Origin of the sequence: Sphingomonas sp. GlSt437 (assembly GCF_048015635.2) — a bacterium.
Classification (GTDB): domain Bacteria; phylum Pseudomonadota; class Alphaproteobacteria; order Sphingomonadales; family Sphingomonadaceae; genus Sphingomonas.
Genome location: NZ_JBPGYA010000001.1, coordinates 441,526 through 893,757, shown reverse-complemented (window position 1 = coordinate 893,757; position 452,232 = coordinate 441,526). Strand labels below are relative to the sequence as shown.

Annotated in this window: 430 protein-coding genes, 2 tRNA genes and 11 pseudogenes (2 of these 443 cut by a window edge); 202 read left to right on the top strand and 241 right to left on the bottom strand. The window is 64.4% G+C overall.

Going from position 1 to position 452,232, the window contains the following annotated elements; all coding sequences use genetic code 11:
- The 5 genes from ACLB0R_RS04570 to ACLB0R_RS04550 form a co-directional block, all read left to right on the top strand.
- Positions 1-626, top strand: partial view of a TonB-dependent receptor gene (locus tag ACLB0R_RS04570; protein WP_416642163.1) — the end only. It extends 1,708 nt beyond the left edge of the window; only the last 626 of its 2,334 coding nucleotides appear in the window; the start codon falls outside the window, past its left edge; its stop codon occupies positions 624-626.
- A 212-nt stretch (positions 627-838) separates the two neighbouring features.
- Entirely contained in the window at positions 839-1,513 is a 675-nt protein-coding gene (locus ACLB0R_RS04565) for a response regulator (protein ID WP_416642162.1), read from the top strand.
- A complete protein-coding gene (locus ACLB0R_RS04560; protein ID WP_416642161.1) occupies positions 1,510-2,886 on the top strand; it encodes a sensor histidine kinase in 1,377 nt (458 codons plus the stop codon). Before ACLB0R_RS04565 ends, ACLB0R_RS04560 begins: the two co-directional genes overlap by 4 nt.
- 48 nt (positions 2,887-2,934) lie before the next feature.
- Positions 2,935-3,774, top strand: coding sequence for a MipA/OmpV family protein (locus ACLB0R_RS04555; RefSeq protein WP_416642160.1), 840 nt, complete (start codon positions 2,935-2,937; stop codon positions 3,772-3,774).
- Between the two features lie 3 nt (positions 3,775-3,777).
- Positions 3,778-4,323, top strand: a complete 546-nt coding sequence (locus ACLB0R_RS04550) for a tryptophan-rich sensory protein (protein ID WP_416642159.1) — start codon at positions 3,778-3,780, stop codon at positions 4,321-4,323.
- A gap of 221 nt (positions 4,324-4,544) precedes the next feature.
- Here ACLB0R_RS04550 and ACLB0R_RS04545 read toward each other — a convergent pair whose 3' ends face one another.
- From ACLB0R_RS04545 to ACLB0R_RS04535, 3 genes are all read right to left on the bottom strand, one after another.
- The gene (locus ACLB0R_RS04545; RefSeq protein WP_416643096.1) at positions 4,545-4,679 is read right to left on the bottom strand and encodes a hypothetical protein; all 135 of its coding nucleotides are present in this window, start codon (positions 4,677-4,679) and stop codon (positions 4,545-4,547) included.
- Positions 4,630-4,776 carry a hypothetical protein gene (locus tag ACLB0R_RS04540; protein ID WP_416642158.1) on the bottom strand — a complete coding sequence of 49 codons (147 nt, stop codon included), beginning with the start codon at positions 4,774-4,776 and terminating at the stop codon, positions 4,630-4,632. Before ACLB0R_RS04540 ends, ACLB0R_RS04545 begins: the two co-directional genes overlap by 50 nt.
- A 395-nt stretch (positions 4,777-5,171) precedes the next feature.
- A complete protein-coding gene (locus ACLB0R_RS04535; RefSeq protein ID WP_434953727.1) occupies positions 5,172-5,792 on the bottom strand; it encodes a hypothetical protein in 621 nt (206 codons plus the stop codon).
- Positions 5,793-5,801: 9 nt separating this feature from the next.
- On the opposite strand from ACLB0R_RS04535, the gene ACLB0R_RS04530 reads away from it, so the two are divergent.
- Positions 5,802-6,458 carry a TetR/AcrR family transcriptional regulator gene (locus ACLB0R_RS04530; protein ID WP_416642156.1) on the top strand — a complete coding sequence of 219 codons (657 nt, stop codon included), beginning with the start codon at positions 5,802-5,804 and terminating at the stop codon, positions 6,456-6,458.
- Positions 6,459-6,678: 220 nt separating this feature from the next.
- Here the strand turns inward: ACLB0R_RS04530 and ACLB0R_RS04525 are convergent, their stop codons facing one another.
- From ACLB0R_RS04525 to ACLB0R_RS04500, 6 genes are read right to left on the bottom strand one after another with little or no spacing between them, the layout of a single operon-like run.
- Positions 6,679-7,782: a CaiB/BaiF CoA transferase family protein gene (locus tag ACLB0R_RS04525; RefSeq protein WP_416642155.1), complete on the bottom strand. Its 1,104-nt coding sequence runs from the start codon at positions 7,780-7,782 to the stop codon at positions 6,679-6,681.
- Positions 7,779-8,693, bottom strand: coding sequence for a hydroxymethylglutaryl-CoA lyase (locus ACLB0R_RS04520; protein WP_416642154.1), 915 nt, complete (start codon positions 8,691-8,693; stop codon positions 7,779-7,781). Before ACLB0R_RS04520 ends, ACLB0R_RS04525 begins: the two co-directional genes overlap by 4 nt.
- Entirely contained in the window at positions 8,690-9,295 is a 606-nt protein-coding gene (leuD, locus tag ACLB0R_RS04515; RefSeq protein ID WP_416642153.1) for a 3-isopropylmalate dehydratase small subunit, read from the bottom strand. Before leuD ends, ACLB0R_RS04520 begins: the two co-directional genes overlap by 4 nt.
- Complete coding sequence (locus tag ACLB0R_RS04510; RefSeq protein ID WP_416642152.1) at positions 9,292-10,716, bottom strand: 3-isopropylmalate dehydratase large subunit; 1,425 nt, start codon at positions 10,714-10,716, stop codon at positions 9,292-9,294. Before ACLB0R_RS04510 ends, leuD begins: the two co-directional genes overlap by 4 nt.
- On the bottom strand, positions 10,679-11,182 hold the full coding sequence (locus ACLB0R_RS04505) for a DUF3598 domain-containing protein (RefSeq protein WP_416642151.1): 504 nt from the start codon (positions 11,180-11,182) through the stop codon (positions 10,679-10,681). Before ACLB0R_RS04505 ends, ACLB0R_RS04510 begins: the two co-directional genes overlap by 38 nt.
- The gene (locus ACLB0R_RS04500; RefSeq protein ID WP_416642150.1) at positions 11,182-12,558 is read right to left on the bottom strand and encodes an alpha/beta fold hydrolase; all 1,377 of its coding nucleotides are present in this window, start codon (positions 12,556-12,558) and stop codon (positions 11,182-11,184) included. Before ACLB0R_RS04500 ends, ACLB0R_RS04505 begins: the two co-directional genes overlap by 1 nt.
- 81 nt (positions 12,559-12,639) lie before the next feature.
- Between ACLB0R_RS04500 and ACLB0R_RS04495 the strand changes: the two genes are divergently transcribed.
- The 6 genes from ACLB0R_RS04495 to ACLB0R_RS04470 all read left to right on the top strand — a co-directional run bounded on the left by ACLB0R_RS04495 (position 12,640) and on the right by ACLB0R_RS04470 (position 18,473).
- Positions 12,640-13,323, top strand: a complete 684-nt coding sequence (locus ACLB0R_RS04495; RefSeq protein ID WP_416642149.1) for an isochorismatase family protein — start codon at positions 12,640-12,642, stop codon at positions 13,321-13,323.
- Between the two features lie 96 nt (positions 13,324-13,419).
- Positions 13,420-14,298, top strand: a complete 879-nt coding sequence (locus ACLB0R_RS04490; protein WP_416642148.1) for a polysaccharide deacetylase family protein — start codon at positions 13,420-13,422, stop codon at positions 14,296-14,298.
- 145 nt (positions 14,299-14,443) lie between these two features.
- Positions 14,444-15,361, top strand: coding sequence for a polysaccharide deacetylase family protein (locus ACLB0R_RS04485; protein WP_416642147.1), 918 nt, complete (start codon positions 14,444-14,446; stop codon positions 15,359-15,361).
- Positions 15,358-16,776 (top strand): aldehyde dehydrogenase family protein, encoded by a 1,419-nt coding sequence (locus tag ACLB0R_RS04480; RefSeq protein WP_416642146.1) that lies wholly within the window; start codon positions 15,358-15,360, stop codon positions 16,774-16,776. The genes ACLB0R_RS04485 and ACLB0R_RS04480 overlap by 4 nt, the downstream gene beginning before the upstream one ends.
- Entirely contained in the window at positions 16,773-17,219 is a 447-nt protein-coding gene (locus ACLB0R_RS04475; protein WP_416642145.1) for a DUF3598 family protein, read from the top strand. Before ACLB0R_RS04480 ends, ACLB0R_RS04475 begins: the two co-directional genes overlap by 4 nt.
- A gap of 105 nt (positions 17,220-17,324) precedes the next feature.
- On the top strand, positions 17,325-18,473 hold the full coding sequence (locus tag ACLB0R_RS04470; RefSeq protein WP_416642144.1) for a serine hydrolase domain-containing protein: 1,149 nt from the start codon (positions 17,325-17,327) through the stop codon (positions 18,471-18,473).
- Between the two features lie 25 nt (positions 18,474-18,498).
- Here the strand turns inward: ACLB0R_RS04470 and ACLB0R_RS04465 are convergent, their stop codons facing one another.
- The 7 genes from ACLB0R_RS04465 to ACLB0R_RS04435 form a co-directional block, all read right to left on the bottom strand.
- Positions 18,499-19,233: a hypothetical protein gene (locus ACLB0R_RS04465; RefSeq protein WP_416642143.1), complete on the bottom strand. Its 735-nt coding sequence runs from the start codon at positions 19,231-19,233 to the stop codon at positions 18,499-18,501.
- Complete coding sequence (locus ACLB0R_RS04460) at positions 19,230-19,586, bottom strand: hypothetical protein (protein ID WP_416642142.1); 357 nt, start codon at positions 19,584-19,586, stop codon at positions 19,230-19,232. The genes ACLB0R_RS04465 and ACLB0R_RS04460 overlap by 4 nt, the downstream gene beginning before the upstream one ends.
- Positions 19,583-20,776, bottom strand: a complete 1,194-nt coding sequence (locus ACLB0R_RS04455; protein WP_416642141.1) for a class I SAM-dependent methyltransferase — start codon at positions 20,774-20,776, stop codon at positions 19,583-19,585. Before ACLB0R_RS04455 ends, ACLB0R_RS04460 begins: the two co-directional genes overlap by 4 nt.
- Complete coding sequence (locus tag ACLB0R_RS04450) at positions 20,773-21,819, bottom strand: nitrilase-related carbon-nitrogen hydrolase (protein ID WP_434953724.1); 1,047 nt, start codon at positions 21,817-21,819, stop codon at positions 20,773-20,775. The genes ACLB0R_RS04455 and ACLB0R_RS04450 overlap by 4 nt, the downstream gene beginning before the upstream one ends.
- 115 nt (positions 21,820-21,934) lie before the next feature.
- Entirely contained in the window at positions 21,935-23,488 is a 1,554-nt protein-coding gene (locus tag ACLB0R_RS04445) for an FAD-binding oxidoreductase (protein ID WP_416642139.1), read from the bottom strand.
- The gene (locus ACLB0R_RS04440) at positions 23,472-24,701 is read right to left on the bottom strand and encodes an MFS transporter (protein WP_416642138.1); all 1,230 of its coding nucleotides are present in this window, start codon (positions 24,699-24,701) and stop codon (positions 23,472-23,474) included. Before ACLB0R_RS04440 ends, ACLB0R_RS04445 begins: the two co-directional genes overlap by 17 nt.
- Positions 24,702-24,805: 104 nt before the next feature.
- Positions 24,806-27,343, bottom strand: a complete 2,538-nt coding sequence (locus ACLB0R_RS04435) for a TonB-dependent receptor (protein ID WP_416642137.1) — start codon at positions 27,341-27,343, stop codon at positions 24,806-24,808.
- A 124-nt stretch (positions 27,344-27,467) separates the two neighbouring features.
- Here ACLB0R_RS04435 and ACLB0R_RS04430 point away from each other — a divergent pair, with 124 nt between their 5' ends.
- The 6 genes from ACLB0R_RS04430 (at position 27,468) to ACLB0R_RS04405 (ending at position 33,145) form a co-directional block, all read left to right on the top strand.
- The gene (locus ACLB0R_RS04430) at positions 27,468-28,142 is read left to right on the top strand and encodes a hypothetical protein (RefSeq protein ID WP_416642136.1); all 675 of its coding nucleotides are present in this window, start codon (positions 27,468-27,470) and stop codon (positions 28,140-28,142) included.
- Positions 28,143-28,200: 58 nt separating this feature from the next.
- Entirely contained in the window at positions 28,201-29,043 is an 843-nt protein-coding gene (locus ACLB0R_RS04425; protein WP_416643095.1) for an HpcH/HpaI aldolase/citrate lyase family protein, read from the top strand.
- Positions 29,036-29,545, top strand: a complete 510-nt coding sequence (locus ACLB0R_RS04420) for a MaoC family dehydratase (RefSeq protein ID WP_416642135.1) — start codon at positions 29,036-29,038, stop codon at positions 29,543-29,545. Before ACLB0R_RS04425 ends, ACLB0R_RS04420 begins: the two co-directional genes overlap by 8 nt.
- Before the next feature lie 6 nt (positions 29,546-29,551).
- Positions 29,552-30,742 carry an acyl-CoA dehydrogenase family protein gene (locus ACLB0R_RS04415; protein ID WP_434953723.1) on the top strand — a complete coding sequence of 397 codons (1,191 nt, stop codon included), beginning with the start codon at positions 29,552-29,554 and terminating at the stop codon, positions 30,740-30,742.
- A 133-nt stretch (positions 30,743-30,875) separates the two neighbouring features.
- The gene (locus ACLB0R_RS04410) at positions 30,876-32,066 is read left to right on the top strand and encodes a CaiB/BaiF CoA transferase family protein (RefSeq protein WP_416642133.1); all 1,191 of its coding nucleotides are present in this window, start codon (positions 30,876-30,878) and stop codon (positions 32,064-32,066) included.
- Positions 32,066-33,145: a CaiB/BaiF CoA transferase family protein gene (locus ACLB0R_RS04405; RefSeq protein WP_416642132.1), complete on the top strand. Its 1,080-nt coding sequence runs from the start codon at positions 32,066-32,068 to the stop codon at positions 33,143-33,145. The genes ACLB0R_RS04410 and ACLB0R_RS04405 overlap by 1 nt, the downstream gene beginning before the upstream one ends.
- Before the next feature lie 4 nt (positions 33,146-33,149).
- Here the strand turns inward: ACLB0R_RS04405 and ACLB0R_RS04400 are convergent, their stop codons facing one another.
- On the bottom strand, positions 33,150-33,926 hold the full coding sequence (locus ACLB0R_RS04400) for a GntR family transcriptional regulator (protein ID WP_416642131.1): 777 nt from the start codon (positions 33,924-33,926) through the stop codon (positions 33,150-33,152).
- 41 nt (positions 33,927-33,967) lie between these two features.
- Here ACLB0R_RS04400 and ACLB0R_RS04395 point away from each other — a divergent pair, with 41 nt between their 5' ends.
- The 9 genes from ACLB0R_RS04395 to ACLB0R_RS04355 all read left to right on the top strand — a co-directional run bounded on the left by ACLB0R_RS04395 (position 33,968) and on the right by ACLB0R_RS04355 (position 42,959).
- On the top strand, positions 33,968-35,209 hold the full coding sequence (locus ACLB0R_RS04395; protein ID WP_416642130.1) for an MmgE/PrpD family protein: 1,242 nt from the start codon (positions 33,968-33,970) through the stop codon (positions 35,207-35,209).
- Entirely contained in the window at positions 35,206-36,501 is a 1,296-nt protein-coding gene (locus ACLB0R_RS04390) for an MmgE/PrpD family protein (protein ID WP_416642129.1), read from the top strand. The genes ACLB0R_RS04395 and ACLB0R_RS04390 overlap by 4 nt, the downstream gene beginning before the upstream one ends.
- Positions 36,498-37,868 carry a phenylacetate--CoA ligase family protein gene (locus ACLB0R_RS04385; protein WP_416642128.1) on the top strand — a complete coding sequence of 457 codons (1,371 nt, stop codon included), beginning with the start codon at positions 36,498-36,500 and terminating at the stop codon, positions 37,866-37,868. The genes ACLB0R_RS04390 and ACLB0R_RS04385 overlap by 4 nt, the downstream gene beginning before the upstream one ends.
- Positions 37,868-39,049, top strand: coding sequence for an amidase (locus tag ACLB0R_RS04380; protein WP_416642127.1), 1,182 nt, complete (start codon positions 37,868-37,870; stop codon positions 39,047-39,049). Before ACLB0R_RS04385 ends, ACLB0R_RS04380 begins: the two co-directional genes overlap by 1 nt.
- Positions 39,050-39,062: 13 nt before the next feature.
- The gene (locus ACLB0R_RS04375; RefSeq protein ID WP_416642126.1) at positions 39,063-39,368 is read left to right on the top strand and encodes an REDY-like protein HapK; all 306 of its coding nucleotides are present in this window, start codon (positions 39,063-39,065) and stop codon (positions 39,366-39,368) included.
- Positions 39,368-40,165, top strand: coding sequence for an SDR family NAD(P)-dependent oxidoreductase (locus ACLB0R_RS04370; protein WP_416642125.1), 798 nt, complete (start codon positions 39,368-39,370; stop codon positions 40,163-40,165). The genes ACLB0R_RS04375 and ACLB0R_RS04370 overlap by 1 nt, the downstream gene beginning before the upstream one ends.
- A 79-nt stretch (positions 40,166-40,244) precedes the next feature.
- Positions 40,245-41,111: a polysaccharide deacetylase family protein gene (locus tag ACLB0R_RS04365; RefSeq protein WP_416642124.1), complete on the top strand. Its 867-nt coding sequence runs from the start codon at positions 40,245-40,247 to the stop codon at positions 41,109-41,111.
- 202 nt (positions 41,112-41,313) lie between these two features.
- A complete protein-coding gene (locus ACLB0R_RS04360) occupies positions 41,314-42,063 on the top strand; it encodes an enoyl-CoA hydratase/isomerase family protein (RefSeq protein ID WP_416642123.1) in 750 nt (249 codons plus the stop codon).
- Positions 42,060-42,959, top strand: coding sequence for a VOC family protein (locus tag ACLB0R_RS04355; RefSeq protein WP_416642122.1), 900 nt, complete (start codon positions 42,060-42,062; stop codon positions 42,957-42,959). Before ACLB0R_RS04360 ends, ACLB0R_RS04355 begins: the two co-directional genes overlap by 4 nt.
- A 13-nt stretch (positions 42,960-42,972) precedes the next feature.
- On the opposite strand, the gene ACLB0R_RS04350 is transcribed toward ACLB0R_RS04355, so the two are convergent.
- From ACLB0R_RS04350 to ACLB0R_RS04340, 3 genes and pseudogenes are all read right to left on the bottom strand, one after another.
- Positions 42,973-43,266, bottom strand: a complete 294-nt coding sequence (locus tag ACLB0R_RS04350; RefSeq protein WP_416642121.1) for a DUF1330 domain-containing protein — start codon at positions 43,264-43,266, stop codon at positions 42,973-42,975.
- A gap of 179 nt (positions 43,267-43,445) precedes the next feature.
- A pseudogene (locus ACLB0R_RS04345) lies at positions 43,446-43,880 on the bottom strand (IS6 family transposase); the annotation flags it as partial.
- Positions 43,881-44,095: 215 nt separating this feature from the next.
- Entirely contained in the window at positions 44,096-44,560 is a 465-nt protein-coding gene (locus ACLB0R_RS04340) for a YbjN domain-containing protein (protein WP_416642119.1), read from the bottom strand.
- Positions 44,561-44,823: 263 nt separating this feature from the next.
- Here ACLB0R_RS04340 and ACLB0R_RS04335 point away from each other — a divergent pair, with 263 nt between their 5' ends.
- Complete coding sequence (locus ACLB0R_RS04335) at positions 44,824-45,258, top strand: hypothetical protein (RefSeq protein ID WP_416642118.1); 435 nt, start codon at positions 44,824-44,826, stop codon at positions 45,256-45,258.
- 298 nt (positions 45,259-45,556) lie between these two features.
- Here ACLB0R_RS04335 and ACLB0R_RS04330 read toward each other — a convergent pair whose 3' ends face one another.
- Positions 45,557-46,096 carry a hypothetical protein gene (locus tag ACLB0R_RS04330; RefSeq protein WP_416642117.1) on the bottom strand — a complete coding sequence of 180 codons (540 nt, stop codon included), beginning with the start codon at positions 46,094-46,096 and terminating at the stop codon, positions 45,557-45,559.
- A gap of 309 nt (positions 46,097-46,405) precedes the next feature.
- Between ACLB0R_RS04330 and ACLB0R_RS04325 the strand changes: the two genes are divergently transcribed.
- The 4 genes from ACLB0R_RS04325 (at position 46,406) to ACLB0R_RS04310 (ending at position 52,941) form a co-directional block, all read left to right on the top strand.
- Positions 46,406-49,210 (top strand): CHAT domain-containing protein, encoded by a 2,805-nt coding sequence (locus tag ACLB0R_RS04325; protein WP_416642116.1) that lies wholly within the window; start codon positions 46,406-46,408, stop codon positions 49,208-49,210.
- Entirely contained in the window at positions 49,207-49,899 is a 693-nt protein-coding gene (locus tag ACLB0R_RS04320) for a response regulator transcription factor (protein ID WP_416642115.1), read from the top strand. Before ACLB0R_RS04325 ends, ACLB0R_RS04320 begins: the two co-directional genes overlap by 4 nt.
- Complete coding sequence (locus ACLB0R_RS04315; protein WP_416642114.1) at positions 49,896-51,248, top strand: sensor histidine kinase; 1,353 nt, start codon at positions 49,896-49,898, stop codon at positions 51,246-51,248. The genes ACLB0R_RS04320 and ACLB0R_RS04315 overlap by 4 nt, the downstream gene beginning before the upstream one ends.
- Positions 51,249-51,903: 655 nt before the next feature.
- Positions 51,904-52,941, top strand: coding sequence for a hypothetical protein (locus ACLB0R_RS04310; protein ID WP_416642113.1), 1,038 nt, complete (start codon positions 51,904-51,906; stop codon positions 52,939-52,941).
- Positions 52,942-53,103: 162 nt separating this feature from the next.
- Here the strand turns inward: ACLB0R_RS04310 and ACLB0R_RS04305 are convergent, their stop codons facing one another.
- The 16 genes and pseudogenes from ACLB0R_RS04305 to ACLB0R_RS04230 all read right to left on the bottom strand — a co-directional run bounded on the left by ACLB0R_RS04305 (position 53,104) and on the right by ACLB0R_RS04230 (position 68,153).
- Positions 53,104-53,562, bottom strand: a complete 459-nt coding sequence (locus ACLB0R_RS04305) for a GFA family protein (protein WP_416642112.1) — start codon at positions 53,560-53,562, stop codon at positions 53,104-53,106.
- A gap of 94 nt (positions 53,563-53,656) precedes the next feature.
- Positions 53,657-54,396, bottom strand: a pseudogene (locus tag ACLB0R_RS04300) (IS6 family transposase).
- Positions 54,397-54,490: 94 nt separating this feature from the next.
- Positions 54,491-55,048 carry a GNAT family N-acetyltransferase gene (locus ACLB0R_RS04295; protein WP_416642088.1) on the bottom strand — a complete coding sequence of 186 codons (558 nt, stop codon included), beginning with the start codon at positions 55,046-55,048 and terminating at the stop codon, positions 54,491-54,493.
- Positions 55,049-55,133: 85 nt separating this feature from the next.
- Complete coding sequence (locus ACLB0R_RS04290; RefSeq protein ID WP_416642110.1) at positions 55,134-56,102, bottom strand: hypothetical protein; 969 nt, start codon at positions 56,100-56,102, stop codon at positions 55,134-55,136.
- Between the two features lie 34 nt (positions 56,103-56,136).
- Positions 56,137-56,595: a DUF6644 family protein gene (locus ACLB0R_RS04285; RefSeq protein ID WP_416642109.1), complete on the bottom strand. Its 459-nt coding sequence runs from the start codon at positions 56,593-56,595 to the stop codon at positions 56,137-56,139.
- Positions 56,596-56,604: 9 nt separating this feature from the next.
- On the bottom strand, positions 56,605-57,093 hold the full coding sequence (locus ACLB0R_RS04280; protein WP_416642108.1) for a DUF6644 family protein: 489 nt from the start codon (positions 57,091-57,093) through the stop codon (positions 56,605-56,607).
- Between the two features lie 9 nt (positions 57,094-57,102).
- Complete coding sequence (locus ACLB0R_RS04275) at positions 57,103-57,516, bottom strand: DUF6152 family protein (RefSeq protein WP_416642107.1); 414 nt, start codon at positions 57,514-57,516, stop codon at positions 57,103-57,105.
- 24 nt (positions 57,517-57,540) lie between these two features.
- Entirely contained in the window at positions 57,541-58,140 is a 600-nt protein-coding gene (locus ACLB0R_RS04270; RefSeq protein WP_416642106.1) for a hypothetical protein, read from the bottom strand.
- 65 nt (positions 58,141-58,205) lie between these two features.
- Entirely contained in the window at positions 58,206-58,355 is a 150-nt protein-coding gene (locus ACLB0R_RS04265; RefSeq protein WP_416642105.1) for a hypothetical protein, read from the bottom strand.
- Positions 58,356-58,380: 25 nt separating this feature from the next.
- Positions 58,381-60,915 (bottom strand): TonB-dependent receptor plug domain-containing protein, encoded by a 2,535-nt coding sequence (locus tag ACLB0R_RS04260; protein WP_416642104.1) that lies wholly within the window; start codon positions 60,913-60,915, stop codon positions 58,381-58,383.
- A 476-nt stretch (positions 60,916-61,391) separates the two neighbouring features.
- On the bottom strand, positions 61,392-62,300 hold the full coding sequence (locus ACLB0R_RS04255; protein ID WP_416642103.1) for an ABC transporter substrate-binding protein: 909 nt from the start codon (positions 62,298-62,300) through the stop codon (positions 61,392-61,394).
- On the bottom strand, positions 62,300-64,012 hold the full coding sequence (locus ACLB0R_RS04250; RefSeq protein ID WP_434953719.1) for an amino acid ABC transporter permease/ATP-binding protein: 1,713 nt from the start codon (positions 64,010-64,012) through the stop codon (positions 62,300-62,302). The genes ACLB0R_RS04255 and ACLB0R_RS04250 overlap by 1 nt, the downstream gene beginning before the upstream one ends.
- Complete coding sequence (locus ACLB0R_RS04245; RefSeq protein WP_416642102.1) at positions 64,009-64,551, bottom strand: GNAT family N-acetyltransferase; 543 nt, start codon at positions 64,549-64,551, stop codon at positions 64,009-64,011. Before ACLB0R_RS04245 ends, ACLB0R_RS04250 begins: the two co-directional genes overlap by 4 nt.
- Before the next feature lie 10 nt (positions 64,552-64,561).
- A complete protein-coding gene (locus tag ACLB0R_RS04240) occupies positions 64,562-65,749 on the bottom strand; it encodes a M20 aminoacylase family protein (protein ID WP_416642101.1) in 1,188 nt (395 codons plus the stop codon).
- Positions 65,746-67,089 (bottom strand): LLM class flavin-dependent oxidoreductase, encoded by a 1,344-nt coding sequence (locus ACLB0R_RS04235; protein ID WP_416642100.1) that lies wholly within the window; start codon positions 67,087-67,089, stop codon positions 65,746-65,748. The genes ACLB0R_RS04240 and ACLB0R_RS04235 overlap by 4 nt, the downstream gene beginning before the upstream one ends.
- 41 nt (positions 67,090-67,130) lie before the next feature.
- Complete coding sequence (locus ACLB0R_RS04230; protein ID WP_416642099.1) at positions 67,131-68,153, bottom strand: LLM class flavin-dependent oxidoreductase; 1,023 nt, start codon at positions 68,151-68,153, stop codon at positions 67,131-67,133.
- Between the two features lie 241 nt (positions 68,154-68,394).
- Here ACLB0R_RS04230 and ACLB0R_RS04225 point away from each other — a divergent pair.
- From ACLB0R_RS04225 to ACLB0R_RS04200, 6 genes and pseudogenes are all read left to right on the top strand, one after another.
- Positions 68,395-69,134 (top strand): annotated as a pseudogene (locus ACLB0R_RS04225) (IS6 family transposase).
- Positions 69,135-69,297: 163 nt separating this feature from the next.
- Positions 69,298-70,377 (top strand): GIN domain-containing protein, encoded by a 1,080-nt coding sequence (locus ACLB0R_RS04220; protein WP_416642097.1) that lies wholly within the window; start codon positions 69,298-69,300, stop codon positions 70,375-70,377.
- A gap of 148 nt (positions 70,378-70,525) precedes the next feature.
- Entirely contained in the window at positions 70,526-71,650 is a 1,125-nt protein-coding gene (locus tag ACLB0R_RS04215) for a helix-turn-helix domain-containing protein (protein ID WP_416642096.1), read from the top strand.
- A gap of 37 nt (positions 71,651-71,687) precedes the next feature.
- A complete protein-coding gene (locus tag ACLB0R_RS04210) occupies positions 71,688-73,148 on the top strand; it encodes a S41 family peptidase (protein WP_416642095.1) in 1,461 nt (486 codons plus the stop codon).
- A gap of 172 nt (positions 73,149-73,320) precedes the next feature.
- Positions 73,321-73,689, top strand: a complete 369-nt coding sequence (locus ACLB0R_RS04205; protein WP_416642094.1) for a hypothetical protein — start codon at positions 73,321-73,323, stop codon at positions 73,687-73,689.
- A gap of 20 nt (positions 73,690-73,709) precedes the next feature.
- Positions 73,710-74,852, top strand: a complete 1,143-nt coding sequence (locus tag ACLB0R_RS04200; protein WP_416642093.1) for a glutathionylspermidine synthase family protein — start codon at positions 73,710-73,712, stop codon at positions 74,850-74,852.
- 88 nt (positions 74,853-74,940) lie between these two features.
- Here ACLB0R_RS04200 and ACLB0R_RS04195 read toward each other — a convergent pair whose 3' ends face one another.
- Positions 74,941-75,378, bottom strand: coding sequence for an SOS response-associated peptidase family protein (locus tag ACLB0R_RS04195; protein WP_416642092.1), 438 nt, complete (start codon positions 75,376-75,378; stop codon positions 74,941-74,943).
- A 336-nt stretch (positions 75,379-75,714) separates the two neighbouring features.
- Complete coding sequence (locus ACLB0R_RS04190; RefSeq protein WP_416642091.1) at positions 75,715-76,839, bottom strand: zinc-binding dehydrogenase; 1,125 nt, start codon at positions 76,837-76,839, stop codon at positions 75,715-75,717.
- A gap of 608 nt (positions 76,840-77,447) precedes the next feature.
- On the opposite strand from ACLB0R_RS04190, the gene ACLB0R_RS04185 reads away from it, so the two are divergent.
- The 6 genes and pseudogenes from ACLB0R_RS04185 to ACLB0R_RS04160 form a co-directional block, all read left to right on the top strand.
- Positions 77,448-80,132: a TonB-dependent receptor plug domain-containing protein gene (locus tag ACLB0R_RS04185; protein WP_416642090.1), complete on the top strand. Its 2,685-nt coding sequence runs from the start codon at positions 77,448-77,450 to the stop codon at positions 80,130-80,132.
- A gap of 192 nt (positions 80,133-80,324) precedes the next feature.
- On the top strand, positions 80,325-82,022 hold the full coding sequence (gene ggt / locus ACLB0R_RS04180; protein ID WP_434953718.1) for a gamma-glutamyltransferase: 1,698 nt from the start codon (positions 80,325-80,327) through the stop codon (positions 82,020-82,022).
- Between the two features lie 15 nt (positions 82,023-82,037).
- On the top strand, positions 82,038-82,595 hold the full coding sequence (locus ACLB0R_RS04175; RefSeq protein WP_416642088.1) for a GNAT family N-acetyltransferase: 558 nt from the start codon (positions 82,038-82,040) through the stop codon (positions 82,593-82,595).
- A 302-nt stretch (positions 82,596-82,897) separates the two neighbouring features.
- On the top strand, positions 82,898-83,167 hold the full coding sequence (locus ACLB0R_RS04170; protein WP_416642087.1) for a hypothetical protein: 270 nt from the start codon (positions 82,898-82,900) through the stop codon (positions 83,165-83,167).
- Positions 83,168-83,300: 133 nt separating this feature from the next.
- Positions 83,301-83,633, top strand: a pseudogene (locus ACLB0R_RS04165) (DDE-type integrase/transposase/recombinase); the annotation flags it as partial.
- A 92-nt stretch (positions 83,634-83,725) separates the two neighbouring features.
- Positions 83,726-84,130, top strand: a pseudogene (locus ACLB0R_RS04160) (nuclear transport factor 2 family protein); the annotation flags it as partial.
- Positions 84,131-84,293: 163 nt separating this feature from the next.
- Here the strand turns inward: ACLB0R_RS04160 and ACLB0R_RS04155 are convergent.
- From ACLB0R_RS04155 to ACLB0R_RS04145, 3 genes are read right to left on the bottom strand one after another with little or no spacing between them, the layout of a single operon-like run.
- Positions 84,294-85,043, bottom strand: a complete 750-nt coding sequence (locus ACLB0R_RS04155; protein ID WP_416642085.1) for an SDR family oxidoreductase — start codon at positions 85,041-85,043, stop codon at positions 84,294-84,296.
- A 12-nt stretch (positions 85,044-85,055) separates the two neighbouring features.
- Positions 85,056-85,460: a DUF6130 family protein gene (locus ACLB0R_RS04150; protein ID WP_416642084.1), complete on the bottom strand. Its 405-nt coding sequence runs from the start codon at positions 85,458-85,460 to the stop codon at positions 85,056-85,058.
- Positions 85,457-86,182, bottom strand: coding sequence for an alpha/beta fold hydrolase (locus tag ACLB0R_RS04145; RefSeq protein ID WP_416642083.1), 726 nt, complete (start codon positions 86,180-86,182; stop codon positions 85,457-85,459). Before ACLB0R_RS04145 ends, ACLB0R_RS04150 begins: the two co-directional genes overlap by 4 nt.
- Between ACLB0R_RS04145 and ACLB0R_RS04140 the strand changes: the two genes are divergently transcribed.
- A complete protein-coding gene (locus tag ACLB0R_RS04140) occupies positions 86,111-86,908 on the top strand; it encodes a DUF3363 domain-containing protein (RefSeq protein ID WP_416642082.1) in 798 nt (265 codons plus the stop codon). The two genes, ACLB0R_RS04145 and ACLB0R_RS04140, sit on opposite strands and share 72 nt — an antisense overlap.
- Before the next feature lie 26 nt (positions 86,909-86,934).
- On the opposite strand, the gene ACLB0R_RS04135 is transcribed toward ACLB0R_RS04140, so the two are convergent.
- The gene (locus ACLB0R_RS04135; protein WP_416642081.1) at positions 86,935-87,078 is read right to left on the bottom strand and encodes a hypothetical protein; all 144 of its coding nucleotides are present in this window, start codon (positions 87,076-87,078) and stop codon (positions 86,935-86,937) included.
- Between the two features lie 616 nt (positions 87,079-87,694).
- On the opposite strand from ACLB0R_RS04135, the gene ACLB0R_RS04130 reads away from it, so the two are divergent.
- From ACLB0R_RS04130 to dmeF, 3 genes are all read left to right on the top strand, one after another.
- Positions 87,695-90,367 carry a M16 family metallopeptidase gene (locus ACLB0R_RS04130; protein ID WP_416642080.1) on the top strand — a complete coding sequence of 891 codons (2,673 nt, stop codon included), beginning with the start codon at positions 87,695-87,697 and terminating at the stop codon, positions 90,365-90,367.
- A 424-nt stretch (positions 90,368-90,791) separates the two neighbouring features.
- The gene (locus tag ACLB0R_RS04125) at positions 90,792-91,067 is read left to right on the top strand and encodes a metal/formaldehyde-sensitive transcriptional repressor (protein WP_416642079.1); all 276 of its coding nucleotides are present in this window, start codon (positions 90,792-90,794) and stop codon (positions 91,065-91,067) included.
- Positions 91,068-91,078: 11 nt separating this feature from the next.
- Entirely contained in the window at positions 91,079-91,993 is a 915-nt protein-coding gene (dmeF, locus tag ACLB0R_RS04120) for a CDF family Co(II)/Ni(II) efflux transporter DmeF (RefSeq protein WP_416642078.1), read from the top strand.
- Between the two features lie 132 nt (positions 91,994-92,125).
- Here dmeF and ACLB0R_RS04115 read toward each other — a convergent pair whose 3' ends face one another.
- Positions 92,126-94,330 (bottom strand): TonB-dependent receptor, encoded by a 2,205-nt coding sequence (locus ACLB0R_RS04115; RefSeq protein WP_416642077.1) that lies wholly within the window; start codon positions 94,328-94,330, stop codon positions 92,126-92,128.
- Positions 94,331-94,474: 144 nt separating this feature from the next.
- Here ACLB0R_RS04115 and ACLB0R_RS04110 point away from each other — a divergent pair, with 144 nt between their 5' ends.
- Positions 94,475-95,800, top strand: coding sequence for a HAMP domain-containing sensor histidine kinase (locus tag ACLB0R_RS04110; protein WP_416642076.1), 1,326 nt, complete (start codon positions 94,475-94,477; stop codon positions 95,798-95,800).
- Positions 95,797-96,414, top strand: a complete 618-nt coding sequence (locus ACLB0R_RS04105) for a response regulator (RefSeq protein ID WP_416642075.1) — start codon at positions 95,797-95,799, stop codon at positions 96,412-96,414. Before ACLB0R_RS04110 ends, ACLB0R_RS04105 begins: the two co-directional genes overlap by 4 nt.
- 241 nt (positions 96,415-96,655) lie before the next feature.
- Here the strand turns inward: ACLB0R_RS04105 and ACLB0R_RS04100 are convergent, their stop codons facing one another.
- Entirely contained in the window at positions 96,656-97,114 is a 459-nt protein-coding gene (locus tag ACLB0R_RS04100) for a nuclear transport factor 2 family protein (protein ID WP_416642074.1), read from the bottom strand.
- A gap of 99 nt (positions 97,115-97,213) precedes the next feature.
- On the opposite strand from ACLB0R_RS04100, the gene ACLB0R_RS04095 reads away from it, so the two are divergent.
- The 8 genes from ACLB0R_RS04095 to ACLB0R_RS04060 all read left to right on the top strand — a co-directional run bounded on the left by ACLB0R_RS04095 (position 97,214) and on the right by ACLB0R_RS04060 (position 105,521).
- Positions 97,214-98,095 (top strand): LysR family transcriptional regulator, encoded by an 882-nt coding sequence (locus tag ACLB0R_RS04095; RefSeq protein ID WP_416642073.1) that lies wholly within the window; start codon positions 97,214-97,216, stop codon positions 98,093-98,095.
- A 408-nt stretch (positions 98,096-98,503) separates the two neighbouring features.
- Complete coding sequence (locus ACLB0R_RS04090) at positions 98,504-100,546, top strand: conjugal transfer protein TraG (RefSeq protein ID WP_416642072.1); 2,043 nt, start codon at positions 98,504-98,506, stop codon at positions 100,544-100,546.
- Between the two features lie 2 nt (positions 100,547-100,548).
- Positions 100,549-100,947: a CopG family transcriptional regulator gene (locus ACLB0R_RS04085; protein WP_416642071.1), complete on the top strand. Its 399-nt coding sequence runs from the start codon at positions 100,549-100,551 to the stop codon at positions 100,945-100,947.
- On the top strand, positions 100,944-101,936 hold the full coding sequence (gene trbB, locus ACLB0R_RS04080) for a P-type conjugative transfer ATPase TrbB (RefSeq protein ID WP_416642070.1): 993 nt from the start codon (positions 100,944-100,946) through the stop codon (positions 101,934-101,936). The genes ACLB0R_RS04085 and trbB (ACLB0R_RS04080) overlap by 4 nt, the downstream gene beginning before the upstream one ends.
- Positions 101,933-102,268 carry a TrbC/VirB2 family protein gene (locus ACLB0R_RS04075; protein WP_416642069.1) on the top strand — a complete coding sequence of 112 codons (336 nt, stop codon included), beginning with the start codon at positions 101,933-101,935 and terminating at the stop codon, positions 102,266-102,268. Before trbB (ACLB0R_RS04080) ends, ACLB0R_RS04075 begins: the two co-directional genes overlap by 4 nt.
- The gene (locus tag ACLB0R_RS04070) at positions 102,265-102,543 is read left to right on the top strand and encodes a conjugal transfer protein (protein WP_416642068.1); all 279 of its coding nucleotides are present in this window, start codon (positions 102,265-102,267) and stop codon (positions 102,541-102,543) included. The genes ACLB0R_RS04075 and ACLB0R_RS04070 overlap by 4 nt, the downstream gene beginning before the upstream one ends.
- Entirely contained in the window at positions 102,537-104,966 is a 2,430-nt protein-coding gene (trbE, locus tag ACLB0R_RS04065; protein ID WP_416642067.1) for a conjugal transfer protein TrbE, read from the top strand. The genes ACLB0R_RS04070 and trbE (ACLB0R_RS04065) overlap by 7 nt, the downstream gene beginning before the upstream one ends.
- Positions 104,967-105,128: 162 nt before the next feature.
- Positions 105,129-105,521, top strand: coding sequence for a hypothetical protein (locus tag ACLB0R_RS04060; protein WP_434953717.1), 393 nt, complete (start codon positions 105,129-105,131; stop codon positions 105,519-105,521).
- Between the two features lie 153 nt (positions 105,522-105,674).
- On the opposite strand, the gene ACLB0R_RS04055 is transcribed toward ACLB0R_RS04060, so the two are convergent.
- Together ACLB0R_RS04055 and ACLB0R_RS04050 are read right to left on the bottom strand one after the other, a co-directional pair.
- Positions 105,675-106,058, bottom strand: coding sequence for a glycine zipper 2TM domain-containing protein (locus ACLB0R_RS04055; RefSeq protein WP_416642065.1), 384 nt, complete (start codon positions 106,056-106,058; stop codon positions 105,675-105,677).
- A gap of 394 nt (positions 106,059-106,452) precedes the next feature.
- Complete coding sequence (locus ACLB0R_RS04050; RefSeq protein WP_434953716.1) at positions 106,453-106,836, bottom strand: thiol-disulfide oxidoreductase DCC family protein; 384 nt, start codon at positions 106,834-106,836, stop codon at positions 106,453-106,455.
- An 814-nt stretch (positions 106,837-107,650) separates the two neighbouring features.
- Between ACLB0R_RS04050 and ACLB0R_RS04045 the strand changes: the two genes are divergently transcribed.
- From ACLB0R_RS04045 to ACLB0R_RS04025, 5 genes are all read left to right on the top strand, one after another.
- Entirely contained in the window at positions 107,651-108,679 is a 1,029-nt protein-coding gene (locus ACLB0R_RS04045; RefSeq protein WP_416642063.1) for a helix-turn-helix domain-containing protein, read from the top strand.
- A 439-nt stretch (positions 108,680-109,118) separates the two neighbouring features.
- Positions 109,119-117,221: an autotransporter-associated beta strand repeat-containing protein gene (locus ACLB0R_RS04040; protein ID WP_434953715.1), complete on the top strand. Its 8,103-nt coding sequence runs from the start codon at positions 109,119-109,121 to the stop codon at positions 117,219-117,221.
- Positions 117,222-117,612: 391 nt separating this feature from the next.
- Positions 117,613-117,954, top strand: coding sequence for an ArsR/SmtB family transcription factor (locus ACLB0R_RS04035; RefSeq protein WP_416642061.1), 342 nt, complete (start codon positions 117,613-117,615; stop codon positions 117,952-117,954).
- A gap of 14 nt (positions 117,955-117,968) precedes the next feature.
- The gene (locus ACLB0R_RS04030; protein WP_416642060.1) at positions 117,969-118,208 is read left to right on the top strand and encodes a hypothetical protein; all 240 of its coding nucleotides are present in this window, start codon (positions 117,969-117,971) and stop codon (positions 118,206-118,208) included.
- On the top strand, positions 118,208-118,645 hold the full coding sequence (locus ACLB0R_RS04025; protein ID WP_416642059.1) for a hypothetical protein: 438 nt from the start codon (positions 118,208-118,210) through the stop codon (positions 118,643-118,645). Before ACLB0R_RS04030 ends, ACLB0R_RS04025 begins: the two co-directional genes overlap by 1 nt.
- 501 nt (positions 118,646-119,146) lie before the next feature.
- On the opposite strand, the pseudogene ACLB0R_RS04020 reads toward ACLB0R_RS04025, so the two are convergent.
- The 4 genes and pseudogenes from ACLB0R_RS04020 to epsC form a co-directional block, all read right to left on the bottom strand.
- Positions 119,147-119,440 (bottom strand): annotated as a pseudogene (locus tag ACLB0R_RS04020) (winged helix-turn-helix domain-containing protein); the annotation flags it as partial.
- A gap of 212 nt (positions 119,441-119,652) precedes the next feature.
- Positions 119,653-120,630, bottom strand: coding sequence for an isopenicillin N synthase family dioxygenase (locus ACLB0R_RS04015; RefSeq protein WP_416642058.1), 978 nt, complete (start codon positions 120,628-120,630; stop codon positions 119,653-119,655).
- Positions 120,631-120,664: 34 nt separating this feature from the next.
- Positions 120,665-121,384 (bottom strand): SDR family NAD(P)-dependent oxidoreductase, encoded by a 720-nt coding sequence (locus ACLB0R_RS04010; RefSeq protein WP_416642057.1) that lies wholly within the window; start codon positions 121,382-121,384, stop codon positions 120,665-120,667.
- Between the two features lie 282 nt (positions 121,385-121,666).
- Positions 121,667-122,608: a serine O-acetyltransferase EpsC gene (gene epsC / locus ACLB0R_RS04005; protein WP_416642056.1), complete on the bottom strand. Its 942-nt coding sequence runs from the start codon at positions 122,606-122,608 to the stop codon at positions 121,667-121,669.
- On the opposite strand from epsC, the gene ACLB0R_RS04000 reads away from it, so the two are divergent.
- From ACLB0R_RS04000 to ACLB0R_RS03985, 4 genes are read left to right on the top strand one after another with little or no spacing between them, the layout of a single operon-like run.
- Positions 122,597-123,697 (top strand): CmcJ/NvfI family oxidoreductase, encoded by a 1,101-nt coding sequence (locus tag ACLB0R_RS04000; RefSeq protein ID WP_434953714.1) that lies wholly within the window; start codon positions 122,597-122,599, stop codon positions 123,695-123,697. The two genes, epsC and ACLB0R_RS04000, sit on opposite strands and share 12 nt — an antisense overlap.
- A gap of 36 nt (positions 123,698-123,733) precedes the next feature.
- A complete protein-coding gene (def, locus tag ACLB0R_RS03995; protein ID WP_416642054.1) occupies positions 123,734-124,354 on the top strand; it encodes a peptide deformylase in 621 nt (206 codons plus the stop codon).
- A 31-nt stretch (positions 124,355-124,385) separates the two neighbouring features.
- Positions 124,386-124,577, top strand: a complete 192-nt coding sequence (locus ACLB0R_RS03990) for a hypothetical protein (RefSeq protein WP_416642053.1) — start codon at positions 124,386-124,388, stop codon at positions 124,575-124,577.
- A 48-nt stretch (positions 124,578-124,625) separates the two neighbouring features.
- Entirely contained in the window at positions 124,626-125,669 is a 1,044-nt protein-coding gene (locus ACLB0R_RS03985; protein WP_434953713.1) for a pyridoxal phosphate-dependent aminotransferase, read from the top strand.
- Between the two features lie 19 nt (positions 125,670-125,688).
- On the opposite strand, the gene ACLB0R_RS03980 is transcribed toward ACLB0R_RS03985, so the two are convergent.
- Positions 125,689-125,982: a hypothetical protein gene (locus ACLB0R_RS03980; RefSeq protein ID WP_416642051.1), complete on the bottom strand. Its 294-nt coding sequence runs from the start codon at positions 125,980-125,982 to the stop codon at positions 125,689-125,691.
- 46 nt (positions 125,983-126,028) lie between these two features.
- Here ACLB0R_RS03980 and ACLB0R_RS03975 point away from each other — a divergent pair, with 46 nt between their 5' ends.
- From ACLB0R_RS03975 to ACLB0R_RS03940, 8 genes are all read left to right on the top strand, one after another.
- A complete protein-coding gene (locus tag ACLB0R_RS03975; protein ID WP_416642050.1) occupies positions 126,029-126,151 on the top strand; it encodes a hypothetical protein in 123 nt (40 codons plus the stop codon).
- 231 nt (positions 126,152-126,382) lie between these two features.
- Positions 126,383-127,096 carry a P-type conjugative transfer protein TrbJ gene (trbJ, locus tag ACLB0R_RS03970; protein ID WP_434953711.1) on the top strand — a complete coding sequence of 238 codons (714 nt, stop codon included), beginning with the start codon at positions 126,383-126,385 and terminating at the stop codon, positions 127,094-127,096.
- 113 nt (positions 127,097-127,209) lie between these two features.
- Positions 127,210-128,511, top strand: a complete 1,302-nt coding sequence (gene trbL / locus ACLB0R_RS03965) for a P-type conjugative transfer protein TrbL (RefSeq protein WP_416642048.1) — start codon at positions 127,210-127,212, stop codon at positions 128,509-128,511.
- On the top strand, positions 128,511-129,314 hold the full coding sequence (trbF, locus tag ACLB0R_RS03960) for a conjugal transfer protein TrbF (RefSeq protein WP_416642047.1): 804 nt from the start codon (positions 128,511-128,513) through the stop codon (positions 129,312-129,314). Before trbL (ACLB0R_RS03965) ends, trbF (ACLB0R_RS03960) begins: the two co-directional genes overlap by 1 nt.
- Entirely contained in the window at positions 129,311-130,291 is a 981-nt protein-coding gene (gene trbG / locus ACLB0R_RS03955) for a P-type conjugative transfer protein TrbG (RefSeq protein ID WP_416642046.1), read from the top strand. Before trbF (ACLB0R_RS03960) ends, trbG (ACLB0R_RS03955) begins: the two co-directional genes overlap by 4 nt.
- Positions 130,288-131,487, top strand: a complete 1,200-nt coding sequence (locus ACLB0R_RS03950; RefSeq protein ID WP_416642045.1) for a TrbI/VirB10 family protein — start codon at positions 130,288-130,290, stop codon at positions 131,485-131,487. Before trbG (ACLB0R_RS03955) ends, ACLB0R_RS03950 begins: the two co-directional genes overlap by 4 nt.
- 1 nt (position 131,488) lies before the next feature.
- Positions 131,489-131,719, top strand: a complete 231-nt coding sequence (locus ACLB0R_RS03945) for a DUF2274 domain-containing protein (RefSeq protein ID WP_416642044.1) — start codon at positions 131,489-131,491, stop codon at positions 131,717-131,719.
- The gene (locus tag ACLB0R_RS03940; protein WP_416642043.1) at positions 131,716-131,916 is read left to right on the top strand and encodes a DNA-binding protein; all 201 of its coding nucleotides are present in this window, start codon (positions 131,716-131,718) and stop codon (positions 131,914-131,916) included. The genes ACLB0R_RS03945 and ACLB0R_RS03940 overlap by 4 nt, the downstream gene beginning before the upstream one ends.
- Here ACLB0R_RS03940 and ACLB0R_RS03935 read toward each other — a convergent pair.
- The 4 genes from ACLB0R_RS03935 to ACLB0R_RS03920 all read right to left on the bottom strand — a co-directional run bounded on the left by ACLB0R_RS03935 (position 131,890) and on the right by ACLB0R_RS03920 (position 135,139).
- Positions 131,890-133,221, bottom strand: a complete 1,332-nt coding sequence (locus tag ACLB0R_RS03935; protein ID WP_434953710.1) for a type II toxin-antitoxin system HipA family toxin — start codon at positions 133,219-133,221, stop codon at positions 131,890-131,892. The genes ACLB0R_RS03940 and ACLB0R_RS03935 overlap by 27 nt on opposite strands.
- Positions 133,218-133,508, bottom strand: coding sequence for a helix-turn-helix transcriptional regulator (locus ACLB0R_RS03930; protein WP_416642041.1), 291 nt, complete (start codon positions 133,506-133,508; stop codon positions 133,218-133,220). The genes ACLB0R_RS03935 and ACLB0R_RS03930 overlap by 4 nt, the downstream gene beginning before the upstream one ends.
- A 135-nt stretch (positions 133,509-133,643) precedes the next feature.
- Positions 133,644-134,879, bottom strand: coding sequence for a tyrosine-type recombinase/integrase (locus tag ACLB0R_RS03925; protein ID WP_416643091.1), 1,236 nt, complete (start codon positions 134,877-134,879; stop codon positions 133,644-133,646).
- A gap of 173 nt (positions 134,880-135,052) precedes the next feature.
- Positions 135,053-135,139 (bottom strand) — tRNA-Leu (locus ACLB0R_RS03920).
- A gap of 175 nt (positions 135,140-135,314) precedes the next feature.
- Here ACLB0R_RS03920 and ACLB0R_RS03915 point away from each other — a divergent pair.
- From ACLB0R_RS03915 to gltB, 5 genes are all read left to right on the top strand, one after another.
- On the top strand, positions 135,315-136,250 hold the full coding sequence (locus ACLB0R_RS03915) for a complex I NDUFA9 subunit family protein (RefSeq protein ID WP_416642040.1): 936 nt from the start codon (positions 135,315-135,317) through the stop codon (positions 136,248-136,250).
- A 60-nt stretch (positions 136,251-136,310) separates the two neighbouring features.
- Positions 136,311-137,126 carry an undecaprenyl-diphosphate phosphatase gene (locus ACLB0R_RS03910; RefSeq protein ID WP_416642039.1) on the top strand — a complete coding sequence of 272 codons (816 nt, stop codon included), beginning with the start codon at positions 136,311-136,313 and terminating at the stop codon, positions 137,124-137,126.
- A gap of 176 nt (positions 137,127-137,302) precedes the next feature.
- Entirely contained in the window at positions 137,303-138,748 is a 1,446-nt protein-coding gene (locus ACLB0R_RS03905; protein WP_416642038.1) for an NAD(P)-dependent oxidoreductase, read from the top strand.
- Between the two features lie 29 nt (positions 138,749-138,777).
- Positions 138,778-139,329 carry a DUF2059 domain-containing protein gene (locus ACLB0R_RS03900; RefSeq protein WP_434953708.1) on the top strand — a complete coding sequence of 184 codons (552 nt, stop codon included), beginning with the start codon at positions 138,778-138,780 and terminating at the stop codon, positions 139,327-139,329.
- The gene (gene gltB / locus ACLB0R_RS03895; RefSeq protein WP_416642037.1) at positions 139,316-143,833 is read left to right on the top strand and encodes a glutamate synthase large subunit; all 4,518 of its coding nucleotides are present in this window, start codon (positions 139,316-139,318) and stop codon (positions 143,831-143,833) included. The genes ACLB0R_RS03900 and gltB overlap by 14 nt, the downstream gene beginning before the upstream one ends.
- Before the next feature lies 1 nt (position 143,834).
- Here gltB and ACLB0R_RS03890 read toward each other — a convergent pair whose 3' ends face one another.
- Both ACLB0R_RS03890 and ACLB0R_RS03885 read right to left on the bottom strand, forming a co-directional pair.
- Positions 143,835-144,221, bottom strand: a complete 387-nt coding sequence (locus tag ACLB0R_RS03890; protein WP_416642036.1) for a type II toxin-antitoxin system VapC family toxin — start codon at positions 144,219-144,221, stop codon at positions 143,835-143,837.
- Positions 144,218-144,484 (bottom strand): type II toxin-antitoxin system VapB family antitoxin, encoded by a 267-nt coding sequence (locus tag ACLB0R_RS03885; protein WP_416642035.1) that lies wholly within the window; start codon positions 144,482-144,484, stop codon positions 144,218-144,220. Before ACLB0R_RS03885 ends, ACLB0R_RS03890 begins: the two co-directional genes overlap by 4 nt.
- A 97-nt stretch (positions 144,485-144,581) precedes the next feature.
- On the opposite strand from ACLB0R_RS03885, the gene ACLB0R_RS03880 reads away from it, so the two are divergent.
- The 3 genes from ACLB0R_RS03880 to ACLB0R_RS03870 all read left to right on the top strand — a co-directional run bounded on the left by ACLB0R_RS03880 (position 144,582) and on the right by ACLB0R_RS03870 (position 146,074).
- Positions 144,582-145,259: a glutathione S-transferase family protein gene (locus ACLB0R_RS03880; RefSeq protein ID WP_416642034.1), complete on the top strand. Its 678-nt coding sequence runs from the start codon at positions 144,582-144,584 to the stop codon at positions 145,257-145,259.
- Positions 145,260-145,274: 15 nt separating this feature from the next.
- Entirely contained in the window at positions 145,275-145,646 is a 372-nt protein-coding gene (locus ACLB0R_RS03875) for a tRNA-binding protein (RefSeq protein ID WP_416642033.1), read from the top strand.
- A 116-nt stretch (positions 145,647-145,762) separates the two neighbouring features.
- Positions 145,763-146,074: a GIY-YIG nuclease family protein gene (locus ACLB0R_RS03870; RefSeq protein WP_416642032.1), complete on the top strand. Its 312-nt coding sequence runs from the start codon at positions 145,763-145,765 to the stop codon at positions 146,072-146,074.
- A 480-nt stretch (positions 146,075-146,554) separates the two neighbouring features.
- Here ACLB0R_RS03870 and nhaA read toward each other — a convergent pair whose 3' ends face one another.
- Complete coding sequence (nhaA, locus tag ACLB0R_RS03865) at positions 146,555-147,772, bottom strand: Na+/H+ antiporter NhaA (RefSeq protein ID WP_416642031.1); 1,218 nt, start codon at positions 147,770-147,772, stop codon at positions 146,555-146,557.
- Between the two features lie 207 nt (positions 147,773-147,979).
- Between nhaA and ACLB0R_RS03860 the strand changes: the two genes are divergently transcribed.
- Positions 147,980-148,201 (top strand): hypothetical protein, encoded by a 222-nt coding sequence (locus ACLB0R_RS03860; protein WP_434953705.1) that lies wholly within the window; start codon positions 147,980-147,982, stop codon positions 148,199-148,201.
- The gene (locus ACLB0R_RS03855) at positions 148,188-149,078 is read left to right on the top strand and encodes an SPFH domain-containing protein (protein WP_416642029.1); all 891 of its coding nucleotides are present in this window, start codon (positions 148,188-148,190) and stop codon (positions 149,076-149,078) included. The genes ACLB0R_RS03860 and ACLB0R_RS03855 overlap by 14 nt, the downstream gene beginning before the upstream one ends.
- 136 nt (positions 149,079-149,214) lie before the next feature.
- Here the strand turns inward: ACLB0R_RS03855 and ACLB0R_RS03850 are convergent, their stop codons facing one another.
- Positions 149,215-150,813, bottom strand: coding sequence for a lysine--tRNA ligase (locus ACLB0R_RS03850; RefSeq protein WP_434953703.1), 1,599 nt, complete (start codon positions 150,811-150,813; stop codon positions 149,215-149,217).
- 13 nt (positions 150,814-150,826) lie between these two features.
- On the opposite strand from ACLB0R_RS03850, the gene ACLB0R_RS03845 reads away from it, so the two are divergent.
- Entirely contained in the window at positions 150,827-153,547 is a 2,721-nt protein-coding gene (locus ACLB0R_RS03845; RefSeq protein WP_416642027.1) for an ATP-dependent DNA helicase, read from the top strand.
- Complete coding sequence (locus ACLB0R_RS03840) at positions 153,544-154,086, top strand: SixA phosphatase family protein (protein ID WP_416642026.1); 543 nt, start codon at positions 153,544-153,546, stop codon at positions 154,084-154,086. The genes ACLB0R_RS03845 and ACLB0R_RS03840 overlap by 4 nt, the downstream gene beginning before the upstream one ends.
- A gap of 123 nt (positions 154,087-154,209) precedes the next feature.
- Here the strand turns inward: ACLB0R_RS03840 and ACLB0R_RS03835 are convergent, their stop codons facing one another.
- Both ACLB0R_RS03835 and ACLB0R_RS03830 read right to left on the bottom strand, forming a co-directional pair.
- Positions 154,210-154,737, bottom strand: coding sequence for a YceD family protein (locus tag ACLB0R_RS03835; RefSeq protein WP_416642025.1), 528 nt, complete (start codon positions 154,735-154,737; stop codon positions 154,210-154,212).
- A complete protein-coding gene (locus tag ACLB0R_RS03830) occupies positions 154,734-155,243 on the bottom strand; it encodes a ubiquinol-cytochrome C chaperone family protein (RefSeq protein WP_416642024.1) in 510 nt (169 codons plus the stop codon). The genes ACLB0R_RS03835 and ACLB0R_RS03830 overlap by 4 nt, the downstream gene beginning before the upstream one ends.
- A 135-nt stretch (positions 155,244-155,378) precedes the next feature.
- Between ACLB0R_RS03830 and ACLB0R_RS03825 the strand changes: the two genes are divergently transcribed.
- The gene (locus ACLB0R_RS03825; protein WP_416642023.1) at positions 155,379-155,864 is read left to right on the top strand and encodes an outer membrane protein assembly factor BamE; all 486 of its coding nucleotides are present in this window, start codon (positions 155,379-155,381) and stop codon (positions 155,862-155,864) included.
- An 86-nt stretch (positions 155,865-155,950) separates the two neighbouring features.
- On the opposite strand, the gene pbpC is transcribed toward ACLB0R_RS03825, so the two are convergent.
- The gene (gene pbpC, locus ACLB0R_RS03820) at positions 155,951-158,158 is read right to left on the bottom strand and encodes a penicillin-binding protein 1C (protein ID WP_416642022.1); all 2,208 of its coding nucleotides are present in this window, start codon (positions 158,156-158,158) and stop codon (positions 155,951-155,953) included.
- A gap of 25 nt (positions 158,159-158,183) precedes the next feature.
- Positions 158,184-163,988 carry an alpha-2-macroglobulin family protein gene (locus ACLB0R_RS03815; RefSeq protein WP_416642021.1) on the bottom strand — a complete coding sequence of 1,935 codons (5,805 nt, stop codon included), beginning with the start codon at positions 163,986-163,988 and terminating at the stop codon, positions 158,184-158,186.
- A 158-nt stretch (positions 163,989-164,146) separates the two neighbouring features.
- Here ACLB0R_RS03815 and ACLB0R_RS03810 point away from each other — a divergent pair, with 158 nt between their 5' ends.
- From ACLB0R_RS03810 to ACLB0R_RS03790, 5 genes are all read left to right on the top strand, one after another.
- Positions 164,147-165,529, top strand: a complete 1,383-nt coding sequence (locus ACLB0R_RS03810) for a glycosyl transferase family protein (protein ID WP_434953827.1) — start codon at positions 164,147-164,149, stop codon at positions 165,527-165,529.
- On the top strand, positions 165,526-166,605 hold the full coding sequence (locus tag ACLB0R_RS03805; protein WP_416642019.1) for a hypothetical protein: 1,080 nt from the start codon (positions 165,526-165,528) through the stop codon (positions 166,603-166,605). Before ACLB0R_RS03810 ends, ACLB0R_RS03805 begins: the two co-directional genes overlap by 4 nt.
- A 63-nt stretch (positions 166,606-166,668) precedes the next feature.
- Positions 166,669-167,583, top strand: coding sequence for a sulfite exporter TauE/SafE family protein (locus ACLB0R_RS03800; protein WP_416642018.1), 915 nt, complete (start codon positions 166,669-166,671; stop codon positions 167,581-167,583).
- Complete coding sequence (locus ACLB0R_RS03795) at positions 167,580-168,338, top strand: TIGR02186 family protein (protein WP_416642017.1); 759 nt, start codon at positions 167,580-167,582, stop codon at positions 168,336-168,338. The genes ACLB0R_RS03800 and ACLB0R_RS03795 overlap by 4 nt, the downstream gene beginning before the upstream one ends.
- 82 nt (positions 168,339-168,420) lie before the next feature.
- Positions 168,421-170,082 carry an ATP-binding protein gene (locus ACLB0R_RS03790; protein ID WP_416642016.1) on the top strand — a complete coding sequence of 554 codons (1,662 nt, stop codon included), beginning with the start codon at positions 168,421-168,423 and terminating at the stop codon, positions 170,080-170,082.
- A gap of 115 nt (positions 170,083-170,197) precedes the next feature.
- On the opposite strand, the gene ACLB0R_RS03785 is transcribed toward ACLB0R_RS03790, so the two are convergent.
- Positions 170,198-171,670: a M23 family metallopeptidase gene (locus ACLB0R_RS03785; RefSeq protein WP_416642015.1), complete on the bottom strand. Its 1,473-nt coding sequence runs from the start codon at positions 171,668-171,670 to the stop codon at positions 170,198-170,200.
- A gap of 274 nt (positions 171,671-171,944) precedes the next feature.
- On the opposite strand from ACLB0R_RS03785, the gene ACLB0R_RS03780 reads away from it, so the two are divergent.
- The 5 genes from ACLB0R_RS03780 to ACLB0R_RS03760 all read left to right on the top strand — a co-directional run bounded on the left by ACLB0R_RS03780 (position 171,945) and on the right by ACLB0R_RS03760 (position 179,064).
- A complete protein-coding gene (locus ACLB0R_RS03780; protein ID WP_416642014.1) occupies positions 171,945-174,443 on the top strand; it encodes a helicase-related protein in 2,499 nt (832 codons plus the stop codon).
- Positions 174,436-174,729, top strand: a complete 294-nt coding sequence (locus ACLB0R_RS03775; protein WP_416642013.1) for an RNA-binding S4 domain-containing protein — start codon at positions 174,436-174,438, stop codon at positions 174,727-174,729. The genes ACLB0R_RS03780 and ACLB0R_RS03775 overlap by 8 nt, the downstream gene beginning before the upstream one ends.
- Positions 174,730-174,793: 64 nt before the next feature.
- Complete coding sequence (gene fdxA / locus ACLB0R_RS03770) at positions 174,794-175,132, top strand: ferredoxin FdxA (protein WP_416642012.1); 339 nt, start codon at positions 174,794-174,796, stop codon at positions 175,130-175,132.
- A 284-nt stretch (positions 175,133-175,416) separates the two neighbouring features.
- Positions 175,417-177,717, top strand: a complete 2,301-nt coding sequence (locus tag ACLB0R_RS03765) for a glycosyltransferase family 4 protein (protein WP_416642011.1) — start codon at positions 175,417-175,419, stop codon at positions 177,715-177,717.
- Between the two features lie 45 nt (positions 177,718-177,762).
- Positions 177,763-179,064 carry a glycoside hydrolase family 130 protein gene (locus tag ACLB0R_RS03760; RefSeq protein WP_416643089.1) on the top strand — a complete coding sequence of 434 codons (1,302 nt, stop codon included), beginning with the start codon at positions 177,763-177,765 and terminating at the stop codon, positions 179,062-179,064.
- A 15-nt stretch (positions 179,065-179,079) separates the two neighbouring features.
- Here the strand turns inward: ACLB0R_RS03760 and ACLB0R_RS03755 are convergent, their stop codons facing one another.
- From ACLB0R_RS03755 to rpmF, 6 genes are all read right to left on the bottom strand, one after another.
- Positions 179,080-179,967, bottom strand: coding sequence for an ROK family protein (locus ACLB0R_RS03755; RefSeq protein WP_416642010.1), 888 nt, complete (start codon positions 179,965-179,967; stop codon positions 179,080-179,082).
- A gap of 38 nt (positions 179,968-180,005) precedes the next feature.
- Positions 180,006-180,428: a MerR family transcriptional regulator gene (locus ACLB0R_RS03750; RefSeq protein ID WP_416642009.1), complete on the bottom strand. Its 423-nt coding sequence runs from the start codon at positions 180,426-180,428 to the stop codon at positions 180,006-180,008.
- Positions 180,429-180,436: 8 nt separating this feature from the next.
- On the bottom strand, positions 180,437-180,718 hold the full coding sequence (locus tag ACLB0R_RS03745; protein WP_416643088.1) for an integration host factor subunit alpha: 282 nt from the start codon (positions 180,716-180,718) through the stop codon (positions 180,437-180,439).
- Positions 180,719-180,835: 117 nt separating this feature from the next.
- The gene (locus ACLB0R_RS03740; RefSeq protein WP_416642008.1) at positions 180,836-181,804 is read right to left on the bottom strand and encodes a beta-ketoacyl-ACP synthase III; all 969 of its coding nucleotides are present in this window, start codon (positions 181,802-181,804) and stop codon (positions 180,836-180,838) included.
- Positions 181,801-182,832: a phosphate acyltransferase PlsX gene (gene plsX, locus ACLB0R_RS03735; RefSeq protein ID WP_416642007.1), complete on the bottom strand. Its 1,032-nt coding sequence runs from the start codon at positions 182,830-182,832 to the stop codon at positions 181,801-181,803. Before plsX ends, ACLB0R_RS03740 begins: the two co-directional genes overlap by 4 nt.
- A gap of 31 nt (positions 182,833-182,863) precedes the next feature.
- A complete protein-coding gene (gene rpmF, locus ACLB0R_RS03730; protein WP_416642006.1) occupies positions 182,864-183,043 on the bottom strand; it encodes a 50S ribosomal protein L32 in 180 nt (59 codons plus the stop codon).
- A gap of 229 nt (positions 183,044-183,272) precedes the next feature.
- Here rpmF and ACLB0R_RS03725 point away from each other — a divergent pair, with 229 nt between their 5' ends.
- The gene (locus tag ACLB0R_RS03725) at positions 183,273-183,707 is read left to right on the top strand and encodes an MAPEG family protein (RefSeq protein ID WP_416642005.1); all 435 of its coding nucleotides are present in this window, start codon (positions 183,273-183,275) and stop codon (positions 183,705-183,707) included.
- Here ACLB0R_RS03725 and ACLB0R_RS03720 read toward each other — a convergent pair.
- Positions 183,696-184,364: an MBL fold metallo-hydrolase gene (locus ACLB0R_RS03720; protein ID WP_416642004.1), complete on the bottom strand. Its 669-nt coding sequence runs from the start codon at positions 184,362-184,364 to the stop codon at positions 183,696-183,698. The two genes, ACLB0R_RS03725 and ACLB0R_RS03720, sit on opposite strands and share 12 nt — an antisense overlap.
- Positions 184,365-184,450: 86 nt before the next feature.
- Between ACLB0R_RS03720 and pabB the strand changes: the two genes are divergently transcribed.
- The 4 genes from pabB (at position 184,451) to msrA (ending at position 188,474) form a co-directional block, all read left to right on the top strand.
- Positions 184,451-186,202, top strand: a complete 1,752-nt coding sequence (gene pabB / locus ACLB0R_RS03715; protein WP_416642003.1) for an aminodeoxychorismate synthase component I — start codon at positions 184,451-184,453, stop codon at positions 186,200-186,202.
- A 53-nt stretch (positions 186,203-186,255) separates the two neighbouring features.
- Positions 186,256-187,455: a pyridoxal phosphate-dependent aminotransferase gene (locus ACLB0R_RS03710; RefSeq protein ID WP_416642002.1), complete on the top strand. Its 1,200-nt coding sequence runs from the start codon at positions 186,256-186,258 to the stop codon at positions 187,453-187,455.
- Positions 187,456-187,594: 139 nt separating this feature from the next.
- Positions 187,595-187,738, top strand: coding sequence for a hypothetical protein (locus ACLB0R_RS03705; protein ID WP_416642001.1), 144 nt, complete (start codon positions 187,595-187,597; stop codon positions 187,736-187,738).
- Between the two features lie 76 nt (positions 187,739-187,814).
- Positions 187,815-188,474, top strand: a complete 660-nt coding sequence (msrA, locus tag ACLB0R_RS03700) for a peptide-methionine (S)-S-oxide reductase MsrA (RefSeq protein ID WP_416642000.1) — start codon at positions 187,815-187,817, stop codon at positions 188,472-188,474.
- A 99-nt stretch (positions 188,475-188,573) separates the two neighbouring features.
- Here the strand turns inward: msrA and ACLB0R_RS03695 are convergent, their stop codons facing one another.
- From ACLB0R_RS03695 to lepB, 5 genes are all read right to left on the bottom strand, one after another.
- Positions 188,574-189,548, bottom strand: coding sequence for a carbon-nitrogen hydrolase family protein (locus ACLB0R_RS03695; RefSeq protein ID WP_416641999.1), 975 nt, complete (start codon positions 189,546-189,548; stop codon positions 188,574-188,576).
- Positions 189,545-190,450 (bottom strand): GTPase Era, encoded by a 906-nt coding sequence (gene era, locus ACLB0R_RS03690; RefSeq protein WP_416641998.1) that lies wholly within the window; start codon positions 190,448-190,450, stop codon positions 189,545-189,547. Before era ends, ACLB0R_RS03695 begins: the two co-directional genes overlap by 4 nt.
- Positions 190,447-190,764, bottom strand: a complete 318-nt coding sequence (locus ACLB0R_RS03685) for a GIY-YIG nuclease family protein (protein WP_416641997.1) — start codon at positions 190,762-190,764, stop codon at positions 190,447-190,449. The genes era and ACLB0R_RS03685 overlap by 4 nt, the downstream gene beginning before the upstream one ends.
- A gap of 145 nt (positions 190,765-190,909) precedes the next feature.
- Positions 190,910-191,581, bottom strand: a complete 672-nt coding sequence (rnc, locus tag ACLB0R_RS03680) for a ribonuclease III (RefSeq protein WP_416641996.1) — start codon at positions 191,579-191,581, stop codon at positions 190,910-190,912.
- Positions 191,578-192,438, bottom strand: coding sequence for a signal peptidase I (gene lepB / locus ACLB0R_RS03675; protein ID WP_416641995.1), 861 nt, complete (start codon positions 192,436-192,438; stop codon positions 191,578-191,580). Before lepB ends, rnc begins: the two co-directional genes overlap by 4 nt.
- Positions 192,439-192,576: 138 nt before the next feature.
- On the opposite strand from lepB, the gene pgi reads away from it, so the two are divergent.
- The 3 genes from pgi (at position 192,577) to ACLB0R_RS03660 (ending at position 196,860) form a co-directional block, all read left to right on the top strand.
- Complete coding sequence (gene pgi / locus ACLB0R_RS03670) at positions 192,577-194,073, top strand: glucose-6-phosphate isomerase (protein ID WP_416641994.1); 1,497 nt, start codon at positions 192,577-192,579, stop codon at positions 194,071-194,073.
- A 68-nt stretch (positions 194,074-194,141) separates the two neighbouring features.
- Positions 194,142-195,482: a glutathione-disulfide reductase gene (gene gorA / locus ACLB0R_RS03665; protein WP_416641993.1), complete on the top strand. Its 1,341-nt coding sequence runs from the start codon at positions 194,142-194,144 to the stop codon at positions 195,480-195,482.
- A gap of 82 nt (positions 195,483-195,564) precedes the next feature.
- Positions 195,565-196,860, top strand: coding sequence for an APC family permease (locus tag ACLB0R_RS03660; RefSeq protein ID WP_416641992.1), 1,296 nt, complete (start codon positions 195,565-195,567; stop codon positions 196,858-196,860).
- Positions 196,861-196,882: 22 nt separating this feature from the next.
- On the opposite strand, the gene ACLB0R_RS03655 is transcribed toward ACLB0R_RS03660, so the two are convergent.
- From ACLB0R_RS03655 to ACLB0R_RS03645, 3 genes are all read right to left on the bottom strand, one after another.
- Entirely contained in the window at positions 196,883-198,946 is a 2,064-nt protein-coding gene (locus ACLB0R_RS03655; RefSeq protein ID WP_416641991.1) for a M13 family metallopeptidase, read from the bottom strand.
- A gap of 125 nt (positions 198,947-199,071) precedes the next feature.
- Positions 199,072-201,009, bottom strand: coding sequence for an acetate--CoA ligase (gene acs / locus ACLB0R_RS03650; RefSeq protein WP_416641990.1), 1,938 nt, complete (start codon positions 201,007-201,009; stop codon positions 199,072-199,074).
- A 10-nt stretch (positions 201,010-201,019) separates the two neighbouring features.
- Complete coding sequence (locus ACLB0R_RS03645; protein WP_416641989.1) at positions 201,020-201,787, bottom strand: hypothetical protein; 768 nt, start codon at positions 201,785-201,787, stop codon at positions 201,020-201,022.
- Between the two features lie 130 nt (positions 201,788-201,917).
- Between ACLB0R_RS03645 and ACLB0R_RS03640 the strand changes: the two genes are divergently transcribed.
- From ACLB0R_RS03640 to ACLB0R_RS03610, 7 genes are all read left to right on the top strand, one after another.
- Positions 201,918-202,934 (top strand): SDR family oxidoreductase, encoded by a 1,017-nt coding sequence (locus ACLB0R_RS03640; RefSeq protein ID WP_416641988.1) that lies wholly within the window; start codon positions 201,918-201,920, stop codon positions 202,932-202,934.
- 85 nt (positions 202,935-203,019) lie between these two features.
- Positions 203,020-205,671 carry a TonB-dependent receptor gene (locus tag ACLB0R_RS03635; protein ID WP_416641987.1) on the top strand — a complete coding sequence of 884 codons (2,652 nt, stop codon included), beginning with the start codon at positions 203,020-203,022 and terminating at the stop codon, positions 205,669-205,671.
- A gap of 43 nt (positions 205,672-205,714) precedes the next feature.
- On the top strand, positions 205,715-206,629 hold the full coding sequence (gene ubiA, locus ACLB0R_RS03630; protein WP_416641986.1) for a 4-hydroxybenzoate octaprenyltransferase: 915 nt from the start codon (positions 205,715-205,717) through the stop codon (positions 206,627-206,629).
- A gap of 46 nt (positions 206,630-206,675) precedes the next feature.
- Positions 206,676-208,022: a TldD/PmbA family protein gene (locus tag ACLB0R_RS03625; protein ID WP_416641985.1), complete on the top strand. Its 1,347-nt coding sequence runs from the start codon at positions 206,676-206,678 to the stop codon at positions 208,020-208,022.
- A gap of 28 nt (positions 208,023-208,050) precedes the next feature.
- Positions 208,051-208,806: an inositol monophosphatase family protein gene (locus ACLB0R_RS03620; protein ID WP_416643087.1), complete on the top strand. Its 756-nt coding sequence runs from the start codon at positions 208,051-208,053 to the stop codon at positions 208,804-208,806.
- A gap of 47 nt (positions 208,807-208,853) precedes the next feature.
- On the top strand, positions 208,854-210,137 hold the full coding sequence (locus ACLB0R_RS03615; protein ID WP_416641984.1) for a dipeptidase: 1,284 nt from the start codon (positions 208,854-208,856) through the stop codon (positions 210,135-210,137).
- Positions 210,138-210,257: 120 nt separating this feature from the next.
- Positions 210,258-210,641: a hypothetical protein gene (locus ACLB0R_RS03610; RefSeq protein ID WP_434953697.1), complete on the top strand. Its 384-nt coding sequence runs from the start codon at positions 210,258-210,260 to the stop codon at positions 210,639-210,641.
- 20 nt (positions 210,642-210,661) lie between these two features.
- On the opposite strand, the gene ACLB0R_RS03605 is transcribed toward ACLB0R_RS03610, so the two are convergent.
- The 3 genes from ACLB0R_RS03605 to ACLB0R_RS03595 are packed head-to-tail and all read right to left on the bottom strand — an operon-like array spanning position 210,662 to position 213,218.
- Positions 210,662-211,288: a DsbA family oxidoreductase gene (locus ACLB0R_RS03605; RefSeq protein ID WP_416643086.1), complete on the bottom strand. Its 627-nt coding sequence runs from the start codon at positions 211,286-211,288 to the stop codon at positions 210,662-210,664.
- A gap of 23 nt (positions 211,289-211,311) precedes the next feature.
- Positions 211,312-212,013, bottom strand: coding sequence for a hypothetical protein (locus ACLB0R_RS03600; protein WP_416641982.1), 702 nt, complete (start codon positions 212,011-212,013; stop codon positions 211,312-211,314).
- Entirely contained in the window at positions 212,010-213,218 is a 1,209-nt protein-coding gene (locus ACLB0R_RS03595) for a toxic anion resistance protein (protein ID WP_416641981.1), read from the bottom strand. Before ACLB0R_RS03595 ends, ACLB0R_RS03600 begins: the two co-directional genes overlap by 4 nt.
- A gap of 174 nt (positions 213,219-213,392) precedes the next feature.
- On the opposite strand from ACLB0R_RS03595, the gene typA reads away from it, so the two are divergent.
- Positions 213,393-215,213 (top strand): translational GTPase TypA, encoded by a 1,821-nt coding sequence (gene typA / locus ACLB0R_RS03590; protein ID WP_416641980.1) that lies wholly within the window; start codon positions 213,393-213,395, stop codon positions 215,211-215,213.
- Positions 215,214-215,220: 7 nt separating this feature from the next.
- On the opposite strand, the gene ACLB0R_RS03585 is transcribed toward typA, so the two are convergent.
- Positions 215,221-215,550 carry a hypothetical protein gene (locus tag ACLB0R_RS03585; RefSeq protein ID WP_416641979.1) on the bottom strand — a complete coding sequence of 110 codons (330 nt, stop codon included), beginning with the start codon at positions 215,548-215,550 and terminating at the stop codon, positions 215,221-215,223.
- Positions 215,551-215,660: 110 nt separating this feature from the next.
- Between ACLB0R_RS03585 and ACLB0R_RS03580 the strand changes: the two genes are divergently transcribed.
- The gene (locus ACLB0R_RS03580; protein ID WP_416641978.1) at positions 215,661-216,017 is read left to right on the top strand and encodes a lysozyme inhibitor LprI family protein; all 357 of its coding nucleotides are present in this window, start codon (positions 215,661-215,663) and stop codon (positions 216,015-216,017) included.
- 10 nt (positions 216,018-216,027) lie between these two features.
- Here the strand turns inward: ACLB0R_RS03580 and ACLB0R_RS03575 are convergent, their stop codons facing one another.
- On the bottom strand, positions 216,028-216,708 hold the full coding sequence (locus ACLB0R_RS03575) for a peptidylprolyl isomerase (protein WP_416641977.1): 681 nt from the start codon (positions 216,706-216,708) through the stop codon (positions 216,028-216,030).
- The gene (locus ACLB0R_RS03570) at positions 216,675-217,076 is read right to left on the bottom strand and encodes an EVE domain-containing protein (RefSeq protein ID WP_416641976.1); all 402 of its coding nucleotides are present in this window, start codon (positions 217,074-217,076) and stop codon (positions 216,675-216,677) included. The genes ACLB0R_RS03575 and ACLB0R_RS03570 overlap by 34 nt, the downstream gene beginning before the upstream one ends.
- 169 nt (positions 217,077-217,245) lie before the next feature.
- On the opposite strand from ACLB0R_RS03570, the gene ACLB0R_RS03565 reads away from it, so the two are divergent.
- Together ACLB0R_RS03565 and ACLB0R_RS03560 are read left to right on the top strand one after the other, a co-directional pair.
- On the top strand, positions 217,246-217,629 hold the full coding sequence (locus ACLB0R_RS03565; protein ID WP_434953696.1) for a hypothetical protein: 384 nt from the start codon (positions 217,246-217,248) through the stop codon (positions 217,627-217,629).
- Between the two features lie 115 nt (positions 217,630-217,744).
- A complete protein-coding gene (locus tag ACLB0R_RS03560) occupies positions 217,745-218,005 on the top strand; it encodes a DUF3297 family protein (RefSeq protein WP_416641974.1) in 261 nt (86 codons plus the stop codon).
- Between the two features lie 193 nt (positions 218,006-218,198).
- On the opposite strand, the gene ACLB0R_RS03555 is transcribed toward ACLB0R_RS03560, so the two are convergent.
- Genes ACLB0R_RS03555 through ACLB0R_RS03545 form a run of 3 tightly spaced genes read right to left on the bottom strand, consistent with a single transcriptional unit; the run spans position 218,199 to position 220,881 of the window.
- A complete protein-coding gene (locus ACLB0R_RS03555; protein WP_416641973.1) occupies positions 218,199-218,960 on the bottom strand; it encodes an isocitrate lyase/PEP mutase family protein in 762 nt (253 codons plus the stop codon).
- Positions 218,961-218,980: 20 nt separating this feature from the next.
- Positions 218,981-219,784, bottom strand: coding sequence for a LytR/AlgR family response regulator transcription factor (locus ACLB0R_RS03550; RefSeq protein ID WP_416641972.1), 804 nt, complete (start codon positions 219,782-219,784; stop codon positions 218,981-218,983).
- Positions 219,781-220,881, bottom strand: coding sequence for a sensor histidine kinase (locus ACLB0R_RS03545; RefSeq protein WP_416641971.1), 1,101 nt, complete (start codon positions 220,879-220,881; stop codon positions 219,781-219,783). The genes ACLB0R_RS03550 and ACLB0R_RS03545 overlap by 4 nt, the downstream gene beginning before the upstream one ends.
- 135 nt (positions 220,882-221,016) lie before the next feature.
- On the opposite strand from ACLB0R_RS03545, the gene ACLB0R_RS03540 reads away from it, so the two are divergent.
- Positions 221,017-221,613: an HD domain-containing protein gene (locus ACLB0R_RS03540; RefSeq protein WP_416641970.1), complete on the top strand. Its 597-nt coding sequence runs from the start codon at positions 221,017-221,019 to the stop codon at positions 221,611-221,613.
- A gap of 106 nt (positions 221,614-221,719) precedes the next feature.
- Here the strand turns inward: ACLB0R_RS03540 and ACLB0R_RS03535 are convergent, their stop codons facing one another.
- From ACLB0R_RS03535 to ACLB0R_RS03520, 4 genes are all read right to left on the bottom strand, one after another.
- Positions 221,720-225,001, bottom strand: a complete 3,282-nt coding sequence (locus ACLB0R_RS03535) for a TonB-dependent receptor (protein WP_416641969.1) — start codon at positions 224,999-225,001, stop codon at positions 221,720-221,722.
- Positions 225,002-225,161: 160 nt separating this feature from the next.
- Positions 225,162-227,234: an NAD-dependent DNA ligase LigA gene (gene ligA, locus ACLB0R_RS03530; protein WP_416641968.1), complete on the bottom strand. Its 2,073-nt coding sequence runs from the start codon at positions 227,232-227,234 to the stop codon at positions 225,162-225,164.
- Between the two features lie 727 nt (positions 227,235-227,961).
- Entirely contained in the window at positions 227,962-229,623 is a 1,662-nt protein-coding gene (recN, locus tag ACLB0R_RS03525) for a DNA repair protein RecN (RefSeq protein WP_416641967.1), read from the bottom strand.
- A gap of 36 nt (positions 229,624-229,659) precedes the next feature.
- Positions 229,660-230,454, bottom strand: coding sequence for an outer membrane protein assembly factor BamD (locus tag ACLB0R_RS03520; protein ID WP_416641966.1), 795 nt, complete (start codon positions 230,452-230,454; stop codon positions 229,660-229,662).
- 149 nt (positions 230,455-230,603) lie between these two features.
- Here ACLB0R_RS03520 and ACLB0R_RS03515 point away from each other — a divergent pair, with 149 nt between their 5' ends.
- The gene (locus ACLB0R_RS03515; protein ID WP_416641965.1) at positions 230,604-231,428 is read left to right on the top strand and encodes a class I mannose-6-phosphate isomerase; all 825 of its coding nucleotides are present in this window, start codon (positions 230,604-230,606) and stop codon (positions 231,426-231,428) included.
- Between the two features lie 204 nt (positions 231,429-231,632).
- Entirely contained in the window at positions 231,633-232,796 is a 1,164-nt protein-coding gene (locus ACLB0R_RS03510) for a glycosyltransferase (protein WP_416641964.1), read from the top strand.
- Between the two features lie 213 nt (positions 232,797-233,009).
- Here the strand turns inward: ACLB0R_RS03510 and ACLB0R_RS03505 are convergent, their stop codons facing one another.
- From ACLB0R_RS03505 to yajC, 5 genes are all read right to left on the bottom strand, one after another.
- A complete protein-coding gene (locus tag ACLB0R_RS03505; RefSeq protein WP_416641963.1) occupies positions 233,010-234,170 on the bottom strand; it encodes a DUF3089 domain-containing protein in 1,161 nt (386 codons plus the stop codon).
- A 46-nt stretch (positions 234,171-234,216) separates the two neighbouring features.
- Complete coding sequence (locus tag ACLB0R_RS03500) at positions 234,217-234,588, bottom strand: MTH938/NDUFAF3 family protein (protein ID WP_416641962.1); 372 nt, start codon at positions 234,586-234,588, stop codon at positions 234,217-234,219.
- A gap of 12 nt (positions 234,589-234,600) precedes the next feature.
- Complete coding sequence (gene secF / locus ACLB0R_RS03495; RefSeq protein ID WP_416641961.1) at positions 234,601-235,563, bottom strand: protein translocase subunit SecF; 963 nt, start codon at positions 235,561-235,563, stop codon at positions 234,601-234,603.
- A gap of 134 nt (positions 235,564-235,697) precedes the next feature.
- On the bottom strand, positions 235,698-237,293 hold the full coding sequence (gene secD, locus ACLB0R_RS03490) for a protein translocase subunit SecD (protein WP_416641960.1): 1,596 nt from the start codon (positions 237,291-237,293) through the stop codon (positions 235,698-235,700).
- Positions 237,294-237,298: 5 nt separating this feature from the next.
- Positions 237,299-237,640: a preprotein translocase subunit YajC gene (gene yajC, locus ACLB0R_RS03485; RefSeq protein WP_416641959.1), complete on the bottom strand. Its 342-nt coding sequence runs from the start codon at positions 237,638-237,640 to the stop codon at positions 237,299-237,301.
- A 168-nt stretch (positions 237,641-237,808) separates the two neighbouring features.
- On the opposite strand from yajC, the gene ACLB0R_RS03480 reads away from it, so the two are divergent.
- The 4 genes and pseudogenes from ACLB0R_RS03480 (at position 237,809) to ACLB0R_RS03465 (ending at position 240,036) form a co-directional block, all read left to right on the top strand.
- A tRNA-Pro gene (locus ACLB0R_RS03480) sits at positions 237,809-237,885 on the top strand.
- Between the two features lie 257 nt (positions 237,886-238,142).
- Entirely contained in the window at positions 238,143-238,403 is a 261-nt protein-coding gene (locus ACLB0R_RS03475; RefSeq protein ID WP_434953695.1) for a hypothetical protein, read from the top strand.
- Positions 238,404-238,915: 512 nt separating this feature from the next.
- A pseudogene (locus ACLB0R_RS03470) lies at positions 238,916-239,453 on the top strand (glycoside hydrolase family 108 protein).
- A gap of 169 nt (positions 239,454-239,622) precedes the next feature.
- The gene (locus ACLB0R_RS03465) at positions 239,623-240,036 is read left to right on the top strand and encodes a holin family protein (protein ID WP_416641957.1); all 414 of its coding nucleotides are present in this window, start codon (positions 239,623-239,625) and stop codon (positions 240,034-240,036) included.
- A 136-nt stretch (positions 240,037-240,172) separates the two neighbouring features.
- On the opposite strand, the gene ACLB0R_RS03460 is transcribed toward ACLB0R_RS03465, so the two are convergent.
- Positions 240,173-240,796 (bottom strand): Yip1 family protein, encoded by a 624-nt coding sequence (locus tag ACLB0R_RS03460; protein WP_416641956.1) that lies wholly within the window; start codon positions 240,794-240,796, stop codon positions 240,173-240,175.
- Between the two features lie 131 nt (positions 240,797-240,927).
- On the opposite strand from ACLB0R_RS03460, the gene hslV reads away from it, so the two are divergent.
- Entirely contained in the window at positions 240,928-241,482 is a 555-nt protein-coding gene (gene hslV / locus ACLB0R_RS03455) for an ATP-dependent protease subunit HslV (RefSeq protein WP_416641955.1), read from the top strand.
- Positions 241,483-241,592: 110 nt separating this feature from the next.
- Complete coding sequence (hslU, locus tag ACLB0R_RS03450; protein WP_416641954.1) at positions 241,593-242,891, top strand: ATP-dependent protease ATPase subunit HslU; 1,299 nt, start codon at positions 241,593-241,595, stop codon at positions 242,889-242,891.
- Here the strand turns inward: hslU and ACLB0R_RS03445 are convergent.
- The 9 genes from ACLB0R_RS03445 to ACLB0R_RS03405 form a co-directional block, all read right to left on the bottom strand.
- Positions 242,888-243,265 carry a hypothetical protein gene (locus tag ACLB0R_RS03445; protein WP_416641953.1) on the bottom strand — a complete coding sequence of 126 codons (378 nt, stop codon included), beginning with the start codon at positions 243,263-243,265 and terminating at the stop codon, positions 242,888-242,890. The two genes, hslU and ACLB0R_RS03445, sit on opposite strands and share 4 nt — an antisense overlap.
- A gap of 2 nt (positions 243,266-243,267) precedes the next feature.
- Positions 243,268-243,684: a DUF6491 family protein gene (locus ACLB0R_RS03440; RefSeq protein WP_416641952.1), complete on the bottom strand. Its 417-nt coding sequence runs from the start codon at positions 243,682-243,684 to the stop codon at positions 243,268-243,270.
- A 45-nt stretch (positions 243,685-243,729) separates the two neighbouring features.
- A complete protein-coding gene (gene gloB, locus ACLB0R_RS03435) occupies positions 243,730-244,464 on the bottom strand; it encodes a hydroxyacylglutathione hydrolase (protein WP_416641951.1) in 735 nt (244 codons plus the stop codon).
- Between the two features lie 2 nt (positions 244,465-244,466).
- The gene (locus tag ACLB0R_RS03430) at positions 244,467-245,513 is read right to left on the bottom strand and encodes an NAD(P)H-dependent flavin oxidoreductase (protein ID WP_416641950.1); all 1,047 of its coding nucleotides are present in this window, start codon (positions 245,511-245,513) and stop codon (positions 244,467-244,469) included.
- Positions 245,510-245,938, bottom strand: a complete 429-nt coding sequence (locus ACLB0R_RS03425; RefSeq protein ID WP_416641949.1) for a VOC family protein — start codon at positions 245,936-245,938, stop codon at positions 245,510-245,512. The genes ACLB0R_RS03430 and ACLB0R_RS03425 overlap by 4 nt, the downstream gene beginning before the upstream one ends.
- 63 nt (positions 245,939-246,001) lie before the next feature.
- On the bottom strand, positions 246,002-246,775 hold the full coding sequence (locus tag ACLB0R_RS03420) for a tetratricopeptide repeat protein (RefSeq protein ID WP_416641948.1): 774 nt from the start codon (positions 246,773-246,775) through the stop codon (positions 246,002-246,004).
- Positions 246,769-247,470, bottom strand: a complete 702-nt coding sequence (locus tag ACLB0R_RS03415; protein ID WP_416641947.1) for an alpha/beta hydrolase family protein — start codon at positions 247,468-247,470, stop codon at positions 246,769-246,771. The genes ACLB0R_RS03420 and ACLB0R_RS03415 overlap by 7 nt, the downstream gene beginning before the upstream one ends.
- A 21-nt stretch (positions 247,471-247,491) precedes the next feature.
- Positions 247,492-247,746: a DUF6356 family protein gene (locus ACLB0R_RS03410; RefSeq protein WP_416641946.1), complete on the bottom strand. Its 255-nt coding sequence runs from the start codon at positions 247,744-247,746 to the stop codon at positions 247,492-247,494.
- A gap of 33 nt (positions 247,747-247,779) precedes the next feature.
- Positions 247,780-249,177 (bottom strand): UDP-N-acetylmuramate--L-alanine ligase, encoded by a 1,398-nt coding sequence (locus ACLB0R_RS03405; protein WP_416641945.1) that lies wholly within the window; start codon positions 249,175-249,177, stop codon positions 247,780-247,782.
- 57 nt (positions 249,178-249,234) lie between these two features.
- Here ACLB0R_RS03405 and ACLB0R_RS03400 point away from each other — a divergent pair, with 57 nt between their 5' ends.
- Both ACLB0R_RS03400 and ACLB0R_RS03395 read left to right on the top strand, forming a co-directional pair.
- Entirely contained in the window at positions 249,235-250,050 is an 816-nt protein-coding gene (locus ACLB0R_RS03400) for an LD-carboxypeptidase (protein WP_416641944.1), read from the top strand.
- 53 nt (positions 250,051-250,103) lie between these two features.
- Positions 250,104-250,517 (top strand): hypothetical protein, encoded by a 414-nt coding sequence (locus tag ACLB0R_RS03395; RefSeq protein WP_416641943.1) that lies wholly within the window; start codon positions 250,104-250,106, stop codon positions 250,515-250,517.
- On the opposite strand, the gene ACLB0R_RS03390 is transcribed toward ACLB0R_RS03395, so the two are convergent.
- Entirely contained in the window at positions 250,514-251,362 is an 849-nt protein-coding gene (locus tag ACLB0R_RS03390) for a dienelactone hydrolase family protein (protein WP_416641942.1), read from the bottom strand. The two genes, ACLB0R_RS03395 and ACLB0R_RS03390, sit on opposite strands and share 4 nt — an antisense overlap.
- Before the next feature lie 173 nt (positions 251,363-251,535).
- Between ACLB0R_RS03390 and thrS the strand changes: the two genes are divergently transcribed.
- Both thrS and infC read left to right on the top strand, forming a co-directional pair.
- A complete protein-coding gene (gene thrS / locus ACLB0R_RS03385; protein WP_416641941.1) occupies positions 251,536-253,569 on the top strand; it encodes a threonine--tRNA ligase in 2,034 nt (677 codons plus the stop codon).
- 117 nt (positions 253,570-253,686) lie between these two features.
- Positions 253,687-254,220, top strand: coding sequence for a translation initiation factor IF-3 (gene infC / locus ACLB0R_RS03380; protein ID WP_416641940.1), 534 nt, complete (start codon positions 253,687-253,689; stop codon positions 254,218-254,220).
- Between the two features lie 38 nt (positions 254,221-254,258).
- On the opposite strand, the gene ACLB0R_RS03375 is transcribed toward infC, so the two are convergent.
- The 4 genes from ACLB0R_RS03375 to ACLB0R_RS03360 form a co-directional block, all read right to left on the bottom strand.
- Complete coding sequence (locus ACLB0R_RS03375; protein ID WP_416641939.1) at positions 254,259-254,789, bottom strand: hemerythrin domain-containing protein; 531 nt, start codon at positions 254,787-254,789, stop codon at positions 254,259-254,261.
- Positions 254,790-254,958: 169 nt separating this feature from the next.
- Positions 254,959-255,501: a GNAT family N-acetyltransferase gene (locus ACLB0R_RS03370; RefSeq protein ID WP_416641938.1), complete on the bottom strand. Its 543-nt coding sequence runs from the start codon at positions 255,499-255,501 to the stop codon at positions 254,959-254,961.
- On the bottom strand, positions 255,498-255,881 hold the full coding sequence (locus tag ACLB0R_RS03365) for a VOC family protein (RefSeq protein WP_416641937.1): 384 nt from the start codon (positions 255,879-255,881) through the stop codon (positions 255,498-255,500). The genes ACLB0R_RS03370 and ACLB0R_RS03365 overlap by 4 nt, the downstream gene beginning before the upstream one ends.
- Before the next feature lie 11 nt (positions 255,882-255,892).
- Positions 255,893-258,643, bottom strand: coding sequence for a [protein-PII] uridylyltransferase (locus ACLB0R_RS03360; protein WP_416641936.1), 2,751 nt, complete (start codon positions 258,641-258,643; stop codon positions 255,893-255,895).
- Positions 258,644-258,744: 101 nt separating this feature from the next.
- On the opposite strand from ACLB0R_RS03360, the gene ACLB0R_RS03355 reads away from it, so the two are divergent.
- Complete coding sequence (locus ACLB0R_RS03355; RefSeq protein ID WP_416641935.1) at positions 258,745-259,443, top strand: GNAT family N-acetyltransferase; 699 nt, start codon at positions 258,745-258,747, stop codon at positions 259,441-259,443.
- Positions 259,444-259,530: 87 nt separating this feature from the next.
- On the opposite strand, the gene mutS is transcribed toward ACLB0R_RS03355, so the two are convergent.
- The 3 genes from mutS to ACLB0R_RS03340 are packed head-to-tail and all read right to left on the bottom strand — an operon-like array spanning position 259,531 to position 262,614.
- On the bottom strand, positions 259,531-262,110 hold the full coding sequence (gene mutS / locus ACLB0R_RS03350) for a DNA mismatch repair protein MutS (protein WP_416643085.1): 2,580 nt from the start codon (positions 262,108-262,110) through the stop codon (positions 259,531-259,533).
- A gap of 20 nt (positions 262,111-262,130) precedes the next feature.
- Positions 262,131-262,421 carry a type II toxin-antitoxin system RelE/ParE family toxin gene (locus ACLB0R_RS03345; RefSeq protein ID WP_416641934.1) on the bottom strand — a complete coding sequence of 97 codons (291 nt, stop codon included), beginning with the start codon at positions 262,419-262,421 and terminating at the stop codon, positions 262,131-262,133.
- A complete protein-coding gene (locus ACLB0R_RS03340) occupies positions 262,414-262,614 on the bottom strand; it encodes an antitoxin (protein WP_416641933.1) in 201 nt (66 codons plus the stop codon). Before ACLB0R_RS03340 ends, ACLB0R_RS03345 begins: the two co-directional genes overlap by 8 nt.
- 52 nt (positions 262,615-262,666) lie before the next feature.
- Here ACLB0R_RS03340 and ACLB0R_RS03335 point away from each other — a divergent pair, with 52 nt between their 5' ends.
- The 3 genes from ACLB0R_RS03335 to ACLB0R_RS03325 are packed head-to-tail and all read left to right on the top strand — an operon-like array spanning position 262,667 to position 265,640.
- Positions 262,667-264,925, top strand: a complete 2,259-nt coding sequence (locus ACLB0R_RS03335; protein ID WP_416641932.1) for an NADP-dependent malic enzyme — start codon at positions 262,667-262,669, stop codon at positions 264,923-264,925.
- Positions 264,926-264,969: 44 nt separating this feature from the next.
- Positions 264,970-265,215, top strand: coding sequence for a type II toxin-antitoxin system Phd/YefM family antitoxin (locus tag ACLB0R_RS03330; RefSeq protein WP_416641931.1), 246 nt, complete (start codon positions 264,970-264,972; stop codon positions 265,213-265,215).
- The gene (locus ACLB0R_RS03325) at positions 265,212-265,640 is read left to right on the top strand and encodes a type II toxin-antitoxin system VapC family toxin (RefSeq protein WP_416641930.1); all 429 of its coding nucleotides are present in this window, start codon (positions 265,212-265,214) and stop codon (positions 265,638-265,640) included. The genes ACLB0R_RS03330 and ACLB0R_RS03325 overlap by 4 nt, the downstream gene beginning before the upstream one ends.
- On the opposite strand, the gene ACLB0R_RS03320 is transcribed toward ACLB0R_RS03325, so the two are convergent.
- Positions 265,641-266,429 (bottom strand): SDR family oxidoreductase, encoded by a 789-nt coding sequence (locus ACLB0R_RS03320; protein WP_416641929.1) that lies wholly within the window; start codon positions 266,427-266,429, stop codon positions 265,641-265,643. It lies immediately after the preceding gene.
- A gap of 117 nt (positions 266,430-266,546) precedes the next feature.
- Positions 266,547-267,692 carry an acyl-CoA dehydrogenase family protein gene (locus ACLB0R_RS03315; RefSeq protein WP_416641928.1) on the bottom strand — a complete coding sequence of 382 codons (1,146 nt, stop codon included), beginning with the start codon at positions 267,690-267,692 and terminating at the stop codon, positions 266,547-266,549.
- Between the two features lie 149 nt (positions 267,693-267,841).
- On the opposite strand from ACLB0R_RS03315, the gene ACLB0R_RS03310 reads away from it, so the two are divergent.
- The 3 genes from ACLB0R_RS03310 (at position 267,842) to ACLB0R_RS03300 (ending at position 270,835) form a co-directional block, all read left to right on the top strand.
- Positions 267,842-268,669 carry an SDR family NAD(P)-dependent oxidoreductase gene (locus tag ACLB0R_RS03310; RefSeq protein ID WP_416641927.1) on the top strand — a complete coding sequence of 276 codons (828 nt, stop codon included), beginning with the start codon at positions 267,842-267,844 and terminating at the stop codon, positions 268,667-268,669.
- Positions 268,669-270,120 (top strand): MFS transporter, encoded by a 1,452-nt coding sequence (locus ACLB0R_RS03305; protein WP_416641926.1) that lies wholly within the window; start codon positions 268,669-268,671, stop codon positions 270,118-270,120. Before ACLB0R_RS03310 ends, ACLB0R_RS03305 begins: the two co-directional genes overlap by 1 nt.
- A 139-nt stretch (positions 270,121-270,259) precedes the next feature.
- Positions 270,260-270,835 carry a CHAP domain-containing protein gene (locus ACLB0R_RS03300; RefSeq protein WP_416641925.1) on the top strand — a complete coding sequence of 192 codons (576 nt, stop codon included), beginning with the start codon at positions 270,260-270,262 and terminating at the stop codon, positions 270,833-270,835.
- A 28-nt stretch (positions 270,836-270,863) separates the two neighbouring features.
- On the opposite strand, the gene msrB is transcribed toward ACLB0R_RS03300, so the two are convergent.
- The 4 genes from msrB to ACLB0R_RS03280 form a co-directional block, all read right to left on the bottom strand.
- A complete protein-coding gene (msrB, locus tag ACLB0R_RS03295; RefSeq protein WP_416641924.1) occupies positions 270,864-271,361 on the bottom strand; it encodes a peptide-methionine (R)-S-oxide reductase MsrB in 498 nt (165 codons plus the stop codon).
- A gap of 219 nt (positions 271,362-271,580) precedes the next feature.
- A complete protein-coding gene (locus ACLB0R_RS03290) occupies positions 271,581-272,831 on the bottom strand; it encodes a cytochrome P450 (protein WP_416641923.1) in 1,251 nt (416 codons plus the stop codon).
- 56 nt (positions 272,832-272,887) lie between these two features.
- Positions 272,888-274,117 carry an ABC transporter permease gene (locus ACLB0R_RS03285; RefSeq protein ID WP_416641922.1) on the bottom strand — a complete coding sequence of 410 codons (1,230 nt, stop codon included), beginning with the start codon at positions 274,115-274,117 and terminating at the stop codon, positions 272,888-272,890.
- Positions 274,114-275,034, bottom strand: a complete 921-nt coding sequence (locus tag ACLB0R_RS03280; RefSeq protein ID WP_416641921.1) for an ABC transporter ATP-binding protein — start codon at positions 275,032-275,034, stop codon at positions 274,114-274,116. The genes ACLB0R_RS03285 and ACLB0R_RS03280 overlap by 4 nt, the downstream gene beginning before the upstream one ends.
- 66 nt (positions 275,035-275,100) lie before the next feature.
- Here ACLB0R_RS03280 and queG point away from each other — a divergent pair, with 66 nt between their 5' ends.
- Positions 275,101-276,144 carry a tRNA epoxyqueuosine(34) reductase QueG gene (gene queG, locus ACLB0R_RS03275; protein WP_416641920.1) on the top strand — a complete coding sequence of 348 codons (1,044 nt, stop codon included), beginning with the start codon at positions 275,101-275,103 and terminating at the stop codon, positions 276,142-276,144.
- Positions 276,145-276,150: 6 nt separating this feature from the next.
- Here the strand turns inward: queG and ACLB0R_RS03270 are convergent, their stop codons facing one another.
- Positions 276,151-276,513: a hypothetical protein gene (locus ACLB0R_RS03270; protein ID WP_434953694.1), complete on the bottom strand. Its 363-nt coding sequence runs from the start codon at positions 276,511-276,513 to the stop codon at positions 276,151-276,153.
- A gap of 164 nt (positions 276,514-276,677) precedes the next feature.
- Between ACLB0R_RS03270 and ACLB0R_RS03265 the strand changes: the two genes are divergently transcribed.
- The gene (locus ACLB0R_RS03265; protein ID WP_416641918.1) at positions 276,678-277,676 is read left to right on the top strand and encodes an adenosine kinase; all 999 of its coding nucleotides are present in this window, start codon (positions 276,678-276,680) and stop codon (positions 277,674-277,676) included.
- Positions 277,677-277,831: 155 nt separating this feature from the next.
- Here the strand turns inward: ACLB0R_RS03265 and ACLB0R_RS03260 are convergent, their stop codons facing one another.
- The 9 genes from ACLB0R_RS03260 to hisB all read right to left on the bottom strand — a co-directional run bounded on the left by ACLB0R_RS03260 (position 277,832) and on the right by hisB (position 283,400).
- Positions 277,832-279,400, bottom strand: a complete 1,569-nt coding sequence (locus ACLB0R_RS03260; protein ID WP_416641917.1) for an amino acid permease — start codon at positions 279,398-279,400, stop codon at positions 277,832-277,834.
- 89 nt (positions 279,401-279,489) lie between these two features.
- Positions 279,490-279,876, bottom strand: a complete 387-nt coding sequence (locus ACLB0R_RS03255; protein ID WP_416641916.1) for a histidine triad nucleotide-binding protein — start codon at positions 279,874-279,876, stop codon at positions 279,490-279,492.
- 6 nt (positions 279,877-279,882) lie between these two features.
- Positions 279,883-280,203 (bottom strand): phosphoribosyl-ATP diphosphatase, encoded by a 321-nt coding sequence (locus tag ACLB0R_RS03250; protein WP_416641915.1) that lies wholly within the window; start codon positions 280,201-280,203, stop codon positions 279,883-279,885.
- A 5-nt stretch (positions 280,204-280,208) separates the two neighbouring features.
- Complete coding sequence (locus ACLB0R_RS03245; RefSeq protein WP_416641914.1) at positions 280,209-280,376, bottom strand: hypothetical protein; 168 nt, start codon at positions 280,374-280,376, stop codon at positions 280,209-280,211.
- On the bottom strand, positions 280,373-281,143 hold the full coding sequence (gene hisF / locus ACLB0R_RS03240; protein ID WP_416641913.1) for an imidazole glycerol phosphate synthase subunit HisF: 771 nt from the start codon (positions 281,141-281,143) through the stop codon (positions 280,373-280,375). Before hisF ends, ACLB0R_RS03245 begins: the two co-directional genes overlap by 4 nt.
- Positions 281,140-281,376, bottom strand: coding sequence for a hypothetical protein (locus ACLB0R_RS03235; protein ID WP_416641912.1), 237 nt, complete (start codon positions 281,374-281,376; stop codon positions 281,140-281,142). Before ACLB0R_RS03235 ends, hisF begins: the two co-directional genes overlap by 4 nt.
- The gene (hisA, locus tag ACLB0R_RS03230; RefSeq protein WP_416641911.1) at positions 281,373-282,110 is read right to left on the bottom strand and encodes a 1-(5-phosphoribosyl)-5-[(5-phosphoribosylamino)methylideneamino]imidazole-4-carboxamide isomerase; all 738 of its coding nucleotides are present in this window, start codon (positions 282,108-282,110) and stop codon (positions 281,373-281,375) included. The genes ACLB0R_RS03235 and hisA overlap by 4 nt, the downstream gene beginning before the upstream one ends.
- Positions 282,107-282,712 (bottom strand): imidazole glycerol phosphate synthase subunit HisH, encoded by a 606-nt coding sequence (gene hisH / locus ACLB0R_RS03225; RefSeq protein ID WP_416641910.1) that lies wholly within the window; start codon positions 282,710-282,712, stop codon positions 282,107-282,109. Before hisH ends, hisA begins: the two co-directional genes overlap by 4 nt.
- Before the next feature lie 100 nt (positions 282,713-282,812).
- Positions 282,813-283,400 carry an imidazoleglycerol-phosphate dehydratase HisB gene (gene hisB / locus ACLB0R_RS03220; protein ID WP_416641909.1) on the bottom strand — a complete coding sequence of 196 codons (588 nt, stop codon included), beginning with the start codon at positions 283,398-283,400 and terminating at the stop codon, positions 282,813-282,815.
- Positions 283,401-283,473: 73 nt separating this feature from the next.
- On the opposite strand from hisB, the gene ACLB0R_RS03215 reads away from it, so the two are divergent.
- The 3 genes from ACLB0R_RS03215 (at position 283,474) to gmk (ending at position 286,312) form a co-directional block, all read left to right on the top strand.
- Positions 283,474-283,950: an SspB family protein gene (locus ACLB0R_RS03215; RefSeq protein WP_416641908.1), complete on the top strand. Its 477-nt coding sequence runs from the start codon at positions 283,474-283,476 to the stop codon at positions 283,948-283,950.
- Positions 283,951-284,046: 96 nt separating this feature from the next.
- On the top strand, positions 284,047-285,426 hold the full coding sequence (gene fumC / locus ACLB0R_RS03210) for a class II fumarate hydratase (RefSeq protein ID WP_416641907.1): 1,380 nt from the start codon (positions 284,047-284,049) through the stop codon (positions 285,424-285,426).
- Positions 285,427-285,664: 238 nt separating this feature from the next.
- The gene (gene gmk / locus ACLB0R_RS03205) at positions 285,665-286,312 is read left to right on the top strand and encodes a guanylate kinase (protein ID WP_416641906.1); all 648 of its coding nucleotides are present in this window, start codon (positions 285,665-285,667) and stop codon (positions 286,310-286,312) included.
- 244 nt (positions 286,313-286,556) lie between these two features.
- Here the strand turns inward: gmk and ACLB0R_RS03200 are convergent, their stop codons facing one another.
- From ACLB0R_RS03200 to ACLB0R_RS03175, 6 genes are read right to left on the bottom strand one after another with little or no spacing between them, the layout of a single operon-like run.
- On the bottom strand, positions 286,557-287,246 hold the full coding sequence (locus ACLB0R_RS03200) for an ATP12 family chaperone protein (RefSeq protein ID WP_416641905.1): 690 nt from the start codon (positions 287,244-287,246) through the stop codon (positions 286,557-286,559).
- Positions 287,243-287,464, bottom strand: a complete 222-nt coding sequence (locus tag ACLB0R_RS03195; RefSeq protein ID WP_416641904.1) for a hypothetical protein — start codon at positions 287,462-287,464, stop codon at positions 287,243-287,245. The genes ACLB0R_RS03200 and ACLB0R_RS03195 overlap by 4 nt, the downstream gene beginning before the upstream one ends.
- Positions 287,461-288,120 (bottom strand): HAD-IA family hydrolase, encoded by a 660-nt coding sequence (locus tag ACLB0R_RS03190; RefSeq protein ID WP_416641903.1) that lies wholly within the window; start codon positions 288,118-288,120, stop codon positions 287,461-287,463. The genes ACLB0R_RS03195 and ACLB0R_RS03190 overlap by 4 nt, the downstream gene beginning before the upstream one ends.
- The gene (locus ACLB0R_RS03185; RefSeq protein WP_416641902.1) at positions 288,117-289,220 is read right to left on the bottom strand and encodes an RluA family pseudouridine synthase; all 1,104 of its coding nucleotides are present in this window, start codon (positions 289,218-289,220) and stop codon (positions 288,117-288,119) included. The genes ACLB0R_RS03190 and ACLB0R_RS03185 overlap by 4 nt, the downstream gene beginning before the upstream one ends.
- Positions 289,217-289,594, bottom strand: a complete 378-nt coding sequence (crcB, locus tag ACLB0R_RS03180) for a fluoride efflux transporter CrcB (protein ID WP_416641901.1) — start codon at positions 289,592-289,594, stop codon at positions 289,217-289,219. Before crcB ends, ACLB0R_RS03185 begins: the two co-directional genes overlap by 4 nt.
- A gap of 45 nt (positions 289,595-289,639) precedes the next feature.
- Positions 289,640-290,422: a hypothetical protein gene (locus ACLB0R_RS03175; RefSeq protein WP_416641900.1), complete on the bottom strand. Its 783-nt coding sequence runs from the start codon at positions 290,420-290,422 to the stop codon at positions 289,640-289,642.
- 134 nt (positions 290,423-290,556) lie between these two features.
- On the opposite strand from ACLB0R_RS03175, the gene ACLB0R_RS03170 reads away from it, so the two are divergent.
- On the top strand, positions 290,557-290,778 hold the full coding sequence (locus ACLB0R_RS03170) for a hypothetical protein (RefSeq protein ID WP_416641899.1): 222 nt from the start codon (positions 290,557-290,559) through the stop codon (positions 290,776-290,778).
- A 9-nt stretch (positions 290,779-290,787) separates the two neighbouring features.
- Here ACLB0R_RS03170 and ACLB0R_RS03165 read toward each other — a convergent pair whose 3' ends face one another.
- Entirely contained in the window at positions 290,788-291,216 is a 429-nt protein-coding gene (locus tag ACLB0R_RS03165) for an OsmC family protein (protein WP_416641898.1), read from the bottom strand.
- A 774-nt stretch (positions 291,217-291,990) separates the two neighbouring features.
- On the opposite strand from ACLB0R_RS03165, the gene ACLB0R_RS03160 reads away from it, so the two are divergent.
- Entirely contained in the window at positions 291,991-292,623 is a 633-nt protein-coding gene (locus tag ACLB0R_RS03160) for a trimeric intracellular cation channel family protein (protein WP_416641897.1), read from the top strand.
- Positions 292,624-292,627: 4 nt separating this feature from the next.
- On the opposite strand, the gene ACLB0R_RS03155 is transcribed toward ACLB0R_RS03160, so the two are convergent.
- Genes ACLB0R_RS03155 through sppA form a run of 5 tightly spaced genes read right to left on the bottom strand, consistent with a single transcriptional unit; the run spans position 292,628 to position 296,048 of the window.
- Positions 292,628-293,026 carry a hypothetical protein gene (locus ACLB0R_RS03155; protein ID WP_416641896.1) on the bottom strand — a complete coding sequence of 133 codons (399 nt, stop codon included), beginning with the start codon at positions 293,024-293,026 and terminating at the stop codon, positions 292,628-292,630.
- On the bottom strand, positions 293,013-293,189 hold the full coding sequence (locus tag ACLB0R_RS03150; RefSeq protein ID WP_416641895.1) for a ribbon-helix-helix protein, CopG family: 177 nt from the start codon (positions 293,187-293,189) through the stop codon (positions 293,013-293,015). The genes ACLB0R_RS03155 and ACLB0R_RS03150 overlap by 14 nt, the downstream gene beginning before the upstream one ends.
- A gap of 41 nt (positions 293,190-293,230) precedes the next feature.
- Positions 293,231-293,611 (bottom strand): cupin domain-containing protein, encoded by a 381-nt coding sequence (locus tag ACLB0R_RS03145; protein WP_416641894.1) that lies wholly within the window; start codon positions 293,609-293,611, stop codon positions 293,231-293,233.
- Complete coding sequence (locus ACLB0R_RS03140) at positions 293,608-294,171, bottom strand: GNAT family N-acetyltransferase (RefSeq protein WP_416641893.1); 564 nt, start codon at positions 294,169-294,171, stop codon at positions 293,608-293,610. The genes ACLB0R_RS03145 and ACLB0R_RS03140 overlap by 4 nt, the downstream gene beginning before the upstream one ends.
- Entirely contained in the window at positions 294,168-296,048 is a 1,881-nt protein-coding gene (sppA, locus tag ACLB0R_RS03135) for a signal peptide peptidase SppA (protein ID WP_416641892.1), read from the bottom strand. Before sppA ends, ACLB0R_RS03140 begins: the two co-directional genes overlap by 4 nt.
- A 165-nt stretch (positions 296,049-296,213) precedes the next feature.
- Between sppA and ACLB0R_RS03130 the strand changes: the two genes are divergently transcribed.
- The 3 genes from ACLB0R_RS03130 (at position 296,214) to groL (ending at position 299,608) form a co-directional block, all read left to right on the top strand.
- Positions 296,214-297,449: an MATE family efflux transporter gene (locus tag ACLB0R_RS03130; RefSeq protein ID WP_416641891.1), complete on the top strand. Its 1,236-nt coding sequence runs from the start codon at positions 296,214-296,216 to the stop codon at positions 297,447-297,449.
- Positions 297,450-297,540: 91 nt separating this feature from the next.
- Positions 297,541-297,828 (top strand): co-chaperone GroES, encoded by a 288-nt coding sequence (gene groES / locus ACLB0R_RS03125; RefSeq protein ID WP_416641890.1) that lies wholly within the window; start codon positions 297,541-297,543, stop codon positions 297,826-297,828.
- A 139-nt stretch (positions 297,829-297,967) separates the two neighbouring features.
- Positions 297,968-299,608 carry a chaperonin GroEL gene (groL, locus tag ACLB0R_RS03120; RefSeq protein WP_416641889.1) on the top strand — a complete coding sequence of 547 codons (1,641 nt, stop codon included), beginning with the start codon at positions 297,968-297,970 and terminating at the stop codon, positions 299,606-299,608.
- 200 nt (positions 299,609-299,808) lie between these two features.
- On the opposite strand, the gene ACLB0R_RS03115 is transcribed toward groL, so the two are convergent.
- Entirely contained in the window at positions 299,809-300,147 is a 339-nt protein-coding gene (locus tag ACLB0R_RS03115) for a hypothetical protein (RefSeq protein WP_416641888.1), read from the bottom strand.
- Positions 300,148-300,337: 190 nt separating this feature from the next.
- Positions 300,338-300,955 carry an aspartyl/asparaginyl beta-hydroxylase domain-containing protein gene (locus ACLB0R_RS03110; RefSeq protein WP_416641887.1) on the bottom strand — a complete coding sequence of 206 codons (618 nt, stop codon included), beginning with the start codon at positions 300,953-300,955 and terminating at the stop codon, positions 300,338-300,340.
- A 23-nt stretch (positions 300,956-300,978) separates the two neighbouring features.
- On the opposite strand from ACLB0R_RS03110, the gene ACLB0R_RS03105 reads away from it, so the two are divergent.
- Positions 300,979-302,082: a hypothetical protein gene (locus tag ACLB0R_RS03105; protein WP_416641886.1), complete on the top strand. Its 1,104-nt coding sequence runs from the start codon at positions 300,979-300,981 to the stop codon at positions 302,080-302,082.
- Here ACLB0R_RS03105 and ACLB0R_RS03100 read toward each other — a convergent pair.
- The gene (locus ACLB0R_RS03100; protein ID WP_434953693.1) at positions 302,079-302,603 is read right to left on the bottom strand and encodes a hypothetical protein; all 525 of its coding nucleotides are present in this window, start codon (positions 302,601-302,603) and stop codon (positions 302,079-302,081) included. The two genes, ACLB0R_RS03105 and ACLB0R_RS03100, sit on opposite strands and share 4 nt — an antisense overlap.
- A gap of 204 nt (positions 302,604-302,807) precedes the next feature.
- On the opposite strand from ACLB0R_RS03100, the gene ACLB0R_RS03095 reads away from it, so the two are divergent.
- The 6 genes from ACLB0R_RS03095 to ACLB0R_RS03070 are packed head-to-tail and all read left to right on the top strand — an operon-like array spanning position 302,808 to position 311,821.
- A complete protein-coding gene (locus ACLB0R_RS03095; protein WP_416641884.1) occupies positions 302,808-304,196 on the top strand; it encodes a TIGR03013 family XrtA/PEP-CTERM system glycosyltransferase in 1,389 nt (462 codons plus the stop codon).
- Positions 304,197-304,203: 7 nt separating this feature from the next.
- Positions 304,204-306,273 (top strand): XrtA/PEP-CTERM system histidine kinase PrsK, encoded by a 2,070-nt coding sequence (gene prsK / locus ACLB0R_RS03090; RefSeq protein WP_416641883.1) that lies wholly within the window; start codon positions 304,204-304,206, stop codon positions 306,271-306,273.
- The gene (prsR, locus tag ACLB0R_RS03085) at positions 306,270-307,622 is read left to right on the top strand and encodes a PEP-CTERM-box response regulator transcription factor (RefSeq protein WP_416641882.1); all 1,353 of its coding nucleotides are present in this window, start codon (positions 306,270-306,272) and stop codon (positions 307,620-307,622) included. The genes prsK and prsR overlap by 4 nt, the downstream gene beginning before the upstream one ends.
- A gap of 31 nt (positions 307,623-307,653) precedes the next feature.
- Complete coding sequence (locus tag ACLB0R_RS03080) at positions 307,654-309,867, top strand: tetratricopeptide repeat protein (protein ID WP_416641881.1); 2,214 nt, start codon at positions 307,654-307,656, stop codon at positions 309,865-309,867.
- A 43-nt stretch (positions 309,868-309,910) separates the two neighbouring features.
- The gene (locus ACLB0R_RS03075; RefSeq protein WP_416641880.1) at positions 309,911-310,750 is read left to right on the top strand and encodes an ATP-binding protein; all 840 of its coding nucleotides are present in this window, start codon (positions 309,911-309,913) and stop codon (positions 310,748-310,750) included.
- A 6-nt stretch (positions 310,751-310,756) separates the two neighbouring features.
- A complete protein-coding gene (locus tag ACLB0R_RS03070; RefSeq protein WP_416641879.1) occupies positions 310,757-311,821 on the top strand; it encodes a sensor histidine kinase in 1,065 nt (354 codons plus the stop codon).
- A gap of 9 nt (positions 311,822-311,830) precedes the next feature.
- Here ACLB0R_RS03070 and ACLB0R_RS03065 read toward each other — a convergent pair whose 3' ends face one another.
- Positions 311,831-313,615, bottom strand: coding sequence for an ABC-F family ATP-binding cassette domain-containing protein (locus ACLB0R_RS03065; protein ID WP_416641878.1), 1,785 nt, complete (start codon positions 313,613-313,615; stop codon positions 311,831-311,833).
- A gap of 424 nt (positions 313,616-314,039) precedes the next feature.
- Between ACLB0R_RS03065 and ACLB0R_RS03060 the strand changes: the two genes are divergently transcribed.
- The 4 genes from ACLB0R_RS03060 (at position 314,040) to ACLB0R_RS03045 (ending at position 316,826) form a co-directional block, all read left to right on the top strand.
- Positions 314,040-314,342, top strand: a complete 303-nt coding sequence (locus tag ACLB0R_RS03060; RefSeq protein ID WP_416641877.1) for a hypothetical protein — start codon at positions 314,040-314,042, stop codon at positions 314,340-314,342.
- A gap of 33 nt (positions 314,343-314,375) precedes the next feature.
- On the top strand, positions 314,376-315,041 hold the full coding sequence (locus ACLB0R_RS03055) for a response regulator transcription factor (RefSeq protein ID WP_416641876.1): 666 nt from the start codon (positions 314,376-314,378) through the stop codon (positions 315,039-315,041).
- Positions 315,042-315,052: 11 nt separating this feature from the next.
- Positions 315,053-316,456 carry a sensor histidine kinase gene (locus ACLB0R_RS03050; RefSeq protein WP_416641875.1) on the top strand — a complete coding sequence of 468 codons (1,404 nt, stop codon included), beginning with the start codon at positions 315,053-315,055 and terminating at the stop codon, positions 316,454-316,456.
- Between the two features lie 103 nt (positions 316,457-316,559).
- Positions 316,560-316,826: a hypothetical protein gene (locus ACLB0R_RS03045; protein WP_416641874.1), complete on the top strand. Its 267-nt coding sequence runs from the start codon at positions 316,560-316,562 to the stop codon at positions 316,824-316,826.
- A 41-nt stretch (positions 316,827-316,867) separates the two neighbouring features.
- Here ACLB0R_RS03045 and ACLB0R_RS03040 read toward each other — a convergent pair whose 3' ends face one another.
- Positions 316,868-319,126, bottom strand: a complete 2,259-nt coding sequence (locus ACLB0R_RS03040) for a S8 family peptidase (protein WP_434953692.1) — start codon at positions 319,124-319,126, stop codon at positions 316,868-316,870.
- 181 nt (positions 319,127-319,307) lie between these two features.
- On the opposite strand from ACLB0R_RS03040, the gene ACLB0R_RS03035 reads away from it, so the two are divergent.
- From ACLB0R_RS03035 to ACLB0R_RS03020, 4 genes are all read left to right on the top strand, one after another.
- Positions 319,308-319,976 (top strand): pyrimidine 5'-nucleotidase, encoded by a 669-nt coding sequence (locus ACLB0R_RS03035; protein ID WP_416641872.1) that lies wholly within the window; start codon positions 319,308-319,310, stop codon positions 319,974-319,976.
- Complete coding sequence (gene dapD / locus ACLB0R_RS03030; protein WP_416641871.1) at positions 319,973-320,800, top strand: 2,3,4,5-tetrahydropyridine-2,6-dicarboxylate N-succinyltransferase; 828 nt, start codon at positions 319,973-319,975, stop codon at positions 320,798-320,800. The genes ACLB0R_RS03035 and dapD overlap by 4 nt, the downstream gene beginning before the upstream one ends.
- A 35-nt stretch (positions 320,801-320,835) precedes the next feature.
- Positions 320,836-321,804: a class II fructose-bisphosphatase gene (gene glpX / locus ACLB0R_RS03025; protein ID WP_416641870.1), complete on the top strand. Its 969-nt coding sequence runs from the start codon at positions 320,836-320,838 to the stop codon at positions 321,802-321,804.
- A gap of 417 nt (positions 321,805-322,221) precedes the next feature.
- Entirely contained in the window at positions 322,222-324,021 is a 1,800-nt protein-coding gene (locus tag ACLB0R_RS03020; RefSeq protein WP_416641869.1) for a CocE/NonD family hydrolase, read from the top strand.
- A gap of 3 nt (positions 324,022-324,024) precedes the next feature.
- On the opposite strand, the gene ACLB0R_RS03015 is transcribed toward ACLB0R_RS03020, so the two are convergent.
- The 3 genes from ACLB0R_RS03015 to ACLB0R_RS03005 form a co-directional block, all read right to left on the bottom strand.
- Positions 324,025-324,774, bottom strand: coding sequence for a DsbA family protein (locus ACLB0R_RS03015; protein ID WP_416641868.1), 750 nt, complete (start codon positions 324,772-324,774; stop codon positions 324,025-324,027).
- On the bottom strand, positions 324,771-326,120 hold the full coding sequence (locus ACLB0R_RS03010) for a M48 family metalloprotease (protein WP_416641867.1): 1,350 nt from the start codon (positions 326,118-326,120) through the stop codon (positions 324,771-324,773). The genes ACLB0R_RS03015 and ACLB0R_RS03010 overlap by 4 nt, the downstream gene beginning before the upstream one ends.
- A gap of 145 nt (positions 326,121-326,265) precedes the next feature.
- Positions 326,266-328,845 carry a ribonuclease E/G gene (locus ACLB0R_RS03005; RefSeq protein WP_416643084.1) on the bottom strand — a complete coding sequence of 860 codons (2,580 nt, stop codon included), beginning with the start codon at positions 328,843-328,845 and terminating at the stop codon, positions 326,266-326,268.
- Between the two features lie 508 nt (positions 328,846-329,353).
- Between ACLB0R_RS03005 and ACLB0R_RS03000 the strand changes: the two genes are divergently transcribed.
- From ACLB0R_RS03000 to ACLB0R_RS02985, 4 genes are all read left to right on the top strand, one after another.
- The gene (locus ACLB0R_RS03000) at positions 329,354-330,634 is read left to right on the top strand and encodes an N-acetylmuramoyl-L-alanine amidase (protein ID WP_416641866.1); all 1,281 of its coding nucleotides are present in this window, start codon (positions 329,354-329,356) and stop codon (positions 330,632-330,634) included.
- Positions 330,635-330,818: 184 nt separating this feature from the next.
- Entirely contained in the window at positions 330,819-333,395 is a 2,577-nt protein-coding gene (locus tag ACLB0R_RS02995) for a penicillin-binding protein 1A (RefSeq protein ID WP_416641865.1), read from the top strand.
- Positions 333,396-333,512: 117 nt separating this feature from the next.
- Positions 333,513-334,640, top strand: coding sequence for a peptide chain release factor 2 (prfB, locus tag ACLB0R_RS02990; protein ID WP_416641864.1), 1,128 nt, complete (start codon positions 333,513-333,515; stop codon positions 334,638-334,640).
- A gap of 212 nt (positions 334,641-334,852) precedes the next feature.
- Positions 334,853-335,503 (top strand): class I SAM-dependent methyltransferase, encoded by a 651-nt coding sequence (locus tag ACLB0R_RS02985; protein WP_416641863.1) that lies wholly within the window; start codon positions 334,853-334,855, stop codon positions 335,501-335,503.
- Here the strand turns inward: ACLB0R_RS02985 and ACLB0R_RS02980 are convergent.
- Entirely contained in the window at positions 335,500-335,922 is a 423-nt protein-coding gene (locus ACLB0R_RS02980; RefSeq protein WP_416641862.1) for a JAB domain-containing protein, read from the bottom strand. The two genes, ACLB0R_RS02985 and ACLB0R_RS02980, sit on opposite strands and share 4 nt — an antisense overlap.
- 111 nt (positions 335,923-336,033) lie before the next feature.
- Between ACLB0R_RS02980 and ACLB0R_RS02975 the strand changes: the two genes are divergently transcribed.
- The 6 genes from ACLB0R_RS02975 to ACLB0R_RS02950 all read left to right on the top strand — a co-directional run bounded on the left by ACLB0R_RS02975 (position 336,034) and on the right by ACLB0R_RS02950 (position 342,651).
- Positions 336,034-336,828 carry a thymidylate synthase gene (locus ACLB0R_RS02975; RefSeq protein ID WP_416641861.1) on the top strand — a complete coding sequence of 265 codons (795 nt, stop codon included), beginning with the start codon at positions 336,034-336,036 and terminating at the stop codon, positions 336,826-336,828.
- Between the two features lie 6 nt (positions 336,829-336,834).
- Complete coding sequence (locus ACLB0R_RS02970) at positions 336,835-337,302, top strand: dihydrofolate reductase (RefSeq protein ID WP_416641860.1); 468 nt, start codon at positions 336,835-336,837, stop codon at positions 337,300-337,302.
- A gap of 268 nt (positions 337,303-337,570) precedes the next feature.
- Positions 337,571-338,503 carry a bifunctional riboflavin kinase/FAD synthetase gene (locus tag ACLB0R_RS02965; RefSeq protein ID WP_416641859.1) on the top strand — a complete coding sequence of 311 codons (933 nt, stop codon included), beginning with the start codon at positions 337,571-337,573 and terminating at the stop codon, positions 338,501-338,503.
- The gene (locus ACLB0R_RS02960; protein ID WP_416641858.1) at positions 338,503-341,712 is read left to right on the top strand and encodes an isoleucine--tRNA ligase; all 3,210 of its coding nucleotides are present in this window, start codon (positions 338,503-338,505) and stop codon (positions 341,710-341,712) included. The genes ACLB0R_RS02965 and ACLB0R_RS02960 overlap by 1 nt, the downstream gene beginning before the upstream one ends.
- Entirely contained in the window at positions 341,712-342,242 is a 531-nt protein-coding gene (gene lspA / locus ACLB0R_RS02955) for a signal peptidase II (RefSeq protein ID WP_416643083.1), read from the top strand. Before ACLB0R_RS02960 ends, lspA begins: the two co-directional genes overlap by 1 nt.
- Positions 342,235-342,651 carry a DUF3035 domain-containing protein gene (locus ACLB0R_RS02950; protein WP_416641857.1) on the top strand — a complete coding sequence of 139 codons (417 nt, stop codon included), beginning with the start codon at positions 342,235-342,237 and terminating at the stop codon, positions 342,649-342,651. Before lspA ends, ACLB0R_RS02950 begins: the two co-directional genes overlap by 8 nt.
- Before the next feature lie 188 nt (positions 342,652-342,839).
- Here the strand turns inward: ACLB0R_RS02950 and ACLB0R_RS02945 are convergent, their stop codons facing one another.
- The 4 genes from ACLB0R_RS02945 to ACLB0R_RS02930 all read right to left on the bottom strand — a co-directional run bounded on the left by ACLB0R_RS02945 (position 342,840) and on the right by ACLB0R_RS02930 (position 347,518).
- Positions 342,840-343,670 (bottom strand): TorF family putative porin, encoded by an 831-nt coding sequence (locus tag ACLB0R_RS02945; RefSeq protein WP_416643082.1) that lies wholly within the window; start codon positions 343,668-343,670, stop codon positions 342,840-342,842.
- A gap of 204 nt (positions 343,671-343,874) precedes the next feature.
- The gene (gene metC, locus ACLB0R_RS02940) at positions 343,875-345,083 is read right to left on the bottom strand and encodes a cystathionine beta-lyase (protein ID WP_416641856.1); all 1,209 of its coding nucleotides are present in this window, start codon (positions 345,081-345,083) and stop codon (positions 343,875-343,877) included.
- Between the two features lie 13 nt (positions 345,084-345,096).
- Positions 345,097-345,936, bottom strand: a complete 840-nt coding sequence (gene sseA / locus ACLB0R_RS02935) for a 3-mercaptopyruvate sulfurtransferase (RefSeq protein ID WP_416641855.1) — start codon at positions 345,934-345,936, stop codon at positions 345,097-345,099.
- Positions 345,937-345,973: 37 nt separating this feature from the next.
- A complete protein-coding gene (locus ACLB0R_RS02930; RefSeq protein WP_434953691.1) occupies positions 345,974-347,518 on the bottom strand; it encodes a cryptochrome/photolyase family protein in 1,545 nt (514 codons plus the stop codon).
- Between the two features lie 135 nt (positions 347,519-347,653).
- Here ACLB0R_RS02930 and queF point away from each other — a divergent pair, with 135 nt between their 5' ends.
- Complete coding sequence (gene queF / locus ACLB0R_RS02925; protein ID WP_416641854.1) at positions 347,654-348,100, top strand: preQ(1) synthase; 447 nt, start codon at positions 347,654-347,656, stop codon at positions 348,098-348,100.
- 1 nt (position 348,101) lies between these two features.
- Here the strand turns inward: queF and ACLB0R_RS02920 are convergent, their stop codons facing one another.
- Positions 348,102-350,060: an OPT family oligopeptide transporter gene (locus ACLB0R_RS02920; protein ID WP_416641853.1), complete on the bottom strand. Its 1,959-nt coding sequence runs from the start codon at positions 350,058-350,060 to the stop codon at positions 348,102-348,104.
- A 93-nt stretch (positions 350,061-350,153) separates the two neighbouring features.
- Between ACLB0R_RS02920 and ACLB0R_RS02915 the strand changes: the two genes are divergently transcribed.
- A complete protein-coding gene (locus ACLB0R_RS02915) occupies positions 350,154-350,630 on the top strand; it encodes a nuclear transport factor 2 family protein (protein WP_416641852.1) in 477 nt (158 codons plus the stop codon).
- Between the two features lie 118 nt (positions 350,631-350,748).
- Positions 350,749-351,288: a glycine zipper 2TM domain-containing protein gene (locus ACLB0R_RS02910; protein ID WP_416641851.1), complete on the top strand. Its 540-nt coding sequence runs from the start codon at positions 350,749-350,751 to the stop codon at positions 351,286-351,288.
- A 67-nt stretch (positions 351,289-351,355) separates the two neighbouring features.
- Here the strand turns inward: ACLB0R_RS02910 and ACLB0R_RS02905 are convergent, their stop codons facing one another.
- From ACLB0R_RS02905 to hflK, 3 genes are all read right to left on the bottom strand, one after another.
- Positions 351,356-352,888, bottom strand: a complete 1,533-nt coding sequence (locus ACLB0R_RS02905; protein WP_416641850.1) for a Do family serine endopeptidase — start codon at positions 352,886-352,888, stop codon at positions 351,356-351,358.
- 108 nt (positions 352,889-352,996) lie between these two features.
- Positions 352,997-353,872 carry a protease modulator HflC gene (gene hflC, locus ACLB0R_RS02900; RefSeq protein ID WP_416641849.1) on the bottom strand — a complete coding sequence of 292 codons (876 nt, stop codon included), beginning with the start codon at positions 353,870-353,872 and terminating at the stop codon, positions 352,997-352,999.
- Positions 353,869-354,990, bottom strand: a complete 1,122-nt coding sequence (gene hflK / locus ACLB0R_RS02895; protein WP_416641848.1) for a protease modulator HflK — start codon at positions 354,988-354,990, stop codon at positions 353,869-353,871. Before hflK ends, hflC begins: the two co-directional genes overlap by 4 nt.
- 71 nt (positions 354,991-355,061) lie before the next feature.
- Here hflK and ACLB0R_RS02890 point away from each other — a divergent pair, with 71 nt between their 5' ends.
- Positions 355,062-356,018 (top strand): Mrp/NBP35 family ATP-binding protein, encoded by a 957-nt coding sequence (locus tag ACLB0R_RS02890; protein ID WP_416641847.1) that lies wholly within the window; start codon positions 355,062-355,064, stop codon positions 356,016-356,018.
- A gap of 131 nt (positions 356,019-356,149) precedes the next feature.
- Here the strand turns inward: ACLB0R_RS02890 and ACLB0R_RS02885 are convergent, their stop codons facing one another.
- The 3 genes from ACLB0R_RS02885 to ACLB0R_RS02875 form a co-directional block, all read right to left on the bottom strand.
- A complete protein-coding gene (locus ACLB0R_RS02885; RefSeq protein WP_416641846.1) occupies positions 356,150-357,442 on the bottom strand; it encodes a homoserine dehydrogenase in 1,293 nt (430 codons plus the stop codon).
- A complete protein-coding gene (locus ACLB0R_RS02880) occupies positions 357,439-358,392 on the bottom strand; it encodes an isopenicillin N synthase family dioxygenase (RefSeq protein ID WP_416641845.1) in 954 nt (317 codons plus the stop codon). Before ACLB0R_RS02880 ends, ACLB0R_RS02885 begins: the two co-directional genes overlap by 4 nt.
- 73 nt (positions 358,393-358,465) lie before the next feature.
- Positions 358,466-358,978 (bottom strand): hypothetical protein, encoded by a 513-nt coding sequence (locus ACLB0R_RS02875; RefSeq protein ID WP_416641844.1) that lies wholly within the window; start codon positions 358,976-358,978, stop codon positions 358,466-358,468.
- A gap of 82 nt (positions 358,979-359,060) precedes the next feature.
- On the opposite strand from ACLB0R_RS02875, the gene ACLB0R_RS02870 reads away from it, so the two are divergent.
- The 5 genes from ACLB0R_RS02870 to ACLB0R_RS02850 all read left to right on the top strand — a co-directional run bounded on the left by ACLB0R_RS02870 (position 359,061) and on the right by ACLB0R_RS02850 (position 362,311).
- The gene (locus ACLB0R_RS02870) at positions 359,061-360,350 is read left to right on the top strand and encodes a multidrug effflux MFS transporter (RefSeq protein ID WP_434953690.1); all 1,290 of its coding nucleotides are present in this window, start codon (positions 359,061-359,063) and stop codon (positions 360,348-360,350) included.
- Positions 360,351-360,427: 77 nt separating this feature from the next.
- Positions 360,428-360,679 carry a hypothetical protein gene (locus tag ACLB0R_RS02865; protein WP_416641842.1) on the top strand — a complete coding sequence of 84 codons (252 nt, stop codon included), beginning with the start codon at positions 360,428-360,430 and terminating at the stop codon, positions 360,677-360,679.
- A complete protein-coding gene (locus ACLB0R_RS02860) occupies positions 360,680-361,291 on the top strand; it encodes a hypothetical protein (RefSeq protein ID WP_416641841.1) in 612 nt (203 codons plus the stop codon).
- A gap of 34 nt (positions 361,292-361,325) precedes the next feature.
- Positions 361,326-361,949 carry a YdeI/OmpD-associated family protein gene (locus ACLB0R_RS02855; protein ID WP_416641840.1) on the top strand — a complete coding sequence of 208 codons (624 nt, stop codon included), beginning with the start codon at positions 361,326-361,328 and terminating at the stop codon, positions 361,947-361,949.
- Positions 361,950-361,975: 26 nt separating this feature from the next.
- Entirely contained in the window at positions 361,976-362,311 is a 336-nt protein-coding gene (locus tag ACLB0R_RS02850; RefSeq protein WP_416641839.1) for a DMT family protein, read from the top strand.
- A 19-nt stretch (positions 362,312-362,330) separates the two neighbouring features.
- On the opposite strand, the gene ACLB0R_RS02845 is transcribed toward ACLB0R_RS02850, so the two are convergent.
- Positions 362,331-362,540, bottom strand: coding sequence for a hypothetical protein (locus ACLB0R_RS02845; RefSeq protein ID WP_416641838.1), 210 nt, complete (start codon positions 362,538-362,540; stop codon positions 362,331-362,333).
- A gap of 139 nt (positions 362,541-362,679) precedes the next feature.
- On the opposite strand from ACLB0R_RS02845, the gene ACLB0R_RS02840 reads away from it, so the two are divergent.
- Together ACLB0R_RS02840 and ACLB0R_RS02835 are read left to right on the top strand one after the other, a co-directional pair.
- Positions 362,680-363,240: a c-type cytochrome gene (locus ACLB0R_RS02840; protein WP_416641837.1), complete on the top strand. Its 561-nt coding sequence runs from the start codon at positions 362,680-362,682 to the stop codon at positions 363,238-363,240.
- 41 nt (positions 363,241-363,281) lie between these two features.
- On the top strand, positions 363,282-363,716 hold the full coding sequence (locus ACLB0R_RS02835; RefSeq protein WP_416641836.1) for an ExbD/TolR family protein: 435 nt from the start codon (positions 363,282-363,284) through the stop codon (positions 363,714-363,716).
- Between the two features lie 334 nt (positions 363,717-364,050).
- Here the strand turns inward: ACLB0R_RS02835 and trmB are convergent, their stop codons facing one another.
- The 4 genes from trmB to lnt form a co-directional block, all read right to left on the bottom strand.
- Positions 364,051-364,731 carry a tRNA (guanosine(46)-N7)-methyltransferase TrmB gene (trmB, locus tag ACLB0R_RS02830; RefSeq protein ID WP_416641835.1) on the bottom strand — a complete coding sequence of 227 codons (681 nt, stop codon included), beginning with the start codon at positions 364,729-364,731 and terminating at the stop codon, positions 364,051-364,053.
- Positions 364,732-364,825: 94 nt separating this feature from the next.
- A complete protein-coding gene (locus ACLB0R_RS02825) occupies positions 364,826-365,875 on the bottom strand; it encodes a hypothetical protein (protein ID WP_416641834.1) in 1,050 nt (349 codons plus the stop codon).
- Between the two features lie 121 nt (positions 365,876-365,996).
- Positions 365,997-367,181, bottom strand: a complete 1,185-nt coding sequence (metK, locus tag ACLB0R_RS02820) for a methionine adenosyltransferase (RefSeq protein WP_416641833.1) — start codon at positions 367,179-367,181, stop codon at positions 365,997-365,999.
- A gap of 66 nt (positions 367,182-367,247) precedes the next feature.
- Positions 367,248-368,756, bottom strand: coding sequence for an apolipoprotein N-acyltransferase (lnt, locus tag ACLB0R_RS02815; protein ID WP_416641832.1), 1,509 nt, complete (start codon positions 368,754-368,756; stop codon positions 367,248-367,250).
- 193 nt (positions 368,757-368,949) lie between these two features.
- On the opposite strand from lnt, the gene ACLB0R_RS02810 reads away from it, so the two are divergent.
- Complete coding sequence (locus ACLB0R_RS02810; protein WP_416641831.1) at positions 368,950-369,369, top strand: VOC family protein; 420 nt, start codon at positions 368,950-368,952, stop codon at positions 369,367-369,369.
- Here the strand turns inward: ACLB0R_RS02810 and ACLB0R_RS02805 are convergent.
- From ACLB0R_RS02805 to ACLB0R_RS02735, 15 genes are all read right to left on the bottom strand, one after another.
- Positions 369,366-369,668: a putative quinol monooxygenase gene (locus tag ACLB0R_RS02805; protein WP_416641830.1), complete on the bottom strand. Its 303-nt coding sequence runs from the start codon at positions 369,666-369,668 to the stop codon at positions 369,366-369,368. The two genes, ACLB0R_RS02810 and ACLB0R_RS02805, sit on opposite strands and share 4 nt — an antisense overlap.
- Positions 369,665-370,999, bottom strand: coding sequence for a PQQ-dependent sugar dehydrogenase (locus ACLB0R_RS02800; RefSeq protein ID WP_416641829.1), 1,335 nt, complete (start codon positions 370,997-370,999; stop codon positions 369,665-369,667). Before ACLB0R_RS02800 ends, ACLB0R_RS02805 begins: the two co-directional genes overlap by 4 nt.
- A gap of 195 nt (positions 371,000-371,194) precedes the next feature.
- Entirely contained in the window at positions 371,195-372,121 is a 927-nt protein-coding gene (locus tag ACLB0R_RS02795; RefSeq protein WP_416641828.1) for a hemolysin family protein, read from the bottom strand.
- A gap of 9 nt (positions 372,122-372,130) precedes the next feature.
- On the bottom strand, positions 372,131-372,664 hold the full coding sequence (gene ybeY / locus ACLB0R_RS02790; RefSeq protein ID WP_416641827.1) for an rRNA maturation RNase YbeY: 534 nt from the start codon (positions 372,662-372,664) through the stop codon (positions 372,131-372,133).
- On the bottom strand, positions 372,657-373,655 hold the full coding sequence (locus ACLB0R_RS02785) for a PhoH family protein (RefSeq protein ID WP_416641826.1): 999 nt from the start codon (positions 373,653-373,655) through the stop codon (positions 372,657-372,659). Before ACLB0R_RS02785 ends, ybeY begins: the two co-directional genes overlap by 8 nt.
- A gap of 422 nt (positions 373,656-374,077) precedes the next feature.
- Complete coding sequence (gene miaB, locus ACLB0R_RS02780; protein ID WP_416641825.1) at positions 374,078-375,388, bottom strand: tRNA (N6-isopentenyl adenosine(37)-C2)-methylthiotransferase MiaB; 1,311 nt, start codon at positions 375,386-375,388, stop codon at positions 374,078-374,080.
- 66 nt (positions 375,389-375,454) lie between these two features.
- A complete protein-coding gene (locus ACLB0R_RS02775) occupies positions 375,455-375,772 on the bottom strand; it encodes a hypothetical protein (RefSeq protein ID WP_434953689.1) in 318 nt (105 codons plus the stop codon).
- A 32-nt stretch (positions 375,773-375,804) separates the two neighbouring features.
- Positions 375,805-376,632: a lysophospholipid acyltransferase family protein gene (locus ACLB0R_RS02770; protein ID WP_416641823.1), complete on the bottom strand. Its 828-nt coding sequence runs from the start codon at positions 376,630-376,632 to the stop codon at positions 375,805-375,807.
- Positions 376,616-377,038 carry a Fur family transcriptional regulator gene (locus ACLB0R_RS02765; RefSeq protein WP_416641822.1) on the bottom strand — a complete coding sequence of 141 codons (423 nt, stop codon included), beginning with the start codon at positions 377,036-377,038 and terminating at the stop codon, positions 376,616-376,618. The genes ACLB0R_RS02770 and ACLB0R_RS02765 overlap by 17 nt, the downstream gene beginning before the upstream one ends.
- Before the next feature lie 87 nt (positions 377,039-377,125).
- Complete coding sequence (locus ACLB0R_RS02760; protein ID WP_416641821.1) at positions 377,126-377,542, bottom strand: MucR family transcriptional regulator; 417 nt, start codon at positions 377,540-377,542, stop codon at positions 377,126-377,128.
- A gap of 101 nt (positions 377,543-377,643) precedes the next feature.
- Positions 377,644-378,120, bottom strand: coding sequence for a GNAT family N-acetyltransferase (locus ACLB0R_RS02755; protein WP_416641820.1), 477 nt, complete (start codon positions 378,118-378,120; stop codon positions 377,644-377,646).
- Entirely contained in the window at positions 378,117-378,755 is a 639-nt protein-coding gene (tsaB, locus tag ACLB0R_RS02750; protein ID WP_416641819.1) for a tRNA (adenosine(37)-N6)-threonylcarbamoyltransferase complex dimerization subunit type 1 TsaB, read from the bottom strand. Before tsaB ends, ACLB0R_RS02755 begins: the two co-directional genes overlap by 4 nt.
- A gap of 111 nt (positions 378,756-378,866) precedes the next feature.
- Positions 378,867-379,460, bottom strand: a complete 594-nt coding sequence (locus ACLB0R_RS02745; protein WP_416641818.1) for a malonic semialdehyde reductase — start codon at positions 379,458-379,460, stop codon at positions 378,867-378,869.
- A gap of 21 nt (positions 379,461-379,481) precedes the next feature.
- Positions 379,482-380,048 (bottom strand): NifU family protein, encoded by a 567-nt coding sequence (locus ACLB0R_RS02740; protein WP_416643080.1) that lies wholly within the window; start codon positions 380,046-380,048, stop codon positions 379,482-379,484.
- A gap of 179 nt (positions 380,049-380,227) precedes the next feature.
- Positions 380,228-381,097 (bottom strand): aspartyl/asparaginyl beta-hydroxylase domain-containing protein, encoded by an 870-nt coding sequence (locus tag ACLB0R_RS02735; protein WP_416641817.1) that lies wholly within the window; start codon positions 381,095-381,097, stop codon positions 380,228-380,230.
- Positions 381,098-381,294: 197 nt separating this feature from the next.
- Between ACLB0R_RS02735 and ACLB0R_RS02730 the strand changes: the two genes are divergently transcribed.
- Entirely contained in the window at positions 381,295-383,097 is a 1,803-nt protein-coding gene (locus ACLB0R_RS02730; RefSeq protein ID WP_416641816.1) for a M16 family metallopeptidase, read from the top strand.
- Positions 383,098-383,136: 39 nt separating this feature from the next.
- Positions 383,137-384,497, top strand: a protein-coding gene (locus ACLB0R_RS02725) for an IS3 family transposase (protein WP_145206737.1) whose coding sequence is annotated in 2 segments (ribosomal slippage) — positions 383,137-383,481 and positions 383,484-384,497 — 1,359 coding nt in all. Because the reading frame shifts where the segments join, the coding sequence is not laid out codon by codon here.
- A gap of 73 nt (positions 384,498-384,570) precedes the next feature.
- Here the strand turns inward: ACLB0R_RS02725 and ACLB0R_RS02720 are convergent.
- From ACLB0R_RS02720 to ACLB0R_RS02710, 3 genes and pseudogenes are all read right to left on the bottom strand, one after another.
- Positions 384,571-384,906 (bottom strand): annotated as a pseudogene (locus tag ACLB0R_RS02720) (AMP-binding protein); the annotation flags it as partial.
- Between the two features lie 49 nt (positions 384,907-384,955).
- Entirely contained in the window at positions 384,956-386,692 is a 1,737-nt protein-coding gene (ggt, locus tag ACLB0R_RS02715) for a gamma-glutamyltransferase (RefSeq protein WP_416641815.1), read from the bottom strand.
- Between the two features lie 45 nt (positions 386,693-386,737).
- Positions 386,738-387,769 (bottom strand): quinone-dependent dihydroorotate dehydrogenase, encoded by a 1,032-nt coding sequence (locus ACLB0R_RS02710; RefSeq protein WP_416641814.1) that lies wholly within the window; start codon positions 387,767-387,769, stop codon positions 386,738-386,740.
- A 223-nt stretch (positions 387,770-387,992) separates the two neighbouring features.
- Between ACLB0R_RS02710 and ACLB0R_RS02705 the strand changes: the two genes are divergently transcribed.
- Positions 387,993-388,847, top strand: a complete 855-nt coding sequence (locus ACLB0R_RS02705; RefSeq protein WP_416641813.1) for a helix-turn-helix transcriptional regulator — start codon at positions 387,993-387,995, stop codon at positions 388,845-388,847.
- Positions 388,848-389,101: 254 nt separating this feature from the next.
- Here the strand turns inward: ACLB0R_RS02705 and rdgB are convergent, their stop codons facing one another.
- On the bottom strand, positions 389,102-389,737 hold the full coding sequence (gene rdgB, locus ACLB0R_RS02700) for an RdgB/HAM1 family non-canonical purine NTP pyrophosphatase (protein WP_416641812.1): 636 nt from the start codon (positions 389,735-389,737) through the stop codon (positions 389,102-389,104).
- On the bottom strand, positions 389,734-390,450 hold the full coding sequence (gene rph, locus ACLB0R_RS02695; RefSeq protein ID WP_416641811.1) for a ribonuclease PH: 717 nt from the start codon (positions 390,448-390,450) through the stop codon (positions 389,734-389,736). Before rph ends, rdgB begins: the two co-directional genes overlap by 4 nt.
- A 77-nt stretch (positions 390,451-390,527) precedes the next feature.
- Between rph and hrcA the strand changes: the two genes are divergently transcribed.
- From hrcA to ACLB0R_RS02670, 5 genes are all read left to right on the top strand, one after another.
- Complete coding sequence (hrcA, locus tag ACLB0R_RS02690) at positions 390,528-391,571, top strand: heat-inducible transcriptional repressor HrcA (protein ID WP_416641810.1); 1,044 nt, start codon at positions 390,528-390,530, stop codon at positions 391,569-391,571.
- Positions 391,572-391,591: 20 nt separating this feature from the next.
- Positions 391,592-392,137 (top strand): nucleotide exchange factor GrpE, encoded by a 546-nt coding sequence (grpE, locus tag ACLB0R_RS02685; RefSeq protein WP_416641809.1) that lies wholly within the window; start codon positions 391,592-391,594, stop codon positions 392,135-392,137.
- A complete protein-coding gene (locus ACLB0R_RS02680) occupies positions 392,134-392,355 on the top strand; it encodes a hypothetical protein (protein WP_416641808.1) in 222 nt (73 codons plus the stop codon). The genes grpE and ACLB0R_RS02680 overlap by 4 nt, the downstream gene beginning before the upstream one ends.
- Before the next feature lie 8 nt (positions 392,356-392,363).
- On the top strand, positions 392,364-393,593 hold the full coding sequence (locus ACLB0R_RS02675) for a threonine synthase (protein WP_416641807.1): 1,230 nt from the start codon (positions 392,364-392,366) through the stop codon (positions 393,591-393,593).
- A 65-nt stretch (positions 393,594-393,658) separates the two neighbouring features.
- Positions 393,659-394,294, top strand: a complete 636-nt coding sequence (locus tag ACLB0R_RS02670; RefSeq protein ID WP_416641806.1) for a hypothetical protein — start codon at positions 393,659-393,661, stop codon at positions 394,292-394,294.
- Positions 394,295-394,300: 6 nt separating this feature from the next.
- Here the strand turns inward: ACLB0R_RS02670 and ACLB0R_RS02665 are convergent, their stop codons facing one another.
- Both ACLB0R_RS02665 and ACLB0R_RS02660 read right to left on the bottom strand, forming a co-directional pair.
- Entirely contained in the window at positions 394,301-394,771 is a 471-nt protein-coding gene (locus ACLB0R_RS02665; RefSeq protein WP_416641805.1) for a vgr related protein, read from the bottom strand.
- 2 nt (positions 394,772-394,773) lie between these two features.
- Positions 394,774-395,211, bottom strand: a complete 438-nt coding sequence (locus ACLB0R_RS02660; protein WP_416641804.1) for a copper chaperone PCu(A)C — start codon at positions 395,209-395,211, stop codon at positions 394,774-394,776.
- Between the two features lie 159 nt (positions 395,212-395,370).
- Here ACLB0R_RS02660 and dnaK point away from each other — a divergent pair, with 159 nt between their 5' ends.
- Both dnaK and dnaJ read left to right on the top strand, forming a co-directional pair.
- Positions 395,371-397,275 carry a molecular chaperone DnaK gene (gene dnaK, locus ACLB0R_RS02655; protein ID WP_416641803.1) on the top strand — a complete coding sequence of 635 codons (1,905 nt, stop codon included), beginning with the start codon at positions 395,371-395,373 and terminating at the stop codon, positions 397,273-397,275.
- A 124-nt stretch (positions 397,276-397,399) separates the two neighbouring features.
- Positions 397,400-398,527, top strand: coding sequence for a molecular chaperone DnaJ (dnaJ, locus tag ACLB0R_RS02650; RefSeq protein WP_416641802.1), 1,128 nt, complete (start codon positions 397,400-397,402; stop codon positions 398,525-398,527).
- A gap of 366 nt (positions 398,528-398,893) precedes the next feature.
- On the opposite strand, the gene ACLB0R_RS02645 is transcribed toward dnaJ, so the two are convergent.
- The 13 genes and pseudogenes from ACLB0R_RS02645 to ACLB0R_RS02585 form a co-directional block, all read right to left on the bottom strand.
- Entirely contained in the window at positions 398,894-400,417 is a 1,524-nt protein-coding gene (locus tag ACLB0R_RS02645; RefSeq protein WP_416641801.1) for a methyl-accepting chemotaxis protein, read from the bottom strand.
- 161 nt (positions 400,418-400,578) lie between these two features.
- A complete protein-coding gene (gene purB / locus ACLB0R_RS02640) occupies positions 400,579-401,895 on the bottom strand; it encodes an adenylosuccinate lyase (protein WP_416641800.1) in 1,317 nt (438 codons plus the stop codon).
- A gap of 545 nt (positions 401,896-402,440) precedes the next feature.
- Entirely contained in the window at positions 402,441-402,572 is a 132-nt protein-coding gene (locus tag ACLB0R_RS02635) for a hypothetical protein (protein ID WP_416641799.1), read from the bottom strand.
- Between the two features lie 87 nt (positions 402,573-402,659).
- Positions 402,660-402,824: pseudogene (locus ACLB0R_RS02630) on the bottom strand (JAB domain-containing protein); the annotation flags it as partial.
- A 105-nt stretch (positions 402,825-402,929) separates the two neighbouring features.
- The gene (locus tag ACLB0R_RS02625) at positions 402,930-403,160 is read right to left on the bottom strand and encodes a helix-turn-helix domain-containing protein (RefSeq protein WP_004620414.1); all 231 of its coding nucleotides are present in this window, start codon (positions 403,158-403,160) and stop codon (positions 402,930-402,932) included.
- A gap of 709 nt (positions 403,161-403,869) precedes the next feature.
- The gene (locus ACLB0R_RS02620; RefSeq protein WP_168073778.1) at positions 403,870-404,160 is read right to left on the bottom strand and encodes a PilZ domain-containing protein; all 291 of its coding nucleotides are present in this window, start codon (positions 404,158-404,160) and stop codon (positions 403,870-403,872) included.
- A gap of 258 nt (positions 404,161-404,418) precedes the next feature.
- Complete coding sequence (locus ACLB0R_RS02615) at positions 404,419-404,850, bottom strand: hypothetical protein (RefSeq protein ID WP_434953688.1); 432 nt, start codon at positions 404,848-404,850, stop codon at positions 404,419-404,421.
- 81 nt (positions 404,851-404,931) lie between these two features.
- Complete coding sequence (locus tag ACLB0R_RS02610; protein ID WP_416641798.1) at positions 404,932-406,236, bottom strand: ABC transporter ATP-binding protein; 1,305 nt, start codon at positions 406,234-406,236, stop codon at positions 404,932-404,934.
- 15 nt (positions 406,237-406,251) lie between these two features.
- The gene (locus tag ACLB0R_RS02605) at positions 406,252-408,009 is read right to left on the bottom strand and encodes an ABC transporter permease (RefSeq protein ID WP_416641797.1); all 1,758 of its coding nucleotides are present in this window, start codon (positions 408,007-408,009) and stop codon (positions 406,252-406,254) included.
- 297 nt (positions 408,010-408,306) lie between these two features.
- Entirely contained in the window at positions 408,307-408,891 is a 585-nt protein-coding gene (locus ACLB0R_RS02600) for a hypothetical protein (RefSeq protein WP_168073772.1), read from the bottom strand.
- A gap of 116 nt (positions 408,892-409,007) precedes the next feature.
- Positions 409,008-409,667, bottom strand: a complete 660-nt coding sequence (locus tag ACLB0R_RS02595) for a response regulator transcription factor (protein WP_416641796.1) — start codon at positions 409,665-409,667, stop codon at positions 409,008-409,010.
- Positions 409,664-410,854: a sensor histidine kinase gene (locus ACLB0R_RS02590; RefSeq protein WP_241693556.1), complete on the bottom strand. Its 1,191-nt coding sequence runs from the start codon at positions 410,852-410,854 to the stop codon at positions 409,664-409,666. Before ACLB0R_RS02590 ends, ACLB0R_RS02595 begins: the two co-directional genes overlap by 4 nt.
- 4 nt (positions 410,855-410,858) lie before the next feature.
- Positions 410,859-411,143: a metal/formaldehyde-sensitive transcriptional repressor gene (locus ACLB0R_RS02585; RefSeq protein WP_416641795.1), complete on the bottom strand. Its 285-nt coding sequence runs from the start codon at positions 411,141-411,143 to the stop codon at positions 410,859-410,861.
- Positions 411,144-411,204: 61 nt separating this feature from the next.
- Between ACLB0R_RS02585 and ACLB0R_RS02580 the strand changes: the two genes are divergently transcribed.
- The 6 genes from ACLB0R_RS02580 to ACLB0R_RS02555 all read left to right on the top strand — a co-directional run bounded on the left by ACLB0R_RS02580 (position 411,205) and on the right by ACLB0R_RS02555 (position 419,352).
- Complete coding sequence (locus tag ACLB0R_RS02580; RefSeq protein WP_206677309.1) at positions 411,205-411,426, top strand: hypothetical protein; 222 nt, start codon at positions 411,205-411,207, stop codon at positions 411,424-411,426.
- Between the two features lie 291 nt (positions 411,427-411,717).
- A complete protein-coding gene (locus ACLB0R_RS02575; RefSeq protein ID WP_168073766.1) occupies positions 411,718-413,346 on the top strand; it encodes an NRAMP family divalent metal transporter in 1,629 nt (542 codons plus the stop codon).
- 703 nt (positions 413,347-414,049) lie between these two features.
- Positions 414,050-414,361, top strand: coding sequence for a hypothetical protein (locus tag ACLB0R_RS02570; RefSeq protein WP_416641794.1), 312 nt, complete (start codon positions 414,050-414,052; stop codon positions 414,359-414,361).
- 159 nt (positions 414,362-414,520) lie between these two features.
- Complete coding sequence (locus ACLB0R_RS02565; RefSeq protein ID WP_206677308.1) at positions 414,521-416,641, top strand: carbohydrate porin; 2,121 nt, start codon at positions 414,521-414,523, stop codon at positions 416,639-416,641.
- A 44-nt stretch (positions 416,642-416,685) separates the two neighbouring features.
- On the top strand, positions 416,686-418,413 hold the full coding sequence (locus ACLB0R_RS02560) for a Na/Pi cotransporter family protein (protein ID WP_206677307.1): 1,728 nt from the start codon (positions 416,686-416,688) through the stop codon (positions 418,411-418,413).
- A 51-nt stretch (positions 418,414-418,464) separates the two neighbouring features.
- The gene (locus tag ACLB0R_RS02555) at positions 418,465-419,352 is read left to right on the top strand and encodes a LysR family transcriptional regulator (RefSeq protein ID WP_012047204.1); all 888 of its coding nucleotides are present in this window, start codon (positions 418,465-418,467) and stop codon (positions 419,350-419,352) included.
- A gap of 22 nt (positions 419,353-419,374) precedes the next feature.
- Here the strand turns inward: ACLB0R_RS02555 and ACLB0R_RS02550 are convergent, their stop codons facing one another.
- The 27 genes and pseudogenes from ACLB0R_RS02550 to ACLB0R_RS02420 form a co-directional block, all read right to left on the bottom strand.
- Positions 419,375-419,611, bottom strand: a complete 237-nt coding sequence (locus ACLB0R_RS02550; protein WP_041751096.1) for a DUF2274 domain-containing protein — start codon at positions 419,609-419,611, stop codon at positions 419,375-419,377.
- 7 nt (positions 419,612-419,618) lie between these two features.
- Positions 419,619-420,734, bottom strand: a complete 1,116-nt coding sequence (locus ACLB0R_RS02545; protein WP_168073786.1) for a TrbI/VirB10 family protein — start codon at positions 420,732-420,734, stop codon at positions 419,619-419,621.
- A gap of 56 nt (positions 420,735-420,790) precedes the next feature.
- The gene (gene trbG, locus ACLB0R_RS02540) at positions 420,791-421,777 is read right to left on the bottom strand and encodes a P-type conjugative transfer protein TrbG (protein WP_012047201.1); all 987 of its coding nucleotides are present in this window, start codon (positions 421,775-421,777) and stop codon (positions 420,791-420,793) included.
- Positions 421,777-422,457 (bottom strand): conjugal transfer protein TrbF, encoded by a 681-nt coding sequence (gene trbF, locus ACLB0R_RS02535; protein WP_012047200.1) that lies wholly within the window; start codon positions 422,455-422,457, stop codon positions 421,777-421,779. The genes trbG (ACLB0R_RS02540) and trbF (ACLB0R_RS02535) overlap by 1 nt, the downstream gene beginning before the upstream one ends.
- Positions 422,458-422,460: 3 nt before the next feature.
- Positions 422,461-423,723: a P-type conjugative transfer protein TrbL gene (gene trbL, locus ACLB0R_RS02530; protein ID WP_012047199.1), complete on the bottom strand. Its 1,263-nt coding sequence runs from the start codon at positions 423,721-423,723 to the stop codon at positions 422,461-422,463.
- A 5-nt stretch (positions 423,724-423,728) separates the two neighbouring features.
- Positions 423,729-424,043, bottom strand: a complete 315-nt coding sequence (trbK-alt, locus tag ACLB0R_RS02525; protein ID WP_168073758.1) for a putative entry exclusion protein TrbK-alt — start codon at positions 424,041-424,043, stop codon at positions 423,729-423,731.
- Positions 424,043-424,789, bottom strand: a complete 747-nt coding sequence (gene trbJ / locus ACLB0R_RS02520; protein WP_416641793.1) for a P-type conjugative transfer protein TrbJ — start codon at positions 424,787-424,789, stop codon at positions 424,043-424,045. The genes trbK-alt and trbJ (ACLB0R_RS02520) overlap by 1 nt, the downstream gene beginning before the upstream one ends.
- Positions 424,786-427,218 (bottom strand): conjugal transfer protein TrbE, encoded by a 2,433-nt coding sequence (gene trbE, locus ACLB0R_RS02515; protein WP_168073754.1) that lies wholly within the window; start codon positions 427,216-427,218, stop codon positions 424,786-424,788. The genes trbJ (ACLB0R_RS02520) and trbE (ACLB0R_RS02515) overlap by 4 nt, the downstream gene beginning before the upstream one ends.
- 10 nt (positions 427,219-427,228) lie before the next feature.
- Positions 427,229-427,498, bottom strand: coding sequence for a VirB3 family type IV secretion system protein (locus ACLB0R_RS02510; RefSeq protein ID WP_168073753.1), 270 nt, complete (start codon positions 427,496-427,498; stop codon positions 427,229-427,231).
- Positions 427,498-427,821, bottom strand: a complete 324-nt coding sequence (locus ACLB0R_RS02505; RefSeq protein WP_012047194.1) for a TrbC/VirB2 family protein — start codon at positions 427,819-427,821, stop codon at positions 427,498-427,500. Before ACLB0R_RS02505 ends, ACLB0R_RS02510 begins: the two co-directional genes overlap by 1 nt.
- Positions 427,821-428,738 (bottom strand): P-type conjugative transfer ATPase TrbB, encoded by a 918-nt coding sequence (trbB, locus tag ACLB0R_RS02500; protein WP_074551690.1) that lies wholly within the window; start codon positions 428,736-428,738, stop codon positions 427,821-427,823. Before trbB (ACLB0R_RS02500) ends, ACLB0R_RS02505 begins: the two co-directional genes overlap by 1 nt.
- 187 nt (positions 428,739-428,925) lie before the next feature.
- Positions 428,926-429,363, bottom strand: a complete 438-nt coding sequence (locus tag ACLB0R_RS02495; RefSeq protein ID WP_168073752.1) for a ribbon-helix-helix domain-containing protein — start codon at positions 429,361-429,363, stop codon at positions 428,926-428,928.
- A 2-nt stretch (positions 429,364-429,365) separates the two neighbouring features.
- The gene (locus ACLB0R_RS02490) at positions 429,366-431,348 is read right to left on the bottom strand and encodes a conjugal transfer protein TraG (RefSeq protein WP_168073751.1); all 1,983 of its coding nucleotides are present in this window, start codon (positions 431,346-431,348) and stop codon (positions 429,366-429,368) included.
- A gap of 106 nt (positions 431,349-431,454) precedes the next feature.
- Positions 431,455-433,206 (bottom strand): relaxase/mobilization nuclease domain-containing protein, encoded by a 1,752-nt coding sequence (locus ACLB0R_RS02485; RefSeq protein WP_332116666.1) that lies wholly within the window; start codon positions 433,204-433,206, stop codon positions 431,455-431,457.
- 247 nt (positions 433,207-433,453) lie between these two features.
- Complete coding sequence (locus tag ACLB0R_RS02480; protein ID WP_416641792.1) at positions 433,454-434,137, bottom strand: lytic transglycosylase domain-containing protein; 684 nt, start codon at positions 434,135-434,137, stop codon at positions 433,454-433,456.
- A gap of 145 nt (positions 434,138-434,282) precedes the next feature.
- A complete protein-coding gene (locus tag ACLB0R_RS02475; protein ID WP_416641791.1) occupies positions 434,283-434,795 on the bottom strand; it encodes a S26 family signal peptidase in 513 nt (170 codons plus the stop codon).
- Positions 434,792-435,301 (bottom strand): DUF2840 domain-containing protein, encoded by a 510-nt coding sequence (locus ACLB0R_RS02470; protein WP_416641790.1) that lies wholly within the window; start codon positions 435,299-435,301, stop codon positions 434,792-434,794. The genes ACLB0R_RS02475 and ACLB0R_RS02470 overlap by 4 nt, the downstream gene beginning before the upstream one ends.
- On the bottom strand, positions 435,298-435,552 hold the full coding sequence (locus ACLB0R_RS02465) for a hypothetical protein (protein ID WP_416641789.1): 255 nt from the start codon (positions 435,550-435,552) through the stop codon (positions 435,298-435,300). Before ACLB0R_RS02465 ends, ACLB0R_RS02470 begins: the two co-directional genes overlap by 4 nt.
- On the bottom strand, positions 435,549-436,187 hold the full coding sequence (gene parA / locus ACLB0R_RS02460; RefSeq protein ID WP_416641788.1) for a ParA family partition ATPase: 639 nt from the start codon (positions 436,185-436,187) through the stop codon (positions 435,549-435,551). The genes ACLB0R_RS02465 and parA overlap by 4 nt, the downstream gene beginning before the upstream one ends.
- 236 nt (positions 436,188-436,423) lie before the next feature.
- Positions 436,424-437,239: pseudogene (locus ACLB0R_RS02455) on the bottom strand (replication initiator protein A); the annotation flags it as partial.
- Between the two features lie 7 nt (positions 437,240-437,246).
- Positions 437,247-437,531 (bottom strand): helix-turn-helix transcriptional regulator, encoded by a 285-nt coding sequence (locus ACLB0R_RS02450; RefSeq protein ID WP_416641787.1) that lies wholly within the window; start codon positions 437,529-437,531, stop codon positions 437,247-437,249.
- Between the two features lie 132 nt (positions 437,532-437,663).
- Entirely contained in the window at positions 437,664-438,263 is a 600-nt protein-coding gene (locus tag ACLB0R_RS02445) for a DUF2285 domain-containing protein (RefSeq protein WP_434953687.1), read from the bottom strand.
- Between the two features lie 25 nt (positions 438,264-438,288).
- A pseudogene (locus ACLB0R_RS02440) lies at positions 438,289-438,429 on the bottom strand (transcriptional regulator domain-containing protein); the annotation flags it as partial.
- Between the two features lie 113 nt (positions 438,430-438,542).
- Entirely contained in the window at positions 438,543-438,821 is a 279-nt protein-coding gene (locus tag ACLB0R_RS02435; RefSeq protein WP_416641784.1) for a DNA -binding domain-containing protein, read from the bottom strand.
- Between the two features lie 51 nt (positions 438,822-438,872).
- Positions 438,873-439,148, bottom strand: a complete 276-nt coding sequence (locus ACLB0R_RS02430; RefSeq protein WP_416641783.1) for an XRE family transcriptional regulator — start codon at positions 439,146-439,148, stop codon at positions 438,873-438,875.
- A 247-nt stretch (positions 439,149-439,395) separates the two neighbouring features.
- Positions 439,396-439,719, bottom strand: coding sequence for a DUF736 domain-containing protein (locus ACLB0R_RS02425; RefSeq protein WP_416641782.1), 324 nt, complete (start codon positions 439,717-439,719; stop codon positions 439,396-439,398).
- A 539-nt stretch (positions 439,720-440,258) separates the two neighbouring features.
- Positions 440,259-440,744, bottom strand: a complete 486-nt coding sequence (locus tag ACLB0R_RS02420; RefSeq protein ID WP_416641781.1) for a hypothetical protein — start codon at positions 440,742-440,744, stop codon at positions 440,259-440,261.
- 173 nt (positions 440,745-440,917) lie between these two features.
- Between ACLB0R_RS02420 and ACLB0R_RS02415 the strand changes: the two genes are divergently transcribed.
- Positions 440,918-441,484, top strand: coding sequence for a flavin reductase family protein (locus ACLB0R_RS02415; RefSeq protein WP_434953686.1), 567 nt, complete (start codon positions 440,918-440,920; stop codon positions 441,482-441,484).
- 18 nt (positions 441,485-441,502) lie between these two features.
- Here ACLB0R_RS02415 and ACLB0R_RS02410 read toward each other — a convergent pair whose 3' ends face one another.
- The 4 genes from ACLB0R_RS02410 to ACLB0R_RS02395 all read right to left on the bottom strand — a co-directional run bounded on the left by ACLB0R_RS02410 (position 441,503) and on the right by ACLB0R_RS02395 (position 449,094).
- Positions 441,503-442,441 (bottom strand): DUF2493 domain-containing protein, encoded by a 939-nt coding sequence (locus ACLB0R_RS02410; RefSeq protein WP_416643078.1) that lies wholly within the window; start codon positions 442,439-442,441, stop codon positions 441,503-441,505.
- Between the two features lie 312 nt (positions 442,442-442,753).
- Entirely contained in the window at positions 442,754-443,818 is a 1,065-nt protein-coding gene (locus ACLB0R_RS02405; protein ID WP_434953826.1) for a DUF7146 domain-containing protein, read from the bottom strand.
- Positions 443,818-448,155, bottom strand: coding sequence for a strawberry notch-like NTP hydrolase domain-containing protein (locus ACLB0R_RS02400; RefSeq protein WP_416641778.1), 4,338 nt, complete (start codon positions 448,153-448,155; stop codon positions 443,818-443,820). Before ACLB0R_RS02400 ends, ACLB0R_RS02405 begins: the two co-directional genes overlap by 1 nt.
- Positions 448,156-448,404: 249 nt before the next feature.
- Positions 448,405-449,094 carry a hypothetical protein gene (locus ACLB0R_RS02395; RefSeq protein ID WP_416641777.1) on the bottom strand — a complete coding sequence of 230 codons (690 nt, stop codon included), beginning with the start codon at positions 449,092-449,094 and terminating at the stop codon, positions 448,405-448,407.
- A gap of 241 nt (positions 449,095-449,335) precedes the next feature.
- Between ACLB0R_RS02395 and ACLB0R_RS02390 the strand changes: the two genes are divergently transcribed.
- Entirely contained in the window at positions 449,336-449,842 is a 507-nt protein-coding gene (locus tag ACLB0R_RS02390) for a TetR/AcrR family transcriptional regulator (RefSeq protein ID WP_416641776.1), read from the top strand.
- Positions 449,843-449,994: 152 nt separating this feature from the next.
- Here the strand turns inward: ACLB0R_RS02390 and ACLB0R_RS02385 are convergent, their stop codons facing one another.
- The 6 genes from ACLB0R_RS02385 to ACLB0R_RS02360 form a co-directional block, all read right to left on the bottom strand.
- Positions 449,995-450,237: a DUF6117 family protein gene (locus tag ACLB0R_RS02385; protein WP_416641775.1), complete on the bottom strand. Its 243-nt coding sequence runs from the start codon at positions 450,235-450,237 to the stop codon at positions 449,995-449,997.
- On the bottom strand, positions 450,234-450,659 hold the full coding sequence (locus ACLB0R_RS02380; RefSeq protein ID WP_416641774.1) for a hypothetical protein: 426 nt from the start codon (positions 450,657-450,659) through the stop codon (positions 450,234-450,236). The genes ACLB0R_RS02385 and ACLB0R_RS02380 overlap by 4 nt, the downstream gene beginning before the upstream one ends.
- A 68-nt stretch (positions 450,660-450,727) precedes the next feature.
- Positions 450,728-451,000: a hypothetical protein gene (locus ACLB0R_RS02375; RefSeq protein WP_416641773.1), complete on the bottom strand. Its 273-nt coding sequence runs from the start codon at positions 450,998-451,000 to the stop codon at positions 450,728-450,730.
- The gene (locus ACLB0R_RS02370) at positions 450,997-451,470 is read right to left on the bottom strand and encodes a hypothetical protein (RefSeq protein ID WP_416641772.1); all 474 of its coding nucleotides are present in this window, start codon (positions 451,468-451,470) and stop codon (positions 450,997-450,999) included. Before ACLB0R_RS02370 ends, ACLB0R_RS02375 begins: the two co-directional genes overlap by 4 nt.
- On the bottom strand, positions 451,463-451,831 hold the full coding sequence (locus ACLB0R_RS02365) for a hypothetical protein (RefSeq protein WP_416641771.1): 369 nt from the start codon (positions 451,829-451,831) through the stop codon (positions 451,463-451,465). The genes ACLB0R_RS02370 and ACLB0R_RS02365 overlap by 8 nt, the downstream gene beginning before the upstream one ends.
- A gap of 88 nt (positions 451,832-451,919) precedes the next feature.
- Positions 451,920-452,232 carry the 3' portion of a hypothetical protein gene (locus ACLB0R_RS02360; protein ID WP_416641770.1) on the bottom strand. 242 nt of this gene lie beyond the right edge of the window, so 313 of the gene's 555 nt are visible here — the last part of the coding sequence; its start codon lies beyond the right edge, outside the window; the stop codon is at positions 451,920-451,922.

Sequence of the window (452,232 nt, the reverse complement as noted above, 5' to 3'; positions counted from 1 at the left end):
CAATCGTTGTCGGCGAGGTCGGGGTGCGAAAGCAGCGTATCGGCGAGACCGGGATTGCCTTTTCGGGAGCTTTCTCCATTGCGCATTGGCAGGCAATCCAGGCCGACCTCATTGACCGTGCTGGCGAGCCTTACACAGCCAATATCGGCGACGCAGAGATCGACACGGTTGAAGGCAATGTCGATTTCATTCCGGTCAAGGGCCTTAGGATCGCAGGATCGTTGGTCTACACGAGCAATCGCGTCTATGGGCCAATCGCCGACCAGTCTCGTCGCCAAAATCGTCGCTTGCCCGAAATTCCGCCCTTGGCCACCCATTTTGGCCTGTCTTACCAATGGGCGTTGGGTAAAGCAGTGCCACGCCTTGGCTTCACGATTGATACGAGCGGGCGTTCAGTATTGGGCACCGGGGATTTGCTGGACGTCAGCCAAGGGAATTATGCCACACTCGGCTTGGCTTCCGGTGTGCGGATCGGCTCGGTCGATGTCTCGCTGGTCGTGGACAATTTGACCAATCAGTCGGTCAATCGGTTTGCCTATGGCAATCCGTTTTTGCTCTCGTCACGGAACCAGCTCACGCCGTCGCGGCCTCTCAATGCTCGGCTCGGCGTTGCTGTTGCGTGGTGAAGGGAATGTTGAAGTGCTCAGCGAGATTGAGGTCGCGATTTGCAATCGGCGATCGCCGTCGATGCTTGGCTCCTTTGCGGTGTCGAGGGCAGGCCCATGGGGCGCGACATGGCATGGTGGGCACGGCTTTCGATGACCTCAGCGATGTGGAGGGATAGGCAATCGGCTGTCAGTGCGCCGCAACGTTATGTTGCTAATGCGCCGGATGCATCATGAAAATATTGATTATCGAGGATGAAGCTGAGATGGCCGGCCTCGTCGCTCGGGCCGTCGGCGATGCCGGCTTTGCCGTCGATTGTGTAGGCAGTCTGGAAGAAGCAGCCGCCGCCATGGCGCTTGCCCGTTATTCAGCGATCCTTCTGGATCGCCGTTTGCCCGATGGAGAGGGGCTGACACTGATCGACGCGCTGCGTCGTGCGCAGCCAAGGGCGTCGATCTTGATTATTTCTGCTTATGACGCAGTGCCGGAAAAAGTACTGGGGCTTGACCGCGGGGCCGATGACTATCTTGCAAAGCCGTTCGAGATGGCGGAGCTGCTAGCAAGATTACGGGCCGCGCTCCGCCGACCGGGTGGCGAGACGCCGCCGCCTATTCGGTGCGGCAGGCTCAGCTTTGATCTCAACTCGCGCGAGGTTTGGGCAGATGGCGTCCAGCTCATTTTGAAGCGCCGCGAACTTGCGCTGATCGAGAGCTTGATCAGGCGCGCCGGCCGAGTCATTCAGCGCGCGTCTCTGATCGATGAAGTTTATGGCTTTGACGACGAGATAAGCTCAAACACGCTCGATTCCCACATTTCGCGGCTGCGCGCCAAGCTCGCAGAGGCCAATGCCGGCGTCGCTATCCACCCGGTTAGGGGGGTGGGGTATATTTTGGATCACGATATGTGAAATTGAATTGGCGCCTTTACAACCTCTCGGTCCGGCTGCCTTTGGTGATGCTTGGCGGCCAAGCGGTCTTGATTATCGCCGCAATGATTGCGTTCCCACTCTTGGCACCATTCACAACCTATGAACAGATTGCCGACGCTTCTTTGCGGCACCTGGTTGTTCAAGCCCTTCAACCATCGGACCGCCACGGCGTAAGGATCGAGCCGACACCGGCATTGACGCAATATATCGCACGCCGCCCTGGAATTGCTTTCGCAGTGTCGCGTCCAGGGCTTCCGCCGCTCGCCGGCTCCGATCGGGAGCTTGCGCAGCTGCTCGACGAATTGGGGAGCCACCTGCCGACGATTGGCGGCAACCTCGTGCTCGCTGATCGACGGCCGGGCGACCACTTCATCTTCGTCACCGTCGATGAAACACCATTGGGGCCGATTGCAATTGCAACGAGGGGTAATCACTTCACGGCGGAAGATGTGCAATCGTTTATCGATGCGTTTCTGCCGGCGTTGTTGCCCGCCTATGGACCTTTGCTGGTTGGCGGTCTCGTTCTGTTGCCTATCCTTGTCCGCCGGATGCTGAAGCCGCTGGATGATTTGGCCAAGGAAGCCCAATGCATTTCGCCGACCGCCATTGATCACCGCCTGGGTGCCGACAAGCTGCCCGGCGAACTTCGCCCGGTCGTGGATGAAATAAATCGTGCGCTCGACCGGTTGGCCGAGGGCGTTCAGCGGCAGCGTTTGTTCACCGCGAACGCCGCCCATGAGTTGCGCACACCAGTCGCAATCTTGCAAAGCCGCATCGATACCTTACCGCACGAAGCGCCCTCGCGCACCGCGCTGGCGCGCGATGCCCGCCGACTGAGGCTACTCGTGGATCAACTGCTTGTCGTTGCTCGCTTGGAGCGCAAGCAGGGTCGACCCAACGGGGCTATCGATATCGTACCGGTTGTGCGCGGTGTTGTCGCGGATTGCGCGCCACTCGCATTGCGGGCCGGGTTAGCCGTCGATTTCATTGCCTTGGCCGATCACCTCCTCGTCGTGGCGGATCAGCGAGCAATCGAAAACGCCGTCGCTAATCTCGTCGATAACGCCATCCGTGCGGAGCCTGTGGGCGGCAGGGTCGAAGTCGTCGTCGCGCGTTCTGATCAAGCGCAGATCGAGGTACGTGATCATGGCACCGGGGTGGCCATGGGCGATCGTGATTTGGTGTTTCAACCGTTTTGGAGGAAGGATGATCGGACGCCAGGCACCGGGCTCGGCCTGGCAGCGGTCGACGAGATCGCCAAACTTCATCACGGTTCGGTCGAAATCGACGACACACCCGGGGGCGGTGCGATTTTTCGTTTGTGCTTGCCGCTTGCCAGCCAGTCGCAATGAAGGGTGCTTAAACGCTGCATGGTTCGTACGCAGCATCGGGTGTCTTCAATGGGGTTGCCGTTATTCGTTCTTATCGCTGCATCCGGCATCAGCGTAGCAGCGATCCCGCCAGAAGGCCCCGCGTCCGCTCCATCGCCCGATGCAACGATCATCGACGGACCGCCATCGGACGCGCCGATCAGTCTTTCTGTGGGCGCCGGTGTTATCGTCTATCCCGCCTTTCCCGGATCGGCGAAGTATAAGGCGTTGCCCATTCCGGCGGTTCAAGCGTCGTACCACGATATCGTTTCGATTTCCTTCCCGGATATCTTGCGCGTCAATGCGGTCAAATTGGCTGACCCGAAAGTAAAGGCCGTCGAGTTCGGGCCACTTCTTCGCTATCGCTTTGGGCGTAACATCAAAGATGATCGTGCCTATCTTCAAGGCTTGGCCAACCGCGGGGATGCGTTGGAAATTGGCGGGTACCTTGCTATTGCGCCGACCCGTACGCTTCGGTTGCAAGTCGATGCCGCACAAGCAACCTCGACCCAACTAGGCTTCTCTGCAACGGGCTCGTTGGCGTATTCGCGTCCGCTGGCGAGAGCGATTGTCAGCCTGGGACCCACGGTAACGATAGTCGATAATAGGTACGCCGCTGCTTATTACGGCGTCTCCTTGGCTGAAGCGAGCCGATCGCGGTTCAAGGCGTTCGCCGCCAAGGGAGGCTTTGAAAGAGCCGGGTTTAACGCGACGGTCGTCGTTCCAGTCTCGCGGCGCTGGTCGATCGTGACCAACGCGGATTACGGGCATCTACTCGGCGATGCCGCCAATAGTCCCATTGTCCGTGGGCCGCGAGGCTCCGTCGATCAACTGACGTCGCTGTTGACGATCAGCTATCGCCTGTTCTGAGCCATGTTTACCGTTGGCTTCCTAAATCGTCGCGATCGCCTCGGATTGCTGGCTAATATCGTGGCGCCAATCGCATTAGCGGCGGCCTTGAATGCCCTGATTTTCGGGCTCGGCTGGAACCAACCAACCCATGGAGATCATGACGCGATCGCGCCGCCGCCTTGGGTAATCGGGTTGATCTGGATCGTCTTGTTTGCACTGCTGGGGGTCGCGCGCTGGCTCTTGGTGCTGTCGAGCCGGGTCGACGTGGAGAACGCGATTCGCGGCAGATCGATTTCGCAGGCGTTTGCGTCACTGCACATCCTGATCGTGATGTCCGCGGCTTATGTTTTCTATGCTATTCTTCCCGGCAGCGCTGTCGCTGGCCTTATCGGAAACGCGATCACCCTGGGATTGGCGGTTGTGGCCGTGGATCGCGCAATCGCCGTTTCGCGGGTTGCTGCGGTGCTGATCGCGCCAACCGTCATCTGGCTCGCTTTCGCGACCTTGCTCTTCTTTCTCGATCCCGCAGCTCAGCAGATCGTCTCGGTGAGCGTTTCGATTTCTTAGGACGCGGCGATCCTGGCCTGACCACGTTTCTGTTGGGCCTCGGGTTTCGACCGGGCGGCCGCTTCGCCATCATCATACAAGAACTAGCGATATCGCAAGATCATGCGATCCGCGCCGGCGATCCAACGTGACCGCCCCCGCCCATACCCAGCGCCGCTTGGATATGCGCGACCGTTTCTCGCTTCGCGGCTGGGGCCACCGTTTCTTTGACAGGAGATCCTTCACCTCGGCATTGTCTCTGCTAGCGGCCGCATGAGCTGCGCGTTCTCCGCATCCGGCGCCCGAGGCCGTATGGCACCCGACACCTCAGGCCCGCCGAACCTGACCTCCCATGCATAGTAGCTCGCGCTCGATATTCCGTGCCTCCCGGCGCAGCTGCATTACCACCGCGCCAGCCTCGGCCCCCTTCAGGATGTCGATGAGCTCATCTTCCGAAAACCGATTCAGCTTCATCTGTCCAGCCCTCCTTCTGGGTCGGACTCTAGCGCCAGCTGAACGAAAAAAACCGAGCTCACGTCATCGCACTCGGCGCCACCTGTAACCGACAGGTCCGCTCCTTACAGTGCGCCGTTAGGAGCTGTCCCGATCCGCGGCGCGTTGGCCGGATCGAATGCGCCGAAAGATCGTTCGTCTCGCTTGAAAAACCGACACACCCAAGATGCCGGCGCCTAACCAAATAGCCCCCTCCGTCGTCGCGACCGCGACCGCAACCGCAATGACGCGCGCTTTAGCGGTCGATACGAGGAATTGAGCGACTATCGCGCCAATCCAAGAAAGCAAAACCATTGCGAAAAGCAGCATGACAAAGCGACGTATCCAAAGACGTCGGTCATGAGGTATCTGCCTGCTCACGAGGCTCGCTCCGGCGAGGGTGTCACGAGTTGAAGGTGGTAGGAGTAGAGCAATTGCAGAATCCGCCAGCCCTCGGGTGCTCGGATCAGCTGCCACGTCTCGGTTCCCCAATTTTGAACAACACCATTCACGCGAAAATCGTAATCGAAGGTCAGCGTCGCGACTTGTCCGTCAGTTTTCACCTGAGGCCCGTACGTGCGCTCTTCAAAAGACAAATCCTTGAAGCGAGTATCCTGGATGGCTTGGTAGGCTCCAATCGGTTCGACCGCCTCGACTTGCTTACCAGATAGGCTTTCTGAGAGATGACGGCTTGCATTGTGCCCTGAACCGAACCAGCGGATATCGCCTTTATAAAATAGTGCACGAAGTTCTGTGATATTCTTTCCTTTGATCGCGGCCTTAAACGCATCGAGTACGCTCAAGACGGCCTTTTCTTCTGTCGCAATCATAGCGGCAGTCGGTGCCGGCATCCGTTCTATTTTCAGTCTAGCATTTTGTTGAGCGGAAACGGGCGAGGCGCCGATAAACATGCCGACGCCGAACACCACCAGGACTGCCGCCCGACCTTTCCAATGCATGGGTAATGACATAAACACCTCCATCGTTAGCCGTTCCATAGCAAACATGTGGATTTTGTGAAAGTGGATTCGCATTCCGTTTTGCGCAGCCCGCGCCAAGCGCGAAGCCGGCAGTCGGAATTACGCTTGCTCGAGGCTACGCTGGCTTTGGTTGAAGAAGGCGGCCTTGCGGCATGCTCGATACCCGACGTTGCGAAACGCGCGGGCGTGGCTGTGGGAACCATCTATCGGCGGTTCCGTGACAAGAACGACTTGCTCGAGCGAAGCTTTCTGCACCGACTAGAGAGCGTATCGACCAGCGCCTCAGTCCCACAATATAAAGATCTGCAAACGGCGGCCCGCTCGATCGTGCGGGCGTTTTTGACGAACTTCGAGTCGTACGAAATCTTCTACAGCGCTTTAATCGATTACACGCGGGATACGCCGAATCAAAGATTTCGCGAAGCTGCCGCGGCAGCGCGTTTGAAGACAATAAGTCATCTTTCAAAATCGTTGATCGACGCGGCAGCTAAAGACAGCGAAGAAATAACCCCAAAACGCGCCACCTTCGCTCTCGTTGCGCTCACCACTGCCCTGTCCGCTCTGTTACGCGATCCCATCGGACGAATGCTGCAATGGAGTGATGGAGAGGAGCGTGAGAAGGCTCTTACCGACCTATTTCTTGGAGCATTGGTTGGTAAGCCTGAGCACGATATCCATGTCTGAGCAATGCCTAGATAACTCTCTCAAACGACGCTGAAACTTAATCCCGTTTATCCCCCTGACGCATGTGATGGGCTGGGCAGGTAAGTGATCAAGAGCTTCGGGCGGGGGGCTTCGCGATCGAACGTACGCTTTCTAACGATCTGTCTCGTGAAGTGACGCAATCCAACCAATCGGGGTCGGTCAGCGGGTGCGGGCTTTGGTTGGAGCCGGCTGTTACGACCTAATCGTTCAGCGGCACTGGCGCGAGGCGTGCCGGACGTCCCGTGCGCTTGCCGTCGAGTACAATTGGCAAAGCTGGTAAAAATGTTTCACTTCCGTCCATCAGCGTCACGGGCTCAAGCCCGCGCGAAGCCAGCAGGTGCGGGTCTTCAAACATATCTTCCGGCCGGGCAATGGGGGCAAAAGGAATGCCAGTGCCCTCAAGCCGATCAACCACTTCCGCGCGGGTGAACCCGCCGATCAGCTTGCGGATTTCGGGCAGTAGCCGCTCGCGCTGGCGGACGCGGTCATTATTCTTGCGCAGCCCTTCATCGGCCCAAAGCGCATCGAGCCCGAACAGCGCGCAGAATTTCTTCCACAGCGGATCAGAAACGACACCGATAAACACCGGATCGTCCTTCGTTTCAAACACATCGTAAATCGCCCAGGCCGAGATGCGTGCAGGCATCGGCGCTGCCGCCTGTCCCGTTACTGCCTTTTGCGCCATATGCTGGCCGACAAGGTAGACGGTGGTTTCGAACAGGCTCGCTTGAACTTTCTGACCCTTGCCGGTGCGGTGGCGTTCCTCGATCGCGGCCAGGATGGCAATAACGCCGAACATGCCGCCAGTCACATCGATAACGCTGGATCCCGCGCGCAAGGGACGGCCCGGCGGGCCGGTCATGTACGCCAGCCCGCCCATCATCTGCGCGACTTCATCGAGCGCCGTGCGGCTCTCATAGGGGCCGGGGAGGAAGCCCTTGAGCGAGCAGTAGACAAGCTGCCGGTTAATCGCGCTCAACGCCTCATAGCCCAGGCCCAGCCGGTCGAGCGCGCCGGGGCGGAAATTCTCGATCAGGATATCGGCGCTGGCGGCAAGCGCCGTAGCTCTGGCCAGGCCGGCAGGCGATTTCAAGTCGGCGCTGATCGTGCCCTTGTGCCGATTATACATCGGGAAATAGCCCGAACCCGAACCAATCAGGTTACGAGTGGGATCGCCGCCTTCGGGTTCAATACGTGTCACCTCAGCACCCAGCGATGCCAGGATCGCGCCGGCAGCGGGACCCATCACCATATGGGTGAATTCAACGACCTTCAGCCCGGCGAGTGGCGTCGCATGCGTCATGGCCGGCGCGCCTCCAGCCCCAGCGGTAGCCCGGCATCGGGGGTGAAGCCGTACAGCGGCTCGCCTGGCAGCGCCCCGGCCACTATCGCCCGGACCTGCATCAGCTTGTCGAGGTCGATCCCCGTGTCATAGCCCATCGCGTCGAGCATGAACGCCAGATCCTCCGTCACGATATTGCCCGAAGCACCCGGTGCATAAGGACAGCCGCCGAGCCCGCCGAGCGAGGCATCGAGCGTGGTGATTCCTTCCTCCAATCCGGCAAGCGCATTGGCGAGCCCCAGCCCGCGAGTATTGTGGAGGTGAAGCGTGGTCAGCTTGTTACCGACCACGGCGCGCACCCTGCGGACCAGCCGCTTGACCTGCGCGGGGTCGGCATAGCCGGTGGTGTCGCTCAAACTCAGCTCCTTCGCCCCCGCCGCGACCGATGCTTTGGCGAGGGCGACGACGCGATCCTCGGGCACCGCGCCTTCGATGGTGCAGCCGAACGCGGTCGACAGCCCCACGGCGAAATGGACCCCCGCGGCGTAGGCGATCGCGGCGACCGCGCCGATTTCCTCGATCATTTCGGCGTGCGTCTTGCGGACATTGCGGATCGAATGCGTTTCCGACATCGAAAACGGGATCGACATGCCGTGGACGCCGGCTTCGACCGCGCGCGCAGCCCCCTTGGCATTGGGTACCAACGCGACGACGTTAAGGCCGGGCAGCATGCGCGCAAAGGCGACCAGCTCGGCGGTGTCGGCCATTTGCGGCAGCAGACTGGACGGCACGAAACTGCCCACCTCTATTTCGCGCACGCCGGCTTCGGCCTCGGCCTTGATCCAGGCCTTCTTGGCCTCGATCGGCATGACTCGATCGATCGACTGCAAGCCATCGCGCGGACCGACTTCGGAGATGAGGATAGCGGTCAACGCATCGTCTCCAGATAGACCCAGGGCCGCGCTGCTCGGTCTGCTGCCAGGAAGGCATCGATCGCGGGCTTGTGCTTCAGCGTCAGGTCGATCGCACCGAGCCCTTCGGCCAGCATCGCCTTGGCCTCCGGATCGATCTCGAATTGCGCCGTTACCGGGCCAGAGGTCACGGTCTGCGCGATGAGGTCGATCGCTACCTCCTCGCCCAGCGACGCGACCGTCGCTTCTTCCAGCACTACAGGGATGATGCCGTTGCGCACACAATTGCTGGCGAAGATCGGCGCGAGGCTCGGTGCGATCACCGCGCGCACGCCATAATCATGGAGCGCCCATACCGCATGCTCGCGGCTCGATCCGCAGCCGAAATTGCTGCCGCCGAGCAAGATCGGCGCATGGGCAAAGCGCGGCTGGTTGAGCACGAAATCGGGGTTCGGCGTGCGCCCTTCGACGTAGCGCCAGCCCGCGAACAGGCCATCGGCAAGGCCGGTCTTGCCGACCCCTTTGATCTCGCGGCTGGGGATGATCGCATCGGTATCGATATTGGCGCGGATCAGCGGCGCGGCAATGCCGGAAACGCGAGGGACGGGGGGAAAGGCGGTCATCGCGCGGCCGCCGCTATGTGGCCGGCGATCGCGCTTGCTGCCACCGTCTCGGGGCTGGCGATGTGGGTGCGTAAATTTGGGCCTTGGCGCCCTTCAAAATTGCGGTTGGTCGAGGAAATCACACGGGTTCCAGGCGGGAAGCCGGGGCCGCCGGCGTAGAAGCACAGCGCGCAGCCCGACAGGCGCCACTCAAAACCCGCCTGGGTGAACATGCGGTCGATACCCTCGGCCTCGGCGGCGCGGCGCACCGCCATCGATCCTGGCACGACAATCGCCTGCACCCCGGCGGCGACGCGTTTACCCTTAACGATGTCGGCGGCACGGCGGAGGTCGGACAGGCGGCTGTTGGTGCAGCTGCCGATAAAGGCGGCATCGATCGGCGTGCCGGCAATTGGGTGACTTGGAGCGAGGCCGATGTAATCGATTGCTCTGGCATAGCTGTCGGGCGGCAATCCGCTTGCTGCCTGTTCAGGCACGCGCCCGGTGACCGGCACCGAGCTTTGCGGCGACGTGCCCCAGCTTACCATCGGACGCAGGGCAGCGGCGTCGATGGTGATCTCCTGGTCGAACACCGCGCCGTCGTCGCTATGCAAGTCCCGCCATGCCGCAACGGCCCGATCCCACAAGGCGCCACGGGGCGCGTAGCGGCGACCTTTGAGATAGTCGAACACCTTGGCGTCGGGGGCGACGAACCCGGTCATCGCCGCAAATTCCGTCGCCATGTTGCACAAGGTCAGCCGCCCCTCGACATCCAGTGCTTCGACCGCCGAGCCGGCAAACTCGATCGCGTGCCCCCTGCCACCCCCGGCGCCATAGGCCGCGATCAGCGCCAGCATCATGTCCTTGGGCGTAACGTCCGGGGATGTCGTACCGATAAAGCTGACACGCATCGTCTTGGGGCGCGTCAACCGCAGCGTGCTCGTCGCCAGCGCATGTTCAGCTTCGGTCGAGCCGATCCCCCAGGCTAGCGCGCCCAGCGCGCCTTGGGTGCAAGTGTGACTATCCGGGCAGACCAGAGTCAGCCCCGGCAGCACGATCCCTAATTCAGGCGAGATGACATGGACGATGCCTTGGTCGGGATCATCAACGTCGAACAGCCTGATGCCTGCTGCGCGGGTTTCCTCGCGCGTGGCGGTCAGGAACGCATCGCCGCCGGGGACTAATGTACCGGTGCGGCCGGGCCGGGTATCGACGATATGATCGGTCACCGCGAACACCCGCGCCGGATCGCGCACAATACGCCCCGCTGCGGTAAGGCTCTTCAACGCAACCGAACCGGTCCGTTCGTGCAGAAACACCCGGTCGATCGCGATCAGATCCTCGCGCTCGCCCAGCCGCGCGACGACATGCGCTTGCCACAGCTTGGCGAAGAGGGTGCGGGGTTCAACCAGCGGCGGCCTCCATTTTCTTCTCCAGCGCACGCCAGTCGCGCGTCACGAGCCGTTCCTGAATGGCGGTTCGTGTCTCCAACTGGCCGTTTCGGATCCAGTGCCAGGTACGGCAGCGCGTCTGGCCATCGTCGGCGATCTGGATCATCTCATAGAGATAAAGCGACGGATCACCCGTGCGTTGCCAATAGAGCATGATCGAGCGGCGCTTATCGTCCGGTCCGACTTCCCACGCCGAGCCCTGGATCAACTCATTATCCCACCACACCCGCTTGTCCCTGTAGGTTGCGGGGAAGTCGCGGATTTCCGTGCGGCCATCGGGCCAGCTATAGTGATTGGTCTGGTGATAGGGCGTGGCGGCATTATCATCGATGAAACGGCAGAACAGGCGGCTTTCATGCTCGTCCACTTTGTCACCGGCGGCGTTGTAATAGCTGTAGGTGCCATCCCAAACACCTTCGTGGCGGGCGAGCAGCGGCATATCCTCGCGAATTCCCATCAATCCTCTCCTTGGCTCGATCGCAATGCAGTCAGATAGGCGCGAGCAGCGGTGGCGCGGAGCAGCGCGCGATGTTCAAGCGCAAGCGCGGCGGGGTCAACCTCATCGGGCGTAAAAGCGCGCGCCGTCGCCGGGCCAACCTCATACCACGGGTCGAACAAATGCCGAGCCCGCACGATTGCCCAAGCGCTGGCGAGATTGCTGCCGAAGCGATCGGGGGTAAGGTCGGGGAAAAGGCGATCGGGATCACCGGCAGGCAGCGTGGGAAGGACGACCTGCGTTGCGTCCAGCGCTGTCGCGGCCGCCTCGATAACCGCCTGCCATGCCGCCCACTCGGTGGGTGGGTCGCCCGGCCATGGATCAGCCAGGCCCTGGCCGGGAAGGTCGAGCCATTTCCCGGCCACTCCCAACGTCGAGGTCAAGTCCGCCTCGCTGCCCGGCGCGACAAGATGCAGCGGTCCGCCGCGCTGGCCCCGCCAATGCAGCAGTCCGGTAAAGCTCGGCGTCTCGATCCGGACGAAACCGCCGTCAGCCGCCTCGACCAGCGGCGGCGCATCGCCGGCGGCATGCGGGAGCAGGAAGGCCAGGCTCGCTGCCTGATGCTCCGCCGGTGTAGCCACCTTGCGTGCTTCCCAGCCCTTCGGCATTCCGCCCAGCCGATCGATATGCGCTTGCAACGGATCGCCGTCATACGCCGTGATCAACACCGGCGGCGTCACCGCATCGACCAGCGGAATGTCGCGCGGCGCGCGTAGCACCGCGCCATAGCCGGCTCGATAGGCGTTGCCCGCATCGAGCATTTCCATCACTGCTGCGTTGACACGCGCGACATCGGCATGAGCCACCGACAGCCGCGCCTCGGACCGGACGTCGAACCAGGGGAAGAACCAGCTCTGCTCAAGCATCCGGTTCCACAGCCAGGTCAAATGCTCGCCATAAGCGCTGGGCAGGAAAGGCGGCAGATAATGTTCGCCGAACAGTGCCATCTCTTCTGCCGTCCAGATCGCATAGCCGCCGACCGCGAGCGCACGGAACTTGTCCGGATGGCGTTTGAGCGCGGTCACCAGGATGATGCCGCCTGAGTGAAAGCCATAAGCCGCGACCGGGCCGATGCCGAGCGCATCGATCAGCTCTGCCAACGCATCAGCAAAGTCGTCGATCGAGGCGTCAGGGTCTGGCAGCGGATCAGACTGGCCGAAGCCTGGCGTATCGGGCGCGATGCAGGTGAAATGGGTGCCCCATGTCCGCATCAGCGGCTCATATTCAGCCGATGAGCGCGGGCTCTGGTGCACCATCAGCAGCGCCGGGCCATTGCCGCAGCGGCGATAATGCACGCGCCGCTGCCCCAAACGGATGAAATGCCGGCTGACTTCCATGGCGCGTAATTTGTCCGGACAAATTTGACTCGACAAGCCCTTTTATCGATTACACTATCATTTCATCGGAAAGGAGCGGCAATGGCGGCGTTGATCGGCACGAAAATGGTCTCGGATAGTCGCACGGCGCGCGAGATTTTCGAGGCCGTGATGGCCAATCCCGCGCGCAAGAAATTCGGCTTTGGCAGCAAGCTTGCGATCGTCAATGTCGATTTCCAGCAGGCTTATACTCGCATCGACAAGTTCGTGACCGCCTATGAAACCGATCCGCATCAGATCGACTATGTGAACCGTATTTCGGCGCTCGCAAGGTCAAGGGGCATGCCCGTTATCTGGACCCGCGTGGCGTACAAGGCTGATGCCGGCGATGCAGGCGTGTGGGGCACGCGCACCGATACGCCCGATTCGCTCCAGAACATCAAATATGGCAGCGAGCGCCACGCGTTCGACGATCGCTGCGACATCACGCCGGACGACCTGCAATATACCAAGCGCATGCCGAGCGCGTTCTTCGAGACGCCGCTGGCGAGCTATCTCATCTGGCACAAGGTCGACACGGTGGTGGTGACGGGCGGCTCCACCAGCGGCTGCGTGCGCGCAACGGCGGTTGACGCTTTGTCGCATGGATATCGCACCATCGTCCCCATCGAGACCTGCGCCGACAAGCATGAGAGCTATCACTTCGCCAATCTGACCGACCTCCAGCTGAAATATGCCGATGTCGAGCCGGTGCAGGCGGTGATCGACTGGCTGGAAGCGCGGTGATGGTCCCCATGCCGTCATGCCAGCGAAAGCTGGCATCGCTGCGATTGAGAGCGATTCCAGCTTCTGCTGGGGTGACGGCGATTGCGGCGGTTAGCCATGCGTGAAAACGCTCCCGATCCCGACCTGTACAACTTCGCCCCCTACAACGCCCGGCCAAAAATCACCTGGCCCGAGGGCAAGACCGTTGCCGTCTGGGTCGCGCCCAATCTCGAATATTACGAAATCGATCCACCCGCTCACCCGCAGCGCAAGGCGTGGACGCGGCCGCATCCCGATGTCGTCGGCTACAGTCACCGCGACCATTCGAACCGCGTCAGCCATTGGCGCATGGCCGATGTGATGACCAAGCACGGCTTCCCGGGGTCGGTCAGCTTGTCGGTCGCGCTCTGCCAGCATCACCCGGAAGTGGTCGCCGATGCCAATGCGCGTGGCTGGGAGTTTTTCAGCCACGGCATTTACAACACCCGCTACGCCTATGGCATGGACGAACGCCAAGAGCGCGCGATCATTGAGGATTCGATCCGCACCGTGCGCGAGGCGACAGGGCAGACGATCCGCGGCTGGCTCGCGCCCGCATTGACGCACACCCCGCGCACGCTCGACCTGATCGCCGAGTATGGGCTCGATTATACCTGCGACCTCTATCACGACGACCAGGTGCAGGAGGTGAAGGTCGCGCGCGGCCGCCTCGCCTCGATTCCCTATAGCCTTGAGGTCAACGACCATTATGGCTTCTTCGTCTATAATATGTCGCCGCGCGACTATGCCGACACGCTGATCCGCCAGTATGAGCGGCTGGCGGCGGAGGGGGAGCGATCGGGCACGGTGATGTGCATTCCGTTGCATGCGTATCTCATCGGCCAGCCGCACCGCATCGGTCCATTTGAACGCGCGCTGCAGCATATCGCCGCCGATGGACGGGCCTGGATCGCGCGCGCCGGCGAGATTGTCGATGCTTGGCGGGGGCAGCAGTGATGATCGGAGCGGATCAAATCCGCCCCTGCAAGGGAAGGGGGACCAGCCGAAGGCTGGTGGAGGGGTATGGCGCTATCGATGGGGCGAATACCCCTCCGTTAGGCGCTGACGCGCCTGCCACCTCCCCTTGCAGGGGAGGATTTGAATGACCCTCGACCCCGCCTATCTCGATTATCCGAAACGCCGTCACGGCTACGACCATGAGCTTTACCCCTGGTCCGCGCTACGGGACCGTCCCCCCATCCGCTGGCCCGGCGACAAATCGGTCGCGCTGTGGCTCTGCGTCAGCCTCGAATGGTTCCCCATCATCCCCAGCGACACGCCGTTCCGCGCGCCGGGGCATATGCAGACCGCTTATCCCGACTACCGCCATTACACCGCGCGCGATTATGGCAACCGGGTGGGGGTGTATCGATTGCTCGAGGCGTTTGCGAAGGCCGGTGCGCGCGCGAGCTTTACGACCAATGCTGCGATTGCCGAGCGCTATGCGGAACTGGTCGCCGAGATCACGCGCGCGGGGCACGAGATCATCGCGCATTCGACCGACATGAACGGCACGATCGCCACAGGCTTGCCGGAGGATGAGGAACGCGCGCTGATCGCGGCTTCGCTCCACGCGCTGGAACGCGCGACCGGCACGCGCCCCAGGGGCTGGCTGTCAATCGCGCACTCGCAAAGTTGGAATACGCCGCGCCTGCTCAAGGAAGCGGGTATCACCTATTGCTGCGACTGGGTGAATGACGAACTGCCCTATCGTTTTACCAATGGCTTGATAAACCTGCCGCTCAGCCACGAGCTTTCCGACCGCCAGATCATCACTGTCCAGCAGCAATCTGCGGACAGCTATGCGCAGCAAATCCACGATGCGTTCGACTGGCTGGTCGCGGAAGCCGAGCGCGAAGCGGGCGGGCGGATGCTCCCCCTCCACCTGACCCCGTACATCATGGGGCTGCCCTATCGGATCGGCGCGTTGGAAGATTTGTTGGGCGATATGGTCGGACGCGCCGAGGTCTGGACCGCAACCGGCGGCGAGATCGTCGATTGCTGGGAAGCCCAACAATGAAGGTCCGCAACCCCCGCACCGGCGTGCTCGATTACAAGATAATGCCGCTCGACGCCGATGCCATCGGGCAGATTGCCAGCGAATTACGTGCGCGCCAGGCCGTGTGGGCAGCGCGCACGCCCGAAGCACGGGCTCAATCGCTCCGCGCGCTGGCCGACGTGATCGCCCGCCGCAATGCGCCGATCGGCGAAGCCCTCACCACCGACACCGGCCGCCGTGCGATTTCGTGGATCGAAGTCGATGGCACGATCCGCACCCTCAATCGCTGGGCAGACATCGCACCGGGACTGATCGCCGGTGCCACCGGCGAGCCCCGGCCAGGCGCAACACCCGGCATTGAGATCAGCACCCGCCTTGTGCCCTATCCGCTGGTCGGCGTGATCAGCCCGTGGAACTTCCCGCTTACCCTTGCGCTGATCGACGCGATCCCTGCGCTCTCGGCAGGATGCGCAGTGATCGTCAAGCCGAGCGAGGTCACGCCGCGCTTCATCCGCCCGCTCGCCGCCGCGCTCGCCGAGGTGCCGGAAGTGCCACTCGCCATCATCGAAGGCGATGGCGCGACGGGGGCGGCGCTGATCGAGGCGGTGGATTACATCGCCTTCACCGGCTCCGTCGGGACCGGGCGCAAGGTCGCTATCGCTGCGGCTGCTGCCTTCATTCCGGCCAGTCTGGAACTGGGCGGCAAGGACCCGATGATCGTGCTTGCGAGCGCCGATCCTGCCTGGGCGGCGCAAGTCGCGCTACGAGCGTCGATCGTCAATACGGGGCAGGCCTGCCAATCGATCGAGCGCGTTTATGTTGCGCAGCAAATCGCCGAGCCATTGCTCGCTGCGCTGGTCGAAGGAGCCAAGGCAGTGCGGCTCAATGCGAATGACATCGCCACCGGCGACATCGGGCCGTTCATTTTCGAGAAGCAGGCAGCGATCGTCCAGGCGCAGATCGACGATGCAGTCGCGCGCGGCGCGCGGGTGCTGGCGGGCGGCACGGTCGAAACAATCGGCGGCGGGCTTTACTTGCGGCCCACGGTGCTGAGCGACGTCACCCCCGATATGGCCGTGATGCGCGAGGAAACCTTCGGCCCGGTGATTCCCGTCACTGCGTTCGTTACGGTCGACCAGGCCGTCGCGCTCGCCAATGATGGGGAGTTTGGCCTTTCTGCCGCGGTCCTTGCCGGCTCGGCCGAAGAAGCGGAAGCCGTGGCCGTCCGCCTCGCCGCTGGCGCGGTCTCGATCAACGACGGCGCGCTAACCTCAATGGTCTGGGATGCCGAGAAATCGAGCTTCGGGATGAGCGGCATGGGACCCTCGCGGATGGGCGAGCAGGGCTTGCTGCGCTTTTTCCGCAAACAGGCGCTGCTCCGCCAGACCGGCACGGCGCTCCCTATCCAGGCCTATGCGGAGGATGCTCAGCAATGACGCGTTTTGCCGAAGCCATGCCCAACATGCTGCGCCACGCGGGCGAGTGGGACGGCATCTACACCCACCTCGCCCGCGACGGATCGCTGATCGACCGCCACCGCACCTGGACGCGCTGCGAATTTCCGGCGGATGGCGAGTTTGCCTATGTCCAATCCAACCGCCTGACCTGGGGCGATGGCCGCGTCGTCGAGCGCAGCTTTGGCGGTGTGTTCCGCGACGGCATGCTGCATTGGGATACGGATCGATTCGTCGGCTACGGCTGGGAAACGCATAGCGGATCGGTGATGCTGCGCCTCGACCGCAAAGACGAACCGGGCGTGCATTTCGTCGAGATCATCCACTTGTCCGACGACGGCAACACCCGCGCGCGGACGTGGCAATGGTTCGAGCACGGCGTGCCGACGCGGCGGACGCTGTGCGATGAGTGGCGGGTCGGCTGATCTCGCCCAGCCGCGATACACGCTGTAACCGATTTTGATCTCTGGCTGCTTCTCTGTTGCATCGCGCCGCTTTTCGACAGAGCTTTGGTGGCAAGAGAGGGACCGATGAAACACCTGGTTGGTCGGCTTAAAAGCATCTTGCTGCTTGCCGTTATGCCATTGCTGCTCGCGTCGAGCGGTGCCGACCCGATCGACGCCGGCGCGCGGTCGGCAATGAGTGCGACGGGGGCTCGCGGGCTTGCCATCGCGGTTATCGAGGGCGGCCGCGTTACGTCAGTCAGGACCTTTGGCGAACGAGATGCGGCGGGTCGGCCGCTCACCGCCGACACCGTGATGTACGGTGCCTCGCTGACAAAGGCGATCGTCGGTTATCTGGCGGCGCAGCTTGCCGGAGAGAAGCGGCTCGATATCGATCGGCCGATCGCAGCGCTTCTGCCGCAGCCGCTGCCCTCTTACGGCAATATCGACGCTTACGGACATTGGGGTGATCTCGAGGACGACCCACGCTGGCGCCTCATCACGCCGCGCATGACGCTGACGCATCCAACTGGCTTTGCCAACTTCGCCTTCCTGGAGCCAGATCGACGGCTACACATCCATTTCGCGCCAGGGACGCGCTATGCCTATTCGGGGGAGGGCATGATGCTGCTGCAGTTCGGTCTCGAACGCGGCTTGGGGATCGACCTCGAGGACACACTCAAGCGCCGCTTCTTCAAACCGCTCGGCATGCGCCGCACCAGCCTGCACTGGCAGGAACGCTTCGCGTCGAATCTGGCCGACGGGTGGGACGACGCTGGTACCTCGCATACGCACGATCAGCGCAGCCGCGTCCGTGCCGCTGGGTCGATGGACACGACCATAAGCGACCTTGCCAAGATGAGCGCCGCCATGGTCCGCGGCTACGGCTTGTCGGCCAAAGCGCGACGGGTGTTCACGACAGGCACGCTGGCGATCACGATACGACAGCAATTTCCGACGCTGCTCCCCGACGCCCCGCCGAGCGAGCGCCCGGCCGCCAAGGCCGCGCTGGGCGTCATCGCCTTTACCGGCCCGCAGGGACCTGGCTGGTACAAGGGCGGGCACGACGACATCACCGCAAATACGCTGGTTTGCCTTCAGCGGCGTGAGCGCTGCGTGCTCATCCTGTCGAACGACGTACGTGCCGAACGCGCCTTTCCGTTGCTGGTCCGGGCGGTTCTGGGCGAGACTGGCGTTCCCTATCGCTGGGAATATCCTGGCCTTCCGGCTTATTGACCGCGGGCGATGCAACGGCGGAACGCTACCGCACCAACTCCACCAGCTCATACCAGGTCTGCATATACCCGCCGACGCCGCCCTGGACGAACACCGCGTCGTCGTCAGCCGTCACCCACATTTCATAGGGCGGGTGCTGTTTGCCGCCCATTGCGCCTTCATCGATGAACGCGAACTTGCGGCAGGCGAAGGTTCCTGCCGCGACGGTGACGGTTTCGTCGCCGAGATATTCCAGGTCGATCCTGACCTCGGCTGCCATCGGTGGCGTGGCGCCGCGATGATCGGGGCTAGGCACATAGACGCAGATGGTGCGGCGGTGCGGGCCTTTCGTCACGTCCATGCAGCGGGTGAGATAGCCGTCGCCGACAATCGGGTGGGTGCCGAAGCCGTCTAGCTTGCCGGTGAAATCTACTCGCTGTGAGAGGCGGCCGATCGAGGGGCCATAGCTTTCGCACTCGATTAGCCCGCCGCCGCCCTCGTGGTGCGTCAGGTTGAACCAGCCTGAGCCCATGAACGCATCGCCGACAGTCAGATGGACGTGCAGGTTGCGCGCGCGGCCCTGGGGATCGAGGCTCAACACCACCTCGCGCAGGACGGTCGGATCGGGCTCCTCGATCTCGCATTGGGCGCGCATCACCACCGATCCGTCGCCATGGTGCGTAAAGGCGAACCATTCGCGGCCGCGCTCCTGGTCGAGCAGCTCGGGCTTTTTCGAGGTATAGCGGATGCGGCCGCGGACGGTCCGGTGCGGCATGGTCATAGCTCGCGCAGCTCCTTGCTCACATCCTCGACCGGTTTTTCGTTAACGGCCATCGCTTCCATCGCCTGCTGAACGCCGCGCATAATGCGAGCAATGTATGCCTTGGTCTCGACCCCGCGCTCATATGCGGCGTCCTTGTCGGGCACGAAGCCTTCGATATCGGCGCGGCTGATCGTGCCCTTCGCCTCCAGCAGCCGCTCGACCGTGTCCTGGCGCTGCTTCAGCACCGACACTTCGGCGACCAGCGCCATCACGATCGACAGGATGCGGTCGATCGCCGGATCGTCGAAATAGTCCGGCCGCTTGCCCTTGGCGCGCTTGGCGGCAAGGGCGATCCAGTCAAGATCGCTCACGCCTTCCAGGCCCCATAGGCATGCCAATAGGCGGCACGACCATGATCCTCGCCATCACCTTCCTTGGCGGCGGGGAAGATGGTCTCGTCCACGACCGCGCGGACCCCGGTCTCGAAAATCGCGTCAGGAGAGAATCCTGCCTCGACCATGATTTGCTTCAAGTCCAGCGCATGCATCGCCGACCAGAAGGGCTCATTGTTGTTGAACGCATCCCAGTCGCGGATGAACTGCTCGTAGAGCGGCATCGCGTCGGAATATTGCGGCTGTTCGAGGTGGAACATCAGCCCACCCTCGCCAAGCACGCGGTAGCCCTCCCGGATGATGCGCGGCAGTGCGGTGCCGGAAAGCTCGTGCAGATACATCGTCGTCTGCACCCAGTCGAAATGGCCGTCGGGGAAGGCCGCCATGTCCTCGGCATTCATCTGCCGGAACGTGATGTTGCGCGCACCCAGCGCCTGTGCGCGGGCATGGCCGTAGCGCAGGCTGGGCGCGGCGGTGTCGATTGCGATGACTTCGGTCTCGGGGAAGGCAAGCGCCAGCGGCACGATATTGTGGCCAATCGTGCTGCCCAGATCGAGGATGCGCCGGGGTGTCCAGCCCGGCCGCTCGCGCTTGATCCAGTCGACCAGCGCCTGTCCGCCGCCGTCGCTCAGCGCGCCCAGGCCACCCGCCGTGGTCGCGAAAATCCCGCAGTCGTAATTGGCACCCGCCGACACATCGCCCGGCCGCTCCTCGCCATGATAGCTGCCGGGCATGCAGTGGATGTCGACCGCCTGCTGGTAGCGTGGCACCGCAATGCTGGGATCGAGCTTCAGCGTGTCGCGACCCTCGTTGAACTGGCGCGCCTTGGCATCGAGCTCGTCCAATTGGCGCAGCACCATCTGGCGGCCATTATGCTGGCGCATTTCCATCGAGTTACGCTTCAACGCCGACCAGAAACGGTGCCAGGGGTTCTTGTTCATTGCCCGGCGGATCTCGAACCGGTCGGCGGGCTCGCGGCCATACTCTTTCACAAAGGCGGGCAGCACTTGCGTGTCGTAGGCGCGCTTGTTGCCGGGGCCGAGCGTGGTGGCCATGTATTTGTTGAAATTGGCGAGGAAATCGAATCGCGCCGCCTCGTCATGGCTCGGCTCGGGAAACACCGCGTGGCGGGCGCCGGCGGTGTAGGGTGGGGCGACATCGTGTTTCATATCAGGCCATCCTTGGAGAGGCGTTCGATCACCGCTTCGTGGGTGCGGATAAAATGGTCGCGATCGGGGATTTGTCCATCGCTCAGGCTGTTCGCGGGCTGGACCGATCCGGCATAGGTCGCGGCGAACAACTCAAGCCGCTGGCGGGCGAGCTGGTTGGTCATGCCGGGCTTGCGGCGCTGGGCGCGCAGGGCAGCAAGGTCGATATCGGCAAAAGCGGTGAAGGTCTCGCCCGACGTGCTTTCGGCAAGCACCTGCCCCTTGTAATCGACGACCATCGAATTGCCATCGGCCGACGCAAGCGGCAGCGCGGTGCCGCTGATCCCAGCGGTGTTGGCGCTGACGACATAGGCAATGTTCTCGAACGCGCGCGCGCGCTTGGCGATCACCTTGGGGGTCGCGAGTGGCGAGCCGATTTCAGACGAGCTGTGGATGAACACCTCAGCCCCGCGCAGTGCATGGGCGCGGGCGATTTCGGGATAGAGGATTTCCTCGGACGCGATCGCGGCGAGATTGCCGATCTCGGTGCGGGCGACCGGGAACACGCCATCGAGGCCATAGATACCCAGATATTTCGACCACACATCATGCGGCGTCGGCGCGAACATGGAGTTAAGGCGGCGATAGCGCAGCACCGCGTCACCCGATGGGGTGAGGATGACGCTGGCTTGGAAATATAGCCCGGGAAAGTGGACGTCGCGCTCATAGGCGTTGACCGCGAGGAACAGGTTCTGCTGCGCGGCAATCTGGCCGAGCGCTGCATATTCCGGCCCATCGACATCCAGCGCGGCCTTGGCGGCGAAATCGGTAATGCTGATGCGGCCGGGATAGCTGGTGAGCAGATATTCGGGCAGCACCGCGAGGCGCACGGGGGTTCCGGCATATTGCTGAATGAAGATCGTGGCGGCGCGCAGCTTTGGGCCGAGCGCCTCGATCATTGAGAGCATCTGCGCGGAAGCCTCCGCGCGGTCGGCGCAGCGCTCCACCGACTGCGCGGTGAGTTGCATCGCGACGGCGGCGTAGGGGGCTTGGGTGGTCGTCACCATGCGTCAATCTGCCGCACTTCCCCGGCGAAGGCCGGGGTCCAGCTGCCAACCGCCCGCAACTGGGCCCCGGCCTTCGCCGGGGAAGCGGTTGAGAGATAACATACTTCCGCACTCACAACCCCAGCACTCCCGGATTCATTCGCCGCTCGGGGTCGACCGCCGCTTTCACCGCCTCCAGGATCGACCATGCGCCCGGATCGCTCCGCTCCTTGACCGGATAGGTGCGGCCGATCTGGAAATGGATCGCCTCCATGCGCCCGAAAATGGCGACGACCTCCGCCCGCAACGTCTCCACCAGCGCGCGCGCCTCCGCATTGGGTGGGAAATCATTGAGCTTGGCGAGATGCGCTGCCTCGACGCTCGCCTTGTGCAGCGCGCCCTGAGCATCGGGCCAATAGAAGACCGGCTCGATCAAGAAGCCCGTCGTCCCCACGGTCAGGAACATATAGCCTGCGCCGACGCCCAGCCGCTCCATCTCGGCGGCATGGGCGTCGTAGAGCGCGATGATCGCCTCGATCGTCGCGAGCGCCTGGCTATGGCGGACGATGCCGTGCACCGGCACCCAGCGTTCTCCGCTCGGCCCCAGCATCGAATTGACTGGCGGGAAGGGATTGGCGCGCAGCACCTTGGGGATGGTGTTCTCTACCTCGCGCCCGCCATGCTGCACCGCGATCTGGCGAATCGCGGCCATGTCGGCATCGGCGGCCGCCTGGTTGCGCCCTTCGGCGATGGTATGGATCGAGAAGGTCGCGTCGTCGAGGAACGACCGACCGGCGGCGACGACCTTGGCACCCTCCTTCAGTCCCTTCCAGAAGCCGCCTTGTGCTTTCATCATGCCCATCAACGCCTTGGCGTCGGACGCCAGACTGTCGCGCTTCATGCGTTGCGCCTGCAGGAACGGATCAAAGCCGAAGCTATCGCTCGCAAGCCCCGCCCTGGCGATTTCGCTCATCGCCGAACTGAACTGGGCCGGCGCGTCAAAGGCGAAGCTGCCATAAGCGAATGCCGCTGCCTCGCGCACCAGCGGTAGTGTGACGTGCGCCTTGATGCCGAACGCACCGCAATCGGCGGCGAACAGCCCGGTTATATCGGGGCCAAACGGGCGCAGCACATCGCTGCCGGTGCGGACGATACTGCCGTCCGCCAGCACCACGTCAAAGCTCATCGCCGTCGGCGCGATCGACCCATTGCGCGCACCCCAGAATACGCCGTTCTGGCTCATTCCGCCGCCTATCGTCGCGTTGGCGCCCGACAGCGTCCCCCATAACGGCGCGCGCAGGCCCCTGGGATGGAGCGCTGCGTACAGCGCTGCCCAGCTGCATCCGGCCTCGACCGTGACCGCCATGTCGGTTTCGTCGATGTCGAGAATGCGGTCCATTGCCGCCATGTCGACAACAAGCGCGCCGGGAGCATCAGCGAGATAGCCGCTGGTATAGCTCATGCCGCCGCCGCGCGGCACGATGGCCAGTCCGGCACAGGCAGCGGCCTTGATCCCGGCCGAAAGCGTGTCGATGTCGCCGGGGCGAAGCACCGCCACCGGCGCGGCACCGATCGAAAACACGTCCTGCCCATAAAGCGCGAGCGACGCCGGATCACTCAGCACGGCGTCCGGCCCGACGGCGGCAACCAGTCGATCAAGGATCGGAGCGTCAGCCAGCGTCGCCATATCGTGCCTCCAGAACCGGATAACGGCCGAGCAGCAGCAACAGCGCACCGCCTGCCGCGAACATGATCATCGCTGCCATCAGCATTGCGTCATAATTGCCCGTCCGGTCGCGGACGATGCCGTACAGGATGGGCGAAATCGCGCTGCCAATGCCGAACGGCATGTAGAGCGCGCCGTAGATCGCGCCGTAGCTCGCCATGCCGAAATAGCGCGCGGCCAAGAAAGCGATGACATCGCTTTCCGCACCCGCCGCAAAGCCGAGCAGGAAACCACCCGCCATCACCGTGCCGAGCGCAGCGCTGTGTCCCATCAGCAGATAGGCGGCGATCGCCGGCAACAGCATCGCCGGAAACGCCACTGCCGGTGCCCAGATGCGATCGAACAGCAACCCTACCAGCACTCGCCCCGCCAAAATGCCGAGGGCGACCACGCCAAGCACACTCGCTGCGTCATCGGGGGTGAAGCCGTGCAGGGCGACGATCTGCGCCATGTGGATATGCGCGCCGCCATAAGCGAGCGCGATGAGCAGGATCGAGACGAGCAGCACCCAGAAACGATAGCTGCGCATTGCCTCGCCGATGGTCAGGCCGATCAGGCGCCCGCTGGCATCGGCGACGCTGGCGGGCCGCTCCTCGGGCCGTGGCTCGCGGAACCAGGCGAGCGTGATGGGCAAGGCAATCAGCAGCGGAAACAGCGACACCACCGGAAAGGCGAGCCGCCACCCGCCCGCCGCGATCGCTGCCACCGCCACCTTGGGCACCACGATCGCTGCGATCGACGTGCCGATCAGCATGATCCCCAGCGCCAGGCCGCGATTGGCCGAAAACCACATCGCGACGGCACGGCTCCACGTTACCGGCGTCGAGCCAATGCCGATCAAGCCCAAGGCTGCCCAGAAGAGGAACCAGCCGCCTTCGGTGCCTGGCACGAACCAGAAGCTCGCAAAGACGATGATGAACGCCACCAGCGACAAAATCGCTACGCGCCGCACGCCATAGCGATCCGTCAGCGCACCGAATAGCGGCGCCAGCAGCGAGGCCATGATGCCGAAGATCGTCACCCCGCCGGCAATCGCCGCGAAATCCCAACCATATTGCTGGTGAATGGGGCCCATCACCAGCGGCAGCACATTGAACGGCAAGGGCGACGCGCCACAGGCAGTGCCGATCAACGCCGCGGTCAGGGCACGCCAGCCTTTACGGAATTCACTCACCTAGGCGACGCTCCTCATGGCCAAGGGCAGGCAGCAATGCGCGTGCGATGCTTGCAAATCGGGGCGGCAGGGTAAAGCGGCCGCCCCGATTTCTTCTGTCCGGCTTAAAAGGCGTAGCGCGCGCGGATCATCCACATCCGCGGCTGGTTGTAGTAGGTCGTGTTGCTCAGCGCCGACTGGACATAGGCCTGGTCTAAGCAGTTGGTGCACTGAACCGACAGCTGCCACTTCTTGTTGGCCCCGTTCAGCGCCAGCCCGGCATTGACGATCCACGCTGCCTTGCTGAACGAGCCGAGCACGTAATTGCCCGAATTGGGGTTGTAGGCAAAGGTCCCATTCGGCCCGGTGATGCTGCCGGTGTAGATCGTGTAGTTCGCCGTGCCGACTTGCTGGTCACTATGGTAATTGGCGTTCACCGATGGGGTCAGCGACAGGCCGTGGCCGATCGGTGCGTCGTAACTACCGCCGAGCGTCAGCGTCCAATCGGGCGTGCGCACGGGGCTGGCGATGGTGCCCTGTGCTGTCACGATGCCTGCGCCGCACGCCGGTGCATTGTTGGCGGGCGTGCCGGCAGGCGCGGTGTTGGGCGACCCCGGGACCTGGCCCGCCGCCAATTGCGCCTTGCACGACGCCAGCTGCGCGGCAACCGACTGCACGCCATATTGGTCATAGGCGGGCGCATTGTAGTTCACGACATAATGGTCGCTCTGGTACCCGACATTGACGTAGAGGTTGAGCCCCCGGGTCGGCACGAAGTCCAACTCGGCTTCCACACCGGTATTCGCATAATCGGCGAAGTTGCGCGTAACGAAACTGGTCGCGCCGGTTGTCGGATTGACGATTGCCGACGGCGTCTGCAGATCCTTCACGTCTTCGTGGAACACCGTGATGTTGGCGCGGACATGGTGGTTGAGCCATTCCGACTTGATACCGCCTTCATAGCTCCAAACTTTTTCCGGGTTGAACGGCAGCACCGATTGCGGGTTGTAGCCGCGTGCATTCCACCCGCCCGATTTGAAGCCACGTGTGGCGCTTGCATAGAGCAGCACGTCGTCATTGACCTTGTAATCAACGGCGAAACGCGGCGTCCATTGCTTGGTCTTGAGCTTGAGCGGAATCGGCGCATTCGTCGGCACCGTCGTGCCGTTGGCGGGCACGAAGAAATTCTGGTCAAGCAGACACGTGATCGCCGGGGTCGCGACGTTGCACGACGTGCGATGATCCTCATAATGCAGCGTCTTGGTTTCGTCGGTATAGCGGATGCCCGCCGTCAACTTCAGTTTGTGCGTGACGTTGAGGTCGGCCTGGGCATAGCCGGCAAAGGCGTCGGTGTTGTTTTTCAGCGTGCGGTCGCCGAGGAGCAAGAAGTTGGCGAACACATCGGCAAAATCGGTCGTGTTGTTCTCGTTGAAATAATAGAAGCCCGCGACGTAATCGATCAAATTGCCGCCGAGCTTGCCGTTCAGCTTCACTTCCTGGCTGAACTGCTCGCTATGACCGTCGTTCAGGATGGTGAAGCCGCCCCGCGCCAGCCCGCGTACTGCCGGGAATGGATTGGCCAGGGTCGGGCCCGAGCGGCCGTCATAAAAGTCCAGCGCATATTGCTGGGTTTGATTGACATAGCCGGTGATCAAAGAGAGCGTCGTGGCCGGCGCCACGTCGATTGCCAGGTTCGACGTTACGATGTTGCTCACGGTGTGATTGCCCAGGCCGAAATTGGCCTTGCGCCCGGTCACGCCCAACGCGCCGAAATTGGCGGCACCGGGCACCTTGCTCAACCCGGTCGAGGAGAAGCGGCCGTTGCAGTTGGTCGGATTGGCGGGATCACACAGGAAATTCAGGATATTCTCGCCATCCGCCACGATATAGGCATAACCTGCATTCCATCGCGCATTTGGCGACAGATCGCCGTGGAGCCCCAGGCGGACGCCCCAGCCGTCGTCATCGTTCAACCGCTGATTGGTGACATTGTCGATGGTGTACCCGTCATCCTTCTGCCAATAGCCCGAGACCTTGGCTTGGAAGGTATCCGCCAGCGGCACATCGATCGATCCGCGCACCAGCTTTTTGTTGTAGCTGCCGTAGCCCGCCTCGGCATAGCCGCCCAATTCCTTGCCTGGCGCGCGTAGGATGACATTGACCGCGCCGCCCGTCGTGTTGCGACCGAACAGCGTGCCCTGCGGACCGCGGAGAACTTCCACCCGCTCGACGTCGAACAGGTTGAGGTTGTTGGCGTTCTGGCGGGCGATGTAGACGTCGTCGACATAAGTGCCGACCGGCGGATCGAATGTCGCGATCGTCTCGGTATTACCCAAACCGCGCAGATAATAAGCATTGGCCGATCCTAGGCCGGTGTTGTTCTGGGCGATAAGGTTGGGGACCAGTGCGCCGAGGTCGAGTGCGCTCGAAACACCGCTGCTGCGCAGTTGATCGGCAGAGAAGGCAGAAATCGCGATCGGCACCGACTGCGCGCTTTCACTGCGGCGCTGCGCCGTCACCACGATGTCCTGAATGCCAGTCTGATCATCAGCGGCGGGCGCATTGGCCTGAGCGGCGGCGCCATCCGCGGGCTTATCCGCCGCCATCGCGGGGACTGCAAGCGTTGCGCCAAGGGCCGTCGCGGCCAGCAAAACCATCTTCATCTCATGTCTCCCCTTCGCAGTTCGGCGGTGGTCGTTTCCTGCGGCGATTTTATTATTTGTCCGGACAAATTTTCATGTAACATCGTTGCTGTCAAGCACGGCGTGATGGAAAGGTTGTGCCACCATGAGCGACATGGCCTATCGCAGCTTGGTCTATGCGCATTTGCTGCTGTTTGTTCTGTGGCTTGGCGGTGATGTCGGGGTGTTCGTCCTCGGCCAGCATTTTCGCCGCCGCACTGCCTATTCGCTCGAGCAGCGACTCGCGTTGCTGAAGCTGCTGGTGGCGGTCGACATGGGTCCACGATCCGCCTGGGCGCTGATGGTGCCTTTGTCGCTCAGCGTGGCGACGGCAGGGGGCTGGGTATCGCTACCGTTCTGGTTGGTCGGGCTTGCCTGGGTAGCGGGGTTGGCGTGGCTGGCGCTGGTGTGGGACGCCCATCTGCACGACATGACCCCACGCGCCGCGCGCGATCGCCGTATCGAGGCGTGGGTCAAATATGCGATCGCCGCTTTCTATCTGTGGCTAGGGGCAACCTCACTGCTCACCGGCGCGCCGATCGCGGTGCCGTGGCTCGCTTGGAAAGCGCTGCTGTTCGGCCTAATCTTCATCGCCGCGATCCTGATCGATGTCGCCTTCAAACCAGTGGGGCCGCAGCTCGGCAGGTTGATCGCGGAAGGCTCGTCCGACGCGACCGAGCTACCGCTGCGCCGGACCATGGACAGGACGCGCATCTTCGTGCTCATCGTCTATGCGCTGCTGTTCGTCATTGCTTGGCTCGGGGTGGTGAAGCCGGGATGAGGTGAGGCAGCGCAGATTATCGCTTGACGCCGCAAAGTTGTCCGGACAAATTTAAGTGATGCATGGGCCCATACCATCCTCGCCCGCCACCGGGCTGACCAGCTTGCTGTTCGTGCCCGGCTCGGCACCGGCGCGCTTTGCCAAGGCGCTGGCGAGCGACGCTGATATGGTGTGCATCGACTTGGAAGACGCGGTGGCGGCCGACGCGAAGGATGCGGCGCGAGCGGCGGCGATCGCGGCAATCGGCCCGCGCGTCGCCATTCGGGTCAACGCGGTGGAGACGGCAGCGGGCAAGGCCGATCTTGCCGCGTTGGCCGCCGCGTCCGCGCGACCCGACATGGTGCTGTTGCCCAAAGTCGAGACCGCTGCGGAGGTTGCGGTTGCGCGTGGCGCGCTGCTCGGCACCGACCTCGTCCCGCTAATCGAGTCGGCGCGCGGGCTTCGGCTCGCGCACGAAATCGGCGCGGCACCCGGCGTCGTCGCGATGATGTTCGGCGGCGGCGATCTCGCCGGTGAGCTTGGCGTAGCGCTGGCCTGGGAGCCGCTCGCGGTGGCGCGGGGGCTGTTCATCCTCGCTTGCGCCGAAGCGGGCGTGCCGGCGATCGACGTGCCGTGGATCGCGCTCGATGATGCCGACGGCCTGGCTGAGGAATCGCGCCGCTCTCACGCGATCGGCTTCCAGGCCAAAGCGGCAATTCACCCGGCGCAACTCGATGCGATCCACGCCGCGATGCGCCCCTCGCTCGACGATGTCGCAGAGGCTCGCGCGGCTATCGCCGCTTACGAAGCCGCCGGTGGCCGCGCCATCCGCCACAATGGCCGCATGCTGGAGGCGCCGATTATCCGGCGGTATCAGCGGATCGTCGCGATGGCGAAGCCCAGGGAGCTGGTCGATGCGTGATGGGGTCAAAGAGGTCGCACCCGGCCGCTTTCGGGAAGTGCAGGGCCGCTATTTCGAGGAATTCGTGGTCGGCCATGTTTATGAGCACCGGCCGGGACGCACGATTACCGACGCCGACAATGTGTGGTTCACGCTGCTGACGATGAACACCCATCCGGCGCATTTCGACTATGAATTTTCCAAGAAGACCGAGTTCGGCAAGCCGCTGGTCGTCAGCCCGTTCACCATCGCGCTGATGACCGGGATGAGCGTGTCGGACACAAGCGGCAAGGCGATCGCCAATTTGGGCTGGGACGAAGTGCGGATGACGCATCCCCTTTTCGTCGGTGACACGCTTTACGCCGAGAGCGAAGTGCTCGACAAACGCGAGAGTAAAAGTCGCCCGGACCAGGGCATCGTGACCTTTCGTACCGTCGGCAAGAATCAGGACGGCACGGTGGTCAGCACCTACAAGCGCACCGTGCTGGTGTGGAAACGCGGCCATGGACCCGCCGATGACTAAGAGGATATGACGATGGCGACCGCGCTGACGTTGGATCATAAGACCCCGGCGATCGACGCCGATGAGGAGGACGCGCTGCTCGACGCGGTGGCGCGCTGGGTGGACAAGGAAGTCCGCCCGGTCGTAATGAAATACGACCATGACGACATCTGGCCGGCCGAGCTTGTTGCGCAAATGGCCGAGATGGGCCTGTTCGGCGCGACAATCGGCAAGAAATATGGCGGCCTGGGCCTGCCCGCCGTCACTTACGCCAAGATCGTCGCGCATATTTCATCCTATTGGATGGCGATCACCGGCATCTTCAATTCGCACTTGATCATGGCGGCGGCAGTCGAACGCTTCGGCACTGAGGCGCAGAAGCAGAACTGGCTGCCCAAATTCGCGAGGGCGGAAATCCGCGGCGGCATCGCGCTGACCGAACCCAATGCCGGCACCGACTTGCAGGCGATCCGCACGACGGCGGTGCGCGATGGCGATGACTATGTGATCAACGGCACCAAGACGTGGATTTCCAACGGCATCCAGGGCAGCTGCTTTGCGACGCTGGCCAAGACCGACCCGCAGGCCAATCCGCGTTATAAGGGGATGAGCCTGTTCCTCACCCCCAAGCAGGACGGCTTCACCACGGGCAAGAAGTTCGAGAAGCTGGGCTACAAGTCGATCGACTCGGCTGAGCTGATCCTCGACGATTACCGCATCCCCGCCAATTACCTGATTGGCGAGGTGGAAGGGCAGGGGTTCTTCCAGGCGACCGGCGGGCTCGAGCTTGGCCGCATCAACGTTGCCGCGCGCGGGGTAGGGCTATCCGAGGGTGCGCTGCGATTGGCCACCGAATATGCGCAGCTGCGCCAAACGATGGGCAAGCCGATCGCCGAGCATCAGGCGATCCAGCTCAAAATCGGCGACATGGTGACGCGCGCGCGCGCTGCCCGCCTGCTCACCTTCGATGCGGCCGCCGCTTACGATCGCGGCGAGCGCTGCGACATGGAAGCCGGCATGGCGAAGTATTTCGCGTCGGAAGCGGCGGTGAAGAATGCCGAGGAAGGCATGCGCATCTTCGGCGGCTATGCCTATTCCAAGGAATATGAGATCGAACGCTATTACCGCGACGCGATGCTGATGTGCATCGGTGAAGGCACCAACGAGATGCAGCGGATGATCGTCGCCAAGCAATGGGTCAAGCGGAATCCGGTGTGATGCGCAGCGCGGCCACGACCAAGCGCCGCTTGGGCGCGGACTCGCGCCAGCACGGACGGGCGGTCAGGCAGTCTTGCTGCCTGAGCCGCTTCGACGACAGGCGCGGCTTTGCCGCGACTGAAATGCGCCGCGGATGAATCGCCCGCTCCCCCTCTCCGGCTATCGTATTCTGTCCGCCGAGCAATATGGCGCGGGCCCCTATGGCACGATGTTTCTTGCCCAACTCGGCGCCGAGGTGATCAAGATCGAACCGCCCAAAGGCGGCGACAGCGCGCGCCAGTCCGGCCCCTATTATCTTGGGCCCGATGACAGCCTGTTCTACCAGACTTTCAACCTCAACAAGCGATCGCTGACGCTCGACACCCGGACCGAGGCAGGGCGCGCGGTGCTGCATCGCCTGGTCAAGACTGCCGACGCCATTACCAACAATGCTCGGGGCGATCTGCCGGCCAAGCTTGGCCTCGACTATGCGACCCTGGGGGCCATCAACCCCGCCATCGTCTGCGTTCACGCCTCCGCTTATGGCCGCAGCGGAAAGCGCGCGTCATGGCCAGGCTATGATTATCTGATGCAGGCCGAAGCGGGCTTCATGGCGATGACCGGCGCGCCCGATGACCCGCCGACGCGCTTTGGCTTGTCGATGGTCGATTTCATTACCGGGACGATGCTGGCGACCGCGACGCTCGCCGGGCTGATCGAGGCAAGAGCCACCGGCAGGGGTCGCGATTTCGACCTGGCGCTGCTCGATGCCGCGCTCCACCAGACCAGCTATCCGGCCTTCTGGTACCTGAACGAGGGCTATGAGACGGGTCGCGCGCCGCGTTCGGCACACCCGTCGGTAACGCCGAGCCAGGCATTCCGCACCGCCGACGGCTGGGTGTTCGTGATGGCGCAGTTGCCTAAATTCTGGGCACTGCTCGCCGACGCGATCGGCGCAGCGCACCTGAAAGACGACCCGCGCTTTGCAACCGTGCCTGACCGGCTGAAGCATCGCGACGACCTGACCACCATTCTCGACGGCATCTTTCTCCAGCAACCGACCGATTATTGGGTGGCGAAATTGGGCGGCGTGGTTCCCGTTGCACCGATCCACGGCCTGGCACAGGCGCTCGACAATCCGCGTGCCGCCGACATGCTCGACACCGTGGAACATCCCAACAAGCCGGGGAGCATGCGCGTGCTTGCCAACCCGATCAAGCTCGATGGCGCGCGGCTGCCCAATCGCGCCGCGCCAAAGCTGGGCGCCGATACCGATGCCGTGCTCGCCGAGGCGGGTTTTGCGCCCGAGGAGATCGCAGAGCTGCGCGCTGATGGCGTGATCTGATGGGCAAGCTTGCCGGCATCAAGGTCGTCGATCTCAGCCTGTTTCTGCCAGGCCCGATGATGACGCTGATGATGGCCGATCAGGGCGCGGACGTGAACAAGGTTGAGCCTCTGGCAGGTGACCCCGCGCGGGCTATGGAGCCGTTCGAGGCAGGACAGTCGGTGTGGTTCCGTAACCTAAATCGCGGCAAGCGCAGCGTCGCGCTCGACCTCAAGACTGATATCGGACGGGAAGCGCTGTGGGCGCTGATCGATCAGGCCGATGTGCTGGTCGAGGGCTTTCGTCCGGGGGTAATGGCGCGGCTGGGGTTCGATTATGCGGTGGTCGCTGAACGCAATCCGCGGATCGTCTATTGTTCGATCAGTGCGTTCGGCCAGCAAGGTGCGCTCGCCCATCATCCCGCGCATGACATGGCGGTGCAGGCGCTGGCGGGGTCGCTGTCGGTCAATGACGGCCCGGACGGAACGCCAGTGGTGCCGGGCGTACCGAGCGCCGACATGGCGGCGGGGCTGACCGCGCTTTCGGCCGTGCTGATGGCGTTGATCGGCCGCGAGCGGACGGGGCGCGGCGACCATATCGATATCGCCATGTTCGATGCGCTGCTGCCGTGGAGTGCGCATGTCGCGGGCAGCGCGATTATGGGCGGTGATGCGCCCCGGTCAGCAACGCAACGATCCCTGGGCGGCGCGGCGTTCTACAACGTCTATCGCACCGCCGACGGCCGCTACATCGTGTTGGGCGGGCGCGAGGCGAAATTCGTCGCCAACCTGTTGACGGCGCTGGGCCGCCCCGACCTGATCCCGCTGGGTAATGCTCCTGCTGGCGAGCAAGGCGCGCTGATCGATTTCCTGCGCGCGACCTTTGCAGCCCGGACGGGCGACGAGTGGGTGGACTGGTTCGCCGATCGCGATGTCGCCTTTGCGCCCGTGCTCGATTATGGCGAAGCCTTCGCTTCGCCGCATATCGCCGAACGGCGATTGCTGATCGAGGCGGAGGGCGCACACCATATCGCTCCTGCCATCCGTTTCGCCGAGAACGATTGGCAGCCCAGACCGGCACCGGAGCTGGGCCATGGCTGAGCCGCTAGCGCTCCACCTCGATGTGCATGCTGTAGGCGAAGCGGTCGCCGGGGTGGTGACTGGCCGAAATTTCGATCACCCGACCCGTATCGTCGAGATAGCAGCGCAAAATCCTGAGGCAAGCGCTGCGCCGCGCGACGCCGAGCGCGGCTGCCACATCGGCGCTCGCCGGCACCGCCTGAATGTCCTGCGTAACCTGCGCGATGCGGATTTTGCCGAGCGTTTCGATCTGGCGGAAGATCGTCTGCGCAGCGGGGTCGATGCGGTCGGCTATGTCGCGCAGGTCGGGGTGGACATAAGCATCGGTCACCGCGATCGGGCGGCTGCCATTGCTACCCGACCTCAACCCACGAAAATGCGGCCATTTCCCCGGGGCGAGCGCTTCGCCAATCTCCACGACCAGTTTCTTGGGCAGGCGCACATCGCCGGCGCGGCCAAAGGCGAAGTGTGTGTCGCGAGCATACTGCAGGATTTCGCCGACGTTGGACAGCGGCTGATGCAGCGCGCCGCCCCGCGCCGCCGCCGGCTGGATGACGGTACCCGATCCGCGCCGCCGCTGGATCAGGCCCTCCTGCTGCAAGGTGCGCAGCGCCTCGCGCACGGTGAAGCGGCTGACGCCATAGGTCCGGCACAGCACCGCCTCGGTCGGGAACTGCTCGGCCTGCGGAAAGGCGCCGGCCGCAATCTGCGCGCGCAGATCTTCAGCGACTTCCAGATAGCGCGGCTTGCGGGCGACGGGTGCCTCCTCGATCAAGCGGGCAGCCGCAGTGGCGGTGTTCAAACAACGTCTCCTTCGCAGCCGCCCCTAGCCGGGACCGGCCGGTGAACGATACTTCCCTTAGCCTAAGTGAGCGGCTGGCGCAGCATTTGTTGCGACCTGTGCCCGAAAATGTCCGGACAAAGGCGCGGTTGCACTTGGTCGACTGGCTGGGGTGCGTCGCGGGTGCGCGGCACAGCGCGGTGGGCGAGGTGCAGCATCACATGGTACAGACCGCGCCTTTGCGGGCCGCGCTGCTCGGCAATGTGCTGGAGATGGATGACGTCCACCGTGCCGCAATCCTGCATCCTGGTCCCGTCGTCTGGCCGACGGTGCTGGGCGATGCCGATCAGGGCATGGCGGCAGTGCTCGATGCAGCGGTGCGCGGCTATGAGGCGACGATCATCGTCGGCGCGACGTTCGATGCGGCGCATTATGCGTTCTGGCACAACACGACGACAGCGGGGGTCTTCGGGGCGGCAGCGGCGGTTGGCAGCCTGTTCGGGCTCGACGAGGCACAGCTCGCTTCGGCGCTGGGGCTGGGGGGATCGGTGGCAGGCGGGCTGTGGCAGACCCGGCACGAACCGCAAATGGCCAAGCAATGGCATATCGCGCATGCGCTGCAGACGGGCGGCGCGGCGGCGTGGCATGCGGCGAATGGCGTGACCGGCCCTCGGTACATTCTGGAAGGGCCCCAGGGCCTTTATGCCGCGACGTGTGAAGCGCCCAAACCGATGGTTCTAGGCGAAGGCTGGCGGATCGACGAAGTCAGCTTTAAGCCCTGGGGGGCATGCCGCCATGCCCATCCCGCGATCGACGCGGCGTTGGCGTTGCGAGCGCGGGGGACGCTCGATTTCCCGATTGCCGTGGAAACCTTCGCCGACGCGCTGGCCTTTTGCGATCGGCCCGAGCCGACCACGGTGCATGAGGCGAAATTCTCGCTGCAGCACGCTGTCGCGGTGGTGGCGGTGCGGGGAGAACCGCGTCTCGAGGATTTCGAGCCCGACGCCATCGCCGCGCTCGCCGAGGCGCGGTCGCGGGTGACAGTGCGCGCGGACCCAATGATCACCTCGCGCTACCCCGACCATTTTGGGGCGACCGTCATCGCGGGCGGCGACCGCGAGGCACTGATCGACACGCTTGGCGATCCTGAACGACCGCTGTCGCGCGACGGCATTATCGCCAAGGCAGGCGCGCTGATGGAGTGGGGTGGACTCGACCCGGCACAGATCGAACGCGGGGTGACGCTGGCGTTGGACAGCGACGATGCCGAGGGCGTTGTCGGCTGGCTCGAGGAAATCCTGTGACCGTCCCGTCGCCGGCCACCCAGCGATTGCTCGATTTCGTGCGGGCGGCGCACCGGCTGCCGTCCCAAGTCCGCGCTGATGCCGAACGACTGCTTGCCGACACGCTGGCGGTCGGCGCTGCCGGATCGACCGCGCCGGGAGCCGATGGCGTGCTGCGCGCGGCGATGGGTTGGGGCAGAGGGGAAGAGGCCAGGGTATTGGGCAGCGATCAGCGTCTCCCTGCCGCGTCCGCCGCTTTCGTCAATGCCTTCCGGATTCATTGTCTCGAATGGGACGCGGTGCATGAGCCTGCTGTCGTCCACGCGCTGTCGGTCGTAACAGCCGCGCTCGGGGCGAGCATCGACCGGATGGGCGGATGCAACCCCGATGCCGCGCTGACCGCGCAGGCCGTGGGCGTCGACATTGCCAGCGGGCTTGGCATCGCGGCCACCAGCCCGCTCAAATTCTTCCGGCCTGCCACCGCCGGGTGCATCGGCGCGGCACTGGCGGTCGCGCGGCTGGAAGGCGTCGAGCCGCTCGAGGATGTGCTGGGCCTCGCTTATTCCTTTTGCGCAGGGACCATGCAGGCGCATGTCGAAGGATCGATCGCCCTGCCGCTGCAGGTCGCGAATGCGGCGCGGTCGGCGATCATGGCGGTCGATCTTGTCAAGGTCGGGCTGACCGGACCGCATGATGCGCTGGAAGGGCGGTTCGGCTATTTCCAGCTGATCGATGACGGGGCGCTGGCCACCTACACGGACGCCATCGGTGAACACTGGCTGATCAGCGAGGTCTCGACCAAACCTTATCCATCTGGGCGGGCGAGCCATGGCCTGCTCGGGTCGATCGCAAACCTCACCGTCGCCGCTACGGATATCGTCGCTATCACAGGATATGTGCCGCCCCTCATCCACCGGCTGGTCGGTCGGCCGATGCGGAGCGACATGGCACCAGCATACGCTCGGCTGTGCGCGCCATTTCTGGCAGCGCTCATGCTGACCGATGGAAAAATTGATCCTCGCCGCTTCGAATCGGCGGCGTTTCAAGATCGGGAGCTTCAGGCGCTCGCAGCCAAGGTTTCGATTGAGATCGACGCCAATGCCGACCCGAATGCGCTGTCCCCACAAGGATTCTCAATCGAGCTGCGCGACGGCTTTATCGATGTCGAGGTTCCCCGGACCCTCGGCAGTCCGGAGGCGCCGCTTTCGCCAATGCAAGCCGCCGCCAAGCAAGGGCTGGCACGCGAATTGGCACCGGACGCCGACCCTCGCATTTTCGACGATCCCCTCGGCTGGTTCACGGAGCCGCAATGACTTTCCCGACCTATTTCGAAGCCTTTGACGCCCGACAGATGCTCGCTGATTATCCCATCGGCGAGGCGTTCGTGCAGCGCTATACCGGCATGAGCCGCGATGAACTCCGCGCACTTCAAAATGCACGCTTCCTGAAGCTGATGGCGCGCGGCTGGCAAATCCCGTTCTACCAGCGGCTATGGGGCAATCAGGGCATTGAGTCGGGCGACATCCGCAGCCTCGACGACATCACCAAGCTACCAGTCTATGATAAGGCCGACCTGATGGCCTCGATCGCCGATCATCCGCCTTATGGCGACTTCGCGGGGCTCGGTGCGGGAGGCGAACGATCACCGGTCATCTTCCACACCACCAGCGGCACCACCGGGCGTCCGCAGGCCCTGCTGTTCGGCCCTAAGGGCCGCGAGGTGACCAATCTGCTTGTCGGCCGAATGTATCGCTGGCAGGGGCTGCGCCCCGATGATGTCGTCCAGTCGGTCTATGGCCATGGCATGATCAATGGCGGGCACTATATCCGTGAGGCTGTAACCCACTTCACGAATTCGCTTTTCCTGTCGGCGGGCACCGGCATCGAGACGCGTAGCGCCAACCAAGTGCAGCTGATGGCGGATTTCGGTGTGACGGTGTTGGTGGGCTTTGTCGACTATATCCGCAAGCTGGCCGAGGTCGCGCGCGACGCCGGACTGATCGAGCAAATCGGCATCCGCATGATTTGCGGGCATCTCGGCACCGAGGACCGCGCCTCGACCGAAGCCGCGTGGGGCGGCGCCAAGGCATTCGACTGGTACGGCGTCGGCGATACCGGATCGATCGCTGGCGAGGGCCCTGAGCGCGACGGGCTCTATGTCTGGGAAGACGCCCAGTATCTGGAGCTGCTCGATGTCGATACCGGCACGCCGGTGGGCACCGGCGAAACGGGCGACATGGTCGTCACTTGCCTGTTCAAGGACGATGTCGCGCCGTGTATCCGCTTCAACACGCACGACATCACGCATGAGCTGGGCGGGCGGGGCGAAATCGCCTTCAAGCGCATCGCGGGCTTCAAGGGGCGCAGCGACAATATGGTCAAGCTGCGCGGCATCAACGTCTTCCCACATGCGATCGGCGCGATCATCGAGAATCGCAGCGACCTGACCGGCGAATATGTCTGCCGCCTGACCCGCGACCCCGCGACGCAGCGCGACGACATGCTGGTGGTGCTCGAAAGCCGCGGCGGCAGCGATCAGGCGCAGCTGGCGGCGCTGCTGCGCCAGGGGTTGAATGTCGAGGTGCAGGTCGCGCTGGTCGCGCCTGGTGAAACCGCGACGCTGACGCAAATCGACGTTCGCCAAAAGCCGATCCGGCTGATCGACGAGCGGGGCTTGTGATGCTCGACTTGCCGGCCCTGATGCTCGCCAACGCCCCGCTTCACGCGTTCGTCGATTGGGACCGGACGGCGGCGTTCGGGCAGGGGCCGCTCGGCGATCTAACGGTCGGCGTCAAGGCCAATATCGCGGTCAGGGGTCTGCCCTGGACCGGCGGCATGGGCCTGCGCCGCGAGATTATCGCGGAGCGCGATGCGGCGGTGGTCGCCGGGCTGCGCGCGGCGGGTGCGGCGATCCTCGGCACGCTCAACATGCACGAGGCGGCGCTGGGGGCGACGACCGACAATCATTTCTATGGCCGCACCCACAACCCGCACTGCATCGGCCATACGCCGGGCGGATCCTCGGGCGGCAGCGGCGCGGCGGTCGCGGCGGGGCTGTGCGACTTGGCACTCGGCACCGATACGCTCGGCTCGATCCGCATTCCGGCGGCCTATTGCGGGATCTATGGCCTGAAGCCGACGCACGGCGCGGTCAGCACCGATGGTCTCGTCTTCCTCGGCCGGCGCTTCGACAGCATCGGGCCGCTGGCGCGCTCGCTCGACGTCATCACGCGCGCCTGGGCGGTGATCGCACCGGGGCATGACGCGGGCGAGGCGCCCTTTGCTGGTGTCGTGACGCTCGCGGGGCTGGCAGGGGTCGAGGTTCAGCCCGCGGTCACTGCAGCTTACGATCGCGCGCTCGCCGCGATCGGCCTGCCGACGACTCCGCTCGCCTTGCCCGCCGCGCCCACCAAAATCCGGCTGGTGGCGCTGGCCGAGATAGGGCGTGAACTCGCCGCTGATATTGGCGAGGCGCGCGTGTCCCGCCGCGGCGATTTGTCGCCCGAGCTGCACTTTGTGATTGGCGCGCTTGAAGCTGCGCCGCTTGACCGACAGCTGCTCGATGCGACCAGGGCAGCGCTGGTCGAGGGGCTCGGCGAGAACCGGGTTCTCGTGATGCCGACCGCGCCGCAGGCCGCCTTCGCACACACGCCGCGCCCGCCCGCGACCCAGGCCGATTTCACGACGCTCGCTAACGTCGCCGGCCTGCCTGCGCTGGCGGTGCCGGCGGGGACCGACGCGGAGGGATTGCCGGTCGGCATCCAGCTGGTCGGCCCGGCGGGCAGCGAGACGCGGCTGATCGCGCTCGCCCGCGCGCTGGAACCCGCGCTCGGCGGCGCGGTACCGCTGCCACGGATCTGACGAGGAGAGACGCATGCGCATCATCTGCCTGTTCGACCTGAAGCCCGGCGTCGCCGCTGCCGATTACGAAGCCTGGGCGCGCGGCACCGACATTCCCGGCGTCAATGCGTTGTCGTCGGTGGTGTCGTTCACCGTCCACCGTTCGACCGGCCTGTTCGGATCGGATGCCAAGCCGCCCTATGACTATATCGAGGTCATCGACATCACCGCGATCGACCCGTTCGTGGCAGAGGTAACGACCGAGGCGTTTCAGAGAGTCGCCGCTAAGTTTCAAGACTTCGCTGACAACCCGACCTTCATCCTGACCGAGGATTTGTAATGGGCCGCTTCACCGGCAAAACCATCGTCGTCACCGGATCGGGCAAGGCAAAAGGGCTGGGCCAGGCAATCCTCCAGCGCTTCGCTGACGAAGGCGCGAATTGCGTGTTGTCCGATCTCGCCATTGATGGCGAGGCGCAGGCGGTGGCGAAGGAACTCAATAATCGCGGCGCGGCGGTCACGGCGATTGCCTGCGACGTATCCTCCGCTGCGCAATGCCAGGCGCTGGTCGATGGCGCGGTCGAGGCATTTGGCGGCATCGACATCTTCGTCAATAACGCAGGCATCGGCTTCATGATGAAGCCGCTGCTCGACGTCGTTCCAGCCGATTGGGATAAGGTGATCGCGGTCAATCTTTCGGGTGCCTTCTATTGCACCCAAGCCGCGGCGAAGAAGATGGTCGCGGCCGGCAAAGGCGGGCGGATCATCAACATCGCGAGCCAGGCGGCCAAGACCGGCTTTCCCCATCTGCCTGCCTATGTCAGCTCCAAGCACGGCATGGTCGGGCTGACACGTGCCTCTGCGGTCGAACTCGGCCCGCACGGCATCACCGTCAACGCCGTCTGCCCCAATCATGTGACCACGGGGCTGGGTGCGCAGCAGAACGCCTATTTCTCGAAGCTCTTGGGGTTCGACAGCGTCGAGGCGTATCTCGCCAACATGGCCGCCAAAAACCCGATGGGCCGCCCGGGCCTCGCCAGCGACACTGCTGCCGCCTGCGCCTGGTTGGCGAGCGACGACGCGGTCTATGTCACCGGCGAGGCGATCAACGTGAGCGGTGGCGAGGAGATGCACTGAGCCAAATGCGTCACTCCAGCGAAAGCTGGGGTCGCGTGAGGCTTGAGACCCCAGCTTTCGCTGGGGTGACGGAGGTGGGATGAAAGAAGAACGCATCGACTGGCCGGGCGGCGCGAAAATCGCGCTCAGCATCGTCGTCAATGTCGAGGAAGGCAGCGAGACGACGGTTGCCCGGGGCGACAAAGGGATGGAGCCAGTCGACGAACTCGGCATTCATATCAAAGCGCCGATCCGCAATTACGGCAACGAGTCCAACTATCTCTATGGTATCAAGGCCGGCGCACCGCGCGTCGTGAAGCTGCTGCGGCAGTATGACGTGATGGCGAGCTGGACCGTCGCGGCGCTCTCTCTCGAAAACCACCCCGAGATTGCCGCCGCCATCCGTGAGCTGGGGCATGAGCCGGTTAGCCATGGCTGGCGCTGGGTGCATCAGTTCAAGATGGACGAGGCGCAGGAGCGCGAGTTCATCCGCAAGGCGGTCGCATCGATCGAAACCACTTGCGGCTGCCGCCCCTATGGCTGGCTGTCGCGCTATCTCCACACCGACAACACCCGGCGCCTCCTCATCGAGGAGGGCTTCGAGTACCACATGGACGATTATTCGGGCGACGTGCCTTTCTGGGATCGCGCGACGGTGCCAGGTCGGCCGATCGTCATCGTGCCCTATCAGCTCGATGACAACGACATGAAGATGTGGACCGACCCTGCCTACACTCCCGCCAATTGGCTCGATTACGCCCGGCGGACTTTCGACCAGCTTTATCGCGAGGGTGAGGAAGGCAACCCCAAGATGATGAGCCTCGGTCTGCATTTGCGCATCATCGGGCGGCCCGGACGTATCTGGGCACTCGAGGAGTTCCTTCGCCATGTCCGCGCCCATGAGGACGTTTGGGTAGCGACGCGGCGGCAGATCGCGGCGCATTTTCGGGAGGTGGAGCCGGGATGAGGGATAGCTGGAAAATCCTCCCCAGTAAGGAGTTTGGGGTCGGATCGTCCCCCGGACGATCCTTGGCCATGCAGGGCATGGCCAACCCCAAACTGGGGACCGCGCGTGTAGCGCGTGGTGGAGGGGTATGCCGCTATCGAGAGGGTGATACCCCTCCGTCGGCGCTTCGCGCTGCCACCTCCCCTTACAGGGGAGGATTTAGATGACGATCCGACTCGAACGAGAAGGCCGCATCGCGCACCTGCTGATCGATCGCGCGACCAAGCGCAACGCCATCACCCAGGCAATGTGGGATCAATTCCCGCCGCTGATCGCCGAGGCAATGGCTGACGATGCGGTGCGCGTCTTGATCCTTCGCGCTGCCGAGCCGGGGGCGTTCTCAGCGGGTGCCGACATTGCCGAATTCGCAGTCTGTGCGCGCGACCCCGAATGGCGAGCGGCCAACCAGGCAGCGATCGCGCGCACCCAGATCGACCTAACGCGCGCGCCCAAGCCGGTGATCGCGATGATCGAGGGCGATTGCGTCGGCGGCGGCTGCGGGCTGGCGCTGGCGTGCGATGTCCGCGTCGCCACGTCTGCCGCGCGGTTCGGGATTACGCCTGCCAAGCTGGGGCTGGTCTATTCGCTCCACGACACCAAGCTGCTGGTCGATCTGGTCGGGCCGGCGCAGGCCAAGCGCATCCTGTTTACAGCGGGGCTGATCGATGCGGGCGAAGCGCTGCGCATCGGGCTGATCGATATTCTTGACGGCGATGCGGTGGCCCTGGCCGAGTCAATCGCGGCTAATTCACCGCATTCTGTGCGCCAGTCAAAAGCGATCGTCCGGCGCATCCTCGACGGCCAGTCGCACGATGATGCGGCGACCGAAGCCCTGTTCGCCGAAGCCTTTACGCTGCCCGATTTCGACGAGGGGGTGAGCGCGTTTCTCGACAAACGAAAGGCCGAGTTTTGACCGATTTCCTAACCCATGGCCGCATAATCGGCGGCACCGCTACGGTGCCTGATCTCGACCTCGCGCTCGCAGATTATCGTGACCGGTTGGGGCTACGTGTCGTCGAGCAGGGCACCATCCCCGCCGACCTCGCCGCATCCTGGGGATGCCCCGCCACCGCCGGCGCGCGCTATGCGGCACTCCAACCCCTTAGCGCCACGCCGTGCACCGTTCGGCTTGTCGAGCAGCCGCTCCCCGCCGACTTCGTCCCGACCACGACCTTTGGCTGGGCGGCATTCGAGATTAATGTGCAGGATGTGTTCGGTTGGCCCGATCGACTGGCGGGATCGGGCTTCGATATCATCGGGGAGCCCAAGGAAATTCCGGGTCTGCCCTATTTCGTTGCCATGCAAATGCTCGGGCGCGGCAAGGAAATGATCTACCTCAACGAAGTGCGGTCGGACACGCCGACCAGCGACTTGCCCCGGGCGCAATCGCCCGTCGATCGCATTTTCATCACCATCCTGGCGACACCCGATCGCGCCGCGACGCTGGGTTGGTATCAACGCCATCTCGGACTGGAAGAGGGGGGCAGCTACACCATCCCGTACACGATGATCTCGCGGGCCTTCGGACTGCCGGCAGATACGCTGCATAGTCTGAGCATGGCGCAAATCGGTCGGATGCCGATCGTCGAGATCGATGACTATCCGGCACAGGCGACTGCGCGCCCGCGGCTGCCAGGCAGGCTACCGCCTGGCAATGCGATGGTGACGCTGGCCGTCGACACTCTCGACGACCGAGGATTGGAATTCCTCGCACCACCGAGCAGCCGCGATGGCCCGGTCTATGGCGGGAGAAGGGTTGCAACCGTGATCGGCAGTGCGGGCGAGCTGATCGAGCTCGTCGAGATATGACTCCATTGCGCCGTCAGCCGCTGATCTTCGGCGCTTCAACCAATAATATCTGGCAATCGGCCAGGCCGTCGCGCAGCTTCTTGATGTCCTGATATTCCGGCGAATGCCAAAAGGCTTCTGCCGCAGCCAAGTCCGGCCACTCCGAAATCACCATCGACGTGCCTTCGCCAAAGCTGCCCTCCAGTAGCCGTACGCCCGGGCCGCGCAGGAGATATTGCCCACCGAACTGCTCGACCAACGCGGCAGCAGCCTTGCCATAGCCGTTGATAAACGCCTCGCGGTCGTAAATCTTGGCGGTGACGATCATATAGGCTGGCATTCTTGCTCCATCAGTCGCTGTAGCAGTGGCAAGTTGAAATTGGCATCAGGCGCGGCGCTAGGATAACGCCATCCGGCGGTCTGGATCGTAACATGCCGCATGATGGTGCTGTCAATCTAACGCGAACCGCTCTCTCCACGATGCAAATCGACCTTTGAGCTAAAGGCTTAGCTGGCGAGCGACCGCCACTCGGCTAGCGCGGCCGAGCGGTGTTCCTTGTAGGTCCGACGATTGACGAGATGGCGTTCGAAATTGAAGTGATTGTGGACGTTGGCGTGCACGCTGGCGAACTTTTGCAGGCTCTTCATCCGTCGGAACCTAAGCATCGTATGCTCCCGTCTTCGGAACGACAGGTGATTGTTCTCGACCCTGTTGTTGGCCCAGCGGCGAACCTCCCGCTTCTCGCGATTGCCGAGCTCATTCATCGCAGCACCGTAGCAGCGCAGCCCGTCCGTCGTGATCGCTTCCGGTGGGCCGTGACGCTTCAGTGCCTTCTTCATGAAGCGCAGCGCTTCGTCCTTGTCGCGGGTCTCGGTGACGTAGCTCTCAAGGATCTCGCCTTCGCGATCGACGGCTCGCCAGAGGTAGACCATCTCGCCGCTGGGTGTTGTCAAAGCAACGGGGCAGGGGCGCTTGGAGCCGAGTTTCGCCCCCTTCCGACCTCCTTCCGGAGGTCAGACCAGAGCACATCCAGGAACGAGCCGGACGAGTTCGTAAGCACTGACAGCCCGCTGACCATAGCCTGCGTCGTTGGTCTGACAATGCCCCCTTTCAATTTCTGCAGCGTCGGCTCCTGACGTCTTCATCCGGTAGATCGCTAACCAGCGTAATCTACGGCATCTTTGATAAGCTGATGGAAGCGGGCCGTTGCGTTTTGAATTGCAGCAGAATTGGCGCCAATTTCGACATCTACATCGTACTCGACACGAACCTTACCATTTTTGTAGTAGAGCCGCGCAAAGCGATGGTCACTGTTCCATGCAACAGCCTTGTCAGGGCTGCCCGTGAACGAAACAAAATATTGCAAGGAGCTGCAACGACCTTCCTTGCAGCCATAAAAAAAGATCTGGAAAGGGATCTCGGCGCCTTTGATCTTAAAGCTCGCGCTCACCATTGGGTCGCCGCTGCTATCCTTAGTGAGAACAGCGCCATCCTCCATTGCTTTAAGGTCTGTAACTACATCTTCGCCAGTAACGCCGCCATTGGGATAGTCTTTGGCGAATGCCGGTGCAGACGCGGTCGAAATCATTAGCGCGAGCAGACTTAATGAATATAGATACATGATTATATTCCCTTCATTAAGGTAATGTTTTCATGGATTGCCTAGACTTCTATATAAGGGTTTTAGCAATCTCTGATCATTATTTATGCAGGAATGTCATATTATAAGATCGATCACTAATTACAAATGCTGTAATTATTATGATATGGCTTGCCATTACATGCGCACATGGCCCAAATTTGAAAGTGAAGAGCGCGCGCAATCCTGCCAACTGGGTCATAGCAGGTTGGTGAATGTTGCTCGGTCAATTGGGGAGACCAGCCGTGAAAGTATTGAAACAAATCAGATATGGTTGCGGACGGCAGCTGCGATCCACTTGGTTTTGGCCATGCGCACTCGCGACGACATTGGTCGCTCCCGCACCCGCCCAAGCGGCTGCGCAGGCGTATGAGGATCTGCAAAGATATATGCAGGAGGCGCAAGCCGACTCTGAGCAGGCCGATGCTTATCGCGCTCAGGCACTACAAGCATTCCAAAGCAATGACCGGGACAGTGGATGCTCAGCGCTTTCAAGCGCGGTTCGCTACTATGGGCGCGGCATCAGTGCGCTTGGCCCAGCACATATGGCAGCTACACGCCAATATGTTAACGATCCACAAACCAGCATACAAAATGACCGCGTTGTCAGCCGCGCCGAGGCGGAGCTTGAACAGGAACAACGCAAAATGAATCAAGCTTATTCTAAAATGTGCCGATGACACCGCTGGTCTCAGCGTTAGTATGGCCTGCCCTGACGTGCGGAGTCTTGGCGATAATTGTCACTAAGCAAGCTTGGCTTTTAAATTTTGCTTTTTGGCAGCGAGAAAGACGACCTAGGATAACTTTCATAGTCATCGGCGATCTTCATAAAGAAGGGTCCTTCCCTGATACGAACTGTTCATTTTGCATTTAGAACGCTTTTGCTGAGTCAGGGCGCATTCACTCTAAAGAATTTTAGCCAAACCACGAAGCCGTCATTTTTCTGTCTGATGCCTCGAAGTGCTCCCATTACGAACTTCAAATCCGCACAACAAAAGAGCTTTTATAGTTGTAGCGAAAGCGTATCGGGCGAGGTAACTCGATGAGGCGCGGATGGCCAGGTCGCCACACAAAGGTGGTTGGGCAGCGCTGTGCGCCGAAGCCGCCGCAGTTGCTGCCGTGCAGGTCAGTGACCAAAGCCGGATGACCACCGAGTAATCGCCAATGATGCGAACGCACCTGGCGGTCGAACACGAGCACGGCACGTCCGTTGGGTAAACCTCGCCAAACCATCAACCGACATCCCCCAGTGCCGCAAAACCCCGATCCAAGTTGCGCAAAATTCAGCTCCCAATCGAGGACTCGATCGCCATCAACATCGATGCGGCGGGCCGCCGAGACTATTTGTGCGCGGGTGGGTTCGGTCGGATAGCGATGCCGCCCGAGCTGAGTGGCATGCAGAACCTCGATGACGACGATTCGCGGAACGGCTTGATGTAGCGTGGCTTGGGACACAACTGTCACCGGCAAAATGACCGCCAAAGTAGCTTGAAGACTCCCACCAAAGATGTAGCGCATTTAGAAACCTTCGATGAGCGCACCCCCTGCAACTGGATTGCGCAACTTATTGATGACCGCAATTTGCTCAGACGAAAGCCATTGCTCGCATCCTAACGGCATTTGTAATTATCGGCGTTGCGCGATCGGGACGATGGGAACCTGCGCCGCTTGTCGCATTCGAGCATATCGGCATATCTCAACGGCGAGGGTTGTAGCGAGGCGGGAGCTGTGGTCGGCATTCGGCAATTGGTGTGTCAGGGGTTGTCCGCGCTTTCGCTTAGCGCTCTTGCCGCACCGTCGTGTGCGGAAGGTCCTCGGGCGACCGGGTTGGCCGAGCAGATCCAGCAGGCCGACGAAGCGATCTACGATGTCGATCCGCCGGCTGAACGCTTTCGTATCGAGTCGTTGCAACGCGACGCGGCAAGCTATCCCTACGTCGATCCAACGAGCCTGGCGACGCTTGATCGGCTTAGCGGCATGCTGAAGTCAAGTGCAGGCAACTTTGACGAAGCTAGCGCCGACTACGATCGTGGAATCGCCCGACTTACAATTGCAGGGTTGACTGAGGGCGACGCCATGGCGCGGTTGCTTGTCGCTAAAGCAGCGATCGAGCAACAAAATGATCATCTTTCGAGCGCCCGCGCCCTGGCTCAAAAAGCTGAGGCAATGTTGATCCGCTTGCACGGGACAGAATCTCCCGAATTAATCGAGGTTCAATGCGCACTGGGATTGATTGATTACCTGGAGGGCAGGCTCAGTGAAGCAATCGAACATTACCAGATGGGCCTAAGCCATTCACCCGTCCGTGCGCGCGATCATGTTGCGCATGCATCGCTCAGCTTAGATTTGGCGGTCTTTTCCGACCGTTACGGCGACAGTCTGGCGATGATGCGCTATGCTCGTCAGGCTCTTGTTGAGGCTCAGGCATTTATGCCAGCGCATCATTCATCGTGGGGAGCAATTTACTCTAATTCCGCAAGCTTCTACACGGGGATGGGGAGGTTCGATGAAGCTGCCGAATTCGCTCAGCGAGCGATCGACTTCTGCAAAGAGCGGTTTGGCGAGGTTAGTTTCGAACTTGGCAACAGTCAGCGCTTTCTTGCGATCGTTCGTCTGCGGCAGGGTCGCCTCGATGAGGCGTTGCATCTCATCGACCTGGCGCTAGCGAATCTTCGCGTTGCTAAGATTGATGCCGGCAATCGTTTTGTCGAAGGCGACACCTACAGAGCACTAGCCCGTACGGAGCTTGCACGGCACCATCCTCAATTAGCCGAAGCAGCAGTTCGAAAGGCATTTGCCTCACTCGCGCGCAATCATGTCAAGACGGGCTTCGAGGCGCTCCTCAACTATGAGCTCGCGCTCGCCCAGACAATGGCCGGGCGTTATACGGATGCCCTTGCCTCGGTAGACAAGGCTCTGGACTCGCTGCGCAAGAGGCGCGCGCCCTATGAGACTGACCGGACCAATGCAGAAACCTTGCGGGCCCGAATTCTCGCGCGATTGGGGCGTACGACCGAAGCCTGGACAGGGGCGCTTGTGGTAGGCCAAGCGATGACAGCGCGACTTGCCGATCTCCGGGTTGGCCAGCGTGTTCTGGCATCCTCGGCAGTCGATTACCGAGTGAATTTTGGGCGATTGGCCGAGATCGCGGTCGCTGCCCATCAAAATGAAGCAGCATTCCGCTATGCGCAACTTGCAGCCTATTCCGAACTTGCAAGTTCGAGCGTGGCGCTTGCCGCACGGGCAGCAGCGGCTAACCCTGAGGCGGCCGCACATGTTCGCGCATTGCAGGATATGCAAGTGCAGCTCGATCACCTGGAACGCAGGCGCAATTTTGCGCTCGCGAGCGGCGGCAGCGATGCTGCGAAACTCTCTGCCCAAATCACGACTAGCGAGACTGCGGTGGCGCGCGAAGCAGATGCGGTACGTCAAACTTTCCCCGGTTATGACGCTTTGACCCAAGCGCAACCCGAAGCGCCCGATACCGCCTCACGAGCCCTCAAGCCGGGCGAGGCGCTGCTACTGCTCGCGCCAAGCGATGACCGGCTCGCAGTACTCGTTCTTTCACAGCGCGGGCTGACTGCCACAAGTTCGGCGCTCGATTCCGTAACGCTCAAAGCGTCAGTTCAAAGAATTCGCAGCGCGATCGATCAGCACAAGTCAATCGCTCTGTCCGATAGCTGGGCCCTCGGTCGGCATGTATTCGGTCCCACTGTGCTCAAAGCGCTTAGCGGCATCCGCGAGCTTAGCGTAGTCGGGTCTGGGCCGTTGATGACCCTACCGCTAGGGATGTTACTAACCGCGCCGCCTGTCCAAGGCGGGCTGCGTGCACAACCCTATGCGATCCGCAAATTTGCGTTGGCGGTGCGCCCGCAACTCACGCAAGCGCTCGTAAGCAACAAACCAACCAGCTCGGCATTCCTTGGGGTTGGCGCGCCGGCGCTGGGCCCGGCGCGGGAATGGCTACGGAGCGGAGCGCGTCTCGCCGCCGCTAAGCCTGCCCTTGAGGATGGTATTGCTGATGTAGGCGTCCTTCTTGAGCTTGCCAGCCTCCCCGGATCAGCTGGTGAACTTCAAAAGATCGCCAGGTCAATCCCCGCCCCCGGCAACCGAGTTCTAACTGGCCAGGCGGCAACTGAAGCGGCGTTCCGCGCTGAGCCCCTGGACGCCTACGGAGTCATTGCATTCGCGACCCACGGCCTTGTGAGTGGGGAACTCGAAGGGCTGAACGAGCCCGCGCTAGTCCTCACTCCACCCGCTGGTAAGGCCGTATCTTCGGACAACGACGGGCTGCTCACTGCTTCGGAAATCGCGGGGCTCCATCTCAACGCGCGATGGGTGATTCTCTCGGCTTGCAATACGGGCGCGGGTATCGACGCTGGCGCAGCAGGCTATTCCGGCTTGGCACGCAGTTTCATCCAAGCAGGTGCGCAGAGCTTGCTGGTCTCGCTATGGCCTGTGCGCGATGATGCTGCCGCCAGGCTCAGCGCAGATACTGTCCGTTACGCCACGCACGGCATGACCCAGGCACGCGCGCTGCGTCGCGCCACCCTCGACTTGATCGCCGATCGCTCGATCGCCGATGGCGGCAACCCTGCAGTTTGGGCACCGTTTTCGCTGGTGCGGCAATGACCGGTCAACGACTGTTGCTCATCGAGGACGAGGTGGAGACCGCTACCCTGATTAGCGAAGTGCTGACGGGGGAAGGATACGAGATCCTCTGGCACAATCGCGGAGACGCCGGGTTGAGAGCCGCTGCCGCCGAACCATTCGCGGGAATCGTTTTAGACCGCATGCTCCCTGATTTCGAGGGCACGACGATCGTCGGGCGATTACGCGCGGCAGGGGTTAGTTCGCCTGTATTGATGTTGTCGGCGCTCGCGCGAAGCGAGAACAGGGTGGAAGGGCTTGACGCGGGTGCCGACGATTATCTCGGCAAGCCTTTCGAGCCCCAGGAGCTAATCGCTCGGGTCCGTGCGATGCTGCGCCGTGCGACTAATCCGGTCCCTGGTGCAGTCATGATTTATGGCTCGCTTGAACTCCATGTGAAAAGCCGCCACGCACATCGCGCCGGAAAACATATTGCGCTATCGCCACGCGAGTTCGACATCCTCAAATTCATGATGGAACACGCTGGCGATGTCGTAACCCGGCAAATGCTCCTGCGCGCGGTCTGGAACCTTGGTTTCGATCCGCAAACCAACGTAATCGATGTTAGTATGAGCCGCCTTCGTCAGAGGCTCGACGAAGGTTTTGTCACGCCGATGATCGAAACTGTGCGTGGCGCTGGATTCAGGCTGCTCACCGGCGAAAAGCCATGATCGCACTGCCGCAGCGTTCCCTGGTCTTTGGGGTCGCGCTGAAGGTAACGGTAGCAGTGGCGGTGACTGCAGCAGCGCTATTTGCGGCCATCTACCGCGAGGTCGAGCTCAGCACCCGCGCCCTAGCACAAGCCGCGATTGACGCCGATCTTGCAGGGCTTGTCGACGCTCAAACAGCGCAAGGTATTGAGGGGCTCTCGGCAAGGATCGCTGACCGCCTCGCATTTAGCCCGGGTGACAGCAACAAGCCCTTTTACCGTCTCGAGGATACCAATCGTCGGCCGCTTGCTGGAAATCTCGCGTATTGGCCTGTTGCCGATCCGGTAACCTCCCCGTCGGGAGTCTTTCGAACTCCCGATGCCACCCCGGTGCAATACCGGGCCACCGTCCTGCGTGGTGGCTATCGGATGCTCGCTGGTCGTGCTGTAACCGAGTCGGATCGGTGGCTCACCCGGTTGGAATGGTGGTTCGGCAGCGCATTTCTCGTCATTGCCTCGCTTGCCTACGCGATCGGTCATCTTGCTGCAGCCGGCTTGAATCGCAGGATCGCAGCTATCAATATGGTGTTCGCGCGTTTTGGAGCCGACGGCCAGGGCCCGCGCGCTATAGTTGCGAAACCAGGAGACGAGATTGACTCCTTAGCGGAGCAGCTCAATACGCTGCTCGACCGTACCGAGCGATTGCTCGGTGCGCGCCGCGATCTTTCGAATACGATCGCACACGAGATACGCACGCCTCTCGTACAGATTAGCGCCCTGATCGCGAAGGCTCGAGGGGCTGGCGAACTCGCTCAAAGCGAGGCTTTGCTTTGTGCTGCCGAGAAACGTGTCCATGGGCTCCAGCGAATGCTGGACGCATTGCTCGACATCGCTGCAAGCGAAGCGCAGCGCGGCGAAATGAACAGTCTTGCCGAGGTCGACCTTGCCGAGCTGGCGCGCTCGCTGGTCGAGCTATACGCGCCGAGCGCAGAAAGCCTGGGGCTTACTTTCGAGGCGGACATTGCTCATTCTGTCCCGATGCGGGGTGTTCCCGTCCAACTCGCCAGCCTTCTCGGCAACCTTCTCGACAACGCGCTCAAATACGCAGCAAGCGGCAGGCTTATTCGCTTGACGGTCAGCCCTGGTCCGGTGATCGTGATCGAGGATGATGGCCCAGGAATTCCATCAGATCTTGCGCCACACATTTTCGAACGGTTCCGCCGCGGCGCGAGCGGGACGCGAACGAGCCAACCTGGCGGGCACGGATTGGGCTTGGCTCTGGTACGTGCGATCGCCGAACGGCACGGACTGACGGTCGCGCTGGAAGCGAGCGAGGGAGGACTGAGTGGTGCGCGCTTTGTCGTTCGTTAGTGGGTTCGCACTGCTGGCGGCAGTGCCCATCGGTCCAGGCAACCAGTCCAGAATTTCAGAGGTTGCGAAGGCTCTCGCTGCTGGGGACGCGGCAGCGATTGCTCATAATCCAAGACGCCTGATGCTCGCCGCCGCAGCGCTGGCAGAGCACGGTGCCCATCCTGTGGCGGCAACTTCTGGCAATGATCCCTCTGGGGCTGCTCGCGATGGCGACAAGGCGGTTGAATGGGGACATTTAGCGGTACAGTGGGGCGCTCAACCGTATAGAGTCTTACCGTGGCGCGGGCGGATGACTGGCCCAGGTTATCGGTTCCTTCAACTGGCACCACATGCGCGCTTCCAGACGAGACAGGTGTTCATGGGAGGTCAATCGGCACGAGTGGAATTGGTCACGCTTGCGCAAGGCCTGGCTCGGCTGAGCGTCGTCGTTGCTGGTCCTTCGCCGCGCTGCTTCCGTGAGGCGAGACGCGGCATATTAGTCTGCGCCTGGCGCCCGGTCTATTCGGAACCACACGAGATTACAGTCGAGAATGATGGCGCCACAGCCGCGCGATACTATCTCGTGACTTCTTGAGCATCCTAACGACTTTTGTAACGTGTGACGATGGTGGTTGCTGCTTAGTTGCTCTCGCACTTGTTAATCGCGGGGGACACCATGGCATCGAGGATCCACAAGCTGCTTGCGCTAGCCGCGGTTGCCGGCTCCCTACTGGGCACGCCACGCGCATATTCAGGCCCGCTGGGCAATTTGATTAATAAACAGATAAACAGCCACGGCGATGGACCGATCTGGAGCGAGCACTTAGAAAGCTTCAAGGGCGTGAATCAAGTTGTCTTGGGGCAGTTTACAGTAGTATTTCTTACTAAAACGGTGTCCTATTCCGGGGGCGGATTTTTTTCGAACAACAATGAGTCGAAAGCTATCGGCCAGCTAGCAGGAGTCGACAGTTCGACTTTTCAGCGAGTAACCGATGCGATTTTTGAAGATTTCAAAGCGAAACTTGCACATCAAGGGGTTACCGTTGCCGACCCCGCCGGTTACTATGCAAACCCTTATTATCAAAGGGTTCATTCAGAAGAACAGGGCCATCCGGTCACGGTCCCGCTTGAGGACAAGCAGAGTGTCGAAGGACAAGCGTGGTGGCCTACGACGCTGGCACACCATGATAACATGGCGCTGGCGTTACGGTTTATGGATGCGGGGGTGCGCGATGTTTACACCGCTCAATATGACTATGCCCGCAATGCCAAAATCCCTGTGCTCAACGTGGTATATGTCGTGGATTTTGCCGAACCGGCGAAAAGCAGCGGGGCGGGGATCTTCCAATCGCTGAACGTTAAGGCCGAGATCGCTATTTCGCCGCGTGGGTCCCAGCTACAGTTGATGGATACATCGGGTAAGGTGGGGAAACTGGTAATAAATAAGCCCCTGGTCGAGGGTGGCTCATTTGCAGAAATAAAAAACATCACGTCTGGCGTACAGAAAACAGCTGAAACGGCTCAAATGCTCGGTAATATCGGTGGCGCATTGTTTGGAGGGAGCCACTCTAACCATATGTTCGGTAAACAGATGCGAATGGATCGGCGGATTGAATACAGCGTTACTGATCCAAAGGTATACGGCGACCTTGTTGTCCATGCCGGTAGCCAAACCAATGACCTGATACTTGGGCAGTTTGGTTTAGCTCGTTAGAGCAATCAGCTCATTACAAAAGCAACAGCGATTTGTAAGCGGTGTCCTCAGGCTACGGCGATCTACGGCATGACTTGCCTGACGTTGCTTCGAGTATTCTGTATATAGACAGGGTCTAGCTTGCAGCTCCGGCTGACAATCACGGGGTTGCGAGACGCGCGACTAGGAATTTGGAGACTGGAGAGAACTGGCGACCCAAGGGTCCGTTGGCGGTGGCGCAGGTGGTTGCTCGGCAAATTGTACTAGTGTCGGGTCAATCTCCGCCCAGGCCGGCGCTTCGCATGTCCAGATGGCAGTTCGGGGGGAGAGGCCATGTGGCTGGTTGAGAGTGCCAAGGCGTATCGCAGTCAGGTGCGGCGCGGCCGAACTTAGTCCACAAATTTGCGTGCCACAGGAGACGCAGAAGCAGTTAGTAGGCTCATTCCCGCTGGCGGCGATATAGCCGTTGCGGGCTAGCGGACCAGTTATGCTCACGTCACAGGACTTGAAGATCGCGTTTTGTGTCGGACCACCCGACGCACGTCTCTGGCATTGGCGGCACCAGCACTGGACGACATCCAGCGGATCGCCGGATATGGCGATCTTGACTGCGCCGCACAGGCATCCGCCGGAAATGGACATCTCTCACTCCTTGAAGACCAATGTCTATACTTGAGCTGTCAGTCTAACGTGGGCCGCTTTTTGCACGATACATTTAGCAGAAGTGCCATGAGACTCAGCTACTCACAGACCGCCACTCGGCGAGCGCGGCCAAGCGTCGTTCCTTGTAGATTTTACGGCTGACGTGGTGGCGTTCCAGGTTGAAGTGGTTGTGGACATTGGCATGGACCGAGGCGAACTTCTGTAGGCTCATCATCCGCCTGAAACGGAGCATCGCCCTCTCTCGTCGTCGGAAGGACAGATGGCTGTTCTCCACCCGATTATTGGCCCAACGACGAACCTGCTTCTTGTCCTGGTTACCGAGCTCGGTCATCGCTGCCCGATAAGACCGGAGGCCGTCAGTGGTGGTGGCCTCGGGTGAACCGTGGCGCTTCAGCGCCTTCTTCATGAACCTTAGTGCGGCGTCCTTGTCGCGGATCTTGGTGACGTAGCTCTCGAGGATCTCGCCTTCGTGATCGACGGCTCGCCAGAGGTAGACCATCTCGCCATTGAGGTTGGCTTCGCCGCCCTTCGGGTCACGTACATCTCGTCGAGGTGCCAGCGTCGGTGGCGAAATCCGCGCATGCGGCTCACCCTGTGTCGCCGCACATCGCCCTCGAACATGGGATCAAACCGGTTCCACCAGAAGCGCACAGTCTCGTAGGAAATATCGGCGCCTCGCTCGAACAGCAGGTCCTCTATGTTCCGCAGTGACAGCGGGAACCAGATGTCCATCACCAACAAGCGGATCACCTCGGGCGACGAGTTGAACCGACGAAACGGGCTGGTTGGCAACGCTCGAGATTTGCGAGGCATCGGCCGCCGCTAGCAGCTGCCTCGTTCGTCTGACAGAACCATCCGAGGTGCCCCGATATCTGAAGGAGGATCAAACCGCTCGAACGCCTCACCCTTAGAAAGGGTTATAAGGCACAAGTATCTTTTCCATCAGCAACAGCGGAACGGTCACGCCTTCAATCGGTGCTGAGGTAACCTCCTGGACCGGCTGATAGCCTGCTGCTCGGTACAAGGGCACTCCCGACATCGTCGCCATCAGTTCAACCCGCCGGAAGCCGGCAGCGTGAGCAGCAGCTTCGCAGAGACCCAGCAGGAGCTTTCCGACACCACGCCTTGAATAGGCAGGGTCGGTGTACATCGCGCGCACTTTTGCGGCGTCGGTGGCCGGGTCGAGCACTTGGGGGGCACGCTCCACAACGCTGTTATCTCCGCCATATAGGGTTTTGCGAAAGCTCCAGCCGCCGCAGCCAGCCGTTGCGTGCTCGTCTGTGTCTTCAATGACGAAATAGGTCCCGTCGGTAATGAGCTGGCTGTCCAGCCCCATGACCTTATGGCTCGCGGCGACCTGCTCAGGCGTTAAGAATTCATCCTGCAATTGCTCGATTGCGCGATGCATCAGGGCGCGAAGTGCCGCCAGATCTTCCAGGGTAGCGATACGGTGCGTGAAGCCCATGGTCGATCGCCGACCTCAATATCCGGCGGCACTGCCGGTCGGCAAGCGGGGATCAATTATCTCTTTAGCGCTTGCTGCGGCAGCGTCATCCTCTCGGCTTGTCATGCGGTGCCTCGCCATGACCCTGGCCAACGGGGAGAGCCGGCTTCGGCGCCTTTTCCTGCTGCTCGTAGAATTCGGGTGGGGGCGGGTTGTCGGGCAGCGTCTTGGGAATGTCCGCGCCGCGATTGCCGTCCGGGCCAATCGCGCCGGGCCCGGGACCGAGATGCTTCAGGTCGACATTGTTTTCGTTGCAGGCATATTCGGTCAGCCCTTCGCCAGGGCCACCGAGCACCCAGGTCCGGGTAAAGGTAAAGGGATGGGTGTAATAGCGCTTGTCGTCGACCGTCAGGACGAGATGGATATGGCCGGCATCAGGCCGGGTCCATTCCTCGATCGTGTGCATCTCGCCGCTGGCCGGGTTCGCATTCTCGTCAATCCAGATGTTGGTGTCCTTGAATCCCGTCGAGTCGATTACGAGCGTGTCGCCGCGCCACGTTCCAATCGGGTTGCCGAAGAAGCGGGGCTCAGGGTCTGCATCGCGCTCCCGGCCGTCGGTGGGGATGAAGCGATGGGTAGAATAGAGGTAAAGGAACGCCAGGCGCTTGGGCGTTTGCAGGATCTCGAACGGCAGGCCGCTTGCGTCATGGCGCGGGATGCCGCCCAGGATGCAGCGCGCCTCGGGATCGACCGTTTCCGTCAGGTTGTGCTTGAGAGCCGCTTCGCCCTCGGGCGTCAGCGGCAAGCGGAAGCCGGGCAGATCGCGACCGATATTGCCTATGGGCTTGCCGTCCTTGATCGGCTTCCAGAAGCCGGTGAGATCGGGATGCCCCGCCGCATCGCGTGGCGTTGGTCGGGCGGGCCCGGTCGGCTCGCGCCCGATGAGCGAGGCGCCGTCGCCTTCCACCTCAATGGACTTGTGCGCGGGCGCTTTCGGCGGAACCGTCTGCTGGGCCGGGGCAAGCGCCGGCGCGATCAGGGCGGTGAGGGGTAGCAGGACCAGGAAGTGCTTCATGCGGCAAGCCTTTCGCAAGGAGGAGAGAGGGCCATCAAAGGAATCCGATCATGCGCCCGCACACGCCAACCCCTAGCCAGAGGGCCAGGGAGAGCAGCGCGACGGCACGCGCGGCGTTGGACGCCGGTTCGTCGGTAAGGCGCTGAACGATGAGCGAGGACAGCGCCGCCAGCAGGAGCAGCACCATCTTGGCGCGGAAGGTGGGATCCAGATAATAGCGGACCGGCTTCGAGGAGACGAGCAGGACTCCCGATACGATCGTGACACCGAGGGCGATCCTGAGCACGGGCGCGGCGCCTGTAGCGACCGCCGCTGCGTCCCCGCGCCTGAACAGGACCCGCGCCGCACCGAGGTTGATCGCCAGCACGGCCCCGCCCAGCGCGGCCAGGGCGAGGAGATGTATCGTCTCAACGATCGCGAAGCCCCAGGTGGATTCGCGCATGAAGCCGCCGATCGGGGTGGCGCCGAGCCAGCGGAAGATGGCTTCGATCACCAGTGGCCTCTAATGAAAGTAAGCGATCATGCGACCGCAGATGATGATGGCGCTCCACAGCGTCAACGAGCCGGCAGCCGCCAACCGCGCGCGTGCCGGGATCGCGACGGCGTGATCCCACGCCGCCACGCCCCGGTAGGTCGTGACATGGAAGATCAGCGGGTTGAGCCCGGCGAGCAGCAGCAGTACGACCTTCAAGCGAAAGGCGGGGTTGTCGTAGAGCTTTGATGCCTCCGATGCGAACAGCGCGACGCCGCTCGCCGCCATCAGCGCAAAACCGGCCCAGGCGAGCGGGAGCAACTGCCCGGCAAGCGACGATACCCGCACCCGCCGGAACGCCAGGTTCAGCAGGCGCAAGTCGACAAGGGCGACCGTTCCGACCATCAGGGTGAGCGCCAGCACATGGATGCTCTCGACAATGGGGAACGCCCAGTCGCTCTCGGCCAAGGCCTGGGACGGCGGCAGATCGTTGAGCCATTGGCTGAAGGCGCGCAGCACCAGCCGCGCTCAGCGGTTGCGCGGATCGCCATCGCCCGGGCCACCGTCACCCGGCGTCCCGCCATAGACGAACCGCCCGTCAGGCAGCTTGACGCGGCGGGCATCGACAGTGTGCGAGCCATCCTTGGCGAGATAGCCATCGACGATCAGCGTGTCGCCGATCTTGATGTCGCCCTTCTTCCAGCCGCGCCGCGACAGCGCGCCAGGGCCGCCGCCCTCGCACGCCCAGTTGGTGACGCGACCATTGGCGCCGGTCACATCGAGGTAGAAATAGGAATGGGGATTGGTCCACTCCACCTTGGTGATGCGCCCGACAAGGCGGACCGGCTTATTGCCGTCAAATTCCGCAGCAAAGCTATGGTGGGCGAGCGCCGGCGCGGCAACCATCAGCGCTAGCGGGAAGAGGCGAAACGACAGCTTCATGATCATGCTCCGAGGTTCGAGGGGTCAGGGATGGATGCCGCCGCGACCGAACGCGTCGGGTGAAGGCAACGGCAGCGGTGGAGTGCGCGGGTACCAGTAAGCCGAGTGGCAAGCCTCACAGGCCGCATCGATCGCAGCGCCGGCGGCGAGCAGACGTTGCGGACTGCGCGCCCGGGCAGCCGCAAGCGCGTCGACACCGGCGAGGCGTAGCCGCTCAGCGGCCTGCCGAAAGTGAGCGGGGTTGGCGTCGATATCGCGACGGATCTGGGCGGCTGTGCGAATGCCTGGCGTGTCCGCATCGGCGAGCAGGCCGTGCCCATTCATCCCCACCGGCAATCGCGGCTGCTGAAGGAGGGTGGCGCCCGCGATCAAGTTGCGCGCATGCTGTTCAATCTGCCGCCACTGCGCCCGTGTCGACGGAGCCCGTCGCTCTTCCCCGCGCGCGCTTTCAATCGTGCCGACCGAACCCCAAAGCGCATCCGCCGCCGGATCGATAAGGTGGTCCATGGTTTGCTGGATCGTCGCGGGTGCCGACGGACCCGCGATCACGCGTGCGGCCAGCGCCGAAACAAACAAGGCCCCAGCCACGGCGCCGAAGGTAAACCAACTGAAGCGAAGCCGCATCCACTCCCCCTGATCGCTTGACCTTTTCTACGTCGTCAAAAGACGCCGGCTAACGAAGTTAATATTTACCCATCCCCGGCAAATCTTATTCGATCGCGGAAGTGGCGTTCGAGGGTGAAGCGATTGTTGACGTTGGCATTTGCTGCGGCCTCGAACGCCATCAACTTCCAATTGCGCTCGACCATGCCGCTGCGCACGACCTCGGCACGATCCACGGTGACCCTATGGCCAGGCGGTCCATCAGAATTTGAAGCTCACACGGCCGTAATAATAGCCGCCATTGATGCCATAGGGGCTGAACGGTAGCGGAGCATCAAGAACGTTGTTGCCGGTGACAATGGTGAAGTTGGTCGTGCCTGGAACCAGCTGCACCGTGGGCGGGCGCTTGTCGAACAGGTTGTTCGCGCCGACCGTCAGCTGAATACCCTTGGTCAACTGGTAGCCGACCTCAAGATCGGCGATGAACGCTGCCGGGATCCGCTGGAGATAGAAAGTGCCGCCATTCGGGCTCGTCAAGTTGGACGTGACCCCGAAAACGGTCCCACGCGCGGTCGCGGAAAACTTGCCGAGATCGAACGCGGCTGATCCGATAACCTTTACTTTGGGCGATGCCGTCGTGAGATTGCTCTGTGAGGCGGGATCAAAAAGCGCGATCCCACCCAGCGTTGCCGGCGCGACGCCCAGGCGCGTGATCGACGTGTCGTTATAATTGCCGGAGAGGGTCAAATTGACGGTGCCGACATCGCCCAGTGATGCCCGATAGCTTGCCGTCAGTTCGACACCGCGGGTCCGGGTGTCGGCGCCGTTGGTGAAGATATTGATGCCGGTTTGAACCACGGTCGGGTCAAGAACATTGCCATTGGCAAGGATGGCGGCGGTGACGATCGGGAAGTTGGTTGCGCCGCCACTGCCGAAGATCGATCCGGTACCGACGATACGATCCCTGATTTCAACCTGATAGGCATCGAGAGTAATTGTCAACCTGGGCAGCGGCCGCGCGACGATCCCCACGCTGAAATTGGTCGATTTTTCCGGCTTCAGATTCTGGAAACCGATGAGCTTGGCCGCCGCCGAGTTGGCCGGCAGCTGGACGAAGGCGGCAGTCGGCGAGACGTTCGTCGCCGAGTAGAAAGACTCTGCGAGCGTCGGTGCACGGAAGCCGGTCGAGACGGTGCCGCGCAGCGCAAAAGCGTCCGAAAAGTCGTAGCGGCCATTTACCTTGAAGATGACATTATCGCCGAAATCCGAATAGCTTTCGTACCTTACGGCGCCATCGAGTTTCAGCCCGGCGACGGGTGTCGCCGCAATATCCAGGTAGAGCGACTTGTTGTTGCGCGAATTGGTCGTCGCATCGGACGGGCGGAAGCCTGGATAGGATTGGCCGCCTTCCTTGTAGATTGACCCAGGATCGCCTGAGCCGATGGCATAGGTGTTGCGGCGATACTCGCCGCCGAAGGCGATGTTGACCGGCTTGGCAAAACCGATGTCGAACTCGGTCGAGAAGTCGGCATTTGCCGTGAACTCGGTCGCGGTGAACGAGCCGTCATAGAAATTGCGGGGGGTAAAGCCGGTGTCGAGGAACAGCGACCGATTGGCCGAATCGAGTGTGGAAATCAGGTTTTTATCCTGGCCATAAGTCGTACTCAGATCAAAATGCAGGCCAACGACTGTTCCCTCAAGCCCGCCTGTGATGGAGTAATCATCTTCGCTGATCGCCTCGCGCGGGTTAAATCCGTTGGGGAAGGGAATTGTCGTGCCGGGCGCGCCCAGCACACCGCTGCTGCCGTTCGGCGGGGTATTGCCGAGGATGCGGTCGGGGACACGCAAATTCTCATAGGCGCTGGCGCTCCGCTTGCTGTAGCTCCCAAACGCGTAAGCGTGCACGCCGCCGAAATCGTAGCCCGAATTGAACTGAAAGTTGGTCAGATTCGATTTCGCGTCGCCGTTGATCTTGTTGACATCGGGAAAACCCGGGATCGCGCTATACAGCGCCTGCTGCGCCGCGCTCAGCGTTGTGCGCAGGTTGCCCGATGTATCGGTGACGCGCCGGTCGAGCCCGCCGATCTGCGTGAAATTGTGGAAACGGTGGAACAGCGTGAGGTTGACGAAGCCATTATCGCCGACTTTGGTCGCGAGGTGCACCGTTTCAGCATAGGTATCGCCGCCCGTTTTGTAATTTTGCCCGGCGGTCGCATAGCCGTCGCCACCCTCGTTATCGTCCTTCAGGATGATGTTGATAACACCGGCAATGGCATCCGACCCATATTGCGCGGCGGCGCCGTCCTCCAGCACTTCGATGCGCTTGATCGAGCTGGGTGAAATCAGGTCGAGATCAGCCGTGGCTGCGCCCTGGTAAGGGCCACTGAGGACCGCAAGATTGGCCGTGCCGTGGCGGCGCTTGCCGTTCACGAGCACCAGGGTGTGGTTAGGGCTGAGGCCACGCAGTCGTGCCGACAGGGTGAGATTGGCCGTGTCGCCACCGAACGCCTGCGCCGTGAAGGACGGGACGAGCTGGGTCAGCACCTGGTTGAGGTTGGGCTGACCGACATGGCTCAGCGTTTCTTCGCCGAGAACCTTGATCGGCGTCGCACTCTCGGCAACCGTAATCCCGGTCACGCGCGTACCGGTGACGATGATGTCGTTACCCGCCGGCGCAGTTGCAGTGGTATCGGGCACATCGGCAGCCGGGTTGCGCGTTTGGGCGCTGGCGCTGCCCGCGGCAAAAACGGCCGCCAGCGCTGTTCCGGTCAACGCGATCGATTTCGTAAATTTCATAATGCCCCCATTTTTTGAAGCGACAGGCGCTTTATCGCCCCGCTTGCGAAACTTCATAATTCCTACTAGATTAGTAGGATATTAAGGGTAAAACAGTTTTTCTTTGAGCGAGTGAAGATGCTCTAAGCAGTAAGAATACTTATCCACAATATTCATGGCACGAGGCCAGGCGTCGCTGACCCTATGCACCGCGGACCTCGATAGTCGAGCTGGAAGAGATCCACTGACCAATCACCTTCGATGACGTCCTGTACACCTCAAATTACAACCTGTCGGGCCAGGTTAAGCTAATCGATCGACGGCGGTTGTTGGCTATTTGAGAGCTAATAGCCAATCCTCAAATAGCTCCTACTCGGATCAAGTTACCCAAGCAGGGATTGAGTGTATCGACCGCCGAGCGGAGGGTTATGGGAATAGGGACGCTGCCGGGTCGGCAGCAGTCGACGCGATGCGGGCACCAGGAACCCGTCGTTTGTTCACTTGCGGGGTAGCCCTGGTGGGTTGGTCTGCGACTTGGCAATGCCCTCCGACACGAGATTCCAGCGTTCGAGCAACTTTCGGTAAGTCCCATTGGCGATTTGCGCGTTCAGGGCGGTCGTTATCGCCACCGCCAAGCCAGAACCCTTTCGTGTCGTGACGGCAATATAGGCGGTATCAGGCCAGCCCCCCGCGACTTCGCCGATCTTGCGGGTGCGCCCATCTCGCGCCTGATAGCCTGCGGTGGCGTTGGGACCGAACGATACATCGGCGCGACCTGAAAGCACTGCCAGTCGACCGATACCGTCGTCGTCATAATATTGTGGTTCGGCGGGTTTGCGGCCCGCCGCCACATTGGTAGCGTTCCAACGGTCGAGGATTTGCGATTGATTGGTACTGGCGCCGACAGCCACCTTCAGCCCAGCGATGTCCGCCGGCTTCGACACGGATTTCAATGGCCCATCGGCGCGCGTGTAGATGCCGAGCTTGTCGTCGCGATAGGTCGAGAAATCGAACTTGTCTTTGCGTTCCTCGGTCACCGTGACGTTCGACATGACAGCATCATATTTGCCCGACGTCAGCCCCAGCGGCCAATCGGCCCAGGCGACGGGCACGATCCTGAGCTTCAGCCCCAGCGAGTCCGCCACCAGCTGAGCAAAGCCCGGTTCGACGCCGACGACCGACTTGCCGTCCTGCGAATAATCGGCGAGCGGCAACTGGCCGACCGTCATCGCAACCGTAAAGGTGCCGGGTTCGGCAAAGCGAAAGTCCTTCGGGATCAGCGCAGTCGCCTCAGGGACTTTGGCGGACCGGATCGGTGCGAGCGTTTCAGGCCCGCCATTTTCCTTCGGCGGGGCGCATCCCGATAGTGCCAGCCCAATGATCGACAGTCCGAGCAACGCGCGCATCAAAGCACCTTCGACAGGAAAGCGGCGGTGCGCGGTTCGCGTGGCCGGTTGAAAATGCTTTCGGGCGTACCGGTCTCGATGATGCGGCCTTGATCCATGAAGACAACGGTGTCGGCAACTTCGCGGGCAAAGCCCATTTCGTGGGTGACGATCAGCAGCGTCGTCCCCGAATGCGCGAGTTCCTTGATGACCTCCAGCACTTCGCTGACCAGCTCCGGATCGAGTGCCGATGTCGGCTCGTCGAACAGCAGCACTTTCGGGCGTAGCGCCAGTGCCCGGACGATTGCGACGCGCTGCTGCTGCCCGCCGGACAGATGGCGCGGATAGGCATCGACCTTATCGCCCAGCCCAACGCGTGCCAGCAGATCGCGCGCTTCGGCTTCCGCCTCGGCGCGGGGGACGCGGCGCGCGTGGATCGGCGCCTCGACGATGTTGTCGAGCACCGTCATATGCGGGAACAGGTTGAACTGCTGGAAAACCATGCCGACCGCTGTCCGCCGCTGCAGAATTTCGGCTTCGCGCAACTCGAATAGCGTGTTTTCCTGCCGTCGATAGCCGATCAAGGCACTGTCGATGGTGATCAGCCCTTCATCGACGCGATCGAGATGGTTGATCATTCGCAGCAGCGTCGATTTCCCCGAGCCCGACTGACCGATGATCGCCGTCACGCTGCCGGACGCGAGGCGCAGCGACACATTGTCGAGCACGCGGTTCTGACCATAGCTTTTCGAAACGCCGTCGATGACCACTTCGGCGCCTTGCATCAGCGGGAAAGGCTTGCGCGAGGCGGCACCAGCAGGGGCCTCTGCCTGTTTCGATACCGCGCGTTGTGCCGTCGTGGCGGCGCCGCGTGCGAAGCGCTGCTCGATCAGGCGTTGCGCCAGGGACAGCACGGTCAGGATGATGAGATACCAGACCGTCGCAACCATCAGCAGCGGCACGACGTCCAGATTGCGGCGATAAATCACCTGAACGGTGTAGAAAAGTTCGGGCAGCGCCAGAATGTAGACGACCGACGTCCCCTTCGCGAGGCCGATGATCTCGTTGAACCCCGCCGGCAGGATGCTGCGCATTGCCTGTGGCAGGATAATCCCCAGGGCCTGGCGCCGCCGCGGCAAGCCAAGCGCGGCGGCCGCCTCGCGCTGGCCGTGATCCACCGACAGGATGCCGCCACGAATGATCTCCGACGAGAAGGCTGCCTGATTGAGCGTCAGGCCGATGACGGCCGCAGCAAAAGGGCTGATCAGCGCGGTCGTCGACCAGGACGCGAAGGTGATCGTCGTCAACGGGATGCCGAGCGAGATCGTGGCGTAGAGATACCCCAGATTGTTGAGCAGTAGCAGCAGCACGATCAGCGGGATCGACCTGAACAGCCAGATATAGCCCCATGAAAGGCCGCCAAGCAGGGCAGAGCCCGACAATCTTGCGAAAGCGAGCGCCGTCCCCAGCAGCGACCCGAACAAGGTGCCCAGCACCGTCAGCAACAACGTTCGTCCGAGACCCACAACCACGGGTTCGGACAGGAACCATTGCGCAAACACGGGCCAGCCCCAGCGTGGGTTGCCGACCAGCGACGAAACTATCGCTAGGATGACGACCGCGGCAATCCCGGTTCCGAACCACCGAGCCGGATGGCGCGCGGGCACGATGCGAAGATGTGCGTGCTCGGTCGGCGGGAGCCTGGTCTCCAACCCCGTGACGGCGATATTCATGCGTGGCGCGCCGATTGCGCCGCAATCAGCGTCTTTTCGAACGGCAGCGTGAAACGCGCAGCAAGATCTTCATGGGGATCGAACAGCGCGGTGTAGTCGAGCCGACGGTAGAGCGCTTCGGCTTCGGGCTGACGAAATCCGGTCGTCAGGTAAACGCGCGTATAGCCCAGATCGACAGCAAGCTCCTCGAGAGCGAGGACGACGCGCCGCGCCAGCCCTTGGCGCCGATACGCGTCGGCAGTCCAGATTCGCTTGAATTCGGCCGTCCCGGCATCGGCATGCGGCATGAAGCCGCCGCCCGCGATCGGCCTGCCGTCGCGCAGCAGTAGCAGAAAACCGCCACGGGGCGCTTCGAACAGCTCGGGCGGATACCGCTCATAGACTTCGACAAATGCCGCACCGTCACCGCGCCCGGCCAAGTCTCGATAGCGGGTGCCATATTCGACCACCAGCGCGTCGAGCAACGGCTTGGCCAGGGGATCGCGCGGGGAAGACACGATCAGTTCGTCAGTATCTGCTATTGGGTCGCGAAGGCTCATAGTCCGGTCCTCATACGAGCCAGGTTTCGGCAAGCCGCGCCCAGAACGACGCCGCGGGCACGATGACATCGTCGTTGAACCGGTAGCGCGGGCTGTGCAGCGGCTCGCCGTCGCCCGTGCCGACGAACAGGAAGCTGCCAGGCCGTGCTTCGAGCATGAAGGCAAAGTCTTCGCTGGCCGTGCGCGGCGCGATGTCGGCGATCAGCGCGTCGTCGCCGAACAGGTCGATCGCGACTTGCCGAGCAAAGGCGGTTTCGGCGGGATGATTGACGACGCTCGGAAAGCCGCGCTTTACCTCGACCTCGACGGTCGCGCCGAACCCGGCGGCAATGCCGCGCGCGAGCGCCGGAATACGCTGCAACAGCGTTTCTCGCACCGCCGGACGGAACGACCGCGTCGTGAGCGTCAGGTCGACCGAATCGGGAATCACATTCGCGGCCTCGCCGCCATGGATCGAACCGACCGTGATGACGGCGGTGTCGAGCGGCGCGACATTGCGCGCGACGATCGATTGCAAAGCAGTGACGACATGGGCCGCGACCACGACCGGATCGATCGTTTCGTGCGGCGCGGCGCCGTGCCCGCCCTTGCCGATGATCCGGATGCCGAGCCAATCGACCGACGCCATGGCGGGTCCGTCGACGAAGCCGAGCTTTCCCGCCGGCAGGCCCGGCCAGTTGTGCAGCCCGAACACCGCATCGCACGGAAAGCGATCGAACAATCCTTCCGCGATCATTGCGCGCGCGCCTTGCCCCAGCTCCTCAGCAGGCTGGAAGATCAGGTGGATCGTCCCGGAAAAGTCGCCGTGCTGCGCCAGATAGCGCGCGGCCGCGAGCAGGATCGCGCTATGGCCGTCATGACCGCAGGCATGCATCTGCCCCGGCGTGTCGCTCGCGAAAGGCAGGCCGGAGGCTTCGTGGATCGGCAGGGCGTCCATGTCGGCGCGAATGCCGATCGCCCTGGTTCCGCTGCCGCGCCGCAAGGATCCAACGACGCCGGTACCGCCGATCCCGGTCGTTACCTGATAGCCCCATTCTTCGAGCAATTGGGCGATGCGGGCGGCGGTGTGATGTTCGTTCCACGACAGTTCGGCGTGGCGGTGGAATTCGTGGCGGACGGCGATGACGTCATCGACAAATGCCTCGATCCGTTCTTGGACCGGACCTACATCGTGCAGCAGTTCGGCCTGCACCGTCATGCCGATTGCCGATCGACAGCTGCTGAAGGTGCCAATTTATGGCGGCTTACTTTGAACGGTAGCCCCAGATTCTCGCGCAACGTGGTGCCATGCAGCGTGCGATTATAGCGGCCGCGGGCTTCGAGCGCCGGCAGGACATAGGCGATGAAATCATCGAGGCCCTGCGCCGCGACCGGGAAGCCCAGGATAAAACCGTCGGCAGCCCCCCCGTCGATCCAGCGGATTAGCGCATCGGCGACCTTTTCCCCGCTGCCGATGAAATTGGGCCGTGGGGTCGCCGATCTGAGCGCCACCTCGCGCAACGTCCGACCGTTTTCGCGGGCGTCGGCCTTGATGCGTTCGGTCGTCGAGCGGAAGCTGTTGCTGCCGATATCGCCCAGTTCGGGGAAGGGCGCATCGACGTCATATTGGCGGAAATCATGATGATCGAAGAAGCGGCCAAGATAGTCGAGCGCGTCTTCGACCGTCAGCAGATCGCGGATCGCGCTGAGCTTGGCTTCGGCTTCGTCATCAGTCGCGCCGGTGATGATTGCGGCGCCGGGAAAGATTTTGACGTGATCGGCCGAGCGTCCATGGACGACGGCGCTGGCGCGGACCTGCGCGCGGAACGCGACTGCTTCGTCAAATGTCGCCGGCCCGGTGAAGACGGCGTCGGCATATTTGCCGGCGAGACCAATCCCGGCATCCGAACTGCCCGCTTGGAAGATGACGGGCTGGCCTTGCGGTGACCGCTGGATGTTGAGCGGTCCTTCGACCTGGAAGAAGCGTCCTTTGTGATCGAGCCGGCGAAAGCGATGCGGATCGAAGAACGTGCCCGTGTCGCGATCACGCGGAAACGCTTCTTCGTCCCAGGAATCCCAGAGACCTTGCGTAACGGTCAGATACTCATCGGCAATTTCGTAGCGCAGGTCATGATCGGGGTGAGCGCGACCATAGTTGCGGCCTGACCCTTCGAGCGGTGAGGTGACGACATTCCACCCGGCCCGCCCGCCACTGATCAGATCGAGCGAGGCGAACTGACGCGCGACGGTGAAGGGGTCGCTATACGACGTCGACAGCGTGCCAGCGAGGCCGATGCGGCTGGTCGCGGTCGCGAGCGCCGACAGGATGGTGATCGGCTCGAACCGGTTGAGGAAATGCGGGATCGACTTTTCGTTGATGTACAAGCCGTCAGCCACGAACGCGAAGGCGATGCCGTTCGCCTCGGCCTTCAGCGTCTGGTTGGTCAGGAAGGCGAGGTTGACGCTGGCGTCGGCCGGATTGCTCGGGTGTTTCCACGCATGCATGTGGCCGCCAGCGCCGTGAAGCATGATGCCGAAGGGGATCGATTTGTCACTCATCGCAGGTCTCGCTTCATCTCAAAGGGCGGCGTCGGAGACGATCAGGCGGCTTCGGCCTGCCGGACAGCCGGGTCGCGCAACACCGCCGCGGCCAGATATTCGAGCGATGAACGGCGCTCGGCATGGCCGACAACGGGCGTGTCGATCACGAATTCATCGATTCCGAGCGTCGCATGGATCTCATCGAGCGCGGCGCGGATCTGCGCGCCGGTGCCTGACAAAACGTTGGGAATGATTTCCTCGGTCGTGTAATCGTCCACGCCCGACTGTCGTGCGAATTCGGCGGCCGCTTCGATCGTCGGCAGATTGACTTTTTCGCCGGTCGAAAGCCGCACGCGGTAGAGGCGCAGCGGCCCGACATGCTGGCGCGCTTCGTCTTCGCTGGCGGCGGCGAAGGCGACGAGCGACAAAAGCGGCGACCGTCCGGTCGCGCGCCGATAGACGTCGACCGCATGCGCCGTGCGCGCCGGATCACCGTCGAAATGGCCCGCATAGCAGAAATCCCAATCGAGCTCGCCCGCCAGCGCGGCACTGTCCGGGCTGGCACCGAGCAGAATGCGCCGCGGCGCCTCAGCCGGAACCGGGCTCGCCAAGGCCCCCGCCAGCGCATGATCTTCCGGCAAGGTCCGGGTGACGAATGCGTTGAGGTCGCGCAGCTTGTCGGCGAAATCCTGCGGGGCGGCACCGACCTGATTGGCGCGCAGCGCCCGCGTCGCGCGGGGCAGGCCGCCGGGCGCCTTGCCGATGCCAAGGTCGACGCGCCCCGGCGCCAGCGCCGACAGCAGATTGAACGTCTCGGCCACCTTGAACGGAGCATAATGCTGCAACATCACGCCACCCGACCCGATCCTGATCCGGTCGGTCCTGGCCAGTGCATACGCCGCCAGCACTTCGGGCGCCGAGCTGCCGAGTGCGCCCATGCCATGATGTTCGGCGAACCAGTAACGGTGATAGCCGAGCTCTTCGGCGCGGACGACGAGGTCGATCGTGCGCTTGAGCGACAATTCGGGGGCAAGGCTCGCCGGAATGATCGCCTTGTCGAGAATGCTGAGGCGATATGGCATGACTGCAAACCACCCTTTCCCATCGACAGTCGCAGGCCTTAAACGACAAACTGCGATTTCCAGCTCAAGCTATTCCTACTAAAATGATAGGCAATGAACTTTGGGCTCGATGCGGCATAGTTTATCTTCAGGCGGCGCTGCTTTGCCGGCGCTCGTCCAGCCTCTGCTCCAGCACTTGTAGGGCGATCTATGGCAGGCGAGGGACCTGTCAGACGAACGAGGCAGCTGCTAGCGGCGGCCGATGCCTCGCAAATCTCGAGCGTTGCCAACCAGCCCGTTTCGTCGGTTCAACTCGTCGCCCGAGGTGATCCGCTTGTTGGTGATGGACATCTGGTTCCCGCTGTCACTGCGGAACATAGAGGACCTGCTGTTCGAGCGAGGCGCCGATATTTCCTACGAGACTGTGCGCTTCTGGTGGAACCGGTTTGATCCCATGTTCGAGGGCGATGTGCGGCGACACAGGGTGAGCCGCATGCGCGGATTTCGCCACCGACGCTGGCACCTCGACGAGATGTACGTGACCCGAAGGGCGGCGAAGCCAACCTCAATGGCGAGATGGTCTACCTCTGGCGAGCCGTCGATCACGAAGGCGAGATCCTCGAGAGCTACGTCACCAAGATCCGCGACAAGGACGCCGCACTAAGGTTCATGAAGAAGGCGCTGAAGCGCCACGGTTCACCCGAGGCCACCACCACTGACGGCCTCCGGTCTTATCGGGCAGCGATGACCGAGCTCGGTAACCAGGACAAGAAGCAGGTTCGTCGTTGGGCCAATAATCGGGTGGAGAACAGCCATCTGTCCTTCCGACGACGAGAGAGGGCGATGCTCCGTTTCAGGCGGATGATGAGCCTACAGAAGTTCGCCTCGGTCCATGCCAATGTCCACAACCACTTCAACCTGGAACGCCACCACGTCAGCCGTAAAATCTACAAGGAACGACGCTTGGCCGCGCTCGCCGAGTGGCAGTCGCTCGGCGGCTAGGTCGCCAACCTCAAAGACCGATTTGCATCGTCTAGAGAGCGGTTCGCGTTAGACTGACAGCACCAGTTCAACTCTTTGAAGGTCGGCGCCGCCATTAGCTCGCTGCTAGCTCGCTGCAATTCTTCCCATTGCGAACGTCCGTTCGCTGTTGGATAAACGCTTAATGGATGCCAGCGACGTTGAAAGTCTCACCCCACGTCAGAAAGAAATACTGCGACTCCTTCTTAGAGGTTTCGATGCTAAATCAGCAGGGCGTGAACTGGGTATTTCCGTTCATACGGTGAATGAACATCTACGAGACGCTCGGCGGCAGCTGGGAGTTTCGAGCAGTCGTGAAGCGGCTCGCATTCTGCAGCAGTCGGAACAGCCACCCCCAAATCCTTTGGGACCCAACGAAATCGGGATGATTGAGCAGGGCGACTTTCGACTTTTGTCGGGTCGCCCCGGCGCGAATTTCCGGGTGCCCTATTTTGGAGCCTGGATTGTGATCCTAGTTGCGGCAGCTGCAATCGCGTTTTCGTTCGAGCATCGGCGCGCGTTATCTAGACCCGTCGACAGTTTGCTGAATTCAAGAGGTTCAAAAGCCAATGACCCGGTTCAGCCGAGTTCATACCGCAATCGCAAAGTAGCGGTTCAGGGCTTCGATAGCCTGAAGGTGTCCGGACCATTCAAGGTCGCCATTCTAGCCAGCGCCGAGGCATCGCGCGTTCAACTTGTCGGGCCATCGGCTTTGCTGGCCGATACAATCGTCGAGGTCGAAGATAACACACTGGTGATCCGTTTTCGCGAAGGTTCACACTGGAGCTGGAATCCCGGATCCGGTGTAAATGCCGTTGTGTTTGCCCCCAGGCTCACCGCCGTGCGGGTTGAAGGGGCGGCAGATGTCGAGTTGAATGGATCAACCGGCGAAACCTTATCCGCGGCGATCGACGGTGCGGGCAAACTAGTTATCCGGGAGCTTAATGCTCGCAATGCAGAGTTTGTTACGGGCGGCGCGGGCGGCATCACAGTATCGGGAAACGCTCGCACGGCGACGTATGTTGTCGGCGGATCGGGATCGATCGATGCCAAGAGGCTGCTGGTTGAAAGGGCGACCATTGCTGTCCAGGGCGCGGGATCGGCCTATGCGGACGTTTCCAAAACAGCAAATGTCTCTGTGAATGGAGCAGGCCGCGTCGATCTTGTTGGTGGCGCTGCATGCATGGTGCAATCAGCCGATCCACAGCAAGTTCACTGCCGCTGAAATCGCGATTGAGGACGGCTGCTCAGATAGGACAAGCATCCGTTTTTAGGCATGATAGTGACTAGATCGAATGTCAGAATTTAGGGCGCTAAGCAGTCCAAGCCGGACCCCGTTTTGTCGATATGCGTCCTGAGGATAGAGTCGAACAATGACGGGAAATCTTGTGTTCGGCTGGAGAACCGCAATTCTGCTTGTGGCGGTGGTCGAACTGCTACTCTTGTCTGCGGCACTGCTCCGACCGCTGCAGAACCGAGTTGCTAATCGTACGCTTGCCTCTCTACTCGTCGTGCTGGCCGGGATTGTCACTCCGTGGATGATCGGTTTCGCAGGCTTCTACGACCGCTGGCACTGGCTGAGCTTCGCGCCTTTCGCCATTTCCCTCGGCGTAGCGCCGCTGGCGTTTCTCTATGTGGCAGCACTGATCGACGGCAAGTGGCCGAGCCGTGGCTGGCGCCATTTGATGCCCGCCGCCATCCAGTTTCTTTATCTAGCGAGCGCGTTCATCGTCTTGCGAGAGCCGGCCAAGGACGATTGGCTCGATCGGTCGGCGCTCGCCTATGACGTTATCACGGGCTTAGCCGTCGCGGTGGGCCTTGCTGTTTACGGTGTTCGCAGCCGCCGAATGCTCGTGCGGTACCGCGCGCGCCTCGAGCGGTCGCAAAGCGACGATCATCGCTATGGTCTAAACGGCATCGATCGCATTGCTGCCGCCTTGTTCGTGCTTCTCGCAATCTGGGCAACGTATGACCTCTGGGACATCATTGCGCCGCTTGGTTATCGGCGGCTGATGGGGCTCTATGTTGCGATTGCGATCTTCGCAGTGTTTTTAGGGATCGAGGGCTGGCGATTGTCGGCGGTGACTTTCCCCCGGCTGAGCGAGCCCGGCTTGGTGGCCCCGACGACTGGCTGGGCGACACGCGGCCGCCTCTGGCTCGAGCAAATCGAGCGCGACCGGTTGTTCACCGATCCCAGCCTAAGCGTTCCTCGGCTGGCTCGCCTTCTGGCGACCAATAGCTCTTATGTTTCAAGAGCGCTCAACGATGGGCTGGGCGAGAGCTTCTCGTCGATGATCAATCGACTACGGAGCGAAGATGTCGCGCGTCGGCTCAGTGCCGGCGAACAGGGCGATCTGCTCGATATCGCACTCGATTGCGGCTTCAGCTCGAAAGCGACCTTCAACCGCGCGTTCCGCGCCCGATACGGCTGCAGCCCGTCCGCTTATCGGCTTCGCAACGGCTCAACATCGCAAAATCTGCGGCTCGACGCGATCTGAGGCGACCGGATCGGCGGCGGCGGGCCACGCGAAGCTGATGAACGATCCGATCACCCGCCGATCCGTGCTTGTCGCCAGCGCTGCGACTGCGTTTATGACGATGTCGTTCGCGCGCGCGGCGCCCGGCCTTGGACAGCGACGCCAGGATATAGAGATTGTCCGTCGCACGCTTGATCTCCACCCCGGGCTGCTCCGCTACCAATCAGCGCAACAACTGAGTGATCGATTCGCTCGCTTTGGCCGGATATTCGCGGGAGCGAGCAGCCTTGAGGAACAGTTCCTAGCACTCTCCGCGTTTACCGCGACGATTCGGTGCGGCCACACCCAATGTAACCCGTATAATCAGAGCAAAAGCGTCGTTGCCACACTGCTCGAACGGCCAACGCGCTTGCCGTTCGAGTTCGAATGGATCGATCGCCGCATGATTGTGCGCGCCGATCGCGGTGCCAGCGGGTTATTCGAACCCGGCACGGAGATCGTGTCGATCAACGGCTTGGCGGCAGGTGACCTATTGGACCGTCTGCTCGCTTTTGCTCGTGCCGACGGCGGCAACGACGGCAAGCGGATCGATCAGATGGCGATGCGCAACATCGATCGGTTCGAAACATTCGATATCTTTCAGGGGCTACTGCTGCCGCCGGCGAAGGGCCACTTCAGGTGCCGCTATCGCACGCCAGCGGGGCGCAGCGACGAGATCGATCTGGTTGCGTTCACCCCAACCCAACGTCGCGCTACGCGCCATGTGCTCGAGACCGACGGCACATCAGCGCCAATCTGGACGTGGCGCGTAGAGAAGGGCGTAGCCATTCTTGGAATGCCGAGCTGGGTAGTGTACAACAACAAGTGGGACTGGCAATCATGGCTGGACGAGCGGCTCGGCCAACTGAACGGTGCCAAGGGCCTAATTATCGACCTACGCGACAATGAAGGAGGCAATGATTGCGGCGATGCGATCCTCGCGCGTCTCGCGCCCGCCGATCTCTACTTTCCGACCTATCGGCGGCTGGTGCGCTATCGTCGAACGCCAGCCGATCTCGATCCGTATCTCGATACCTGGGATGACAGTTTCCGGTCGATTGGCACAGCCGCGACCGCGGCCAGCGATGGCTTTTTCGAACTCGAATCGACTGAGATCGATAAGATCACCGCGAAGGCGCCGCGACTTACCGTGCCGGTCGCCGCGCTGATCGGGCCGACATGCAGCTCGGCGACCTTTCAATTTGCGCATAAGGCGAAGCAGACAGGGCTCGTCCGCCTGTTCGGTCAGCAGAGCGGCGGCAATCTGCGCGGGATCAACGGATCAGGCTTCTTTTTCGTGCGGTTGCCCGAATCCGGATTGGAGTTCGATCTGCCGATCGTCGGCAATTTCCCGCGCACCCCGCAGCCTGATCGCGGAGTATTGCCCGATGTGTTGATCGGCAAGAGCCAAAGCGACGTCGCCAGCGGGCGCGACCGCTGTTTCGAGGCGGCGCTGACCTGGATCTTGCGCGACGCCTAGGGCCGCGAGCGCCGCTGTCACCGTTATAACGAACTGACTGCCGCTTTCGGGCAACAGGAGCATTGTCTCCAACGACTGAGCATGAAGCGCTTAGATTTCGGCTTTGCAGGCGGCGACATAAGCCTTGCGTTCCGCCAGCTTCTAGCATTAGTCCACACGAGCGGGGGTCAGCATGAAGAAGCCTATTGATCGCAGTCGGTTGGTAACGCTCATCGGCGTCTCGGCGGGATTGGCGGCGGGGTGCTCTCCTTCGACCGATGGCCAATGGCGCGTATGCACCGACCCAACCGGCCGCCGAATTGCTGATGCCAATTGCTCGACGAGTAGCGGCGGTGGCGCGCATGGCGGTGGTGGCTGGCGCTATATCGATCGCTCTGCATCGGCGCCGGCAGTCGGCGAAGAAGTTGCTGGCGGATCGCGAGCACCACTTGCTGGCACGGCTTACAGCGCACCGGCAGAGGGCATCGCACGGGGCGGTTTTGGCGGTACTGGCGACGGCGGGGGTGAAGGCGGCGGTCATGGCGGTGGCGCCGGCGAATAGCCGGGGCAGGTCGGATTGGCATGCAGCGCCATCAGGTAGAGCCACGCTGGGATTGGGAGCGTCGGCTCGAAGACCTCGGCTTTCTGTGGCATACCGCTGATGGCGTGACCTATTGGTCGGAAAGTGCCTATTACCAATTTACGGGCGACGAGGTTGCCCAGATTGAGCAGGCCAGCGAGGAACTCGGTCGGCTTTTCCTCGCGGCGGGCGACTACGTTGTCCGGGAACATCGCTTCGCTGAATTCGGCATTCCAGACTGGTGTGTGCCGCTTATCATTGAAGCATGGGAACATGAGCCTCCCGCGCTTAACTACGGTCGCTTTGACCTCGGCATGGACGGCAACGGCACGATCAAGTTGTTCGAATTCAATTGTGATACGCCGACGTCGCTGATCGAAGCATCGGTCGTGCAATGGTTCTGGAAACAAGACGTCTTCCCCGAGCACGACCAGTTCAATGCCATCCATGAAGCGCTGGTAAGCCAGTGGGCCGCCATCGCGCCGCGCTTGTCCGGTCGTCATGTCCATTTCGCGCACATCGCTGACCGCTTAGGTGAGGATACGTTGACGACGGCCTATATGATGGACGTCGCCAAAGAAGCCGGGCTCGAGGCGACCCGCCTCACCATGCGCGACATCGGATGGAAGGATGGCGCCGACGGCGGGTTCTTCGATCTCGAAGGTCGACACATCGACACGCTTTACAAGCTCTATCCCTGGGAGTGGCTTGTCAGCGAGCCGTTCGGGCGGAACATCGCCGCCGACCCTGGCAGCACGCTGTGGATCGAGCCTATCTGGAAAATGATCTGGAGCAACAAGGCAATCCTCGCGGTCCTGTGGCGGCTATTCCCTAGCCACCCAAACCTGCTGTGGGCTGGGCATCATCCCCCGCCCACTGATAGCTTTGTCCGCAAGCCCCTGTTAGGGCGCGAAGGCAGCAACGTTGCGATCGTTCGCAACGGCCAAACGCTTGCCGAAAACAATGGCCGATGGGCGGGCCCGTCAATCTATCAGGGGTTTTTCGACATCCCCGTCCATGACGGGCATTATCCGATCATCGGCAGCTGGATGGTTGATGGCGTTGCCGTCGGCATGGGCGTGCGGGAAGGCGGCCGGATTACTGCAAACCTTGATCGGTTTGTGCCGCATGTGATCGCGATCTAACCACTCTCAATTTTCAACCGCTCAATGACGGCTTTCGGGCCTGGTTGGTTCGCGGCGGAACGACCCCAACAAGGGCGCAACGCTAGCCCTAAACTTGGTCGGATTGCTTTTGCTCGGGTTGGCCAGCACCAGCCCGCTTAACCCAAAGTTCGTCGGTTCGCGTGATCTCGACGAGCTCGTCTGGAAAACGCCGCTCCTGAAACGCCAGCGCGTCGTCAAACGACCCATTGAGCCAGCGATCATAGTCTTCCGGGTGGAGGAGGACGGGCATCCGATCATGAACAGGCCGGATCGTCTCGTTGCAGTCGGTCATGACGCCGGAATAGACCGGACCCCATTCATCGCTGACCCGCCAAAGCCCCGCCCAAGCGAAGATGGGTTGGTCCTTGATCGTGAACCAAGTGCGAGTTTTCGCGCCTTTTCGACCTTCGGCCTCGGCGAAGCCTGTAAGTGGGACCAGACTGCGCCATTGCGGCTTGCGCGCTAGGCCAAGCAAGATCGCTTGCGTATCGTTGAGCTTCGCCATGGTGGGTCCTCGTGTTCGAGGAGAGCGGCACTTTGCCGCTCCCACCGCCCACAGTCCCGGCGATCATCGATCCTCGAGGGGTGTTGCGGCGTCCTACCCGCCGCGACTCAACGCTTGGTGCTGTCGCTCTGGTTTGAGCGGAAGTCGAATGGTTCTTGCGATATTCGGTATCAACGGGGGACCCCGACTACATTGAGGGCGACACGCCGACCGTCCCATGCATCGTCTTGAGGCTTGCAATGATCCGCGACGCGGCAACCGCCGTCAGAGGTCCAACTTCATCGGTTAGAGTGTGGTGCGTGTTAGACTGGCGGCACTGGGTTGAGACCTGGGGCATCATCCCTGCGTGGGATCGATCAGGAACTTCTCGCCCGTCGCCTTGCGCTCATAGGCGCGCAGCACGTCGGGCTCCAGCGCTTCGGTCAGCCCGATGACCCGGGTGTAGCTACTCGCGAAGGTGGTCTTGAGTTCATCGACCACGCGCTGGCGCATCCGCTGCGCTGTTTCCGGGCCAGCCTTTTGCAGGAAAGGGAAGAGCAGCCAGCCCGACACACTCCAGCCAAAACCGAAGGTGATCCGGTTGAGCACGATCGGCGAAAGATCGAGCCCGCCGTAAATATAGAGGTGCTTGAACGTGTTCGAGCCGTATCGGCTATATTCGGACATGCGCTGAACTGCCGCGCGTTCCATCGCCTGCAGGATGTCGCTGCCCAGCGTTCCCCCGCCGATCGCGTCGAACGCGATGGTCGCGCCGGTCTGCTCGACTGCGCTCCTCAGTTGCGCCGGGAAGTCCACGTCCTTGCTGTTGATCACATGCTCAGCGCCGATCCCGCGCAGGATGTTCACCTGCTCTTGCGATCGCACGATGTTGACCAAGGGGATACCGTCGGCGAGGCAGATCTTCTGCAGCATTTGCCCGAGGTTCGACGCGGCGGCGGTGTGAACGATCGCGCTGTGGCCTTCGCTGCGCGCCGTTTCGACAAAGCCCAGCGCGGTGAGCGGGTTGACGAACATCGACGCGCCATCGGCGGCGGTGGCGCCGTCAGGCAGCGGTATCACGTCGCGCGCCTTGATGCGGCGATAATCGGCATACATGCCGCCGCCGATCATCCCCACGAGCTTACCCTTGAGAGCAGCTGCGTCACGGCCCGCCGCAACCACCGTGCCCGCACCTTCGTTACCGACCGGCAGCGACTGGCCAAGCCGAGCCGCGACGCCGGCCAACCGCGGTTGGGGCACGTCGAGCAACAGCCCCGGTTGGCCATCCGACCGCGTTTTCAGGCTCGACAGATCCGCGGGACCGAGCAGCACACCCAGATCGCTAGGGTTGATCGGCGCGGCTTCGACGCGAACGATAACCTCATCGTCCGCCGGATCGCCGATCTCGACCTCTTCGAGCGACAAGGTGAGGATGCCGTCCGGATCGACCTTCGATCGCAGCTCGCGCCCGGTAAAGCTCATTGCCGTCTCCTGTCGGTAGTCTGGATCGGGGAAGGGTGCTGATGGCTGACGGCATTGCAAGCAGAATCTGGCTGCGCGCGCCGGTGACTTAATCGTCGAGCACGGCGTTGAAGCCGAGGTCCGTTGGGATTCGCACATCGGCGCAAGGCGAACTTCCCGTTGTGGCCTGGATGAGGTTGACGCCGAACCATTCACTTAAGGAAGCGGACGCGGCTCTACGGTCGCAGAACCCGCCTTATACGTCGCTCCCGGCGACTTTGTTGCGACGCACAATAATTCAGCAATTTGGCGACGAGGGCGAGGGCAGGCATTGGTCACAATTCGAGGGAGGTCACCGGGATGATTGTTTCATTTCGGACTTAAAATTCGATAATTATGCCGATCGCTATCGAACAATGCCTTTCTTCCGGTGATGAGTCCCCACACGATTTAAAATTGCGATCAATGAGGATGTCATAAAAGCAACACTTGTCATAAATTCGCCTTATAAAGGCTTCGCAAGTGCGAAATCAGATTGGCAGGCCCGAAGCGGCCGCATATCAAAATGGTTCGCGGGGCTCGAGCCGGGGGGCTGGGTCAACGCCAACTGGCCCTTCAGGGAGAATGATATGACCCTTCTCAATCGGACCCATGTGAAAATTTTGTGCGCCGCTTCAGCGACCGTCATTGCGCTGGCAAACGCTTCTGGTGCGTCCGCTCAGGAGACTACGTCGCAAACTGTTCAACCGCAGGCGGCGGGTTCGACAATTGTCCCGAGCGACATTGTTGTCATTGGCACGCGGCGTCTGGACCGCAGCGCGCTCAATTCTGCGTCGCCGGTTGACATTATCGGGTCCGAGGAGATTAAATCGCAACCGAGCGCCAACATGCTCGACACGGTCAAAAACATCGTGCCGAGTTTTTTCGTGGCTCAGAACACCATTTCGGACGCCTCGAGCTTCGTGCGCAGCCCATCGCTACGCGGTTTGCCCGGCGACGAAGTTCTCGTGATGCTGGATGGCAAGCGGTACAACCGTTCCGCGTTGGTCCAGGTTTATTCGGGTGGTGACACCGGCCTTTCCTATGGCGCACAAGGGTCTGACATTTCGGCGCTACCCGCGCTCGCTATCAAGAGCCTGCAAGTGTTGCGCGACGGTGCGACCGCGCAATACGGGTCAGATGCGATCGCAGGCGTGCTGAATTATGGGCTGCGGGACGCCAATCACGGGATCGAATTGGTCGGACGCTACGGCCAATATTATCGTAATGGCGATGGCAACAGCTACCAGATCGCGGGCAATGTCGGCTTGGCGCTCGGGGATCGCGGTTTTGTCAACATCACCGGTGAATATGACGATGACGGCCAGACGAGCCGTGGCGTGACCCGTCCAACCGCGTTGCTCTTCGCGCAGCAGAACCCCAGCCTTGCCAGCCAGATCCCAAATTATCCATTGCCTGCGCAGATTTGGGGTTCATCACCGAGCCACGGTTATAAAGCCGTGCTTAACGCAGGCTACGACGTAACCGACAGCAGCAAGCTCTACCTGTTCGTGAACATTGCGCGGACCAAGACAAATGAGAGCTTCAATTATCGCCCGTCGGTAACCCAAACGGGCGTGATCGACAGCGCCGGTGTCAGCCACACCCTGTCACGCAACGGCTCGTTCAAGCCCATATATCTCACCCCCTGCCCAACAGGGAACCCGACCTGCCCGAGCGGCGGCTTCGTCCAGGACAACAACACGTTCAGCTTCGCCAGCATATACCCGGCCGGTTTCACACCGCGCTTTGTCGGCGTGACCCAGGAAGTTTATGGAACGGCTGGTTACAAGGGCAAGACTGCGGGCGGGTTTACATATGATCTGTCTGGGTCGCTAAGTCAGAACACGCTCGATCTATCGATGTATAACTCGCTATCACCTTCCTACGGCCCCCAGTCGCAGACCAGCTTTAAGTTCGGTAAGACTTACCAGAGGGAAGTCGATGTCAATGGCGATTTCTCCTATCCTATCGAACTTGGGTTCGCGAGCCCGCTTACCGTCTCGTTCGGTGGCGAGTATCGGCGCGAGACCTATAAGCTGACCGCCGGTGATACCCAGTCCTATGGCGCCGGACCTTTTGCTTCGCAGACCCTCTATACCCAGGTATCGCCTGGCGTTTACTCCCAGTCCGGCACGGCGTCGCAGTCACCTGCGGCATCGGGCTATGGCGGCACTAGCCCACAGGCTGCAGGCTCGTGGAGCCAGGACAGCTACGGCTTTTACGGCGATCTCGAGACCGATGTGATCAAGGCGCTGTCGGTCGGCCTCGCCGGTCGTTACGAGCACTATAGCAACTTCGGTAGCGCCACGGTCGGCAAGTTTAGCGCAATCTATCATATTCTCAAAGGATTGGCGATCCGTGGCGGCGTCGGTACGGGTTTCCATGCGCCGTCACCAGGCCAGTCGCATGACTCGATTCTGACGACCAACTTCATCGCGGGCAACCAGGTGCAAACCGGCACCTTCCCGGTCGATAGTCCGATCGCCCAATATTACGGGGCCAAGCCGCTCAAGCCGGAAAAGGCTACCAACTGGACATTGGGTTTTGTCGCCAACCCCGGCCATGCCTTCACGCTGACGGTCGACTATTACAATATCAAGGTGACCAACCGCATCTTCGTCTCTCAACCTTTTTCGGTAAAGCCGGCCGACATCCTTGCACAGCCTGGGCTCGCTTCGGTGGGCGCCGGAGGCAATGTCAGCTACTTCACCAATGGTCTCGATACGTTGACCCGCGGCATCGACGTCGTCGGCACGTATCGGACCGATCTCGGTGGTGGAAAACTCAACCTGACGCTGGCTTATAATTACAATAAGAGCACTGTCAGCCGTGCCGACAACAATGTGATCAGCACCGCGCAGATCATCGACATCAAGCACCTCGCGCCGAACCATCGGGCAACCTTTACCGCTAACTGGCAGTCGGGTCCGTGGACGATCAACGGGCGTGAGAATTTCTACGGTAAATGGCAGGATGCCGTCGACTATCCGACCGCTCAGGATGCCGCCGGCAACGTAACCGCGGCGCAAGTGTTCGGGTCGAAATTCACGACGGACCTCGACGTGAGCTACACGTTCCGCACGCACTACACGTTGACGGTTGGCGCCACTAACCTGTTCAATACATTCCCTGACAAGATCGCGGCGAGCAGCTTCAACGCGATCTACCCCATCACCGGGGGGCTGGGCGATGGCCAGGTCTATCCGCGTTCGGGGGGGCCGTTCGGCATCAACGGTGGGTTCTGGTACGCCCGCGTGCGCGTCGCGTTCTGATCGCGCCGCCGAACCAACAATCACTAAGGGGCGGCGCTCGCGTCGCCCCTTTTCTTTTTGTTCGCGCCAAAGATTTAGGTGACCGATGCGGTCTGCTTCTGCACAAAGTGACGAAGACAACGCTGACGAGATCCTGATATGCGCACCCTAGCTGTTTCACTTTTTGGCGCTGCACTCACGCTCGCAGCCCCGATGAAGGCCGCCGCGCCGGCTGCCGTCGGGGCCCAGAACGGCATGGTCGTCTCCGCGCATCGCTTGGCTAGCGAGGCGGGCGTCGCTGTGTTGAAGGATGGCGGCAACGCGGTCGACGCTGCTGTCGCGGTTGCTTATGCTTTGGCGGTCACCTTTCCAGAAGCGGGCAATATCGGCGGCGGCGGGTTCATGACGATCCGGCTTGCGGACGGGCGTGAAACATTCATCGACTTTCGCGAAACCGCACCGGGCGCCGCGTCGCCAAATCTCTATCAGGACCTCGCAGGCAATGTCCTTCCTAGCCTGTCCACGAGGGGGTACAAGGCTGTCGGTATTCCGGGCACCGTCGCCGGGCTGGACCTCGCCCTGACCTTGTACGGCACCAAGTCTCGAGCTGAGTTGATGGCCCCGGCGATCGCGTTGGCCAAGACCGGCTATGTTCTCGACGATGGCGATGCCCGCTTTCTGTCGACCGGCGCCACTGATTTCGCCGCTGATGGTCCAAGCGCGGCGATCTTCCTTCACGGCCGCCAACCATGGCACGCGGGGGAACGGCTGGTTCAGGCCGACCTGGGCGACAGCTTGGCAATGATCGCCAAGAATGGGCCTGATGCGTTCTACAGAGGGCCGATCGGGCAAAAGATTGTTGCCGCCAGCCGCGCCCATGGCGGCATCCTGGCGCTTGCCGACTTTGCCAAATATCGCGCACTGGAGCGCAAGCCGATTACGTGCGACTATCGTGGCTGGCATATCATCAGCGCGCCGCCACCATCGTCTGGCGGCGTGGTGCTGTGCGAATCGTTGAATGTGCTCGAAGGCTACCCAATGGCCGATCTCGGATGGCATTCAGCGCAAAGCGTGCACTATGAAGTGGAGGCGCTGCGCCGCGCCTATCATGACCGTAATACCCAATTTGGCGATCCTAGCTTCGTTACCGTCGATACAAGCCGCTTTACGAGCAAGGCCTATGCTATATCGCTCCGTAGCGGCATTAGCGCGACGCTCGCCACGCCTTCAGCTAGCCTCGGAATTCCCGGAACGGAAAAGGAAGGGGTTAGCACCACCCATTTTTCCGTGGTCGATAAGGCAGGCAACGCGGTTTCGTTGACCTACACGTTGAACGATTGGTTCGGCGCGCGGGTTGTCGCCGCCGGCACCGGTATTCTGCTCAATGACGAGATGGACGATTTCTCGTCAAAGCCCGGGGTACCCAACATGTTCGGCCTGGTCGAAGGCGTAAATAACGCGATTAAGCCGGGCAAACGGCCATTATCGTCGATGACGCCGACGATTCTGACGCGGAACGGCAAATTAGCGATGGTGATCGGCACCCCTGGTGGCAGCCGGATTCCAACCGGCGTTCTCGAAGTTATTCGCAACATTATCGATTATGGCATGGCGCCGGGCGATGCGGTGGATGCGCCGCGTATCCACCATCAGTGGCTGCCGGATCGGATCGATTACGAGCCGTTTGCCTTGAGCGCTGACACGATCGCGGCCTTGTCAGCCATGGGACATAAGGTCGCCAAGACCGGGTACGGCAACCAGATCGCGGTCATCGTCGTCAATGATGTCGCACCCGACGGTAAAACGTCGGACGGTACGTTCGTTGATCCGCCGGTTCGTTTCGACAAGCCTCCAAGGCTCCAGGGGGTAATTGATCCCCGATTGCCGACCGGCAGTGCCGCCGGATATTGAGGTCGGCGATCGACCATGGGCTTCACGCACCGTATCGCTACCCTGGAAGATCTGGCGGCACTTCGCGCCCTGATGCATCGCGCAATCGAGCAATTGCAGGATGAATTCTTAACGCCTGAGCAGGTCGCCGCGAGCCATAAGGTCATGGGGCTGGACAGCCAGCTCATTACCGACGGGACCTATTTCGTCATTGAAGACACAGACGAGCACGCAACGGCTGGCTGCGGCGGCTGGAGCTTTCGCAAAACCCTATATGGCGGAGATAACAGCGTTGTGGAGCGTGCCCCCCAAGTGCTCGACCCGGCCACCGACGCCGCAAAAGTGCGCGCGATGTACACCGACCCTGCCTATTCAAGGCGTGGTGTCGGAAAGCTCCTGCTGGGTCTCTGCGAAGCTGCTGCTCACGCTGCCGGCTTCCGGCGGGTTGAACTGATGGCGACGATGTCGGGAGTGCCCTTGTACCGAGCAGCAGGCTATCAGCCGGTCCAGGAGGTTACCTCAGCACCGATTGAAGGCGTGACCGTTCCGCTGTTGCTGATGGAAAAGATACTTGTGCCTTATAACCCTTTCTAAGGGTGAGGCGTTCGAGCGGTTTGATCCTCCTTCAGATATCGGGGCACCTGGGATGGTGGACAGTGCCTCCGGTCAAATCCTGATGGATGGCTTCAGCTAGTTGGGACTGGCCGCGGAACCTGAGGGATGAAGGCTTTGGGAATAAGCTGCGCGCCCGTCTACCAGCTTGCTTCTGAGCGCATCGCTGACCCAGCTGCGGCTCTGGCCTATGGTGACCGCTGGCGCCCCGCTTGCCGACAAAGGCCCGTCTGATAGGCTCGCACCGGCCGCCGCGGGTAGGCAGTTCGTGCGAGGAGGTGACAATGCTGCAGCTGGTAAAGGATCATCATAGCCGTTTGAAAGCCGCGGCTGCGTCGGCGGGTCGCCTCCGCCTGATCATGATGGCGATCAGAATGCTTCTTAGTCTGTCGCTGATTGCCCCCAGCTTGTTGCTATCGTCAGTTTTGCATCTTGACCAGCCGGCAAGAGCCGCCCTCACCATCCCGGTTGGCGGGCTCACCCTAATGATGATCCTGCATATCGGCTACGTTTTCACCGAAGGATTTCAGGATACGCCGAAGACAAAGGCGTGACGGGTGGATCTGACCCGCTTCCCGCCCGCGCTTTTCACAGCTGACTACGCGATATCGGCCGTCCGCGCGCTATTTGAACGAAAGGCGGCTTTCGGGATTTGCTAACGCCACGTCGGACGGCCGTGATTAGGGCGCAGCGCTGAGGTTCATGAAGAAGGCGCTGAAGCGCCATCGCTCACCCGAAGCCATCACCACCGATGGCCCGCGCTCGTACCGGGCAGCAATGACCGAGCTGCGTAATGAGGAGAAACAGGAGGTTGGCCGCTGAGCCAACAACCGGATGGAGAACAGCCAACTTTCCTTCCGGCGACAGGAGCAAGCGATGCTCCGGTTCCGACGGATGAAGAGCTTACAGAAGTTCGCTAGCGTCCATGCCAACGTCCAAAACCACTTCAATCTTGAGCGCCCTCTGATTGACCGACAAACTTACAACGAACGCCGCTCCGCTGCGCTCGCCGAGTGGTAGGCACTCGCCCGCTGAAGCTCAGCTCACCCACGCATTATGCATCCTGTAAAGAGCGTTTCGCGTTAGACTGACAGCACCCCGACGCGCTTTACCGTCTAGGTGCCGGCATCGACGAGAACAGCGCCGAACTGCTCGAGAGTGCCGTCACCGCCGACGCCGCCATCGATTTCGGCCCCGCCGCGCGGACGATGGGGATCGACTTCCCGGTGCTGACCGGTCGCGACGCGATCGTATCGACGCTGACCGCCACCGTCGGCCTGCTCGACACGACCCATGTCGTCACCAATCCACGCTTTCTGGTCGAGGGCAACCGGGTGGTGCTAAAGGCGATCGTCGAAGCGGCCCACTTCCCCCCGAACGACCATAGCCGCCGCTGCGTGATGAAGAACCGCTACACCGCGGAGATGCGGCAGGAAGGCGGCCTGTGGCGGACCGCGACGCTCGACGTGCAGTGCGCCTGGTTCGATGGTGACCCGGCGGTTATCCTGGGCAAGTGAGCCGAGATGCGGATTGGCTGGCGCCTGCGTTGCCCGCCGATCCAGCTTCACTGATTGGAGGCAAAGGGGTTCGGGCCGCAGCACTGGATGTCCGCTTCTGGGGTCGCTGATCATTTGCCCGAACGGCTGCTATTGAGGCGCAAAGCAGACCCGGCTTTGTGCACTAGGCGTGACCCTCACCCCCGTCGACGAACAGTTCAGAGCCGGTCATGAAGCTCGAATCGTTAGACGCCAAGAACAAGGCGGCATGCGCGATCTCTTCGGCGTCGCCCACCCGGCCGAGTGGCACGCCCAGCGCGGCCTGCTCGAGCAGCGCCTGTTGCTGCGCGGCATTAGGTCCGGCAAGCCCGCGCAGGCCGGGCGTCGCGGTGGGGCCGGGCACCAGGGTGTTGATTCGAATGCCACGCTCCTTCAATTCGACCATCCAGTTTCGCGTCAGGGCATGCACGGCCGCCTTTGACGACGCATAGATGCTGAAGCCGGGTGTTGCCTTGGCCGCTGACGTCGAGCCGTTGAGGATCACTGAGGCACCGGTGGCAAGCAGCGGCAGCGCTTTGTTAACGGTGAACACCACACCCTTGACGTTGCGCGCATAGGTATCGTCGAAATGCGCTTCGGTCATCTCGGCCAAGGACAGTAGCGCACCGCCGCCGGCGTTGACGAACAGGATATGGATCTGGCCATGGTCGGCGCCAATTGCGCTGAACAAATCGTCGAGCTGGTCAAGGCTGGCGGAATCTACCTGATAGCCTTTGGCACCCGGGATCGCTGCGACAGCGGCATCGAGTTCCGGCTTGCGGCGCCCAGTGATAATGACGCGTGCGCCCTCGGCTCCAAAGAGCTTGGCGGTCGCCAGGCCGATGCCCGACGTACCGCCGGTGACCAGCGCGACCTTTCCTTCAAGCTTTGCCATGGTCAATGCCTTTCAAATCGCGTTTCGAGGAGCGGGATGGCTTGCTATTGCATCGGGGATCACAAACGCGGTCACCACGCTGGTGAACGGCACGTGGTTGGCGTCGACCAACTCGATCAGGACTTTATGGGAACCGGGCGGAAAGCCGTTGAGGATCAACGGCTCTCCACTGGCGTCGGCCCAATGCCAAGGCAAATCATTAATGGTCACATGGATGTGGCCGATGCGGGGGCTGACTTCGGTCGCCTTGGGGCCGAACACGGGCACGATCCGCAAGTTTTCGGCGCGATACTGGATCACAACGCGCCCGAAGGACAACGGTCCCGGCAATGGCGGGTCGACAATCAGCCGGGGTGCCGGTTGCTGACCGTCCAGCGGCACGACCCCGGCCTCGCCAAGAACATCGCGCGCGGTCATTGCTTGACGCTCCGATCAAGAAAATCGTGGATCATCGGCGCCATAACGTGGAGCTGATCCTCGAGCGCAAAATGGCCGGTATTCAGCAGATGGAATTCCGCGTTGGGGAGATCGCGGCGATAGGGGTCGGCGCCGGTCGCGGGAAAGATCTTGTCGTTCTTACCCCAGACGATCAGCGTCGGTGGCTGATACTTGCGGAAGAATGCCTGGAACTGCGGGTATAGAGCGACGTTGCTGCCATAATCGCGGAACAGGTCGAGCTGGATATCCTTGTTGCCCGGGCGGTCGAGCAAGGCCTGATCGTGCTGCCAGTTGGCGGGATCGATCCGTGACACATCCTCCATGCCATCGGTGTATTGGAACTTGGTCGTTTCCGGCGCAACGAGGACCGAGAGGGCCGCGCGCGTCTCCGGCGATCGCTTCGCCCAATCTGCTTTGATCGGATCCCAGAAGGCGCCAAGGCCTTCTTCATAAGCGTTGCCGTTCTGGACGATCAGCGCGCTGACCCGTTCGGGGTGCTTGAGCGCAAGACGATAGCCGACCGGCGCGCCATAATCGAACAGGTACATGGCATAGCGGTCAACGCCGATCTGCCCGAGCAGGGCGTCGATCAGCGTCGCGTAGTGCGCAAAGCTATAGTCGAACTTTGCGTGATCGTGCGCATCGCGCCGCGCCGCGCCGCCGTGCGCGACGTTGACCGAACGGTCGCCACGGTCGCGCAAGGCAATCGAGGGCGCTCTTCAATCGATGCGCATCTGCGGCATGACCCCAGTGCGACGCAAGCGTTCGCCGAAGCCCATGTCCGGCGGCTTGAGATGATGCGGCGCGCGGGTATCGGCATCGAGCGCGATGCTGACGGGTCCTGGTCCATTCAAGCGGATCATCTCGACCGGGCGATCGCCTACGAAATGCGAGCTCTGCGTGATCGCCCGGTCGAGATCGAGACCTTGTCGGCGCTGCCGATCGCGCAGCTTGAGACCGCCGATGCCGCAACCTGGCTGGACCGGGAAATCGGTGCCGCTGCGCGGCTGCCCGTGCGTGACGCCGGGTTTGGCCGCGAGGTGCGTTCGGCGCTCGATGCACGGCGACAATGGCTGGTCGAGCGGGAACTAGCCGACGTGGACGGGGGAAAGGTGCGGCTGCGCGCCAACGCGATGATGCTGCTGCAACGCCGGGAATTGCTCGTAGCCGGAGAGCGGCTCGCCGATGAGCTGAGCAAGTCCTTCGTCGAGGCAAAGATGGGCGGCGCGGTGGAGGGGCGGCTGACCCGGCGCGTCGATCTAGCGAGCGGCCGGTTTGCGCTCGTCGAGCACTCGCGGGAATTTACGCTCGTGCCATGGCGACCGGTACTCGAACGACAGATCGGAAAATCAGTCGGCGGGATAATGCGGGCGGAAGGAGTCAACTGGCGGTTCGGGCGAGACCGTAGCGGCCCAACGATTTCGTGACTGCTTTGCGCCCCAAACGCGGACATTCAAAACAATTGTCTAGGTATCTGAAAGCTGACGTTGAACGGGTAGTCGCCGAAGGCCGGCATTGAGGTGGTCTGGTGCTCGGCGGCTTTCGAGTCAGCGTTAGCTGAAGCGGCAATCCGCCGGCTGGCGTTGTCCCGCAGCATCTTTATGTCTCTAATATTCCCATTAGGCTCTTGCTTTACGATGTGAGCAGGCTGTCTGTACCGCAAACGCGCGCAGCGACACCGGTTCGCTGAGCGTGTTAAGATCTCCTTTAAAAGAAAATTTGGCGCAGATGCGACCTTACAGTGTTGTTTACTCCATCCGCCGACTTGGGCAAACTCTAAGGCGCCCTGCGCTAATCCTTTTAACCCGTTATTGACCTAATTCTGTCCTCTGATCCGATTGACCGTCTCTCGCCCCTTAGCAACCTTATTCGTAGGACCTAACGATTCGCATTGGCGGGTTTGATGCCCCCATAAGCGTGTTCCGGAACGGTGCCTGAGTGAGTTTGAGGGGTGTCCGGATTGAACGTCCAATCGCAACGCAGCTTGGACCTTAGGTAATGGGTGCAAAATGTTTTTTTACCGAAAGATGGTATCGTTTTGCATTGCAGCGACTTTAGTAAAGGTCGCTTTAATCCAGCCCGATATCGCTGATGCTGGAGCTAAACACTCTAGAGCTCAACCATCTGGTGTCGCGCCGCATCAGACCTGGGCAATCCCAAGCACCGCTCTCCCCGCCGACCCCGACGTCACCTTCGGCACGCTGCCCAATGGCATGCGCTACGCGATCCAGCGGCATGAGGCGCCAAAGGGTGAGGTGTCGATCAGGTTCAGCGTTCGTGGTGGCGCCAAGGACGAGAGCGATGCGGAGCGGGGCGCTGCCCACTTCGTCGAACATATGGCGTTCAACGGCTCCAAGAACATTCCCAACGGCCAGCTCCTGCCGATGCTCGAGCGACTGGGGCTGTCGTTCGGGCGGGACACCAATGCGGAAACGGCATTCGACCACACCACGTACAAGCTCGATCTCCCCAAAGCCAAGCCCGACACTCTCGATGCGGGCTTCCTGATCATGCGCGAGATTGCCGGCAACCTGACGATCGCACCCGATGCGGTGGAGCGCGAGCGCGGCGTGATCGTCTCGGAAGCGAGCTTTCGCAACGACGCCAACCGCCGCCGCTTAGAGAATGTGTTGACCGCTGAGCTGCCCGGCAACCGGCTGGCGCTTGCGGTACGCGCCGACCCGGACCAGATCCGCAGGATTTCGGCGCAAAGCCTCCGCGCTTTCTACGAGGCCTATTATCGCCCCGATCAGGCGACGCTCGTTATTGTCGGCGATGTCGATCCGGCCAGCATCGAGAAGAAGATCATCTCGGTCTTCAGTGATTGGAAGCCTGCTGGCGCCGCGGGCAGCGACTATCGCGGTCCGGTTGCGCAAGCGGCAGCGCCCACGATCGCCAGCTTTGTTGACCCCGCCATCCCCGACATCGTCCAGTTCGAGCGCGCGCGCGCCTACACGCCGCCCGCCAACACAGTCGAGGAGGAGCGGCAGAAACTCCTCGAGACGATCGCGGGAACCGCGGTCGCCAACCGGCTCCAGCCCGTCGCGCTCGCAAAGGACAGCCCTATTCAGGGCGCGCAGTTTTCGCGGCAGGATCTGGCGCGCAATGCTCAACTCTTCGGCCTCTATCTTATCGCCAGGGATGGCCGGTGGCAGGATGCAGTCGCGATCGGCGAGCAGGAATTGCGGCGCGCTTATCTCTACGGCTTTGCCAAAGGCGAGATCGACGAGATTAAGGCGAACATCCTCAGCGCGCTGAGCAATGCGGCCGCTCAGAAGGATGGCCAAAGGAATGGCGCGATTGCGGAAGGGCTCATTTCCAATTCGCTGGAAAACGCCGTGCCGACGTCCCCGGATTTCGACCTTGCCTTCTACAAATCGATCGAGTCTTCGATCACCGCCGAAGCGGTCACCGCCGCCTTCAAGAGCGCTTGGCAGGGCAAACCGACGCTGGTCCATGTATCAGCTAAGACGCCGATCGAAAATCCGGCGGCGACGATCGCGGCGTTGATTGCCAAGAGCGAGCAAGTCGCGGTGGCGCCAACCGCCCAGGCGGCGACCAAGGCGTTCGCCTACGACAATTTCGGCCAAGCCGGCCAGGTGGTTTACGACAAGACGATTGCCGACCTTGGCATCCGCACAGTGCGGTTTGCCAATGGGCTTGAGCTGAACCTCAAGAAGACCAATTGGGAACCTGCCAAGGTTGCTTTCGAGATGGATGTGGGGCAGGGGGCGTCGACATTCCCCGCAGATCAGCCGGGGCTGTTCGTGATGGCGGGCATCCTGCTGCCCCAGGACGGGCTCCAGGCTCACGATGCGACCGAGCTGCGCCGCATTCTGGCGGGCCACCAGGTATCGCTGGGGATCAACGCCGCGCCCGACGCGCTGACCGCCGCGGGCAGCGTCGCGACCAGCGATCTCGATCTCCAGTTGAAACTCCTCGCCGCGCGGCTCAGCGCAACCGGGTTCCGCGCCGAGACGGCCGCGCAATGGGGTCCGTTCTCGCAGACGGTCAGCAAGGCGCTATCCGCCCAGCCGACCCAAATCTGGCAACTCGCGCTCAATTACGTCCTGACCGGCGGTGACGGCCGGACAGGATTGCCGTCGCCCGATGCTCTCACGAAGCTCGGTTTCGACCAGATGAAGGCGGCGGTGGCGCCACAGCTCGCCAATGGGCCGGTATCGCTGTCCCTCGTCGGTGACTTTGACGAGGATGCAGCGATTGCGGCTGTGGCGAAGACGCTGGGCGCGCTGCCCAAGCGCGAAGACCGCAAGCACGGGGCCACGCCTGTCGCGCCCATCGCGTTCAAGGCACATGGCACGGTAACGCTCAGTCATAGCGGGCAGCCGGATCAGGGCGTTGTCTCGATCAGCTGGCCAACGACCGACGATCACGACCTGAAAGCCGCCCTCACGCGCGACCTGCTGGCGCAAGTGATGAACATAGAGGCGATCGAGATTGTCCGTCAGAAGCTGGGAGCGACCTACACGCCACAGGGCCTGTCCTATGACCAGCCGGTTTTTGAAGGCTATGGACACCTCACGCTGGTCGCCACGGCGAAGCCGCAGGACATGGACCCCGTTGAAGCTGCATTCCGCCAAATCGCCGCCGATGTCCGCGACAAGCTGATCGCCGCGGACCTGCTGACCCGCGCACGCGAACCGATATTGACGAATTATGCGCGGACGGATGGCCAGAACGAAGCCTGGGTAGGCTCAGTCAATTACGCGCAGAGCTGGCCGGAACGGCTGGACCGTCGCCGTCAACGCGCCGACATTCTGAAGTCGATCACGACCGAGGACCTGCAAGCAGCGGCGCGACGCTATCTGGTCGACAACAAGTCCGTTGCCATTCGCGTTGTATCTGCTTCGCAGGACGCAAAATAACTTCGGCGGTCGGATCAACTCGATAAAATTAGCTGCTGTCCGGGGTCAAGCGGACAGACCATGGGAGACACTCTCTGAGAGAGAGGCCCATGTTTGGGAAGCGATGGCAGGCCCTGAGTTCCACTTGGTGGTCTGGTAGTTAACCTCCAAACGAGCGTCGGCTGCGTAATCAGCTCAAACATTAGTTTGATCAGTGCGACGCCATCTGCGTCCATGGCACCCAATTGCTGGCGCGGCCTTTATGCGCCTCAATGTCGGTCGTTGAAAAGCCAATTCCCTCGTCCTGAAAGCAGCCGCAAAGGAAGTGGCACAGGAAGTGGCGCAACCGGCATCGTTCGATCGGCATACCGCGGAACCAGGCATAAGAAACGTCTATGCCATATCGACTTGTTAGATGGGCGTCATAGGGGTAGGGGGTATCCCTATGGGACATCTTTCGAGCAGCAATGCCGACCTCGTGGCACGTGTGCGCAGAATTACCGGCCAGGTGGCGGCGGCTGAGCGGGAGCTTATGGCCGAGGCTTCGTGCACAAAGGTACTTCACTTGGTCGCTGGGATTCGCGGCGCGGTGAACGGCTTGATGGACGAGATCATCGCCGAACATCTCGAACAGCATGTGTCACGCGCGGGACTTACCGACGAGGAGCGTGCCGAAGGTGCCGACGAATTGTTGGCCGTGATCCGACGCTACGCCAAATAGGGAAACGCCCCATGGAAACCGTTTTGGATACCGCTTCGCTCACCCACGACCACAATTTTCTTGGGGTTGCGCATGATGCCAATGCGCGCCGCACGCTCTGGGTTGTTGTCCTCACCACGGTGATGATGATCGTTGAAATTTCGGCAGGGTATTTCACAGGTTCAATGGCGCTGCTCGCCGACGGCTTCCACATGGCGACCCACGCCGGCGCGCTGTCGGTGGCCGCCGGTGCTTATGCGTTTGCGAGACGCAACGTTGCCAGCCAGCGGTTCAGCTTTGGGACGGGCAAGGTCGGCGACCTCGCCGGGTTCGCCTCTGCGCTGGTCCTTGGTTTGGTCGCGCTTGGCATCGGGGTCGAGTCGGTATTACGACTGCTTCAACCCGCCGTTGTCGATTTTGGCACCGCGACCTGGATCGCGTTGGTGAGCTTGCTAGTCAACATCGTCAGCGCCTTGCTACTTGGCCATGGCCACTCGCATAGCCATGACCATCATGAACACCATCACGGCAACGCCGCACACAGCCGCGACAACAACCTGCGATCAGTCTATGTTCACGTCCTATCCGATGCGCTGACCTCGGTCCTTGCCATCGCCGCCTTGCTCGCCGGGCGCTATCTCGGCTGGGTGTGGATGGATGCCGTCATGGGCATCGTCGGCGCGATCGTGATCGCTCGCTGGTCATTGGGTCTCATGCGCGACACCGCTGCCGTCCTCCTCGACACGACCGACGATCATGTGGCTGGCGAGATACGCGCGTTGGTCGAGGGTCCCGGCGATGCTTCGATTACCGATCTTCACGTCTGGCGGGTCGGTCCTGAAGCGCATGCCGCGATCGTAAGCGTCACTGGAGCCGATCGAGCGGCCGTTCGTCGCCGCCTTGCGCAAGTTCATGAGATCGCGCACCTGACCATAGAGGCGCATTGATACCAAGCGCTGGCGGCAAGGGGAGGCTGACAGCTTGGCGTAAGCGCATTCGTCAGACTATTTGCAGGCCTTAACGATCGCCCGGCTATCCTGAATGAACCAGGCGTGGAGACGAGCTCCACCCCTGTCCCCCTACAAGCTTTTAGAAATGCCGACGAAGAAGCCGCGGCGCGGGCCATATTGGGGCGCGCCCACACCAACGCCCGACCCGTCGCGGATTTCATAGACATGATCGCCGACGTTGATGACGTCGAAGCGCAATTCGATCCCGGGCTTGGCCAGCCGATAGCTCGCTGTGAGGTTCACTTGCGCATAGGGCCGGATATGCGCGCCGTTCGGCACCTTGGTGCCGTCAGGAAGCGTCAGGCCGCGCCGCAGCCCCGAGCCATAGACGAAGCTGCTGCCCAGCTTCAGTCCCTGAAGCCCGCCGGTGAATGCGTAAAAGATACCTCCCGATCCGGTGACACGCTGGTCGTGATCCAGAAAGATATAGTTGTTGCGGATATAGGCGAGATCGTCGGGGCTGAAGTTGAATTCGCTCGAGACGATGTTCAGGCCCTTGGCGCGGGCATAGGCGATGTTGCCATAGATCAGCCAGCCGGCATGGTTGTAGCTGATATTGCCTTCGACACCGTCAATGCGGCCACGCGCGTAATTGAAGGGCGTCAGAATGATCGGCGCACCGAACTGGCCTTCGTCGATCAGGTTGCGCGAGCGGCGATGGAAGGCGTCGATGCCGAAGGTGATCCCGCCGCCAAGCACTTGCTGGAAACCAATATCGAAATAATTCTGGCGCTCGGCGAATGGCGTCGTGTTGGGCACGGTCCCGTCGGGGTTGACGTTGGTCGGCGCCGCGCTCGTCCCCAGAAACTTGGCGATTGTCGGTGAGGCGACAAGCTCGAACGGCGCAGGCGAAAAATAGCGCGCATAACCGGCATGAATGGTGGTGCCCGTCGCCGGCTGGAACACGATGTTCACGCGTGGGCTGAACTGGCTTTCTGATCGGTAGCCGTCATAATGATCAAAGCGGCCGCCGAAGTTGACGGTCACGCCTTTCAATGGCCGCCACTCGTCCTGGAGATAGGCGCTGTAAGTCCATTCGGTCGCGCCGCCGTTATCGACGATGCCGATCGGCTCACCGCTTTGCGCGCCAGTGTTATCGACCGGAAAAACCTGGGTGGTTGTGCGGCTGGTTCCGTGGTCACGAGTGATGAGCGCGCCGCCTCGGATCGTGTGCGCGGTGCTGACCCGATAAGAGAAGTCGAGTTGGGTGCCGACGGTGAAATCCCGCTTCGCGGCGCGTTGCGCCTGACCGTTGAAGAGAAGCTCGCCGAGCACATCGGGTCGATAGTCAAGCGAGGAATAGCGAGCAAAGGCGGAGGCTTGCAGCGTCAGCGGACCAGCGTCGTGGAGGTATGCAAACTGGCCGAAGCCGGTCTTTTCCAACTGCGTTTCGTTGAGCTGTTCGCTCGCGAAGGCGGTACGGCCGCCGACACTATAGCCGGGGCCGTCGACCGCCGCGTTAAGCCCGCGCGGGTTGGGAATCTGGAACCATTGGTTCGAATAACCCCCGACGAACGAAATGCGGTTTTCGTTGTCGATGATGTGATCGACATAAGCAAAGGCTTGATATTGGTTGGTTTTGTCGTGGAGGGGGATGACGGAGGAGTCGACCCCCTCAATCCCGCGCGCGCTGTGACGATAGTCGCCGGACACGAAGAAATTGGTCGAGCCGCTGTGCCCGCCATAGTTGAAACTTGGCTGGACGGTGTCGAAGCTGCCGCCATAGATGCCGACTTGTCCGCCATTGTCGAACAAACCGCTCTTGGTGGTGATGTCGATAATACCGGCGGTGCGCAGGCCATATTGCGCCGGTAGCGCTCCGGTCAGCAGGCTGAGCCGATCTACCAGTCTCGGCGACAGCGTCTGGCCGAATACGGCGAGCCCCTCGGGCAGGATCGTGCCGTTGATACGGTATTGAAGGTTATTGTGGTCGTCTCGAACGTGGAACTGGCCAAAACCATCCTGCACCACGCCGGGTAATTGGAGCAGGACCTGGTTCAGCTGTTGGTTCTCTCCGCCCGGCAGCGCCTGGATAGTACCGCCTGTAATGGAGTAGCTGGTGGCGCCAAGGCTGGGCTGGACCGACGCTCGCGCCTCGTCGAGGCGACGTGCGGTGATGACGATCTCGGAAGGCGCTTTGGGCTGGGCGGCTTTCTCGGTTCCCGCCGCTGTTTGATCGGACTGTGCGGTCGCGGTCGCCTGCGCATGGGCGGATGTCGCAGCCTGCCCGAGCAACATAGCAGCTGAAGCAATGAGGTGATGACGATAGCGCATGGAAGCCCCTTGGATGTTCCTCGCAGGCTCGTAGACTTGATACCTTGTCTCCCCGCCATGGCGCGCATTCCCGATTTTCTCGGGAAAAATTCCCGATTGCACCGCACGGGGCGCAATCCCGAAACCCTGTGCTAATCTCGCCACATGTTGTCGCTCCGGGCTCGGGTCATCGCGTTGGTCGCCTTGGTGTTGCTGGTCAGTGGCACGACCTATCTGGGCATCGCTTGGGAGAGCGCGCGCGCGAATCTCCACGCCGAACTGGACGGTGCCTTGAAAGGAGCAGAGAAGACGGTTCGCTCGTCATTCGAGGATGTTCCCCGCTCCGACCATCCCGATCGCGACCTTCGCCAACTGATCGCGACATTCGATGGCAACCGCCACGTCCAGGCACTGATGACGGATCAATCCGGTCGAGTTCAGGCACGCTCGGCCCTGGAAACGCCTATTCGACAGACACCAGAGTGGTTCCAAGCCTCGCTCGCGCCATGGCCGGGAACCAAATCCATGCTGGTCCCCAACCGAGCCGAGTGGCGCATCCTATTGCGGCCAAATCCCTCCAGCGATTTGGCGGTGTTGTGGGCTGCCGCCCGCAGCGGAGCGATGATCGCCACGGTGGCGGTAGCGGCGGGGCTCGCACTCATCTATTGGGTGATTGGTCGCGCGCTGTCGCCGCTCGCCGAGCTTGCCTATGGCTTGAATGCGATCGGTGACGCTGACTTCGGCAGCCGCGTCGACGAGCGGGGCCCGCCAGAGCTTCTCCCCCTGCAGCGTGGCTTCAATGCGATGGCGGCGCGCCTTGCCCATGCCGACGAGCGCAATCGAGCGCTCGAAGCACAGCTTCTGACGATCCAGGACGAAGAACGCGCCGAGATCGCTCGCGACCTTCACGACGAAATCGGGCCGCATCTGTTCGCGGTCGCACTCGATGCCGAGCTGATCGGCCGGAGAGCTGCTGAGGTTCAGGACGACGGCATCGTCGGCCAGGTGCATTCGATCCAAAGCGCGGTGAGCTACATGCAGCGACAGGTTCGCGAGCTCATTGCACGGTTGCGCCCGACCAAGGCGTCGGAGCTTGGGCTGAAGTCCGCCCTTGATGACGTGGTTACGTTTTGGCGTAGACGGCGTCCCGAAGTGGCTTTTTCTGCCCAGTTCGATTTCCTCGACGGCGATCTGCCCGAACCACTTGGCGATGTGATTTATCGCGTAGTTCAGGAAGCGACCGCAAATGCGCTTAGGCATGCGCAGACGCTCGCGCTGACAATCGCGGTCAAGGGACAAGCCGATGCCGTGATCGTCCGGGTAAGGAACCGCGGAAAGATCAACCCCAAGACCGCGCCAACGACCGGGCTTGGCATCGCCAGCATGCGCGAGCGGGTTCAGAATATTGGTGGAACGCTCGACATCGACCGTGCGCAGGAAGGCTGGACGGTGCTCGCGCGCATTCCTCTCTCCTCGGCAGCCGACAAATGAACATCCTCGTTGTCGATGATCATGCCATCGTACGCGATGGTCTCCGCCGCTTACTTAGCGGTCTGTTCGACGGACAGATCATCGAGGCAAGCAGTGGACGCGAGGCGCTTGGCATAGTCCGCGCCCAACCCGTCGACCTGGTTCTCCTCGATATGAACCTGCCCGACCTAGGCGGCCTGGAGTTGCTCAAACGCCTCCTGACGTTTGTGCCGGGCCTTTCGATCCTGGTGCTGAGCATGCACGCCGAGACCATCTATGTCAGCCGCGCGCTGGAAGCCGGTGCGCGCGGGTACGTCAGCAAGAACATTGCCCCCGACGAGCTCGTGGCGGCGGTGCGGCAGGTGGCGGCTGGCAAGCGCTACGTCGAAAGCGAACTGGCGCGAGCGCTCGTTTTCGCGCCGGTGCCGAGTGCGGAGCCGCTGGAGCAGCTGACCAGTCGAGATATCGAGATTATGCGCCAGCTCGCGAAGGGCCGCAGTCTCAGCGAGATCGCCGACGCACTGGGGCTGGGCTACAAGACCATCGCGAACACGTGCACCCAGATCAAGGCGAAGCTTGGTGTCGCAAGGACCGCCGATTTGGTCAGGATCGCGCTCGAGGCGGGGATTTCGTGAACTGAAGGACGGGCGATAATCATCGGAACCAGATGTAAAGCTGCGGAGAATTTCTGTGTTCGTATTGTTGCGACTCCGCGTTCGAAGAAAATTGTGTGGTGCTGGTTAACCGTCGTGGGCAACTGAGCAAAGGATCGGCGATCCCAGAAGCCGACATTCAGCGCTGCGGCCGAACCCTTTGCCTCTAATGAGGAAGCATGATCGGCGGATGGCGCAGTCGCCCGCCGATCCGCTTCTCAGCTCACTTGCCCAGGAGCACCGCCGGGTCACCGTCAAACCAGGCGCATTGCACGTCGAGCGTGGCGATCCGCCTCAGGCCGCCTTCCTGCCGCATCTCCGCGGTGTAGCGGTTCTTCATCACGCAGCGGCGGCTATGGTCGTTCGGGGGGAAGTGGGCCGCTTCGACGATCGCCTTTAGCACCACCCGGTTGCCCTCGACCAGAAAGCGTGGATTGGTGACGACATGGGTCGTGTCGAGCAGGCCGACGGTGGCCGTCAGCGTCGATACGATCGCGTCGCGACCGGTCAGCACCGGGAAGTCGATCCCCATCGTCCGCGCGGCGGGGCCGAAATCGATGACAGAGTCGGCGGTGACGGCGCTCTCGAGCAGTTCGGCGCTGTTCTCGTCGATGCCGGCACCGAGACGGTAAAGCGCGTCGGCGATGGCAAGGCGGTCGGCAGTGGTCAGGTCGTTGGTCATTGATACCTCCGTTGTCGGTGCCGCCGGTGTGCGCGCGCTGGCGCCTGACGATAATCCGTCATATTGTCGAAGCTCTGTTAACTGCAGAGACACAATAGGATGGACTCGGGCGAACTCGAGGTCTTCGCGGCGGTGGCCAATCTGCGAAGCTTCAGCGCAGCGGCCCGGCGCCTGACGCTGACGACGGCAGCGGTCTCCAAGGCGGTCGCGCGGCTGGAGGCGCGGCTCGATACGCGGCTGTTCACCCGCACCACGCGGCGCGTCGTGCCGACGTCCGAGGGCGAGGAGCTGTACGCCCACGCGCAGGACATTCTCGCCCGCATCGCCGAGGCGGAGAATCTGGTCGCGGGCGGGGCGGCCGGGCTGCGCGGCGAGGTGCGGATCAGCGCACCAGTGCTGCTCGGCCAGCAGGTGCTGGCGCCGCTGCTCGCCGAACTACGACTGAGCCACCCGCAGATCATCATCGACCTGCGGCTGACAGACGAAACCGTCGATCTGGTGCGCGACGGTATCGATCTCGCGCTGAGGCTCGGCGAACTTGCTGACAGCGGGCTGATCGCACGACGACTGGCGACGACGCGTTTCGTCACCTGCGGATCGCCCGCCTACCTGGCGCGTCACGGAGCGCCGCAAACGATCGACGATCTCGCAGACCACAGCTGCGTGACCTATGTCGTACAGCGGACCGGACTGCCGTTTGCATGGCAATTCGCGTCCCGATCGTTCGAGCCGACGCGCTCGGTAATTGTCGGCGATGGCGGTGCGAACCGCGCCTGCGCGGTGGCCGGACTCGGCATCATCCAGGAGGTCGATCTGGCGGTCGCGCCCGATCTTGCGGCGGGCGCACTCGTGCCCGTCCTGAACCACGAGGCCGTCGAGGGGCCGCCGCTGTCGCTGGTGCAGCCCGCCGGTCGCTTCGCGACACGGCGCGTCCGCGCGGTCGCGGAGTATCTCGCGGCAGCGATGCGACGCCGGAAGTAGATCAGCACCAGCCCGTGGGTGCTAAGCGCGACTGAGCCAGCTCATCATCACCGGGCACACGACGGCGCGGCTTAATCCGGCCGCCGCAAGGTATTCCGAGTCATCGACCAAGTCGGCCAGCCACTGTGGCGTTTCCACAGTGCGCCGCCCGCCAGCAATGCGCCTCAGTTTCGGACATCCCACTCGCGCCAATATCGGACCGTAAGCTGAACGTCCGCTCTGCCGGCCCTAGCGCCAGAAGCTGCCAGTCCGCCTCCGGCCCAATTGCTGTCGTTGGACCCGCCTAGCGGGAAGCTGTCCGCTGTGACCTCGGACGGGTATCCAGCGACACCAAACAGGGCCTAACGCGAATCCCCTATCGAAGAGAAATTGGCCAGCGCTCGCGCCCTAGTGCGGGCAGAGGCTCGCATGACTCCTACCAAGCTCCTGATCGGCCAGATCATCGTCGTGTTCGCGATCGTGCTCGCGGGCATCTGGGCAGCGACGCAATGGGCAGCCGCCGCGCTCGCCTACCAGCCCGAGCTCGGATCGCCATGGGCGATTATCGGCGGCGTCCCGATCTATCGTCCCTGGGCAATCTTCCCGTGGTGGTATCACTTCGATGCCTACGCCCCGCACGTCTTCGACCGGGCCGGCACGATCGCTGGCGCGAGCGGCTTCATCGGCTGTGGGGCGGCAGTGGCGGGGTCGTTGTGGCGCGCGCGCCAGCGGCGCAATGTCACGACCTACGGCTCGGCACACTGGGCCTCTGACCGCGAGACGGCAGCCGCTGGACTCTTCAGCGACCATGGCATCTTCCTCGGTCGCGTTCGTGAGCGCTATCTCCGCCACGACGGCCCGGAGCATGTCATGGCCTTCGCGCCGACGCGGTCCGGCAAAGGCGTCGGCCTTGTAGTGCCGACCCTTCTCGGCTGGTCGGGCTCGACCGTCATCCACGACATCAAGGGCGAGAACTGGCAGCTGACGGCTGGCTGGCGTGCGCGCTTCTCGCACTGCCTGCTGTTCAACCCGACCGATGCCCGATCCGCGCGGTACAATCCTCTGTTCGAAGTCCGTCGCGGCGCGGACGAAGTGCGCGACGTCCAGAACATCGCGGACATCCTCGTCGATCCGGAAGGTGCGCTGGACCGACGCAATCACTGGGAAAAGACAAGCCATTCGCTGCTCGTCGGCGCAATCCTCCACATCCTCTATGCCGACGCCGACAAGACGCTCGCGCGTGTAGCGACCTTCCTGTCCGACCCGCAGCGATCGTTCGTCGAGACGCTCCGCGTCATGATGACGACCAATCATCTCGGAACGACCGACGCGCCGATTGTCCATCCGGTCGTCGCATCGGCAGCGCGCGAGCTGCTCAACAAGAGCGAGAACGAGCGTTCCGGCGTCCTGTCCACGGCGATGTCGTTCTTGGGCCTCTACCGCGACCCGACCGTGGCGGCGGTGACCGCTGCATCCGACTGGCGCATCGCCGACCTGGTCGAGGGTGCTCACCCGGTGTCGCTCTACCTCGTCGTGCCGCCCTCCGACATTAGCCGCACGAAGCCCCTTATCCGCCTGGTCCTCAACCAGATCGGGCGCCGCCTCACCGAGCATCTTCACGCCCCCAACCCAGGCGAAGGCGCCAAGCCCGGCCGGCATCGCTTGCTGATGATGCTCGACGAGTTCCCCGCGCTGGGGCGTCTCGATTTCTTCGAGACGAGCCTTGCCTTTCTCGCGGGCTATGGGGTGCGCGCATTCCTGATCGCGCAAAGCCTCAACCAGATCGAGAAGGCTTACGGCGAGCACAACGCCATCCTCGACAATTGCCATGTCCGCGTCGCGTTTGCGACCAATGACGAGCGCACCGCGAAGCGCATCTCGGACGCACTCGGCACCGCGACCGAGCAGCGCGCAATGCGCAACTATGCCGGTCACCGGCTGGCGCCATGGCTCGCACATGTCATGGTCAGTCGACAGGAGACCGCGCGGGCACTGCTGACGCCGGGCGAGGTTATGCAGCTGCCGCCGACCGACGAGCTGGTGCTCGTCGCCGGGCATGCACCCGTGCGCGCCAAGAAGCTGCGCTACTATGAAGATCGCACGTTCAAGGCACGCATCCTGCCGCCGCCAGCTCTCACCGGCGAGTGTTATCCCGACCTGCCCCAGGCGCGGCCGGTCGACTGGCGCGATCATGTCCGTGGAACCGACGCGCGCTTGGGCGGGGGCGCGGAAGGGAGCGGCGAAGACACAGATGGCGGCCCAGAGCAGGTCCGGTACCCCGCCCACGAGATCGAGCCGGCGAAACCGGTCGACCTGGCACCCGCCGACGTGCTCGGCCTCCGCGACGATGACAGTGATACCGCCGTCGACAAGCGTGCCATGGACCAGGCCCGGTCACTGACTGTGTCGCGCACCGTCTACGCAGCCGACTCCGGATCGTTGCGTCCCGACGACCTGCAGCTGGGCTTCTGATCATGGTCGAGAAGATCCGCCACCAGCTGTTCCTTCCCAAGCCGCTCAGCGACCGGCTGGAGGTGTTGGCCGCCAAGCCCGGCACATCGAAGTCCGCGATCCTCGTCGACGCGGTGACGGCTTGGCTCAATCGCCGCGGCACCGCCGAGCTCGATGACCGGTTCGGGTTGCGGCTCGACCGGATGTCGAGTGCGCTCTCCCGCATCGAGCGCGATGGCCATGTCACGCTCGAGACGCTGGCGCTGTTCGTCCGGTTCGAGCTTTCGATCCAGGCGCCGCTTGCCGAGGGCGACCAGGCAGGCCGCGCGATGGCGGCCAAGCGGTTCGAGGCCTTCGTCGCCCAAGTCGGCCGCCAGGTCGCGGCGGGCACACGCACGCTTCAGCCGGAGCAATACCGATGAGCGGCTCGATCGCCAGCGACCGGCGGCGCACGATGCTGCGGACCGCCATGGGACCGGATATCGCCCTGGCGCTTGCCGACGCGCTGGTGGTCGAGATCATGGTCAACCCCGACGGCGCGCTACGGCTGGATCGTCTCGGTCAGGGTCGGGTCGATACCGGCGTCCGGATCGAGCCGGATCAGGTCGAGCGCATCATCCGGCTTGTCGCGGCACATGCCCGCGCCGAGATCCATGGCGACCGCCCGATCATCTCGGCCGAGCTGCCGCCCCATGCCGAGGGCCGTGCCGGCGAGCGCTTCGAGGGCGTGCTCCCGCCCGTCTCGACGGCCCCTTGCTTTTCGATCCGCAAGCCAGCCGAGCGACTCCACACCCTCGACGATTATGTCGCCGACGGGCTCATGTCCGAGGCCGCCGTCGATGTCCTGCGTGCGGCCATCACGCAGCGCCGCAACATCCTTGTCGCGGGGGGGACCAGTTCGGGCAAGACGACGCTTGCCAACGCGCTGCTCGCCGAGATGGGGTGGGTCGATGCGCGGGTGATCCTGATCGAGGACACGCGCGAGCTGCAATGCCCGCTGCCGGATACCGTCGCGCTGCGCACGCGCCCGGGAATCGTGTCGATGACCGACCTCGTTCGCTCCACCATGCGGCTCAGGCCGGATCGGATCATCGTCGGCGAGGTCCGCGGCCCCGAGGCACTGGACATGCTGAAGGCGTGGAACACCGGCCATCCCGGTGGGATCGCCACCGTCCACGCGAACAGCGCGACCGCTGCCCTCTACCGCATCGAACAGCTGGTGCAGGAAGCAGTCGTCACCGTGCCGCGCCAGCTCATCGCAGAGGCCATCGACATCGTCGTGTTCATCGCCGGCCGCGGCACGCAGCGCCGGATCGCCAGCATCGCCCGGGTCGGCCCGCTCGACCCGGACACCGGCGCCTACGCGCTCACCGAGTTTCTCAAGACCCCCAACCAAGGAGATCGATCATGACCGCCATCAGTATTCCCGACCGTCGCGCTTGGCTCCTCGGGGCCGCCATCATCGGCCTCGGGCTGGTGATCGCCAGCAACGCGCATGCCGCCGGTACCGGCATGCCTTGGGAGCAGCCGCTCCAGCAGGTGCTCGATTCCGTGCAAGGGCCCGTCGCCAAGATCGTCGCGGTGATCATCATCATCACGACCGGCCTGACGCTTGCCTTCGGCGAGACGGCCGGCGGGTTCCGGCGGCTGATCCAGATCATTTTCGGCCTCTCGATCGCGTTCGCGGCATCGAGCTTCTTCCTGTCGTTCTTCAGCTTCGGCGGCGGAGCGCTGATCGCGTGAGCGAGGGAAGCGACAACGGCCACATCGCCGGCTTCGAGGTGCCCATTCACGCAAGCCTCGGCATTGCCATCCTGCTGGGCGGCGCGCCACGCGGCCTCGCGATCGTCAACGGCACGCTTGCCGCCGCGATCGGCCTGGGCTTGCAGCAATGGATCGCGGGGATCGTCATCTGGGCGGTCGGGCACAGCATCGCGGTCTTCGCGACCCGGCGCGACCCGTCGTTCGCGCCTGTTCTCGTCCGCCATCTCAGACAGAAGGGCTATCTCGCATGCTGAGCTTGGCCGAATATCGCCATCGCGCCGATCGTCTCGCCGACCATCTGCCCTGGGCGGCGTTGGTGGCGGAAGGCGTCATCCTCAACAAGGACGGCAGCTTCCAGCGGACGCTGTCGTTCCGCGGCCCCGATCTCGAGAGCGCGACCGAAGCCGAGCTGGTGTCGGCATGCGCTCGCGCCAACAATGTCCTCAAGCGCTTCGGCACCGGATGGGCGCTGTTCTTCGACGCCGAGCGCCGCGAAGCGCTCGGCTATCCGACGAGCAGCTTTCCTGACCCGGCTTCGTGGCTCGTCGACGAGGAACGGCGGGCGCGGTTCGAAGCGGATGGGGCGCATTTCGAGAGCCGCTACCATCTGACGCTTGTCTGGCTGCCCGCCTCCGACGGCGCCGATGCCGCCGGGCGTTCGTTGATCGAACGGCCAGAGGCTGGGAGCGCTGGTCGTGACTGGCGTGGTGCGCTGGGGACATTCATCGCCGAGACCGATCGCGCGCTCGACCTGTTCGCAGCCTTCATGCCCGAGGTGCGGGCGCTCTCATCCGAGGAGACGCTGACCTATCTGCACGACACGATCTCGACACGCCACCACCGGGTCGCGGTACCCGAGACACCGATGTACCTTGACGCGCTGCTGGCGGACACGCCGCTGGTCGGCGGACTCGAGCCGATGCTCGGTGATCGCCACCTTCGCACGTTGACAGTCATCGGCTTTCCCAATGTCAGCCGGCCCGACATTCTCGACGCGCTCAACGAGGCCGACTTCGCCTATCGCTGGGTCACGCGGTTCGTCGCTCTCGATAAGACCGATGCGACCAAGCTCCTCACCAAGCTGCGACGCCAGTGGTTCAACAAGCGCAAGTCGGTCACCGCGCTGCTGCGCGAGGTCATGTATAACCAGCCGACGCAACTGCTCGACAGCGACGCCGACAACAAGGTGGCGGATGCCGACCTGGCGCTTCAGGCGCTTGGCGGCGATCATGTCGCGTTCGGCTTTCTGACCACGACCATCACCGTCAGTGACGAGGACCGCGCGGCCGTCGAAACCAGAATGCGGCAGGTCGAGCGGATCGTCGGCGGCCTCGGCTTCACTTGCCTTCGCGAGGGCGTGAACGCGGTCGAGGCGTGGCTGTCATCGATCCCGGGCCATGTCTATGCGAACGTCCGCCAGCCGATCGTCCACACGCTCAACCTCGCCCATCTGATGCCGCTGTCATCGGTCTGGGCGGGTCCGATCGCCAACGGTCATCTCGAAGGGCCGCCGCTGCTGGTTGCTCAGACCAGCGGATCGACGCCATTCCGGCTGTCCACGCATGTGGGTGATGTCGGCCACATGATGGTCGTCGGCCCTACCGGTGCCGGCAAGTCGGTGCTGCTGACTCTGATCGCGTTGCAGTTCCGGCGCTACCCCGACGCTCAGGTCTATATCTTCGACAAGGGTTTCTCGGCGCGGGCCGCCGTTCTGGCGATGGGCGGCGCCCATCACGCGCTCGGCGCCGACGCCGGATCAGACGGAGCGCTCGCATTTCAGCCCCTAGTGCGGATCGACGACCCGACTGAGCGCAGCTGGGCGGCCGAATGGATCGCCGCATTGCTCGATGCCGAGCGAGTGATCGTCACGCCCGAGGTGAAGGACGCGGTATGGTCGGCGCTCGGCAGCTTGGCGTCGGCACCGCCCGCCGAGCGGACGATGACGGGGCTGGCCCTGCTGCTCCAGTCCAATGCGCTGCGCACCGCGATCCAGCCCTACACACTCGACGGCCCGCACGGCCGGCTTCTCGACGCAAGCGAGAGCGGTCTGGAGTTCGCCGACGTCCAGTGTTTCGAGACCGAGGCGCTGCTCGGACAGGCGAGCGTCGTGGCGCCGGTCCTGACCTACTTGTTCCACCGCCTCGAAGAACGGTTCGATGGCCGGCCGACGTTGCTGATCCTCGACGAAGCCTGGATCTTCCTCGACCATCCGCTCTTCGCCGCGCGCATCCGCGAGTGGCTGAAGACTCTGCGCAAGAAGAACGTCGCGGTCCTGTTCGCAACGCAGAGCCTAGCCGACATCGCCGGCAGCAGCATCGCACCAGCCATCATCGAGAGCTGCCCGCACCGAATTCTCTTGCCCAACGATCGTGCGATCGAGCCGCAGGGCCGGGAAGCCTATGCGAGGTTCGGCCTCAACGACCGCCAGATCGAACTGATCAGCCGGGCGACGCCCAAGCGCCACTATTACCTCCAATCTGCGCGCGGGAACCGCGTGTTCGAACTCGGTCTCGGACCAATTGCGCTGGCTCTGTGCGGTGCATCCGACCCCACCAGCCAGCGACGCATCAACACCATCCTTGCCGAAGTTGGTCCTCACGAATTCACCGAGCGGTTTCTGAGAGACGCAGGCCTCGGCTGGGCCGCTGACCTGACTGCTTCCTATCCTGTGCAATGATCAGACCAGGCATGCTGCAACGGCGGAAAATGGGCCGGCGTCAGACTGGCAGCTCGTCCGATCAAAGTCGACTAAACCGGACTTCCCCAGTTTTGACCGCCCATCAGGTTTGAGCCGACCTCGATCCAAATCCGTCGACTGCTACCAGCGACGCTCATCACCATGGGCCTCGCGATCGATCCATTGGCCAATGCCATCATAGCGCTGCGCGATCTCGTAAATCGAGCGGCGGTCGCCTTCCGAGCATTCATGCCGCTGTCTATCTTCCAAGCGATCGATCGCATTGTGAATGCGCGCCGCATCGTCGTCGTCGATTTCATCCTCATCGACTTCATGGCGCAGCCGCGCCTCCAGGGCATGGGCTCGGGCGCCGGAACATACGGATTGAACCAGGCCATCATCGCGATAGTGCCATCCATAGTCGCCATCATTACCGATGTAGAGACTGAAGGTCTGGGCATTTGCCGCGCTTGCGACCAACGCACATGCCCCGACTACAGCCAGACCAATCATTTTAGGCATAAGACCTCCTCGACCACGGAGCGATTACCTTGAATATTGGCATAGCTCACCTTCCCGAAAGCCAAGCTGAATGAAGCGTTGTGGCCTGTTCAGCTTGGCGGCGTGGCCTCAGCTCGAAACGGTGGTCTTCGGGCCGTCGACGGCGGACCTGACGGCAACGCCGTCAGGTCCGCGCACGCCATGGGACTAATAGCAATTGTCGCGGGCGACTTCGCGACCGAGCAGTGCCCCGGCGCCAGCACCAAGGATCGTACCGGTTGCATGATCGCCTCTTGGATCGAGCGCGCGGCCAATAAGCGCACCGCCAGCGCCGCCCAGGATCAAGCCCGTTGTGTCGTTGCGGTGGCACCGATTATAGGGGCGATAGTCGCGATAATAGCCTTGATCCTGATAATAGCCGTGATCGCGATAATGACCATAAGCATGACCCCAATGATGACCATGGTCATGATCCCAGCCATCATCGTCATCGCCGTCGTACCAGCCGTGGTCATGGGCAATGGCAGGGCTCGGCAATGCGGTAATGGGGACAACGGCCATCGCCGCGGCAAGCATGATCTTACGCAACATGATACTCTCCTGTTTGCCTCTAGACGGACCGAGAAATAGCTACATGAGACTGGCACCAAACTGAACATATTGGTTAGCTATTGTTCAGCTTGTTCAACGACATCGCGTATATGAAACGGCTCGTCGCAGTCCGACTGGCCCAACCTCCAACGGCACGGATTTGACCAAGTGATTTAATGAGGTTTGGGGCTTCGTCGTAGTGACAAGGGAACGAAGATGAAGCCCCAACGCTCTTTGAAAAAATCGCCGACCAGGGCTCGTGCGGGAGCGGTGGTGAAAAACATCCGCCGACAGACCCGGCGGCATTTTTCGCCCGAGAGAAAATGGAGTCGAGCCGCGTTGTCTATTTCGTAGGTTCAATGCCTCAGCGACTCCCTCACCATATTGCTTGGGGTCACACCGCCTTGCTGTCATCCCCCAGTAAATAGGCGAGCCGCTGTAGGCTCGGCCGTATCTTTAGGAACAATCGGTAGCTCCATTCCAAAGTCATCAATACAAAGGGAACGCGTGCTGCTAATCCGAGCGGCCGGAGGATCGGAATTGCACGCCACATTGCCGCGAACGCGGCGGCCCCAGATAGTAATTGTCCTTCTTCGCTCGCGTGAAACCGGGACAATAATTCCTGGCGGTCAACCGGACATTCTTGGTTCGTTGACGACACTACATTGATGAATGTGATCCGTTGCCGTCGATCGAGGCGCCGCATCAAGGCAACCTCGCGTCGACACAAGGGGCATCCGCCATCATACCATACCAAAATTTTGTTGTTTGGATACATACCAGCTGCCCTAGGTTTTCGTCGCGTTGTCGGCTAATGATGCTACGGAAGGCACTGCCAAGCAAATGCCTCCTGTTAGTTGCGCTTGGATTTTCTTCACGTAGCAATCTCGCATTGAAGAGGCAGAATTAGCAGAAATGTTCTCGCGATGGATCCGGCCAATGTTGTCAGAGCAAATTGGCGGGGCCGAATTCGAGCAACCTCCGGCCTCTCAATTCTCACGTTCGGAGGCCTTACGAGAGCATATGTCGGAACCAGACGGACGGGTTCGGTAGCAACAACAGTGCTGGCCAGACTGTCACGTTCACCTAACAATGCTCAGCTAGTCACTTTCGATTTTCAACCAAAACAGTGACGGCTTTTCGGTCCGGTCGGTTCGCCGCAAAACAACCGCGTATAGGTTGCAAAGCCGCCGTTCGCGTACTGCTTGATCAGAGGTTGGGTATCCCCATAGCCATTCAAGATGGGCCGATACGCATTCCAACCCTTGTTTTGTTGGCCAGACTTGAGCAGTAGTCGAGAAGATATGTAGAATGGATGACGGTTGGTAGTGAGCGATTGGTTCCCGCGGCGCTGGCAGCGCCAGTTTGGGCTTGCGTTCCCAAAAAACAGAACATACGTGCCGATTAGGATGGACCCGCGCCGCAGCTATTTGTTTTCGTTATCCTTTTTTGGCTAAGTATGGCGTTGGCCGCATGGTGCGGTTTTGCATGTTCATTTTTTTGCCCGCTTAACTGACGGGGAGCGTGGTCCGTCGTCGATTTGACTTGGGCGACGGCACGACCGAAACTGCGGCTGCTTGGAAGAGGTATGTGTGGAAAAGCGTGAAATGAGTACCGACCCCATCAAGATTACCCATTTCTCGACTGCCGAAATAAGCCCCGCCGAACGCTACGAGACGTGGCTGAACTGGGGTTGGCCACGCACCTCACAGATATTCCGCACCACTCCGACCGAACCGTTCAACACTGAGTGGCAAATGGCTATGCTCGGGGATGTCACTTTTCTCCGTACCGTGATCACCGGCATGCAGTATGAGCGGCGCATTCAGGACATCCGCCATTCGGACTTCGATCCGATCATTGTTAACATGATGGTGGATGGCTCTGCGCACGGCGTGCTCGGCGAACGCCAGTTTCATCAAGTTTCCGGCGACGTCCATTTTCATGATATAACGCAGCCGTCGCGCCACACATCGACACGCAGTCTCACCTATTCGCTCATCCTGCCACGATCGATCGCACTAGTCGCGTTCAATACGGTAACAGATCTCCATGGCATGGTCATCTCAGGGCCGTGTGCCGACCTGCTGCTCGCTCATGCGCGCCACTGCTGGGAAGCGCTACCGGCGCTTGATCAGGCCTGCGCAGTTCCGCTCGGTCTTTCATTCTTGAACCTGCTTCAGGTCGGGGTGCAGAGCCGACGTCCCAGGTCACCGTCCCTTACTGACCGAATATCACGGCTGCGCAACCGGGCCATTACTCTAATTGAAACCCGCTTGAACATGCCCTTGTCGTCCAACGACATTTGCGAGGAGCTGAAGGTTTCGCGCAAGGATCTGTTCGTTGCTTTCCGCAGCGATGGCGGCGTTCAATCCTACATTCGCACGAAACGGCTTGATCTGGCGCGCGATGCACTCACTGATGTCGAGCGACTGGAGCCGATCGGCACGATTGCATTGCGCTTCGGCTTCAGCGACGCATCGCATTTCAGCCGTCTGTTTCGAGCGCGTTTTGGGGTGCCGCCGCGCGATTATCGTGCGTGGATGGCCAGGGGTGATCAGCGGATAGAGACGTTGGCCGATCGCGACCAGATGTCGGCCTTCCCTCATTCTAAACGCTAGCCGTTGTTGAACCGCCGATAGGGCGGGTTTACGCGGCCGATTGGTCATCGCGATGGCCGAAAACTGGCCGGCCTGGCTGTGTGGCTGAGCTTTCTCGAATGCTGCGCATTTCAGCGGATCGCGTCGGGTCCTTTGAGCAAGCGCCCCGAGAATTTCAGGACACCACGGCGTCCCGCGTACCGAATTGTGACAGATTGACCCAGATGACGTCCCGAAAGGAACATACGTACCAAAATCGAGCTCCATACGTTCAAATGGCTTGGCAACTGTTCTGTTAACAAGCCGCGATTTCCGCACAAACCTGGCGGGTCAAGGGGGACATTACATGACGCGGTTGGGTTCGGTCGTTGGCGCGTACGCGGGTGATGTTGCGTATCTGCGCAAAGCGGGCGGTGAGCGCCTTGGTTCGCTTGGATCGCATCGGATTGCTTTTTCGCCTATGGCGGCTGCGCGCGACGCGATACTGCGCAATGCCCTGCTGGCATCGACCGCGCTGGTTGGGGTTTCGATCGCCACTCCCGTAGCCGCGCAGACCGTAACACCTGCGGGCGGCTCCGGGACCATCGTCGGCGGCGGTGGGTCGACCACCGATCAGACCGGCTCAGGTGGCGGTCTACGTCGTTACAACCTTCCCTCCGGCGCAAGCGTGACCGTCAACGGGGTTAGCATCCAGCAGACGACAACTGGACCGACCGTTAACGCGCTTTCGATCGAAGTCCCGTCAGGCAGCAATGGATTGGGCGTCACTATAAACGGCACCAACAATATATCCACTACTGTTACCGGTGGCGCGGCGGTTGCGATCAGCAACCCCGGAAATATGGGCGTGAGCTTCACTACCGGTGGATCAACGTTTACGGGTAGCTATGGGTTCAATATCAACAACCCAAACGGATACGTAGCTTTTCACTCTGACAACCTGACCCAGCATTTTGTCGCCAGCGGCAGCGCAGTAACGGGCATCAACATTTCGGCGCAGCTGAATCCTGAAGCCTATCTTGGAAACTCAACCATTTCGGGCTTCGCTACCGGCGTCCATTTGTCGACGACCGATACGCGACAACTTTATGCCTATGTGAAGTCGACTGGCGGATCGATCAGCGCCACGCAGGTTGGTATCGACCTTGCTCCTGCCTCAAATAGCGTCGGCGCTGTCGACTCACAGTCGGCCATAACGGCACCCATCGGCATCCGCGTGACGGGCGGCGCGGGTGCAACCATTACAACCGGCGGTACGGGCACGATCGATGCGATCAGCTCGGGATCCGGCACCGGTATTTTGACGGCGGGTACCGATCAACCAACGACGATCACTGTCGGTGCCGCGATCGGCGGCACAACCGCTTTCCGGACGGGCGTTGACGCTGAGAGCACAGGAACCGGGACAGTCACCGTCACCAACAATGCCGCGATCAACGCATCGGGTGCCGGGATATACGCTGTCAGCGGTGCGGCCAGCGGCAACGCGGTTAACGTCAATGCGAATGTCACCGGCGGCGGCATAGGGTTAGCAGCAATCAACACCGTTGGCCAAGGCTTTACTGTAACCGTTGGCACGGGAGCAACAGTGACCGCGAGCGGCACGAACAGCCGTGCTCTACGAATTCAGGCGGGCGACGGCATCGTTGTCAACCACGGCACCATCACCAATTCGACTGCAAACGCCGGCTCGGCGATCGAGTTCTTGCAGGCGGGCAATGTCACCAACACCGGCACGATCAGCTCAGTAGGGAGCGCGATTGGCATTTACAGCAGCGCCTCGCTAACGCTCGATAATTCAGGCACAATCGCGGCAGGTGCTACAGGAATCTACGTCGGTGGTGGTGCCGCGTCGATCACTAACCGGAGCGGTGGATCCATCACCGGTAACGGAGGAAATAACGGCGCGGTTGCCATTGCCTTGGTCAACTCCGGTAGCACCGCCATCAACACGCTCGATCTTCAGGCAGGATCAACGACCGGAAGCATCTACTCGGTAGCTGGGGGAACGACGAACGTAACGCTCGCCGGTACCTTGACGGGTGCCTATAGCGGCGCCTTTGCAACTGGTGCGGTCAACTGGACGCTCGCCAGCACTGGGTCGATGGGAGCGGCGACCTTTGGGAGTGCAAACGACAGCTTCACCTGGCAGGGTGGTACGATCGGCGGCCTGATCGACGCCGGCGGGGGTACAAATAATTTCTATAGCTCGCTGGGAGCAGGTAACAGCGCAACGCTCGACCTTTCAAACCTGTCGAACTTCCAGCTCTTTACCCATCAGTCCGGCACGGCGACGCTCGCCGGCAATGCGGCCAGCGCGGGGATCGCGCAGATCAACGCCGGCACCGGCAGCCCGGCGGGCATGCTGATCTTCAGCGGAACCACTGGCCTAACCGGTGGCATCAGCGTCAACGGCGCCATCATCCGCGCGACGAGCGCGGGCGCGTTTGGCACCGGCACGATCACTGCGATCGACCCGACCATCCAATATGGCGCGACTGGCACCTACAGCAACAACATCGTTCTGGCTTCGAACGATACGGTCAATGACCCGACGCGCATCCAGGTCGATTCCGGTATCGCCGCGACTCTCACCGGCCAGATCACGCAGAGCGGCGCCACCGCGCAGCCGCTGATCTTTGACGGTCTTGGCACCGCAATTCTCACCAACGGAGCCAATAACTATGCGGGGCTGACGACGATCAGCAACGGTACCGTCGTCGAAAGCAACACAGCGTCGGCGCTCGGCTCAGGAGGCGTTACAATCAATTCCGGCGCGGTACTGCAGTTCGACAACCAGACCGGCGGCGACCTTTACATTAAGGCTGGCACCTATTCGGGCAATGGCACCATTCGCTTTACGGGTACGAGTAACGGCTACGTATCGCTGGGCAATGCCGGTGTGGTAACCTTTACGCTCGGCTCGGGTGGGCTCATCGATATTCAAAGCGGCAACGTCGCCGGCAGCGCATCGGTTCAGGGCTTCTGGACCGGCAACCTCGCCAATCTCAATGTAGCTTCAGGAGCCGTGTTCGATGGCGTTGAGGGCAATATCTACGTCAACGTTCTGACGGGCACGGGCACAATACGCAACGGCTATCACGGCCTCGGCAGCTTGACGATCGGCGTCGACAACGGGTCGGGAACATTTGACGGTACGTTGCAGAACAACAACATTCCGAACAGCACGCTCGTGCTGATCAAGACCGGCACCGGCACCCAGACCCTGACCGGCAACAACACCTATACAGGTAGCACAACCATATCTGGCGGCATGCTGGCCCTTGGCGGCAACGGCACGCTTGGTTCAACCGAGATCACCAACAATGCGGCGTTCGACATTTCGGGCCACACCGGCGGCGTTTCGATCCTCAATCTGCTAGGGACAGGGACGACGACCCTCGGCGGCAATACGCTCACCATCTCTAGCGCGAGCGGCACGTATAGTGGCAGTTTCACCGGGACGGGCGGCCTGGTCAAACAGGGTAGCGGCACGTACGCACTAACTGGCACCAGCAGCTTCTCAGGCGGCACAACGATTCAGGCCGGGACACTGCAAGCCTATGCTGCGTCACTCGGCGCTGGTGACGCGCATATCCTGAGCGGTGCGACGCTTGAGCTCAACCAACCGAGCGCGGGTACTTATGCCGGCAATATCGATGGCGCAGGCTCGATCAACGTCACCTCTATCGGCCGCACCACGCTCAACGGCACCATCTCCACGACGGGCCAGTTGTCGGTCAATGGCAGCAATGCCCTGCTGACAATTGGCGGCACACGCAGCGGCGCGACCAACAGCGCCGTGGCCCTGACCGGCACGAGCGCCGACCTTACCGTCGCCTTGGGTGGCTTGGTCCAAGGCGGCCAATATCTTGGCGTGCGCGCAACGGGCACGAACGCAACAATCAACAATCTCGGCTCGATCTCCAATACCGGGACGGGCGGTGACGGCACGATCGGTGCGGCAATCGGCGTTTATACGTCATCGGGTACAACCGTTATCAACAACGGCAGCCCCTCTAACGCGGCAGCGACTATCAGCGGCCAGAATGCGGGCATCAACCACGTCTTGCGTGCGGCAAGCTTGCTGACCATCAACAATTACGGCTTGATCAAGGGCAATGTATATACTGGGATCGAGAACCAGAACGGCTCAGGCGCGCTGACGGTCAACAACTTTGCGACCGGATCGATTGTCGCGCGGTATAACGGCATATCGGGCTATGGCAGCTTCACCATCACCAATAGCGGCCAAATCCATTCAACTGACGGCTTGGGCTACGGCATCGGCAATACCGGTACGCTTACGCTGACCAACAATGGCGGCGGAATCGTTGCTGGCTACGCACGCGGCATTTCGGCCACAACCGGCACGATCACCAACAGCGGCACGATAGGCGCAGGCAGTATTTCGAACGGCGCTTTTGTTCAGGGGTCGACCAGCGCGGCCTACCAGGGCGTTGGAGTTTACCTTAGCAACGGCGGCACCGTCATTAACAATAGCGGCGGTCAGATTTTCGGTAGCAGCAACGGAACATATGGGCCGACATCCCTCCAAGAGGCCATCGAAGCCGATTACGGCCTGCTCACTGTTACAAACAGCGGTTTGATTTCCGGCGGCGTATGGGGGATTTCAACCTATCAAGCTGCCGTGAACATCACGAACAATGTTGGCGGCACGATCAGCGGCACCGGCACCGTCAGCGATGCGGTCGAGTTTGCGGGCGCCAACAGCGTCGTCAATAACTACGGCACGTTGACCGGTGGTGAATCCGGCATCTACGGCTTCGGCGCCGGTGCCAGCGCGACGATCACCAACACGGGGCTAATCCGCGAAGTTTTTGTGCCAGGTTCCAGCGTCGGCTCGGCCACCAGCGCAATTTATTCAGAAGGCGCCGGCACTAGCATCACCAACAGCGGCACGATCGACACCATGGTAAGCGGCGGTCGCGGCATCACTCTCTCCGGTGGTAGCGGCTTGATCACCAACCAGTCGGGTGGCACTATCTCGGGCTTTGGTGGCGGCGCGGGCATTCTGCTAAGCGGCGCGACATACACCGTTGCGCTGAACGCAGGTTCGACCGTCAATGGCGGCATCGATGCATCGGGCACGACCGGCACCAACGGTTATACCCTGGCCGGCACGCTCAACGGAAATTTCGTCGGCGGCAGTGGCAATGATACGGTGACATTGCTTACCGGATCGACGCTGAACGGCACGCTGAACGGCGGCGGCGGCACCAACGCGCTGGTGCTTGACGGTAGCGGCGACGGCACGCTTGCCAACGGCGCCGCCGGCACCTTCACGATGACGGGGTCGGCCAACCTGGGCACGGTGACCAAGACCGGCACGGGCATCTGGACGCTGACGGGTGACGCGACCGGCAACGGCATCTCGCAGATCAATGCAGGCACGGGGTCGCCAGCGGGCACCTTGGTATTCAACGCGACGAGCAACCTCGCGGCGGCGATTAACGTCAACGGTGCCACCATTCGAGCGACCAGCGCCGGCGCCTTCGGGACGGGGACGATCACCGCGATCGATCCTACAATCCAATATGGCGCGACCGGTAGCTACGCTAACAACATTGTCCTTGCGTCTACGGATACCGTCAACGACTCGACGCATATCAAGGTCGATGCCGGGGTTGTTGCTACCTTGACTGGCCAGATTTCGGAAAGCGGCAGTGCGCAGCCTTTGGTGTTTGACGGGGCGGGCACGGCCGTCCTGGCCGGTGTTAATAGCTATACGGGCACAACGACTGTCAACGCCGGCACGCTCGCTTTGTCGGGTGGTCAGGCGATTGCCGACTCCAATGCAGTGGTCGTCAACAGTGGCGGCACGCTGGCGCTGCTCAACAGCGAGACGATCGGCAACCTGTCAGGCAGTGGCGCGGTTTCACTCGGGGCGAACACCCTTACGCTGGGCGGCGACAACAGCAGCGCAACCTTCGCCGGATCCGCGACGGGCAGCGGCGGTATCACCAAACTCGGCTCGGGCGTATTCACGCTGGCTGGCAGCAACAGCTATACCGGGGCGACGACGGTCAGCGGCGGCACGCTGCGGCTCGGTGCCAGCGATCGACTGGCGGACAACTCATCGGTGATTGTCGGCACTGGCGCGATGTTCGATCTGCTGAGCTACAGCGACACCGTGGGAATCCTAGCGCTCGCGGGCACGCTGTCGGGCACGGGTACGCTGACGGCGGGCGAATACGACCTGAATGGCGCGACCGTTAATGCCAATCTGGGCACCGGCAATCTGTTCCAGCTGGGCGGCACATCGACGCTGAACGGCACGGCGGCTGCGGCCAATGTGATGGTCAACGGCGGCTCGCTTGCTCTGGGCGCGAGCGATCGCCTCGCCAATACCGCCACGGTCGTGGTCGGTGCCAATGCGACACTCAACCTCGGCGCGAACAGCAACACGGTTGGGCTGTTCGCCCTCAACAACGGTACGCTGGCAGGCACGGGCACGCTGACCGCCGCGCAATATCAGCTGACCGGTGCGACGGTGAACGCCAATCTCGGTGCAGGGACGCTGTTTCAACTGGGCGGCACGTCGGTCGTGAATGGCACCTCGGCGGCGGCGTTGGTCAGCGTCAATGCCGGTACGCTCACGCTCGGCGCGTCGAACCGCTTGAGTTCGACGGCGACGGTTCAGGTCGCCAATGGGGCGACCTTCAACCTTGCCAGCCAAAGCCAGGCAATCGGTGCGCTGTGGGGTAACGGCACCGTCGCGCTCGGCAGCGGTAGGTTGACCGTTGGTGGCAGCACCGACTTTGGCTTTGCCGGCAACGTGACTGGCAGCGGAGCGATCGACAAGGTCGGCACGGGCACCTTCACGCTCGCGAGTAACCTGGCGATGACCGGGCTGCTCAATCTCAACGCCGGAACGACGCTGTTTGCGGGATCGACCGCCGGGTCGGTCTATGTTCAGGGCGGCACGCTGATCGGCGCAGCCAGCATCGCGGGCAGCCTCAACATCAGTTCGGGCACCGTTTCGCCCGGCATTTCGACCCAGCCAATCGCCGGGTTCAGCGCCGGCAGCCTGAATGTATCGGGCGGTACGTTGGCGTTCGATCTCGCCGGCTCGGCGGGCAATTTCGCCGCCGATCGTATCGCAGTTAGTGGCGCTACCATGCTCACCGGTGGCACCGTGGTGGCTCGCGGCATCGAGCCCAGCGCCAATTACAAGGTGATGCAGAACTATCTGCTCATCAGCAGCGGATCGCTGACCGGCACCTTCGCCAACGGCAGCAGCTTCACGCAGATATTAAACAATCCGGACCTGCAATGGCGCTTGCGCTATGATCTTATGCCCAACAGCGTTGTCCTGGAACTGCGTCGCCAGATCGACATGCTGAGCGGCCTGGGCAGCGGCGCCACCGGCAACCAATATATGGTAGGCGGGGCGTTCAACGGCGGCGCGTTCACAGCTTCGGATAATTGGGCGTCGATCCTGAACGGGCTTGCCAGCCAGGCTCCCGACCAGCGCGCCGCGACGTTCGACAGCGTATCGGGCGAATCGATCAGCGACATCACCTCGTCTATCTCGATCGCGGCGCAGGATTTCAGTGACCTGCTCCGCAGCCGCCTCGCCTTTGGCGTTGGCGCAAGCCAAGATGCCCAGATTGCCGGAAGTGCCAGGGCGAATAGCCTGCCCGCAATCGGCGCGGGCACCGGTTTCGGTGCCGCGGGGTTGACGCGTCCGCGCAGCAACGGCGCCACCGCGTGGCTCCAGGGCCTTGGCGAGAACGGCTTCATCTCGGGGCTGCCGGGCCAGGCCAAGGTCGCAACCTATGCGGCGGGCATCGCCGGAGGCATCGAGCTCAATCGCGGCGATTGGAGCATCGGCGGCGCTTTTGCGGTGAGTGACGTTGAATCCAAGGTTCAGGATCGCTCGTCGCGCAATCATGGCACGCTCTACCAAGGCGGCGGTTATCTCGCGTTCGACAATGGCCGCTTCTATGCGAGCGGAATCGGCAGCTATTTCAGCGGCGATATCTTCAGCAGCCGTCGCGTGAGCTTTGGCGGAATGGCCATCGGCGCGGCAACCGCGACGCCGAAGACAAGCGGCTATTCGGCGGCCGGCCAGTTCGGCTATCGCGTTTCGCTCGGCAACGCCGTGGTGTTCACGCCGCAAGCCAGCTTCACCGCGACGCATGTCACCCGCAATGCGTTTACGGAAACCGGCATCGGCGGCTTGTCGCTCCAGGCAGCGCGGGAGACGCGGACCATCTACGCCGCGACCGGCGAGGGCCGGCTCTCCAAGGCGTTCAATGCGCTCGGCGGGCAAGTCGTCCCCTATATCGGCGGCGGCGTGACCTATAAGTTCGGCGATCTCGATACCAAGAGCGCGCTGGCGTTCACTGGGGCGCCAACCGGCACCGGCACCTACACGATCAACGGCGCGCGGCTCGCTCCCGTCGCCGGGCTAGTGAATGTCGGGCTCGACGCGCGACCCAACGACCATGTGTCGCTTGGGCTGGGCTTTGAAACGACGCTCGCCAAGCGCCAACAGGAGGAGCGCATTACGGCTGCGATCCGCTTGCGGTTCTGATTACGGACCGCAGACAGCCTGTGCTGTCTGCGGCTCCGACCATCCCAGTTGCAGTATAAGGGGGTCGAGCGGCTGCTGTTAGGGCGCCTTGCTGCCAACAAGTTATTTGCCTTCGCCAGCGGCGCTAGTGCCCCAATTCCGCATGCTTAGGCTCGCAATGCGGGCTCCGGATTACGGGCATTCGTCAGGCGCGATCTTTCCCGATTTTCCGTCTCCCGCAGGCCATTTCAGGAGAGAACAATCGGGAACAGATTTGGAAACGCAGGTGACCGGCCCGATCATCGGCGCGATCGGCCAAGCGACTTTCCCGCTGTAGCTTCCTTCTCGGAAATGATGCCAGCCGTTCGCCGCGCCATGGATATATCTTGCATGTGTTATAATATTCTGACATATGACAGCCATGAAAGGCGAGTTAGCCACCGGTGATGATCTGTTGCGGGCGCTGATTGCGCTGGCAAACCCGCATCGACTACGCATCGTTGCTACGTTGATTGACGGTAAACGCCCTCACGTCAGTGAGTTGGCGAGGCTTGTCGGCATAAGTCGGCCACTCCTGTACCTGCACCTGGAAAAGCTTGAAGCTGCCGGACTTGTCTGCAGCGAACTCAGTCTATCCCAAGACGGAAAGGCCATGAGGCAGTACGAAATTGTGCCGTTCCAATTACCTTTGTCGCCCGAGTTGATCGCGCGACTTGTCGCAACTCTCACAGACGCGAAGGAGATGAAGAGATGAGTCCCGGCATATATATGCTGACGATACTGGTTCTTCCGGTAACAGCAGTGATCGTATTCGCGATGAAGTACGCCTCGTCCTACGCAGCGGCGCGGGCGAAGATCACGGAACAATCCAATTTGAGGGCACTGATAGCGGGTAACGCCAATCAGCTTTCCCAGATCAGCATCGCTCTGAAGACCATCGAGGACACACAAGAGCGTCAGTCCCAGACGCTGGCGAGCATCTATGCCATGCTGCGAGAAGTCGGATAATGGAGCACGAAGGTCCCTTGGTGTCGCCGCTGCGGCTTAACATGCTCCGTGCTTATTACGCGCTAATGGCCTCGGGTTCTTTTACGGTATTCTGGCCCGACCTGGTATCGCACTCGCCGGCGTGGGGTGTTGAAAACGGCGCGCAATACGCCCTGCTGGGTGCGTTGGCACCGATGGCCCTCTTTGGCGTCCCTCATCCGCTGAGGCTTCTGCCGCTCGTAATCTACGAATTCCTGTGGAAGGCGTTGTGGTTCATTTTTGTCGCAGGACCGCTCTATTCGGCCGGCCAGATGACCGAAGGCGTATGGAGTAACGTGGTCGCCTGTTCGATGGCGATTGTACTGACGCCGATCGTCATGCCTTGGGGCTATTTCTGGCGCGCCTATATAGCAGCGCCTGCGGAGCCGTGGCGGAGGGCAACGGCCAAGCCTCAATGAATGTGGGGCATGCCTTGCTATCCACGCGCTCGATGAATTTTTTTCGATTTCCGGGATTGTGAGGAGCCGGGGGCGATCCCAAAATCCGACCGTTTTCGGGAAAGGCGGCGCCTCCACAATGTCTTCTGCGGCGTCCCGCCTTACTAAAAGCCGCCGTTCCGCTCTCCACCTCATTCCAGCCGTCGCCCGGCTACCGGCGGAAGGGCTGCTTTCAGGATTGTCCGCGCGTCCGCGGTATGACCGATTGTGGGGCGCATTGCCGACGCAACATTCGCGCAAGCATTGCGTGACAAATCTCGCCCAAACCCAGAGACTGAGTGGCGAAGCAGCTGATACCGAGAGCGGGTCGTGGGAGGGTTAAAAGAAGTAAGGCAAGCGAATTCCACCTTCCCGCTGCCACCATATTGTCCGCGTGACTCAAACCAACAGGCTTCCGGCAACCAGGTGCAGTCCAACCTGTCAACGTAACTTGCGCAGGCGCAACCGTATTCGCGAGCTCGTTCATGAAGACGGGTGATCCGAATGCCACCAAATGCCTGTTTCCTCCGGGTCCACGGCCCCCAACTGCCCGGTAAAGCGATATCCATCCTGCCGAACACCTTGGAAAAGCCCTCCGCCACGAGGGTCATTTTCGACCAGTTTCCCGCGCAATCGGCTGATTGCAACGTCAACCGCGCGACTGCTTCGAGGCGATCCACCCGTCGCAAGAAATTGCTCGAGAAATTCGCGCGTTAGGACACGTCCCTGACCTTCCAAGAAGCGCCACAGCAAGCGACGCTCCGTCGGTGATAATTCGGGGCTCTGGCCGGAAGGGGCTGAAACGCGCTTGTCAACGAAATGCGCTTAGACGGTGATCTTCGCGGCGCGGGACTTGGCTGCGATCCGGTCGATCAATACCGCCTCCATGCCGTTGAAACAGCCTGATCCCGTTGACCGCGGAAATGAACCGGTGGCGATCGGCGCGAACCTCGGTTTGCGCTGGCGACGGACCGGCGGCTTGTGCGCGGTTAGTCCAATTCGGTCCGCGCAAGCTGCGGGAACACCGCGCCGACCTTGCGGAACAGATAGTCGCCATAGCTGCCATCGAACTGACCGGGGTCGATCCCGTCCCAGCGGCGCACTGAGCGCACGTCTGCGGGGTCGGGCGCGATCAGCGGCTCGATGCGGGCGTCATAGGCGGGATCGAAGAATAACGGCCACGAGATGCGCTCGACATCGCCTGCATTGACCACGCGATGCGGGGTGGAACGCCACCGCCCGCCGGTCAGCCGGTCGAGCATGTCGCCGATATTGACGACCAGCAGCCCCTCGCGCGGCGGGACCGCCAGCCAGTCATCGCCGATCCGCACTTCCAGCCCGCCATGCCGATCCTGCGCGAGCAGCGTCAGCAGGCCGTAATCGGTGTGCTCGCCCACTCCGTCGCCGCCCGTCCAGCCGGGCGGATAGCGGAACAGGCGGAACAGCAGTGTCGGCCTGGCGGTGTAGCGGCGCGCAATTTCATCGCCCGGCAAGCCCAGTGCTAGCGAGGCGCCACGGGTCAGCGCATGCGCCGCGCGCGTTACCGCTGCCAGCCAGCGCTCGACCACCGGGCGCAGCTCGGGCAGGGCGGCCGGCCAAAGATTGGCGCCGTGCAGCGGCCAGCGCGCCGCGACGCGCGGATCGTCTGGCCCCAGTTCCTCGCCGAGATACAGCCCTTCCTTGCCGTCCGGCCGGCCCGAGGTCAGCTCGCCGCCGAGTGGGAACCAGCCGCGCCACGCGCGTCCGCCCCGCGCCATTGCGATCGCCGCTTTGTCGGCCTCGGGCAGCGCGAAGAAGCGCCGCGCGACCTGCTCGACATCGTCGAACAGCGCGAGCGGGATGCCGTGACCGGCGAGATAGAAAAAGCCGGTGTCGCGCGCCGCGCGGTCGATCGCGGCGGCGGTTGCCGCATCATCTTCGCCGGCGAGCAGCCGCGACAGGTCGATTACCGGCAGCGTGTCGGTCATGCTGGCCGCCGGGACGCGCCGGGACGCCGCCGCATCAGAAATTTTCCACCCATGGTCGAAGCTCGATCTCCCAGCTCCACGCGCTACGCGGCTGGCGCAGCACGTCGAGATAGCTTTGCGCGATCGCGTCGGGGTCGAGCGTCGCGTCGGGGCGGCCGGCGAGGTCGGGCCGCGTCGCGCTGCGCACCCCGCCATCGATCACGAAATGCGCGACATGGATGCCCTTTGGTGCCAGCTCGCGCGCCGCGCTCTGCGCCAGACCGCGCAACCCGAACTTGCCGATTGCAAACGCCGAGGATTGGGCAAAGCCTTTCACGCTCGCCGTGGCGCCGGTCAGCAGGATCGCGCCGCGGCCGAGCGGCAGCAGCCGCTTCGCCGCCTGCTGAACCACCAGGAACCCGCCCCAGGCGGATATCTCGATCGCGCGGCGCACCTCTTCCGGGTCAAGCTCGACAATGGGCCCGCGGACCCGGCCGCTGGCATTGTAGAGCACCATATCGGGCACACCGATCGCGGCCTCGACTTGCTCAAACAACCGAGCGACCGCTGCGGGATCGGTAGCATCGGCGGTGAACGCCAGCGCGCGGGTCTCGTCAGCGAGCGCTGCCAGTTTGCCGGTGTTTCGCGCGGCGACCGCCACTTTCACGCCGTCCGCCGCCAGCGCGCGGGCGACCGAGGCGCTGATGCCCGGCCCGGTCCCAACGATCAGCGCAGTGCGATACGGAACGGACGTGGAGCGCGCTTCCTCGACCATATCTACCTTACTCCATCTGTTGAAAATCGGCGCACTGGACTCGGCTTCCCGGCCATCCCCGACACAAAAACCGCAAAGGGTCGGCCCGGCTAGGTGCTGGCTCACGCATCCGTGGTTCCTCGCCCGAATGGTCTACTGGCGGCAACTCAGTGTCGGTCTCGATCGCGACCAGCTCCTGCATGGTCGTCAGGCGCCCCTTGCCGTTACAAACCAGCACTTGCAGCGTACGATAGCTCAGGTGCCCCGAAGCGCCACGGGCGCGGCCATTGGCGAGGCCCTGCGTCACGCGACGGCGGTCTCGATACGGCGGATCGACGGCGGCGACAGCTCCACCAGACTGTCCGGCGGGACGTCGCCGCGCAGCCATATATTGCCACCGATCCGCGAGCGCGCACCGATCGTCACCGGCCCGAGGATGACCGCACCCGCAAAGATCACCACATCATCCTCGATCGTCGGGTGTCGCCGCCCGCGCAGGGCATCGTCGGAATGCGCCGTGCCCGGTGCATTCGGCTCGCCGCCCAGCGTAACGCCCTGGAACAGCCGCACGCGGTCGCCGATCCGGGCCGTCTCGCCGATGACGATGCCGGTGCCATGATCGATGAAAAAACTGCGCCCGATCTCGGCCCCGGGGTGAATGTCGATCCCTGTCTCGGAATGGGCAATCTCGGTGATGATCCGCGCGACCAGCGGCGCGCCGAGCAGATAGAGGAGGTGCGCGACGCGGTAGTGAATGATCGCGGTCAGCGATGGGTAGGAGATCAGGACTTCATCCACGCTTCGCGCGGCGGGATCGTTTTCGTAGCTGGCGTCGACATCCGCATCGAGCAATCGCCGGAGATTGGGCAGGGCGGCCGCGAAGGCACCAATGATCCGCTCTGCCTCGAAGCCCTCGGCCGCCGGTTCGATGCCGGGGTGGGAAATCCGCAGTTCGAGGCCGATCTGCGCCGCCAGTTGCGACAGGACAGACTCGAGCGTCCGTTCGACCCAGACATTTTCGTTGCCGGCCGTCACTTCGGGCAGGTTCGATCGCAACGGGAACAGCGTCGCCGCCAGTTCGCGGACAATCCGCCTGAGCGCGATGCGTGACGGAAACTTGCTGCCGTGTTCGGTATGCCGGGCATGGCTTTCCCGCCAGTCGGCGCGTGCCGCCTCCAGCGCATCCACCACGAGGCCGAGCTCATGCGGAAAGGCGATCGCCTTCGCCTCCAGTTGATCGGCCATTCGATCGCTCCGTCAGCACCGCGCCTTCGTCGGCGTCGTCACTCTATCGCTGGCGACGATGGATACGCTGCACAATTGCCACGCGGCGACAAAGTTTTCCTATTAGATGGATGGGAATTGGAAATTGTATATATCTGGCAGAACGCGAGCTTCGGGTCATGGCGCCCGCAGCGCCTTGACGATTTGCCGCACCGAAAAATTGGTCGTCAGCGCGAAGATACGGACAATCGGAAAGGCCGACCTATGTCTGTTGCGACCAATCTCAAAAGCGATCCTTGGGCGACAAGCGCCGTTGAGGGGACATTGCAGTTCGCCGAGCGTAGTACCGAAAAACCCTATGCCCATGTCGGGCCGCCGCCAGAGGGCGTCGAACCGATCCGTAGCGACATTCGATCGCTAACGGTGCGAGTCGAGAACGCGCGCCCTTTCGCGGACCAGCTGAACCTGGATGTCGAGGGCGTCGCGCTGGTACGGCGCCCGACGGCCGTCCGGGACTATTGGGACGAAGCGCAGACGCTTGCCCTGGGTCACCCTGAGGCGGCGGCTTTGGTGAGAGAGGTCACCGGCGCATCGCGCGTGGTGGTGTTCGATCACACCCTTCGCCGCCGAAGCGAGGGCGCGGCCGATCGAACCACCGGCATACCCCGACAGCCCGCCACGCGCGTCCATGTCGACCAGACGGTCTGGTCAGGCCCTAAACGGGTCCGCGAGATAATGGGTGAGGACTTCCAGCGTTTCGGCAAGCGAGCGGCGATCATCAACGTGTGGCGGCCGATCGCGCATCCGGCACGCGACTGGCCACTGGTGGTCGGCGACGCACGCAGCATCGACGCCGACGACCTGATCGCCAGCGACCTGATCTTCCCCAATCGGCGTGGTGAGATATATCTACTTGCTCATAATCCGCGGCAGCGCTGGCTTTATGTGCCCGATCTGACGCCCGACGAGGCCTTGCTGATCAAATGCTGGGATTCCGACCCCGACGTTGCACGCTTCGCGCCTCACAGCGCTTTTGAGGACGCAACCACGCCGCCCGGAACGCCGCCGCGGCAAAGTATCGAGTTTAGAACGATTGCCTTTTTCGACTGACATCGTCTTTGCATCTTCCACGATGATCCTGGCGCAATGCAGGGCGGATCGAACGATGCCGAGCAAGGATTGTCCCCTGGCTTACCGCTTCACAGGCCTGATTACCAGGAAACCACGGTGATTAGGGAGATACTGCGCATGGGCGATCCCCGCTTGCTGAGAGTGGCAAAGCCGGTCGAGGACGTTCATGATCCCGCGTTGAAGCCGATCATCGCCGACATGTACGAGACAATGCACGCGGCGAATGGCGTCGGGCTGGCGGCGCCGCAGATCGGGGTCGACCTTCGGCTGATGATTTTCGGCTTCCATCACAACCCCCGCTATCCCGACGAACAACCCGTGCCGGTCACCACGTTGATCAATCCGTGGCTCGACGAGCTGACCGACGAGACCGAGGAAGGCTGGGAGGGTTGCCTTTCAGTGCCCGGCATGCGCGGGATGGTACCGCGCGCGACGCACATCCGCTACGGTGGCACGCTCGAAAATGGCGAGATGCTGGCGCGGGAGGCCCGTGGATTTCATGCCCGCGTGTTCCAGCACGAGTTCGATCATCTGAACGGCATTCTCTATCCGCATCGAATCAGGGACATGACCAGGTTCGGTTTTATCGAGGCGCTTTTTCCCGACGGCGACCTGGCGGCGTTGGAAGCGGAATGAACGGCGGACGTTGCAACGCAGGAGGATGGCAGTGGGTGAAACACACGCGCCCAACGGACCTAACGCCGACGATCCACGCGTTGACCATCTCTATGACACATTGTGGGTGAACCGGTCGCGACCGGTGAATGCCTTCAACTGGCCAAAGGCTGGTCAACCGGGCGCCGAACCCATCGAGCCGATCTTCTCCAACGTCGTGCCGACGCGCGAACTGGAAGTCTGACCGGCAATGCCTTCGCGCGCTGGAATTACCCTGTCACGACGCGACGGGTTGCTTGCAGGGATCGCGGTCCTGGCTTCCTCGGCGGCCAACGCAGGCACCACGACGGGCAAGATCCGGCTGTCGCTCAATGAAAACAGCTTCGGCCCCTCGCCCAGGGTGCGTCATGCCATCGAGGCTGAATTGGCGCACCTCAACCGCTATGTCAATGAGGACGAGGCGAATGCCCTGGCGACGCAGATTGCCGCCCTCGAAAGAGTTGCGCCGGCGCAAGTAGTGATCGGCGATGTGCTGGGTCCGTTGGGCGTGCATCTAGGGCTGGGTCGATCGGGCGGGGGCAATGTTGTCTATTCGACGCCCGGCTATACCGAACTGACGGATGCCGGCGCGGCGGTGGGCGTGGTGGGCCGCGGCATTGCCCTCAACGCGGCACTCGAAAACGACCTGCCGGCGCTCGCAGGCGCGATCGACGCGCAGACCTTGGCAGTGTCGCTGGTCAATCCGCACAACCCGTCGGGCACGGTCAATGCGGTCGATGCCTTTGATGCCTTTATCCGCACTGCGTCGTCCCGCGCGCTGGTGATCGTCGACGAAGCCTATCTTGAATATGATGATGCCTTTGAGCGTCGCACCGCCGTCCGTCTGGTGCGGGAGGGCCTGAATGTGCTGGTGTTCCGGACCCTGGCCAAGGCTTACGGACTGGCCGGCCTACCGATCGGGTATGCGATTGCTCCGGCCCCGTTGGCCGCCGAATTACGCGCCGCCGGGATCAGTTCGCCGCATACGCTTGACCGGTTGGCGGTCGCGGCGGCGCGCGCGGCGCTCGGCGATCAAGGTCATGTCCAGTTGGTGCGTCAGGCCATAGCGGTCCAGCGCGGTCGGATTCATCGGACACTCGACCGACTTGGCTGGCGCCATAGCGACAGCCAAGCGGATTTCGTGTTCTTCGCGCCGCCCGATCCCGACCGGCTTCGCCAGCGCTTTGCCGCCGCCGGTATCGCCATCGGCAGGCCATTCCCGCCCCTCGACCGTTGGGTAAGGATCACGGTTGGGACGCCGCGCGAGACCGATCGCGTTCTCGCGATCTTGGCGTAAATCTGCGCCACCGATGCGATCAGGTCGCAACGCCCCTGTTTGCGGGCGAACCGATCAGCTTCGCCAGGCCAAAACCAGCGAGTAGGCCGAGCGCCAGGACGCCCAGGCTGAGCAGCGAGCCGGTCCAGCCGACATAGCGCAGGCTGGCGATGACGACATAGCCGGACCCGAGGGGGAAGGCCAAGGGAACCAGGGGATAGAAGGGCACGCGATAGGGTCGATTGACCTCTCGCCGCCGTCGCCGCAGCCGGATAAGTGCCACGCCACTCAGCGTCAGAAACAGCCAATAGACTGGGGCCAGGTTTTCGGGCAAGGTGTGGGCTCTGCTCGCTTTGTGCGAGACCCGTAAGGACTTCAGGATGTTCCGGCTTGATCGCACCCATGCCCTTGCCAGCACAGGAGAACGCTTCGTGCCCGCCGCAGAGCGCTCACTCACCGAATGCCTGCGGCGCTATGAGCGAGAGTTTGGGCCGCAGAGCTGAGCGTCTGCTTCTAGGGTCATTTTGAATTAGCTCTGGCGGCTGGAATTAGGGCGCGAAGCAGACGTGGTTTCGCGCCGTAGCTGTCTCGGCTGGCCCTAGACCGGTACTGGATGGCACCCGATAGGCTCTGCCGCCAGCATCAAATCTGACTGAACTTGCAGGCTCCTACACGTCAAGGAGTCGCACATGATTAAACGGTCCCCATTCGGCCGACGCGGCCGATCAAGCGCCATGTTAATCGCAGCGAGCGCCGTCGGATCGCTCGGGATGGCGGTGAGCCTTGTGCCTACGCCGGCACACGCACAAATCACCGTTTTCGACCCGGGCAACTATAGCCAGAACATCCTGACGGCGGCGCGCACGCTGCAGCAGATCAACAACCAGATTCAGATGCTGCAGAACCAGGCGCAGAGCCTGATCAACCAGGCGCGGAACCTGACCACGATCAGCTTCCCGGAATTGCAGGCGCTCCAGCAAACGATCCGGCAGGTCGATGTGCTGATGGCGCAGGCACGGGGCATCCAGTTCCGCGTCGCCAATCTCGACCAGCAGTTCCAACGCATGTTCCCGACCAGCTTCAACCAGGCGCTCACCAACAACCAGCATGTGATCGACGCGCGAAGCCGGCTCGACACGTCGATGGCGGCGTACAAGCAGACCATGACCGTGCAGGCGCAAGTGGTCGAGAATATCGCGGCCGATCAGGCGACGCTCAACGGCATCGTCCAGCGCAGCCAGGGAGCTCAAGGCGCCCTGCAGGCCAGCCAGGCGACCAACCAGCTTCTCGCGCTCGTCGCCAAGCAGCAGTTCCAGATCCAGACGCTGATGGCGGCGCAATATCGCGCCGACGCAATCGAGCGCGCTAACCGGACGCAGAGCCAAACCGACGCCCGGAGCGCGACCACCAAGTTCCTCGGCTCCGGCAACGCCTACACCCCCCGGTAGGCGTCGCCGGCATGGGTGCCGGCTCCCGCCGGTGCCGCCGCGGGGCTCGGTCGCCCCTTGCTCCCCCGGTCGAGCCCCGCGGCATCTCTCGCATCACCACAGGAAGAAACGCTGTGAACGACCTCAACGTCATCGATCAGTTCATGCAGGCCTTCATCCGCTATATCGACAGCGGGTTCGGGCTGTTGGGCGGTGATGTCGGTTTCCTCAGCCGCACCCTGATCGCGCTCGACATCACGCTCGCCGGTCTGTTCTGGGCGCTGGGCGGCGAGGACAATGTGCTCGGCCGGCTGATCCGCAAGATCCTCTATATCGGCGCGTTCGCGTTCATCCTGAACAGCTTCTCGACGCTGTCGACTATCATCTTCGATTCCTTCGCCAAGGCTGGCCTGACGGCGGGCGGCGGAACGCTGTCGGCCGACGATCTTTTGAAGCCCGGTCGGCTCGCCGGCACCGGCTTCTCGGCGGCCTGGCCGCTACTCCAACAGGTCAATCAGTATCTCGGCTTCACTACCTTCTTCGACAACTTCCTGACCATCGTCGTGCTGTTGGTTGCGTGGGTGATCGTGATCCTCGCCTTCTTCATCCTCTCGGTGCAAATGTTCGTGACGATCCTCGAGTTCAAGCTGACGACGCTGGCCGGCTTCATCCTCGTGCCGTTTGCGCTCTGGAACCGCACCAGCTTTCTCGCTGAACGCGTGCTCGGCAATGTGGTCGGCTCGGGCATCAAGGTGATGGTGCTTGCCGTCATCGTCGGCATCGGCTCCAACTATTTCCAGCCGTTTACCGCCTCGCTGCAGGGCACCGAACCCGACATCGGCAAGGCGATGAGCCTCGTGCTGGCGAGCCTCGCATTGTTCGGGCTCGGCATCTTCGGACCTTCGATCGCCTCCGGGCTTGTCTCCGGCGGACCACAGCTTGGCGCCGGTGCCGCCCTCGGTTCGGTGCTCGGTGCCGGCGGAATAATGTATCTCGGCGGCGCCGGCGCGGTCGGCGCGGCGCGCGGACTTGCCGCTTCCGGCCTTGGCGCCGTGCGCGCCGGAACGGCAATGGGATCGGCGGCATCGACCGCCTATACGCTCGGACAGGAAGCCGCCGGATCGTCGAGCGTCGGCGCGGGACTCTCCGGGATGGCGAGCGCTGCCGGTGGTGCTGCCCGGTCACGCATGTCCGCCGCATTCGGGATCGGCGAAGCGGCCGAGGCCGGCCGCCAGGCCGCCTTCAATGCGCTCAGCAACCGGACGGCGGCGGCAACGGCTTCCGAAGGCGGCGCCGATGCCATGCCCGGATGGGCGCGTGCGATAAAGGCACAGCAATCCACCCGCCATTACGGCCAGACCGCCATTCACGCCGTCCAGCAGGGCGATCGTGGCGGCCACGGCGCCACCCCCGATATCAAGGAAAGGGACGACTGATGCTCTTCAAACGAGCGGTGCAGCGCTATGGGCGCACGCCGGCACCGGAAACACCCTATCAACGCGCCGGCCAGCTTTGGGACGAGCGGATCGGCTCCGCCCGGGTCCAGGCGCGCAACTGGCGACTAATGGCATTTGGCTGCCTGGGTCTCGCGACTGGCTTGTCGGGCGGCCTGCTCTGGCAATCGCTGCAAAGCCGGGTCGTGCCCTATGTGGTCGAGGTCGATCGGCTCGGCGAAGCACGGGCAATCCAGCCCGCCGATAGGACCTATCAACCGACCGACCCGCAGGTCGCGTGGTTCCTGTCGCGTTTCATCGCCGATGTGCGCACGGTTTCGCTTGATCCGGTGCTGATGCGGCAGGACTGGCTCTCGGCCTATGATTTCACGACGAAGCGCGGCGCGGTCTTTCTCGGCGACTATGCCCGTTCGGCCGATCCATTCGGACATGTCGGCGAGCGCACAGTCTCGGTGCAGATCACCAGCGTCGTCCGCGCGTCCGACAAGTCGTTTCAGGTGAAATGGCTCGAGACGTCTTATGAGCGCGGCGCAGCGACTGGGGTCGCGCATTGGACCGCGATCCTGACCGTGGCGATGGCGCCGCCGACCAGTGCCGACACGCTCCGCAAGAATCCGCTCGGCATCTATGTCGACGCGATCGACTGGAGCCGCGAACTGGAACCAGCCGCGACCAAGGCTGTGGCGACGCCGGCACCATCGGCGCCGCTGGCAAGCATCCCCGCCGGATCGCCGGTCGATCCGAACCTCGTTGCCCCGAACACCAATATAGAGGTCCAGCCATGAAATTCGCTTGTCTTGTAGCGACGGCACTTGCCGTGGCCGCGCCCGCGCTTGCCCAGACGACACCAACCACGACCGTGCCGGTATCGGCCGCGCCAGCTTCAGCGTCGGTCACTCCGGAAACGGCCGCAACGTCACCGGTCATCGTACAGCCTGTCGCCAGCACGCCGAAGACCACACAGCCGCCGCTACGCCATGTCTACCGGCCTCCGTCACCAGCCGAATTGCGCGTGCGCGCCGCTAATCGCGCGGCAACGCTCGAACCGGCGACCGGCGGGTATGTGAACGCGGTGCAGGTTTATCCCTATGGCGACGGCACGATCTATCATGTGTTCACCGCACCTGGGCAGGTCACCGACATCGCGCTGCAGCCGGGCGAGAACTTGGGCGCGGTCGCGGCCGGCGACACGGTCCGCTGGGTGATCGGCGACACCACGAGCGGCAGTGGCGATACAAAGCGCACCCATATTCTGGTGAAACCCTTTGCCAGCGGCCTTGCCACTAACGCCGTTGTGGTCACCGACCGGCGGACCTATCATTTGTCCCTGACCAGCACCGAGCACACCGCCATGGCAGCGCTGTCCTGGACCTATTCGGCGGACCAGCTAATTGCGCTCAAGGCCGCCGCCGATCAGGCACGCGCGGCCCAGCCGGTCGCATCGGGCCTGTCGGTCGATCAACTCCACTTCGACTATGCCATCACCGGCGACCAGCCGCCGTGGCGGCCGCTGCGCGCCTTCGATGATGGCCGGCAGACCTTTATCGAGTTTCCAGCGTCGATCGGCGTGGGCGAGGCACCGCCGCTGTTTCTCGTCGATGGCAAGGGTACCACAGCCCTCGTCAACTATCGGCTACAGGGCCGCTATTATGTCGTCGACCGCCTGTTCGACACCGCCGAATTGCGGCTGGGGCTGAAGCGCCAGGACGTCGTGCGGATCAGCCGGACCGGCCAACAGGCCAGCGGGCGGAGGGGGTCATGACCGAGGCTGCATCGGCCCGGCCCGCCAAGCTCGACCCCGAGACGCTCGCGATCCGCAGCCGGCCGCCACGTGCGATCCGGTTCAAGCGCGGTTTCATCATCGCGATAGCGGCAATCGGCGCGGTCAGTTTGACCGCGGTGACATGGTTGGCTCTCAAACCGCGCTTGTTCCAGGGTGCGGCGCCGCAGGAGGAGTTGTCACAACCCGCCGCGCGGCCGAACAGCGATGCCCTCAATGGCGCGCCTGCCACCTATGGTGACGTGCCGCGGCTCGGTCCGCCGCTTCCCGGCGACCTCGGCAAGCCGATCCTCGAGCGGCAGCAGCAACTCGCAGCGGGCACAAATCCGGGCGACCAACAGCTCCAGCAGACCGAGGCGGCAGAGCGTGAGCGGCGCCTCGCCGAGCTGAAGTCGGCGCGAGAGTCCGGCGTGCTCGTGCAGAATCGTCAAGCGCAGCCGACTGGCGAGACGGCAGTCACTCCGCCGGTGGCAACTCCGGCGAGCGAGCCGGGAAAGACATCGCTCGATCCGACAAGCGATCCCAACGCCCAGGGTCGCAAGGCCGCCTTCGTGGCGGCGCTGGACCCAAAGGGAGACGTTAATCCGCACGCGCTGACTCCGCTGCCGTCCCCCTATACGCTGTCGGCGGGAAGCGTGATCTCGGCCAGCCTGATCACTGGTCTCCGCTCCGACCTGCCTGGCCTGGTCACGGCGCAAGTGACCGAAAACACCTACGACAGCGCCACCGGCCGCTTGCTTCTGGTGCCGCAGGGCGCTCGGCTCATCGGGTCATATGACAGCGTCGTGGCCTTCGGCCAGAAGCGCGCGCTCATCGTCTGGCAGCGCATCGTCATGCCGGATGGGAGTTCGCTACGCATCGACAACGTGCCGGCAACCGATCCTTCCGGCTATGGCGGTCTTGCCGGCAAGGTCGACTTCCACACTTGGCAGCTGCTCAAGGGCGTGGTCCTGTCCACGCTGCTCGGCGTCAGCTCGGAGCTGGCGCTGTCCGGGCAGGGCGACCTCGTGCAGGCGATCCGCATGTCGACGCAGGACAATGTCGCGCGCGCGGGCGACCAGATCACCCAGCGCAGTCTCGACATCCAGCCGACGATCGCCATTCGCCCCGGCGCGCCCGTGCGGCTGGTGGTCCACAAGGACCTCGTATTTGCACCCTCGGATCGGAAGGAGGACTGACATGGCGGACATCAAGCTTCCGCAGCTGCCCGATCGCACGCCGATCAAGCTCAGCATCTCGGTGTTGCCCGATCTGCACCAGGCGCTGGCCGACTATGCCGGGCTCTACGCCCAGACCTACGGGCGCGACGAGCCGGTCGCCGAGCTGATCCCTGCCATGCTCGCCACTTTCCTCGAAAGCGACCGCGCCTTCGTTCGCGAGCGCGACGCCCGGCTGCGGGGGCAGAAATGATCGAGCGGGCGTGGGAACGGCAGGTCGAGCCGCTCACCGTGCGTATTTCGACCGCGGTGCGCATCACAGGGTTGAGCCGGTCTCGAATCTACGAGTTGATCCAGGCGGGTGATCTCGAGATCGCGAAAGTCGGCCGAACGACCCTTGTCCAGTATGCCAGCCTGAAGGCGCTAGTCGTCGGTGATGCGAGCGGCTGAATTGCCCATCGCCGCGACGCTTTCCGCCAGGGCAAAAAGCTTCGAGCTCTTCGCGGCGCGGTCCTTCAACCGATCGGCCAGCCGGTCGACGATCTCGTGTGCCATGCCGGCGTCGCGCATGTCGCGTTGGACGCCTTCGGCCGCAGCCGGCAGCGCATCGGCCATTGCGCGGACGCGCTCGGATAGTGCCTGCGGGTCTACTCCCAGCTCGTCGGCGACCTTCTCCCAGCTCCGCGGGGAAATGTCGCGAAGGCGGTATTTCCCGCCGATCTTCATGGCGAGCCTGACGCGCATCGGATCGAAGTCATCGTACGGCAAGATGCTCGCCACGTCGTAGAGCGGTGCCAGGCGGACCCGACCGGCGGCGCCGATCAGGATGGAATAGTTTTTCGCATGGGCATCGGTGCCGCCTATGAGCCAGTTGAGCGCGACGGCATCGAGGAACGTCTGGACGTCTTCGGCCGGTGCCCGGGAATTCTCTCGCAGCAGGCCGGCGATCGCCGATACGCCCGGGCCGCCTTCATTCTCATATTTGTGTGTCGGCGGCACGCCCAACGCCTGGCACATATCCTCCTGGTGGATGCGAATGACGCCGCGACCGGTCGCTTGTCGATCGTAGCGCTCCGCGACGAACACCACCTCGTCCTCGAAGCGCATGACGGTCGAGGTCGCCACGGGGAGGCCGAGGACGCGTGCGAGCGCGAGGCAGAAATGCTCGTTCTCGGCATGACCATCGAAGTCCGCGCTCGGGGGCTTGAGGATGTGCGTCGTCGGAATGCGGCCGGACGGCACTCCCCATCTGCCATCCTGAAGGAGAAGAGCAGTCTTCGGTTGCGCGCCGGCCAGGCTGAACTGTCCGGTATCGCCGGGTCGGCGCCATGCGGATTGATCCTCGCGCAGCTGCCGGATGCGCGCGGCGATCTCCGGCTCCTCGAGCCAGGCAACGTCGCCGGCTTCGCTGTCGAGAACGGCATCGAGGCGCTCGGGGCGGACGAACTGCACGGCGCCCGCGCAATCTTCGCCAACATTGGCGATCAGCGCGAAGGGGTTGCGGGCCGAGACCTGGAACCGCTTCGCCCACCGATCGAGCACGAGCTCGTTGTCGGGCAGCAGGCCCCAGATATAGGCGCTGATGGGGTCGTGCCGATGCTCGATCGCTGCAAGCGGCATCGAAAGCGACAGCGGGTACGCGCCCCGGACATCGCGCCAGGCTTCGTCGTAGAGGAACGACAATCTGGCGCGCTCGTCCTGGGTCACGCGGCCGATCACGCGATCGGAGAGCAGGACGAAGAGCTCCTTGGTCACGTGGCAGGCCCCTTTGCGTTGCGCACGATCGCGTCGATATCGACGATGTCGAGCGCGTCCCTGGTGGAGCCGGGCATTTCGCGTCGATCGATGGAGAGATCGAGGCCCAAGGCTTCCAGCGCCTTCAGCACTAGTCCGATTTCGGCGCGTGGCTTGCCGCGTTCGACTTCCATGACCCAACGACGATTGACGCCGATCAGCGACGCCAGCGTTGCCTGGTCGAGCTTCTGTCGCTTGCGCTGGTCACGAATGAACGTGCCGATGTCCTTGGCCGTGCGGACGTGCACGATATCCTCCTGCTACCGAACGCTCACTTCATACGCATGTTACCGTTCGATCTCAATCACAAAATGAGAGCGTTCGATCGCATTACTATCATGTGATCGTTCGATCGCATAGAGTGCTGCCCAAACGAGACGGAATCATGCTTCCTTGTCCCGGTTTTTGCCGAACTGCGGGCGAAGGATTTTCGCGCCGTCTCGAAGCTGGTCGAGATGATCCGACCAGTGCTGCATCATGCGCACGCGCTCATCCCAATATTCGCCGCGCGTATAGGCCCGGCGTACCATCGATGTGTCGAGGTGGGCGAGTTGCTTTCCGATCGCATCGGGGTTCCAGATGCCCATCTCGTTGAGCAGGGTCGCTGCCATCGCGCGGAACCCGTGGGCCGTCATCTCTTCCTGGCCATATCCGAGCCGCCTCAGCGCCGCGTTGATGGTGTTCTCCGACATGCACTGGCGGGGCGATCGGAACGAAGGGAACAGGAATCGCCCGTCGCCGGTCAGCGGCCGCAACTGCTCCAGCATCGCGAGCACCTGGCGCGAAAGCGGCACGCGATGGGGGCGGCGCATCTTCATCTTCTCGGCCGGCAGCGACCAGACCGCCTTGGCGACATCGAATTCGTCCCACTCGGCCTGGCGCAGCTCACCCGGACGCACGAAGAGGTGAGGCGACAAGCGAAGCGCGATCGCGGTGATCCCGTGCCCGGTATAGCCTTCGATGGCGCGCATCAGCGCCCCAACTTCCTTGGGCGTGGTGATGGCGGCGAGATGCTTGACCTTCGGGGTAATGAGCGCACCGCGCAGGTCGGCGGCGACGTCGCGGTCGGTCCGCGCGGTGGCGATCCCATAGCGGAACACCCGGCTAAGCACGCTGCGCATCCGTCGCGCGCTTTCGTAGCGGCCGGTCGCCTCCACTTTGCGCAGCACCGCCAGGACCTCTTGCGGCGTAATCTTTGAGATCGGCAGGCTGCCGATCATCGGATAGGCCATGCCGAGCAGCCAGCGGATCTTGTCGAGCGTGATCGCCGCACGCTCCTCGCGCTCGCACTTGGCGACCCATTCCTCGGCGATGGTCTCGAAGGTATTGTCGGCCGCCACCTTGCGCGCCAGGGTTTCGATCCGCTTCTCGGCAGCGGGATCGAGACCGGCGGCGATCTGCTCCCGTGCCTTGTCGCGGTGCTGGCGCGCTGCGGCGATCCCAACTTCTGGCCAAGCGCCGAAATAAAGTGTCTTCTGCCGCCCGAGGTGCCGATAGTTCATGCGCCACAGCTTCGCGCCGTTCGGCTGGATGAGTAGATACAAGCCGTCGGAATCGGCCAGTTTGAAGGCTTTGCTCCGGGGCTTGGCGTTGGTGATCTGGATGTGATTCAGTGCCATGATGGTGCGATCTCCAATGGGCTCGCCGACACCATCAAAAACACCATCATTTTGATGGTGCTGCCGATGGATTCGGGTGGATGAGCCCGGATTCCATTCGGCGATTCTCACCAAGAAAATGCTGTAAAACCAGTCTCTTGCTGGATGTCCCCAGACGTTGCCAGGAGAACAAATGGTGCCCAGAAGAGGACTCGAACCTCCACGCCCTTGCGAGCGCCAGCACCTGAAGCTGGTGCGTCTACCAATTCCGCCATCTGGGCACGGGACGCTTGCGCGTCGGGTAGGCGGCGGCCCTTAGGGGAGCGGGCGGCGGCTTGTCAACCGCGCGGTATCGGCGGCACCGGCGATCGGATCGCCGGGCCGCATCGGGTGCTTGCCCGGCGCGTGTTTCAGCGGCATGGAGGCGGCGCCATTGCAGCACGCGCGAGGACGGGCATGAAGGACAAATTGGTCACGCTGGTGGGCGGCGGCGGCTTTCTTGGCCGTTATATCGCGCAGGCGCTGCTGCAGGCGGGCGCACGGGTGCGGATTGCCCAGCGTGATCCGCGCGCGGCGCAGTTCATCAAGCCGCTCGGCGGGCTCGGTCAGACGCAATTCGTTGCGGCCGACCTCCGCAAGCCTGACAGCATCGCGCGCGCGGTTGCGGGGTCGGACGCAGTGGTCAATCTCGTCGGCATCCTGAAGGGCGATTTCCAGCGCGTCCATGTCGATGGTGCGCGCACCGTCGCCGAGGCAGCGGCGCAAGCGGGAGCGGGGGCCTTCATTCAGATGTCGGCGATCGGCGCCGATCCGGCATCGCCATCGGCTTATGGTCGCTCGAAGGGCGAGGGCGAGGCAGCGGTGCGCGCGGCGTTCCCCGGTGCGACGATCCTGCGCCCGTCGATCGTGTTCGGGCGTGAAGATCAGTTCGTCAATCGCTTCGCCGGGATGATCGCGGCCGCGCCGGTCGTGCCCGTGGTGCGCGCCGGCGTGAAGTTCCAGCCGGTGTTCGTCGGTGGCGTGGCGGCAGCGGCAGCGGCGGTGCTCGTCGATGCCGGCCACCATGCCGGGCAGTTATATGAACTGGGCGGGCCCGATATCGTGACGATGGGCGAACTGATCCGCTGGATCGCGCGCGAGACCGATCGATCGCCGCGGATTATCGATCTGCCCGATGCCATCGCAGCGACGATCGCGCGCTTCGGCTTCCTGCCCGGCGCGCCGATCAGCTGGGATCAATGGCTGATGCTCCAGCGCGACAATGTCGTGGCGGCGGATGCTCTGGGGCTGGCCGCGCTCGGCGTGGCGCCGACGCCGATGGCAGCGGTCGCGCCGGGCTGGCTGGTCCGCTTTCGCCCGCACGGTCGCTTCGACACATCGGCCGCGGCGTGAGCGCGCCAGTCATTTTTCGTTGATCCAATTGGGGAGGCGCGCGGCGCCGGGGGAGACCAAATGAGCCTGCTGATCATCATCATCCTCGGCATTGTCGAGGGCGTCACCGAGTTTCTGCCGGTGTCGTCGACCGGGCACCTGATCCTGGCCGGCCATTTCCTTGGCCTGCCCGAAGCCGATGCGACCTTCGACATCGTCATCCAGCTGGGCGCGATCCTGGCGATCGTGGTGCTCTACTGGCATCGCTTCCTGGGCGTCGGCGTTGGCCTGCTCCGGCGCGACCCGGGCGCGATCGCCTTCACGCGCAACGTGCTGCTGGGCTTTCTGCCGGCGGGGATCGTCGGCGCGCTGGCTTATGGCGCGATCCGCCGCGTGCTCGAGGCGCCGGGGATTGCGGTGGTCGTCGTCGCGGTTGCGCTGCTCGTCGGCGGCGTGCTGATCCTGCTGATCGAGCGCACCGCACCGCCCGCGCGCGTCCACAATGTCGAAGGGCTGCGCTGGCCGACGGCGCTGGCGATCGGCTTGGTCCAGTGCCTGTCGATGATCCCCGGGGTCAGCCGCTCGGGCGCGACGATCATGGGCGCGCGCGCGCTCGGCGTCGACCAGAAGACGGCGGCGGAATACAGCTTCTTCCTCGCGGTGCCGACGATGATGGGCGCGACGACGCTGGCGCTGTGGAAAGCGCGGCACGATCTCGACACCTCGCATCTCTCGGCAATTGCGATCGGCTTTGCGGTGTCGTTCGTCGTCGCCTTGCTGGTGGTGCGCTGGTTCATCGGCGTGGTGACGCGGCGCGGCTTTGCGCCCTTTGCCTGGTATCGGATCGTCGCGGGCGCGCTGGCGTTGGTGCTCTATTATGCGGGCGTTCACGCCTGAAAGAGCCGAAACGGCCCTTGTTAAATGCGTTTCAGCCTGCGAAAAGCGCTAATCGACGGGATAATACGTCAATCACGGCTTAATAGGTAACTTATCCTGTCCTAATAGTCGAAATGACTATGGACTCACGCTTGTGCGCAAGTTATGGTCGCGCCATCATTGGCAATGGGGTGATCATGGCGCAGGAGCGCATGCTGAAATTCGTCGAGCAGCGCCAGGCCTACCCCGCCAAGCGGGCGGCTAAGGTGCGCGCCGAGGATTTCCGCGAAATCGCCGATCGCTACGCGCCGACGGACAGCGAGGCGCAGGCGGCGCGCTGCTCGCAATGCGGCGTGCCGTACTGCTCGGTGCATTGCCCGCTCGGCAACCACATCCCCGACTGGCTGCGGCTGACCGCGGAGGGCCGGCTGCGCGAGGCGTATGAGCTGTCCAACGCCACCTCGACCATGCCCGAAATCTGCGGTCGCATCTGCCCGCAGGACCGGCTGTGCGAAGGCAATTGCGTCATCGAATTTTCCGGCCATGGCGCGGTGACGATCGGCTCGGTCGAGAAGTTCATCACCGATACCGCATGGGACAATGGCTGGGTCGAACCGCTCGTGCCGGGGCGTCCGACCGGGCAATCGGTGGGTGTTATCGGCGCGGGGCCGGCGGGGCTGACCGCAGCGGAATATCTGCGCGCGGCCGGGCATGAAGTGCATGTCTATGACCGGCATGACCGGCCCGGCGGGTTGCTGACCTATGGCATCCCCGGTTTCAAGCTCGAAAAGCCGGTGGTGATGCGGCGCATCGAGCGATTGGCGGCGGGCGGCATCCAGTTCCACAACGATACCGATGTTGGCAGCGATGCCCTGCCGTTCGAGGAGCTGCGTGCCCGCCACGACGCGATCCTGATCGCAACCGGCGTCTATAAGGCGCGCGCGATCAAGGCCCCCGGCGTCGGCAGCGACGGCGTCGTCGCCGCGCTCGATTACCTGATCGCTTCCAACCGCAAGGGCTTTGGCGATGCGGTGCCCGATTTCGACTCAGGCGCGCTCAATGCCGAGGGCAAGCATGTCGTCGTCATCGGCGGCGGCGATACCGCGATGGATTGCGTCCGCACCGCCGTCCGCCAGGGCGCTGCGTCGGTCAAATGCCTGTATCGGCGGGATCGCGCCAACATACCCGGCAGCCAGCGCGAAGTCGCCAATGCCGAGGAAGAAGGCGTCGAGTTCCTCTGGCTGTCCGCGCCACAAGCCTTTGAGGCAAGCAACCGCGTCACCGCCGTGCGCGCGCAACGGATGCGGCTCGGCCCGCCCGACGCGAGCGGTCGCCGCGCGCCCGAGCCCGAGCCCGGCGGCGAGATGACGATCCCCGCTGATCTCGTCATCAAGGCGCTGGGTTTCGATCCCGAGGATCTGCCCCGCTTGTTCGGCGAGCCCGCGCTCGGCGTGTCGCGCTGGGGCACGGTGATGATCAACGCCGAAACGATGATGACCAGCCTCGACGGCGTCTTCGCCGCCGGCGACATCGTCCGCGGCGCCAGCCTGGTGGTGTGGGCGATCCGCGACGGGCGCGATGTCGCGGAGCGGATGCAGCGTTATTTGAGGGCAAAGGCAGCCGAAGGGAGGAAAGCGGCGTGATACCGTTCTTGATGATGCTCGCAGTCCCGATGCCGACGAACAGCGTCGCACCCGATCAGCCGGCGGAAGTCGCCATCGATCCATCCCGCTTTGCCGTTGCCCGCGACGTGGTCGAATTGATTCTGCCGCCGGATCAGCGCGACGCGATGTTTCGCAAAGTCATCGATGCGATGATGGCGAACATGATTGCGGGCCAGTCGAAAGCGCTTGGGCTCGATGAGATTTTTGCCGAAAATCCCGAGATAAGGGACATTTTCGGTAAGTTCGCCGTGCAAACCCGCAACGAGGCACTGCTGGATATCAAGCAAAGCGAGCCCGAACTCTTGAAGGCCTATGCCAATGCATATGCCCGCAACTTCACCTTTGACGAGCTCGTTCAGATCCGATCGTTCCTGGCGACCGAAGCGGGAAAGAAATTCGCCACGCGTTCAACCGCGCTGCTGGCCGATCCGGATGTCGCGAAGTGGCAGCGGGCCTTGTTCGAGCGTGCCGAGCGCCGCTCGGAGCCGGAAGTTGAAAAGCTCAAGGCCGACATTCAATCGGCGGTTGCCAAAGCCCAGCATAAAAATGACCATAGCTGACCCCCGCACCCACCTCGCCACCCATGGCATGTATCGCCCCGACTTCGAGTCCGATGCATGCGGCGTCGGCCTTGTCGCGGCGACCGATGGGCGGGCCTCACGCCGCGTCGTGCAATCGGCGATCGATGCGCTCAAAGCCGTGTGGCATCGCGGCGCGGTCGATGCCGATGGCAAGACCGGGGATGGCGCGGGCCTCCACATCGACTTGCCGGTCAAGTTTTTCGAAGAAGCGATCCAGCTGTCCGGCCACCGGCCGATGCCCAATCGGCTCGGCGTCGGCATGGTCTTCCTGCCCCGCACCGATCTCAGCGCGCAGGAGACGTGCCGGACGATCGTCGAGAGCGTCATCATCGAGGCGGGCTACACCATTTACGGCTGGCGGCAGGTGCCGGTCGATGTCTCGGTGATCGGCCAGAAGGCGCAGGCGACACGGCCCGAAATCGAGCAGATCATGATCGCGGGGCCACTACCGGACAAGATGACGGCGGATGAGTTCGAAAAAGACCTTTATCTCGTCCGCCGCCGCATCGAAAAGGCCGTGATCGCGGCACAAATCCAGGGCTTTTACATCTGCTCGCTGTCGTGCCGCTCGATCGTCTACAAGGGGCTGTTCCTCGCCGAGAGCTTGTCGGTCTTCTACCCCGACCTGACCGATCTGCGCTTCGAAAGCCGCGTCGCGATTTTCCACCAGCGCTATTCAACGAATACCTTCCCGCAATGGTGGCTTGCCCAGCCGTTCCGCTGCCTCGCGCATAATGGCGAGATCAACACGGTGCGCGGCAACAAGAACTGGATGCTGAGCCACGAGATCAAGATGGCGGCGCATGCCTTTCGCGAGCATTCGGAAGACATCAAGCCGGTCATCCCGGCGGGCGCCAGCGACACCGCCGCGCTCGATGCGGTGTTCGAGGCGATCTGCCGCTCAGGCCGCGACGCGCCCACCGCCAAGCTGATGCTGGTGCCCGAAGCCTGGGGCGACGACAGCGATCTGCCGCCCGATCACCTCGCCATGTACAAATATCTCGCCAGCGTGATGGAGCCGTGGGACGGCCCCGCCGCGCTCGCCATGACCGATGGCCGCTGGGCCGTCGCCGGCATGGACCGCAACGCGCTGCGCCCGCTGCGCTACACCCGCACCAATGACGGCCTGCTGATCGTCGGCTCGGAAAGCGGCATGGTCGTCGTGCCGGAAGCAACCGTGGTCGAGAAGGGCCGGCTCGGGCCGGGGCAGATGATCGCGGTCGATCTCGACGCGGGCCAGCTGTTCAAGGACCGCGCCGCCAAGGATCGCATTGCCGGCGAGGTCGATTATGCTGCGCTGATCGGCGAGTTCCTGACGATCGATGATCTGCCCGCGCCCGAAGGCGACCCCGTGTGCCGCTTCGACCGCACCGAGCTTGCCCGTCGCCAGGTCGCGGCCAGCCAGACGATCGAGGATATGGAGCTGATCCTCGCGCCGATGGTCGAGACGGGCAAGGAAGCGATCGGATCGATGGGCGACGACACGCCGCTCGCGGTCATCTCCGACAAACCGCGCCTGATCAGCCAGTTTTTCCGCCAGAATTTCAGCCAGGTCACCAACCCGCCGATCGACCCCCTGCGCGAACGGCATGTGATGAGCCTGAAGACGCGCTTCTCGAACCTCGCCAACATCCTCGAGCCCGAGCGCGAGCCGACGCCGGTGCTGGTGCTCGACACGCCCGTGCTGACCAGTGCAGACTGGTTCCGCCTGCAGGCGCATTTCGGCGCCAAGGTGGCGGTGATCGACTGCACCTTCCCGACCGGCGGCGGACCCGAAGCGTTGCGCGGCGCCATCGACCGCATCCGCGCCGAAGCCGAGGAAGCGGTGCGCGAGGGCCGCTCCGAATTGTTCCTGACCGACGAAGCGATCGGCCCGGATCGGGTCGGCATTGCCGGCGTGCTCGCGGCGGCGGCGGTGCACACGCATCTGGTGCGCAAGGGCCTGCGCTCTTACGCCAGCGTCAACATCCGCACTGCCGAATGCCTCGACACGCATTATTATGCGGTGCTGATCGGCGTCGGCGCGACCACGGTGAACGCCTATCTCGCCGAAGCCGCGATCGCTGATCGCCACGCGCGCGGCTTGTTCGGCGCGCTGACCCTCGATCAATGCCTGGAACGGCACCGCACCGCGATCAACGAAGGGCTGCTCAAGATCCTCTCGAAAATGGGGATCGCGGTCATTTCCAGCTATCGCGGCGGCTATAATTTCGAGGCAGTCGGCCTCAGCCGCGCGCTGGTCAACGAGCTGTTCCCCGGCATGCCCGCCAAGATTTCCGGCGAGGGCTATGCCTCGCTGCACTTGAACGCGACGCTGCGCCACGATGCCGCGTTCAATCCGGCGGTGACGACGCTGCCGATCGGCGGCTTCTACCGCCAACGCCATGGCGGCGAGACTCATGCCTATTCGGCCGAGCTGATGCACTTGCTGCAAACGGCAGTCGGCACCAACAGCTATTCGACTTATCTGCAATTCTCGCGCGGCGTCTCCAAGCTGCCGCCGGTCTATCTGCGCGATCTGCTCGAGTTCAACTATCCGCGCCAGGGTGTCGCGGTCGAGCAGGTCGAGGCGATCACCACCATTCGTAAGCGCTTCGTCACGCCGGGGATGAGCCTGGGTGCGCTGAGCCCCGAGGCGCATGAGACGCTGGCGATAGCGATGAATCGCATCGGCGCCAAGGCTGTCTCAGGCGAAGGCGGCGAGGATGCCATCCGCTACCAGCCCTATGACAATGGTGACAACGCCAATTCGGTGATCAAGCAGGTCGCCAGCGGCCGGTTCGGGGTGACGGCGGCCTATCTCAACGCCTGCGAGGAAATCGAGATCAAGGTCGCTCAGGGCGCCAAGCCCGGTGAGGGTGGGCAGCTGCCCGGCTTCAAGGTGACCGACCTGATCGCGCGGCTGCGCCATTCGACGCCGGGCGTCACCCTCATCTCGCCGCCGCCGCATCATGACATATACTCGATCGAGGATCTGGCGCAGCTCATCTACGACCTCAAACAGATCAACCCGGTCGCGCGAGTGTGCGTGAAGCTGGTGAGCTCGGCCGGCATCGGCACCGTCGCGGCGGGCGTGGCTAAGGCGCATGCCGATGTCATCCTGGTCTCGGGTCACGTCGGCGGCACCGGCGCCTCGCCCCAGAGCAGCATCAAATATGCCGGCACGCCGTGGGAAATGGGCCTGAGCGAAGTCAATCAGGTGCTGACGCTCAATGGTCTGCGTCATCGCGTCAAATTGCGCACCGATGGCGGGCTGAAGACCGGGCGCGACATCGTCATCGCCGCCATCCTCGGCGCGGAGGAATTCGGCATCGGCACGCTCAGCCTGGTCGCGATGGGCTGCATCATGGTGCGGCAATGCCATTCGAACACCTGCCCGGTTGGCGTCTGCACCCAGGATGACCGGCTGCGCGCCAAATTCGGCGGCTCGCCCGAAAAGGTCATCAACCTGATGACCTTCATCGCCGAGGAAGTGCGCGACATCCTCGCCCGCCTCGGCTGCAAGAGCCTCGACGAAGTGATCGGCCGTACCGAATTGCTCCGCCAGGTCAGCCGCGGCGCCGAGCATCTCGACGATCTCGACCTTAATCCCATCCTTGCCAAGGTCGATGCGGACGACAGCCAGCGGCGCTTCGGCCTCGCCACCCATCGCAACGAAGTGCCCGACAGCCTCGATGCCGACATGCTCCGCGATGTCGGGCCGTTATTCGCGCGGCGCGAGAAGATGCACCTCCATTACACCGTGCGGAACACGCATCGTGCCGTCGGCACGCGCTTGTCTGGCGAGATCACCCGGCGCTTCGGTATGAGCGCGCTCGCCGACGGCCATGTCCATGTCCGCCTGCGCGGTTCGGCGGGGCAGAGCCTGGGTGCGTTCCTGTGCAAGGGTGTGACGCTGGAGGTGTTCGGCGACGCCAATGATTATGTCGGCAAGGGGCTGTCGGGCGGCATCATCGTCGTGCGGCCGGTGGTGAGCTCACCGCTCGTTTCCAACGAGAACACGATCCTCGGCAACACCGTGCTCTATGGCGCGACCTCGGGCGCGCTTTATGCAGCGGGGCAGGCAGGCGAGCGCTTCGCGGTGCGCAATTCAGGCGTGAACGTGGTGGTCGAGGGCTGCGGCGCCAATGGCTGCGAATATATGACCGGCGGCACCGCCGTCATCCTCGGCGCGGTCGGCAAGAATTTCGGTGCCGGCATGTCGGGCGGCATGGCGTTCGTCTATGATCCGCACGGGGATTTCCCGCGCCAGGCCAATGGCGAGACGATCACCTGGCAGCGCCTTGCCTCACGCCATTGGGAATCGGTGCTGCTCGGCCTCGTCCGCGCGCATCACGACGCGACCGACAGCAAATGGTCGGGCGAATTGCTGGCGGAATGGGACCGCGCGGCGGGCGATTTCTGGCAGATAGTGCCGAAAGAAATGCTCGGCCGGCTCGCTTATCCGCTCGACGACACCAGCGAGGCAGTCGCGGCGGAATAGGTCAGATCGCTGACCGAATGTCGGTCAGCGCAAAGTCACCACCCTTGTAGAGCAACGGCGCATCGAGCAACTTGGCAAGCGCATAGCTCATACAGTCGCCATAATTGAGCTGGGCGGGCTTGCCGCCGAAGCGAGCCAATGCCGTATGCGCGATGGTCAGCAACTCGTCGTGCCATGGAACGACTTCGAGGACCGAGTCGTCCAACCAGTCGCGTGCCGCCATCATACCTTCGAGACCATTTCGGCGGTAGAGGACAGACAGGAACTCAAACGCAGTAGGGGCGCCGATCAAATAACGGCCGGGTTGTGACAGAACACCGCCGAAAAGGTCACCGTCCGGTTCTGCAAAAACAATGGCGCACAGTGCAGAGGTATCGACGACGATCAATGCGGCAAACCGTCGGCGTCATAGAGGATTTCATCGGGATGCCGATCATCGAGTATCGGCGCGGCTGCAATTCGTGCTTGAACGTCGCGGATCGCTGCCCAAACTTTGGCTGCACGCTCAGCATCTGGCTCGGGTTTTTGGCCTTCCCGCTCCAGCGCCTCGGTGACGGCGCGGCGGATGGCACCGGTATAGCTCGTGCCGTGAAGCCGGGCATATTGCCGCACCAGCCGATCCGTCTGGGCATCTTTAATGCTCAAGGCCATTGCAACGCTTTCTATAATTTAGTCTTCAATTATAGAATTTAGCCTGTCGCGGCGCAAGCCCTTCCGACCGGCCGCCGCTTCGCCTAACAGAGCGCTCATGTGGCAGCTCTACCAGTTCACCCTGTGCCCCTTCTCGCGCAAGGTCCGCATCCTGCTCGGCGAGAAGGGCGTGGGTTACGAGTTGAAGCGCGAGGCGCCATGGGGGCGCCGTGACGAGTTTCTCGACATGAACCCCGCCGGCCAGACCCCGGTCATGGCCGATTCCGAGAAAGGCCTGGTGCTGATCGATTCGATGGCGATCTGCGAATATTTCGAGGAAACCATCGACAAGGCGGCGATGATCAACGGCACCGCCGCCAATCGCGCCGAAACGCGGCGGCTGGTCGCGTGGTTCGACAATCAATTCTACCGCGACATCACCGCACCGCTGCTGCACGAGCGGATGGTCAAGCGCCTGGTCGACCGCGCCGCGCCCGACGGCAAGGCGCTGCGCGAAGCGATGAAGGCAGCGGTCGGCCATCTCGATTATGTCGATTATCTGCTCGGTCACCGCACCTGGATTGGCGGCGCGACAATGGGCCTTGCCGATCTCGCCGCCGCCGCGCAGATTTCGGTCGCCGATTATCTGGGCGGGATCGACTGGCGCGGGCATGAGGAAACCGCGCGCTGGTATCGCGGCTTCAAGAGCCGACCGAGCTTCCGCCCGATCCTCGCCGAGCGGATGGAGACAATCGCCCCGCCCGCGCATTATGACGATGTCGACTTCGATTACTGATGTTTGAGAAGCCCGATGCACGTCGAGCATGATCGCGCCGCCGCCGCTGCCCCGACCATCGCGTTCGACGATTGGCTGGCGGTCGATATCCGCGTCGGCACGATCGTGTCGGCCGAGCCGTTCCCGGAAGCGCGCAAGCCCGCTTACAAGCTGGTGATCGATTTCGGCCCGGCGATCGGCACGCGCAAAAGCTCCGCGCAGATCACCGAGCATTACGCGCTGGCGGATTTGCCGGGCACGCAAGTCGCGGCGATCGTCAACTTCCCGCCGCGCCAGATCGGCCCGTTCATGTCCGAAGTGCTGACGCTGGGGTTTCCGGATGCTGAGGGCAAAGTAGTGCTGGTGCGGCCGAGTGTGGCGGTGCCGAATGGGGGACGGTTGTTTTAGGGGGGCGCCGGAGCGGCGGGTGTGGGGTGGTAAGCAGATGCCCGCCTTCGCCGTCGCCCCGTGCTTGACACGGGGCTTGGCTTTTCTTCGTCCGCCGCCGCAGCGATAGTCGGCCCATGGAAAAGGGCGGCTGGGTATACATCATGGCAAACCGCTATCGTGGCGGCATGTATATCGGCGTAACCGCGGACGCCTTGGCGCGGGTCTACAGACACCGCAAGGGAACAGGCTCGCGCCATGTCGCAGACTTTGGCAAGACCCGGCTGGTCTATGTCGAACGTCATGAGGAGATCATGCAGGCGATCGCTCGAGAAAAGCTCGTCAAGAAATGGCGGCGGGAGTGGAAGTTCGCGCTGATCGAGGCAGAAAATCCCGATTGGGAGGATCTGTGGGAGCGGTGGTTCGGCGCGGCACCGGCAGCAGATTAGCCTAGCCCCGTGTCAAGCACGGGGCGACGAATGCAGAGTTACCGCTATTGAGGCGGTAGCCGACCAAGACGGTAAAGCGACCACATGGCAGCTTCGCTCATCTTATGGGCATTAGCAGGCAGGCGGCAAACGGTCCGCACGCCACCCCTGTCCTACACCCCGAACCCATGTCACCCTCTGCCGATGGCGCGCGTTCTGCCTCGCTCCAACACTCTTCGCCACGGCAGTTACCACCAGAGGAGGGCAACAAAGCGGGGACGTAGTGTCAACTTTGTCAACTTCGGTGGCGCCGGGCTGCGGGCGACTCGGGGCGGGGGAGGGTGGCCGGCAGCGCGGCGGGACCGGGCGCGCCGATCGTCCGTGCTTCGCCACCCCCCATGGTCAGTGGGAACATTCGGGAACATTCGCGACGTTGCCCCCTGTAATCGGCGTGGCAACGCTGGCCGAGGCGCTCCAGAGCCCATTGATTCACAAGAGCAATCAGCGCCGCTGGTGCCTCCGCCCTCGCGCCGCCATCGCCAGCACCAGCGCGCCTGCCACGCCCGACAACAGCGAGCCCAGCAGCACGCCGATCCGCACCTCATCCTGCAGCACTGGCTGGCCGGGAAAAGCGAGGCCACCGATGAACAGGCTCATCGTGAAGCCGATGCCGGCGAGCAGCGCGAGGCCGTAAAGCTGCGTCCAGCTCATCCCCGCCGGTCGCCGCGCAATGCCGGTCCGTTCGGCGAGCGCGACGCCGCCCAAAATGCCCGCCTGCTTGCCGAAGAACAGTCCGGCGGTGATCGCGATCACCAGTGGCTGGCCAAGCGCGCTCGCCAGCCCTGCGCCGGTAACTTGTACGCCGGCATTGGCGAAAGCGAAGAGCGGCACGATCGCGAAGGCGACCCACGGCCCCAGCGCGTGCTCGAGCCGGTGGAGCGGCGATTGTGCGTCGTCGGGCGCGCCGGGCGATCGGGTGATCGGCACCAGCGTTGCGACGACCACGCCGGCAATCGTCGCGTGCACGCCCGATCGGAACATCAGCAGCCAAATGACGGCGAAGCCGAAGAAATAGGGCCACAGCGCGCGAGGGTGACGCCGACCGACCGCATAAAGCAGCGCCGCCACGCCGGCCGCCGCCGCCAGCGCGACGCCGTCGAGATGATCGGTATAGGCAATGGCAATGATCGCCACCGCGCCGAGATCGTCGACGATCGCGATCGTCGTCAGCAGCAGCCGCAGCGGCGCCGGCGCGCGCCGGCCGAGCAGCGCCATCACCCCGATCGCAAAGGCGATGTCGGTTGCCGAGGGGATCGCCCAGCCGCGCGTCAGCGCCGGATCGTGGCGAGTGATGACGAGATAGACCAGCGCCGGCACCGCCATCCCCGCTGCCGCCGCGATCACCGGCAAGCGCCGCGCCGCCGGGCGCGCCAGCTCGCCATCGATCAGCTCGCGCTTGATCTCGAGTCCGACGAGCAGGAAGAACACCGCCATCAGCCCGTCATTGATCCACAGCCGGATCGAGAGCGCGCCGTGTGCCGGGTCGATCGCCGGGCCGATCGTCGTGTCGAGCAAGGCCTGCTGGATCGGCGCCAGAACTGCGCTGTTCGCCGCGATCAACGCCAGCGCGGTTGCCGCCAACAGCACGATGCCGCCGGCGGTCTCGCTCGCCAGGAACGCGCGGAGCGCGGAAGTCGAGCGGGCGGATCGGCGAGCCATGCCAATGGGCGTAGCAAGCCGTCCGGGCGCCGGGTAGCGCAATCGGCGCCCGCGCCCTCGGAGTATCATGCACGCGACGCAATCGACATTGAGGCCGCCGCACAACCAACGGTTTTCGTTTCGGCGGCGCTGGATTGGGCGTATAAGACACTGGTGCGATTGGCGCACGGGAGCAACGCGATTTCGCGACGGGACATTTGGCTGTGGATGGGGGCGACTGCCGTGCTGGTCGTGCTGCTGTGGCTGCTACTGTTCGTCGCGCCGGCGTTGTTCAACGCCCATACGCGCACCGGACTCTGGGCCGCGCTTAGCCTCTTCCTTGCCACGCCGGCGCTGATCGCGGCGGTGATCGATGGCCTCGGTCGCCGCGCACGCTTGACGACGCCCGGCGACATCCGGGCACAAGGAGAAGACGATGTCATCGGATGAGATTATCGGGCAACGGCGCAATCTGGCGGGCTTGCTGGCGCGCCGGGGTGGATTGAGCGTCGGCATCATCGTGCTGCTGGCGCTCACGATCGTGTTCCTGTCGGAAGCGTTCACGCGGGTGCAGCCGGGCTATGTCGGCATTCGCGTCAACAATATCGGTCCCTCGGCGGGCGTGGTGTCAGAGCCGCTGCCGGTCGGCTGGTATTTCGCGCCGCCGGGAACGAACATCTATGAATATCCCGTGTTTACCCGCACTTATACCTGGACGCGGTCGCGCACCGAGCAGAATGAGGTCGACGAGTCGTTCAGCTTCCAGGACAAGAACGGCCTGGGTCTCTCGGCGGACGTCGCGGTCGCTTATCATGTCGATGCGACGCACGCGCCGATCCTGTTCCAGCGCTATCGCAGCGACATGGACGCGATCATCGCCGGCCCGTTGCGCAACGCGATCCGCAACGCGATCGTCGAGCGCGCCTCGCAATTGGGCGTCGAGGAGATTTACGGGCCGCACAAGAGCGAGCTGATCAACACCGCGCTGCGCCAGGTGCAGGCCTATTTCGCGCCGGTCGGCTTGGACGTCGAGCAGCTTTATTGGGCGGGCAATATCGTCGTGCCCGATGCGGTGCTGCAGCAGATCAACGCCAAGATCGCCAATGAGCAGGCGGCGCTCGCGGCGCAAGCCAATGTCGCCACCGCAACCGCCAATGCCCAGGCGCGCGTCGCCAAGGCTGAGGGTGATGCGAAGGCGATCCAGGTCGAGGCAGAAGCGATCCGCACCAATCCGGAGATCGTCAAGCTGCGCGCGGTCGAGAAGTGGGACGGCAAGCTGCCGACCTATACCGGCAACGGCCCGCTGCCGTTTGTCGATGTGAAGTAACGCAAATCCTCCCCTGCAAGGGGAGGGGGACCGCGCCCGCAGGGCGTGGTGGAGGGGTATCCTTCTTTCGGGGGCACCATACCCCTCCACCATTCGCGTACCGCGAATGGTCCCCCTCCCCCGATGGGGGAGGATTTTAGCGTGCCAGCGCCTCGGCGATCAGCTTGCGGCTGTTGTCGATGCCGTAAAGCGCGATAAAGCTGCCCATCCGCGGGCCTTGGGAGGAGCCGAGCAGCGTTTCGTAGAGTGCCTTGAACCAATCGCGGAGCTCGGCGAACCCGCCGGTCTTGCCGATCTCGTAGACGATGTTCTGGATGTCCTCCGCGCTCGCCCCCGCCGGCAGCGTGGCAAGTTCGGCATCGAGCCGCTCCAGCGCGGTGCGCTCGGTGGCATCGGGCGCCCGGCGGTGGAGCGTCGGCGCGACGAAATCGCGGGCATAAGCCAGCGCCCGGTCGATCAGCGGATCGAGGTCGGGGTAGCGTTCGGGGCTCGCGTCCGGCACATAATTGGCGAGGTAGCCCCAAACCTGCTCGCGCGTCGCTTCGGCCATCACGCCGACCAGATTGAGCAGCAGGCCGAACGTCACTGGCAGCGTGCTGGTCGGCACATCGCCATTGTGGATATGGTGAACCGGGTTGCCGAGCTTTTCCTTGAGTGGTTGGGCCGGATAATTGCCGCGGAACTGCCAGTAATCATCCACCGCTCGCGGGATCAGGCCTAGATGCAGCGACTTGGCCTTCCTGGGTTCGCGATAGATGTAGAAGGCCAGGCTCTCTTCCGAGCCATAAGTCAGCCACTGCTCGATCGACAGGCCATTGCCCTTGGACTTAGAGATTTTCTCGCCATGCTCGTCGAGGAACATCTCGTAATTGAAGCCTTCGGGCGGCCGCGCGCCGAGCACACGGGCGATCTTGCCCGATTGGATGACCGAGTCGATCAGGTCCTTTCCCGCCATTTCATAATCGACGCCGAGCGCGACCCAGCGCATCGCCCAATCGACTTTCCATTGCAGCTTGGCCCTGCAGCCGAGGATCGACTGCTCGACGCGCTCGCCCTCGTCCTCGAAGGCGATCAGCCCGGCGTCGGCATCGATCACTTCGACCGGCACTTGCAGCACGATGCCCGAGGTCGGGCTGATCGGCAGCACCGGCGAATAAGTCGCGCGGCGCTCGGCGCGCAGCGTCGGCAGCATCACGTCCATGATCGCGTCGTAGTGGCGGAGGACGTTCTTCAGCGCGTCGTCGAATTTGCCCGATGTATAATATTCGGTCGACGAAGCGAACTCATAGTCGAAGCCGTACTGGTCGAGGAACTGGCGCAGCATCGCGTTGTTGTGATGCGCGAAGCTTTCATGGCAGCCGAACGGGTCGGGAATGCGCGTCAGCGGCTTGCCGAGATACTGGCTGAGCATCTCGCGGTTGGGCACATTGTCGGGCACCTTGCGCAAGCCATCCATGTCGTCGCTGAACGCGATCAGCTGGGTGGGGATGTCGCTGATCGCCTCGAACGCGTGGCGGACCATCGTCGTGCGCAGCACTTCGTTGAAGGTGCCGATATGCGGCAGGCCCGAGGGGCCATAGCCCGTCTCGAACAGCACATAGCCCTTAGCCGGCGCGCCATCGGGATAGCGTTTCAGCAGCTTGCGCGCTTCCTCATACGGCCAGGCCTTTGATTCCAGCGCGGCGGCGCGCAGCTCGTCCACTTGTGCGTTGCCCTTTCGTTCCTGTTCGGCCACGGTGGTGGCGGAAATGCCGGCCTCTTTGCCTTATCCTGCCCTCTATGCAAGCCATGGCGGCATCTGGATCGCCGAGGGGCCGCGCGCGCGTGAGGTCGGCCGGCGGGAGGCGATAAGGCTGGCAGCCGAGACGCCGGTGATCCTGCTCAACGCGGTGCTGGCGGCGCAGCGGCTGGGTTATGCCGAGCTTTCGGGGCTCGATCTGCTGGAGTTGTTCGCTTTCCTCCACCCCACGCGCTTTATGGTGCCGACGCCCAAGGGCTTGGCGCGCGCGGTCGGGCTGGGGGTACCGGCGAGCGATGGCGATGTCGCGCCGTTGCTGCTCGCGGCGGCGGAGCGGCTGCTGGCGGTGCCCGAAGGCGACTGGCCCGAGCGCGAAGGGACGTGGACGGCGCTGCAATCGCTGGGGCGGCTGCGCTGGCCCTGGGCAGCGGCGCTGAGCGGACGGATCGATCGGCCAGTGGAAAATGAGCGCTTCCTGTTCTCGAAGCTGCCCGAATGGCAGGAAGCCGCGCCGCGCCCGCAGCCGTTGAGCGTCACGCTCGATGCGCCGGCGGTGCTCGATCGGCTCGACCGGCTGACCGGCTCGACCGCCGAGGCCCGCCCTGGCCAGCGCGCCTTTGCCGAAGCGGCGGCCCTGGCCTTCGCGCCGCGCGCGCATCGCGATGCGCCGCAGCTGGTGCTGGCGGAAGCGGGCACGGGGATCGGCAAGACCCTCGGCTATCTCGCGCCTGCGTCGCTGTTCGCCGAGCGCTCGGGCGGGGCGGTGTGGGTCTCCACCTTCACCAAGGCGCTGCAGCGGCAATTGGGGCATGAGACGGCGCGGCTTTACCCCAACGATGCCACCCGCCGCGCGCGCGTCGTCACCCGCAAGGGGCGCGAGAATTATGCCTGCCTGCTCAACCTGGAGGATGCGCTGCAAGGCGGCTTCCTCGGCCGCGCCGGCATCTTCGCGCAGCTCGTCGCGCGCTGGGCGAGCTATAGCGCGGATGGCGATATGGTCGGCGGCGATTTGCCCGGCTGGTTGCCCACGTTGTTCCGCCGCGCCGGCGCGACCGCGCTGACGGATCGGCGCGGCGAGTGCGTCTATGCCGGCTGCCCGCATTACCGCAAATGCTTCATCGAGCGCGCCTCTCGCGCCAGCGCCGAGGCCGATATCGTCATTGCCAACCACGCGCTCGTCATGGTCAACGCCGCGCGCGGGCGCGAAATGGCGACGCGGCCGACGCGCTATGTGTTTGACGAGGGGCATCATCTGTTCGACGCCGCCGATGCGATGTTCTCCGCCGCGCTGACCGGCGCCGAGGCAATTGAGATCAGGCGCTGGGTGCTGGGACCGGAAGCCAATGCGCGCGGGCGGCGGCGGGGGCTGGCGGCGCGGCTGTCCGATGTCGCGAGCTATGACGAGCAGGGTGGCATCGCGATCGCCGACGCAGCGACGACGGCGCAGGCGCTGCCCTCGACCGGCTGGCTGCAACGGCTGGCGGAAGGCGAGCCGTTCGGACCTATCGAGGCGCTGCTCGCGGCGGTGCGCGGGCTGGTCTATGCGCGCTCCGAGGATCGCGATGACGCGGGCTATGGGCTGGAGACAGAGCTTGCCGCGCCCGATGCCGCACTGGTCGAGGCGGCCGGGCCGGCGGCCGCCGCGCTCGATGCGTTGTATCGCCCGCTCGTCGCGCTCGGGCATCGGTTGCAGGCGGTGCTCGACGATGGGCCGGACTGGCTCGATGGGCCGGCGCGGGCGCGGATCGATGGCGCGATCGCCTCGCTTGGCTGGCGAGCGGAGACGGTCGCGGCGTGGCGCGCGTTGATCGCGCGGATCGACGGCCCGGTCGACCCCGATTTCGTCGACTGGCTGGCGGTGGCGCGGGTCGAGGGGCGCGATGTCGATGTCGGGCTGCACCGCCACTGGCTCGATCCGACCCGGCCGTTCGCGCAAGCCGTGCTCAAGCCGGCGCAAGGCGCGCTCATCACCTCGGCGACGCTGCGCGCCGGTGGCGGCTGGGAAGTGGCGGAAGCGCGCACCGGCGCCAGTCATCTCGGTCATCCGCCTGCCGAGTTCGAAGCACCGAGCCCGTTCGATTACGCAACCGCCGCCGAGGTGTTGATCGTGACGGACGTGAAGAAAGGCGATCTCCCGGCGCTCGCCAATGCTTATGCCCGGCTGATCGCGGCAGTGGGCGGGGGCACGCTGGGGCTGTTCACCGCGATACGCCGGCTGCGTGCGGTCCACGCTCGCATCGCCGACCGGCTGGCGCGCGACGGCCTGCCGCTCTACGCCCAGCATGTCGACCCGATCGACACCGGCACGCTCGTCGACATCTTCCGCGACGACAGCCGCGCGTCGCTGCTTGGCACCGATGCGCTGCGCGACGGCGTCGATGTGCCCGGCCACTCGCTGCGGCTCGTGGTGATGGAAGGCGTGCCCTGGGCCAAGCCCAGCGTGCTCCACACCGCGCGGCGGCTGGCCAATGGCGGCGCGGCTTATGACGACCGCATCGTCCGCGCGCGGCTGGCGCAGGCGTTCGGGCGGCTGATCCGGCGGCAGGGCGACCATGGCGCGTTCGTGCTCTTGTCCGCTGCGATGCCGAGCCGGCTGCTCGGCGCTTTCCCACCTGGCGTGCCGATCGCGCGGGTCACGCTCGACGAGGCGATCGAGCGAGTGCGTCTTTCATCTGTCGCACGGCTGGGGCATGAGGGATCGGCGTTGACGGCCGATGGAGCGCGGGCTTGAAGACCTTGACCTTGCTGCGGCACGCCAAATCGGGGTGGAACGACCCGGTCGCGCGCGACTTTGACCGGCCGCTCAACGACCGCGGCCGCCGCGCCGCGCAGACGATGGGGCGGTATCTTCGCAGTATCGATCTCGGCTTCGACCATGTCGTCGCCTCGCCGGCCAAGCGCGTGGTCGAAACGCTGGAGGAGGTCGGTCGTGGCTATGGCCAGGCGATCGAACCCGCATGGGACCGGCGCATCTACCTCGCCTCGGGATCAACGCTGCTCGATGTGGTGGCCGATCTGCCTGCCGGGGCGAGCCATGCGTTGCTTGTCGGGCATAATCCTGGGCTTGAGGATCTGGCGCTGATGCTGGTCCCCGATCAGGCCGGTAATGACCTGCGCGATGCGCTCGAAACCAAATATCCGACCGCGACGCTGGCGACGATGACGCTCGACATCGATGCCTGGGCGGACGCCGCGCCGGGGTGCGCGACGCTCGACCGCTTCGTTCGCCCGCGCGATCTCGATCCCGCGCTGGGGCCGGAAGACGACTAGGGGCAACTCTTTTCTTGTCGTCACCCCGGCCTTGAGCCGGGGTCCCGCTATTACCGAGCGGTCGAAGAAGCTGGACCCCGGCTTAAGGCCGGGGTGACTGTTGCGGTTTGGCTGGCGCGCCGTTTAGTCGCCCTTCCCTTTCAACGCCGCCAGCGCCGCGAACGGCCCGGCCTCGCTCTCGCTCTTGATGCCCGCCGCGCGGAGCGCCGCGTCGGCATCGGGCGCGCGGGGGTAGGGGTCAAGCGCGAGCGCCATCGTCTCGGCTGCTGCCTCGCCGAGATCGATGGCGCCGCCGGTAAAGCTGACGACGTCGCAATCATCCTCGCTCAGCTCGATCTCATCGTCGGGCGGCGTGTCGAGCGCAGTTTCGGGCACGAAGCGGAGCATCGCCGGGGTGTCGATCGTCGCGGGCAGCGGCACGCCAGTCGCGATGCACGCCTGCGTTACCGAAGCCGTCACTGTGCCTCGCGCCATGATCGCCGCGCCGTCGCGCCAGATGTCGAAGCTGGCGTGGAGGGCATCGATCGCGATCAGGTCGAAGCGTTTGGCGAGTGCCGCGCGCTCGGTCGCGTCGGCATCGATCGATACGGCGCGAGGCGCCGTGCCGATGGTATCGACCCGCTGCGGGCGCGAAAATTCGGGTGGGATCATGGAAGCTTGCCCGCCGCCAGTGCGTCCATCGGCAAGGCGGCCAGCCGATCCGCCAGCGTACGAAGCGATTGCTCGACATGCGCGACTGCGGCCGGCGTCGGCGACGCGCTGCGATACAAGTTGCGCTTCAGCACCTCACCGAGATCGCCGCCGGCCAATGCCTCGCGATACGCGCCCAGCCGCCCGCCAAGCATGCCGACCATCTGCCCGACTTGCTTGCCCAGCCCCACATCGCCGATGCCCAGTTCGCGCAGTTGCGCGTCCATATCGGTGATGAACCGCTCGGTCAGCGCCACGCCAAGCGGCGCGCCATCGGTCTCGCGATCAAGGCGGATCAGCACCAACGCGAGTACGGCAGCGATCATATCGAATCGGCCATCGGGCGTGTCGGCGACGCCGCCTTCAAGATACCAATGCGGCGCGCGGGCGAGCGCGACTACGGCATCATAAAGCGGTGCTGCATCGGCAGCGCGACGCGATGAACGGAAACGGTCGAACAATCCCATGCCGGCTCTCTGGCTGCCCGGCCTTGTTTGACCGCGCATTGCGGCATATTGAGGCGATCGGGCGGTGATGCAATGCCGCGCTTTGGACCTATACGCGACGCGCTCTGACTTGGGTGGCGGCGCCGGGAGAATTGAATGCGTCGCGCCGCGATTAAGCCTGCCCTGTTGATTGTTGCGTCGCTGGCCGCCGTGTCGCTCGGCGGGTGCAAGTCGCTCAAGGGCCATACCGGCTATGTGATCGATGCCGATCTCGTCAATTCGGTGCAGCCGCGCGTCGATAACAGGGATTCGGTGCAGAAAGTGCTGGGCACGCCGACCTTCACCTCGCAATTCAACGATCGCGAATGGTTCTACGTTGCTCGCGACACCAAATATCTGGGCTACACCCACCCCAAGCCGACTTCAGAACAGGCGATCCGCGTCAAGTTCGACGAGCAGGGCACGGTGACTTCGATCAGCAAAACCGGGCTGGAGCTGGCGAGCAACGTGAGCCCCTATCGCAAGGTCACCCCGACGCTCGGCCGCAAACGCAGCTTCTTCGAGCAGTTGTTCGGCAATATCGGCACCGTCGGCGCGCTGCCCGGCGGTGGCGGCCAGGGTGGCCCCAGCGATACGCCCTGATACCGGCGCGCTGCGCGCTATTGGGAGGCACTTTCTCGCATAACCCTATTTCCCGGCGATATGTGCTGGTCCGGTAGCGCTTGCGCTCAGCGCATCGTGAAGACGACCTGATCGACGATGCGCCCGCCAAGATCGATCAGCTGTAATTGGTGCCGGCCGGGGCCGGCCATCATCATCGGATGCGCATCGGCGGCGCCAAGGTCGCGGCGATCGAGCAGCACATGGTGGGTGGCGACATCGCCCGAGGTTTCCACCGCCAGCGCCTGATTCTTGATCGGGATGTCGGGATCGAGGGCATAGACGCTGCCGGAGACCGGGCTGGTGATGTGCGGCCGTCGCGCCTCGGGCGGGGCGAAGGCGATTTGCGTCTGGGCTGTGCCTTTCAGGAAATATTCGGCGCGAGGCTGCTCGATCGCATTGGCGAAGCTGATCCGCCGCCGCTCGACCCCCGCCGGCATCGGCATGGGCGCGGCTGCCCCCCGCGCGCCGAGCGCCAGCATCACGTCGCGCCACACCGGCGCCGCGCCGCTGGTGCCTGAGACGGCGCGCATCGGGTCGCCCTCCAGATTGCCGACCCACACGCCGACCGTGTAGCGCGGGGTGAAGCCGATGCACCAATTGTCGCGCATCGCCTTCGACGTGCCGGTCTTGACCGCCGCCCAGAAGGGCAGGCGCAGCGCATTGTCGAGGCCGAAAGTGGCGACGCGCGCATTGGGGTCCGCAATCATGTCGGCGACCAGCCAGGCCGCGGCGGGTGTGGTGATGGCGCGGAGCGGCTCGCGCGGGTCTTTCATGGTCAGCCTCAGCGGTGCCCAGCGGCCACCCAGCGCCAGGCTGCGATAGGCGGCCACCTGCTCCATCAGTGTCACATCGGCTGAGCCGAGCGCGAGCGAATAGCCGTAGAAATCGCCATCCTCGGTCAAGCCGCGATAGCCGCTATCCCATAACCGGTCGCGAAAGCTCTGCACGCCGACCAGCAACAGCGTGCGCACCGCCGGCACGTTGAGCGAGCCCGCCAGCGCGCTCCTCACCGACACCGGCCCCTTGAAGCCCTTGTCGTAATTCTGCGGCACATAAAGGCCCGACGCGGTGTCGAGCTGGACGGGCGAATCGTCGAGGATCGAGGCGGGAGTGACATAGCCCTTCTCGATCGCCTGGGCGTAAAGGAACGGCTTCAGCGTCGATCCCGCCTGGCGATAGGCTGAGGCGCCATCGACATCGGGCGCGGTCGATCCGCCGCGCACGCCGCCGACATAAGCCAACACATCGCCGCTCGCATTATCGACGACGATCACTGCGCCATCACGCGCGCGCGACGGGCCGAGCCCGCCCAATTGGCGGCTGAGCGCTATGGTGGCAAGGCGCTGAATATCGGCATCGAGCGTGGTCGTCACGCGCATTCCCGGCTGGTCGAGCAGCCGCTGCGCGAGGTGCGGGGCAAGGCCGGGGTCGAGCGCCAAGCTGCGCGCCGGGCCGACCATCGCATAGGCGGGCGCGTTGAAGCGGGTGCAGTTGCTCGCCTGCGCCAGGTGGCAAGCGCGCCGCGCGATCTGGTCCGGCTTGGCATTGGGATCGGGCAGCAGGGCAGCGAGCAAGGTCGCGTCATCCGCCGACAGAGCATCGGGCGTCTTGCCGAACAGGCCGAGTGCCGCAGCACCGATGCCCTGTGCTTCGCCGCGATAACCGGCGAGGTTGAGATAGCCCTCGACGATCTGGTCCTTGCTCCACCCGCTTTCGATTGCCCAGGCTGCGCGGATCTGGCGCAGCTTGTCCCACACTGACCGCGCGCCGGGGCGGGCAAGGTCGGGCGCGAGATAGCCCGCCAGCTGCATGCTGAGCGTGCTCGCTCCGCGGGTGCGGTGGCCACGCGCCCAATCACGCGCCGCACCGGCCAGGCTCAGCCAGTCGACGCCGCCATGCCACCGGAAACGCTTGTCTTCGCCCGCGATGATCGCACGGGGGGCGGCCGGCGCGATCTGATCGAGCGGCACCCAGGCGAGGCGCCGCGCGCGGAAATTGACGCGCACCGTATCGATCAGCCGGCCGTTGCGGTCATAGAGCCACGCTTCGGAGGGCTGGAAGGCGTGGCGCGCCTCGGCATAGCTCGGCATAGGCGGGGGGAGCGTCGCGTAGTCGGCCGTCGCGGCGAGCGCGACGAGCAGGGCGATGCCGACGCCGATCAGCCCGTTGCGCGAGGTGAGCGCGAGCCAGGCGCGGTCGCCCCAGCGCAGGAAAGCGATGGCCCGCTTGCCGAGCCGCTGGGCGAGCGCCTCGATCTTGGAACGCCACACCATCTCGATCAGCGCGCCACCGCCTCCCTCACTGCGCCGCGATCGTCACTGGCGCATTCGGCACGCTGGCGTGGATGGCGGGCGCGTACATCGCCTCGACATGCGTCGGCGGCAGATTGTAGCGGCCCGGCGTGTTGAGCCGCATGACATAGGCGACGCTGAACGTGCCGCGCGGCACCCAGTCGAAATAGGCGCGATAGCCATCATTGCCGCGCTCGACATAGCTGGCTTTCACGCCCGCCTGCACATCCCATAATTTGCCGCCGATCACTGCGTTGAACACCGATCCGCCGCCGTCGCTGCCCTGGGCGGCGAGCAGTTTCGACTGGTTGGCCTGATCGCCAATGATCGTTGCGCCGGCGGGAATCGGGTCACTGACCACCACCCAATTCCGCTCGGCACTCGCCTCGACGGTGATGACGACGCGGACGACGTCGCCGCGCGACCATTGCCCCGGATGCTTGGCCTGAACCATCGTCACCTGGCGGCTGACTTTGTAGCCCGCGAACAACGGCGCCTTGAGCGGGACGGCCGCCGACACTGCGACTGTCGCCCATGGCCCAGCACCGCCCGCTTGCGCCAGCTTGAGCGGGGTCTGCTGCGCGGGCAGCGGCAGGGTGAAGCTGCGCTGCGCCGGGGCGAGCGGCCAGCTCAACGAGCGGGTGGTGTTGCCGAGCAAGGCGGTGGTGATGCCCGCGATCTTCTCCGCCGGATAGAGCCCGGCGAATTTGCGCGCGGCGATCGTGCCCCAGGCGTTCGCCGTCGTCGTGTCCCAGCGGCCGTGCGACTGGCGGCTGGCGACGCCAACCATGATCTTGGGCGCCTCGTCATTCCAGCCGGGGCGGCCCAGTACCGCGATCAACGCTTTGATCGAGCCTTCATCGGCCGAGCCCATCAGCCACCACGGCGCATTGTCCTGGTCGGTCAGGTCGAGCCTTGTGCCTTCATAAACGAAGCGGCTTCGCAGCACGGCTTCGGCCTGTTTGTGGAGCGCAGCCCCGTTGGCAAGGCCGGGGACATGATCGAGCGCGACGATGTAATCGGCGAGCGGCCCGGTCGGCATTTCGGCGGGCGTAATGCCGAGCTGGCCGAGCATCGCCGGGGTCGCCGCGCCCGCCCGCGCCAGCGCGCTGAACGCCGCGGCGCGCCGCAAGCGCACATCGCCATAAGTCTCATGCCGGATGCGGCCATCGACCACCGCCTTCAGCCCCTCGATCATCTTCGAGCGCGGGCCTTCGGGCAGGGTCAGGCCGGCTTCGGACGTGATCGCCAGCACATAAGCGGTCAGCGCTTCCGACCCGTCGAGCGTGTCGGACGGCCAGTAGCGGAGCAGGCCATCGGGCGCCTGGTAAGTCGGCAAATCGCCGGCCAGCGCGGTCCAGCCGCCGGTGTCGCCCAGCGCGACGATGCGCGACAGCCGCTGCTCGAAGCAGTCATAGGGATAGCGCCGCATGAAATCGCGCACCCCTTCCAGCGGCGGCGCCAGCGTATCGTCGAGCCGGATCGAGACGAGACCACGGCCCGGGAGCGCGCCCGCGGGCGGCGCAATCGGGATTTGGGTGTTCGCCGCGACGCGGGTCAACGCGCCCGCCCAGACTTCCACCGGCACGGCGGGGATGACTTGCTGGGTCACGGTGATCTGGTCCGCCGCCTTGCCCCCCTCGGCCTTGGCCGAGACATGCCAGCTGAGATTGGCGCTGTCGGGTACGTCGGGCGCGAACAGGTTCCACGCGACCGGCACCGCGCCACCCGCCGGGATCGTCACTTTCAGCACATGGCCGGTGGCGATGGCGGGCGTCAGCGCGACCGAAGCACTGACCGTCATCGGTGCGCCCGAGCTGTTCCTGAGCGTGAAGATGCCGCCATAATAATCGCCCGAGCGGACGAGCTGGGGCAGGCCCGAGAAGATCTGCAAATCCTGGCTCGCGCGGATCGTCGCCTCGCCGCTGCCGAACAGATCAGCGCCGTCGGTGGCGACGGCAACCAGCTTGAACGCCGTCAGTACGTCGTTGAGCTGGACCGGCACGCGCGCATGGCCCTTGGCGTCGAGCGCGACATGGCCCTGCCACAGCAGCACCGGCTGGAAATTCTGGCGATTAAGGCCCGAGGTATCGCCGCCACCGCCACCGCCACCGGCTTCAACCGCCTTCTTGCCATAATGCCGCTTGCCGACGACCTGGGTCTGTGCGGTCGAGGTGAGCACGGCGAGCGACCGCTCGCCCATCATCGCGGTCAGCACATCGGTCGACGTGTTCGGCGCGATCTGGAGCAATGCCTGGTCGACCGCGATAAAGGCGACATCGGCCGATTGCGCCGGCTTGCCGTCGGGCCGCGCCACCGCGACATCGACCTGCGCGACATCGCGCGCGGCGTAGCGCTCCTTGTCAGCCTTGACCGCGACGCCCAATTGATGCGCTTCCCAGCCGACCTTCGCCTTGGCGATACCGAGGCGATAGCTCGGCTTGGCGAGATCGACCGTCGCGGTCGGCTCGGTCGGCTCGGCCGAGCCGAACGGCAGGCCCCATTGATGCGCCAGATTGCCAAGCCAGCTCCAGAAGCCCGTCACCCGCCCGCGCACGACCATCACCGAGACGAAAACATCGGGCGCGTAAGAGCCCGGCATCTTCACCTCGACCACCGGATCGGTGCCCGACAGCTCGGTCGTATAGCTCGCCAGCACGCCCTCGCGCTCAACGGTGACGAGCGCGGTCGCGTCGCGGAACGGCATGCGCACCTGGAAGCGGGCGATGTCGCCGGCCTTGTACGATTGCTGCTCGGGGATCACGTCCATGCGGTCGCCATTGTCGCCGCCGAACCACCAGTCATCCTCGCCGACCAGCCAGACCGAGGTTGTGGTGTGCGTCTCGTTGCCCGCGGCGTCCTTGGTCGTCGCGACCGCATAGACTTCGCCCGAGACGCCGGGGTTCACCTGGCATTGTGCCAACCCCTGCGTGTCGCTCGTCACTGAGCAGCTGGCGGAGAGCTTGGTCGTCTTCACCTGATTGTCATAGGCGTAAAAGCCACCGATCAGCCGGCGCCGCGCGGTCAATATCTGGCGACTGTAGAGCGAGACATCGACATGCTGGCCGGCAACCGGCTTGCCCTGGGTGTCGAGCGTGACGAGGCGCAGGCGCAGATCGTCATGCTTCATCAGCCAGCCATCGGTCTTCATGCCGATCTGGACGGCAGCGGGGTAGATCGGGATCGACTTGGAGGCGGTCAGCGTCTCGCCATTCGCATCCTGATAATCCATCTCGACCTGCATATTGGCGAGGCCGGGCAGCGATTGCGGTACCTCCACGCTTTGCGACAGCGTGCCATCGGCGCGCAGCGTGGCGGGCAGCGTCTGGGTGGGCGGCAAGGGCGTGGTTTCGTCCTCGTCATTGCCGTTCATCGGCTTGGTGCCCTCGGCAACCGCCTGGCCGCCGAACGTATAGGCGTCATAGCCGTCGGGCGTCTTGTCGCTGGCGAACCAGCCGACGCGCAGCTGCACCGGCAGATTGGGCGCGCCGCCGCCTGACAGGTAACCTACGAACAGGTCGAGCGGCAGCGTCTTGGGCTTGACCGCAGCGTCCTTGGGCCCGGTCACGCTCGCGCGCATCGTCGGCAGCTTATACTCGTCGACCCGCACCGACTGGCCAGTCGAGATGGTCTTCTCGTCCGTGATCACTGACAGGTCGTAATCGCCCATCGGTGCGCCTTTGGGCGCGGTCCAGCTCGTCTCGCCGATGCCATTGGCGTCGATGGTGAGGGGCATGTCGAACTGCGTGTCCGACCCGCGATGCGACAGGCGCAACGTGCCCTCGAACGCCTCGCCAACCGCGAACCCCGCGCCGACCGGCTTGCGGATGATATGCTTCATATGCACCGTCTCGCCCTGGCGGACGAGCGCGCGGTCGAACACGGTGTGGATGATGTCGTCGCGCGCTTCATAGCCATAGGGCAAGTCGAAGTCGTACGGGCGGATGCCTTCGCCCCAGCTGGTGAGGGTAAAGCTCATGTCGTCGGCCAGGCGTGCCGAGATCATCAGCGGATGCTGGCCGTATTGACAGTCACCATAGGTTTCGGGCGCGGGGAGACCGGCGGGCGCGAACACGCCGCCCGAGCCATCGGTCTTGCCATGCGCGAGCAACTGGCCGCTGCAGCTGTCGGTCACTTGCACTTCGGCGCCGGCAACAGGTTTGCCGCTGTCGAGATAGGTCACCCAGGCCAGGCTGCGCTCGCGGCCCCATTTGAAGTGCACCGCCATGTTGGTGACGAGCGCGGCCGTCGCGACATAGCGCGGCGCCGGGCGGCCGAGCAGTGCCTGGCCGAGCACGGGGCTGGCCAGTTCCACCACATAGAAGCCGGGCTTGGTGAGCGGGATGCCAACGACCTCAAAATCCTTGCCCTTGCCGGGTAGGCCGACCTGGAGCGGGCTGGCCCCGGCGGCGAGGATGGGCTTGGCGCCGGTGTCGTTGACGCGCACCGTCTTGCCGGCGCGGGTGACTTCGTGGTCGGCGGTCTTGTCGGCGTCTGCCACGGTGCGCAGCCATTGCGCGATCGCGCCATCGCCGTCCACGCGCTGCGCGCCGCCGCCGATCATCTGGTTTTTGCCTTGTAGCGCGGGTTCGACGTTGCGAACCGTCACAGGCAGCACGCCGCCTTCCTTGAGCTCGAGAATGCCGAAGCTCGCCGCGAACTTGACCAAAGGCGGGGCGGCATCGAAGCGCACGTCGAGCGGGAAGCGCTCGGCATTGCTCAACGGGCGACCGCTTTCGTCCTTGATGCCGGCGGGCAGGATCAGCTTGGCAGCCGTGGCGTAAGGCAGCGGCGGCGCGAAAGCGATGTCGGCGGTGGTGGCGCTGGTCTTTTGGTCGGTGTGATCGGTGCTGGTGTCGGCCTTGGGCGCGATCACCTTGCCGTCGGGCAGTTGTATGCGGATCTGGTTGGCGAGGCTGGTGGCGATCGGCGCGGAGAAGCGCACCCACGCTTTCTCGACCGGCGAGCAACCCGCCTGGGCATTGGTGCGGCTGCATTCGAAGCGCGCGGTGAAGGGTTTGCGCACGGTATAGTCGAAGCGCTGGTCGGCGCCCGCCTGCTTGCCGCTCGCGCCTGCGATCTTGCCCGACCAGACCAGCGACACGGCGCGGCCGGGGGGCAGCGGCCGGTGGCACTTGACCGCGATCACCGATCCCAGCGCCGCCTGCCGTTCCTTGGCCGCGGCGGGCAGCATCGCGGGCAGGCCGGCCTTGTCGAGGAAATTGCTGACTTCCCAGCGATCAGTGCCGATCTGGCCGAGCAATTGAGCGGGCAAGTCGGCGCTCAGCACGTCGACCGGAATCTTCTCGCCTAGCCCGTCGACCGCGCAATAGGCATTGGCGGCAACTGATTGCGGCGTCGGCGCCAGATTGGCGGCGACGAGGAAGACCTGATCCTCCTCGATTTCCGAGCCGTCCTCGCTGGGCAACACCGCGCGCGCGGTCGGGCCGCCGGCATCGACCTTGAAGGTCTTCTGGCCACCCACTTCATAGCCGCTTGCACTTTTCAGCCCGTCGTTGAGGGTGAAGGTGCAGACCGTGCCGCCCGGCAACGGGCCCTTGAATTCATGAACAAAGGTCTGCTGGTCGACCCAGCGGCCTTCGCCAGCGATCGGGCAATCGACCTTAAAGGGAGAGGCGGCACGGGGGTCGCCCAACGGCACCATCGCCTGGCTGAAGCGCACGGTGAAGCGCTCGATCGCACCGTTGCCGACGCCCGGTGTCGCCATCACCACTTGCGGGCTGCTGTCGCCCAGCGCGGTGACCGGCGCGAGCGCCAGGGCAAGGAACGCCAACCGATGCATGCGCTTCATGGGACTCTCCCCCCGCCCAGAATCTGTCGTGAAACTACCGGTCCGTGCCCGCCAAATCCATCGCGAAATCTTTTCGCCAAGTGCTTGATCTTGCGGAGTCGTGGCGCATCATCCCGCAATTGCGCGACTCGTGGGGGAAAGAGTTGAGCGGGGGTTTGATTGAAGCGGCGCCGGTGCTCGCCGGCTGGGACGCGGCGACTCGCGAATTGCTGTTGTTCGCCGCTGTCGGCTTTCTCGTCGGTGGCATCGACGATCTCGCCATCGACCTTGTCTATCTGTGGCAGCGCTGGTTGGGCGTGTGTGGGTTGGCCTCGACAGCCATTCGGCTCGGCAACGGCCATGGCCGCATCGCCGTCTTCATTCCCGCCTGGGATGAGGCCGGCGTGATCGACGCGATGCTGCGGCACACGCTCGCGACCATCGATCATCCCGATTACCGCATCTATGTCGGCACTTATCCCAATGATCGCGCGACGATCAGCGCGGTCGCCCACGTCGCCGAAAGCGATACGCGCGTCCGTCTCGTGATCGGTTCGGCAAACGGCCCGACGACCAAGGCCGATTGCCTCAACGCGCTGTGGCGCGCGTTGGCGCGCGATGTCGCGCTCGATGGCGAGCCGGTGCGCGCGATAGCGCTGCACGATGCCGAAGATGTGGTTCACCCGCTCGAGCTTCGGCTGTTCGATGCGCTGCTCGACGAGCATGACGCAGTGCAACTGCCCGTCCAGCCGCTGCCGCACCGACGATCGCGGTTGATCGGCGGGCATTATCTCGATGAGTTCGCCGAGGCGCACGGCAAGCAACTCGTGGTGCGCCAGGCGCTCGGCGCCGCGCTGCCGCTTGCGGGTGTCGGCTGCGCGATCGGGTATTCGGTGATCGCGCGGATCGCTGCCGAGCGCCAAGGCGCGCCCTTCGATGCCGACAGCCTGACCGAAGATTACGAGCTCGGGCTGCGCATCGCGGCGCTGGGCGGTCGGGCGACGTTTGCGCGGGTACGCCCGGCAGCGGGCGAGCCGCTGATCGCAGTCAACGCCTATTTCCCGGCGACCATCACGGCGGCGGTGCGGCAAAAGGCGCGCTGGATGACCGGGATCGCGCTCGCCGGCTGGGATCGCACCGGTTGGGGGCAGTGGCACGCCTGGGGTGAGCATTGGATGCGAATGCGCGATCGCCGCGCTCCATTGGCAGTGCTAGTGCTCGTCGCGGCTTATGTGGGGCTGGTCGGCGGTACGGTGTCGATGGCAGGCCGCGCTGTCGTCGCCCAAACCGGCGCGCCGCCCTTGCTGCCGGCGTGGCTGGTAGCGGTGAACCTCTCGCTGCTCGCGTGGAGGCTAGTCTGGAGAGCGGCCTTCACCGCTCGGGTCCATGGCTGGGGCGAAGCGGCCCTGTCCGTCCCGCGGGCGATCATCGGCAATGTGATCGCGATGCTGGCGGCGCGGCGGGCCCTTGTGACCTATGTCGCGCAATTGCGCGGCGGGCCGACTCGCTGGGACAAGACGGAGCACCAATTTCCCGATCGCCTTCCGTTCGGCCAGCCATGAACGGACCGGGCCGCCCGTTGCGCTTTCTCGGCGCGGTCCTTGGCGGCTGGATCGGCTTGCGCGTCGTCATGCTCTGGCCAGCGATGCCGCTGCCGGCGCTCGCGGCGCGGCATTTGGCGTTGGTCCCGCCCGCCAGTGCCGCAATCCCGACTAGCGCCACGCCCTCGTTGGGCCGCGCGGAGCGTGCCGCCTCGTTGCCACCGCCATCGCCAGCGTCGATCTTCGAGGCGCCCGCGCCCCAGCTCATCGCCGCTTCGCTCATCGTCCCCGATCCGCCTTTTGCCGGATTGGTCGTACCCGCTCGACGCTCCCACGGCGCTGCAATCGCCGGGGCGATGCTCGGGCTCACAAGCTTCGGCACGGCGACCGCTCTGCCGTCGGTCGATATCGCACCGATCATCCCACTTGGTATATCGGCCAACCGGCTCGCCAAGCCGGGCCGCACGGCGACACGGTGGCGAGCAAGTTTCTGGCTGTTCGCGCGGGGCGGCAGCGAGCAGGGCGGGCTGAGCGGCGGAACGCTGGGTGGGGATCAGGCGGGCGCGCGGGTCGGCTATCTCGTCGACTCGGCGCGGCGGTTGACCATCTATGGCCGCGTGTCTTCGGCGCTCGCTCACCCACAAGCCGAAGCGGCATTCGGGGCCGACTGGCAGCCGACGCGCCTGCCGATCCACCTGATCGCCGAAGACCGGGTGCCGCTGCAGCAGGGACTTGGTGGTCCAGCGCTTGGTGTCATCGCGGGCGCAGGACCGTTGACGGTCGTGCATAATTTCCGGCTGGAGGCTTATGGTCAGGCCGGCGTCATCCTGCGCAATGGTGGGGTCGGCTTTGCGGATGGCGCGGCGCGGCTCGATCGGCCCGTTGCCAAAGCAGGCGCAGTGCGGCTGTCGCTCGGCGGCGGCGTGTGGGGCGCAATCCAGCCTGACGCCGCGCGCATCGATCTCGGCCCCGCGCTGACCGCCGATCTGCCGATCAAGACGCATCAAGTCCGCCTCTCGCTTGACTGGCGGGAGCGCGTTGCCGGCGGCGCGCACCCGGTATCGGGGCCGGCCATCACCCTCGGCGCCGATTTCTAAAAAGCGTGGCATGGCGCGCCTTTCGCGCCGGTGCGGAACGCGATAAGGGCAGGCGCCAGGGCCATGGACATTTATCTTCCCATCGCGAACCTGAGCGTCAACGCGCTGGTGATCGTGCTGCTCGGGGGCGGGGTAGGGCTGTTGTCGGGCATGTTCGGGGTTGGCGGCGGCTTCCTCACGACCCCGCTGTTGATCGTCTATGGCATCCCCCCGACGGTCGCTGCCGCCTCGGCCGCGTCGCAAGTCACTGGCGCCAGCGTGTCGGGGGTTTTTGCGCATCTCCAGCGCAAGGGCGTCGACCTTAAGATGGGGGGCGTGCTCGTTGCGGGCGGCATTGTCGGCTCGCTGGTCGGCGCGTGGCTGTTCAAACTGCTGCAGGCGCTCGGCCAGATCGATACCGTCATCGCCGTCATCTATGTGCTGCTGCTCGGCTTTATCGGCACGACGATGGGGCGGGAAAGCTGGGCGGCGATCCAGGCGCGGCGTACCGGCATCCCCGTGCCCGCGCGCAAGCGGCGCCACCATCCGCTCGTCGCCGCGCTGCCGCTGCGGACGCGCTTTTATCGGTCGGGGCTCTATATCTCGCCGCTCGCGCCGCTGTTGCTCGGCTTTTTCGTCGGCATCCTGACCATCCTGCTCGGCGTCGGTGGCGGCTTCGTGCTCGTGCCCGCGATGCTCTATTTGCTCGGCATGGCGACGCAGGTTGTCGTCGGCACCTCGCTGTTCCAGACGCTGTTCGTGACCGCTGTCGCAACCATGGTCCACGCGCTGACGACCAAGGCGGTCGATATCGTGCTGGCGGCGCTGTTGCTCCTCGGGTCGGTGGTCGGTGCGCAATTGGGCGCGCGGTTCGCTAGCCGCGTGCGACCCGAATATCTGCGCTTGGCGCTGGCGATCATCGTTATGCTGCTCGCGGTGCGCGTCGCTTTGGGCTTGGGCTTCCGGCCCGACGAAATCTATTCGGTCGAGGTGCAGTGAGGCGGGCGGCGCTGCTCGCGCTCGCCGCGCCGCTCGTCATGGCCCAGGCCAAGCCGGTGCTGGTGCCCGACGTTTCCGAACGCGACATCAACATCGTTTACAGCTTCACCGGTGCCGAACTGCTGTTGTTCGGTGCGATCCTTTATCCCGGCGGCCGCGCGCCCAACGACAGCGATGCTGATATCGTCGTGGTGGTGAAGGGGCCTACACAACGTATCCTGGTGCGTGAAAAGCAGAAGGTCGCCGGCATCTGGGTCAATGCGGCGCGGATGCGCTACCAATCGGCGCCGTCTTTCTACGCCATTGCCTCGTCGCGACCGATCGACCAGCTGGTCGATGACCGGACGCGGGCGATTTACGAATTGGGGTTGGACAGCCTGCAGCTATCGCCCTCGGTCACCGCGCCCGACCAGGAACAGCAACGCTTTGTGCGCGGGCTTGTCGACCTCAAACAGCGCGCCGGGCTCTATTATGAGGCGCCCGGGGCCGTCGAGATCACCGACAAGGTGCTGTATCGCGCCAGGGTGGCGATTCCCGCGCGCGTGCCGGTCGGCCGATTTACCGCGGAAACCTTCCTCATTCGTGACGGCCATGTGATTGCGGCGGCGGTAAAAGACATCACCATCCGCAAATCCGGGTTCGAACGGTTCGTGGCGCGCAGTGCCGAGCATCGCCAGTTTACCTACGGCTTGGTCGCGGTTGCGCTGTCGGTCGCTTTCGGCTGGGCCGCGGGGTGGGTCGCGCGGCGCGTGTAAGCGCCTGTTTTCCCGATCCGACACGCAATATTTACGATTGCGCCGGCATGGTCAGTCCCGCTTTGTAGCTGGGGACTGAGTAATGACCGACATGGCGCCTGTTCGCGCTTTTGCTCAAGCATCATCGGCTACGCCGGCGCCGTCCCCCGTCGAAGGGATTGGCGTTGTGCTGGACGTTTCCGGCGCCAGCAGCCAGATCTTGCTCGACGCGAATGCACTGGCGCAACTGGCCTCCAGCACCGATCCCGCGATTGCCGCAGCTGGGCAGATGGGCGGTCAGGTGAAAGTGCGCGTTGGTGCGACATGGCTGCTCGCTAATATCCGCTCGCTGCGCCTGTCCGACACGCATCGCGACGAACTTATCGCGACGATCGATTTTCTGGGCGAGGGTGATGAAGAGCGGCTGACCGGCAAGCTCTATCGCTTCCGCCGCGGCGTGACGCGCTATCCGACGCCGGGCGCCGGTGTCTTCCCGGTATCGAGCGCCGACCTCAAGCAAGTCTATGCCGCCGATGACCGCGCCTATATCGAAATCGGTGCGGTCTACCCCACCACCGATATCCGCGCCGCGCTGTATGTCGATGCGCTGCTCGGCAAGCATTTCGCGCTGCTCGGCTCAACGGGCACCGGCAAATCGACTTCTGCCGCGCTGATCCTTCATCGCATCTGCGAGCTCGCGCCGCAGGGCCATGTCGTCATGGTCGATCCCCATGGCGAATATGGCGCTGCCTTCGCGACCAATGGCGAACGCTATGATGTCGGCAATCTCGCCATGCCCTATTGGCTGATGAATTTCGAAGAACATTGCGAGGTGTTCGTCACGGCGAGCGGTGCCGAGCGTCAGGTCGATGCCGATATTCTCGCCAAATGCCTGTTGATGGCGCGCTCCAAGGGGCGGCTGGGACAAGAGATCACCAAGCTTACGGTCGATGCGCCCGTGCCTTATCTGCTGAGCGACCTCGTCAATTTCATCCAGCTCGAAATGGGCAAGCTCGATCGCGCCGGCGATACCGCGCCGTACCTGCGCCTCAAGACCAAGATCGACGAAATCCGGGCCGATCCGCGCTACGCTTTCATGTTTTCGGGCATGCTCGTCGCCGACACGATGGCCGCCTTCATCCAGCGGATGTTCCGTCTGCCCGGCGACGGCAAGCCGATCTCAATCATCGATGTGTCGGGCGTACCGAGCGAGATCACGTCGGTGGTCGTTGCGGTGCTGAGCCGGATGGTGTTCGACTTCGCCATCTGGTCGCGCAACGAGCCCAAGCGTCCCATCCTGCTCGTTTGCGAGGAGGCGCATCGCTATATTCCCAGCGAAGCCAATGCCGACAAATCCTCGGTTGGCCGCATCCTGGGCCGCATCGCCAAGGAAGGCCGTAAGTACGGCGTGTCGCTCGGGCTGATCACGCAGCGCCCGTCGGACTTGGCCGAAGGCGTGCTGTCACAATGCGGCACCATCATCGCGATGCGCCTCAACAACGACCGCGACCAGGCTTTCGTGCGAGCGGCTATGCCCGAGGGCGCGCGCGGCTTCCTCGATTCGATCCCGGCGCTGCGCAATCGCGAATGCATTATCTGCGGCGAGGGTGTTGCCATCCCGATCCGTGTGGCCTTCGACTCGCTCGATGAGGCCAAGCGCCCAGCCTCAGACGATCCGGTCTTCTCGACCCTATGGCGTGAGACTGGCGGCGAGGATCAGATAATCGCGCGCACCATCCGCCGCTGGCGCGCGCAGGGGCATTGAGGGGGGTAAGCGGAGGCAAAAACCACGTCGTCACCCCGGCCTTGAGCCGGGGTCCCGCTTCTTCGGTCGGCCAGTAATAGTGAGACCCTGGCTCAAGGTCGGGGTGACGATATCGTTATTTTCCCGGCTTGACCGACAGCAGCCAGGCCACGCGTTGCTTGAATTGCTTGAGCGCGGCGCCGGACAATTGCTCAACGGTACTAAACGAAATCGAGCGCGGGTTGACCGACACGCCGTTGCGCCACAGCTCGTAATGGAGGTGCGGGCCGGTCGAGAGGCCAGTCGATCCGACATAGCCGATCACCTGGCCCTGCTGCACGCGCGTGCCTGGCGCCACCGCGATGCGGCTCATATGACCATAGCCGCTGGCGAGGCCGCCGCCATGGACGAGCTTGACGAAATTGCCATAGCCACCGCTGCGCCCGGCAAAAGCAACCGTGCCACTCATCGCGGCGTGGATCGGCGAGCCATAAGGCGCGCCGATGTCCATGCCCTTGTGCATCTTCATGAAATTGAGGATCGGGTGGAAGCGCATGCCGAAGCCTGAGGTCACATGGCCGGCGACCGGCATCGACATCATGCCCTTATGCTCGCCAATGCCCTTGGCGTCGTACCACTCGGCATGATCGCCATCCCCCCAGCGGACCAGCTCGACCTTGCGGTCGCCATGGTCGAGGCCAGCATAGAGCAGATTGCCGAGCTGGACTTCGCCGGTTGCGGCGCGCTGGCGCTCGAGCGTCAAGTCGAAGGTGTCGCTGGCGCGCAGGTCGCGGCCGACCGACACCCGGCTGGCGAGCGCGCGGATATAGGTTTCGACTGCCTTGGCCGGCGCGCCAGCAGCTCGGGCAGCGCGGTAGAGGCTGGAGCCAACCAGGCCGCGGATGCGGAGCGGCGTATTGTCGATCGCGATCGGCTGCTTGGTCATGACGAGCTGCTGGCCGACGCGATTGACGTCGACGAACAGGTCGAACCGCGCGCGGAACTTCATCGCTTCCAGCGGCCGCGGCTGGCCCTTGGCGGGGCGGCGCCCGAGCGTGAGGTCGAGCTGAGTGCCAGGCTTGACGTCGTTGAGCGCGACCGCGCGGGTGACGGCGTTGGCGGTGGTGACCGCGTCAGCGCTCGATACGCCGGCACGTTCGAGCGCGCCCCGGAAATCATCGCCGCCGCCCAGCGTCGCGGTCAGCGAGATGATCGGGCGTTCGGGGGTTTCGCCCAGGCGCCGCACGAGATTATTGGCAGCAAGCCGGCGACCGGTATCGGCGCCTTCCGCCAGCGGGGTGATGATCTGGGCGCGCGCATCTTCCCAGTCGCTGCCCGAGAGCGGCGCCGGGACGTCCCCGATGATCTTGCTGTTGAAACCGGGCGACAGCAGGCAGGTTGCCGTACAAAGCGCCAGGCACGTCGCGGCGCCGCGATACCAGTCGGCCGAGCCGATGCGCGCGCCAAGGTCAGGCGCCCAGTCGACATCGCGAAGCCATTGCCGCCATTGATCGAGCCGGCGTTGTTCGGGCAATCCGGGCAGGACGCGCGAGGATAGAACGGCTGCACCGCCGCCTTCATCGATCGCCAAATCGCTGCGTAGAAACACAGCCTTCCATCCCCACCCGGCAGGCCTCGCACCGTTTTTTACGGCCCGCGATCCCAATTGCGTCGTCAATCTGACTGTGGGGTTGAAAACCTAAAGTCAAATTAACTGCCGCATGCGACTGTCCCAATTGCGACGAACTGTGCGCTCGGGCGGATGAAATTCGCCGTGGCGCGGAACCGGCGAAACCCGCACAAATCCGCCAATATTGGTTAACAGCATTTTCGAACGCGGGTGGTTGCGCCGGGCGCACGGACACGCAATCTTGGCTACCGTCATGGCGCGCAGCGATTGTCCTTCGGTAACCGCCGTGCTTGGCCCCACCAACACCGGCAAAACCCACCTCGCGATCGAGCGGATGTGCGGCCATTCGAGCGGCATGATCGGCTTTCCGCTACGGCTGCTGGCGCGTGAGGTTTATGATCGCGTGGTCAAGATCAAGGGCGCCGACCGCGTTGCGCTGGTGACCGGCGAAGAGCGCATCGTACCGCCAAACGCGCGCTGGTTCCTGTGTACGGCGGAGAGTATGCCGAGCGATCGAGAAGCGGCTTTCGTTGCGCTCGATGAGGCGCAGCTTGGCGCTGATCCCGAGCGTGGGCATGTCTTTACCGATCGCCTGCTCCACATGCGCGGCCGCGACGAGACGATGATCCTGGGGTCGGAAGCGCTGCGGCCAATGGTCCAGGCGCTGGTCCCCGACGCCGAGATTATCGCGCGGCCCCGCTTTTCGACGCTCAGCTATGCCGGTGTGAAGAAGATCTCGCGTCTCCCGAAGCGATCCGTCGTCGTCGCGTTCTCCGCCGAAGAAGTTTATGCCGTCGCCGAAATGCTCCGGCGCCTGCGCGGCGGGGCGGCGGTGGTGATGGGCGCCTTGTCGCCGCGCACGCGCAATGCGCAGGTCGCGATGTTCCAGGCGGGCGAGGTCGATTACCTTGTCGCCACCGACGCGATCGGCATGGGCCTCAACATGGACGTCAACCATGTCGCCTTTGCCTCTCTCAGCAAGTTTGACGGGCGGCGCCAGCGGCGACTGACGGTGGCGGAAATGGCGCAGATCGCGGGCCGCGCCGGGCGGCATCAGCGCGACGGCACCTTCGGGGCGCTGAGCGAGGACGGGCCGGGCGCTTTCACCGCCGACGAGATCGAGGCGATCGAGGAGCATCGCTTCCCGCCGCTTGAGAAGCTGTTCTGGCGCGAGGGCGGCCCCAGTTTTGCCTCTGTCGACGCGCTGATTGGCGATCTGGAACGGCGGCCCGATCACGCGGTGCTGAAAGCGGCGCCCGAAGCGATCGACCTTGCCGTGCTGAAGCGGCTGGCGAACGAGGATTGGGTGCGCGACCGCGCTCGATCGCCGCATATGGTCGCGCGGCTGTGGTCGGCATGCGGCGTCCCCGATTTTCGCAAGACCGGCGCCGACGCGCACGCCCGTTTCGTGGCGCGGCTGTTCGATCCTTTGTCGACCGGCCGGGGGCATCTTCCGACCGACTGGTTCGCCGCCGAACTCGCGCGCCTGGACAATGTCCAGGGCGATGTCGAGACGATCGCCGGCCGCATCGCCGCTGCGCGCAGCTGGGCCTATATCGCGCACCGCGCCGACTGGCTGGCTGATCCGGCGCATTGGGCCGAGCGGACGCGCGCGCTGGAGGAGCGATTGTCCGACGCGCTCCATGCTTCGCTGACCCAACGCTTCGTCGACAAGCGCACGACGATGCTGCTGCGCCAGATCGGTGCCGATGCGCGCGCGCTGCCCGTCACGATCGCCGCAGATGGCGAAGTGCTGGTTGAGGATCACGCGATCGGTCGGCTCGAGGGTTTTCGCTTCATCGTCGATGCGCGAGCGGGGCATGCCGACAAGAAGCTGCTGCTGGCCGCTGCCGAGCGGCGGCTGGCAAGCGAGCGAACCCGGCGCGGCGAGGCGCTTGTGGCGGCGCCCGACAACGCGCTGTCGCTGGTCGTGGAGGCAGGGGAGGCGGCTGCGATCAATTGGCAGGGGCATCGCGTCGCGGTGCTGCGGGCCGCCCGCCACGGCTTGCTGCCAACGGTCGCGCTTGATCGCGCGCTCGATTGCCTTCCGCCCCCCTTGCGCGACGCGGCTCGCGAGCGCCTTCAGACATGGCTCGAAGCGATGATGGTGCGTCATCTGCCCGGCGTGACGGCGCTAGCCGCAATCGCGCGCGAACCGGCAGCAAGTGGATCCGAACGCGCCATCGCCGGCGCCTTGGTTGCAGGCACTGGTGTGATTGCCCGGGCCGAGGTGGAGGAAGCATTGGCGACTTTGGGCGACGAAGGGCGTCGGCGATTGCGCCGCGCAGGCGTGACGATCGGCACGCTCGATTTGTTCGATGCGCGCGTGTTGAAGCCGCGCGCTGCACCGTGGCGGCAAGCGCTGGTGGGTTTGCGCGCGGGCGTTGTTGCGAGCAGCGAGGCCCCGGTTCTGCCCCTGGCGCGCAATACGACCCCGCCGCATGGCTATCGCGCCATTGGCCGGCAGGCGCTCCGCGTCGATCTCGTCGAGCGCATCGCCCGCGCCGCGCATGATACGCGCAAGGGGCGCGAGCCGTTCGATTTCGCGGTGCCCTCCGCTGTCGCCGCGGGGCTCACGACCGAGACGCTGGCGCGACTGATGGTCGCGCTTGGCTTCCGGCGACTGCCGGCACCCGCCGGGCAAGCGGCACGCTGGGCGTGGCATGGTCGCCGGCGTCCGCCTCGCCAAGCTGCCGCTCAGCCCAGCAACGCTTTTGCCGATCTTGCCCGGTTCGCGGCCGGCAATGGCTGACGACGCGCCCGCCACGCTCCGGCTCGACAAATTCCTCTGGTTCGCGCGCCTCGCGCGGACACGCTCGGCGGCGCAAGCCTATGCCGAAGCAGGAACGCTCCGGCTCGACGGCCGGCGGATCGATCGCGCGCACGCGCCGGTGCGGGTCGGTTCGGTCATCGCGTTCGTGCAAGGTGGCCGCGTGCGCGTCATTCGCGTCGCGGCGATCCCCAAGCGGCGTGGTCCTGCGCCGGAAGCGCAGCAATGCTATGCGGATGTCACCACCCTGGGCCCTGTACCGGATTGACGCGCCGCGGCGTGGCGCATAGCAACGCCGTGTTCGTCTATCGCATCAACCGGGAATTCATTGCATGACCTATGTCGTCACCGACGCCTGCATCCGCTGCAAATATATGGATTGCGTCGAAGTTTGCCCCGTCGACTGCTTTTATGAAGGCGAGAACATGCTCGTCATCAACCCCAGCGAATGCATCGATTGCGGCGTCTGCGAACCGGAATGCCCCGCCGAGGCGATCCTGCCCGACACCGAGAGCGGCCAGGAGAAGTGGCTTGAGCTCAACGCGACGTTCTCGGCGCAATGGCCCAATCTGACGCGCAAGCGCGAAAGCCCGGCCGATGCCGACGAGTTCAAGGGGCAGGCTGGCAAGTACGACAAGTATTTCTCGCCGGAACCCGGCCAGGGCGACTGAACGTGGTTGCCTGAGCCGGGCGCTTCCGTCTCGGCAGGGTGACGGAAGCGATATCGGGGCTCTCCGCTTCGCCACGCGCCGCGGCTATCAGCATCGGGTGGACATAATGCTTGCGTGAGATCGCGGGCGTGTGCCCCAGCGCCGTGCTGACGCGATCGAGCATTGCTTTGAGCGTCGTGGCGGGTTCCGCAAGCAGTTCGTCGAGCACGATCCGGCTTGCGGGAACCAACAGCCGGTCGCGCGCGTCTCACCATCATGACCAGCCGCAGCGTGGAGCCACAGCGATGATGCATCAGCCCAATGGGTTGGAGGGCAAGGTGCTCCCGCGGCTGTCCAAGATAGCGTTGATCGGCAATGCGGTGCCGCGCCAGTGCGGCATTGCTACGTACACGACGCATAGCGCGTTGGCGCTCCGCGCGGCTTATCCCGACCTGATCGTCGACCATTATGCGATGGATGATGGCGCCGGCGCCAGTTACGGCGACGATGTCGTTGCGACCATTCCTGCCGACGATGTCACCGCTTATGTTCGCACCGCTGCTCGGATCGAGCGGTCCGGCGCGGACATGATCTGGGTGCAGCATGAATTCGGCATCTTCGGCGGCGCTGCGGGCGACTATCTGCTCGCGCTGCTAGGCCATTGTCGCCAGCCGGTGCTGGTGACGCTCCACACCGTACTGGCCGAACCCAATGACGATCAGCGGCTGGTGATGCGCGGGCTCGCCGCGCGTGCCGACCATTTCGTCGTCATGGCGGACCACGCCGCCAAGCTGCTCGCTGAGGTTTATGAGATCGCGCGCCACCGGATCAGCGTGATCCCGCATGGCGCGCCCGATCGCGCGCTGATCCCGAGCCTGGAAATGAAGCGGCGGCTTGGCCTGCCGCTCGGGCCGACGATCCTGACTTTCGGGCTGCTCTCGCCGGGCAAGGGGCTTGAGAATGCCATCGCTGCGCTGCCCGATCTGGTCGAGGAGCATCCCGATCTCGTCTATCGCATCGTCGGCGCCACGCATCCAACCTTGCGGAGCCGCGAGGGCGAAAGCTATCGCGAGGCGCTGCTGGCCTTGGCCGACAGGTTGGGCGTCGCCGATCATGTCGTGTTCGTGAATGCGTATCTGGGCGACGACGAGATTATCGACCAGCTGCAAGCCTGCGACGTGTACCTGACCCCCTATCTCGGTAAGGATCAGGTCACGTCGGGTACGCTCGCATACGCGCTGGCGATGGGCCGGCCCGTGGTGTCGACGCCCTATATTCATGCCAAGGAAGCGCTTGCCGATGGCGTTGCCGGCACGTTGGTGCCGTTCCGCGACCCTGCTGCGATTGCCGCCGCGTTGCGCGACCTGCTCGCTGATCCCGCCGAATTGGACGCGCGCAGCAAGGCGATCTGGCAAGCAGCCAGGCCGACCATCTGGGCGCATAATGCCGAGCGTGCCGTCAAAATCCTGGCGCGGCTGGCGGCCGAGCAGCCCACGCCGATCCGCGATACCGCTCGCCCCGGTCATCGCGTTGCCGACATGGCGCCACTCGCGGCGATGACGGACGATGTCGGCATTTATCAGCATGGCAGGTTCGGCATTGCTGACCGCAATCATGGCTATTGCATCGACGACAACGCCCGCGCGCTGATGCTGACCGCCTGTGTGCGCACTGGTGATCCGGCACTGCGTCGCCAGCTGGCACGCACTTATGCCGCATTCGTCGACCATGCCTGGTCGCCGGATATCGGCCGCTTCCGCAACTTCATGGGGTTTGACCGGCGGTGGCTGGAAGATGTGGGCTCGGAAGACAGCAACGGCCGCACCCTCTGGTCGCTGGCGCATGCGGCGATCGAGAGCGATGCGCCCGAGATCCGTCGATGGGCGACCGAACTGCTTGCTCGATCTTTGCCCATGGTGCGCGATTTCACCGCGCCGCGCGCGACGGCATTCGCCATGCTGGGGATGGCGACGCTCGCGCGCCACGCCTCCGGAGCTTTCGAGTTGAGGCAACATCTCGACTCTGGCGCGGCGAAGTTCCGCGAGATGCTGCAGGCCGCCGAGCGTCCGGGTTGGCACTGGTTTGAGCCCAGCCTTTCCTACGATAATGCCCGTTTGCCGCAGGCGATGATCGAAGCGGCGGCGGTTCTTGGCGACGCGGCGCTTCTCGGCATCGGCTTGTCGACCTTGCGATGGCTTATCGACATGCAGACAGCACCGGCGGGGCATTTCCGTCCCGTCGGTACCGAAAGCTTCGGCATGCCTTACCAATCCCCCGCGCGGTTCGACCAGCAGCCGATCGAAGCGGTGGCGACGGTGGAGGCTTGCCTCTCTGCCTTGCGCGCAACGCGCGACGCGGCATGGCTGGCGCCAGCGGAGACCGCACTGGCATGGTTCCACGGCGAAAATGATCTCGGCATTCCGCTAGTCGACGCCCGCGACGCGGGGTGCCATGACGGTTTGACCCGAGCCGGCGTCAACCTCAATCGCGGCGCCGAATCGATCCTGGCCTATGAAGCAGCCCTGGCGGCGACGGCAGCCGCAAAGGCGATCAAACCCTTGTCGGCGGTGCCGGACCGCAGACCGGCGCAACGCGCCGTCGCTTGAGCCCCATCCGCCCGCATGTCGAGCGATCCTAACCCTATCGGGGCGATGGCGCCCGCCCAGACAGCCGGTTCCATCCTGCGTCGGCTCGACGAACGCCTCGTCGCCGACCCGACGCGGGTCGTTATTCGTCCCTTCCAGCTTTCCTGGCACGCGAATGGCATCGAGCCGGGGCGGGCGGTGCAGCTCGTCCGCGACGTTCAAAGCATGACGGCGGCGGCGGTCACCCGGCAACTCAACGATGTGATGGCCGATTTCGAAGGGCGCCACTGGCACATCCATCGCATGTTCGATCGTCGCTTCAACGACGTTGCCGAAGCGATCGGCCTTGATCGGTCACGCTTCGATGCCGAGCGTCGCTACCTGATCGGCGCCTATCTCTCGCACGAATATAGCTATGCCGCCGCAGCGCTGATGAACCCCACCGTGACGCCCCACCCGGACCAATCGGGCATATCGCGCGGATCGCTGCGGGTCGTGATGGCGATGCGTGCGGTCGGCGAGGGGCATATCAGCTCGATCGTGTTTCGCGACGGGATCATCGACGCCGATGAGAGCTTGTACCTCTCGCCACAGCCGGCGGTTGCAACGACGGCGATCGTCACCGGCGGGGATCCGACCGGCGGCGGCGTGGTCACCGTGACTCGCGATCCTGACAGCCGGCTATCGGGAACCGTGATCTTCCCCGTGACGCCCGCTCAGGCCAACGGGCTCGAAGATCTTCGCCTCACGCGCCTGGTCAATGATCGCGGCGATGTCGAGTGGATCGGCACATACACCGCCTATAGTGGCCGCGACATTCGATCGGAATTGCTGCGCACGCGCGACTTCCAGTCGTTCGACCTTCAGCCGATGCGCGGGGGCGCGGCGGTGAACAAGGGCATGGCATTGTTCCCAGCGATGGTCGACGGCGCGTATCTGATGATCGGGCGGCAGGACGGCAAAAACCTCTATCTGCTGCGCTCGCGCGACGTTGGCGCTTGGGATGAAGCGAAGCGGCTGATGCAGCCGCTTTTCCCGTGGGAATTCATCCAGATCGGCAATTGCGGCCCGCCGATCGAAATCGACGAGGGCTGGCTGCTGTTGACGCATGGCGTCGGGCCGATGCGCAAATACGCGATCGGCGCGGCGCTGCTCGATAAGCGCGATCCCTCGCGTGTGCTGGGCCGGACCCCGCAACCGTTGCTCGCGCCGGTCGACCATGACCGTGAAGGCTATGTGCCCAATGTCGTTTATTCGTGCGGCGGCGCGCGCGTGGGGGACAAGCTGTTCCTGCCTTATGGTATTTCGGATAGCGCGATCGGCTTCGCGTTCGCCGATTTGTCGGACATCGTCGCGCAGCTGGTTTGAGCGGTTTGGCCGCAATCAGAGCGCGTGCAACGCGCGCTCGGCCAGGATCAGCGCGCCGATCAGGCCCGAACGATCGCCAAGCGAGGCCGGGACGATCATGTCGGCAGCGGTGCCGCGTGCGTCGATAACCGATCGATATGGCCCGACCAGCGCCTCGAACGCCTCGATTGCCCACCGCGCCAGGATGGGCCGCGAGCCAATGCCGCCGCCGAATGCGACACGATCGACCCCGGCAACGAGGATCGCGGCGTGCGCCAGTGCGCCAGCGTAATGGCCGAGCACCGGCCAGGCCGCGTGATCGTCGTCGAACGCTTCGGCGCCGACGCCCCAGCGCGCGCGAATGGCCGCGGCGGACATCATCCCCTCGATGCAGTCGCCATGGTGCGGGCAGGTGCCGGCGAAGTCCGCATCTGCGGGATGGCGCCGGGCGAAGATATGCCCGGCCTCGGGATGAAGCGCGCTGGGGAAAGGCGTGCCTTCTGCCAGCAGCCCCATGCCGACACCGGTGCCGACTGTTACATAAGCGAAGTTGGCGATGCCTTGCCCGGCGCCGACCTGATGCTCGGCAATCGCGGCCCCCGTCACATCGAGCTCGATGGCGATCGGGCCTGGGGTTATTGGGCGCAGCGCGTCGCCCAGATCGAAATGGCTCCAGCCCGGCTTGCTGGTGACCAGCAGATGGCCATAATCCGGCGCTCGTCGGTCAACCCGGATCGGCCCGAACGCGGCCACGCCCAAGCCGTCGATCGGCGGCTGGCTGGCGAACCAGTTGCGGACCTGCGCCAGCGTTGCGCCAGGCTCGCCAGTCGGCACGCGGTGACTGGCGATGATCTCTCCGTCGGGTATGGCGGTCGCCAGCTTCATGCTCGTGCCGCCCGCGTCGATGCCGCCGATGAGGGTCATGGTTTGATTATTCGCTGCGATTGACGCTTTGGCCGGCGCTAGACTGGCTTGTCCGCCGCCAGCGCGTCGGCGAGGCGCTGGCGCAGCGCCCGCAACGCATCGATCTGCGAGGCCTTCAGCTGGGGCGCGCGCGCCCTGGCACCCGCGGGGACGTGACCGCCACCCGTGGCCGCCACCGTCGCTGAGGGCGCAGGGCTCGACACCCCTCTGGCGCCGCCATGCTCACGGCTGAGCACGCTTTGTACGCCGCGGATCGTATAGCCTTCCTGATTGAGCAAGCCGTGGATGCGGCGCACCAGCGCCACATCCTCAGGCCGGTAATAGCGCCGCCCGCCGCCGCGCTGCAGCGGCCGCAATTGGGGAAAGCGCGTTTCCCAATAGCGCAAAATGTGCTGGCGAACGCCGATCTCGCGCGACAGCTCGCCGATGGTGCGAAAGGCGTCAGCTGCCTTTTCGGCCACGGCCGTGCTTAGCCGGCCTTGGCGATGCGCTCGCGCATCATCTGGCTGGCGCGGAAGGTCAGCACCCGGCGCGGCGCGATCGGCACTTCGACGCCGGTCTTGGGATTGCGGCCGATCCGCTCCCCCTTGTCGCGCAGCACGAACGTGCCGAAGCCGGAGATCTTGACGTTCTCACCCTTGGCCAGTGCGTCGGTCATCGTATCCAGAATCTGCTCGACCAGGCGCGAGGAATCGCTCCTCGACAAGCCGACTTCGCGATGCAGTGCGTCGGCCAAATCCGCCCGTGTCAGCGTGCTCGTATCCACAGTTGCAACCCTCCCCAGGAAACCCAACGGCTTACCTTAACGCGTTGCGGCGGAATCACAAATACGGATTATTACTCGAAGATGACAATTTGGGGCGGGCGTTCAGACCCTTACCAAAGCCGCTCCCCAGGTGAAGCCGCCACCCATCGCTTCGAGGACGATCAACTGGCCCGCCTTGATTCGCCCGTCGCGCATTGCAGTGTCGAGCGCGAGCGGCACCGAGGCGGCCGACGTGTTGGCGTGCTGGTCGACCGTCATCACCACACGCTCGGGCGGCAGGCCCAACTTCTTGGCGGTCGCGTCCAGAATGCGGGCATTGGCCTGGTGCGGCACCACCCAGTCGATCTCGGCAGCGGCATGGCCAGCGGCGGCGATGACTTCCTCCATGACCGCCGCCAGATTGACGACGGCGTGGCGGAACACCTCGCGGCCCTTCATCCGCACCTTGCCGACGGTCCCAGTAGTCGAGGGGCCGCCATCGACGAAGAGCAGATCATTGTATCTTCCATCGGCGTGGAGCTTGCTGGCGAGGATGCCGCGCCCGCCCGCATCCGCGCTGTCCTGCGCTTCGAGCACGATCGCGCCGGCGCCGTCACCGAACAGCACGCAGGTCGCGCGGTCTTCCCAGTCAAGGATGCGGCTGAACGTCTCCGAGCCGATCACCAGCGCGCGGCGGGCATTGCCGGCGCGGATCAAGCTGTCGGCGACTTGCAGCGCATAGAGAAAGCCCGAGCACACCGCCGCGACATCGAATGCGACGCAATCGTTGATCCCCAGCATCTGCTGCACGCGGGTAGCCGACGCAGGGAAAGTCTGGTCAGGCGTGGCTGTTGCCAACACGATCAGGTCGATATCGGGCGCCTCGACGCCTGCCGTCGCCAGCGCGGCGCGGGCGGCATCGGTGGCGAGCGTCGCGGTCGTCTCACCCTCGCCGGCGATGTGGCGGAAGCGGATGCCGGTACGTTCGACGATCCACTCGTCGGAGGTGTCGACTTGCGCGGCCAGCTCGGCATTGGAAACGCGCCGTTGCGGCAGCGCCGACCCCGTGCCGATGATGACCGATCGGATCACGCCGCCTCCGCTTCGAAATTGCCGAGATCGTTGCTGATCCGGCGGGTAAGATCGTCACGCACCGATTTGGCGGCCACTTCGATCGCGTGAGCGACGCCGATCTCGTTGGCGCCGCCATGGCTCTTCACCACCAGGCCGTTCAGGCCCAGAAACACCGCGCCATTGTGGTTGTTTGGATCGAGATGATCCTTGAGCAGCTTGGTTGCCGGGCGCGAGATGAGGAAGCCGACCTTGGAGCGGAACGAGCTCTGGAAGGCGCGGCGCAGCAAGTCGGCGACGAATTTGGCGGTGCCCTCGGCGGTCTTGAGCGCGATATTGCCCGAAAAGCCGTCACAGACGATCACGTCGACATCGCCGCGCGACAGCTGATTGCCCTCGACGAACCCTGAGAAGGTCATCGGCAGATGACGCGCATCCTTCAGCGCCTGCGCGGCTTCGCGGATGCTATCGGTCCCCTTCATTTCCTCGGTACCGATGTTCAGCAGCGCGACGCGGGGGCTCTCCAGGTCGAGCATCGTGCGCGCATAGGCCGCGCCCATCACGGCGAATTGCACTAGGTTGCGCGCGTCGCACTCGGTATTGGCGCCGAGGTCGAGCATGACGACATCATTCTTGCCGAACGACGGCATCATTGCCGCCAGCGCCGGCCGGTCGATCCCGGGCAGGGTGCGCAGTGCGAGCTTGGCCATCGCCATCAGCGCGCCGGTATTGCCCGACGAGACGGCGGCGGCCGCCTCGCCCTGTTTCACCAGATCTATGGCAATGCCCATCGACGTTGTCTTGGCGCGGCGGATGGCCTGGCTGGGCTTATCCGATGATCCGATCGTTTCGGGCGCGTGGATGACCTCGGCGTGCTGGCTGAGATTGGGATGCCGTTCCAGCCCGGCGCGAATCTGCGCTTCGTCACCGACCAGGAAAAAGCGCATGCCTTCGAAGCGGCACCGCGCCACCGCGACGCCCGCCAGCATTACCGCCAGCCCCTCGTCGCCGCCCATGGCGTCGACCGCGATGCGGGCGGTGGTGGTCAAATCAGGCTGCCCCCCGGCTGGCTGCTGCCAATCAGCCTTCGACCGCGACGATCTCACGGCCGTTATAATGGCCGCAGGACGGGCAGAGATTGTGTGGGCGCTTCAGCTCGCCGCAATTCGGGCATTCCTGGAATGCCTCGACGGGGAGCGAATCGTGCGCACGACGCATGCCGCGCCGCGAGGGGGAGGTTTTCTTCTTAGGGACGGCCATTGCGGCACCTTATCTATGAACGACATCGACGAAAAACTGCGATAGCCCGGCCTGAACGCTCGTGGCAACGGCCAGCGGCCATCCCGGCCAACGCCCACGCCCCGTCGCCGCCGGACCGACGCGCGAAGCGGGCGCTATAGCGATTTTGCCTATAGTTGCAAGGGACCAGGCGGCGTGCCATGCGCCGGGTTATCGCGCTTATCGAGCGCGGGGGAGGGGATACGACATCATGGTTCAATTGCCCATTGCACTGACGACGGCGGGCGCGGCGGCGATCATCAATTTCTGGATCGCGCTTCGCGTCGGTCGCGCGCGCGGCGCGGCCAAGGTCAGCATTGGCGACGGCGGCAACCCGCAGCTAATCGCGCGGATGCGCGCGCACGCCAATTTCGTCGAATATGCGCCGTTCGTGGTGATCCTCATCGCGCTGATCGAATTCACCATCGGCAGCGCGCTGTGGCTATGGATCGTGAGCGGCGTGTTCCTGCTCGGCCGTGTCGCGCACCCGTTCGGCATGGACGGCACGCCCCGCGCGCGCTCGTTCGGCACGATTACGACGATGCTGACCTTGCTGGGTCTTGGGCTTTACGCCGCCACGTTGCCGCTGATCAGCGCACACAGCACCGGCGCGCCGGCGGTCGAAGCCGCGCCGCTACGGGGCTGAGCGCGCCAGCACCGCATCACCGACAAACGGGTTCGTCCGCCGCTCATGCCCGAACCGGCTGGGCGGGCCATGGCCAGGGACGAAGGTCGTGTCATCGCCGAGTGGCCAGAGCCGCCCGGTAATCGCGTCGATCAAATCCTGGTGATTGCCCATCGGGAAATCGGTGCGGCCGATCGAACCCTGGAACAGCACGTCGCCGACGATCGCGAGGCTTGAGGGCGCGTGGTGAAAGACGACATGGCCCGGCGTGTGGCCGGGGCAGTGGATGACGTCGAGCACCAGCTCGCCCACCGTCACCTGGTCGCCCTGGACGAGCCAGCGATCGGGCTCGAACGGGCTGCCGGCGATGCCATAGGTGCGGCCATCGTCGCCCAGCCGCGAAATCCAGAAGCGATCGGCCTCGTGCGGCCCCTCGATCGGCACGCCGAGCTCCGCCGCCAGTGTGCCCGCCTCGCCGCAATGATCGATATGGCCGTGGGTGATCAGGATCTTCTCGATCGTCACGCCATGCTGCGCGGCGGCCGCTTTCAGCCGGTCAAGATCGCCGCCGGGATCGACGAAGGCGCCGCGCATCGTCTTGGTGCACCACAACAACGTGCAATTCTGTTGAAGCGGCGTCACGGGCACGATCGCGGCGCGCAGGGGCTGGTCGGTCATGGCCGGTGGTCTAGGGCGGCGCGGGCCGGGCCGCAACCACGCGGGGTTGCCGATGCGCGCGCGCGGCGGCAAGGGTGGGCCCGACCATGCGGTTGGACGACACCCTTCCTTTCGTGCTGCTCGACGATGCGCGTGCCGATGGCGCGCCGGCGCGGCTCTATCGCGATCCGGTGCGGGTGGTGCAGGCGGATACGCTCGCCGAAGTGCCGATGGCGCTGGCGGCATTGCGGCACGGGCAGGCCGAGGGGCTGGACGCGGCTGGCTATGTTGCCTTTGAGGCCGGCGCTGCGTTCGAGCCGGTGTTGGCGGAGGTGGTGACGCCCGGCGCCCCGCTGCTGTGGTTCGGCCTGTTCGACGGGTATGAGACGCTGGCGCCGGACGCGGTGCCGAGCCTTCTCCCTGGTCCTGCCGGCGCGCTGGTCGGCGTCGCGAAGCCTTTGATCGAGCGGGAACGTTACGACGCGATGCTCGCCGAGGTGCTCGCGCTGATCCGAGCGGGCGATATCTATCAGGCGAATCTCACCTTCCAGGCATCGGTCAGCGTGGTCGGCGATCCGCTCGCCGCCTATGCCCAGCTCCGCGAGCGCGCACGAGCCGGCTATGGCGCGATCGTCGCGACGGGGGAGGCGGTGCTGCTGTCGCTCTCGCCCGAGCTGTTCTTCGCGCTGGACGGCGGCACACTAGTAACGCGGCCGATGAAGGGCACCGCGCCGCGCGGCGCTTCGGCGGAGGAGGATCAGGCGCTTGTCGCCGCGCTTGCCGACGACACCAAGCAGCGCGCCGAGAATCTGATGATCGTCGATCTGCTGCGCAATGATCTCAGCCGCGTCGCGGTGCCGGGCAGTGTTGCGGTGCCGAGCTTGTTTGAGGTCGAGACCTATCCGACCGTCCACCAGATGACCTCAACGGTCACCGCGCAGTTGGCGGACGGCGCCGATGCGATCGATGTGCTTGCCGCGCTCTTTCCCTGCGGGTCGATCACCGGTGCGCCTAAGATCCGCGCGATGCAGGTCATCGCCACAACCGAAGCCGAGCCGCGCGGCGCCTATACTGGCGCGATCGGGCGGATCGATGCGACCGGTGATGCCATGTTCAACGTTGCCATCCGCACATTGGTGATGGGTGATGGCGAAGCGCGGATCGGCCTCGGCTCGGGCATCGTCGCCGATTCGCAAGCCGATGCCGAGTGGGACGAGTGCCTCGCCAAGGCCGGATTCCTGCCGAGCTCGCGCCGGCCCGATTTGATCGAAACGATGGCGTTTGACCCGGAGCATGGCTTGCCGTTGCTCGAGCGCCACCTCGCGCGGATGAAGGCGAGCGCGGTGGCGCTGGGCTATCCGTTCGATCGCCACGCCGCGCGCAACGAGCTTCAAGCGGCGACCTTCACCCTGCGCGCGCCCGCGAAAGTGCGGCTGGTGCTGGCGCCTTCAGGCGCGGTGGCGATCGAAACCGGGCCGATGCCCGCAGCGCCCACCGGGCCGGTGGCGGTCAAGATCGTGCCGCTGCCGGTCGATCCGCGTGATTATCGCTTGCGCCACAAGACCAGCGACCGCAGTTTCTACGATGACGCGCGACGGGCGGCTGGCACCTTCGAGGTGCTGTTCACCGATCCGCACGGCCGCCTCACCGAAGGCAGCTTCACCTCGCTGTTCGTCCAGCGTGGTGACACCCTCGTCACGCCACCGCTAGGGCTCGGCCTGCTGCCCGGCGTGCTCCGTCAGCAAATGATCGAGACCGGCGCCGCGCGCGAGGGCGAGCTGACCGCCGCCGATCTCGCCGGCGGCTTCTTCATCGGCAATGCGCTCCGCGGCCTAATGCCCGCGCAATTGGTTGCGTAACGCGTCGCGCCGCCTCTATAGCGCCGCCGACCCTTCACAGACAGGCGACGCCCATGCACCCCTCCGCCGCGCTCGGCCGCATCAACCCCAGCCCGACGCTTGCCGTCACCGCGCGCGTGTTCGAGTTGAAGCGTCAGGGCGTCGATATTATCGGCCTCGGCGCCGGCGAGCCCGATTTCGACACGCCCGACTTCGTCAAAGAGGCGGCGATCAAGGCAATCCGCGACGGCCAAACCAAATATACCAATGTCGACGGCACTCCTGAGCTGAAGGAAGCGATCGTCGCCAAGTTCAAGCGCGACAACGGCCTCGATTACAGCCCTGCGCAGGTCACCGCCAATGTCGGCGGCAAGCACACGCTGTTCAACGCGATCGTCGCGACCGTCGAGGCCGGCGACGAAGTCATCGTGCCGGCGCCCTATTGGGTGAGCTATCCCGATGTCGTGCAATTTGCCGGCGGCACGCCCGTGTTCATCGCGGCGGGCCCCGAGCAGCACTACAAGATCACGCCCGCGCAGCTTGAGGCGGCGATTACGCCCAGGACCAAATGGCTGATCCTCAATTCGCCGTCCAATCCCACGGGTGCGGCCTATTCAGCGGCGGAACTTAAGGCATTGGGCGAAGTCCTGGAGCGTCACCCGCATGTCTGGGTGTTCGCCGACGATATGTACGAGCATATCGTTTATGACGGCTTCGAATTCGCGACGATCGCGCAGGTCTGCCCGTCGCTCTATGAGCGCACGCTGACGGTCAATGGCTGTTCCAAGGCTTATGCGATGACCGGCTGGCGGATCGGTTTTGCCGGCGGCGCGCCGTGGCTGATCAAGGCAATCGCCAAGCTCCAGTCGCAATCGACCAGCAATCCCTGCTCGATCGCGCAGGCGGCGGCGGTCGCGGCGCTGACCGGTCCGCAGGATTTCCTGAAGGAGCGGGCGGCGGCGTTCCAGGCGCGGCGCGATCTGGTTGTGTCGATGCTCAACCAGATCAATGGCATGACCTGCCCGCGTCCCGAAGGCGCGTTCTACGTCTATCCCGAATTTTCCGCGCTGATCGGCAAGACGACGCCCGCCGGCAAGCGGATCGAGACCGACGAGGACATGGTCGCCTATCTGCTCGATGACGCGCGGGTGGCGGCAGTGCAGGGCGCGGCGTTCGGTCTCTCGCCGGCGATGCGGATCAGCTATGCGACGTCGGACGCGTTGCTCACCGAGGCATGCAGCCGCATCCAGGCCGCCTGCGCCGCGCTGCGTTAAGCTTGATCGCGCACCGAGCCTAAACTTTTTTGGCTGATAGCATCGCTTGGCCTTGATTGCGGGCGAAGCGTAACAATTTACCGGCCAACAGTCGCGCCCAGCGGTGGGCGAGGCGATAAACTCCAGGGAAAAGCGTGTGATGGGCCAGTTCCTCAAATCGGAAATGTTGTGGCAACTGGTCGGCGGCTTTGGCCTTGGTACGGTGATGCTGATTGCCTTGTCACCGGCAGACGGTGTCCACACGGCGCTCAAGCACCTCACGGCGGTGCTGGGCCTTAGCTGAAAATTTTATTGGGTGGCGTGTAACGGCTGCCATTGCTGCTGCGTAAGCTGGGCATCGATCGAAAGAAGGATGTACCATGATGCGTAACTTGCTGTTGGGTGCGGCTGGCGCCGGCGCTTTGGCCTTGACGCTGGGCATGCCCGCCGCTGCCGAGCGGGCCGTGCCGATCCCCGCGCCGCTGCATGACGTGCCTGCCGCTAATGGCAACCAGGTGGCCGTGCTTGCCGGCGGCTGCTTCTGGGGCATGGAAGCCGTGTTCGAGCATGTAAAGGGCGTGCAATCGGTCACCGCAGGCTATGCCGGCGGCACCGCCGACACGGCGACTTATGATCAGGTCTCGAGCGAAACGACCCACCATGCCGAGGCGATCCGCATCGTCTACAACCCGCGCCAAGTGAGCTACGGCACCCTGCTGCGCGTCTATTTCTCCATCGCGCACAACCCGACGGAGCTCAATTACCAAGGCCCCGATGAAGGCACGAGCTATCGCTCGGCGATTTTCCCGCAAAGCCCGGCGCAACGCGCGGTCGCGGCGGCCTATATCGACCAATTGAGCCGCGCCCATGCGTTCCCGGCGCCGATCGTGACCAAGCTTGAGACCGGTAAATTCTACCCGGCCGAAGCGTATCACCAGCATTTCTTCGATCGGAACCCCGACCATCCGTACATCGCGCATTGGGACAAGCCCAAGGTCGCGGCGTTCATGGCGGCGTTCAAGTCGATAGCGAAGTCGTGATGCGTTGATTTGACCCGATTGCCCGGCTCCCCCCTTGCCGGGCATGACGCGCGGCTCGCCTGCTCCCCCCTTGGCAGGCGAGCCGCTTTGTTCTTGGGGTCAGGCCCGTTCGAATCCCGCCGGCGCATCGCCAAAGCCGGCGCGCGGGCGGCGATCGACGTAGAGCTCGAACAGATCGGGCCGCGCATAATGGCCATCGGTATCGAGCGAAGTCAGGCCGCGGCCGATATCCATCAGGTCAAGCTCGGCGACCAGCAGATCGGCATCGCTGCCGGCTTGCGAGATGACAGTGCCGTCGGGCGCGATGATCGCGCTGCCGCCGAACTGGATTTGCCCCGCCGGCATCCCCATCAGCAGATCGCGCGCATCGGCGTCGCCACCGGCAAGCTCCAGGCCCGCCAGCACTTCGTCGCGCGTCTGGATGGTGCCGGCGGCGAGCACGAAGCAGCGCCCCTCGAAGGCGTAATGGCGGCTGGCGAGCAGATACATGTCGCGCACGCTGGGCCAGGCGGCGACGTGGATGCTCTCGCCCTGATGGTGCATCAGCGCGCGGGTGAGCGGCATCCAATGCTCCCAGCAGATCAGGTGCCCGACCTTGCCCCATTCGGCCTCGTGGATTTCGAGCGTCGATCCGTCGCCGCGCCCCCAGATCATCCGTTCGCCATGCGTCGGCACGAGCTTGCGGTGGAGCAAGGGCGGCGCGTCGGGGCGGAAGATATATTGCGTGTTGGCCAGGCTGTTGCGCACCCGCTCATGCGCGCCGACCGAGACGACCGCGCCCGATTGGTCGACCAGCGCCTGGATGGGCTCCAGCCGCGGATCATTCGGCCGCAGTGCCTGATCGAGCATGATCGCATGGAGCGATTGCGTGCCTCTATGGTCCCACAAGGCAGCATTGGGCGCCTCGTCGAGCCAGACCGGGTAACCGCCCAGGAACGTCTCGCCGAACGCCACCATCCGCGCGCCCACATCGAGCGCGTCGCTGATATGCTCGGCGAGCGCGGCGAGGCCATGGGTGATCGCCAGCGGCACCGGCGGCGCCTGCACGATCGCGGCTTTCAACATTTTGCTCATTCCACCCAGTCCAGTCCGATATCGCGATAGATGTCGCGGTCCTCGTCCCAGCCTTCCTTCACTTTGACGTGGAGGTAAAGATGGACCGGGTGGCCCATCAGCGCGGCGAGCTCGGCGCGCGCGCGGGCGCCGATTTCCTTGATCCGCGCGCCGCCTTTGCCGAGCACGATCGCGCGTTGCGTCGGCCGCGCGACGAGGATTTGCTGGTGGATCTCGACCGAGCCGTCGGGCCGCTCCTTATACTGTTCGGTCTCGACCGCGCTGTCATACGGCAGTTCGGCATGGAGCTGGAGATAGAGCTGCTCGCGCGTCACTTCGGCTGCCAACATGCGCTCGGTCGCGTCGGAGACCTGATCCTCGGGGAAATGCCAGGGGCCGGCGGGCATCGCGTGTGCCATCGCGGACTTGAGCTCCGGCACGCCGTCGCCGCTTGCAGCGCTGACGAAATAGGTCTCCTCGAACCCCGCCGCCGCGTTGAGCCGTTCGGCATGGACGAGCAGCCGCGCCTTGTCGGCGATGTCGACCTTGTTGAGGATCAGCCATTTGCGCTCGCGGCGGTTGGCGAGGCCCTCGGCGATCGGCATCACCTTGGGGCCGAGCCCGCCCTTGGCATCGACGACCAGCGCGATCAGATCGGCGCCTTCCGCGCCGCCCCAGGCCGCCGCCACCATCGCGCGATCGAGCCGGCGCTTGGGATCGAAAATGCCGGGTGTGTCGACCAGCAATATCTGCGTCTCGCCCTCGATCGCGACGCCCATCAGCCGGGTGCGCGTCGTCTGCGCCTTGGGGCTGACGATCGCGACTTTCTGGCCGACCAGCGCATTGACCAAGGTCGACTTGCCCGCATTGGGCGCGCCGACTATGGCAACGACACCGCAGGATGGATTATTTATCGCCTTCATTCACTATCCGTTCGGGCTGAGTCTGTCGAAGCCCCGTTCTTGGACTTGGCCAGCCGCGCGATATCGTCCCAATCGCCACGGATCAGGGCCATTTTCTTCGTGCGGCTCCACCCTTTGATGCGCTGTTCGGCTTCCAATGCTTCGATGCGGCTCGTAAATTCCTGACTCCAAACCAATGCGACCGGCAACCGTTCGGCGGTGAAGCCGGGAATTCTGCCTTCGTGGTGCTGTGCCACGCGACGATCAAGATCATCGGTATGACCGAGATAATAGCTGCCGCCGCGGCAGTGGAGCATATAGACCCAGAATGTCATTGGGCCGTCCATGCGGCACGACAGAACGGCCCTTCGACAAGCTCAGGGCGAACGGAAGGTGGGAACAACAAGCCTGCAACCTTGAACCGTTCGGGCTGAGCTTGTCGAAGCCCCGTACTCCCGCGCCGCAAGCATTGCCCGCCGCTCATGCCTCCACCTTCGCCAGCAGCGCCGCTGCCGCTGCGGTTTCCGCTTCCTGCTTGGAGGCGCCCGTAGCACTTGCCTCGGCGAGCTTGCCGATCGCGACGCGGACGGTGAAGCGCGGCGCGTGTTCCGGGCCGCTGCGATCGGTGACGCTATATTCCGGCGGGCGGCGATTGTGCCGCGCTGCCCATTCCTGCAGCGCCGATTTGGGGTGCTGCGGTGCGCGCGGGCTCGCGGCAATCAGGTCGCGCCACAGCCGCCGCACCGCGCCGCGCGCCGCATCGATGCCGTGATCGAGATAGAGCGCGCCGATCAGCGCTTCCATCGCATCGCCCAGCACATTGTCGCTGTCCGACGCGCCATCGTCGCGCGCCTGCTTGCCGAGCTTCAGGTGCAGCGGCACGCTGATCCGTCGCGCGATCGAGGCGCAGACCGCGCCGGTGACCAGCGCGTTCAAGCGCTTCGACAACGCGCCTTCGGGCTCGTCGGGAAACTCGGCATAGAGCCATTCGGCGATCGCCAGCCCCAGCACGCGGTCGCCCAGAAATTCGAGCCGCTCATAATGCTCGGCGCGGTGGCTGCCATGGGTCAGCGCGCGCTCGTACAATGCAAGCTGGCCGGGCGCAGTGCCGAGGCTGTCGGCAAGCCACGCGCCAAGCGCATCGTCGCTCAAATGTTGCTCCCGATGCGGCCAAAGCGCGCCGAGGAGAACCACGTCCAGGGCAGAATCCACCACGCCGATCCGTCGGTGGACCAGAAGCGATGGCTTGCTTTGCCCTCGATATTGACGACCGGTACATAGCTGATGCCACCTTCGCTGGTCGAAAAGCGGCTGTCTTCGCTGTCGTCGCGATTGTCGCCCATCAGGAAGACATGGCCGGCGGGCACTGTATAAACGCCGGTATCGTCGGCGCGAGTCGTGCCGCGATCAAGCGTCATATAGCTGCGGCCATTGGGCAGCGTTTCGCGATATTGGTGATAGCGGCAGACGGGTTTGCCATTCTGCGTCGTCAGGAACGGCGCGGGGCAAGCGATCTCGCCAGTGCGTGCGTCGGGCACCGTGCTGTAATTGGGCGAAATCGGGATGACGAAATCGGCGACACGGACATGCGGCACCGCGACGCCGTTCAGGATCAGCTGGCCGCGGCGCATCTGGATCGTATCGCCCGGCAGACCGATGACGCGCTTGATCCAGTCCTCGCTGTTGCCGGGCGGTGCCTTGAACACGACGACGTCGCCGCGCTCGGGCAAGCGGCTGAAAATCCGCCCTGGGATCAGCGGTGCACCGAACGGCAGCGAATAGCGCGAAAAGCCATAATTCCATTTCGACACGAACAGATAGTCGCCGACATAAAGGCTCGGCAGCATCGATTGCGACGGGATGTTGAACGGCGAAAAGATGAAGCTGCGCAGCACCGCAATCGCAATGACGAGCTTCAGCAGGAAGCTCAGCGTCTCGCGGACTTCGCTGCGCACCGTGCTTTCGGGCGGGGTCGCATGGGCGAGCGCGGGACTGCTGGGATCGTTCATGGCGCGCCCGCTTTGCGGCGAGGCGATGCCCGGCGTCAAGCGCTGCCACGTCCTTCTTGCGTCGCGCCGCTGGCCAGTGGCGCGGGCGCCGCATCGGGGCTAGGGGAGGCGCGCTATCTCAAGCGACAGGAGCCCGCCATGCCCGCCGACTGGACCGCCATCGAAACCTTGTCGCCCGGCCGGCTGGAGGCGTTGTTCGCGGCGGACCCGGATCGTGTCGCGCGCTTTTCGGTCGATGTCGCGGGGCTGTATTTCGATTTTTCGAAGACGCACCTGACGACAGAGGCGATCGCCGCGTTCGACGCGCTTGCCCGCGCGCAGGATCTGGCGGGAAAGCGCGAGGCGCTGTTTCGCGGCGAGACCGTCAACGTCACTGAAGGCCGGGCTGCCGAGCATCTCGCCGAGCGCGGCGAGGGCGCCGAGGAAAGCGTTGCGCGCGCGGCGCAGACGCATCTGCGGATGCGCGCGCTGATCGACGCGATCGAAGCCGGCGCGCTGGGGGATATCCGCCATATCCTCCATATCGGCATCGGCGGCTCGGCGCTCGGTCCTGAGCTGCTGGTCGATGCGCTCGGCCGCGACGAGGGGCGCTATGACGTTGCGATTGTCTCCAATGTCGATGGCTGCGCGCTGGAAGAGGCCTTCGCCCGGTTCGAGGCGGATGCGACCTTGGTCATCGTCGCCTCCAAGACCTTCACCACCACCGAGACACTGCTCAACGCGCAGAGTGCGCTGGCGTGGTTGAAGGAAGGCGGGGTGGACGATCCTTATGGCCGCGTCGTCGCGCTCACCGCCGCGCCGGACAAAGCGGTGGAGTGGGGCGTCGACGATACCCGCGTGCTGCCCTTCGCCGAATCGGTCGGCGGGCGCTATTCGCTGTGGTCGTCGATCGGTCTGCCGGCGGCGCTGGCGCTGGGCTGGGAAGCATTTCAGGAACTGCTCGAAGGCGCCGGCGAGATGGATCGCCATTTCCGCCTCGCCGCTGCCCACGAAAATGCGCCGGTGCTCGCGGCTTATGCCGACCTTTATTACACCCAGGCGCGCCATGCCGAAACGCGCGCGGTGTTCGCGTATGACGAACGGCTGCGGCTGCTGCCGAGTTATCTCCAGCAGCTTGAGATGGAATCGAACGGCAAGGGCGTTACCGTTGACGGCAAGCCGGTCGGCCGCCCGACCGCAGCCATCACCTGGGGCGGGGTGGGCACGGATGCGCAGCACGCGGTGTTCCAGCTGCTCCACCAGGGCACGCATCTCGTGCCGGTCGAGTTCGTCGCGGTGGCGGAGGGCGGCGACGCGCTCGACCCCGAGCATCACCGGCAATTGCTCCTCAACTGCTTCGCGCAAGGCGCCGCGTTGATGAAGGGGCGTCCTAACGATGCCGACCCGGCGCGCGCTTATCCCGGTGACCGGCCGTCGATGACGGTGCTGCTGGAGACGCTCGATCCGCGCACGCTGGGCGCGCTGATCGCCTTTTACGAGCAGCGCACTTTTGCCAACGCCGCGCTGCTCGGCATCAACCCCTTCGATCAGTTCGGCGTTGAGCTGGGCAAGGAAATGGCCAAGGCAGCGGGGACGGGCGCGCTCGATTTCGATCCGTCTACGACCAATCTCATTAAGAGGTCTGGGTTGTCGTAACCAGCTGGTGTCCCTAGCTTTACGCCAGCGTTGCGCAACGCTCATCAATCTCGACGCGCGGGGGACCAATGGCATTCGATTATGACCTGTTCGTCATCGGCGCGGGGTCGGGCGGGGTGCGTGCGGCGCGGGTTTCCGCGGCTTATGGGGCCAAGGTGGCGATCGCCGAAGAATACCGCGTCGGCGGCACCTGCGTCATCCGCGGCTGCGTGCCCAAGAAGCTGCTCGTCTATGGCGCGCATTTCGCCGAGGACTTGGCCGATGCGCGCCGCTTTGGCTGGGACGTGCCCGATTGCGACTTCAGCTGGCCGACGCTGCGCGACAATGTGCTGGCAGAGGTCGATCGCCTCAACGCCGCCTATACGACCACGCTCGACAGCCATAAGGTCGAAGTGATCCTGGAGCGCGCCGAGGTCGCCGGCCCGAGCAGCGTGCGGCTGGCAAGCGGCAAGACGGTGACTGCCGGCAAAATCCTCATCGCCACCGGCGCCCGGCCGCAGCTGCCCGATTTCCCCGGTGTCGAGCATGGCATCACCTCGAACGAGGCGTTCCACTTGCCCGCGCTCCCGAAGCGCGTGCTGATCGCCGGCGGCGGTTATATCGCCAATGAATTCGCCGGCATTTTCCACGAATTCGGCTGCGAGGTGACGGTGCTAAACCGCACCGATGTCATCCTGCGCGGCTATGACGAGCAGATCCGCGACCGGTTGCTGCAAATCTCGATGGCCAAGGGCATCCAGTTCCGCTTCAACGCCGCGTTCAAGGCGATCGAGAAGCAGGCCGATGGCAGCCTGAAGGTCCAGCTAACCAATGGCGCCGAGATGGACGTCGATTGCGTGATGTACGCGATCGGCCGGGTGCCCAACACCGAAGGACTCGGCCTCGAAGCGGTCGGGGTCGAGCTCAGCAACGGCGCGGTCAAGGTCGATGCCGATAACCGCAGTTCGGTAGAGACCATCTTCGCGGTCGGCGATGTTACCAATCGCGTCCAGCTGACCCCAGTGGCGATCCGCGAAGGCCAGGCCTTCGCCGATACCTTCTTCGGCGGCAAGCCCACCCAGGTCGATTATGGCTGCATCCCGTCGGCGGTGTTCAGCCACCCGCCGATCGGCGCTGTCGGGCTCACCGAGAGCCAAGCCAAGCAGAAATATGGCGCGGTGCGCGTCTACACCTCTGATTTTCGGCCGATGAAGAATGTGCTCGCGGGTCGCAACGAGCGCGCGCTCTATAAGATGGTGTGCGAAGCCGCCTCGAATCGCGTCGTCGGCCTCCACATGATCGGCCCGGAATCAGCCGAGATCGCTCAGGTCGCGGCAGTGGCAGTAAAGGCGGGGCTGACCAAGGACGCGTTCGACCAGACCGTCGCGCTCCACCCGACCATGGCCGAAGAACTGGTGTTGATGAAATAGCCGGTCAGGCTGCTGGCCGTACCCTGCTGGCTCTGCCGCGTAAACCGTGCTTCACTTGTCGCCAATCATTGGGGAGGCATTGATGCACGCTGACGAAACCGCGCGACCATTCGGGCTGTGGATGGCGACCGCGCTCGTCGTCGGCGGGATGATCGGCGCGGGGATTTTCGTGATGCCGGCGCAGCTTGCACCGCTCGGCGCGACTGGCCCCGCGGCTTGGCTCGTCGCGATCGGTGGGGCGCTCGTGCTGGCATGGCTGCTTTCCCGGCTGACCGCGATGCGGCCGGCGAGCACTGGCGCGATCGCGATCTGTGCCGAGGCGATGGGGCCACTCGCCGGTGTATTGATCGGCTGGAGCTATTGGATCGGCATCTGGTCGGCCAATGCGATTATCTCGATTACCGCGGCGCGCTACCTTTCGGTCTTCGTGCCCGCGCTGCGGGCCTCACCGCTGCGGTTGGCGCTGGCGGCGACCGCGCTCATCTGGCTGATGACGTTGCTCAACCTGCGCGGCGCCAAGACGGCGGGCTGGTTTCAGGTGGCAACCACGGCGCTCAAGCTGCTGCCGCTGCTCGCGGTCGTGGCGATCCTTGTTGGCCTGGCGTTCAGCGGGGGCGCGGCGTTCATCGCTTATCCGCATGCCGCGTTCAGCGCTGGCCAGGTCACGCCGGCGCTGACGCTCGCTTTCTTCGCGGTCGTCGGTTTCGAGGGCGCCTCGCTCGTCACCGAGCGCGTGCGCGATCCCGCCCGCAATGTCGTCCGCGCGACGCTGGCGGGGCTGGCGGTGACGGGGCTCATCTACATCATCGTCTGCACCGGTATCGACTATGCCTTGCCGCAGGATGTCGCCGCCTCAGCCACCGCGCCGATCGCGCTGTTCGTCGAACGCTTCTGGGGGGAATGGGCGTCGCTCGCGGTCGCCGCCTTCGCGGTGATCGCCACGGTGGGCTGCCTCAATGGCTGGGTACTGGTACAGGGGGAATTGCCGCTCGGCATGGCGCGTGCGGGGCTGCTGCCGCGTTGGTTCGCGCGCACATCGAGCGCTGATGTGCCGGTGCGCGTGCTGTTGCTGGCGAGCACGCTGGCCAGCATCCTGGTGCTCAGCAACGCCTCGAACGGCACTGCCGGACTGCTCGACTTCATGCTGCGGCTAACGGCGGCGGCGACCCTGTGGTTTTATGGTGGCGTGTGTGTCGCTGCCTGGCGCTTCGGCGTCGCGCGCGGCGCGGCGCTGATTGGCCTGGCGTTTACGGTCTGGGTGATGTGGGGGTCGGGCGAGGCAGGATTGTGGAGCGCCTTACTGATGGTCAGCGCCGCCCCGCTATACTGGTTGCGCCCGCGCGACACGGCAAGCGCGGCCGAACCGGCGCTGGGATAGCGCCGGCCCGGCCGTTCGCAAGTTACCAGATGTGCACGCGCTGATCGGGCGCGAGGTACAGCTTGTCGCCGGGCTTGACGTTGAACGCGGTGTACCAGGCGTCGACATTCCGCACGATGCCGTTCACCCGGTAATAAGCCGGGCTGTGCGGGTCGGTCAGCAAGCGCTGGTTTTCGAGCGCCGGACGCAGCTTTTGCTGCCATGCCTGCGCATAAGCGAGGAAGAAGCGCTGGTCGCCGGTCAGCCCGTTGATCACCGGCGCCTTGCCGTGCTTGGCCTGGTAGCGTTGATAGGCCGCATAGGCGGCTTCGACGCCACCGAGATCGCCGATATTCTCACCCAGCGTCAGCTTGCCGTTGACGTGCGTGCCGGGCACCGGCTCATATTTGTCATATTGGCTAGCGAGCGCTGCGGTGCGCTTCTTGAACGCTTCCTTGGCCGCCGGTGTCCACCAATTCTCGAACTTGCCGGTCGGGCCGAACAGGCTGCCCTGATCGTCAAACCCATGGCCCATTTCGTGGCCGATCACGGCGCCGATCGCGCCGTAATTCACTGCCGCATCGGCATTGGGATCGAAGAAGGGCGGCTGCAGAATGGCGGCCGGGAATGTGATCTGGTTGGTGAGCGGATAGTAATAAGCATTCACCGTCTGCGGGGTCATGCCCCACAGCGTGCGATCGACGGGCTTGGGGAAGCGCGACAGCTCGAGCTGATGCTGGAATTCGCCGGCGCGCTGGATGTTGCCCAACATATCGCCCCGCACGACCTTGAAGCTTGAATAGTCGATATATTTTTCGGGGTGGCCAATGCGCGGCTCGAACGCGGCGAGCTTGACGAGCGCTGCCTTGCGGGTCGCGTCGTCCATCCAGGTCGATGCGCTGATCCGGTCATTATAGGCCGCGCGCAGATTCTCGACGAGTTCGGCCATCTGCGATTGCGCGGCGGGCGGGAAATAGCGAGCGACATAGAGCTGCCCGACCGCTTCGCCCAGCGCGCCATTGGTGAGCTGAACGCCGCGCTTCCACCGGTCGCGCTTCACCTGCACACCGCCCAGCGTCTTGCTGTAAAAGTCGAAGTTGGCGTCGTCGAACGCCTTGGGCAGGAAAGTCGCGTTGCTGCTGATGAAGTGGAAAGCGAGATAGTCTTTCCAGGTCTGAAGCGGTGTCGCGACCAAAATTTTGCCCATCGCGGTGACGGCAGTGTTGTTCGCCATCAGGATCGTCGGCGACGAGTCGAGGCCAGCCGTCTTCAGCATCAACGCCCAGTCGAATTCCGGCGCCTTGGCCTTCAGCCCATCGACTGTTTCGGGGTCGTTGAGCTTGGCGATGTCGCGGCTCTGCTCGGGCGACCATTGGTCCTTGGCCATCGCGGTTTCGAGCGCGACGACCGCATCGGCCTTGGCGCTGGCGTCGCCAATGCCGCCCAGCTCGAGCATTTTCTGCACATAAGCGCGATAGGCCTTGCGGTAATTCTCGTATTTCTCGCCTGGCAGCAGATAATTGTCGCGCGCCATGCCGAGGCCGCTCTGGCCGGTCGCGGCGATATAATGCGTGGGGTCCGCCAGCGACGGGAAGATGCCGAGCTCGACCGGGCTCTCATAGCCGGTCGTCGCGAACAGCACCTGCAGATCGGTGAGGTTGTTCACCGCGGCGATACGATCGAGATAGGGCTTCAGCGGCGCCGTGCCCTTGGCCTCGATGCCCGCCTCGTCCATCCAGCTCGCGTAAAAGTCGCCGACTTGCTTGCCGGTCGCGCCATAAGCGCCGGGATTGGCGGCCATGTCGTCCAGAATTTTGCGGACATTGACCTCGGCTTCGTCGGACAGGATGTTGCCATAGCCGACCGCGCCCTTGTCGTCGGGAATCTGAGTCCGCTTCGACCAGCCACCGTTCATATAGGTCCAGAAGTCGTCGCCCGGCTTGACCGTTTTGTCTTGCGCGGTCAGGTCGACGCCGAAGCTGCCATAGCGCGGCTTGGCGGTTGCCGCCGCGCTGTGGCTGGTGGTCGCGGTCTTGGTGAAAGCGGGCGCAGCAAGCGCCAGCGCGGCAACCCCGCCAGCCAGCAGAACGAGCCTGGTCGAACGCATCAATATCTCCTCTCGCAAAGGGACTTCCCCAGTGTGCCGGCGTGCTATAGCGCTGAGTCGCTAGGCGCGCAAGCGGCAATGTAATGGACGCCTTACTTTATTTCAGGTGTCCATGACAATGATTTTTAACCGGTCACGCGGTTGGCAACCAGATCGTTGACCACTGACGGATCGGCGAGCGTGCTGGTATCGCCCAGGCTCGACACATCGCCCTCGGCAATCTTGCGCAGGATGCGGCGCATGATCTTGCCGCTGCGCGTCTTGGGGAGGCCGGGGGCGAATTGCAGCGCGTCGGGGGTCGCGATCGGGCCGATTTCGGTGCGAACCCATTGGCGCAATTCGACCCGCAAGTCGTCCGACGCCGCTTCGCCGGCGTTGAGCGTGACATAGGCATAGATGCCCTGGCCCTTGATGTCGTGCGGCATGCCGACCACCGCGGCCTCGGCGACCTTGGGATGCAGGACCAGCGCTGATTCGACCTCGGCGGTGCCCATGCGGTGGCCGCTGACGTTGATGACGTCGTCGACGCGGCCAGTGATCCAGTAATAGCCATCCGCATCGCGCCGCGCGCCGTCGCCGGTGAAATACTTGCCTTTGTAGGTGGTGAAATAGGTCTGGAAGAAGCGCTCGTGATCGCCCCACACGGTGCGCATCTGCCCCGGCCAGCTGCGCGCGATGACCAGATTGCCCTCCGCCGCGCCGCTCAGCACATTGCCCTCGGCATCGACGATCTGCGGGTCGACGCCGGGCATCGGCCGGGTGGCGCTGCCGGGCTTGAGGTCGGTCGCGCCCGGCATCGGCGCGATCATCGCGCCGCCGGTTTCGGTTTGCCACCAGGTGTCGATGATCGGGCAGCGCCCCTCGCCGACGACGTCATGATACCAGCGCCACGCCTCGGGGTTGATCGGCTCGCCGACGGTGCCGAGCAGCTTCAGCGAGGCGCGGCTGGTCGCCTTCACGAAGCCATCGCCATCCTTCATCAGCGCGCGGAGCGCGGTGGGCGCGGTAAAGATGGTGTGGACCTGGTGCCGGTCGACGATCTGCCAGATGCGGCTGGCATCGGGCCAGTTGGGCAGGCCTTCATACATCAGCGTCGTCGCGCCGTTGGCGAGCGGGCCGTAAAGGATATAGCTGTGCCCCGTCACCCAGCCGATATCGGCGGCGCACCACCAGACATTGCCGGGGCGGTAATCGAAGCACAGCTCATGCGTCAGGCTCGCCCAGAGCAGATAGCCGCCGCTGGTGTGGAGCACGCCCTTGGGCTTGCCGGTCGAGCCACTGGTATAGAGGATGAACAGCGGGTCCTCCGCGCCCATCGGCTCGGGCAGGCAATCGGTGGAGACCGCGGCGGCGGCGTCGTGATACCAGATGTCGCGGCCCGGCTGCATCGGCACATCGCCGCCGGCCGCCTTGACGACGATGACTTTCGCCAGGCCGGGGGCGTGGTGGGCAGCGGCATCGACCGCCGCCTTGAGCGGAATATGCTTGTCGCCGCGCCTGCCCTCGTCAGCGGTCACGACGATCGTCGACCCGCAATCGCTGATCCGTCCCGCCAGCGCTTCCGCCGAAAACCCGCCGAACACCACCGAATGGATCGCGCCGATCCGCGCGCAGGCGAGCACCGCGAACGCGGCCTCAGGGATCATCGGCAGGTAGATGGTGACGCGGTCGCCCTTGGCGACGCCCTGGCCCTTCAGCACATTGGCGAAGCGGCAGACTTCGGCGTGGAGCTGGCGATAAGTGAAGCGGCGGGGTGCTTCGGTTGGATCGTCGGGCTCCCAGATCAGCGCGGTTTCTTCGCCACGCTTGGCGAGGTGCCGATCGATACAGTTGGCGCTGACGTTGAGCTTGCCGTCGGCGAACCAGCGGATATGAAAATCTGCCTCATCGAACGACCAGTCGCCGGCAATCTCCGGCCGCTTGATCCAGTCGAGCCGCCGCGCCTGTTCTAGCCAGAAGCTGCCCGGATCGGCGAGCGCGCGGCCATAAAGCTTCTCATACCCCGCGGCATCGACGCGCGCATTGGCGGACCATTCGGGCGGCACAGGGTAGAGATCGGTCATCGGCGGTCCGTCAAAGGAAATTGTTCGGCCAGATCATCGTTCGCCACATGTGCGCGGTGGGCGAGTTATCGAAGCCCAGGCCCTCCTCGGGCTGGCGGAAATGGCGGCCGATAATGTCGGTGAAGATTTCCGCGCTCGGCTGCTCGTCGCTTTCCTCGAAGAAATAGAGGTCGTTCAAGGTCACGATCCGCGCCGACATGTACCAGCGGTGATTGCGGGCGTATTCGGCGTCGCGGCGGATATAGTCCTCGGGCACATAGTCCGGGCCGAAAAAGCGGTGATAGCTCTCGGGATAGGCATAGCCGACGCTCTCATCGGCATAATAGCGTAGCGCCTGGTGGTATTTGACCGCGAAGGTGATTTCCTCGTCGACATAAGGCGCGATCAGCTGCGCGCCCCAATAGCCATGGTCGCCGCGAATGAGGCCGACATTGGCGAAATCGTGGAGCAGGCAGGCAAGCACGATCTTTTCCGGCTGCCCCTCGTCCAGGGCGCGCTTGGCCGAACTTACCAAATGCCGCCCGGTGATGCCGCCGACGCGGTAGCGGAAGAAATCGAGCAGCGTCGGCGCCTCGGGCATGCGCGGCAAGGCAGGGTTGTCGCCCATCATCATCACCGTGTCGGGCGACAGCCGGGCCAGCGCTTCATGCTCGCCGGTTGGCACGCCGGTACCGACGGTGGCGACCGGCGGCGGGATGATCAGCCGCTCGCGCCCTTCCTGCGGCCAGGGTCGGTGCTCGGCGAGAGACAGCGCGTCGGCGGAGTGGAGAGCCTGCATCCCGTTGTTGTGCCGCAGCTTGGCGACTGCCCGCAAGGCTAATCGGTGGACCAATCGCGCGTGATCGCTGCTTGGCAGCACATAGGTTGCAACGTAAAACCCACCCATCTCAGAAAAATGGAGTCGCGCGATGGCGGGCAAGGTATTGGTAACGGGCGGCAGCGGTTACATCGCGAGCTTCATCATCCGCCAGCTCGTCGCGGAGGGGTGGCAGGTCAACACGACGATCCGCAACCTGGCGCGCGAGGCAGAGGTGCGCGCCGCGCTCGACGTTCCCGCCGACAAGCTAACGTTTTTCGCCGCCGATCTGACGAGCGATGCCGGCTGGGCGGACGCGGTTGCCGGGTGCAGCCATGTCGAGCACATCGCCTCGCCGCTGCCGACCGGGCGCATCCGGCACGAGGACGAGCTGATCGTGCCGGCGCGCGACGGGGCGCTCCGCGCGCTGAAGTTCGCCAAGGCGGCGGGCGTGAAGCGCGTCGTGATGACCTCGTCAGTCGCGGCGATCGCTTATGGCCATGGCAGGAAGATCGGCAAATATACCGAGGCCGACTGGACCAACATCAACGGCCCTGAAGTCCATGCCTATGCCAAATCGAAGACGATCGCCGAGCGTGCCGCGCGCGACTGGATGGCGGCCGAAGGCGGCGAGATGGAATATTGCTCGGTCAATCCCGCCGCGGTGCTCGGGCCGGTGCTGAGCGCCGATTTCTCGGGCTCGATCGAGATCATCACCCGGCTGGTGTCGGGCGCGCTGCCGGGCCTGCCCAATTTCGGCTTTGGCGTCGTCGACGTCCGCGATGTGGCGGACCTCCACGTCAAAGCACTGACCGCGCCCAACATGAACGGCGAGCGCTTCATCGCCTCGGGCCCGTTCATGATGATGAAGGACGTCGCTGCCGTGCTGCGCGCGCGGCTCGGCGCAGACGCGCGCAAGGTGCCGACGCGCGGGCTCCCCGATTTCGTACTGCGCACCGCCGCGCTGTTCGATCCCACGCTCAAGATGGTGACGGGCGAGCTCGGCAAGGTTCGTGAGACGCCCGCCGATCATGCCCGCGCCGTGCTCGGCTGGACGCCGCGCCCGGCGGAACAAACGCTCGTCGATTCGGCGCGCAGCGTGATCGATCATGGTGTCGTAAAGCTGTAGTGCACTTCCCGCGCGATCTGGCACATTTGTGCGACAATTGCGCTCTAGGGGCGCGACCACGTCTCTAGAATTCAAGGAAGTAGAAATGCGTCGTGATTCGCTCGTCGCCGCAGCCATGCTGGTGACGGTTGCCGATCCCCTGGCCGCGCAAACGGTGCCGGCCCCTGCACCGACGCCGTCACCCCCGGTGGCGGCGCCAGCCGGGCCGCCCGCGTCTGCACCGACGCCCGTCGCACGCACCCCGCGTCCGTCAACGCCGCGCCCCGCATCCGGCACCGGCGGCGGTGACATCTCCGACGAGCCTGACATCGTCGTCCAGGGCACACGCGATTTGCCCGGCGCGGTCGTCGGCGACATTCCGCCCGAACAGCAGCTCGGGCCGGCCGATATCCGCTCCTACGGTGTCAATTCGGTCGCCGAGCTGCTCACCGAGCTCGCACCGCAAACCTATAGCGGCCGGGGCGGCGGCGGCGCGCCCGTTGTATTGCTCAACGGCAAGCGCATTTCTGGCTTCCAGGAAATCCGCGATCTACCGACCGAGGCGATTGCGCGCGTCGATATCCTGCCCGAGGAAGTCGCGCTCAAATATGGCTACACCGCCGATCAGCGCGTGGTGAACATTGTCCTGCGCCGCCGCTTCCGCGCTGAGACGCTGCAGGTCGGCGATCGCTTCGCCACCGATGGCGGCCGCAACAGCCCCAACCCCGAAGGCGACATTCTGCGCATCCGCGGCGACAATCGCTTCACCGCGCACCTCGAATATGAGCATTTCGACGCGCTGACCGATGCCGAGCGCAACATTATCGAGCAGCAGACGCCTGGCCAGCCCGCTATCCCCAATCTGGGCAATTATCGCACGCTGCTGCCCTCGACCAACGATTACACCGGCAACTTCGTCTACGCGCGGCCGATCGGCAAGACGCAGGCGTCGCTCAACGGACGCATCGACTACAATGAAGGCGCTGGGCTGCAGGGTGCTTATTTCCTGTCCTCGGGCGATGTCGGCGCAATCCACCGGCGGACGATCGATCTCAACACCCATGTTGGCCTTACCGTGAATGGCGACTGGTCGAAATGGCGTTGGAATCTGACGAGCGGATTCGACCGCGACCAGACCAGCACGCTGACCGATGGGCCCTTCGCGTCGGAGGCGCATGGCCTGTCGACCGTCGGGCGGATCGACGGCCTGATCAACGGCCCGCTCGCGACCTTGCCAGCGGGCAAGATCAATGTCGCGATCCATGGCGGCGGCCAGATCACCGATTTTGCCAGCAACTCGACGCGCGGCGGCGTGACCACGGCGGGCGATGTCAGCCGCAACATCGCCAATGGCCAGCTCAACGTCGATGTGCCGCTCACCAGCAAATCGAAGCAATTCCTCGGTGCGATCGGCGATTTGTCGGCCAATTTCAACATTGCCGGCGACGATTTCAGCGATTTCGGCACGCTGGTCACGATCGGCTATGGCTTCAACTGGCAGCCGGTGAAGGGCGTCCGGCTCATCGGCTCGGCGACCGACAAGGATGTCGCGCCAACGCCGCAGCAGCTCGGCAATCCGCTGATCACGACGCCCAACGTGCGCCTTTACGATTACCGCAACGGCACTAGCGCGACGGTGACGACGGTAACGGGCGGCAATTCGGCGCTCGCCGCGGCGGAGAATCACGTCAAGAAGCTGGGGCTGACGGTGAACCCGTTCAGCAAGACCGATCTGGTCATCACCGCCAATTACATTACCGAGCATGATGACCATCCGATCGCCGATTTCCCGGCAGCGACGGCGGCAATCGAAGCGGCCTATCCGACGCGGTTCACGCGCGACGCGGGCGGTAACCTGATCCGGCTCGACACGCGCCCGATCAACTTCGCGTCGAGCGATCGATCGGAAATTCGTTACGGCTTCAATCTGTCGCTCAGGCTCAAATCGAAGCTGCAGAAGCAGATCGAGGCTTGGCGCGCGGGCAAGGGGCCGAACCCATTTGCGGGCCTGCGCGTGCCGGGCTTCCCCGGCGGGCGCGTGCCTGACGGCGCGTTCCCGTTTGGCCAGCGCCCGCCCGGTGCACCCGACGGCGCCGCGCCGCCGCCTCCCGGTGGACCGGGCGAGGGCGGCCCGCCACGCGGTGGCCCGGGCGGGGCAGGGGGCCCTGGCGGCGGTGGCTTCCGCGGCGGCTTTGGCGGGGGCGGCGGTGCCTTTGGCGGCGCGGCGCAAGCCGGTGGCCGGCTGCAATTCGCGGTCTACCATACCTGGCACTTGACCGACCGCGTGCTGGTCGCACCGGGTGGCCCAAGTTTCGATCTGTTGAACGGCGACACCATCGGCAATTCGGGCGGGCAGTCCGAGCATGAGGTCGAAGTGCAGGCGGGCTATGCCAATAACGGCATCGGCGCGCGGCTGTCGGCCAATTGGAAAAGCGGCACGGATGTGTTCGCCGGCACCGCCGCGGCACCGCAGACGCTGCATTTCGGCGATATCGGCACCGTAAATTTCCGTTTGTTCGCCGATCTGAGCCAGCGGCTCGACCTGATCAAGAAACACCCCTGGATGCGCGGCATGCGCGTCGTGCTCGACGTCCAGAATCTGTTCAACGAGCGCCAGCGCGTGACCGACGATACCGGCGCGACGCCGATCAGCTACCAGCCAGGCTATCTTGACCCCACGGGCCGCACGATTCGCTTCACGATCCGCAAGCTGTTCTTCGCGCTGCCGACGCCGGGGCAAAGGCGGCCGGGGCAATAGGCGGGGTTGCGGACGCCCGCCGTGCCGCTTAGGCGCTGGCGCTATGACCACGGCGCCGATCGTTCCTGACAGCGAGCATCGCGGGTTGCTCGACCGCTTGCCGGCCGAGATGCGCGATTACGCGATGCTCGCGCGGTTCGATCGGCCGATCGGCTGGTGGCTGCTGTTCTGGCCCGGTGCCTGGGCGGTCGCGCTGGCCGACGGGGTAAGCGAGCGCTGGCCGCTGATCTTCTGGCTGCTCTTGGGCGCGATCGCGATGCGCGGCGCGGGCTGCGTCTATAACGACATCGTCGACCGTGATCTCGATCGCCAGGTCGAGCGCACGCGCCAGCGGCCGATCGCGAGTGGCGCGGTGTCGGCCAGATCGGCCTGGGTCTGGCTCGTCGCGCTCAGCCTGGTCGGACTGGTCGTGCTGCTCCAGCTTCGTCCCCTTGCGCAAATCGTCGCACTGGCGAGCCTGGCGCCGGTCGCTGCTTATCCTTTCATGAAGCGGATCACCTGGTGGCCGCAGGCGTGGCTGGGCATCGTCTTTTCCTGGGCGGCCCTGGTCGGCTGGGCGGATATGGCCGGCGAGATCGGCGGTGCGGCGCTACTGCTCTATGCGGGATCGGTGGCATGGGTTGTCGGGTACGACACGATCTATTCGCTGCAGGATCGCGAGGATGATGCGCTGGTCGGCATCCGCTCGTCGGCGCGCGCGATGGGGCGGCACGTCCGCGCCGGGACGGGCGCCTGTTACGCGCTGGCACTCGTGCTGTGGGCGGGCGCGGTGTGGCAAGTGCGTCCCGATCCGCTGGCGCTGCTCGCGCTCGCGCCCGTCGCGGTGCACTTCGCCTGGCAGGTGTGGACGCTCAATCCCGATGATGGCGCCAATGCGCTTGCCCGCTTCCGCTCGAACCGGCGGGCTGGCTGGCTGATGTTCGCGGCTTGCCTCGTCGTCGGCACAACGCTCGGCTGATCCGCAGCCATTGCCGGTTGGGCACGGACGCCCTAAGTCGCCGCCAATGTTGAGCGTAGATCAAGCCCGTGATCGGGCCAGCGATATCGTCGCGCGCGCCATTCGCGCCGGCGCCGATGCGGCCGATGCGGTTTATGCCGGCGACGCCTCGACCGAGGTTTCGGTGCGCTTGGGCGTGCTCGAGGATGTCGGCCGGTCGGAAAGCGAAGCGCTCGGCCTGCGCGTGTTCGTCGGCCAGCGCAGCGCCAGCGTCGCACTGTCAGACTGGGCGGCCGATACTGTGTCGGCGATGGTCGAGCGCGCCGTTGCGATGGCGCGGGAGGCACCGGAAGACCCGTGGGCGGGCCTCGCGCCGCAGGACCGGCTGATGCACGGCGCCCCGCCCGCGCTCGATCTCGACGATGGCGGCGATGTCGCGCCCGACGCGCTGAAAGCGCGCGCGCTGGCGGCGGAAGACGCGGCGCGCGCCGTGCCCGGCGTCACCAACAGCGAAGGCGCGGGCGCATCGGCGGGCCGCTCGATCATGGCGTTGGCGACGAGCCACGGCTTCGCCGCCGCTTATGCCAAGTCGTCGCACGGCGTCTCGGCCAGCGTGCTTGCCGGCAGCGGCGACGGGATGGAGCGCGATTATGACTATCACAGCGCCCGCCATCTCCGCCATTTGGAGGACGCCGCCACCGTCGGCCAACGTGCTGGCGAGCGCGCGGTCGCCCGCGTCAATCCCGGCCGGCTGGCGAGCGGCATCAAGTCGATCGTGTTCGATCCGCGCGTCGGCGCCGGGCTGATCGGTCATCTGGTCGGCGCCATTGCCGGCTCGGCGATTGCCCGCAAGACGAGCTTCCTGCTCCACGCGCTCGGCAGCGAGGTGTTCGCGCCCGGCATCACTATCCGCGACGATCCGCACCGCCCGCACGGGCTGCGCTCGCGGCCGTTCGATGGCGAGGGGCTGCCGGTCAGCCCGCTGGCGCTGGTCGAAGGTGGCGTGCTGCGCACCTGGCTGCTCGACTCGGCCTCGGCGCGGCAATTGGGCTTGGAGCCGACCGGCCACGCCGCGCGCGGCATCTCCGGCGCGCCCGGTGTGGGCACGAGCAACCTCTATCTCGAGCCCGGCGCCACGCCGCGCGAAACGCTGATCGGCGAAATCGATGACGGCGTCTATGTGACCGAGCTGATCGGCATGGGCGTCAATCTCGTCACGGGTGACTATTCGCGCGGCGCCAGCGGCTTCCGCATCGAGAAAGGCGAGATCACGTCGCCGGTCAGCGAATTCACCATCGCCGGCAATCTCAAGGATATGTTCCGCGCGCTGGCGCCGGCCAATGATCTCGACTTCCGCTATGGCATCAACGTGCCGACGCTGCGCATCGACGGGATGACAGTGGCGAGTGGCTGAGCCGGCGTTGCTGGCGACGGCCGAGGCGATGGCCGCAATCGCCGCCGAGGCGGGCGCGCTCGCGATGGCGCGCTGGGGCGATTTCAGCCAGTGGGACAAGACGCCCGGCAATCCGGTGAGCGATGTCGATCTGGCGGTCAACGCGCTGTTGAAGGCGCGGCTGGCGGCACTCGATCCTGATGCTGGATGGCTGTCCGAGGAAACCGCCGACAATCCTGATCGCTTGGCAAAGGCGCGGCTGTGGGTCGTCGATCCGATCGACGGCACGCGCGATTATGTGCGGCGCCGGCCTGGCTGGGCAGTGTCGATCGCGCTGGTTGAGGACGGTCGAGTGGTTGTTGGCGTGCTCGATGCACCCGCGGTCGGCAAGGCGTGGCAAGCGGTGCGCGGGGGCGGGGCGCGCTGCAATGGGGCGCCGATCCGGGTCGGCAACCGCACCGAGTTTGCCGGCGCGCGCGTGCCGGCCGATCAGCTGCCACGCCCCGACAGCGACTTGGTGCTGGTCCCCAAGCCCAATTCGATCGCGCTTCGCATCGCGATGGTCGCCGCCGACGAAGCCGATCTCGTCGCCACGCTGCGCTGGGGCTACGAGTGGGACATCGCCGCCGCCGCGCTGATCGCCGAGGAGGCCGGCGCCACGGTGACAGACGCCTTCGGTGAGCCGCTCGCGTTCAACACCCCGTCGGCACAGGCGTTCGGCGTGCTGGCGACCGCACCCGGCATCCACGCAGCGGCGGTGGCGCGACTGGCGGATCGCGCAAGGGAATTTGCCGGACAGCGCTGAGCTGCGCGCGCCCTTGCGATCGGCCGTATCGGCGCTAGCCTGCCACAATGCGCCACCTTCTCCTCGCCACCGCGTTCATCGCGCTCGCCCCCGCCGCCGTCGCCAAGGCGCCGCCGTCCACCGATTACGCCGCCCGGGTCGCGCGCGTCCTCAAGGAGACGCCGCTGATCGATGGCCATAACGACTGGGCCGAAGTTCTTGCCGAGCGCGAGGGCGACAAGCGCTGGACGCTTGACCTCACTCGCCTCAAATCGACTGGCGACGATCGCTACAACACCGATATCGAACGGCTGCGCAAAGGCATGGTCGGTGGGCAATTCTGGTCGGTTTACGTTCCCGCCAATCTGCCGCCGCTTGAGCAGGTGAAGGAAACGCTCGACCAGATCGACCTGATCCGCACCATCGTTGCGCGCTATCCGCAAACATTTGAGCTGGCCCGCAGCGCGGCCGATGTCCGTCGCATCCATAAGGCCGGCCGCATCGCGAGCATGATGGGGGTGGAAGGTGGCGGCCAGATCGGCGACGATCTGTCGGTGCTGCGCGCTTATCACGAACTGGGGGCGGGCTATCTGACGCTCACCCATGTGCTGACCACCGACTGGGCCGATTCGGCGACCGACAACCCCAGGCACAACGGCTTGACACCCTATGGCGAGGCCGTGGTGCATGAGCTCAACCGGCTCGGCATGCTCGTCGATCTGAGCCATGTCAGCGAGGCGACGATGAAAGCGGCGCTGCGCGTGACCAAAGCACCCGTCATTTTCTCGCACAGTTCCACGCGTGCGCTCGACGATCATCCGCGCGATGTGTCGGACGAGGTGCTGAAGCTGGTCGCGGCGAATGGCGGTGTCGTCATGGTCAATTTCGCGCCCAATTACGTGTCGGACAAGGCGCGCCGCTGGTCGGCGGAACTGGCGGCGGAAAAGGCGCGGCTCAACGCACCGCCTTATGGCGGGCTTTACATAGGCCAGCCCGACAAGGCCGATGCGGCGCTGAAACAATGGATGAAGGACAATCCCCCGCCAGTGGTGACGCTGAGCGAGGTCGCCGACCATATCGAGCATATCGCGCAGGTGGCGGGCGTCGACCATGTCGGCATCGGCTCGGACTTTGACGGGCTGGGCAACAGCCTGCCGGTGGGGCTGGAGAATGTCGACACCTACCCCGCGCTGCTCGCCGAGCTGATGCGGCGCGGCTGGAGCGATGCCGATGTCGCCAAGGTCGCGGGCGGCAACGTGCTGCGGGTAATGGAAACCGCCGAGCGGGTGGCGGCGGGGATGAAGGATGAGCCGCCGGGGACGGCGACGGTGGCGATCGACGCCGCAAAATAGCACACTTCGCTCGTTCATCCCGCAATGGACCAAAGGGTCGTTCGTGCTCGAATGGATCGGTGATATGTGGGGCCGCACGGGAAGGGACAAACGCCGATGTGTGTTCGTATTGCAGGCGTCATGATCCTTGCGGCCACGTTAACGTCGAACGGGTTTGCCAGGCCTTTGAACGATGCGGCTAATCAGCAGCAGCAAACGATTGTCTTCTCGTTGAAGCAAATCAGCATCGACTTGCCATCGACCTTGCCAGCAACGGAAACTGAACACCGGATCGACGAATTCAGCAGTGCGGTTGCCTCGATAACCAGTTGCGACGACGCCGACCAAATAGCCGAACAGGTCCATGGCCACGTCATCTTTAATGATCACGTGGCTCTTGCCGAGTTGACGCCAGCTCTTCAATCGACGGTGCTTAACACGTACGTCGGACGAGCTACGCCCGTATTCGGAACGAGATGGGATGGCGTCCGCGTATTGGTCGTCTGCGATCGGCGGATCGAATAGAATTCGACCACCGATAGTCGTTAGCGATCGTCCGCTGCAATCATCCGCAGCGCGCGCTCGAAGGCTTCCGGCGGCTGGCCGCCCATCAGCAGATATTTGTCGTTGATCACGAAGGCGGGCACCGCGTTGATGCCGTTGGCGCGCCAGTGGCGCTCCTCGGCGCGCACGTCGTCGGCGTAGCGACCGGAGTCGAGCACTTCGCGCGCCGCTTCGCCGTCGAGCCCGACATCTACTGCCGCGGCGACGAGGGCCTCAGGATTCGAGGGACTGCCGCCCTCGGTGAAATACAGCCGGAACAACCGCTCCTTCAGCGCGCGCTGCTTGCCGTGCTCGGCCGCCCAATGGAGCAGCCGGTGCGCGTCGAACGTGTTGTAGATGCGGCTTTCCGGCCCAGTCCGCATCTCGAAGCCGAACGCGGCGGCGCTGTCGCGGATGCGCGCGCGGTTGGCGGACATCTGCTCCGGCGGCGCCCCATATTTGCGACCGATATGCTCGGCGATGTTCTCGCCTTCGGGTGGCATGTCAGGGTTGAGCTCGAACGGATGAAAGCTCAGATCGACCGCCACTTCATCGCCCAGCCGCGCAATCGCAGCATCGAGCGCGCCCAACCCAATCACACACCATGGGCAGACCACGTCCGACACCATGTCGATCTTGATCGGGGCAGCGGTCACGCCTGCTCATCCCCGCGATATTTGATCTCCAAATACCGCCCGCGCGTCTCAAGGCTGTCGAGCGTGCCTTGCGCGAGCTGCTCGGTCATCTCGGCGATTTCGGCGTCGATCAGCTTGAGGCCATCGACCAGTTGCGCATCCGGGGTGCGGCCATTGCGTTCGACCGTGCGCAGCGGCGGCGGCACTTGCGCATAGCCGCTGATGAAATCGGGCAGCTGCTCGGCGACCAGCTTGCGCACTTCCTGCGCGGCCGGATCCTCATCCTTGAGCAGCGCGAGCTGCGGCTGCAGCGTGGCGAGCCGCTGGCTGATCTGGTCGACCAGGCCGATCGCCGGCGCGGGGAGCGCCGGGCGCTGCATCGCCAGCCAGGCGCGCGTCTGGTCGGGCAGGGCGCGGATATCGGCCTCGCGGATGCGCTCAGGCGTCGGCGCCGGCTCGGTCGGGAAAATGGCGAGCGCCAGCGTCGTCGCGATCAGCAGTGTCAGCACGCCAAGCGCGCCGAACATGCCGAGCGGCATCCCCAGCCCCAGCGCGACCGCGCCGAGCAGAATGACCGCGTCGGCAACCGCGATCCGCGTCAGCCGCGTCGCGACGCTGTGCCGCCGCTGCGCATAAAGCGCGCGATCGCGATGCGTCGCCTGGGTGCGCGCCAGCAATTCGGCTGACCGGGCGATCTGCCGGTCGACTTCGGTGGTCATACGGCCTCAAGCTTGAAGGTGTCGGCGGGCCCGGCAATCTGGTTCTGCGTCGCCCCTTCGGCGCGCGCAATATAGCCCTTGGATTTCTCGACTTCGCTCGACAGCGCGGTGACCGTGGTCTTCATGCTGTCGAGCGCTTTCAGCTTGAACGCATCGATCGCATCCATGGTGTCATAGATATTCTGGAAGGCGCGCTGCAGCGTTTCGAGCGGGATGGTCGAGGATGCCGCCTGCTGGTGGATTTCCGCCGTCTGGCTCTTGAGCAGCGCGCCGGTCGAGTCGATGATGCTCGCGGTGGTCGTGTTGAGCTGGGTGATCTGCTCCAGCACCAGTTTCTGGTTGCCCAGCGCCTGCGCGACCGTGACGGCGGTGCGCAGCGCCGCGACGGTGGTGGTCGACGCACGATCGACGCCCTTCACCAGCTCCTGATTATTCTTCTTGACCAGATCGAGCGCCAGATAGCCCTGCACCGTCACTGCCATTTGGGTGAGCAAATCCTGGGTGCGCTGGCGGACATAGAAGAGCGCGGTTTCGCGGATGGCCTTGGCCTTGGCGGGGTCAGTGTGGTCGAGCTCGTTGGCCTTGTCTTCCAGCCGCTGGTCCATCGTCTTGGCGAGCACGATCATCTGCTCGATGCGGCCCATCGCCGTCCACAGATTGGCGCGCTCGGTGTCGATCGCGGCGTTATCCATCAGCAGCTCGTCCTTGCCCGAGCCGAGCGATTTCAGGATCGCGCTGATATGGCTTTGCGACGACTTATATTTGTCGAAGTAATTCTGCATCTTGTTGCCGAACGGGATGATGCCGAGCAGCTTGCGGCCCGTGGTCAGGCTGCCCGACTTGCCCGGATCGAGCGCCTCGATCGTGCGGCGCAGCTCGGCGAGATTGGCGCCGACGCCGCCTTCCTTGTCCATCGCCTTGACCGGCCGATCGAGGAAGCGGTTCGACTGGCCCGCTGCGTCGCGGATTTCCTTCTGGCCCATTGCCGCGATCGCGTCGACGCGCTTGCCGAATTCGGGGGAATTGACGTCATGCGCGACCAGCTCGGTGATGAAGCCGTCGACGCGTTCTTCGAGCTTGGTGCGCGTCGCATCGTCAACTGGCACCAGCCCCGCCGCCTTTTCCGGCACCACCGCGGGAACAGGGTCAGGCGGCGTCAGCGTCAGCGGCGCGTCGGCAGTCGTCGTTTCGGGCGTCGTGGCCATTCCAGTCTCCATTGGCGGGACAGCGTTGAGTCTAGGCGGTTCCGCGCCGCGTTCAAGTGTATCAACTATGTAACACGCCCTGATGGAATCTCAAGATCGGACGGCACCCTTTCCGCAACGCACAATTTAGGCTAGGGCGCGCGCGAAACCCTTTTCCAGAGAAAATCCGCCTCAATGAATCTGCGCAACATCGCCATCATCGCGCACGTCGATCACGGCAAGACGACGCTTGTCGACCAGCTGTTCCGCCAATCGGGCACGTTCCGCGACAATCAGCGCGTCGAGGAGCGCGCGATGGATTCGAACGACCTGGAGAAGGAACGCGGCATCACCATCCTTGCCAAGCCGACCTCGATCGAATGGGAAGGCATCCGCATCAACATCGTCGACACGCCCGGCCATGCCGATTTCGGCGGCGAGGTGGAGCGCATCCTGAGCATGGTCGACGGCGTCGTGCTGCTCGTCGACGCGGCAGAAGGCGCAATGCCGCAGACCAAGTTCGTCACCGGCAAGGCGCTGGCGCTCGGCCTGCGCCCGATCGTCGTCGTCAACAAGATCGACCGGTCAGACGCGCGCGCGCAGGAAGTGCTCGACGAAGTGTTCGACTTGTTCGTCAGCCTGGAAGCGACCGACGAGCAGCTCGATTTCCCCGTGATCTTCGCGTCAGGCCGCAATGGCTATGCCGGTGACAACCCCGATGTCCGCGAAGGCACGCTGCGCCCGCTGTTCGAAACCATCGTCAACCATGTGCCGCCGCCCGCGCTCGACGAGGACGCGCCGTTCAGCTTCCTGGTGACGTTGCTCGATCGCGACAATTTCCTCGGCCGCATCCTGACCGGCCGCGTCCAATCGGGCGTGGTCAAGGTCAACCAGCCGATCCATGCGCTGGATAATGATGGCAACATCATCGAGACAGGGCGCGCCTCCAAGCTGATGTCGTTCCGCGGCCTCGATCGCGTGCCGGTCGACGAAGCACGCGCGGGCGATATCATCAGCCTTGCCGGCCTCGCGGTCGCGACCGTTGCGAACACGATCGCCGACGTCGCGGTGACCGAGCCGCTGCATGCCCAGCCGATCGACCCGCCGACGCTCAGCATGCGCTTTGCCGTGAATGACTCGCCGATGGCGGGGCGCGAGGGCACCAAGGTCACCAGCCGGATGATCCGTGATCGTCTGTTCCGTGAAGCCGAATCGAACGTCGCGATCCGCATCACCGAAGCCGCCGACAAGGACAGTTTCGAAGTCGCCGGGCGGGGCGAACTCCAACTCGGCGTGCTGATCGAAACGATGCGCCGCGAAGGCTTCGAACTCGGCATCAGCCGCCCGCGCGTGCTGTTTCGCGACGGCGAGCATGGCCGCGAAGAGCCCTATGAAACCGTCGTCATCGACGTCGATGAAGAGCATTCGGGCACGGTTGTCGACAAGATGAACCAGCGCAAGGCGGAGCTGACCGACATGCGCCCGAGTGGCGGCGGCAAGACGCGCATCACCTTCTCGGCGCCATCGCGCGGCCTGATCGGCTATCACGGCGAATTCCTGTCGGACACGCGCGGCACCGGCATCATGAACCGGCTTTTCGAGAAATATGGGCCGTACAAGGGCCCGATCGAAGGCCGCAAGAACGGCGTGCTCATCTCCAACGGCACTGGCGAGGCCAATGCCTATGCGCTGAACGCGCTGGAGGATCGCGGCATCCTGATGGTCTCGCCGGGTGATCCGCTCTACGAGGGCATGATCATCGGCGAGAATGCCAAGCCCGACGATCTTGAAGTCAACCCGATGAAGGCGAAGCAGCTCACCAACTTCCGCGCGTCGGGCGGCAAGGACGATGCCATCCGCCTCACCCCGCCGCGCCGGCTGACGCTGGAACAGGCGATCGCCTATATCGACGACGACGAGATGGTTGAAGTAACACCCAAATCGATCCGCCTGCGCAAACGCTTCCTCGATCCGCACGAGCGCAAGCGGCACAAACGGGTGAGCGAGGCGGCTTAAGCGCGCGCTAAAACTTCCACTTGAAGCGGATCATCGCGGCCGGGCCGGAGTAACCGCCGGGCAGGGTGCGCTGCTCGGCCTCAGGCGTTACCTCGGCGCCGGCGATGTGGAGGCGCGGTTGCCAGGGCTTGTCCTCGAACCGCAGGTCGAGCCGCGGCGGATCGACCGGCCTGCGGCCGCACACCAGGATTTCGTCGGCGGGCACACCAGCCTTGCAATTACTGACATCGGCATGCGGCAATTTGGCGAGATCGAAATGGGCGATGTCGTTGAGCGTCGGGCCGGGGCCGGCGGGCGCGACCTGGAAGATCAGCCATAAGAGCGACATGGTTGCCATGGCGATGCCCCTGCTTGCCGTGCAACGATCGGTACTAACTATGGTTTATTTTGGGCGACGCGTCACCAAGGGCGACCTATTATGCTCCGGCAGCATATAGGGAGGAGTCGATGCGTATTCGCCTGATGTCGGTGGGCTTGGCGCTCGCCATTGCCGGCGCGACCGCGCCCGCCCATGCCGCCAGCTTCGATTGCAACAAAGCGCGCACGCCGGACGAGTTCGCGATCTGCGGCAATCCCAGCCTGTCGCTGCTCGATACCGAGATGGGCGCGCTCTGGTTCAGCTATTCGCGCATTCCGATGATGATGGGGTCGAACGGCGCGCGGCATGACGACGCGCAGCAGTTTCTCGCCGATCGCGGCCAATGCGGCCGCAGTGTTGCGTGCCTCACCCAACTATATAAGCGCCGCAATGCCGATCTCCGCAAGGGCATCGTCGATGCGCTTGGCCGGTTGACGCTGGAATAGCGCTTGGGCCTCAGCCGCCGAGCTTGAGCAGCCAAACCTTGGGGCCGCCGGTCGGCCGGGGCGTGCCGTCGAGCCGGACCGCGCGCTTGATGATAACGGGGGCGAGGATCATCTGCCCCTTCATCACGCCCTCGCCCGCACCCGATGGCGCGGCGAGGATCGCTTTCACCGTATCCATGCCGCTCACCACGCGGGCGAACACGGCATAGCCCGGCGCGCCCGGCCGCGCGTCATAGCCTGGCGCGGCACCGACGAAGATCGAGAAATTGCCCGTCGCCGAATCGAGCCCGTTGCGCGCCATCGAGATCGCGCCGTCGACATGGTGCAGCCCCGTCTTGCTCGTCGGCTCGAGCGGGATGCCGAGCAGGCTGCGCCGTGCATCGGTGCCGATGCCACCTTCGATGAAACCGACCTTGGGGTTGGCCTTGTTGCGCGAGGCGCGGAAGAAGCTGGTGCCGTCCAAGCGGCCATCATCGACATATTTCAGGAAATTGGTGGCGGTGATGGGGGCGTGGCGTTCATCGACCGCGATGATAACGTCGCCCTTGGTCGTCTCCAGCCGCACCCGGACGAAACCCGGCGACGCGCGGTCGGCGCGCTGAGCTAGGGCCGGGGCGGCGAGAGCGAGCAGCGCGAGCGCCGCCGCGAGCAATCGCTTCACAGCCCGCCCATTTCGAGCAGCACTGCCCATTCGTCGTCGCGCACCGGCGTCACCGACAGGCGCGACTGCCGCAGTACTTCGAGCTTGGCGAGGCGCGGCTCGGCCTTGATATCGGCGAGCGGCACCGGTCGCGCGAATTTGCGCACCGGTTTCACCGCGACGCTCGCCCATTTCTCGTCGGGCCCATCGGGGCGCCACGCCCGCGTGATTTCCATAATGCCGACCGCCGCCTTCTCGGTATTCGAATGGTAGAAGATCGCCTCGTCGCCCGGCACCATCGTCATCAGGAAATTGCGCGCGGTATAATTGCGGATGCCGTCCCATTCGGTCGCGCCATCGCGGACGAGATCATCCCAGCCATAGACATCGGGTTCGGAGCGGAGCAGCCAGTAGGACATGAGAACGGGCTGTAGCGTGGCCTGAGCGGGTGGAGCAAGCGCGACTAAACGCTGTATGAACGGCTCGTTCGCCGACGGTTCAGGCCGACTCGGCTAGGCGATGAACAAGCTTGGGGCTCTAACGTTGTAAGCCTGTGGCCCAAGCGCCATTGCATTTGGGAGTTGAAAGATGAACCTCATGAAGAAAGCCGGTCTGGCGGTGGCGCTGGGAGCAACCGCGCTCGCCTCGGCGGCGCCCGCAAGCGCGCAATATCGTGGCTGGCATGGCGGCTATCGCCACTATGACAATGGCGGCGCGGTCGTTGCGGCCGGTATTGCCGGGTTGGCGATTGGTGCCGTCATCGCCTCCGACCATGATCGCTATCGCGACCGCTATTATTACGACCATGGCTATCCGGCCGATTACGACGTGATCTATTATCGCGATCACGGCTATTATCCGCGCGATGGCTATTATGCGTATCGCTATCGCCCGCGCTACGAGCATTGCTGGGTCGAGCATCGCTGGGACCGTTATTGGGATCGCCCGGTCGATATCGAGGTCTGCCGCTAAGCGCTGACACAACAAGCAAGCAGGTGAGGGCGGTGCGCAGGGTGCGTGCCGCCCTTTCCACCTGTGGCGCACCGATGGGCTGGAATTTCGCGCGCGCTTGCGCCACTAGCGCCGGATGAGTGACACTCCGCCCGACCGGCTGTCGGTCAATCCGCGCAGCCCCCATTTCGACGCCGAGGCGCTGCAGCGCGGCATCGGCATCCGCTTCAAGGGCGTCCAGCGCCGCGACGTCGAGGAATATTCGCTGTCCGAAGGCTGGATCCGCGTCCAACTCGGCAAGAAGGTTGATCGGCATGGCCAGCCGCTGACGATCAAGCTGAGCGGCCCGGTCGAGGCGTGGTTTGAGGATGGCGGGGCCGAGGACGCGGCGGATTAAAACCTAAATCCTCCCCCTTCGGGGGAGGGGGACCAGCGAAGCTGGTGGAGGGGGCGAACCCGGCAAACAGATATCGCGCACCCACCCCCTCCGTCAGGCTGCGCCTGCCAAGTTCAGGGTAAACCGTGCCCCGCGCGGTTTAGGATCGTCCGGGCGACGATCCGACCCTGAACTCCCCGATGGGGGAGAATTACTAGCCGCCAAGCACCGCCCGCGCCGCATCACCCAGCGCTTTCATCGCCAGCCGATACGGCCCCGGTCCGTGGCTGATCCGCGCAATACCCGTCGCGGCGACCTGCGCGGCCGATGGCGCACCCGGAAAGGCCATGAAATTGACCGGCAGCGGTGAGGCGCGGCACACGCGCTCCAGCAGCGCCAGATCGACCAGCCCCGGCACGAAGAGACCGCTCGCGCCCGCATCGGCATAGGCATGCGCGCGGTCGATCGCGGCGTCGGCCATCGCCTTGTCATGCGTGTCCGCCGGGGCCTGCAGGAACAAGTCGGTGCGCGCGTTGATGAAGAAGAACGGCCCCGCGCTCGCCCGCATCGCCGCGATGCGCGCTGTCTGCACATCGATCGGGTGAAGCGCCCTCGTCGCCGCGCCGATCACTTGATCCTCGAAATTGCATCCCACCGCGCCGGTTGCCGCGAGCGCGGCGGCATTGGCGCCGAGTGCGCCGGGATCGACGGCATAGCCGCCCTCGAAATCGATCGTCACCGGCAGATCGACCGCCGCTACGATCCGCGCCGCGTTGGCGATGGCGAGATCGAGCGGCAGCGACTCGGCGTCGGTCAGCCCATGCGCGGCGGCGACCGACCAGCTTCCCGTCGCGATCGCGGTTGCGCCGGCATCCGCTACCACGCGTGCGCTGCCGGCATCCCAAGCGTTGAACAGGATGACCGGCGATCCCGGCTTGTGAAGCGCGGCAAATGCCGCAGCCTTGGCGATAATCATTCCCCCTCCGTCAGGCCCCGTTAGTGCACGAACCGCGCCACCACATCGCGATACGACCGGCTCACTTTCACCTGCGCGCCCGAGTCGAGCACCAGGAAGCATTCGCCATTGGTGTGCGGCTTCACTTCGCGGACCAGGTCGAGATTGACGATCGCCGAGCGGTGGACGCGCTGGAAGCGGCGCGGATCGAGCCGCTTTTCCAGATCCTTCATCGTTTCGCGCAGAATCAGCGTCTTGGCGGGCGTCTTGATGACCATATAGTCGCCTGCCGCCTCGATCTGTTCGATCGTGTCGACATCGACGCGGAAAATCTGGCCTTGATCCTTGATGTTGATCAGCTTTTCGAAGCGGTTGGCGGCGGGCGCTTCCGGCGCGGCGTCGCCGAATGTCTCCGCGGCATCGGGCGCGACTTCGGCCAGCACTTCCTTCAGCTTCTCGACTTCCTCGGCGCTGCGTTTTTCAGCGAGGCGCTGGCGGACGCGGTCGAGGGTATCGGCGAGCTGCGCTTCGTCGACCGGCTTCATCAGGTAATTGACTGCCTGCGTTTCGAACGCCCGCAACGCAAAATCAGAATAAGCAGTTACGAACACGAACAACGGCGGCTCGACTTCCATCAGCCCCTGCACCACCGAGAACCCGTCAAAGCCCGGCATCTGGATGTCGAGAAAGACGAGATCGGGCTTGTGCGTCTTGATGCTGCGGATCGCCTCGCGGCCGTTGCTGCAGGTGTCGATCACCTCGACATCGTCATGCGGTTCGAGCCGGAGCTGCAAACCTTGAGTCGCGAGCGGTTCATCGTCGACCAGGATGGTGCGGATGGTCATGCGGCCTCTCTTGTTGGTTCGTTCAACTGGTACGGTATTTCGATCTCCACCCTGAAACCGCCCCCGGGGTTCGATCGCGTTTCAAATCGATGCTCGGCGCCATAAGCCTGGGCCAACCTGTCCCTGATATTGGTCAGCCCGACGCCGGTTGAAAGCCCTGATCGTTTCGCCGTTTCAATCAAGCCCGGGCCCGTATCGGATACGTCGATCTGCACCTTGTCGCCGTTGAGCCGAGCGGCGACGGTGATTTCGGCGCCATCCTCGCGCGGGGTGACGGCATATTTGATCGCGTTTTCGACCAGCGGTTGCAACAGCAGCGACGGCAGCCGCGCCTTGGCGACGCGCGGATCGATGTCGAAGATCGGCCGCAGCCGGTCCTCAAAGCGCATCTTCTCGATTTCCATATAGAGCTTCAGCGTCTCGACTTCCTGCGCGATGGTGACCTGAGCGGTCGGTTCATTGGCGAGCGTGTAACGCAGGAAGGACGATAAACGGCTCAACATCGCATTAGCGCGCTCGGTTTGTTTCAACAGGACCAAAGTCGAGATCGAATTGAGCGTGTTGAACAGGAAATGCGGGTTGAGCTGGTAGCGCAGCATCGCGAGCTGTGCCGATGAGGCCTGGATCTCGAGCGCCTGCATCTGGTCGATCTGCTGCTCGATGATCAGATAGAAATTGATGCCGAAATAGAGCGCCGACCAGCCGGCCAGCACGGTGAAGTTGAGGAACACCGTGCCGAGCACCAGCGTCAGCGTGAGGCCGGAACTCTGATTGACCAGCGAGAAGGCGAACGCATCGAGAAAGGCGTAAAGCACGGTCGCGACGGCAAGCGTTACGATGGTGAGCAGCACCAAAGCGATGCGGGAGAGCTTGCGATAGGTGCTGTAGAGCGCTGACAACAGCAGGGTGATGCAATAACCGATGATCGATTCGATCACGATCGTCGCAACGCCGCCCAGCGACACGCCATTGGCGAGCGACGAGGCCGAGCGCAGCACCAGATAGCCCGACCAGCCCGCCGCCTGGAGCAGCCAGAAGGCGCGGTTCTTCTGCTCGAAGAACGGGCGGCTGAACAAGCCGTCGGCGGGCGTCGCCATCGTCAGCTTTGCTCGGGTGCTGGGGCTGAGTGCATCGGGTCGATCTTATACTGGCTGACAAGCGGGCGGGAAGGGGCCTATGCTGTGCAGGCTTGATAAGGCGGTCGCTGGGCGACCGAGAAGGGAAGGAGTGCCATGACCGACACCATCGATATCGCGCATGACCGCGCCAAGTTCACCGCGATGACCGAGGGCACGCAGGAAGACTGGGCGACGATCAGCACCCATTTTCGCGACTTTTCCAAGGGATTGCCCGCGCGCGTGATCGAGCATCTGAAGCTGCTCGACGGCGATTATGGCGGCTTCCCGGTCGACCGGCTCGAACATTCGCTGCAGACTGCGACGCGCGCACACCGCGATGGGCGGGACGAGGATTATGTGGTGACCGCGTTGCTCCATGACATTGGCGACACGCTCGGCAGCTTCAACCACCCCGAAATTGCCGCGGCGATGCTGCGGCCGTTCGTCTCCGAGCAGCTCCACTGGATCGCTAATAATCACGGCGTGTTCCAGGGCTATTATTATCTCCACTATCTCGGCATGGATCGCGACTTGCGCGAGCAATATCGCGGCCACCCGCATTTCGAAGCGTGCGCGGAATTCTGCGAGAAATATGATCAGTCGGCGTTCGATCCGAATTACGACAGCGCGCCGCTCGATTTCTTCGTGCCGATGGTCGAGCGCGTGATGGCGCGGCCGATCAACAGTATCTACGCGCCGATCGCAAAGTAAGCGGCGGGGCGGCGACGCGCTGCCTCATCTGCCACTGTAATCGCCACGCACAAAAAAACCGCCGCTCCATCGCTGGAGCGGCGGCATTTTTTGCTTGGGGCGATGCTTAGAAAGTGAAGCGCGCGCCCAAACGGATGAAGTAGGTCGAGGCGTTGAAGTTGTACGCCAGGTTGGTGTTCGGATCGCGATACGCCGAGTAGCGATACTGAGCGCAAGTCTGCGACGACGTGGTGTTGACCACGCCGGCAGCAGGCGCAGTGCCCGTGGGCGTCGCGACGCTCAAGCACTGTACCGTAACCAGCGCCGCACCGCTGATCTGCCGCACACCGCCCCAATTGCTGTTGAGCAGGTTGGGCAGGTTGTTGATGTCCGCAAACACGCTGACCTTCGAGTGGCCCACGAACAGCGGCAATTCCTGCTCGAGGTGAAGGTCGATGCGCGTGACATGCGGGTTGCGCGCAATATTCTTGGGCGCAATCCGACCGCGGAAGTTCTTGAGGTTCGTGCTGCCGATCAAGTTCTCGACCGCCGTCTGCGTTGCCGCGCTGTCATAGCTCACGATCGGGTCCGACGTGCTCGACGGCACGTAGAACAAGTTCGACGGTGCGTTGCTGGTCAAGACAGTACCGAACACCGTTGAACGAGCGCCAGTATTGTCGAGCAGATAGTAGCTGTACGGATTGCCCGCGCGGGTTTCGCCGAACAGCTGGATCTTGGTGTGGGCATCGCGGAAGAACGCGTGATCATAGCCAATGCTGTACTTGAACTGCCACTTGGTCTGGTTGTCGGAAACGCCCAGTGCCGGGAAGTTCGGGTCGGCAAAGACCTGGAACCGATAGTTCGAGTTCGGCGTCGAGGCGCTGGCGTTGCCATAGTCGCGAACATCCTGCCAGACATACGCGCCGCCAAACGAAATACCGTTGTCAAACTGCTTGTCGAAGCGAATATCCCAGATGTGGCTGTGGCCACCCTTGCTGTTGTAGGTCACCACGTCCCAGCCGGTGTCAGCGAACGAAATCGCACCGGTGTAACGCCGACGACCATCGGGCAGGAAGCCGATCGGCACCGAGCGCACGTCGGTGAAGCTGACGTCGTTGCGGTTCTGGGTGAACAGATAATCGGCACCGAGGTGGACACCACGGACCTTCCATTCAGCCGACAGCGTTCCCTTGAATGAGGTCGGCAGCTTGAAGTTCGGGATCAGCTCGGCAGTGTTGGTGCCGGTCGCTGCCGAACCGCCCTGAGCATAGGCGGTCAGGAGCGGATTTACATTGGCGCCGACGCCGTTGAGCGCTGCGGCGCAAACCGGAGCCGTGATCGTGCCGCCGCCCGAAACCGTGCAGCCCGCCGGCACCGCTGCCCGCGTGATGGTCAGCGAATTGGTGGTGACGGTGTTCGAGAAGCTGTTCGACAGGTAAATGTCGGGGTTGCCACCCGCCAGGATACCCGCGCCGCCATGGAAGCGCAGCGTTGGTGTTGCCTTCCACTCGAAGCTGAAGCGCGGCTCGAGCGTTTCCAGGCCCTTATAGGTCTGGGTGTTGGTGTAGCCGTTGCGGCTCACGAAATACGGGTTGAGCACTGGCTTGGCGGCTTGGGCATAGCCATTCCAGCGCACGCCATAGGTCAGCGTCAGGCCAGGGATCGGGCGCCAATCGTCCTGAATGCCGAACGAATATTCGGTGTAGCGGAAATTGGCCGCCGCGCCGTTGGCGCCGCCAACGATCACCGCCGCATATTGCACCTGGTTGGCGTTACCGTTCTGGAAGTCCTGGATCGAGTCAAAATAATAGCTGCCCAGGCTGTTCGGAACGAAGTTGTTGAAAGTGCGGTTCTGGCTGACTTCCGCCAACACCTCCAGGTTATGGTTGTTCAGGCTCAAGCGGCCGACGAACGACCCGCCATAAGTGTCGGTGAACAGCGTGTTGGTCTGGCGGAAATTGTCCGGGCCGAAGTAGATACGCGGAACGCCGGTGGTGCAGCCGGTGAGGCTGCCGACCGATACTGGGTCCTGGCAAACCTGGAACTGCGAATTGCCGCGGCCGCCGAGCGGCTCCTGGCCGCGCTGATAGCTCTTATAGATGAAGCGGACCTCGGTCGACAGGCTGCTCGACCAGGTCGAGTTCAACTGCGCGATACCGGCGTGCAGCAATTCGCTGAGCGTATAGGCATTCGAGCTGAGGCCATAAGACGGCGTCGTGCCCGAGGTCGACGTGTTGTTCGGGCTGACCAGCGAGTCGAACGCGTTGATGTAGGTGATCGACAGGCGCTGACCGCTGGCGATGTTCCAGTCGACCCGCGTCGTGAATTTCTCGTCGACGCGCGGGTTGATGCGCAGAACGTTACCATAAGCGGCACCGGTGATGCCGTAGGGCGCGCTAGCGGCGATGGTGCCGGTGTTGGTGATCTGAGCGGTCGTCAGGCCGGGGATGCTCTCCGGCTGTGTGCCGAAAGCGCGCGGGTCCGAGTTCTTTTCATACGAGAACATCAGGAACAGCTTATCGCGCAAGATCGGGCCGGCGATCGTCGCGCCATAGGTTTCCGACTTGAACTTCGGCAGAACCAGCGTGAGGTTGCCGATCTGGCTGCCCGACAGACCATCGGTGTTCTGCGAATAGAAGCCGGTCAGAAACAGCTTGTTGGTACCCGAGCGCACCGTCGCGTCGATCACGCCGCCCTGATAATTGGTCTGGCGGATATCGAAATTCGCTGCCGAGGTCGAAACCTGGTCCAGTGCGTCGAACGGCACGGGGCCGCGGTTGGTCGGGTTCGAGTCCTGGTTGAGGCCGAACGTGTCGCCGACCGTCACACCGTTGATGGTGAAGCGGTTGAAGCGCGGGTTGACGCCGGCGAAACGGATTGCGCCGCCGCGATCGGTCGAGTTGCCGATGTCGAACGTGGCGAAAGGATCGCGACGCTCGATGTCACGGATGTCGCGGTTGACCGAGGCGACCTTGGCGATGTCCGCCGCGGTCAGCGTGGTCTGCACGCCCTTGGAGATCGTGCCCGCGCCCTTGATCGACGAAGCGGTGACGACGATTTCCTTGGTATCGGCGGTCGCGCCGGCTGCCAGTTCGATGGGGAGATCATAGGTCTGCTGGACGACCGTGTAGATGTCGGTCACTTCCTTGTTGCCGTTGGGGCTCGACACCTGAACAGTGTAGGGACCGCCAACGCGCAGGCCGGGGAAGTTGAAGTTGCCCGAAGCGTCGGTCGTAACAGTCTGGCGCGTGCCTGACGAAACGTCGATCGCAGTGACCTGCGCGCCACCAACGGGTGCGCCGTTGTTGGTCACAGCACCATGAATGACCGACGTCGTTTCCTGAGCGCTGGCCGCTGCAGGCACCATAAGCGCAGCCGCTGCCACGCCGACAAAAAGCATGTTCCGCATGATTTTCCCCTTGAGACGAGTCGCGACCTAAACCGGCCTCGACGCCCGCAAGGGAGCCCTTGCCCCGCTAATATTTCGAATCGATGACAGTGAGGGGCGTTAACGGTTAATGAATGCACCGCGCCATGGTGCGTTGCAAAAAGGCATCACCGCCAAAAGTCTAGCTCGCCTCGGCGATCGCGCGCCAGGCCGCCTCGTCGATCACTTCGATGCCGAGCTCAGCGGCCTTATTGAGCTTCGATCCCGCGCCCGGCCCTGCCACCACAAGATCGGTTTTCGCCGAGACCGAACCCGACACCTTGGCGCCCAGCGCTTCTGCTTGCGCCTTGGCTTCGTCGCGGCTCATCGTTTCGAGCGTGCCAGTGAAGACGACCGTCTTGCCGCTGACCGCCGAGGCGCGGACGTTGCTCACATAAGGTTCGGGCCGGACTTCGCTCAGCAAGTCCGCCCAGGCGTCGCGATTATGCGTTTCCGCGAAGAAAGCGACCAGCGCGTGCGCGACGACCGGGCCGATGCCCTCGACCGCAGTCAGGTCGGCAAGCGCGGCGGCATCGTCATGCGCGCGGGTGGCGACGTCCGCCACTGCCTCCACCGTGCCGAACGCCTTGACCAGATCGCGCGCCGTCACCGCGCCGACATGGCGAATGCCGAGCCCGAACAGAAACCGCGCCGGATCGGGCGTGCGCCGCGCCTCGATGCTGGCGAGCAGATTATCGACCGATTTCTCCTTCCACCCCTCGCGCGTCAGCAGCTCGGGCTTGTGGGCGTGGAGGCGGAAGATGTCGGCGGGGCCATGCACCCAGCCCAGGCCGAAAAACTCCTGGATCGTCTTTTCGCCCAGTCCGTCGATATCCATCGCGCCCCGCGAGACGAAATGCTTCAGTCGCTCGACGCGCTGCGCCGGGCAGATGAGGCCGCCGGTGCAGCGGATATCGACTTCGCCCTCCTCGGCGACCGCGTCCGACTGGCATTCGGGGCAGAGCGCGGGGAAGGGCCATGTGCCGCGGTCCTCGTCGCGCGAGAGGTTTTCGACGATTTGCGGGATCACGTCGCCAGCGCGCTGTAGCACCACGCGGTCGCCGGGCCAGACGTTCAACCGCGCAATCTCGTCGGCATTGTGCAGCGTCGCGTTGGTGACGACGACGCCGCCGACGGTAACCGGCTCGAGGCGTGCGACAGGGGTCAGCTTGCCGGTGCGGCCGACCTGAATGTCGATGGCGCGCAGCGTCGTCTGGGCGCGCTGGGCGGGGAATTTATGCGCCAGCCCCCACCGCGGCGCACGACCGACAAAGCCGAGCCGCGCCTGCCAGTCGAGCCGATCGACCTTGTAGACGACGCCATCGATATCGAACGGCAGATCGGCGCGCTCGGCTTCGATCGCCTTGTAGGTGGCGAGCGCTGCCTCGATCGGCGCGGCGGGTCGGAACGCCTCGGCGACGGGGAAACCCCAGCGGCGAATCGCCGCGATCACCGCACTTTGCGTGTCGCCGGGCAGCGCGCTCGTCTCGCCCCAGCCCCAGGCGAAAAAGCGCAGCGGCCGGCTGGCGGTGACGGCGGCGTCCTTCTGGCGCAGCGATCCAGCGGCGGCGTTGCGCGGATTGGCGAATTGGCGCGCGTCCTTGCCGGTGCCTTCGGCCTCGGCGACGAGCCGGGCATTAAGCTCGGCGAACGCGGCCTTCTCCATGTAAATCTCGCCGCGCACCTCGAACACGTCCGGCGCATCGGCAGGCAGCGTCGCGGGGATGTCGGCGATCGTGCGAACATTGGCGGTCACATCCTCGCCCACCTGGCCATCGCCCCGGGTCAGCGCGCGGACCAAGCGGCGCTGCTCATAGCGGATCGAGCAGGATAGCCCGTCGATCTTGGGTTCGGCGGTGAGCAGCACCGGCTCGTCTTCCGCGAGATTCAAGAAGCGCCGCACCCGGCCGACGAAATCACCGACTTCCTCGTCGCTGAACGCATTGTCCAGGCTGAACATCGGTCGCGCATGCGCCACCTTGGCGAGGTGCGCCGCCGGCGCCGCACCCACCCGCAATGACGGCGAATCGGCGCGCACCAGATGCGGAAACGCCGCCTCAATCGCGGCATTCTTGGCGATCAGCGCGTCATAGTCGGCATCCGAAATCTCCGGTGCGTCGTCAGTGTGATAGCGCGCATTGTGATAGGCGATGAGGCCGGCGAGCCGCTCAAGCTCGGCAGCGGCTTCGGTGTCGGTGGCGGGGAAAGCAGGCATGACCACTGGCTACCGAGCGCGCGGAGGTGGATCAAGCAAGGCGTTGAAGAGCGCTTGGGGAGGGGGGCTACGGGGGTGGCTAAGGGACGCTCGCTTTCGCCGTCGCCCCGTGCTCGACACGGGGCCTGGCTTTCCTTGTTCCGCCGCCGCAGCGACAGTCGGCCAATGGCAAGGCTGGCCAAGAAATGGCGGGGCGCTTGGACGTTCGCACTGATCGAGGCAGAAAATCCCGATTAGGAGGGCCTTTGGGAGCGGTTCGGCGCGGCACCGGCAGCAGAAAAGCCTAGCCCCGTGTCAAAGCACGGGGCGACGAATGGGAAAACTACGCTGCGTGGCGTAAGCCGACTAAGCCGTTGCAGGGTTAAACTGCAGCCTCGATCATTGTGATGGGCATGAGCGGCCCCACCCCATTCCGCCGCTGTCCTACACCCCCGACCTATGTCACCCTCTCCCGATGGCGCGCGTCTTGCCTGGTTCGATCAGCTATCAGCACTGTCGTCACTGCCTGGGGAGGGCAACACTGGGGGGACGTAGTGTCAACTTTGTCAACTTCGGGGCGGCGGTTTGCGGGCGACTCGATGGCGGGGAAGAGGTGACCGGCAATCGGGCAGGGCCGGGCGCGCAGGTCGGCCACTTGTCGCCACCCCCATGGTCATTGGGAACATTCGGGAACATTCGCGTCCGTGCTAGGGATCATCGGCAGGCCCCGGCCTCCCGCCATTCCCCCTTATGCCACCTCCAGCAACCGCTCCGCCTGCGCGCGCGCCTCATCCGTTACCGTTGCGCCCGACAGCATTCGCGCGATTTCCTCGCGGCGTTCGGCGGCATCCAATGCGCGGACGCCGGTGCGGGTGACCGTGCCATCGCTCGATTTGGCGATGAAGAAATGGTGGCCGCCCCGCGCCGCGACTTGCGGGCTGTGGGTAACGACGAGGAGTTGCGTCGTCTCGGCGAGCCGCGCCAGCCGCTCGCCAATCGCGCTCGCCACCGCGCCACCGACGCCACGATCGATCTCATCGAAGATCATGGTCGCCGCGCCGCCTTGCTCGGCGAGTGCGACTTTGAGCGCCAGGATGAAGCGCGAAAGCTCGCCGCCCGACGCGATTTTGATGAGCGGCGCGAACGGTGCGCCGGGGTTGGTCGAGATTTCGAACTCGACGCGATCCTTGCCCGTCGCCGACCATTGCGTCTCGGTGAGGGGCGCGAGCGCGGTGCGGAAGCGGGCGGCGTCAAGCTTGAGCGGGGCGAGTTCGGCCTTCACGGCGGCATCCAGCCGCGCCGCCGCCTTGGTGCGCGTCGCCGTCAGCTTGTCTGCTGCCGTATGGTAGCGCGACGCTGCCGCCTGCGCTGCCGCTTCGAGGGCGGCGATGCCGTCCTCACCCGAAGCCAGCTGCGCCAACCGCGCGGCCAGCGTTTCGGCGAGCGCCGGCAGATCGTCGGGCTGCACCCGATGCTTGCGCGCCACCGCGCGCAGCTCGAACAGCCGCGCTTCGTCCGCCTCGAGCCGCGCCGGATCGAACGCCAACACTTCCGCCGCCTCGTCGAGCTTGTCCTGCGCGGCGCTGCCTTCGATGATCGCGCGATCGAGCGCGGCGAGCGCTTCGGCGAGCGTTGGATGATCGCCGCTCAGCCGGTCGAGGATGCGCGCCGCCTGGCGCAGCCGCGAGAGCCCGCCTTCGGAGCCGTCAAGCAGATCGGCGGCTGCCTGCAAGTCGCCGGCAATTTTCTCGCCGCGCTGCATCGTCGCGCGGCGGTCGGCAAGCTCCTCTTCTTCGCCCGGCTCGGGCGCGAGCGTCTGCAATTCGGCGACGGCATGCTCCAGCCATTCGCGGTCGGCGGCCGCGGTCGCCAGCGTCGCGTGCGCCTCGGTCAGCCGCGCGTCCGCTTCGCGCCATGCCTGCCATGCAGTTGCTGTCGAAGTCGTGTCGATGGCGCCGAATGCATCGAGCAACGCGCGGTGCCCGGCCGGCGCGAGCAGGCCGCGGTCGTCATGCTGGCCGTGGATTTCGACCAGCGTCGCGCCCAGCTCGCGCAGCAGCGCCGCCGAAACCGGCTGGTCGTTGATGAAGGCGCGGCTGCCGCCATCGGCCTTCAGCGTGCGACGGATGATGAGCGGCTCGCCCGGCTCGGTCTCGATGCCGCTATCGCCGAGCAGCGCCGCGATCGCCGCGCTATCTGGTGGATCGAAGCTCGCCGTCACGCTCGCCTGGGCCGCGCCGTGGCGCACCAGCCCGCTGTCGCCGCGCGCGCCGAGCGCGAGGCCCAGCGCATCGAGCAGGATCGATTTGCCCGCCCCCGTCTCTCCGGTCAGCACGCCGAGCCCGGCATGGAAATCGAGGTCGAGCGCCTCGATCAGCACGACATCGCGGATCGACAGGCGCGTCAGCATCGCAGGCGACTCACCGCGCCGGCCTCGCCCGCGCCCTCAGGCACCCGGCTTGGCGGCGGGCGCCTTCTCCTCGACGAGCTTGTAGGCGTGCGCATACCAGTCGGTGCCGGGATAATTGGCGCCCAGTATCGCTGCCGATTTGCGCGCCTCATCCGGCACGCCGAGCGCGATATAGGCTTCGGTCAGCCGCATCAGCGCTTCGGGCACGTGCGACGTGGTCTGATATTCCTCGGTCACTTTGCGGAAGCGCAGCGAGGCCGCGAGCCATTCCTTGCGGTGCTCGTAAAAGCGGCCGATTTCCATTTCCTTGCCCGCCAGGTGATCGCGCACCAGATCGGTCTTCAGCCGCGCGTCGGCAGCGTAGCGCGAATTGGGGTAGCGGCGGGTCAGCTCGCCGAGCGCGTCGAGCGCCTGCTTGGTAATCTTCTGGTCGCGCGTCACGTCGGAGATCTGCTCGTAATAGCCAAGCGCGATCAGATAATAGGCATAAGGCGCGTCGCGGTTGCCGGGATGGACCGACAGGAAGCGCTGGGCGCTGTCGATCGATTTCTGGTAATCCGCGTCGAGATAATAAGCGAAAGCGCCCATCAGCTGCGCACGCCGCGCCCACACCGAATAGGGGTGCTGGCGCTCGACCTCGTCGAACAGCGCGGCGGCGAGCTTGTAATCATGCTGGTCGAGCTTCTGCTTCGCCGCCGTGTAGAGCGTGCCGACGTCGCGCGCGACATAAGGCAAGTCACCCTTGCCGCGCTTGTGCGCGCAACCGGCGACGGAAAAAGCACTGACCGCCATCAGGGCGATCACAATCGAACGAGTGAGGGTAGAGCGCATCAAAGGCCCTTTAGCGTAGGTCCGCGCATGCGAACAATCGTTTTCGGATGCGGGCTGGCGCACCTCCTCAAAACGCGGGCTTGCGATGGACCTCGACAGGTGGTCAGCGCGTTTCTAGGGGCTATTAATAACCGGCCAGGGACCCGACGATGACGGCGATACTCCTCGAAACCAAACGTGTCGCCAAGCCATGGGGGCGGCGCCAATTGTGGCCGGGCTTTGCCGATCCGGCGCCTGCCGAGGAGCCGGTGGGCGAAATCTGGTTCGCCGCGCCTGATGGCGCCGATGCGCCGCTGCTCGTCAAATATCTGTTCACCAGCGAGCGGCTGTCGGTTCAGGTCCACCCCGATGACGCCGCCGCGCGAGCCGCCGGCTATCCACGCGGCAAGGACGAGGCATGGGTGGTGCTGGCCGCCGAGCCCGACTCGACGATCGCGCTCGGCACGCTCAGGCCGCTGACGCAGGACGAGCTGCGCGCCGCCGCGCTCGACGGCTCGATCGAGCAACTGCTTGATTGGAAGCCGGTCAAGGCTGGCGATGTCATCTACTCGCCAGCGGGCACGGTGCATGCAATTGGCGCAGGGATTACGCTGGTCGAAGTGCAGCAGAATGTCGATCTGACCTATCGGCTTTACGATTACGGTCGGCCGCGCGAGCTGCATCTGGAGGCGGCCGTTGCGGTGGCGGACGCGCGGCTGTTCGAAGTGCCGCCGGTGCCGGGCGAAATCGCTCCGGGCCGGGTGTTGCTCGCTGAAGGGCCGAAATTCGTGCTCGAGCGCTGGAGCGGCGGGGCGCGGGAGCTTGCAATTACGGCCAATACGCCCGCATGGCTCGTGCCGCTCGCCAGCGAAGGCAGCTTCGATGGCCTCGCCTGGCGCGCGGGAGAGTGCGTCGAGGTGCACGGGCCGGGCTGGGTCGAGGCGAGCGGGGACGCCGATCTGCTGGTGGCGTATCCAGGGGATAGGCGGGTCTAAAACGCCCCTCCCGTAAATGGTCAGTCGTCAAGGGGTCGCCGTCACCCCGGCCTCGTGCCGGGGTCCACCGCGCTGTGTGCGGCCGGCTTGAAATTCTGGCGTTTCATTGGCGACGCGGTGGATGCCGGAACAAGTCCGGCATGACGTCTAGCGAGCAAGCCGATTTCCCATCCTTAACCATCTTCGCTTAAACCCCGGAGCGCCATGCTGCGCGTCCTCACTCTCGCCACGCTGTTTCCCGATGCGTCGCGCCCCAATTTCGGCGTATTTGTCGAGCGGCAGTCGCTGGGGCTGGCGGCGCATCCGGGGGTCGAGCTGCGCGTGGTTGCGCCCATAGGCGTGCCGCCTTGGCCGTTGTCGCTGCACCCGCGCTATGCCGGGCTCCGAGCATTGCCAAAGCAAGAGACATGGAAAGGCGTTCCCGTCGAGCGCCCGCGCTTCCCGGTGCTGCCCGGCACTGGCGGCCGCTGGAGCGCGCGGCTGCTCGCGCGCGCGCTTGCGCCGCTGCTGGCAGAGATGCGCCGCGACTTTCCCTTTGACGTGATCGACGCAGAATTCTTCTTCCCCGATGGGCCCGCGGCAGTCGCGTTGGGCCAGCGCTTCGGGGTGCCGGTATCGATCAAGGCGCGCGGGGCCGATATCCACCATTGGGGGCAGGGGCCGACCGCGCGGCATGTCATTACAGCGGGCCAAGCGGCGGAGGGCCTGCTCAGCGTGTCCGATGCGCTGAAGGCGGATATGGTCGCGATTGGCCTTCCGGCGGAGCGGATCCGCGTTCACCGCACCGGCGTCGACCTCGATCGCTTCGCGCCGGTCGATCGCGCGGCGGCCAAGGCAGGGCTGGGCATCGACGGCCCGCTCGTTGTCTCGGTCGGCGCGCTGATTCCGCGCAAGGGGCACGATGTCGTCATCGATGCGGTCGCCGCGCTGCCCGGCGTGTCGCTGCTGATCGCCGGCGAGGGGCCCGAGCGGCCCGATCTCGTCCGCCGTATCGCGCGCTTTGGCGCCGGCGATCGAATTCGCCTGCTCGACGCGGTGCCGCACGCCGAGCTGCCAGCGCTGATCGGCGCCGCCGACGTCATGGCGCTGGCATCCTCGTCCGAAGGCCTCGCCAACGCCTGGGTTGAGGCGCTGGCGTGCGGCACGCCGGTCGTCATCACCGGCGCCGGCGGGGCGCGTGAAGTGGTGACCGACCCCGCTTATGGCCGCATTGCCGGGCGATCAGCGCCGGAGTTCGCGGCGGCGATCGGCGATCTGCTGGCTCACCCGCCTGCGCCAGCTACTGTCCGCAAAGGCGCTGAGCCGTTCACCTGGGTCGCGAACACGGCGGGCCTGTTCGAGCATCTGTCGGGATTGGCCGGGCGCTAAGCAATCCTCCCCCACTTGGGAGTTCAGGGTCGGATCGTCCCCCCGGACGATCCTAAACCGTGCGGGGCACGGTTTACCCTGAACTTGTCAGGCGCAGCCTGACGGAGGGGAATTGGCTCCCTACCAGTCGCCTCGCCATCCCCCTCCGACGCCTTCGGCGCCACCTCCCCCAAATGGGGGAGGATTTCAGTTGGCGCGCCGCTCAGCCGGGAATCAGCGCCCGTTCGCGCGCAGCCACGCCTTGGCCTCGCTGTTCGACAGCTCGACCAGATTGCCCATCTCGACCGGCATATCGATCAGGTGCAGGCCCCATTCCTTCAGGATCACGCCGTTCACCTCGACGTCGCCGCCGATCGTGTCGGTGCGCGGATCGGCCGGGTCGGCGTTGACCGTCACCGCCAGATAGCTGAAGCGGCCTTGCTTCACGCATTCGGCGCTGATTAGCCCCGGCGCCTTGACGAACGGCGTGGTGACCGGCGCGCCATCTTTGGTCCAAGGTGCCTGGGCGCTGCTGGCGAGGCCGGCGCCGTGCGTGCCGAGATAATTGTCGGTCAGCGCTTTGCCACCGCCGAGCGCCGCCGGGTTCACACAAGCCGCGACCATGCCGGGCTGCGCCACCACGCCGAAGCGGCTGGTCTCGGGCGGCGGTGCATCGCGGCGGAAGGTGACGTAGCTCACCAGGCAGCCGGTCTGGTCGGCCTTGCGGCACAGCGGAACGGCTTTGAAATCGCCGCCGACATCCTTGCCCGCCGGCACCGCGACATTGGTGCCCATCAGCATCGCCGAGATCAGCAGCTTCTGCGCCGGCTTGCCGTCGATTTCCTCGGCGATCAGCTGCTTTAAGATGCCTGAGCCCTGGCTGTGGCCGATCAGCACGACGCCGCGGCCGTGATTGTCGGCCGCCAGATAATGCTGCCATGCGCGCTTGACGTCGTCATAGGCGATGGTGCGATCGGCATTGACCGGCTTGCCGGCGAGCAGGTCGCGCAGCGCGGTCAGAGTCACCTGGCGATAGAGCGGCGCGAACACCCGACAATGCTTGGTAAAGCGTGCCGCCTGGAACGCTGCGACTTGCTTCTCTGCCCCGGTCAGCCGGCCGCTCGCATTGGGCGTCGGCTCGATCGAGACGGTGGGATAGACGTAGAAACAGTCGAACTTGGCGGAAGGATCGGCGGCGAAGGCCTCGATCGAGCGGCTGCCATCGGCCTTGATGACCGTCGCGCTTTGATCGGCAGTGCACGAATCGGCGCGGCCGGGCCGGCACAGCCAGGTATCGGGGTTTGCATAATCCGGGGCAGGTGCGGGCGCGCCTTGCGCAACGAGCGGCGTAGGCGCTGCGATGGCCAGCAGCGCGATCAGCAATGGTCGGATCATGGCTCTCTCCCCTGTTACCCTGGCGGACGACTCCGCTCTCCCCCCTCTATAGCGGATAAAACGCGCCCGCGATCCAGCGTCCTTCGCCGCGCAGCACGCCCCAGGCGCGCGCGGCGGCGCGGCTGTCCATCGCCTCGATGCCGATGTCGCGCGCGGCGAGGGCTGCGATCAGCGCTGCCGGCGGTCGCACCAATGCAGCGCCAGTGCCGAGCAGCAGGAATTCGGGCGCCGGATCGAGCGCGAGCAACGGCGCCAGCGCAGCCTCGTCAAGCGCCTCGATTGCCGGCGGTTCCCAGCCATCGGCGCGCTCGGGCGTCAGCAGCAGCGCGCGGTAAATGCCGTCATCGACGCGGAAGCCGCCTTGCGCAAAGCCCCGGATCAGCGGACCCGTTGCCGCGTCCTCGCGGGTCAGGCGCACCGCGCGCTGCCCTCAATCGCGCGGGCCCACGCGTTCGGCATTGGCGATGCCGTTCGGCCGCTCCGCCTTGGGTTCGGCGCGCAGGCCGAGCGTGATGAGCAGCGACGACGACACATAGATCGACGAATAGGTGCCGACGATCACGCCCAGCGTCATCGCCCAGGTAAAGCCGCGCAGCACTTGCCCGCCGAAGATCAGTAGCGCGACCAGCGCGAGGATGATCGTCAGCGAGGTCATCACCGTGCGCGGCAGCGTTTCGTTGACGCTCAAGTTGATGATCTCGCGCATCTCCATCTTGCGATATCGCCGCATATTCTCGCGGATGCGGTCGTCGATCACGATCTTGTCGTTGATCGAATAGCCGATGATGGTCAGCACCGCAGCGACGATGTTGAGGTCGAATTCAAGGCCGGTGATCGCGAAGAAGCCGAGCGTCATCAGCACGTCGTGGACGATGGCGACGACGGTCGAGACCCCGAACTGCCATTCGAAGCGGAAGATCGCGAACAGGCCGATGCCGAGCACCGCGAGCATCACGGCGGCGGCGCCCTTCCAGATCAGCTCGTTCGAGACCTTACCCGACACCGCATCCTGCTTGGAGAATTTGGCGGTCGGAAATTCGGCGTTGATCGCGGCTTGCACCTTCTTCACCACCGCGTCGGTCGCGCCCTTGTCCTCGCTCTTGGGCGGGGGCAGGCGGATGGAGACGGTGTTGGGATCGCCGAATTGCTGCAGCCGCGCCTCGCCGACGCCGAGCCGGTCGATCACGCCGCGCAATTTATCGAGCGGCGGCGGGCTGGTGAATTTCTCCTCGATCATCAGGCCGCCGACGAAATCGACGCCGAGGTTGAGGCGATAGACGAACACGCATGCCAGTGCCGCGATGGTGAGCAGCGAGGTCAGCCCGAACGCCCAATAGCGCAGCCGGACGAAATCGATATTGGTGTTGTCGGGGACGAGCTTCAGCAGGCGCATGGATCAATCTCTTCCAACGTCATTCCCGCGCAGGCGGGAATCCATTGTCGCTGGCTGTGGGGCAAAGGGGCAGGCGTTGCCAGCATGGATCCCCGCCTTCGCGGGGATGACGGTCGTTGGGACAGGCAAGCACATCATATATGCAAATCCGTCGGCCGCGCGCGCCTGATCCACAGGGCGACGAGCATGCGGGTAAAGGTCACGGCGGTGAACACGCTGGTCGCAATGCCGATCAGCAGCACCACCGCAAAACCCTTCACCGGGCCAGAGCCCAGCATCAGCATGATCAGCGCAGCGATGCCGTGCGTCACATTGGCCTCGAAAATGGTCCGGCTGGCTTCTTTATAGCCCAGTTCGACCGACTGGATCACGTTGCGCCCGCGCCGCCGCTCCTCACGGATGCGTTCGTTGATCAACACGTTCGCGTCGACCGCGGTGCCGATCGTCAGCACGAAACCGGCGATGCCGGGCAATGTCAGCGTGCCGTTGATCAGTGCGAGCACGCCTAGGATCACCACGACGTTGATGAGCACCGCGAGGTTCGCATAGACGCCGAAGCGGCCGTAAGTGACCAGCATGAACACCACCACGGCGACCACTGCGATCACCGAGGCGAGGATGCCGGCATGGATCGAGTCGGCGCCCAGGTCCGGCCCGACAGTGCGCTCCTCGACCACTTTCAAATTGACCGGCAACTTGCCTGAGCGCAGCGCGATGGCGAGCTCGTTGGCGGACTGCGCGGTGAAATTGCCTTCGATATAGCCGCTGCCGCCCAGGATCGGCGTGTTGATCACCGGCGCGGAAATCACCATGTTGTCGACGATGATGGCGAAGCGCTTGCCGGTATTTTCCTCGGTGATCTTGGCAAAGCGCTTGCCGCCCTCCGCGTCGAAGGTGAAGTCGACGATCGGCTTGTTGCTCTGCGGCTCGAACTTCTGCGAGGCGTCGATCAGCTGCTCACCGGCAACGATCACCGGGCGCTTGAGCGCGATGATGCCGCCGCCTTCCTGATACGGCAGAATCTGGTCGCCGATGGGGGCAATGCCCTTGGCGAGATCGGCGGGATTGGCATTGTCGTCGACCAGCTTGAATTCAAGCTTCGCGGTCTTGCCGAGCAAGTCCTTCAACCCCTGCGGGTCCTGCAGGCCCGGCACCTGCACGACGATGCGGTCGCTGCCCTGGCGGATGATCGTCGGTTCCTTGGTGCCGAGCGCGTCGATGCGACGTCGGACGACTTCGGTCGCGTCGCCCATGGCGCGCTCGATTGCCTGGGTGATGCCAGCGCTGGTCGGCGTCAGCACGAAGCGTTGCCCATCGACCACCTGAATGTCCCAGTCGCGCTGACCAGTCAGCCCAGCGCCCTGGGTCAGGGGCAGCAGCCGCTCGCGCGCCGCATCGACTTTGCTGCTGTCACGCAGCAGGAAAGAGAGGCGGCCATTGGCGGTCGAAATCTCGCCAATGTCGATCGCCGGATTGCCGCGCCGCATCTCGGTCGCCACTTCATCGCGCTTGGTCTCAAGCCGCGAATTGACGAGATCGTTGGTGTCAGCCTCGAGCAGCAGATAGCTGCCGCCGGCAAGATCGAGCCCCCAGCTGATCCGTGGCATCTTCGCAAGCACGCTGGATGAGGAGACGATTGAATCGGGCAGTACGCTCGGTACCGCCAGCAGCATCAGCGCCGCCAGAAAACTGACGATCGACAGGACTTTCCAGCGCGGGAAATCGAGCATGGCGGTCAGTCGTTCGCCGGCTTGCCGCCGAGCGGGGTGATCCCCGCCAGCGTCGATTTGACGACGCGGACTTTAACGCCGCTTGCGATTTCCACCTCGACCACGGCATCCTCGACCCGGGTGACCTTGCCGATCACGCCGCCCGCTGTCGTCACTTCATCGCCCTTCTTCACCGCCGCGATCGCGCCCTGCTGCTCCTTCATCCGCTTCTGTTGCGGGCGGATCAGCAGGAAATAAAAGGCGACGATCAGCAAAATGAACGGCGCGAACTGCACCAGCGCGGCGGTGCCGCCGTCAACGGGCGCGGCGGGCGCGGTCGTCTGGGCGTGGGCGGTTGAGATCAACATGGCGTTCCGATTATGGCGTGCAGGGGGTTGCGCGGGATTGCTCCTACCGTCCCCATCAAGCGGCGCGCGCTATCACCAAGCCGGGGCGCGCGCAACCGCGACGGATGAGCCGCCATTCCCAACCCGCTTGCATCCAGCCGCCGAGAGGCATAGAGGGCGCGGCTCGGTCGGGACGTAGCGCAGCCTGGTAGCGCATCACACTGGGGGTGTGGGGGTCGCAGGTTCGAATCCTGTCGTCCCGACCAATTTCAAAAAAGCGAAAACCCGTCGTTTGACCGCCTCGCTCGAAGGGGTGTCTTTCTCGCCGAACTAGGGCCGACATTTGGCGGGCGTTGTTCGGACGGCATTGAATAACGCATTAGGCATGCGGTCCCGCTCCCGCTTATTTGCAGTCATATGAATTGACAGGTTGATCCATGGCGTGTCACTGGGATTGATGCCTGAATCAAGGTCCAGAAGTCGCCGCTCACCGTGGACGCCAACGTATCTGTTCACAGTTTTCGTGCAGGCTGTTGTGGCGTTGAAGCCCGCTATAGCAGCTTTTTCGGTAGGGGCGCTTGTTTCGGAAACCGCAGTTAACATACTCGCGACTTATTATTTGTATAAGATACAACTTCATATTTGGAGTGATAAAAAAGGCGATATAATTGCGATCGTTGGCGCAGTTTTCATCGCACTTGTATTGATGGCGCGTGTCAAGGAATTTAGGGTCGGTTCTATTAGTGCAGTGCTGAGCAAAATCGACAACGACAAGGCCGAATGACAGATGGCTACGCCGAATCAAAGTGCGATAGCTAATAATCCTGAATCAAGCGCATATCTCGGTGGCACATTTTTATGTATTACGGCAGCGTATTGCCTGTTTATTATAGTTGCGGATAGTCGCAGGCACGGCAAAATAGCTATATCCCAGGGTTTAACTAGCAGTATTCTGGACGGCATAACTTTGGCTACGGGTATGATAATAATTTCGTCTATTTTTTATCCTAAGTTATTCCTCGTCATGGCAACGAACTTTGTCTATGCGACCGTTACTGGACTATGCTGTATTGTCGTCCCGATAATTAGCATAGCGAAACGGTACGACCGTTTGGTCGCTTAGGCGCAAAATAGAGCCCCTGGCTCGCATGGACAGCAAACCTAGGGTTCAATCTACATCGCCATGCAAGAGTAACTTGAGAAGTAACAAATAACGTAACAATTGACTTTAACGACCGAGTACCTGTCCTACAACCAACCAAATAGGATAAATCCATCGGCCTGGAGGTACAGGCTATGGATATCACTCCCCTCATCAACGCCGTCATCGACCGCGAGGGCGGTTATGCCAACAATCCGGCGGATAGCGGCGGCCCGACCAATTTCGGGATTACGCAAGGCGTCGCGCGGCAGCAGGGCTATGCGGGCGACATGCGCGCTGCCGCGCGACGAGGCGGTCACCATCTACACCCGGCTCTACTGGCTGAAGCCCGGCTATGATGCGGTGGCGGCGCGCTACCCGGCGCTCGCCGCGCGGCTGTTCGATGCCGGCGTCAACATGGGCCCTGTTACCGCGACGGGCTTTCTCCAGCGCGCCTTGAACGCGCTCAATCGCGGCGCGCGCGATTATCCCGATGTTCCTGCCGATGGCGCGATCGGCCCCGCGACGCTCGCCGCGCTCGATGGCTATCGCGCGGTGCGTGGGCCAGCGGGGGAGGATGTGCTCGTCAAGGCGGTCGAGGCGCTGCGCGGCGCGCGCTATGTCGAGCTTGCCGAGGCGCACCCGGCCGACGAGACTTTCCTCTACGGCTGGCTCGCCAATCGCGTGGCGTGAAAGTGCGGCCGCTCGGCGCGCGCGCGGTCACGATTGTTCGTTCTCACTGCGAACATTCGGAACATTCGCGGCACGGCCCGCGCCGGCCGGCGACCAAATCTGACGAATAGACGGTGATTTTTGGCCCCGGCGCCGTCCCCTGGCGCCCGAATGAAAGGACCCCATTGCCATGCCTTTGCTGGACGGTCTCATCAGCCCGATTGCGAGCATTATCGACAAGATCATCCCCGATCCGCGCGCGCGCGACGAAGCCAAGCTGAAATTGCTCGAGCTGCAGGGCTCGCAGGACATGGAAGCGGCGAAAACGCAAATGTCGGCGATCATCGCCGAGGCGCAATCGACCGATCCGTGGACCAGCCGCGCGCGGCCGAGCTTCCTCTACGTCATGTATGTGCTGCTGCTCTGGTCGATCCCGATGGGATTGATCGCGGCGGTCGAGCCGCACATGGCGAAAGATATCGCGGCGGGGATGACGGCCTATCTGAATGGCCTGCCCGAGCCGCTCTACGCGCTCTTCGGCACCGGTTATCTCGGCTACACCGTCGCGCGGCAATGGGGCAAGGCGAACGGCACGGATAAGTGAGGGCGCGGCCGACCAACTGAACCCGTCACCCCGGCCTCGAGCCGGGGTCCCGCTTCTCTTGACGGTGGATTGTAGCGGGACCCCGGCTCAAGGCCGGGGTGACGATAGCAGCATCTCAGCCGTCAAATCCTGATAGTTACCCCACCACCGTCCCCGGCGCGGCGAACAGATTGCCGACGCTGTTCGCCACGCTCGCGCCCACCAGCGTCAGCGCCAGCCCGAGCATGACGACAGCCGCCACATAGAGCAGCGCTTTGTCCGACCGCGCGCGCATCAGCCGCGGCAGGCCGAGATAAGCGAGATAAAGGCTGTACAGCCCGACATAGGCGAGGAAGCCGATAAACGGCAGCAGCGCGAGCAGCCCCGCCAGCCACACCGGCACCATCGAGAAGACCGCGACTTTCATCGCCTGATCACCGTCCTTCTCGCCGCCGAAGCTCGGCGCCAGCGCATCGATCGCGAGTGCGATCAGCCACACGCTGATGAGCGCCATCGCATAAGCCGACAGCGCCGTCGCGACCGCCATCTCGGTCGAGGGCTGATAGTGGAAGCCGAGCAGATCGATGCCGAACAGGATCGATTTGACGCAGCGCGCCGCCGGGCCAATCGCGGCGAGCGGCACGGCCCAGGTGAGGAACAGGCGCAGCGCACTCATCGGCTCGGCGTCGATCGCGCCCCATTCGCGCTCGGGCGACAGCAGCAGGCGCCGCAGCCGCGCCGCCATGCCGGTGGATTGGCCATCGGGGAAATGCGTTGCCATCTTCACGGTCCCTGCGTCGATCTTATTTTATTGGCCGTCCGTTTAGCGCGGTCGGGCGCGCGCCGATAGGATCAAGCCGACATCGCCCGTCCCAATTGCGACGAGCCGTTGCGGCCCCCATATCGCGGCCCATGACAGACAAAACTCCGGTGTGGCACGGCACCACCATCCTTTCCGTGCGCAAGTCTGGCCGCGTCGTGATCGCCGGCGACGGCCAGGTCTCGATGGGCCAGACGGTGATGAAGCCCAATGCGCGCAAGGTCCGCAAGCTGGGTGATGGCTCGGTAATCGCGGGCTTTGCCGGCGCGACGGCCGATGCCTTCACCCTGTTCGAGCGGCTCGAGCGCAAGCTGGAGCAGCATCACGGACAACTGCTGCGCGCCGCCGTCGAGCTCGCCAAGGATTGGCGGACCGACAAGTACCTCCGCAATTTGGAAGCCATGCTGATCGTCGCCGACAAGGACGTGACGCTGGTGGTGACCGGCAATGGCGATGTGCTCGAGCCCGAAGCGGGCATCGCCGCGATCGGATCGGGCGGCAATTACGCGCTTGCTGCTGCCCGCGCGCTAACCGAGTATGAAAGCGACGCCGAGGCGATCTGCCGCAAGGCGATGGAGGTCGCTGCCGACATCTGCATCTACACCAATGAGAATTTGACGATCGAGGCGCTGGATACAGCTGTCTGATCGCCGCCCCACCCCAACCGTCACCCCAGCGAACGCTGGGGTCGCTCTGTAACCAAGGCCGCGCTCGCGGCACCCGATCCCAGCGTTCGCTGGGATGACGAAAGTAGATGATGAACGACTCCCTTACCCCCAGAGCCATCGTCACCGCGCTCGATGCGCACATTATCGGCCAGGCCGACGCCAAGCGCGCGGTCGCGGTCGCCCTGCGCAATCGCTGGCGCCGGCAACGCTTGTCGGCCGATCTGCGCGACGAAGTGACGCCCAAGAACATCCTGATGATCGGGCCAACGGGATGCGGCAAGACCGAGATCAGTCGGCGCCTGGCCAAGCTTGCCGACGCGCCGTTCGTCAAGGTCGAGGCGACCAAGTTCACCGAGGTCGGCTATGTCGGTCGCGACGTCGAGCAGATCGCTCGCGACTTGGTCGAGGAAGCGATCCGGCTGGAGAAAGAGCGCCGCCGCGCGGCGGTGAAGGACAAGGCCGAGGAAGCGGCGATGAACCGCTTGCTCGATGCGCTGACCGGCAAGGATAGCTCGACCGCGACGCGCGAGGCGTTCCGCCAGCGTTTCGCCGATGGCCATCTCGACGACAAAGAAGTCGAGATCGATGTCGAGCAGGCGCCGCAAATGCCGTTCGAGATCCCGGGCCAGCCGATCGGCATGATCAATCTGGGCGAGATGATGGGCAAGGCGTTCGGCGGCGGCCAGAACCTCAAGCGGCGCAAGCTCAACGTCCGCAAGGCGTGGGAAAAGCTGGTCGAGGAGGAAGCCGACAAGCGCCTCGATCAGGACGAGGTCAGCCGCATGGCGCTCGCCGATGCCGAGGCGAACGGCATCGTCTTCCTCGACGAAATCGACAAGATCGCGGTTTCCGATGTGCGCGGCGGCTCCGTCAGTCGCGAAGGCGTGCAGCGCGACTTGCTGCCGCTGATCGAAGGCACGACGGTCGCGACCAAATATGGGCCGATGAAGACCGACCATATCCTGTTCATCGCGAGCGGCGCCTTCCACGTCGCCAAGCCGAGCGATCTGCTGCCTGAGCTGCAGGGCCGCTTGCCGATCCGCGTCGAGCTGAAAGCGCTGACCGAGGCGGATTTCGTCGCCATCCTGTCCGACACACGCGCCTCGCTCGTCGCGCAGTACCAGGCGCTGCTCGCGACCGAAGGGGTGACGATCGACTTCACCGATGACGGCATCCGCGCGGTCGCTCGCATCGCGGCGGAAGTGAATGCGGAGGTCGAGAATATCGGCGCGCGGCGGTTGCAGACGGTGATGGAAAAGCTGCTGGAGCAGGTCAGCTTCGACGCCGAGGACCGGCAAGGTACGACGCTGGTGATCGACGCCGCTTATGTCGACGGGCAACTCGCCAGCATCGCGCGCAACACGGATCTTAGTCGCTTCGTACTCTAGTGGGGGCGAGGCGGGCGGTCGTAAGGTGTAAAGTCACCCAGCCGGCAATAGCCCGAGGGAATGCTCGTTTCGCGCTCCAGCGTGCGGAAGCGATCATCATGGCATAATTGTCCGCCATAGACGTCGACGATCAGGATGACGTTATTGCTCAGCGATGGGCAGCGCGCGGGCAGGTGGTTGACCCATAACCGCCCGCCATCTCGATAGATGATCGTCGCCGAGTCGATGATCTCGGGCCCCTGGTTGCTGGGCTTATCGATGCACCGCACGGGCGTGCCGGCGACGCGGCCCGCGATCGCGTGGTCAATTGCGCTATCGGGGCCGGCGGCACCCAGCAACAGCGCCGCGGTGACGATCAGCGCTGGCGCGCGCACGATCAACTCGCCTTGTAGAGCGTGAAGTCACCAAGCGCGCAGCTGCCGCTTTCGAAATGGCTGGTAAAATCGACAGTTCGAGCGATGTCACCGCGACACAATTGGCCGGAATAGGTGCGCGTGACGATCGCATCGCCGCGGTCGAGCCCGAAACAACCGCCGCTCGTTTCGGTGACATAGGCGCGGCGGCGCCCGGCATCTTTGTAGATGATCGTATCGCCGGCGCGGACCGTGCTCTGCGCGTCGCGCAGGTTGATGCAATCCTGCTTGCCGGCGGGATGGAGGCCCTTGAGCGCGGCGGCAATGGTTGCCTGGTGCGCGGCGGCTTCGCGCGCCTGGCGGTCGGCGCGGCTGTCGCCTGCGGCAGCGCTGGCGGTTGCCAGCACCAAAGCTAACGGAATGAACAGGACAGTACGCATCGCGTTTCTCCTTGCGACAATCTTCCTGCTGATCCCATAGCAGCTTCAGCCGCGAAACGCATCCTTTGCCGCGCGCCGTTCGGCGAGCTCGGCGGCAGTGGCGGCGCGGAGGAACGGATTGGTCGCGCGTTCGATGCCGATGCTGGTCGGGACGGTTGGCTCGCCGGCGGCGCGCGCCGCATGCACGGTCGCCATCCGCTCCCTGAGCGCGAGGTTGTCGGGCTCGGCGACGAGCGCGTAGCGGCCGTTCGATTGGGTATATTCGTGGGCGCAATAGACCTGTGTCGCGTCGGGGAGCGCGGCGTAGCGGCGCATATTGGCGAACATCTGCTCGGCCGTCCCTTCGAACAACCGGCCGCAGCCCATCGCGAACAGCGTGTCGCCAACGAAGATCACGCCATCCTCGGGCAGGTAATAGCTGATATGGCCAGCGGTATGCGCCGGCGTTTCCCAGATCTGCGCCTTGTGCTCGCCCAGCTTGACCGAGTCGCCCTCGCCCAGCGCCACATCCAGCGTCGGGATGCGCGCTGTCTCGGCTGCCGGTGCAAACACCGTCGCGCCGGTCGCCGCCTTGATCTCGGCATTGCCGCCGGTGTGATCGGGGTGCCAATGCGTGTTCCAGATCGCGGTGATCCGCCAGCCGCGCTTGTCGGCTTCGGCCAGCACGGGTGCCGCGACTGCGGGGTCGATGACGGCGGTGTCGCCCGACGCCGGGTCATGGGCGAGCCAGACATAATTGTCATTGAGGACGGGCAGGCGAACGATTTCGATGGTCGACATGGTCATGCCTCTATGAGCGCGGCTTGACCGAGCCGCTGGGTGATCTCGATCGCGGGTGCGGCATCGACCAGGGCAACGCCCTGGCCCGCCCAGAGCGGCGAATAATCGCCGCGCCCATCGGCTTCCGCCTTGGCGCGCAGCGGCGCGAGCGCGGCGCTGGCAAAGGGGAAGGGCGGGGCGAGCGGACTCACTGGCCCCAGCGCCTCGATCAGTCGGTTGCGCAGGCCACGCGCCAGGCCGCCCGAAAACAGGTTGGTGATGACAGTGAGCTGTGCGCTCGCGGCTGCCATCTGCGTGCGCTGCGCCTTCGACGTGCGGCATTCGGGGCTCAGCAGATAGGCAGTGCCGACCTGCACCGCCGCTGCCCCCGCCGCGATGGCCGCGCGCACCCCTGCCGCGTCTGCAATGCCGCCCGCTGCGATCACGGGCAAATCGATGCGCGCCGAAACTTCCCGGACCAGCGCCGTCAGCCCGATCGGTGTGTGACCCGCAAGAAAATAACCGGCGTGACCGCCCGCCTCAAAGCCCTGCGCGATGATGGCATCGACGCCCGCTCGCGCCAGCCATTCCGCTTCAGCGAGGTTGGTGGCATTGCCGAACAGGATCGCGCCCGTCGCGCGGACCCGCGCCTGCAACACGGGTTCAGGCAAGCCGAAATGGAAGCTGACGATCTCGGGCCGCACGGCCTCCACTGCCTCGGCCATCGCCGCATCGAACGGGCGGCGCAGCGGTGGCGGAGTGGTGGGGGCAGCGACGCCCTCCTCGGCATAGAAGGGTGCCAGCGCCTTGCGCCACGCCGCCTCATCGGGCACCGGCCCCAGTGTGTGGCAGAAGAAATTGAGGTTGAGCGGCCCCGTGGCCTGAGCCCGCACCGCTTGCGCCTGCGCCACCACCTGATCGGGCGTCAGCATCGCGCAGGGGAGCGATCCGATCCCGCCCGCGGCAATCGCCGCCACCGCCAGATCGACATCGGCAAAGCCCGCCATCGGCGCCTGCACGATCGGCAGGCGCGCCCCGGTCAGTGCCACAAAGTCGGTCGGTCCGCTCACCAATGGCCGGTGTTGGGCATCGACGCCCAGGGCTCGGCCGGCGGCAGACGGCCGTCCTGCAGCAGCTCGATCGAGATGTTGTCGGGCGTCCGGACGAACGCCATGTGCCCATCGCGCGGCGGGCGATTGATCGTGTAGCCCGCGTCCATCAGCCGCTGGCAGGTCTCGTAGATATTGTCGACGCGATAAGCGAGGTGGCCGAAATTGCGGCCTTCGCCATAGACTTCCGCCTCGCCGTTTTCGGGCGGCCAATTATAGGTCAGCTCGACTTGCGCTTGCTCGTCGCCGGGCGCGGCCATGAAGATGAGCGTGAAGCGGCCTTGCTCGCTGTCAAAGCGGCGGACTTCTTCCAAGCCGACGAGATTGAGGAACTTTACCGTCGCGTCGGGGTCGCTGACGCGGACCATGGTGTGGAGATATTTCATGCCGATATCCTCTGGCGGGGGATGCTCGCAAGATAGGCGCGTGATGGCGTTGCCGCCAGTGCGCTAGGGCTTTTTGGGCGCCGGCGCGTCGAGTTGCTTGAGCGAGTCGGCGGCGAGCTTGCCGACCGGGCCATCGCCGCCGATCCGCTTGGCATCGGTCCAGGCCATGCGCGCGCCATCGAGGTCGCCGCTCGCCGCCGCGATATTGCCGATCTCGAGATTGACCGAGGCATCGTCGGCGGAAAGCTTGTACGCCTCGATGATGTCGAGCTTGGCACGCGGAATGTCCCGCATCCGCCGCGCGAGCGTCGCCGAGGAAAGCCAGATCAGCGGGTCCTTGGGCTCGAGCTTTTCCGCCAAGTCCATGTCGACGCGTGCCGACGGCAGATCGCCAAGCGCCACCAGCGCGCGGGCGCGATCGAACGCTGCCTCGCCGCGCTCGGGGTTTTCGAGCGTTCCGGCGGTGAGCGCCGCATCGAGCGCGGTGCGCGCCTTGGCGGGGTTGCCGGCGGCGAGCCAGGCATTGCCGGCTTGCGACCAATAGCGCGCGGCGCGGTTGTCACGCGCAACTTCGGCCTCGTCGGCGGCGCCTTCAAAAGCTTTGGCCGCGTCCGCCCATTTGCCCTGATTGGCGAGCGCGATGCCGAGGCATTGGCGCGCAAAGAATTTGCCGCTCGTTTGCTGCCACGCGATCGCATCGAGCTCGCCATTATGCGGATCGTTGCCGGTCGCGAGGCCGACACATTGTTGATAGCGGTCAGCGAGCGAGGGCGGCAGGCGCGGCTCGGCAACGGGCGCGGCCGCCTGCGCGGCGGCGAGAGCGGCGAGGATCAGCATGAGACGGGCAACACTCCTTCGACGGTCGCGATGATCTGGCGGATGTCTTCCGGCCGAGACAAGCGGTGGTCGCCGTGTTTGATCAGCGTGACCTGCACATCGGCTGAACGTAGCCGCTCGGCAAGCGTCAGGCTGTGCTGCCACGGCACATCGGGATCACGCTGGCCGTGGATGAGGCGCACTGGTGCCTCGATCGCGATGTCGCCGCCGAGCAGACGCAGTGCGGCACCCGACTCGACCAGGGCGCGCGTGTAGAGCGTCGGCGCGTCTGAATAAGGCGAGGGGCGCTGTAGCCGACCGTTACGGACAAGCGCCTCCCGGTCTGCGGCGTCGAAGCCCCAGTCGGTGAAGTCGGGCGCCGCCGCGATGCCGACGAGCGCGGCGATGCGATCGGGCCGGGCAAGCGCCGCCAGCAGCATCAGCCAGCCGCCCATCGACGAGCCGACCAGCACGACGGGGCCGTCCACTGCGTCAATCATCGCGATCGCATCGTCGCGCCAGTCGGCGAGCGTCTGGTCCTCGAACCGGCCAGGGCTGGCGCCGCACCCGCGATAATCGAAGCGGAGAAATGCCTGGCCCCGCTCGCGCGCCCAGCCTTCGAGCGCGAGCGCCTTGCTACCGGTCATGTCTGAAGCGTAGCCCGGCAAAAAGATCACCGTCGGGGCGCGACCGGGAACGAGATGCTTGGCCAGCATGGCAGGCGAGCGGTAGGCCGCTCAGATCACATATTCGACCGTCGCCATTTGTGTCGTCGCGGCGCGCTTCGCTTCGCGCTTGGCGACGAGGCGGGCGTGGAGCGCGGCGATGGTGTCGCTGCCGGTGCGCGTGAAGACGAAGGGCAGCACGGCGTGCGTCATGCAGGCGATGCCGCCAGCGATCATCGTGATGCCGAAGCCCGAAGCGACGCGGAAATGCTCGGTATAGCTCTCGCCGACCGAATGCGGATGATCGAGGAACAGGCGGCGGAACATCGGCAATCTCCCTTGGCGCACCATTCTAGCGCTTCAGTCGCGTGATGCCAATTTTTCGACGATCTCGGCGGCGAGCTGGCTCAACGTGTCGTCGCGTGCACCCATGATGACGATGCGGTCGCCGGGGCGCGCTTCTTCGACCAGCCGGGCGGCGCCCTCGGCGCGGTCGGCGATGTGGCGCGCGTCGGCACCAGCCGCGCGCAAGTCCGCAACGATATCGGCGCTCGTCACCTCGCGCGCGACGGTGCCGCCGAAATAGGCGGGATCGGGGAGCACCAGTACATCGTCGGGCGCCAGCCGCGCCGCGATGCTCTCGACCAATTCGCGGCGCATCACCTTGAGCGGGCCATAGCCATGCGGCTGGAACAGCAGCAGCAGCCGGCCGGGAAATTGGTGCAGCGTGTCGAGCGTCGCGGCGATCTTGTCGGGGTTGTGGCCGAAATCATCGATCACCGCGACGCCGGCGGCCTCGCCGACCAGATCGAAGCGGCGCCTGAGGCCGCGGAAGTCGGCGATTGCCTCGATTGCCTCAGTGAGCTGCACGCCCGCCGCGTCTGCCGCCGCCAGCGCCGCCAGCGCATTGGCGACGTTGTGGCGTCCGGGCACTGCAAGCCGCACCGAGTGGCGGTTCCCACCATGGACTAGCTCGAACCCTACCGCGAACGGCTGAGGCGCAAGGTTCTCCGCGCGATAATCCGCCGCCGTCTCGATCGCGACGGTGCGGATATCGCCGGCCAACGTCGCGGCCAGCGCGGCAGCCTCGGCATCGCCCACATTGACGATTGTCGTCTTCGCCCGCGCCGCGAACGCCCCGAACAGCGCGCGCAATTCGTCAAGCGATTTGTGATCGAGGCTGACATTGTTGAGCACCGCGATTGTCGGGGTGTAGAGCGCAATCGAGCCGTCGCTTTCGTCAACCTCGCTCACGAACACCTGTCCGTCGCCGACCAAGGCGCTGGCGAACGGCGCTTCGGGTCGCGCGAAATTCTTCATCACCGCGCCGTTCATCACGGTGGGCTCGCGGTCGACGCTGTGGAGGATCCAGCCGATCATCCCGGTCACGGTCGATTTGCCGCTGGTGCCGGCAACGCCGATCGAGACGGGCGACGCGTTGAACAACCGGCTGAGCAACTCGGCCCGGCTCATCCGCGCCGCGCCGATCCGCGTCGCGGCAATGATATCGGCGACTGTGTCCTCGATCGCTGCCGAGGCGACGACGATCTGATCGGGTGACGTAATGCCGCTGCCGTCCTGCGGATAAAGCTCGATGCCGAGCGCGCGCAGCGCGTCGAACTTGGCCGGCAGGCGCGCCTGATCGAGGCTGCGGTCCGATCCCGCGACGGTATAGCCCTGGCCGGCCAGGATCATCGCCAGCGGCATCATCCCCGATCCGCCGATGCCGACCAGGAAGAAGGGTTTGCGCGTATCCATCGCGCCGGGCTATCGCGGCATTTGTGGAGCGGGGCAAGCCGGCGAGGGAGAGAGCTGATGCGAATCGCGATCGTCGCGCCGGCGCGGGGGATCGACAAGCCGCTTGCCGACAAGGTGATCGCGCTGGCGGCGGTGCTTTATCCTTCGGCTGAGCTTATCGTTCACCCGCAATGCTTTCTGTCGGACGGGCATTTCGCCGGCCCTGATGCGGCACGCGCGGCTGCGTTTCTGGACGTCGCCAATGATCCGACGATCGACGCAGTGTGGTTCGCGCGCGGTGGTTATGGCTCCAACCGCATCTTGCCCATGGTCATGGACAAGCTGGCGCCGGCCGCCGCGACCAAGACCTGGCTCGGTTATTCTGACCTGGGGTTCCTGATCGGCGCGCTCTACGCCCGCCGGCTGGGTCATGCCGTGCACGGGCCGATGCCGGTCGATATCGGGCGCGAGGGCGGGGAGGCGGCGGTCGCGCGCGCGCTCGCCTGGCTCACCGCGCGCGAGCGGGGCGTGCTCGAAGGCGGGCTTGGCGGTCGGCCGCACGCGGCGTTCAACCTAGCAATCCTCGCCGCGCTGATCGGTACGCATTGGCTGCCCGACCTTACCGATCATGTGCTGGTGATCGAGGAGGTGTCGGAGCCGCTCTATCGGATCGATCGCATGCTCTGCCAGCTGGCGCGCGCGACGCAGCTGAAGGGCGTGGCGGGCGTGCGGCTCGGGCGGATTACCGACATCAAGCCCAATGATCCCCCCTGGGCCGAGCCAGTCGATACGATGATGCACCGCTGGTGTGCTGAGCTCGGCGTGCCCTATCTCGGCGCCGCCGATATCGGGCATGATGTCGCCAACAAGATCGTACCCTTCGGCCTGGCGTGATCAGCCTTTCCTAACCTTTGTCGACTATCCCGGCTTCGACAGAGGATGAGTTCATGCCCCAGCGTCTCGACGGCTATTTCGCGAAGATCGAAGCATCGATGGTTGAAGCCGACGCGCTGCTCGCGACGCGCGATCCTGCGCTCTCCAACCGGATTCGCCAGAAATGTGTCGATGCCGGCGTGCTGGTGAGCGCATATCAGCTCTTCGTCCATCGCGAGTTGTTCGAACCGCTGATGCGCGATGGCGATGCCTATCAGCGCAAGCTTGCCTGCGAGCTGAAGGCCGAGTGCATTGCGCTCACCGATGCGCTGCGCACCGCGATCAAGAATTTCATGGCGCAGGAATTGCCGTTCGATTGGAACAGCCTGGCCGAGCGCATTCAGCACCACAACCGCATCATGCGCGCGCACATCGCCCGCGTGCGCACACTGCTCGCCACGCTCGCGCCGGCGACCAAAGCGGCTTAAGCGACGCCGTTCGCCTTGAAATGGGCGAGCATGCGCGCCCAGCCATCCTTGGCATCCGCTTCGTTGTAGCTCGCCCGGTAATCGGCGTGGAAGCCGTGCTGGGCGTCGGCATAGACATGAATGTCCGACCCGGTCTTGCCCGCCGCCTTTAGTGCTGCCCGCATGGCTTCGACATCAGTCTGCGGGATGCCCTGATCGAGCGCGCCATAGAGGCCGAGTACGGGCGCCTTGAGTTCAGTGGCGCGCGCGATGACCGGCTTGAGCTGACCGTACCAGGCGACGCCGGCCTTGATCTCGGCATCTTCGATCGCCGCGCGCCACACGACGCCGCCGCCCCAGCAAAAGCCGGTGATGCCGATTTTGCCGGGATTGGCGAAGGCGGCACCCTTGATCCAGCCGATCGTCGCGCGGACATCGCCATCGACCTGCTCGGGCGATGCCTGGGCAACCACTTTGCGGATCTCGGCGAAGTCGGTGAGCGCGGGCAGATTGACGCCGGCGCGGTAGAAGAAATCAGGCGCCACCGCGACATAGCCGAGTGTCGCAAGCCGCCGGCAGATATCCTTGATATACTCGTGGATGCCGAAAATCTCGTTCACCACGACGATCGTTGCATGGCGGCCCTTGCCTTTGGGTCGTGCGACATAGGCGGGCAGTGGGCTGGCCGCGCCATTGGGGATGGTCACTTCCTCGATGATCAGGCCATCGGCGGGCGTCATGATCGGCGCCGCTTCGGCCGACAGCGCGGCGACCGCATACCCCACAAAGAACATGCCCACCGCGCCACGCCGCGTCAGGTGGAGATCGACTGAAGGGGTGCCATCGGGGCGGGTGAGGGTAAGCATCGGCAGCGACTCCTGAAGTCGATTGAACCTAGAGCACCATGCTAGGCGCTTGGCATCGGGCCGCAATGCGGGATTTGGGTGCGACTGGTCCTGATTGCGTGCTTGCCTATATTGCTTCACGCGGCATAACGCGCCCCCACCGCAACAATCGCTCGAAAGCCCCAGGTTCCACCATGTCCCAGATGTTCAAGATCACGCTCCCTGACGGTTCCGTCCGTGAGGTTGCGGCGGGGACTACGCCGGCGGACATCGCCGCGGCGATCGGGCCGGGGCTGGCCAAGGCTGCGCTCGCGGCGAAGGTCGATGGCGAATTGCGCGACATCGGGCGCCCTTTCGAGGGTGATGCGCAGCTGGCGCTGGTTACGAGCCGCGATGAGAAAGACGCGCTCGAGCTGGTGCGCCACGATTATGCGCATGTGCTGGCGGAAGCGGTGCAGCAGCTTTATCCCGGCACGCAGATCACCTTCGGCCCGTCGACCGACGATGGCTTCTATTATGATTTCGCCCCCGCCCCCGATCGCGGTCCCTTCACCGAGGAGGATCTGCCGGCCATCGAGGGAGCGATGCGCGCCATCATCCGTGCCGACAAGCCGTTGCGCCGCGAAGTATGGGACCGCAACACGCTGATCAGCCGCTGGAAGCAGCAAGGCGAGAGCTTCAAGGCCGAATGGGCGGCCGAACTGCCGGGCGACGAGCCGCTGACCGTCTATTGGTCGGGCGAGGATTGGCTCGACATGTGCCGGGGCCCGCATCTCGCCTCGACCGGCAAGCTCGACCCCGAGGCATTCAAGCTGACGCGTGTTTCGGGCGCTTATTGGCGCGGCGACCAAAACAACGCGATGCTGAGCCGCATCTACGGCACCGGCTGGCTCAACAAGAAGCAGCTCGCCGAGCATCTCGTCCGGCTGGAAGAAGCCGCCAAGCGCGATCATCGCAAGATCGGCGCGGAGATGGACTTGTTCCACCTTCAGAGCGAGGCGCATGGCAGCGTATTCTGGCACCCGCACGGCTTCACCATCTGGCGCCAGCTTGAGGCCTATATGCGTCGCAAGATCGACGCGGCGGGCTATCGCGAGGTCAAGACGCCGCAGGTCATGGACGCCCGCCAATGGGAGCAATCGGGCCATTGGGGCAAATATCGCGAGAATATGTTCGTCATCCCCGACGAAGTTCCCAATACCGAAGATGAGGGGCCGATCGTCTCCGACGCTGCTGAATGGATGGCGTTAAAACCGATGAACTGTCCGGCGCATGTCCTCATTTTCCGCCAGGGCATCAAGTCCTATCGCGACTTGCCGTTGCGGCTTTACGAGAATGGCTGCTGCCATCGGAACGAGCCGCATGGCGCGCTGCACGGACTGATGAGGGTGCGGCAATTCACCCAGGACGACGCGCACATCTTTTGCCGCGAAGACCAGATCGTCGACGAGGTGCAGGCCTTTTGCCGGTTGGCGGACGGCATCTATCGCGATTTCGGCTTCAGCTATTCGATCAAGCTCGCGCTCCGCCCCGACAAGCGCTTCGGCAGCGACGAAATGTGGGACCGGGCTGAGGCTGAGCTAAGGAATGCGGTGATTGCGGCGATGGTTTTACTCAGGCTGGAAGCTGCGGATAACAACCTCCCGCCGCCGGAATATAATTTTGAAGTGCTGCCCGGCGAAGGGGCTTTCTATGCCCCAAAGCTCGAATGGCATCTGACCGACGCGATCGGCCGCACCTGGCAAGTCGGCACCATCCAGTCGGACCGGGTGCTGCCTGAGCGGCTTGACGCGGCCTATGTGGCGGAGGACGGGGCGAAGCATCGCCCAATCATGCTCCACCGCGCGATCTTCGGCAGTTACGAACGCTTCATCGGCATCCTGATCGAGCATTATGCCGGCCGCTTCCCGCTGTGGCTGGCGCCGGTGCAGGCGGTGGTCGCGACGATCGTGTCCGATGCCGATGATTATGCGCGCGAGGTCGAAGCGAAGCTGACGGCAGCGGGGCTGCGCGTCGAGACCGATCTCAGGAACGAGAAGATAAACTACAAGGTGCGCGAGCACAGCCTGGCCAAGGTGCCCAACCTGCTCGTCATCGGCAAACGCGAGGCGGAAGAGGGGACGGTTGCGCTGCGCCCGCTCGGCGCCGATGCGAGGCAGGAAGTGCTCAAGCTCGAGGCGCTGATCGCGCGGTTGACAGCGGAAGCGACCCCACCTGATCTGCGCTAGCCGCGAAAAAGCGCTCGATCAGCAACACTGTGGCGCCGGGGTCACTTCCCCGGTGCCGCAGTTTTCTCTATATTGGCCCCACTGAAAACCAAAGGAGCACTACCTATCCGTCCGCCAATGATGCGCCGGCCCATGCCCGCGCCGCCGATGAACGGCCCCCGGTTCAACGAATTCATCCAGTCGCCCAAGGTCCGCGTGATCGATCAGGACGGCGAGAATCTGGGTGTGATGTACACGCGCGAGGCTATCGAGGCGGCGGCCGAAGTCGGCCTCGACCTCGTCGAGATTTCGCCCAACGCCGATCCGCCGGTCGCCAAATTCCTCGATATCGGCAAATATAAGTACGAGGCGCAGAAAAAGGCCAATCAGGCCCGAAAGACCCAGAAGACGCAGGAGATCAAGGAGATCAAGATGCGTCCGAACATCGACGATCATGATTATGAGACGAAAATGAAGGCGGTCCATAAATTCCTGGGCGAAGGCGACAAGGTCAAGATCACGCTGCGCTTCCGCGGCCGCGAACTTTCCCATGGTCAGCTCGGTATGGCGCTATTGAAGCGCGTGCAGGACGACACGGCCGAAGACGCCAAGATCGAAGCCTATCCGCGCATGGAAGGCCGCCAGATGCTGATGGTGCTGTCGCCCAAATAGGACATGTCGTGCCGGGTGGGTGCCCGGCACGACCGTAATCAGCCGAGATAGCGGCTATATTCCTCCGTGTAGCGCTCGGTCATCCTGGCCTGCTCATCGGCGGGCGCGCTTGCTGCAAGCTCGGGAAACCAAGTGCCCTCTTCCGAATAGACATGGTGCGCAACCGCGCCTTCGATATGTTCCAATTTGTCGTGATAATCTTCGCTCAGCGGGTCAAGCCGCTCGAGCAGGCCTAGCTCCATCTTCGCCGCTGATTGTTCCTGATAGGCAAGCTCGGCATGGCCGACCTGATGGTGCTCGGCCATGGCGGGATAGATCGCAGCTTCCTCGGCGATGGCGTGCGCGGTCAGTAATTCGGCCAGCTTTTCCTGTTCGGCGATCCGCTCATTGGCATCGGCTGCAGCTTTTAGTGCAGCGAATTGCGCTTCGATGGCGCGATGATGGTCGAGGATCAGGTTCAGCCAATCGCCGGGTTGGGCGATATTTTCGGCCTTGGCGCGGGCTTCTGCGCGCGCTTCTTCACTTTCGGGCGGTGTGATCGCCGCAACGACGGAGTCGACAACGGACATGGTGGTTCTCCTTAGCGCGAGTGTCGGGGGCTGGACATCGCGCAGTTCAAACCCTGGGCCGTGGCGAGCGTTCCTACCGACACGGCCAGCAAACGACGGGCCGTTTGTCTCGGCCGAAATGAACGGCGGCGCCGTCAGTCGGCGGGTGCGCCAGACGCTGTGCGCTAGCCTAACCCGACCGTGAGGCCAGCACTTCAAGGTTGTCCCAGCCATAGGCCACTTCGTCCGCGGCCAAATCCGGCCGCCGGTGTGTCGCGACCGCGCGCCCGCCCAGCGCCTCGTAAAAGCGCCGTGCCGGGGCATTGGCGGCCAGCACCCAGAGCGCCATCGCTCGGTCTCCCTCGGCGATGAGCCTTCGCGCCATTGCCGCCATCAGAGCGCGGCCGGCGCCGCTGCGTTGGCCCGATTGCAGCACGTAAAGCGCCGTCACTTCGCCCTTGAAGCCCTGCGCGGCGAGATCGGGCGATCGCTGGTCGGCACAGGCGCCGAAGCCGATAATCTCGCGATTAAGCTCCGCCACATACACGCCGCGCGCAATGCCGGTCGCGATCACCCGCCGCCACATCGCGACGCGCTTTGCCGCAGTCCATTGCGCGATTTCGGCGGCCGGCAACAACCCGGCATAGGCTTCGCGCCACGCCTGGGCGTGCACCGTGCCGATCCGCGCCGCATCGGCCGGGCGCGCCTGACGGACGGCCGGCGCCGTACTCATTCGGCTGGCGGCTCCCACAGCTCGACAGGGTTGCCCTCGGGGTCGTGGATGCGCGCGAATTTGCCGGTGTGCGGGTCGTCCCATTCGGGCTTGGTGATGACGTCGACGCCCTTGGCGCGCAGCCCATCGATCATCGCGTCGATGCCTGCGACTTTCAGGTTGAGCATATACTGCCTATCGACCGGGAAATAATCGGTGTCAGCCTTGAAGGGCGCGAACACCACTTCGCCGCCATGCGTTTTCCACGTCCATTGCTCGGGCTCGCCCGTGCCTTTCGCCGCACATCCCGCGCCGACGCCGAGCATGTCGCGATACCAGGCGTTCAGCGCGTCGGGGTCTTTCGCCCGGAAGAACAGCCCGCCAATCCCCAATACGCCCATGCCATCCTCCCTCAGGCAGCCTCGCGCCACTCGCCTTCGTTCGCTGCCGCACCCAGCAGCCGCCGCTCGATCGACTTGAGTCGCTGGCTGCTCGCGATCTTATCGCCGATCAGGTCGGTGATGTAGAAAGTGTCGACCGCGCGCTCGCCATAAGTCGCGACATGCGCCGAGTGGATCGTCACCTTGGACAGGAACAGCGCCAGCGCCAGCCGGTTGAGCAGCGCCGGCCCATCGCGCGCATTGACCTCGATGACGGTGAAGCGGTTCGATGCGCCATTGTCGATGAAGACGGCGGGTTGGATGTCGAATGCTTCGGCGCGGGGGCGGGGCAGGGGCTTGGCTTTCAGCCGCTCGTTCAATTTGCCGCGATTGGCGAGCGCGTCGGCGATCGTCTGCTTGATCCGGTCGAGCTGCTCGGGCCCGTCGAACGGCCGGCCGAACGGGTCCTGCACTAGGAAATTGTCGAGCGCCATACCGTCGCGCGTCGTGTGGATGCGCGCGTCGATGATGTTGCCGCCGGCGACGTGGATCGCGCCGGCGGTGCGATAGAACAGCCCCGGATGGTCGGCGGCGTAGAGCGTGACCAGCGTGGCGCCACGTTCGGCGTACGCGCGCGCGTCGATCCATAGCTGCGCGTCACCCGCCGCCTCGATCATGCGCGCATTGTGCTCCAGCACGTCGGCGGGCTCGGCGATCCAATAGGCCTCGGGCAGGCGCTTGATATATGCCGCCATCTGCGCCGCATCCCAACCAAGCGCCGTCGCCAGATCTTCCTGTTTCGCAGCAATCCGCTCACCGCGCCCGCGCTGCTTATGGCCCAGCCGCAGCACTTCCTCCGCCGAATCGTAGAGCGTCGTCAGCAATTGCCGCTTCCAGCCGTTCCACACGCCCGGCCCGACCGCGCGAATGTCCACCACGGTCAGGATCAGCAGCAGCTTCAGCCGCTCGGGGCTCTGCACCGCGCCGGCAAAGTCGAGGATCGTCTTGAAGTCCGACAAGTCGCGTTTGAACGCGGTCGCCGACATCAGCAGATGGTGGCGCACCAGCCAGGCGACGGTCTCGGTTTCGGCCGCCGTCAGCCCCAGCCGCGGGCACAGCCGATGCGCGACTTCGGCACCCAGCACCGAGTGGTCGCCGCCGCGCCCTTTGGCGATGTCGTGGAGCAGGACGGCCATATAGAGCACGCGCCGGCTGGCGATATGCTTGATGAGCCCGGTCGACAGTGGATGGTCCTCGCCGGCCTCGCCGCGCTCGATCCGCGCGAGCAGGCCGATCGCGCGGATGGTGTGCTCGTCGACGGTGAAATGATGATACATGTCGAACTGCATTTGTGCGACGACCCGGCCGAAATCGGGCACGAAGCGGCCGAACACGCCGGCCTCATTCATCCAGCGCAGCACGGTTTCGGGATCGCGTGGGGAGGTCAGCACATCGAGGAACAGCGCGTTGGCGCGCGGGTTGGTGCGGATGTCGTCGGCGAGCTTGGCGTCGCGGGTCGCCGCGCGCATCGCCATCGGGTGGATTTCCAGGGCGTGCTTGTCGGCGAGCGCGAAGATTTCGATCAGCCGCACCGGGTCCTTGCGGAAGAAATCGTCCGCCGGCAGCGCGATGCGGCCGCGCTCAAGCACGAAGCCGTTCAGGTGTCGTGTCGAGCGGCGCAGCGATGGCAAGCCGAACCGCCGGCCGCGCGCGGCGAATTTCTCGTCGAGATGGGCGAGGAACACCCCGGTCAAGTCGCCAATCGTCTTCGCCTGCAGGAAGTAATATTGCATGAAGCGCTCGACGCGCGACTTGCCGGGGCGGTCGGCATAGCGCATGCGCTCGGCAATCTCGCGCTGCACGTCGAAGGTCAGCCGGTCCTCGGCGCGGCCGGCGATCAGATGGAGGTGGCAGCGCACCGCCCATAGGAAATTTTCGGCGCGGTGGAACAGACGGTATTCCGCGCGGGTCAGCAGCCCTTCTTCGACCAGATCGGCCGAAGATCGCACGCGATAGGTGTATTTACCGATCCAGAACAACGTGTGGAGGTCGCGTAGGCCGCCTTTTCCCTCTTTTACATTGGGTTCGACGACATAGCGGCTATTGCCCAGCTTGGCGTGGCGCTCGTTGCGCTCGGCGAGCTTGTCGGTGATGAATTGGCGCGCGGTGCCGGTCTGCACGTCGCGCCAGAAACGCTCGGCCGCCTCGTCGTACAGCGCGGTATCGCCCCAGACATAGCGCGCCTCGAGCAGCGCGGTGCGGATGGTGATGTCGGCCTTGGCCTGGCGCACCATCTCGTCGAGCGAGCGCGAGCTATGCCCGACTTTCAGCCCCAAATCCCATAGCGCATAAAGCATCGATTCGATGACCTGTTCGCACCAGCCGGTCTGCCGCCAGGGCGTCAGAAAACCGATATCGACATCCGAATAGGGCGCCATTTCGCCCCGGCCATAGCCGCCAACGGCGATGATGGTGAGGCGCTCGCCGCTGGTCGGGTTGCGATTGGGATAGAGCCGGTCGACGACGAAATCGTGGAGCAGGCGGATGATCTGGTCGATCAGGAACGCCTGCGCGGCGGCGGCTTCCAGCCCGCGCGAGGGATGTTCGGCAAGGCGGCGGGCGATTTCGGCGCGGCCGGCATCAAGCGCAGCCTTGAGGCGCGCCGTCATCGCCTGGCGCAGCGCGACGCGATCCTCGCCAGCGAGCGCGGCAAGCTCATCGGCAATCGCTCGGCGATCGATGATCGCGCGGCGCTGGGGCAGGGTGTCGAAGCGATTGGCCATTGGTGCTGAGATAGGGGGTCGCGACGCCGCCGTCACGCGCGCGATTGTTTAAGCGCGCAATTCGGGATGACGCTCGTCGAGCGAGGCGCCAGATTGCCGGCATGACGACCCCGCACCTGCTCGACCGCCCGATCTGGAACACGCTCGCGACTCGCCACAAGGGGCTGGCCGAGGGCGATCATCGCGCGCGGCGCTTCCGGCCGTCGGTCAATTTGTTTGCCGCCGCGCGCGATGACGGGGCCGAAGCGCAGGCCGCGCTTGCCGCGCTTATGCCGGCCAATGGGCAGCTGGGGCTGGTCGAGGCCGAGCCGCCGCAACCGCTTGCCGGCACGCGCGTGACGTTCCAAGCAACGCTCTATCAGATGCTGCTGGACGGCCCGCTTGCCCCCGCTGAAGCCGCGCATGCCGAGCTCGACTGGGTGGATCTCAGCGATGCCGACGCGCCGGCGATGCTTGAGCTCGCTACGCTGACCCGGCCGGGGCCATTCTTCACAGAAACACATCGGCTTGGGCGCTTCATCGGCATCAAACGCGGCGGCAAGCTTGTCGCCATGGCCGGCGAAAGGATGAAGGTACCGGGCTTTGCCGAGGTAAGCGCGGTGTGCACCCACCCCGATTGGCGCGGCCATGGCTTCGGCATCGGCCTGATGCGGATCGCGATCGAGCGGATGCTCGCCGATGGCGACGCGGTATTCCTCCATGCCTATCCCGACAATCCGGCGGTGCAGCTTTACGAGGCGCTGGGATTCAAGGTCCGGCGTGAGATGCGTTTCACGATCGTGGAGCGGGACGACGGCTGACCCGCCTCCATAATATAACACACCGCGACCCCAGCGAAAGCTGGGGTCGTTTGCCCTGGCCGATCCCAGCTTTCGCTGGAATGACGTTTAATTTTCGCGCGCAAGCCGCTTCAATTCATAGAGCCGATCGAGCGCCTCGCGGGGCGACAGTGCGTCAACGTCGATCCCGTCGAGCGCGGCGCGGATCGGGTCCGGCGCGGCGGCTTCCGGCGCCACGGTCGCGGCGAACAGCGGCAGATCGTCGAGCCCCGCCGCGAGCCCGCCCGTCTTGGCGCGCCCCGCCTCTAGTGTCGCGAGCACCGCCTTGGCGCGCGCGATCGTGACCGGCGGCAGCCCCGCCAGCCGCGCCACCGCCAGGCCATAGCTGCGATCCGCCGGCCCATCGGCGACTTCGTGGAGCAGCACCAGATCGCCTTTCCATTCGCGCGCGCGGACATGGTGGAGCGACAGCCCATCGAGCCGCTCGGCCAGCCGCGTCAGCTCATGATAATGCGTCGCGAACAAGCAGCGGCAGCGATTATCCTCATGAATCGCCTCGACCACCGCCCAGGCAATGGCGAGGCCGTCATAAGTGCTGGTGCCGCGCCCGACTTCATCGAGGATGACGAAGCTGTCGGCGGTCGCCTGCGCCAGGATCGCGGCGGTCTCGACCATCTCGACCATGAAGGTGGAGCGGCCGCGCGCGAGGTTGTCCGACGCGCCGACCCGGCTGAACAGGCGATCGACCAACCCGAGCTTGGCCGAAGTCGCCGGCACATAGCTCCCCGCTTGCGCGAGCACCGCGATCAGCGCGTTCTGGCGCAGAAAGGTCGATTTGCCGCCCATATTGGGGCCGGTGACGAGCCATAGCCGGCGATCGGGGGTCAGCACGCAATCATTGGCGACGAACCGCTCGCCCGATTTGGCCAGCGCTGCCTCAACGACCGGATGCCGCCCGCCTTCGACTTCGAAACACGCATAATCAGCAAGCGCGGGCCGGCACCAGCCGCCCTCCGACGCGCGCTCGGCCAGGCCCGCCGCGACATCGAGCCGTGCGAGCGCGTCGGCGGTCGCAGCGATTGCCTCGCGGGTGCGCAGTGCCGCTTCGGTCAGCTCCTCCAGATGCGCCGCTTCCGCCGCCAGGGCGTGCGCGCCCGCCTGCGTCACCTTGATCGCGACCTCGTGCAGTTCCGCCGCATTGAAGCGTACCGCGCCCGCCATTGTCTGGCGGTGTGTGAACCCCGAATCGGCAGCCATCAGCGGATCGGCGGCGCGCGCGGGCACTTCGATGTGATAGCCGAGCACGCCGTTGTGGCGGATCTTGAGCGCGGCGATGCCGGTGCGCTGGCGATAGTTGGCTTCGAGCGCGGCAATCGCGCGGCGGCCGCCGGCGCCGGCATCGCGCAGATCGTCGAGCGCGGCGTCATAGCCCTCGGCGATATAGCCGCCCTGACTGGCATCGATGGGCGGTGTCGGCACCAGCGCGCGGCGCAGCAGATCGATCAGCGCGCCATGGCCCTGCATGGCCGGCACCAGCTCGGTGAGCAGCGCCGGCGCGGGCTCGATGGTGCTCAGTCGCTCGCCCAATCGCCACGCCGCATCCAGCCCGTCGCGCAGCAGACCCAGGTCGCGCGGGCTGCCGCGCCCCGCCGCTAGCCGCCCCAGCGCGCGGCCAATGTCGGGCGCGCTGCGCAAGATGCCGCGCAGCATATCGCGCTGGGCGGCGCTGTCATGGAGCCATTGCACCAGGTCGAGCCGCGCGTTGATCGCGGTTCGATCCATCAGCGGCGCGGCGATATCGGCGGCGAGCAGCCGCGCGCCGGCGGCGGTGACGGTGCGGTCAACCGCGTCGAGCAGGCTGCCCTGGCGGCTGCCGGCGCTCGATCGTGTCAATTCCAGGCTGTCGCGAGTGGCGGCGTCGATCGCCATCGTGGCGCCGCCCGAGGTATGGCGCGGCGGGCGGAGGAAGGGCAGCGCGCCCTTGGCGGTGTGTTCGAGATACGCGATCAGCCCGGCCGCCGCCGCCAGCGCCGGCCGGCCGAGTGCACCGATGACATCCAGCGTGGCGACCCCGAACAGCGCCTTCAACCGAGCCTCGCCTTCGCCGCTGTCGAACGCGGCGCGGGGGCGACTGCCGGTCGCCACGTCGGCAAAGGCGCTCCCTTCCGCAACGATGGTTTCGGCCGGCGCGAGGCGGGCGAGGTCAGCGGTCAGCGCGGCCACGCTGCTATCAATAATCTCGAACCGCCCGGTCGAGATGTCGGCGGCGGCAATCGCGATGCCACCCGCCACCTCGCCGATCGCGGCGCACCAATTGGCCGCGCGGGTGTCGAGCAGCGCTTCCTCGGTCAGCGTGCCGGCGGTGACGATGCGGACGATCGCGCGTGACACGAGTGCTTTCGAACCGCGCGCCTTGCGTGCTTCCTCAGGGCTTTCGGTCTGGTCGGCAATCGCGACCTTGTGCCCGGCCTTGATCAGCCGGGCGAGATAGCCCTCGGCGGCATGCGCCGGCACGCCGCACATCGCGACCGGCTGGCCATCATGCTCGCCGCGTGCCGTAAGCGCGATGTCGAGGCACGCGCTCGCCACCTTCGCGTCGTCGAAGAACAGCTCGAAGAAATCGCCCATCCGGTAGAACAACAGGCAATCGCCCGCCTCTTCCTTTAGCGCCCGATATTGCGCCATCATGGGGGTGGGGGTGGTGGACATCAGGCGTTGTCGTCCATGGGCAAGCGCGCACTGTGTCGAACGCTTCGGATGATCACTTTGGTGCCGTCATCGCTAACCTGATAGCGCAAAATATAAGGGCGCACCGTCACCATCTCGCGAACGCCATTGCCGGCGGGCCGCCCACGATCGGGAAATGCCGTAAGGCTGTTTCCAAGCGCGAGCAGTCGCGACGACAGGCGTCGCGCGGCCGGTGGATCGAATACATCGATATAAGCGATTATCTGGTCGAGTTGTTCAAGCGCCTCGCCCGACCACTCGACGCTAGCCACCCCGCGAAGCTAGCCACTCATGGAAGGGCTTGCGATCCGGCGTGCCCCAGGTCTTGAGCCACTCCGCCACGATGGCGTGCGGCCAAACTCGACCGGCGGCGATGTGGGCCAAGGCGCGCGCGTCGCTGGCAGCGATAGCCGCTTCGTCGTCCTGTTCAAAAATGCCGGGCTCAGCTTTCATGGCCAGCAGCATAGACCCGCCGCCCTGCCTTGGCTAGGAGGATGCCGAGCGCAAGAGGGGCACCATGTCCGACGAATCCAACGTCCAGTTTTCCGAACGCGAGGCACTGCTGTTCCATTCGGAAGGGCGGCCGGGCAAGATCGAGATCATCGCGTCCAAGCCGATGGCGACGCAGCGCGACCTGGCGCTGGCGTATTCGCCGGGCGTCGCGGTGCCGGTGCGCGCCATCGCTGCCGATCCGGCGACGGCCTATGATTATACCGCGAAGGGCAATCTGGTCGCGGTGATTTCCAACGGCACTGCGATCCTGGGGCTCGGCAATCTCGGCGCGCTGGCGTCCAAGCCGGTGATGGAAGGCAAGGCGGTGCTGTTCAAGCGCTTCGCCGATGTCGATTCGATCGATCTCGAGGTCGATACCGAAGATCCCGAAGCGTTCATCAACGCGGTCGCACTGCTCGAGCCCAGCTTCGGCGGCATCAACCTTGAGGATATCAAAGCGCCCGAATGCTTCATCATCGAGCAGGCCCTGCGCGAGCGGATGAAGATCCCGGTGATGCATGATGACCAGCACGGCACCGCGATCATCGCGGCGGCGGGGCTGATCAATGCGTTGTTCCTCACCGGCCGCGACATCAAGGACACCACCATCGTGGTGAACGGCGCGGGCGCGGCGGCGATTGCGTGCGCGGAGCTGATCAAGGCGATGGGCCTGCCCAGCGGTAACCTCATCATGTGTGATCGCAAGGGCGTGATCTATCAGGGCCGCGATGGCGTGAACCAATGGCAATCGGCGCACGCGGTCGTCACCGAGCGCCGCAGCCTGGAAGACGCGCTTGACGGGGCGGATGTGTTCATGGGCCTGTCCGCCGCGGGCGCCTTGCCGGCCGAATACCTCATGAAGATGGCGAAGAACCCGATCGTCTTCGCCATGGCCAATCCCGATCCCGAGATTACCCCGCCCGAGGCCAAGCGCGCGCGGCCCGATGTGATCATCGCAACCGGCCGGTCGGATTATCCGAACCAGGTCAACAATGTGCTCGGCTTCCCGTTCATTTTCCGCGGCGCGCTTGATGTGCGCGCGACCGGCATCAACGACGCGATGAAGGTCGCCGCCGCCCAGGCGCTTGCCGATCTCGCGCGCCAGCAAGTGCCCGAGGAAGTGGCGGTCGCTTACGGTACGCGGCACAGCTTCGGCCCCGATTACATCATCCCTGCGCCGTTCGATCCGCGGCTGATGGAAGTCGTGCCGCTCGCGGTCGCTAAGGCGGCGATGGATTCGGGCGTCGCGACCAAGCCGATCCTCGATCTCGACGCCTATCGCCAGTGCCTGCGCGGCCGCCTCAACCCGACCACCTCGGTACTGACGCTGGCGTACGAAGGCGCGCGCGCGCACCCCAAGCGCGTGCTGTTTGCGGAAGGCGAGGAGGAAGTCGTGCTGCGCGCCGCGATCGCCTTCAAGGATGGCGGCTATGGCACGCCGGTGCTGGTCGGCCGCGACGATGTGCATGACCGGCTGCGCGCCTTGGGCGTTGTCGAGCCCAAGCACTATGAGGTCCATAACAGCCGCAATTCGCCACTCGTGCCGCGCATGGTCGATTTTCTCTACCAGCGGCTCCAGCGGCGCGGGTATCTCCGCCGCGATTGCGAGCGGATGATCAACCAGAACCGCAACATCTTCGGCGCGGTGATGCTCCAGCTTGGCGAAGTCGACGCGATGCTGACCGGCACGACGCGCACCTATGCCCAGACGATGCGCGAGGTTCGCCGCGTGATTGATCCGGTGCAGGGTCGCACCGCGTTCGGCATTCACGTCATGGTCGGGCAGAGCCACACGGTGTTCATGGCGGACACCACCGTCAACGAGCGGCCTGATGCCGAAATGCTCGCTGATATCGCCGAGCAGACGGCAGCGGTGGCGCGCCGCATGGGGCATGAGCCGCGCGTCGCGTTCCTCAGCTACTCGACTTTCGGCAACCCGGAAGGGCAATGGCTGGAGGGTATTCGCGGCGCGGTGAAGGAGCTTGAGCGCCGCCAGGTCGGTTTCGAGTTCGAAGGCGAAATGGCGCCGGATGTGGCGCTCAACCCGCGCCAGATGGCGAATTACCCGTTCGCGCGCCTGTCTGGCCCCGCCAATGTTCTCATCCTGCCAGGGCTGCAATCGGCCAACATTTCCGCCAAATTGCTGCGCGAGCTGGGCGGTGATGCGGTGATCGGCCCGATGCTCATCGGCATGGAAAAGAACGTCCAGATCGCGCCGATGACCAGCACCGCGAGCGAATTGGTGACGCTGGCGGTGCTGGCGGCGGGCGGAATTGCGCGGTAAGGGGCTTTGTGCTATCTGACCATTTAACTGGTCAGGAAACGGCAATGGTTTCGGTAGCACTTGCGGACGCCAAAGCGCGGTTAAGCGAACTGGTAGCGCTGGCCGAGGCCGGCGAAATCGTCTCGATCACCAAGCGGGGCAAACCGGTCGCTCGACTGGTCGCGGAAGTACAGCCGAAAAAGCCGATTGATGTAGAGGCGATGCGGCGGATCGCGGCCTTGTCGCCACCCTATGTCGACCCTGACGGCTTGTCGTTTGTGGAACGCCTGCGGCGCGACAATCTGCTTTGAAAGTCTATGCGGATAGTTCGCTGCTCGTTTCCGCCTTCACGACCGAAACGGCGAGCGAGGCTGCGCGGCAATGGCTTGGCGGTCTTCCTGAGGATGCGTTGCTGACAAGCTATTGGTGCCGTGCCGAAATCGTTTCGGCGCTCGCCATGAAGGCGCGCGGTGGGGAAATAAGCCAATCTTTGGCTGTTATGATTGCCCGTGAGATCGCATCCATGCTGACTCACTCTGCAACGCCGATCGCCATCAACGACGCGGCGTTGATGGCGGCGGCGGAATTGATCGAGCGCAGCCCGTTGCCGTTGCGCGCTCCCGATGCACTGCATCTTGCCATCGCGCAGTCGGGCGGCGCCATCGTCTGGACGTTGGATGTCGACATGGCAAAGGCAGGCGCTGCCCTTGATTTGGGGACGCGCCTGCTCAGCTGATCAGGCGTCGATCGACACGCCGACAGCGGCGTTCACCAGCCCGCCATCGACGGTGATCGTGTCACCCACCACATAATCCCCCGCGCGGCTGGCGAGGTAGATGGCGGTGCCGGCCATATCCTCGTCGACGCCGATGCGCTTGGCGGGGATGCTTTGCGCCACCGCGTCGGCATGGTCGCGCGCGGCGCGGTTCATTTCGCTGGCGAACGCCCCCGGCGCGATCGAGGTGACGTTGATGTAATCGCGCACCAGCCGCGCCGCCATCCGCTTGGTGAGGTATATGAGCGCTGATTTCGACGCGTGATAGCTGTACGTCTCCCACGGATTGAGCCGCTGGCCGTCGATCGAGGTGATGTTGATCACTTTCGCCGGCCGGTCCGCGGATGCTGCCGCCTTCAGCGCTTCGTGAAGCGCTTGGGTGAGGAAGAAGGGCGATTTGACGTTCAGGTCCATCACCTTGTCCCAGCCCTTCTCCGGGAACACCTCGAAGGGTTCGCCCCAGGCGGCGCCGGCGTTGTTGACCAGGATGTCGAGTTTCGTTTCATGCTCAGCGAATTGCGCGGCGAGCGCCTTACAGCCCGCGACGGTCGACACGTCCTGTGGCAGCGCGATGCAGTTGGGGCCAAGCTCTTCGGCGGTGGCGAAGCACGCATCGGCCTTGCGCGACGAGATATAGACCTTGGCGCCTTGGGCGATGAAGCCGGCGGCGATCATCTTGCCGATGCCGCGCGAGCCGCCCGTCACCAGGGCAATGCGGCCATCGAGGCGGAACAGGTTGGTGGTGTCCATCTTCACTCTCCCTTTTTATCGTCATCCCAGCGCAAGCTGGGATCGCTGGCCGCAGGCGCGACCGGTCGTGTAATGATCGCCAGCGGCCCCAGCTTTCGCCGGGGCGACCGAACAGCTCTACCCCCCGCGCTTCACCGTTTCGCGCGCGACGATCAGCTGCTGGATTTGCGTCGTCCCTTCGTAAATGCGGAACAGCCGCACGTCGCGGTAGAGCCGCTCGATGCCGTAATCGGCGATGTAGCCCGCCCCGCCGAAAATCTGCAACGCGCGATCGGCAACGCGGCCGACCATTTCACTGGCGAACAGCTTGGCGGCCGAGCTTTCGAGCACGACGTCCTCGCCAAGGTCCTTTTTTGCCGCCGTTTCCAGCGCCAGGGCGCGGGCGGCGAGCGCTTCGGTTTTCGAGTCGGCGATCATCGCCTGGATCAGCTGATGCTCGGCGATCGGTTTGCCGAATTGCTTGCGCTCGCTCGCATAGGCCACGCAATCGGCGATCAACCGTTCCGCGACGCCGACGCACACTGCCGAGATATGCAGCCGCCCGCGATCGAGCACGCGCATCGCGATCTTAAAGCCTTCGCCTTCCGCGCCCAGCCGATTCTCGACCGGCACCTCGACGCCGTCGAAATTGACGTCGGCGACCTTGGCGCCCTTTTGCCCCATCTTCTTCTCGGGCTCGCCGACGGTCAGCCCGGCGGAGCGGCGCGGCACGAGGAAAGCGGAAACGCCGCGTGCACCGGGATCGTCGCTGGTTCGCGCCATCACGGTGAACAGATCGGCCTTGTCGGCATTGGTGATGTAGCGCTTGGTGCCTGACAGGCGATAGACATCGCCGTCGCGCACTGCGCGCGTCTTCACGCTCGCCGAGTCGCTGCCGACATCGGGCTCGGTCAGCGCGAAGCTGGTAACGACTTCGCCGCTTGCGATCTTGGGTAGCCACGCGGCTTTCTGCGCGTCGTTGCCGGCCATGACGAGGCCCTGGCTGCCGATGCCGACATTGGTGCCGAAGGTGGAGCGGAAAGCCGGCGTGGTGCGGCCGAGCTCGATCGCGACGCGGCATTCCTCGGCCATCGTCAGCCCCAGGCCGCCATAATCGGGCGAGATCGACAAGCCGAACAGCCCCAACTCGCGCATTTCGCGCACGATCGCGTCGGGGATCGCGTCGTCAGCCTCGACTTGCGCCTCCAGCGGGCGCAGCCGTTCGGTCACGAAACGGCGCACCGTGTCGATCAGCGCGTCGAAGGTTTCCGGGTCTAGCGCCATTTCCTCTCCCCGTGTTTCTCGGCCCTAGCGCCTATTGCAGCGAGCGCCGCACCGCAAGCCCGGGCACCAAACCCGATCTTCAAAACTTCCGCGATTGACCCTGGCCACCGCCCACCTATGCTCCCGCCCAAATAAGGAGAGGATCGATAATGCGGTTCGCGGGCAAACGCGCCGTCGTGACCGGCGGCGCATCGGGCATTGGCCGCGCAACTGCGCTCAGGCTGGTCGAAGAGGGCGCCGAGGTCTGGATCGGCGATGTCGATGTGGCGGGCGGCGAGGAGCTGGCGGCGACGTCCAATGGCCGCATCCGGTTCCAGCGTACCGATGTCACGAAAGTCGCGGATATCGAGGCGCTGATGCTGGCGGCGGATGCAGCCGGCGGCATCGATGTGCTGTTCAATAATGCCGGCGCGGGTGGTGCGCGCGAGCCGATCGACGAGATCGACGCCGATGGCTGGGACCGGACGCAGGCGCTGCTGCTCCGCTCGGTCGCGATGGGCATCCGCTACGCCGCACCCCTGATGGCGGCGCGCGGCGGCGGCGCGATCGTCAACACCGCCTCGATCGCCGCATTGCAGACCGGCGCGGCGCCGACGGCTTATTCGGTTGCCAAGGCGGGCGTGCTGCACTTGACGCGGCTCGCCGCCACTGACCTTGCCCGCCACCACATCCGCGTCAACGCCGTGTGCCCGGGCTTCATCATCACCAACATCTTCGCGAGCGCCATTGGCGTGGAGGGCGAGCAGCGGACCGTGGTCAATCAGGCGATTGCCGGCATTGCGGCACATGCGCAGCCGGTCCAGCGCGCCGGCCGGCCCGAGGATATCGCCGCCGCGGTCGCTTATCTTGCCAGCGACGATGCCGCCTTCGTTACCGGCACGCACATCCTGGTCGATGGCGGAATGCTCACCGGCCCGCGCCACAGCTGGGATGTCGATGCGCCCTCGCTGTTCGATACGCTCGAGGCGTTTCGCTGATGCACGGCCCCGGCGCGGCCCCAAGCGGCGCGCCACCGGCGCGCCGGCTGCCGCTGTTCACCAAGCTGTCGTTCGGCCTCGGCTCGATCGCTTATGGCATCAAGGACAATGGCTTCGCGACCTTTCTGCTGTTGTTCTACAATCAGGTCGTCGGGCTGCCGGCAACGATGGTCGGCTCGGCGATCCTAGCCGCGTTGGTGATCGAAGCCTTTGCCGATCCGCTCGTCGGCTATCTGTCGGACCATACGCGCAGCCGGCTCGGTCGCCGCCACCCATGGATGTATGGCTCGGCGCTGCCGGTCGCGCTGGGTTGGGTGCTGCTGTGGAACCCGCCGACCGGCTGGTCGCACGGCGCGCTGGCACTGTATCTTTTCGGGAGCGCGTTGCTGACGCGGCTGGCGCTCTCCGCCTTCGAGATTCCCGCCTCGGCGCTGGGGCCGGAATTGTCGTCGGATTATGACGAGCGGACGCGGTTGTTCTCGTACCGCTATCTGTTCGGCTGGTTCGGCGGGCTGGCGATGCTGGCGCTGGCTTATGGCGTGTTCCTGGTGCCCGATGCCGCGCACGCGGTCGGCTTGCGCAATGGCGCCGGCTATTCGCGGATGGCGCTGTTCGGGGCGCTGGCGATGGCCGTCGCGATCATCCTGTCGTCGCTGGGCTTGCAGCGCGAAGTGCGCTTCATGCCGGCCGTGACAACGGTGCGCCAGACCTTGGCCGAGCATTTCGCGCTGTTCCGGCAAACGGTGCAAAACCGCGCCTTCGCGGTGCTGATGGCGGCAAGCTTGTTCGCTTACACCGCGCAGGGGCTGTCGTTCGCGCTGTCCAATTATCTCTACCAATATGTCTGGCATTTGCACGGCGCCCAATATCAGCTTGTTGCGGTGGCGCTGCTCGCCGGGGCGATGGGCGCGTTCGTGCTCGCGCCACAGGCAGCAAGGGGTGGGGACAAGCCGCGCATCGGCATGATGTTGTCGTTCGCTAATGCCGTGCTCTGCGTATTGCCCTATGTGCTGCGGCAGCTGGGCGCCTTCCCGCCCGACACGTCGCCATGGATGGTGCCGCTTCTGCTGGTGATCCTGGGCGTCAACACCACGGCCGGCGTGGCGGCGTTCATCCTCGGCTCGGCGATGTTGTCCGACGTGGTCGAGGATGCTGAGTTGCGCACTGGCCAGCGATCGGAAGGTGTGTTCTTCGCCGGCTCGTTCTTCATTCAGAAAACGACGACCGGGCTGGGGACGTTCTTGGCGAGCGCGGTGCTGGCGGCATCGGCATTTCCGATCGGCGCCGATGCCGCCACGCTCAGTCCCGCAGTCGTCTCGCGGCTGGTGATCTGGTTCATCGTGCTGATGTTCACGCTTTACGGCATCGCCTCGCTGCTGACGTCGCGCTTCCCGTTTGGCCGCGCGGAGCATCTCGAGCGGCTTGCCCGGCTCGGCGTCGAGCGCGGCTGAACGCTGGTTCCGCCTGGCGCGGGTCAAGTCATCGCCGTGACAAAACGACTCATCCCGAAACGAGCGCGATGGGGTTCCCTACCGCGCATCGTGCCGCTAGCTCCCAATCAACACTTCAGACGGTCCTTTTGGGGGATTCATGACGATCAAGGCCTGGACAGCGCGTTTCGCGCTGGTGGTTTCTTGCGGCCTGGCGATGGCGACGCCTGCGATGGCGCGGCACCATGCGCATCACGCCGGCCATGCGCTGCAATGCGTCCCCTATGCGCGCGAAGTTTCAGGCATCGAGCTGCGCGGCAATGCCAATACTTGGTGGGCACAAGCCGAAGGGCGCTATGCCCGTGGCCATGCGCCCCGTGTCGGTGCGGTGCTCGCGTTCGCGGCGACCAGCCACATGCGGATGGGCCATGTCGCGATGGTGAGCCAGATCGTCGGTGATCGTGAAGTGCTGCTGACTCACGCCAACTGGTCGCGTCGTGGCGGCATCGAGCGCGACGTGCGCGCGATCGATGTGTCGCCCAACAACGACTGGAGCCAGGTCAAGGTCTGGTTCGCACCGCTCGGTGACTTGGGGCTGACATCTTACCCGACCAAGGGCTTCATCTATCGCGATGGTGCCGACAGCGCGCCGGTGATCCTGGCCTCAAGCAGCGACAAGCCGGGCCATGGCCTCGATGCGGTCATGACCTTCACCGCGGGCGGCCCGACCAACTGATCAGCTGATCGGGACCGCTCTCCAGCGGTCAGGCGTGGCCGGGCGCGAATTTCAGCGCGACGCCGTTCATGCAGTAGCGCAGGCCGGTCGGTTGCGGGCCATCGTCGAACACATGGCCGAGATGGCCGCCGCAGCGCCGGCAATGCACTTCGGTGCGCGTCATGCCGAGCGTACTGTCGGTATGTGTCGCCACGGCGTGCGGCAACGGTTGCCAGAAGCTCGGCCAGCCGGTGCCGCTGTCGAACTTGGTCTTCGACGAAAACAGCGGCAGCGCGCAGCCCGCGCAGATGAAGGTGCCGGCGCGATGCTCCTTCAGCAGCGGGCTGGTAAAGGGGTATTCGGTGTCTTCCTGACGCAGCACGCGATAAGCTTCGGGCGACAAGCGCTTGCGCCACTCGGCATCGCTCAATTGGAATTCGAACTTGCCCGTCGCCGCCATCGCCGGCCGGGCGCCGCGAAAGGCGAACAGTGCGGCGGCGCCAGTGGCGACACCGGCAACGGTCAGAAATTCGCGTCGATTACTCATGGCTACGGATCCTTCGGCTCTGATATCCGCGTCCTTCGCGCGGGGTGTGCCGGAAGTTACGCCGGTAGATGGAAATAGATGCGTGGCCCTGCCAGTGTGGATGGCCAACTCACCTGAATAATCATGTCGTCACCCCGGGCTCGACCCGGGGTCCCGCTGCTTCAACCGCCTGATTGCAGCGGGACCCCGGCTCAAGGCCGGGGTGACGGGTTGGGTCGATCAATATTTGCTGATCTCAACCGGCAGCTTCCGATAGCCGTGGACGAAGCACGCCGCGACGCGCACCGGATCACCCACCACATTCACGCGCATGCGCCGTTTCGCCATTTCCTCGAGCAGGATGCCGATCTGCAGCTCGGCAAGGCGCGCGCCGACGCAGCGGTGGATGCCATGGCCGAACGCCAGGTGGCGACGCGCATTGGGCCGGTCGACGATGATTTTGTCGGCATCATCGCCGAACACGCTTTCGTCGCGATTGGCCGAGAGGTACCAGAGCGCGACCTTGTCGCCCGCTTTGATCGTCACGCCGTCGACCTCGGTATCCTGTGTCGCAGTGCGGCGCATATGCGCGAGCGGGGTCTGCCAGCGGATGATTTCCTGCACGGCATTGGGGATCAGCGACGGATCGGCTTCGAGCTTGGCGCGCTCGTCGGGGAAGAGGTCGAGGCCGTACGCCGCCGCCGACATCGAGTTGCGCGTCGTGTCATTGCCGCCGACGATCAGCAGGATCAGGTTGCCGAGAAATTCATGTTGATCCATCTCGCTCATCGCCTCGGAGTGGATCATCATCGAAATGAGGTCGGGTGTCGGTTCCTTGCCGACCTTCTCGTTCCACAGCTTGGTGAAATAGCCACCGCATTCATACATGTGCTGCAGCCGCTCGGCGCGCTTTTCCTCGTTCTTGACCAGTTCGATATCGCCGGCCCAATCGGACCAGAAAGTCAGCTTGCGGCGATCTTCCCACGGAAAATCGAACAGGATGGCGAGCATCTGCGTCGTCAGCTCGATCGAGACGGTATCGACCCAATCAAAGGTCTTGCCCCAGTCGAGGCTGTCGAGAATCTCGGCCGTGCGGCGGCGGATGTCGGTCGACATGCGCACCATCTCAGACGGCGTGAACGCCGGCGCGACGGTGCGGCGCTGGCCGGTGTGCTTGGGCCGGTCCATCGCGATGAACATCGGCATCTTCACGTCACCGCGCGACTCGTCAAAATCAGCGATGGTGATGCCGCCTGCTTCCGATGAGAAGATATCGGGCAGCGACTCGATATGGACGATCGGCTTGTAGGTGCTCACCGACCAGAAGGGGCCGAAATCGCTATGCTCGACCTTGTAGATCGGCGCCTTGGCGCGCAACTCGCGAAACGGTTCCTGCCAGCGATCCTCGGTGTAAAGCTCGGGCCGGCTGACATCGAACGGATCGACCGCCGCCTTGCCGGGGGTCGCCACTTCCTGTGCAAGAGTCGCCATTATCCTCTCCTATCGCCACCAAGAGAGCATTAACTTACATTCGTGTCAATAACGTTTCAGCCGGGCTGGGCGCTAGCTTTGCCACGCTTGGGGCCGGCGCCGGATTTGAGCACGCCGCGCCGGAACGCGCGCGCACCGATGGTGATGGTGACGCCGACCCACAAGGCTTGCCACGCAATTGCCAGCGCATGCGGCCATAGCTCTGGCGAATTGGCGGCGTGCGCTGCCATCGCGAAGGGCGAACTGAGCGGAAAAATCTCGGCAACATGCGCGATCGTCGACCCGGGTGACGATGCGGCGGCCGATGACAGGCCGAACATCGCCATCTGGACGATAGTGATCGGCAGCGACAGCATCTGGATCTCGCGCATTGTTTGCGCCTGTGCGCCGACGCCGAGAAACACCGCGCCCAAGAGCATGTACGCCATGGTGAAATAGGCGCAGAACAATACGACGAACGCCGGCACGCCGACCGCCGGCCCGACATCCCCGAACACGCGCACCCCGTCAATAGGCAGCAGCTGGATCGCCTGGCTGATAAGCGTGCCCCAGAAGCTGACGAACAGCACCGCAACGCCGAACATGCCGATCAGCTTGCCGAGGAATACGGCTTCCAGCGGCACGGCGGCGGCAAGCACCTCGATCACCTTGTTGCTGCGTTCCTCCGCCATCGTGCCGACCGCTTGGGTCGACAGGAACAGGGTCAGGAAGAAGATGCCGAACACCGCGAAGAAGGCAGCCTGGCTGTGGCCGCTCTTGGTCGGTTTGATACGCTCGAACGGCGCCTTGTCGGGATGGCTGAGCGCCGTCGCCGCGCCGCTCGCCCGGTCGCGCAGCACGGTTTCGGCGAGCGCAGCAAGATAATCGGCCGTGCGCTTGCCGTGCGCGCCGTAACGGATGTGGGGCTGGTCGAGCGGGCCATAGAGCACGGCGGCGGTATCCGCTTCATGGTCCTCCATCGCTGTCCGCGCCTGCGCTGCCGTGTCGCCCTTGGGCGTGAGCACTTCGAGCGCCGGCGGCGCTTCATCGGGGCGGAACACCTGGCGCAGCCGCGCATCGGCGGCGGTGAGCGCCGGCTTGTCGCTGGCCGGCGCGATGACCGCGATCCGCTCACGATCGGTGCTGCCGCGCGCCAGTGTCGCGCCACCAATACCGCCCACGACACCGAAGGCGATCATGATCAGCGGCGAGAGCAGGAATACCAGGAACAGCGGCGTGAACACGGTCGCGACGAAATCGCGCCGCGCAATGGTCAGCGTCTGGCGAAGCAGGCGTTGGCGGATCATAAAGCAGCTTCCTCCAGCGCCTTGCGGCCGACAATGTTGACGAAAGCGTCATGCAGGCCGGGCCGTTCGATCGACAGGCCAGCAATGCCATGGCCGCTGTCGATCAGCTTGACGAGCAAGGGCTCGATGCCGGCGTCAGGCAAGGTGAAGCGCCAGCCGGGGCCTTCCGCGGTCGCATCAGCGGGGAGCAGCGCGCGCAGGTCATTGCCATCGGTTGCGGGCGTATAATGGACGATTTGGGGCAGGGTGGCGCGCGCCTCCGCCACGGTGCCTTCAAATTTGCGCTTGCCGCCGGCGATGATCGCCAGCCGGTCGCAAAGGCGCTCGGCGTGGCTCATGATGTGGGTGGAGAACAAGATGGTCGCGCCACGATCCCGCTCGGCGCGGATCAGCGCTTCCAGCCGCTCCTGATTGACGGGGTCGAGACCCGAAAACGGCTCGTCGAGCACCAGCAGGTCGGGCTGATGGACGACCGAACCGAGCAACTGAACAAATTGCGCCATGCCCTTGGAGAGCTTGCGAATCTTGTCATCGGCAGCATGGCCCAGCCCGGCTTGTTCAAGCAAGGTGGCGGCGCGCTTGCGCCCCACTCGCCAGTCGAGCCCGCGCAGCGCGCCCATGAAGGCGATTGCCTCCTTGGCTTTCATCGCCGGGTAAAGCCCGCGCTCTTCGGGCAGATAGCCGATGCGATCGCCGACTTCGCGTGGCCGGTCATGCCCGAGCAGCGCGCGGACGCCGGCATCGGGCTCGATAATCCCGAGCAGCATGCGCAGCGTCGTCGATTTGCCCGCGCCATTGGGCCCGAGCACGCCGTAGATGGTGCCCTTGGGCACGGCGAGATCAACCCCGTCGACGACCCGCCGCCCACCGAATTTCTTCACCAGGCCCTGCGCGCTGACCGCCAGCTGATCGTTCATTCGCGAATTTTTCCCGCTCCTCGCCCACGACCGTGGTAGCGGGGGCATGTGGACGAACACAAGCCATTGAACGGGTTAATCCAGGAAAAAGCGTCTGCGCTCGGCTTTGCGGCGTGCGGCATTGCGCGCGCCGACGCGATTCCGGCCGCCGCCGAGCGGCTGCGCGCGTGGCTGGCGGAGGGGATGCATGGCGAGATGCTGTGGATGGCCGAGCGCGCGCATCAGCGCGGCGCCCCGCAAGCCTTGTGGCCGGCGGTCAGGAGCGTGATCGCGCTCGGCATGAGTTACGCGCCCGCCACCGATCCGCTGGCGCTCGCCGCGCATCCCGATCGCGGTCGCATCTCGGTCTATGCGCAGGGCCAGGATTATCACGATGTGGTGAAGCGCCAGTTGAAGGCGCTGGCCCGGTGGCTGGTCGAGGCGGCGCCGGACGCCGACGTAAAGGTATTCGTCGATACGGCGCCAGTGATGGAGAAGCCCCTGGCGGAAGCGGCCGGGCTCGGCTGGCAGGGCAAGCATACAAACCTTGTCAGCCGGGATGACGGTAGCTGGCTGTTCCTGGGGGCGATCTACACGACGCTCGATCTCGCGCCCGATGCGCCGGCGCGTGATCGCTGCGGGTCGTGCGATGCCTGCCAGCGGGCCTGCCCGACTGACGCTTTCCCGGCCCCCTATCGGCTCGATGCGCGGCGCTGCGTGTCGTATCTGACCATCGAGCATAAGGGGCCGATCCCGCCCGAATTCCGCCGCGCGATCGGCAACCGCATTTATGGCTGCGACGATTGCCTGGCCGTGTGCCCGTGGAACAAGTTCGCCGATGCGGCGCGCGCGAACCTGGCGTTTCTGCCCCGCGCGGAACTGGTGGCGCCGCGCCTTGCCGATCTGCTCGCGCTCGACGACGTTGGTTTCCGTCGGGTGTTCGCCGGCTCACCCATCAAGCGCATCGGCCGCGACCGCATGGTGCGCAACGCGGCGATCGCGGCGGGGAATAGCGCCGACACGACGCTGGTGCCGGCGTTGGAGCACCTCGTCGACGATCCGTCAGCGGTTGTCAGTGAGGCAGCCGCGTGGGCATTAGGCGAGCTGGAGCCCGCCGCTGGTCGCGGTTGATATCCGCTACTTCCCGCCGCCGCGCCGCGCTATCGCCGCGACGCAGCTGGCGCGGTCGATCGGGCTGCCGTCGGTCTGGCGCGCATCGACATGCGTCACGACCGCGCCTTTGCCGCCGCCCGGGTAGAGATAGGCGTCGAGCACGCAGATCGCGCTCTGGAACTGCAGTTTGCGCCCCGTGCCTTCGCTGACATCGGCATCGGCATGACCAAACAGCGCGGTCAGTTGCGCCGCATCCTTGCCCATCACGCGCTCGAGCCCGACCGGGCCGTAACTGGGGCGGGCCGGCGGCGGCTGGAAGCCGACCGCAGGCGGCGGGGTCGTCCCGCCGCACGCCGCCAGCGGCAGGGCCGCCAAGGTGGCGAGCATGGTGGGGGGAAGGGTGCGGCGGCGCGATATGATCATCCCGCCACCTTCCTGATTGCGCGCCCAAGGGCAATCATCAAATGCGCCGTTTGCCGCGTGGGAGTTGCGCATCGCCGCTGGCGCCCCTAACGCACGCGCCAACTTATCCCCGTGCCGGAGAACCCCACTTGACCACGCCCGCGCTTGATATCGTCGCGATCGGTAACGCCATTGTCGACGTGCTGTCGCCCTGCGACGACGGGTTCATCGTCCGCGAAGGCATGACCAAGGGCTCGATGCAGTTGATGTTCTCGCCGGCGGAAGCCGACGCGCTCTATGCGAAAATGGGCCCGGGCACCGAGGCGAGCGGCGGATCGGCGGCCAATACCGTCGCCGGCATGGCGGCGCTCGGCAGCAAATGCGGCTTCATCGGTCAAGTCGCCAAGGATCAGCTCGGCCAGGTGTTCGCGCACGACATCCGCGCTGCCGGCGTCCATTTCGACACGCCGGCGCGCGATGGCGAGCCCTCCACCGCGCGCTGCCTGATCTTCGTGACGCCCGATGGGCAGCGAACGATGAACACTTTCCTCGGCGCCTCGCAATTCCTGCCCGCGCACGCGCTGGATCATGATCTGATTGCCCAGGCCGCGATCCTCTACCTCGAAGGCTATCTCTGGGACCCGGAGGAACCGCGCGCCGCGATGCGTGCCGCGATCGACATTGCGCGCGGGGCAGGCCGCAAGGTGGCTTTCACGGTGAGCGATGTGTTCTGCATCGGCCGCCATGGCGGCGATTTCCGCGCGCTGATCGCCGATGGGCTGATCGACATCCTCTTCGCCAATGAAAACGAGCTGCTCGCGCTCGCCGAGGTCGACGATTTCGACGGCGCGGTTGCCAAGATCGCGGCGCAAGTGCCAACCTTGGTAGTGACGCGCAGCGAGAAGGGCGCGATTGCGCTGGCGGGCGGCGCGCGTGCGCAGGTTAGCGCCGAGCCGATCGACAAGGTTGTCGACACGACCGGCGCTGGGGATTTATTCGCGGCGGGCTTCCTCCACGGCCAGGCACAAGGCTGGGGGCTGGAAAAGTCGCTGCGGCTCGGCGCGATCTGCGCCGCGGAAATCATCAGCCATGTCGGCGCGCGGCCGATGGTCGACCTGAAGGCGCTGGCGGCGGCGAAGCTGGGCTAACCAAATCCTCCCCCGCCAGGGGGAGGTGTCGCTGCAGGCGACGGAGGGGGAGGAAGCACCGCTGCCGGTTGGGAGTCCTCCCCCTCCGTCAGGCTGTGCCTGCCACCTCCCCCTGACGGGGGAGGATTATAATAGATCAGGCCGCAACCACCGCGTCAGCCGATCGCGGTCATATCCGCATTACCGTCCACCTCGACGATGCCGCGCGCCACATTGGAGTGATGGTAGCCATAGAGGAAATAGAAGAGCAGACCGATCCCCGTCCACGCCAGGAACACCAGCTGCGACGCGCGATCCAGGCTGACGAACAGGACGACGCAACCGATGATCGACAGCGGCGCGACCAGCCACAGCAGCGGCGTGCGGAACGGCCGGTGGCGTGATTTGTCGGTCAACCGCAGGATCATCACGCCGAGCGAGACGACGGCGAAGGCGAACAACGTCCCCGAGTTCGAATAGTCCGCCAGCGTGCCCACCGGCAGGAAGGCCGCGCAAACGGCGACGACAGTACCGGTGATCGTCGTCACCACCCACGGCGTCTTGAAGCGGGGGTGGACGGCGGCGAGGGCGCCGGGCAGCAGCCCGTCCCGCGCCATCACGAAGAAGATGCGCGTCTGGCCGAACATCATCAGCAGCACCACCGACGGCAGCGCGAACGTTGCCGCCAGCGCGATCAGCTGGCCGAAGATCGGGTTGGACACCTCACGCGCGATATAAGCGAGCGCTTCCTTAGAGCAGACCACCGGCGCATGCGCGGATTGGCACGCGGCGCTGGCGTAAAGCTCGGGCGCGCCGCCGGCGAAGAACTTGCCGGTCGCCGGATCGACCAGCGGCTGCGCGCCGAACGATCCGATGACGCCGCTTGCGACGAGCAGATAGAAAATGGTGCAGATGGTGAGCGATGCGATCAGCCCGATGGGCACGTTGCGCTGCGGGTTCTTGGTTTCCTCCGCCGCCGTCGACACCGCATCGAAGCCCACATAAGCGAAGAAGATCGATGCCGCAGCACCCAGCACGCCGGTGCCGGAGCCGTCGAGCGGATTGCCCCAGCCGCGCGGTGTGAAGGGGTGGAAATTGGCGGTGTGGCCAAACACCATCGGCAGTGTGATCGCAACAAACAGCGACAGCGCCGCGACCTTGATCGCGACCAGCACGGCATTGACGGTCGCGCTTTCCTTGGTGCCGATGACCAGCAGCCACGTCATCAGCGCGGTGATCAGCACGGCCGGCAGGTTGATGAGGCCACCGATCTCGCCGCCCTTCAGGATGCCCCATTCGATCTTCGGCCCCACCGTCAGCGCATGGGGCAAATGTAATCCCCAGCCCTCCAGAAAGCCGACCATATGGCCCGACCAGCCGACCGCGACGGCACTGGCGCCCAGCGCATATTCAAGGATCAGCGCCCAGCCGACGAGCCAGGCCATCAACTCACCCATCACCGCATAGGAATAGGTATAGGCCGAGCCGGCAACCGGCACCATCGAAGCAAGTTCGGAATAGCATAGGGCGGCAAAAGCGCAGACCAGCCCGGCGACAACGAACGACAGCATCATCCCCGGCCCGGCCTTTTGCGCGGCAGTCGCGGTCAGCACGAAAATGCCGGTGCCGATAACGGCGCCGATGCCCAGCATCGTCAATTGGAACGCGCCCAAGGATCGGTGCAGCGATTTCTTTTCCGCAGTCGCAATAATCGCGTCCAGCGGCTTGATCCGCGCCAGGCTCATGTGTCGTCTGTCTCCCTGTCGGCGGTCATTGCCGCCGCTTTGTTGTTCAATCGGCTCAGCCTAGCCGCAAATCGCCCTCAGGCAATCCCTTAATGGCTACCACCGACCAGCATTGGGCCAAGCGGCCTGCCGCCAAAGAGATGGACGTGGAGGTGCGGCACTTCCTGGTGCGCGTCGAGGCCGATATTGGCGAGCAGGCGGTATCCCGGCGCAACCAGCCCCAGGTCGCGCGCCACATGGCCCACCGCGCGGACGAAGCCAGCAATCTCCGCATCGGAGGCCCGCGCGCTGAAATCGTCCCACGAAACATAGGCGCCCTTGGGGATCACCAGAATGTGCGTCGGTGCCTGCGGGTTGATGTCATGGAAGGCGAGCGCGAAGTCGTCTTCATAGACCCGCTTCGACGGGATTTCGTCGCGCAGAATGCGCGCGAAAATATTCTGGTCGTCATAGGGTTGGGTGGCGTCGATGGGCATACGGAGTCACTCCGAGCGGGAAGCTTTTTCAGTGAGGCCGGGCACGCCTTCGCGGCGGGCAAGCTCCGACCGGACATCGTCCAGGGTCAGCCCCGCATCGGCGAGCAGGATGAGCAGGTGGAAGACGAGGTCGGCGGCTTCCTTGGTCAGCTCGACCGCGTCGTCGCCCATCGCGGCGATGACCGTTTCGGTCGCTTCCTCGCCCAGCTTCTGCGCGATTTTGGCGCGACCCTTGGCGGTGAGGCGCGCGACATAGGAGGCGTCGGGATCGCCGCCACGCCGCGCGCGGATCGTCGCTTCGAGCGAGTCGAGAATATCGTCGGCCATCCGTGTTAGTCCCTGGTCGCCTCGTCGCGCTTGCGGGCGAACCGCGCGCGCAGCGCCCGGCGCACGAAGATAACCGCGAGCACCGCAAAGGCAAAGGTGACGACGTCGTACAGCTCGGGATGCGTCCGCTCGCGCACCAGGCCTGAATGGGCGGGGACTTCGGTGGTATTCATGGCGCGGGCGTCCTGACCGGCACGCCAGCGGCGGCAAGCGCACGATGCGCATCGGCGATCGACGCCTCGCCGAAATGGAAGATGCTGGCGGCGAGCACCGCGCTGGCATGGCCCTGCGTGATCCCCGCGACAAGATCGTCGAGCCCGCCAACACCCCCCGACGCGACGACCGGCACGCTGACTTGATCGGCGATCGCACGGGTCAGCGCCAGGTCATAGCCGTCGCGGGTGCCGTCGCGATCCATCGAGGTGATGAGCAACTCGCCCGCACCCAGCTCAGCGAGCCGGACGGCATGCACGACCGCGTCGATCCCCGTTGCCTGGCGCCCGCCATGAGTGAACACTTCCCACCGCCCCGGCGCCACTGCGCGCGCATCGATCGAAGCGACGCAGCACTGGCTGCCGAAGCGATCGGCGATGTCGGCGACCACCTCGGGCCGCGCGACGGCCGCGCTGTTGACCGCGACCTTGTCGGCGCCCGCCAGCAGCAGTGCGCGCGCATCCTCCGCCGTCCGCACGCCCCCGCCAACGGTCAAGGGCATGAAGCAGACTTCCGCCGTGCGGCGGACGACATCGATGATCGTGCCGCGCGCCTCATGGCTTGCGGTGATGTCGAGGAAGCAAAGCTCGTCGGCGCCGGCCGCATCATAAGCGCGCGCCTGTTCGACCGGATCGCCCGCATCGCGCAGATCGACGAAGTTCACGCCCTTGACCACGCGGCCATTGGCGACGTCGAGGCAGGGGATGACGCGGGCGCGGAGGGTCATTGGTGGGCAATGATCCAGAACGCGTAGAATATGGTCGCGGCGACCGGCGCAAACCGCACCAGAACGACAAATAACCAGAATTTTTCAGGTTCGGCACGGCGGTCATAGCGGTGCGTTTCTTGGTCGCCCCGCCTCAGCGAGGCAACGCCGCTGCGTATCTCGCGCACTGCTACATACGCGTTTGCCAACGCCACCGCCAACATGAGCAAAGCAAGGGCCAGCACCGCCGTCATGATGCCGCCCTCGCCACACTCAGCGCCGCCGCCAGGTCGAGCCGCCCGTCATAAAGCGCCCGACCGGTAATTACCCCCTCAATCCCGTCGCGCGCATGGAGCGCGAGCATGTGGATGTCGGCAATGCCCTTCACGCCGCCGCTCGCGATCACCGGAATGGTCACCGCGCGCGCCAGATCGACCGTCGCGTCCAGGTTCACCCCTTTCAGCAGCCCGTCGCGCCCGACATCGGTGAACAGTAGCGCGGCGACGCCCGCATCCTCGAACCGGCGGGCAAGATCGACGACGCTGGTGGTCGACACATCCGCCCAGCCCTTGGTCGCGACCATGCCATCCTTGGCATCGACTGCGACGACGATGCCGCCGGGGAAATCGTGCGCCGCTTCGCGCACCAACTCGGGGTCGTCCAGCGCTGCCGTGCCGATCACGACGCGCGCCACGCCGAGATCGAACCAGCGCTCGATGCTCTCGCGGCTGCGGATGCCGCCACCCAGCTGCACATAGCCGGGAAAGCGCTCGACAATCGCCTTCACCGCCTCGCCGTTGACCGAGCTGCCCGCAAAGGCGCCGTCGAGATCGACGACGTGGAGATGCTCGGCGCCGGCTTGCGCAAACAGCATCGCCTGCGCGGGCGGGTCTTCGCCATAAACCGTCGCGCGCGCCATATCGCCCTCAGCCAGGCGCACGACTTGCCCGCCCTTCAGGTCGATCGCGGGGAAGACGATGAGGCTCATGGCCGCCACTTGAGAAAGCGTTCGAGCAGCGCGAGCCCATAACGCTGGCTCTTTTCCGGGTGGAATTGCACGCCAAGCATGTTGTTGCGGCCGATCGCTGCCACCACGGGCCCGCCATGCGTCGTCGTTGCCAGCACCGCATCGCCCGAAAAGGCATAGCTGTGGAGGAAATAGGCCTCGCCCGGCGCGATCAGCTTGTGTGGGGCGGTCGGGACGACATCGTTCCAGCCCATATGCGGCACCTTGATCGCGGCATCGCCGGGCTCGATCAGTTGCACATCGCCCTCGATCCAGCCGAGCCCGGCGTGCGTGCCGAATTCATGGCCCTCATTGGCCATCAGCTGCATGCCGACGCAGATGCCGAGAAACGGCACGCCCGCGCCGAGCACTCGCACGTTGAGCGCCTCGACCATGCCGGGCAGCGCGCGCAACGCCGCCGCGCATGCGCCGAATGCGCCGACGCCGGGCAGCACGATGCGGTCGGCGCTCAGCACCGCGCGCGGATCGGCGGTCACCGCCACGTCGCTCGCGCCGGCCGCTTTCAGGGCGTTCGCCACCGAATGAAGATTGCCCGCGCCGTAATCGATCAGGGCGAGAGTCATAAGCCCCCTCCCGCCTGCGGGAGGGGGTTGGGGGTGGGCGAGGGGTTAGCAGCGCGTGCCCACCCCCCGGCCCCCTCCCGCGAGCGGGAGGGGGAGAGCGTCACAGCACCCCCTTGGTCGAGGGGATCGCGCCGCCCTTGCGCGGGTCGATCTCGACTGCAGTGCGAAGCGCGCGCGCCAAGCCCTTGAACGCGCTTTCGATGATGTGGTGGTTGTTCTGCCCGTACAGCGTTTCGACATGCAGCGTCAGCCCGGCGGTCTGGGCGAAGCTGTGGAACCAATGCTCGAACAGTTCGGTATCCATCTCGCCCAGCCTGGCTTGCGAGAAGGGCACTTTCCACACCAGCCAGGGCCGCCCGGAAATATCGAGCGCGACGCGGGTCAGCGTCTCGTCCATCGGCGAGAGCGCGTCGCCATAGCGGCGGATGCCGGCCTTGTCGCCCAGCGCCTTCGCCACTGCCTCGCCGAGTGCGAGCGCAGTATCCTCGACCGTGTGGTGCTGGTCGACATGCAGATCGCCGACCGTCTTGACGCTCATGTCGATCAGCGAATGGCGCGACAGCTGCTCGATCATATGGTCGAGAAAGCCGATGCCGGTTGAAACCTCGTAAGTGCCGGTACCGTCGAGCCCTACCGTCACGTCGATCGAGGTTTCCTTGGTGGCGCGCGAAATCGTGGCTGTCCGCATGGGCCCTTCCCATAGCGGCTTTGTGGTCGCGCGCAATCTTGACCACGGGGATTAGCACGCTACTCCAAGGGGCATGACTGGCGAATTGCCCGATAGCCTGATTCCTTATGATGAGATCGTGCAGGAAGCGCTGCGCGCCGTGGTCGGCCGTGTGCTCGGCTCGGTGGCGGACAATGGCGATCTGCCCGGCGACCACCATTTCTACATCACCTTCAAGACGCAGGCGCCCGGCGTCGAGATACCGCGCCATCTGATCGAGCGGTTTCCGGACGAGATGACGATCGTCCTGCAGAACCGCTTCTGGGATCTGGCGGTGGATGACGAGAGATTCTCGGTGGGGCTGAGCTTCAACCAGGTCGCGTCGAAGCTGACGATTCCCTATGCGGCAATCACCGGCTTCCAGGACCCGGCGGTGCATTTCGAGCTGCGCTTCCAGGCCCTCGACGTGCCTGAGGAAGCCGAGCATGACGAAGCCGGCAACGATGCGGGTCGCGATGGCGCGGGCGACGGGTCGAACGTGGTGAGCGTCGATTTCAAGCGGAAGAAATAGCATTCGTCGCCCCAGCGAAAGCTGGGGCCGCCATGATCGGGAACCACGGCGACCGGCCCCAGCTTTCGCTGGGGCGACGGCTTTGGGATTATTGCCATGACCCAGACCCGCATCGAAACCGACAGCTTCGGCCCCATCGAGGTCCCTGCCACTGCCTATTGGGGCGCGCAGACGCAGCGCAGCACAGAGAATTTCCCGTTCGGCGCGACCGAGCGGATGCCGATCGGCATCATCCACGCGCTCGCCATCGTGAAGCAGGCAGCGGCGCGGGTGAACCGGACGCACGGCCTGGCGCCCGAACTTGCCGATGCAATCGAGGCTGCGGCTGCCGAGGTAATTGCCGGCGCGCATGACGACCAGTTCCCGCTCGTCATCTGGCAAACGGGCAGCGGCACCCAGACCAACATGAACGTCAACGAGGTGATTGCAGGGCGTGCTAACGAGATGCTGACCGGCACTCGCGGCGGCAAGAGCCCGGTCCACCCTAACGATCACGTCAATATGAGCCAGTCGTCCAACGACAGCTTCCCGACCGCGCTGCATATTGCGGCCGTATTGGCAGTGCGAGAGCTGAAGTTATCGCTGGGGCGGCTGGTTTACGAGCTGTCCGAAAAGGCAATCCAATGGGCGGAGATCGTCAAGATCGGCCGTACGCACTTGCAGGACGCAACGCCGCTGACGCTCGGCCAGGAGTTTTCCGGCTATGCGCGACAGGTGTCTGCAGCGGGACCCCGCTTGCGCAATGCTACCGATGAGTTGCTCGCGCTGGCCCAGGGCGGCACGGCTGTCGGCACCGGCCTCAACACGCCCAAGGGCTTCGATGAGGCGGTTGCGGCGGAGATTGCTAAGATTACGGGCGAGCCCTTTGTGAGCGCATCCAACAAGTTCGAAGCACTCGCCTCCAACGACCCGCTCGTCCACCTTTCCGGCACCCTCAACACCCTCACTGTCTCCCTCACCAAGATCGCCAACGACATCCGCCTGCTGGGTTCCGGCCCGCGTGCCGGGATTGGCGAGCTGCACTTGCCCGAGAACGAGCCCGGCAGCTCGATCATGCCCGGCAAGGTCAATCCCACCCAGTGCGAGATGCTGACGATGGTCGCCGCGCAAGTGATCGGCAATCACCAGGCGATCACCGTCGGCGGGATGCAGGGGCATCTGGAACTGAACGTCTTCAAGCCGATGATCGGCGCGGCGGTGCTGCGCTCGATCCACTTGCTGTCGGTCGGCATAGCGAGCTTTGCCGAGCGCTGCGTCGAAGGCATCGAGCCCAACCGCGCCCGCATTTCCGAGCTGGTCGACCGCTCGCTGATGCTGGTGACCGCGCTCGCGCCCGAAATCGGTTACGACAATGCCGCCAAGATCGCCAAGCACGCGCATGCCGAGGGATTGACGCTCAAGCAGGCGGCGCTCGCGCTGGCGCTGGTCGACGAAGCGACCTTCGATCGTCTGGTGCGGCCCGAGGCGATGGTTTGAGTTGGTTCATGCGGAGGCGCGGAGGCGCGGAGAAGGTTTGAATTTTCCGGGTCACCCCACCGCAAGCTGGGGTCGTTGGCAAAGGCAGGATCGATCGGCGAGCGACCTCAGCGTGCGCTGGGGTGACGGATTGGAGCTGATGTTCGGCATTTCTCCGCGCCTCCGCGCCTCCGCGTGAACCAACCCGACCCCACCACCCCACGCTTGACGCCCGCGTACCGTCACGGCACTAGCAGCCATGGCCGGCCCCCCTGACGATCCCCATGGTTTCAAGCGCCGCGGCGTTTTGTTTGTCCTCTCTTCGCCCTCGGGCGCGGGCAAGTCGACCATCGCCAAGATGCTGCTCGGCTCCGAGCCCGAATTGTCGATGTCGGTCAGCTACACGACGCGGCCGATCCGCCCCGGCGAAGTCGACGGCAAGGATTATCACTTCGTCGATCTCGAGCGTTTTCGCGCGATGGTGAAGAATCACGAATTCCTCGAATGGGCGCATGTGTTCGATCACCGCTATGGCACGCCCAAGGCCGACGTGTTCCACCAGCTCGGCGAGGGGCACGACATCTTGTTCGACATCGACTGGCAGGGCGCGCAGCAGCTTCACCAGCTGGCCGGCGGCGATGTGGTGCGCGTGTTCATCCTGCCGCCGTCAATGGCGGAACTACGCACCCGATTGGAACGCCGCGCCACCGACACGCCGGAAGTGATCGAGGCGCGGATGAGCCGCGCGGCCAACGAGGTCAGCCACTGGGATGGCTACGACTATGTGCTGGTCAACGATGATGTCGATGAATGTTATGAAAGCGTGAAGACGATTTTGGCAGCCGAGCGGCTGAAGCGATCACGTCAGACGGGGATCATCGGGTTTATTCGGGAATTGTTGCGGTGAGCGGTCGCTACCGAAGCGGAACAACGCCCGGTGGCAAATGGGGATGCGCCGTAGCAACCATTATTGTTACTCCCCTCGCTTTTTTCTTATACTGGTCGAAACACTCGGCGACTGCGTTTCGGGCTATGATTGCCACAAGAATTTCTGGACTCATGTCGCGATACCAAGTGCGATCGTTTTCATAACACTCGGGCTGACCGTGCGTTTTGCGGTGAACGCTATTCGCAATCGAAACGCCGATTCTTCAAGTTAGCGTCAAAAACCGAACCGCTGCCTCATAATCCCGCCGCCGCGCTTCGCGGGCCTGCATGGCGAGCGCATCCTCACCCCATTGCTCGGCTTGCCAGAGTTCATCGAGATGGGCCGCGTCCCATAACGCTCCGCCATCGATCGCCCCCTCGACCAACGCCAGCGCGCCGACCAGGGTGCCGGTGATCGTCACGATGGGTGAGAGCGGCGCCAGCTCCCACGCCGACCGCGCGGCGATTGCCTCGCCCAGCCGCGCGATCGTGGCGGGCGGCTGGGGGCGATGCATTACGCCAGTCGCTATCTCGAAATGCACATCATAGCGCGCTCGCGCCCAATCGAGCAGCGGGTCCCACGCCGCGCTCTGCCGCGCGACGAGCGCCGCCGGGCCATCGGCGCGGTAGCAGAGCAGGTCGCTCTCGCCGTAAGCGGCCAGACCAGCAGCGAAGGCAGCGGGATCGGGCGCAATGCGGTCGATCGCCGCATTGGCGAGGCCGGTCAGCGGCATCGCGCGCGGGTCGATCGTCTCGCTCACCGCGCGCCACTCGTCCGCAATCGCTTCAGCAAGTTGCCCGTTCGGCACCGCGAGCAGCGCGCGGCCCGGCGTGCGCACCGGCTTGCCATCAAGCCGGATCGCCCGGCCGCCATCCTCGGCGACCACGGTAACGTCCGTCCAGAAACGCCTCACGGCGCGGGCGGCGTCCGCCAGCGTTGCGCGAGCAGGCGCGGCATCACCGCCATGTCGATCAGCCCGACTACCGTAACGGCGACGCCCGCCCAACGCTGACCATCGTCGACAGCGCGTCCGGCCAGCACAATCCCGATCACCGCGATCACCGCCCCGCCCAGCCGGGCAGCGGCCATGGCGAAATAGCGGGCGCGGGCGGGGTCGGGCTCGTCGGTCATGATGGCTCCATATGACGCGGCAGATCGGGCACCTGCTCGGCGATGCTGTGCGCGCCCGCTGCGATCAGTTCCTCGGGCGGGTGATAGCCCCAGGCGACGCCCACCGCGCGAGTGCCGGCGGCGCGTGCCATCGCCATATCGAAGCTGGTATCGCCGATCATCACGGTCGCGCCCGGTTCGGCGCCGGCATCGGCCATGCATTGCTCGATCATCGAGGGGTGCGGCTTGGACGGGTGGCGATCGGCGGTCTGCAAGGTGACGAAGCGGTGGAGGATGTCGTGGTGCGTCAGCACATGATGCAGGCCGCGATCGGACTTGCCAGTGGCGACGCCGAGCGTCCAGCCGGTGTCGGCAAGCAATTCCAGCGTTTCGGCCATGCCATCGAACAGGGGTTCATCCGCCATCGCGCCCGATCCGCGCAGGCGGAAGAACGCCGCTTTGTAATCGGCGGCCATGCTCTGGTGGAGCGGCTCATCGGCCTCCGGCAGCAACATCCGCATCGCCTCGACCAGGCTCAGGCCAACGACGCGGCGAATGGTGGCGCGCGGCGGCGGCTCGAGCCGGGCGAGCGCAAAGGCTTCCTCCATCGCCAGGCAGATATTCGCCTGGCTGTCGACCAAAGTCCCGTCACAATCGAAAATGGCGAGGCGGATCATGCGCGACCCCGCCCGCGCCGCTCGCCCTTGCGTTCGCGGCGCTTGGCTTTGGCGGCGTTGGCGGCGGCGCGGCGCTTGCCTTCGGCGGTTTCGTTGAACTTGGGTTCGTCGAGGGGGAGTGCGTTGCCGAGTGCTTCGTCGAAGCCGAGCAAGCCCATGCTTTCGGCAAAATGTTGGGGCAATTCGGCCGTCACGTCGATCTCGCCGCCATCGGTGTGATCGATGCGGATGCGGCGCGCATGCAAATGCATCTTGCGGCTGACACCGCCGGTCAGGAACGCCGCCGGCCCACCATATTTGCCGTCACCCACGATCGGGTGGCCGATCGCGTTCATGTGTACGCGCAACTGGTGCGTGCGCCCGGTATAGGGCTGCAGCTCGACCCAGGCGGCGCGATTGCCGGCGCGCTCGATGACGCGATAGCGCGTGCGCGCCGGGCTGCCCTCTGCCTCGTCGACGTGCATTTTCGCGCCGCCGGTGCCGGGTTGCTTGGCGATCGGCAGGTCGATGATGCCGTCCTCGATATTGGGCACGCCGACGATTAGCGCCCAATAGACTTTGCGCGCGGTGCGGCTGGAAAAGCTTTTGGCGAAGAACGCCGCCCCGCGCGACGATCGCGCGATGAGCAGCGCGCCCGAGGTATCCTTGTCGAGCCGGTGAACGAGCTTGGGGCGCGGCTCGTCACCGTTGTGGAGCGCGTCGAGCAGGCCGTCGACATGCTCGCTGGTCTTGGTGCCGCCCTGCGTCGCCAAGCCCGGCGGCTTGTTGATGACGATCGCGGCGGAGTCTTGGTGGATCACCAGCTCGCGCGCAAAGGCGATTTCGTCGGCGCTGAGCACTTTGCGTGCGCGCGGCTTGGGGGCATCGGCACGCGGCGGCTCGGCCGGCGGCACGCGCAGGACCTGGCCGGCGGCGAGCCGGTCGCCCGGCGTCGCGCGCGCGCCGTCAATGCGCAGCTGGCCAGTGCGCGCCCATTTGGCGACGGTGGTGAAGCTGGTCTCGGCCAGATGCCGCTTGAACCAGCGATCGAGCCGGATGCCGTCGTCGTCAGGCGCGACGGTGAACTGGCGCACCTCACCTGTTTTGGGCGTGCCGCTCACGCAAACGCTCGCATGATGCCAAGCCCGGCAAACACCGCGAGCACCGACCCCACCACCGACACCAGCGCATAACCAAGCGCGACGCCCCAATCGCCGCGCTCGATGATCGTCGCGGCATCAAGCGCGAAGGCCGAGAAGGTGGTGAAGCCGCCGAGCACGCCGACGCCGAGCAATAGCCGCCAAGGTTCCCCCGGCACCGTCAGTTTCGCAAGGCCGCCCGCCAGCAAACCCATCGCCAGCCCGCCGACCAGATTGACCGTCAGCGTCCCCCACGGAAAGCCCGCGCCGAGCAGCGTCGTCATCGCGCGCCCGACCAACAGTCGGGCCGCCGATCCCAGCGCGCCGCCGAGCATGACGAGGAGAATAGGTGCCATCAGCGCCGCGTTAGCGCGAATGCGCGGGCTTGCGAAGGCTTGCTGTCAGTTGCCGTTGTTAGTGACGAGGTCGACGTCGCTGCCGCCATCGTCGCGGCGGGTGACGTAGATCACATAGGCGCCGCCATCGCGGTCGCGGGTGCCGCCCAGCACGTCGCGATTGCCGTCGGTCTGATGCTCGGCGGAAAAGCCGGCCTGGGAGAGGCGGGTATAATACCAGTCGATCATGGTCGCGGGCGCGGCGGGCGAGGAGAAGCTGACGACGCGCAGATTGCAGCCGCCCTCGCTGTTGCCGGCCGCTTCGATCACGCGCGCGTCAGGGTAAAGCGGCACATCGGCGGGCAGGCGATTGGCCCAAGCAGCGGAATAACCGATGCGGCCACCGCACGCCGCGGTGCTGCGATTGCGCTGGCGCTGCGCGAGCGCGCCCAGCGTCACCGCGCTTTTCGCCGCACCGCAATCGGGGCAGCCCGCTTTGGCATCGGCAGCGGGGGCGTGGCGAAGGCTGGCGGTATCGACCGGCGCGGGCGGGCGCGCGGTCGTCGCATCGGTCGGGACCGGAGCAGCATAGGGCTTGGCGGGCGGGCGCACTGCATCGTGATTGGCCGATTGCGCGAGTTGCGGGTCGACCATGATCTCGTCCTGCAGCGCGCTCACCATTGCGGGGTCGCGGGCATTGGCGGCGTTGTTGCGATCGGCCAGCTCGGCATCAAGCGAATCGACATTGCCGGCGTCGGGATTGCGCTGGCACGCGGCGAGCGACAGCACCAGCGGCAGCGCCCAAAGCGCCAGCGCCAGGCCGCGTGCCCGTAACCGCCGTGCCACCATCTCAATCGCTCCCGCGCATTGGCGGCTGTTTTGCGGCAACATCGGTTAAAGAAGCGTTGGGCATATCGTTTTCGACAGCACGAAATCAGCGCGAAGTGCTTGACAGAAGTAACACAGCTAACCATGTTATGGATATGCTGAACATCCTTTCGGTGCTCATCGCGCTGTGCGCCTTGCCCTTCACGCTGATCGGCGTCGTGCCGTTCCTCGGCAGCGTCAATTACCTCGCGATCATGATCGCGGTGGTCGGCCTCGTCATTGGCGTGCTTGCCAAGGGGAGCGCCGGGCGTAACCTCAACATCCTGGTGATCGTCATCGGGATCATCAGGCTGTGGTTCGGCTTCGGCTTTTTGTAAGCCCGAACGCTAGGCGTTCAGGTGATGCGTCAGCGTAATTTCCGCCTTGAACAGCTTTGAAACCGGGCAATTCGCTTCGGCGCCGGCAGCGAGTTCGGCGAACTGCTCTTCGCTGATCCCCGGGACGGTTGCGTGGAGCTCGAGGTCCGATCGCGTGATGGTGAAATTGCCGCCTTCCTGCGCAAGCGTCACCTTGGCGGTCGTCTCCAGCGTGCCGTCGGTGTAGCCCGCGCCGGCGAGCGCGAAGCTCAGCGCCATGGTGAAGCAGCTGGCATGCGCGGCGGCGATCAATTCCTCGGGATTGGTGCCGGGCTCGTCACCGAAGCGGGTGTTGAAGGCGTAGGGCGTTTCGTTGAGGATACCCGATTGCGTCGCGACATGGCCTTTGCCCTCGCGGCCAAAGCCGTCGTAGCGAGCGGATGCGGTGCGAGTCGTCATGGCGGGCCTCCTTGGCTGATTTAGCCTCGGCTTAGCCCATCCGCGTGACGGAGTCGTGGCGCTTCGATATTTGGCGCAGGATTTCATATGATTGTCACGCAGCGATGGTGAAGGGCGCGAGGGCTTCTCAGCTGGCGATTCGCTCGGCACCTCATCGGGCCGACCTGGCTTCAACGATTTCCACGTTATCCACAGCCCATGGGGAGCGCTTCGTGCTTTGCGCGACTCGCGATCGATGACAGCATCAGACCTGTAAGCAGAACGGTTGAAACGACGGGAAACCGAAGCGAAACCAAAAGCTTAGACCCTGATCGAGACGCTGGCCGCAAGCCCGGCGACGAGAACAGGGTGGGGTGCCGATCCCCGATCCACGAAGCGCCGACGCGCAAGCGCAGGTTGCCCCCAGGATCGAGCCGGAGCCGGTGCCCGAACCTCCCCGATGCGCAAGCAACGGCGAGGGAAGGCCATCGAGGCGGGAAGCGTGGGTCTGCGTGGGTAAAACCACCTCAGATTACAGCCCCCGCCCCGGTGACCGGATCGCGAAGCCCAGGTGTCGCGCCAGCGACGCGGGGTGATAGCGAGCCGCCGAAACCAGATGGCGCGGGTGGACCGAAAGGAAAGCCAAGGCGGGTCAAGGTCCGGCGACCGGGGGTCGGCAGCAATGCTGGCCCCCATTTGCTTTTTTGGGGCGCCGGGTCGCCGCCCCTGCTTTCGTCGGCTGCCGATTTGCCGCGCCACTTCCGCAGCGCTCCGCCCTCGATTATCCCGACCGACATGTTGCCACCGCCCTTCGCCACGCTGCCCGCTGCCATTGGCCCCTGGCTCGATCTTGCCGGGCTCGCGGTTTTCGCGGCGTCCGGCGCGCTGGCGGCGGCGCGGCGGGGGCAGACGATCGTCACCTCGGCGTTCTTCGCGCTCGTCACCGGGGTGGGCGGCGGTACGGTGCGCGACCTGATGATCGGCGCGCCGGTGTTCTGGGTGCATGACAGCCGCGCCGCGCTGGTGTGCCTGAGCGTTGCGTTCCTCGTTTGGAGCACGCCGGCGCGTTGGTGGCGGGAACAGGCGCTCGACTGGCTCGATGCCGTCGGCCTCGCTGCCTATGCCGTTTTCGGTGCGGGCAAAGCGTTGGCCTATGGCGTTCCGGTGGTGCCGGCGGCGCTGATGGGCGTCGTCACAGCGTGCGTCGGCGGCATCATCCGCGATGTGCTTGCGGGCGAACCCTCGATCATCATGCGGCCCGAAATCTACGTCACCGCCGCCGCACTGGCTGCGAGTCTGTTCGTCGCGTTGGTTACACTCGGGCTCGCGGTCGTGCCCGCAGCGGCGATCGCGGCAGGCGCCGGCTTTGCGCTGCGGGCGGCGGCGATCCGCTGGAAGCTGGCACTGCCGGCATATCAAAGCGATTGATCAGCTAGTCGATCAGGTGCCGCTCAACCTCGATCACCTTGATCAGCGTGCCGTCGGGCGTGCGCAGCCTCAGCATGCGGCCGAACGCCTCGTCGGTCAGCCATCGCTCGACGCGATCGGGATAGTGATCCATCAGATAGCTCTCCAGCGCTTCGAGCGGGTGGCTCGACGCGAATTGAAGCTCCACGATCTGCGCCGGGTCGTCGCCCGGCGGGTGGGCGAGCAGGCTGAGCCGGCTGTCACCAAAGGCGAGCAACGCCCAGTCGCCATCGCGGCTGCCGAACAGCACCCTGGCGCCGATCGCCTCGAACAGCGCGATCGTGGCGCCCATGTCGTCGACATGCAGCATCGGCTGCACGGTCAGGCCGAAGCCGGCGGGCAGTTTGACATCACCGATCTGCATCAGGCGTATCCTTGGCGAGGTAGTCCTTGAGCGCGCGCTCGACGAGGTCCGACAGCGAGAGCTGATCGTCGATCGCGCGATATTTGACGCGCCGGATCAGCTCGGGCGGCAGATAGACGTTGAACTGCTTGCGCTGTGTCTTGGCGTCGTTTTCTGCTATCATGCTAGCAATATAGCACTGACTAGGCGGATGTGCAAGATCAGTCAGCGATGGGCGGGATCGAGCATCACGTTCAACTGGTGATCGTCATGGCCGGCCAGCGACGCACACAGTAGTCGCGCCGGCGCGGTGGTCGACCGATTGCGGAAATAATGGACAACGGTGCCTGCCGGCTCGAGCGTCGTTTCGCCTTCGCTGACGATACGCACCGGCGCATCCCCGATCGAGACCTCGAAACTGCCTTGGGCGACGAAGCAGACGACCGGGACGGTGTGGTAATGCGCGGGCATCGCCTGGGCCGGCGCGAAATCGACGCGCGTCGTCTCGACCCGGTCAACTGTCTTGGCTGGCGCGATCGGCAGCGTGGCGATCGGTGTCCTTGTCGGCAGCGCTGCCGTTTCGAGCAGGAGCGCCAGCGCGATCATCCCCGCACCACCCCCACCTTGCTGAACGGGCGCGGCTCGACCGGCGGCACGCGGCTCTCGTTGAGCTCGCATTGCCAAAAGCCGACATCGATCCACTGGCCCTGTTTGTAGCCAACCGAGCGGTAGATGCCGGCGCGCTGAAAGCCGACCGATTCGTGCAGCCGGATCGAGCCGTCATTGGGCAGCGCGATCACGCCAATCGCCTGAGTGAAGCCCTGCGCGCGCAGCGTGTCGATCAGTGCTTCGTAGAGCAGCCGCCCGGTGCCCTGGCCCTGGATAGGCCCGGACATGTAGATCGAGGTTTCGACGACATAGCGATACGCTGGCCGATCGCGGAACTGGCCGGCATAGGCATAGCCGAGCACACCGCCGCCCTCCGGGTCGCCATTGGTGGCAACGAGCCATGGGTAGAGCCCGTTCGACGCCGTCATCCGAGCACGCATCGCGCGCGTGTCGGGCGCTTCGGTCTCGAACGAAACCGTGCCGCTCAGCACATAAGGCGCATAAATCGCTGCGATCGACGCTGCATCCTCAGCCGTCGCCGCTCTTATGGCGATCACAGGCCGAAGCGGGCCAGCGCCAGGCTCCACAGGCTGGCGTCGGCCGGGGCGCCATGAGCGGGGGCGAAGCCTGCGCATTCCAGGCAGCGCGCCTGCACCGATCCGCCCTGCGTCAATCGCTTCACATCGCCGATCGCCTGATTGAGCAGCGCGTGCTGCTGGCGGGCGATAATCGCGAAGGCATCGCCGCCATTGCCCGAGGCGTCGTCATCGTCATTCTTGTGGAGCAGATTGGCAAGCGCGACTTCCCACTTGCTCGGCTGCTTTTCGAGATATTCGGCGTGCACCTTGGCGGGGTCGAGCTTGGCGCGGCGCGCCGCCTCGGCAATCGCGTCGTCGAGCGTGCCGAAGCGATCGACCAGACCCAGCTGGTGCGCGCTGCCGCCGATCCAGACGCGGCCCTGGCCGATCTCGTCGACGCGCTGGGTCGTCAAGTGCCGCGCTTGCGACACCCGGCTGATAAAGCGCTGATAGCCTTGTTCGATATCCGATTGCAGGATCGCGTCTACTTCGGGGCTGGTGCCGCCGAACACGTCGGGCTGGCCGCTCAGCGGCGTGGTCTTCACGCCGTCGGACGTGATGCCGATCTTCTTCAGGCTGTTCTCGAAGGTCGGGATGATGCCGAAAATGCCGATCGAGCCGGTGATGGTGTTGGGCTCGGCGAAGATCGTATCGCCCGATGTCGCGACCCAATAGCCGCCCGACGCGGCGACCGAGCCCATCGAGACGACGACGGGCAGGCCCTGCGCCTTGGCAGCCAGGATCGCCTGACGGATGCGCTCTGACGCGAGCGCCGATCCGCCGGGCGAATCGATGCGCACGACAAGGGCTTTCAGATCCTTCTTGGCGAGCCCGTTGAGCATCGCTTTGGTCACCGTCTCGCCCGCCGCGGTACCGGGGCCGGCGCTGCCGTCGACGATATCGCCGGCAACGGTCAGCACGCCGATCGCGTCGCCGCTCGTCGGCAGCGGGTTGGCGGCGATGTAGTCATCAAACTTGATGGTGTTGAACGTGCCTTCGGCTTTGCCCGACACCTGGCCGGCGAGTTCCGCGACGCGCTTGTTGAAGGCGAGCGGATCGCCGAGCTTGTCGACGAGTCCCGCCTTCAGATTGGCCGCCGCCATGTCGCCATGCTCGGCCTTGATCAGCTGGCCGGGCTGGGCGAGGAACGCATCGACCTGCGCCTTGGGCCGCGCCTTCGTCACTTGCTCGCGCCAGTCATCCTTCAGCGCCGAATAGAGCGCCTGGCTCGCTTCCTTGGCTTCGGGTGACTGGTCGGCGCGGATATAAGGCTCGACGAACGACTTGAACTTGCCGACACGATAGACGTGGACATTGACCGCCAGCTTGTCGAGCAAGCCCTTATAATAGAGCTGGTTGCCGCCGGGCCCGGTGAACAGCGTGCCGCCCATCGGGTTCATCCAGATTTCGGAAGCATTGGCGGCGAGGCGATAGCCGCTGTCCGTATAAGCGGTTGCATAAGCGAGCACGGGCTTGCCGGCAGCGCGCGCCGCACCCAGCGCATGGCCGATCTCGCTCATCGCGGCGGGGTAGCCGCCCTCGAAGCCATCAAGATCGATGACGATCGCTTTGACCTTGGCATCGGTCTTGGCGAGATTGATCGCCCGGACAACATCGCGCAGTCGCAGCTGGCGCGGACCGGAGTTGTCGCCAAAGTCGAACGTCTTGGGCGCCTCGGGCTGCTCGACAACGCTGCCGTTGAAATCGATCACCAGCGCGCCGTCGCTGACGAAATGCTTGGCCGGCTTGGCATTCAGCGCGGCGAAGAGGCTGCCGAAGAACAGCAGCATCGCCACCAGCACCAGCGCATCCTTGATGCCGACCAGAATCTTCCAGACAGTTGCGAGCAGCTTCAAGACCAGTCTCCCGTCGATCGCGTCAGCCTTGTCCTAGCCGAGTATCGCGCAGTCGTAAATGCGGAGTATTATGTAACCAAGACGGTGGATTCCGGTTATGAAACGTTTCGATGGCGCCATTTTGCGCAAGCCGGGCGCAATCGCCGCTGCTAAGGCGGCCGGCCCATGGAGTCGCAGCTCACCTCGTCGCCGGCGCTGACCGCCCGGGCGCCTGCCGATTGGCGCGGTGAGCTTGCCGCGCTGGTCCGGCTGGCGGCGCCGCTCGTTGGCGCCAATCTGCTGCAGATGGCGGTGTTCGCGGTCGATGTGATCTTCGTCTCGCGGCTGGGGCCGGTCGATTTCGCGGCGGCGACGCTCGGCGTGTTCCTCTACAGCCTGCTCACCTGGAACCTGATGGGCCTCGCCACTGGCGCGATGCCGCTGATGATCGCTTCGCAAACAATGCGCGGTACGCTTGCGGCGCTTGGTCGACCGGGCTGGTCCGTCGCGATCACCGCACTGGCGCTGGGCGCGGGCATTTTCGGCAATTGGGTGCTGGTGTTCGGCCATCTCGGCGCGCCGGCGCTAGGGCTGATGGGGTCGGGGCTGGCGAGCATCATCACCGCAGCGCTGACCGCGCTGGCTTATGCGCTCGTGGTCATGACGGATCGCCGCGCGCGGCGCTTCCGCTTGTTCGGGCGCTGGTGGCGGCCCGAATGGTCGCGGCTGCGCGAGATTGCCCGGCTCGGCATCCCGATCGCGCTGGCGTTCACGATGGAAGGCGCGCTGTTCGGCGGTGCGTCGATCCTGATGGGGCTGATCGGGGTGGTCGCGGTTAACGCGCACGCGGTCGCGCTCAACATTGCGTCGCTGGCCTTCCAGATTCCGCTCGGGATCGCGCAGGCCGGCGTGGTGCGCGTGGGCATGGCCTATGGCGCGCGGGACAATGCCTGGATCACCCGCGCCGGCTGGACGACGATCGCGACCGGCATCGGCGTGATGGCGCTGACCGCGCTCGTTATGTGGGTGGCCCCACTGCTGCTCGTCGGCATCTATCTCGATACCGGCGATCCGGCGAACGCGGCGACGGTAGCCCTGGCGGTGAAACTGCTTGCGGTCGCCGCGCTGTTCCAGCTGCTCGACGGCGCGCAAGTGGTGACGGCGGGGGCGCTGCGCGGCCTGCAGGACACGCGCTGGCCGATGATCATCGCCGGCCTGGGCTATTGGGTCGGCGGCTTCGGCACGGCGATCTTGCTCGGTTTCTGGCTGCATTGGGGCGCGGTCGGCGTGTGGGCCGGCCTCGCGTTCGGCCTCGCGGCTGTCGCGGCACCGCTGCTGTGGCGCTGGTCGCAGCGCGCACGCTGGGGATTGCTGCCGATCGAGATCGCTTCGCCGGCGAAAATTCCTGCCCGACAGCATTGACGGCGCGCGCCGTAAGAACCATATGCACCATCGCTAGCACTCGCATTGGGTGAGTGCTAAAAGCAGCTTATTCATGAAGAAAGGGAGACGCATGAACTTTCGTCCGTTGCACGATCGTGTTCTCGTCCGCCGCGTCGAGGCCGAGGAAAAGACGGCCGGCGGCATCATCATTCCCGACACCGCCAAGGAAAAGCCGCAGGAAGGCGAAGTCGTCGCCGCCGGCACCGGCGCCAAGGCGGAAGACGGCAAGGTGACGCCGCTCGACGTCAAGGCCGGCGACCGCATTCTATTCGGCAAGTGGTCCGGCACCGAAGTGAAGGTGAACGGCGAAGACCTGCTGATCATGAAGGAAAGCGATATTCTCGGCATTGTTGGCTGAGGCCAACGGGCTGGGAATCGTCGGCTGACGATCCGTCATCCCGGCGAAAGCTGGGATCGCAAGCCTCAACCGCGGCGCTGGCCGCAATCGACCCCAGCTTTCGCTGGGGTGACGAACTTAACCAGGAAAGGGCAGTCACATGGCAGCCAAGGACGTAAAATTCTCGCGCGATGCGCGTGAACGCATTTTGAAGGGCGTCGATATCCTCGCCGATGCCGTCAAGGTCACGCTAGGGCCGAAGGGCCGCAACGTCGTGATCGACAAGAGCTTCGGTGCACCCCGTATCACCAAGGACGGCGTTACTGTCGCCAAGGAAATCGAACTCAAGGACAAGTTCGAGAATATGGGCGCGCAGATGGTGCGCGAAGTTGCCTCCAAGACCAACGACATTGCCGGTGACGGCACCACCACCGCCACCGTGCTCGCTCAGGCGATCGTGCGTGAAGGCATGAAGTCGGTCGCCGCCGGCATGAACCCGATGGACCTGAAGCGCGGCATCGATCTTGCCGTCGCCAAGGTTGTCGACGACGTGAAGGCCCGTTCCAAGGCGGTTGCCGGCTCGAACGAGATTGCCCAGGTCGGCATCATCTCGGCCAATGGCGATCGTGAAGTCGGCGAGAAGATCGCCGAGGCGATGGAAAAGGTCGGCAAGGAAGGCGTGATCACCGTCGAAGAGGCGAAGGGTCTCGAATTCGAGCTCGACGTCGTCGAGGGCATGCAGTTCGACCGTGGCTATCTGAGCCCGTACTTCATCACCAACCCGGAGAAGATGACGGTTGAACTCAACGACCCGTACGTCCTCATCCATGAGAAGAAGCTGTCGAACCTGCAGGCGATGCTCCCGATTCTGGAAGCGGTCGTGCAGTCGGGTCGTCCGCTGCTGATCATTGCCGAGGATATCGAGGGTGAGGCGCTCGCCACGCTCGTCGTCAACAAGCTGCGCGGTGGCCTGAAGGTCGCCGCAGTCAAGGCGCCGGGCTTCGGCGATCGTCGCAAGGCGATGCTGGAAGACATCGCGGTGCTCACCAAGGGTGAAGTCATCAGCGAAGATCTCGGCATCAAGCTCGAGAGTGTCACGCTCGGCATGCTCGGCACCGCCAAGCGCGTGTCGATCGACAAGGACAACACCACCATCGTCGATGGCGCTGGTGATGCGGACGCGATCAAGGCGCGCACCGAGCAGATCCGCCAGCAGATCGACGCGACCACCAGCGATTACGACCGCGAGAAGCTCCAGGAGCGTCTCGCCAAGCTTGCCGGCGGTGTGGCGGTGATCAAGGTCGGCGGCGCGACCGAGGTCGAGGTGAAGGAGCGCAAGGACCGCGTTGACGATGCGCTGCACGCCACCCGCGCGGCGGTCGAAGAGGGCATTGTCCCCGGCGGCGGTACCGCACTGCTCTATGCGACCAAGGCGCTCGAGGGCCTGACCGGCGCGAACGAGGACCAGACTCGCGGCATCGATATCGTCCGCAAGTCGCTGACCTCGCTCGTCCGCCAGATCGCGGCCAATGCGGGCCATGACGGCGCGGTCGTCTCGGGCAAGCTGCTCGACCAGAGCGACACGTCGTTCGGCTTCAACGCCGCGACCGACACCTATGAGAATCTGGTGTCGGCGGGCGTGATCGATCCGACCAAGGTGGTGCGCACCGCGCTGCAGAACGCGGCCTCGGTCGCCGGTCTGCTGATCACCACCGAAGCGACGATCGCCGAGTTGCCCGAAGACAAGCCGGCTCCCGCAATGGGCGGCGGCATGGGCGGCATGGGCGGCATGGACTTCTGATTTCGCATCGGCGCAGCGCGAACGCGCTGCGCCGGAGACGAAATCGGAAACGGCCGGCCTGCGGCTTACCGCAGGACCGACGGCGCGGCTCCGCCGCGTCGTTCCTCGCTACCGAAACAAAGAAACGCCGGCGGGAGCAATCCCACCGGCGTTTTCTTATGCGTGCAAGTGAGGAGTCCGAGCCGCTTAGTGGTCAAGCGTTATTGAACGTCGACCACCGCGACCAGCTGCGGCTTGTCCATATGGATCGTGCAAATCGGCCCTTGATTGGCACACGCGCCACCCCACGCCTTGCCGGAGATTTGAGTGAGTGTCGCAGAGCCAAGACCGGTAATCCGCTTGGCATAAAGATCGACATAGCTTTTGGCGGGAAAGCTGGCCGAGCAGCTTTTCTGGACCTTGGGCACGGCGGCTGACGGATCGAGGCCGCTGCATTTGAAATCGACCTTCGGGTTGGTGGTCAGGATCACGCCGCTCACGAAGGTGCCGGTGTAAACGACGGTCAGCGTTTGCGCTGGTGGTGGCGGCACCACGATCATGTTTGGCCGTGGCTTCAGAATTATGGGCTGAGCAATCGCACTACCCGTAAGGGCAATCAGCGTGGCAGCGACTAGAGGACGCAGAAACATGCATTGGCCCTTTCGGCTGTGAGCAGGATGCGACCCGTTTGATTTTGGCGTGGACGCTACACTGGATCGGACCGGTGGTAAATGCGCCAAGCCCGCCGCCTTATCTCGTCAGCAGCCCGCGCAGCCAATCGCCCGCGATGATGTCGATGACGAGGTGCACGCGGTCGGTCGTGCCCGCATTCACTGCCTCATGCGGATCGGCGAGCCGGAGATACCACAGCTCGCCCGGCTGCATCGGCACGGCGACATCGTTGAGCAGGAAGCGCACCTTTGGATTGGTCGTAATCGGTACATGCAAGCGCGCATGCCCTTCTTCGGCAGCGAGGTCATGGTCATGGTGCCGGTGGATCGCCGAGCCCGGCGCGAGCCGCATCAGCCGGACCGACTGAACCGGATCACCGATCGCGCCAATCACCGCACGGATCGCGGGCGCGGCGGCGAGGGCGGGCGTGTCGACCCAGTCGGTCGCGGTCGGGTCCGAGAATATCTGGCGGATCGGGTGCGTCTCGCCGGCGGGCGCGCGCAGCGGAATCGCGCTCCAGTCGCCGGCATAGTTGGCGGAGACGAAATGGGGCGTCCAACCGGTGCCCGATCCGGTGATTGTCGCGAGATCGGCGACCAGCGCATCGACGTCAAAGCGTGGCGCCAGGCATTTGCGATCGGGCAGGGCCGAGGCTTGTTGCCCATCGCCGGGCGCGGTAGCGAAGTCGGCAATCATCGGGGGGATGCTAGGGGGGCGGGGTGCAATTGCAAAGGTCTAACCCCGATCTCGATCGGCTGCGCGCCTGGCTGCGCGAGCGCCACGATCTGCACGCGTCGCTCGCCGCGCATGATCGGCCGGAAGCGCTGGCGGCGGCGCTTGCCCCGCTGGCAGCGGCGGATGGCATCGACATTAGCGAAGAAACGCTGAGCACGGCGATCGCGTTGCCGCCAACCGCTCCACCCGTCGATCATTGGCCACCGCCCGGCTGGCTGCCGGCGGCGATTTTGCAAGCTCCCGATGGCGCCGTTATCCGCTGGCTGCATGCCGGCAAAGCAACCTTCGATGCGCCCTTTTATGAGGAAGCCATCGCGCCCGCGCGGTACAGTCCGCTCAACCGGCTGATCGACTGGCGGACGCGGCTCGATGCGCTGGCGACGACGATGCCCTGCGCTCCGGTAAAGCCGGCCGGATTGATCTTCCATCTGTCGCGCTGCGGATCGACGCTGGCGGCGCGGATGATCGGCGCGTGCGCTGGCGTTGCGGCGTTTTCCGAGCCCGATCCGGTCGACAAGGTCGTCGATCGCGGCGACCCGGCGATACTCGCCGCGATGGTGACGGCGCTCGCCCGCAGCCGACCCGACCGGCAGCAGCTCGTCATCAAGCTCGACAGCTGGCACCTTAGCGCGCTGCCCTTGTTCGAGCAGGCTTTCCCGGAGACGCCGTGGGTAGTGCTCTACCGCGATCCGGCAGCGATCCTGGCGTCACACCTCCGCCGCCCCGGCTCGCATATGGTGAAAGCGGCGCCGGCGCCGGGGCAGTCGGCGATCGAGCATTATGCCGCACGCCTTGGCGACCTGATCGACCGGGCGATCGACGGCTTGTCGAACACGCGCAACGGCATCGCGATCGATTACGCCGCGCTGCCGGACGTGGTCGCCGGCCGCATCTTGCCGCTTTTCGGCATCACCCCGACCATCGCCGACCTGGACGCAATAGCAGCGATCGCCGGTCGCGACGCCAAGGCGCCGGAAGCGCGGTTCGATCCGGCTGCGATGGCACAGCCCGATACCACCATCACCGCCGCCGCCGCGACGCTCGACACGCGGATGGCCAAGCTGCGCGGCTTCAACCCAACGGATTAATTGCCCTTGCCGTCAGTCTCCGGCAGTTCCGGCACGTCGAGCACCGCTTCATGCAGCGGGGCGGCAGGCGGCTTGCACCCCCGGCTCAGGCCCACGCCTTTCAGAAAGCCGCGCCGTACCGCGCCAGCATAAACCGCCGCTTCGGCGCGGCGTTGCGCCTTGTCCGCACCGGTGATGACCTTGACCAGCCCAAGGCCGGGGATCAGCGTGTTGACTGCCGCCCGCGCCGCCGCCGCCCCGAGTTCGGCCGATTGGCCGCGCTGCTCGGCGGGTTGATCGATGTCGCGGCCCAGCGCCCCATCCAGCGCGATGATCTCGCGATTGATCTGCACGCAAGTCTTGATGCCGACCAGTGAGTAGGGTGCCGATGCCGCGAGCTGGAGCACTTCGGGAATCTTCGTTTTCTTGATGCCGGTATCGCGTAGCGGCTCCATCGCTTCCTGGCCGGCCGTGTCGGGCTTGGTCTGCGCCGTCTGCGCGGCCAGCGGCGCGGTGGTCCCGGACAGGATGGCCGTGGTCATCAACAAGGCAAGGGCAGGGCTATGGCGCATTCTCGTCTCCACCTGTTCGCGCCGGCATCAGCCGGAATCGCTCCGCCTCGCCAACGATGCTCGTGCGGTTTTGATCCGCTCTAGCGGCTCTGTTCAATCTTTGTTTGTCAATTTCTGCGACAGCGTGGCTTGGTGTCGGAATTATTTACAGGCCGTAGCTAGAAGGGCGGCACGATGATCAGGCTGTTCAAGCAATATGTGCCCAACGCCGTGCTGCTGCTCGGCTTGCTCGATCTCATCATGCTTGGGCTGGCTGCGGAAGCGGCATGGTCGCTGCGCGCGAGCCAGATCGGTCAGGTGCCGACGCCGTTCACGACAAGACTGCCGCAGATCGCGACTTTCATCGTCGTGCTCCACATCGCGATGGTCGCGGTGGGGGTTTACGGCGCGCAGGCGCTGCAATCGCTGCGCTTCGCGACGGCGCGGCTGCTGGTATCGGTGTCGCTTGGCGGACTGGCGCAGAGCGCGCTGTTCTTCCTGGTGCCGACGCTCGGCTTATGGCGATCAACGCTGCTCTACGCGATGGCCCTGTCGGTCGTCTTCCTGCTCGCGCTGCGCATCCTGCTTGGCAAGACGCTGGGGCATCAGGTGTTCAAGCGCCGCATCGTCGTGCTTGGCGCCGGCCAGCGCGCGCAGCGGCTGAAGCATCTCGCCCAGCGGCCGGGCGCGGCGTTCGTGGTCGTCGGCTATGTCTCGATGAGCGAGGCCAATCGCGTGATCCCTGAGGCGATTGCGCGCGACGCGATTTACAATCTTGCCGATCACGTCGTGCTGTTGAACGCCAGCGAAGTCGTGCTCGCGCTGGAGGAGCGCCGCAACGCGCTGCCGCTCAAGGACTTATTGCGGATCAAGACGACGGGCGTCCATGTCAACGAAATCTCGACCTTCCTCGAGCGCGAGACCGGCCGCGTCGACCTCGACAGCGTCAACCCGAGCTGGCTGATCTTCTCCGACGGTTTCTCCTCGAGCCGGATGCTGTCGAGCGCGTTCAAGCGGCTGTTTGACATCGCCGCGAGCACCGTGCTGCTCATCGTTGCCGCGCCGCTGCTGTTGGGCGTGGCGATTGCCATCAAGCTCGAAAGCAAGGGGCCCGTCTTCTACCGCCAGCGCCGCGTCGGGCTCTATAATCAGGGCTTCGACATCGTGAAACTGCGCTCGATGCGGCAGGATGCCGAAGCACCGGGCGTGGCGGTGTGGGCGGAGAAGGACGACCCGCGCATTACTCGCATCGGCCGCATCATCCGCAAGCTGCGCATCGATGAAATTCCGCAGGCGTGGAGCGTGCTGAAGGGCGAGATGAGCTTTGTCGGCCCGCGCCCGGAACGCCCGCAATTCGTCGACGATCTCGAACAGAAGCTGCCTTATTATGCTGAGCGCCACATGGTGAAGCCCGGCATTACCGGCTGGGCGCAGATCAACTATCCCTATGGCGCCTCGATCGAGGATGCGCGCCAGAAGCTCGAATACGACCTCTATTACGCCAAGAATTATTCGCCTTTCCTCGATCTGTTGATCCTGTTGCAGACGGTGCGCGTCGTGCTTTGGCCCGAAGGGGCCCGGTAGCGCACCGATGGCCGCGACGCTGATCCTGTGGAGCCACGCGCTCACCGCCTTGCTGTTCGGCGCGCTGGCGTTGAACGAAGGCGCGCGCGCGCGACCGGGGTTACCGCGTCGCGCTTATGTCGTGGCGCTGGCGCTGACCGCGCTATGGGCGCTGACCATGGCGGGGATCGGCGCTGACGATGTGATGAGCGCGCTCGCCGGCAAGGCGCGGTCGCTCGGCTGGCTGGCGTTCATGCTGGCGCTGGTTCGGCGCGACGGGCAGCGGCGTGGCGCAGCCGTCGCGATCTGGTGGCTCTACGCAATCGTCGCATTGCTGATCGGTATCGGCGGGGCGCTGGCGATTGCTGAGGCGGCGACCAGGCAAGCGGCGGAACTGGCGACGCTCGCTTCGGTCGATGCCGTACTCGCGATGATGGCGGCGATGACGGCGCTGGTGCTGGTGCATCATCTGTTCGATGCGGTCGCGGGCAATGCGCGCGGCGGTATTCGCCTGGCGCTGGTCGCGCTGGCGGCACTGTGGACGCTCGATCTGGGCGTGGCGGGCTGGGCTTATCTGGATGGCAGCGCGGGCGGCCAATGGCTGATGGTCGTGCGCGGGGTCGGAACGCTGCTCGCTGCGCCGTTGTTCGCGCTGGCCGTGGTGCGCGATGGCGACTGGACGCTCCGCGTGTCGCGCGCGGTGACCTATCAGTCGCTGATCGGCGCGGCGATCGTGCTTTATGTCGGACTGATGGCGCTGGCGACCAGCGCGATCAGCGCGGTCGGCGGCACGGCGGCGCCCCTGTGGCAGACAGCGTTCATCCTCGGCACGACGACCGCGATCATCACTTTCGCCTCGTCGCCCTGGCTCAAGGCGTGGCTCAAGGTGAAGCTCGCCAAGCATCTTTTCTCGCACCGCTATGATTACCGCGCCGAGTGGCTGCGTTTCACCGACACGCTCGGCCAGCCGGGCGAGGGCGCCGCGCCGCTCGAGCAGCGTATCGTGACCGCTATTGCCGAACTTACCTCATCGCCCGCCGGGCTGCTGCTGGTGCCTGATGGCGCCGGGCTCGGCCAGGCGGCGGCGTGGCGCTGGTCAGAGGGTGATGTGCTGAGCCCGGCAACCACCGCGCATCTCGCTGCCTATCTCGCCGCGACCGGGCGGATTATTGAACTCGACGCGGTGCGCAACGGCAGCGCCGACGCCGAAGAACTCGGTGCCGTCCCGCAATCACTGGTCGATAGGGTCGATGCCTGGGTGCTCGCGCCGCTCATCCACCGCGATCAACTCGCCGGGGCGATTGTGCTCGCGCGGCCGCCGGTCGATCGCCGGCCCGATTGGGAAGACCTTGATCTGCTGCGCCTCGCCGGCCGCCAGGTCGCCAGCTACCTCGCCGAGGCGCGCGCGCAGCAGGCGCTGGGCGAGGCACAGCGATTCGATGAATTCAACCGCCGCTTCGCCTTCATCCTCCACGACCTGAAGAATTTGGTCAGCCAGTTGACGCTGGTCGCGCGCAATGCCGAGCGCCATGCCGACAATCCCGATTTCCGCGCCGACATGATCGCCACGCTCAACGATTCGGCGACTCGGATGAACGATCTGCTCGCGCGGCTGTCGCAGCATCACGGGCCGCGTGGCGATCCGGTCGGTGCGCTCGCCGTCATGCCGCTGCTCGAAGACATTGCGCGCCGCCGCCGGGCGCAGCACCCGATCGTGACGCGCGGCACGCCTGAGGCGGTCGCGCTCGCCGACGAAGCGCGCTTGGCCCAGTTGCTCGACCATCTCGTCCAGAACGCGATCGAAGCAAGCCCACCGACCGAGCCGGTGATGATCGCCCTTGCCGTCATGGCTGATACGGTCGCGATCGATGTGATCGATCGGGGCGACGGCATGTCGCCCAGCTTTGTGCGTGACAAGCTGTTCAAGCCGTTCGTCTCGTCCAAGCCCAATGGCTTCGGCCTCGGCGCGTTCGAGGCGCGCCAGCTCGCCGAGGCGATGGGCGGCAGCGTGACGGTCGCGAGCCGTGAAGGGGAGGGCACGCGCTTCCGCGTTACCCTGCCGCGCGCAACTGCTGAAACCTTGGGGAAAGCCGCATGACCGAGCATCGCAAATTGCTGATCGTCGAGGACGATCACGGCCTGCAGCGGCAGTTGCGTTGGGCGTATGACGGCTATCAAGTGCTGATCGCCGGTGATCGCGCGACCGCGATCGACCTGCTGCGCGCCGAAGCGCCCGATGTGGTGACGCTCGATCTCGGCCTGCCGCCTGACCCCGACGGCGTGACCGAAGGGTTCGAGACGCTCGGCGCGATCCTGTCGCTCAAGCCCGATACCAAGGTGATTGTCGCGTCGGGCCATGGCGCGCGGGAAAGTGCCCTGCGCGCGATCGAGCAGGGCGCGTGGGATTTCTACCAGAAGCCGATCGATATCGATGCGCTCGGCATGATCGTCGGCCGCGCGTTCCACGTCCAGGCATTGGAGGCCGAAAACCGGCGCCTCGCTGAAGCCGGTGCCAGCGTTACCGCACTCGGCGGCATCCTCACCGCCAGCCCCGAAATGCTGAAGGTCACGCGGACTATCGAGCGCGTCGCGCCGGCTGATGTGTCGGTGATGCTGCTTGGCGCGAGCGGCACCGGCAAGGAACTGCTCGCGAGGGGCCTGCACGAGGCGTCGCCCCGCCGGCGCGGCGCCTTTGTCGCGATCAATTGCGCGGCGATCCCCGAGACGCTGCTCGAAAGCGAGCTGTTCGGGCATGAAAAGGGCGCGTTCACCGGCGCGGTCAAGACGACCGAGGGCAAGATCGAACTGGCGCACGGCGGCACGCTGTTCCTCGACGAAGTCGGCGACATCCCGCTGCCGCTGCAGGTCAAGCTGCTGCGCTTCCTGCAGGAGCGCACGATCGAGCGGATTGGCGGGCGCAAGCCGATCGCGGTCGACACCCGCATCGTCTGCGCGACGCACCAAGATGTCGACGCGATGGTCGCCGAGGGGCGCTTCCGCGAGGACCTCTACTACCGGCTGGCGGAAATTGTCGTGCGCATCCCGTCGCTGGCCGAACGGCCGGGCGACGCGTCGCTCCTCGCGCGCCATTTCCTGAAGCGTTACGCCCACCAGATGAAGCTCGGCGTCAACGGCCTCGCGCCCGATGCCGTCGCCGCGATCGATGCGTGGGGCTGGCCGGGCAATGTCCGCGAGCTCGAAAACCGGGTGAAGCGCGCCGTCATCATGGCCGATGGCAAGCTGGTGACCGCCGCCGACCTCGATCTCGCTGGAGACGCCGAGCCCTTGCCGCTCAACCTGAAAGCCGCGCGCGACGAAACCGACCGGCGCCTCGTCCGCCATGCACTCGCCCAAGCCGAAGGGAACATCTCGAACACCGCCAAGCTGCTCGGCATCAGCCGCCCGACCCTCTATGATTTGATGAAGGCCCATGGACTCCAGGGCTGATTGGACGCGGGGCGGGGATGCTGTGCATCCCGTGACTCCTTCACCGTTCGTGTCGAGCGAAGTCGAGACACGTGGCGCAAGCGATTCGCCTGCTGCCACTTCCTCGGCTGCGCTCGGGACGAACGAGGGAGCGGGGGCGCCGGGCGCGACCGCGCGCCGGCGCGGCTGGAAACGGCGCTCCGGCAGCGGGCGTTTGCGGCGCTGGCTGGTCGGACTGTTGATCGCGCTTGCCGGGGTGGCGGTGATGGCGGCCGGCGTTGCGGCATGGCGCTCGATGCCCGTCGCGGTCGATCCTGCCGCCGCGCGCGAAGAGCTGCGCAAAAGCCTGGCATTGCTCGCCGCCGACAATGCCAGCAGTGCCCGCCTCCACGCGCATCTCGCCGTCCAGCGCGATCCGAAATGGGGTCTGGCGCATGCCGTGTTGGCGCGCGCCATGCTCGCGATGGGCGATGGCCCCGCCGCGCAAGGGGAGCTGACGCGCGCAGTCGATGCGGGGTTCGATCCTGCGCGCGCGCATCATCTTTTCGCGCATGCCTATCTGCTTCAGGGCGATCCGGCGCACGCGCTCGCCGAAGCGCGCCGCGCTGACCCGCGCTATGCTGGCTATGCCACTCGTATCGCCGCGCTGGCGCTCGCGCAGCAAGGCGATCTCCCGCGCGCCCAAGCGATGCTTGGCACTCTGCTCGCGGCTTCCGGCGGGGCGGACGCGCAAGCCTGGGCCGATCTCGGCCGCGTGCGCCAGATGACCGGCGATCTCGCCGGTGCCGCCGCCGCAGCCGATCGCGCGCTCGCCATCGATCCGCGCCTCGTCCGCGCGACGGTGCTCCGTGCCGAGCTGATCCGCGACCAATACGGCCTCACCGCCGCGCTGCCTTGGTTCGAAGCGGCGCTGAAGGTCGATCCTGCCGATCACGACGCACTGATCGGGTATGCCGCGACGCTGGGCGAAGCGGGGCGCTATACCGACATGCTCGCGGCGACGCGGCGCGCGCTGGTCACGCGACCGAACAGCGCGCAGGCGCTTTATCTTCAGGCAGTCATGGCCGCGCGCGCCAGGCGGATCGATGTCGCGCAAGCCATTGCGCGGCGCATGGCGGGCAGCTTCGCCGATCTGCCCGGGCCGCTGATGCTGACCGCGATGCTCGACCTTGCCAATGGCGCCGATCAGCCAGCGGTAGTGCGGTTGCGCCGCGTGATCGGCCAACAGCCGATGAACATCGCGGCGCGGCGCCTGCTCGCCAGCGCGCTGATGCGCTCGGGCGACTGGCGCGGCGCGCTCGACGTGCTGCGCCCGGTCGCGATCCGGGGCGACGCCGACAGCTACACGCTGACTCTGGTGGCGCGCGCGTTCGAAGCGACCGGCGAGCGCGACTGGGCAGCGCGCTTTATCGATCGCGCCGCTTTGCCCGCGCTGGCGACGACCTTGCCCTTCGGCACCGATGACAGCCTTGACGATCTGCGCGCCGCCGCCGAAGCACGGCCGGGCGATCCGGTGGCGGCGGTCGGCTATATTCGCGGTCTGATCGACGCGCACCAGCCGGCAGCTGCGCTGGCCGAAGCACAGCGGCTGGCGCGCGTTTATCCCGGCGTGCCGCAGGCGCAGACCCTGGTCGGCGATGTGTTGATGAGCGCGGGCCGCGCCGCCGATGCTGCCTCGGCTTATCAGCGCGCTGCCAATCTTCGCTTCGACGAGCCGGCGTTGCTGCGGCTGATCGACGCTTATGATCGCAGCGGCCAGCATCCCAAGTCGGCCGCCGCGCTCGCGCTGTTCCTCGATCAGCACCCGCGCAACACCACCGCGCTCCGGCTGGCGGCGCATTGGCAGATCGCGGCGGGCGATTGGGCAGCGGCAATCGACACGCTGGAGGGGCTGCGCGATCGCGTCGGCAATCGCGATGCCGCGCTGCTCGGCGAGCTGGCCGCAGCCTATAGCGGTGACGGGCAGGACGATGTCGCGCGCGTCTATGCGGCACGCGCTTATGATCTCGCGCCGCTCAACCCGGCAGTCGTCGATGTCTATGGCTGGGTGCTCTATCAGGCGGGCGACGAAGATGCCGGCCGGCAATTGCTCGACAAGGCGGTGGCGATCGCGCCCGCTCATGCCGGTCTGCGCTGGCACCATGCCCAGATTGCCGCCGACATGGGCGATAACGATGTCGCGCGCGTCGATATCGCGGCGGCGCTCGCCGATCCCGCCTTTGCCGATCGCGCTGCCGCCATCGCGTTGCTGAAGACGCTCGGCTGATCCGCCTTGCCGCTGCCGGGGGGAGCCGGCATTAGGGCAGGTAATGACCGACGACGCCACCGCCGCGCTGCAACGGATCGCCGACGCGCTTGACCGGCTGGCGCCGCCGCCCAGCGCTTCTGCCGATCCGCTCGCGCATCCCGCCTATCTATGGCGCAACGACGCGCTGATTCCCGCGCGCCATTTCGCGCCGCTGCCGTTGCATCTGCTGCTCGGCATCGATGACCAGAAGGCAGAATTGCGCGACACGCTCGCCCGGCTGGCGGCGGGGCACGCCGCGCATGACGTGCTGCTTTGGGGTGCGCGCGGCACCGGCAAGTCGGCGCTCGTCAAAAGCGCCGTCGCCGATGTGCAGGCGGCGGGCGGCGCGCTGGCGCTGATCGAGATCGCGTCTGATGCGCTGGCCACGTTGCCGCGCTTGTTCGATGCGATCGAAGGGGCGAATCGCGGCTTCGCGCTGTTCATCGATGATCTGGGCTTCGATGCTGCCGGCGCCGCGCGGCCCCTGCGCTCGATGCTCGAAGGCGGTGCCGAGGCGCGGCCCGGCAATGCGCGCTTCGTCGTGACGTCCAACCGCCGGCATCTGCTGCCGCGCAACCTGGAAGAGCAATCGAGCGCGATCAATCCGCGCGACAGCATCGATGACCAGCTGGCGCTTGCCGATCGCTTCGGCCTATCGCTCGGCTTTCACGTCCTCGATCAGGCGGGATATCTGGCGATCGTCGAAGGTTATGCAGTGGCGTTCGGCCTGCCGATCCGCCCTGATGAGGCGGTGCGCTGGGCCACGCAGCGCGGCGCGCGATCGGGCCGCGTGGCGTGGCAATATATCGTCGATCTCGCCGGCGCGGATAAAAAAGCGCTCGTCATTCGTTCAGGTCAGTAACGATTTTTGTCGATTGACTTCACGCAGGAAAAAGCGCGCATCGCCGACATGAAATGGCTGCAGCCTCTGTTCGCGGACATTGATCTGCCGAGCCGCTATCAACAGCGCGTGCCGCCGCTTGTCACCAAGCTGGTGGTCGCCGGCAATTGCCTGGGGACGATGGCGATTGTCCGCGCGCTGCTCGATTTGATTTGGCCGGGCGTCGCGCCGATGGCGCTGATCTTTCCACCGATCATGATGGCGACGCTGTTCGCCGGCCTGTTGTCGGGCACGATCACGCTGACCGTGGGGATGCTGTGGGCGTGGTATGTCGTCATGCCCGTCGCCAACAAATCGCTGATGGCGAGCCCTGCCGCGGTGCCAACGGTCGCCGCCGTCGCGATCATCGGGGTGATCACGCTGCTGACCGCTTATGTCTTCCGCGAAGCGGTGCGCCAGGCGCAGCTCGATCGCAACCGGCAGATCGCCGACCGCGACTTGTTCCTGCGCGAGGTCGAGCATCGCGTGAAGAATAATTTTGCGATCGTCATCAGCCTCCTCGACTTGCAGCAACGCCGCGCCGAGCCCGCGACGGCCGAGGCGCTGGCCACCGCCAAGGCGCGGATCGAGGGCATTTCGCGCGCGCACCAGCATCTTTATCGCGGCGACATCCAGCAGGCCGATACCGTCGAGATTTCGACTTATCTGAGCGAGCTCTGCGCCGCGCTTGCCGACGCGCTCAGCCTCGAGCGCCATATCGAATTGCATTGCGATAGCGACGCCGTCGCCGTCGACAGGGATCGCGCGGTATCGATCGGGCTGGTCGTCAACGAGCTGGTCACCAATGCCGCCAAGCACGCCTTTGCCGGGCGCGACAGCGGGCGGATCGACGTGATGTGCCGGGCGCAGGCACCGGGATTGCGGATCACTGTCGCCGATGATGGCGTCGGCATCGCGCCGCGCAAGCCGGCGTCGCGCCAGGGCGGGCTCGGCACCAAGCTGGTCGATGCCTTTGCGCGCCAGGCTGGCGGCACCGTGGCGGTGGAGAGCGACGGCAGCGGCACGCGCGTGTCGGTCGATCTGGCAGCGTAGCGGCGCCGATCAGCCGTCGACGCGCTCGGCAAGCTCCAGCCAGCGCAGTTCGGCGGTTTCCTTCTCCGCACGCGCGGCGGCGACCGCCTTGGTCAGCCGGTCGAACGCCGCCGGATCGCGCGCGTAAAGCCCGGGGTCGGCCATCGCGGCTTCGTCGCGCGCGATCGCGGCGTCGAGTGCTTCGATCCGCGCCGGCAACAGATCATAATCGCGCTGATCCTTGTAGGTGAGCTTGGCGCGCGCCGGCGCGGCGGCGGGGGCAGACGGGGCTGCCTCTGCCTTAGCGGCCGTGCGTTTAGGCTCGGCGCGCGGCGCGCGGCGCTTTTCCCAATCCTCATAGCCGCCGGCGACGATATCGACCTTGCCCGACCCGTCGAGGCCGAGCGTGATCGTCACGGTGCGGTCGAGGAAGTCGCGATCATGGCTGACGATCAGCACCGTCCCGTCGAAATCAGCAATCACTTCCTGGAGCAGATCGAGCGTTTCGAGGTCAAGATCATTGGTCGGCTCGTCGAGCACCAACAGGCTCGCGGTGCGGGCGAATTCGCGCGCCAACAGCACGCGCGATCGCTCGCCGCCCGACAAGGACCCGATCTTGGCGTCGGCAAGCTCGGGATCGAACAGGAATTCCTTGAGATAGCCCGCGACATGCTTGCGGCTGCCGCGCACATCGACCCAGTCGCCGCCATCGGTCAGCACATCGCGCACGCGCTTGTCGGGCGAGAGCAATTTGCGCTGCTGGTCGATGACGATGCCGTCGATCGTCTTGGCCACGCGGACATGGCCCGTGTCGGGCGGCAATTCGCCGGTCAGCATCTTTAGCAAGGTCGTCTTGCCCGCGCCATTGGCGCCGACAATGCCGATGCGGTCGCCGCGCTGGATGCGCAGCGACATCGGCTTGATGATGGCGCGGTCGCCATAGCTCTTGGAGATGTTATCGGCGTCGATCACCGTCTTGGATTTGACTTCCTCGGCAACCTTCAGCCCCAGCGCGGCGGTGCCCTGCGGCCCCAGCATCGCGGCGCGTTGCGCGCGCATCTGCTTGAGTTTCTCCAACCGCCCCTGGTTGCGCCGCCGCCGCCCGGTGACGCCGCGCAGCAGCCAATGCTCCTCGATCTTGAGCTTGGCGTCCAAGCGCTCGGCATTGCGGATTTCCTCGGCATAGACCTGCTCGGTCCACGCATCATAGCCGCCAAAGCCGATTTCGTTGCGGCGCAGCGCACCGCGATCGAGCCATAGTGTCTGTTTGGTCAGCCGGGTGAGGAAGGTGCGGTCATGGCTGATGACGATGAACGCGCCGGTGAAGCGCTGCAGCCAGGTTTCGAGCCATTCGATCGCGCCGATATCGAGGTGATTGGTCGGCTCGTCGAGCAGCAGCACATCGGGGTCTTGCGCCAGCGCGCGCACGATCGCGGCCCGCCGCCGCTCGCCGCCTGACGCCGCTTTAGCGTCGCGCGACAAGTCGATGCCGAGCTGGTCGGCAATCGCCTCGGCTTCGTGAGGCGCGGGAGCATCGTCGCCCGCCAGCACGAAATCCTTGAGCGTTGCGAACGCCTCCATCGGCGGGTCCTGCTCGAGCAGCACGACGCGTGTGCCCGGCACGATCGTGCGCCGGCCCTCGTCCGCCTCGATCCGATCAGCGATCAGTTTCATCAGCGTCGTCTTGCCCGCGCCGTTGCGGCCGATCAGCGCCAGCCGGTCGCGCGCGCCGATATGCAGGTCGAGCCCGCGGAACAGCCACCCCGCGCCCTGGATAAGACCGAGATTTTCGTAGGAGAGGATGGGAGCTGCCATGCCCGCGCAGTTAGGGGTGGGGACGGGAGAGGGCAAGCGCCAGTGGTTGGCGGCGTTGCGTTGCGCCGGGGGCTAAGCCATCTATCCCTCGCCCCTGCTTGCAGGGGAGTTCGGGGTCGGCCATGCCCCCGGCATGGCCTAAACAGCGCGGGGCGCTGTTTACCCCGAACTGGTTGCGCAGACCTAGGCCCGGCAGGGCCTTAGTCGGAGCTGGGTGAGGGGTCATGCCGAGCCGCAGGCTCGGCGCGCGCCTGCTGGCGCGCTGAACCCCTCACCCAACCTTTGCTAGCCAGCAAGCTGGCAAGCTTCGGTATCCCTCTCCCCTGCAAGCAGGGGAGAGGGGTTGAGCCCTCTCATGCCTTTCAGTTCGCTTGCATACCCATTCACAGGCTGTTCAAGCCCCGCTGCCTAGGGCAAAGCGATCATGACGATGAAGAGCTTGTCCTTATCGCTATTGCTTGGCCTGATGGCGGTGGCGCCCGCGGCGGGAGCACAGCGCCATCGCGATACCGACGAGGTGTTCGATGCCGCGCGCGCCGGGCGCATCCTGCCTTTGCCTGAAATCGAGCGGCGCGTGCTGCCGAGCATGGGCAATGCCCAGTATCTCGGCGTCGATGTCGATTTGGACAGCGGGATTTACACGTTGAAGTTCCTGCGCAATGGACTGGTTATCTGGGTGCAGGTCGATGGCCGGTCGGGCCAGATCATCGGCCGATCCGCCCGCTAATTAGGGGCCCGCGGGGACCGACAGGGGAAGATAATGCGCGTATTGATCGTCGAGGATGAGCCCAGCCTGGGCCAGCAATTGAAGAACACGCTGGAAGGGGCCGGCTATGCGGTCGATCTCGCAACCGATGGCGAGGACGGGCATTTTCTGGGATCGACCGAGAATTACGACGCGGTGGTGCTCGACCTCGGCTTGCCCGAAATTGACGGGCTGACCGTGCTCGATCGCTGGCGCAAGGAAGGCAAGGTGATGCCGGTGCTGGTGCTGACCGCGCGCGACAGCTGGTCGGATAAGGTCGCCGGCTTGGATGCGGGCGCCGACGATTATGTCGCCAAGCCCTTCCAGTCGGAGGAATTGATCGCCCGGCTGCGCGCGCTCATCCGTCGCGCCTCGGGCAATGCCTCGTCGGAACTGATCGCGGGCGATGTCCGCCTCGATACGCGCTCGGGCAAGGTCACGCTGGCGGGCGAGCCGGTGAAGCTCACCGCGCAGGAATATAAGCTGCTGAGCTACCTCCTCCACCACAAGGGCAAGGTGGTCAGCCGGACCGAGCTGATCGAGCATATCTACGATCAGGATTTCGACCGCGATTCAAACACTATCGAGGTGTTCGTCACGCGCATTCGCAAGAAGCTCGGGCAAGATGTGATCAGCACGGTGCGCGGGCTGGGGTACAGCCTGGATGATCCCGATGCCTGATCGAGCGCGCCGTGGCTGAGGCGGATCCATCCGCAAGCGGCAAGGCGCCCGTGGTCGCCACGCGCGCCGCGCCGCCGGTGCGCACCAACGGCTCGCTCAGTTGGCGGATGATTTCGGTCGCGGCGCTGTGGATCACGGTGCTGCTGACCGGCGGCGGCATTGCGCTCGATCGGGTGCTGGTCAGTGCAGTGACCACCAATTTCGACGATCAGCTCGAATATGTGCTGCAGGCGATGATCGTGTCGTCCGAGATTGGCCCGGACGGCGAAGTCTATTTTACGCGCCAGCCGGCCGATCAGCGCTTTCTTGAGCCCTATTCGGGGCTTTACTGGCAAATCAGCGCGCCGGGGCACGACGATTTTCCGTCGCGCTCGCTGTGGGACCGGCGACTGGCTTATGGCGGCAAGCACAACGACCTCACCATTCACGAATATGACAGCGAAGAATTTCCCAAGGAGAAGCTTCGCGTCGTCGAGCGCGACGTTCAGCTGCCGGGATCGCCGGTGCGTTGGCGATTCAAGGTCGCGTCGAGCCGCGATACGCTCGATGCGCAGATCGGGGCGCTCCGTCAGACGCTGGTGCGCAGCTTCCTGCTGCTCGCGGTCGGGCTGATCGGGCTGGCGGCGCTACAGACCTTTTATGGCCTCTGGCCGCTGCGCAAGGTGCGCGAGGAAATCGTCCGCATGCGCGCCGGCAAGTCGCGCCGCATCGACCAGGCAATGCCGATCGAGGTCGCGCCGATGGTCGAGGAATTGAACGCGCTGATCGAGCACAATGACCGTCAGGCCGAGGAAGCGCGCGCGCACGCGGGCAATCTGGCGCATGCGCTGAAGACACCGCTCACCGTCATCATGAACGCGGCGACCGCGCAGGCCGACGACCTTGCCGCCACCGTCATCCGCGAGGCGGCGACGATGCGGCGCCAGGTCGATCATCACCTCGCGCGTGCGCGCGCCGTCGGGCGGCGGGGCAATGTGCATAGTCGCGCTGCAGTGTGGCCCAGCCTCGAATCGGTCGAGCGCGCGGTCGGGCGGCTTTACCCCAATGTCCGCTTCGACATGGATGGCGCCAAGGATTTGTCGGTCCATGTCGAACGGCAGGACTTGGACGAAATGCTCGGCAATCTGATCGAGAATGCCGCCAAATATGGCGGCGGCAGCGTGTTCGTCACGGTGCGTGCGGCGGGCGAGTTCGTCGAATGCCTGGTCGAAGATGACGGCATGGGCATCCCCGAGGAAGAACGCAGCCGCATCTTCGATCGCGGTGCCCGGCTCGACACGGGCAAGCCGGGGACTGGCCTGGGCCTCGCGATCGTCCGTGACGTCGCCGAAATCTATGGCGGGTCGATCACGCTCGAGGAGAGCGAAGATCTGGGCGGCCTGCTGGCGCGGCTGTCATTGCCTGCTGCATCTTGAGTAATGGCCGAATTTAGAACCAAAATGACCAGTATTTTATATTGGTGATTGTGATAACCTTACTATCCTAAAATTGCTGATCGCGTTGATGTGGAGCAGCCAGATGAAGCATTTGATCGCGTTTGGGGTCTTGTCGCTTGTCGCAAGTGCGGCTTCCGCTCAGCGCCTTGCCGAGAGCGTTGGTGGTAGTCCTGCATTTGTCAGCACTGGCTTAGCGGACTCTTCCGACCTGAGCGAAACGAGTCACAAGGTTTGGCCCAACACCCTGGTGTGCTTTGAGCGCAAGGCCGATCATCACGCGGTCTGCAAGCGTATGGCGGAATGGCGTCGGATCGAGGCCGAGCTAGCGGCACGTAAAACCGTTAGCTAATCTCGGACGCTGCTGGGCGGCTTCGTCGCCTCGCGAATTGCTCAGAACAAGAACGAATAGCGCATCGCCCAGCCATAATCGTTGGGCAGCGAGGCGATATTGCCGGGATCGCGCCGCCAATAGAGATGCGTATCGAGCGCGCCCGGGCCGAAGGGGCGCGCATAGCTCATCTCGACATCGATTTCGCGGCCGGTCGGCGCCAGGTTGAGTTGCTGCGCCGTGAAGCCATCGGCGCGCGCGGTCCAATAATCATAGCTGGTCGGCAAAGTGAGATCGATGCCGCCGCGGGACACGCGCAGCGGCTGGGCGACACGCAGCGAAAGGCTGTCGTTGGCCATGAAGACGCCGGCCTTGCCGATGTCGGCGGCAAAAGCGTCGGTGCGGATCAGGCCCGATCCGGCAAGGCCGGCACGCACTTGCGCCAGCGTCCAACCCTGGCGCACGCTGCCGCCGATCGACCAGCCGCCGCCGGGATTGAGCCTTGCCTCGCCATCCACGAACCAGCTCGTCGCGCGGGCGGCGCCCAGCCCGTCGCCGAAATGCGCGCCGAGTACGGTGCCATGCTCGTTGAGCGTACTCGCCGTCAGCGCCAGCGCGAGCGGGCCGAAATGGCGGTCTGCGGTCAGCGCGGCGCGGTCATAACGGTAGCGGCCGGTCACCGGTTGGAGCGCGCTGAGCGGGCCGGTGTCGACAGCGTCGACAAGGCCGGTGTCTATGCTGCCGGTCAGTCCCCACGGCCCGAACCGGCGGCGCACCGCAAAGGCATTGCCGCTGCGTGCGGCGAAGCCGAGCTCACGCAGCGGATCACGCGCGATCAGGAAAGCGGGGTCGGCGCGACCGGCAAGCTGCGCGCTCAGCACCGGCGCACCCGTTGCCATGCCGATCGCGAAATCGGCGCGCGCGCCAAGCTTGCCGACCACCGTCGCGGCGATCGCGCGCGCGCGTTCGCTGTCGTCGCCCGTCAGGCTGAGCCGCGACACATGGGTGCCGTCGCGGCTCGGCGCGATCGTCACAGCCACCGCCGTGCTGCCGATCGTCGAGCTGTAATAATGCTGGCGATTGGTGAGCGCCGCGTTGAGCGGTTGCGCCGGCGCGGAGGTGCGCAAGGTGCGCGCAAGATCGATTGCGAAAGCGCGACCATAGCCATCGAGGATCACCGCGCCGAGGCCGCTCTGACGCGCATCGCCCATCGGCGCCGACAGCGTGCCATTGGCGACCAGCGACACCGGCGCGCGCGTGCTGGAGAGCGATGCTGCGCCCAGCGGCTGGAAGGCGCGCGTCAGATCGAGGATGCCGTTGCCGTACGTCGAATCGACGCCCGGCGCGCCCGCGTCGCGCGCGCTTTGATACAGGATGCTGACGATCTGCGCACCGGTCAGCGTCGGGAACGCCTGGGCGAGCAGCGCGACCGCGCCTGAAATCTGCGGGGCGGAGAAAGACGTGCCGGTCCAAAGGAACGTCTTGTTGTGATTGTCTGGCGCGCGGACATTCTCGCCCACAGCCGCCAGGTAATGCGCGGCGCCGGCGCCGGCCTTGTCGCTGAAGGTCGAGAGCTGGTCGGTCGTTCCGACTGAGCCGGCGATAATCACCAGATTGCGCGCCACCGCGTCATTCTCGGCGATCTGCGCGAGCGGGTCCGGCTCGGCAGTGCCGTCATTGCCGGCGGAAATGACGATGATGATGCCAGCGGCGGTCGCCCGGCTGATCGCGTTGACGAGCACGGTGCCTGCCGGCGAGCCGCCCAGCGAGATGTTGACGACGCGCGCCCCGTTCATCCGCGCGACGTCTAGCGCGGCGGCGATGTTGGTGTCGTCGTGCTTGCAGCCGCCGCTGCTCGCGCAGGTTCCCGCCGTGTCGGAGCGCAAAATCAGCAACGTGGCATCGAACGCCACGCCGAGCGTGCCGATGCTGCTGTTGCGGCGACCGCCAAGCGTGAAGGCGACCGCTGTGCCGTGGCCGCCTTCATCCTGGATGCTGCCGGTACCCGCGACATAGGTCGATGCCGGATCGATGCGGTTGCCGAATTCGGGGCTGTTGAGATCGATCCCGCTGTCGATCACGCCGATCTTCACGCCAAGCCCGGTCGCGCCTTTGTTATAGGCGGCGAGCGCGTTCATCGACACCGCGCCCACCGTCGCGCGATATTCGGTGGTGTCGTAATTGGCCGTCGGGGTCGGTGTTGGCGTGGGGGTAGGCGTCGGGGTCGGGGTCGGTGTCGGTGTCGGAGTAGGGGCGGGCGTTGGGGTCGGGGTGCTCTGGACCCCGCCACCGCCGCCGCATCCGGCAAGCGATGCCAGCATAACCAACGAAACCGAAGCGAGCCACCGGCGTTGCAAACCCGTCATCACCCGTCCCCTTACCCTCGCGTCAGCTGTCCGGCCGATCATCCCCCGATAGGATTGACGAACATTTTACGCAGGCTCCTCCGCAATCCTTCGCCGCCTTGCCCTGCACGCGGCTGGCGCCTAAGGCGGCGCCCGCATGGACGCGCGGCTGGCCCCTATCCGTAACTGGATTTTCGATCTCGACAACACGCTTTACCCAGCCAGCGCCAACCTGTTCGCGCAGATCGACGAACGGATTACCGATTATATCGCGCAGCGACTCGATCTTGATCGGGTAGCAGCGCGCAAGGTGCAGAAAAATTATTTCCACACCCATGGCACCACGCTGTTCGGCATGATGGCGGACCATAGCGTCGATCCGCACGAGTTTCTTGGCTTTGTCCATGATGTCGAGATGGATGTGCTGGATCACAACGCCCCGCTCGTCGCCGCCATCGCGCGGCTGCCGGGGCGCAAGCTTGTCTTCACCAATGGTGACGCCCCTTATGCGATGAAGGTGCTGGCGCGGCTCGGGTTGGCCGAAAGCTTCGAGGCGATCCACGATATTCACGCGATGACGTACGTGCCCAAGCCCTCGCTCAGCGCTTATGAAGGGCTGCTTACCCGCCATGGACTCGATCCGCGCGAAAGCCTGTTCGCCGAAGACATGGCGCGCAACCTGAGACCGGCGAAGCAGCTCGGCATGACGACGGTCTGGGTCGATAACGGCTCGGAGCAGGTACCGAACGATGACGATCGCGGCTTTATCGATTTCACGACAACCGATATCGCAGCCTGGCTGACCGCGATGATGGAGAAGGCATGACAACCGATCTGGCGCAGACCATCGACACCGCCTGGGAAGCGCGCGACAGCGTCAACAGCGAGACGCGCGGCGCCGTCCGCGATGCGATCATCGATGCGATCCGCTTGCTCGATTCGGGCCAGGCGCGTGTTGCCGAGCCTGATGGCGCGGGTGGCTGGCGCGTCAACCAATGGCTCAAGAAAGCGGTGCTGCTGTCGTTCCGGTTGAACGAGATGATCGAGATTTCGGGCGGCCCCGGCGGCGCGCCGTGGTGGGACAAGGTGCCTTCCAAATTCGAGTATTGGAATGCCGGGCAATTCCGCCAGGCGGGGTTCCGAGCGGTGCCGGGCGCGATCGTCCGGCGCGGCGCGTTCATCGGCAAGAATGCAGTGCTGATGCCGAGCTTCGTCAATATCGGTGCGCATGTCGGCGAAGGCACGATGGTCGATACCTGGGCCACGGTCGGCAGCTGCGCGCAGATTGGCGCCAATGTTCACTTGTCGGGCGGCGCCGGCATTGGCGGCGTGCTCGAGCCATTGCAGGCTGATCCCGTGATCATCGGTGACGGCGCCTTCATTGGCGCGCGCGCCGAAGTGGCGGAGGGCGTGCGCGTCGGCGAAGGCGCGGTGCTGTCGATGGGCGTCTATCTCGGTGCGTCGACCAAAATCATCGAGCGCAACACCGGCAAGGTCCATCGCGGCGTCGTGCCGCCTTATTCGGTCGTCGTGCCCGGCTCGATCGGCGGCGGCGACGGCAAGCCCGCGCTTTATTGCGCTGTTATCGTCAAGCAAGTCGATGCGCAGACGCGCTCCAAGACCAGCATCAACGAATTGCTCCGCGACTAAGCGCGAGCGCCCGATACTCCATCAGGGGAAGTGCAATGCCTAAGGCCAGTAAGGTTCTCGACCGCGTTCTCGTGCTCGAAATGGTGCGCGTCACCGAAGCCGCCGCCATAGCCGCTGCCAAGCTCGTCGGGCGCGGCGACGAGAAAGCGGCCGACGCCGCCGCGGTCGAGGCAATGCGCGAGGCGCTGAACGGCCTCTACATGGACGGCACCGTGGTGATCGGCGAAGGCGAGCGCGACGAGGCGCCGATGCTGTTCATCGGCGAAAAGGTCGGCTCGGCGATCGGCAAGGGCCCCAAGATCGATATCGCGCTCGATCCGCTCGAGGGTACCACGATCACCGCCAAGGCTGGCCCCAACGCACTCGCCGTGCTGGCGATTGCCGAGGAGGGCTGCCTGCTCAACGCGCCCGATGTTTACATGGACAAGATCGCGATCGGGCCGGGATACCCCAAGGACCTGATCAGTCTCGACGCCAGCGTGACCGACAATGTGAAGGCGCTCGCCAAAGCCAAGGGGGTCAAGCCGCGCGACATCAAGGCGCTGGTGCTCGATCGCCCGCGCCACGACAAAATCATTGCCGAGCTGCGCAAGCTTGGCTGCGGCGTCATGCTGATCCCCGATGGCGATGTCGCCGGCGTGATCGCGACGACTAACCCTGAAACCAATATCGACATCTATATCGGCCAGGGCGGCGCGCCGGAGGGCGTGCTCGCGGCGGCGGCGCTGCGCTGCGTCGGCGGCCAGTTCAAGGGGCGGCTGGTGTTCCGCAACGATGACGAGCGTGCCCGCGCGCGCAAATGGGGCATCGAGGACCTCGACAAGCAATATGACCTGAAAGAGCTGGCGCGCGGCGACTGTATCTTCGCCGCAACCGGCGTGACCGACGGCTCGCTGCTCGGCGGCGTCAAGCAGGTCGGCGGCAAGCTCGTCACCGAAAGCGTCGTCATGCGCGCGTCAAGCGGCACGGTGCGCTGGGTGCGCGGCGAGCGGCGGATCGACTGACACCGGACGCTCGGTCGGCGCGTCGAGCAGCAGCGTCGCTGTCCTACAGGGTGCAAAGGCGCGATACGCCGAATCGGGTCTTTCAGCGCGGATAGCGCCGCATTTGAGCCATTACGCAAAGCCCATGGTCAGTGGGAACATTAGGGAACATTCGCGCAGGTAACCTATAGAGGGCGCCGGCTCGGCGCACTCTGCTCAACATCTCCGTCACCCCGGACTTGATCCGGGGCGCCGCTATAATCGGCGCTCGAAGAAGCGGGACCCCGGCTCAAGGCCGGGGTGACGAGGAAAGAAGGCGACGCGACGCCGGTTGCATGTCCGTGCGGACGCGATAGGGTCCTCTCGAATAGCGGGAGGGATAGCATGCGTTTGGCGTCGGTTGCGTTGGTATTGGCGGCTCTTGCGGGGGCGCCCGCCATGCCCGCTCTGTCGCAGGACAAGCCCGTTCAGGCCGCCGCAGCCTTCACCTTCGAGAAGGTCATGGTGCCGATGCGCGATGGCGCGCGGCTGGAAACGGTGATCTTGCGCCCGACCGGCAAGACCGGGCCGTTGCCGATCCTGTTCCAGCGCACGCCCTATGGGGTGCCGCAGGCCGCGCCGCCCGTTGTGCCGCGCTCGTGGAAAAGCCTGGTCGATGATGGCTATATCTTCGTCTTCCAGTCGATGCGCGGCCGCTTCGGCTCGGACGGCACTTTCACCATGTCCACTGCCGTCCACCCCGGCAATCCCAAGGCCACTGACGAATCGACCGACGCTTATGATGCGATCGACTGGCTCGTAAAGCATGTGAAGCCCAACAACGGCCGCGTCGGCATGTGGGGTGTTTCGTACCCCGGCTTCACCGCCGCCGTCGCGCTCGTCCATCCGCATCCCGCGCTCAAGGCGACGAGCCCGCAGGCGGCGTGGATCGATTATTGGCAGAATGACGATCTGCACAGGAACGGTGCGCTGCGGCTGAGCTACATCCCCGACTGGGTCTATGGCCTGCAGCTGAAGAAAGAGACCTACGAGGATTTCCCCTACGACACCAACGACACTTATGATTTCCTGCTGCGGCTGGGCCCGGTCGACAATCTCGACAAGCTCTATTTCAAGGGCCGCATCCCGCTGTTCACGGCATTGCTCGATCACCCCAATCACGACAGTTTCTACACCGACCAGAATTGGCAAAAGGCGCTGGGCAAGACGACGGTGCCGACGCTGAATGTCGCCGGCTTCTGGGACCAGGAAGACCCCTGGGGCAGCTGGCAAATCTATGCCCAGCAGCAGAAGAACGACCCCAACCATCTAAGCGTGATGGTCGCCGGCCCCTGGGCGCACGGCACTTGGCAAGGCAAGATGGACATGCTCGGCAACATCCCGCTTGGCCGCGACACCGGCGAGGAATTCCGCGAGCAGATCCAGCGACCGTTCTTCGCTTATTGGCTACATGGGACCGGTGAGAAACCCAACTACGCTGCACGCATGCTGCAATCAGGCTCGAATGTCTGGAAAAATTATCAGAGCTGGCCGCCCAAGGGCGCGGTGTCGACCAGCCTTTATCTCCACGCCGACGGCTCGCTGAGCTTCGACGCGCCGGCGGGCGGGGAAGGGTGTCGCGATTATGTCTCCGATCCTGCCAACCCCGTGCCGTTCCGCGAGCGCCCGATTTCGCCGACTTATCCGCGCCCCGAATGGCGCTGGTGGGAAAGCGCCGACCAGCGCTTCGTCGACCACCGGCCCGATGTGCTCAGCTGGGTCAGCGCGCCGTTGACCGCCGACCTGACCGTCACCGGCGAGCTTGCCGCCGAGCTGATGGCCTCGACTACCGGCACCGACAGCGACTTCGTCGTCAAGCTCATCGACGTGCTGCCGCAAGACGCGCAGAAATTCGATGAGAATGCGCCCTATGGCGCCTATCCGCGCCAGCTCAACGGCTATGAATGGCCGATCGCGATGGAAGTGCGCCGCGGCCGCTTCCTGAAGAGCGATACCAATCCGCAGCCGCTCGTCCCGGGGCAAGTGACGACGTGGGACGTGCCGCTGCGCAGCCACGACCACGTCTTCAAGGCCGGCCACCGCATCATGGCGCAAGTCCAGTCGAGCTGGTTCCCCGTCATCGACCGCAACCCGCAGAGCTTCGTGCCTAACATCGCGCATGCCCGGCCCGAGGATTTCGTCAAGGCGACGCAGAAGGTCTGCGCCGGCTCGCGGATCGTGCTGCCGGTAATGAAGTAGCGGTTAGCCGCGCGCCTTGGCGCGGGCATCGGCGATCTGCTGCTTGAGCTCGTCGAGCGGCAGCGCTGACGAGGTGACGTGGTCGCCGATCACCCAGCTCGGCGTGCCGGTCATGCCGAGCTGCTTGGCGATTGCGTAGTTGCGATCGATCTCGGCATCGAGCGAAGGGTCATCGAGTGCGGCTTTTACCTGTGCCGGCGGCAGCTTGGCGGCGGCGACGGCGGCATCGATGCTTTGCTGGCTGATCGGGCCGCCAGCATACATCGCCTGGTGGAACGCCGCGAACTTGCCAGCCCGCGCCGCAACGATGCTGTAGCGCGCGGCGACCTTGCTCGCGTCGGAAAGCACGGGCAGCTCGCGATAGACGATCTTCACGCCCGGATCGGCCTTGAGCAGCGCATCGATCGTCGGCAGGCTGGCGCGGCAGAAACCGCAATTATAGTCGAAATATTCGACGATCGTAACGTCGCCCTTGGGATTGCCTGCCCAGGCGCTGCCGATGGGCGAGTAGATGTCGGCATGGCTCGCCGCGATCGTCGCGCCGTTGCGCCGGTCTTCCAGCCGACGCATCGCTTGCGGCAGGATTTCGGGATGGTCGAGGATATAGTCGTGGACCACGCGCTCGAGCTTCGCCTGCTCGCCCAGCGCCGGGGCGCGGCCTTGCCACAGCAAAGTTGCGCCGGCGCCCGCCAACCCGGCGAGCAAGACCACCAGCGCCGCGATCAGCGGGCTCTTCGCCAGACGCTCGATCACCGCCGCCTCTTGCCTTTTTGATCGTCAAGCTCGTTTTGCGAGGCGAGCGCGATGTCCTGCGCGCGGATCCAGTCGGGCGTGTCGGGCTTCAGGCCCTGCATCGCGCCGCGCGCGCTGCTGGCGGCGGTACGGTTGTCGCCGGTCAGGCTGGCGCGCTCGGCAGTGGCGAGCAGGGCGCGGGCATTGTCGCCCTTGAGCTCATAAACGGTGCCGAGCTGGAACCACGCGAAGGGATTGTCATCATCGCGCGCGACTGCCTGGCGCAGCACCTTTTCGGCTTCGTCGTAATTGGCCTTGTTCTCGGTCGCGATCAGCGCGTGGCCGAAGGTGGTCGCGATCAACGGCTGATAATTGGTCAGCTGCGTCGCTTCGCGCAGCGGCGTCAACGCCTCAACCGGCTTGCCCGCTTCGAGCAGAATCTGGCCGCGGACTTCCAGAAAATAGGGGTCGTGCGGCTGCGCCTTGATCAGCGCCATCGTCTCGGCATCGGCTTTTTCGGGATAACCGCCCTTATGGTAGGCATAAGCGCGCGCATAATGCGCATAGACGCTGTTGTTGGTCAGCGGGTAATCGCGCAGCGTTCGCGTCGGCTCTTCGATATAGCCTTCGAGCTTGGCTTTGACGCGCTTGAACCGCTCCTCGAGCGCCGGGTCGAGCGGCTTGCTCCACGAGGCGGATGCCTTGAGCGTATCGGTCAAGTGCGCGATGCGATCGCCCGAGAGCGGGTGGGTCTGCTCATACGGGTCGATATTGTTGTAGCCGTAGCGATATTCTTCGTTCTGCAGCTTTTTGAAGAATTCGAGGAAGCCCTTGCCGCTGATGCCGGCGGTGTCGAGGAAGCGCGCAGCGGTTGCGTCGGCGGTCGCTTCTTGGACGCGGCTAAACGCGAGATATTTGCCTTGCGCCGCCGTCTGTCCTGCCGCGAGGATGCCGGCGCCGCCTTCGCCCGCGCCCGCGGCAATGGCCGCGACGCCGAGTACTAGGCTCAGCAGCGCGATGCCGAGCGCCGGCCGCGCGCCGGCGTCTGCCAGCACGACATGGCCATCGGCGACGTGGCCGAGTTCGTGCGCGAGCACGCCCTGCACCTGATTGGCGGTATCTGCCGCCTCGATCAGGCCGCTGTTGATATAGACCGTCTGGCCGCCGGCCGTGAACGCGTTGATCGACGAATCCTGGATCAGCACGATCCTGACGTCCTTGGGGCTCAGCCCCGCCGCCAGGATGATCGGCCGCGTCATGTCGGCAAACAGCGCTTCGGTTTCTGCATCACGCAGGATCGACTGGGCCTGGGCTGCCTGGGCATTGACCAGGAGCAGCAACGCGAACGCGGCGAACAGCTTTTTCATCACGCTTCCCGTATCGGCGAAAGGCGGCGCGGTTTCAACGCCGCAGCGGCGAAGCGACCCCGTCCGTGCTGCCCTGATGCCCTAAAGCTGAATGGCGGCTGACCGCGCGGGCGAAGACTGGTCCTCGCCCGCGCGTCTTGGTTGTTCAGTTGCCGAATGTGCGTTGCCACCAGCCACGGCGCGGCGTGGACGTTTCGCCGTCGGCGGCGACGAGCTCGCCACTGTTATCGTTGCCGGAGGGCGCTGGTTCGTCGCCCACCTCGGGCGTTGCTGCGGCCGGCTCGGCAGCGGCTTTGGGGCGACCCCGCTTCGGCTTTTCGGCGGGCGCTTCTGCGACTGGCTCGGCCGAGGTCACCGGCTCGGGCGCTGCCGCCTCAGCCTTGGCAGCGCGCTTGCGGCGCGGCTTTGCCGGCTCGGCATTATCCACAGCCGCGTCCACAGGGGCATCCACAGCGTTTTCCACCGGCTCATCAACAGCTGGCGCCGCTTCCGCCTCGGCTGCTCTGCTCTTGGCCGAGCGGCGCCGCTTGGGCTTGGCATCGGCTTCGACCGGCGCTGGTTCGGCGATGTCGACGATGGGCTCGGCCGCTGGCGCTTCCGCATCGACGTCGCTCTCGGCAACGGCTTCGACAGCCGCGCTTTCGCCGCTATCGCTCCGTCGACCGCCGCGCCGGCCACGCCGACCGCGCCGCCGGCGGCTTTCGCCGTCGGTGTTGTCCGCCGGGGCCGCCTCAGCGGTTTCCTCGGCGACCGTGCCTTCCTCGGCGCCCTCCTCATGGGCTTCCGCGGCATCATCGCTGCCACCTGCTTCACCCTCGCTACGGCTGCGACCGCGCCGACCACGTCGGCGACGGCGGCGTTTGCGTCCGTCACGATCGCCTTCGCCGTCCTGCTCGCGAGCGGGGGCCGCTTCGGCCTCGGCCTCGATTTCCTCTTCCTCCTCGGCCTCGTCGATCAGGTCGAGATCGTCGTCATCTTCCTCGATTGCGACCGGAGCGAGGCGAGGGACGTTGATCGGCGGCGGCCCGGAAGCCTCGACCGACATGCGCGCGCCTTCCTGCTCGCCATCGGCCGCGATCTCGATCGTCACGCCATAGCGTTCCTCGATCTCGGCCAACTCGGCGCGCTTGCGGTTGAGCACATAGAAGGCCGCTTCCTGGCTGGCGCGGAGCAGCAGTTGCGAGCCGCGGCCACGCGCTGCTTCGTCCTCCAGCAGCCGCAGCGCCGACAGGCCCGCCGATGATGCAGTGCGCACGAGTCCGGTGCCTTCGCAATGCGGGCATTGCCGCGTCGACGCTTCGAGCACGCCAGTGCGCAGCCGCTGCCGGCTCATTTCCATCAGCCCGAAGCTCGAAATGCGGCCAACCTGGATGCGGGCGCGATCGTTCTTCAGCGCCTCCTTCATCGCCTTCTCGACTTTGCGGACGTTGGAATTGTTGTCCATGTCGATGAAGTCGATGACGACGAGGCCGGCCATGTCGCGCAGGCGCAGCTGACGCGCGATTTCCTGCGCGGCTTCCAGATTGGTCGCGGTCGCGGTCTGCTCGATATTATGCTCGCGCGTCGAGCGGCCGGAGTTGATGTCGATCGACACCAACGCCTCGGTCGGGTTGATGACCAGATAGCCGCCCGATTTCAGCTGGACAACGGGGTGGTACATCGCCGCCAACTGATCCTCGACGCCGAAGCGCTGGAACAGCGGCACCGGGTCGACATAATGCTTCACGCGCCGGGCATGGCTGGGCATCAAGAGCTTCATGAAATCCTTGGCGTGGCGATAGCCCTCATCGCCCTCGACGATCAGCTCGTCGATATCCTTGTTGTAGATATCGCGGACGGCGCGCTTAATGAGGTCGCTGTCGCCATGGATCAGCGCCGGCGCGCTCGATGACAAGGTGCGCTCGCGAATCTCGTCCCACAGACGGGCGAGGTAATCGAAGTCGCGCTTGATCTCGACCTTGGTGCGCTGGAGGCCAGCCGTGCGGACGATGCAGCCCATCGTCGACGGCAGCTTCAATTCAGCCATGATCGACTTTAGCCGCTTGCGGTCGGCCGCGTTCGAGATTTTCCGGCTGATGCCGCCGCCATGCGAGGTGTTGGGCATCAGTACGCAATAACGGCCGGCAAGGCTGAGATAGGTGGTGAGCGCCGCGCCCTTGTTGCCGCGCTCTTCTTTGACGACCTGAACCAGCATCACCTGGCGGCGGCGAATCACGTCCTGGATCTTGTAGCGGCGACGCAGATTCATGCGGCGCTGGCGCAGCGCCTCGACCTGATCGTCCGACCCGCCATTGCCGCGCCGGCGCGGGCGGGGCTCGCCGCCCTCCTCGGCTGCTGCCTCGGCAGCGGCGCCACCATCATCCTCGAAACGCTCGACCGAGTCTTCGTCGACATCGTCGGCATCCTCGGCGGCTTCCTGCTCGGCGCGCAGGGCGGCTTCCTCGGCGGCATGCTCGGCTTCCTCGCGGAGCAGCGCGTCGCGGTCTTCCTTGGGGATCTGGTAATAATCGGGATGGATTTCGCTAAAGGCGAGAAAACCGTGGCGGTTGCCGCCATAATCGACGAACGCCGCCTGCAGCGACGGTTCGACGCGGGTTACCTTGGCGAGATAGATATTCCCCTTCAGCTGCTTGCGCTCGGCGCTCTCGAAATCAAACTCCTCGATTCGATTCCCTTTGACGACCGCCACCCGGGTTTCCTCCCGGTGGCGTCCGTCGATCAACATTCTGGTGGTCATTTATAAGTCTCCGGGCGCTTGGCGAGCCGACAAAGGCGCGCCGCGCGCGATACTGTCGCGCCGGTCGCCGGGGCAGGTCGCCCGCGGCATGGCCAACGCAATGGGTGGTAAGATGGTCGGATGGCGTTTGCCGGGTTGCGGCGGGCGCAACGCCCGTCGCGGTCCACCCGGCAACGATGCCGCCGGTGGAAACCGTGCGGATCGCGTGGGGTGGAAAAACTGTCATCGCAAACGTCAACCTGGTTGACCCGATGCTCCGGCGAACGGGAGCAAAAATGGTCGTGTCACCGATGTTTGCGAAGGCTCGCTCACACGGCTCATCGTATTTGGTAGCATTCCGTCGCGGGTCAAGCAACCGGCAGCACGCGGCAACCTTTTGCCGGGCGAGCGGCAAAAATATGCCGAACGGCCCATTAACCGCGTCGCGCAACCGCGATTTGATTAGCGTGCCGTTAGCCAGCGCTTGTCAGAAACGAACAGCGGGACGTCCTCCCTCATGCCTTTTTGCTGGACCGGCACGGCGCCGGCGCGGCATTACCGCCGCGTGACTTTTCTGCTCGCCTTGTTGGCGCTGTGGCTGACCGGCGGCGCGCCGGCCTTTGCCGCGGCGACCGTCGAGCGCGTCGACGTGGCGCCCGATGCGATCGTGATCCGCTTCGATGGCGATGTCGCGCGCGCGGCGAGTTTCGTGCTCGCCGATCCGACGCGGCTGGTGGTCGATGTCGATGGCGCCCGTCCCGGCCGTCGCGCCAATGCCGATGGCGTCGTCGATCGTGTCCGCCAGGCGTCGCGTGGCGACGATGGCGCGCGCATCGTGTTCGACCTCAGCGCGCCCGCGATCATCACCGAAGGCCGGTTCGGTAAAGACGCGCATACCCTGACGCTAACGCTGCGCACCGTGGACGACGCCACCTTCGCGCGCGCCGCTGCCGATCGCGAGCTGAGCTTCGTGCCGCCGTTCAGCTATGGCCGGCAAGTGTCGAGCCTAGCGCGCTATCGGGTGTCGCAACCGGTGCCGGCGCCGGGCCGTACGCTGCCGCTGCCGCGCGTCTATGGCGATGACGATAGCCGGCCGCTGGTGGTGATCGATGCCGGCCATGGCGGCTTCGATCCGGGCGCGATCGCCCCGGGCAGCGGGCTGAAAGAAAAGGACGTGACGCTCAAGATCGCGAAAGCGATCCGCGACGAACTGCTCAAATCGGGCCGCGCGCGGGTGGCGCTGACGCGCGAAGACGATCGCTTCCTCGTCCTGCAGGAGCGCTATGGTATCGCGCGCAAGCTCCACGCCGACCTGTTCATCTCGATCCATTGCGACAGCACCGAAGGCGGCGATGCGACGGGTGCCACCGTTTACACTCTGTCCGAAGTCGCGTCCGACAAGGAAGCGGCCCGGCTGGCGGCGCGCGAGAACAAGGCCGATGTGCTGCAAGGGGTGAATCTGGACTCGACCAACCCGGAAATCTCCGGGATTCTTATCGATCTCGCGCAGCGCGAGACGATGAACAAATCGGCCGAATTCGCGTCGCTGTTGGGGCGTGAGGCGCGGCCGCTGATGCCGATCAAGCCCAATTTCCACCGCATGGCCTCGCTGATGGTGCTGAAAGCGCCCGACATGCCGTCGATCCTGTTCGAGACGGGCTATATCTCCAACCCGCGTGATGCCGCCTTCATCGCCTCGCCCGAGGGGCGACAGCGCATCGCCGAAAGCATCCGCCGCGCGGTCGAGGTGCATTTCGCGCGACGGCTGGCGGCGAACGACAAAGCGAGCGGGGGGTGAGTTGCAAATCCTCCCCTACAAGGGGAGGTGGCAGCGCGAAGCGCTGACGGAGGGTGTGGCACTATTGATAGCGGGAATACCCCTCCACCGCCGACGTCGTCGGCGGTCCCCCTCCCCTTGCAAGGGAGGATTTTTAGGTCCCACTGGCGCCGCCCGCTGATCTTTCCTAAAGCGCTGGACGATCATGGTAGAGCCCGAATCGAGCGTCAATTTCCGTCTGTATCGCGACAGTGCGGGCGTTCGCCAATTCCTCCGCCAGGCGTGGAGCAAATGGTGGGTCAAGCTCGCCGCGATCCTCGGCGGGCTGTACATGCTCGGCTGGTTCCTGCTCTGGGTGCTGTTCGCGCGCGATTTGCCCTCGGTCGATGGCCTGCGCGTCTATGAGCCGCCGCTGCCCAGCAACGTTCGCGATGTGAACGGCACGCCGATCTACAGCTTCGCGCGCGAGCGGCGCGTGGAGCTGAGCTATGACGAATATCCGCCGCTGCTGATCCGCGCCTTTCTGGCCGCGGAGGATAAGAGTTTTTTCGAGCATCACGGCGTCGATTACACCGGCGCGTTCAGCGCGGTCGTCGATTACGTCACCAAGTTCGGCTCGGGCAAGCGCGCGCGCGGCGGCTCGACGATCACCCAGCAGGTCGCCAAGAATCTGTTGATCGGCAATGCCTATTCGCCGACGCGCAAGGTGCGTGAGGCGATCCTGGCATGGCGGATCGAGGATACGCTGACCAAGCAGCAAATCCTGGAACTCTACCTCAACCAGATTCCGCTCGGCCGCAATTCCTTCGGCGTTGAGGCCGCCAGCCACGCCTATTTCGACAAGGAATTGAACCAGCTGACGCTCGGTCAGATGGCCTATCTCGCTATCCTGCCCAAGGGGCCGGCCAATTACGATCCGTTCCGAAACACCGCCAAGGCGCTCGCGCGGCGCAATTACGTGCTGACCGAGATGCTCAAGAACCGCTTCATCACCAAGGAGCAGTTTGATCAGGCACAAGCCGAGCCGATCGGCGCGATCCAGCGCCAGACGCCCAAATTCGAGAAGGTTGGCGGCTATTTCGTCGAGGAAATCCGCCGCCAGCTGAAGGAAAAATTCGGCGAGCAGCAGAAGGACGGGCCGTACAGCCTCTATTCGGGCGGCCTGTGGGTACGCTCGTCCTACGATCCCAAGCTGCAGGAATATGCCCAGCAGGCGCTGCGCGATGGCTTGCTGCGCTATGATCGCGGCCGTGGGTGGGACGGGCCGCTCGACCATGTCGACATCGCGGGTGCGGCGGCGCCGACTGATCTTGGCGAGCAGGCCGATGAAGGCCCGGGTAATCCCGGCCAGCGGCAATGGCTGCAGGCGCTGCTCAACGACAATATCGAGCTCAATTATCAGGATTGGCGCGCCGCGATTGTGATTGCCAAGAACGCCGATGGCGCGACGATCGGCTTTGCCGACGGTCAGGTCAGCAGCCTGCCGGCGTCGCTCGCCTCGATGCCGGTGCGCGACAAGGGCGGGCAGGCGTTCGAGGCGATCAAGCCGGGCGATATCCTGGCGGTGGCGCCGCAGGGTGCTGCCTATGCCTTGCGCGCGTTGCCGCGCGTCGGTGGCGGCATGGTCGTCGAAGAGCCGCTGACCGGTCGCGTGCTGGCGATGCAGGGCGGCTTTTACTCGCGCGCCGGCTCGTTCAACCGGGCGACGCAAGCGCAGCGCCAGCCGGGCTCGACGATCAAGCCGATCGTCTATTCCGCCGCGCTCGAGAATGGCATGACGCCGGCCTCGATCATCATCGACGGACCGTTCTGCGTCTATCAGGGCGCACATCTCGGCCAGAAATGCTTCAAGAATTTCGGCGGCAGCCAGGGCTCGGGCCCGCACACGATGCGCTGGGGCATCGAGCAGTCGCGCAACCTGATGACGGTGCGCGCCGCCGCGCAGACCGGCATGGACAAGGTTACCGACGTCATCGACCGGATGGGCGTGGGCAAATATCCGCCGTTCCTGTCGATCGCGCTGGGCGCCGGCGAGACGACGGTGCAGCGGATGGTCAATGCCTTCTCGATCATCGTCAATCAGGGGCGCGGCCACCCCTCGACGCTGATCGATTTCGTCCAGGATCGCCACGGCAACGTCGTGTGGCCGGAAAATTGGCGGCCGTGCGATCGCTGCAATGCGCCCGACTGGAATGGCCGGCCGATGCCGCGCCCGGTCATCCGCGCGCGCCAGGTGATCGATCCGCTGACCGCGTATCAGATGGTGCATATTACCGAAGGCGTCGTTCAGCGCGGCACGGCGGTGGGCCTGCGCGATCTCGACCGGCCGATGATGGGCAAGACCGGCACGACGAGCGGCCCGACCGATGTGTGGTTCATCGGCGGCACCCCGCAGATCATCGCGGGCCTCTATATCGGCTATGATACGCCCAAGAACCTGGGCGGCTATGCCCAGGGCGGCACACTCGCGGTGCCGATCTTCAAGCAATTCGCGCAACAGGCTTATGCGGGGCTGGAGAAAGTGCCGTTCCGCGCGCCGCAGGGCATCCGCATGATCCGCATCGATCGCGCTTCGGGCAAGCCGGTGTTCGGCGGCTGGCCGGATGGCAACGATCCCACTGCGGCGGTGATCTGGGAAGCGTTCAAGCCCGAAAGCGGTGACCCGCGCCGCGCCGTCGCGCATGAGGAAGCCGCCGACAAGCCGCGCGACGTGAAGGCGCGGGGCGACCAGGATCACGCCGGCGACAGCGATTTCTTGCAAAGGCAGGGCGGAATCTACTAGCGCCGGTACAGCGTCATCCCAGCGAAAGCTGGGATCACTGGCGGCCAGGGTTGCGCGATCAACCACGCAGTCCCAGCTTTCGCTGGGATGACGGATTGAATTGGAAGGTCACAACACATGCGCGCCGAAGCGCAGGCTCATATCGACAGCATCAACGACTCGCTCGCGCTGGTGCGGCGCTTCCTCGATTGGGACCGCGCGCTGCGCCGGCTCGACGAGCTGAACGCGCGCGTCGAGGACCCGACCTTATGGAACGACGCCAAGGCCGCGCAGGACGTGATGCGCGAGCGTCGCCGGCTCGACGAAGCGATCAGCACGACCCGCGCGATCGAAACCGAGCTCAACGACACCGCCGAGCTGATCGAGCTTGCCGATGCCGAGGGCGACGAAGCGCTGGCGCTCGAAGGCGTTGCCGGGCTGGCAGCGCTGGCCGAGCGCGCCAATCGCGACAAGGTGAAGGCATTGCTGGCGGGCGAGGCTGACGCGAACGACAGCTATATCGAGATCAACGCCGGTGCTGGCGGTACCGAAAGCCAGGACTGGGCCGAGATGCTTCAGCGCATGTACACGCGCTGGGCCGAGCGGCACGGCATGAAAGTCGAGCTGATCGATTATCATGCGGGCGAGCAGGCCGGCATCAAATCGGCGACGTTGCTGGTCAAGGGCGAGAATGCCTATGGCTACGCCAAGACCGAAAGCGGCGTCCATCGCTTGGTCCGCATCAGCCCCTATGACAGCTCGGCGCGGCGCCACACCAGCTTTTCGAGCATCTGGGTCTATCCGGTGATCGACGAGAATATCGACGTCGAGATCAACGAAAGCGAGCTGCGCATCGACACCTATCGTGCGTCGGGCGCGGGCGGTCAGCACATCAACACGACCGATTCGGCGGTGCGCATCACCCATTTGCCGACGGGTATTGTCGTCCAGTGTCAGAACCAGCGCAGCCAGCACAAGAACAAGGCGGAGGCCTATAATCAGCTGCGCGCACGGCTCTACGAGCGCGAATTGGCCGAGCGCGAGGCAGCGGCCAACGCGCAGAACGCGACCAAGACCGATATCGGCTGGGGCCACCAGATCCGGTCTTATGTGCTCCAGCCCTATCAGCTGGTGAAGGACTTGCGCACCGGCGTGACCTCGACGTCACCCAGCGATGTGCTCGATGGCGATCTCGACGAGTTCATGGCGGCGGCGCTCGCCCAGCGCGTGACGGGCGAGACGGTCGCGGTCGAGGATGTGGATTGATGGCGCTGCCGTCGATCTTGACGCACCTCTCACATTTTCCCCGGCGAAGGCCGGGGCCCAGCCGTGCTGACGTTGCCGCAATCGCGCTTCGTGTTGGTCGCGAGGCAAGGGATGCTGGGCCCCGGCCTTCGCCGGGGAAGCGGGATTGGGGCTGGCGTTGGATTTGGGCGGGCGCGACGCTGCTCCTCGCCGCGTGCGATGCCGGGCCGGGCGTGGTCGCGCCCAAGCATGACGACGCCGGGCCGTTTCCCGCGCCCGACCGCCCGGTCGCGCACATCGTGTCCCCGCGCTGGTCGACCGAGGAAGCGCGCGACCGGCTCAACGAAGCCAAGACGGTGATGGACAAGGCCGGCATCAAGCCGGGCATGACCGTCGCCGATATCGGCGCGGGCGAGGGCTATTACACCATTCGCTTGGCCGCGCGCGTCGGCAAGGACGGGCGCGTGCTCGCTGAGGATATCGTGCCCGATGTGCGCGACGCGCTTGCCGAGCGGGTGGCGCATGACCGGCTCGACAATGTCAGCGTGCGCTTGGGCGAGCCGGCCGACCCCAAGCTCCCCGATGCGAGCTTCGATCGCGTGCTGATGGTGCATATGTATCACGAGATCGCGCAGCCCTATGAATTCCTCTGGCGCGTGCGGCCGGCGTTGAAGGCCAGCGGCGAGGTGATTGTCGTGGACGCCAATCGGCCGACGCAGAACCACGGCACGCCGCCGGCACTGCTCGACTGCGAGTTCGCGGCGGTGGGCTATCAGCTGGTATCGCGCGAGGATATGCCGTCTGCGGGCGGTTATCTGGCGACGTTCCGCGCGGTGGGCCGGCGCCCCGATCCCGGCGCGATCAAGGCCTGCCGCGCCCGCTAAAGCCAGCCGGTCTCGCGGAAGCTGGTCGTGCCGCCAGAGGCGATGATGAGATGTTCGATAAGCTTTACGTCGATCGTGTCGAGCGCGCGGCCCAGTCGTGCGGTGGCGTTGCGATCGGCGATGCTCGGGGTCGGGTCGCCGCTCGGGTGATTATGCGCCATCACTACAGCCGCGGCGTTGAACGCGATCGCATCGCGGACGACGTCCTGCGGGATAAGATCTACGCGGTCGATTTCGCCTTGATCGGAGTGCCTTAGTCCGAGAAGCATCCATTCCGGTTCAAGATATGCGAAGGCCACCATCTCGCGCGGCGCGGTGATCAGCGGCGCGAACAGCGCGTGGGCATCAGCCGTGGTGGCGATGCGCCTCGCCGGCAGTGGGGGCAGGGCGGAAACGGGGGGCTGGAACGCACGCGACAACATCCAACCTCCGTGCCCCGCTCCTGAAGTGCGGGCGAGGCGAGATTCATCCACAGCGAAGGTAATTCGGCCGGCTTGGCGCTGAGGTTTCAAGCCGCTAACCCTGCGGCCATGCAGGCTTATCACGACCTTGTCCGCCGCATTCTGGATGATGGCGTCGCGCAGGCGGATCGCACCGGCGTCGGCACGCTCTCGGTGTTCGGCCACCAGATGCGCTTCGATTTGTCGCAAGGCTTTCCGCTGCTTACCACCAAGAAGCTCCACATCCGCTCGATCGTCATCGAGCTGCTCTGGTTCCTCCGCGGCGACACCAATGTCCGCTGGCTGCAGGACCGCAAGGTCAGCATCTGGGACGAATGGGCGGATGAGGCGGGCGATCTCGGCCCGGTCTATGGCAAGCAATGGCGCGATTGGGCGGCCGCGGACGGCCACCATATCGACCAGATTGCCGAGCTAATCGAGCAGATCAAGACTAACCCCGCCTCGCGCCGCCAGATCGTTTCGGCATGGAACCCGGGCGATTTGCACGCGATGGCGCTGGCGCCGTGCCATTGCCTGTTCCAGACGCACGTTGCCAATGGCCGGCTGTCGCTGCAGCTCTACCAGCGATCGGCGGACGTGTTCCTCGGCGTGCCGTTCAACATCGCGAGCTATGCGCTACTGACGCACATGCTGGCGCAGCAATGCGGGCTGGAGGTTGGCGATTTCGTTTGGACGGGCGGCGATTGCCACCTCTACTCCAACCACTTGGAGCAGGCGCGACTGTTGCTGACGCGCACGCCAGGGCCATTGCCGCGCCTCGAAATCCTGCGCAGGCCGCCCGCGATCGACGCGTACGAGTATGAGGATTTCGCCATCCACGATTATGTCGCGCAGCCGCACATCCCGGCGCCGGTGGCGGTCTGATCGGGCGTGATCTCGCTGCATCTGGCGCGCGCGGACAATGGCGTGATCGGGCGCGACGGCGCGCTGCCCTGGCATCTTCCTGCCGACCTGAAGCGCTTCAAGGCGCAGACGCTGGGCCGGCCAATGATCATGGGGCGCAAAACGTTCGAGAGCTTGCCGGGGCTGCTGCCGGGGCGGCGGCACATCGTGCTGACGCGCGATCCGCAGTGGCAAGCGGCGGGAGCAGAAGTGGCAACGACGGTCGAGGCAGCGTTAAATCTGGCAGGCGATGACGCAGCAGTGATCGGCGGCGCCGAAATCTTCGCGCTGTTCCTCGACCTCGCCACCCACATCGAGTTAACCGAAGTCCACGCCGATATAGCGGGCGACGCGATCGTTCCCCCCTTCACCGGCTGGCGCGAAGTGGCGCGCGAGGATTTCGCTGCTGAGGGCGACCGGCCTGCGTACAGCTTTGTGACGCTCAGCCGGGATTGACGTGGTACCCGTGGGCCCAAGGATGTCGCGCCGGAACAGCCGCGCCGCTGTCCTAATGCGCCGCCTGCATTTATGTCGGCGCCACGCTCATTGATATCGTCGACGCCACTCCTTGACCGCTAATGAGTGCTCGATCGCCCGCTTGCGACAACCCCCATGGTCAGTGCGAACATTGGGAACATTCGCCGCGACACGACGGCGCCGCAAAGGGTGCGATGATGGTGCTGCGGTCTAGCGCGCTATCAAAGCTGCCCCTATAGCAGCCGCCATGGAGCGGCTCGATGGCGGCTCGGTGGTGCCCGATGCCTTACGCGGCGGGATCATCGCGCTCGGCAATTTTGACGGGTTTCACCGGGGGCATCAGGCGGTGGTCGGCCGAGCAATCGCGCGGGCTCGCGCCGAGGGGCGCCCCGCGCTGGTCGCGACGTTCGATCCGCACCCGGTGTGCTTCTTCAAGCCCGCCATGCCGCCCTTTCGGCTGACCACGCTCGACCAGCGCCAGGCGCTGTTCGCGAATGCCGGCGCAGACGCGATGATCGTTTTCCACTTCGACGCCGCGCTCGCCGGGCTGACCGCCGAGCAATTCGTCACCGAGCGGCTGCTGGCGATGATCGGCGCTGGCGGGGTGGTGACGGGCGAGGACTTCACCTTCGGCAAGGCGCGCGGCGGCGACGTTCGCGTGCTGGCGGAGCTGGGGCGGCAGCAGGGCTTTTCCGTCGAGACGGTGGGCGCAGTGGCGGATGGCGGCGAGGCGGTGTCGTCCAGCCGCATCCGCGCGCTGCTGAAATCGGGCGACCCGCGTGGTGCGGCGGAATTGCTCACCCGGCCCTTCGCGATCCAGGGCGTTGTCAGCCATGGCGACAAGGTTGGCCGCACCATTGGCTATCCCACCGCCAATATCGATATGGGTCAATATCTCCGCCCGGCCTATGGCATCTACGCGGTGCGCGGCCGGCTGGCTAACGGGCGCGTGCTCGACGGCGCCGCCAATCTCGGCATCCGCCCGACCTTCGATCCGCCCAAGGAATTGCTCGAAGCCTATTTCTTCGATTTCGCCGAGGACTTGTACGGCCAGACGATCGAAGTCGCCCTGATCGAGTATCTGCGCCCCGAAGCAAAGTTCGACAGCCTCGATGGGCTCGTCGCCCAGATGGACGCGGATTGCGCCCAAGCGCGCGAGGTCTTAAGCGCCGCGGGGTAATGACCGACGACACCCCCACCACCCGCGACTGGCGCGACACCGTTTTCCTGCCCAAGACCGACTTCCCGATGAAGGCCGGCCTGCCGCAGAAGGAGCCGGGCATTCTCGCGCGCTGGCTGGAGATGGGGCTGTACGAGCGGCTGCGCGAGGCGCGAAAGGGTCGCGAAAAGTTCATCCTCCACGACGGCCCGCCTTATGCCAATGGCGACATGCATATCGGCCATGCGCTCAACCATATCCTGAAGGACATGGTGTGCCGCACACGCAACCTGATGGGGTTTGACGCGCCCTATGTGCCCGGCTGGGACTGCCACGGCCTGCCGATCGAATGGAAGGTCGAGGAGGAGTACCGCAAGAAAAAGCTCAACAAGGACGAGGTGCCGGCCGACGAGTTCCGCGCCGAATGCCGGGCGTACGCGCAGAAATGGGTCGACACCCAGCGCGAGCAGCTGAAGCGGCTCGGCATCCTGGGCGACTGGGACCACCCGTATCTGACGATGGACTTCGAGGCGGAAGCGACGATCGTTGCCGAGCTGATGAAGTTCGCCGAAAGCGGCCAGCTTTATCGCGGCGCCAAGCCGGTGATGTGGTCGCCGGTTGAAAAAACCGCGCTCGCCGAGGCTGAGGTGGAATATGAGGACATCACCTCGACCCAGATCGACGTGGCGTTCGAGATTGTCGAGGCGCCGAACGCGCCGGAACTGGTCGGCGCGCATGCGGTGATCTGGACGACGACGCCATGGACGATCCCGGTCAACCAGGCGTTGGCTTATGGGCCTGATATTGAATATGTTTTGCTGTCCATCACAGCGGATACCGTTGGCGTTGGTGCGAAGGGCGACAGGCGCGTCAACGAGGTGCTGGCTGCAGCTGGACTGCCGTTCCATACCAATGGCATTTCCAAGTTTCTCGTTGCAAAAAACTTGGTAACTTCGTTCGCTGATCGTCTAAACAAGGCTGCGAAGGCGCTCGATTTCGGTGAAGTCGGTTCGCCCTCACTTCAAGAGTACATAGATCCCTGGTCGGATTTTGATCAGCTGATCCGAGGCGCGCAACTCGCTGGCGCGAAGGCGCTGCATCCGATGGCCAAATTCTTCCGTCACCCCGGCGAAAGCCGGGGTCCAGGAAGCCCCATGGGCGATGTCAGCGGAGGCGCGGTGGACCCCGGCCTTCGCCGGGGTGACGGTGGAGATGCAGATGACGCTGCACGCGAGCAGGGCACAGGCCCCCACATCGACCCAACCTCCCCCCTCGCCGAATTCTTTCTCCGCCCGCGCCCCTTCCTGCCCGGCGATTTCGTCACCACCGATGCCGGCACCGGCCTCGTCCACATGGCGCCCGATCATGGCGAGGACGATTTCGAGCTGTGCAAGGCGCACGGGCTAAACCCCGTCTTCGCGGTCGAGGCGGATGGCCGCTACCGCGCCGATTGGGCGTGGCTGGGCGGGCAGGGCAGCGTCATCAACGCGAAGTTCGTTGGCGCTGATGGGCCGATCTGCACGGACTTGCGCGCGGCGGGCGCACTGCTCGCCGCCTCGGACGATTTCCGCCACAGCTACCCGCATAGCTGGCGGTCGAAAGCCAAGGTTATCTTCCGCTGCACGCCGCAATGGTTCGTGCCGATGGACCGGCCCATGCCACGCGTTGGCCTCGATCCTACTTGGACCGAGGAAGGTGAACGGGCCGGTTATGAAGGGCTATTCCCTGACACCACTCTTCGTTCTTTGGCGAATCAAGCGCTCGACAACACCCGCTTCTACCCCGAAAAGGGCCGCAACCGCATCGGTGCGATGGTCGAGGGGCGGCCCGATTGGGTGCTCAGCCGCCAGCGCGCCTGGGGCGTGCCGATCACCTTGTTCGTTGATCGCAAGACGGGTGACTATCTGGTCGACGCCGAGGTCAATGCCCGCATCGTAAGCGCCATCCGCACGGGCGGCGTCGATGCATGGCGCGACGACCGCGCGCAGGAATATCTTGGGCAGACCTACCGCGCCGAGGATTATGAGCGCATCACCGACATCTTGGACGTCTGGTTCGACAGCGGCTGCACCCATGCTTTCGTGCTCGAAAGCGGCCGCTGGCCCGATCTGCAATGGCCGGCGAACCTGTATCTCGAAGGCTCCGACCAGCATCGCGGCTGGTTCCAGTCGTCCTTGCTCGAAAGCTGCGGCACGCGCGGGCGGGCGCCTTATGACGCGATCCTGACCCACGGCTTCACGATGGACGCCAAGGGCATGAAAATGTCCAAGAGCCTTGGCAACACGATCAACCCGCTCGACCTGATGCGCGATTATGGCGCGGATATCCTGCGGCTCTGGGCGCTGTCGGTCGATTTCACCGAGGATCACCGCATCGGCAAGGAAATCCTGGCCGGCGTGGCGGACCAGTATCGCAAGCTGCGCAATACCTTCCGCTATCTGCTCGGCGCGCTTGACGGTTTTACCGAGGCGGAGAAGGTGGCGCCGGCCGACATGCCCGAGCTGGAGCGCTACATGCTCCATCTGCTGGCCGAGTTGGACGGCAAGCTGAAGCTGGCGGCCGAGGGATATGATTTCAACAGCTATACCCGTCTGATCGCGGATTTCTGCAACAACGACTTGTCGGCTTTCTATTTCGATATCCGCAAGGACAGCCTCTATTGCGACGCGCCGACGAGCACGAAGCGTCGGTCGTGCCGCACGGTGATGGACACGCTGTTCCACGCGCTGGTGCGGTATGCTGCGCCGGTCCTGGTGTTCACTACGGAAGAAGTGTGGGCGAGCCGGTTTGGGGGCGAGGCGGGGAGCGTGCATTTGCTGGAGTGGCCGCATCTCCCCATCCGTCACCCCGGCGAAAGCCGGGGTCCCGCTTCCTCTTCTCCGGGCGAAAAGAGCGGGACCCCGGATCAAGTCCGGGGTGACGACCTGACAGAAAAATGGGAAGCAGTCCGTGCACTGCGCGAGCAAGTTAATGCTGGGATCGAAGTCTTGCGGCGCGATAAAGTCCTTGGTTCGAGCCTGGAGGCTGACGTTTTTGTCGGAACAATGCCGATGGCTCCATCCGATCTCTCGGAAGCTTTTATTGTGGCGTCAGTATCAAGCGGTGATGGGGTAAGGGTTCAGCGGACGGACAAGCACAAATGCGGCCGCTGCTGGCGGTACCTCCCCGAGGTCACCGAAGACGGCGCCCTGTGCGATCGCTGCGCGGATGTGGTAGGGGCGCACGCATGATGCGTTTCCGCCCCATCGGCTTCATCGTCGCCGCGCTGGTTTTCGTCGCCGATCAGGCGGCGAAATATGGGATTACCGAGGTGCTCAATCTCGATGATCTCGGCGGTGTCCGCACCGTCACCAGCTTTTTCCAGCTCCGCTTCCTGCCCAATGACGGCGTCTCGCTCAATCTGCTGCCGGCGCATAGCGACGCGGGCCGCTGGGCGCTGGTTGCGCTGACCGCGGCGATCGCCGGCGGCGTGCTGGCGTGGATGCTGCGCGAAACCAAGCGGCAGGAGCTGATCGGTCTCGGCATGGTGCTGGGCGGCGCGCTTGGCAACATTCTCGATCGGGTACGGCTCGGCTATGTCGTCGATTTCGCCGATCTGCATTTTGGCGAGTGGCGGCCGTTTTTGGTCTTCAATGTCGCCGATGCGGCGATTACGATAGGGGTTCTTGTGTTGCTCGCTGGCGCTCTGCTGACTCGCGACAAGCACGCGGACGGCGGCGATGCCACCGATCCGGACACGGTGGAGACGTTGAATGAGTAAACTGATGACTGCCGCGCTGGGCCTCGGCCTCGCCTCGATGTTGGCTGGCTGCGGTGGATCGGGCCTGCACCGGGTGCGGCCTGACGAATTCGCGGTGGCGCGCCAGGCGCCGCTCGTCATCCCGCCCGATTATTCGCTGGTCCCGCCCAAGCCCGGCGCCGCGCGCCCGCAGGACAGCAACCCCAATGCGCTGACGTTGCAGGCGCTGTTTGGCGGTACCGCGCCCAAGAGCGCTGGTGAAGCAGCAACTCTTAACGCGGCGGGCACCGATTCGGCGGAAGCCGGCATTCGCTCGACCGTGGGTGACGGCAAGACCACCGTGGTCGACAAGGGCACTGCGACGCGCGACATTATCGCCGCGCCCGAAGGCGACGGCCAGAGCGCGACGACGAATATCCCGTCCAACTGATTCTCTGGGGCAAGCAAATCAAAAGGGCCCGGTTTGCTGCCGGGCCCTTTTTGTTTCTAGTGTAAGCCGATCGACTTTACCGTCACCCCGGGCTCGACCCGGGGTCCCGCTTCTTTACGGCGCTCGATTAAGCGGGACCCCGGCTCAAGGCCGGGGTGACGGTAGGTTCTGAAGTCGGTCGGCCAAAATCAGAACGATGCGGTGATCGACCCGACCGCGCCTGAGCTCGAAGCATTCTTCCCCGACGGCGTCAGGAAGCGGGCATCGGTGTCGACATAACTGATGCCGAAGGTGAGCGCTTTCCAGGTATAGGTCGCGCCCAGGTTCCAGTCGGTATAGCCTTTCTTGCCGGTCGCGTCGGTCGCGAGCCAGCTCGGGCCGAACGAATGCGCGATATGGGCTGTCAGGCTGACCGGCGTCTTGGGCACCGCGAGCGTGAAGTCGCCGGCGAGATAGACATTGTCCTTCTTCGGCCCGACCTGGTTGAGCGCAAGCGGCTTCTGCTTGAACGCATAATTCACCGTCGCCTTAGCCGTCAGCGGGCCAAAGGTGTGCGACACGTCGAAATATGGCTCGGCAAAGTCGGAGCTGGTGGGGTCACCGGCCAGCTTGGTCTTCGGGTAGACGTAATAAAGCAGGCCGATGTCGAAGGTCGTGCCGCTGAACGTCTTCTTGTAGCCGCCGATCAGGTCCATCTCGACGCTTGCCTGGCCGGCGGTGGTGCCATGGAGATAATCGCCCGCTGCGGTCACATAGCCATGCACCGACGAGGCCCAAATCGAAGCATAAAAGCCCGACTTGTGGGTGACGGTGATCGAGCCCTGCACCGCGAAATTCTTGTCGGTCTGCGACACGCCGCGGAAGCGATAGTCGCTGACAATGGCAGCGGTGCCGTTGATCGTGATCGCCGGCGGCGGTGCGGTCGGCCCGGCGGGCGCGGCATCGTCGGCAAGTGCCGGCGTCGCGGCGGCGGCGGCGACGAGCACGAGCCCGCCGCGAAGATAATTGGAGAAGCGCATCATATCCCTTTCCCTAACTAGGAATGCGTCCCCGCCTGCTTATGTTGGTCGCGGTGGTGTGTTGCTGGTTTTCCCGCACCTTCGACCTAACGCTCCCAATCTGCGCGAACATGCTGCGTCGCACAACAACAATCGTGCCCACGTCGATCAGCGGGGGCAAGGATGTTGCGCTCCCGCAACACTGCCATAGCAATTGACACGGGTTCAGCCGCGCGCTGCAGCGAAACGGGCAAGGCCGGCAGCGAGATCGGCAATCAGATCGTCGGTATCCTCGAGGCCGATCTGGAGGCGCACGACAGGCCCTGCGAACTGCGGTGTGGTCGCGCTGCGATAGCGTTGGGGGTCGACCGGCACCGCCAGGCTTTCATAACCGCCCCAGCTATAGCCGATGCCGAACAGCTCGAGCCCGTCGATCAGCGCCGCGCGCGACGCTTCATCGCCGCCGTTGAGGGCGAAGGAAAACAGGCCGGACGATCCTTTGAAGTCGCGCTTGAACGTCTCGTGTCCCGGGCAGTCGGGCAAAGCGGGGTGGAGGACGTGTGCCACTTCGGGCTGCTCGGCGAGCCAATGCGCAATCTTGAGCGCGGAAATCTCATGCTGCCGCAACCGCACCGCCATGGTCCGCAAGCCGCGCGCGCCGAGATACGCATCATCGGGACTGACGCACTGTCCCAATTGGAAGCTCGTCCGGCGCAGCGCCTCAAACCGGCCGGGGCCTGCGGTCGCCGACCCGAGCATCGCGTCCGAATGCCCGACGACATATTTGGTGCACGCCACGATCGACAGGTCGATGCCTTTCTCGATCGCGGGGAACAGCAGCGGCGTCGCCCAGGTATTGTCGAGCAAGGTCGCGATGCCGCGGGCCTTGGCGACCGCAACGATCGCCGGGATATCCGCGACTTCGAAGGTCAGGCTGCCGGGCGCTTCAAGGAAGATCGCGCGTGTCTTCTCGGTAATCAGCTCGGCGATGCCGGCGCCGATCATCGGGTCGAAGAAGCGCGTGGTGATGCCCATGCGCTTGAGCAGGCCGGTCGCGAGCCCGCGCGTCGGGTCATAGCAATTGTCGATCAGCAGCAGCTCGTCGCCGGCATCGAGCACGCTGAGCAGCGCTGCAGCGATCGCAGCGACGCCTGAGGGGTAGAGAAACGTCCCCTCGGCACCCGGTTCCAGCTCGTTGAGCGCATCCGCCAGCGACCATTGCGTCGGCGTACCGCGCCGGCCGTAGAACAGCTTGTGGTGCGTATCGCCCCGCGCGGTGACGCGCATATCGGCGACCGAATCGTAGAGGATCGTGGACGCGCGCCAGACGGGCACATTGACGATGCCTTGCGTCCATTCGTCGCGCCGCCCTGCAGTAACGACGCGGGTGGCGGGCGCGCGCTTGCCGCTGTCGTCGCTGCCGCTCAACGCCATCGCCCGGCCGGTGTCACGCCGGACCCATTGCCTTGGGGGTCGACAAGTCGGCGCCCCATTCGGACCAGCTGCCGTCATACAGCGCCGCATTGGCGCCGAGCAGATGCGCGCCGAACACTAGCACGGCCGCAGTGATACCCGATCCGCACGTGGCGACGACAGGCTTCGAGAGGTCGATGCCGGCCGCGTCGTACACCGCCTTCAAGGCGTCGCCGCGCTTCCAGGTGCCATCGTCGTTGAACAGCGTGCCATAGGGGATGTTCTTGCTGCCCGGGATGTGGCCCGGCATCGTCGCCGGGCGGGGATCGGGCTCGGTGCCCTCGAACCGCGCCTTGCTGCGCGCATCCATCACCTGCTCGGCGCCCGAGGCCACGTTCGCCTTCATCTGATCGAGCGAGCGGACGCCGCTGTCGTCAGCCCAAACGGTGAAGTGGCGATGGCGCAAGCTTTCTTTGCCGCTGGCAAGCGCGCGGCGCTCGGCCTGCCATTTGGCGAGGCCGCCATCGAGAATCGCGACATCATGCGCGCCAAAGGTCCGCAGCATCCACCACGCGCGCGCAGCGGTGTGATAGGGCGAATTGTCGTAGATCACGATGCGGCTGCCATCGCCCAGGCCGAGCGACTGCATGCGGCTGGCGAATTTCTCGGGGCTCGGCAGCATCGTTGGCAGCGGATTGTTGAGATCGGCGATCTCGGCCAGGTCCATGAACACTGCGCCCGGAATGTGCGCCGCTTCATATTGGGCGGCCGCATTGCGGCTGGTGTCGGTCGCGAAGAAAGTGGCGTCGACCACGCGCAGATCGGGGGCGGAAAGTTCCTGCGCCAGCCATTCGGTGGTCACCAACGCGTCCATGTATCGCCTCCGTCGCGAGTCTTGTCTGGAGGTGTCCCTAGCCGCCTGCCGCGCCGCCGTCGAGACGGGTGAGAAACGCGGCGGCGGAGGCGCGGATATCGGCTTGGGTGGCCGCCTCCATCCGGTCCCAGTTGCGATAGGGCATGGCGAGGCGCTGGTTGCTGCCCAGCTTGACCCGGTTGCGCGCCAGGAAATCCCAATAGAGCGCGTTGAGCGGGCAGGCATTCGGCCCGGTGCGCTGTTTCACATCGTAGCGGCAGTCCCCGCAATAATCGGACATGCGGTTGATGTATGCGCCCGACGCTGCATAGGGCTTGGAGGCGAGCAGCCCGCCATCGCCGAACTGGCTCATACCGAGCGTGTTGGGCAGCTCGACCCATTCATAGGCATCGGCATAGACCGCGAGATACCACAGGTGCAGCGCGTGCGGATCGATGCCGGCGATCAGCGCGAAATTGCCGGTGACCATCAGTCGCTGGATGTGGTGCGCGTAAGCACGCGCGAGGGTGTCGCCGATCGCGTTCTTGAGGCAATTGAGGTCGGTGTCGCCGGTCCAGTAGAAATCGGGGAGCGGGCGTCGAGCGCCCAGCGCATTGCGCGTCGCGTAGTCCGGCCCTTCGCGCCAATAGATGCCGCGGACATATTCGCGCCAGCCAATGATCTGGCGGATGAACCCCTCGGCGGCGTTCAAGGGCACCTTGCCTGCCCGGTACCGCCCGTCGACCTCGCGGCACAGCGCGAGTGGATCGAGCAGGCCCGAATTGATGTAAGGCGAGAGGATCGAATGCCAGAGGAACGGCTCGCCGCTCAGCATCGCGTCCTGATAGTCGCCGAATTGGGGGAGCGCGTGGGTGAAGAAATGGGCTTGCTGGCGAGCGGCATCGGCAGAAGTGACGGCGAAGTCGAAGCTGTCGAGCGTGCCGGGGTTGTCGGGGAAGTGTGCCTCGACCAGCGCGAGCACGTCGCGGGTGATGGCGTTGGGCTGGAAGGACAGGGGGCGCGGCATGGCCAGATCGCGCTTGGCGGGCTTGCGGTTCTCGGCGTCATAATTCCATTGACTGCCGGCGGGTTGATCGCCGTCCATCAGCAGCCCGGTCTTGCGGCGCATCTCGCGGTAGAAATACTCCATCCGCAGCGATTTGCGATCTTTAGCCCAGGCGTCGAACTCGGCGTGGGGGCACAGGAAGCGATCGTCGGCGCGAATTTCGACGGGTACGCCGAACAGCGTCTGCCACGCCTCCAGCATCGCCTGCACGCGCCACTCGCCGGCTTCGGTGACGACGATACGGTCGGGGCTGTGGCGGGCGATGGCGCGGGCAACTTCGCCGGTGAAGCTGCCGCTGTTGTCGGGATCATCCAGCTTGACATAGTCGACCGTCCAGCCGTCGTCGCGCCGCGCCTGCGCATGATGGCGCATCGCCGAGAGGATGTAGGCGAGCTTCTTCTTGTGGTGCCAGACATAGGTCGTCTCGTCGGCCACCTCCATCATGAGTATCACAGTGCCGGCGGGGTCGGCATCGCGCAGCGAAGGCAGATGCATCGACAACTGGTCGCCGAGCACGGGGATTAGCGTCGTCGTCACAGCTTTACCGTCATGCCGGACTTGTTCCGGCATCCACTGGGCGACAAGCAATTCGGCCGCGCGACTCCGGGCGCGATGGACCCCGGAACAAGTCCGGGGTGACGATAATGGAGCCTCGCCCTATATCTTTCCACTATGACACCTAAATTCCTCGGCCAATCGACGCCGTTGCCCGCTTCCCCGGAGGAAGCCGTGCTCGATTACGTGCCCAACCCGCGCCCCGCCACACCGTATTTGGTCCGCTTCACCGCGCCTGAGTTCACGTCGCTCTGCCCGGTGACGGCGCAGCCCGATTTCGCGCATCTGGTGATCGACTATGTGCCAGCGGCGACAATCGTCGAATCGAAGTCGTTGAAGCTGTTCCTCGGCTCATTCCGCAACCACCAGGCTTTCCACGAGGATTGCACCGTCGGCATCGGCGAGAGATTGTTCCGGGAAATGGCGCCGCAATGGCTGCGCATCGGCGGCTATTGGTATCCGCGCGGCGGCATCCCGATCGATGTGTTCTGGCAATCCGGCCCGCCGCCCGAAGGCGTGTGGATTCCGGCGCAGGACGTGCCCGGCTATCGGGGGCGCGGCTGAGCTAGATCGAGGATCGCCGCGCCAGCCGGTAAAGCAGCGCGGTTAGAGCGAGAAACAGAATCGTGCCGCCGATCAGCGGGGCAACGCCAAAGTCTTTGCCGAAAAATGCGAGCGGCGCATCGCTATTGGCGAGCCACACGATCAGCGCGAACATCACGCCCCACAGACTTTCGCCGACGATCATGCCGGTTGCGGTCAGCGTGCCCATGCGCAGTGCGACTTCGGGCTTGGCGCTTTGCTTGGCCCAGCGATCGTAGAACCAGCCGATCACCGACCCCACCACCGTCGGCAAGATGACCGCCATCGGCAGATAAATGCCGAGCGCCACGCCGAGCGGCGGCAAACGGAGCAGCTTCAGCCGCCCCAGCACCTCGTCAAGCGCGATCAGCGCGACGCCGGCAAGCGCGCCCCAGCCGAGCATCGTCCAGTTGGCGTCGCCCGACAGCACGCCTTTCGCCAGCGCCGAGATCAGCCCGGCTTGCGGCGCTGGCAGCGCGTTCGGCCCCGCACCGGGCGCGCCGGCAAAGCCGATGCCGCTGTTGAGCACGTTGAGCACCGGCGGCACGACGATGGAGCCGAACACCACGCCGATGATCAGCGCGACCTGCTGCTTCCACGGTGTCGCGCCGACGAGCTGACCGGTCTTCAAATCCTGGAGGTTGTCGTTGGAAATCGTCGCGACGCCGAAGACGATGCCGGTCACGATCAGCGCATAGGCGATGAGCGCGCTGGTCGCATCGGCGCCGGGATGGCGGCCGAACAGGCCGACGAGCAGCAGCGCCGCGCCAAGCACCGAGAGGATGCCGATGCCCGACACCGGTGAGTTCGACGCGCCGATCAGCCCCGCCATATAGCCGCAAACCGCCGCGATCATCAGCCCCGCGACGAGCACGAAGACCAGCCCGCCGCCGATCAGCGCAACCGCCGATCCGGTCAGCGGTCCGCCGGCGATGACACTCCACAATAGCCAGCCGATCGGCAACATCACGAGCAGGGAGCCGATGAGGACGAGGTTGATCGGAATATCGCGTTCCTGGATCGGCAATGCCTGGCCCGCGTCGCGCGCGGCGCTGGCAGCGAGTGCCGATCGCACGCCGCCGATCACCGGGCCCGCCACGACAAGCAGCGTCCACACCGCCGACACGCCGATCACCCCCGCGCCGAAAAAGCGCACCTGGCTATGGAAGATCGCGTCGATCCACGCGCTGATATCGCCCGGCATCGGCTGCGCAGCGGTCAGCGCCGGCACCAACCCGAACCAGCCGATGACGATGCCGAACCCCATCGCTGCGCCGACCGAAATGCCGACGAGATGGCCGACGCCGAGTAGCGCGAAGGAGAGCTGGCCCGAGACCAAGGTCGCCCCCGATCCGACTCTAAACGCCGTCGTCGCAGTGTCCACCGCGAGCTTGGTCTGCGTCAGGATGGCGAAGCCCGCCGAGGCAAGGCTGTTCCACACGAGCACTTTCAGGCCACGCGCGCTCTCTTCCTCACCCTCGCGCGATCCCGACCCGACGAGCAGCACCTCGGCCGCCGCATGACCCTCGGGATAGGGCAGATCGGTATCGACCACGAGCGCGCGGCGCAGCGGTACCGAGAACATCACGCCCAAGATGCCGCCGGTCATCGTGATCATTGCCGTGGTCAGGAAGGGAAAGCCCTGCCACCAGCCGACCATCACCAGCCCCGGCAGCACGAAGATGATCGCCGCCAGCGTGCCCGCCGCGCTGGCGATGGTCTGGACGATGTTGTTTTCCAGGATCGTCGCGCCCGGCAGCAGCCGCAGGATTGCCATCGAGATGACCGCCGCCGGGATCGAGGTCGCAAAGGTGAGCCCGACCTTCAGCCCGAGATAAATGTTAGCGGCGGTGAACAGCAGGGTGATCACCCCGCCGAGCACTATGCCCCGCAAAGTGAGCTCGGCGACGGGGGCGGATTTGGTGGCAGCGGAAGCAGTCATTGGGTGAGCATGGCACGTCCGTTCCCGCTGCGCCTAGTCCCCAAAGCGACGATGGGCTACAACGCACCGGGATAATCACGGGGGAGAGAAAAGATGAAGCATCGCATGATTCTGTGTGCGACAATCGTGCCTCTGCTGTTGGCGCCGGTGCCTGCTTGCGCTGCTGACCTAGCGGTTGAGGGCGTGATCAACCGCTTTGTCGACGGGTTCAATCATGGCGACCTGAAGGCTGCCGCGGCTACCCATGCCACGCCGGCCCATATCGTTGACGAAGTGCCGCCCTATTCGTGGAGCGGCGCGAAGGCGCTGGCTGACTGGGCAGCGAGCGAGGGCGCCGATGCGAACGCGAGGGGCTTAACCGACCAGCATGTGACGATTAGCACGCCGACTCGCGAAATGATCACGGGCGATCACGCTTATGTCGTCGTACCGGCGGTCTACAGCTTCACGCAGCGCGGCACGAAAATGGCCGAGCAGGCGCAAATCACCTTCGTCCTCGCGCGCGGGGCGGATGGCTGGAAAATCACCGACTGGACCTGGACCGGCCCCAATCCTAGCCCGGTCCGCTGACCTCGCCGGGCCAACCTGATTGTTGCGCACCGCAACCGATCCGGCCGGTCGGGCGTTCAGGCGGGGTTTAGACCCGCCTTGCTCTAAGCGCACATCACCCAATGGGAAGGAGAAGACGATGACCCGTTTCGTTCGTTTGACCGCGCTTGCCGCGCTTGCTGGCACTGCGCTGTCCGCCACGGCAATTGCCCAAACCCCTACCGACGACGCCCGGTTCGATGCGGCGCAACGCCGTTTCCAGAATGAGCTGCGGCTCTTCCAGGAGGAGTTCGCCCGCTATCAGCAAGCGCGCGCCAACACGCCGCGTTACGACAACCGCTACCCTGATCGCGGTTATGACAATCGCGATCCGCGCTATCAGGACGATCGTGACGAGGGCGGCTATGATGCGTCTCGCTATTATCGTGACGGCCCCAATTACCAGGAGCGGGTGCTGACCCCGGATGATCGCATCTATCGCGGCAATGACGGTCGTTATTATTGCCGACGCAATGACGGCACGACGGGCCTTATCATCGGCGCGGTCGGCGGTGGCATTCTCGGCAATGTGATCCAGGGTGGCCATTCGCGCACGGTCGGCACGTTGCTCGGCGGCGGTATCGGCGCGCTGCTCGGCAAGTCCATCGACCAGAACAGCAGCCAGGTCCGCTGCCGCTGATTTGATCTGGATGCAAAAAAGGCCCGCCTGGCGAGTATGCCGGGCGGGCCTTCTTCATTGGCCCAACTTAGTTGATGTGCAGACCGATATAGCGCTTCGGCCCGTTGCCGCGCTGAACGAGCGCCAACACGGCGTCGCGCTTGGCCGCGCGTGCCTGCGCCACCGCGCGAACAACGTCGCCAACGGCCGTCACAGACTGCTGATTGATCGAGCTGATGATGTCGCCGCGTTGCAATCCCTTTTGCCCCGCGTCGCTGGACGGATCGACCGAGACGATGACGACACCCTTAGTATCCTGGGGAACGCTGATTTGCGCCGCGATCTGCGGGGTCAATGACGTCAGTTCCAGGCCAAGCAAATCGCTCATCGCCTTGTTGTCCGACTTGTCCTGATCGGTGGGCTGCGGGTCGCTGCCCTCAGGCGTGCCGAGCTTGGCGAGCGCATCTTCTGACGGGCGCGTGCCGGCGGTGACTGTCAGCGTGACCGGCTTGCCCTGGCGCAGCACGTCAAGGCGGATTGCTGACCCGGGCGCCGTGCGCGCGGTGATGTAGCTTACCGTCGCGTCCTGGTTGACCGCTTGGCCGTTAACGCGGACGATGATGTCGCCTGGCTTGACGCCAGCCTTGTCGGCCGGTTGGCCGGCAACGACCGATTGGACGATTTCGCCTTCATTTTTCTTTAGACCAACCGCGCTCGCCCCGTCTTCGTCGAGCGGCGAAAGTTGCACGCCCAGATAGCCGCGCTTGACCGATTGACCCTTCATCAGCGTGTCGATCACAGGCTTGGCTTGTTCTGACGGGATCGCGAAGCCGATGCCGACACTGCCCTGGCTCGGCGTGTAAATCTGCGAATTGATGCCGATCACATTGCCGCTCAGGTCGAACATCGGGCCGCCCGAATTGCCCTGATTGATCGCCGCATCGGTCTGGATGAAGCGCTCATTGCCGCCCAGGTCCGTCGCGCGGTGCAGCGCGGAGACGATGCCGGCGGTCACGGTCGAACCAATGCCGAACGGGTTGCCGATCGCGACGATCCAGTCGCCGACGCGCGCCTTGGTCGAATCGCCCCAGCGAACGAACGGCAGGTTGGTCGCGCCGATCTTGAGCAGCGCCAGGTCCGATGCCTGGTCGCGGCCGACGAGTTTGGCCTGATATTCCTTGCCGTCGGTCAGCGTCACCGTGATCGAGTCGACCGTCGCGCCCTCGGCGCCGGGGGCAACGACGTGGTTGTTGGTGACGACATAGCCGTCAGGCGAGATGATGAAGCCCGAGCCGAGCGATTGCGCGCGCTGGGTGATTGGTCGCCCATCGCTGCTGCCGCCTTGGCCGCCATTGAAGAATTGTTCGAACGGCGTGCCCGCGAACGGATTGGTCGGCGCACGGACCTTCAGGCTCTGCTTGGTCGAGATATTGACGACGGCCGGCTGCAGCCGGGCGACCAGATCGGCAAAGCTGAGCGGCGCGCCCGCTCGCGGCGCGAGGCTGGCCATCGCCGCAGGATCGTTCTGCGCGGTCTGCGCGCCCGCGATCGGGCTGAGCGTCAGGGTCGCTGCGGTGGCGCTGAGGATCAGCGCACCGGTTAGGGCATAGGCGTAGCGCACGTTATGACGTTCCTCTCAATGAATTTGGCCTCTCAACGAATTTGGTCGAGCCAAGTTGCCCCGTTTATGCGGCGCAATGCTGAACGGTGATTGAATATGAACGGATCGTCAGCGTTGGCGCCCCTGAAATTGTCTGAGATAGTCGCTATTGGGTGACAGGATGATGTTGGTGTCGCCCGGCGGGTTGGTGCCATCCGCGCCGAACGTCGTCCGGTAGGACTGCATGGCGCGGTAAAAATCGTAGAATTGCGGGTCTTTGTTGAAGCTTTCCGCATAAATGCGCGAGGCATCCGCATCGGCTTGCGCCTGGATGATCTGCGCGTTCTTCAACCCCTGCGCGCGGATCGTTGCGGCCTGCTGCTGGCGGGCGCTCTTCATCCGGGCGAGCGCGCTTTGCAGCGGGCTGCCGTCGGGCAGATCGGCATGGCGGATGCGCACATCGACGATCTGCACGCCATATTGCGCTGCCTTGGCCTGGAGGCCGGACTGGATGTGGTGCATCACCAGACCGCGCTCGGGGCTCAGCAATTCCGCGAAATGGCGCTTGCCGAGCTCGTTGCGGAGTGCCGAGGCGAGGAGCGGGCTTAACTGGTCGGCAACGCGCTGCTCGGTCGATGCCGTGCTGCCGGTCGACAGCGCCGCTTTCAGCGGATCTACGATGCGAAAGCGGGCATAGGCATCGACCACCAAACGGTCTTGATCGACTGATTGCACCGTCTGATTATCAAGATCGACATCGAGCACGCGCTTGTCGATCCAGATGATCTTGTCGGCAATCGGAATGCGCCAGTGGAGGCCAGCCTCGGTCGTGCCAAAGGGCTGGCCGGGATGCCAAGCATTGATCGTATCGTAGGGCTGTTCAAAGCGTAGAATGACGGCCTGTTTGGTCTCGGGCACGATTACCGTCGCCATAGCAGCGATGATCAACAGGACGAGGCTGACGATCCCGATCGCGACAGGATTGCGGAGTAGCGCGTTGTTCATTGTGCGCCTCCTGCCTGCGGTGCGGGCAGTACCCGGGCCTTGGTCCCGCCGAGGGGCAGATAGGGCACGACGCCCGGCGCTTCGACGATCGTCTTGTTGGTGTTGGCGAGCACTTTTTCCATCGTCTCGTAATACATGCGGCGGCGTGTGACTTCCGGCGCGGCCTTGTATTGCTCATAGGCGAGGTCGAACTTCTTCGCTTCGCCTTGCGCCTGCGCGATCACTTGCTGCGCATAAGTGCTGGCGCGGTTGCTATTGGCCACCGCTTCCTGCTGAGCCGCGATAACCTTCTTGAAATCCTCGATCACATCGGCCGGCGGATCGGCCTGCTTGATCGACACGCCGATCACGCGGACGCCGGCGTGATAGCGATCGAGCACGGCCTGCATCTGGTCCTGCACGCGCTGCTCGATGTCGTTGCGGCCCTTGCTGATCACGTCGTCAAAAGTGACGGTGGCGATCACCGCGCGCATCGCGCTTTCCGCGGTCGCGCGAACCGTCTCGGTCGGCTGGGCGATCTGGTAGAGATAATCCTGCGGATTGCTGATGTTCCACCGCACCGCATAAGCAAGATCGATGATGTTCTGGTCGCCGGTCAGCATCAGATTCTGGCTGCCGCCGGCCTTGGGGAAATCATCGACGTGGGTTTGCTGGACGTCGAGCTTGGTGACGGTCTGGATGGGGGCCGGCAGCGTTACGCTGATACCCGGATCGAGCGTGCCGGAGTAACGGCCGAACGACGCGATCACGCCCTGCTGCTGCGGTGCGATCACATGAAAGCAGGTGAAGACCAGCCACAACGCGATGATAAGGCCCGCGCCGATCAGCCCCAGATTGCGTGGGGCGCGGCCGCCGGGAAAGCGTGGCAACCCGCCACCGGGACCACCGCCATTGCCGCCACCGCGCGCGCGGCGGATGAATTCGTCGAGCGCGCTCGGCTTGGGGTTGCGCTTGCCGCCCGGCGGCACTTCCCAGGGATTGCGCGGCCCGCCATCGCCGCCATTGCCACCGCTGCCGCCGCCATCGCCCCAGGGATTACGGGGCTTTTCGTTGAACAGAGCGGAGAAGGGGCTGGGCAGGGCCGCAAGGCGTTCTCGCCACGCAGAAGATATCATCATGCCTTCCTTTATAGGCGCGCCGCATCGGAAAAACAGTGGCAAGCGCGCAAAGCCGGCTTATGGGCGGCGCGATGAGCATTGCGGAGAAGGTTGAGGCGGCGGTCGCGGCCGTGGCGGGGGATCGGGCAACGGTCCGGCTTGATGGCGCACGTGCCAATATCGTGCTCGACGTGACCGGGCTCGATGAGGGTGCGCGGGGTGCGCTGGAGCAAGCGGTCGGCGACGCGGCACGGGGCATTGCCGGGCTCGATACGGTGCGCCTTGCCCTCACCAGCCAGCGTATCGCGCGACAGCTGATCGCGGTCGCCAGCGGCAAGGGCGGGGTTGGTAAATCGACCGTTGCGGCCAATCTCGCGATCGGTCTCGCGCAAGCGGGGCGGCGCGTGGGGCTGGTCGATGCCGATATTTACGGTCCTTCGCAGCCCAAGCTGTTCGGGGTCGAAGGCACGCGTCCGACCGCGACCGACAAGATGCTCCACCCGGTGCCGACGCCTTATGGCGTGCCGATCCTGTCGATGGGCCAGCTCGTCGCGGCCGATCAGGCAATTGCGTGGCGGGGGCCGATGGCGGCAGGGGCGCTCGGCCAATTGGTCGAAGCCGATTGGGGCGCGGCGGACACGCTGGTGCTCGATCTGCCGCCGGGCACGGGCGACGTCCAGCTGACGATGGTACAGAAATACAAGCCGGCGGGCGCGGTGATCGTTTCGACGCCGCAGGACCTGGCCCTGATCGACGCCAAACGTGCGATCGATTTATTCCAGAAAGCCGGCGTGCCGATTATCGGCCTTGTCGAGAATATGGCGGGCTATCAATGCCCGCATTGCGGCGAGGTCTCCGATCCGTTCGGGCACGGCGGTGTGGAAGCGGCGGCGGCGGCGCTGGGGATTGACTTCCTCGGCCGCATTCCGCTCGCGATGGCGATCCGTGAGGCGAGCGATGCGGGCACGCCGCCGATCGTGACTGGCGGCGCGGACGCGCTGGCGTTTCAGGGTGTCGTGGCGCGAGTGGGGGATTGGCTGGAGCGGTAAGCTCGCAGAAGTCTTGCCTATCGCTCGTCACCCCGGGCTTGACCCGGGGTCCAGCTTCTTCTTCTTTCGGCAGTGAAGGTGGCGGGACCCCGGCTCAAGGCCGGGGTGACGGCTGCAGAGAGGTTGGAGGTTCACCCCAACAGCGGCATCCATAACGGCGCGCCCGTCAGGCTGGCCGAACCGTTGAGCGCCGCCAGCGCCTTCGCGATCGCCCGCTCGGGCCCCTCATGCGTCACGATTGCCACTGGCACGCTGCCATCGGCCATCGCCCCGCGCTGCATCAGGCTTTCGATAGAGACGCCGGCATCGCGCATTGCGGCGGCGATCTCGGCGAGCACGCCGACCTTGTCGGCCACGGTGAAGCGCAGATAGGCGCGACCCTGCTTGTCTCCAGTGTCCGCGGCGGGAAGTGCGGTGAGCGCGGCGGCGGGCATGGCGTAAGCCGAACCAAATTCGCCGCGCGCGATGTCGATCAGGTCGGCGACGACGGCGCTCGCGGTCGGGCCATCGCCGGCGCCGGCGCCTTGGAACAGCAGCCGCCCGACGAAATTGCCTTCCGCCACGACGGCGTTGGTCGCTCCGGTCACATGGGCGAGCGGGTGGGCCATCGGCAAGAGATGCGGCTGCACGCGCTGCACCAGCCCGGCCTCGTCAGCTTCCGCCAGCCCCAACAGGCGGATGCGATAGCCGAGCGCCGCCGCCTCGGCGATGTCGGTGGCGAGGATCGGGCGGATGCCCTGGATGGCGACGTCGGCAAAGGCGGGTTGGGTGCCGAAGGCGATGCTTGCGAGGATCGAGAGCTTGTGTGCGGCATCGACGCCGTCGATATCGAAGCTGGGATCGGCCTCGGCGAAGCCTAATGCCTGCGCCTCGCTCAACACGTCGGCGAAGTCGCGCCCTTCCGCTTCCATCTTCGAGAGGATGAAATTGCAGGTGCCGTTGAGGATGCCGTAAACGCGGTCGATCCGATTGGCGGCCGCCCCTTCGCGCAGACCTTTGATGACGGGGATGCCGCCCGCAACCGCGGCCTCGAACTTGAGCGCGACATTAGCCTGTTCGGCGGCGCGCGCGAGCTCCAGCCCGTGATGCGCGATCATCGCCTTGTTGGCCGTGACGAGCGCCTTGCCTGTCGCCAGCGTCGCACGGGCGAGCGCCAGCGCGGGTCCATCGCTGCCGCCAACGAGTTCGACCACGACATCGGTGTCGGGGTGCGTCGCCAGACCCACCGTATCGTCGACCCAGTCGAACCGCCCGATATCCACGCTGCGATCCTTGCCGCGATCGCGCGCCGATACGGCGACGATTTCGATCGGCCGCCCTGCGCGCCGCGCGATCAATTCGCGATTGGCGTCGATGAGTCGGATAACGCCGCCGCCGACCGTGCCCAAGCCGGCAAGGGCGATCCGCAATGGCGCAGCGCTCACGCCTTGACCAACCCGATCTCGACCAGCCGCTCATGGAGGTAATCGTGCGCGGTGATCGGCGTGGGATAGCGGTTCGGGTTCGCCGCGCTGATGCAACCCGGTAGCGTTTCGATCAGGAAATCGGGCGCGGGGTGGAGGAAAAACGGCATCGAATAGCGCGACACGCCGCGCCGCTCCGGCGGCGGATTGACGACGCGGTGTGTGGTCGAGGGCAGGACATGATTGGTCAGCCGCTGCAGCATGTCGCCGACGTTCACCACCATCGCGCCTTCGGGCGGCTTGATCGGGAGCCAGCGGCCATCGCGATCGAGCAGTTCCAGCCCGGCTTCCTCGGCGCCGAGCAGCAGGGTGATCAGGTTGATGTCCTCGTGCGCACCGGCGCGGACGCCTTCGGCATCCTCGGCGATCGGCGGATAATGGAGCAGCCGCAGCACCGAATTGCCGTCGGTCACGGCACGGTCGAACCAATTCTTGTCGAGGCCGAGATGAAGCGCGATGGCCGACAGCAGGATGTCGCCGGCGCGATCGAACGCCGTGAACAACTCGAGAAAAGTATCGCGGAAACCCTCGGGCGTGGCGGGCCAGACGTTCGGCGCCATGTCCTTGGCGTAGCGATGGCCAGCGGGCAGCTCGCGGCCGATGTGCCAGAATTCCTTGAGGTCGACCTTCTCGGCGCCCTTGGCGATCTCGGTCTTGAACGGCGTATAGCCGCGCGCACCGCCACCGCCGGTAACGTGATAGGCGCGCTTCTCGTCCTCGGGCAGATCGAACAGCGCGCGCGTCTCGGCCCAGGCGCGCTCGATCAACGGCGCCGGGATGCCGTGATCGGCAACCACCGCGAAGCCGAACCGCTCGAACGAGGCGCCGATCGCGGCGGCAAAACCGGCGGGGTCGTCGGCATTCTGGCGAAGCGACAGCGTCTGCACGCTGGCAAGGGCAGTCTCAAGCATGGCTGGTCCGGCAGTGATGGTTGTCACGCCAGCATTGCGCCGCCCGTGCCGCGCGGTCAATCGCGCAGGGCAATCAGCCGGATATCGTCATCATCCCGTGCGATTGACCCTTATCGCTACCGGTCAGCTCCAGCTTGAACGCCTTGCCGTCCTTGGTCGTGCCGCTGAGGCCCGAGCCGTCATCATTCACCTTGAAGCTCGCCCCCTTCATCTTCTCGCGGAACCAGTCGCGAACCGTGGCGGTGTCAGCGGGGCTGTCGAACACGATATGGACGGTGCCGTCGGCGTCTTTGCCCGTCGAATCATCGTCATGCGCATCGACGTTCATCGTCTTGATCGACGAACCGGGATAAAGATGGACGCCGTCGATATCGAAATTATTGCCGCCCAGATGAACCTTGGGCAGCGAGATCGAGCCCTGGAAACCGGGGACGTTCAAGGCGAGCTTGCCCGAATTGCCGTCGACATCGGCGGTGACGTTGTCATTGTCCGACCGGATCGAAATGCTCGTACCGTCGCCGCCCTTGTCGCACGCGGCAAGCGGCAGCAGCGCGGCAAGCGTCAGCGGAACCAAGATCGTGCGCATTCGCTCTCTCCCAACAGTGATTTAGGTCACTATAGCGCGTAAGGGTGGCCGAAGGTCAATCCTCGGGCATTGCCGAACATTTATGGCGGGCAGGGGTGACGGGCGCGCGGCAATCGGGCATGGGCGCCCGGCAATGAACCAGCTCGACACGTCGACCGCCTTCCAGGCAGAGAATAATGCGCCGATCGGCTTTGCCGAATTCGTCGCATTGGTGGCGGCGCTAATGGCGCTGACCGCGCTCGGCATCGACTCGATGCTGCCGGCGCTACCGGCGATTGGCGCGAGCACGCACGTCGCGACCGAGAATGAGCGGCAGTTCATCATCTCCTCCTTCCTGATCGGCTTCGGCATCGCGCAGCTGCTGCATGGGCCGCTCGCCGATCGCTATGGGCGCAAGCCGGTGCTCACCGTCGCGCTGGCGGGGTATGTCGTCGCCAATATCGTCGCAGCGCTCTCGGCGAGCTTCCCGCTGTTGTTGATCGCGCGCTTTGCCGGCGGCGTCGCCATTGCTGCCTCGCGGGTGGTGACGGTTGCGCTGGTGCGCGACTGCTTCTCGGGTCGATCGATGGCGCGGGTGATGAGTCTGGCCTTCATGGTGTTCATGGCCGCGCCGATCTTTGCCCCGGTCATGGGCTCGACCGTGCTGCTGATCGGATCGTGGCGGCTCATTTTCTGGACGATCGCGGTGATCAGTGCGCTGGTGCTCGTCTGGTTCTGGGTCCGCATGCCCGAAACGCTGGCGCCGGAGCGGCGCATTCCGCTGTCGCTGGCCCGGCTGCTGAGCGGCGTTGGCGAGACACTGACCGACCGGTCCTCGCTCGGCTACACGCTGGCGACGACGGTGCTGGTCGGCGCGCTTTATGGCTTCATCAACTCGGTGCAGCAGATCGTTTTCGATTATCTGAAGCGGCCCGATCTGCTGATCCCGATCTTCATCTCGATCGCGGGTACGATGGCGGTGACGAACCTCGCCAATTCGCGGATTGTGCTCAGATTCGGCATGCGCAAAATCTCGCATAGCGCGCTGGTCGGGCTGTTCGTGATCGCCTCGACGCATTTGCTCTGGCTGCTGTCGGGCCATGAGACGATCATCAGCTTCGCGATCCTGCAAGCGTTGACGATGGCGAGTTTCGCGCTCGCCAATTCCAACTTCTCGGCAATGGCGATGGAGAATATGGGCCGCATCGCCGGCACCGCGTCGAGCGTGCAGGGGTTTGTCTCCGTGACGACCGGCACGATTATCGGCGCGCTGATCGGCCAGTCGTTCAACGGTACGCCGGCGCCGCTGTTCGCGGGTAATGTGATTGCTGCGCTGACGGCGTTTACCATCGTCGCGATCACAGAGCGCGGTCGGCTGTTTCGCGCGCATTGACGCGGCGGCTCGTGGAACCTCGACGAGCGACGACGGTTGGTTCTGCCAAGGGCATCCAGCCCCTGATGGAGAGCGACATGACCGACCGGAACCGGCATTTCCCCGACGCGCCTGGTGACGACGAAGGCTATGACGACAGCCAGCGCGCCGAAATCCTGGAAGCGACGCGCGACGGTCCGAGTGACGGCACGATCCTCACCGATCTCGTCCCCGATCTTGGCGACGAAGCCGAAGTCGACGACGAGGACGATGATGCGATCGAAAATCTGTCGGTCATCGATACCGATGGGGCGAGCGAGGATGGCGGTTCGGCGGACGGTGACGCCTGAGTGAAGCATATCGTGGTGCTCGTTGGTGTGGCGCTCATGGCCGGCGGCTGCGGGCGCCATGAGGATGAGCAGAAAGCAGCAACGTTCAACGTCGAAGCGGTGACTGACGTGCCGCCCGCCCGGCCGGCGCCGCCGGATAAGGCTGCGTTGCTGCCGCCATTCGACCCGCCCGTGCCAGGCGCGCCGGGCGGCTTGCCCAACGACGATCGCCAGATCATCGCCGCGCCGTTCCCGGTCGATAGTCTCGCCGCAGCCGCCGATACCGTGCAGCGCTATTATGCGGCGCTCGAGAAAGGCGATGTGCGCAATGCCTACGCCTTATGGGGCGACCATGGCCGTGCTTACGGCAAGGACGAAGCAGGCTTTGCGCGGGATCTGGCGGACTACAGCGAATATCACGCCAATATCGGCCACCCCGGACGGATCGATGCGGGTGCGGGGCAGCGCTACGTCACCATCCCGGTCCAGCCCTATGTTCGCGACCGCGCGACCAAACAGCCGCGCTATTTCATCGGCACCGTCACCCTCCACAGCACTGCCGTCGATGGGGCGACGGCGGAGCAGCGTCGCTGGCATATCCAGGCAATCGATCTGAAGCCGGTGATCCGCTAGGGTCATAGGCAGGGCAATGGGGAGGGAGCGGGGTATGGCCAGCAATCGGAATTTGGCGCAAGGCGCCGCATCGCCGACAACCGATCCGCGCGTCGATGCTTATATCGCCGCCAGTCCCGATTATGCCCGACCGATCCTCACCAGCCTGCGCACGCAAATCCATGCGGCCTGCCCGGCGGTGGTCGAGACAATCAAATGGTCGCGGCCGGCGTTTCTGTACCAGGGGCAGATCATGGTCGGCCTGTCGGCGTTCAAGGCGCACGCTGCGTTCGGTTTCTGGCAGGACGTTGCCTATCGGCCCGGTGAGCGCGACGCATTCGACCATTTGACCGGGATGGCCGATCTTCCCGATGCGGCGCGCATTGCCGAGCTAACGCATGAGGCTATGGCGCTGATCGACGCGGGCAAGGGCAAAATGGCTCGGCCAAAGGCAGCGCCCAAGCCCGAACCCGAGGTGCCAGCGGCGCTCGCCGCCGCGCTGGAGAGCGACGCTAAGGCGAAGGCCGCGTTCGTCGCGTTCCCGCCGAGCTGTCGCCGCGAATATTGCGAGTGGATCGCCGATGCCAAACGCGACGAGACTCGCGCGAAGCGCGTTACCCAGACGATCGAGTGGCTGCGCGAGGGCAAGCGCCGCAACTGGAAATACGAAAATTGCTGACGCCCGATTTTGCTGACGAGTAACCGATGCCGACCATTGCGCTTTTGACGCTCTCCAACCTGTTCATGACGACCGCTTGGTACTGGCATCTAAAGGGCGGCATGACGCGACCCTTATCGGTCGTCATCCCGATCTCTTGGGGCATCGCCTTGTTCGAATATTGCCTCGCGGTGCCGGCCAATCGCATCGGCTATGCGAGCGGCTGGAGTGCAGGCCAGCTCAAGGTCGCGCAGGAAGCAATCGCACTCGTCGTTTTTGGCGGCTTCATGGTTTTCGTGCTTGGCGAGCCGCTGCACTGGAAGCATCTCGGTGCTTTCCTGTGCCTGATGGGCGCGGTGGCGTTTCTGTTCTGGGGGCGCTGATGTTGAGCGGGCGACCGGCTCAGCGGTCGCCGAAATGGGCGAGGGTGTTGAGATCGTCGCTCGATACGGGCTCGCCGGTTGCATCCGTGCCAGCCTCGGTGCCGGCGTTGGCGGGCGCCGGCGGCGGTGCGCTAGACGCCACGTCATAAGCGAACCACAGCATCCCGCCGGCCCAGAAGAGCGCGGACCAGCGGCTGCGGAAGAGCTTGGCGAACGGCATGACGCGCATTGTACGCGCTTGCGGTTAACCCGTGCTTGCGGGCGAGCGTTAATGCGGCGGCGGCGGCGGCGGCGTCGACCGCGCCGGCTTGCACGCGCGCCGCGCTCGGCATAGCCTGTTCGGGTCGTCCCTCGCGGAGTTTTACGCCATGCGCTTGTCCTCGCTTGCCTTTGCCGGTGCCGCTGCCTCGCTGATCGCTGCCGCGACGGTCGCGCAGCCGCCCCCGCCGGGGGCGATCGCCGCCGAGCATGCTCCCGTTATCCAGGCGCGCCGGGCCGGCTTCCGCCTGCAGCTCGCGGCATTCCTCAGCATCAAGGCGGCGCTGGCGCGCGGCGATGATGTGAAGACATTGGTGTTGCCGGCAAGCGCAATTGGCGCCTGGGGCCGCGCTATTCCAGCGATGTTCCCGCCCGGCAGTGCCGGCGGTGATGCCTTGCCCAGCGTGTGGAGCGATCGCGCTGGCTTCCAGGCCTCGGCCGATGCGCTCGTGGCACAGTCGACCAAGCTTGCCGAGCTGGCCAAGGCCGGCGACACCGCCGGCGTGCAGGCGCAATTCGCGCTGGTCGGCAAGGCGTGCGGCGATTGCCACACCAAATACCGGGCCGAAGAAAAGCACTTATCGGAACGCGCTGCCGTAGAGCCGCTCTGCTCGCTACCACAGCCGCCAGCGGAAATAGCCCGGTATCGGCCAAATTTGACGACGCCCTAAGAATGTGATGATATCACATTCTTAGGATTAGGGAGCTCGCCATGCCGCATGCCACTGCCCGCTCGCGCTTCGCTTACGCCCCGCCGGCCGATCTCGGTCAGCCGATCAGCGGCATCAACACCACACCGCTGATCGACGTGATGCTGGTGCTGCTGGTGATGTTCATCATCATCATTCCCGTCGCTCAACACGAAATCCCGGTACCGCTCCCACAGGCCGGTCCGGTGCCAAAGGCGGAGCAGCAAATCCATGAGCTGCGGATTGACGCGGCTGGGCGAGTGACGCTCGATGGCGCGACGCTGGCCGGCGCAGCGCTCAGCGGACGATTGACGGCACTAGCACGCGATCCCCGCGCCGAACTCCGCATCCACACCGATGCGACGACCCGCTACGAAGCGTTTGCGGATACGCTCGCGACGGTGAAGCGCGCCGGCATCACCCGGCTCGGCTTTGAAGGAAGCGCGACTGGCTTCTAGCCAATTCTAGTGATTATTTGCAGACGGGGGCGTGGGATCGGACACATATTCGACCAAGCTGGTCGCCGCCGGGCAACTATGACACCATGCCGTGTCGAATAATTGCGCAATCACCCAGCGCTGGCGGCGAATATCCCACTCCATCCAGCCGTCGCGCGTTACTTGCGCGCTGGTGCAACGCCGACAGACATAATTGACTCGCACAACGCCGCTCCCGTGTGACACAAGAACGACCTAGCAGCACCAATATGCGCTTTGCGGACGGATAAGTCCGTAATGGATGTGAATTGCCGCGCGCAAGACACGGAAATGGAGCCGCACTCGCCGGATGTATTCAAACGCGCTGGTACCGAAAATACCACACTTCATGCCCGTGCCGGCGCGCCTTGGCTTCATAGCGCGTCTGCGGCCAATCGGCGGGGCGCGTGAGGAAATCAGCGGCGGTTTGTGCTTGCCACACGAAATCGCGGCGGCCGTTCATCACCATCATCGACCAACGACAATAGGTCGGGTCGTCGGTGCCCAGGCGAAACTCGGCGCCGGGCTTGAGCTTGGCGGCAATCAGATCGAGCGGTCCAGGATTGACCATCCGCCGCTTGGCGTGGCGCGCCTTGGGCCAAGGATCGGGGTGGAGAAGATAGACGCGGTCGAGCGAGGCATCGGGAAGGCGTTCGAGCACGTCGAGCGCGTCGCCCATGTGGAGGCGGACGTTGCCGATGGCGCCGTCACGGATATGGTTCAGCGCGCTGACGACGCCGTTCAGGAACGGCTCGCAGCCGATAAAACCGGTGTCGGGATTCTGTGCTGCCTGCCAGGCAAGATGCTCACCGCCGCCAAAGCCGATCTCGAAGTGCAGAGGGCGGTCCGCCCCGAACAGCCGAGCCGCATCGAGTGGCCCCTCGTCCGGCACCGCGACTTCCGGCAGCATCGCCTTGATCAACGCCGCTTGGCCGATGCGCAGCTTGTGCCCCGCGCGACGGCCGTAGAGGCGGCGGATAGTGGTGGGGTCGTTCATTTGTGCGCGGCTAAGCCTACTCGATATCGGAGTGCAAGCTTGCGGATCGGCAGAGTTGATAATGCCAGCCCGGAACAGTCGGTAAGTCATTAAATTATTTTGTTGGTGATTTATTGAGCGTTATCGATCTGTTTTTGCCCCACGTCGATGAACTGGAGGTTGGGTGACCGGCCTGAAAGACCTCAAATGCCTGAGCGGGGGTCGGCAGCGCATCGAACGAGGTGTAATTCAGCGTTCGCGCAACACCGATTAATTCGATCTCCGAACGCTGTTTTTTGTCGCCGATCAACGTGGCGAACGGGCTGGGAAAGACTGCGACGGCCCGGCCAGCATCATTTAATGCGATGATGAAGGAGTTGCGGTCACCATCCGCCCGGTAGACAGCGGACGCAGGGTTGATCCCGGCGCTCCCGGCCAGATCACGGCACCAATGCGCGGGTTTGGCGGATTTTTGATCGCTCTTGAGCTGTTCCTTCGCCTCGCTCGCCATCAGTGCACTCCATAGCGATTGAGACTCTCCAGCAGGGAGCGGCTTTGCCTCGCCATTTAGGGCAAGCGGTGCCGTGCATTCTTCAATTAACGCCGCCGGCTCTGCTTTGCCAGCCTTGTGAGGCCAGTGCACCGTCTGCACCACGGTTCGCAGATGATCCGCCATTTGCGCTGGCTCGATCGTTGTGGACGAATAGCGTAAGCCCACATACCAATCGCCCAAAGGCAACAGCACCAAGCCTGTGCTGCGATATGGACCCTTATGCGTGGCGTAGGCCATGATCAGGCCGCTCGCGACGTCGACGCCAGGTGGTGCAATGGCTGGCGACATCGGCAGCGGATCGACGCCGCCATAGATCTCGCGATGCTCGATTTGCCAGCGCATCCGATCAAACCAAACCGGAACCGACCCCGAAACCTTGCGGAACACATAAACCGTGAGGACTTCGCTTTGGTTTGCAGGACCAAACTCAACGGCGTCATCGAGCTGATCAGGCTCCCAGCCAGCCACTCTCAGCCGACGTAAGCCGTCGATCACGGGGGGCACGACAAGGCCGCTGTGCTTGTGACGATAAGGTTGGTCGGCGGGCAGCTGAGGCAGCTCTTGCGGCGGCTGGGCAAAGCCGTTTGTTGGCGACAAAATCACCATCGCCAACAATAGCCACCATGCCCGCACAGCTCACCCTCCGCCAGATGATCTGGTGGAGACGGTTGCCATTAATTCTTTCCGTTACAACAAATATTAGTCTTAAACGGAAGAATTCCCCACCCCCGCCTTACGCCAACTCCGCTTTCAGCGCATCCGCCAGGTCGGTCTTTTCCCAGCTGAACAGATCGCCTTCGGCCTTGCGGCCGAAATGGCCGTACGCCGCGGTCGGCTGGTAGATCGGCTTGTTCATGCCGAGGTGGGTGCGGATGCCCTTGGGGGTCAGGCGGACGAGCTTGGGCAGCACCGCTTCGATCTTCGCTTCCTCGACCGTGCCGGTGCCGTGCGTGTCGACATAGAGCGACAGCGGCTCGGCAATGCCGATCGCGTAGCTCAGCTGGATCGTGCACTTCTTGGCGAGACCCGCCGCGACGATATTCTTGGCGAGATAGCGGCTGATATAGGCAGCCGAGCGATCGACCTTGGTCGGGTCCTTGCCGCTGAACGCGCCGCCGCCATGCGGGGCCGCGCCGCCATAAGTGTCGACGATGATCTTGCGACCGGTGAGCCCCGCGTCGCCATCAGGCCCGCCGATTTCGAACAGGCCAGTCGGGTTGACGTACACTTTGGAGAGGTCTTCGGGCATCCAGCCATTAGGCAGAATTTCATCGAACACCGCCATCACATAATCGCGCAGGCGCTTCTGCCCGGCATCGTTCGACAAATCCTTGGTGTGCTGGGTCGAGACGACGAGCGCGGTCGCGCCGGTCGGCACGCCATTTTCGAACTTGAGCGTCACCTGGCTCTTGGCGTCGGGCTCGAGGAAATCGACGGTGCGGGCGTGGCGATCGGCGGCCATGCGCTCGAGGATGCGATGCGAGTAATAGAGCGTCGCCGGCATCAGATCGGGCGTCTCATCGCAAGCGAAGCCGAACATGATACCCTGGTCGCCGGCGCCTTCATCCTTGTTGCCGGCTTCGTCGACGCCTTGCGCGATGTGGGCGGACTGGCCGTGCAGGTGGCAGGCGAAATCGGCGGTCTGCCAGTGGAAGCCGTGCTGCTCATAGCCGATGCGCTTCACCGTATCGCGCGCGGCACGCTCGATCTCGTCGAGCGTCGGGAAGGTATCCGGGTTGCAGCGGACTTCACCCGCCAGCACGATGCGCTGCGTCGTCACCATCGTCTCGCAGGCCACGCGCGCGACCGGATCGCGCGACAGGAACAGATCGACGACCGCATCCGAAATCTGGTCGGCAACCTTGTCGGGATGGCCTTCCGAAACCGATTCGGAGGTGAAGAGATAGTTGGAGCGCATCGAAAGTCCTCTGATGGTTCGGAAATCCGCTTCCGAAGCTGATATAAAGGATTTGTTATATGCGCCCTATCGCGCTCGGCGGCGAATGGCAACAGCCGTGGCGGCGAGCAGCAGCGTGACAGCGAGCGCCAGCCAATTGCCGGCGCGGGCGAACAGGGTTGGCGGGTGCGCAGGCGGGATGGGTACCTCGATCGCGCCGGGGTGGTTCCACTCGGTCTTGGCGACGAGGCGGCCATCGGCATCGATGATCGCCGAGACACCGGTGGGCGTGGCGCGGGCGATAGGGATGCCCTCCTCGATCGCGCGCAGCCTCGCTTGCGCCAGATGCTGTTCCGGCCCGGCTTGGGCGAACCAGCTATCGTTGGAGGGGTTGAAAATCAGTGCGGGTCGGTGCGCGGGGTCGATGATGTGGCCTGAAAACACGACTTCATAGCACACCAGCATGCCGACCGGGCCGAAGCCGGGCAGGGCGATGGTGCGCGGGCCGGGGCCGGGGGTGTAGTCAAAATCGCCGGGGACCAGGCGTTCGATGCCGATGAGCGACAAGACCGGCCGCCACGGCAGATATTCGCCAAACGGCACCAGATGCGCCTTGTCGTAGCGCGCGAGCAGCCGACCGTGCGCGTCGACCGCGAAAATGGCGTTGGCGGCGCGGTTGATCCTGCCGTCGGCCGCGAAGCCGATCGAGTCGCCGCCGGTGAGCACGATGTCGCGCGGCCCGAGCGGCGCGGCGATGCGGGCGCGGATCTGGCCGGCATCGGCTTGCCAATAATAATATGGCGGCGCGCCGGGCTCAACGAGATAGCGCAGCGCGCCTTCGGGCCAGAGAACGAGCCGGGGCGCCGTTCCCGGCTTGCCGCCGAGCGCTTGTAGCGCGCGGAGATTTGCTTCGGGATAATCGTCGCGCGGTCGCTGCTCCTGATCGAGATCGGGCTGGACGATGCGCAGGCGCGGGGCGTTGGGCGCCGCGGGTGCTTCGATGCGGCCGCCGATGCCGGTTAGCGCGAGCAGCACGATTGCGGCACCTGCCGCTGCAGCGGCGCGCCACTGCCCGCGCGCCGCCGGGATCAACGTCGCCGCTGTGGCGACGGTCAGGCCCGAGAGCGCATAAGTGCCAACCCATTTCGCCGTCCACGCCACGCCCAGCAGCGGCAGCCAGATCGTCGCGAGCGGCGGCCAGGGATAGCCGGTGAGCAACGTGCCGCGCGCCCATTCGGTGGCGGTCCACGCGGCGCTGGCGGCAAGCGCATAGCCAAGATCGGGGCCAAGATCGGGCCGCGCACCGCGCCCGAAACGCCACAGTAGACCCGCCGTCGCCATCGGATAGAGCGCCAGATACAGGCTGGCGAGTGCGACTGCTGGCACGCCTAGCCAATGCGGCATCACGTCCTGATACGTGAAGGCCTGCGCGATCCACAGATTGGCCGCGCCGAGATGCCCCCAGCCGAAGGCCCCGCCAAGGAGCAGGGCGGCGCGCAAGCTCGGTGCAGCATGGACCAGCGCGAGCCACGAGGCGAAGGCGAGCAGCGTCAACGGCCACAGGTTGAGCGGCGCGAAACCGGCCGCCGCGACCATCCCGAGGGCTAGCGACGTCAGCGCGGGACGGCACCTAAAAAGGGCGATCGCGATGCTGATGGTCCCGCCGCCATGCCGGGCTTGTTCCGGCATCCACGCCTCCGCTTGTTCCAGCCGCTTGGCGCTATGCGCAAGCGCGGACCCCGGAACAAGTCCGGGGTGACGAATTTCCGGAAACTGCTATGGCGATCTTATGACCATCCGCCCGTTCCATCTCGCCTTTCCCGTCCACGACCTCACCGCTGCCCGCGCCTTTTACGGCGGGCTGCTCGGGTGCCGCGAGGGGCGCAGCGCCGCCGATTGGGTCGATTTCGATCTCTACGGCCACCAAATCGTCGCGCATCTCGATCCCGCCGCGCGCCCCGCCTCCCATACCAACCCGGTCGACGGCCATGACGTGCCCGTCCCGCATTTCGGCGTCGTGCTGACGCTGGCGGACTGGCAGGCGCTCGCCGATCGGTTGGCCGCCGCCGGCGTCACCTTCGGCATCGCGCCGCACATTCGCTTCAAGGGCCAGCCTGGCGAGCAGGCGACGATGTTCTTCACCGATCCCAGCGGCAACGCGCTCGAATTCAAGGCCTTTGCCGACGACACGATGATCTTCGCGACCTAAACCGCGCCAGCTTCTTCGGCGTTATAACGCGTCAAATTCCGGTCGGTAATGCCCAAAGTCGGCCAAACCGCGCGCCATTGCGCCATGTGCGGCATCTGGAAATGGGCGGCGAGGGCTTCGTCGCTCGCCCACGCCTCGACGACATGAATCAGCCCTGGTTCCAACACGTCCTCGGCATAGCTGTAGCCGATGCAGCCCGGTTCGGCGCGGCTGGCGTTGACCATCGCCGCCATGGCGTCGCGCGCCGCGGCGACTTTGTCAGGCGGTACCCGTACCGTACCCAGCACCAGAACCGTCATCCTGCGCTTCCCGCGCTGACTCGCCAGATCATGTTGCCAACGTCATCCGCCACCAGCAGCGCGCCGCCGGCATTGGTGATGACGCCGACCGGGCGACCCTGCGCCTTGCCGTCTTTGTTCAGGAAGCCGGTCAGCACATCCACGGGCTTGGCGTCCTTGGCCGGGAATCCATTATCGCCGAACGGCACATAGACCACCTTGTAGCCCGAGGCCGGCACGCGGTTCCACGAGCCATGCTCGCCGACAAACACGCCATAGCCGAACGCGCCGCCGAGTTTGGCATCCGCGGCAAGCGCCAGCCCCAGCGGCGCGGCATGGGCGCCCAGCGCAAAGTCGGGCCGCTTGGCATATTGCAGCAAGTCGGGCCGCTCGGGCTGGACGCGCTTGTCGGCATAGCCGCCCCAATAGCTGTAGGGCCAACCGAAATAATCGCCGAGCTCGACTGCGGTTAGATAATCGGGCGCGAGGTCGGAACCGAGCATGTCGCGCTCGTTGACCACCGTCCAAAGCCGCTGGGTCTTGGGGTCGATCACCATGCCCTGCGGGTTGCGCAGGCCGCTCGCATAGATGCGCGAGGTTTTGCGGGTGAGGTCGACTTCCATGATGCAGGCGCGGTTGGCCTCGGCATCGATGCCGTCATCGGCAATGTTGGTCGACGAGCCGATCGAGACGAATAGCGACTTGCCGTCCGCCGATGCGCTCAGCCCCCGCGCCCAATGCTGGCCGCCGCCGGGGTAGCGCGCCACGACTTCGGGCTTGGCGGTGATGTGGGTGTCGCCGGTCTTGTATGGCACGCGGACCAGCGCGTCGGTATCGGCGATGTAGAGCATGTCGCCCACCAGCGCCATGCCGAGCGGCGAGTTGAGGCCGGTGATCAGCGGCGTCTTCACGTCAGCCACGCCATCGCCATTGGTGTCGCGCAGCAGCGTGATGCGGTTGGCCGAGGGGACGGCGGCGCCGGCTTCCTTCATCAGCCAGCTTTCGACAAAGCCCTGAATGCCGGGCACATGGCGCGGCGGCGAGTTGGTCTCGGCGACCAGCACATCACCATTGGGCAAGCGATAGAGCCAGCGCGGATGATCGAGCCCGCTGGCAAAGGCATTGACCTTCAGCCCCGCCGCCGCCGTCGGCATGCCGCCCTGCGACCAGCCCACCGCCTTCGCGACGTTGATCGTCGGATAAACCTGCGCGCGCGGCTCGCCGATCACCGGGTGCGTGCCCGTCACTGCCTCGAAGGGCAGCTTCGCGACATCGGGGCGGCTCGCCCAGAACCACAGCCCGCCCAGGACGAAGACAAGGATGACGAGGAAGGGGAGACCATATTTGCGCATGAGGCTACCTTAGCGACTGTCTAGCTTGAGTTGAACACCGTCATTCCCGCTAAGGCAGGAATCCATTCTGCCAGACCTTGGCGGCTATGACCTTACTCCATGCAACGCCAATGGATCCCCGCCTACGCGGGGATGACGTGCGGAGTTGATGAGGTAAAGCCAATCGCCAAGTTCGCCAGGGTTTCTTCTCACCGCTTATTCTCCTGCACTATCGGCCCTAGCCGGCGGATGCAGCCGCACCCGGAGCACGCGGCGCGGGTCGGCCTGCGTTACCTCGATCGTCCAACCCGAGGGATGGCTGATGCACTGGCCGGCGTCGGGCACCTGGCCCGCCAGCACCGCGGTCAGCCCGCCGATCGTATCGATATCGTCATCGGTTTCGGCGAGGCGCGGGTCGATCGCGGTGGCGATGTCCTTCAGTTCGGCGCGGCCATCGGCTTCCCACAACCCCTCGTCGACCGCGACGATCAACGCTTGCGGCGCCTCGTCATGCTCGTCCTCGATCGCGCCGGTGATTTCCTCGATCAGGTCCTCGATCGTCACCAGCCCTTCGGTGCCCGAATATTCGTCGAGCACGATCGCGAGGTGGACGCGCTTGTGGCGCATGTCGGCCAGCAGATCGAGCGTGCCGCGCGACATCGGCACGTAGAGCGGCTGGCGAATCAGATCGGCGATCGAGGCGGGCGGCGCCGCGCCGGTCGCCAGGATCGCGAACACGTCCTTGAGATGGACCATGCCGATGATCTGATCGAGCGTCTCGCGATAGACGGGGAGGCGGCTGTGCCCTGCGTCCGCAAACAGCTGCACCAGATCGGCAAAGCTCGTCTGCTCCTCGACCGCGATGATGTCGGCGCGCGGCACGCCGACATCGCCTGCATCGCGCTCGCCGAAATGGAGCAGGTTGCGCAGCATCTGGCGCTCGAGCGGCGAGAGGTCGCCCTTGGCGTCGGGCGCCGGGTCGTCCTCATGCGCGTCGATCGCTTCCTCGATCTGCGCGCGCAGCGATTCGTCGCCTTCGTCGCCGAAGATTAGCGACTTGATGCCGCGCCATAACCCGCCTTCGCCGGGCGCCGGCTCGTGAACGGAAAGCGGGGGGCGGCTGCTACTGGGGCCCTCGGGCATGGAAGAACGTCAATCCTCTATCATGGCATAGGGGTCGGCAATGCCCAGCGATGCGAGCACCTCGCGCTCAACCGCTTCCATCGCCTCGGCTTCCCCCTCATCGATATGGTCATATCCTAGCAGATGCAAAGTGCCGTGCACGATCAAATGCGTGGCATGATCGGTGATGGTCACGCCTTTTTCCGCCGCCTCGCGCGCGCAGGTTTCGCGGGCCAGGACGATGTCGCCGACCAGCACTTCGCCCCCCGCGTCGCTTGCGGCGCAAGCGTTGGCATCGGTATTGGCGACCGCATCGAGCAGGTCGGGCTGGATCATCGGGAAGGAGAGCACATTGGTCGGCTTGTCCTTCTGCCGGTAATCGCGGTTGAGCGCCTGCACCTCGGCATCGTCGGTCAGCCGGATCGAGATTTCGGCGGTGAAGGCGGCGGTGAGCCATTTGCCTTGTGATGTCGCCGCGATCGCTGCGCGGACGGCGCGGTCGGCTAGCGCTTCCCAATGGGGCTCGGGCCATACCGGCTCAATCGCGACCGCGACCTCAAGCATCCTTCCCCTCATACGCCTCGACGATGCGGCCCACGATCGGGTGGCGCACCACGTCGCCGGCGCCGAAGCGGCAGATGGAGAGGCCCTCGACGCCTTCCAGCCGGCCGACCGCGTCGTTCAGGCCGCTGGCATTGATGCCGCCGGGCAAGTCGGTCTGCTTGGGGTCGCCGCACACCACCATGCGGCTGTTCTCGCCGAAGCGAGTGAGGAACATCTTCATTTGTGCAGGCGTGGTATTCTGCGCCTCGTCAAGGATGATGAACGCGTCGGCCAGCGTGCGGCCGCGCATGAAAGCGATCGGCGCGATTTCGATCTCGCCGCTGGCGATGCGCCGCTCGACCTGCTCGGCGGGCAGGCAATCGTTGAGCGCGTCGTAGAGCGGGCGGAGATAGGGATCGACTTTCTCCTTCATGTCGCCGGGCAGGAAGCCGAGCTTCTCGCCCGCCTCGACTGCCGGGCGCGACAGGATCAGCCGCTGGATGCTGCCGGTGATCAACTGCGCGACGGCTTGCGCGACGGCGATATAAGTCTTGCCGGTACCCGCCGGCCCCAGCGCGAAGATGATGTCGTGGTTGAGCAGCTCACGCATATAATGCGCCTGCGCCACCGTGCGCGGCACGATCGTCTTCTTGCGCGTGCGGATCATGATCGACGGCGACGCGCCGCTTTCGGCGCGGATGATGCCGTCGAGCGTCGGTTCGGCCGACATGGTGATGACCGCCTCGATCAGCCCGGTATCGACCACTTCGCCGCGGACGATGCGGTTGTAAAGGCCGCTCAGCACATCGCGCGCTGCCGCGACCGATTCGGCCGATCCCTCGAGCCCCACCTTGTTGCCGCGCGCGGTGATGTAGACGCCCAGCCGGTTCTCGATCAGCAGCAGATTCTGGTCGAATTCGCCGAACAGCTGCGCCATCAGCTGCGGCCGATCGAAAGTGAGTTCAGTGCGGCTGCGATCGCCGGCGCGGGCGGGTACGGGCTTGCGGCTCATGCGGCTCCTGTGCGGGGGCGGCATTGAGGGCCGCGAAGGGACGGTAACGCTGCTATTCCAAAAATTCTAGGGGCTTAAAATTACCATTGGACATATCAGTCATGCTAATTTCTAAAATAGCGGATCGTAAGAATAATACCTATAACAATAATTGCCCCGGTAAACTTTGCAATTCGGTCGGGCCAATCATTTTTTCTGACGGTGGGGGCTCCGCCCATTTTTATTGCAAGCATTAAAGGCTTCCAAAGGAATGCGGCGCATATAAAGCAAAACGCTATACTGACAATGTTGAATATTCTCATAGAAAGATCTAACATTATTGGAATGTAGCTAATGCTCTAGGCCGAATTTCATTTTTTTCGATGCCTAAGAAATAAGATGCCAGATACGACAGTGTGATGACAGAGGGAAACGATGATCGCTCAGGCCGCTAAGCCCGTCAACGAATTCGGCCCGGCGCCGGTGATCGTCACCTCGACCATTTTGCCCAACGCATAATCACCCTCGATCACCACCGATTGCAGCCAGGGTGATTTGCCGATCTTCTGGCCGGGGTGCTTGCCGTCGCGCTCGATCAGGATGGCGCAGCTCTTGCCGATGGTCGCGGCGTTGAAAGCGGCCTGATCGCGGTTGATCGCGGCTTGCAGGCGCTGGAGGCGATCGTCCATCACCGCCGGGGCCACTTGATCGGCCATCGTCGCGGCGGGGGTGCCGGGGCGGGGCGAATATTTGAAGCTGAACGCCTGCGCATAGCCGACTGCGTCGATCAGGCTCAGCGTGTCCTGGAATTCGGCCTCGGTTTCGCCGGGGAAGCCGACGATGAAGTCGCCCGAGAGCGCGATGTCGGGCCGCGCGGCGCGGATGCGGTCGAGCAGGCGGAGGTAGCTGTCGCGGCTGTGGCTCCGGTTCATCGCCTTGAGCACGCGGTCATTGCCCGCCTGCACCGGCAGATGGAGGAACGGCATCAGCTTCTCGACTTCGGCATGCGCGCGGATCAGGTCGTCGGCCATGTCGTTGGGGTGGCTGGTAGTGTAGCGCAGCCGCGCGAGCCCCTTGATCTCTGCGAGCGCGCGGATCAGGTCGCCGAGCCCGCCGGCGCGGCCCTTGGCGTCCTCACCCGTCCACGCGTTGACGTTCTGGCCGAGCAACGTGATCTCGCGCGCGCCGGCGTCGACCAGCGCCTTGGCTTCATCGACAATCTCGCCCCACGGCCGCGAGACTTCCGCCCCGCGCGTGTAGGGCACGACACAATAAGTGCAGAATTTGTCGCAGCCTTCCTGCACGGTCAGGAACGCCGAAGGCGGCACGCGGCGGCGGGCGGGGAGGTGGCCGAACTTGAGCTCGGCGGGCATGTCGGTATCGAGCGCGGCCTCTCCCCGTGCCGCGCGCGCGACGAGATCGGGCAGGTTGTGATAGGCTTGCGGACCGACGACGACGTCGACCCTGGCGCGCGCGACGACCTCCTCGCCCTCGGCCTGCGCCACACAGCCGGCGATCGCGATCATCGGGTTCGCCCCGTGCTTTTTCAGCCGGCCGATGTCCGAATAGACCTTCTCGGTCGCTTTCTCGCGGATGTGGCAGGTGTTGAGGATGACGAGATCGGCGGCATAGACGTCATCAGTCGCCGCCATGCCTTGCGCGGCCATCAGCTCGGCCATGCGGTCACCGTCATAGACGTTCATCTGGCAGCCGAACGACTTGACGGCAAAGGTCTTGGGCAAGGGCTTGGTCATTTGGCGGGCGCTATAGCGGGGTGGGGGCCTCGCGTAAAATGGCCGATGAGCCGCTGCGCACGCGGATCAGCGATCACGCTCGAAGATGAAGTCCCCGTCTGGACCGGTAAGAACGAGCGTGGGTTTTCCGGCGTCGTCAGCGTACCGGATCAACATTGGATATTTGCTTGAATCGATGTCGAGCCCCTGGCCTTGCAACACGCCAACATATTTGTCGGGCAAGAGGATCACGCCGATTTTGTCACGATCGAGGGTGAAGCTGATCGTTCTGGTCGGCGTTTCGATTTCGCCGTTTCGAACAGTCAAGGTCGCGCAACAGGGGTTACGATAGGTGCCGGAGACGTCGGGAAAGGGTTGGCCATTACATCCGCCAAGCAAGGCCAATAGCGGTATAATGGCAAGCGCCCGTAACCTCGTCATTCCGCCCCCTCATACGCTACCCCAGGCGGCACCGTCGCCAGCACATCATGGCCGGGGAAGGGGCGGAGCGGACGCCCGCGGATCGCGACCAGCGCATCCTCGATGCGGCGGCGCGCTTCGGCGTTGATCGCCTTGCGCCCGGGATAATCGCGCGGGTTGAACGGCTCGAGGAAATGCACCGCGACGCGGAAACTGCCCTTGCGGCTCAGCACGCGCACGGCGTTATCCTGCCCTTCCTCGATGCCGACCCAGGCGATTTCCTGGGCAACCTTGCCATAATCGAGCACCACCGGCTGGACCATGATGCCCGGCGGCGGGGGATCGAGCACGGCGAGCAGGCTTGGCTTGAAGGGCAGCAGCGATTGCCCGTCGGTCGTCGTGCCTTCGGGGAAAATCGTGACGGCCCAGGCTTCGGCCAGCGCGTCGCGCAGCTGGTTGATCTGCTCGGCCACACCCATCCGGTCGGCCCGGCTGACGAAAACCGTGCGGTTCTGCCGCGCCAGCCAGCCGATGACGGGCGCGCGCGACAGCTCTTCCTTGGCGATGAAAGCGGTACCGTTGGCGCTGGCGATTACCGGAATATCTAGCCAGCTCAAATGGTTGGCGACGAAGAACACGTCGCGCTTCAGCGGCACGCCCACGCTCACCCGCCGCACGCCGCAGATGCGCGTCACCATCACCATGAACCATTTCGGCCAGGGCGAGGGGAGGCGGAAGAGCTGCCACAGCGCATGCGGCACCAGGCAAATCGCGACCGCCAGGACCAACAGCAGCGCGCGGCCGACGAGCCGTGCCCAGCCGGCGGCGTCAGGTCTTGCGGTCAAGCGCAACGCCGTACAGCTCCATGCGGTGGTCGACGAGGCGGAAGCCGAGCCGTTCGGCAATCATCTTCTGCAATTGTTCGAGCTCGGGATCGACGAATTCGATCACCTTGCCGGTTTCGACATCGATCAGATGATCGTGATGCGCTTCGGGCGCGGGCTCATAGCGTGAGCGGCCATCGCCGAAATCGTGGCGGTCGAGAATGCCGGCTTCCTCGAACAGGCGGACGGTGCGGTAGACGGTCGCGATCGAGATGCCGGGGTCGATGGCAGACGCCCGCTCATAAACTTTCTCGACATCGGGATGGTCGTCGGCGTCGGAAAGTACGCGCGCGATGACGCGGCGCTGGTCGGTAATGCGCAGGCCGCGCTCGTGGCACAGCGCCTCTAGATCGATCTTACGTCCCATGGCGCCTACTTAGCCACTGGCGGCGCAATCGGAAAGGCATCGCGCCCCGCCGCGCGCGAGCGGCTGGCGGGGCGCGACGGCACGGGTTCAGCGGGCGCGACGGCGCTTGGTGCCGAGGCCGATCTTCTTGGCCAGGCTGCGGCGCTGTTCGGCGTAATTGGGCGCAACCATCGGATAATCGGCCGGGAGGTTCCACTTGGCGCGATATTGCTCCGGCGTCAGGTTGTAATGCGTCATCAAGTGGCGCTTCAGCATCTTCAACTTCTTACCGTCTTCCAGGCAGACGATATAGTCGGGCTTGATCGACGCGCGCACAGAAACCGCCGGCTCCTGCTTCACTTCAGGCTCCGCAACCGGCGTACCCAGCCCCGACAACGCGGTGTGAACATTGCTGATCAGCGTCGGCAGGTCCGAAACCGCGACGCTGTTATTGCTCACATGCGCAGCGACGATGTCTGCGGTCAGCGTGATCAACGTCTCCTGAAGTTCGTTTTGATTATCCATATTTATCCTCAATACTATAAACAGGCGCGGCGGCGCCATGCGCCCCCTATCATACTATATCCATTTTGGAGCAAGCTTTAATTTGCGAGCGCCGCCACTTGTCAGGCGATCTGGCGAGAAAATGTCATTGCATCAAATAATTGACCGTTGGCACCGCGATAGTAATCGCGCCGTTCGCCGACCTTGTGGAAGCCGGTCGCGGCGTAAAGCTTGATGGCATCATTGCCCGATCTTACTTCGAGGTGGACGCGCGAGGCATGCTGTTCGCGCGCGGTATCGATCACCGATGCCACCAATGCACGGCCTATACCACACCGCCGCCGCGCCGGACGCGTCGCCAGCAGCAGCAACTCGACTTCATCGACCAACAGTCGTGACAGCGCAAAGCCGACACTTACGCCGTCGATGCTCGCCATGGTCAGCCAGACGCCGGGCATTGCCATGATCCCCAAGCATTGGCCGCGCGTCCATGCCTCGCCATAACGCGGGTCGAACGCCTCGCGCATGATGCTGTCGACGGTGGGGAGATCGGCAGTGGTGCCGCGGCGTAGCTCGACGAGCGTGACCGCGCTGCTCATTGGCTGAGGCCGCGTTCCGCCAGGGTTTTGGCGTCGGGCGCGCGGCCGTAGATCGGCGACGGCGCGAGCATCGTGAAATCGGGTGGCAGCAGCCGCGCATCGGCGGCATCGGGGAGCTGATCTAGGGCGTCGATCTGCGGATCGAGCGCGCGCAAGTGCCGGACGCCATTGCCGACCGCGACCCGCCCACCAAGCGCCGCCAGCGCAGCATCGGGCCGGCGCGAGGCGAGCGCGTCGGCGGCGGCGAAAGGGGCGGCGGTGAAGCTCTGCATGAAGACCTCGCCATGCCCACCTTCCAGCACCACGGCAAGCTGGGCGAAGGTCGGGTGCGCGGCAAAGGTCGCCGCAGCGAGCAGACTGGTGCTCGAATAGCCGGAAAGCCTCGCGCCCCAGCCGAGCGCCAGCCCGCGCGCGGCGGCGAGGCCGACCCGGACGCCGGTAAAGCTGCCCGGCCCGCAATCGACCAGAATGCGTGGCGCACGGCCCCCGTCGGGCAGCGCGGCGATCATCGGCAGCAGCCGCTCGGCATGGCCGCGACCGACCTCTTCATGCGCGCGGGCAATGACGTCGGCGCCATCGATCAGCGCGACCGAGCACGCGGCAGTGGTGGTATCGATGACCAGCGTGCGGGTCATTGCTCCCTCTCCCCGTCGGGGAGAGGGTTGGGGAGAGGGGAGGTGAGGGTCACCGACCGTGCCGCTTTGCCCAACCCCTCTCCCAACCCTCTCCCCAATGGGGAGAGGGCTTTAGAGAATATGATTGAAGCGCTCAAATTCAGGGCGCGGCAAGCGATCGAAGATCGAGGCGGGGTCGCCATGGCCCAGGGTCGCGATGAAATTCGACTTGATGTTGGGCGTGTCGGCGAAGAAGGCGGCGTCGACCTTGGCATGGTCGAAGCCCGACATCGGCCCGACATCGAGCCCCAGCGCGCGCGCCGCGATGATGAGGTACGCACCCTGCAGCGACGAATTGCGCAGCGCTGACACCCGCCGCGCTTCGATGCTGTGGGCGAACCACGACTTGGCATCGGCGTGCGGGAAGAATTCGGGGAGGTATTCGTGAAATTCCTCGTCCATGCCGATGATGACGGTGACGGGCGCCTGCTTGATCTTGGGCGCATTGGCGGCGCTGGCGCACGCGGCGAGGCGATCCTTGGCGTCAGCGCTGGTACACCAGACGAGCCGCGCGGGCAGCTGATTGGCCGAGGTCGGCCCCCATTTCATCAGGTCCCAGATGGCGCGAAGCTCGGCCTCGCTGACCGGCTGGTCGGTATAGCCGTTATAGGAACGCGCGGTGCGGAAAATGGTATCGAGCGCCGCATCGGACAGCTTCTCGCTCATGGGCCAGCCTTTCGGATCGGGTTAGACGGCGCGGACTTCGGTGACTTCGGGGACGTAATAGCGCAGCAACTGCTCGATGCCGTTCTTGAGCGTCGCGGTCGAGGACGGGCAGCCCGCGCACGCGCCCTGCATGGTGAGATAGACTTTGCCCTGGTCGAAACCGCGGTAGATGATGTCGCCGCCATCGCCGTTCACCGCCGGGCGAACGCGAGTGGCGATCAGATCTTTGATCTGGTCGACGATGTCGGCGTCTTCGGGGTTCTCGGCGAACAGCGGCGTATCGTCCGGCGCGCCTTCGGCTGCGGCGGCGAATAACGGCATGTTGGCGCTGAAATGATCGAGCAGCACGCCGATCACATCGGTCTTGAGCGTCGCCCAATCGGTACCCGGCCCGGCCGTGACCGAGACGAAGTCGCGCCCGAAGAACACGCCGGTCACGTCGCCCAGCCCGAACAACGCGGCGGCGAGCGGCGAGGCTTCGGCAGCCTCCGGGCTGGTGAAGTCGCGCGTGCCGCTGTCCATCACGGTGCGGCCGGGCAGGAACTTCAGCGTCGCGGGGTTGGGCGTGGTTTCGGTTTCGATCAGCATGGCCGCCATTTGGGGGTGATTGCGGGCGCGATCAAGCGTGGCGTTGGTAACAGTCGACTAACAAGGTCGCGTCACCCCGGGCTTGACCCGGGGTCCCGCTTCTCGCCCCGTCAAGTAAAATAGCGGGACCCCGGCTCAAGGCCGGGGTGACGAATATTGTTTTGAGCAATCGAGCAGGATCACCCATCCAGCTGTTTCAGCGCCGCGTTCCAGCTCAGGATATTGTCGCGTGCTTCCTGGACGAAGGCCGAGCGGCGGACGAAGCCCATGAAGAAATCGGCGAAGAATTTGCCCGGCTGGCGCAGCGGCCGCTCGAACTGGATGAGCAGCACGACGCGAGTGCCGCCGGTCTCGTTCCAAACCTCGTGGCGATAGGTATCGTCGAACACCAAGGTCTCGCCTTCCGCCCAGCGGACGATGCGATCATGCACGCGCATGCGCACATCGCCGTCGCGCGGCACGATCAGGCCGAGATGGCAGGTGATCAGCCCCTTGGTAACGCCGCGATGATCGGGGATGTGGGTGCCGGGCTCAAGGATCGAGAAAAAGGCGCTGTTCAGGCCCGGAATGTTGCGGATGAGGCGCGCTGTGACCGGGCACTGCGCCATATTCTCTTCGATCGCATAGCCATAGCCATAGAGGAAGAACGACTTCCACTTGTTGACCTCGGCGATCGAGCGATGATCGGGCGAGATGGTGGCGAGCGACGGCGCATTGTCGCCGACCATCGCGACCGTCATCGCTTCTTCGCGGATTGCCTGCCAATGGTCGCGCAACACTTGTGTCCAGGGGAAATCGCGTACGTCGAGCACCGGGTCGGTCGGCACCAGCGACGACGAGCCGATCAGCCGATCGAACAGCCCGCGTAGCGCCTTGCCGATGCGGATGATCAGCGGCCGGCCGCGCTCGGCCTGCATCGGCGCATCGGCGGGCGGAGCGCCGGAGATTACCGTGATATCGGGGATCCGCGTCTGATGGCCCGATGCCGTTCCCGCGTGAGTCGCTGCCCCGGGGCCAGCGCCTTTCACGCGAGTAATCGGGTCGTTCATCACGTTGAAATCGCTCCACCTGACCGCTGATTGTCCGCGCCGCTATCGATAGGTCAACTGAACGGCGCGAACCCTGGACTGTCAAACTTGCTAATCATTACTTTGGTCAAAATAATGGCAATTCAAGGGTCGTGCGTGCCCGATTGGGGCACATGCGGACGCTGGCGAAAGCGGTCGGGCGCGGCTAGGGTGGCGGGATGTTCGCTTTGCCCCGCGCCGCCGCTTATCCCGTCATCGCAACCGCTTTCGCGCTGCTCCTGGTGCCCACCGGGCAAGGCTGGGCAGCGCCGAGCAAGTCCTCAGCCGGGCATGGCGCGCCGAAAACAGTGCCGGCGGCTGCGGCCACGCCCGCGGCCGTCGATCGGTCGCCCTGGCTCTACAATGGCAGCGACATCCCGCAGGACCCCGATTGGCATTTCGGCACCTTGCCCAATGGCCTGCGCTATGCGGTGCGCCGCAATGGCGTGCCGCCGGGGCAAGTCGCGGTGCGCGTGCGCGTCGATGCGGGCTCGCTGTACGAAACCGAATCGGAGCGCGGCTTCGCGCATTTCATCGAGCATCTCACCTTCCGTGGCTCGGCCTATGTGCCCGATGGCGAGGCGAAGCGCGTCTGGCAGCGCATGGGGACGACCTTCGGCTCGGACACCAACGCGCAAACGACACCGACCCAGACCTTCTTCAAGCTCGACTTGCCGAGCGCCACCGAATCGGGGCTCGACGAGAGCCTGCACATCATGTCGGGCATGATGGAAAGCCCTGCGATCACGCCGCAGGCAGTCACCGCCGAGCGCCCGGTGGTGCTGGCCGAGCAGCGCGAAGCACCGGGCGCGCAAGTGCGCTTTGGGGATGCCGTCCGCGCGACGTTTTTCGCGGGCCAGCCGCTCGCCGATCGGTCACCCATCGGCAACATCAAGACGCTGGAGGCGGCGACCGCCGAAACGGTGAAGGCGTTCCACGACCATTGGTACCGGCCCGAACGCACCGTGGTGATCGTCTCCGGCGATATCGATCCGGCGGTCGCCGAGCAGCTGGTAATCAAGAATTTCTCGGGCTGGGTGCGCAACGACCCCAAGCCCGCCGACCCCGATTTCGGCAAGCCCGATCCCAGCCAGCCGGCGACGCGCGTGATCGTCGAGCCCAGCATCCCGACGCTCATCACCTGGGCGGTGCTGCGGCCGTGGCAGTTCAACAACGACACGATCATCTTCAACCAGAAAAGGCTGGTCGATCAGGTGGCGCTGCGCGTGATCAATCGCCGGCTCGAATCGCGAGCGCGGAGCGGCGGCAGCTTCCTGCAGGCAAGCGTGCAGCTCAATGACGAGGCGCGCTCGGCGAACGGGACCTTCGTCGATGTGGTGCCGGCGGGCGATGATTGGGAAAAAGCGGTGAAGGATGTGCGCGCGGTGATCGCCGATGCGGCCGCCGCGCCAGCCACCCAGGCCGAAATCGATCGCGAACTTGCCGAGCTCGACGCGGCGATGAAGAACCAGGTCGCCACCCAGGCCGCCGAAGCGGGGGCCAAGCAGGCCGATGATCTGATCGAGGCGCTCGATATTCGCGAAACGGTGACGACCGCGCAAGGCTCGTACGACGTGCTGGCGGCAGCGGAAAAGGCCGGCATGTTCAACCCCGATGCCATCCTCGCGTCGACGCGGCGGGTGTTTGTCGGCACGGCGACGCATGCCGTGATCAACCTCCACGCGCCCGATGCGACGGCTGGCCAGCGACTGGCGGCCGTGCTGTCGGCCGATGTCAGCGGGCTTGCCGGCGCACGCAAGGCGCTGACCAAAGTCGATTTCAGCAAGCTGCCGCCGCTCGGCGCACCGGGCACGGTTACCTCGCGCGAAAAGCTGGGCGATTTCGGCTCCGAGAAAGTCGTGTTCTCGAACGGGGTGCGGATGATCGTGTTCCCCAGTTCGTCGGAGACGGGGCGCGTCTATGTCCGCGTGCGCTGTGTCCGGCGTCAGCGCCAATGGCACAGATTTGAGGTTGTGAATTAAGGAGGATTTGGGCTTCGTCGTAGTGACGAAGGAACGAAGATGAAGCCCAAATCCTCCTTGAAAAAATCGGTGAAGGCTCCTGCGGAGCAGGTGGTGAAGGACATCCGGCGGGCGACACGCCGGCACTTCTCTGCCGAGGATAAAATCCGGATCGTGCTTGAAGGCCTGCGCGGCGATGACAGCATTGCTGAACTGTGCCGCAAGGAAGGGATCGCCCAGAGCCTGTACTACACCTGGTCGAAGGAGTTCATGGAAGCGGGCAAGCGCCGGCTCGCCGGCGATACCGCCCGTGCCGCAACCACCGGCGAGGTCCAGGATCTGCGCCGGGAAGCCCGTGCGCTGAAGGAATGCGTGGCCGACCTGACCCTCGAGAACCGCCTGCTTAAAAAAAGCATGATCGCGGATGGGGGCGACGACGAATGAGATACCCTGCATCCGAGAAGCTGGAGATCATCCGGATCGTCGAACAGTCGCACCTCCCGGCCTGGCGCACGCTGGAGCAGTTGGGCATCCCGCGCCGGACCTTCTATCGCTGGTACGACCGCTATCTCGAAGGCGGCCCGGAGGCGTTGGAGGATCGGCCATCGGCCCCGCGCCGGGTGTGGAACCGCATCGGCGACGATATCCAGCAGCAGATCATCGACATGGCGCTGGATACAACCGATCTGTCGCCCCGCGAACTGGCGGTGCGCTTCACCGACGAGAAGCGCTACTTCGTGTCGGAGGCCACGGTTTATCGCCTGCTCAAGGCCCATGATCTGATTACCAGCCCGGCCTTCGTCGTGATCAGGGCAGCCGATGCGTTCCACACCAAGACGACGCGGCCGAACGAAATGTGGCAGACCGACTTCACCTACTTCAAGATCATTGGCTGGGGCTGGGTCTATCTGTCGACCGTGCTCGACGACTTCTCGCGCTACATCATCGCCTGGAAGCTGTGCACCAACATGCGAGCCGAGGATGTCACCGACACGCTGGACCTCGCGCTCGAGGCCTCGGGTTGCGACAGCGCAACGGTGCTGCACAAGCCTCGGCTGCTGTCGGATAATGGCCCGAGCTACATCGCGGGTGAACTGGCGGAATATATCGAGGCCCGGAAAATGAGCCATGTGCGCGGCGCTCCGATGCATCCCCAGACCCAGGGCAAGATCGAGCGCTGGCATCAGACCCTCAAGAATCGCATCCTGCTCGAAAATTACTTCCTGCCCGGTGACCTTGAGGCCCAGATCGAAGCCTTCGTCGAGCATTATAACCACCGACGTTACCACGAGAGCCTGAACAACGTGACGCCCGCCGACGCCTACTTCGGCAGGGCCGATGCCATCATCAAACAGCGCGAAAGGATCAAACGGAAGACCATCGAACATCGCCGCTTGCTCCACCGCAAGATCGCCGCTTAATATCAACCCCAGGACGAGGCCCGCACTCCGCTAATTTACGCCGCGAGTTGTGCCAAATGTTCTGACGACGGACATTGTCGATAATGTGCTGGTGGTCGCGCTCGGTATTGGTGGTGTAGGTCGGCACCGTCACGCAGCCCGCCGCCATGATGGCGAGATCGCTGATGCACCATTCCGGCCGGTTTTCGCTGACCAGCATGACGCGGTCGCCGGGTTTCAGTCCCAGCGCTTTCAGCCCGGCGGCAAGGCTCGCGACCTTGCGCGCGGCCTCGCGCCAGCTTTGCGAGCGCCACTCGTCGCCCTGCTTGTGCCAGAGGAAGGGCTTGTCGCCCAATTGCTCGGCGCGCGCGAAGAACATCGTCACCAGATTGGGGAAATGCTCCAGCTTGCGGCTGCTTTTGATCGCCATTCTCGCTCCTATGGGCGGCCCCCGCCGCGATATCCTTGTTATTATTCTGTTATTCCGATGGTCGGTCGGGCAGCGCGGCGGCGGGCTTGGGCTTGTAGACATGCCCTGCCACATCCATCGCGACGCCCTCGCTGCGCGGATCGGCCGCGCCGAACGCCTTGCCGTGGACGAATTCGATCGCGTTCGCCTTGAGCCCCAAGGGCGCGATGAAAACGTGATCGCCCAGCGCCTGCATCGCCGGCGCGAGCGGCTCGACCGTGGTGCGTTTCTCGACCAGCACCGTCTGCCCAGGCGCATAGACGAGGCCGAGCGCGATCGCGTCCTGCGCGCTCAGATGCCAGTCGATCACGCCGATAATCGCCTTGGCGACTTGCGCAATGATCGTCGATCCGCCGGCGGCACCGAGCGCGAGCCGCACCTTGCCGTCGGGCCCGAACACGATGGTCGGCGACATCGAGCTGCGCGGGCGCTTGCCGCCTTCGACGCGGTTGGCGGTGAGCAGGCCGTTCTGGACGGGGTCGAGATTGAAGTCGGTCAGCTCGTTGTTGAGGAAAAAGCCGTTGCTGGTCAGGCCCGAGCCGAACACGCTCTCGATCGTCGTCGTCACCTCGGCAATGTTGCCCCAGCGATCGACCACGACGAGATCGGTGGTGCCATGCTCGGGCTGCGGCGCGGCGGGCGCGAGCGCGGGCGCGCCGGCGGGATTGCCGGGCGCGATTTCGGCAAGCGCATGATCGGGTGCGATCAGCGCCGAGCGGCGGGCGATATAATCGGGTGCGAGCAGGCCGGCGACGGGCACGCTGATGAACGCCGGATCGGCGACATAAGCGTCGCGATCGGCATAAGCGAGCTGGCTGCTCTCAGCGAACAAGTGCCAGGCGACAAGGGAGTCCTTGCCGAGCTTGGCGAGGTCGAAGCGTTCGAGCTGCGCCAGGATCTGCAGCATCGTCACGCCCGAGGAGGGCGGCCCCATCGTGCAAATGCGATAACCGCGATAATGGCCGCACAAGGGCTTGCCGTCGCGGACGCGGTAGTCGGCAAGGTCCGCGTCGGTCATCCGTGAGGGGAGGTGCGTGGCGCCGTTGACGGTGGCGACGATGTTCTGCGCTACTGGCCCCGCATAAAGCGCACGCGGGCCCTGGGTAGCGACCCGGCGCAGCGTGGCGGCGAGATCGGGATTGGTGACCTTGGTGCCGACTGCCTTGGCACTGCCGTCAGGGTTGCGCAGATAGGCATTGGACCAGCTGCTGAAAAAGTCGGCGGGCGCGCCCCGGCCCATCGTCGCGACGAAATTATAGAATCGGGGCGTGATCGCCCAGCCCTTGGTCGCCAGCGTGATCGCGGGATCGAACAGGCGCGCCCAGGCGAGCTTGCCATGGTCGCGATGCGCCGCCTCCATCAGCCGCAGCTGGCCGGGCACCCCGACGCTGCGTCCGCCGGGGATCGCTTTGTCGTGCGGCAGCGGCTTGCCATCGGGGCCGACGAACCAGTCTGGCGTCGCGGCCTTGGGCGCGGTCTCGCGCGCGTCATAGCTGGTGAGCTTGCGAGTGCGCGCGTCGTAATAGATGAGGAAGCCACCGCCACCCAAGCCCGAATGGCCCGGCTCGACCACGCCCAGCGCCGCCATCATCGCCACCGCTGCGTCCGCCGCCGTGCCGCCCTTGCGCAGGATTTCCACGCCGGCCTGTGCGGCGCGGGGATCGGCGGCCGACACCATCGCCTGTGCGGACAAGGGCGCGGGCGCGACGGCGAGCGCGAGCAGCGCAATCCCAAGCAATCTGTTCATCGCCTTCGACCCTAACGGCTGTCCCTGAGCAGGCAAGCCGTAACGTCAGCCGGTGCCGACCGCCTCGGCGATCGAGGCGAAACCGTCGCGGGCGAGGAGCTGGGGGAGCGCACGGGTAATGCGGCGGGCGAGGCCAGGGCCTTCATAGACCAGCGCCGAATAAAGCTGCACGAGCGAGGCGCCGGCGCGGATGCGGGCATAGGCTTCTTCAGCGCTATCAATACCGCCAACTGCGATCAGCGGCAGCTTGGCGCCGGTCGCCGCGCGGAAATCGGCGAGGCGCTGGCGGGCCAGGGCGGCGAGCGGGGCGCCGGAGAGGCCGCCTGCTTCGGTCGCATGCGGCGACCGGAGCGGGGGCCGGCTGACCGTCGTGTTGCCGATGATCAGCGCAGCGATGCCGCTGTCGATCGCGGCGTGCGCAATGTCATCGATCTGCTCGGGCGCCAGATCGGGCGCGACTTTCAGGAACAAGGGCGTTCCCCCGCGCGCTTCGCCGGCAGCAGCGAGCAGCTCGCGCAGCGCCGCGCCATGCTGCAGATCGCGCAAGCCCGGCGTGTTGGGCGAGCTGATGTTGATGGTGACATAATCGGCGATCGGCGCGGCCAGGCTCACCCCCAGCGCATAATCGGCGATGCGATCAGCGCTGTCCTTGTTGGCGCCGACATTGATGCCAAGTACGCCGCGCCGCCGCGCGGCCTGCGCACGAGGCAAAGCCGCGCGGATGCCGCCATTGTTGAAGCCCATGCGGTTGATGACCGCGCGATCCATCGCCAGCCGGAACAAGCGCGGGCGCGGGTTGCCGGGCTGGGCGAGCGGCGTCAGCGTGCCGATCTCGACCGCGCCGAAGCCGAGCGCGAACGAGCCGTCAATCGCTTCGCCATCCTTGTCGACACCGGCGGCGAGCCCCAGCGGATTGGGGAAATCGATGCCGGCAACGCGCTGCGCCAGGCGCGGGTCGGCGGCCGGTGCGGCGCCCGGTGTTCCCGCCGCGCCCCAGGCGGCGAGCATCCGGATCGTCAGGCGGTGCGCGGGCTCGGCATCGAGCGCAAACAGCGCGGGGCGGACAAGGCTGAACATCGCCGCCGCCATGGCATGCGGCCCGCGTCGAATCCATCCAATACGACTCGGTGCGCCTGCGTCATGGTCCAGGGGCGACCCAAGGAGCCGAGGCAACGACGCTCCTTACTTTCGGGCCCGGCCGGGCAACTGGCCGGGCCCATTTTTGTGCCGTCATTGTGCGGTCGCGTCCCGATCGGGTATAGAAGCGTCCAACCGCACTACAGCAACAAGGGGCGCGGCGGTGGCAGACATTGGGCTGGAGTTCGTGGTGGCGCCGCCCTGCGTCGCGCACCACATCTCGCTTTTCTATCATTTTCGCGCCCCCGGGCCGGGGTTCGACGATACCGAGCGCGCGCAGATCGCGCAGCTGCGCTTTCGCTTGTCGCCCGGTGCCGCCACTTATCACTTTGCCGACGGCACCGAGCAATTCGTGGCGGGGCACCACCTGATGGGGCCGACCAGCGGCGCCTCGCGCGTCGTGGCGGAAGGCGAAGTACGCGTGTTCGGCATGGGCGTGACGCCCGCGGGCTGGGCCGCGATGGTCGGCGTCGAGGCATCGAGCTTGCTCAACCGCGTCGTCGATGCGCGGCAGTTATTCGGCGAGCGCATCGATGTCGCTGCCGCCGCGCTGGCCGCCGCGACTGAAACGGCGGAAATGGTCGAAATCGGTCGGTGCCTGGTCCACGATCTGGTCCGCGCGCCGAGCACCGCGTCCGACGATTTCATGCGGATCGTCGACGATTGGCTGGTCGCAAGCGCGTCGCCCGAAATTGAGTGCCTCATTGCCGCGACGGGGCTGTCGCGCCGCCAGGTCGAGCGGCGTTGCAACGCGCTTTACGGCGCGCCACCCAAGCTGCTGGCACGCAAATATCGCGCGCTGAAAGCGGCGGTGGCGCTTGCCTCCGGCCAAGCCGCGATCGACGATTTGCTGTGCGAGGGCTTTTACGACCAGTCGCACCTGATCCGCGAAGTGAAGCAGTTCACCGGGCTGACCCCGGGACAATTGCTCGCCGCGCCCAACCCGCTCGCGCGCATGACAATCGACCGGCGATCGGCGCTGGCGGATCGGGTGAGTCCGTTGATTAGTGGGACTTGAGGTGAGTATCCCTCGCCCCTGCTTGCAGGGGAGAGGGTTGCGCAGACTTAGTCTTTGCGTAGCAAAGGCTTAGTCGGAGCTGGGTGAGGGGTAAGTCCAGCGTCATCCAACGCGGCCGCCCTCACCAAGCTCCGCTAAGCGCTGACGCGCTAAGCTGCGCTATCAGTTCGAGGTCGGTCATGCCCCCGGCATGACCTAAACAGTGCGGGGCACTGTTTACCTCGAACTCCCGCAGGCGGGAGAGGGGTAATTACCTAAAACACCGCCGCCACCAGCTTCTCGAACGCTCGCGCGCGGTGGGTGAGCGGCGCCTTCTCTTCAGCCGTCATCTCGCCGAACGTGCGGTCGCGGCCCAACGGCACGAACACCGGGTCATAGCCAAAGCCATGCGCGCCGCGCGGCGGCCAGGTGAGGCTGCCCTCAACCGAGCCTTCGAACCATTCGACATGCCCGTCGGGCCAGGCCAGCGCGAGCGTGCAGACGAAGCGGGCGGCGCGGCTGATGTCCGGCCCCAGCGCCTGCAACTTCTCCTCGACCTTGCTCATCGCCAGCAGCCAGTCGCGGGTGCCATCGGCGGTTTCCGCCCAATTGGCGGTGTAGACGCCGGGGTCGCCGTTCAGCGCCGCGACGCACAGCCCGCTGTCATCCGACAACGCGACCATGCCCGACAAGTCCGCCGCCGCCATCGCCTTCAATTCGGCATTGGCGACGAAAGTGGTGCCGGTTTCTTCCGGCTCGGGCAGGTCGAGCTCGGCCGCCGAGACGGGCTCGATGCCATAGGGCCCGAGCAGCGCGCGGATTTCGCGCACCTTGCCCTGATTATGGCTGGCGATGACGAGCTTGCCGGGCGCGAGCTTGCGGATTGCCTGGGGCGCGGCCTCGTCGGTCATTGCCCGACGGCTTTGGCCTGCGCGGCGAAGATATCGGCGCAACCGATGCGGGCGAGGCGGAGCAGGCGGAGTAGCGCTTCTTCGTCATAGGTTGCGCCTTCGGCGGTCGCCTGTGCCTCGGCGATATTGCCGTTTTCGAGCAGCACGAAATTGGCGTCGGCGTCGGCGGTCGAATCCTCGTCATAATCGAGGTCGAGCACGGGTGTGCCTTGCCAGATGCCGCAGCTGATCGCCGCGACTTTCTGGGTCAGCGGATCGGCGGCGAGCTTGCCGTCCTTGAGCAGCCCGTTGATGGCGAGGCGGAGCGCGACCCACGCGCCGCTGATGCTCGCGGTGCGGGTGCCGCCATCGGCCTGGATCACGTCGCAATCGAGCGTGATCTGGCGCTCGCCGAGCAGCTTCAGGTCGGTGACCGCGCGCAAGGAGCGCCCGATCAGCCGCTGGATTTCCTGGGTCCGCCCCGATTGCTTGCCCTTCGCTGCCTCGCGATTGCCGCGCGTGTGGGTGGCGCGCGGCAGCATGCCGTACTCCGCCGTCACCCAGCCTTCGCCCTTGCCGCGCAGAAAGGGCGGCACACGCTCCTCGACACTGGCCGTCACCAGCACTTTGGTGTCGCCGAACCCGATCAGCACCGATCCTTCGGCATGTTTGGTGAAACGCGGTTCGATGGTGATGGCGCGCATCTGGTCGGGCGCACGGCCGCTGGGGCGCATGGGTGAGGCTCCTGATACTGGTTGCGTGGCGCTGCCTAGTCTTTCGCTTGCGGGCGCGCCAGCCTAGATAATGCGGCATGACTGCACCGCCCGTTACCGAACTCTCCGATCGTGCGCGCGACGTGTTTCGCATGGTGGTGGAGAGCTATCTCGATTCGGGCGCACCGATCGGCTCGCGCACCATTTCCAAGCTCTCTGGGCTCAACCTGTCGCCGGCCAGCATCCGCAATGTGATGCAGGATTTGGAGGAACTCGGCCTGCTTGCCGCCCCGCATACCAGCGCCGGGCGGATGCCGACCGACACCGGGCTGCGGCTGTTCGTTGATGGCATGATGCAAGCGATGGAGCCGAGCCAGGAAGAGCGCGCCGCCATCGAATCGCAAGTCGCGCAGGCCGGCCCGGTCGAGGAAGCGCTGGCGGCGACGACCGCGGCGCTCTCCGGCCTGTCGGCATGCGCGGGCCTCGTCTTCGTGCCCAAGCGCGAGCTGGTGCTGCGCCAGATCGGCTTTGTGCCCTTGTCCGCCGATCAGGCACTCGCCGTGCTGGTGAGCGAGGATGGCAGCATCGAGAACCGCGTGATCGCGATGCCGCCGGGCACCACGCCCGGCGCGTTGATCGAGGCGGGCAACTACATGAGCGCGATGCTGGCGGGCCTGACGCTTTCCGAAGCCCGCGCGCGGATCGAGCGCGAGCTGGCGGCGGGGCGCGCGGCGATCGACCAGGCAGCGCGCTCGCTTGTCGAGCAGGGCCTGGCGGTGTGGAGCGAGGACGGCAATCGCCGCCCGGTGCTCATCGTGCGCGGGCAGGGGCGGCTGATCGACGCGGCGGCCGCTGCCGATCTCGACCGGGTGCGCGATCTGCTCGATGATCTTGAAGGCAAACAGGAAATCGCCCAATTGCTCGACAGCGCGCGCGAGGGCGATGCGACCCGCATCTTCATCGGCGCGGAGAATAAATTATTCGCGCTCTCCGGCTCGTCGGTGATCGCGCGGCCGTTCCATAATCTGGACGGGCGCGTCGTCGGCGTGGTGGGCGTGATCGGGCCGACGCGGTTGAACTATGCCCGCATCGTGCCCATGGTGGATTTTACGGCAGCCACGCTAGCGCGGCTGATGAGTTGAGACGGGGTTACTGAGACACAATGACCGAGAATGACGCGATGGAAAATGCCGCGAGCGAAACCGAAACCGTGAGCGAAGCACCAGCGGCCGATGGCGCCGCGACGCGCATCGCCGCGCTCGAAAAGGAAGTTGCAGACGCCAAGCAGGCAGTGCTTTACGCCGCCGCCGAGGCGCAGAATGTCCGCCGCCGCGCCGAGAAGGAAGCGGCCGACGCGCGCGCTTATGCGGTGACGGCGTTCGCGCGCGACTTGCTGTCGGTGGCCGACAATCTGGAGCGCGGCCTGGCCGCCATCCCCGCTGAATTGCGCGAGGATGAGAAGCTGAAGGGCCTGATCCAGGGGCTGGAAGCAACCGGGCGCGAGCTTGCCAATGTGTTCCAGCGCAACGGCATCGCCCGCATCAGCGCGCTGGGCGAGGTGCTCGATCCCAACAAGCACCAGGCGATGGTCGAAATCCCAAGCGACCAGCCAGCGGGCACGATCGTGCAGGAAATGCAGGCGGGGTATATGATCAAGGACCGGCTGCTAAGGCCGTCAATGGTGGGCGTGGCGAAGAAGGCGGAGTGACCGCCGATCCATCTCAGCCTGAGGTTGAACCGCGCTATGTGAGCGGGCCGTTGATGGTGGGATTGGTTAGCCTGCCAGCGGTTTTCGTCTGGTTGCTGTTCCGGCGAGGCTATTCGCGTAGTTTGCGCAGGATCGTGCTTATTTATGCCTTTGGGCCATCGCTCATCGCGCTGATTCTGATCATTGCGCTCGCCTTGCTGAGCTCTGCATTGAGGTAATGTCGTAGATGGCCATCAATCCCAACCTCTCCACCGACCGCCCCACGTTCGTCACACATCTCGAATGCTCGATGACCGGCGAGCGCTATGAGGCGGATCGGCTCCATCAGCTCTCCCGCGTCGGGCGGCCGTTGCTGGTGCGCTATGATCTCGACGCTGTCCGCGCCGCCGTGCCGCGCGCGCTGGTTGAGGCGCGGCCCACCGATCTCTGGCGCTGGCGCGAGCTGCTGCCGGTGCGGCACACGCGCGACATCGTCAGCCTGGGCGAGATCGAGACGCCACTGATCCCCATACCCGCCGCCGGCGGCGCCAATGTGTGGGTGAAGGACGAGGGGCGCTTGCCGACCGGATCGTTCAAGGCGCGCGGGCTGGTGATGGCGGTCAGCATGGCGAAGGAGCTGGGCGTCACGCGCATCGCGATGCCGACCAACGGTAACGCCGGCGCCGCGCTCGCCGCTTATGCGACGCGCTGCGGCATCGAGACGATCGTGCTCTGCCCCGACGACACGCCTGAGATCAACGTCCGTGAAATCGCGCTGCAGGGCGCGCGCGTCTATCGCGTCAACGGCTTGATCGACGATTGCGGCGCGTTCGTGGGCAAGGGCGCGGCGGAGGGACTGTGGTTCGATTTCTCGACGCTGAAAGAGCCCTATCGCATCGAGGGCAAGAAGACGATGGGGCTGGAGCTGGCGGCGCAGTTCCACTGGAAGCTGCCTGAAGCGATTTTCTACCCCACCGGCGGCGGCACCGGGCTGATCGGCATGTGGAAGGCGTTTGGCGAGCTCGAAAAGCTCGGCTGGATCGGGCCGGAGCGGCCCAAGATGTTCGCGGTGCAATCCTCAGGCTGCGCGCCGATCGTCAAGGCGTTCAAGGCGGGCGAGGAGCATGCCGAGCGCTGGGAGAATGCGCACACCATCGCCAGCGGCATCCGCGTGCCGCGCGCGGTCGGCGATTTCCTCATCCTGCGCGCGGTGCGCGAGTCGGGCGGCATCGCGATGGCGGTGGACGACGCGCTGATCGAGGAAGCGGTGCGCTTCTGCGCGAATGAGGAGGGCCTGCTGCTCTGCCCCGAAGGCGGCGCGACGCTCGCGGCTTACCGGACGGCCTTGCGCGACGGGTTGGTGAAGGCGAGCGACCGCGTCGTGCTGTTCAACTGTGCGACGGGGTTGAAATACCCGATGCCCGATCAGAGCCGGACGCTGGATCGGCATGGCGAGATTGACTTGTCGGCGCTCTAGGCTGCTGAATTCCGGCGCGATCGTTATGCTGTCCAAGGCATATTGATGGAGGGGGGGAGTAACGGATGTGGCGCACGGTCATTCTCGCATCGCTGGCGCTGCTGACAATCGCCGCCGACGCACCTGCGGGCGAAGCGCCGACGGCAAATCTGGTCGACCCGCATTCGCTGGAGCGCGTCATCAGATTTGGGTCATTGCCGCCGAGCGTGGGCGGCAAAGCTCGTGGGGCTGTTGTGTGGCGAGCGGATATCACCTTGCCGCGCGGCACCCATCTGGACCGTGCGCAGGTGATTTACAGCAAGACGCCGGTCCTGCGGTTACGCAACGGTCGCTGTTTCAAGATCGCCATCGAATATAACGATTGGAATTATCATCCTAAGGGCGTGAAGGCCGAGGCGATGTCGTGCCCGGATTGGCCCAGCGAGACGATTGCGCATGATCCGCCGACGAAGCGGCGTGGGTTGAAGTTCGTCACCCAGGCTTGGGACATCGACGCGTATCTGGACCAGCATGCGCACGACATCGCGTTGTTTCACACCCATCAAAAGACAACCGAGCCGCTTGTTCGCGCCACCATGCGCTTGCTGGCCTTGGGGGTGATGGCATGTCCCGATTGCGGCAGCACCGACATCGTGATGATGGGAATGATTGACCACCGGCTGACCGTCATTGGCCTTGAGGTCAATGTCGATCATTCGTGATGCCGCTTACGCTCGCGCAAAGGGCGCGGTTTCGATTGTTTTGGCTAACTCGTCGATCGTTACCCCGTGAGGGAGATCAAGACCCCGTTGCCACATCCACGCATGCCGCACAATCTCCGCCTGCTGCTCGATGCCGTAGCGGCTGAACGGCTTCCCCGGCACCAGCGTGTAGCCATAGCGGCAAAAGGGGTGGCGGGCGATTGGCAGGAAGATGCCGGACTGGTGCTGCCAGACATGCGTCATCTCGTGAAGGAACAGGCCCTGGTCGCTGATTGAGCCTGCCGCATAATCCTCGCGCCAGGTTTGGCCCTTGGGGTGGCAATGGATGTGGCCGCGCGGGGCCATCACCGTCTCGCGCGGCTGGAAGAACGCCCATTTGCCCAGCACGATCCGCACCCGGCTGTAATCGATTGCCTCGCCGAACATCTCGCGAGCGAGGGCGACCTCGCCCGGCGTCAGCGCGCGGCGATGCGGCATCGTCAGGGCGCCGGATCGCCCGCCGCGATCACCGGCGCGGTTACCGAGAGGCGCGTATTGTCGGCAAAGGTCAGCAGCAGCTGGACGTTGCTGCCGGGGAGCACGCTTGGATTGACGTTGAACAGCATCGCGTGCCGGCCGCCCGGCTTGAAGGCCACCTCCGTCGCGGCGGGCACCGCGACCGACTTGATCGGCGCCATATGCGCCATATTGCCGGCGCCGGTCATGCTCTCGTGCAGCTCGGTGCGGATCGCGATGGGCGAGGTGATGCTCAGCAGCACGGTATCCGCCGGGCCGCCATGGATCGTCACATAAGCGACCGCCGGCCGCCCCGCCACGGCGGGCAGGCGGACATAGGCATGGTCGGCATGGACACGGCTTGGCTGTTGGCAGCCGGCAAGCGTGGCGGCCACAGCAACGAGCGGAAATAGGTTGCGCATCAAAACCCCTCCCATCCTGGGATTCACTGCCTCACCCTCTAGAAAGCGGATAATCTTGCGGCAAGCAAAAGCCCCCCTATATCGCCCCCATCCAATATCGGCCGTGCCTCTTGAGCAGGGCGGCCGCAACTGCAACTTGATGGGGGCCGAAAGAGGACCATGGCTAAAGTTATCGGTATCGATCTGGGCACGACGAACAGCTGCGTCGCGGTGATGGAGGGCGGCAAGCCCAAGGTGATCGAAAATGCGGAAGGCGCGCGCACCACGCCGTCGATCGTCGCGTTCGCCAAGGGTGGCGAGCGGCTGATCGGCCAGCCCGCCAAGCGCCAGGCGGTGACCAATCCCGACAATACGGTTTACGCGGTGAAGCGCCTGATCGGCCGCCGCTTCGACGATCCGGTTACCAAGCGCGATACCGAGCTGGTGCCGTACAAGATCGTCAAGGGCCCCAATGGCGACGCCTGGGTGAATGCCGGCGGCGAGGATTACAGCCCGTCGCAGATTTCCGCCTTCATCCTGCAAAAGATGAAGGAAACCGCCGAGACCTATCTGGGCGAGACCGTCACGCAGGCCGTGATCACCGTGCCGGCGTACTTCAACGATGCCCAGCGCCAGGCGACCAAGGACGCCGGCAAGATTGCGGGCCTCGATGTGCTGCGCATCATCAACGAGCCGACCGCAGCGGCGCTCGCTTATGGGCTTGAGAAGCAGGACGGCAAGACGATCGCGGTCTATGACCTGGGCGGCGGCACGTTCGACATCTCGATCCTCGAAATCGGCGATGGCGTGTTCGAAGTGAAGGCGACCAATGGCGACACTTTCCTGGGCGGCGAGGATTTCGACTCCAAGCTCGTCCAGTTCCTCGCCGACGATTTCAAGAAGGCGGAAGGCATCGACCTTACCAAGGACAAGCTCGCGCTGCAGCGGCTGAAGGAAGCTGCCGAGAAGGCGAAGATCGAGCTGTCGAGCGCGGCGACGACCGAAGTCAATCTGCCCTTCATCACCGCTGATGCGAATGGGCCGAAGCACCTGGTCAAGAACATCACTCGCGCCGAGCTGGAGCGGCTGGTCGATGACCTCATTCAGCGCACGCTCGAGCCGTGCCGCAAGGCGATGGCGGATGCGGGCGTGAAGGCGGCGGCGATCGACGAGGTCGTGCTCGTCGGCGGCATGACGCGCATGCCCAAGGTTCGCCAGACGGTGAAGGAATTCTTCGGCAAGGAACCGCATTCGGGCGTCAACCCCGATGAGGTGGTGGCGATGGGCGCGGCCATTCAAGCGGGCGTGCTGCAGGGCGACGTCAAGGACGTGCTGCTGCTCGACGTGACGCCGTTGTCGCTTGGCATCGAGACGCTGGGTGGCGTGTTCACCCGCATGATCGATCGCAACACGACGATCCCGACCAAGAAGAGCCAGGTCTATTCGACGGCGGAAGACAATCAGCAGGCAGTCACGATCCGCGTCTTCCAGGGCGAGCGCGAAATGGCGGCGGACAACAAGCTGCTCGGCCAGTTCGATCTGGTCGGCATTCCACCGGCGCCGCGCGGCGTGCCGCAGATCGAGGTGACGTTCGACATCGACGCGAACGGCATCGTCAACGTCTCGGCGCGCGACAAGGGTACCGGCAAGGAGCAGCAGATCCGCATCCAGGCGAGCGGTGGCTTGAGCGACAAGGACATCGAGCAGATGGTCCGCGACGCCGAGCAGTTCGCCGAGGACGACAAGAAGCGGCGCGAAGCGGCGGAAGCGCGCAACAATGCTGACAGCTTGGTCCATAACACCGAAAAGCAGCTCGCCGAGCATGGCGACAAGGTGGACGGCGCGCTGAAGACCGAGATCGAAGGCGCGATCGCCGAGACCAAGACCGCGATCGAGGGTGGCGACACCGATGCGATCAAGGACAAGGCGCAGGCGCAGGCGCTGGCGCAAGCTGCGATGAAGCTGGGCCAGGCGATCTACGAGAAGCAGGCGCAGACCGACGCCTCACCCACGGCGGAGCACGCCGCGGGCAATGAGGACGTGGTCGACGCCGAATTCTCCGAGGTGGACGACAACAAGGCGTAACAGACTCTTCTCCCTCTCCCCTTCAGGGGAGAGGGTCGGGGAGAGGGGAAGTTAGAGAGGCACGGCCACTAGCCACCGCCCCTCTCCCAACCCTCTCCCCTGAAGGGGAGAGGGCTTTTCTCCGATGACCACCCAGATCGACTATTACGAACTCCTCGAATGCGAGCGTGGGGCGGACGACGCCACGATCAAGGCGTCGTATCGCCGGCTCGCGATGAAGTACCACCCGGACAAGAATGCCGGGTGCAAGGAGCATGAGGCCAAGTTCAAGGCGATCAACGAAGCCTATGACGTTCTGAAGGACCCGCAGAAGCGCGCCGCCTATGATCGCTTCGGCCATGCCGCGTTCCAGAATGGCGGCCCGGGCGGCGGCGGTTTTGCCGGCGGCGAGGATTTCGGCGCGTTCAGCGATATCTTCGAGAATATCTTCGGCGAATTCATGGGCGGCGGCCGGGGCGGGCGCGGCCAGACGCGGCGCGGCGCCGATCTGCGCTACGATATGGAAATTACGCTCGAAGAAGCGTTCCACGGTAAATCGACCGAGATCACCGTCGATGTCTCGGCAGCGTGCGAGGCGTGCGATGGCTCGGGCGCGCGCTCGGGTACCGGCGCGCGGACCTGCTCGACTTGTGCGGGCCATGGCAAGGTGCGCGCGCAGCAGGGCTTTTTCGTTGTCGAGCGGACCTGCCCGGCGTGCCATGGCGCCGGCCAGGTGATCGCCGATCCGTGCCCAAATTGCCGGGGCGAGGGCCGCGTCGACAAGACCAAGACGCTCAGTGTCAACGTGCCGCCCGGCGTCGATGAAGGCACGCGCATCCGCTTGTCGGGTGAAGGCGAGGCGGGGCTGCGCGGCAGCCCCGCGGGCGACCTCTACATCTTCCTCCACGTCAAGCGCCACGCGATTTTCGAGCGCGAGGGCACGACCTTGTTCGCGCGCGCGCCGGTGAGCTTCACGACGGCAGCGCTGGGCGGCTCGATCGATATTCCCGGACCCGATGGCGAAGTGCACGAAATCCGCATTGGGCCCGGGACGCAATCGGGCCGCGAAGTCCGCCAGCGCGGCGCCGGCATGCCGGTGCTGCAGGGGCGCGGGCGCGGCGATCTGGTGGTGCGGATCGAAGTCGAGACGCCGACCAAGCTCTCAGCCCGCCAGCGCGAATTGCTCGAGGAATTTCGCGCGATCGAAACGGGCGAGGAATGCCCGCAATCGAGCGGGTTCTTCGATAAATTGAAGCGCGCGGTGGGCGGCTGAGCCAGGCGTTATCGGCGAGTTAGCTACATCGTCATCCCAGCGAAAGCTGGGATCGGTCGCTAACCGGGCGCTGCAAGCGATCCCAGCTTTCGCTGGGATGACGCTATAATTGGTGGAAAATTCACGCCCTGTCCGCCCCTTTTGCAAGGGGCGGTGGGCTGACGGGTCAGAGGCTCAACACCCCTGCCATCAGCGCGAGCGAGCCGACGAGCAGCAGGCCGCTGCCGACGCTGTCCAAATAGCGCATGATGGGTCTCCTGTGATCCGGCTCGATATGGCCGGCACGGACGCATATGGGGATAATTTCAACGCAGCGCAATTTTGTTACGTGCTATCGCAATTGCGTTTCGCGCAACCAAGCCAGCCTTAAGCCGCCAAATCCTCGACGAACTGATCGGTCGCCTTGCGCAGGCTGGTCGCGGCGCCGAGCAGGGTCGATGCCGCACTGAGCACGCCGTCCGACAGCGTTTCGGCGCGGGCGGCAACTTGGGCAATCCGCTCGACATCGCTCGCCATCGCGCCGACGTCATGCGCGGTTTCGCGCGCGGCGCGATCGATGACATCGACCGAGCGGCGTTGCGACGAGACTTCGTCCTTGATCGACTGGGCGGCTTGCGCGACTTCGTCGACGATCCGCGCGATGCCCGACAGCGTCGCGTTCACTTCGACCGCGCCATGGCTCACCGTGCCGGCAAGGGTGCGGATTTCATTGGTCGCATCGGCCGCCTGGCGGGCGAGCTGCTTTACTTCGCCCGCGACCACCGCGAAGCCGCGTCCTGCCTCACCCGATCGAGCGGCTTCGATCGTGGCGTTCAGCGCGAGCAGATTGGTGCTGCCGGCGATTTCCTGCACGCGATCGGCAAAGTCGGAAATGCTGGTGGTGCGGTCAGCGAGCGTGCGCACCGCTTCATGCCCGTCGCGCGACACGCATGACGCGGTGCCCGAAAGCTGCGCCTGCTGCTCGACCGCGGCGAGGATGGCGCTGATCGACACGCCGATCGACTGCATCTGGTCGGCCAGCTCGGCGACATTGCCGGCGGTGCGGCCGGCGGCGTGCGCGGTCTGCGCGGTCTGGCGGCTTGCTTCGAGCGCGAGGGTATTGAGCGTGCGCGCCAGATCTTCGAGCTGGCTGGCGGCGCTGGCGACGGAGAGCACCACGCCGCTGATCGTGCCCTGGAAGGACTGCGCCAGCCGCTGCAGCTCCTGGCGATGGCGGATTTTGGCTTCGCTTTCGGCACGCTCGCGGGCGGCGCGTTCGCGGGCCGCGTGCGCCTCGGCCTCGCGCGCTTCCTCCATCGCGCGCTCGACATCGCGGCGGCGGTCATCGGCTTCGGCGGCGAGCGCTTCGCTGCGGCGTCGCGCATCGTATTGCGCGGTCAGGAGTGCGCGCAAGCGGGTGGTGAGATAAGCGAGCACGCTGAATTCCATCACCACCGCGACGGCGTGGATCACGACGCGCAGCACGCCGCCGCCATCAGGGAATTCGACACTGGGTGCGACGATCGCAAAGGCGATGTGGTGCAGCGCGATCAACACCGCGGCGAGCGCGATCGGTCGCCAGTCGCACAGCACCGCCAGCGCGGAGAGTGCGACGAAGAAATACATGTGCGTGTCCATCTGGAACGGATGGCCGCTCCACAGCCACACCGCGAGCGCGGGATGCACCGCCGCCAGCGTGCCGATCGCCAGTCGGGCCGTCGCATCGACGCGGCGCGCGCGCCACATGATCGTCGGCACGATATTGGCGATGGCCGCCAGCAGCACGGCGGGGATCGTGTCGGGGGATTTGAGCAGCAGGCCCAGAATGCCCATCCACGCCGCGCACGCCCAGGCAACGATGATCAGCAAACGATAAGCGCGCTGGCGCAGCTGGTAGAGCTCGTCGATCATCGCGACGACACCCGTGGCGCCAACATGACGGCCGCCATGATCGGCGGCGGTGATGACATCCGGGCGCGCGAGACAGACATTACGCCGCCGGCCTAAACACTCATGGTTATCGCCGCGTTAACGATCCTGCGTCTTATGCGTAAGGCTGCAACGCCAAGGGCTTAGCTTTCGCCGAACACCCGCGCGAAAATCGTGTCGACATGGCGCAAGTGGTAATCGAGATCGAACCGCGCTTCGATTTCGGCGGGGCTCAGCGCGGCGGTCACTTGCGCGTCAGCCTTGAGCAGATCGAGCAGCGATAGCTGGCCGTCCGATTCCCACACTTTCATCGCATTGCGCTGGACGAGGACATAGGCATCCTCGCGGCTCACGCCGGCCTGGGTCAGCGCCAGCAGCACCCGCTGCGAGTGAACAAGCCCGCCCATCTTGTTCAGATTCTTCATCATCCGCTCGGGGTAGACGACGAGCTTGTCGATCACGCCCGTCAGCCGGGCGAGCGCGAAATCGAGCGTGATCGTCGCATCGGGGCCGATATAGCGCTCGACCGACGAATGGCTGATGTCGCGCTCGTGCCACAGCGCGACATTCTCCAGCGCCGGCGTCACATAGCCGCGGACCATGCGGGCGAGGCCGGTGAGGTTTTCGGTCAGCACCGGGTTGCGCTTGTGCGGCATCGCCGACGAGCCCTTCTGGCCGGGCGAGAAATATTCCTCCGCCTCCAGCACTTCGGTGCGCTGCAAATGGCGGACTTCGGTCGCGAGCCGCTCGATCGAGCTGGCGATGACGCCCAAAGTGGCAAAGAACATCGCGTGCCGATCGCGCGGGATGACTTGGGTGGAGACGGGCTCGACGGTGAGCCCCAGCTTGGCCGCGACATGCGCCTCGACGCGCGGATCGATATTGGCAAAGGTGCCGACCGCGCCCGAAATCGCGCAAGTCGCGATGTCCGCGCGCGCCGCGACCAGCCGCTTCCGGCAGCGGGCGAACTCGGCATAAGCCTCGGCCATTTTCAGGCCGAAGGTCACGGGCTCGGCATGGATGCCGTGGCTGCGGCCGATTGTGGGCGTGAGCTTGTGCTCGAAAGCGCGGCGCTTGATCGCGGCGAGCAGCGCGTCGAGGTCGTCGAGCAGGATGTCGCTGGCGCGGGCGAGCTGCACTGCCAGGCACGTGTCGAGCACGTCGCTCGACGTCATCCCCTGGTGCATGAAGCGTGCTTCATCGCCCACTTGCTCGGCGACCCAGGTGAGGAAGGCGATCACGTCGTGCTTGGTCACTGCCTCGATCGCGTCGATGGCGGCAACGTCGATCGCCGGATTGGTCGCCCACCAGTCCCACAGCGCCTTGGCGGCGGATTGCGGCACGACGCCCAGCTCGGCGAGCGCCTCGGTCGCATGCGCCTCAATCTCGAACCAGATGCGAAACCGCGCCTCGGGTGTCCAGAGCGCGGCCATTGCGGGGCGGGAATAACGGGGGACCATGGCGGGGCTTTCGTGGGGGAATGAGAGCAATCGTGGTGCCCGTAGCAGGGGTAAGGGAGGCGTTCAAATGGGGGCACCGGCGGGGGCGTGTATTGGTCGCCTAAGGCGATCGAGGCGGGTGCGGGCAGCCATTGCGCGGGGGCAGGCTGGTGCGGTGGGATAGGCGAATGTTCCCGAATGTTCGCACTGACCATGGGTGGTGGCGCCAAGCGGCCGAACGGCGCGCCCGGCCGTCCCGAGTCGCCCGCGACCCGCCTCCCCGAAGTTGACAAAGTTGACACTACGTCCCCCCTTTGTTGCCCACCCCGGCAGTCGCTGCTGTGGCGAAGGGCGATGGGAAGGGGCAGGAGGCGCGCCATCGGCAGAGGGTGACATCGGTTGGCGGTGTAGGACAGGAGTGGATTGGGGGCCGTTTCGTTGCTTGTCTGCCCATGCCTATGACAATGCGCGGAGTCGCGATCCGGTCGCTTAGTCGGCGTGGCCGGCTTACGCCGCAGTTACGGCCATTCTCCCATTCGTCGCCCCGTGCTTGACACGGGGCTAGGCTATTCTGCTTCCGGTGCCGAAGCGAACCATCGCTCCCACAGGTCTTCCCAATCGGGGTTGTCTGCCTCGATCAGCGCGAACTTCCACGCGCGCCGCCATTTCTTGACGAGCTTTTCCCGGGCGATCGCCACGGCAGCGGCGGAAGAAAAGTCAAGCCCCGTGTCAAGCACGGGGCGACGGTGAAAGCGGACGTCCGCTCTCCACCCCATCCCAGCCGTTTAAATCAACCCCATCTCGCGCAAACTCGCATGCCCCTTGGCACCGATGATGACGTGGTCGTGCACCGCGATATCGAGCCGCTTGGCGGCGTCGACGACGCGGCGGGTGAGGTCGATGTCGGCGCGGCTCGGCTGCGGGTCGCCCGAGGGGTGGTTGTGGATCAACCGCGCCGTATGCGGTAACCTATTGAATTAATGATAGTTTCTGGTAATTCCCGAGGGGGTGGGGGTATGAGTTTGGGGTCGGTAGATCGTGAAGTTGCGTGACATTCACTTTCGTTCAGCCTCTGTCTCAATGAGTTTATGCGAAGCACGGCAGATCACGAGATTCTTTTTGTCCCAATCCTCGAGTCCAGGCACGGGGTAAAGCACCGACTTGCCGATTTTGATGTATGGCGGACCGACGCGCTGTGCTCGCCAATTGCGAAGGGTGCCGACAGAGATCTGACCGCGGTATCGCTCGGAGACCTCTTCGGTGGTCAGAAATTTCTCTTCGGCCATCTGCACCTCCGTCGTAAATCCAAGACTATGACCCGGGATTTGGTCACCGGTCGCGCATCGAGCGGAAGCCTGCGCATGTCTCCGTCACATTGTGGAGGTGCTCGTCCCGGCTCGTCACGATGGCGCACGAGCAAGATGAGAGTTGATGCGGCTTGTGGGAAGTCGTTGTTGATTGCGATGGGGCCGCAGGATAGGCGAGGTTAGAAATCGGATGGCCATCGTACGAGACATGCCACCCGGACCTCTTGGCCCATCCCGCCTTCACGCCAATCGGTCGGCGCCGATCCGTGATATTGCGCGTCTTGGGGGCGGCCTCGTCAGCCTACCCGGCCGCATTCGAGAAGAGATTGCCTACCGGCGCAGCTTATTTAGACTTATTCGGATCATTATGAGGATAACCAGAGCGAAGGTAGCCAACGTCGCAAATATCGTGGCCTTTCCCGTAATTACCTCGTACCCACATACAATCGAGACGATGACGGACAATGTAGCCAAGGTAATGTAACTTGGAATCGGGCGCTTTATGGCGGCAATAACGACGACGATCATGGTGAAAAGATTTGCAACAAGCGTTATTTGCGTAGCACTCACTGTCGAATCCCTATCGCGATCGCTTTCATCTTGTTGCGCTGGCTTGCTGAGAATGCGCAGGCGCTGAGGGATGAGGCGCTCTTACCTGCTCGCCCGTATCAGACCACTTTAGGCATGCTCATTCTCTTGAAACTCCGGCGAGATTCCCGCGGCGCCAGATTATGCGGCATGACATCGTTATGCCGGCACTCGGTACGTCCAGCTCAAACTTGTCCGGGATGTGGATCGAGGGCTCGACTTCGAGACGGGCGCCGGACTCCGAAACATTTCGCACCATGCAATTGATGACCGAGGATTGCTGATTGAAAATTATTCGGCCTGCGAGGAGTGTGCGCCGGCGCGGAGAGTTGCGGCGATCGTTTGCGGGGACATCCCGCCGACCGCTGGAATTGTTTATCGGATTGCTCATATATCGAGCAGCCTCAAACGTTCAGAGAGCCTATGAACTGTCGAGTGCCACCGTTCATAGGGTTGCATTGATTTCAATTCCTTCCCGCGATTTAGCTAGCCCTCCCGAGGGCACCGAGTCGTATACCGAGGTATATTGTGTGGCTGTATGCGAACCGCCTGCGCGAGAAGAGCGGTCGAGATTGCCGTGCGTGCCAATACCAGGCCTGGAAACCATGATGACCTCGCACAAGATGGCAGCTTTCCGCCTTGCGGCGCCTCATCGAAATGCAAGCTTGAATCCCCAGGCGCGAATGCGATGCGAGGCGCGGAGTGTTGCCTTGGTAAAGCGTGCGTCGACCAAGCGGCGACGGTACAGCCACAGCGTTGCATGACAGAGACGGTCCGCACTCGCCAGCACGACGCCTGCCAGCCAAAGCTGTAATCGGACGGGGCGACGGCCTGCTCGGGCGCGCCGGCCCGTGTTGCCGGAACGTCTTGGTGGCTCGCGGTCGTAGAAATCTGATCCAAGGGAGGACCGCGCCAGTCGCTGGGCGGAATCGAAACCGTCGCGCGCGCACCGTTGTGGAACTGTATTCGGGGTGTTGACCTGAGCTGTACAGAGCGTGCGTAACTGTGGCTCAAAGAACGAAAATAGCGCTTGCCTAGTGCCGGTCGCTAAGTTGCGCGCAATACGGATATAGCTGGTCATAACATGCTCCCAAAGTGCGGGATGCGTCGCCAAATTCAAGGCGCGACTCTGTGTTGCTTTCGGTGTCTGGTCGGTTTTCGTCTAAGTTGGGTCATCGAGACTGAACAGATCGGTGGTTTCGTGGTAGGCAAAGACCTCCGCGTATCGCGCCCATTGCGTCACTGCCTTAAGTGTTCGGCTGGCGTAGCTTTCGGACATGAAGTCTTCGAGCTCGTCGTGAAAACGCCGGGCTTGGGATTTGTGACTTGGGCGATCGTCGAGGACGCGCCGGATGTGTGCGGCCAGGGGCACATAACTGAGAAGCTGCTGCGCAAAGATCTTCTTGCGTTCATCGACATCGGCCAGTGCATAGCGTTTGCCCGCCGGAAGAAGTTTGATGTCCCCACCTACCAATTCGGCGAAGCGGAGCAACTGCAGAACCTCTGCTATCGGAAATAGATCGTCGGTCTCATAGAGGAGACCGCTCGCAAGTTCGGGCAGATCGGCTCGGCCGTTATTGGGTTCTGCATTTATGGCCTCGATCAGACCGGCCAACGCATTCGTCGAAACAACAGGAAGAGCCATCCCTATGCCGGATCCCGGAAAGAGGCCGTCTCGGGGTTGACTGTCGTCGTTCTTTTGCGTCATGCGGACGTAGATCTGTTCGACCAGCGCACGGAAGGTCGGGTCCTGTCGGTTGCGTGGCTGCGGAATCTCCACCTTGATTTCGCCGATGACGCGCCCGGGATTTGAGGAAAAGAGCAAGATGCGGTCACACATCAGCACCGCCTCTTCGATATTGTGGGTGACGATCAGGATCGATTTGATTGGCATGCGCCCTTCGGACCAAAGGTCGAGAAGATCCGTGCGCAGCGTTTCCGCGGTTAGCACGTCAAGGGCAGAGAATGGTTCGTCCATGAGCAGGATGTCCGGATCGACAACCAATGCTCGCGCCAAGCCGACGCGTTGGCGCATGCCGCCCGACAGCTCTTTCGGATAAGCGCTTTCGAAACCGTCCAAGCCGATGAGGTCGATCGCCGCCAACGCGCGCTTGCGTCGGTCAGTCGGGGGCACGTTCTTCGCCTCGAGGCCGACTTCAACGTTCTGTAAGACCGTGAGCCATGGAAAAAGCGCGAAGGTTTGAAATACCATCGAAACGGTGGCGCGCTGTCCGTCTTCGATTTTGGGAAACTCAATGACGCCCTGTGTCGGCGTCACGAGGCCGGCAATGGACCGGAGCAGCGTCGATTTGCCGGAGCCGGATCGGCCGAGCAGCCCGACGATTTCATTCTCTTTGAGGGTGAGATCAACGTCGTCGAGGACCAGCAAATCGGGTCCCCCGGACTTTCCGTAGACCTGGCGGACTTTCTGCACTTCGACTAAATTGCGGCTCTCAATGACAACCATGAACTGATCCTCCTCTTAATCGAACCGCAGCCGGCGCTCGGCGTACCGATAGAGTGGGCGCCAAAGCGTGCGATTGAGGGTGACGACGAAGGCCGACATCACGACGATGCCGACGGCGACCCGCGGCAAGTCGCCAGCAGCGGTCGCGTCGGCGATGAAGGAGCCGAGACCAGTGGCCTGCAGACGTTTGTCGCCCCAGGAAACGGATTCGGCGACGATGCTGGCGTTCCACGACCCGCCTGACGCTGTGAGCGCGCCGGTCACGAAGTAGGGAAAAATGCCGGGCAAGGCGACTTGGCGCCACCATTGCAGGCCGCGCATGTTAAACGTCCGCGCCGCTTCCCTCAGATCGTTAGGAAGTGCGCTAGCTCCAGCAATGACATTGAAGAGAATGTACCATTGCGTGCCCAGAATCATGAGCGGCGAAAGCCAGATGTTCGGATCAAGCCTCAGCCCGATGATGATCACGACCGCGAAGGGAAACAGCACATTGGCCGGGAAGGCGGCCAGGAATTGGGCGACGGGTTGCAGGCGCTCGGACCAGGCCGGGCGTAATCCGATCCAGACGCCTATCGGCACCCAAATGATGCTGGCGATCGCAATGAGGACGGCGACACGAACCAAGGTCGCGAAGCCCAGGCCAACAATTGATATGATGTCCGCCGCTGTCAGGGATGTCGAAATAAAGCGCAGCAGCCAGAGCGATGCGCCGGAGCAGACCACGGCGATGAAACCGATCCAGAGGCCGTCGGGGACACGAATGATGTGTTTGTTGGCGCGGAGCGTTTGACGTCCAGGTGGGGCCGACCAGCTCAGCGCACTCAGGCTTCGGCCAGCCACCAGCAGAAGCTCGATGATCGACGGCAGAAGGCGCGTGCGGCGTGCGAGGTCGTATACCCAGGAGCGCGGTCGTTCACGCGACGCGGTTTGCTCGAATCTGAACTTGTCAGCCCAAGCGACGATTGGTCGGAATATGAGCTGGTCGTAGAGGACGATGACGACGGCCATTGCGAAGACTGCCCAGGCGACAGCGCCGAAATCTTTCCGCTCAATTGCGAGCGCCAACCAGGAGCCGATACCGGGCAATGCGATCGTCGTGTTGCCAACCGCGATCGCTTCCGAGGCGACAACGAAGAACCATCCTCCCGACATCGACATCATGGCGTTCCAGACCAGACCTGGCATGGCGAACGGAAGCTCGAGGCGCACAAATCTGCGCCAGGACGAAAAGCCAAACTGCCGGCTCACCTCGTCGAGATCCTTCGGGACCGTGCGAAGCGACTGGTAGAAGCTGAACGCCATGTTCCAGGCTTGGCTTGTGAAGATCGCAAAAATCGCGGCGCACTCGACCCCAAGCTGGCGCCCAGGAAATAAGTTCATGAAGAACATGACGGTGAACGTCAGAAAGCCGAGCACCGGAACCGACTGTAGAATGTCGAGAGCAGGAACGATGATCAGTTCGGCTTTGCGGCTTTTTGCTGCGAGGGTCGCAACAGTCAGAGTGAATATCAGAGATGCCGCAAGTGCCCCGAACATGCGCAGGGTCGAGAGAAGCGCATATTCAGGAAGGTGCAGGAGCTGAAGGTCGACGGGCGCGGCATTGAGAGCCGTCAGCGGTTGGCGCATTTGGCCAACCCCGACAATGACGAGCAATGCGATGACTACCACAAGGGCGATGGCGGCGAGGTCTGCCCAACTTGGCCCGGCGAGACGAGGCGCCAAGCTCCTATCGAAATGGCGGTGTTTGCCGTCACTCCTGGAAAGAAAGACCATGGCGCCCTCGTGTCAGCCGTGCCGGCCGTCACGAGCGAGCTCTTGTCTAGGCTCGGCGAAACGTCCGTGGCGGCGTAAGCTGTCGACTACCGTCGTTCGGCATCGTTCGGTTTCCTAGAACTGCTCAAGCGAGGATAGACGAGTCCCGCCAAGCAGATTTGCTGTGTCTATAGAGTGCGATCGTTGTTTGCGCTACTTATACCCGGAGGCGTTCTTCGCTCGAAAAGTGTCTGAAGAATATACTCGGGTATATTCGGCGTGGCGCTTTGGCCGTCCGCCGCGCGGATTCGCCGGTGTTCAGCGCATCGTAGTCCAGCCGCTCAATGCAAGAGCAAGAAACGCGACGGCTTCGTGCCAGTAGTTCAGGCGCGCGAGCGTCCAGGCCTCACGACGCACGAGCGCCAGACCAATGCAGATCATGCCCGATAACGCCGTCAAAGCGACGAAGGCGTAACCGAAACCCCATCGCGACGGTATTTGCGCAAGGGCAAAGACGAGAAGTATTGCGAGCTTTAACGCAAAGCGCTTCACGACGTAGCGGATGCTCGGATTGTCAGGTTCTCGTGGCCAAGCCTTGATCTTATGGTTGTTGATCGTCGTTGTTTCGATCCCGTTCAAAAGCCTGGGAGCGAGTCGGCCGCTCGGCCCGAATAGCGAGGTGATCGCCGCTCGGCCGGTCGAGGTGAGTTCAAGCGTATATTGGTGTTCAACAACGAGGCCTTCGCGAGTCAGCTCTTGCTGACCGAGTTTTCGGACGTGAGCGTCGCCAATATAATCGGTGATCTCGTCGTATCTCAGAGTATCGCCGGCGCTCTTGTGGAGCTGTGCGAACACCGCCAGGATCGCTTGGGCCCTATGTCCTAACGTGGCGGTGTGGGGCACGATCTCCGCCCTTTTCTTCTCGGAGGTACGACTCCGATAGAGCGTTGCGACAAATCAGCTCGTCGCACAACTATCCTCGGGTATATCGAGCAGCAGCGATCCGAGCGTGGCTTCTTCTACCGGTGCTCCGCAGGTCCGCTTCTCATCCTTTCCAGTTTCTCTGACATGCGTCCGAGGTCGAGCATGGAATTCGCCTGCATCTTCGTCATGATTTGCCGGCGGCAGACCTTAACGGTGATTTCGCTAAGGTTGAGTGTTGCCGCAATCTGCTTCGTGAGTTGACCCTTTGTAATCAGATCCATCACCTCTCGCTCGCGATTGGACAGCGATTGGTATCGAGCTTCCAATTCGGCATTCATCTCGAGCGCGTTACGGCGCATACGACTTTTCGCCAAGCCGCCGTTGATGGCGTCGAGGAGGTCCTGATCCCTGAACGGCTTTGTCAGGAATTCGATGGCGCCAGCCTTCATGGCGCGGACAGACATCGGAATGTCACCGTGCGCCGTGACAAACACGATCGGAATTTCAGCGTGAGACTTCGCTAACTCGACTTGAAAATCCAGCCCGTTTTCGCCCGGCATGCGGACGTCCAAGACCATGCAGACGGGTGTCTCCGGAATCGACCAGCGCAAGAATTCGGCCGTAGAGGAGAACGCCACGACGTCGAACCCTTCGGATTCACATAGATTGCTAATGGCTTTCCGGACGGACGGATCGTCATCCACGATCGCCACGGTTGATTTCTGAGTGCGGGTGGCTGGAGCGCCGAGGTTCATTGGTTTGCCTCCTGAGTCCCAGGCAGCGTGAAGTGGAAGGTGGCTCCTGAAGGCTCGCCCTTTTCGGCCCAGATGCGGCCATGATGAGCTTCAATGATCGAGCGGCAGATCGAGAGACCGATGCCCATGCCTCCGGTCTTCGTCGAAAAGAATGCATCGAAGATCTGATTGACATCAGTCGTAGTCAGTCCGCCGCCGGTGTCCTCAATGCTGACCTCGACGCCACTCGGCCGTGTCTTGCGGGATTTAATGCGAATTTCTCGGAGGTCTGCTTGCGCAGCACCGATTGCGTCGATGGCGTTGACGATGAGGTTGAGAACGACTTGCTGTAATTGGATTCGGTCACCGAAGACGCTCGGCAGGCCGTTGTTAAGTTCAGCTCGGACCACGATGCGGTTTTCGTTCAACTGAGACTGGATGAGGACAAGCACCTCTTGTATCACCGCGTTGATGTCGACCCATGCGTTTTGGGGTTCAGCGCGTGTGGTCAGGGCTCTAATTCGAGCGATAATCTCACTCGCGCGCCGTGCGTCTTCGACGATGCTTTCGATCGAACTCGTGACCTTCTGCGGATTTGGCGGCTCACTGCGGATCCAGCGTGTGGCGGCATTCGCATTCGTGATGACCGCCGTCAGGGGTTGGTTCAGCTCGTGAGCGATTGAGGCGGAAAGCTCGCCAAGTGTTGTCAGACGAGCCACGTGGGCGAGGTGCGCTTGCGCGCGTTCAGCCGTCTGGCGGGCGGTCTCGGTAGCCAGCGCGAGGTAAGCAGTTGCTGCGATCGCAGTCAGACTGATCGACGTGTTGATGACACCGAGACTGAAGGTGCTCCCGGCGGTTGGAACATAGCTCACGATGGTAAGTACGGCGCTGAGGATGCTGAGCGCGGCACAGCCTAGCGACACGAAGATGACGCCTTGCTTCCGGCAAAAGCGCAGGGACAGGAGGACGACCACGACCTGGAGGCTCGCGGCCGCGATCTCGTAGGGTGTGACCGTGTCGAAAATGAAGATGGCGATGGCGAGTGCTGCCGTGAAGATCGGTAGCATCGGCGAGAAGAGGGCCTGTGGTCGCGGGTCCAGGCGGGAGACAAAGTATGCCCATGGCCGAGCAAAGCGGCGCGCACGGTTCGGGTGTGCGGGCGCGTTCGGCTCGTCAACGCCCTGAGCTTTGGCGTGGGGCGGCATCATTACATCACCTAAGATATGTTCGCAGGACACTGACCAACTCGTCCGCGGCGTTTCGCTTGCTCTGGCTGGGCGCGCGGTTGGGGTCGACCATGTGGGTGCGGATGTGGCCGTTGATAACTTCCGCCATGATTCCGTTGATCGCTCCGCGGGTTGCAGTGACCAGGCGCATGACGTCGTCACAGGCTTCGTCGGCGATGAGAGCCCGCTCTAATGCGTCGACCTGGCCGCGCAAGCGGCGGACACGGTTAAGGAGTCGCTGCTTCTCGGCAACGACGTGCGATCTGCCCATTTCGTATACCCGGGTATAGTTGCAATATACCCCCTTGGGTATATATCAAAACCGTGGCGCTGTGAAGACCGGCAACGATTTCACGCGCCAAGGTCCAGCCTATGGTGGGCTGGATTTTCCATTGGCACAGCAAGGGATCGCTATGAACCCGCGACCTAGCAGTCTGGCCGACGAATGCGACAGTAGACGCTCGACGTCTGCTCTCGTTTCGCTGCAGCTCGGCTACGCTCAGGGCGACGACACGATTGTCGAGGGCCGCGCGATCCACTTCGCGCTGCTTTGATGCGTGCCGCCTCCTGAGCCCAGGCATCAGGAGGCAAAAAATGACCTTCCAGTTTTCCAGTGTGCGTCCGCAAGGCGTCACTTCTCCAGCGAACTGCTCGGTTCTCTCTTTCAAGCGCAGGCGCCCGCGGTTGACAGCCCGTTGGCGACTGACGGCGGGAGGGCGCCTCGAATGCCGGTGGTTTCTGTCACCGGACTGAGCGCGATCGCGTGTCGTGCGCGACAGGTCGACCCGCACGACCGCTCCAACGCAAGAACCCTCAAGTCAACGCCATTTCAAAGGCGGTTAATCATGCTGTCTAACCTCGATACTCCCGTGCGTCACGCTGTACTGGATGAAGCGCATATCGGCGACATCAAAGGCGCGCTCGGCACAATCAAGAAGAACGATACGGGTCCCAGGAACGGTTGGCGTGCTCGTTTGATGACGCTGCTGGCAATCCTTGGACCGGGCCTGATCGTCATGGTCGGTGACAACGATGCCGGCGCCTTCGGCACCTACACGCAGGCGGGCCAGAACTATGGCACCTCGCTGTTGTGGACGCTCATCCTGCTCATTCCCGTCCTGTACGTGAACCAGGAAATGGTTTTGCGGCTCGGCTCGGTGACGGGCGTCGGCCACGCGCGGCTCATTCTCGAACGGTTTGGCAAGTTCTGGGGCGCCTTCAGCGTTGTCGACCTTTTCTTGCTGAATGCTCTGACCATCGTCACCGAGTTCATCGGAATCAGTCTGGCGCTCGAGTACCTCGGGCTTCCGCGAGGCGTAGGCGTCATTGCCGCAGCGGCCGTCATTATCGCCGCGGCTGGGACGGGCAATTTCCGGCGATTCGAAAGATTTTCGCTGTTTCTCGTTTTCGGCAGTCTTCTGTTGGTGCCGGTGCTCGTCTGGGTTCATCCCCCGGTCAGCCAGATCGCCCATGATCTCGTCGTGCCGCAGTTTCCTGAAGGCGGGAAGCTGAGCGAGGTGATGCTCCTGATCATTGCCATTGTCGGGACAACGGTCGCGCCCTGGCAGCTCTTCTTCCAGCAGAGCTATGTGATCGACAAGCGCATCACGACGCGCTTTCTGAGCTACGGGCGCATCGATCTCGTCCTTGGCATTGTGCTGGTCGTCATCGGCGCAGTGGCGATGATGGCGTTCACCGCAGCGACGTTCGCAGGTCGTCCGGAGTTCGGGAATTTCCAGGACGCCGGAGCCGTGGCTGCCGGGCTTGGCGCCTATGTCGGGAAGACGGCTGGCGTCTTCTTCGCCCTTGCGCTGCTCGATGCCAGCGTGATCGGCGCGATGGCGGTCTCGCTGTCGACGGCCTACGCGATAGGCGATGTGCTGTCGCTGCGGCATTCGCTGCATCGCAAGCCCCAGGACGCCAAGGGCTTCTATGCGGTCTATGGCGGCCTCGTTACGTTGGCTGCTGCGCTGGTTTTGACCCCCGGCATGCCGCTCGGCCTGCTGACCAACGCCGTGCAGACTCTGGCCGGCGTGTTGCTACCGAGCGCCACCGTGTTCCTGCTGCTGCTTTGCAACGACAAAGCCGTTCTGGGTCCGTGGATCAATGGGCGGTGGATGAACCTGTTCACCGGCGCCGTCGTCGGTGTCCTCGTGATGCTGTCAATCATCCTGACCGCATCGGTGCTGTATCCAAACATGAGCGAGAGCACGATTCTCGCGATACTCGGGATCGGAGGCGTATTCACGCTCGCCGTCGCTGTCGCCTTCCTCTTCATCCACCGCGAAGAGCCGGCCAGCGCGAAGAACGAGATGGTGCGCGCGACGTACCGCATGCCGCCGCTGGATGAGCTTCCGTCAGCTCGGATGACGCCGATGACTCGTCTCTGGATGCTGGTCTTGCGCGGCTATCTGATCTTGGCCGGCGGGCTTGTCCTCGTGCGGATCGTGCAGCTTTCGCTCATCGGCCGGTGAAGGGGGGAGCATGTGCATACGTCATTCCACATCGCTGCGGCCTCACTCGACGACTGCGGCGTCTGGCCGGCGCCGACCAACAATCTGGGACCGGCTTGTATCGGGTTTCGCCCCGTTTGCCGATCCGGAGCTGTGGTTGCGCGCCTGCACGCTTGCGGCCCTCAGAGAGCGCGACGGCTCTGTTGGGCTGGAGGTCGTGAGCTTATCGGCTCTGTTTGGCGGAGGCAGCCATGATGACCCGCAAGATCCAGCATCGGGAGCGGCCTATCAGCGTTCGGCTGCAGCTCTGGTGGCTCGGGAAAGTGGAGGTCCTTGTTCTCAAACACGTGCCGAAAGGCCCGTTTGCGCGATCCGCTCTCGCATGGGTGGACCAGAGCCACGTGCGAATCCGGCAAAGGCTCGGTCGCAACGAAACCGGCGGGAAGCGCTGATGCGCTCTCCGCGGTCAATCGCGCGCCACTTGGAAGAACGGGCCTGCCTGTTCGGTGCGATCTGGGTTGTGAGGGTCGCGCGCATTCTTGTGCGGGAGGGGTTTCTGAACAGGCGTGGCGCGTTCGCGGCGTTTCGCCTTTCGTCGCGCCTCTCGAGGAGGTCGTGGCGCATTTGGAAGTCCGAGCGAGCCCGCCGTCGAAGCGCAATGTGGGGTGAGTCCAACTGACCTGGCTCGGTCGGCCAGCAGCGAAGTCTACTGAGGAGACGTGCAATGCAAATGAGAAAGCGAGCTGAATTCTTTCATGGCGAAAGAAGCGCATTCGGCAGCCGGTTGGTGACCGAGCGGCGACGGGACATCGTGAAAACGCGGGGACGCTCAAGCGCCGCACTTCGAGTTGCTGTCCGTCTGCGGGTCGGCGGGCTGTTGGCGGCGGTTGCCCATTGGCTCGCCCGCACTGCCTTTCAACTCGCGCGGGAGCGCTTGATTCCCGTTGCGCAAGCAAAGGCGCTTTTGCGCATGGCGGCGCAGGTCAATCGGCAAAGTATCCGCCTGCGGCAGCGTTTTAGAACAGATCGCTGGTGAGCAAACTTTGCGTACCAAATCGAAAGGAATCAACCATGCCCGAACCTCCTAGTTGCTGCGTGAGTGAATACTCACGCAGCCCCCCAACACCCCGAAAATAGAGCGGCCTCACGTCGATCACGAGATGGCTTGCTCGTCCCGTGATCAGTGGAGCTGCTGATGATCTGTGATGAAATTGAAGTTCGCAAGAAGGATGCGCCTGTACGGAATTACGGCCGTGAACCGCGGTTCGGTCGACGCGGTCTGTCGGCGCGCGCCTGCTTCCCCGTTCTGCTGCTTGTCGCCGCGACAGGCGCGGGAAACGCGCACGCCCAGGAGATTCCGGCCGGCGCCGACCGCTTGGGCACGGAACGGCGTCTTGATGTTCGGACCAAAGCGGATCGGCCGCCCAGCGAGGCCGAAATGAAGAGGGTTTATGACTGGACCGGCTTTTATGTCGGTGGTCACTTCGGCTACGGTGGCGGCCGCTTGGGCGATGACTCCCGCCCCAAGCCTGAGCAGGGCGTCTTCCTGCCTCATAGTCCGACCGGCCTCATTGGTGGTTTTCAGGTCGGCTATAACCGGCAACTCGACAATCATCTGGTGCTCGGTGTTGAAGCCGACGCGTCGTTCACGAGCCCGACCGACGAGCCGGCGTTGGCGCCGGCGCCGTTCAATTCTACGGTCGACTACGTAGGCACCGCGCGCGGCCGAGTGGGTTACGCATTTGATCGGTGGATGCCCTATGTCACGGGTGGCTTCGCCTGGGGGCATGGTCATATCGAGGTCAACGACGGCAGCGGTGCGCAACTCGGCCGCTATCAGACGGGCTGGACCGCAGGCCTCGGTGCGGAATTCGCGTTGAGCGGCAATTGGACGGCGAAAGTCGAGTACGACTATGTGAATCTTTCTGCGGCTACTTATGATCTGGGCCGCTTCGATCTGCCGAACGCCCGTCTTGCCCCCGGGCTTTACCTCGCCAAAATCGGGCTGAACTACCACTTCAACGATCTGCCGTGGGCGGCGTCCGGCTCACAGAGCGCGACGCCACGCTTGCCGGATTCGAGTGACTGGAACGTCCATGCGCAAACGACAGTGATTGCGCAGGGATATCCAAGCTTCCGCTCCCCCTATGCGGGTGCGAACAGCTTGCCGGGAGGCGGCGAGGTCCGCGAGACGTGGACGACGACCGCCTTCATCGGCGTCCGGCTGTGGCAGGGCGGCGAGTTCTATTTCAATCCCGAACTGGCGCAGGGATTCGGCCTGAATGGGACATTGGGTCTGGCGGGCTTCCCGAACGGCGAAGCACAAAAGGCTGGAGCCGCATTCCCGAAGATTCGGCCGCAACGCTATTACTTCAAGCAGACCTTTGGCCTCGGCGGCGAACAAGAGGACGTCGCCGACGGTCCCAACCAGCTCGCGGGCAAACGTGATATCGATCGCATCACGGTGATCGTCGGACGCTTTGCCATCGGCGATTTCTTTGACAACAACACCTATGCGCACGATCCTCGCGCCGATTTCATGAACTGGGCGCTGTGGTCGTCCGCGGCTTACGATTTCCCGGCGGATCTCCCCGGATACACGCGCGGCGCAATCGTCGAATTGAATAAGAAGGACTGGGCAGTCCGCGCGGCATTCGTTCAGGTGCCGTCCGAGCCCAACAGCGATGTCTTGAAATTCAACACGGGCGGCGCCGTGGTGGAGTTCGAGCAGCGTTACGCCATCGCGGGCCAGCCTGGAAAACTGCGGCTCGGCGTCTTTGGCACCCAGGGTGTCATGGGCAACTACCGCCAGGCCCTGGCAATCGAGAGCCAGGATTCCACGCAAGACATCAATACGGTGATGGCGAGTATTCGCCACGTGAATCCGAAATACGGCTTCTACGCGAATTTGGAGCAGCAGATTGCGCCTGGGATCGGCGTTTTCGGTCGCGTGAGCTGGAACGATGGGCAAAACGAGACGCTGTCGTTCACCGACATTGACCGAAGCGTGTCAGGCGGCGTTTCGATCAAGGGCAATCCTTGGGGTCGGCCGAACGATACCGTCGGGATCGGTGGGGCCATCAATGGGCTGTCTGCGGCCCATCGCGACTTCCTTGCCGCTGGTGGAAACGGACTCCTGATCGGTGATGGGGCGCTGAACTACAGCACCGAGCGGATTTTCGAAAGCTATTACGCGCTGGCGATCGGGAACGGGCTCACCTTCACCGCCGACTACCAACTGATCGTCAACCCTGCATACAACGCCGACCGCGGTCCGGTGTCGGTCTTTTCTGGCCGTCTTCACGCGGAGTTCTGAGCCATGGACCGCGTGTACTTGCCAGATGACGGGGGATGGTTCTGATGACCGGGACCGTCGTTCTATTCGAACTCGCCGGCTACGTCGGATTGCTCCTTTGGGGCACTCATATGGTGACGACCGGCGTCCAGCGGGGCTTCGGCCATGTCCTTCGGATATGGCTGGAGCACAATCTGACGCGGCGGTGGCGGGCGTTTCTTGCCGGCGTCGGCATTACGGCGCTTCTGCAAAGCAGCACCGCGACGGGTCTCATGGCCTCCGCATTTACGGCGAACGGTCTTATCGGGCTCGGGCCCGCCTTGGTGGTGATGCTGGGCGCCAACGTCGGAACCACGCTGGTTACGCAGGTGCTGTCGTTCGACGCCGGTGTCGTCGGCCCTCCTTTGGTCCTGCTCGGGGTCATGGCTTTCCGCTCGTTCGACGATGATCGGCTGCGCAATGCCGGGCGAATCGCGATCGGGCTGGGACTGATGTTGCTGGCCTTGTCGGGGATGGCGCATGAGTTTGCGCCAATCGAGAACGCGCCTTTGCTGAAAAACGTTCTCGCTGCAATCGGCAACGAGCCTCTCCTTGCGGTGTTGGTGGCAACGCTGCTCACCTGGGCTTGTCATTCCAGCGTGGCGGTCGTGCTTCTTATCGTGTCGCTGACTGCGAGTCAGACCGTTTCGCCGATCGGCGCGCTGGCGTTCGTTGTCGGCGCCAACATCGGCGGCACATTGCCCGCACTCTTTGAGGCGGGTTCACCGGTTGCTCGTCGTCTTCCGCTCGGCAACTGCCTGGTTCGAATCGTGGGCGCGGTCGTGACGCTTCCGTTGCTGGCAATATGCGTGCCGCTTCTCGCCCACATCGATCCTGCGCCGGGGCGGATCGTGGTGAACTTCCACACCGCGTTCAACCTGATCCTTGCAGCGGTGTTTATCGGGCCGTCTCATTGGCTGGCCCGGCTGCTCGTCCGCGTACTTCCCGACCCGCCGGCGCCTGATGATCCCGGAAAACCAATCTACTTGGAGGAGGCAGGATTAGGGGCGGCGACCGTCGCGTTGGCGAATGCCGCGCGCGAGACGCTTCGCATGGGCGACATGGTCGAAGCAATGTTGAAGGGCGCTTCGGAGGTGTTCCAACAAGACGATCCTCGGCGCGCCACCGCGATCAGCCGGATGGATCGGTCTGTCGACCGTCTTGGAGCCGCGATACGCAGCTATCTGGCAGATCTCGGAAATGAGCAGCCGTTGCATGACGATAGCGAAGGCGCCCGGGTCCAGGAGATATTGTCAGCCGTCATCAATCTCGAGCACGTTGGCGATGTCGTCGCCAACAACCTCATCGAATTCGTGGTCAAACGGATCAAGCGGGGGAGGCCGTTTGCGAAGGACGAACGCGATCTCATCGTTTCGATGAATGCCGAAATCCTGGAAAGCCTCCACATGGGGCTTGCAGTGTTTCTGACCCGTGATCCCGCCGAGGCGAACCGGCTCATCTCGCGAAAGAGCGCTCTGCGGCGACTGGAGGCGCGTGCGACCGCGCTCCATGTGCAGTTGCTGCGGGTCGCGGCCACCACGGCGCGAGCGGATGCTGGCGAGGGAGTCGCTCGTGTCGCCGAAGATGGCGGTCAGTTTCTGCGCATTGTCAGAGACCTCCGGCGCGTTCACTCGCACATCGCAGCGCTGGCATATCCGATCCTGAACGGTGCCGGCACCGCTGATGGGACACCGGCGCGAGAAGGAACTGCAGAAGAAGAAGCCAACGAATCCGAGCTGCAAGGCGCGCAATGATAGCGGTGGTCGCGATCAATTTGCAGGATCGTCACGCCGCGGTCTTATGACATGGACCTCGCCGACCTCCAGTTTGTGACGGCGGCGGTGGATGCAGGAAACTTTGCGCGTGCAGCGCTCGTGCTCGGGCTGCATGCGTCGACGATCAGTCGGCGTATCGCACGGCTTGAGGATGAGCTTGGCCTCACCCTCTTCGAGCGCAACCGTGCCGGTGTGCGGCTCACGCCGAGCGGACAGACGGTCATGCGGCACATTAGACGTGTCCTCGCTGAAGTCGATGCCGTGAAGGCCGCAGGTCATCACAACGGCCTTGGCACGACGGGCGAGATTCGTCTGGGCCTACGAATGCCGCCGATCGGAAAGCCTCTGGGGGACTTGTTGCGGTGCTGGCACGGACGATACCCTGGTGTTTCGGTGGTGCAATTCGAGATGCATGAACGGGAGATCGCCGCCGCGCTGGCCGATCGACGACTTGACGCCGCGTTTGTCCCGAGCTTCGCGTTGTGGCCGCATGCGGCGATGCTGCCCATCTATAGTGAGCGGCTGATGGCGGCGCTTCCCGCGAAACATTCCCTGGCGAGGCGTAAGGCGCTTGGTTGGAAGGAATTGTCGGGCGAGACGGTTCTTGTCGAAGGCTGGGGCGAAAGTCAGGCGCAGCGCGAATTCTTCGCCTCGCTTCTTGGCAGGAACGTAGACTTTCAATCGCACGCCGCCAGCAAGCAATATATTCTCGCGTTTGTGGCAGCGGGCTTTGGCGTGACGCTCGCGGCAGAGAGCCAAGCCGAGCTCGGATTTCCTGACGTGGTCTTCAGGCCGATTTCGGAGGCGAACGCATCATTTTGTGTGAATCTCGTGTGGCTTCCTGAATGCGAAGAACCCGTTGTAGGACGGTTTGTCGCGTTTATGCGCGATGAAGCGAAGGATCGCGGGCTGCTTTAGCAGAGGCAGCCTCGGCACGTCATCACGATGTCTTCTGCGACGACGAGGTCCGGCGGGTCTTTCGGAAGGCTCGGTCCGTCGCCATGAAGCGCGCCAGCATCGGTGGAATCAGCTTGGCGGGCTCGATACCGCTCTGGTTGGTCTCGTGGGAGAGCGCTTCGGCATAGGCCTGGAGGTCACGATGAACGGCCGCCGGCAGCTCGATCGTCATCTTCACCGGTTTGTCGTCTTCCAATGCGCTTAGTTTGAGTTTGCTCATCGGGCACCTAGCCTTTGTAGGGTTCGAGGACCAGGTCGTGTGTGACCATGACCCGCACGGGGAAGCCCGGCCGGATTGTGATCGTCGGCTGGATATTGAGGGAGCGGCCTACGATCTGTTCGCCAGCCTGGTTGAAGCTCTGCGACGCGCCCATCCGGATCGCCTGGGCAAGGTTGTTTTCACTATTGCTCGTTCCAGCCTCGGCGCCGACGGACAAGATGGTGGAGAGGATCGCAGCCTTGAACAGCATGCCCCAATGGTTGTCGACCTCGTCCTCAAGCCCGGCATAGCCTTCGGTGTCGGCGCCGGGCTGGCGTTCGAGCACGATCGACTTGCCGTTCGGCATGATGAGGCGGTTCCAGACGAGCAAGGCGCGCGACTGGCCAAATGCGATCTGCGCATCATACTGGCCGACGAGGCGCGACCCCTGCGGAATCAATAAGGTCTTGCCCGTCGGACTGTCGTAGACGTCCTCGGTCACCTGCGCGGTAACCTGTCCGGGCAGATCGGACCGCAGGCCTGTGATCAGCGATGCCGGAATTACGGCGCCTGCCTGCAATACATAGGGGCTTGCTGGCGGCTGGACGCGATCGGGGCTCGTTGTTCTGCGGTCGATGTTGCCATTGAGGAATGCGAGTTTGTGATCTTGCGACGTGAGATCAGACGATGTGCTCGCCGGCGTCAGTCCCGGCGAGAGAGCCGTTGGAGATGGCGCGATCGGCATGCTCGGCGCGACGACGTTCGTTGTCGCGAAGAGATGACTGGTGCGGGCGGCTTCCATCTCCTGAGCGAGCCGTTGCTCCTCCGGTGTCGGTCCCGGCATTGGCATGCTGGGCGAAGGCGCGCCGGCGTTGAGGATGGGCTTGCCGAGATCGCCGGGCAGCGGCGGTCCAAGCTGTGGCACGGGCTTTGGCAGCCCCGTATAATCGCGCGGCAGGTTCGCGAGACCATCTGGCGTGTTGCGGTTGTTGGTGTTGAAGAGTTCGGCGCCGGTTGTCTGGTGCTGCGGCTTCAAGGCGAAGAGCAGTGCGCCTCCAATGCCAATGGCCGCGGCGGCACCGACGCCAAGCAGGACCTTGCGGGACAGCCGGGTTACCGGCGGTCGCTTGGCGCGCAAGCGCATCTCCTCAGCCGGACGTGCGGCCGCGCTCGGCCCCACGTCATCCCTGGCTTCGTCCGTCACCGCGGCCTCCCATCGGTGCGGACGATGCGCACCAGCTCCTGGTGCTTGCCGCCGAGCTTCAGCTCCGCCGCAGCGAACAGGCGGTCGACGATCATGTGATTGCCGCGGACACGGTAGTTGACGAGCTGGCCGTCGCCTTCCGCGCCGATCACCCAGAGCGGTGGCAACTCACCCTGTGAGATGCCGGTCGGGAATTCGATGAACACCTGCCGGCCGTCATCGAAGGCGCGCAGCGGCCGCCACGGCGGAGTATCGCCCTCGATGCGATAGCGGAAGTTCAGTGCATTGATGTCGACGCCGGTTGCGACGGGGGCAGCGGCCTCGGCGGCCGCATTCTGCTGGCGCAGCGCGATGAGCTGATCCTGCGCATAAGCCCAAGAGACCGACGCCATATACGTCTTGTCGTCGGAATGCAGCTCGAGGTGATAGGTCCGACGGTCTGTATTGATGACAAGGTTGGTGATGAGATCCGCACGGGTGGGCTTCACCAGGATGTGGACACGTTTGGCTGGCCCGGCGCCGCTCTCGGTGTCGCCGATGATCCACCGCACGGTATCTCCGGCAGCGACGGGCCCTGAGCCCGTCAACTGCTCGCCCGGCTCGAGCGCGATGTCGGTGATTTGGCCCGGCGCGGCATAGACCTGATACAGCGCGCCATCGGAAAAGGGGTAGACCTGGATAGCGTTGAGATAGCCTGCCCGTGTCGGCTGGACGCGGGCCGCGCCATTGGCCTGATCGACGCGAGCATGCGGATCCGCAGGTTCGGGAGCGCGCTTCGTATTCCCGGGCAGCGGCTTGAGTTGTCCGGGCAGCGGCAACGGCTTCGGCACCTCGACGATCTGAATGGGCTTGGGCGGCTCGGCCTGCAGCACCGCGGGCTTCGGCGTGTTGTCGTAGCTGATCTGCGGCGGTTTCCAGGCTGTGGCGCAGGCGCCGAGGGAGACAGACGCAAGTAAGAGCGACGAGATCGCAAGCGGGCGCATCAGCCGAGCTCCTTTGACCAATTGAGGGCGTGGACGTAGACGCCGAGCGGATTCTTCTTCAGCCGATCGGCGTCGGTCGGCATCTGCAGCGCGATGGTGAGGATGGCGCTCCATCGCTCAGTCGAGGCGAGCGCGCCGTCGATGTAATGACGCTCCGTCCATTCGACGCGAAAGCTGGAGTCGGAGGCGCGGATGACGCTCGCGACGTCGACGGAGACCTGGTTCTTGCCGACCTTGGAAAACGGATCGCTCGTCCGCGCATAGTCATTGAGCGCGAGCGCCCCCTTGTCTGTGACGTAGTTGTAGGCGTCGAGCCAGTTCTGACGCAGCACCACGGGGTCGGCGGGGATGCCGCGCACTTCCTGGATGAAGCGCGCCAAGTGCCACGCGATCTGCGGGTCGGTCGGCTGGTAGTCCGCGGTGGCGGGCGCGACGGCCTGGGCCTGGCCGAGCTTGTCAACCTGCACAACCCAAGGCGTGATGGTGCCGCGGGCCGATTGCCAGACCAGGCCGCCGGCGAGCCCACCGCTGAGAACGAGTGCGCCGAAGAAAGCCAGGCGCCAGTTCTTGGCCTGAACGCGCGCGGAGCCAATCCGCTCGTCCCAGACCTGGCCGGCCTTTTGATATGGCGTCTCCGCGTCCGGCGTCTTGCCATAGCGCACGGTCGATCGTCGGAACATGAGCTATTCCCCCTCGGAAAGATCGACCTGATGCCCGCCGCTTGCCCGATCACCGGAGCGGATTGCGTGGTCGGCGGCGGTGACGCCGCGGTTGATGGTCTGGCCGCGCTTCATGCGCTGGGCCCATGCTGGCGGGCTGTCCGACGCGGCGGACGCGCCGGCGGATGACGACGAGCGCGCGCCGCCGCTCATGACGGCACGCTCGCCAGAGGCGAAGCTTTCTTGAAGGCTGCTGGCGGCGCGGCGCAGTGGGCTCATGGCGACTGAGCCGGCAGCTTGGGCGACACCCGCTGCCCCACCCGCGCGATATGCGGCGCTGGCGCCGCCCGCGACCGCGGCTCCCGCGCGCGCCGTCCCGGCGATCGCGCCGCCGGCCGCGGCGACACCCCCGGCGGTCGCCGCAATGCCGGCCGCTCCGATCCCGGCCGCTCCCAATCCTGTCGCGACAGCCGCGCCGGCGCCGAGCTGCGGTCCGCCCGCGATCAGGCCATTGGCGATGCCTGGACCGAAGATCGTGAGGCCAAGGAGCGAGAGCGCTGCGAGGATCAGCGTCAGCGCGTCGGAAATGGTCGGCGGATTGTTGAAGCCGCTGGTGAATTGATTGAAGATCGTGGAGCCGATGCCGATGATGACGGCGAGCACGAGAATCTTGATCCCGCTGGACACCACGTTGCCCAGCACCCGTTCGGCGAGGAAGGCCGTGCGGCCAAAGAGCCCGAACGGCACGAGTACGAAACCGGCCAACGTCGTCAGCTTGAACTCGATCAAACTCACAAAGAGCTGGATCGCCATGACGAAGAAGCTGATGACGACGATCAGCCACGCGACCAGAAGAATGACGATCTGCACCAGATTGGCGAAGACGCTGGTGAAGCCCATCATACCGGAGATGGCGGTGAGGATTGGCTTGCCGGCATCGATCCCGACCTCGGCGATCTTGCCGGGCTGCAGGAGCTGCGCAGCGCTCATCGTGCCGCCACCGGCCTTGATCCCGAGGCCGGCGAAGCTGTTGTAGATGATCTGCGCGAGATTGTTGTAGTTGCCGATGATGAAGGCGAAGAGGCCGATATAGAGCGTCTTGCGGATCAGGCGCGCGAGCACGTCCTCGTCGGGCGCCATCGCCCAGAAGAGCCCCGCCAGCGTGATGTCGATGGCGATGAGGACGCTGGCGAGCCAGCGCACGTCACCTTGAACGAGGCCGAAGCCGGAATCGATATACTGGGTGAAGGTGCCCAGGAAATTGTCGATGACTCCCGTGCCGCCCATGATGCTTACCTGTCGGTGTTCTTGGCTGGAGCCGGAGTCGGGTTCTTCGGTCCGGAGGCCGGCGTATAGGTGAAGAAGCGGCGGCGGTTTTCAGCCCAGGCCGCCTCGCAGGCCGGATCGTCCTTGGCCTGGTCGGCGATGAGCTGACACCGCTTGAGCTCTTCGGCGAGCGAGTCGGGCGTGTGTTTCTCCATCGCACGCGGCTCGAGGCGTGGAGGCGATGTGTGGAAGTGCAGTGCCGCCGCGACGATCGCGATGGCGACAAGCAAAAAGCCGACAGCCCGGCCGACAGCAGGCAGATTGAGAAGCCGGGTTCGCATCAATGGAACATCTGCGCGGAGCCGGCTTGGTAACCAGCGCCGTAGTTGAGGAATGCCTGTGTCTGCGCTTGTGCCTGCGCCTGCGTCTCAAGGGTCCGCGCGGCATCGAGGCTCTGCGCGCGTGCGATCGACGCCATCAGCGCGGTCAGGTCCGCAAGCTGCGTGGTCTGAAGCGCCACGAGCTGATTGCCCGACTGTGCGGCCTGCAGCGCGCCGGTCGCCGACTGGCTGGAGGACACCAAAGCGTTGATCTGCGTCCGCGTGGTGTTGAGATTGCTCACAACGCCGGCTTGCACGCGCATCGTATCTTGGAACCCGGCGAGTGCGTTCTGCCAGCGACTCTTCGCATCCGTGAGAAGCTGCTGCGACGACGTCCCGCTGGAATAGGCCTGCGGATAGGTCTGCGTGAACGACTGGTCGATGCTTGAGACGCTGTAGGCGATGCGCTGCGCCTGCGCGAGGAGCTGCTGGGTCTGGGTGATCTGCTGCTGAAGCTGCGTGAGCGACGAGTACGGCAGGCTTGCGAGATTGCGCGCCTGATTGATCAGCGACGTCGCCTGGTTCTCCAGCATCTGGATTTCATTGTTGACCTGCTGAAGCTCACGCGCGGCGGTCAGGATGTTCTGCGCATAATTGGTCGGATCGAACACGATCCATTGCGCACGCGCCGGTCCGCTGGCGAAGGCCGTAATGGTGAAAGCGGCGGCGCCTGCGATGAGCAAGGCGCGCAAGCGGTGACGGATCATGACGTGGTCTCCTGGTTGTGGGTGAGCATGTCCGCTGCCCAGTCGAGATCCTTTCGACGCAGCCAGGCGGCGGTGAAGCCGCCGCGGCCGTGTTCCGCGAGCAGCTCTTCGATGGCGGTCTGATCGGATTTCGCCGAGGCGGCGGTGAAGGCGAGCGCGACTTCGGACAGCCCGAGTTCGAATAGGCGATTGCCGCGCCGCGACTGGCAGTAATATTCGCGCTTCGGCGTCGCGCGGCTCAGAATCTCAATTTGGCGATCGTTGAGACCGAAGCGCTGGTAGATCGCCGCGATCTGCGGCTCGAGCGCGCGCTCGTTGGGAAGCAGGATGCGGGTCGGGCAGCTCTCGATGATGGCTGGTGCGATCGCACTGCCGTCGATGTCGGCAAGCGACTGCGTGGCAAAGATGACGCTGGCATTTTTTTTCCGAAGCGTCTTCAGCCACTCTCTCAATTGCCCGGCGAAGCCGGGATCGTCGAGGGCGAGCCAACCCTCGTCGACGATGAGCAAGGTGGGTCGGCCGTCGAAGCGATCTTCGATGCGATGGAAGAGATAGGATAGGACGGCTGGAGCCGCGCCCGCGCCGATCAACCCTTCGGTTTCGAAAGCCTGGACTTCGGCTTCGCCGAGCCGCTCCGTTTCCGCGTCGAGCAGTCGTCCCCAGGGGCCTGCCACGGTGTAGGGCTGGATCGCCTGTTTCAGGGCATTTGATTGCAGGAGCACCGAGAGCCCGGTGATGGTGCGCTCCTGGATAGGCGCGGACGCAAGCGAAGTCAGCGCTGACCATAGGTGTTCCTTCAGTTCCGGAGTGACGGTGACGGACTCGCGACCGAGGAGCGCCGCGACCCATTCGGCGGCCCACGCGCGCTCTCCGGGATCATCGACCCGCGCGAGCGGTTGGAGCGCGACGGGCTCGGCGGCGCTGTCGGAGAGCGCTCCGCCGAGATCGTGCCAATCGCCGCCCATCGCGAGCGCCGCCGCCCGGATGCTGCCGCCGAAGTCGAAGGCGAAGACCTGTGCACCGGCATAGCGCCGGAACTGCAAGGCCATCAACGCGAGCAGCACACTCTTGCCGGCGCCCGTCGGGCCGACGATCAAGGTGTGGCCGACATCCCCGACATGTAGGCTGAGGCGGAACGGGGTCGATCCCTCGGTCTTGGCGAAGAGAAGCGGCGGCGCCTGGAAGTGCTCGTCCCGTTCCGGCCCGGCCCAAACCGCCGAAAACGGCATTATGTGCGCGAGGTTGAGCGTGGAGATCGGCGGCTGCCGGACATTGGCGTAGACATGCCCTGGGAGAGACCCAAGCCAGGCTTCGATCGCGTTGACGCCTTCGCGCATGCAGGTGAAGTCGCGGCCCTGAATGGCCTTCTCGACCAGGCGAAGGCGCTCGTCCGCGATCCGCGGATCATCGTCCCAGACGGTAACAGTGGCGGTGACGTAGGCCTCGCCGACGAGGTCGGTGCCAAGTTCTTGCAGAGCGGCGTCGGCATCGAGCGCCTTGTTGGCGGCGTCGGAGTCCATCAGCACCGACGCCTCGTTGGTCATCACCTCCTTGAGGATCGCCATGATGCTCTTGCGCTTGGCGAACCACTGACGGCGGATCTTGCCGAGGAGCTTGGCCGCGTCGGTCTTGTCGAGGCAGATGGCGCGTGTCGCCCAGCGATAGGAAAACGCCAGGCGATTGAGGTCGTCGAGCAGGCCCGGCCAGGTCTGTGATGGAAAGCCCATGATGGTGAGCGTGCGCAGATGTGCGCGGCCGAGCCGTGGTTCGAGGCCACCCGTCAGGTCCTCGTCCACCAGGATGGCGTCGAGGTACATCGGCGTTTCCGGCACGCGCACGCGCTGGCGCCGCGTCGAGATGCAGGAATGCAGGTAGGTCAGGGTCTCGGCGTCATCGAGCCAATCCGATTCCGGCATGAAGCCTTCGAGCAGCGCGAGCACGCGATCGGTGCGGTCGACGAAGCCTTCGAGCGTGGCACGCCAGTCGGCGGCGCCCTGGGCGCGGTTCTCATAGAGCCAAGCTTCCGCGCGGGCCGCGTCATCGGCGGGCGGCAGCCAGAGCAGTGTCAGGAAGTAGCCGCTCTCGAAATGCGCGCCTTCTTCTTCGAATTGGGCTCGACGCTCGGCATCGACCAGCGCCGAAACGGGATCCGGAAATTGAGTTGACGGATACCTGTGCGCCGGCACACGCTGGGCCTCAATGAACACGGCCCAGCCGGAACCAAGGCGACGCAACGCGTTATTGAGACGCGACGTGATGGCCACCAGCTCGGCAGGCGTGGAAGAATCTAAGTCTGGACCGCGAAAGCGTGCGGTGCGCTGGAAGGAGCCATCCTTGTTGAGAACAACGCCCTTGGCGACGAGCGCCGCCCACGGCAGGAAGTCGGCGAGGCTCTGGTTATGGCGACGATACTCGGCAAGGTTCATCATTGGGCGAACCTCACGAGACCATGTGCTGCGGATAACGCAGATGCCGACGCACGACGTCGACGAAGGCGGCGTCACGCTTCGCCGCCCAAACGGCGGCGATGTGACCGACAAGCCAGATGAGGCCGCCGACGATCCAGAGCCGAAGACCGAGCCCGATCGCGGCAGCAAGCGTGCCGTTCACGATCGCCACGGCGCGCGGCGCGCCGCCCAAGAGGATCGGCTCGGTCAACGCTCGGTGAACGGGCGCATAGAAGCCGGCGATGACGCCATCTTGCTCCATCACACCGTCACCCCGCCGCCGAACTGGAAGAAGGTCAGGAAGAAGCTCGACGCTGCGAAGGCGATGCTGAGGCCGAAGACGATCTGAATGAGGCGACGGAAGCCGCCGCTGGTCTCGCCGAAGGCGAGCGTCAGACCGGTGACGATAATGATGATCACCGACACGACCTTGGCCACGGGCCCTTGGATGCTCTCCAGGATCTGGTTGAGCGGCTGCTCCCACGGCATGTTCGATCCGGCCGCATAGGCCGGCGCGGTCGCGAGGGCGACGAAGACGAAGGCGGTTGCCGTGGCGAACGCACGGCGGGCATCCTTGATTAACATCACGGTTCTCCTGCGGGGGTGAGGACGTAGTCGCCGGCGGGCGAGAGGCCCTTCACCGCGGCGAGCTCGGCGAGCCGGCGCGCGGAGCCGCGGCCGGCGAGGACCGCGATGAGGTCGATCGTCTCGGCGATGAGCGCGCGCGGAACGGTGACCACGGCTTCCTGGATGAGCTGTTCGAGCCGGCGCAGTGCGCCGATGGCGGAGCCTGCGTGCAGCGTGCCCACGCCCCCGGGGTGTCCCGTGCCCCAGGCTTTCAGAAGATCGAGCGCCTCTGCCCCGCGAACCTCGCCGATCGGGATGCGGTCGGGCCGCAGGCGCAGCGACGAGCGGACCAGATCAGACAGCGACGCAGCCCCGTCCTTGGTGCGCAGCGCCACGAGGTTCGGCGCGGCGCATTGCAACTCGCGCGTATCCTCGATGAGCACGATGCGGTCGCCGGTCTTGGCGACTTCTGCGAGGATCGCGTTGACCAGCGTCGTCTTGCCGGTGCTCGTCCCGCCGGCGACCAGCACGTTCTTTCGGTCGCGCACGGCCGCGCGGAGCAGCTCGGCCTGGTCGGCCGACATGATGCCGGCCTCGACGTAGTCGCCGAGCGTGTAAACGGCGACGGCCGGCCGCCGGATGGCAAAGCACGGCGCAGCCACCACGGGCGGCACCAGGCCCTCGAACCGCTCCCCGCTTTCCGGCAATTCCGCCGAGACGCGCGGGCTGCCGGCATGCACTTCGACCCCGACATGGTGCGCGACCAGGCGCACGATGCGCTCGGCGTCCGCGGGCGTGACGCGACAGCCGGTGTCTTCAAGACCGCCTGACAGCCGATCGATCCAGAGGCGACCGTCAGGGTTGAGCATCACCTCGACGATGCTGGGATCTTCGAGATAGCCGGAGATCGCCGGACCAAGCGCCGTGCGCAGCATGCGCGCGCCTCGGGCGAATACTTCAGATCGGAGGGAGATCGTCGTCACAAGAGCCCCGCAAATTAGCCTCCTGTGGAGGCGCAGATGTCAGCGGGGTTGAGTAGAAAGAGCCGGAACTGGGACTCCGCAACAACAACAAGGAGGCGGGAGGGCTCTGGGATAGAATGACAAGCGAGAAGGACGATCGCTATTCTGACTGCGTGTCTGCTGAACCCTCCTTTTGCGCTGGCACGTCGCGAATCACCTCGTCAGCTAGTTTGTGACCGCGCGCGAGACGACGGCCGAGCGCTTCGATGTAACCTTCGTAGCGCTCTCGTCCTTTTGTTTGCGCGGCGGCAAGCGCCGTGTCAGGCAGCGGCGGCGTGCTGGTCAGCCAAAACCGGACGAACACCGCGAGCGCTTCATTCGAGATCGTGACGTGGCGCTCGATGCGCTCCATGTCGCGGACCATACGGTCCAGGCGTCGCGCGAGCGCCGCTTCGAGTCGGTCCGCGGCATCGGGCGAAAGATAAGAGGCGAGCGCTGCCTCGACGATCAACGCCTGCGGCACGCGCTTGCGGGCGGCGTAATCGGCGAGCCTTGTAGCCAGGTCGGGTGGAAGCCGAAAGGTGTGCTTCGTGCGCACGGCTACATCTGCATGTCATCGTCCGCGTCGAGCGAGATTTGTCGCGCGCTGCCGAAATTGCGCTGCATGATCCGCTGGCGCTGGGCGTCGTCGTCTGGCTCGTCCTCGACGGGCTCGAATTCCTGCACCGGCTTTCGTGGCTCGGGAACAATCTCCTCGTGGTCCGGAAGTTCGGGTTCGCGCCGGATTCCCGCATTGTCCGGATCGTCCGTCTCTGCGGCGGTTGGCGCTGACGCGATCGCGCCGCTCCAGGTATTCACCTGGGACGTGTTGGGGGCTGGCGGTTGAAGAACAGCGTTTCCGCCCGATGATCTGGGCGGCGGAAGAATCCGCCCGGCGAGCTCGGGGTCTTCGTAATACCGAGCTTTCTTCGCCCGGACGGGCGCACTCCCCGATATCATGACGATCTCGTCGTCGGGCGGGAGTTGCATGATCTCGCCGGGAGTTAACAGCGGCCGCGCGGTTTCTTGCCGGGAGATCATCAGATGTCCAAGCCACGGACTGAGTCGGCTGCCGGCATAGTTTTTCATCGCTCGGATTTCGGTGGCCGTGCCAAGTGCATCCGACACGCGTTTCGCTGTGCGTTCGTCGTTGCTGGCGAACGAGACGCGCACGTGGCAATTGTCCAGGATGGAATTGTTCTGACCGTACGCCTTCTCGATCTGGTTCAGCGACTGCGCGATCAGGAAGGATTTCAATCCATAGCCCGCCATGAACGCCAATGCCGACTCGAAGAAGTCGAGCCTGCCGAGCGCGGGAAACTCATCGAGCATCAGCAGCAGGCGATGTCGCCGCCGCTTGTTCTCTAGCTCTTCGGTTAGCCGTCTTCCGATCTGGTTGAGGATGAGGCGCACGAGCGGTTTCGTGCGGCTGATGTCCGAGGGTGGCACGACGAGATAGAGCGTCACAGGATGCTCAGCCTCGACCAGGTGGCGGATGCGCCAGTCGCAGCGTTGTGTGACCGCCGCGACCACCGGATCTCGATAGAGGCCCAGGAAGGACATCGCGGTCGACAGTACGCCGCTGCGTTCGTTCTCGCTCTTGTTCAACAGCTCTCGCGCGGCGCTGGCGACGACGGGATGGACTCCCTTCTCGCCGAGATGCGGCGTGGTCATCATCGCCCGAAGCGTCTTCTCGATTGGTCGCTTCGGATCGGAGAGGAAATTGGCGACGCCGGCGAGCGTCTTGTCGGGTTCGGCGTAAAGGACATGCAGGATCGTGCCGACCAGAAGCGAGTGGCTGGTCTTCTCCCAATGGTTCCTGCGTTCGAGCGCCCCTTCGGGATCAACCAGCACGTCGGCGATGTTCTGGACGTCTCTGACTTCATACTCGCCGCGCCGGACCTCGAGCAAAGGATTGTAAGCGCTGCTTTGCGGATTGGTCGGATCGAACAGGACCACGCGGCCGAACCGCGCACGCCAGCCGGCGGTGAGCGTCCAGTTCTCCCCCTTGATGTCATGGACGATGCAGCTTCCCGGCCAGGTCAGCAGCGTCGGAACAACAAGACCGACGCCCTTGCCGCTTCGGGTCGGTGCGAAACACAGCACATGCTCGGGTCCATGATGACGGAGGTAGGCTCCGTGCCAGCGGCCGAGCAACACGCCGTCTGGGTGAAGAAGGCCGGCTGCGCGGATCTCGCGTTCCTCGGCCCAGCGAGCCGAACCGTAGGTCGTGGCGCGCTTTACCTCGCGCGCACGCCAGACCGACATGGCGACAGCGACGACGAAGGCAGCGACCCCGCCTGCGCCAGCGATGAAGCCGCCGGTGACGAAAATGTCGTGTGCGTAAGCGTCGAAAGAGAACCACCACCAGAAGAAGGCCGCCGGGAAATAGACCGGCCATCCGAAGAGCGAGAACCAGGGGCTGCCGAGCTGCGGCTGGAAGGCAAGCTGCCACGCCGTCCATTGCGTCGCGGCCCAGACGAAGCCGAGTGTGGTCGAGCACACAACGAAGACTTGCAGCCAGAGTATTTTGGTCGGGTTCATGGCGCCACACCAGCGCTTCCGCGATCGCTTCCTGCAAGCACGAACCGTATGGGATCAAAGGGCCGGACACGCTGGGTCAGAAATCGGATGCACCGCAGGCGCGCCTTCACAGGCCCAGTCCCCGTTTCCGTCCCGGGTCCCAGTCGACTCGTCCGCCCGGCGCCATGACGCCGCGGACTTCGCGGCCGAGGTTCTTTTCCAAAGCCGGACGCCACGGCACGAGTTGGAATCCCAACCCATCATCGATCATGGCGAAGCGCCCCGACGCGAGTGTCACCCGTTCGCGATAAACGCCAGCGACACGCTCGCCTTCAGCGGCCGGGTGGTACGCCAGACCCGTGTCGGCTGATAATCTGGCCGTGGCCTCCTCAAGCTCGCGCCGCTGGAGTGTCGAAAGGAGATCGCGGGCGAAGATCACGCGCTGGCCCTGTCGTCTGGCCAGGCCTTCCTCGACCAGGTAATCAGCGCGGGCATCCATCGCGTCGCGGACTTCGGCGCCGAAGCCGCTGCCGCTGAGCGGTGGGTCTTTCGCAAGAAGCTGACGATCGAGCCAGGTCGCTCCCGATGCCCCGACCTGATCAGAAATGGACAGATCCGACCTGGTCGCGAGCGATAGCCGTCGTCGTCCATCGGGATCGTCATAAGCGCGCACCTCGACGATCGCGCCGGGCGTGGCATCGCCGGTGAATTCGAGGTCTGCAAACCTCAAATGGTGGGTATGGCCATCGACGCCGGCGACGATGACGTAGGCCGTGCCCTTGAGCTCATCATCGAGACCACGCTGGACGAGTCGGCCCAGCACCGGATGGGAAGGCTCGTCGCCATGCAGCGCGAAGCGGCTGACGTCCGGTTCTGATCCGCTTCGGCTCATGGCTTGGTGCATCGTCTTGATGATGTCGCCGCGGATACCGAGCTGGCGCAGCGTTCCGTCGAGGCCGGGCTTGAGGGTCCAGCAGGCCGGGCCAACCGGATCGGCCAAGCCGAGACGTTCGAGCTTGGCCGCCCGTCCGAGCAACAGTCGACGCAGCTCCGGATCCTCGGCGTTCGGACCAGGCCGAAGATCTGCGACGCCGCCGCATTCGTCCGAAATGTCGCGCAGCGCCCGATCGAGACTTGTCCAGCGCTCGGCCTCCACCTCGCGTTGAAGCGCGCTGTGGATTTGCGGTTCAGTGCGCGGACCAAGTTCGAGCGTGATCCGCTCGGCGGCCCGGTCGCGGATTCCTCGGCTGATATAGTCGCGGCTGATCACCAGATCCTGGCCGTCATCGGCGCGGCCGCGGATCAGGAGGTGGACATGGGCATTGTCGGTGTTCCAGTGATCGACGGCGACCCAGTCGAGCTGGGTGCCGAGGTCCCTTTCCATGTCGGCGACCAGCTCGCGCGTGAACGTCTTGAGGTCGCCGATCTCGGCCGCATCCTCTGGAGAGACGATGAAGCGGAAATGGTGGCGATCGTCCTTGCAGCGCTCGGCGAACGCACGCTCGTCGGCTTCGTCTCCGGCCGCATCGAACATCCGCGCCGGCTGACCGTCTTTGGTGACGCCTTCGCGTTTGAGATAGGCGATGTGCTTCGGCAAAGGCGCCGAGCGGAATCGGGGACCCTGGTGGCGGACGACGCGCGCCTTGGTGACGACGCGCCGGGCATTCGAGCGCAGCCGGATCGAGACCGCGGCGCGCCGGCCACGACCGAAGCGGGAGCGGCTCCGCCCCTGGCCGGAGCGGAAGCTGTTCCCGACATGCCCGGCCTTCTTCGCGGCCCGCATCACCTCGCCGACGAATGTCTGCGGACGTTTGCCGCCGCGGTTGCCATGCTGGATGCGGCCGGGCCGGATGCGCAGGTCGTCGTCGCGCGTCGTCATCGGGCCGAATCCGGGTGTTCAGGCGTGCGACGGCGGTGCAGACATTGATTTGCTTGGACAAATCGAGGTGAGCGCCAGCAGGGGTAGTCGGTGATATCGGTAAATTGTCCAATACAACTAACCACATAAGCCGCGCCGAAGGCCGGCCTTTTCCCTTGCCGTCCGTTGGTGGGTTTCCTGCGCCGATGTTCCGCTCCCCACAATCCTTCGATCGAGCCGTCCGTCACCTTCGTCGAATGAAAAGCACTCATTGCGATCGCCCTGCAGCCGACAGGGCGACGAAGAGCCCGTCAGACTGTGGAGCAAGCCCCGTCCAATCCTGCGGCGGGCTGACGCTAGCGGCGGTCGACACCCGCGATTGGGCTGCCGTCGATTTGTCGCTGGGCGCGTCGGACCGCTGTTCGGGAAATAGCGACGCTTCCGTCCAGGAGCGCACGATGGATGCGAGCAATGCCGTGTCGTCGTTCGCGCTGCCACCGACGATTGGCGCGAGCCTCGTAAGGTAGGCGCGCGTTTCTGCCGGCAGCGGGCGTCCAGTGGCCAGGTGATCTTCCCAGCGTGCGGGACCGGCGTTGTAGGCCGCGAGGAAGCCGGGAATTCCATAGCGGTCGTGCAGCTCTCGTAGGTAGGCCGCACCAGCCATGATGTTGTCGTGCGCATCGTATGGATTGACGCCGAGACCGTAGCGCCGGCGCAGTGCAGCCCATGTCTCGGGCATGATTTGCATCAGGCCCATCGCACCTTTGGGCGAGATCGCGCGCACGTCGCCGAAGCTTTCTGCGCGCAGGACGGCTCGGATCCATGCAGCCGGAATGCCGAAGCGACGCGAGGCTTCGGCCACGAGCGCATCGAACCGGGTCGCGACGGCAACGCGCGTGATGGGACGTCCGGGCGCGGATTGGGCGCAGGCCGGCATGTAGGGTGCGAACACCCCCGCCGACAGACAAACAGCGATGAATGGGATACTCAGAATCCGAGCGAAGCACGGTTCTGAACGACGGCGTGCCGGTAAGGAGAAAGGGGCACGGAAGGGCCGCCGCGCACGGATGATGACGGTGGAGCGACGCCGCGGCATGTCAATCGTCCTCCTGCGTCCAGAGGGGATCGGCGCGGCCGACAATCGTGGTGCGGGAGAGCAACCCGAAATAGCGGCCGTCAAGGGAGTCTTCGGACTGCCAGTTCATCAGGAAGACCTGGCCCTCGGGGATGCGTTGGCATCCATGCCAGACAGGAAGCGGCCGACCGCGGGTATCGCGCTCGAGAGCCTCCCCCATCGCAACGCCATCGACCGTGATCGTGCGTTGATCCCGGCAGACCATCTGCCCAGGAAGCGCAAGCACGCGTTTCAGCATCGGCACACCCTTGGGGAGATAGCGCCGATCAGCGAGGAATTGTGCGAGTGTGTTCGGCGGCCGGACGACGACCAGCTCGGTGACATGGAGAATGCCGGCCGGTCGAATGGCGTAAAGCCCGATCGGGACACTCTCGCTGGCGTTCCAAATGAACCTGGGCGACATGGGGAAGATTGCGCTGCAGCTCGAGACCAGCAGCACCAGATACGTCGTCATGACGTAGCCAAAGCGCGTCATGACAGCGTGCTCCGCCGTAGGAGCCACGCGCGGTGCTGGTCGCGACTGTACGGGCGCGGCTCGTATCCGGCAGACAGCCGATTGTGGACGTGCCGCCAGTGATCCGGCGCCGCGTCCGCGGCTTCGATGCCAAGCGCCTCGACCGAGTCGATCGCCTTCAGAACACGCTCGACTTTGGGCCAGCCGCTGATGCGCAGCAGGATGTCGCCACCTGGGCGGACGAAGGGAAGCGTCTGGTAGGCAACGCCATGCGTGACCGACTGAACGATGTCGATGCGCGAGATGATCGTGCCGAAGTCGTTCGATGCCCAACGCACGAACGCGAACACATTGCCTGGCGCGAAGGAGAGGACGCGTCGCCTGCGGTCGAGGATCGTCTCACCGCAGTCCCGGCCGAAACGGATCCAGTGTTCGATGCGGCCCTCAAGCCACGTCAGCTCGACACGGGTGAGCAATGGCGCGGCGTCCGGTCTTGGTGCGCGCGCAAGGTCGGGTTCAAATCTCATGACTTGCCTCCATCGGTCTCGGGGAATTCGCGCGCGAGGAGCGTGCGCAGCATGTCGGCGACGGTTTCGCCGCGCTGGAAGGCTGCGATCTTGATGCGGCTACGAAGCGCGGGCGTGATGTCCACGGTCAGACGGGCGGTGTAGAGATCGCTCGCTGGTGGGGCGCCGACGCCGTGATCCGGTGTTCTGATCCAGGCTTCCGCGTCGCGCGGCCGGGACGCAAAGCTGCCGTTCTGGCGGCGCGCGGTCATGGCGCGAGCCTTTCGGTTTCGGCGGCAAACGCGGCGATCTCGCGCGCGGCGGCGCCGCTGCTCTTGTGCTCGAACACGAGCTGGCCGGTGCGTGCGGCGTCAGCGAAGATCACGCGCTGGCTGATGCGGGCAGTGAGCGCTGGCGGATCGTGATCTGCGAGGCTCTGCGCCGTGTCACGCGCGATGATCGTGCGGGCGGGGCAGCGGTTGAGCGCGAAGCGCGCGACGAGCGCGGGGCGAAAGACGCGCGCTTCGGCGATCAGCGCCAGCATCTCGGCCGAGGCCCAGCCATCGAAAGGCGACGGCTGGGCCGGCACGAGGACGGCATCCGCGGCGAGCAGCGCCGAGCGCAGCAAGGCCGCGATGCGCGGCGGCCCGTCGATGACAACGTGGTCGGCATCGCGGGCGAGCTCGGGTGCTTCCCGGTGGAGCGTATCGCGAGCGAGGCCGATGACGCCGAATAAGCGCTCGAAGCGGCGTCGCGCGCGCTGCTCGGACCAGTCGAGCGCCGACCCTTGGGGATCGGCGTCGATCACGGTCACACGCTTTCCCTGACGGGCCCAGTGACCGGCGAGATGCAGGGCGAGCGTGGTCTTACCGACGCCGCCCTTCTGATTGAGGAGCGCGACGATCACGGCGCGTCGCCTTCGGTTTTGCACCGCGCAGACGGATCGCAAACAACAGAATCGTTAGATTCTTCTCTGTTAGAATCTAAGTTAGGCGTTCCGTAAGCGATGGAATCTTCGGCAGAAAACGCGGCTTCCGGTTCCTGATGGCACGGGACCGCGGTTCCCGATGGCACGGGAGCGGCGGTTCCCGATGGCACGAGGGATTCCACAGCTTGTCCACAGCCCCCTGTGGACAACCGAGCGGGAGCAAAGGCGAGAAGTTCGTGTCCGCCGCGATCGTGCTCGACGTCGAGGCGGTAGCCGGGAAGCGGCTGCCGGCGCGCGATGTCACGCAGCTCGAAGGCGAAGCGCTTGAACGGCGAAAGGCTCGCCGACTTGTCGTAGAGATGACGGAAATCGAACCGCCAACCCGCGCGCTGTCTGCCGGCGTGCTTGCGCACGATGCGATAAAGCCAGCGCTCAAGACCGCCCGTGAGTTTGAAATATTCACGATCGATGGTCAGCACGAGCGCGTCGTCGAGGATCGCTCTGTAGAACCAGTCGGGCACGATGAGATCGATGCCATCGGCGCGACCATGGGCGTCGGCGCGTTCGGTCCATTCGTTGATCCATGAGAAGCGGTGTGCGCGGCGTTCGCTCGCTTGCCGCAGCGTGGTAGCGACGGTGGTCGATTGCAGACGGTCGAGGGCCGCCTTAAGGCGGTGGTAATCGCGTGCGCTGTCGCCGCGACCGATGAAGGTCAGAATCTCGTAGGGCGTGGCGGCCATGAGGCGCGAAGTGCGCAGGCCGTTGTCGCGCGCCTGGACAATTTGGGAGGCGGCCCAGATCAGGATGTCGGCGTCCCAGATGGTCGCCATGCCATGCTCCGGCACGGCCTCCACGCGGATGGCGATTTCGCCTGTTCGGTAGTCGATCGGCGTGATGCGATGGGTCTTGGCGAGGGAGAAGAACGGATAGGCCATGAGGTCCTGCGCATCGCGTGGTGCAAGATCGCCAGGCAGCGCCCGAAACAGTTCGAGCTGCTCGCGTTCGGATCGTGTGCGGTGGCGCGACGACATCGGGCTGTCAGCGGCGCGGGTGACGGGCTTGCTCAAGTTCCGCCGCCGAGTGGCGGCGTGCCGGTAGAACGACGGCTCTGCCGGGATCGGACGTCGACGCCTTCGCGGCCGCATCGACCCACTCCTGCAGGTCTTCGACGCGATAGACGACACGCCCGCCGAGTTTGGAGTAGCGGGGGCCTGTGCCGTAGATGCGATGCTTTTCAAGCGTGCGGATGGAGAGACCGACGAAACGCGCGGCTTCGGGCGTGCGCAGATAGCGCGGCGGAATGCCGGCGAGGCTGGTGGACATGGGATACCTCCGTGATCGTGCGGGCGGCCGTCGGAGGACGGCGGCTATTGGCGACCACGGTGGCGGAGGGGCCTCGGCCTCAATAGTGCGATGTCGCGGGGTGGTGAGAACGCACCCGGACTGGGGCGAACGTCAGATTCGGCGCCGGTAGGGATAGACGAGAAGCTGCCGGTAGCCGCCTCTCATCAACTTGAATCCGAGGCGCACGAGGCGGCCTGTCTGGTCGCGCAACTCGTGGGAGATCCAGTCGCGTTTCGAGATCGGCGCGGCGTCGAAAAGCCCGGCCGCGATGTCCGGATAGGTCGTCCCGAGGAGGCGCGCATCGAGCGCGCGGAGTGCGAGGATGAAGCGCGCCTGGCGGTCGGCTGTGAGGGCTCCGGGATCAGATCCAGGTCGGCGGCCGTTCAAGGCCCGCCACAGGCGGAGCGCGGCGGCGACACGGATCTCGAAGAGCTGATCGAGCGGCAGGAGGGCAGCGTACGGTCCAGACATATCGAGCCCTTCGATCCGCATATGCGCGCCGGCAAGGTCAACAAAGCCCTCCAGGTCCACTTGCGAGAGAGCGGCGATAAGGCTTGCGGCGATCATGAAGCTAGGATTGACGAGGCCTTCCGCCGCTCTTGTTAGCGTGACAAGACTGGGAAGTACCTTGGCCGTCCATCGAACGTCGCTTGCTGGAAGCTCCGGCAATCCGTCTTCGAAATCGAACCCCCCAGCGTTCTGCGAACGCATCGGCGTCACTGACCTCAAGCGGCCGGCCGCGCGCCTTGCGCGCCAGCCGCGCGTGGTCTGCGCGGAACTCGGGGTTACGGCGAAGAAATTCGAATGCGAAGGCCGGCGCGTCGAGCGACCGCAGCTCTTGATACGCGTCCGCCGATCGCCAATCGGCAGTACTCATTGGCGTGTCCTCCCCAACCGGGATGGGTTGGACCTTGAGCATGCGCGCTAAGGTGGCGCTCAGAAAACTAACTGGAGTCGCACCGTGCGGTGCAGAAGCTGCACGGAACTTTTTCAGTGTGGCGCACCGCCGTGGAGCAGATGACGGTATCCCTTTTCGGTCATCCAGCGAGCGCGGGCGAGGTGGCTTTCCCAGGCCCGGCGCGCACGCTCGGGTTCATGTGCTGGATCGATGTGCAAAACGATCCTCGTCACCTCCTGCCAGTCGGCGCCTTCGGCATCCGCGTCGAGGAGTCGTAGATACGTCACCAAATGCTGCTCGTCGTACCCGGTAAGGATCGCGGCCGTCGGCGCAACATCCTCCACCGGGGGATCAAGCGGCGGCGATTCCATCCCAAGCTCCTCGTGTTGGACCCCGTCTGCTGGTCGTATACTGCCTGTTAACTATGACGAGCGCGAGAGAGCCCGTCGTCGCGAAATTCCCTTCGGCGTTTCGTTGAGGAGCATTACGCCGCGACCGCGATCCGACTCCATGAACAGGATGCCGGCATTTTCCAACGCACGCCGCACCAGGTCGCGCGTCGTGTCGTGAACCGGCAGCTCGCGCTCCGATTCGAGGCGTTTCAGGGCGGTCAAAGCCACCAGGGCCTTTTCGGCGAGCATCTCCTGCGTCCAAAACAGCAAGGCTCGCGCCGCCCGCACTTGTCGGCCGGTGATCATTCATGATCACCTCCGACAGACGATCTGCGCGCACCAGGAAAACGACTATAATAGTCGTTTTCGCTGCGCTCAACACCTTCCTGAACGCCGAAATCGGGCTCTCCAAGGGTCGCCGCGGTGCTGCTTTTTCAGGGGTGATTCGCCCCGCTCAGGCGCTCTGAAGCAGGCTTCTGGGCAGCCGGGACGGGTACGAGGCTGTGTAGAAGAACCCCGCCCGGCGGGACCGGGCGGGGCTTTCGCGGAAGCCTCAGTCGCCGTTGCGCTTGTTCGGCCGCGACCAGATGAGGGTGAAGCCTTCGCCGTCCTCGTCGTCGAACAGGTTGGCGAAGATCGGCGCCGTGAACGAGGGGTCGTCGAGCTTGAGCGAGAGGTAGTCGCGGCCCTCGTTGGAGCGCTTCGACCACGCCGCCCCGATCTCGGCCCGGCCCACATAGACGCGGTGGCTGGGAGCGTTCTCGTTGGAGCGGTTGGTCTCGGCGACGATCCGGACGCCCTTGGTCTGCAAGCTCAGGGTGACGATCTCGCCCTGGAAGTCGCTGCCGACCTTCTTGAAAGAACCGATGTTAGCCATGTCACTTCTCCTTGCTGGTTTCGAGCCCGCGACCACCGCGGCCTCGATGGCGATCGACAGGCCGGGGACGATCGACGACGCACCCGCTCGCGGGCCGGAGCGCAGCGGAGGATGACGGCGGTGAGACTTTCTTGCCTCGCGAGGAATGGGCTTTAGCCCAGGGGAAGAAAGTCGAGCCGATGGCGTTGCGGCTCAGGCGATCGAGGCGCAGCCGGTCTTCGGCCAGATCAGGCCATCACGAGGCCAGGTGCGTCCGTGCTCTGAACAGCATCCTCGGGAGAAGACGTGGCTGATCTCGGTTGTCCTGCACAAGATGTCGGCGCGTTCAGGCGTAGAGAAAGAAGCCATAGCGTAGAAAAAGGCGGGATCGCTTGCCGCAGAAATACCGCGACGGAACGCTTCTGCCGAAGTTCATGTGGCGCCGGGGGATCGGTATGACGAGTCTCTGCGCTGCGAAGGGCCGCGGGTCCATTCTCGTTCTACCAACGACCTCACGAGGCCTCGATCGTGAACGAATGGTCGTCGATGTGAGGCGTGGCTCAGCCTTCGTGTGTCGCGGCCTTGAAAACCGGCTGTGGCTCATCCGTCGTTGAAACCCCGCCCGGCCGCAATGGAAGGGGTTCGGCAAGCACCGTCATGCGCGCCCATGCCGTGCCGCCGATGACGATGGCGCCGATCCAGGCGAAGCACTCGCGCCAGAGAAGCGATGGAACGCCGATCTGCGACAAGCCGAGCACGGCGTGGTAACCGGCGATCGCGGCGGGAATGGCGAAGGCGGCCGCAATGGCCGCGCGCAGGGGAATCGGCTTTACGAGTGCGAAGGCGATCTGGCCGACGCCGAGCGTCAGCGCTCCAACGACCAGCCCGACAAGGAGCGCGCCGAGCACGCCCGCGCCGCTGTGGAACGCGGCCATACCGGCGGTGAGGCCGACGAAGAAGGGCAGCGCGTAGACAGCGAGGTTGAAGATCAGCCAACAGAACAGGCCGATCCCAAAGATGCTGAGGATGAGTCCGATGACAAGCATGGCGGTGCCTCCGTGACAAAAAGAGATGTGACGGCTGCGCCTTCCACCACCACCACGGCGCGATCCAAAGTATAGTCGAAGACGGCTTGGAATGGGAGGGTAAACCCGTCCCAGCGGGCGCCGGCGGTGTCCGGACCGGGCCGAGCAGCCCTCTTGGATCACGCGGAGAGCCAATGGCGAGGCACGCAGAAAAGCTTGATTTCCCTGTGTCCCAGGTCCGGCGCTACCTGGAACCTGGGCCAATCGTGATGGTCTCGTCGGCACTCGATGACAGGCGCAACATCATGACGATGGGCTGGCATACGGTGATGGAATTCACGCCCTCCCTCGTCGGCTGCGTCATTGCCGGCGGGAATTACAGCTTCGAACTCATCCGAAAGAGCCGCGAATGCGTGATCAACCTGCCGACGACCTCGTTGACCGACGTCGTGGTCGGCGTCGGCAACACGAGCGGCGCGGATGTCGATAAGTTTGAGAAGTTCGGCCTGACAGCGCGAGCGGCGACGCATGTGAAGGCGCCGCTCATCGCGGAGTGCCACGCCAACTTCGAATGCCGTCTTGTCGACGATGCGCTGGTCGACAGGTACAACTTCTTCATCTTCGAAGTCGTGAAGGCGCATGTCGCCAAGTCGCCGAAGCATCCAGAGACGCTGCACTATACCGGCGACGGTGTGTTCATGGTCTCCGGCAAGATCGTCAGCCGGCGAAGGCTCTTCCGCCCGGAGTTGCTCGATAGCTGAGACGGCGAATGGCGACGCTCACGCGCCGCCCTCGCCATGCTTCCAGACCGGAATGCCGAGCTTCCTCGCCTTGTCGGCCAGGTTGTCCTGGATGCCGGTGCCCGGGAAGTGGAGGACGCCGATCGGCAGGATGGCGAGCATTGCGTCGTTCCGTTTGAACGGAGCTGCCTTCGCGTGCTTCGTCCAGTCGGGCTTGAAGGCGATCTGCGGCACCTTGCGGTTGCTCGCCCATTTGGAGGCGATGAGTTCGGCGCCCTTCGGCGAGCCGCCGTGCAGCAACACCATGTCGGGATGCTTGGCGTGGACTTTGTCGAGCCGATCCCAGATCAGGTGATGATCGTTGAAGTCGAGGCCGCCGGTGAGTGCGATCTTCGGTCCCGGCGGCAGCATCACCTCGGTTTCGGCCCGTCGCTTCGCAGCCAGGAAGTCGCGGCTGTCGATCATCGCGGCCGTGAGCGCTCGGTGGTTGACTAGCGATCCCGAGCGGGGACGCCAGGGTGAGCCGGTGTGGACCTCGAAATGTTCGGCGGCCTGGTCGCGAAAGAGCTCCATGCTGTTGCGGCGCTCGGTCAGCGTGATGCCCTCTGCCGTCAGCCGTTCGAGTTCGACGGATTTCACCTCCGAGCCGTTCTGTTCGCGCTGACTGCGCCGCTGCGCCTGCTCATTGTCGTCGAGCTCGCGCTCGATGCGGTCGACGGCGCGGTGGAAGAGATTGACGGTAGACCAGAGCAGGTCTTCGAGGTCGGGTTCGAGGCGCGTGTCGCTCAGGGTCGAGACGAGAGCGTCGATAATGTCGGCGACGGCTCCGGCCACGGCATTGCCTTCGGGAAGTGGCCTTGGGTCGGGTTCGTCCTGGAAGGGACGGTAGCCATAGAGCTGAAGCTCGTTGAGGACATGATCGGTCGGGGATGAGCTGTGCGGCGGTTCGAATTCGGTGTCGTCGTGGTCGGTCGTCATGGTGAGGTCCTTTGCCGGATCGGCCGCGCCCATCGCGGCCTTCGTGGCGATCACTGGACCGGGAGCGGAACGGGCCTGCACCGCGGCGCTCTTGCGCCGCGGCCGAAGCGCAGCGGAGGACCGAAGGGGGCCGGCTATTTTGTCTCGCGATGTAAAGGCGGCTCTGCCGCCGACGGAAAATAGCCGGTCCACGAGGTTGCCGGGCCGGGCCGCTTCTGGTCCGATCGCCCTCTAGAAGGCCAGGGCGCGGACTCTGTCCGGCTCTTGGGGCCTCGCCTCGACCGACAGCGACGACGCTCGAACCGCCGTGCTTCACCCCGTCTCGGCAGTCGCCATCAGCAGGAAACGGGCGACGTCCTGCGGGATGAGTTCGACCCGCAAGGCTGCCTGAAGTGCGTCGAGGCCGAACCCGCGGAGATCCTCGTTGAAGTCGCCACGCCTGGGCGACCAAGTGATCGCCTCGATACCGGCCGATTGGGCGCGCTCGGTCAGAGCCATCGCCGCCCCGTCGCCGGCCGCATCATTGTCGCGCGCGATATAGAGCCGGCGCAGAGTCGGCGGGAGCAAAAGAGCGGCGAGGTGGTTGGCCGAAAGAGCGGCGGCCATCGGCAGGGTTGGCAGCACGCAGCGCAACGACAGCATGGTCTCGATGCCTTCGCCGGCCGCGAGCACATCATTGGCCACACCGAAGCGCACGGCGTTACCGAGAAGGTCGCCCATCGCCCGTCGCGGCGTGTCGATCGGCGCCTTGCCGAGACGGACCGAATCGAAGCCATCGGGCTCGAGCCAGGTGCGATGCGCGCCGGTGATGCGTCCATCGAGATCGGTGACGCGCGCGATCATCGCGGGCCAGGTCTCGGTCGGCGAAGTGTCGTCGGGCCGATAGTAGCAACGCGGGTGGAATCGCAATGCGCCGTCTTCGTGCAAAGGCGTAATGCCGCGATTACGCAAATACGTCTCGACGAGAGTGTGCATCGGCGGCTGCGACATGGCGAACAATCGCCGTGCTGCCTCCGGCGAGCCGGTCGGTGCATTGGGTGTCCGGACGCGCGAACGATCGGACGCTGGTTCGGGATGAGGCAGGCTCAGGAAGCGGCGTGCTTCGTCAGCGACGTCGTGGAAGTCGATGAGGCCGCAGCTTTCGCGGATGACATCGAGCAGATCCCCATGCTCGCCGGTCGCGGCGTCGGTCCACTTGCCGGCCGGCCCTTTCGGCGACTCCTTCAAGCGGACGTACATCGACCGGCCCGGCGTGTTGCGGGCATCGCCGACGAGCCAGTAGCGGCCTTCGCGACGGCCGTTGGAGAGATAGTGACGGCAGACCGTCTCGGCGTCGCGCGCGAGACGGTGCGCCAGGTCGGAAGCGTCGCGCGGCATCACGCGGCCTCGCGCTCGCCGACGCGCTCGACCGGATAGCGATTGAGCACCTTCGCCAGCACCGCGATCCCACTCGCATCGGTTGGCACGAACATGCGCAGCTTCCAGGAGATGATCTCGTGGAAGAGGCCGTAAGCCTTCAGCCGGTCGCGCATCGTGTCGTTGAATCCGGACAGTTCGATGCGGTTCGCGCCCATCACGCGCACGCGGCGGAGCTGGAGGCCTTCGGCGAGATCGAGGACGGTCCGGCCGTCCATGAGAGCAACGAAGGCAGCGTCCGGCGTCAATGTCGGAGCGCCGGCCGCGAGGGCGGTCGCGACCCAGGCGGGCGAGACCTTGCGGCCGATGATGCGCTCGCCGGCATCGGTCTGAAGCCGATAGACGCGCGTCGACTCGTTCGGCAGCCGTTTCCAGATCGGCAGGAGCAAACCGGCGACGACGTGGATGGTGCTGTCGGTGAACGTGGGCACTTCGCCGAGTTCGGTCTGCCACGCCGCCGCGAAGCGTTCGCGGTCGGCTTCGGTCCAGTGGCTTTCCGCCATCACCTTCAGCGGCAGGCTGTGATGCTCCATCGGCCGGATCAGGCGGACGCGGCGCTCGATCTCGCCGTCGTCGAGCATAAGGCTCGGCGCCGGGACCTGGACGGCGGCGCGGCCCGAGCGCTCGTTGAAGAGCAGGACCGCGCGCGGATCGCAGAGACGATCGAGCGCCTCGTCCAGCGTCACGGGCTGGTTGCGGCGGCGTTCGGTGATGGTGAGCAGCCGGGTCTCGGCGCCGGTGGCGGGATGGCTGTAGATGACGCTTCGGTCGGCGACGACGAAGCTCTCGGCGCGCAACGTCTCCAGACCGGCGTCGTAAGTGCCGGATGCGATCGCGCCCTCGATGCGGGCGGTGAGCAATTGCTCGAACGCGGTGAACAACACGTTCTGCAACTCGATGGTCAGCGCCAGCATTCTGTTGAGGAAGGTCGTGATCGGCGGCAGCTCATCCTTGATGCCGTTGGCGTCCATCAGCTTCAGCCCGGTCGAGGCCTCGAAGGTCTGAAGCGAGCAGCCTTCGACCTTGCCGCGCACCAGCAGCATGTAGAGCTGGCGGAGCGCATCGCGGCCGTAGTGGCTTTCGAGATTGTCTTCGGGTCTGAATAACCCTTGGCCGCCGGTTTGGCGTTGACCACGTGTGATCGCGCCCAGGGTGTCGAGGCGGCGCGCGATGGTGGAGAGGAAGCGCTTCTCCGCCTTCACGTCGGTCGCGATCGGCCGGAAGAGCGGCGGCTGCGCCTGGTTGGTGCGGTTCGTTCGGCCGAGGCCCTGGATGGCGGCGTCCGCCTTCCATCCGGGCTCGAGCAGGTAATGGACGCGCAGCCTGCGATTCCGCGCCGACAGCTCGGCGTGATAACTCCGCCCGGTGCCGCCGGCGTCGCTGAAAACGAGAATGCGCTTGGCGTCGTCCATGAAGGCGGCGGTCTCGGCGAGGTTCGCCGATGCTGCGCGGTTCTCGACCATTAGGCGGTCGCCCTTGCGGATCACGCGGCGCGAGCGGCCGGTGACTTCGGCGACCATGTCGGTGCCGAAGCGCTGGACGATCTGGTCGAGCGCGCCGGGCACGGGCGGTAACGAGGCGAGCTTCTCGATCAGGCGGTCACGGCGCGCGACGGCCTCGCGGCTCTCGACCGGCTGGCCGTCGCGATAGACCGGCCGCGACGAGAGATTGCCTTCCGAGTCGGTGAACGGCTCATAGAGCTGCACCGGGAAGGAGTGGGCGAGGTAGTCGAGCACATATTCGCGCGGCGTGATGTCAACCTGGACGTCGCCCCAGTCCTCCGTTGGGATTTCGGCGAGGCGCCGTTCCATCAGCGCCTCGCCCGTCGAGACGATCTGGATGACGGCGGCGTGGCCGGCGTCGAGATCGCGCTCGATCGCGCCGATCAGCGACGGCGTTTTCATCGAGGTGAGAAGATGACCGAAGAAGCGTTGCTTGGCGCTTTCGAAGGCCGAGCGCGCGGCGGCCTTGGCCTGGGCGTTCAGCGTGCCGGTCTCGCCGGTGATGTTGGCCGCCTGCATCGCGGCGTCGAGATTGTTATGGATGATCGAGAACGCGCCGGCATAGGCGTCGTAAATGCGGATCTGTTCGGGTGTGAGCTGGTGCTCGATCAGCTCGTATTCGACGCCCTCATAGGAGAGCGAACGCGCCGCATAGAGCCCGAGCGCCTTGAGATCGCGCGCCAGCACTTCCATCGCCGCGACGCCGCCATCCTCGATCGCCTCGACGAATTCGGCGCGCGTGGCGAACGGAAAGTCCTCGCCGCCCCAGAGCCCGAGGCGCTGGGCATAGGCCAGATTGTGGACCGTCGTGGCGCCGGTCGCCGAGACATAGACGACGCGGGCGTTCGGTAGGGCGTGCTGAAGACGCAAGCCCGCGCGTCCCTGTTGCGACGGCGCCTGGTCGCCGCGCTCGCCCTTGCCGCCGACGGCGTTCTGCATCGCATGGCTCTCGTCGAAAATGATCACTCCGTCGAAATCGGAGCCCAACCATTCGACGATCTGGCGGACGCGCGAAAGCTTCTCGCCGCGATCATCGGTGCGCAGCGTGGCATAGGTCGTAAATAGGATGCCTTCCGCGAGGCGGATGGGCGTGCCCTGGCGGAAGCGCGAGAGCGGCGTGACTAGCAGCCGCTCCATGCCGAGCGCCGACCAGTCGCGCTGTGCGTCCTCGATCAGCTTGTCGGATTTGCTGATCCACAAAGCACGGCGGCGGCCCTTCAGCCAGTGGTCGAGCAGGATGCCCGCGACCTGGCGGCCCTTGCCCGCGCCGGTGCCGTCGCCGAGGAACCAGCCGCGACGGAAGCGTACGGCGTTCTCGGCGTCGTCGCGCGCGGCGGTGACGAGGTCGAAGGTCTCGTCGACGTTCCATGCGCCTGCCAGGAAGTCCGAATGCGCTTCGCCGGCATAAATGACGCTTTCGAGCTGTGCATCGGACAGCAGGCCATCGCCGACAAGAGTTGTGGGGAGATGCGGGCGGTAAGAGGGCTTTGGCGGCGCGACCGACGCCATCGCCGCCGATTGCACCAGCTTGGTCGGATGGGCCTGCGAGCCGGGAATACGGATCGACTGCAATCCGTATTCTTCATAAAGCGCATCCGTGAGACGGACGCCCTCGGGCGGTGTCCATTCCACGGTCTCGTAGGAAAGCTCGACGCCCTCGGGCTCGGCAATCACCGCTGCCTGCTGCCTCGTGGCAGCGCGCGCGAGATAGCCGCGAACGGTTCGAGGCGTTGCGACACCGCCGGCGGTCGGCGTGGCGAGCAATCCGGCAACCGGGCGACGCGGCGGGACACGCTCGGCGATCCAGCCGAGTAGCGTGGCGGCGTCCGGCGCGATCCCAGCGGACGCCGGAAACTGCGCCGGATCGGACGCGGGCGCCTTGTCGATCACGGTGAGGCGCGTCTCGATGGTCGTGCCGTGCTTGGCATAGACCGATCCGTCGATCGCCGCGGTGAAGACGACGGTGCCGCGCTCCTGGAGGCGCTCGAAGGCATCGCGCCAGGATGGTGTCTCGGGGCCGAAGTTCGCGCCGGTGATCGCGACCAGCCGGCCGCCGTCGGCGAGACGCGCCAGCGCCGAAGCGACATGGCGGTAGGCGGCATCCGTCATCCGGCCGCTGACGTTCGCCATCGCCGAGAACGGTGGATTCATCAGTACGGCGGTCGGCGTGATGGCGGGATCGAGGTGATCATCGATCTGCGCCGCATCGAAGCGCGTCACGCAAAAGTTGGGGAAGAGATGCGTGAGCAGATCGGCCCGGGTCTCGGCCAGCTCATTGAGGACGAGCGCGCCGCCGGCGATCTCGGCCAGGATCGCGAGGAGGCCGGTGCCGGCGGACGGCTCCAGGACGCGATCGCCGGGCGCGATGCCGGCGGCGCGGAGCGCGGCGAGGCCGAGCGGGATCGGTGTCGAGAACTGCTGAAGCGCCTGGCTCTCCTCGGACCGCCGTGTATGGGTGGGAAGAAGGCTCGCGACCTTTGCGAGCTGCGGCAGCGCCGCAGCCACAGAGCCGGCCTTGCGGAAAAGCGGCTTGCCGTATCGACGGAGAAACAGAACCGTGGCCGCTTCGCAGGCGTCGTAGCCTGTCTTCCAGTCCCACGCGCCGGACGTGTCGGAGCCGCCGAAGGCTTGCTCCATTGCCGTGCGCAGGATGACGGCTTCGACGCGCCGCCCTTGCTCGATGTGGGGAAGAAGAAGCCGCGCGGCCTCGGCGAGGCGTGGCGCGGGAGCATCCGTGCGGGCGCACGGGATCGACGCGGCTGCTGGTGCGGCCGCAGAGGCAGAAGGATGCGACATGAGAAGAGACCTCGGGAGAGCGGGACACGGGCGAGCCGGCCGGCGCTCTCTCTGAACCGCACCGGCTCAAACCCGTCCCGGCCAAACTCTCCCTCTCGTCACGCGGCTGCCTTCACGGCACGCCCGTATGACGCTTGATGAGAACCTTGCGGATTGCCGATCGCCTCCTGAGCCCGCTGCGGTGATTCGGCGATGGATGCGGCTTACGTCAGCCTTCAAAGGGCAGCGCAATGCATGAAGGCCTGACGCCTAACTGGCGCCTAAATGGGTGCGTTGCCCGCCCTTTTTGCCATGCGGCAGCGTACTGCGGTTGTGTTGCTTTTGCAGCCCATACCGGGTCATCCCCTTCGGCTTACAAATCGAAAGAACTACGGGCACGAACAGCACGAGCATGCCAGCTATCGCGTGGACGACAAGCTGGACTCCCACAATATGGATCTGGTCTTGGTGTAATGTCGTTTCAGTGGCCAACCGCGCAGCATCATCAATCAATGGAAGCTTCAGCAGCAGGATGATGGTCGCGAACGCGGTAAGAAGGAGCTTGAAAAGCACCCAATAGTGTTTGAACAATCCCCACGAGGTGCCGACCGATTGGATGACGCCGGTCACAAGAGCGCCAAATGCAAACGGTATGACGAGATCGTCAGCTATCAGCTTCATCGCCGGATAGACGACACGAACCGTTAGGTCGTCGCCGCGGACAATGCCCGATAGGGCTAGAGCGGCGAATGCCGCGATTGTGCCAAGCAACCCGACTGACAATGTAACATGCACCGTGAGCGCCAACTTGCGCAGACCAGGTGACATCATCATCGCGACGCCGGCGGTATGTGCCCGATCATGTCGGCGATTGAGTGACCGAGTAGCCACATCACGACCAGATGCAGGACAAATAATAGCAGCAGCACGACGATGGTGAACTTGAATCGCTTCACCCAACGGGGTGGGTCGTGGATTGGCGGATCGGACATTTGGGTTGCCGCTGAAATCGTGGACACGGAGCCCAGAACAAGACACACTGTCCGGAATCACGTCAATGCACGGGTCGGCTCCAGCGTCCTTAACCGCACAAATCGGATGATATGACCGGGAATAGTGGTCGAGAATGGCAGGAAAAACGATAGACCGTCGCGTCAGTCGCACGCGGACGACCCTGCAACAGGCCCTCATAACGCTCATCATGAAGAAGCGTTATGAAACGATAACGGTCGAAGACATCTGCGACGTTGCCAATGTAGGCCGATCGACCTTCTATGCACACTATACCAGCAAGGATGATCTTAAGCGGCGCGGGCTGGAAGAAGCATTGCACGGCCTTCTGGAAGAACATGGACGCACACGACTCGCATCGCCAGGAAAGACAATGTTCAGCTTCAGTCTCCCCATGTTCCAACACGCGAAAGATCACTTAGCGCTCTACAGAGCACTCGCCGGCGGGCGTGGTGGCGCTTTCAGTCTCCAGCACATCGAGGAACTACTGACGAGTGTGGTACGGGATGAGCTTGTTTCATGGCGCAGAGGGAAGCCCAGCGGACCCATGCCCCTTGAAGCTGCGGTGCAATTTGTCGTGGGTGGGTATATGGCGTTGTTGACTTGGTGGCTCGACAAAGGAGCCAAAATCTCACCGCAAGAATTTGACGCCCTATTTCAGCAATTTGCCACCAAAGGCGTCTTAGAAATAGCGTAACTCAGGTCGTTGCTCGCTAGTTTGCCTACGTCGGGATTGAAGGGGCTGCGGCGTAGACGTAGTTCTCATTGGTTTTTCGTGGTTCAACCGGCGATGCGGGAACGGCTTGACCGACGGGCCGCCGCGTCCAGACAGGTCGCGGCGCGAGGGTGTCAGGAGGCCTGCTCGTCCGGCAGGGTTGAAGCCGGCGGCACATAGGCGTCGTAGGGATTGCCGTCAGCCAGGTGGCCGAACGGCGTGAATAGGAAATCCGGGCCATCGCGCCCGACGGCGCAGATGACGTAGCGGGTCTCGCCGGTCGCTGCGTCGGCGCATTCCATGAGGGCGAGGTTGCCGTCGGCCGCGGCGCGGAGCAGCGTCTGAAAGTTGGCGGTCGCGTGATCGGGAATGCTCATCGCCCGCTTCGCTTTCCTCGGGCGGATGACAGAGTTCGCGCCAGCCAGCCGCTTGTAGAGGTCCAAGCGATCGTCTCGCGGGTGGCGAGATCGAGAACATGAGCGCCGCCACCGAAGGCGTCGATGCGTGGCCGCGAGCATGTGTTGGCCCATTGAAAGCCCCAGCGGCCCTTAAGGTCGAAGGCTTCCGCACACCGAAGGACAAACGTGATGACTGTTTGCGGATCGCCGGTCACGTCATCACGGATCCAGAGCACGGCACCACCGTGCTCCGGCTGGATGGAGATGAGAAAAGCGTCCGCAGGTGGATCCTCCTGCGCGTTCTCCTGCATCAGCGCATTGTAGAGATCGAGGGCGCGCGCTGCGTTGTCGGGTGTGCCGACATCGAGCACGCATGAGAAGTGCGTGAAGAAATCAGCCATGATGGCCTCCTGAAACGACGAAGCCCGGCGCGAAGGCCGGGCTTCCTGGAATTGCTGTGATTGGGAGATCAGCCGGTTGGGCCGTCGTGGATGCGGTCGTCGTCGAATTCGACATCCTCGATCACGGGGTGGCGGCCATCGGGGGCAACGCGGTCGATGAAGGCGATCACGCCTTCTCGCCGTTCCTCGATGTCGATGTGCTCGGGATGGGCGCCCGACTCCATCGCGCGCTTTGCGGCGGCCTTAGCCTTGTCGATGGCGTCGGCATCCGATTCGGCGTCGATGGTGAAGCCGTCATAGGCGCGCAACCAGAAGCCGATCTTGACGATGTACTCGGTCATGGCGCGTCTCCTTCCTTTGAAACCGCGGCGTGTTCGTCGGCTCCGGCGCCGGGCGCTGTGTGATCGCTCTCGTTTTCGAGGCATGTGAGCGCGACGCCTTCTGAAGCGGCGTAGTCGGCGGCAAGGTCGATCGCCCACCGTCGAGCCATATAGAGTTCGTCGTTGTAGGATTCCCATTTGCCGGCGACGCGCGCACAGCCATCGTTGATGAAGCGCGGCAGGTCCGGGTGATCGGCGAAAACCTCGCGCGCTTCTGCGAGCGTGTCCTCGACGGTCAGAACGAGAAGCGGATGCCAGCCGGCCGGATACTCGCAATCGAGCATGATCCGCTGAGCCCCGTCGGGGTCGAGACAGCCGCGAAAATACGCCCAGGCGCGCGACAGACGCGCCAGGCGATGGCGTGCGCGAAAACGCCAATGGGCGATGCGGTCGGCGACACGCGGGCATGCTGCTTTGAGACGATCAAACACGACACACCTCCCGGATCCGGGCCGCGAGGTCCCGCGGGCGATTGAGAAGGTCCAGGGAGGCGAAGTTGTTGGGACCGCCGTGGTAGTCCTTCCGCCCCTCGCAGGTGCGGAAGAGGACGCCGGTGTCGTGGCCGGTGGCCGGCTGGCACGCCTGCACATAGAGGTGATCGGCGTGCAGCGTGACTTCGCCGGAGACGGCTATGCCGCCCTGGTTGGAGCGTAGATCGTAAGCGGCGGGCGACAGGCCGAGGGCGTCGGCAAGCCGTTTGAGCTGGTGGCGGGCGTGACTGTGAAACGCGCGCTTTGCCGGCGCGTCGTAGCAGACACGGCGCCGGAAATCGAAGACGATGGTCTTGGACATGGTGGGGACTCCGAGAGCGGATCGCGGGCAAGCCCCAAGGCCGCGCTCTCCTCCGACCTCCGGGCTTACCCGCGTCCCGGCCCGCCTCTCACTCTTCTTGGTCGGACGGCGGCGTTGGATCGGGTCGTTTCAGGCCAGCCCCATCCGAGTCATCGAGGCCAGCTTCAGCGAGGAAGTCCTCGATGAGATCGTTGGTCGACTTGCCGATGATCGTGTCCGGCGTGATGAGGACCGCCATGCCGCCGAAGCCGTCCGGTCGCATCTTGCTGCAGGTGAAGGCCGCGACGACGCTGACATAACGCAACGTCTTCGACCGCTTGACGATGTCTTGAAAGAAGAATTCCCAGGACGTGCCGCTCAGATCGAGCTCGACTTCCGTGTCGTCGGGATCAAGCTCGGCG

Bases quoted from the DNA above. Each gene is read 5' to 3' on its own strand.
- ACLB0R_RS03510 (WP_416641964.1), top strand. From the start codon at position 231,633: ATGCTGCGCGTCCTCACTCTCGCCACGCTGTTTCCCGATGCGTCGCGC.
- ACLB0R_RS04110 (WP_416642076.1), top strand. From the start codon at position 94,475: ATGTTGTCGCTCCGGGCTCGGGTCATCGCGTTGGTCGCCTTGGTGTTG.
- ACLB0R_RS04385 (WP_416642128.1), top strand. From the start codon at position 36,498: ATGACTTTCCCGACCTATTTCGAAGCCTTTGACGCCCGACAGATGCTC.
- sseA (WP_416641855.1), bottom strand. From the start codon at position 345,936: ATGGACGCGTTGGTGACCACCGAATGGCTGGCGCAGGAACTTTCCGCC.
- ACLB0R_RS03660 (WP_416641992.1), top strand. From the start codon at position 195,565: ATGCACGCTGACGAAACCGCGCGACCATTCGGGCTGTGGATGGCGACC.
- ACLB0R_RS03260 (WP_416641917.1), bottom strand. From the start codon at position 279,400: ATGAGCCTGGCGCGGATCAAGCCGCTGGACGCGATTATTGCGACTGCG.
- ACLB0R_RS02590 (WP_241693556.1), bottom strand. From the start codon at position 410,854: ATGATGCCGCCCCACGCCAAAGCTCAGGGCGTTGACGAGCCGAACGCG.
- ACLB0R_RS03460 (WP_416641956.1), bottom strand. From the start codon at position 240,796: ATGGCAACGCATTTCCCCGATGGCCAATCCACCGGCATGGCGGCGCGG.
- ACLB0R_RS04290 (WP_416642110.1), bottom strand. From the start codon at position 56,102: ATGAAGCACTTCCTGGTCCTGCTACCCCTCACCGCCCTGATCGCGCCG.
- ACLB0R_RS03040 (WP_434953692.1), bottom strand. From the start codon at position 319,126: ATGCTGGCATCGCTTGCCGGATGCGGCGGCGGTGGCGGGGTCCAGAGC.
- lspA (WP_416643083.1), top strand. From the start codon at position 341,712: ATGCGTTTCCGCCCCATCGGCTTCATCGTCGCCGCGCTGGTTTTCGTC.
- ACLB0R_RS03725 (WP_416642005.1), top strand. From the start codon at position 183,273: ATGGTTCAATTGCCCATTGCACTGACGACGGCGGGCGCGGCGGCGATC.
- ACLB0R_RS02645 (WP_416641801.1), bottom strand. From the start codon at position 400,417: ATGATCGACGAGCTCTACCAGCTGCGCCAGCGCGCTTATCGTTTGCTG.
- ACLB0R_RS02740 (WP_416643080.1), bottom strand. From the start codon at position 380,048: ATGCTGATCGAAACCGAAACCACGCCCAACCCCGCGACGCTGAAGTTC.
- ACLB0R_RS02675 (WP_416641807.1), top strand. From the start codon at position 392,364: ATGGCCATCAATCCCAACCTCTCCACCGACCGCCCCACGTTCGTCACA.
- ACLB0R_RS04095 (WP_416642073.1), top strand. From the start codon at position 97,214: ATGGACTCGGGCGAACTCGAGGTCTTCGCGGCGGTGGCCAATCTGCGA.
- ACLB0R_RS02475 (WP_416641791.1), bottom strand. From the start codon at position 434,795: ATGACGCGCTTTGGCTACGTCATGACGACGTATCTGGTGCTGCTGGTC.
- ACLB0R_RS04420 (WP_416642135.1), top strand. From the start codon at position 29,036: ATGCGTGATGGGGTCAAAGAGGTCGCACCCGGCCGCTTTCGGGAAGTG.
- ACLB0R_RS04050 (WP_434953716.1), bottom strand. From the start codon at position 106,836: ATGTATCCAAACAACAAAATTTTGGTATGGTATGATGGCGGATGCCCC.
- trbK-alt (WP_168073758.1), bottom strand. From the start codon at position 424,043: ATGCGAACCCGGCTTCTCAATCTGCCTGCTGTCGGCCGGGCTGTCGGC.
- ACLB0R_RS03440 (WP_416641952.1), bottom strand. From the start codon at position 243,684: ATGCGTACTGTCCTGTTCATTCCGTTAGCTTTGGTGCTGGCAACCGCC.
- ACLB0R_RS02855 (WP_416641840.1), top strand. From the start codon at position 361,326: ATGGCCAGCAATCGGAATTTGGCGCAAGGCGCCGCATCGCCGACAACC.
- trbE (WP_168073754.1), bottom strand. From the start codon at position 427,218: ATGATGAACCTTGCCGAGTATCGTCGCCATAACCAGAGCCTCGCCGAC.
- ACLB0R_RS04500 (WP_416642150.1), bottom strand. From the start codon at position 12,558: ATGGAAGTCAGCCGGCATTTCATCCGTTTGGGGCAGCGGCGCGTGCAT.
- ACLB0R_RS03505 (WP_416641963.1), bottom strand. From the start codon at position 234,170: ATGATCCGACCATTGCTGATCGCGCTGCTGGCCATCGCAGCGCCTACG.
- ACLB0R_RS04475 (WP_416642145.1), top strand. From the start codon at position 16,773: ATGACGCGTTTTGCCGAAGCCATGCCCAACATGCTGCGCCACGCGGGC.
- ACLB0R_RS04130 (WP_416642080.1), top strand. From the start codon at position 87,695: ATGCGCTACGCGATCCAGCGGCATGAGGCGCCAAAGGGTGAGGTGTCG.
- ACLB0R_RS02965 (WP_416641859.1), top strand. From the start codon at position 337,571: ATGGAGCGGCTCGATGGCGGCTCGGTGGTGCCCGATGCCTTACGCGGC.
- ACLB0R_RS03000 (WP_416641866.1), top strand. From the start codon at position 329,354: ATGCCTTTTTGCTGGACCGGCACGGCGCCGGCGCGGCATTACCGCCGC.
- gltB (WP_416642037.1), top strand. From the start codon at position 139,316: ATGACCATAGCTGACCCCCGCACCCACCTCGCCACCCATGGCATGTAT.
- pgi (WP_416641994.1), top strand. From the start codon at position 192,577: ATGCCCGCCGACTGGACCGCCATCGAAACCTTGTCGCCCGGCCGGCTG.
- recN (WP_416641967.1), bottom strand. From the start codon at position 229,623: ATGCTGACGCGCCTGTCGATCCGCGATGTCGTGCTGATCGAGGCGCTC.
- ACLB0R_RS04245 (WP_416642102.1), bottom strand. From the start codon at position 64,551: ATGAGCCTTCGCGACCCAATAGCAGATACTGACGAACTGATCGTGTCT.
- ACLB0R_RS04270 (WP_416642106.1), bottom strand. From the start codon at position 58,140: ATGCGGCTTCGCTTCAGTTGGTTTACCTTCGGCGCCGTGGCTGGGGCC.
- ACLB0R_RS04220 (WP_416642097.1), top strand. From the start codon at position 69,298: ATGGATGCCAGCGACGTTGAAAGTCTCACCCCACGTCAGAAAGAAATA.
- ACLB0R_RS02465 (WP_416641789.1), bottom strand. From the start codon at position 435,552: ATGACCGCGCGCCGCCAGAACGGCAGCTTTGCGTCCCGGCCGCGCGAC.
- gorA (WP_416641993.1), top strand. From the start codon at position 194,142: ATGGCATTCGATTATGACCTGTTCGTCATCGGCGCGGGGTCGGGCGGG.
- ACLB0R_RS03215 (WP_416641908.1), top strand. From the start codon at position 283,474: ATGACTGGCGAATTGCCCGATAGCCTGATTCCTTATGATGAGATCGTG.
- ACLB0R_RS03400 (WP_416641944.1), top strand. From the start codon at position 249,235: ATGCGAATCGCGATCGTCGCGCCGGCGCGGGGGATCGACAAGCCGCTT.
- ACLB0R_RS02550 (WP_041751096.1), bottom strand. From the start codon at position 419,611: ATGAGCAAACTCAAACTAAGCGCATTGGAAGACGACAAACCGGTGAAG.
- ACLB0R_RS03875 (WP_416642033.1), top strand. From the start codon at position 145,275: ATGCACGTCGAGCATGATCGCGCCGCCGCCGCTGCCCCGACCATCGCG.
- ACLB0R_RS03640 (WP_416641988.1), top strand. From the start codon at position 201,918: ATGGCGGGCAAGGTATTGGTAACGGGCGGCAGCGGTTACATCGCGAGC.
- ACLB0R_RS03885 (WP_416642035.1), bottom strand. From the start codon at position 144,484: ATGGCCTTGAGCATTAAAGATGCCCAGACGGATCGGCTGGTGCGGCAA.
- ACLB0R_RS02505 (WP_012047194.1), bottom strand. From the start codon at position 427,821: ATGTTAATCAAGGATGCCCGCCGTGCGTTCGCCACGGCAACCGCCTTC.
- tsaB (WP_416641819.1), bottom strand. From the start codon at position 378,755: ATGACCCGCACGCTGGTCATCGATACCACCACTGCCGCGTGCTCGGTC.
- ACLB0R_RS03045 (WP_416641874.1), top strand. From the start codon at position 316,560: ATGAAGCATTTGATCGCGTTTGGGGTCTTGTCGCTTGTCGCAAGTGCG.
- ACLB0R_RS02760 (WP_416641821.1), bottom strand. From the start codon at position 377,542: ATGGATAATCAAAACGAACTTCAGGAGACGTTGATCACGCTGACCGCA.
- ACLB0R_RS03465 (WP_416641957.1), top strand. From the start codon at position 239,623: ATGCCTTTGCTGGACGGTCTCATCAGCCCGATTGCGAGCATTATCGAC.
- ACLB0R_RS03055 (WP_416641876.1), top strand. From the start codon at position 314,376: ATGCGCGTATTGATCGTCGAGGATGAGCCCAGCCTGGGCCAGCAATTG.
- ACLB0R_RS03685 (WP_416641997.1), bottom strand. From the start codon at position 190,764: ATGACATTCTGGGTCTATATGCTCCACTGCCGCGGCGGCAGCTATTAT.
- ACLB0R_RS04435 (WP_416642137.1), bottom strand. From the start codon at position 27,343: ATGAAGATGGTTTTGCTGGCCGCGACGGCCCTTGGCGCAACGCTTGCA.
- ACLB0R_RS02660 (WP_416641804.1), bottom strand. From the start codon at position 395,211: ATGCGCAACCTATTTCCGCTCGTTGCTGTGGCCGCCACGCTTGCCGGC.
- ACLB0R_RS03410 (WP_416641946.1), bottom strand. From the start codon at position 247,746: ATGTTCCGCCGCCTGTTCCTCGATCATCCGCATTCGGTCGGCGAGAGC.
- ACLB0R_RS03600 (WP_416641982.1), bottom strand. From the start codon at position 212,013: ATGACCACCGAAGTCGACCGGCAGATCGCCCGGTCAGCCGAATTGCTG.
- ACLB0R_RS02785 (WP_416641826.1), bottom strand. From the start codon at position 373,655: ATGAGCCGCAAGCCCGTACCCGCCCGCGCCGGCGATCGCAGCCGCACT.
- ACLB0R_RS04535 (WP_434953727.1), bottom strand. From the start codon at position 5,792: ATGGAACGGCTAACGATGGAGGTGTTTATGTCATTACCCATGCATTGG.
- ACLB0R_RS02840 (WP_416641837.1), top strand. From the start codon at position 362,680: ATGCGCTTGTCCTCGCTTGCCTTTGCCGGTGCCGCTGCCTCGCTGATC.
- ACLB0R_RS02910 (WP_416641851.1), top strand. From the start codon at position 350,749: ATGACCCGTTTCGTTCGTTTGACCGCGCTTGCCGCGCTTGCTGGCACT.
- thrS (WP_416641941.1), top strand. From the start codon at position 251,536: ATGTCCCAGATGTTCAAGATCACGCTCCCTGACGGTTCCGTCCGTGAG.
- ACLB0R_RS03925 (WP_416643091.1), bottom strand. From the start codon at position 134,879: ATGGCACTGAATCACATCCAGATCACCAACGCCAAGCCCCGGAGCAAA.
- ACLB0R_RS04135 (WP_416642081.1), bottom strand. From the start codon at position 87,078: ATGCTGCGGGACAACGCCAGCCGGCGGATTGCCGCTTCAGCTAACGCT.
- ACLB0R_RS02410 (WP_416643078.1), bottom strand. From the start codon at position 442,441: ATGACGACCGACCACGACGACACCGAATTCGAACCGCCGCACAGCTCA.
- ACLB0R_RS02880 (WP_416641845.1), bottom strand. From the start codon at position 358,392: ATGCTTGAGACTGCCCTTGCCAGCGTGCAGACGCTGTCGCTTCGCCAG.
- trbB (WP_074551690.1), bottom strand. From the start codon at position 428,738: ATGCTGCGCACGGCGCTTGGTCCGGCGATCTCCGGCTATCTCGAAGAT.
- ACLB0R_RS02545 (WP_168073786.1), bottom strand. From the start codon at position 420,734: ATGCGCTTGCGCGCCAAGCGACCGCCGGTAACCCGGCTGTCCCGCAAG.
- ACLB0R_RS02995 (WP_416641865.1), top strand. From the start codon at position 330,819: ATGGTAGAGCCCGAATCGAGCGTCAATTTCCGTCTGTATCGCGACAGT.
- ACLB0R_RS04555 (WP_416642160.1), top strand. From the start codon at position 2,935: ATGGGGTTGCCGTTATTCGTTCTTATCGCTGCATCCGGCATCAGCGTA.
- typA (WP_416641980.1), top strand. From the start codon at position 213,393: ATGAATCTGCGCAACATCGCCATCATCGCGCACGTCGATCACGGCAAG.
- ACLB0R_RS03035 (WP_416641872.1), top strand. From the start codon at position 319,308: ATGGACGCGCGGCTGGCCCCTATCCGTAACTGGATTTTCGATCTCGAC.
- ACLB0R_RS03155 (WP_416641896.1), bottom strand. From the start codon at position 293,026: ATGCAGATCGGTGATGTCAAACTGCCCGCCGGCTTCGGCCTGACCGTG.
- msrA (WP_416642000.1), top strand. From the start codon at position 187,815: ATGATGCGTAACTTGCTGTTGGGTGCGGCTGGCGCCGGCGCTTTGGCC.
- ACLB0R_RS04010 (WP_416642057.1), bottom strand. From the start codon at position 121,384: ATGGTCGAGGAAGCGCGCTCCACGTCCGTTCCGTATCGCACTGCGCTG.
- ACLB0R_RS03395 (WP_416641943.1), top strand. From the start codon at position 250,104: ATGCCCCAGCGTCTCGACGGCTATTTCGCGAAGATCGAAGCATCGATG.
- ACLB0R_RS04330 (WP_416642117.1), bottom strand. From the start codon at position 46,096: ATGCGCTACATCTTTGGTGGGAGTCTTCAAGCTACTTTGGCGGTCATT.
- ACLB0R_RS03330 (WP_416641931.1), top strand. From the start codon at position 264,970: ATGGTTTCGGTAGCACTTGCGGACGCCAAAGCGCGGTTAAGCGAACTG.
- ACLB0R_RS04495 (WP_416642149.1), top strand. From the start codon at position 12,640: ATGGCGGCGTTGATCGGCACGAAAATGGTCTCGGATAGTCGCACGGCG.
- ACLB0R_RS04470 (WP_416642144.1), top strand. From the start codon at position 17,325: ATGAAACACCTGGTTGGTCGGCTTAAAAGCATCTTGCTGCTTGCCGTT.
- ACLB0R_RS02950 (WP_416641857.1), top strand. From the start codon at position 342,235: ATGAGTAAACTGATGACTGCCGCGCTGGGCCTCGGCCTCGCCTCGATG.
- ACLB0R_RS02420 (WP_416641781.1), bottom strand. From the start codon at position 440,744: ATGCTTGTCATCGGACTCATCCTCAGCATCTTTGGGATCGGCCTGTTC.
- glpX (WP_416641870.1), top strand. From the start codon at position 320,836: ATGCCTAAGGCCAGTAAGGTTCTCGACCGCGTTCTCGTGCTCGAAATG.
- ACLB0R_RS04155 (WP_416642085.1), bottom strand. From the start codon at position 85,043: ATGGCAAAGCTTGAAGGAAAGGTCGCGCTGGTCACCGGCGGTACGTCG.
- ACLB0R_RS04320 (WP_416642115.1), top strand. From the start codon at position 49,207: ATGACCGGTCAACGACTGTTGCTCATCGAGGACGAGGTGGAGACCGCT.
- ACLB0R_RS03645 (WP_416641989.1), bottom strand. From the start codon at position 201,787: ATGCAGGCTCTCCACTCCGCCGACGCGCTGTCTCTCGCCGAGCACCGA.
- fumC (WP_416641907.1), top strand. From the start codon at position 284,047: ATGACCCAGACCCGCATCGAAACCGACAGCTTCGGCCCCATCGAGGTC.
- lepB (WP_416641995.1), bottom strand. From the start codon at position 192,438: ATGAACGATCCCAGCAGTCCCGCGCTCGCCCATGCGACCCCGCCCGAA.
- ACLB0R_RS04175 (WP_416642088.1), top strand. From the start codon at position 82,038: ATGGGCTTCACGCACCGTATCGCTACCCTGGAAGATCTGGCGGCACTT.
- ybeY (WP_416641827.1), bottom strand. From the start codon at position 372,664: ATGCTTGAGGTCGCGGTCGCGATTGAGCCGGTATGGCCCGAGCCCCAT.
- metK (WP_416641833.1), bottom strand. From the start codon at position 367,181: ATGCGCTCCAACTATCTCTTCACCTCCGAATCGGTTTCGGAAGGCCAT.
- ACLB0R_RS03160 (WP_416641897.1), top strand. From the start codon at position 291,991: ATGTTGCCACCGCCCTTCGCCACGCTGCCCGCTGCCATTGGCCCCTGG.
- ACLB0R_RS03545 (WP_416641971.1), bottom strand. From the start codon at position 220,881: ATGGCGACGCCCGCCGACGGCTTGTTCAGCCGCCCGTTCTTCGAGCAG.
- ACLB0R_RS04150 (WP_416642084.1), bottom strand. From the start codon at position 85,460: ATGACCGCGCGCGATGTTCTTGGCGAGGCCGGGGTCGTGCCGCTGGAC.
- ACLB0R_RS03370 (WP_416641938.1), bottom strand. From the start codon at position 255,501: ATGAGTACGGCGCCGGCCGTCCGTCAGGCGCGCCCGGCCGATGCGGCG.
- ACLB0R_RS04240 (WP_416642101.1), bottom strand. From the start codon at position 65,749: ATGACGGTGCAGGCCGAACTGCTGCACGATGTAGGTCCGGTCCAAGAA.
- ACLB0R_RS04505 (WP_416642151.1), bottom strand. From the start codon at position 11,182: ATGGGAATTCGCGAGGATATGCCGCTGCTCGCCCGCCACGAAGGTGTT.
- ACLB0R_RS02875 (WP_416641844.1), bottom strand. From the start codon at position 358,978: ATGCGCACGATCTTGGTTCCGCTGACGCTTGCCGCGCTGCTGCCGCTT.
- pbpC (WP_416642022.1), bottom strand. From the start codon at position 158,158: ATGGTGTGGCGTTCCAAGATCGAGGCGCTCGCCCAGCGGCTCGGCAAG.
- ACLB0R_RS03580 (WP_416641978.1), top strand. From the start codon at position 215,661: ATGCGTATTCGCCTGATGTCGGTGGGCTTGGCGCTCGCCATTGCCGGC.
- trbJ (WP_434953711.1), top strand. From the start codon at position 126,383: ATGTTAATCGCAGCGAGCGCCGTCGGATCGCTCGGGATGGCGGTGAGC.
- ACLB0R_RS03575 (WP_416641977.1), bottom strand. From the start codon at position 216,708: ATGGGCAGTGCTGCTCGAAATGGGCGGGCTGTGAAGCGATTGCTCGCG.
- hisA (WP_416641911.1), bottom strand. From the start codon at position 282,110: ATGAGCCTCATCGTCTTCCCCGCGATCGACCTGAAGGGCGGGCAAGTC.
- trbF (WP_416642047.1), top strand. From the start codon at position 128,511: ATGCTCTTCAAACGAGCGGTGCAGCGCTATGGGCGCACGCCGGCACCG.
- ACLB0R_RS03900 (WP_434953708.1), top strand. From the start codon at position 138,778: ATGCCGACGAACAGCGTCGCACCCGATCAGCCGGCGGAAGTCGCCATC.
- ACLB0R_RS03755 (WP_416642010.1), bottom strand. From the start codon at position 179,967: ATGACCCTCATCGGCGGCATCGACGCGGGCGGCACGAGCATGAAGCTG.
- ACLB0R_RS02800 (WP_416641829.1), bottom strand. From the start codon at position 370,999: ATGCGCAAATATGGTCTCCCCTTCCTCGTCATCCTTGTCTTCGTCCTG.
- ACLB0R_RS03710 (WP_416642002.1), top strand. From the start codon at position 186,256: ATGCACCCCTCCGCCGCGCTCGGCCGCATCAACCCCAGCCCGACGCTT.
- era (WP_416641998.1), bottom strand. From the start codon at position 190,450: ATGAAGGCGATAAATAATCCATCCTGCGGTGTCGTTGCCATAGTCGGC.
- hflK (WP_416641848.1), bottom strand. From the start codon at position 354,990: ATGATGATATCTTCTGCGTGGCGAGAACGCCTTGCGGCCCTGCCCAGC.
- prfB (WP_416641864.1), top strand. From the start codon at position 333,513: ATGCGCGCCGAAGCGCAGGCTCATATCGACAGCATCAACGACTCGCTC.
- ACLB0R_RS03375 (WP_416641939.1), bottom strand. From the start codon at position 254,789: ATGTCCGTTGTCGACTCCGTCGTTGCGGCGATCACACCGCCCGAAAGT.
- ACLB0R_RS03570 (WP_416641976.1), bottom strand. From the start codon at position 217,076: ATGTCCTACTGGCTGCTCCGCTCCGAACCCGATGTCTATGGCTGGGAT.
- ACLB0R_RS03415 (WP_416641947.1), bottom strand. From the start codon at position 247,470: ATGCTGGCCAAGCATCTCGTTCCCGGTCGCGCCCCGACGGTGATCTTT.
- ACLB0R_RS03170 (WP_416641899.1), top strand. From the start codon at position 290,557: ATGCTGAACATCCTTTCGGTGCTCATCGCGCTGTGCGCCTTGCCCTTC.
- ACLB0R_RS02960 (WP_416641858.1), top strand. From the start codon at position 338,503: ATGACCGACGACACCCCCACCACCCGCGACTGGCGCGACACCGTTTTC.
- ACLB0R_RS03880 (WP_416642034.1), top strand. From the start codon at position 144,582: ATGTGGCAGCTCTACCAGTTCACCCTGTGCCCCTTCTCGCGCAAGGTC.
- ACLB0R_RS02595 (WP_416641796.1), bottom strand. From the start codon at position 409,667: ATGAACCTCGGCGCTCCAGCCACCCGCACTCAGAAATCAACCGTGGCG.
- ACLB0R_RS04565 (WP_416642162.1), top strand. From the start codon at position 839: ATGAAAATATTGATTATCGAGGATGAAGCTGAGATGGCCGGCCTCGTC.
- ACLB0R_RS03775 (WP_416642013.1), top strand. From the start codon at position 174,436: ATGGCTGACGACGCGCCCGCCACGCTCCGGCTCGACAAATTCCTCTGG.
- prsK (WP_416641883.1), top strand. From the start codon at position 304,204: ATGGCCGCGACGCTGATCCTGTGGAGCCACGCGCTCACCGCCTTGCTG.
- ACLB0R_RS03780 (WP_416642014.1), top strand. From the start codon at position 171,945: ATGGCGCGCAGCGATTGTCCTTCGGTAACCGCCGTGCTTGGCCCCACC.
- ACLB0R_RS03860 (WP_434953705.1), top strand. From the start codon at position 147,980: ATGGGGGCGACTGCCGTGCTGGTCGTGCTGCTGTGGCTGCTACTGTTC.
- acs (WP_416641990.1), bottom strand. From the start codon at position 201,009: ATGACCGATCTCTACCCTGTGCCGCCCGAATGGTCCGCCAATGCGCGC.
- ACLB0R_RS03620 (WP_416643087.1), top strand. From the start codon at position 208,051: ATGGCCGCAATCGCCGCCGAGGCGGGCGCGCTCGCGATGGCGCGCTGG.
- ACLB0R_RS04060 (WP_434953717.1), top strand. From the start codon at position 105,129: ATGGGCCTCGCGATCGATCCATTGGCCAATGCCATCATAGCGCTGCGC.
- ACLB0R_RS02570 (WP_416641794.1), top strand. From the start codon at position 414,050: ATGCAAATGAGAAAGCGAGCTGAATTCTTTCATGGCGAAAGAAGCGCA.
- ACLB0R_RS03405 (WP_416641945.1), bottom strand. From the start codon at position 249,177: ATGGATACGCGCAAACCCTTCTTCCTGGTCGGCATCGGCGGATCGGGG.
- ACLB0R_RS03095 (WP_416641884.1), top strand. From the start codon at position 302,808: ATGATCAGGCTGTTCAAGCAATATGTGCCCAACGCCGTGCTGCTGCTC.
- ACLB0R_RS03555 (WP_416641973.1), bottom strand. From the start codon at position 218,960: ATGATTATCGCCAAGGCTGCGGCATTTGCCGCGCTTCACAAGCCGGGA.
- ACLB0R_RS03910 (WP_416642039.1), top strand. From the start codon at position 136,311: ATGAGCCTGCTGATCATCATCATCCTCGGCATTGTCGAGGGCGTCACC.
- ACLB0R_RS02405 (WP_434953826.1), bottom strand. From the start codon at position 443,818: ATGCCGCGCGACGCTTCCGACCTGGCGCACCGTCTCGCGCGCGACGCC.
- ACLB0R_RS04260 (WP_416642104.1), bottom strand. From the start codon at position 60,915: ATGAAATTTACGAAATCGATCGCGTTGACCGGAACAGCGCTGGCGGCC.
- ACLB0R_RS02755 (WP_416641820.1), bottom strand. From the start codon at position 378,120: ATGAGCAGCGCGGTCACGCTCGTCGAGCTACGCCGCGGCACCACTGCC.
- ACLB0R_RS04490 (WP_416642148.1), top strand. From the start codon at position 13,420: ATGCGTGAAAACGCTCCCGATCCCGACCTGTACAACTTCGCCCCCTAC.
- ACLB0R_RS04550 (WP_416642159.1), top strand. From the start codon at position 3,778: ATGTTTACCGTTGGCTTCCTAAATCGTCGCGATCGCCTCGGATTGCTG.
- ACLB0R_RS04170 (WP_416642087.1), top strand. From the start codon at position 82,898: ATGCTGCAGCTGGTAAAGGATCATCATAGCCGTTTGAAAGCCGCGGCT.
- ACLB0R_RS02710 (WP_416641814.1), bottom strand. From the start codon at position 387,769: ATGTTCAGCCTTGTCCGCCCCGCGCTGTTTGCGCTCGATGCCGAGCCC.
- ACLB0R_RS02865 (WP_416641842.1), top strand. From the start codon at position 360,428: ATGACCGACCGGAACCGGCATTTCCCCGACGCGCCTGGTGACGACGAA.
- ACLB0R_RS03145 (WP_416641894.1), bottom strand. From the start codon at position 293,611: ATGATCGCGCTGGCGCTCCTGCTCGAAACGGCAGCGCTGCCGACAAGG.
- ACLB0R_RS02575 (WP_168073766.1), top strand. From the start codon at position 411,718: ATGCTGTCTAACCTCGATACTCCCGTGCGTCACGCTGTACTGGATGAA.
- ACLB0R_RS02665 (WP_416641805.1), bottom strand. From the start codon at position 394,771: ATGCCGCATCGCCGCGCGCTGACGCCGGGCGAGGTCGCCCTCGCTCGC.
- ggt (WP_434953718.1), top strand. From the start codon at position 80,325: ATGAAGGCCGCCGCGCCGGCTGCCGTCGGGGCCCAGAACGGCATGGTC.
- ACLB0R_RS02385 (WP_416641775.1), bottom strand. From the start codon at position 450,237: ATGAGCATTCCCGATCACGCGACCGCCAACTTTCAGACGCTGCTCCGC.
- ACLB0R_RS04485 (WP_416642147.1), top strand. From the start codon at position 14,444: ATGACCCTCGACCCCGCCTATCTCGATTATCCGAAACGCCGTCACGGC.
- ACLB0R_RS02610 (WP_416641798.1), bottom strand. From the start codon at position 406,236: ATGGTTGTCATTGAGAGCCGCAATTTAGTCGAAGTGCAGAAAGTCCGC.
- ACLB0R_RS03975 (WP_416642050.1), top strand. From the start codon at position 126,029: ATGTTCCGGCTTGATCGCACCCATGCCCTTGCCAGCACAGGAGAACGC.
- leuD (WP_416642153.1), bottom strand. From the start codon at position 9,295: ATGACCGCCTTTCCCCCCGTCCCTCGCGTTTCCGGCATTGCCGCGCCG.
- ACLB0R_RS02375 (WP_416641773.1), bottom strand. From the start codon at position 451,000: ATGACCGAGTACATCGTCAAGATCGGCTTCTGGTTGCGCGCCTATGAC.
- ACLB0R_RS03595 (WP_416641981.1), bottom strand. From the start codon at position 213,218: ATGGCCACGACGCCCGAAACGACGACTGCCGACGCGCCGCTGACGCTG.
- ACLB0R_RS04405 (WP_416642132.1), top strand. From the start codon at position 32,066: ATGGGCAAGCTTGCCGGCATCAAGGTCGTCGATCTCAGCCTGTTTCTG.
- ubiA (WP_416641986.1), top strand. From the start codon at position 205,715: ATGACCACGGCGCCGATCGTTCCTGACAGCGAGCATCGCGGGTTGCTC.
- ACLB0R_RS03585 (WP_416641979.1), bottom strand. From the start codon at position 215,550: ATGGCAACCATGTCGCTCTTATGGCTGATCTTCCAGGTCGCGCCCGCC.
- grpE (WP_416641809.1), top strand. From the start codon at position 391,592: ATGACCGAGAATGACGCGATGGAAAATGCCGCGAGCGAAACCGAAACC.
- trbJ (WP_416641793.1), bottom strand. From the start codon at position 424,789: ATGATCCGTCACCGCTTGCGCGCCTTGCTCATCGCAGGCGCCGCCGCT.
- trbG (WP_012047201.1), bottom strand. From the start codon at position 421,777: ATGCGCCCGCTTGCGATCTCGTCGCTCTTACTTGCGTCTGTCTCCCTC.
- ACLB0R_RS04075 (WP_416642069.1), top strand. From the start codon at position 101,933: ATGACCGCCATCAGTATTCCCGACCGTCGCGCTTGGCTCCTCGGGGCC.
- ACLB0R_RS03420 (WP_416641948.1), bottom strand. From the start codon at position 246,775: ATGCTGATCCTCGCCGCTCTCGCCGCCGCGCAGGCGGCCGCGCCCGTT.
- def (WP_416642054.1), top strand. From the start codon at position 123,734: ATGCAGGGCGGATCGAACGATGCCGAGCAAGGATTGTCCCCTGGCTTA.
- purB (WP_416641800.1), bottom strand. From the start codon at position 401,895: ATGGTCCCCCGTTATTCCCGCCCCGCAATGGCCGCGCTCTGGACACCC.
- prsR (WP_416641882.1), top strand. From the start codon at position 306,270: ATGACCGAGCATCGCAAATTGCTGATCGTCGAGGACGATCACGGCCTG.
- ACLB0R_RS02835 (WP_416641836.1), top strand. From the start codon at position 363,282: ATGCCGCATGCCACTGCCCGCTCGCGCTTCGCTTACGCCCCGCCGGCC.
- ACLB0R_RS04540 (WP_416642158.1), bottom strand. From the start codon at position 4,776: ATGAAGCTGAATCGGTTTTCGGAAGATGAGCTCATCGACATCCTGAAG.
- ACLB0R_RS03075 (WP_416641880.1), top strand. From the start codon at position 309,911: ATGACCGACGACGCCACCGCCGCGCTGCAACGGATCGCCGACGCGCTT.
- ACLB0R_RS02430 (WP_416641783.1), bottom strand. From the start codon at position 439,148: ATGATCACCGGCCGACAAGTGCGGGCGGCGCGAGCCTTGCTGTTTTGG.
- ACLB0R_RS04380 (WP_416642127.1), top strand. From the start codon at position 37,868: ATGCTCGACTTGCCGGCCCTGATGCTCGCCAACGCCCCGCTTCACGCG.
- rph (WP_416641811.1), bottom strand. From the start codon at position 390,450: ATGCGCCCCAGCGGCCGTGCGCCCGACCAGATGCGCGCCATCACCATC.
- ACLB0R_RS02400 (WP_416641778.1), bottom strand. From the start codon at position 448,155: ATGTCGCATCCTTCTGCCTCTGCGGCCGCACCAGCAGCCGCGTCGATC.
- ACLB0R_RS04250 (WP_434953719.1), bottom strand. From the start codon at position 64,012: ATGAATATCGCCGTCACGGGGTTGGAGACCAGGCTCCCGCCGACCGAG.
- ACLB0R_RS02620 (WP_168073778.1), bottom strand. From the start codon at position 404,160: ATGAGCAATCCGATAAACAATTCCAGCGGTCGGCGGGATGTCCCCGCA.
- ACLB0R_RS04230 (WP_416642099.1), bottom strand. From the start codon at position 68,153: ATGCCATATCGCCTCAGCATTCTCGACAAGGCGATCATTCCGGCGAGC.
- ACLB0R_RS04085 (WP_416642071.1), top strand. From the start codon at position 100,549: ATGGTCGAGAAGATCCGCCACCAGCTGTTCCTTCCCAAGCCGCTCAGC.
- ACLB0R_RS03300 (WP_416641925.1), top strand. From the start codon at position 270,260: ATGACGATCAAGGCCTGGACAGCGCGTTTCGCGCTGGTGGTTTCTTGC.
- ACLB0R_RS04015 (WP_416642058.1), bottom strand. From the start codon at position 120,630: ATGACCGACACGCTGCCGGTAATCGACCTGTCGCGGCTGCTCGCCGGC.
- ACLB0R_RS03605 (WP_416643086.1), bottom strand. From the start codon at position 211,288: ATGGTGTCGGACGTGGTCTGCCCATGGTGTGTGATTGGGTTGGGCGCG.
- ACLB0R_RS04525 (WP_416642155.1), bottom strand. From the start codon at position 7,782: ATGACGCATGCGACGCCACTCGCCGGGCTGAAGGTCGTTGAATTCACC.
- ACLB0R_RS04365 (WP_416642124.1), top strand. From the start codon at position 40,245: ATGAAAGAAGAACGCATCGACTGGCCGGGCGGCGCGAAAATCGCGCTC.
- ACLB0R_RS02810 (WP_416641831.1), top strand. From the start codon at position 368,950: ATGACCATCCGCCCGTTCCATCTCGCCTTTCCCGTCCACGACCTCACC.
- ACLB0R_RS03915 (WP_416642040.1), top strand. From the start codon at position 135,315: ATGAAGGACAAATTGGTCACGCTGGTGGGCGGCGGCGGCTTTCTTGGC.
- ACLB0R_RS03845 (WP_416642027.1), top strand. From the start codon at position 150,827: ATGCCGGCCTCTTTGCCTTATCCTGCCCTCTATGCAAGCCATGGCGGC.
- ACLB0R_RS03150 (WP_416641895.1), bottom strand. From the start codon at position 293,189: ATGATAGCAGAAAACGACGCCAAGACACAGCGCAAGCAGTTCAACGTC.
- ACLB0R_RS03790 (WP_416642016.1), top strand. From the start codon at position 168,421: ATGACCGACATGGCGCCTGTTCGCGCTTTTGCTCAAGCATCATCGGCT.
- ACLB0R_RS03550 (WP_416641972.1), bottom strand. From the start codon at position 219,784: ATGACCATCCGCACCATCCTGGTCGACGATGAACCGCTCGCGACTCAA.
- ACLB0R_RS03560 (WP_416641974.1), top strand. From the start codon at position 217,745: ATGAGTGACACTCCGCCCGACCGGCTGTCGGTCAATCCGCGCAGCCCC.
- ACLB0R_RS02380 (WP_416641774.1), bottom strand. From the start codon at position 450,659: ATGGCTGATTTCTTCACGCACTTCTCATGCGTGCTCGATGTCGGCACA.
- groES (WP_416641890.1), top strand. From the start codon at position 297,541: ATGAACTTTCGTCCGTTGCACGATCGTGTTCTCGTCCGCCGCGTCGAG.
- ACLB0R_RS03255 (WP_416641916.1), bottom strand. From the start codon at position 279,876: ATGCCCATCGACGCCACCCAACCCTATGACGACCAGAATATTTTCGCG.
- ACLB0R_RS02920 (WP_416641853.1), bottom strand. From the start codon at position 350,060: ATGACTGCTTCCGCTGCCACCAAATCCGCCCCCGTCGCCGAGCTCACT.
- ACLB0R_RS03610 (WP_434953697.1), top strand. From the start codon at position 210,258: ATGATCCTTGCGGCCACGTTAACGTCGAACGGGTTTGCCAGGCCTTTG.
- hflC (WP_416641849.1), bottom strand. From the start codon at position 353,872: ATGAACAACGCGCTACTCCGCAATCCTGTCGCGATCGGGATCGTCAGC.
- trbE (WP_416642067.1), top strand. From the start codon at position 102,537: ATGCTGAGCTTGGCCGAATATCGCCATCGCGCCGATCGTCTCGCCGAC.
- ACLB0R_RS03270 (WP_434953694.1), bottom strand. From the start codon at position 276,513: ATGCTCGCCACCTTGGCGGCCCTGCCGCTGGCGGCGTGCGGCGGGACG.
- metC (WP_416641856.1), bottom strand. From the start codon at position 345,083: ATGGCGTTGAGCGGCAGCGACGACAGCGGCAAGCGCGCGCCCGCCACC.
- ACLB0R_RS04090 (WP_416642072.1), top strand. From the start codon at position 98,504: ATGACTCCTACCAAGCTCCTGATCGGCCAGATCATCGTCGTGTTCGCG.
- ACLB0R_RS03290 (WP_416641923.1), bottom strand. From the start codon at position 272,831: ATGGCGACTCTTGCACAGGAAGTGGCGACCCCCGGCAAGGCGGCGGTC.
- ACLB0R_RS02555 (WP_012047204.1), top strand. From the start codon at position 418,465: ATGGACCTCGCCGACCTCCAGTTTGTGACGGCGGCGGTGGATGCAGGA.
- ACLB0R_RS03060 (WP_416641877.1), top strand. From the start codon at position 314,040: ATGACGATGAAGAGCTTGTCCTTATCGCTATTGCTTGGCCTGATGGCG.
- ACLB0R_RS03365 (WP_416641937.1), bottom strand. From the start codon at position 255,881: ATGGGCGTATTGGGGATTGGCGGGCTGTTCTTCCGGGCGAAAGACCCC.
- ACLB0R_RS04190 (WP_416642091.1), bottom strand. From the start codon at position 76,839: ATGAGCTTTACCGGGCGCGAGCTGCGATCGAAGGTCGATCCGGACGGC.
- ACLB0R_RS04465 (WP_416642143.1), bottom strand. From the start codon at position 19,233: ATGACCATGCCGCACCGGACCGTCCGCGGCCGCATCCGCTATACCTCG.
- ACLB0R_RS04305 (WP_416642112.1), bottom strand. From the start codon at position 53,562: ATGTCCATTTCCGGCGGATGCCTGTGCGGCGCAGTCAAGATCGCCATA.
- epsC (WP_416642056.1), bottom strand. From the start codon at position 122,608: ATGGCCGATCAACTGGAGGCGAAGGCGATCGCCTTTCCGCATGAGCTC.
- msrB (WP_416641924.1), bottom strand. From the start codon at position 271,361: ATGAGTAATCGACGCGAATTTCTGACCGTTGCCGGTGTCGCCACTGGC.
- ACLB0R_RS03535 (WP_416641969.1), bottom strand. From the start codon at position 225,001: ATGCGGAACATGCTTTTTGTCGGCGTGGCAGCGGCTGCGCTTATGGTG.
- ACLB0R_RS04100 (WP_416642074.1), bottom strand. From the start codon at position 97,114: ATGACCAACGACCTGACCACTGCCGACCGCCTTGCCATCGCCGACGCG.
- ACLB0R_RS03565 (WP_434953696.1), top strand. From the start codon at position 217,246: ATGAACCTCATGAAGAAAGCCGGTCTGGCGGTGGCGCTGGGAGCAACC.
- ACLB0R_RS02915 (WP_416641852.1), top strand. From the start codon at position 350,154: ATGAAGCATCGCATGATTCTGTGTGCGACAATCGTGCCTCTGCTGTTG.
- ACLB0R_RS03655 (WP_416641991.1), bottom strand. From the start codon at position 198,946: ATGCGTTCGACCAGGCTCGTTCTGCTGGCTGGCGGGGTTGCCGCGCTG.
- ACLB0R_RS03615 (WP_416641984.1), top strand. From the start codon at position 208,854: ATGCGCCACCTTCTCCTCGCCACCGCGTTCATCGCGCTCGCCCCCGCC.
- ACLB0R_RS03165 (WP_416641898.1), bottom strand. From the start codon at position 291,216: ATGACGACTCGCACCGCATCCGCTCGCTACGACGGCTTTGGCCGCGAG.
- ACLB0R_RS03830 (WP_416642024.1), bottom strand. From the start codon at position 155,243: ATGGGATTGTTCGACCGTTTCCGTTCATCGCGTCGCGCTGCCGATGCA.
- dnaK (WP_416641803.1), top strand. From the start codon at position 395,371: ATGGCTAAAGTTATCGGTATCGATCTGGGCACGACGAACAGCTGCGTC.
- hisB (WP_416641909.1), bottom strand. From the start codon at position 283,400: ATGCGGACAGCCACGATTTCGCGCGCCACCAAGGAAACCTCGATCGAC.
- ACLB0R_RS03540 (WP_416641970.1), top strand. From the start codon at position 221,017: ATGACCGACACCATCGATATCGCGCATGACCGCGCCAAGTTCACCGCG.
- rpmF (WP_416642006.1), bottom strand. From the start codon at position 183,043: ATGGCCGTCCCTAAGAAGAAAACCTCCCCCTCGCGGCGCGGCATGCGT.
- hslU (WP_416641954.1), top strand. From the start codon at position 241,593: ATGAACGACTCCCTTACCCCCAGAGCCATCGTCACCGCGCTCGATGCG.
- ACLB0R_RS04275 (WP_416642107.1), bottom strand. From the start codon at position 57,516: ATGAAGCTGTCGTTTCGCCTCTTCCCGCTAGCGCTGATGGTTGCCGCG.
- ACLB0R_RS02565 (WP_206677308.1), top strand. From the start codon at position 414,521: ATGATCTGTGATGAAATTGAAGTTCGCAAGAAGGATGCGCCTGTACGG.
- ACLB0R_RS03250 (WP_416641915.1), bottom strand. From the start codon at position 280,203: ATGGCCGACGATATTCTCGACTCGCTCGAAGCGACGATCCGCGCGCGG.
- mutS (WP_416643085.1), bottom strand. From the start codon at position 262,110: ATGATGGCGCAATATCGGGCGCTAAAGGAAGAGGCGGGCGATTGCCTG.
- ACLB0R_RS03065 (WP_416641878.1), bottom strand. From the start codon at position 313,615: ATGGCAGCTCCCATCCTCTCCTACGAAAATCTCGGTCTTATCCAGGGC.
- ACLB0R_RS03360 (WP_416641936.1), bottom strand. From the start codon at position 258,643: ATGGCCAATCGCTTCGACACCCTGCCCCAGCGCCGCGCGATCATCGAT.
- miaB (WP_416641825.1), bottom strand. From the start codon at position 375,388: ATGACCAAGCCCTTGCCCAAGACCTTTGCCGTCAAGTCGTTCGGCTGC.
- ACLB0R_RS03515 (WP_416641965.1), top strand. From the start codon at position 230,604: ATGACGGCGATACTCCTCGAAACCAAACGTGTCGCCAAGCCATGGGGG.
- ACLB0R_RS04340 (WP_416642119.1), bottom strand. From the start codon at position 44,560: ATGTATCTATATTCATTAAGTCTGCTCGCGCTAATGATTTCGACCGCG.
- secF (WP_416641961.1), bottom strand. From the start codon at position 235,563: ATGCGCCTGCTGAAGCTCGTCCCCGACAACACCAATATCGATTTCGTC.
- crcB (WP_416641901.1), bottom strand. From the start codon at position 289,594: ATGGCACCTATTCTCCTCGTCATGCTCGGCGGCGCGCTGGGATCGGCG.
- ACLB0R_RS03315 (WP_416641928.1), bottom strand. From the start codon at position 267,692: ATGGCGCTAGACCCGGAAACCTTCGACGCGCTGATCGACACGGTGCGC.
- ACLB0R_RS02745 (WP_416641818.1), bottom strand. From the start codon at position 379,460: ATGAGCGAGAAGCTGTCCGATGCGGCGCTCGATACCATTTTCCGCACC.
- ACLB0R_RS02890 (WP_416641847.1), top strand. From the start codon at position 355,062: ATGAGCATTGCGGAGAAGGTTGAGGCGGCGGTCGCGGCCGTGGCGGGG.
- ACLB0R_RS02485 (WP_332116666.1), bottom strand. From the start codon at position 433,206: ATGACGACGCGCGACGACGACCTGCGCATCCGGCCCGGCCGCATCCAG.
- ACLB0R_RS03335 (WP_416641932.1), top strand. From the start codon at position 262,667: ATGTCCGACGAATCCAACGTCCAGTTTTCCGAACGCGAGGCACTGCTG.
- ACLB0R_RS04445 (WP_416642139.1), bottom strand. From the start codon at position 23,488: ATGGCGACGCTGGCTGACGCTCCGATCCTTGATCGACTGGTTGCCGCC.
- ACLB0R_RS04255 (WP_416642103.1), bottom strand. From the start codon at position 62,300: ATGCGCGCGTTGCTCGGACTGTCGATCATTGGGCTGGCACTATCGGGA.
- infC (WP_416641940.1), top strand. From the start codon at position 253,687: ATGATGCGCCGGCCCATGCCCGCGCCGCCGATGAACGGCCCCCGGTTC.
- ACLB0R_RS03520 (WP_416641966.1), bottom strand. From the start codon at position 230,454: ATGCGCTCTACCCTCACTCGTTCGATTGTGATCGCCCTGATGGCGGTC.
- ACLB0R_RS03855 (WP_416642029.1), top strand. From the start codon at position 148,188: ATGTCATCGGATGAGATTATCGGGCAACGGCGCAATCTGGCGGGCTTG.
- ACLB0R_RS04415 (WP_434953723.1), top strand. From the start codon at position 29,552: ATGACGATGGCGACCGCGCTGACGTTGGATCATAAGACCCCGGCGATC.
- yajC (WP_416641959.1), bottom strand. From the start codon at position 237,640: ATGTTGATCTCAACCGCCCACGCCCAGACGACCGCGCCCGCCGCGCCC.
- ACLB0R_RS04200 (WP_416642093.1), top strand. From the start codon at position 73,710: ATGCAGCGCCATCAGGTAGAGCCACGCTGGGATTGGGAGCGTCGGCTC.
- ACLB0R_RS03950 (WP_416642045.1), top strand. From the start codon at position 130,288: ATGACCGAGGCTGCATCGGCCCGGCCCGCCAAGCTCGACCCCGAGACG.
- dmeF (WP_416642078.1), top strand. From the start codon at position 91,079: ATGGAAACCGTTTTGGATACCGCTTCGCTCACCCACGACCACAATTTT.
- ACLB0R_RS02470 (WP_416641790.1), bottom strand. From the start codon at position 435,301: ATGAGATTTGAACCCGACCTTGCGCGCGCACCAAGACCGGACGCCGCG.
- hrcA (WP_416641810.1), top strand. From the start codon at position 390,528: ATGACTGCACCGCCCGTTACCGAACTCTCCGATCGTGCGCGCGACGTG.
- ACLB0R_RS03705 (WP_416642001.1), top strand. From the start codon at position 187,595: ATGGGCCAGTTCCTCAAATCGGAAATGTTGTGGCAACTGGTCGGCGGC.
- ACLB0R_RS03130 (WP_416641891.1), top strand. From the start codon at position 296,214: ATGGAGTCGCAGCTCACCTCGTCGCCGGCGCTGACCGCCCGGGCGCCT.
- ACLB0R_RS03320 (WP_416641929.1), bottom strand. From the start codon at position 266,429: ATGGACACCACCAACCTGTTCCGCCTCGATGGCCGCATTGCCCTGGTG.
- ACLB0R_RS02415 (WP_434953686.1), top strand. From the start codon at position 440,918: ATGGCGAGGCACGCAGAAAAGCTTGATTTCCCTGTGTCCCAGGTCCGG.
- ACLB0R_RS03110 (WP_416641887.1), bottom strand. From the start codon at position 300,955: ATGATTGCCGACTTCGCTACCGCGCCCGGCGATGGGCAACAAGCCTCG.
- hslV (WP_416641955.1), top strand. From the start codon at position 240,928: ATGACAGACAAAACTCCGGTGTGGCACGGCACCACCATCCTTTCCGTG.
- ACLB0R_RS04410 (WP_416642133.1), top strand. From the start codon at position 30,876: ATGAATCGCCCGCTCCCCCTCTCCGGCTATCGTATTCTGTCCGCCGAG.
- ACLB0R_RS02795 (WP_416641828.1), bottom strand. From the start codon at position 372,121: ATGCCCGAGGGCCCCAGTAGCAGCCGCCCCCCGCTTTCCGTTCACGAG.
- ACLB0R_RS03020 (WP_416641869.1), top strand. From the start codon at position 322,222: ATGCCCGCTCTGTCGCAGGACAAGCCCGTTCAGGCCGCCGCAGCCTTC.
- ACLB0R_RS04360 (WP_416642123.1), top strand. From the start codon at position 41,314: ATGACGATCCGACTCGAACGAGAAGGCCGCATCGCGCACCTGCTGATC.
- dnaJ (WP_416641802.1), top strand. From the start codon at position 397,400: ATGACCACCCAGATCGACTATTACGAACTCCTCGAATGCGAGCGTGGG.
- queF (WP_416641854.1), top strand. From the start codon at position 347,654: ATGACACCTAAATTCCTCGGCCAATCGACGCCGTTGCCCGCTTCCCCG.
- ACLB0R_RS03835 (WP_416642025.1), bottom strand. From the start codon at position 154,737: ATGATCCCACCCGAATTTTCGCGCCCGCAGCGGGTCGATACCATCGGC.
- ACLB0R_RS03235 (WP_416641912.1), bottom strand. From the start codon at position 281,376: ATGACGGCGGTGCTGGCCCTTGCTTTGCTCATGTTGGCGGTGGCGTTG.
- ACLB0R_RS04455 (WP_416642141.1), bottom strand. From the start codon at position 20,776: ATGAAACACGATGTCGCCCCACCCTACACCGCCGGCGCCCGCCACGCG.
- lnt (WP_416641832.1), bottom strand. From the start codon at position 368,756: ATGGTCGCGGCGGCCGGTTTCGCGCCGCTCAACCTGTGGCCGTTGACG.
- ACLB0R_RS04425 (WP_416643095.1), top strand. From the start codon at position 28,201: ATGCATGGGCCCATACCATCCTCGCCCGCCACCGGGCTGACCAGCTTG.
- ACLB0R_RS03175 (WP_416641900.1), bottom strand. From the start codon at position 290,422: ATGGTGGCACGGCGGTTACGGGCACGCGGCCTGGCGCTGGCGCTTTGG.
- pabB (WP_416642003.1), top strand. From the start codon at position 184,451: ATGCGGTTGGACGACACCCTTCCTTTCGTGCTGCTCGACGATGCGCGT.
- ACLB0R_RS02615 (WP_434953688.1), bottom strand. From the start codon at position 404,850: ATGACCAGCTATATCCGTATTGCGCGCAACTTAGCGACCGGCACTAGG.
- ACLB0R_RS03100 (WP_434953693.1), bottom strand. From the start codon at position 302,603: ATGACCACGGCCATCCTGTCCGGGACCACCGCGCCGCTGGCCGCGCAG.
- ACLB0R_RS03390 (WP_416641942.1), bottom strand. From the start codon at position 251,362: ATGCTTACCCTCACCCGCCCCGATGGCACCCCTTCAGTCGATCTCCAC.
- ACLB0R_RS02435 (WP_416641784.1), bottom strand. From the start codon at position 438,821: ATGGAATCGCCGCCGCTTGATCCCCCGGTGGAGGATGTTGCGCCGACG.
- ACLB0R_RS03815 (WP_416642021.1), bottom strand. From the start codon at position 163,988: ATGAAGCGCATGCATCGGTTGGCGTTCCTTGCCCTGGCGCTCGCGCCG.
- ACLB0R_RS03310 (WP_416641927.1), top strand. From the start codon at position 267,842: ATGCGGTTCGCGGGCAAACGCGCCGTCGTGACCGGCGGCGCATCGGGC.
- trmB (WP_416641835.1), bottom strand. From the start codon at position 364,731: ATGAACGACCCCACCACTATCCGCCGCCTCTACGGCCGTCGCGCGGGG.
- ACLB0R_RS03190 (WP_416641903.1), bottom strand. From the start codon at position 288,120: ATGATCCGCCTCGCCATTTTCGATTGTGACGGGACTTTGGTCGACAGC.
- ACLB0R_RS03625 (WP_416641985.1), top strand. From the start codon at position 206,676: ATGTTGAGCGTAGATCAAGCCCGTGATCGGGCCAGCGATATCGTCGCG.
- ACLB0R_RS03285 (WP_416641922.1), bottom strand. From the start codon at position 274,117: ATGATCCGCCAACGCCTGCTTCGCCAGACGCTGACCATTGCGCGGCGC.
- ACLB0R_RS03760 (WP_416643089.1), top strand. From the start codon at position 177,763: ATGGCGCCCGCCCAGACAGCCGGTTCCATCCTGCGTCGGCTCGACGAA.
- ACLB0R_RS02625 (WP_004620414.1), bottom strand. From the start codon at position 403,160: ATGGCCGAAGAGAAATTTCTGACCACCGAAGAGGTCTCCGAGCGATAC.
- ACLB0R_RS03940 (WP_416642043.1), top strand. From the start codon at position 131,716: ATGATCGAGCGGGCGTGGGAACGGCAGGTCGAGCCGCTCACCGTGCGT.
- trbF (WP_012047200.1), bottom strand. From the start codon at position 422,457: ATGTTCCGACGATCGACCGTGCGCTATGGCAAGACGCCGGACGCGGAG.
- ACLB0R_RS04480 (WP_416642146.1), top strand. From the start codon at position 15,358: ATGAAGGTCCGCAACCCCCGCACCGGCGTGCTCGATTACAAGATAATG.
- ACLB0R_RS03355 (WP_416641935.1), top strand. From the start codon at position 258,745: ATGACGACCCCGCACCTGCTCGACCGCCCGATCTGGAACACGCTCGCG.
- ACLB0R_RS03870 (WP_416642032.1), top strand. From the start codon at position 145,763: ATGGAAAAGGGCGGCTGGGTATACATCATGGCAAACCGCTATCGTGGC.
- ACLB0R_RS04375 (WP_416642126.1), top strand. From the start codon at position 39,063: ATGCGCATCATCTGCCTGTTCGACCTGAAGCCCGGCGTCGCCGCTGCC.
- ACLB0R_RS03245 (WP_416641914.1), bottom strand. From the start codon at position 280,376: ATGAATACCACCGAAGTCCCCGCCCATTCAGGCCTGGTGCGCGAGCGG.
- dapD (WP_416641871.1), top strand. From the start codon at position 319,973: ATGACAACCGATCTGGCGCAGACCATCGACACCGCCTGGGAAGCGCGC.
- ACLB0R_RS04235 (WP_416642100.1), bottom strand. From the start codon at position 67,089: ATGAGTGACAAATCGATCCCCTTCGGCATCATGCTTCACGGCGCTGGC.
- ACLB0R_RS03765 (WP_416642011.1), top strand. From the start codon at position 175,417: ATGATGCATCAGCCCAATGGGTTGGAGGGCAAGGTGCTCCCGCGGCTG.
- ACLB0R_RS04195 (WP_416642092.1), bottom strand. From the start codon at position 75,378: ATGGCGAAGCTCAACGATACGCAAGCGATCTTGCTTGGCCTAGCGCGC.
- ACLB0R_RS02670 (WP_416641806.1), top strand. From the start codon at position 393,659: ATGTGGCGCACGGTCATTCTCGCATCGCTGGCGCTGCTGACAATCGCC.
- nhaA (WP_416642031.1), bottom strand. From the start codon at position 147,772: ATGGCTCGCCGATCCGCCCGCTCGACTTCCGCGCTCCGCGCGTTCCTG.
- ACLB0R_RS02425 (WP_416641782.1), bottom strand. From the start codon at position 439,719: ATGGCTAACATCGGTTCTTTCAAGAAGGTCGGCAGCGACTTCCAGGGC.
- hisF (WP_416641913.1), bottom strand. From the start codon at position 281,143: ATGACCCTCCGCGCCCGCGTCATCCCCTGCCTCGACGTCGCCAATGGC.
- ACLB0R_RS04105 (WP_416642075.1), top strand. From the start codon at position 95,797: ATGAACATCCTCGTTGTCGATGATCATGCCATCGTACGCGATGGTCTC.
- ACLB0R_RS04315 (WP_416642114.1), top strand. From the start codon at position 49,896: ATGATCGCACTGCCGCAGCGTTCCCTGGTCTTTGGGGTCGCGCTGAAG.
- ACLB0R_RS02945 (WP_416643082.1), bottom strand. From the start codon at position 343,670: ATGCGCTTCTCCAATTATCTTCGCGGCGGGCTCGTGCTCGTCGCCGCC.
- ACLB0R_RS03720 (WP_416642004.1), bottom strand. From the start codon at position 184,364: ATGACCGACCAGCCCCTGCGCGCCGCGATCGTGCCCGTGACGCCGCTT.
- ACLB0R_RS02510 (WP_168073753.1), bottom strand. From the start codon at position 427,498: ATGGAGCAAGATGGCGTCATCGCCGGCTTCTATGCGCCCGTTCACCGA.
- gloB (WP_416641951.1), bottom strand. From the start codon at position 244,464: ATGTCGACCATCGAAATCGTTCGCCTGCCCGTCCTCAATGACAATTAT.
- ACLB0R_RS02605 (WP_416641797.1), bottom strand. From the start codon at position 408,009: ATGGTCTTTCTTTCCAGGAGTGACGGCAAACACCGCCATTTCGATAGG.
- ACLB0R_RS04370 (WP_416642125.1), top strand. From the start codon at position 39,368: ATGGGCCGCTTCACCGGCAAAACCATCGTCGTCACCGGATCGGGCAAG.
- ACLB0R_RS02805 (WP_416641830.1), bottom strand. From the start codon at position 369,668: ATGACGGTTCTGGTGCTGGGTACGGTACGGGTACCGCCTGACAAAGTC.
- ACLB0R_RS03800 (WP_416642018.1), top strand. From the start codon at position 166,669: ATGGACATTTATCTTCCCATCGCGAACCTGAGCGTCAACGCGCTGGTG.
- ACLB0R_RS02445 (WP_434953687.1), bottom strand. From the start codon at position 438,263: ATGCGTTCGCAGAACGCTGGGGGGTTCGATTTCGAAGACGGATTGCCG.
- ACLB0R_RS02365 (WP_416641771.1), bottom strand. From the start codon at position 451,831: ATGTCCAAGACCATCGTCTTCGATTTCCGGCGCCGTGTCTGCTACGAC.
- ACLB0R_RS03305 (WP_416641926.1), top strand. From the start codon at position 268,669: ATGCACGGCCCCGGCGCGGCCCCAAGCGGCGCGCCACCGGCGCGCCGG.
- ACLB0R_RS03010 (WP_416641867.1), bottom strand. From the start codon at position 326,120: ATGAAAAAGCTGTTCGCCGCGTTCGCGTTGCTGCTCCTGGTCAATGCC.
- ACLB0R_RS04350 (WP_416642121.1), bottom strand. From the start codon at position 43,266: ATGATCGTCACCGCCAAGATTTACGACCGCGAGGCGTTTATCAACGGC.
- ACLB0R_RS04295 (WP_416642088.1), bottom strand. From the start codon at position 55,048: ATGGGCTTCACGCACCGTATCGCTACCCTGGAAGATCTGGCGGCACTT.
- ACLB0R_RS02730 (WP_416641816.1), top strand. From the start codon at position 381,295: ATGTTCGCTTTGCCCCGCGCCGCCGCTTATCCCGTCATCGCAACCGCT.
- ACLB0R_RS04115 (WP_416642077.1), bottom strand. From the start codon at position 94,330: ATGCGCTATCGTCATCACCTCATTGCTTCAGCTGCTATGTTGCTCGGG.
- ACLB0R_RS02390 (WP_416641776.1), top strand. From the start codon at position 449,336: ATGAAGAAGCGTTATGAAACGATAACGGTCGAAGACATCTGCGACGTT.
- gmk (WP_416641906.1), top strand. From the start codon at position 285,665: ATGGCCGGCCCCCCTGACGATCCCCATGGTTTCAAGCGCCGCGGCGTT.
- hisH (WP_416641910.1), bottom strand. From the start codon at position 282,712: ATGACTCTCGCCCTGATCGATTACGGCGCGGGCAATCTTCATTCGGTG.
- trbG (WP_416642046.1), top strand. From the start codon at position 129,311: ATGAAATTCGCTTGTCTTGTAGCGACGGCACTTGCCGTGGCCGCGCCC.
- ACLB0R_RS04055 (WP_416642065.1), bottom strand. From the start codon at position 106,058: ATGTTGCGTAAGATCATGCTTGCCGCGGCGATGGCCGTTGTCCCCATT.
- ACLB0R_RS03695 (WP_416641999.1), bottom strand. From the start codon at position 189,548: ATGAGCAAAATGTTGAAAGCCGCGATCGTGCAGGCGCCGCCGGTGCCG.
- ACLB0R_RS04040 (WP_434953715.1), top strand. From the start codon at position 109,119: ATGGCGGCTGCGCGCGACGCGATACTGCGCAATGCCCTGCTGGCATCG.
- ACLB0R_RS04035 (WP_416642061.1), top strand. From the start codon at position 117,613: ATGACAGCCATGAAAGGCGAGTTAGCCACCGGTGATGATCTGTTGCGG.
- fdxA (WP_416642012.1), top strand. From the start codon at position 174,794: ATGACCTATGTCGTCACCGACGCCTGCATCCGCTGCAAATATATGGAT.
- ACLB0R_RS02450 (WP_416641787.1), bottom strand. From the start codon at position 437,531: ATGTCCACCAGCCTCGCCGGCATTCCGCCGCGCTATCTGCGCACGCCC.
- ACLB0R_RS03005 (WP_416643084.1), bottom strand. From the start codon at position 328,845: ATGTTGATCGACGGACGCCACCGGGAGGAAACCCGGGTGGCGGTCGTC.
- ACLB0R_RS02490 (WP_168073751.1), bottom strand. From the start codon at position 431,348: ATGAACCCGACCAAAATACTCTGGCTGCAAGTCTTCGTTGTGTGCTCG.
- ggt (WP_416641815.1), bottom strand. From the start codon at position 386,692: ATGAACAGATTGCTTGGGATTGCGCTGCTCGCGCTCGCCGTCGCGCCC.
- ACLB0R_RS04210 (WP_416642095.1), top strand. From the start codon at position 71,688: ATGAACGATCCGATCACCCGCCGATCCGTGCTTGTCGCCAGCGCTGCG.
- ACLB0R_RS02585 (WP_416641795.1), bottom strand. From the start codon at position 411,143: ATGGGCAGATCGCACGTCGTTGCCGAGAAGCAGCGACTCCTTAACCGT.
- ACLB0R_RS04310 (WP_416642113.1), top strand. From the start codon at position 51,904: ATGGCATCGAGGATCCACAAGCTGCTTGCGCTAGCCGCGGTTGCCGGC.
- ACLB0R_RS04125 (WP_416642079.1), top strand. From the start codon at position 90,792: ATGGGACATCTTTCGAGCAGCAATGCCGACCTCGTGGCACGTGTGCGC.
- ACLB0R_RS03340 (WP_416641933.1), bottom strand. From the start codon at position 262,614: ATGCTGCTGGCCATGAAAGCTGAGCCCGGCATTTTTGAACAGGACGAC.
- rdgB (WP_416641812.1), bottom strand. From the start codon at position 389,737: ATGACCGACGAGGCCGCGCCCCAGGCAATCCGCAAGCTCGCGCCCGGC.
- ACLB0R_RS03195 (WP_416641904.1), bottom strand. From the start codon at position 287,464: ATGACCGACGAGCCCGACCCCGCCCGCGCCCGCTATTTCGCCATGGCC.
- secD (WP_416641960.1), bottom strand. From the start codon at position 237,293: ATGCTCGATTTCCCGCGCTGGAAAGTCCTGTCGATCGTCAGTTTTCTG.
- ACLB0R_RS02765 (WP_416641822.1), bottom strand. From the start codon at position 377,038: ATGGGACGTAAGATCGATCTAGAGGCGCTGTGCCACGAGCGCGGCCTG.
- ACLB0R_RS02870 (WP_434953690.1), top strand. From the start codon at position 359,061: ATGGCGGGCAGGGGTGACGGGCGCGCGGCAATCGGGCATGGGCGCCCG.
- ACLB0R_RS02845 (WP_416641838.1), bottom strand. From the start codon at position 362,540: ATGCGCGTCATGCCGTTCGCCAAGCTCTTCCGCAGCCGCTGGTCCGCG.
- ACLB0R_RS03805 (WP_416642019.1), top strand. From the start codon at position 165,526: ATGAACGGACCGGGCCGCCCGTTGCGCTTTCTCGGCGCGGTCCTTGGC.
- ACLB0R_RS03280 (WP_416641921.1), bottom strand. From the start codon at position 275,034: ATGAACGATCAGCTGGCGGTCAGCGCGCAGGGCCTGGTGAAGAAATTC.
- groL (WP_416641889.1), top strand. From the start codon at position 297,968: ATGGCAGCCAAGGACGTAAAATTCTCGCGCGATGCGCGTGAACGCATT.
- ACLB0R_RS03825 (WP_416642023.1), top strand. From the start codon at position 155,379: ATGCGTCGCGCCGCGATTAAGCCTGCCCTGTTGATTGTTGCGTCGCTG.
- ACLB0R_RS04205 (WP_416642094.1), top strand. From the start codon at position 73,321: ATGAAGAAGCCTATTGATCGCAGTCGGTTGGTAACGCTCATCGGCGTC.
- ACLB0R_RS02735 (WP_416641817.1), bottom strand. From the start codon at position 381,097: ATGAACGACCCGATTACTCGCGTGAAAGGCGCTGGCCCCGGGGCAGCG.
- ACLB0R_RS03905 (WP_416642038.1), top strand. From the start codon at position 137,303: ATGGCGCAGGAGCGCATGCTGAAATTCGTCGAGCAGCGCCAGGCCTAC.
- ACLB0R_RS03945 (WP_416642044.1), top strand. From the start codon at position 131,489: ATGGCGGACATCAAGCTTCCGCAGCTGCCCGATCGCACGCCGATCAAG.
- ACLB0R_RS04185 (WP_416642090.1), top strand. From the start codon at position 77,448: ATGACCCTTCTCAATCGGACCCATGTGAAAATTTTGTGCGCCGCTTCA.
- ACLB0R_RS02850 (WP_416641839.1), top strand. From the start codon at position 361,976: ATGCCGACCATTGCGCTTTTGACGCTCTCCAACCTGTTCATGACGACC.
- ligA (WP_416641968.1), bottom strand. From the start codon at position 227,234: ATGCCTGCTTTCCCCGCCACCGACACCGAAGCCGCTGCCGAGCTTGAG.
- ACLB0R_RS04030 (WP_416642060.1), top strand. From the start codon at position 117,969: ATGCTGACGATACTGGTTCTTCCGGTAACAGCAGTGATCGTATTCGCG.
- ACLB0R_RS04025 (WP_416642059.1), top strand. From the start codon at position 118,208: ATGGAGCACGAAGGTCCCTTGGTGTCGCCGCTGCGGCTTAACATGCTC.
- ACLB0R_RS03425 (WP_416641949.1), bottom strand. From the start codon at position 245,938: ATGAAATATCTCCACACCATGGTCCGCGTCAGCGACCCCGACGCGACG.
- ACLB0R_RS02560 (WP_206677307.1), top strand. From the start codon at position 416,686: ATGACCGGGACCGTCGTTCTATTCGAACTCGCCGGCTACGTCGGATTG.
- ACLB0R_RS03635 (WP_416641987.1), top strand. From the start codon at position 203,020: ATGCGTCGTGATTCGCTCGTCGCCGCAGCCATGCTGGTGACGGTTGCC.
- ACLB0R_RS02975 (WP_416641861.1), top strand. From the start codon at position 336,034: ATGCAGGCTTATCACGACCTTGTCCGCCGCATTCTGGATGATGGCGTC.
- trbB (WP_416642070.1), top strand. From the start codon at position 100,944: ATGAGCGGCTCGATCGCCAGCGACCGGCGGCGCACGATGCTGCGGACC.
- trbL (WP_012047199.1), bottom strand. From the start codon at position 423,723: ATGGGCGGCACGGGAGTCATCGACAATTTCCTGGGCACCTTCACCCAG.
- ACLB0R_RS04215 (WP_416642096.1), top strand. From the start codon at position 70,526: ATGACGGGAAATCTTGTGTTCGGCTGGAGAACCGCAATTCTGCTTGTG.
- ACLB0R_RS03115 (WP_416641888.1), bottom strand. From the start codon at position 300,147: ATGATCGTGGTGCCGCCACCACCAGCGCAAACGCTGACCGTCGTTTAC.
- ACLB0R_RS04430 (WP_416642136.1), top strand. From the start codon at position 27,468: ATGAGCGACATGGCCTATCGCAGCTTGGTCTATGCGCATTTGCTGCTG.